The sequence below is a fragment of the Enterobacter sp. ECC-219 genome, from assembly GCF_043966805.1.
Lineage (GTDB): Bacteria > Pseudomonadota > Gammaproteobacteria > Enterobacterales > Enterobacteriaceae > Enterobacter > Enterobacter cloacae_N.
In genome coordinates this window covers 282,590-743,962 of the sequence record NZ_CP143680.1, presented here as the reverse complement: position 1 = coordinate 743,962, position 461,373 = coordinate 282,590, and the positions used below count along the sequence as shown (strand labels likewise).

Annotated in this window: 375 protein-coding genes, 9 tRNA genes, 9 rRNA genes, 5 pseudogenes, 1 riboswitch and 1 other annotated feature (2 of these 400 only partly in view); of the genes and pseudogenes, 201 read left to right on the top strand and 197 right to left on the bottom strand. The window is 56.3% G+C overall.

All coding sequences use genetic code 11. The features are described 5' to 3' along the window. Positions 1 to 667, bottom strand: the 5' portion of a protein-coding gene (locus V1603_RS03425) for an SDR family NAD(P)-dependent oxidoreductase (protein WP_048960252.1). Its footprint begins 131 nt before the window's first position; 667 of the gene's 798 nt are visible here — the first part of the coding sequence; it begins with the start codon at positions 665 to 667; its stop codon lies beyond the left edge, outside the window. Positions 668 to 712: 45 nt separating this feature from the next. Beyond that, positions 713 to 1,723, bottom strand: coding sequence for an aldo/keto reductase (locus V1603_RS03420; protein WP_063155219.1), 1,011 nt, complete (start codon positions 1,721 to 1,723; stop codon positions 713 to 715). A gap of 130 nt (positions 1,724 to 1,853) precedes the next feature. Between V1603_RS03420 and V1603_RS03415 the strand changes: the two genes are divergently transcribed. From V1603_RS03415 to V1603_RS03405, 3 genes are all read left to right on the top strand, one after another. Next, the gene (locus V1603_RS03415; RefSeq protein ID WP_044597397.1) at positions 1,854 to 2,750 is read left to right on the top strand and encodes a LysR substrate-binding domain-containing protein; all 897 of its coding nucleotides are present in this window, start codon (positions 1,854 to 1,856) and stop codon (positions 2,748 to 2,750) included. Further along, positions 2,743 to 3,831 (top strand): AAA family ATPase, encoded by a 1,089-nt coding sequence (locus tag V1603_RS03410; protein WP_395313496.1) that lies wholly within the window; start codon positions 2,743 to 2,745, stop codon positions 3,829 to 3,831. The genes V1603_RS03415 and V1603_RS03410 overlap by 8 nt, the downstream gene beginning before the upstream one ends. 102 nt (positions 3,832 to 3,933) lie before the next feature. Further along, the gene (locus V1603_RS03405; RefSeq protein ID WP_116342930.1) at positions 3,934 to 4,665 is read left to right on the top strand and encodes a carbonic anhydrase; all 732 of its coding nucleotides are present in this window, start codon (positions 3,934 to 3,936) and stop codon (positions 4,663 to 4,665) included. 63 nt (positions 4,666 to 4,728) lie between these two features. On the opposite strand, the gene V1603_RS03400 is transcribed toward V1603_RS03405, so the two are convergent. The 23 genes and pseudogenes from V1603_RS03400 to V1603_RS03290 all read right to left on the bottom strand — a co-directional run bounded on the left by V1603_RS03400 (position 4,729) and on the right by V1603_RS03290 (position 47,407). Beyond that, positions 4,729 to 5,151 (bottom strand): nuclear transport factor 2 family protein, encoded by a 423-nt coding sequence (locus tag V1603_RS03400; RefSeq protein ID WP_116342928.1) that lies wholly within the window; start codon positions 5,149 to 5,151, stop codon positions 4,729 to 4,731. Between the two features lie 29 nt (positions 5,152 to 5,180). Continuing rightward, the gene (locus V1603_RS03395; protein ID WP_233003478.1) at positions 5,181 to 6,158 is read right to left on the bottom strand and encodes a YncE family protein; all 978 of its coding nucleotides are present in this window, start codon (positions 6,156 to 6,158) and stop codon (positions 5,181 to 5,183) included. A gap of 157 nt (positions 6,159 to 6,315) precedes the next feature. Then, positions 6,316 to 7,068 carry an anti-sigma factor gene (locus V1603_RS03390; RefSeq protein WP_116342924.1) on the bottom strand — a complete coding sequence of 251 codons (753 nt, stop codon included), beginning with the start codon at positions 7,066 to 7,068 and terminating at the stop codon, positions 6,316 to 6,318. Continuing rightward, complete coding sequence (locus tag V1603_RS03385; RefSeq protein ID WP_116342922.1) at positions 7,065 to 7,583, bottom strand: sigma-70 family RNA polymerase sigma factor; 519 nt, start codon at positions 7,581 to 7,583, stop codon at positions 7,065 to 7,067. The genes V1603_RS03390 and V1603_RS03385 overlap by 4 nt, the downstream gene beginning before the upstream one ends. 237 nt (positions 7,584 to 7,820) lie before the next feature. Further along, complete coding sequence (locus tag V1603_RS03380) at positions 7,821 to 8,375, bottom strand: hypothetical protein (RefSeq protein WP_116342920.1); 555 nt, start codon at positions 8,373 to 8,375, stop codon at positions 7,821 to 7,823. Beyond that, positions 8,362 to 9,132 (bottom strand): annotated as a pseudogene (locus tag V1603_RS03375) (DUF6862 domain-containing protein); the annotation flags it as partial. The gene V1603_RS03380 and the pseudogene V1603_RS03375, both read right to left, overlap by 14 nt. A gap of 51 nt (positions 9,133 to 9,183) precedes the next feature. Next, positions 9,184 to 12,432 (bottom strand): annotated as a pseudogene (locus tag V1603_RS03370) (hemagglutinin repeat-containing protein); the annotation flags it as partial. Between the two features lie 2,778 nt (positions 12,433 to 15,210). After that, a pseudogene (locus tag V1603_RS03365) lies at positions 15,211 to 23,745 on the bottom strand (filamentous hemagglutinin N-terminal domain-containing protein); the annotation flags it as partial. A gap of 722 nt (positions 23,746 to 24,467) precedes the next feature. After that, positions 24,468 to 24,740 (bottom strand): colicin immunity domain-containing protein, encoded by a 273-nt coding sequence (locus V1603_RS03360; RefSeq protein ID WP_116342915.1) that lies wholly within the window; start codon positions 24,738 to 24,740, stop codon positions 24,468 to 24,470. Next, a complete protein-coding gene (locus tag V1603_RS03355; protein WP_395313495.1) occupies positions 24,737 to 25,528 on the bottom strand; it encodes a colicin D domain-containing protein in 792 nt (263 codons plus the stop codon). The genes V1603_RS03360 and V1603_RS03355 overlap by 4 nt, the downstream gene beginning before the upstream one ends. A 233-nt stretch (positions 25,529 to 25,761) precedes the next feature. Next, on the bottom strand, positions 25,762 to 26,040 hold the full coding sequence (locus tag V1603_RS03350; RefSeq protein ID WP_395313494.1) for a hypothetical protein: 279 nt from the start codon (positions 26,038 to 26,040) through the stop codon (positions 25,762 to 25,764). 491 nt (positions 26,041 to 26,531) lie between these two features. After that, positions 26,532 to 26,849, bottom strand: a complete 318-nt coding sequence (locus V1603_RS03345; protein WP_395313493.1) for a hypothetical protein — start codon at positions 26,847 to 26,849, stop codon at positions 26,532 to 26,534. Between the two features lie 56 nt (positions 26,850 to 26,905). After that, positions 26,906 to 27,160: a hypothetical protein gene (locus V1603_RS03340; protein ID WP_395313492.1), complete on the bottom strand. Its 255-nt coding sequence runs from the start codon at positions 27,158 to 27,160 to the stop codon at positions 26,906 to 26,908. Further along, positions 27,157 to 28,317: pseudogene (locus tag V1603_RS03335) on the bottom strand (VENN motif pre-toxin domain-containing protein); the annotation flags it as partial. The pseudogene V1603_RS03335 and the gene V1603_RS03340, both read right to left, overlap by 4 nt. Before the next feature lie 634 nt (positions 28,318 to 28,951). Next, positions 28,952 to 29,323 carry a DUF6911 family protein gene (locus tag V1603_RS03330; RefSeq protein ID WP_395313491.1) on the bottom strand — a complete coding sequence of 124 codons (372 nt, stop codon included), beginning with the start codon at positions 29,321 to 29,323 and terminating at the stop codon, positions 28,952 to 28,954. Positions 29,324 to 29,336: 13 nt separating this feature from the next. Continuing rightward, positions 29,337 to 33,311, bottom strand: coding sequence for a hemagglutinin repeat-containing protein (locus V1603_RS03325; RefSeq protein WP_395313966.1), 3,975 nt, complete (start codon positions 33,309 to 33,311; stop codon positions 29,337 to 29,339). 3,804 nt (positions 33,312 to 37,115) lie between these two features. After that, positions 37,116 to 41,630, bottom strand: a pseudogene (locus tag V1603_RS03320) (filamentous hemagglutinin N-terminal domain-containing protein); the annotation flags it as partial. Between the two features lie 95 nt (positions 41,631 to 41,725). After that, positions 41,726 to 43,366 (bottom strand): ShlB/FhaC/HecB family hemolysin secretion/activation protein, encoded by a 1,641-nt coding sequence (locus V1603_RS03315; protein ID WP_395313490.1) that lies wholly within the window; start codon positions 43,364 to 43,366, stop codon positions 41,726 to 41,728. Between the two features lie 237 nt (positions 43,367 to 43,603). Next, positions 43,604 to 44,557, bottom strand: coding sequence for a GlxA family transcriptional regulator (locus V1603_RS03310; RefSeq protein WP_395313489.1), 954 nt, complete (start codon positions 44,555 to 44,557; stop codon positions 43,604 to 43,606). Between the two features lie 26 nt (positions 44,558 to 44,583). Beyond that, positions 44,584 to 45,363 (bottom strand): MBL fold metallo-hydrolase, encoded by a 780-nt coding sequence (locus V1603_RS03305; protein ID WP_395313488.1) that lies wholly within the window; start codon positions 45,361 to 45,363, stop codon positions 44,584 to 44,586. A 122-nt stretch (positions 45,364 to 45,485) separates the two neighbouring features. Then, positions 45,486 to 46,286 (bottom strand): lipoprotein NlpA, encoded by an 801-nt coding sequence (gene nlpA / locus V1603_RS03300; protein ID WP_028014989.1) that lies wholly within the window; start codon positions 46,284 to 46,286, stop codon positions 45,486 to 45,488. Between the two features lie 305 nt (positions 46,287 to 46,591). Next, positions 46,592 to 46,858: an antitoxin gene (locus V1603_RS03295; protein ID WP_080329791.1), complete on the bottom strand. Its 267-nt coding sequence runs from the start codon at positions 46,856 to 46,858 to the stop codon at positions 46,592 to 46,594. 129 nt (positions 46,859 to 46,987) lie between these two features. Further along, positions 46,988 to 47,407, bottom strand: a complete 420-nt coding sequence (locus tag V1603_RS03290) for a GNAT family N-acetyltransferase (protein WP_320720584.1) — start codon at positions 47,405 to 47,407, stop codon at positions 46,988 to 46,990. A 139-nt stretch (positions 47,408 to 47,546) separates the two neighbouring features. Here V1603_RS03290 and V1603_RS03285 point away from each other — a divergent pair, with 139 nt between their 5' ends. After that, a complete protein-coding gene (locus V1603_RS03285) occupies positions 47,547 to 47,843 on the top strand; it encodes a YicS family protein (protein WP_116342900.1) in 297 nt (98 codons plus the stop codon). A gap of 45 nt (positions 47,844 to 47,888) precedes the next feature. Here V1603_RS03285 and V1603_RS03280 read toward each other — a convergent pair whose 3' ends face one another. Then, entirely contained in the window at positions 47,889 to 48,839 is a 951-nt protein-coding gene (locus V1603_RS03280) for a LacI family DNA-binding transcriptional regulator (RefSeq protein ID WP_061096675.1), read from the bottom strand. Positions 48,840 to 49,132: 293 nt separating this feature from the next. Here V1603_RS03280 and V1603_RS03275 point away from each other — a divergent pair, with 293 nt between their 5' ends. From V1603_RS03275 to V1603_RS03250, 6 genes are all read left to right on the top strand, one after another. Next, positions 49,133 to 49,447 (top strand): PTS sugar transporter subunit IIB, encoded by a 315-nt coding sequence (locus V1603_RS03275; RefSeq protein WP_116342898.1) that lies wholly within the window; start codon positions 49,133 to 49,135, stop codon positions 49,445 to 49,447. Between the two features lie 11 nt (positions 49,448 to 49,458). Beyond that, the gene (locus V1603_RS03270; RefSeq protein ID WP_116342896.1) at positions 49,459 to 50,784 is read left to right on the top strand and encodes a PTS sugar transporter subunit IIC; all 1,326 of its coding nucleotides are present in this window, start codon (positions 49,459 to 49,461) and stop codon (positions 50,782 to 50,784) included. A gap of 17 nt (positions 50,785 to 50,801) precedes the next feature. After that, positions 50,802 to 52,178 carry a glycoside hydrolase family 1 protein gene (locus V1603_RS03265; RefSeq protein WP_192984162.1) on the top strand — a complete coding sequence of 459 codons (1,377 nt, stop codon included), beginning with the start codon at positions 50,802 to 50,804 and terminating at the stop codon, positions 52,176 to 52,178. Positions 52,179 to 52,183: 5 nt separating this feature from the next. Then, a complete protein-coding gene (locus tag V1603_RS03260; protein WP_192845932.1) occupies positions 52,184 to 52,486 on the top strand; it encodes a PTS lactose/cellobiose transporter subunit IIA in 303 nt (100 codons plus the stop codon). Positions 52,487 to 52,622: 136 nt separating this feature from the next. Continuing rightward, a complete protein-coding gene (locus V1603_RS03255) occupies positions 52,623 to 54,002 on the top strand; it encodes a carbohydrate porin (protein ID WP_395313487.1) in 1,380 nt (459 codons plus the stop codon). Positions 54,003 to 54,580: 578 nt separating this feature from the next. Next, positions 54,581 to 55,486 carry an EamA family transporter gene (locus V1603_RS03250; protein ID WP_395313486.1) on the top strand — a complete coding sequence of 302 codons (906 nt, stop codon included), beginning with the start codon at positions 54,581 to 54,583 and terminating at the stop codon, positions 55,484 to 55,486. A 49-nt stretch (positions 55,487 to 55,535) separates the two neighbouring features. Here V1603_RS03250 and nepI read toward each other — a convergent pair whose 3' ends face one another. The 3 genes from nepI to V1603_RS03235 form a co-directional block, all read right to left on the bottom strand. After that, positions 55,536 to 56,726 (bottom strand): purine ribonucleoside efflux pump NepI, encoded by a 1,191-nt coding sequence (gene nepI, locus V1603_RS03245; RefSeq protein WP_192984167.1) that lies wholly within the window; start codon positions 56,724 to 56,726, stop codon positions 55,536 to 55,538. Positions 56,727 to 56,791: 65 nt separating this feature from the next. Continuing rightward, positions 56,792 to 57,319, bottom strand: a complete 528-nt coding sequence (locus V1603_RS03240) for an SRPBCC domain-containing protein (RefSeq protein ID WP_116343624.1) — start codon at positions 57,317 to 57,319, stop codon at positions 56,792 to 56,794. A 98-nt stretch (positions 57,320 to 57,417) separates the two neighbouring features. Next, entirely contained in the window at positions 57,418 to 57,870 is a 453-nt protein-coding gene (locus tag V1603_RS03235) for a DUF1198 domain-containing protein (RefSeq protein ID WP_008500140.1), read from the bottom strand. A 99-nt stretch (positions 57,871 to 57,969) separates the two neighbouring features. Here V1603_RS03235 and V1603_RS03230 point away from each other — a divergent pair, with 99 nt between their 5' ends. Then, entirely contained in the window at positions 57,970 to 58,872 is a 903-nt protein-coding gene (locus V1603_RS03230; RefSeq protein WP_395313485.1) for a LysR family transcriptional regulator, read from the top strand. Here the strand turns inward: V1603_RS03230 and V1603_RS03225 are convergent. The 8 genes from V1603_RS03225 to ivbL form a co-directional block, all read right to left on the bottom strand. Continuing rightward, on the bottom strand, positions 58,860 to 59,864 hold the full coding sequence (locus tag V1603_RS03225; protein WP_395313484.1) for an alpha/beta fold hydrolase: 1,005 nt from the start codon (positions 59,862 to 59,864) through the stop codon (positions 58,860 to 58,862). The genes V1603_RS03230 and V1603_RS03225 overlap by 13 nt on opposite strands. A 148-nt stretch (positions 59,865 to 60,012) precedes the next feature. Then, entirely contained in the window at positions 60,013 to 61,410 is a 1,398-nt protein-coding gene (gene uhpT, locus V1603_RS03220) for a hexose-6-phosphate:phosphate antiporter (RefSeq protein ID WP_395313483.1), read from the bottom strand. Positions 61,411 to 61,542: 132 nt separating this feature from the next. Further along, positions 61,543 to 62,862: an MFS transporter gene (locus V1603_RS03215; RefSeq protein ID WP_116343628.1), complete on the bottom strand. Its 1,320-nt coding sequence runs from the start codon at positions 62,860 to 62,862 to the stop codon at positions 61,543 to 61,545. Next, positions 62,855 to 64,360 (bottom strand): signal transduction histidine-protein kinase/phosphatase UhpB, encoded by a 1,506-nt coding sequence (uhpB, locus tag V1603_RS03210; RefSeq protein WP_163329986.1) that lies wholly within the window; start codon positions 64,358 to 64,360, stop codon positions 62,855 to 62,857. Before uhpB ends, V1603_RS03215 begins: the two co-directional genes overlap by 8 nt. Next, the gene (gene uhpA / locus V1603_RS03205) at positions 64,357 to 64,950 is read right to left on the bottom strand and encodes a transcriptional regulator UhpA (protein WP_116343630.1); all 594 of its coding nucleotides are present in this window, start codon (positions 64,948 to 64,950) and stop codon (positions 64,357 to 64,359) included. Before uhpA ends, uhpB begins: the two co-directional genes overlap by 4 nt. Positions 64,951 to 65,032: 82 nt before the next feature. Further along, the gene (gene ilvN / locus V1603_RS03200; RefSeq protein WP_010426528.1) at positions 65,033 to 65,320 is read right to left on the bottom strand and encodes an acetolactate synthase small subunit; all 288 of its coding nucleotides are present in this window, start codon (positions 65,318 to 65,320) and stop codon (positions 65,033 to 65,035) included. A 3-nt stretch (positions 65,321 to 65,323) separates the two neighbouring features. Then, entirely contained in the window at positions 65,324 to 67,012 is a 1,689-nt protein-coding gene (ilvB, locus tag V1603_RS03195; RefSeq protein WP_166709600.1) for an acetolactate synthase large subunit, read from the bottom strand. 106 nt (positions 67,013 to 67,118) lie between these two features. Next, positions 67,119 to 67,217: an ilvB operon leader peptide IvbL gene (gene ivbL / locus V1603_RS03190; protein ID WP_057979964.1), complete on the bottom strand. Its 99-nt coding sequence runs from the start codon at positions 67,215 to 67,217 to the stop codon at positions 67,119 to 67,121. 522 nt (positions 67,218 to 67,739) lie between these two features. Between ivbL and tisB the strand changes: the two genes are divergently transcribed. From tisB to emrD, 4 genes are all read left to right on the top strand, one after another. Then, positions 67,740 to 67,829, top strand: a complete 90-nt coding sequence (tisB, locus tag V1603_RS03185; protein WP_008500146.1) for a type I toxin-antitoxin system toxin TisB — start codon at positions 67,740 to 67,742, stop codon at positions 67,827 to 67,829. A gap of 64 nt (positions 67,830 to 67,893) precedes the next feature. Further along, the gene (locus tag V1603_RS03180) at positions 67,894 to 68,340 is read left to right on the top strand and encodes a GNAT family N-acetyltransferase (RefSeq protein WP_061096693.1); all 447 of its coding nucleotides are present in this window, start codon (positions 67,894 to 67,896) and stop codon (positions 68,338 to 68,340) included. A gap of 62 nt (positions 68,341 to 68,402) precedes the next feature. After that, positions 68,403 to 69,236, top strand: a complete 834-nt coding sequence (locus V1603_RS03175; RefSeq protein ID WP_166709596.1) for an EamA family transporter — start codon at positions 68,403 to 68,405, stop codon at positions 69,234 to 69,236. A gap of 175 nt (positions 69,237 to 69,411) precedes the next feature. Further along, the gene (gene emrD / locus V1603_RS03170) at positions 69,412 to 70,596 is read left to right on the top strand and encodes a multidrug efflux MFS transporter EmrD (RefSeq protein WP_116343636.1); all 1,185 of its coding nucleotides are present in this window, start codon (positions 69,412 to 69,414) and stop codon (positions 70,594 to 70,596) included. Here the strand turns inward: emrD and V1603_RS03165 are convergent. Further along, positions 70,499 to 71,587: a glycoside hydrolase family 5 protein gene (locus tag V1603_RS03165; RefSeq protein ID WP_395313482.1), complete on the bottom strand. Its 1,089-nt coding sequence runs from the start codon at positions 71,585 to 71,587 to the stop codon at positions 70,499 to 70,501. The two genes, emrD and V1603_RS03165, sit on opposite strands and share 98 nt — an antisense overlap. 95 nt (positions 71,588 to 71,682) lie before the next feature. Between V1603_RS03165 and dsdA the strand changes: the two genes are divergently transcribed. Next, complete coding sequence (dsdA, locus tag V1603_RS03160) at positions 71,683 to 72,969, top strand: D-serine ammonia-lyase (protein ID WP_395313481.1); 1,287 nt, start codon at positions 71,683 to 71,685, stop codon at positions 72,967 to 72,969. A 17-nt stretch (positions 72,970 to 72,986) separates the two neighbouring features. Here dsdA and V1603_RS03155 read toward each other — a convergent pair whose 3' ends face one another. From V1603_RS03155 to V1603_RS03140, 4 genes are all read right to left on the bottom strand, one after another. Continuing rightward, entirely contained in the window at positions 72,987 to 73,334 is a 348-nt protein-coding gene (locus V1603_RS03155; RefSeq protein WP_395313480.1) for a DUF202 domain-containing protein, read from the bottom strand. Next, on the bottom strand, positions 73,324 to 73,671 hold the full coding sequence (locus V1603_RS03150; protein ID WP_116343640.1) for a YidH family protein: 348 nt from the start codon (positions 73,669 to 73,671) through the stop codon (positions 73,324 to 73,326). The genes V1603_RS03155 and V1603_RS03150 overlap by 11 nt, the downstream gene beginning before the upstream one ends. Positions 73,672 to 73,763: 92 nt before the next feature. Further along, on the bottom strand, positions 73,764 to 75,086 hold the full coding sequence (locus V1603_RS03145) for a 6-phospho-alpha-glucosidase (RefSeq protein ID WP_116343641.1): 1,323 nt from the start codon (positions 75,084 to 75,086) through the stop codon (positions 73,764 to 73,766). Next, positions 75,083 to 76,705 (bottom strand): alpha-glucoside-specific PTS transporter subunit IIBC, encoded by a 1,623-nt coding sequence (locus V1603_RS03140; RefSeq protein ID WP_395313479.1) that lies wholly within the window; start codon positions 76,703 to 76,705, stop codon positions 75,083 to 75,085. The genes V1603_RS03145 and V1603_RS03140 overlap by 4 nt, the downstream gene beginning before the upstream one ends. 221 nt (positions 76,706 to 76,926) lie before the next feature. Here V1603_RS03140 and V1603_RS03135 point away from each other — a divergent pair, with 221 nt between their 5' ends. After that, positions 76,927 to 77,673 carry a GntR family transcriptional regulator gene (locus tag V1603_RS03135; protein WP_024907387.1) on the top strand — a complete coding sequence of 249 codons (747 nt, stop codon included), beginning with the start codon at positions 76,927 to 76,929 and terminating at the stop codon, positions 77,671 to 77,673. Here V1603_RS03135 and V1603_RS03130 read toward each other — a convergent pair. The 3 genes from V1603_RS03130 to ibpA all read right to left on the bottom strand — a co-directional run bounded on the left by V1603_RS03130 (position 77,641) and on the right by ibpA (position 80,443). Next, positions 77,641 to 79,302 (bottom strand): putative transporter, encoded by a 1,662-nt coding sequence (locus V1603_RS03130; protein ID WP_395313478.1) that lies wholly within the window; start codon positions 79,300 to 79,302, stop codon positions 77,641 to 77,643. The two genes, V1603_RS03135 and V1603_RS03130, sit on opposite strands and share 33 nt — an antisense overlap. Positions 79,303 to 79,467: 165 nt before the next feature. Next, entirely contained in the window at positions 79,468 to 79,896 is a 429-nt protein-coding gene (gene ibpB / locus V1603_RS03125) for a small heat shock chaperone IbpB (protein ID WP_166709591.1), read from the bottom strand. Between the two features lie 136 nt (positions 79,897 to 80,032). Then, positions 80,033 to 80,443 carry a small heat shock chaperone IbpA gene (gene ibpA, locus V1603_RS03120; protein WP_116343680.1) on the bottom strand — a complete coding sequence of 137 codons (411 nt, stop codon included), beginning with the start codon at positions 80,441 to 80,443 and terminating at the stop codon, positions 80,033 to 80,035. Continuing rightward, positions 80,437 to 80,508 (bottom strand) — a sequence feature (ROSE (Repression Of Heat Shock gene Expression) occurs in the 5'-region of heat shock genes and acts as an RNA thermometer to modulate expression.). Its footprint overlaps the gene before it by 7 nt. Before the next feature lie 250 nt (positions 80,509 to 80,758). On the opposite strand from ibpA, the gene V1603_RS03115 reads away from it, so the two are divergent. Next, positions 80,759 to 81,091 carry a YceK/YidQ family lipoprotein gene (locus V1603_RS03115; RefSeq protein ID WP_116343645.1) on the top strand — a complete coding sequence of 111 codons (333 nt, stop codon included), beginning with the start codon at positions 80,759 to 80,761 and terminating at the stop codon, positions 81,089 to 81,091. Positions 81,092 to 81,093: 2 nt separating this feature from the next. Here the strand turns inward: V1603_RS03115 and V1603_RS03110 are convergent, their stop codons facing one another. From V1603_RS03110 to V1603_RS03075, 8 genes are all read right to left on the bottom strand, one after another. Further along, the gene (locus V1603_RS03110) at positions 81,094 to 82,317 is read right to left on the bottom strand and encodes a DUF3748 domain-containing protein (protein WP_395313477.1); all 1,224 of its coding nucleotides are present in this window, start codon (positions 82,315 to 82,317) and stop codon (positions 81,094 to 81,096) included. Between the two features lie 51 nt (positions 82,318 to 82,368). Beyond that, complete coding sequence (locus V1603_RS03105) at positions 82,369 to 83,706, bottom strand: MFS transporter (protein ID WP_116343647.1); 1,338 nt, start codon at positions 83,704 to 83,706, stop codon at positions 82,369 to 82,371. 180 nt (positions 83,707 to 83,886) lie between these two features. Then, positions 83,887 to 85,035: a galactonate dehydratase gene (gene dgoD, locus V1603_RS03100; RefSeq protein WP_395313476.1), complete on the bottom strand. Its 1,149-nt coding sequence runs from the start codon at positions 85,033 to 85,035 to the stop codon at positions 83,887 to 83,889. Continuing rightward, a complete protein-coding gene (locus V1603_RS03095; RefSeq protein WP_395313475.1) occupies positions 85,032 to 85,649 on the bottom strand; it encodes a 2-dehydro-3-deoxy-6-phosphogalactonate aldolase in 618 nt (205 codons plus the stop codon). Before V1603_RS03095 ends, dgoD begins: the two co-directional genes overlap by 4 nt. Beyond that, entirely contained in the window at positions 85,633 to 86,511 is an 879-nt protein-coding gene (locus tag V1603_RS03090; RefSeq protein WP_395313474.1) for a 2-dehydro-3-deoxygalactonokinase, read from the bottom strand. Before V1603_RS03090 ends, V1603_RS03095 begins: the two co-directional genes overlap by 17 nt. After that, a complete protein-coding gene (gene dgoR / locus V1603_RS03085) occupies positions 86,508 to 87,197 on the bottom strand; it encodes a D-galactonate utilization transcriptional regulator DgoR (RefSeq protein WP_003861109.1) in 690 nt (229 codons plus the stop codon). The genes V1603_RS03090 and dgoR overlap by 4 nt, the downstream gene beginning before the upstream one ends. Positions 87,198 to 87,423: 226 nt before the next feature. Next, positions 87,424 to 88,236 carry a sugar-phosphatase gene (gene yidA, locus V1603_RS03080; RefSeq protein ID WP_116343651.1) on the bottom strand — a complete coding sequence of 271 codons (813 nt, stop codon included), beginning with the start codon at positions 88,234 to 88,236 and terminating at the stop codon, positions 87,424 to 87,426. A 115-nt stretch (positions 88,237 to 88,351) separates the two neighbouring features. Next, positions 88,352 to 89,377 carry an NAD(P)-dependent alcohol dehydrogenase gene (locus tag V1603_RS03075; RefSeq protein ID WP_192984753.1) on the bottom strand — a complete coding sequence of 342 codons (1,026 nt, stop codon included), beginning with the start codon at positions 89,375 to 89,377 and terminating at the stop codon, positions 88,352 to 88,354. Between the two features lie 109 nt (positions 89,378 to 89,486). Here V1603_RS03075 and V1603_RS03070 point away from each other — a divergent pair, with 109 nt between their 5' ends. Beyond that, the gene (locus tag V1603_RS03070; RefSeq protein WP_116343653.1) at positions 89,487 to 90,422 is read left to right on the top strand and encodes a LysR family transcriptional regulator; all 936 of its coding nucleotides are present in this window, start codon (positions 89,487 to 89,489) and stop codon (positions 90,420 to 90,422) included. Positions 90,423 to 90,451: 29 nt separating this feature from the next. Here V1603_RS03070 and gyrB read toward each other — a convergent pair whose 3' ends face one another. From gyrB to dnaA, 4 genes are read right to left on the bottom strand one after another with little or no spacing between them, the layout of a single operon-like run. Next, complete coding sequence (gene gyrB, locus V1603_RS03065) at positions 90,452 to 92,863, bottom strand: DNA topoisomerase (ATP-hydrolyzing) subunit B (RefSeq protein WP_116343654.1); 2,412 nt, start codon at positions 92,861 to 92,863, stop codon at positions 90,452 to 90,454. Between the two features lie 28 nt (positions 92,864 to 92,891). Then, on the bottom strand, positions 92,892 to 93,965 hold the full coding sequence (gene recF, locus V1603_RS03060) for a DNA replication/repair protein RecF (RefSeq protein WP_302219488.1): 1,074 nt from the start codon (positions 93,963 to 93,965) through the stop codon (positions 92,892 to 92,894). Then, the gene (dnaN, locus tag V1603_RS03055) at positions 93,965 to 95,065 is read right to left on the bottom strand and encodes a DNA polymerase III subunit beta (protein WP_008500170.1); all 1,101 of its coding nucleotides are present in this window, start codon (positions 95,063 to 95,065) and stop codon (positions 93,965 to 93,967) included. The genes recF and dnaN overlap by 1 nt, the downstream gene beginning before the upstream one ends. 4 nt (positions 95,066 to 95,069) lie before the next feature. Next, the gene (gene dnaA / locus V1603_RS03050) at positions 95,070 to 96,464 is read right to left on the bottom strand and encodes a chromosomal replication initiator protein DnaA (protein ID WP_032644944.1); all 1,395 of its coding nucleotides are present in this window, start codon (positions 96,462 to 96,464) and stop codon (positions 95,070 to 95,072) included. Positions 96,465 to 97,063: 599 nt separating this feature from the next. Between dnaA and rpmH the strand changes: the two genes are divergently transcribed. The 10 genes from rpmH (at position 97,064) to V1603_RS03000 (ending at position 105,744) form a co-directional block, all read left to right on the top strand. Further along, complete coding sequence (gene rpmH / locus V1603_RS03045) at positions 97,064 to 97,204, top strand: 50S ribosomal protein L34 (RefSeq protein ID WP_000831330.1); 141 nt, start codon at positions 97,064 to 97,066, stop codon at positions 97,202 to 97,204. 16 nt (positions 97,205 to 97,220) lie between these two features. Further along, positions 97,221 to 97,580, top strand: a complete 360-nt coding sequence (gene rnpA, locus V1603_RS03040; protein ID WP_014072458.1) for a ribonuclease P protein component — start codon at positions 97,221 to 97,223, stop codon at positions 97,578 to 97,580. Then, the gene (yidD, locus tag V1603_RS03035; protein WP_116343656.1) at positions 97,544 to 97,801 is read left to right on the top strand and encodes a membrane protein insertion efficiency factor YidD; all 258 of its coding nucleotides are present in this window, start codon (positions 97,544 to 97,546) and stop codon (positions 97,799 to 97,801) included. The genes rnpA and yidD overlap by 37 nt, the downstream gene beginning before the upstream one ends. 2 nt (positions 97,802 to 97,803) lie before the next feature. Next, entirely contained in the window at positions 97,804 to 99,447 is a 1,644-nt protein-coding gene (gene yidC / locus V1603_RS03030) for a membrane protein insertase YidC (RefSeq protein ID WP_163329966.1), read from the top strand. 72 nt (positions 99,448 to 99,519) lie between these two features. Further along, positions 99,520 to 100,884, top strand: coding sequence for a tRNA uridine-5-carboxymethylaminomethyl(34) synthesis GTPase MnmE (gene mnmE, locus V1603_RS03025; protein WP_116343658.1), 1,365 nt, complete (start codon positions 99,520 to 99,522; stop codon positions 100,882 to 100,884). 111 nt (positions 100,885 to 100,995) lie between these two features. Then, positions 100,996 to 102,171, top strand: coding sequence for an MFS transporter (locus V1603_RS03020; protein WP_163329965.1), 1,176 nt, complete (start codon positions 100,996 to 100,998; stop codon positions 102,169 to 102,171). Then, entirely contained in the window at positions 102,140 to 103,111 is a 972-nt protein-coding gene (gene yidZ, locus V1603_RS03015) for an HTH-type transcriptional regulator YidZ (RefSeq protein ID WP_116343660.1), read from the top strand. The genes V1603_RS03020 and yidZ overlap by 32 nt, the downstream gene beginning before the upstream one ends. Positions 103,112 to 103,233: 122 nt before the next feature. After that, a complete protein-coding gene (locus V1603_RS03010) occupies positions 103,234 to 103,980 on the top strand; it encodes a 4'-phosphopantetheinyl transferase superfamily protein (RefSeq protein WP_116343661.1) in 747 nt (248 codons plus the stop codon). A 36-nt stretch (positions 103,981 to 104,016) separates the two neighbouring features. Continuing rightward, complete coding sequence (locus V1603_RS03005; protein ID WP_014833835.1) at positions 104,017 to 104,583, top strand: NADPH-dependent FMN reductase; 567 nt, start codon at positions 104,017 to 104,019, stop codon at positions 104,581 to 104,583. 225 nt (positions 104,584 to 104,808) lie between these two features. Then, on the top strand, positions 104,809 to 105,744 hold the full coding sequence (locus V1603_RS03000; RefSeq protein ID WP_395313161.1) for an IS110 family transposase: 936 nt from the start codon (positions 104,809 to 104,811) through the stop codon (positions 105,742 to 105,744). 101 nt (positions 105,745 to 105,845) lie between these two features. Here the strand turns inward: V1603_RS03000 and adeP are convergent, their stop codons facing one another. Further along, a complete protein-coding gene (gene adeP, locus V1603_RS02995; RefSeq protein ID WP_163330067.1) occupies positions 105,846 to 107,183 on the bottom strand; it encodes an adenine permease AdeP in 1,338 nt (445 codons plus the stop codon). Between the two features lie 165 nt (positions 107,184 to 107,348). On the opposite strand from adeP, the gene yieH reads away from it, so the two are divergent. After that, a complete protein-coding gene (gene yieH / locus V1603_RS02990) occupies positions 107,349 to 108,014 on the top strand; it encodes a 6-phosphogluconate phosphatase (RefSeq protein ID WP_192984757.1) in 666 nt (221 codons plus the stop codon). A gap of 514 nt (positions 108,015 to 108,528) precedes the next feature. Here the strand turns inward: yieH and phoU are convergent. From phoU to asnC, 20 genes are all read right to left on the bottom strand, one after another. Then, on the bottom strand, positions 108,529 to 109,254 hold the full coding sequence (gene phoU / locus V1603_RS02985) for a phosphate signaling complex protein PhoU (protein WP_008500182.1): 726 nt from the start codon (positions 109,252 to 109,254) through the stop codon (positions 108,529 to 108,531). A 26-nt stretch (positions 109,255 to 109,280) separates the two neighbouring features. Further along, positions 109,281 to 110,054, bottom strand: a complete 774-nt coding sequence (gene pstB, locus V1603_RS02980; protein WP_010426574.1) for a phosphate ABC transporter ATP-binding protein PstB — start codon at positions 110,052 to 110,054, stop codon at positions 109,281 to 109,283. A 47-nt stretch (positions 110,055 to 110,101) separates the two neighbouring features. Next, on the bottom strand, positions 110,102 to 110,992 hold the full coding sequence (gene pstA / locus V1603_RS02975) for a phosphate ABC transporter permease PstA (RefSeq protein WP_014881893.1): 891 nt from the start codon (positions 110,990 to 110,992) through the stop codon (positions 110,102 to 110,104). After that, complete coding sequence (gene pstC / locus V1603_RS02970) at positions 110,992 to 111,951, bottom strand: phosphate ABC transporter permease PstC (protein WP_028014924.1); 960 nt, start codon at positions 111,949 to 111,951, stop codon at positions 110,992 to 110,994. Before pstC ends, pstA begins: the two co-directional genes overlap by 1 nt. Before the next feature lie 128 nt (positions 111,952 to 112,079). Further along, complete coding sequence (pstS, locus tag V1603_RS02965; RefSeq protein ID WP_116343664.1) at positions 112,080 to 113,120, bottom strand: phosphate ABC transporter substrate-binding protein PstS; 1,041 nt, start codon at positions 113,118 to 113,120, stop codon at positions 112,080 to 112,082. A 278-nt stretch (positions 113,121 to 113,398) separates the two neighbouring features. Next, a complete protein-coding gene (gene glmS / locus V1603_RS02960; RefSeq protein WP_153657026.1) occupies positions 113,399 to 115,228 on the bottom strand; it encodes a glutamine--fructose-6-phosphate transaminase (isomerizing) in 1,830 nt (609 codons plus the stop codon). Positions 115,229 to 115,470: 242 nt separating this feature from the next. Continuing rightward, positions 115,471 to 116,841: a bifunctional UDP-N-acetylglucosamine diphosphorylase/glucosamine-1-phosphate N-acetyltransferase GlmU gene (gene glmU / locus V1603_RS02955; RefSeq protein WP_395313473.1), complete on the bottom strand. Its 1,371-nt coding sequence runs from the start codon at positions 116,839 to 116,841 to the stop codon at positions 115,471 to 115,473. Positions 116,842 to 116,979: 138 nt separating this feature from the next. Next, positions 116,980 to 117,399 carry a F0F1 ATP synthase subunit epsilon gene (locus V1603_RS02950; protein ID WP_006177560.1) on the bottom strand — a complete coding sequence of 140 codons (420 nt, stop codon included), beginning with the start codon at positions 117,397 to 117,399 and terminating at the stop codon, positions 116,980 to 116,982. Positions 117,400 to 117,419: 20 nt separating this feature from the next. Then, the gene (gene atpD / locus V1603_RS02945) at positions 117,420 to 118,802 is read right to left on the bottom strand and encodes a F0F1 ATP synthase subunit beta (RefSeq protein WP_003862362.1); all 1,383 of its coding nucleotides are present in this window, start codon (positions 118,800 to 118,802) and stop codon (positions 117,420 to 117,422) included. Positions 118,803 to 118,833: 31 nt separating this feature from the next. After that, the gene (gene atpG, locus V1603_RS02940) at positions 118,834 to 119,697 is read right to left on the bottom strand and encodes a F0F1 ATP synthase subunit gamma (protein WP_003862364.1); all 864 of its coding nucleotides are present in this window, start codon (positions 119,695 to 119,697) and stop codon (positions 118,834 to 118,836) included. A gap of 51 nt (positions 119,698 to 119,748) precedes the next feature. After that, a complete protein-coding gene (gene atpA / locus V1603_RS02935) occupies positions 119,749 to 121,290 on the bottom strand; it encodes a F0F1 ATP synthase subunit alpha (RefSeq protein WP_006808751.1) in 1,542 nt (513 codons plus the stop codon). 12 nt (positions 121,291 to 121,302) lie between these two features. Further along, on the bottom strand, positions 121,303 to 121,836 hold the full coding sequence (gene atpH, locus V1603_RS02930; RefSeq protein WP_003862369.1) for a F0F1 ATP synthase subunit delta: 534 nt from the start codon (positions 121,834 to 121,836) through the stop codon (positions 121,303 to 121,305). A 14-nt stretch (positions 121,837 to 121,850) separates the two neighbouring features. Next, positions 121,851 to 122,321 carry a F0F1 ATP synthase subunit B gene (gene atpF / locus V1603_RS02925; RefSeq protein ID WP_003862370.1) on the bottom strand — a complete coding sequence of 157 codons (471 nt, stop codon included), beginning with the start codon at positions 122,319 to 122,321 and terminating at the stop codon, positions 121,851 to 121,853. Between the two features lie 48 nt (positions 122,322 to 122,369). Further along, positions 122,370 to 122,609, bottom strand: a complete 240-nt coding sequence (gene atpE, locus V1603_RS02920; RefSeq protein ID WP_000429386.1) for a F0F1 ATP synthase subunit C — start codon at positions 122,607 to 122,609, stop codon at positions 122,370 to 122,372. A gap of 49 nt (positions 122,610 to 122,658) precedes the next feature. Then, positions 122,659 to 123,474, bottom strand: a complete 816-nt coding sequence (gene atpB / locus V1603_RS02915; protein WP_014881883.1) for a F0F1 ATP synthase subunit A — start codon at positions 123,472 to 123,474, stop codon at positions 122,659 to 122,661. 8 nt (positions 123,475 to 123,482) lie between these two features. Further along, on the bottom strand, positions 123,483 to 123,863 hold the full coding sequence (atpI, locus tag V1603_RS02910; RefSeq protein WP_008500194.1) for a F0F1 ATP synthase subunit I: 381 nt from the start codon (positions 123,861 to 123,863) through the stop codon (positions 123,483 to 123,485). A 616-nt stretch (positions 123,864 to 124,479) separates the two neighbouring features. Next, positions 124,480 to 125,103: a 16S rRNA (guanine(527)-N(7))-methyltransferase RsmG gene (rsmG, locus tag V1603_RS02905; RefSeq protein ID WP_395313965.1), complete on the bottom strand. Its 624-nt coding sequence runs from the start codon at positions 125,101 to 125,103 to the stop codon at positions 124,480 to 124,482. Positions 125,104 to 125,210: 107 nt separating this feature from the next. Further along, positions 125,211 to 127,100 carry a tRNA uridine-5-carboxymethylaminomethyl(34) synthesis enzyme MnmG gene (gene mnmG, locus V1603_RS02900; protein WP_032644275.1) on the bottom strand — a complete coding sequence of 630 codons (1,890 nt, stop codon included), beginning with the start codon at positions 127,098 to 127,100 and terminating at the stop codon, positions 125,211 to 125,213. 374 nt (positions 127,101 to 127,474) lie between these two features. Further along, positions 127,475 to 127,924: an FMN-binding protein MioC gene (mioC, locus tag V1603_RS02895; RefSeq protein WP_116343668.1), complete on the bottom strand. Its 450-nt coding sequence runs from the start codon at positions 127,922 to 127,924 to the stop codon at positions 127,475 to 127,477. A 90-nt stretch (positions 127,925 to 128,014) separates the two neighbouring features. Next, positions 128,015 to 128,473 carry a transcriptional regulator AsnC gene (gene asnC, locus V1603_RS02890; RefSeq protein ID WP_008500198.1) on the bottom strand — a complete coding sequence of 153 codons (459 nt, stop codon included), beginning with the start codon at positions 128,471 to 128,473 and terminating at the stop codon, positions 128,015 to 128,017. A 151-nt stretch (positions 128,474 to 128,624) separates the two neighbouring features. Here asnC and asnA point away from each other — a divergent pair, with 151 nt between their 5' ends. Then, complete coding sequence (gene asnA / locus V1603_RS02885) at positions 128,625 to 129,617, top strand: aspartate--ammonia ligase (protein WP_116343669.1); 993 nt, start codon at positions 128,625 to 128,627, stop codon at positions 129,615 to 129,617. On the opposite strand, the gene viaA is transcribed toward asnA, so the two are convergent. Both viaA and ravA read right to left on the bottom strand, forming a co-directional pair. Beyond that, positions 129,618 to 131,069 carry an ATPase RavA stimulator ViaA gene (gene viaA, locus V1603_RS02880; protein ID WP_116343670.1) on the bottom strand — a complete coding sequence of 484 codons (1,452 nt, stop codon included), beginning with the start codon at positions 131,067 to 131,069 and terminating at the stop codon, positions 129,618 to 129,620. Next, positions 131,063 to 132,559, bottom strand: coding sequence for an ATPase RavA (gene ravA, locus V1603_RS02875; RefSeq protein ID WP_233003446.1), 1,497 nt, complete (start codon positions 132,557 to 132,559; stop codon positions 131,063 to 131,065). The genes viaA and ravA overlap by 7 nt, the downstream gene beginning before the upstream one ends. Before the next feature lie 221 nt (positions 132,560 to 132,780). On the opposite strand from ravA, the gene kup reads away from it, so the two are divergent. The 7 genes from kup to rbsR all read left to right on the top strand — a co-directional run bounded on the left by kup (position 132,781) and on the right by rbsR (position 140,785). Next, positions 132,781 to 134,649 carry a low affinity potassium transporter Kup gene (gene kup, locus V1603_RS02870; protein WP_116343672.1) on the top strand — a complete coding sequence of 623 codons (1,869 nt, stop codon included), beginning with the start codon at positions 132,781 to 132,783 and terminating at the stop codon, positions 134,647 to 134,649. Positions 134,650 to 134,930: 281 nt separating this feature from the next. Further along, complete coding sequence (gene rbsD, locus V1603_RS02865) at positions 134,931 to 135,350, top strand: D-ribose pyranase (protein WP_116343673.1); 420 nt, start codon at positions 134,931 to 134,933, stop codon at positions 135,348 to 135,350. A gap of 7 nt (positions 135,351 to 135,357) precedes the next feature. Then, entirely contained in the window at positions 135,358 to 136,863 is a 1,506-nt protein-coding gene (rbsA, locus tag V1603_RS02860; protein ID WP_166712751.1) for a ribose ABC transporter ATP-binding protein RbsA, read from the top strand. Between the two features lie 4 nt (positions 136,864 to 136,867). After that, complete coding sequence (rbsC, locus tag V1603_RS02855; RefSeq protein WP_047360514.1) at positions 136,868 to 137,833, top strand: ribose ABC transporter permease; 966 nt, start codon at positions 136,868 to 136,870, stop codon at positions 137,831 to 137,833. Positions 137,834 to 137,860: 27 nt separating this feature from the next. Then, positions 137,861 to 138,751, top strand: a complete 891-nt coding sequence (gene rbsB, locus V1603_RS02850; RefSeq protein WP_013099394.1) for a ribose ABC transporter substrate-binding protein RbsB — start codon at positions 137,861 to 137,863, stop codon at positions 138,749 to 138,751. Positions 138,752 to 138,859: 108 nt separating this feature from the next. After that, entirely contained in the window at positions 138,860 to 139,789 is a 930-nt protein-coding gene (gene rbsK / locus V1603_RS02845) for a ribokinase (RefSeq protein ID WP_395313964.1), read from the top strand. A 3-nt stretch (positions 139,790 to 139,792) separates the two neighbouring features. Further along, entirely contained in the window at positions 139,793 to 140,785 is a 993-nt protein-coding gene (rbsR, locus tag V1603_RS02840) for a ribose operon transcriptional repressor RbsR (RefSeq protein WP_116343675.1), read from the top strand. Here rbsR and mdtD read toward each other — a convergent pair. Both mdtD and V1603_RS02830 read right to left on the bottom strand, forming a co-directional pair. Beyond that, positions 140,751 to 142,184 carry a multidrug transporter subunit MdtD gene (mdtD, locus tag V1603_RS02835; RefSeq protein WP_116343676.1) on the bottom strand — a complete coding sequence of 478 codons (1,434 nt, stop codon included), beginning with the start codon at positions 142,182 to 142,184 and terminating at the stop codon, positions 140,751 to 140,753. The genes rbsR and mdtD overlap by 35 nt on opposite strands. Continuing rightward, positions 142,181 to 142,888 (bottom strand): FadR/GntR family transcriptional regulator, encoded by a 708-nt coding sequence (locus V1603_RS02830; RefSeq protein WP_116343677.1) that lies wholly within the window; start codon positions 142,886 to 142,888, stop codon positions 142,181 to 142,183. The genes mdtD and V1603_RS02830 overlap by 4 nt, the downstream gene beginning before the upstream one ends. A 452-nt stretch (positions 142,889 to 143,340) precedes the next feature. Here V1603_RS02830 and V1603_RS02825 point away from each other — a divergent pair. The 4 genes from V1603_RS02825 to rrf (V1603_RS02810) all read left to right on the top strand — a co-directional run bounded on the left by V1603_RS02825 (position 143,341) and on the right by rrf (V1603_RS02810) (position 148,318). Beyond that, positions 143,341 to 144,880 (top strand): 16S ribosomal RNA (locus V1603_RS02825). An 85-nt stretch (positions 144,881 to 144,965) separates the two neighbouring features. Further along, a tRNA-Glu gene (locus V1603_RS02820) sits at positions 144,966 to 145,041 on the top strand. A gap of 182 nt (positions 145,042 to 145,223) precedes the next feature. After that, positions 145,224 to 148,128, top strand: a 23S ribosomal RNA gene (locus tag V1603_RS02815). Between the two features lie 74 nt (positions 148,129 to 148,202). Further along, positions 148,203 to 148,318: ribosomal RNA gene (gene rrf, locus V1603_RS02810) — 5S ribosomal RNA — on the top strand. Together the 16S, 23S and 5S rRNA genes with 1 tRNA gene alongside form the textbook arrangement of a ribosomal RNA operon. A 98-nt stretch (positions 148,319 to 148,416) precedes the next feature. On the opposite strand, the gene mobB is transcribed toward rrf (V1603_RS02810), so the two are convergent. Then, positions 148,417 to 148,920 carry a molybdopterin-guanine dinucleotide biosynthesis protein MobB gene (mobB, locus tag V1603_RS02805; RefSeq protein ID WP_395313472.1) on the bottom strand — a complete coding sequence of 168 codons (504 nt, stop codon included), beginning with the start codon at positions 148,918 to 148,920 and terminating at the stop codon, positions 148,417 to 148,419. Next, the gene (gene mobA / locus V1603_RS02800) at positions 148,917 to 149,501 is read right to left on the bottom strand and encodes a molybdenum cofactor guanylyltransferase MobA (protein ID WP_395313471.1); all 585 of its coding nucleotides are present in this window, start codon (positions 149,499 to 149,501) and stop codon (positions 148,917 to 148,919) included. The genes mobB and mobA overlap by 4 nt, the downstream gene beginning before the upstream one ends. A gap of 68 nt (positions 149,502 to 149,569) precedes the next feature. Between mobA and V1603_RS02795 the strand changes: the two genes are divergently transcribed. The 3 genes from V1603_RS02795 (at position 149,570) to dsbA (ending at position 151,552) form a co-directional block, all read left to right on the top strand. Beyond that, complete coding sequence (locus tag V1603_RS02795; RefSeq protein WP_008501866.1) at positions 149,570 to 149,839, top strand: YihD family protein; 270 nt, start codon at positions 149,570 to 149,572, stop codon at positions 149,837 to 149,839. A 75-nt stretch (positions 149,840 to 149,914) separates the two neighbouring features. After that, positions 149,915 to 150,901: a serine/threonine protein kinase gene (locus V1603_RS02790; protein WP_233003669.1), complete on the top strand. Its 987-nt coding sequence runs from the start codon at positions 149,915 to 149,917 to the stop codon at positions 150,899 to 150,901. A 27-nt stretch (positions 150,902 to 150,928) separates the two neighbouring features. Continuing rightward, positions 150,929 to 151,552 (top strand): thiol:disulfide interchange protein DsbA, encoded by a 624-nt coding sequence (gene dsbA / locus V1603_RS02785; RefSeq protein ID WP_028014899.1) that lies wholly within the window; start codon positions 150,929 to 150,931, stop codon positions 151,550 to 151,552. 23 nt (positions 151,553 to 151,575) lie between these two features. On the opposite strand, the gene V1603_RS02780 is transcribed toward dsbA, so the two are convergent. Beyond that, positions 151,576 to 152,484 (bottom strand): acyltransferase, encoded by a 909-nt coding sequence (locus tag V1603_RS02780; RefSeq protein ID WP_116343781.1) that lies wholly within the window; start codon positions 152,482 to 152,484, stop codon positions 151,576 to 151,578. Positions 152,485 to 152,924: 440 nt separating this feature from the next. Between V1603_RS02780 and polA the strand changes: the two genes are divergently transcribed. Next, positions 152,925 to 155,717 carry a DNA polymerase I gene (gene polA / locus V1603_RS02775; RefSeq protein ID WP_395313470.1) on the top strand — a complete coding sequence of 931 codons (2,793 nt, stop codon included), beginning with the start codon at positions 152,925 to 152,927 and terminating at the stop codon, positions 155,715 to 155,717. 313 nt (positions 155,718 to 156,030) lie between these two features. On the opposite strand, the gene yihA is transcribed toward polA, so the two are convergent. Continuing rightward, positions 156,031 to 156,660: a ribosome biogenesis GTP-binding protein YihA/YsxC gene (yihA, locus tag V1603_RS02770; RefSeq protein WP_116343734.1), complete on the bottom strand. Its 630-nt coding sequence runs from the start codon at positions 156,658 to 156,660 to the stop codon at positions 156,031 to 156,033. Between the two features lie 577 nt (positions 156,661 to 157,237). Here yihA and yihI point away from each other — a divergent pair. After that, positions 157,238 to 157,753, top strand: a complete 516-nt coding sequence (gene yihI / locus V1603_RS02765) for a Der GTPase-activating protein YihI (protein ID WP_116343735.1) — start codon at positions 157,238 to 157,240, stop codon at positions 157,751 to 157,753. 188 nt (positions 157,754 to 157,941) lie between these two features. Further along, positions 157,942 to 159,315 carry an oxygen-independent coproporphyrinogen III oxidase gene (gene hemN, locus V1603_RS02760; RefSeq protein ID WP_116343737.1) on the top strand — a complete coding sequence of 458 codons (1,374 nt, stop codon included), beginning with the start codon at positions 157,942 to 157,944 and terminating at the stop codon, positions 159,313 to 159,315. A 67-nt stretch (positions 159,316 to 159,382) separates the two neighbouring features. Here the strand turns inward: hemN and V1603_RS02755 are convergent, their stop codons facing one another. The 4 genes from V1603_RS02755 to glnA all read right to left on the bottom strand — a co-directional run bounded on the left by V1603_RS02755 (position 159,383) and on the right by glnA (position 163,656). Beyond that, positions 159,383 to 159,493, bottom strand: coding sequence for a YshB family small membrane protein (locus V1603_RS02755; RefSeq protein ID WP_023331639.1), 111 nt, complete (start codon positions 159,491 to 159,493; stop codon positions 159,383 to 159,385). Between the two features lie 110 nt (positions 159,494 to 159,603). After that, entirely contained in the window at positions 159,604 to 161,016 is a 1,413-nt protein-coding gene (glnG, locus tag V1603_RS02750) for a nitrogen regulation protein NR(I) (protein WP_028014893.1), read from the bottom strand. Positions 161,017 to 161,027: 11 nt separating this feature from the next. Next, positions 161,028 to 162,077, bottom strand: coding sequence for a nitrogen regulation protein NR(II) (glnL, locus tag V1603_RS02745; protein WP_116343739.1), 1,050 nt, complete (start codon positions 162,075 to 162,077; stop codon positions 161,028 to 161,030). A 169-nt stretch (positions 162,078 to 162,246) separates the two neighbouring features. Further along, positions 162,247 to 163,656 (bottom strand): glutamate--ammonia ligase, encoded by a 1,410-nt coding sequence (glnA, locus tag V1603_RS02740; RefSeq protein WP_008501856.1) that lies wholly within the window; start codon positions 163,654 to 163,656, stop codon positions 162,247 to 162,249. Between the two features lie 378 nt (positions 163,657 to 164,034). Here glnA and typA point away from each other — a divergent pair, with 378 nt between their 5' ends. Continuing rightward, on the top strand, positions 164,035 to 165,858 hold the full coding sequence (typA, locus tag V1603_RS02735; RefSeq protein WP_028014891.1) for a ribosome-dependent GTPase TypA: 1,824 nt from the start codon (positions 164,035 to 164,037) through the stop codon (positions 165,856 to 165,858). Positions 165,859 to 165,912: 54 nt separating this feature from the next. Here typA and V1603_RS02730 read toward each other — a convergent pair whose 3' ends face one another. Together V1603_RS02730 and V1603_RS02725 are read right to left on the bottom strand one after the other, a co-directional pair. Next, positions 165,913 to 168,843, bottom strand: a complete 2,931-nt coding sequence (locus V1603_RS02730) for an autotransporter outer membrane beta-barrel domain-containing protein (protein WP_320721005.1) — start codon at positions 168,841 to 168,843, stop codon at positions 165,913 to 165,915. Positions 168,844 to 168,914: 71 nt separating this feature from the next. After that, the gene (locus tag V1603_RS02725) at positions 168,915 to 169,532 is read right to left on the bottom strand and encodes a helix-turn-helix transcriptional regulator (RefSeq protein WP_163330998.1); all 618 of its coding nucleotides are present in this window, start codon (positions 169,530 to 169,532) and stop codon (positions 168,915 to 168,917) included. Positions 169,533 to 170,079: 547 nt separating this feature from the next. Between V1603_RS02725 and V1603_RS02720 the strand changes: the two genes are divergently transcribed. The 6 genes from V1603_RS02720 (at position 170,080) to fabY (ending at position 174,273) form a co-directional block, all read left to right on the top strand. Next, positions 170,080 to 170,823, top strand: a complete 744-nt coding sequence (locus tag V1603_RS02720; protein ID WP_116343742.1) for a winged helix-turn-helix domain-containing protein — start codon at positions 170,080 to 170,082, stop codon at positions 170,821 to 170,823. Next, positions 170,820 to 171,290, top strand: a complete 471-nt coding sequence (locus V1603_RS02715) for a hypothetical protein (RefSeq protein WP_395313469.1) — start codon at positions 170,820 to 170,822, stop codon at positions 171,288 to 171,290. The genes V1603_RS02720 and V1603_RS02715 overlap by 4 nt, the downstream gene beginning before the upstream one ends. A gap of 88 nt (positions 171,291 to 171,378) precedes the next feature. Further along, positions 171,379 to 171,978: a glucose-1-phosphatase gene (gene yihX / locus V1603_RS02710; protein WP_116343744.1), complete on the top strand. Its 600-nt coding sequence runs from the start codon at positions 171,379 to 171,381 to the stop codon at positions 171,976 to 171,978. After that, a complete protein-coding gene (locus V1603_RS02705) occupies positions 171,972 to 172,853 on the top strand; it encodes a virulence factor BrkB family protein (protein WP_045260235.1) in 882 nt (293 codons plus the stop codon). Before yihX ends, V1603_RS02705 begins: the two co-directional genes overlap by 7 nt. Beyond that, the gene (gene dtd, locus V1603_RS02700) at positions 172,850 to 173,287 is read left to right on the top strand and encodes a D-aminoacyl-tRNA deacylase (protein ID WP_008501836.1); all 438 of its coding nucleotides are present in this window, start codon (positions 172,850 to 172,852) and stop codon (positions 173,285 to 173,287) included. Before V1603_RS02705 ends, dtd begins: the two co-directional genes overlap by 4 nt. 44 nt (positions 173,288 to 173,331) lie before the next feature. Then, complete coding sequence (gene fabY, locus V1603_RS02695) at positions 173,332 to 174,273, top strand: fatty acid biosynthesis protein FabY (RefSeq protein ID WP_162875000.1); 942 nt, start codon at positions 173,332 to 173,334, stop codon at positions 174,271 to 174,273. Positions 174,274 to 174,281: 8 nt separating this feature from the next. Here fabY and V1603_RS02690 read toward each other — a convergent pair whose 3' ends face one another. From V1603_RS02690 to fdnG, 5 genes are all read right to left on the bottom strand, one after another. Continuing rightward, positions 174,282 to 175,202, bottom strand: coding sequence for an alpha/beta hydrolase (locus V1603_RS02690; protein WP_395313468.1), 921 nt, complete (start codon positions 175,200 to 175,202; stop codon positions 174,282 to 174,284). A 315-nt stretch (positions 175,203 to 175,517) separates the two neighbouring features. Beyond that, positions 175,518 to 176,447, bottom strand: a complete 930-nt coding sequence (fdhE, locus tag V1603_RS02685; protein WP_116343748.1) for a formate dehydrogenase accessory protein FdhE — start codon at positions 176,445 to 176,447, stop codon at positions 175,518 to 175,520. Further along, positions 176,444 to 177,079, bottom strand: a complete 636-nt coding sequence (gene fdoI, locus V1603_RS02680) for a formate dehydrogenase cytochrome b556 subunit (RefSeq protein ID WP_008501832.1) — start codon at positions 177,077 to 177,079, stop codon at positions 176,444 to 176,446. Before fdoI ends, fdhE begins: the two co-directional genes overlap by 4 nt. Then, entirely contained in the window at positions 177,076 to 177,978 is a 903-nt protein-coding gene (gene fdxH / locus V1603_RS02675; RefSeq protein WP_003861960.1) for a formate dehydrogenase subunit beta, read from the bottom strand. The genes fdoI and fdxH overlap by 4 nt, the downstream gene beginning before the upstream one ends. Before the next feature lie 12 nt (positions 177,979 to 177,990). After that, positions 177,991 to 181,041, bottom strand: coding sequence for a formate dehydrogenase-N subunit alpha (gene fdnG / locus V1603_RS02670; RefSeq protein WP_395313467.1), 3,051 nt, complete (start codon positions 181,039 to 181,041; stop codon positions 177,991 to 177,993). Between the two features lie 371 nt (positions 181,042 to 181,412). On the opposite strand from fdnG, the gene fdhD reads away from it, so the two are divergent. Further along, positions 181,413 to 182,249, top strand: a complete 837-nt coding sequence (gene fdhD / locus V1603_RS02665) for a formate dehydrogenase accessory sulfurtransferase FdhD (protein ID WP_395313466.1) — start codon at positions 181,413 to 181,415, stop codon at positions 182,247 to 182,249. Positions 182,250 to 182,363: 114 nt separating this feature from the next. Continuing rightward, entirely contained in the window at positions 182,364 to 182,576 is a 213-nt protein-coding gene (locus V1603_RS02660; RefSeq protein ID WP_023309747.1) for a DUF1471 domain-containing protein, read from the top strand. A 39-nt stretch (positions 182,577 to 182,615) separates the two neighbouring features. Here the strand turns inward: V1603_RS02660 and V1603_RS02655 are convergent, their stop codons facing one another. Together V1603_RS02655 and V1603_RS02650 are read right to left on the bottom strand one after the other, a co-directional pair. After that, complete coding sequence (locus V1603_RS02655; RefSeq protein WP_116343751.1) at positions 182,616 to 182,939, bottom strand: AzlD domain-containing protein; 324 nt, start codon at positions 182,937 to 182,939, stop codon at positions 182,616 to 182,618. Continuing rightward, complete coding sequence (locus V1603_RS02650; RefSeq protein ID WP_395313465.1) at positions 182,939 to 183,598, bottom strand: AzlC family ABC transporter permease; 660 nt, start codon at positions 183,596 to 183,598, stop codon at positions 182,939 to 182,941. Before V1603_RS02650 ends, V1603_RS02655 begins: the two co-directional genes overlap by 1 nt. Positions 183,599 to 183,701: 103 nt before the next feature. On the opposite strand from V1603_RS02650, the gene V1603_RS02645 reads away from it, so the two are divergent. From V1603_RS02645 to V1603_RS02630, 4 genes are all read left to right on the top strand, one after another. Further along, positions 183,702 to 184,250, top strand: a complete 549-nt coding sequence (locus V1603_RS02645) for a helix-turn-helix domain-containing protein (RefSeq protein WP_116343753.1) — start codon at positions 183,702 to 183,704, stop codon at positions 184,248 to 184,250. Between the two features lie 17 nt (positions 184,251 to 184,267). Further along, positions 184,268 to 185,263: a LacI family DNA-binding transcriptional regulator gene (locus V1603_RS02640; RefSeq protein WP_233003664.1), complete on the top strand. Its 996-nt coding sequence runs from the start codon at positions 184,268 to 184,270 to the stop codon at positions 185,261 to 185,263. Positions 185,264 to 185,367: 104 nt separating this feature from the next. Further along, entirely contained in the window at positions 185,368 to 187,491 is a 2,124-nt protein-coding gene (locus V1603_RS02635; protein WP_395313464.1) for an alpha-galactosidase, read from the top strand. A gap of 44 nt (positions 187,492 to 187,535) precedes the next feature. Continuing rightward, positions 187,536 to 188,813, top strand: coding sequence for an MFS transporter (locus tag V1603_RS02630; RefSeq protein WP_395313463.1), 1,278 nt, complete (start codon positions 187,536 to 187,538; stop codon positions 188,811 to 188,813). Here V1603_RS02630 and rhaM read toward each other — a convergent pair. From rhaM to rhaB, 5 genes are all read right to left on the bottom strand, one after another. Next, positions 188,801 to 189,115 (bottom strand): L-rhamnose mutarotase, encoded by a 315-nt coding sequence (gene rhaM, locus V1603_RS02625; protein ID WP_163331004.1) that lies wholly within the window; start codon positions 189,113 to 189,115, stop codon positions 188,801 to 188,803. The genes V1603_RS02630 and rhaM overlap by 13 nt on opposite strands. Continuing rightward, on the bottom strand, positions 189,112 to 190,260 hold the full coding sequence (gene fucO / locus V1603_RS02620; protein ID WP_116343758.1) for a lactaldehyde reductase: 1,149 nt from the start codon (positions 190,258 to 190,260) through the stop codon (positions 189,112 to 189,114). The genes rhaM and fucO overlap by 4 nt, the downstream gene beginning before the upstream one ends. Positions 190,261 to 190,306: 46 nt before the next feature. Further along, complete coding sequence (gene rhaD, locus V1603_RS02615) at positions 190,307 to 191,137, bottom strand: rhamnulose-1-phosphate aldolase (RefSeq protein ID WP_163331005.1); 831 nt, start codon at positions 191,135 to 191,137, stop codon at positions 190,307 to 190,309. 120 nt (positions 191,138 to 191,257) lie between these two features. Beyond that, positions 191,258 to 192,517 carry an L-rhamnose isomerase gene (rhaA, locus tag V1603_RS02610; RefSeq protein ID WP_395313462.1) on the bottom strand — a complete coding sequence of 420 codons (1,260 nt, stop codon included), beginning with the start codon at positions 192,515 to 192,517 and terminating at the stop codon, positions 191,258 to 191,260. After that, entirely contained in the window at positions 192,514 to 193,983 is a 1,470-nt protein-coding gene (rhaB, locus tag V1603_RS02605; RefSeq protein WP_395313461.1) for a rhamnulokinase, read from the bottom strand. Before rhaB ends, rhaA begins: the two co-directional genes overlap by 4 nt. 301 nt (positions 193,984 to 194,284) lie before the next feature. Between rhaB and rhaS the strand changes: the two genes are divergently transcribed. Together rhaS and rhaR are read left to right on the top strand one after the other, a co-directional pair. Further along, positions 194,285 to 195,121, top strand: a complete 837-nt coding sequence (gene rhaS, locus V1603_RS02600) for an HTH-type transcriptional activator RhaS (RefSeq protein ID WP_116343762.1) — start codon at positions 194,285 to 194,287, stop codon at positions 195,119 to 195,121. A gap of 73 nt (positions 195,122 to 195,194) precedes the next feature. Continuing rightward, positions 195,195 to 196,043, top strand: a complete 849-nt coding sequence (gene rhaR / locus V1603_RS02595) for an HTH-type transcriptional activator RhaR (RefSeq protein WP_395313460.1) — start codon at positions 195,195 to 195,197, stop codon at positions 196,041 to 196,043. Here the strand turns inward: rhaR and rhaT are convergent, their stop codons facing one another. Beyond that, positions 196,044 to 197,078, bottom strand: coding sequence for an L-rhamnose/proton symporter RhaT (gene rhaT / locus V1603_RS02590; protein WP_395313459.1), 1,035 nt, complete (start codon positions 197,076 to 197,078; stop codon positions 196,044 to 196,046). Between the two features lie 287 nt (positions 197,079 to 197,365). On the opposite strand from rhaT, the gene sodA reads away from it, so the two are divergent. Both sodA and yiiM read left to right on the top strand, forming a co-directional pair. Then, the gene (gene sodA / locus V1603_RS02585; protein ID WP_003861999.1) at positions 197,366 to 197,986 is read left to right on the top strand and encodes a superoxide dismutase [Mn]; all 621 of its coding nucleotides are present in this window, start codon (positions 197,366 to 197,368) and stop codon (positions 197,984 to 197,986) included. A gap of 71 nt (positions 197,987 to 198,057) precedes the next feature. After that, positions 198,058 to 198,732 carry a 6-hydroxyaminopurine reductase gene (gene yiiM / locus V1603_RS02580; protein WP_395313458.1) on the top strand — a complete coding sequence of 225 codons (675 nt, stop codon included), beginning with the start codon at positions 198,058 to 198,060 and terminating at the stop codon, positions 198,730 to 198,732. 36 nt (positions 198,733 to 198,768) lie between these two features. Here yiiM and cpxA read toward each other — a convergent pair whose 3' ends face one another. Continuing rightward, positions 198,769 to 200,142: an envelope stress sensor histidine kinase CpxA gene (gene cpxA / locus V1603_RS02575; protein ID WP_015569937.1), complete on the bottom strand. Its 1,374-nt coding sequence runs from the start codon at positions 200,140 to 200,142 to the stop codon at positions 198,769 to 198,771. Continuing rightward, on the bottom strand, positions 200,139 to 200,837 hold the full coding sequence (cpxR, locus tag V1603_RS02570; protein ID WP_006179159.1) for an envelope stress response regulator transcription factor CpxR: 699 nt from the start codon (positions 200,835 to 200,837) through the stop codon (positions 200,139 to 200,141). Before cpxR ends, cpxA begins: the two co-directional genes overlap by 4 nt. Before the next feature lie 150 nt (positions 200,838 to 200,987). Between cpxR and cpxP the strand changes: the two genes are divergently transcribed. The 6 genes from cpxP to V1603_RS02540 all read left to right on the top strand — a co-directional run bounded on the left by cpxP (position 200,988) and on the right by V1603_RS02540 (position 207,028). Beyond that, positions 200,988 to 201,491: a cell-envelope stress modulator CpxP gene (gene cpxP, locus V1603_RS02565; protein ID WP_061096505.1), complete on the top strand. Its 504-nt coding sequence runs from the start codon at positions 200,988 to 200,990 to the stop codon at positions 201,489 to 201,491. Between the two features lie 153 nt (positions 201,492 to 201,644). Further along, entirely contained in the window at positions 201,645 to 202,538 is an 894-nt protein-coding gene (fieF, locus tag V1603_RS02560; protein WP_028014853.1) for a CDF family cation-efflux transporter FieF, read from the top strand. A gap of 174 nt (positions 202,539 to 202,712) precedes the next feature. Then, positions 202,713 to 203,675, top strand: a complete 963-nt coding sequence (gene pfkA / locus V1603_RS02555; protein WP_028014852.1) for a 6-phosphofructokinase — start codon at positions 202,713 to 202,715, stop codon at positions 203,673 to 203,675. Between the two features lie 134 nt (positions 203,676 to 203,809). Next, positions 203,810 to 204,799, top strand: a complete 990-nt coding sequence (locus tag V1603_RS02550) for a sulfate ABC transporter substrate-binding protein (protein ID WP_116343768.1) — start codon at positions 203,810 to 203,812, stop codon at positions 204,797 to 204,799. A 107-nt stretch (positions 204,800 to 204,906) separates the two neighbouring features. After that, positions 204,907 to 205,650, top strand: coding sequence for a CDP-diacylglycerol diphosphatase (locus tag V1603_RS02545; RefSeq protein WP_395313457.1), 744 nt, complete (start codon positions 204,907 to 204,909; stop codon positions 205,648 to 205,650). A gap of 73 nt (positions 205,651 to 205,723) precedes the next feature. Then, positions 205,724 to 207,028: an SLC13 family permease gene (locus V1603_RS02540; RefSeq protein WP_166712626.1), complete on the top strand. Its 1,305-nt coding sequence runs from the start codon at positions 205,724 to 205,726 to the stop codon at positions 207,026 to 207,028. A gap of 98 nt (positions 207,029 to 207,126) precedes the next feature. Here V1603_RS02540 and tpiA read toward each other — a convergent pair whose 3' ends face one another. Together tpiA and V1603_RS02530 are read right to left on the bottom strand one after the other, a co-directional pair. Then, positions 207,127 to 207,894 (bottom strand): triose-phosphate isomerase, encoded by a 768-nt coding sequence (gene tpiA / locus V1603_RS02535; protein ID WP_006808674.1) that lies wholly within the window; start codon positions 207,892 to 207,894, stop codon positions 207,127 to 207,129. Positions 207,895 to 208,005: 111 nt separating this feature from the next. Further along, positions 208,006 to 208,602 (bottom strand): DUF1454 family protein, encoded by a 597-nt coding sequence (locus V1603_RS02530; protein ID WP_116343772.1) that lies wholly within the window; start codon positions 208,600 to 208,602, stop codon positions 208,006 to 208,008. A 112-nt stretch (positions 208,603 to 208,714) separates the two neighbouring features. Between V1603_RS02530 and V1603_RS02525 the strand changes: the two genes are divergently transcribed. After that, positions 208,715 to 209,134, top strand: coding sequence for a DUF805 domain-containing protein (locus tag V1603_RS02525; protein WP_028014847.1), 420 nt, complete (start codon positions 208,715 to 208,717; stop codon positions 209,132 to 209,134). On the opposite strand, the gene fpr is transcribed toward V1603_RS02525, so the two are convergent. From fpr to V1603_RS02505, 4 genes are all read right to left on the bottom strand, one after another. Further along, positions 209,135 to 209,881, bottom strand: coding sequence for a ferredoxin--NADP(+) reductase (gene fpr / locus V1603_RS02520; RefSeq protein ID WP_395313456.1), 747 nt, complete (start codon positions 209,879 to 209,881; stop codon positions 209,135 to 209,137). Positions 209,882 to 209,977: 96 nt separating this feature from the next. Continuing rightward, complete coding sequence (gene glpX, locus V1603_RS02515) at positions 209,978 to 210,988, bottom strand: class II fructose-bisphosphatase (RefSeq protein WP_320720973.1); 1,011 nt, start codon at positions 210,986 to 210,988, stop codon at positions 209,978 to 209,980. A gap of 142 nt (positions 210,989 to 211,130) precedes the next feature. After that, complete coding sequence (gene glpK / locus V1603_RS02510) at positions 211,131 to 212,639, bottom strand: glycerol kinase GlpK (protein ID WP_062936027.1); 1,509 nt, start codon at positions 212,637 to 212,639, stop codon at positions 211,131 to 211,133. A gap of 21 nt (positions 212,640 to 212,660) precedes the next feature. After that, on the bottom strand, positions 212,661 to 213,506 hold the full coding sequence (locus V1603_RS02505; RefSeq protein WP_013099317.1) for an MIP/aquaporin family protein: 846 nt from the start codon (positions 213,504 to 213,506) through the stop codon (positions 212,661 to 212,663). Between the two features lie 398 nt (positions 213,507 to 213,904). On the opposite strand from V1603_RS02505, the gene zapB reads away from it, so the two are divergent. Next, positions 213,905 to 214,144 (top strand): septal ring assembly protein ZapB, encoded by a 240-nt coding sequence (gene zapB / locus V1603_RS02500; RefSeq protein ID WP_010436935.1) that lies wholly within the window; start codon positions 213,905 to 213,907, stop codon positions 214,142 to 214,144. 81 nt (positions 214,145 to 214,225) lie between these two features. On the opposite strand, the gene rraA is transcribed toward zapB, so the two are convergent. The 7 genes from rraA to priA form a co-directional block, all read right to left on the bottom strand. Further along, a complete protein-coding gene (gene rraA, locus V1603_RS02495; protein ID WP_014885702.1) occupies positions 214,226 to 214,711 on the bottom strand; it encodes a ribonuclease E activity regulator RraA in 486 nt (161 codons plus the stop codon). Positions 214,712 to 214,803: 92 nt separating this feature from the next. Beyond that, complete coding sequence (gene menA, locus V1603_RS02490) at positions 214,804 to 215,730, bottom strand: 1,4-dihydroxy-2-naphthoate polyprenyltransferase (protein WP_162875001.1); 927 nt, start codon at positions 215,728 to 215,730, stop codon at positions 214,804 to 214,806. A gap of 62 nt (positions 215,731 to 215,792) precedes the next feature. Beyond that, on the bottom strand, positions 215,793 to 217,127 hold the full coding sequence (gene hslU / locus V1603_RS02485) for an HslU--HslV peptidase ATPase subunit (protein ID WP_116343777.1): 1,335 nt from the start codon (positions 217,125 to 217,127) through the stop codon (positions 215,793 to 215,795). A 9-nt stretch (positions 217,128 to 217,136) separates the two neighbouring features. After that, on the bottom strand, positions 217,137 to 217,667 hold the full coding sequence (hslV, locus tag V1603_RS02480; RefSeq protein WP_008501802.1) for an ATP-dependent protease subunit HslV: 531 nt from the start codon (positions 217,665 to 217,667) through the stop codon (positions 217,137 to 217,139). A 94-nt stretch (positions 217,668 to 217,761) separates the two neighbouring features. Further along, positions 217,762 to 218,751 carry a cell division protein FtsN gene (gene ftsN / locus V1603_RS02475; protein ID WP_166712624.1) on the bottom strand — a complete coding sequence of 330 codons (990 nt, stop codon included), beginning with the start codon at positions 218,749 to 218,751 and terminating at the stop codon, positions 217,762 to 217,764. A 93-nt stretch (positions 218,752 to 218,844) separates the two neighbouring features. Beyond that, a complete protein-coding gene (cytR, locus tag V1603_RS02470; RefSeq protein WP_080330329.1) occupies positions 218,845 to 219,870 on the bottom strand; it encodes a DNA-binding transcriptional regulator CytR in 1,026 nt (341 codons plus the stop codon). Between the two features lie 119 nt (positions 219,871 to 219,989). Further along, positions 219,990 to 222,185, bottom strand: coding sequence for a primosomal protein N' (priA, locus tag V1603_RS02465; protein WP_192984575.1), 2,196 nt, complete (start codon positions 222,183 to 222,185; stop codon positions 219,990 to 219,992). Between the two features lie 200 nt (positions 222,186 to 222,385). Between priA and rpmE the strand changes: the two genes are divergently transcribed. Continuing rightward, positions 222,386 to 222,598 (top strand): 50S ribosomal protein L31, encoded by a 213-nt coding sequence (gene rpmE, locus V1603_RS02460; RefSeq protein WP_003862040.1) that lies wholly within the window; start codon positions 222,386 to 222,388, stop codon positions 222,596 to 222,598. A 48-nt stretch (positions 222,599 to 222,646) separates the two neighbouring features. Here rpmE and metJ read toward each other — a convergent pair whose 3' ends face one another. After that, positions 222,647 to 222,964 (bottom strand): met regulon transcriptional regulator MetJ, encoded by a 318-nt coding sequence (gene metJ / locus V1603_RS02455; RefSeq protein ID WP_003862042.1) that lies wholly within the window; start codon positions 222,962 to 222,964, stop codon positions 222,647 to 222,649. A 275-nt stretch (positions 222,965 to 223,239) separates the two neighbouring features. On the opposite strand from metJ, the gene metB reads away from it, so the two are divergent. From metB to katG, 4 genes are all read left to right on the top strand, one after another. Then, positions 223,240 to 224,400 carry a cystathionine gamma-synthase gene (gene metB, locus V1603_RS02450; protein ID WP_045909121.1) on the top strand — a complete coding sequence of 387 codons (1,161 nt, stop codon included), beginning with the start codon at positions 223,240 to 223,242 and terminating at the stop codon, positions 224,398 to 224,400. Between the two features lie 2 nt (positions 224,401 to 224,402). Continuing rightward, positions 224,403 to 226,835, top strand: coding sequence for a bifunctional aspartate kinase/homoserine dehydrogenase II (locus V1603_RS02445; RefSeq protein WP_116343780.1), 2,433 nt, complete (start codon positions 224,403 to 224,405; stop codon positions 226,833 to 226,835). A 214-nt stretch (positions 226,836 to 227,049) separates the two neighbouring features. Continuing rightward, entirely contained in the window at positions 227,050 to 227,937 is an 888-nt protein-coding gene (metF, locus tag V1603_RS02440) for a methylenetetrahydrofolate reductase (RefSeq protein WP_008501796.1), read from the top strand. Between the two features lie 147 nt (positions 227,938 to 228,084). Then, entirely contained in the window at positions 228,085 to 230,265 is a 2,181-nt protein-coding gene (gene katG, locus V1603_RS02435) for a catalase/peroxidase HPI (RefSeq protein ID WP_395313455.1), read from the top strand. Positions 230,266 to 230,344: 79 nt separating this feature from the next. Here the strand turns inward: katG and V1603_RS02430 are convergent, their stop codons facing one another. The 3 genes from V1603_RS02430 to ptsP are packed head-to-tail and all read right to left on the bottom strand — an operon-like array spanning position 230,345 to position 234,639. Further along, positions 230,345 to 231,448, bottom strand: coding sequence for a glycerol dehydrogenase (locus V1603_RS02430; protein ID WP_166712621.1), 1,104 nt, complete (start codon positions 231,446 to 231,448; stop codon positions 230,345 to 230,347). A 12-nt stretch (positions 231,449 to 231,460) separates the two neighbouring features. Continuing rightward, complete coding sequence (gene fsa / locus V1603_RS02425; protein WP_395313454.1) at positions 231,461 to 232,123, bottom strand: fructose-6-phosphate aldolase; 663 nt, start codon at positions 232,121 to 232,123, stop codon at positions 231,461 to 231,463. A 14-nt stretch (positions 232,124 to 232,137) separates the two neighbouring features. Further along, the gene (gene ptsP / locus V1603_RS02420; protein WP_395313453.1) at positions 232,138 to 234,639 is read right to left on the bottom strand and encodes a phosphoenolpyruvate--protein phosphotransferase; all 2,502 of its coding nucleotides are present in this window, start codon (positions 234,637 to 234,639) and stop codon (positions 232,138 to 232,140) included. 302 nt (positions 234,640 to 234,941) lie between these two features. Between ptsP and V1603_RS02415 the strand changes: the two genes are divergently transcribed. Genes V1603_RS02415 through V1603_RS02395 form a run of 5 tightly spaced genes read left to right on the top strand, consistent with a single transcriptional unit; the run spans position 234,942 to position 239,903 of the window. Then, the gene (locus tag V1603_RS02415; RefSeq protein ID WP_166712618.1) at positions 234,942 to 236,021 is read left to right on the top strand and encodes a PTS fructose transporter subunit EIIC; all 1,080 of its coding nucleotides are present in this window, start codon (positions 234,942 to 234,944) and stop codon (positions 236,019 to 236,021) included. A 14-nt stretch (positions 236,022 to 236,035) separates the two neighbouring features. Next, positions 236,036 to 236,356: a PTS fructose-like transporter subunit IIB gene (locus V1603_RS02410; protein ID WP_116344053.1), complete on the top strand. Its 321-nt coding sequence runs from the start codon at positions 236,036 to 236,038 to the stop codon at positions 236,354 to 236,356. Between the two features lie 52 nt (positions 236,357 to 236,408). Then, positions 236,409 to 238,703 carry a formate C-acetyltransferase gene (locus V1603_RS02405; RefSeq protein WP_395313452.1) on the top strand — a complete coding sequence of 765 codons (2,295 nt, stop codon included), beginning with the start codon at positions 236,409 to 236,411 and terminating at the stop codon, positions 238,701 to 238,703. Next, positions 238,669 to 239,544: a [formate-C-acetyltransferase]-activating enzyme gene (locus V1603_RS02400; RefSeq protein WP_116344055.1), complete on the top strand. Its 876-nt coding sequence runs from the start codon at positions 238,669 to 238,671 to the stop codon at positions 239,542 to 239,544. The genes V1603_RS02405 and V1603_RS02400 overlap by 35 nt, the downstream gene beginning before the upstream one ends. A 2-nt stretch (positions 239,545 to 239,546) precedes the next feature. After that, positions 239,547 to 239,903 (top strand): PTS fructose-like transporter subunit IIB, encoded by a 357-nt coding sequence (locus V1603_RS02395; protein WP_116344056.1) that lies wholly within the window; start codon positions 239,547 to 239,549, stop codon positions 239,901 to 239,903. On the opposite strand, the gene V1603_RS02390 is transcribed toward V1603_RS02395, so the two are convergent. The 3 genes from V1603_RS02390 to argE all read right to left on the bottom strand — a co-directional run bounded on the left by V1603_RS02390 (position 239,890) and on the right by argE (position 244,906). Then, positions 239,890 to 240,738: an AraC family transcriptional regulator gene (locus V1603_RS02390; protein WP_116344057.1), complete on the bottom strand. Its 849-nt coding sequence runs from the start codon at positions 240,736 to 240,738 to the stop codon at positions 239,890 to 239,892. The genes V1603_RS02395 and V1603_RS02390 overlap by 14 nt on opposite strands. A gap of 93 nt (positions 240,739 to 240,831) precedes the next feature. After that, positions 240,832 to 243,483 (bottom strand): phosphoenolpyruvate carboxylase, encoded by a 2,652-nt coding sequence (gene ppc, locus V1603_RS02385; protein ID WP_395313451.1) that lies wholly within the window; start codon positions 243,481 to 243,483, stop codon positions 240,832 to 240,834. Positions 243,484 to 243,754: 271 nt separating this feature from the next. Then, positions 243,755 to 244,906: an acetylornithine deacetylase gene (argE, locus tag V1603_RS02380; protein WP_116344059.1), complete on the bottom strand. Its 1,152-nt coding sequence runs from the start codon at positions 244,904 to 244,906 to the stop codon at positions 243,755 to 243,757. Positions 244,907 to 244,994: 88 nt separating this feature from the next. Here argE and argC point away from each other — a divergent pair, with 88 nt between their 5' ends. From argC to oxyR, 4 genes are all read left to right on the top strand, one after another. Next, a complete protein-coding gene (gene argC, locus V1603_RS02375; RefSeq protein ID WP_395313450.1) occupies positions 244,995 to 245,999 on the top strand; it encodes an N-acetyl-gamma-glutamyl-phosphate reductase in 1,005 nt (334 codons plus the stop codon). Positions 246,000 to 246,005: 6 nt separating this feature from the next. After that, positions 246,006 to 246,782, top strand: a complete 777-nt coding sequence (gene argB, locus V1603_RS02370; RefSeq protein WP_090420882.1) for an acetylglutamate kinase — start codon at positions 246,006 to 246,008, stop codon at positions 246,780 to 246,782. Positions 246,783 to 246,859: 77 nt separating this feature from the next. Beyond that, complete coding sequence (gene argH, locus V1603_RS02365) at positions 246,860 to 248,233, top strand: argininosuccinate lyase (RefSeq protein ID WP_116344060.1); 1,374 nt, start codon at positions 246,860 to 246,862, stop codon at positions 248,231 to 248,233. A 325-nt stretch (positions 248,234 to 248,558) separates the two neighbouring features. Beyond that, positions 248,559 to 249,476: a DNA-binding transcriptional regulator OxyR gene (gene oxyR / locus V1603_RS02360; RefSeq protein WP_023309664.1), complete on the top strand. Its 918-nt coding sequence runs from the start codon at positions 248,559 to 248,561 to the stop codon at positions 249,474 to 249,476. Here oxyR and sthA read toward each other — a convergent pair. Then, complete coding sequence (sthA, locus tag V1603_RS02355) at positions 249,459 to 250,859, bottom strand: Si-specific NAD(P)(+) transhydrogenase (RefSeq protein ID WP_008501785.1); 1,401 nt, start codon at positions 250,857 to 250,859, stop codon at positions 249,459 to 249,461. The genes oxyR and sthA overlap by 18 nt on opposite strands. A 196-nt stretch (positions 250,860 to 251,055) precedes the next feature. On the opposite strand from sthA, the gene fabR reads away from it, so the two are divergent. Together fabR and V1603_RS02345 are read left to right on the top strand one after the other, a co-directional pair. Continuing rightward, entirely contained in the window at positions 251,056 to 251,694 is a 639-nt protein-coding gene (gene fabR, locus V1603_RS02350) for an HTH-type transcriptional repressor FabR (protein WP_008501784.1), read from the top strand. A 9-nt stretch (positions 251,695 to 251,703) separates the two neighbouring features. Beyond that, positions 251,704 to 252,063, top strand: coding sequence for a YijD family membrane protein (locus V1603_RS02345; RefSeq protein ID WP_008501783.1), 360 nt, complete (start codon positions 251,704 to 251,706; stop codon positions 252,061 to 252,063). A gap of 90 nt (positions 252,064 to 252,153) precedes the next feature. Here the strand turns inward: V1603_RS02345 and trmA are convergent, their stop codons facing one another. Then, on the bottom strand, positions 252,154 to 253,254 hold the full coding sequence (trmA, locus tag V1603_RS02340) for a tRNA (uridine(54)-C5)-methyltransferase TrmA (protein WP_395313449.1): 1,101 nt from the start codon (positions 253,252 to 253,254) through the stop codon (positions 252,154 to 252,156). Positions 253,255 to 253,358: 104 nt separating this feature from the next. Continuing rightward, a riboswitch (cobalamin riboswitch) is annotated at positions 253,359 to 253,535 on the top strand. Positions 253,536 to 253,600: 65 nt separating this feature from the next. Between trmA and btuB the strand changes: the two genes are divergently transcribed. The 9 genes from btuB (at position 253,601) to V1603_RS02295 (ending at position 262,026) form a co-directional block, all read left to right on the top strand. Next, positions 253,601 to 255,448: a TonB-dependent vitamin B12 receptor BtuB gene (gene btuB / locus V1603_RS02335; protein ID WP_166712614.1), complete on the top strand. Its 1,848-nt coding sequence runs from the start codon at positions 253,601 to 253,603 to the stop codon at positions 255,446 to 255,448. Continuing rightward, entirely contained in the window at positions 255,393 to 256,244 is an 852-nt protein-coding gene (gene murI / locus V1603_RS02330; protein WP_116344063.1) for a glutamate racemase, read from the top strand. The genes btuB and murI overlap by 56 nt, the downstream gene beginning before the upstream one ends. Positions 256,245 to 256,627: 383 nt before the next feature. Further along, positions 256,628 to 258,167 (top strand): 16S ribosomal RNA (locus V1603_RS02325). A 69-nt stretch (positions 258,168 to 258,236) separates the two neighbouring features. Further along, positions 258,237 to 258,313: transfer RNA gene (locus V1603_RS02320), tRNA-Ile, on the top strand. Between the two features lie 108 nt (positions 258,314 to 258,421). Beyond that, positions 258,422 to 258,497 (top strand) — tRNA-Ala (locus V1603_RS02315). A 171-nt stretch (positions 258,498 to 258,668) separates the two neighbouring features. Continuing rightward, positions 258,669 to 261,573, top strand: a 23S ribosomal RNA gene (locus tag V1603_RS02310). Between the two features lie 74 nt (positions 261,574 to 261,647). Continuing rightward, positions 261,648 to 261,763: ribosomal RNA gene (gene rrf / locus V1603_RS02305) — 5S ribosomal RNA — on the top strand. 56 nt (positions 261,764 to 261,819) lie between these two features. Continuing rightward, a tRNA-Asp gene (locus V1603_RS02300) sits at positions 261,820 to 261,896 on the top strand. A 54-nt stretch (positions 261,897 to 261,950) separates the two neighbouring features. Further along, positions 261,951 to 262,026: transfer RNA gene (locus V1603_RS02295), tRNA-Trp, on the top strand. A gap of 99 nt (positions 262,027 to 262,125) precedes the next feature. Here the strand turns inward: V1603_RS02295 and hdfR are convergent. Continuing rightward, positions 262,126 to 262,947: an HTH-type transcriptional regulator HdfR gene (gene hdfR / locus V1603_RS02290; RefSeq protein ID WP_116343682.1), complete on the bottom strand. Its 822-nt coding sequence runs from the start codon at positions 262,945 to 262,947 to the stop codon at positions 262,126 to 262,128. Between the two features lie 118 nt (positions 262,948 to 263,065). Here hdfR and V1603_RS02285 point away from each other — a divergent pair, with 118 nt between their 5' ends. After that, positions 263,066 to 263,404: a DUF413 domain-containing protein gene (locus tag V1603_RS02285; RefSeq protein WP_008501577.1), complete on the top strand. Its 339-nt coding sequence runs from the start codon at positions 263,066 to 263,068 to the stop codon at positions 263,402 to 263,404. 24 nt (positions 263,405 to 263,428) lie between these two features. Here the strand turns inward: V1603_RS02285 and V1603_RS02280 are convergent, their stop codons facing one another. Next, the gene (locus V1603_RS02280; protein ID WP_395313448.1) at positions 263,429 to 264,949 is read right to left on the bottom strand and encodes a YifB family Mg chelatase-like AAA ATPase; all 1,521 of its coding nucleotides are present in this window, start codon (positions 264,947 to 264,949) and stop codon (positions 263,429 to 263,431) included. Positions 264,950 to 265,290: 341 nt separating this feature from the next. Between V1603_RS02280 and ilvL the strand changes: the two genes are divergently transcribed. From ilvL to ilvA, 7 genes are all read left to right on the top strand, one after another. Continuing rightward, positions 265,291 to 265,389 (top strand): ilv operon leader peptide, encoded by a 99-nt coding sequence (gene ilvL, locus V1603_RS02275; RefSeq protein WP_001311244.1) that lies wholly within the window; start codon positions 265,291 to 265,293, stop codon positions 265,387 to 265,389. 86 nt (positions 265,390 to 265,475) lie between these two features. Beyond that, on the top strand, positions 265,476 to 265,526 hold the full coding sequence (gene ilvX, locus V1603_RS02270) for a peptide IlvX (protein ID WP_192985207.1): 51 nt from the start codon (positions 265,476 to 265,478) through the stop codon (positions 265,524 to 265,526). 2 nt (positions 265,527 to 265,528) lie between these two features. Further along, positions 265,529 to 267,175 (top strand): acetolactate synthase 2 catalytic subunit, encoded by a 1,647-nt coding sequence (ilvG, locus tag V1603_RS02265; RefSeq protein WP_116343684.1) that lies wholly within the window; start codon positions 265,529 to 265,531, stop codon positions 267,173 to 267,175. Beyond that, a complete protein-coding gene (gene ilvM, locus V1603_RS02260; RefSeq protein WP_003860184.1) occupies positions 267,172 to 267,435 on the top strand; it encodes an acetolactate synthase 2 small subunit in 264 nt (87 codons plus the stop codon). Before ilvG ends, ilvM begins: the two co-directional genes overlap by 4 nt. An 18-nt stretch (positions 267,436 to 267,453) precedes the next feature. Then, positions 267,454 to 268,383 (top strand): branched-chain-amino-acid transaminase, encoded by a 930-nt coding sequence (gene ilvE / locus V1603_RS02255; RefSeq protein WP_003860182.1) that lies wholly within the window; start codon positions 267,454 to 267,456, stop codon positions 268,381 to 268,383. A gap of 60 nt (positions 268,384 to 268,443) precedes the next feature. After that, positions 268,444 to 270,294 carry a dihydroxy-acid dehydratase gene (gene ilvD / locus V1603_RS02250; RefSeq protein WP_163330950.1) on the top strand — a complete coding sequence of 617 codons (1,851 nt, stop codon included), beginning with the start codon at positions 268,444 to 268,446 and terminating at the stop codon, positions 270,292 to 270,294. A 2-nt stretch (positions 270,295 to 270,296) separates the two neighbouring features. Continuing rightward, positions 270,297 to 271,841, top strand: a complete 1,545-nt coding sequence (ilvA, locus tag V1603_RS02245; protein ID WP_395313963.1) for a threonine ammonia-lyase, biosynthetic — start codon at positions 270,297 to 270,299, stop codon at positions 271,839 to 271,841. On the opposite strand, the gene ilvY is transcribed toward ilvA, so the two are convergent. Further along, a complete protein-coding gene (ilvY, locus tag V1603_RS02240) occupies positions 271,838 to 272,728 on the bottom strand; it encodes an HTH-type transcriptional activator IlvY (RefSeq protein WP_116343686.1) in 891 nt (296 codons plus the stop codon). The two genes, ilvA and ilvY, sit on opposite strands and share 4 nt — an antisense overlap. 152 nt (positions 272,729 to 272,880) lie before the next feature. Here ilvY and ilvC point away from each other — a divergent pair, with 152 nt between their 5' ends. Next, positions 272,881 to 274,356 (top strand): ketol-acid reductoisomerase, encoded by a 1,476-nt coding sequence (ilvC, locus tag V1603_RS02235; RefSeq protein ID WP_045261004.1) that lies wholly within the window; start codon positions 272,881 to 272,883, stop codon positions 274,354 to 274,356. Positions 274,357 to 274,449: 93 nt separating this feature from the next. Here ilvC and ppiC read toward each other — a convergent pair whose 3' ends face one another. Next, entirely contained in the window at positions 274,450 to 274,731 is a 282-nt protein-coding gene (gene ppiC, locus V1603_RS02230; protein ID WP_004886861.1) for a peptidylprolyl isomerase PpiC, read from the bottom strand. An 85-nt stretch (positions 274,732 to 274,816) separates the two neighbouring features. Between ppiC and rep the strand changes: the two genes are divergently transcribed. After that, the gene (rep, locus tag V1603_RS02225; RefSeq protein WP_116343687.1) at positions 274,817 to 276,841 is read left to right on the top strand and encodes a DNA helicase Rep; all 2,025 of its coding nucleotides are present in this window, start codon (positions 274,817 to 274,819) and stop codon (positions 276,839 to 276,841) included. 47 nt (positions 276,842 to 276,888) lie between these two features. On the opposite strand, the gene gppA is transcribed toward rep, so the two are convergent. After that, complete coding sequence (gppA, locus tag V1603_RS02220; RefSeq protein WP_116343688.1) at positions 276,889 to 278,373, bottom strand: guanosine-5'-triphosphate,3'-diphosphate diphosphatase; 1,485 nt, start codon at positions 278,371 to 278,373, stop codon at positions 276,889 to 276,891. A 6-nt stretch (positions 278,374 to 278,379) separates the two neighbouring features. After that, positions 278,380 to 279,648, bottom strand: a complete 1,269-nt coding sequence (gene rhlB / locus V1603_RS02215; protein WP_021242834.1) for an ATP-dependent RNA helicase RhlB — start codon at positions 279,646 to 279,648, stop codon at positions 278,380 to 278,382. 144 nt (positions 279,649 to 279,792) lie between these two features. On the opposite strand from rhlB, the gene trxA reads away from it, so the two are divergent. From trxA to V1603_RS02130, 17 genes are all read left to right on the top strand, one after another. Next, complete coding sequence (gene trxA / locus V1603_RS02210) at positions 279,793 to 280,122, top strand: thioredoxin TrxA (RefSeq protein ID WP_006179218.1); 330 nt, start codon at positions 279,793 to 279,795, stop codon at positions 280,120 to 280,122. A gap of 344 nt (positions 280,123 to 280,466) precedes the next feature. Then, the gene (rho, locus tag V1603_RS02205; protein WP_008501566.1) at positions 280,467 to 281,726 is read left to right on the top strand and encodes a transcription termination factor Rho; all 1,260 of its coding nucleotides are present in this window, start codon (positions 280,467 to 280,469) and stop codon (positions 281,724 to 281,726) included. Positions 281,727 to 281,967: 241 nt separating this feature from the next. Next, complete coding sequence (gene wecA, locus V1603_RS02200) at positions 281,968 to 283,071, top strand: UDP-N-acetylglucosamine--undecaprenyl-phosphate N-acetylglucosaminephosphotransferase (RefSeq protein ID WP_080330358.1); 1,104 nt, start codon at positions 281,968 to 281,970, stop codon at positions 283,069 to 283,071. A 13-nt stretch (positions 283,072 to 283,084) separates the two neighbouring features. Further along, entirely contained in the window at positions 283,085 to 284,131 is a 1,047-nt protein-coding gene (wzzE, locus tag V1603_RS02195) for an ECA polysaccharide chain length modulation protein (RefSeq protein ID WP_116343689.1), read from the top strand. Between the two features lie 56 nt (positions 284,132 to 284,187). After that, positions 284,188 to 285,318, top strand: a complete 1,131-nt coding sequence (gene wecB / locus V1603_RS02190) for a non-hydrolyzing UDP-N-acetylglucosamine 2-epimerase (protein ID WP_163330946.1) — start codon at positions 284,188 to 284,190, stop codon at positions 285,316 to 285,318. After that, entirely contained in the window at positions 285,315 to 286,577 is a 1,263-nt protein-coding gene (gene wecC / locus V1603_RS02185) for a UDP-N-acetyl-D-mannosamine dehydrogenase (RefSeq protein WP_395313447.1), read from the top strand. The genes wecB and wecC overlap by 4 nt, the downstream gene beginning before the upstream one ends. Next, positions 286,574 to 287,251, top strand: a complete 678-nt coding sequence (rffC, locus tag V1603_RS02180) for a dTDP-4-amino-4,6-dideoxy-D-galactose acyltransferase (RefSeq protein WP_395313446.1) — start codon at positions 286,574 to 286,576, stop codon at positions 287,249 to 287,251. The genes wecC and rffC overlap by 4 nt, the downstream gene beginning before the upstream one ends. Positions 287,252 to 287,255: 4 nt before the next feature. Beyond that, complete coding sequence (gene rffA, locus V1603_RS02175; RefSeq protein ID WP_395313445.1) at positions 287,256 to 288,386, top strand: dTDP-4-amino-4,6-dideoxygalactose transaminase; 1,131 nt, start codon at positions 287,256 to 287,258, stop codon at positions 288,384 to 288,386. Position 288,387: 1 nt separating this feature from the next. After that, entirely contained in the window at positions 288,388 to 289,638 is a 1,251-nt protein-coding gene (gene wzxE / locus V1603_RS02170; RefSeq protein ID WP_163330943.1) for a lipid III flippase WzxE, read from the top strand. Beyond that, entirely contained in the window at positions 289,635 to 290,714 is a 1,080-nt protein-coding gene (locus V1603_RS02165; protein ID WP_166712608.1) for a TDP-N-acetylfucosamine:lipid II N-acetylfucosaminyltransferase, read from the top strand. The genes wzxE and V1603_RS02165 overlap by 4 nt, the downstream gene beginning before the upstream one ends. Further along, a complete protein-coding gene (gene wzyE, locus V1603_RS02160; protein ID WP_116343696.1) occupies positions 290,711 to 292,063 on the top strand; it encodes an ECA oligosaccharide polymerase in 1,353 nt (450 codons plus the stop codon). The genes V1603_RS02165 and wzyE overlap by 4 nt, the downstream gene beginning before the upstream one ends. 12 nt (positions 292,064 to 292,075) lie before the next feature. Then, positions 292,076 to 292,816: a lipopolysaccharide N-acetylmannosaminouronosyltransferase gene (wecG, locus tag V1603_RS02155; RefSeq protein WP_116343697.1), complete on the top strand. Its 741-nt coding sequence runs from the start codon at positions 292,076 to 292,078 to the stop codon at positions 292,814 to 292,816. 197 nt (positions 292,817 to 293,013) lie between these two features. Beyond that, positions 293,014 to 294,399, top strand: coding sequence for an amino acid permease (locus V1603_RS02150; RefSeq protein ID WP_163330942.1), 1,386 nt, complete (start codon positions 293,014 to 293,016; stop codon positions 294,397 to 294,399). A gap of 102 nt (positions 294,400 to 294,501) precedes the next feature. Beyond that, a tRNA-Arg gene (locus tag V1603_RS02145) sits at positions 294,502 to 294,578 on the top strand. 68 nt (positions 294,579 to 294,646) lie between these two features. Further along, positions 294,647 to 294,722: transfer RNA gene (locus tag V1603_RS02140), tRNA-His, on the top strand. A 21-nt stretch (positions 294,723 to 294,743) separates the two neighbouring features. Further along, positions 294,744 to 294,829 (top strand) — tRNA-Leu (locus tag V1603_RS02135). Positions 294,830 to 294,874: 45 nt separating this feature from the next. Continuing rightward, positions 294,875 to 294,951: transfer RNA gene (locus tag V1603_RS02130), tRNA-Pro, on the top strand. 506 nt (positions 294,952 to 295,457) lie between these two features. Here the strand turns inward: V1603_RS02130 and V1603_RS02125 are convergent. The 5 genes from V1603_RS02125 to hemC all read right to left on the bottom strand — a co-directional run bounded on the left by V1603_RS02125 (position 295,458) and on the right by hemC (position 300,921). Next, a complete protein-coding gene (locus tag V1603_RS02125; RefSeq protein ID WP_116343699.1) occupies positions 295,458 to 296,669 on the bottom strand; it encodes an MFS transporter in 1,212 nt (403 codons plus the stop codon). A gap of 169 nt (positions 296,670 to 296,838) precedes the next feature. Then, positions 296,839 to 298,038: a protoheme IX biogenesis protein HemY gene (gene hemY / locus V1603_RS02120; protein ID WP_116343728.1), complete on the bottom strand. Its 1,200-nt coding sequence runs from the start codon at positions 298,036 to 298,038 to the stop codon at positions 296,839 to 296,841. 2 nt (positions 298,039 to 298,040) lie between these two features. Beyond that, positions 298,041 to 299,222: a uroporphyrinogen-III C-methyltransferase gene (hemX, locus tag V1603_RS02115; protein ID WP_192985007.1), complete on the bottom strand. Its 1,182-nt coding sequence runs from the start codon at positions 299,220 to 299,222 to the stop codon at positions 298,041 to 298,043. 20 nt (positions 299,223 to 299,242) lie between these two features. Further along, positions 299,243 to 299,983, bottom strand: coding sequence for a uroporphyrinogen-III synthase (gene hemD, locus V1603_RS02110; RefSeq protein ID WP_163330939.1), 741 nt, complete (start codon positions 299,981 to 299,983; stop codon positions 299,243 to 299,245). Beyond that, a complete protein-coding gene (gene hemC, locus V1603_RS02105) occupies positions 299,980 to 300,921 on the bottom strand; it encodes a hydroxymethylbilane synthase (protein WP_162874998.1) in 942 nt (313 codons plus the stop codon). The genes hemD and hemC overlap by 4 nt, the downstream gene beginning before the upstream one ends. A 350-nt stretch (positions 300,922 to 301,271) precedes the next feature. Here hemC and cyaA point away from each other — a divergent pair, with 350 nt between their 5' ends. After that, the gene (cyaA, locus tag V1603_RS02100; protein ID WP_116343703.1) at positions 301,272 to 303,815 is read left to right on the top strand and encodes a class I adenylate cyclase; all 2,544 of its coding nucleotides are present in this window, start codon (positions 301,272 to 301,274) and stop codon (positions 303,813 to 303,815) included. A gap of 43 nt (positions 303,816 to 303,858) precedes the next feature. Here cyaA and cyaY read toward each other — a convergent pair whose 3' ends face one another. Then, a complete protein-coding gene (cyaY, locus tag V1603_RS02095; protein WP_003860816.1) occupies positions 303,859 to 304,179 on the bottom strand; it encodes an iron donor protein CyaY in 321 nt (106 codons plus the stop codon). Between the two features lie 135 nt (positions 304,180 to 304,314). On the opposite strand from cyaY, the gene V1603_RS02090 reads away from it, so the two are divergent. The 8 genes from V1603_RS02090 (at position 304,315) to corA (ending at position 311,246) form a co-directional block, all read left to right on the top strand. Then, entirely contained in the window at positions 304,315 to 304,518 is a 204-nt protein-coding gene (locus V1603_RS02090) for a lipoprotein (protein ID WP_041911830.1), read from the top strand. 35 nt (positions 304,519 to 304,553) lie between these two features. Next, positions 304,554 to 305,378 carry a diaminopimelate epimerase gene (gene dapF / locus V1603_RS02085; RefSeq protein ID WP_061096761.1) on the top strand — a complete coding sequence of 275 codons (825 nt, stop codon included), beginning with the start codon at positions 304,554 to 304,556 and terminating at the stop codon, positions 305,376 to 305,378. Then, positions 305,375 to 306,082, top strand: coding sequence for a DUF484 domain-containing protein (locus tag V1603_RS02080; RefSeq protein ID WP_395313444.1), 708 nt, complete (start codon positions 305,375 to 305,377; stop codon positions 306,080 to 306,082). The genes dapF and V1603_RS02080 overlap by 4 nt, the downstream gene beginning before the upstream one ends. Continuing rightward, the gene (gene xerC, locus V1603_RS02075; RefSeq protein ID WP_233003673.1) at positions 306,079 to 306,981 is read left to right on the top strand and encodes a tyrosine recombinase XerC; all 903 of its coding nucleotides are present in this window, start codon (positions 306,079 to 306,081) and stop codon (positions 306,979 to 306,981) included. Before V1603_RS02080 ends, xerC begins: the two co-directional genes overlap by 4 nt. Continuing rightward, positions 306,981 to 307,697: a 5-amino-6-(5-phospho-D-ribitylamino)uracil phosphatase YigB gene (gene yigB, locus V1603_RS02070; protein WP_163330937.1), complete on the top strand. Its 717-nt coding sequence runs from the start codon at positions 306,981 to 306,983 to the stop codon at positions 307,695 to 307,697. The genes xerC and yigB overlap by 1 nt, the downstream gene beginning before the upstream one ends. Positions 307,698 to 307,776: 79 nt before the next feature. Continuing rightward, a complete protein-coding gene (gene uvrD, locus V1603_RS02065; RefSeq protein ID WP_045631335.1) occupies positions 307,777 to 309,939 on the top strand; it encodes a DNA helicase II in 2,163 nt (720 codons plus the stop codon). A gap of 149 nt (positions 309,940 to 310,088) precedes the next feature. Further along, the gene (gene ysgD / locus V1603_RS02060) at positions 310,089 to 310,145 is read left to right on the top strand and encodes a YsgD/CorL family protein (RefSeq protein ID WP_212743980.1); all 57 of its coding nucleotides are present in this window, start codon (positions 310,089 to 310,091) and stop codon (positions 310,143 to 310,145) included. Between the two features lie 150 nt (positions 310,146 to 310,295). Beyond that, positions 310,296 to 311,246 carry a magnesium/cobalt transporter CorA gene (gene corA / locus V1603_RS02055; protein ID WP_008501540.1) on the top strand — a complete coding sequence of 317 codons (951 nt, stop codon included), beginning with the start codon at positions 310,296 to 310,298 and terminating at the stop codon, positions 311,244 to 311,246. Between the two features lie 76 nt (positions 311,247 to 311,322). Here corA and rarD read toward each other — a convergent pair whose 3' ends face one another. Both rarD and yigI read right to left on the bottom strand, forming a co-directional pair. Further along, entirely contained in the window at positions 311,323 to 312,219 is an 897-nt protein-coding gene (gene rarD / locus V1603_RS02050) for an EamA family transporter RarD (RefSeq protein WP_116343708.1), read from the bottom strand. Positions 312,220 to 312,270: 51 nt separating this feature from the next. Beyond that, positions 312,271 to 312,738 (bottom strand): acyl-CoA thioesterase YigI, encoded by a 468-nt coding sequence (gene yigI / locus V1603_RS02045; RefSeq protein WP_028014789.1) that lies wholly within the window; start codon positions 312,736 to 312,738, stop codon positions 312,271 to 312,273. 162 nt (positions 312,739 to 312,900) lie between these two features. Here yigI and pldA point away from each other — a divergent pair, with 162 nt between their 5' ends. The 3 genes from pldA (at position 312,901) to rhtC (ending at position 316,372) form a co-directional block, all read left to right on the top strand. After that, on the top strand, positions 312,901 to 313,770 hold the full coding sequence (pldA, locus tag V1603_RS02040) for a phospholipase A (RefSeq protein WP_395313443.1): 870 nt from the start codon (positions 312,901 to 312,903) through the stop codon (positions 313,768 to 313,770). A 90-nt stretch (positions 313,771 to 313,860) separates the two neighbouring features. Continuing rightward, positions 313,861 to 315,690 (top strand): ATP-dependent DNA helicase RecQ, encoded by a 1,830-nt coding sequence (gene recQ, locus V1603_RS02035; protein ID WP_047653585.1) that lies wholly within the window; start codon positions 313,861 to 313,863, stop codon positions 315,688 to 315,690. Between the two features lie 61 nt (positions 315,691 to 315,751). Further along, a complete protein-coding gene (rhtC, locus tag V1603_RS02030) occupies positions 315,752 to 316,372 on the top strand; it encodes a threonine export protein RhtC (protein ID WP_116343709.1) in 621 nt (206 codons plus the stop codon). Here rhtC and rhtB read toward each other — a convergent pair. Then, positions 316,369 to 316,989 carry a homoserine/homoserine lactone efflux protein gene (gene rhtB, locus V1603_RS02025; protein ID WP_008501533.1) on the bottom strand — a complete coding sequence of 207 codons (621 nt, stop codon included), beginning with the start codon at positions 316,987 to 316,989 and terminating at the stop codon, positions 316,369 to 316,371. The genes rhtC and rhtB overlap by 4 nt on opposite strands. A gap of 111 nt (positions 316,990 to 317,100) precedes the next feature. Here rhtB and pldB point away from each other — a divergent pair, with 111 nt between their 5' ends. From pldB to V1603_RS02010, 3 genes are all read left to right on the top strand, one after another. Continuing rightward, on the top strand, positions 317,101 to 318,093 hold the full coding sequence (gene pldB, locus V1603_RS02020) for a lysophospholipase L2 (RefSeq protein WP_116343710.1): 993 nt from the start codon (positions 317,101 to 317,103) through the stop codon (positions 318,091 to 318,093). A gap of 31 nt (positions 318,094 to 318,124) precedes the next feature. Continuing rightward, positions 318,125 to 318,925 carry a sugar/pyridoxal phosphate phosphatase YigL gene (gene yigL / locus V1603_RS02015; protein WP_045336944.1) on the top strand — a complete coding sequence of 267 codons (801 nt, stop codon included), beginning with the start codon at positions 318,125 to 318,127 and terminating at the stop codon, positions 318,923 to 318,925. Positions 318,926 to 319,007: 82 nt separating this feature from the next. Next, on the top strand, positions 319,008 to 319,907 hold the full coding sequence (locus V1603_RS02010) for a carboxylate/amino acid/amine transporter (protein ID WP_163330935.1): 900 nt from the start codon (positions 319,008 to 319,010) through the stop codon (positions 319,905 to 319,907). Here V1603_RS02010 and metR read toward each other — a convergent pair. Continuing rightward, positions 319,795 to 320,748 (bottom strand): HTH-type transcriptional regulator MetR, encoded by a 954-nt coding sequence (gene metR, locus V1603_RS02005; RefSeq protein WP_116343712.1) that lies wholly within the window; start codon positions 320,746 to 320,748, stop codon positions 319,795 to 319,797. The genes V1603_RS02010 and metR overlap by 113 nt on opposite strands. 115 nt (positions 320,749 to 320,863) lie before the next feature. Here metR and metE point away from each other — a divergent pair, with 115 nt between their 5' ends. Continuing rightward, on the top strand, positions 320,864 to 323,125 hold the full coding sequence (gene metE, locus V1603_RS02000) for a 5-methyltetrahydropteroyltriglutamate--homocysteine S-methyltransferase (RefSeq protein WP_395313442.1): 2,262 nt from the start codon (positions 320,864 to 320,866) through the stop codon (positions 323,123 to 323,125). Positions 323,126 to 323,173: 48 nt separating this feature from the next. On the opposite strand, the gene V1603_RS01995 is transcribed toward metE, so the two are convergent. Beyond that, entirely contained in the window at positions 323,174 to 323,980 is an 807-nt protein-coding gene (locus V1603_RS01995) for a dienelactone hydrolase family protein (protein ID WP_395313441.1), read from the bottom strand. A gap of 255 nt (positions 323,981 to 324,235) precedes the next feature. Between V1603_RS01995 and udp the strand changes: the two genes are divergently transcribed. The 9 genes from udp to tatD all read left to right on the top strand — a co-directional run bounded on the left by udp (position 324,236) and on the right by tatD (position 332,146). Continuing rightward, positions 324,236 to 324,997: a uridine phosphorylase gene (gene udp, locus V1603_RS01990; RefSeq protein ID WP_003860792.1), complete on the top strand. Its 762-nt coding sequence runs from the start codon at positions 324,236 to 324,238 to the stop codon at positions 324,995 to 324,997. A gap of 139 nt (positions 324,998 to 325,136) precedes the next feature. Continuing rightward, on the top strand, positions 325,137 to 326,594 hold the full coding sequence (gene rmuC / locus V1603_RS01985) for a DNA recombination protein RmuC (RefSeq protein ID WP_395313440.1): 1,458 nt from the start codon (positions 325,137 to 325,139) through the stop codon (positions 326,592 to 326,594). 66 nt (positions 326,595 to 326,660) lie between these two features. Next, entirely contained in the window at positions 326,661 to 327,416 is a 756-nt protein-coding gene (gene ubiE / locus V1603_RS01980; protein WP_028014779.1) for a bifunctional demethylmenaquinone methyltransferase/2-methoxy-6-polyprenyl-1,4-benzoquinol methylase UbiE, read from the top strand. Between the two features lie 13 nt (positions 327,417 to 327,429). After that, entirely contained in the window at positions 327,430 to 328,035 is a 606-nt protein-coding gene (gene ubiJ, locus V1603_RS01975) for a ubiquinone biosynthesis protein UbiJ (protein ID WP_192984995.1), read from the top strand. Continuing rightward, a complete protein-coding gene (ubiB, locus tag V1603_RS01970) occupies positions 328,032 to 329,672 on the top strand; it encodes a ubiquinone biosynthesis regulatory protein kinase UbiB (protein WP_080330389.1) in 1,641 nt (546 codons plus the stop codon). Before ubiJ ends, ubiB begins: the two co-directional genes overlap by 4 nt. 76 nt (positions 329,673 to 329,748) lie before the next feature. Then, positions 329,749 to 330,003, top strand: a complete 255-nt coding sequence (gene tatA / locus V1603_RS01965) for a Sec-independent protein translocase subunit TatA (RefSeq protein WP_013099238.1) — start codon at positions 329,749 to 329,751, stop codon at positions 330,001 to 330,003. Positions 330,004 to 330,006: 3 nt separating this feature from the next. Then, a complete protein-coding gene (tatB, locus tag V1603_RS01960) occupies positions 330,007 to 330,549 on the top strand; it encodes a Sec-independent protein translocase protein TatB (RefSeq protein WP_116343716.1) in 543 nt (180 codons plus the stop codon). A 2-nt stretch (positions 330,550 to 330,551) separates the two neighbouring features. After that, the gene (gene tatC, locus V1603_RS01955; protein ID WP_116343717.1) at positions 330,552 to 331,322 is read left to right on the top strand and encodes a Sec-independent protein translocase subunit TatC; all 771 of its coding nucleotides are present in this window, start codon (positions 330,552 to 330,554) and stop codon (positions 331,320 to 331,322) included. A gap of 41 nt (positions 331,323 to 331,363) precedes the next feature. Continuing rightward, entirely contained in the window at positions 331,364 to 332,146 is a 783-nt protein-coding gene (tatD, locus tag V1603_RS01950) for a 3'-5' ssDNA/RNA exonuclease TatD (protein ID WP_395313439.1), read from the top strand. On the opposite strand, the gene rfaH is transcribed toward tatD, so the two are convergent. Then, positions 332,143 to 332,634, bottom strand: a complete 492-nt coding sequence (gene rfaH, locus V1603_RS01945; RefSeq protein ID WP_020882871.1) for a transcription/translation regulatory transformer protein RfaH — start codon at positions 332,632 to 332,634, stop codon at positions 332,143 to 332,145. The two genes, tatD and rfaH, sit on opposite strands and share 4 nt — an antisense overlap. Before the next feature lie 170 nt (positions 332,635 to 332,804). Here rfaH and ubiD point away from each other — a divergent pair, with 170 nt between their 5' ends. Further along, complete coding sequence (ubiD, locus tag V1603_RS01940) at positions 332,805 to 334,298, top strand: 4-hydroxy-3-polyprenylbenzoate decarboxylase (RefSeq protein WP_162874999.1); 1,494 nt, start codon at positions 332,805 to 332,807, stop codon at positions 334,296 to 334,298. Positions 334,299 to 334,340: 42 nt separating this feature from the next. Then, positions 334,341 to 335,042: an NAD(P)H-flavin reductase gene (gene fre, locus V1603_RS01935; RefSeq protein WP_116343720.1), complete on the top strand. Its 702-nt coding sequence runs from the start codon at positions 334,341 to 334,343 to the stop codon at positions 335,040 to 335,042. Positions 335,043 to 335,167: 125 nt separating this feature from the next. On the opposite strand, the gene fadA is transcribed toward fre, so the two are convergent. Continuing rightward, positions 335,168 to 336,331 carry an acetyl-CoA C-acyltransferase FadA gene (gene fadA, locus V1603_RS01930; RefSeq protein ID WP_333022545.1) on the bottom strand — a complete coding sequence of 388 codons (1,164 nt, stop codon included), beginning with the start codon at positions 336,329 to 336,331 and terminating at the stop codon, positions 335,168 to 335,170. Between the two features lie 9 nt (positions 336,332 to 336,340). Continuing rightward, a complete protein-coding gene (fadB, locus tag V1603_RS01925) occupies positions 336,341 to 338,530 on the bottom strand; it encodes a fatty acid oxidation complex subunit alpha FadB (protein WP_395313438.1) in 2,190 nt (729 codons plus the stop codon). A gap of 190 nt (positions 338,531 to 338,720) precedes the next feature. On the opposite strand from fadB, the gene pepQ reads away from it, so the two are divergent. The 9 genes from pepQ to birA all read left to right on the top strand — a co-directional run bounded on the left by pepQ (position 338,721) and on the right by birA (position 350,006). Then, positions 338,721 to 340,052: a Xaa-Pro dipeptidase gene (gene pepQ / locus V1603_RS01920; protein WP_116343724.1), complete on the top strand. Its 1,332-nt coding sequence runs from the start codon at positions 338,721 to 338,723 to the stop codon at positions 340,050 to 340,052. Further along, entirely contained in the window at positions 340,052 to 340,666 is a 615-nt protein-coding gene (locus V1603_RS01915; RefSeq protein ID WP_063155602.1) for an IMPACT family protein, read from the top strand. The genes pepQ and V1603_RS01915 overlap by 1 nt, the downstream gene beginning before the upstream one ends. A 41-nt stretch (positions 340,667 to 340,707) precedes the next feature. Further along, entirely contained in the window at positions 340,708 to 342,159 is a 1,452-nt protein-coding gene (gene trkH / locus V1603_RS01910; RefSeq protein ID WP_116343725.1) for a Trk system potassium transporter TrkH, read from the top strand. Between the two features lie 10 nt (positions 342,160 to 342,169). Then, a complete protein-coding gene (hemG, locus tag V1603_RS01905; RefSeq protein ID WP_192984991.1) occupies positions 342,170 to 342,715 on the top strand; it encodes a menaquinone-dependent protoporphyrinogen IX dehydrogenase in 546 nt (181 codons plus the stop codon). A 352-nt stretch (positions 342,716 to 343,067) separates the two neighbouring features. Continuing rightward, positions 343,068 to 344,607 (top strand): 16S ribosomal RNA (locus tag V1603_RS01900). A gap of 198 nt (positions 344,608 to 344,805) precedes the next feature. Continuing rightward, a 23S ribosomal RNA gene (locus tag V1603_RS01895) occupies positions 344,806 to 347,710 on the top strand. A 68-nt stretch (positions 347,711 to 347,778) separates the two neighbouring features. Further along, positions 347,779 to 347,894: ribosomal RNA gene (gene rrf / locus V1603_RS01890) — 5S ribosomal RNA — on the top strand. Between the two features lie 124 nt (positions 347,895 to 348,018). Further along, positions 348,019 to 349,047 (top strand): UDP-N-acetylmuramate dehydrogenase, encoded by a 1,029-nt coding sequence (gene murB, locus V1603_RS01885; protein WP_395313437.1) that lies wholly within the window; start codon positions 348,019 to 348,021, stop codon positions 349,045 to 349,047. Continuing rightward, on the top strand, positions 349,044 to 350,006 hold the full coding sequence (birA, locus tag V1603_RS01880) for a bifunctional biotin--[acetyl-CoA-carboxylase] ligase/biotin operon repressor BirA (RefSeq protein WP_116342876.1): 963 nt from the start codon (positions 349,044 to 349,046) through the stop codon (positions 350,004 to 350,006). The genes murB and birA overlap by 4 nt, the downstream gene beginning before the upstream one ends. 157 nt (positions 350,007 to 350,163) lie before the next feature. Here birA and bcsG read toward each other — a convergent pair whose 3' ends face one another. Genes bcsG through bcsE form a run of 3 tightly spaced genes read right to left on the bottom strand, consistent with a single transcriptional unit; the run spans position 350,164 to position 353,589 of the window. Continuing rightward, positions 350,164 to 351,843 carry a cellulose biosynthesis protein BcsG gene (bcsG, locus tag V1603_RS01875; RefSeq protein ID WP_163331109.1) on the bottom strand — a complete coding sequence of 560 codons (1,680 nt, stop codon included), beginning with the start codon at positions 351,841 to 351,843 and terminating at the stop codon, positions 350,164 to 350,166. Further along, complete coding sequence (gene bcsF / locus V1603_RS01870; protein ID WP_014885605.1) at positions 351,836 to 352,030, bottom strand: cellulose biosynthesis protein BcsF; 195 nt, start codon at positions 352,028 to 352,030, stop codon at positions 351,836 to 351,838. Before bcsF ends, bcsG begins: the two co-directional genes overlap by 8 nt. Further along, positions 352,027 to 353,589, bottom strand: coding sequence for a cellulose biosynthesis c-di-GMP-binding protein BcsE (bcsE, locus tag V1603_RS01865; protein ID WP_116342872.1), 1,563 nt, complete (start codon positions 353,587 to 353,589; stop codon positions 352,027 to 352,029). Before bcsE ends, bcsF begins: the two co-directional genes overlap by 4 nt. Positions 353,590 to 353,763: 174 nt before the next feature. On the opposite strand from bcsE, the gene bcsR reads away from it, so the two are divergent. The 9 genes from bcsR (at position 353,764) to V1603_RS01820 (ending at position 369,628) form a co-directional block, all read left to right on the top strand. After that, a complete protein-coding gene (gene bcsR / locus V1603_RS01860; RefSeq protein WP_116342870.1) occupies positions 353,764 to 353,952 on the top strand; it encodes a cellulose biosynthesis protein BcsR in 189 nt (62 codons plus the stop codon). Positions 353,953 to 353,963: 11 nt separating this feature from the next. Next, complete coding sequence (gene bcsQ / locus V1603_RS01855) at positions 353,964 to 354,716, top strand: cellulose biosynthesis protein BcsQ (RefSeq protein WP_028014760.1); 753 nt, start codon at positions 353,964 to 353,966, stop codon at positions 354,714 to 354,716. Beyond that, a complete protein-coding gene (gene bcsA, locus V1603_RS01850; protein ID WP_395313436.1) occupies positions 354,713 to 357,328 on the top strand; it encodes a UDP-forming cellulose synthase catalytic subunit in 2,616 nt (871 codons plus the stop codon). Before bcsQ ends, bcsA begins: the two co-directional genes overlap by 4 nt. Positions 357,329 to 357,338: 10 nt before the next feature. Beyond that, on the top strand, positions 357,339 to 359,759 hold the full coding sequence (bcsB, locus tag V1603_RS01845) for a cellulose biosynthesis cyclic di-GMP-binding regulatory protein BcsB (protein WP_395313435.1): 2,421 nt from the start codon (positions 357,339 to 357,341) through the stop codon (positions 359,757 to 359,759). Positions 359,760 to 359,765: 6 nt separating this feature from the next. Further along, positions 359,766 to 360,872, top strand: coding sequence for a cellulose synthase complex periplasmic endoglucanase BcsZ (bcsZ, locus tag V1603_RS01840; protein WP_163331111.1), 1,107 nt, complete (start codon positions 359,766 to 359,768; stop codon positions 360,870 to 360,872). Further along, positions 360,854 to 364,336 (top strand): cellulose synthase complex outer membrane protein BcsC, encoded by a 3,483-nt coding sequence (gene bcsC, locus V1603_RS01835; protein WP_395313434.1) that lies wholly within the window; start codon positions 360,854 to 360,856, stop codon positions 364,334 to 364,336. Before bcsZ ends, bcsC begins: the two co-directional genes overlap by 19 nt. Positions 364,337 to 364,455: 119 nt before the next feature. Continuing rightward, positions 364,456 to 366,462 carry a biofilm formation regulator HmsP gene (gene hmsP / locus V1603_RS01830; protein WP_192983802.1) on the top strand — a complete coding sequence of 669 codons (2,007 nt, stop codon included), beginning with the start codon at positions 364,456 to 364,458 and terminating at the stop codon, positions 366,460 to 366,462. A 159-nt stretch (positions 366,463 to 366,621) separates the two neighbouring features. Continuing rightward, positions 366,622 to 367,908 (top strand): dicarboxylate/amino acid:cation symporter, encoded by a 1,287-nt coding sequence (locus V1603_RS01825; protein ID WP_028014754.1) that lies wholly within the window; start codon positions 366,622 to 366,624, stop codon positions 367,906 to 367,908. Positions 367,909 to 368,134: 226 nt separating this feature from the next. Then, on the top strand, positions 368,135 to 369,628 hold the full coding sequence (locus V1603_RS01820; protein ID WP_116342858.1) for a pitrilysin family protein: 1,494 nt from the start codon (positions 368,135 to 368,137) through the stop codon (positions 369,626 to 369,628). A 63-nt stretch (positions 369,629 to 369,691) separates the two neighbouring features. Here the strand turns inward: V1603_RS01820 and V1603_RS01815 are convergent, their stop codons facing one another. Then, positions 369,692 to 370,621, bottom strand: coding sequence for a sugar kinase (locus tag V1603_RS01815; RefSeq protein WP_116342856.1), 930 nt, complete (start codon positions 370,619 to 370,621; stop codon positions 369,692 to 369,694). A 229-nt stretch (positions 370,622 to 370,850) separates the two neighbouring features. Here V1603_RS01815 and pdeH point away from each other — a divergent pair, with 229 nt between their 5' ends. Together pdeH and V1603_RS01805 are read left to right on the top strand one after the other, a co-directional pair. Further along, the gene (gene pdeH / locus V1603_RS01810; RefSeq protein WP_166712593.1) at positions 370,851 to 371,624 is read left to right on the top strand and encodes a cyclic-guanylate-specific phosphodiesterase; all 774 of its coding nucleotides are present in this window, start codon (positions 370,851 to 370,853) and stop codon (positions 371,622 to 371,624) included. 65 nt (positions 371,625 to 371,689) lie between these two features. Further along, complete coding sequence (locus V1603_RS01805; protein ID WP_192983793.1) at positions 371,690 to 373,732, top strand: AsmA family protein; 2,043 nt, start codon at positions 371,690 to 371,692, stop codon at positions 373,730 to 373,732. Between the two features lie 60 nt (positions 373,733 to 373,792). Here V1603_RS01805 and V1603_RS01800 read toward each other — a convergent pair whose 3' ends face one another. The 3 genes from V1603_RS01800 to V1603_RS01790 all read right to left on the bottom strand — a co-directional run bounded on the left by V1603_RS01800 (position 373,793) and on the right by V1603_RS01790 (position 377,352). Beyond that, positions 373,793 to 375,115, bottom strand: a complete 1,323-nt coding sequence (locus V1603_RS01800; protein WP_395313433.1) for an MFS transporter — start codon at positions 375,113 to 375,115, stop codon at positions 373,793 to 373,795. Positions 375,116 to 375,375: 260 nt separating this feature from the next. After that, complete coding sequence (yhjD, locus tag V1603_RS01795; RefSeq protein WP_395313432.1) at positions 375,376 to 376,401, bottom strand: inner membrane protein YhjD; 1,026 nt, start codon at positions 376,399 to 376,401, stop codon at positions 375,376 to 375,378. Between the two features lie 51 nt (positions 376,402 to 376,452). Further along, on the bottom strand, positions 376,453 to 377,352 hold the full coding sequence (locus tag V1603_RS01790; RefSeq protein ID WP_151413439.1) for a LysR family transcriptional regulator: 900 nt from the start codon (positions 377,350 to 377,352) through the stop codon (positions 376,453 to 376,455). Positions 377,353 to 377,471: 119 nt separating this feature from the next. Here V1603_RS01790 and V1603_RS01785 point away from each other — a divergent pair, with 119 nt between their 5' ends. Together V1603_RS01785 and V1603_RS01780 are read left to right on the top strand one after the other, a co-directional pair. Further along, positions 377,472 to 378,230 carry an SDR family NAD(P)-dependent oxidoreductase gene (locus V1603_RS01785; RefSeq protein WP_166712748.1) on the top strand — a complete coding sequence of 253 codons (759 nt, stop codon included), beginning with the start codon at positions 377,472 to 377,474 and terminating at the stop codon, positions 378,228 to 378,230. Positions 378,231 to 378,403: 173 nt separating this feature from the next. After that, positions 378,404 to 379,006 carry a response regulator transcription factor gene (locus V1603_RS01780; RefSeq protein WP_163331100.1) on the top strand — a complete coding sequence of 201 codons (603 nt, stop codon included), beginning with the start codon at positions 378,404 to 378,406 and terminating at the stop codon, positions 379,004 to 379,006. Here V1603_RS01780 and V1603_RS01775 read toward each other — a convergent pair. Together V1603_RS01775 and V1603_RS01770 are read right to left on the bottom strand one after the other, a co-directional pair. Then, positions 378,985 to 379,323, bottom strand: a complete 339-nt coding sequence (locus V1603_RS01775) for a glycoside hydrolase family protein (RefSeq protein WP_395313431.1) — start codon at positions 379,321 to 379,323, stop codon at positions 378,985 to 378,987. The two genes, V1603_RS01780 and V1603_RS01775, sit on opposite strands and share 22 nt — an antisense overlap. Positions 379,324 to 379,394: 71 nt before the next feature. Next, positions 379,395 to 379,934 carry a GNAT family N-acetyltransferase gene (locus tag V1603_RS01770; protein WP_163331098.1) on the bottom strand — a complete coding sequence of 180 codons (540 nt, stop codon included), beginning with the start codon at positions 379,932 to 379,934 and terminating at the stop codon, positions 379,395 to 379,397. A 147-nt stretch (positions 379,935 to 380,081) separates the two neighbouring features. Between V1603_RS01770 and V1603_RS01765 the strand changes: the two genes are divergently transcribed. Then, complete coding sequence (locus tag V1603_RS01765) at positions 380,082 to 381,671, top strand: STY4199 family HEPN domain-containing protein (protein ID WP_395313430.1); 1,590 nt, start codon at positions 380,082 to 380,084, stop codon at positions 381,669 to 381,671. A gap of 59 nt (positions 381,672 to 381,730) precedes the next feature. On the opposite strand, the gene V1603_RS01760 is transcribed toward V1603_RS01765, so the two are convergent. Together V1603_RS01760 and V1603_RS01755 are read right to left on the bottom strand one after the other, a co-directional pair. Then, positions 381,731 to 383,380 carry an alpha,alpha-trehalase gene (locus V1603_RS01760; protein ID WP_116342834.1) on the bottom strand — a complete coding sequence of 550 codons (1,650 nt, stop codon included), beginning with the start codon at positions 383,378 to 383,380 and terminating at the stop codon, positions 381,731 to 381,733. Positions 383,381 to 383,565: 185 nt separating this feature from the next. After that, the gene (locus V1603_RS01755) at positions 383,566 to 384,189 is read right to left on the bottom strand and encodes a response regulator transcription factor (protein ID WP_192983783.1); all 624 of its coding nucleotides are present in this window, start codon (positions 384,187 to 384,189) and stop codon (positions 383,566 to 383,568) included. Between the two features lie 276 nt (positions 384,190 to 384,465). On the opposite strand from V1603_RS01755, the gene V1603_RS01750 reads away from it, so the two are divergent. From V1603_RS01750 to V1603_RS01720, 7 genes are all read left to right on the top strand, one after another. Further along, complete coding sequence (locus V1603_RS01750) at positions 384,466 to 389,373, top strand: Ig-like domain-containing protein (protein ID WP_395313429.1); 4,908 nt, start codon at positions 384,466 to 384,468, stop codon at positions 389,371 to 389,373. 86 nt (positions 389,374 to 389,459) lie between these two features. Continuing rightward, a complete protein-coding gene (locus tag V1603_RS01745; protein ID WP_395313428.1) occupies positions 389,460 to 394,847 on the top strand; it encodes an Ig-like domain-containing protein in 5,388 nt (1,795 codons plus the stop codon). Between the two features lie 44 nt (positions 394,848 to 394,891). After that, positions 394,892 to 395,797, top strand: a complete 906-nt coding sequence (locus V1603_RS01740; protein ID WP_395313427.1) for an OmpA family protein — start codon at positions 394,892 to 394,894, stop codon at positions 395,795 to 395,797. Positions 395,798 to 396,012: 215 nt separating this feature from the next. Next, positions 396,013 to 398,271 (top strand): type I secretion system permease/ATPase, encoded by a 2,259-nt coding sequence (locus V1603_RS01735; RefSeq protein WP_395313426.1) that lies wholly within the window; start codon positions 396,013 to 396,015, stop codon positions 398,269 to 398,271. Beyond that, the gene (locus V1603_RS01730) at positions 398,268 to 399,503 is read left to right on the top strand and encodes an HlyD family type I secretion periplasmic adaptor subunit (RefSeq protein WP_395313425.1); all 1,236 of its coding nucleotides are present in this window, start codon (positions 398,268 to 398,270) and stop codon (positions 399,501 to 399,503) included. The genes V1603_RS01735 and V1603_RS01730 overlap by 4 nt, the downstream gene beginning before the upstream one ends. 1 nt (position 399,504) lies before the next feature. Further along, positions 399,505 to 400,965 carry a TolC family protein gene (locus V1603_RS01725; RefSeq protein ID WP_233003174.1) on the top strand — a complete coding sequence of 487 codons (1,461 nt, stop codon included), beginning with the start codon at positions 399,505 to 399,507 and terminating at the stop codon, positions 400,963 to 400,965. A 50-nt stretch (positions 400,966 to 401,015) separates the two neighbouring features. Continuing rightward, positions 401,016 to 401,702: a response regulator transcription factor gene (locus V1603_RS01720; RefSeq protein WP_116342818.1), complete on the top strand. Its 687-nt coding sequence runs from the start codon at positions 401,016 to 401,018 to the stop codon at positions 401,700 to 401,702. A gap of 82 nt (positions 401,703 to 401,784) precedes the next feature. On the opposite strand, the gene V1603_RS01715 is transcribed toward V1603_RS01720, so the two are convergent. Continuing rightward, the gene (locus V1603_RS01715) at positions 401,785 to 404,631 is read right to left on the bottom strand and encodes a transporter substrate-binding domain-containing protein (RefSeq protein WP_395313424.1); all 2,847 of its coding nucleotides are present in this window, start codon (positions 404,629 to 404,631) and stop codon (positions 401,785 to 401,787) included. Positions 404,632 to 405,082: 451 nt separating this feature from the next. On the opposite strand from V1603_RS01715, the gene V1603_RS01710 reads away from it, so the two are divergent. After that, complete coding sequence (locus tag V1603_RS01710; RefSeq protein WP_395313423.1) at positions 405,083 to 406,309, top strand: tetratricopeptide repeat protein; 1,227 nt, start codon at positions 405,083 to 405,085, stop codon at positions 406,307 to 406,309. Here V1603_RS01710 and V1603_RS01705 read toward each other — a convergent pair. Beyond that, complete coding sequence (locus V1603_RS01705; RefSeq protein WP_395313422.1) at positions 406,300 to 406,674, bottom strand: Biofilm associated protein A; 375 nt, start codon at positions 406,672 to 406,674, stop codon at positions 406,300 to 406,302. The two genes, V1603_RS01710 and V1603_RS01705, sit on opposite strands and share 10 nt — an antisense overlap. A 246-nt stretch (positions 406,675 to 406,920) precedes the next feature. On the opposite strand from V1603_RS01705, the gene V1603_RS01700 reads away from it, so the two are divergent. Continuing rightward, a complete protein-coding gene (locus tag V1603_RS01700) occupies positions 406,921 to 410,478 on the top strand; it encodes a response regulator (RefSeq protein WP_395313421.1) in 3,558 nt (1,185 codons plus the stop codon). After that, positions 410,475 to 411,257, top strand: a complete 783-nt coding sequence (locus V1603_RS01695) for an aminoglycoside adenylyltransferase family protein (RefSeq protein WP_395313420.1) — start codon at positions 410,475 to 410,477, stop codon at positions 411,255 to 411,257. Before V1603_RS01700 ends, V1603_RS01695 begins: the two co-directional genes overlap by 4 nt. Before the next feature lie 21 nt (positions 411,258 to 411,278). Here the strand turns inward: V1603_RS01695 and gorA are convergent, their stop codons facing one another. Together gorA and V1603_RS01685 are read right to left on the bottom strand one after the other, a co-directional pair. Further along, positions 411,279 to 412,631: a glutathione-disulfide reductase gene (gorA, locus tag V1603_RS01690; RefSeq protein WP_116342808.1), complete on the bottom strand. Its 1,353-nt coding sequence runs from the start codon at positions 412,629 to 412,631 to the stop codon at positions 411,279 to 411,281. 71 nt (positions 412,632 to 412,702) lie between these two features. Continuing rightward, positions 412,703 to 413,545 (bottom strand): 23S rRNA (adenine(2030)-N(6))-methyltransferase RlmJ, encoded by an 843-nt coding sequence (locus V1603_RS01685; RefSeq protein WP_109846188.1) that lies wholly within the window; start codon positions 413,543 to 413,545, stop codon positions 412,703 to 412,705. Between the two features lie 177 nt (positions 413,546 to 413,722). On the opposite strand from V1603_RS01685, the gene prlC reads away from it, so the two are divergent. Then, positions 413,723 to 415,765, top strand: a complete 2,043-nt coding sequence (gene prlC / locus V1603_RS01680; protein WP_163330615.1) for an oligopeptidase A — start codon at positions 413,723 to 413,725, stop codon at positions 415,763 to 415,765. Between the two features lie 7 nt (positions 415,766 to 415,772). Then, positions 415,773 to 416,537: a 16S rRNA (guanine(1516)-N(2))-methyltransferase RsmJ gene (gene rsmJ, locus V1603_RS01675; protein WP_233003180.1), complete on the top strand. Its 765-nt coding sequence runs from the start codon at positions 415,773 to 415,775 to the stop codon at positions 416,535 to 416,537. Between the two features lie 68 nt (positions 416,538 to 416,605). Here the strand turns inward: rsmJ and uspA are convergent, their stop codons facing one another. Continuing rightward, the gene (gene uspA, locus V1603_RS01670; RefSeq protein ID WP_003861223.1) at positions 416,606 to 417,043 is read right to left on the bottom strand and encodes a universal stress protein UspA; all 438 of its coding nucleotides are present in this window, start codon (positions 417,041 to 417,043) and stop codon (positions 416,606 to 416,608) included. A 283-nt stretch (positions 417,044 to 417,326) separates the two neighbouring features. On the opposite strand from uspA, the gene uspB reads away from it, so the two are divergent. Further along, the gene (uspB, locus tag V1603_RS01665) at positions 417,327 to 417,662 is read left to right on the top strand and encodes a universal stress protein UspB (RefSeq protein ID WP_003861224.1); all 336 of its coding nucleotides are present in this window, start codon (positions 417,327 to 417,329) and stop codon (positions 417,660 to 417,662) included. Between the two features lie 54 nt (positions 417,663 to 417,716). On the opposite strand, the gene pitA is transcribed toward uspB, so the two are convergent. Continuing rightward, entirely contained in the window at positions 417,717 to 419,216 is a 1,500-nt protein-coding gene (pitA, locus tag V1603_RS01660) for an inorganic phosphate transporter PitA (RefSeq protein ID WP_116342802.1), read from the bottom strand. A 228-nt stretch (positions 419,217 to 419,444) separates the two neighbouring features. Between pitA and V1603_RS01655 the strand changes: the two genes are divergently transcribed. Then, positions 419,445 to 420,641: an NAD(P)/FAD-dependent oxidoreductase gene (locus V1603_RS01655; protein ID WP_163330616.1), complete on the top strand. Its 1,197-nt coding sequence runs from the start codon at positions 419,445 to 419,447 to the stop codon at positions 420,639 to 420,641. A 54-nt stretch (positions 420,642 to 420,695) separates the two neighbouring features. Here V1603_RS01655 and V1603_RS01650 read toward each other — a convergent pair whose 3' ends face one another. The 5 genes from V1603_RS01650 to V1603_RS01630 form a co-directional block, all read right to left on the bottom strand. After that, a complete protein-coding gene (locus tag V1603_RS01650) occupies positions 420,696 to 422,516 on the bottom strand; it encodes an integrin alpha (protein ID WP_395313419.1) in 1,821 nt (606 codons plus the stop codon). Between the two features lie 107 nt (positions 422,517 to 422,623). Next, complete coding sequence (locus V1603_RS01645; RefSeq protein ID WP_395313418.1) at positions 422,624 to 423,658, bottom strand: fimbrial protein; 1,035 nt, start codon at positions 423,656 to 423,658, stop codon at positions 422,624 to 422,626. Next, positions 423,658 to 426,174, bottom strand: a complete 2,517-nt coding sequence (locus V1603_RS01640) for a fimbria/pilus outer membrane usher protein (protein ID WP_395313417.1) — start codon at positions 426,172 to 426,174, stop codon at positions 423,658 to 423,660. Before V1603_RS01640 ends, V1603_RS01645 begins: the two co-directional genes overlap by 1 nt. Before the next feature lie 36 nt (positions 426,175 to 426,210). Continuing rightward, positions 426,211 to 426,894 carry a molecular chaperone gene (locus V1603_RS01635; RefSeq protein ID WP_395313416.1) on the bottom strand — a complete coding sequence of 228 codons (684 nt, stop codon included), beginning with the start codon at positions 426,892 to 426,894 and terminating at the stop codon, positions 426,211 to 426,213. Positions 426,895 to 426,949: 55 nt separating this feature from the next. Beyond that, positions 426,950 to 427,507: a fimbrial protein gene (locus tag V1603_RS01630; protein WP_163330620.1), complete on the bottom strand. Its 558-nt coding sequence runs from the start codon at positions 427,505 to 427,507 to the stop codon at positions 426,950 to 426,952. 635 nt (positions 427,508 to 428,142) lie between these two features. Here V1603_RS01630 and V1603_RS01625 point away from each other — a divergent pair. Continuing rightward, positions 428,143 to 429,168 (top strand): TerC/Alx family metal homeostasis membrane protein, encoded by a 1,026-nt coding sequence (locus V1603_RS01625; protein WP_166712566.1) that lies wholly within the window; start codon positions 428,143 to 428,145, stop codon positions 429,166 to 429,168. 60 nt (positions 429,169 to 429,228) lie between these two features. Here V1603_RS01625 and V1603_RS01620 read toward each other — a convergent pair whose 3' ends face one another. Then, complete coding sequence (locus tag V1603_RS01620; protein WP_116342789.1) at positions 429,229 to 429,891, bottom strand: HAD family hydrolase; 663 nt, start codon at positions 429,889 to 429,891, stop codon at positions 429,229 to 429,231. Between the two features lie 240 nt (positions 429,892 to 430,131). On the opposite strand from V1603_RS01620, the gene V1603_RS01615 reads away from it, so the two are divergent. Beyond that, positions 430,132 to 430,659 carry an NlpC/P60 family protein gene (locus V1603_RS01615; protein WP_116342787.1) on the top strand — a complete coding sequence of 176 codons (528 nt, stop codon included), beginning with the start codon at positions 430,132 to 430,134 and terminating at the stop codon, positions 430,657 to 430,659. A gap of 5 nt (positions 430,660 to 430,664) precedes the next feature. Here the strand turns inward: V1603_RS01615 and V1603_RS01610 are convergent, their stop codons facing one another. Continuing rightward, the gene (locus V1603_RS01610; RefSeq protein ID WP_163330665.1) at positions 430,665 to 431,459 is read right to left on the bottom strand and encodes an SDR family NAD(P)-dependent oxidoreductase; all 795 of its coding nucleotides are present in this window, start codon (positions 431,457 to 431,459) and stop codon (positions 430,665 to 430,667) included. A gap of 32 nt (positions 431,460 to 431,491) precedes the next feature. Continuing rightward, complete coding sequence (locus V1603_RS01605; RefSeq protein WP_302220517.1) at positions 431,492 to 432,373, bottom strand: LysR family transcriptional regulator; 882 nt, start codon at positions 432,371 to 432,373, stop codon at positions 431,492 to 431,494. Between the two features lie 99 nt (positions 432,374 to 432,472). Between V1603_RS01605 and V1603_RS01600 the strand changes: the two genes are divergently transcribed. From V1603_RS01600 to arnF, 8 genes are all read left to right on the top strand, one after another. Then, a complete protein-coding gene (locus tag V1603_RS01600; RefSeq protein ID WP_061096823.1) occupies positions 432,473 to 432,979 on the top strand; it encodes a phenolic acid decarboxylase in 507 nt (168 codons plus the stop codon). A gap of 323 nt (positions 432,980 to 433,302) precedes the next feature. Continuing rightward, positions 433,303 to 434,442, top strand: coding sequence for a UDP-4-amino-4-deoxy-L-arabinose aminotransferase (gene arnB, locus V1603_RS01595; RefSeq protein ID WP_395313962.1), 1,140 nt, complete (start codon positions 433,303 to 433,305; stop codon positions 434,440 to 434,442). A gap of 1 nt (position 434,443) precedes the next feature. After that, complete coding sequence (arnC, locus tag V1603_RS01590; protein ID WP_116342777.1) at positions 434,444 to 435,427, top strand: undecaprenyl-phosphate 4-deoxy-4-formamido-L-arabinose transferase; 984 nt, start codon at positions 434,444 to 434,446, stop codon at positions 435,425 to 435,427. After that, positions 435,424 to 437,406, top strand: a complete 1,983-nt coding sequence (gene arnA / locus V1603_RS01585) for a bifunctional UDP-4-amino-4-deoxy-L-arabinose formyltransferase/UDP-glucuronic acid oxidase ArnA (protein WP_192983761.1) — start codon at positions 435,424 to 435,426, stop codon at positions 437,404 to 437,406. The genes arnC and arnA overlap by 4 nt, the downstream gene beginning before the upstream one ends. Beyond that, positions 437,403 to 438,305, top strand: coding sequence for a 4-deoxy-4-formamido-L-arabinose-phosphoundecaprenol deformylase (gene arnD / locus V1603_RS01580; RefSeq protein ID WP_116342773.1), 903 nt, complete (start codon positions 437,403 to 437,405; stop codon positions 438,303 to 438,305). Before arnA ends, arnD begins: the two co-directional genes overlap by 4 nt. Beyond that, the gene (gene arnT, locus V1603_RS01575; RefSeq protein ID WP_116342771.1) at positions 438,302 to 439,957 is read left to right on the top strand and encodes a lipid IV(A) 4-amino-4-deoxy-L-arabinosyltransferase; all 1,656 of its coding nucleotides are present in this window, start codon (positions 438,302 to 438,304) and stop codon (positions 439,955 to 439,957) included. Before arnD ends, arnT begins: the two co-directional genes overlap by 4 nt. Further along, positions 439,957 to 440,292 (top strand): 4-amino-4-deoxy-L-arabinose-phosphoundecaprenol flippase subunit ArnE, encoded by a 336-nt coding sequence (gene arnE / locus V1603_RS01570; RefSeq protein ID WP_116342769.1) that lies wholly within the window; start codon positions 439,957 to 439,959, stop codon positions 440,290 to 440,292. The genes arnT and arnE overlap by 1 nt, the downstream gene beginning before the upstream one ends. Next, entirely contained in the window at positions 440,289 to 440,669 is a 381-nt protein-coding gene (gene arnF / locus V1603_RS01565) for a 4-amino-4-deoxy-L-arabinose-phosphoundecaprenol flippase subunit ArnF (RefSeq protein ID WP_116342767.1), read from the top strand. The genes arnE and arnF overlap by 4 nt, the downstream gene beginning before the upstream one ends. Here arnF and acpT read toward each other — a convergent pair. The 20 genes from acpT to V1603_RS01465 form a co-directional block, all read right to left on the bottom strand. Beyond that, positions 440,626 to 441,234 carry a 4'-phosphopantetheinyl transferase AcpT gene (gene acpT / locus V1603_RS01560; protein WP_116342765.1) on the bottom strand — a complete coding sequence of 203 codons (609 nt, stop codon included), beginning with the start codon at positions 441,232 to 441,234 and terminating at the stop codon, positions 440,626 to 440,628. The two genes, arnF and acpT, sit on opposite strands and share 44 nt — an antisense overlap. Before the next feature lie 2 nt (positions 441,235 to 441,236). Continuing rightward, on the bottom strand, positions 441,237 to 442,466 hold the full coding sequence (locus tag V1603_RS01555) for a beta-ketoacyl-ACP synthase (protein WP_116342763.1): 1,230 nt from the start codon (positions 442,464 to 442,466) through the stop codon (positions 441,237 to 441,239). After that, positions 442,463 to 443,194 (bottom strand): 3-ketoacyl-ACP reductase FabG2, encoded by a 732-nt coding sequence (locus tag V1603_RS01550; RefSeq protein ID WP_395313415.1) that lies wholly within the window; start codon positions 443,192 to 443,194, stop codon positions 442,463 to 442,465. Before V1603_RS01550 ends, V1603_RS01555 begins: the two co-directional genes overlap by 4 nt. Then, complete coding sequence (locus V1603_RS01545) at positions 443,191 to 443,664, bottom strand: 3-hydroxy-fatty acyl-ACP dehydratase (protein ID WP_233003189.1); 474 nt, start codon at positions 443,662 to 443,664, stop codon at positions 443,191 to 443,193. Before V1603_RS01545 ends, V1603_RS01550 begins: the two co-directional genes overlap by 4 nt. Further along, positions 443,661 to 444,830 carry a beta-ketoacyl-[acyl-carrier-protein] synthase family protein gene (locus tag V1603_RS01540; protein WP_166712548.1) on the bottom strand — a complete coding sequence of 390 codons (1,170 nt, stop codon included), beginning with the start codon at positions 444,828 to 444,830 and terminating at the stop codon, positions 443,661 to 443,663. The genes V1603_RS01545 and V1603_RS01540 overlap by 4 nt, the downstream gene beginning before the upstream one ends. A 1-nt stretch (position 444,831) precedes the next feature. Beyond that, positions 444,832 to 445,410: a DUF3261 domain-containing protein gene (locus V1603_RS01535; protein WP_116342755.1), complete on the bottom strand. Its 579-nt coding sequence runs from the start codon at positions 445,408 to 445,410 to the stop codon at positions 444,832 to 444,834. Continuing rightward, positions 445,407 to 447,731 carry an MMPL family transporter gene (locus V1603_RS01530; protein WP_395313414.1) on the bottom strand — a complete coding sequence of 775 codons (2,325 nt, stop codon included), beginning with the start codon at positions 447,729 to 447,731 and terminating at the stop codon, positions 445,407 to 445,409. The genes V1603_RS01535 and V1603_RS01530 overlap by 4 nt, the downstream gene beginning before the upstream one ends. Further along, on the bottom strand, positions 447,700 to 448,305 hold the full coding sequence (locus tag V1603_RS01525) for an outer membrane lipoprotein carrier protein LolA (protein ID WP_395313413.1): 606 nt from the start codon (positions 448,303 to 448,305) through the stop codon (positions 447,700 to 447,702). The genes V1603_RS01530 and V1603_RS01525 overlap by 32 nt, the downstream gene beginning before the upstream one ends. Then, positions 448,302 to 448,724 carry a thioesterase family protein gene (locus V1603_RS01520; protein WP_061096838.1) on the bottom strand — a complete coding sequence of 141 codons (423 nt, stop codon included), beginning with the start codon at positions 448,722 to 448,724 and terminating at the stop codon, positions 448,302 to 448,304. The genes V1603_RS01525 and V1603_RS01520 overlap by 4 nt, the downstream gene beginning before the upstream one ends. A gap of 3 nt (positions 448,725 to 448,727) precedes the next feature. After that, positions 448,728 to 450,419, bottom strand: coding sequence for a glycosyltransferase (locus V1603_RS01515; protein WP_395313412.1), 1,692 nt, complete (start codon positions 450,417 to 450,419; stop codon positions 448,728 to 448,730). Further along, entirely contained in the window at positions 450,410 to 450,763 is a 354-nt protein-coding gene (locus tag V1603_RS01510) for a hydroxymyristoyl-ACP dehydratase (protein ID WP_116342747.1), read from the bottom strand. Before V1603_RS01510 ends, V1603_RS01515 begins: the two co-directional genes overlap by 10 nt. Beyond that, positions 450,750 to 452,111: an AMP-dependent synthetase gene (locus V1603_RS01505; protein ID WP_395313411.1), complete on the bottom strand. Its 1,362-nt coding sequence runs from the start codon at positions 452,109 to 452,111 to the stop codon at positions 450,750 to 450,752. Before V1603_RS01505 ends, V1603_RS01510 begins: the two co-directional genes overlap by 14 nt. Then, a complete protein-coding gene (locus V1603_RS01500) occupies positions 452,104 to 452,691 on the bottom strand; it encodes a hypothetical protein (RefSeq protein WP_395313410.1) in 588 nt (195 codons plus the stop codon). The genes V1603_RS01505 and V1603_RS01500 overlap by 8 nt, the downstream gene beginning before the upstream one ends. A 6-nt stretch (positions 452,692 to 452,697) precedes the next feature. After that, positions 452,698 to 452,949, bottom strand: coding sequence for an acyl carrier protein (locus V1603_RS01495; protein ID WP_116342741.1), 252 nt, complete (start codon positions 452,947 to 452,949; stop codon positions 452,698 to 452,700). Between the two features lie 10 nt (positions 452,950 to 452,959). After that, the gene (locus tag V1603_RS01490) at positions 452,960 to 453,217 is read right to left on the bottom strand and encodes a phosphopantetheine-binding protein (protein WP_028014701.1); all 258 of its coding nucleotides are present in this window, start codon (positions 453,215 to 453,217) and stop codon (positions 452,960 to 452,962) included. After that, complete coding sequence (locus V1603_RS01485; protein WP_395313409.1) at positions 453,198 to 454,013, bottom strand: lysophospholipid acyltransferase family protein; 816 nt, start codon at positions 454,011 to 454,013, stop codon at positions 453,198 to 453,200. The genes V1603_RS01490 and V1603_RS01485 overlap by 20 nt, the downstream gene beginning before the upstream one ends. After that, complete coding sequence (locus V1603_RS01480; protein WP_116342739.1) at positions 454,010 to 454,732, bottom strand: beta-ketoacyl synthase chain length factor; 723 nt, start codon at positions 454,730 to 454,732, stop codon at positions 454,010 to 454,012. The genes V1603_RS01485 and V1603_RS01480 overlap by 4 nt, the downstream gene beginning before the upstream one ends. A gap of 65 nt (positions 454,733 to 454,797) precedes the next feature. Further along, entirely contained in the window at positions 454,798 to 455,862 is a 1,065-nt protein-coding gene (locus V1603_RS01475) for a class I SAM-dependent methyltransferase (protein WP_395313408.1), read from the bottom strand. A 68-nt stretch (positions 455,863 to 455,930) separates the two neighbouring features. Next, positions 455,931 to 456,320: a hypothetical protein gene (locus V1603_RS01470; RefSeq protein ID WP_061096845.1), complete on the bottom strand. Its 390-nt coding sequence runs from the start codon at positions 456,318 to 456,320 to the stop codon at positions 455,931 to 455,933. A 313-nt stretch (positions 456,321 to 456,633) separates the two neighbouring features. Continuing rightward, positions 456,634 to 457,683, bottom strand: coding sequence for an AI-2E family transporter (locus tag V1603_RS01465; RefSeq protein ID WP_041911893.1), 1,050 nt, complete (start codon positions 457,681 to 457,683; stop codon positions 456,634 to 456,636). Between the two features lie 145 nt (positions 457,684 to 457,828). On the opposite strand from V1603_RS01465, the gene V1603_RS01460 reads away from it, so the two are divergent. Continuing rightward, positions 457,829 to 459,046 (top strand): MFS transporter, encoded by a 1,218-nt coding sequence (locus V1603_RS01460; protein WP_395313407.1) that lies wholly within the window; start codon positions 457,829 to 457,831, stop codon positions 459,044 to 459,046. A gap of 4 nt (positions 459,047 to 459,050) precedes the next feature. On the opposite strand, the gene V1603_RS01455 is transcribed toward V1603_RS01460, so the two are convergent. Together V1603_RS01455 and V1603_RS01450 are read right to left on the bottom strand one after the other, a co-directional pair. Then, a complete protein-coding gene (locus V1603_RS01455; protein WP_008503073.1) occupies positions 459,051 to 459,608 on the bottom strand; it encodes a DcrB family lipoprotein in 558 nt (185 codons plus the stop codon). A gap of 72 nt (positions 459,609 to 459,680) precedes the next feature. Beyond that, on the bottom strand, positions 459,681 to 460,346 hold the full coding sequence (locus V1603_RS01450; RefSeq protein ID WP_047345723.1) for a 7-cyano-7-deazaguanine/7-aminomethyl-7-deazaguanine transporter: 666 nt from the start codon (positions 460,344 to 460,346) through the stop codon (positions 459,681 to 459,683). A gap of 167 nt (positions 460,347 to 460,513) precedes the next feature. Between V1603_RS01450 and tusA the strand changes: the two genes are divergently transcribed. Beyond that, positions 460,514 to 460,756: a sulfurtransferase TusA gene (gene tusA / locus V1603_RS01445; protein ID WP_008503071.1), complete on the top strand. Its 243-nt coding sequence runs from the start codon at positions 460,514 to 460,516 to the stop codon at positions 460,754 to 460,756. A gap of 64 nt (positions 460,757 to 460,820) precedes the next feature. Here tusA and yhgN read toward each other — a convergent pair whose 3' ends face one another. Continuing rightward, a protein-coding gene (gene yhgN / locus V1603_RS01440) for an NAAT family transporter YhgN (RefSeq protein WP_003861574.1) crosses the window boundary here: on the bottom strand, positions 460,821 to 461,373 show its 3' portion. It continues 41 nt past the right edge of the window; 553 of the gene's 594 nt are visible here — the last part of the coding sequence; the start codon falls outside the window, past its right edge; its stop codon occupies positions 460,821 to 460,823.

Below are 461,373 nucleotides of genomic sequence, written 5' to 3'. Positions count from 1 at the left end.
TCGAGCTGGGGCGCGCGCTGCGGACAAACTCATCGGCCTGTTCACGTGCGTTACGGCCTGATTTTTCGGCAGCCTCGGCCAGCATCGTTTTCAGGCCATCAGTAAATGTCGGACCGGGCAGAATCGCATTCACGGTGACGCCTGTGCCCGCCAGCCGTTTTGCCAGTCCATGCGAAACCGCCAGGTTAGCGGCTTTGGTGACGCCGTAGTTGATCATGTCACCGGGAATGGCCACGCCAGATTCGGACGACACGAAAATAATGCGTCCCCATCCTTGCTCTGCCATGGCTGTCGCATAGTGCCGCGCCAGGCGGACGCCGGACAGCACGTTGACGTTGTAGAAATGCATCCACTCGTCGTCTGGCACGGTGAAGAAGTCTTTGTCGTTAAATATGCCAAGGTTATTCACCAGCACATCGGCGACAGGCACGGCGGCGATCAGTGCGGCAACACCCTGTTCGGTGCTAAGGTCAGCCACCACACCACGCAGCAGCGCGGCTGGATTTTTTGCTTTAATGCTGGCAATCGCTGTGGCCACGCTGGTTTCCTGACGGCCAACCACCACGACGGTGGCTCCCGCTTGTGCCAGCCCGTCGGCAATGCCGAGCCCGATGCCGGACGTAGAGCCGCTCACCACCGCAATTTTGTCGGTAAGATCCAGTTTCATCATATTTCTCATGTAAGTATTGGGGGCCTGACGACCCCGCGGTGATTAACGAACGGGCAGCGGTGCATTCTCAGCAACCAGATCCTGACGGCGCATCTCTTCCCAGAATGCCGCTGGAATGGTGGCTTTTAGCGCAGCCAAATCCTCAGCCATACGGCCAGGGCGGCTGGAGCCAGGGATCACGGCGGCGACGGCCGGATTCGCCAGCGCAAACTGCAGTGCCGCAGCTTTTACATCCACGTTGAACTGCGCGGCAACAGCCTGAATACGTGCCACCTGCTCATGAATAGCCGGAGAGGCTTTTTGATATTCGAAGTGCTCCCCTCCGGCCAGCACGCCTGAGCTGTAGGGACCGCCGATCACGATATCGACGTTGTGCTCCAGCGCCTCTGGCATCAGACGCTGTAAGGCGCGTTTATGGTCGAGCAGAGAGTAACGGCCCGCCAGAAGGAAGGCATCGGGCTTAGGCTCATCCAGCGCCAGCGTCAGCTCGCACGGCTCGACTCGGTTTACGCCCAGACCCCATGCTTTAATGACGCCCTCTTCCCGCAGGCGAGTCAGGGCACGGAACGCACCGGTACGCGCCACATTGAACTGTTCCAGCCAGCTGTCACCGTAGAAATCCTGCGCTGGATCGTGGATCCAGACGATATCCAGACGGTCAGTTTTCAGTCGTTTCAGGCTATCCTCAATAGAGCGCAGCGTGGCATCAGCGGAGTAATCATTGAGAATTTTGTTTTTCAGACCGTGTTCAAACAGACCGCCTTTCTCACCAAAATCACGGGTCGCGGGATCTTCCATCTCGTCGAGCATGATGCGGCCTACTTTGGTGCTCAGCACATACTCGTCGCGAGGATACTGAGACAGCGCTTCACCCATGCGCAGTTCGGAAAGGCCAGAGCCATAAAGCGGTGCGGTGTCGAAGTAACGCACGCCCAGTTTCCAGGCGTCGTGTACGGTGGCCAATGCTTCATCCTCAGGAATGTTGCGGAACATGTTGCCCAGCGGTGCGCCGCCCAGGCCGATGTTTGCAGGTAACAGATTTTTGATACTCATAAGATGTCCTCAGTTTTTGGGTTCAGGTCGGGCGATTTCGCTGTCGCCCTGTGACGCTGATCACAATACCTTGCGAGGTTATGACTTGATAGGACATAATTCGTCTAACTTGAGTCCTTTGAGGTCTGATATGATTGATTTACGACAGCTGAAATATTTCGTGGTGGTGGCAGAAGAGGAGCACGTTGGCCGTGCCGCCGAGCGTTTGCATATCTCTCAGTCTCCGCTGAGCCGCCAGATTGCCCAGCTTGAAGAACGCCTCGGTTTGATGCTTTTTGAACGCAACCAGCAGCGCATACGTTTAACCGCCGACGGGCAAACTTTCCTCGCTGAGACCCGCTCCCTGCTGACCCACGCGAACCGTCTGGAGTCCCTCGGAAAGCGCTTAGGCCGCGGTGAGGATGGGGGGTTGTGTATCGGCTATATTGAAAACGCGATGCACTCCGGTGTGCTCTCTACCGCCTTACGCACACTGCGCCAGTCCCGCCCGGACGTTCATATAGCCCTTTACAGCCAACCACCCGCCACGCAGATCGAAGGGTTGCGTCAGCGCAGCCTCGACTTTTCACTGGTCGACACGCCACCTGCGGAAAGCGAGCAAGACCTGGAATATATTCAGGTGCTGGATGACAAAATGCTGCTGGCATTGCCGCAACATCACCCTCTGGCTCAGGAAGAAGTCCTTTTGCCCGCGCAACTGGCGGATCAGGAGTGGATTGCCGTCATTCACAACGATGATGCTCACTCCCGCGACGAATTTGTTGCCGCCTGCGTGAAGGCTGGATTTAACCCGACCATTCGTCTGGAGGCGGGTGAACCGCTAACGGCACTGGGGCTTGTGGCCGCCGGGCTTGGACTGGCGCTCATCCAGCACAGCCTGCGTCATAACGCACCGGAAGGGGTGATACTGCGCGAACTAACGTGGATGCCTTACTCAACTCAACTGTGGGCGGCGTGGCATAAGGCCAACCAGCGTCCACTGGTCACGCATTTCAGGGAAATTTTGCGTGGGAACAAAAATGATTAACACCCTGCACATACAAAACTACCGCTCCATCCGCGAGATGTCGCTGGAGCTGGAGCAGCTAAACATCGTCTTCGGGCCGAACGGCACAGGAAAATCCAATATTTACAAGGCGATACACCTGATGCACAGCGCCGCGCAAGGGCAGTTTTCCCAGGCGCTGGCGAACGAGGGCGGCATTCTGAAGGTGTTCTGGGCAGGCAAAACCCGCAGCGACCAGCTGCGGCGGATGAATCTGGCGGTAGAAACTGAGACCTACGAATACGAGCTGCAGGTCGGGTTTGTGGAGAAGCTGCCGTATCCCTCACAGTTCCAGCTCGACCCGGTGATCAAGGAAGAATCTCTCTGGCTGAGCGGCCAGCACCGACGCCCCTCGTCCCAGCTGATGAAGCGCAGGAATCAGGCCGTGTTTCTGAACAACGTGCATCATGAAAAAGTGACCCACAGCGGCACGCTGTACGAGAACGAATCGGTATTCGGGCAGCTCGGCGAACCGCACCTTTACCCGGAAGTGTCGCAGATGCGCGAGTCCCTGCGTAACTGGCGCTTTTATCATGAGTTTTCTGTATCAATCGGCTCGGCGATGCGCGCCCCGCAGGTCGGCTTTCGCTCGCCGGTGCTGGCCAGCGACGGCGCCAACCTGGCGGCGGCGTTTCAGACCATTGTGGAGATTGGCGACGAGCTGCTGCTGATGCGCATCCTCGACCAGGCCTTCCCCGGCTGCGTGTTTTACAGCGACAACACCGGCGGACGTTTTCGCATGATGATGCAGCGCGAAGGGCTGAGCAGGCCGCTGGAACCCGCGGAGTTCTCCGACGGCACCCTGCGCTTTTTATGCCTGGCGGTGGCGCTGCTCAGCCCGCGTCCACCAGCATTTATCGCGTTGAACGAACCGGAAAACAGCCTGCACCCACAGATGCTGCCCGCGCTGGCGAGCTTAATCGCCGAGGCCAGCCGCTACTCGCAGATTTGGCTCACCAGCCACTCGCCGGAGCTGGCGACGTTGATTGAGAAGCAGAGATCGTTTTCGCTGTATCAGCTGTCGATGGTTGAGGGGGAGACGAGGGTGGAGAGGCTGGGGTAACGTCTTTCATTTTCCACTTTAAAACACGTTTCAGGACGGGTCTTGTAGGACTTAATACGATGTCATCTCTATCTTTATCCGCTTTAACTATAGAGACACATCATGAAACGAGTCCTTACTGCATCCCTGTTCGTTTTGTCTGTTTCCGCCTTCGCGGAATCGCCCCCGCACTGGGCGTATGAAGGAAAAGGTGGACCGGACAACTGGGGAGAACTCAGTGATACATTTTCCACCTGCAAGACCGGGAAATACCAATCCCCTATCGATATCCGCCATCCCTTTGATGCCACACTGCCGCCGCTGATTCTGGATTTTCATACCGCAGCAGAAAAGCTTGTCAACAACGGTCACACTCTTCAGGTCACTGCTGGAGATGAAGATGAATTCCGTCTGGATGACACCACGTTTATCTTGCGCCAGTATCATTTCCATACCCCGAGCGAGAACCGGATTAACGGTAAATCCTTCCCGCTTGAGGCGCACTTTGTCCATGCCAGCGAAGACGGCGACATCGCGGTGCTTGCCGTTATGTTCGAGGTTGGCCCTGAAAACACCGCTCTGTCCCCGCTGCTGGCGCGTCTTCCGAAAGAGAAGAACCACGAAGTCTCGATTGATAAACGCTTCGACCTCCGCCCGCTGTTTCCGGCCGATCTCCACTATTATCGCTTCAGCGGCTCACTGACGACCCCACCCTGTACTGAAGGGTTGCGCTGGCTGGTGATGAAAAATACGGTAAACCTATCTGAAAAACAGCTGGAAACATTTAAGCAAGCACTTGAGCACAGCAATAACCGCCCACTCCAGCCGCTAAATGGACGGGTTATTGTTCAGTAACTCGCTGTGATGCATAAAAAAATCCCGCCGAACTGGCGGGATATAACTGGGGTCAGCCGTTTTTTAACCTTTTGCAGGATCAATCTGCCACGTTTCATTGATGATTTTGCCTTCGCGGTAGGTCAGGACATAAAAGACATTGATTGTCGTTTTCCCGGCAAACTGAACACGTGCGGTGACCGTACTCCCTTTCGGGTTTGTGACCTCATTCAGATTATCGACTTTGTGGCTCAGTTTTCCCTGGGCCGTGATGAATTTGCTCCATACTCCGCCAATCGCGTCAGATGAGGTATAAATGCCGTCCAGCGGCCCTCCTATCCAATCCAGACGCGCGTCTTGCGCGTACTGTTGCTTGAGATCTGCGGTTTTCCCGTCGGCGATAGCGTTAAAATGCGCCAGCGCGTCATCCTTTACGGCAGCAACGCTTTGCCCAGAAACCAGAGCCAGCAGTGCAGCAAGTAAAACGTTGTGTGTTGTTTTTTTCATGTCATTCTCTTTGCGTAAGTTTCAGGTCTTCAGCGTTTGATCGTGGACACAATACGTTGCGTTTCACGATCAATTCTGGAGATGCTCAAATCTTTGTTCAGTACCCAGGCATATCGGTTATCTGCGGTAAAGACGATGGCCTGTCGCGGTTCGTTAAAGCCCTTCACGGTGGCGATCGCTTTGCGTGTCTGCACGTCGATAATAGAGACGCTGTTATCACCCAGGTTGCCGCTGTAAACGAATTTACCGTCTGGCGACAGCGCCGCACCATACGGTTGCTTCCCGACAGGAATGGTGTCAGTCACCTTTTGCGCGGTGGTGTCGACGACCGAAATGGTGTCATTCCCACTATTGGCGGCAAACAGCGTTTTCCCGTCTGCGGTCACGGAAATGGCGCGGATCTTATTAAACCCGCCAATTTCACCGATGATTTTGTTGGTGGCGGTATCTACGAGGGTGATTTTGTCGCTAACGAAGTTGGTAACATACAGCACCCGGCCATCCGGGCTGAGTCGCACACCCTGTCGGGGTTGCGAAAACCCGGTGATCACGGCATTCGCAATTTTCGTCTCAGTATTCATACTGATGACTGCGTTGCTGGCCTGATTATTGATATAGAGCGTCTTGCCATCTTTGCTTAACACCGTGCCAAACGCGCCAGGGCCTGCGGCATAGTATTCACGCGTTTCGAAGGTCGAAGCATCCACGCGCTCGATAAGGCCCAGACTGCTATCCGAGACATAGAAACTCTTACCGTCCGGTGCAAATACGATATTTCGCGGAGTGTTGAAGTGCTTCAGCACCGCGCTGACGGTACCGGTCGTCAAGTCGTAAACAATGACTTCAGGTTGTCCGCTGCGTGCAACAACGGCCTGTTTTTCATTCGGGCTCACTGCCAGCGTATTGTTCTGGATTTCGCCATCAAAATTTTGTTTGACCGCTTTTGTCAGCGGCGTCGTGCTTGCGGAAACCGGGAAGGCAGTACCTGCAAGCAATAAAGACGCCATGAAAAAACCGTGAGTGGCTAGCGTTGCTTTTCTCATCTCTCAATCCTTATTCATCCAGGTCTGCATCATGCAGACCTGTGTAAGAGATGCTTCAGCGCGCCGTTTATTCCCGACTGTTGCAAAAAAACTATTTTTTCCGCAACGGACAATGACGTCGTCAGATCCGTTTGCTCAGCTCGCGGGAAATGGCCGGATTATTGACCATGCCAGCCGGGCCGACGACGGCGTAGTTCAACCCCTGCGAGGAACCATAAAGGGCAACCAGACCTTCTGCGCTGCGCTGCCCGGTAGAAAGCAGCGGCTGGCGAGGGTCCGGTGGACGAATATAAAAGCTAAGGGTATGCCCGGCATGATCCCGATAGAGCACCATCGCGGCGGCCCCCTGTTCCGTAGCAAACAGGCGACCGCTCACCGGCGTGAAGCCAGCCTGACGCAGATCCGGCATTTGTGCGCTCGTACCAACATGCTGGGTGAGCCACGCTGTCAGCGCTTTCGGTCCATCCGGAGTAAAATCGGCGGTCATGCTCTTCTCTATGACCATCAGCTTGTAGGCGCTGAGCGCATCACCCATCGGCGCGCTGGCGGGGCTTTGCCAGCTGTGAGCCTGCCAGCCCCCCAGCAAACCCAGCGCAATACACAAAACAAAAGAGGCGGCCAGCCGCATACGGCTGTGGGTTCGACGCACCTGTCGGGCGCGTATCGCGGCAGGATCCAGCGTGGTAGTTACGTCGGGCAGAGGCAGCCCTGCCAGCGTGGCACGCAGGCGTTGTGCATCCTCCCGCCAGCCCTGAACCTGACGGGCAATGTGCGGGTGCTGCGCCAGGTAACGTTCAATGACAACGCGTTCGCTCGCATCCAACTGGTCGTCGACGTACGCATGCAAATCGTGCTCGTTAGGCGGTATTTTCATTTCATCAGTCTCAATATCGGCTGTGGGACGTCACCCTCACCCAGACGGTGTAGTGCCTGGCGGGCCCGGGACAATCGGGACATCACGGTGCCGATGGGAATATCCATCACATGGGCAACGTCCTGATAACTCAGTCCTTCAATGGCAATGAGTATCAACAAACTCCGTTGTTCTTCCGTCAAACGACCAAAGGCTTCCAGCATACTTTGCGTTGCAATCTCTTGCTCTGCTGACGGCCAGGCAGGATTGTCATCGCTTTTCATTCTGCTGAGCAATCCCCAGTAGCGCTTTGTGCGGCGTTTCTCGATCAGGAACTCGCGATAAAGAATGGTGAATAACCAGCTTTTTAACGAGGCATCGGGGCGTCGTGTTGTCCATTTATCCAGGGCACGCTCAAGCGTTGTCTGAACCAGATCGTCGGCTACATGGACATCCCGAATCAGCCAGAGGGCGAAACGGCGCAGTCCGGGGATCAGCTCTCGCAGCTGGTTATTTTCAGCGTCATTAGGTGGCATAAGGTCTGCACTCGTCGTGGGCTCGTTATCATTCGCAATAAGATGCCGCTTGTAGGATTTTATTCCATCACGGCAGAATTATTTTTAAGCGAAGGGGGGCGGTGCCAACCTGGTGGCCGCGTTTCAGATTAACATCGAGATTGGCGACGAGCGGCTGCTGCTGCGTATTCGCGACCAGATCTCCCCCGGCGCAAGCATGCCATCAATCCCGGAATAGTAGAGTTTGGAATTGTTTATCTACAGGTCATCTTCTGAGACAACGTCTATCGCTCCACAGGCTTTAAATAACTTTTTCAATGCTCCGGCCATAAACATTGAGTCCAAAGTCGTTACTTCTATTAAAAAGTGGGTATTATTTAAGGGCATATCGAAAATAATAGTATCCCACCAAAACCATTCACGCTCATTTGGCTCCATCCATGATAACCATGACGATAACGTCCACTGTTCATCATGAGAAGCTTCAGTTAGTTTCTCTTCGTATGTCAGGGCTTCCCAGTCTTTTGTTTGTTTTTCCCTTTCGACTTCCGATAACTCAGGCAAGAAACAATGAGTAAATTGAAGTGGAAGTATATTTAACCATCTATCAAGAGACGGCCAATTTTGTGTCGAATAATTATTTATAATAGTCATAACATCTTTCGCAAGTGTCAAAACTAAATAAGCATCATTACACGACACAACGAACCTGGCGATTCCGACTCCAGATGCCTTACTCATCGCCTGGGGAGGGGTTGTTAACCTCTCCCTTTCTAAAACAATTTGCCGTAATACTTCGTCATTTACTTGCATCTTTTCCCGTCCCCTGAATGATCTTATCTTGCAATTCTTTCAGCTTTTCAGGTCTTATCCCATACTGATCTTTAGCTTTTGTTGGATCAGCAATCACAGGCTTTCCTTTGTTCTCTGGCAATCTGGCGACACTCTCTTTGACAGCCGTTCTTCTCAAATCATCCAAAACAGAGTTGGGTACTTCAAATGTTTTGATCGTTGCATCGTCCATATTTTGGATGCTGCGTTTTTCAAAAAACGCTATAGCTCTGGCTTTATCGCCAAAATTTAAATATAAGGTTGTACTGCCAGTGATAGTAACTTGTCCATTATCTCCAATCAAAAGGCGAGTGTTTGGTGTCCCTTCAACGCGATAAACAGTTACCGTACTCGGGCCTCTCATCCCATAAAGAGACCCAGCAACAGCCGCAGTACTGTGCACGGCCGTCATTCCATCATAAAGTATCGCGGCGGTTTCCGGACTGACGCCCCAGTTTTTGCCTATTAACTCAACACTGGCGTCACGCTGTGCCTTAGCATCAGCGGTGGCGTACTGCCACTGCTGCCCGGCAATTTTCTCGGCACCGTCTTTATACACACTGCCCATTGTGCCGACATACTGACCATCCATCTGCTCATCATAGCTCTGACCCATTACAGCCAGCTCCTGCCTCATCCCCTGACATGCTGATGACGACAGTCCCTGGCAGGCTTTATCCAGCGCTACATCGAATGCTTTATCCTTCGCATTAAGATCAGCAATCAGCTTTTCAGCTTTCGCTTTTTCTGTTGCGTCCTTGATATACGGCAATGACCACTTCGCGTCCTGGCGTTTTTTCTCATCCTGTGCACTGAGCGAGTTATTCTCAACTGTCGTCTTGCCCGCTTGCGCCGACGCTACCGCATTCGCGCTGCTGTCTCCGACGAGTCCGCCAGCCAGGCCAGAAGCCAGTGTCGCTAGCGCAGATACCGTCTGTTTCTCTTCCTCGCTCAGTTCGCTGACTTTTTTACCAAAGCCATCAACCGCAATCTTACCGGCCAGCTCGCCCACCGCCGCACCGGCTGCGGCGGAAGCAGCATCTCTGCCGGAAGCCGCTGCAAGCGCGGCGTTGACGACAGCATGGGCCAGCACACGTCCTTTAAGATCCGTCTCGGGTATGGCATTAGCGATGGCATTGGCGATATACGGCGCGGCACCGCCGCCAATCGCAGCTTTTATGTCTCCTCCTGCAAGCGCCTGAACGGCTGCCGTTGCTGCCGTGATGGCGCGCTGGGTGCTCTGCCCCGTTCCCATGCCAGACTTGTTGAACGCTTCGTTATAGAAGGTCTGGTACATCTGATCATGAATTGCCTGATCGGTAACCTCTTTACCGTCTTTTTTCAGCTGGCTGATGGCGGCGTTACGCTCATCGCCGCCAGCGGTTTTCATCTTCTCGTTGGCCGCTTCCGTGGCCGCAATCTTGCCGTTGGTGTGCGCAATATCCGCAACCTGATTGCCGATCTCGCCAATCATCTGTGCGGTTTGCAGTCGTTTTTGCTCTTTCTCTTTGTTAAAGATCGGGTCGATACTGCCGTTGGCATGGTCAGTGTCACGGCTGAGCGTGCTGACATCCTGCTTCTGATTAGCCTGGTCGCGAACGATGATAGCGCCGTCGGCCACCGCTGACTGCGTGGTCCCTTCCGCATTGCCGCTGCTCCCCATCCCTGCCAGCAGGGTGTTGGCCATATTGCCAACCAGATTACCTGCAACCCCGACGCCGGTACTGAAGCCCACGCCCTGATGCTCAACCTTATACTCCGCTTTATTGTTGATGTCCGCGAAGCCTAGCGTCGCCGTCTCCAGGCGGTTTTTGTCTGCGTCAGCACGGCTGGCAATCACCGCACCGTCCAGCTGCGTATGGTTGCCGACGTTAATATCAAAGCCGCCTTTGCCTGCAAAGATCCCGGTCTGCTCCTGCACCGAGTCATAATTACTCTTCATCTTATCGCGGCTGATGCTAAAGCTACCGCTACCGCCGCCCGCACCCCAGGTGTAGCTTGCGCCAGCATTCATGCTCTGCTGTTTGCTGTTGTATTTGTCGCTATCCTTCAGGCTGCTGAGGGTCAGGTCGCGCCCGACATCCGCCGTGATTTTATCGCCATTGACCTGTGCGCCTTTCAGCACCGTGTCGCGGCCGCTCGTGAGGCTGACAGTCTGCCCGGCATCCAGCGTCGTTTCGTTCCAGGAGGTTCCATTACCTTTTTCTTTACCTTTTGCAGCGTTTACGCTGGCAGAGAGGGTGATACCCGCACCTTTCGGACCGGCGGTGATACCGATGCCGACCGAGCCACCTTTGCTGGAGTTGCTGCCCGTCAGCTTGTTGGTATCGGCTGCGCCCGCCAGGCTGATATCCTGGGCTGCATTAAGCGTCAGATCTTTGCCCGCCTTCAGTTGGCTGCCCGCCACGGTAATATCACCGCTGTTGGCTGCATGTCCCTGACCTGTCGCCGTGATGGCGAGGTTATTACCAGCATTCAGCGTGCTGCCGGTGGTCTTATCCTGCTCCGAATGTGAAGTGGATTTAGAAGATTGCCCGCCAATCGAGGCCATCACACCGAACGCACCATTCCTGGTGGGGTCGCTGCCGTGGGTTACTTCTGCGAGACGGTTGGCCTGCACGGCCTGGGCACCCGAAAGCGCAGCTTTGGTCGCCTGTAACGCTGCGAGACGACCATCGCTCTGCTCTTTTACCGCCATTGCCGTGCTGGCGGCAGCGTTCACTGCGTCACCCACGGCGCCGGAGAGGGCAATCGTCAGGCCGCTGCTTTTCTGCTTGAAGGTTTGATCGCTGGTAAGCCTGTCATGACCCGGTTCGATCGCCACGCTGTCACCGGTGAGCGCCATGTCCTTGCCCGCCACCAGGTCCGCACCGCCGACATGAAGCTGATTACCGGCAGCGATATCCACGCTTCCCCCTGTCGAACCCACCGTACTGAAGCTCTGGCTCTGGGTGGTGCCCTTCTCACGGAGATCCTGGGTACTTTTGCTGCTGCCGATGGTGAAGCCAATCCCGCCTGAGCCCATCAGGCCGGATTTTTTCTCTTCCTTAAAGCGCCAGGAGGTGTCGGTGTTAGTGGCTGCAACGATATCAACGTTGTTGCCCGCCTTAAGCTGCACGTCGCCATCGCCCGCCACGGCGGAGCCTGACACCCGCAGGTTATTGCCCGCCACCACCTGCACGTTATCGCCGCTCAGCAATGAGCCGGATTCACGCGTCGCGCTGTTCTCCTCGATGGTGTGGGTGGTTTTCTTGCTCAGGAAACCTTTCTTAGTTTTGGTCTGCTCTTTGTAGTGGTAATCGCTGTCGGTAGCGGTGGCGAGATTTATGTCCCGCCCTGCGCCCACGCCAATATCCCCGTGTGCTGTGACCTGCGCCGCCTGGGTATTAACATCACGGTTCGCAATGATTGTGGTGCTGCTGCCGCTGGCGATCTCCGTTCCCTGCTGGCGCACGGACTGGTTGATCTCGACCTTTTTCTTCGCGCTGTATTTGTCGCTGGTTGTGGTCTCTGCCGCCAGCAGATCGATATCCCGTCCGGCCTGCAGCCCCACGCGATCCTGTGCGGCAAGCGCCGCGGCGTTACTGCGCAGATCGCGGCCTGCGGCCAGCGTCAGATCGTCGCCAGCGCTAATGACCGTACGCGTATTATCCGTCTTCAGGGAATCCGTTTTCGCGGTCTGGCTGTGGCGGCTATTCTGCGCCACATCTAGCACCAGATCGTTACCCGCCCAAAGCGCAGCGCTGCCTCCGGCCGTCAGATTGCTGCCCGTAACGTTCAGATCGTGACCTGCCTGCAGGCCAAGGTTGCCTCCGCTGGTGACCGTACTGCCCTGGTTGGTGACGGTCTCATTGAGATTGCGGCCATAACGGTCGCGCGTCACCAGTTGATTCCCTGTAACAGAGATATCATCCAGCGCTTTTAGCAACATATCGCCGCCAGCACTGAGGTTAGCGCCAGTATTGATGATATCTTTCCCGGCGCTCAGGGTCAGGCTGTCCGTCGCTTTGATAGAAGCAAGTGCGCCCAGGTCGGTTTGCGTCAGCGAGACGGCCTGGCTGTTCCAGCCGTTCGTGGTACCCGAGATATTCCATTGGTTGGTCAGCGTCTGGTTAACAATACTGCCCCCCACGCTCTCAAGGCTAACCGTCTGCCCGCTGATGGTGGACCCCACGTTATTGATATTGCCCAGGGCGCTAAGCTGCAGGCTTCCGCTGGAACCGATCAGGCCACCATTGATGTTGTTGATTGTGCTCTGGCTGCTGGCTGCCAGCAGGCTTTTACCCTGCAGCGTACTGCCGTCATTCGTGATGCTGCCAGCATTAAGGATCACCTGGTTCCCGGCGATAATGCTCCCTTTGTTAAACGCCACGTCCTTCGCCGACAGGTACAGCCTTGGCACGAGGACATTTTGTCCCTCAATCACCGTGTTTTCCCACCACAGGATACTGGAATCCAGCGAGGCAACCTGCTCTTCCGACAGGCTGACGCCGAGCTGTAACCCCAGCTTGTCACGGGCCTGAGCGGCGCGATCGATCAGATACTGCATCTGCTCAAGGTCGGAGCCCACGCCGTTAACGTAGCGGCTACCGGTCTCGTTCAGGATCTGATTGCTGACGTAGCGGGTGTCGAAGGCCGCATCGCCCAGGAAACGGTAATCATATTCCGGACGCAGATTCAGACGCGCCAGGAAATAATCCGAACCCAGGAACTGCGTGGTATCGGTATAGGTTGTACGGGTTTCCTGCGGCGCCGAAGGCGGCGTTGTCCCGGCCAGCTTGTACAAATCATTAAACAGGCTGCTATCCAGTTGCCCTAAACCCGCCAGTTTCGGGTTGGTAACAATGAGATACGGGCTTTTCGGATCGCGGTTTGCCACAAAATAGCCGTTATTGTTGGCCGGTAGCGGATAGTCGCTCAGCTTAATCGGCGAACCATTGCTGGTCAGCGCTGGGGCAACCGACGAGATATCGGTAAGCGAAACAGGACGGTAGTTATAACCCGGTGGCGGAGGCGTTTTCCCGCCGCTGGAAAGCGAAATGATCTGAGCCGTTACCGCAGCGATTTCACCGATCTTATCGCGCAAAGCCAGCGCGGACGTTCCGCTTGTCCCCGACTGCTGCTGACCCGCCAGCGATACGGCATCGCTGGCAATAGTCGAATGCTTGCCACCCGTGCTGCCGGGAACCACCAGGGCTGCACCGGTCCCGCTCAAATCAACCGGCGTACCGTTCGCACCGTTCTGGGAGGTTAAGCCTGCAGCCTGCAGGTGAACGTCAGCCAGCTTGCCGCCAGCCTGGCCAAAATCGCCGATGCTCTGGGGACGGTTATCAATCGATGCCAGACCGTTATTACCGGCATTGCGGCTGGTGAGCGCTTCCGCATTGCCTATGCCACTCCCACCGCCGGGCAGGTTAATGGTCGCCTGCGGTGCGGCAACGCTTTGGCTGCTTGCCGCGCCGAGCCCGGTGGCCTTAGCGCCAGACGCAACGGTCGGACCGCCAGACAGGTTCAGCCCGGGGGCACTGAGGCCAGGCTTATAGCCCGGGGCGTTCGCCGTGGTGGAGGTATTGCTGATATTGTTGCTGAAGCTGGCGACTACCGCGCCGCCAGCCTGGATAACGGCGCGATAAACGTCTCCGCTGGCCCCTTCAGTGGTCACACTGTCAAGAACATAGCTAATCGACTTCGATACCAGCTTGTCATAGCTTCGCGTGGTCTCATCAGGTCTGCGGGCATATTTATCGCCTACCCCATAGCGATAAACGTTATAAACCGTCGACGTGCCGTTTAGCCATGACTGGTTATTTAAGGTACTTCCTGAAAGCTGAATATTTCTGTTCGCCAGAATCGACGACGCCATATTTTCAACGTTATCAGACCGGGCGATGATGTCTCGGCCGGACGCAATGCGGGACTGCTGCCCCTTCGCGCTCACGGAAACCGAAACGGTTTTAACGGCAACTTTTTGAACATCCGCGTCTTCATAAGGCGCATAGTTGCCAAGCATTTCGCTCCAGTCGTCACCGTGGCCGTGATAACGCTGTCCTTCCGTCACATAAATACCGTATTTACCGGTACCGGAAGAGGAAATCCAGTCCACAGGAATATCCGCCGTTCCACCCTTAACCCAGGACGGTGCGATATTCGTTTCGCTCTGGACTGCATTGAGCCCATCCCGCTCGTTTACTAAATGCCCGGTCAGGATTGAAATGTCGCCACGCTGGGTTTCAATACTGCCTGAAGTATTCACGACCTCCGCGCTAGCGTTACCTGCGCTGTCGCGCTGCATCCACAGGCTGTTGCCGGCCAGAATATCGCCGCGCGCGTTACGGATACTGTTCGCCAGCAGGCTCATATTATTGCCCGCGTACAGCAGAGCGCTATTCAGCAGCGTGCTTCCGGCGCTGGCGATCAAATCACCTGCAGTTCCGACAAACCCTGCGTTATTAATACCATTCAGGCTGCTCAGGCGCAGCGTACCGCCCGCTTCGACGCTGCCTGTACCATTCAGGTTTAGCTGCCCTGCGCTAAGCTGGCTTTCGCCATAGCCCGCCCGCAGCTGGCCGTTATTATTCAGCGTACCCGCAGCGGAAAGCTGTATCCCCTTGCCCTGCATCAGGCCATTGGTCGTGATATCGCCCTGGCTGGTGACGGACAGCGTATTCCCCGCAGCCAGCGTAGTCAGCTGATTATAAGAAGCCTTACTCGCGAGGGAGAGGTCCCCCAGCGCCACAACCTGCCCCTGAAGGCCGGTATTAGTGGCGTTAATCGCCAGGTTACCCTGGCTAAGCATCCGGGCAGTAGCAGCGTTATTGACCTGCGAGGCGGCAATCCCCAGATTCTGGGTGGCGTATACCGTACCGTTATTATCGAGCTGGCCCGGATTAACCGTCAGGTTCGCGCCCTGCAGCATGCCGTTGTTTACAATATAATTACCACCGAGCGTTCCCTGCTGCTGTGCCAGCACCGTACCGCTGTTGTTCAGCGAACCGGCGTTGAGCCACAGCGCAAAGCCCTGCACCCAGCCGCTGTTGGTCAGCCCCGGCGTATTCAGCGTTAGCGTTGCACCACTGAGTAACTGCCCCTGATTACTGCCGCGATCGCGCAGGTCAAGCTGTGTATTACCGTTCCCCTGTAGCGTACCGTCATTATTCAGCGTCTGTGCGCCCAGCTGGAAAGTGCCCTGGCTCAGCATCACGGCATTGCGTCCGTTATCGACGTTACCGCGCAGCGTGGCGTTGAGCGCGGTATTCGCCTCCATGCGGCCCTGGTTATTAAGGCTACCGGCATTCAGCGTCAGGGTGCTCCCCTGGATATGACCGAGGTTGGTCAGGATATTGGCGCCCATGCTGAGCAGGCCGTTGCTTAACAGCTTCGCACCCGCCTGCTGGTCAAGATCGCCGCTGAGCGTGACGCCAAGGCCATCGGCACCGCTGATGCTGCCGCTGTTACTGAGCGAACCGCCCGACAGCGACATCTTCTTCGCCAGCATTTGCCCCTGGTTCTTCAGCGTTGGCGCCCCGAGCGTGGCCGTCCCGTTCGCCACCATTGAGCCCGTATTGACCATGGAGGAGGTCAGCGCGAGATCCATATTTCCCGCGCTTTGCAGCGTGCCGTTGTTCTGTAACTGCCGGGCGTTAACCTTAAGGTACTGCGACTGCCACAGACCATCATTCGTGATGCTCTGCCCACCCGCCAGCAGCGTTCCCTGCGTTTTCATTGATGCACCGGCCCGGTTGGTCAGCCCCTGAAGAGGTTTAAGCGTCAGGGCGTTCAGACCAATCACGGAACCGGCGTTATCGACCGTACCACTATTTACCGTCAGGGTACTGCCCTGAAGGCTGCCCCCGTTTGACAGGCTACCGCCGTCCACTATCAGGTCACCGTCAACCAGCAGAGAGCCCTGGTTATTCAGCGCCCCCGCAGCGACGCGCGTACTCCCCTGGCCAAGCAGGCGACCCGTGTTGGTCAACTGGTTATCAACCTGAGCGGTCAGTCCGTCGGTACCGAGCGCGCTGCCGCTGTTGTTCCAGCCACTCGCGTTCACGCCCAGCCGTTGCCCCTGCATTATCCCGGCATTCACAAGCTGACCTGCCTTAAACGTCAGCTGTCCGCCGGTAAGCAGTTTACCGCCCGTCAGGTTGTTCAGCGTCGGGCCGGTAATCGACAGCCCGCCGTCGCCCTGAAGCACGCCGCGGTTATTCAGGATATTGACCGCCAGCGTGACATTACTCGCCGCCAGCTGACCTGCGTTATCCAGCCTTGCGGCCGTCAGGTTCAGCCCCTGCTGAGCGAGCAGCCGTCCACTTTGTTGGTTCGTCAGCTGGTTGCCGATATTCAGGCCCAGATCGCGCGCCTGCACGATGCCCTGGTTGTCGAGATTATCGAGATTAAGCGTGAGTCCCTGCTGCGAAAGCAGCAGCCCCTGGTTGGTCAGCTGCGGCAGGGAAAGCGTCAACGCCCCGCCGGTGATAATTTGCCCGCCGGTCTTATTGTTAAGTACCAGAGTTGATGGCGTCAGGGAGTTCAGCGCCAGCGCGCTGTTGCCCTGCAGCAAGCCGACGTTGGTCAGCAGATTGGTGATGATATTCACCGAATCTCCCGCTAACGTGCCCTGGTTGTTAAGGCTGGCGGCGCTCAGGGTCAGATCTTTTTGTGCCACCAGGCGTGCATTGCCGCGGTTCACGACGTCGCCGGTGAAGCTTAGCCCCACGCGGCTCCCTTGTAACGTTCCCTGGTTATCCAGGGTGGCTCCGGAAAGGACCAGCGCCTCTTTTACTGACATCAGTCCCAGGTTGACCATCTGCGGGATAGAGAGATTCAGCGAGCTGCCGCTAACAATTTGCCCGTTCGTCAGATTGTTGAGCCGCGGCGTGTGCAGCGCCAGCGCGCTGTCTCCCTGCAGGATGCCGTTGTTGTCGATCTGACCGCTGGTAAGCTCGACACTCATTGCGGCAAGCACACCGTTATTCGTCAGGCTGGCGCTCTGGCTGCTAAGTTGACGGGTCGCCAGCAGCTTGCCCCCGCTCTGGTTATTCAGCTGTTGCGCGACGTTAAGATTTAACGCTCCGGCAGACAATGTGCCCAGGTTGTCAAAGCTGCCGGTCGTCAGCGTCATATCCTGAATCGCCTGAACGAGCCCGCCGTTGGTAAACTGCGGCAGATCGAGATTAAGCGAGCCGCCGGACAGAATTTGTCCACCGGTAAGGTTATCCAGGGCCCGGGTATCGAACGTCAACGCAGCGCTACCCTGCAATAAACCGCTGTTGCTGATGCTGTCCGATTGCAGGTTAAGCGTACCCGCCGCCAACTGCCCGCGGTTATCTACAGCGCCTGCGCGAATATCAAACCCGGCCTCGCTGAGTAACGTTCCGCTGTTTGTCAGCGTGCTGCTGACGTTCAGGCTCGCGCCTTGCTGGCCAAGCAGCGTCCCCTCGTTATTCCAGCTTCCGGCCTTAACGTTCAGCGTCCTGCCCTGTAGCGTGCCGGCGTTATCGCCCTTATCCCCGGCAATCGTCAAATCGCCGCCGCTTAACAGCTGTCCGCCGATCAGGTTGTTAATCACTTTGGCAGCAGGCGTCTGCGCGGCGTCAACACTTCTCAGGCCCGAGGTCTGTGCCGCTTGACCCTGGATCGCCAGCCCACTGTTACCCTGCACCAGGCCGCTATTGTTCAGGATCCCGAGAGCCAGGCGCGCATTATCTGCCGCCAGCGTGCCGCTGTTGGTTAACGTATTGCCGTCAAAAGCCAGCGCCTGGGTGGCAAGCACTTTGCCCGTGTCCCGGTTGGTCAGCGCGTTTTTTACCGCGAGGGCCAGCGTGTCGGCCTGAATCACACCGCTGTTAGTCAGCATTGCGCTCGTGAGATTTAGCGCCTGTTTGGCCAGAAGCGTACCAACGTTGCTGAACGCGTCTGCAACGAGATTCAAAGCACCATTGCTTTGCAGCGTCCCGGTATTGTTCAGCTCTCCGGTGCTCACGCTAACCGTATTTGCTGCCAGAATACCGCTATTATCGAGCTGACTGGCGTCAAGCTGCAGCTTGCCCTGGCTCAGCATTTGCCCGCTGATGGTCGCGGTATTACTCACATTCAGCGTCAGATCGCCTTTACCTGTCAGCGAACCCGCATTAGTGAAATCCACGCCGTGCAGGAGAGCGTTCTGCCCCTGCATCAGGCCATTATTGTTCAGCTGCTGGCCGGTGATGTCGAGCAGCCCACCGCTTAATATCTTGCCTGCTTGATCGTTATCGAGGCCGGTAACGGCAAGTTTGAGACCAATATCCCCCTGCAGCAGGCCGCTATTTTGCCCGCGCCCGGACGTAATAATGACGTTGTTGCCGATAAGCTGCCCGTCGTTACGCCAGCTTCCGGCGTTAAGCGTCAGCAGATCGTCTGCAAACAGATGCCCCTCAGGCTGGTTGTTTACCTGACCGGACAAATTCAGCTGCACATTCAGTGCTTCCAGACCACCGCGGTTATCAAGAGAAGTCCCGTCCAGGCGCAGGTTTTTCCCCGTCGACATCAGCCCGTCATTGATCAGCGCAGGTACCGTCAGCGCAATATCATCGCCTGCTACCAGCGAACCGCTCTTTTGATTGGACAATGAGGCGGCGGAGAAGCTGAGCTTGCCGTCGGCCTGAATTAATCCGCTGTTATTTGCCTGCCCCACTGCGCTGTCGATGTTAACGGTTGCAGCAGCAATTACCCCGGTATTAGAAAGCGCCCCGCTTTTCAGGCTGAGGGAATTCTGGCTGATAAGGCGCCCGTCGTTGTTGAAGGCCCCGGCGAACAGAATATTCAGCGCCTCGCGGCCCAGCATTTGTCCGCGGTTAACGCCGCCAGACTGTCCACCCGCGAGCGTCAGGCTTTTCCCCTGCACCCGGCCAGCGTTATCCAGACGGTCAACATTAAGTCCCACATCACCATCGCTCAGCAATTGGCCGCTGGCGATGTTGTTCAACTGGCTGCTCTGCAGGCCGAGGGACTGGTTTCCCTGAATCAGCCCGCTATTTGTTAAGCTGCTAACCGCAAGACGCGCGTTACTGCTGATAAGCTTCCCGGCGTTATCACCGCTGGCGGCGTCAATCGAGAGGGTATCGTCTGCCAGCAGTACGCCACTGGTCTGGTTATTCAGCGTCTGTACCGACGTTAACGCCAGATTGCCCGCTTCAATATTGCCGCCATTCGTTAGCGTCAGCGCGTCGATAGCCAGCCCCTGGCTGACCGAAATCAGTCCGGCGTTGACCAGCTGATCAACATGTAAACTGCCCCCGCTGCCGCTCATTTCTGCGCCAGCAGTATTATTCAATTCCCCGGCGGTGAGCGACAGGCCGTTGACAGCAAGCACCTGGCCGCTGTTATCCAGCCTCCCCACACTGACCTGAACCGTATCCCCCTGCAGGCGACCGGCGTTTTTTCCCAGCACGGAATTCAGGGTAAGCGCGCCGCCGCTCAGGAGTTGACCTCCTGAAAGGTTATCCAGCGTAAGGCTGCTGACCGAAAGCCCCTGGTTTCCCTGCAGTAATCCCGCATTTGACAGAGTATCGGCGATCAAAGTGCCTGAGCGACTAATCAGCTGCCCCTGGTTGGTGAACACAGGCGTCGACAGATGAAGCGTATCATCTGCCAGCAGTACACCTTTCGCCTGGTTATTCAGCTGCTGGCGCAGCGTCAGCTGTAAATCCTTTGCCTCGATGTTCCCGGCGTTGTCCAGCGTCGCGGCCTCGATAGCCAGCCCCTGGGTGACCGAAATCAAACCGGCGTTAACCAGGTCGGGAATGGCAAGCCTGAGCCCGCTGCCGCTGATAATGCTGCCCTGCTTCAGGTTATGGAGTGAGGAGGCGGTAAAACCAAACAGCTGGTCACCCTGTAGCAAACCGTTATTGTTCATCTGCCGGGTGTTGATGTTCAGCTCGGGCGCCGCGATCTGCCCCTGGTTATCCAGCTGCTCGCTCGTAAGGCCCAGTTTGCCTTTGCTGAGCAAATTACCGCTATTGGTGAGGCTTTCGGTTCCGCTCAGGCTAAGCGCAGATAATCCCAGCATCTGGCCACTGTTATCCGCCTTTCTGGTATTCAGACCAATAGTCTCGCCCTGCACCTTACCGGCGTTGCTGAACCTTTGGGACTCATTGAACGTCAGCGTACCGCCGCTGACGACTTCACCTTCGGAGGCATTGTTAAACTGCTCACCGTCAGCGACAAGTACCGCGCTCCCCTGCAGCAAACCCTTATTGACGAGCGTCTTCGCGTTCAGCGTCGCGCTTTCCGACATCAGACGTCCGTCGTTACTGAGCAGCGGCGTCGCGAGCTTCAGGCTGCGCTGGGCGAGTAGGATCCCCTCAGCCAGGTTATTCAGCTTTTCGCGCAGCGTCAGCTGCAGATCCTGAGCTTCAATCCGCCCGTTGTTATCCAGCGTTAACGCATCAATGGCAGCGCCTTGCTGAGCGAAGATCGCGCCAGCATTAACCAGCTGCTGTACGGTAACGGCCAGGCCGCTGCCTGCCTGAAGAGTGCCGGAAATCCGGTTAGCCAGCGCGCCAGCGTTAAGATCCAGCGCCCCGCCGCTTTGCAACCAGCCGTCGTTATTCAGGCTGTTGCCGCTAATGCGCAGAGTGCCTGCCGTGACGCCGCCGAAATTAGCAAACTGCCCGGCGTCCACGCGGCCAGTCTGCTGGCTGACAAGCCGCCCGTCGGCGAGGTTAGTAAACGTATCGCGGACATTGACCGACAGATCGTCCAGCCCCGAAGCCTGACCCCCGTTGCTCCACTCCCCGGCATCAATCGTCAGCGTTTTGCCCTGAACGCTGCCCGCGTTATCAAACGCCGGGGTGGTCAGCGCCAGCGACGCTTCCGCCAGCATTACGCCGCCTTGCTGATTACTTAATTTCTGACCCGCTTTCAGCGCCATCGACTGGGCTTCATGATTGCCGCTGTTCGTCAGCATCAGGCTTTCAATGGTGAGCCCCTGCTTCACCGAAATCAGCCCGGCATTTACCAGCTGTGGGATGTTCAGCGTCAGCCCGCTGCCGCTGATGATTTTCCCGCCGCTCTGGTTAGCCAGCCTTTCGGAAGCGAGCCGCAACGTTTGCCCGCCCTGCAGCAGGCCGCTATTGTCGAGGGTATTCGCGCTCAGGTTCAGAGCGGATGAGGCCACTCTTCCGGCGTTATTGAACACCGGAGCGGTCAGGTCGAGAGTATTTTCTGCGAGCACGCTGCCGGAGGCCGTGTTGGTAAAGGCGTTATTTAGCGTCAGCGCCAGCGTGCTGGCAGCCAACTGACCGTCGTTGGTGAAGATATTTCCCGTCAGCGTGAGTCCGTTGCGGGCCGTCATTTTGCCGCTGGCGTGGTTATCGGTATGCCCGTTAATGGCAAGCGTTAAGGCATCGCTATCAAGAGAGCCACCGTTGGTCAACTGGCTGGCATTAATCTGCAGCGCTTTCTGCGCCAGCAGCGCCCCTCCGGCCTGCTGAACAATGGTTTCGGCGCTCAACGCCATGGCATTATCCGCCTGCAGGGTGCCGCTGGTGTCAATCTGGTTAGCCTGCAGAGAAACGTTGCTGCCGCGGCTCGTACCGCGATGCGTTAAGCTGCCGGTAGCGAGCGTCAGGTTGCCTTTTGCAGCCTGGACACCGTCCAGCCCGGCGGCGTTATGCGCCTGCAACAGCATATCGCCCTGCGACTGAAGCTGCCCGCTCGCCAGCGTCGTGATCCGGTCGCCGCTGAAGGACAGGCCGCCCTGGGCCAGAACCTCCCCGGCGATCTGCGCATCACCCGCATTGAGCTGCAGGCTGCCCCCGCTGGTCAGCGTGCTCCCCTGAACAGCGCTGAATTGACGGCTGGTGAGCGCAAGATTCTGTTTCCCACTGACCAGCCCGTTGTTTATGACGCTGTCGGACTGCAGTCCGAGCCTGCCAGTGGATAACAATTGCCCGTTTTGCCCGATATTCAGCGCGCCGGTACCGCTAACGCTCAGATCGCTATCGCTGCTGAGCATGCCGTCAATCCAGGCATCCCCCGTTGAAATCACCAGCACACCACCGGTCAGCAGCTGACCAGTGTGGTTCAACGTGCCCAGATCAAGCCGGGTATTTTTCTGCGCCTGTACCGCACCGCTATTGGTAAAACCTCCCGCCTTCACGTTTAGATCGCCGTTCGCGGTCATTTTTCCGCTGTTAGCGAGCTGGCCTGCGGAAAGAGAGATACCGCTGCCTGCCACCATCTTACCCGCATGGTCTGCAGCACCGGCGACGTTAGCCTGAATTGCGCCAGCCGCATTAACCTCACTCGTGGTATCTGCGGTAAGCGAACCAGAGCTCAGGTTAATGTCTTTACCCGCCGTTAACGTACCGTTAGCGACGCTCAGCTTTCCATTCCCGGCAAGCGTAATATCCCCGTCGCTAACCAGTTTGCCGTTCGTTACCGCCACGTCTGAACGGCTGTTGATCTGCATCGTTCCCGTACTTTTATGTTCGCCGCTGAGGACAACGCTATCCGCCTTCGCCGTCAGGCTACCGCTTGCAAGGCTGTTATTCACCATCAGCTTACCGTTGGTATCCAGCGTAATATCGCCCTGTCGAGCGTTAAGTTCCCCGAGGTTAACCCCGACGCCTTTTTCACTGGAAACAAGATGGATACGGTTGGCGTACATCCCGCCGAGCGCGCCAGTGTCCACAGAAACCTGAGGAGCCACACCTTCCCCTACGACAGGCGTGACGCTGCCGTCGGTGGCAACCCGGTTGGCGCCCACGGTCACAGTGAGATCTTTCGCGTGAATCGCGGCGTTCACTTCCGTTGCGCGCGCAATAATCGACAGCGCGTCGCTCCTGCTGGCGTCCAGCCCCTGGCCTTCAACCGTGATGGCCCCTTTCGTCACGTCCAGCGCCAGCAGGTTACCATTAGCGTCAAACTGCGGTTTACCTGTGGTCAGCGTGGCATTGGGGGTGTTGATAAACCCGCATCCGTTACAGGTGATACCGTACGGGTTAGCCACCATGACGTTTGCCGCCTTGCCGGCGACTTCCGTATAGCCCTGCAATTGCGAGCGGCTGGCTCCCGTGACTTCGTTGATGATGCCTTTCGCTTCCCGCCCGGCCTGCAGGTTGGGGTTGTTCTGGATAAGCCCGCCCAGCTGGGTCTGGGTTAAACGGTCCGTGCCGTTATTGAGGATAAGTCCCTCTTTGCCGACGTTGTAATCCTGGAACTGGTTATGAGAGATCCCTGCCTGATTTGGCGTGGCGATGTTGATGACCGGCACTCCGTTCCCCGCCTGGTCCATCCGGGTACCTGGCGTCACCGGGTTGATGGATGCAGCAACTGCGGGAAAGACTGGCTGCCCTGCCACAAGAAACATGACCAGATAACTAATCAGACGCTTCGCTAATCCAACGGGATGCTTATCCATGCCTTTACCTTAAATCATCAACCCAATACGGTAATAAATGTCGAGGTGCTCAGGTGCCAAATCGCCCGGATAATAAAGCCGAGCGCCCTGCCCGATATTAAGCAGGCGGCGAATATCACGTGTAGTCAGGAGAAAAAGATGCGGTATTGCCGAGGGAGCAATACAATAACGAACAACGAAAGACAGCCGGGCTGTAATTACGCATAAGCAGAGATAATATTTTTAGTTTTCTTCAGTATGCCACCCCCACCATGAATAGGAATAGTCCCAAAGGGATCACTACCATAATTGGTAGTGATATTTAGGTTAGGGGTAAAAAATAATTAAAAATATGTGATATCGATGAGCATCAGCGCTGGAACTGGCATTATTCAGCTCGTCTTACTTCGCTATTTAAATAGAGATGGGGGGGGTGTCTGCTCTAATTTTTGATATGCATCGTTATCATCGCCCAGAACACCCGCGAGCTGTACGGCTGCGCCGAAGGGCTGAACGTCGCTTACGTCAACCGGTAGAAGATGAAGCTGTGGCTGGAAGGGTTTCCGGGGGCGCTGAATGACATCGGCGATCTGCCGGTGTACAAGCGCGGGAACGGGCATTTTGGGTAAGGCTGACGGCTGGCAGAACGATCCCGGCGTAAGAGTCGGGATCGTTCTGGCTGAGACTATTAATTATTTAGCTAAATAAGCGCACATAAGTTTATTGACTTCATCTCGTAATTTATTTTCATCAAACTCATATTGTTCACGATCATCATCCGGGTTATACATATCAACTGCACAAAATGTACTCGATAATAGTTCGCTTAATTTGTCTTCATCCTTTCCAAGGAGGGAATTATCTCGTTCCTGTCTCCATTTGGATATATAATTATCGGCAAATTCATCCGCTGTTATTTCTTTTACAAGAAAACTATCAATGTAATTTTTAAGATAAAGACTCATCTTAACACCCCGTTGCTCATGAAGTTTTCATATTGTTTTGTGTTTGGATCAAGCTTCCATCCGCTCACATAATTTCCTGATTTATCTACTACTACAACATTATTCGTCTTAGGATTAAAAAATACTTTTGATTCAGGAACTAATAAATAAGTTCCATGTTCATATGTTACTTTGTTATCCAGATGAGATTTTATAGCAGTTTGATATTCTGCAATAGTATCGCCATTTTTCTTAGTTGTTGTTACACCAAAATCTGCAGCATGTTTAAATTTCTTATCCAACTGCTTTGCACTAAAAGCGATACTTTCAGATATAATTCCACTACTTGCATTAGGTATTTTCTTGCCTGGCAGAAGTACCGATGCAGCCAGCGCTCCAAACCTTTCCGCTGCAAGTTGATTCCCCTCCCAGGCTTGAGTTGCCATCTCACCAATAGCTGACCATGTTTCAGATTTCATCAGGTTTTTTATGGTATTTGCAACACCCTGATGCTTACCTTCCAGGTCGCTAAGAGCTTTATCGCAGTAACTGTCACCTATCGCACAGGCTGTCAGAGCCATTGCGCCATCAGCAGCATAATCTGCAGAACCTATTGCAATATCTCCGGTATCAGCAAGGGCGTTGATGACGGCATTGGTCGTTGCAGATAATGGGCCTTCACCTACCTTGTCTCTAACCTGTGCTTTCCACCACTCAGCGCTCTCTTTAACTGACTTCCGGCCTTCATCCCCGGCCAGCGAGTTATTCTCAACCTCCACCTTCGCCGTTTCCGACGCCATCGCCGCCATGGAGACACTGCCATCCGTCACCGCAGCGCCCGCCAGTAATCCCGCCGCTGCGCTGTCCTTCGTCCAGAAGGCACTCCCCGGACCGTATTCGGTATTCTGATATCCGGGCTGCGTCTTCAGGAATGCCCACTGAAACAGATGCCAGCGTAATCACGATTTGCTACTGGTCTTCAGCCTTGATTCGCACATTGGATGAGCCTGACGCTACACTTTAACAAACTCGAGGAGATATATTATTTTTCATTTAGTTTTATACACCTAAAAAACATTGACACTTTGTCCTCATCACACGTAAATCCCTCTTGTGGCTTATCATGAGGCGTACCCTTTGTTGACCAATAGCGAAGATTCGGTATGTTGTCTTCAATTGATTGACGTAATTCAGGAGTCAATCTTCCAGACATCTCAATTACCTGATTCATCTTTGACCATCCAGTAGACACGTTCTCAACGTGATGCCCAACTGATAAAGCCAGCGCTACGGCATGTTCGATGTAAGGGGGCATAATCATTCTTAATGCTCCAGATCTATCTTATCGATCAATTGTAAATTATCTCGGTAATCCTTGATAAAATATTGCGTTGCTCCTCCCGGGCCAAGTAATGGGTTTTCTTTCACAATACCTGATGAAATTGTAATATCATTGAGTACCTCATAAACCCCCATTTGCGGCCGATATCCGAATTCAGGATGCGGTGATACCTGCAGGCTCTGGAATATACTTGTTCGACTGTAATTTCCGTTTATGAGTGTATCCAATGAAGTGTAGTAAGACTATTGCCCAGGTAACTATTTAAACCTTTAATATGATTTTCTGCATTATTCACTTTTATCATAGGCCCTGATACAACAACAGATGTCTGTCTATTTGTAGACGTAGCACCTTGTGCTGAGCCCAATAACTTATCCATTATCATGCTGTTATTACTGGTACTATTCACTATACCTGCTTAATATAATATACGAACCATATCTTGAGAACGCTAAACATTATGGATTTTTTTAACACTTCCATCCCTTTAGCATTCTTTGGATCTTTTGCAAATTCTTTTGGCTGCTAATTTTTGCATCCTTTAAAGAGTTATATTCTGTTTGCATTAATTTTGCTTCGCTGGTTGGAACTCCATTGTATATTATCTCAGCAGCTTTTTGAGGCGTCATTTGCTCATTTGAGAGAACAACATCTAACGGAACCCCGAAAAAGTCCCCCCATGCAGAAAGTAAGCCTATAACAGGATTTTGTCCTTCCGGCGTCTGTTCTTGGGCATTTTTCACTAAGGCCGCCGTAATTTCATCAGAAGAAGCTCCAGCCTGAATCATTGACCCTCACGGCAATCCTTGAGAGTTGATAACATCCGCAATAAAGACAGAGATTACTAAAATCCTTTTACTTTAAATAAACGGAACAAGACTATACCGATACCTAACACTCCTCCGCCGACAGAACCAATTTTAATACTACGTAAAATCTCATACAAAGGTAACTGAAATTTACCATCTGACAACCACACTAAAAATGAAAATATGAATTTCATTGCAAAAGATGCAATAGCAAACCCAATAATGCTGAATAAAAAAATACACGTAGATATAACAATGTGACCAATTAAGACTCTTGATGAATATTTCATTTCTTCTGATCCTCTAGTAAACCAAGTCCTTTCTCCGTCACTTTGCCACCAATTTCTGAACCAATAGAACCGCCAACGTCACCGGCAGAGCTAGGAATATTACTTGGTTTTAACTCTTCTCGAATAATACTATTTCGGTTTACTTCTGTATATTTTATCCATGTTGGATCATATTTGGGATCCCATCCATCTGTGACCCATTTACCGACAGCATTTGTGACCTTGCCTGTAGACAAAGAAATCCCTGAACCAACGACATAACCAAACCCAGCACCAATACCATTTGTAATTGCGCCAGAAACAGGATTGTCACCATTTATCCAGTTTGCAGTCGCTCCACCTGCAGCATTCCAGCCAACAGATGACCAGAATCCGCTTCCCATCGTAATAACATTAGTCCAGCCAGCAACCACGGCATTTGTCGGATCAATGGTACCATCTGCCAGATAACTGATCCCCGCATTCGCACTAGCGCCGAGTCCCCACATGGCCTGAGCGCAACCAGGCAGCAAAGCAACAGTACCTGTCGCTAATGCCCCGGCATAAGCTTTATTAACTGCTTCGCCTCGCTTACAGGCTTCACCGGAAGGATTATCGGCACAAGACAGCACATCGGCACCATGTGCCTGCGCAGCTTTAACCTGATCGATTTCAGTTCCGAGCAGATTATTCTCAGCACTAATCTTCCCTGCACTGGCTCCAGCCGCCGCACCAGCCGTATTCCCCCCGGCAATCCCGCCAGCCATGCCCGCTGAAACAGACGCCAGCGTACTCACGGTTTGCTTCTGGTCTTCCGTCAGCTTCGACGGGTCTGTGTCCGGATAGAGTTGTCTGGCAATCGCTGTCGCAACCAGTTCGCCGGATGCCGCCCCTGCTGCGCCCGCTGCGGCACTGTTGCCCTGAAGCGCTGCGGTTACGCCGCCGAGGATGGCATGGGCAATCGCTTTTGCCGCCGTGTTGTCATCAATGCCTGCATGATGGCCGATGATGTTCGCCAGCTCCGGCGCTGATGCCCCCGCCAGCGCACCCGCAATATTGCCGCCCGCCAGTCCCTGCAGCGCTGCTGTGGCCGCCTGGATGCCGCGCTGCATATTGCTGCCCGTACCATACTTTTCCTGCGTCTCTTTGTATTCCGGTGTATCACGCAGTTTCGCAAGTTTCACACGAGTATCAATGCCATCTGTAGCAGGCTTTGTTGGCTGGCCATTTTTTTAACCGATATCCAGAAGCCATTTTCTAATCCAGGAAAAGAGTCGATCCTGGCGGCACCACTCTGATATATGAGCTTCCTTGACTGCTTGGGTCAGTATTTGATGGATAGTAAATTGTACTTCCAGGTGTTCTACCAAGCTTACTAACTCAACTCAGCGTGATAACAGATCCCTGAGCAGGGTTTGTAAAAGTCTGTAGTTTTTGGGGGTACTTTAACAATTGAAGCTTTCAACATTCCATTCCCTTGAATGTCACCATCAGCATCCACAACTCCCGGTTTCAGCCAGCCCGGACGGAGAGCTATATACAGGAAGTTTTTGTCCTTATCTCCCAACGCATTATTCTCGACAATAACTCGCTCCGATGCACTTATTGAGAATGAAAGTCTTTTTCCTTTTTTTAAGTCAGATGGTTACAGACCATGTTGCTTAAACATTTTGACCCTGCCAACTTTTTATCCCGACGCGCTTTCTTGGTCCGGAGACGCTACCGCCCAGCCGTGACACAAGGTCTATCGCGGCACCATCATATAAGCAAACTTCAGCATCAATTAGGATGCTGAAATCTTGGATTTATATTTCAACTAAGAAGTTCCTTTGATACGTTGCCAGTATCAAAAAACTCTTTTAAGATCTTTACAATAAATTCAGAGTCTTTTGTAAGCTGAGACTCTGGCCAGTAATCTCCAAGAATCACTATTCCTGTATCAGGTTTAGATGAATCCCAGTACGTTCTTACTTGGTATTCATCCTCAACAATTTCACCTAATGTTATCAAATAATAACCATTCTCCGTTCTAATCTGAAGCATTTCAGCGCTATCATCGCTACTATTCAGTATATCAAGAGTAAGGGTTCCTTTTTTTCCCTGAATTTGTGCAAACTGATTTAATACCATATCCAAATTTTGGATCTGTTTATTGCCACCAATTTCGTCCAGTGTCCAACTCATTTTAAAATTCATTTTAATCCCTAACCTTGAGAGATTTCATGCCAGGCTGCCAGAAGAGGACTGATCCTGTAGCCTCTTCATAAATTGTTAAAGATTTTAGCCCCGCTTTATCAGCCATAGCTGCTATATCACCGCGGCAATAACCACATACAGGCTCTTTAGATACACTCATTGTCATCTCACGCCCTTGAGACATCCCTTTTTCAAAAGCTTGCTGTATAACACCTACTTCTGCATGAGCTGTAGCCATATTGCCGTTAGGAAGAGGCTTGTTTTGCTTATCTATTTTAGCCTGGATTCGTCCATCAATGAGTGTTGGCTTATTCACATCTGCTAAGTTAGAAGGTCTTGCCCCCTGATTAGTATCAGTGAACTTAGCTCCATCAACATTACCTTTTGCCACGACCTTAAGACTAGCATCAACGATTTTACTTAATTGTTTTGCTGCAGCATAACCCAAAATTGGTGTTACTGAAGTCGCAATGATCTCCAGACCCTGCTTCGTTTCGGTGTAGCTTTCTGCGGTCTGACGATCAACCCCTTTGGTGACCATGAAATAGTTAATCATGGCATCTTTCACCTGCTGCTGATTCTGTGCATCAACACTAGTGATATCAAGGAGATTGACTATCTGCCCATACGCATCAGAGTACTGTTGGCTATATTTCGAGTTATACGGGCCATCTTCATACCCCTCTTTTGTCGCAATGACTTTTAGTCTTGCACCTGCACACGCTGAGCTACCCGCATTACCATTTCCGCAGGCATCAATAACGTCTTTATCACTGGTAATGTCTTTCTCGCGCAGAGCGTCATATTTCTGTTTCGCTAACTCACGCTCTTTTGGGTCTTTGCTGTTCTGGAGAGTCTGTTTCGCCAGCTCAAGCTCTGTCTTTTCAGACACGCTAAGATAGTTATTCTCCACAGTATTCTTCCCTGCACTGGCTCCAGCCGCCGCACCAGCCGTATTTCCCCCGGCAATCCCGCCAGCTATGCCCGCTGAAACAGACGCCAGCGTACTCACGGTTTGCTTCTGGTCTTCCGTCAGCTTCGACGGATCTGTGTCCGGATAGAGCTGTCTGGCAATCGCTGTCGCAACCAGTTCGCCGGATGCCGCCCCTGCTGCGCCCGCTGCGGCACTGTTGCCCTGAAGCGCTGCGGTTACGCCGCCGAGGATGGCATGGGCAATCGCTTTTGCCGCCGTGTTGTCATCAATGCCTGCATGATGGCCGATGATGTTCGCCAGCTCCGGCGCTGATGCCCCCGCCAGCGCACCCGCAATATTGCCGCCCGCCAGTCCCTGCAGCGCTGCTGTGGCCGCCTGGATGCCGCGCTGCATATTGCTGCCCGTACCATACTTTTCCTGCGTCTCTTTGTATTCCGGTGTATCACGCAGTTTCGCAAGATAGTTCTGGCGCTGTTCCTCTGTCGCATTTGCGGGGAGAGTCTCGCCGGATGCTTTCTGTGCCGCCTTAAGCGCGTTCAACTCACCTTGCGTTTTGGCAATATCCGCCACCTGACTGCCAATATCGCTGATCATCCCAACTGCGTTCAGACGGTTCTGCTCTTTCTCCTTGTCGAAGATCGGGCTGATGCTGTCGTTAGCATGTTCGGTATCGCGGCTCAGATCGGCCACGTCCTGCTTCTGGTTTGCCTTGTCGCGGATGGTGAGGGAGCCCTCCGCCACAGCGGCCTGCGTGGTGCCCTCCTTATGGCCTTTATTACCCGCAGCGGAGATCATGCCGCCCGGCAGGTTGCCCTGAAATTTATCCCCGAAGCTGCCGCCGCCGCTCAGGCTGATACCGGAGTGCGAGGTTTTAAAGTCCGCCTCGTTGTGGATATCGCTGAAGCCCAGCGTCCCGGTGTCGAGGCTGTTTTTATCCGGCGTGGCGGTAGAGGCGATAACCGCGCCATCAAGCTGGGTGTGATGCCCGACGGTGATGTCGAAGCCGCCGTCCCCGGCATACAGCCCGGTCTGTTCGGCCACCGAATCAAAGCGGCTCTTCATCTTGTCCTGGCTGGCGTTGATATAGCCTGAACCGGACATGGTGCCGAAGGTGAAGCTGCCCCCCGCCGCAACGCTGGTCTGCTTGCTGTCGTAGTCGCTGTTGTCCTGCTGGCTGCGCATCAGCAGATCGTGACCAACATCTGCCACGATTTTATCGCCGTTAACCTGGGCCCCGTTGAGCACGGTGTCGTGCCCGCTTTTAAGGGTGACGGTTTTGCCGCTGTCGATGGTGGTTTCGGTCCAGTCGGTACCGTTGCCTTTATCCTTGCCGTGCGCGGCGTTGACGTTGGCAAACACGCTGATACCCGCGCCGCTACCTCCGGCACCGATGCTCACGCCGATACCGCCACCGCTGCTGCTGTTCTTGCCGCTGGTTTTTTGGGTGTTCGCCGCGCCGGACAGCAGAATGTCGTTCTGTGCATCCAACGTGGTGGCGCCCCCGGCTTTCAGCTGGCTGCCCGCAATCACGATGTCACCGCTGTTCACGCCGTTGTTTTTGCCGTTCGCGGTGATGGTGAGATTATTGCCTGCGTTCAGCGTGCTGCCTGCCACCGCATCACTCTCAGCATGCTGCTGTGATTTCGACTTCTGGGTCGTCAGCGAGAGGCTCACCCCCATTGCGTTCGGGTCGCCGGTGGTTGCCGCCATATCCGCTGCCTGCCCGGCCTGCACGCCGGACAGCACCGTTTTGGTGGCCTGAAGGGCTTTCAGACGGCCGTCACTCTGCTCTTTGGTCTCCTGCGCCGCGCTCACGGCATTGTTAATAGCGCTGCCGACGGTGCCGGAGAGCGCCACGGTAAGCCCGCTTTTCTTCTGCTCGAAGGTCTCATCCCGGGTGCGCTTGTCATGCCCCGGCTCAATGATGACGCTGTCGCCGCTGAGGCTTAAATCCTTCCCGGCGATAAGATCCGCGCCGCCGACATGGGCCTGGTTTCCGGCAGAAATCGTAACGTTACCGCCCGTCGAGCCCACCGTACTGAAGCTCTGGCTCTGGGTGGTGCCCTTCTCACGAAGATCGTGCGTGCTTTTGCTGCTGCCGATGGTGAAGCCAATCCCGCCGGAGCCCATCAGGCCGGATTTTTTCTCTTCCTTAAAGCGCCAGGAGGTGTCGGTGTTGGTTGCTGCAACGATATCAACGTTGTTGCCCGCCTTAAGCTGCACGTCGCCATCGCCCGCCACGGCGGAGCCTGACACCCGCAGGTTATTGCCCGCCACCACCTGCACGTTATCGCCGCTCAGCAATGAGCCGGATTCACGCGTCGCGCTGTTCTCCTCGATGGTGTGGGTGGTTTTCTTGCTCAGGAAACCTTTCTTAGTTTTGGTCTCCTCTTTGTAGTGATAATCGCTTTCAGTTGCGGTATCGAGGCTGACGTCGCGGCCTGCCGCCACGCCAATATCGCCCTTCGCCGTCACCTGCGCGGCTTCGGTGGTGACATCGCGTCCGGCGAGGATCTGGGTATTCGCCCCGCTGGCGATCTCGGTTCCCTGCTGGCGCACGGACTCGTTAATAACGGTTTTCTTGCCTGACCTGTAGCTGTCGCCCTGCGTGGTCTCTTCCGCAGCCAGATTCACGTCGCGACCCGCCTGCAGCCCGACATTTTTCTCCGCCGCCAGCGCGGCGGCCTGAGCGTTGATATCCTGCCCGGCCTTCAGCACCAGGTTATCGCCTGCGGAAATCGTGGTACGGTCGATCCCGGTGCTGTGGGATTCGCTTTTCCCTTTCTGGCTGCTTTCGCTGGTCTGTGCCGCGTTCAGGTTGAGATCGTTGCCCGCGCTCAGCCCCGCGCTGCCGCCCGCCTTCAGGTCGCTGGCGGTCACGTCAAGGTCGTGCCCGGCATTCACCAGCAGGTTGCCGCCCGCGGTGACGTTGCTGCCCTGATACGTGACGGACGAGCGGCTGGTTTTCTCCCGGCTGGAGCTGTATGCGTCGTTGATCTGATTCGCGTTGACGGCAATATCGCCCCACGCGTTCAGCAGCATGTCGCCGCCGGAGGCCAGGTTCGCCCCGGTCACGGTGATGTTTTTCCCCGCCTCAAGCGACAGGCCATCCTGTGCGGTAATGGACGCCGTGTTGCCCAGAAGCGTGTCTTTCAGGCTGATGTTGCTGTATTTCCCTTTGGCATTGATATCAATCTGCTCAACCTGGGTCAGGTTGTTGATGCTGCCGTCCAGGCTCTCCAGCGCGACCGTTTTACCGCTGATGGTGGAGCTGATGTTATTGATGTCGCCGATGGCGCTCAGGTTCAGGTCGCCGCCCGCTTTCATCAGGCCGCTGTTGAGGTTGCTGATGCTGTTCTGGCTGTCGAGCGTCAGGCTGTTATTCGCCAGCAGCGAGCTGCCGCTGTTGGTGATGCTGCCGCCCTTCAGGGTGACGTTGTTGCCTGCGATCACGCTGCCGTTATTGACGGTGACGTCCTTCGGCGACAGGTAAAGTTTCGGCACCATCACCGTTTCACCGTTGACGGTGGCTTTCTCCCACCACAGAAGGCTGTGGTCGAGCGCGGCAATCTGATCCGCAGTCAGCGAGACGCCAAACTGCAGGCCCAGAGACTGCTGCGCCGCCGCGGCGTTGTCCATCAGATAGCGCATTTGATCCAGATCGGAGCCGATGCCGTTCAGGTAGCGGTTGCCGGTCTGGTTGAGCACCACGTTGGAGACATAGCGGGTATCGAACGCTGCATCGCCGAGGAAGCGATAGTCGTAATCCGGGTTCAGGTTGAGGCGACCCAGCATATAAGACGAGCCGAGGAACTGCTTCTCGTCGGTAAACGCCAGCCGCGTCTCCTGCGGCGCCGTGGACGACGGCTTGACCCCTAGCATCGCGTTCAGGTCGGCAAACAGGGCGGGATCGAGCTGTCCGAGGCCGTTCAGTTTCGGGTTAATGTTGATCAGGTACGGGCTTTTCGGATTGTCGTTGAAGACAAAATAGCCGTTGTTGCCCGACGGCAGCGGGTAGGCGCTGGTATCGACGCGCTGGCCCTGATAATGCCCGACGGCACCGCCCTGAGCGGTTCGGAGATCGGCGGTGGTGGCCCCGGCGTTAGCCAGGGCGCCCAGCTGGCCGAGATTGGCGTTGCCTTTCTGCGTGGTGGCAATGTTACTGAGAGACGTGCCGGACGCACCGCCATTTTCCAGCGCCCCGCCGCCGTTAAGCTGCTGCAGCGCCCCCTGGAGCTGATCGTTCCACTGCGGCGAGTTTACCGCCACGGTACCGGTATTGCTCAGCCCCTGTTTTTGCACCCCGCTGCCGATGGTCTGGTTGCTGAGGGTGTTCAGGGACGGCGCGGAGATAACGTTGCTGACGCCGCCCGCGTTAGCGGTGGTACTGGTGTTGCTGATGTTGCTGGTGAAGTTTGCTGTGACGTTGCCGCCCGCCTGGATGACGGCGCGATACGTACTACTTTCACCAGTATATTCCGTTTTTTGTTCGCCTAGTTTATAGGGTACCCAGCTACGATATTTTCGCTGGTCATCATCCCACCAGTACCATTTACCCTCACCGTATGACGACAACGGTGTCCATTTAGGGTCAGCACAATCTGAGAAAAACCACTCGCAATGATACTCTGCCTGCACGTAGGTAATACGTCGACCGGCTTCGGCTGAGAAATTGTTTAATGTCCCACCAGAAAGGGAGATATTACGCCCCGCCAGAATATTACTCGCGCGGTTATCCAGGGTTCCGGCATTAACAGTGATATCACGTCCAGCGGTGATACGAGCCGCACCTCCTGTAGCTGAAGCCTCTACGACTGACTCGCTGAGGATAAACTGCCTGATATCTTCTCCGAGAAGACGATATACAATCCCACGTGTACACTGCCCGCTGTTATTGCCCCCACCTGCCCGACATTCTTCATATTCATCAAACACCACGTTAGTGCCGTTGTGCTTCCACTCTTCCAGACTGATTTCAATATCGGGTTTCTGCTTACCGTAATAGGAACCATGCAAATAAGGTGACTGCTTCGGAATGGCATCCGGATATTGCTGCTCACGCTGATTAACGACCAGCCCCTCTGCTTCATTGCGCAGATATGCTGTTTTGATCGTAATATCACCACCCTGCGTCTCAATATTCCCCGACGTATTCACCACCTGGCTATTGGCATTCCCCGCCGCATCCCGCTGCATCCAAAGGTTGTTCCCCGCCATGATGTCGCCGCGCTGGTTGGTGATGCTGTCGGCAAACAGCGCCAGATTATTGGCCGCATACAGCAGCGCGGTGTTGACGATGGAGCCCGGCGCGATGAGGGTCAGCGAGCCGCGCGTGCCGGTGAAGCCGTCGACGGTAATATTGCTCCGGCTGGCCACGGTGATATCGCCCCCGCCCTGCACCGAGCCCGCGGCGTTCAGTGCCACATTGCTGCCGGAGAGCGTACTGGCACCGCCGCCGGTGGTGATTTGTCCGTTGTTGCTGAGCTGCCCGCCCGCGCTGAGGTTAACCGCCTGCCCCTGCAGCACGCTGCGGTTATCGATGTCGCCGCCGCTGCTGATGGTCAGGGTTCGGCCTGCCGCCACGGCGGTCCGGCTGGTAAACGCGTTCGTCAGCTGCAGCGTTAAATCGCCCAGGGAAACCAGCTGGCCGGTGAGGTCCAGCCCCCGGCTCTGCAGCCACAGGTTGCCGCCGCTCAGCAGCTTGCCGCCCGCGCTCTGGGTCACCTGGTCGGCATTAATATTCAGCTGCGCGTTGCCGAGCAGCGTGCCGCTGTTGTTCAGATGGCCGTAGTTAACCGTCAGCTGTCCCGCCTGGGTGGTGCCCTGGCTGGCAAGCGTGGTGCCGGTCAGGGTGGCCCGGTCGGCCACCCACGTGCCGCCGTTAGTGGCGTTCGCCGCATTGAGGATCAGGTCAGTGGCCTGCAGCCAGCCGGTGCCGGTGAACTGCGGCGTGCCGAGCGTCAGGCGCGCGCCGGAAAGCAGCCTGCCGTCATTACGCGCCTGCGAGGAGGCGGTCACGCGCGTCTCGCCGCCGCCCTGGATCAGGCCGTAGTTAAACAACGCGGGTGTGGTCAGCGTCAGGCCATCGCGGCTGACGATTTCGCCCCCGCCGTTGTTGGTCAGCGTGCCGCTGAGGGCCAGCGTCGCGCCGTTATCGCCCTGCAAACGTCCGCCGTTGGTGAGCGCCCCGGTGGTGATGCCGAGCGTGCTCCCCTGAATCTTCCCGTCACTGGTGACACTGGCCGCCGTGACGTTCAGCGCCCCGCCGGAGAGCAGGGTGCCGGATGACTGCTGGCTCACCGCGCCGGTCTGGCTGAGGGTCAGGCCGTTCACGCCGCTGATGGCGCCGCTGTTGCTGAGCGTGCCACTTTTCAGCGTCAGGTTTTTCGCCGCCCATTGCCCCTGGTTCGCCAGCGTGGCAGCCTGCAGCGTCGCGCTGCCCAGCGCGGTAATCTTGCTGCCTGCGGCGCCAGTGAGCGTGTCGGCCAGCGTCATCTGCAGCGCGTCTGCGCTCTGCACCGCGCCGCTGTTGGTGAGCGACTGGGCGTTGAGCAGGATATTTTGTGCCTGCCAGCTTCCGGCGTTGGTCACCGCGCCGGACGTCATCGTCAGGGTGCCCTGAGTAAGCAGCTTGCCGCCTGCGCCGTTAATGAGTTCCTGCTGCGGCGCGGCCATCGCCATGCGCGCCATCAGCCGCTGCTGCCCCTGCAGGGTCAGGCTCTGCAGGCCGGTTAAGGTGCCCTGGTTGTTGATGCTGCTCTGACTCAGCGTGAGGCTTTTCCCCTGCACGGTGCCGCTGTTTTTGAGCGTGCTGCCGCCGAGCGTCACATCCCCTTCGCTGAGAAGCTGCCCGCGGTTATCCAGCGTCCTGGCGGTGATGTCCGCTCCGCCCTGGCTCATCAGCGAGCCGGTTGAGGTCAGCGTGCCGCCTGCATTTGCCGTCAGCGTTCCCTGGCTGAGCAGTGACCCGCCGTGCGACCAGTCGGTGGCGCGGACGTCTGCGCCGTTCCCCTGCAGCGTGCCCTGGGTGGTCAACTGGCCGGCATCCAGCGTCAGCATGCCGCCGGAAAGCGTGCGCGAATTCGTGCTCGTGGTCAGCGTGGTGCCGATGAGCGCCAGGCCGTTCGTTCCCTGCATCAGCCCGCCGTTGTTGAGATCGCGAGCGTTGAGGGACAGCGTGCCGCCCATGATGCGCCCCGGGTTCGCCAGGGTGTCCGCGGTGAAGGTGGTTGCGCCGCCGCTCTGCAGCAGCCCGGTATTTGTTAACGCCCCGCTGAGCGTGCCGCTGAGTCCCGTCAGCCCGTTCACCGTGCCGCTGTTGGTTAGGATGCTGCCCGTCATGCCCAGCGTCGCGCCCTGCAGCGTACCGGCGTTCGTCAGCTGTCCGCCCTTCAGCGTGAAGCCGCCGCCGGAGAGCCATTTGCCGTTCAGCTCGTTGATAAAGCGATCGGCGGTGGCGTTAACGGCGTTGCTGCCCTGCATAAGGCCGCTGTTGCGCAGTTCCGCTGCGCCTGCGGTCAGCGTTTTGCCCGCCACCGTGCCGCTGCTGGTCAGCGTCGTCGCGTTAAGGATGGCATTTTCAGTGGCAACGAGGTTCCCCGTATTTGTCAGGGTGTTGCTCAGGCCAAGATCCAGACTCTGCGCCTGAATATCGCCCTGGTTCGTCAGGTCACTTCCCCGGAGGGTGAACCCGCCATCCACCAGCAGCAGACCGGCGTTATCAAGCGTGTCGAGGTGTAAATCCAGGTTGCTGCCGCTCACCAGCTGTCCGGTATTCCTGTTATTCAGCGCGCGGGTGGTCAGCGCCAGCGCGTCGTTACCCTGCAGAATGCCGGTGTTGGTCAGCTGCGCGGCCTTCACCGTCAGCGCTTTCCCGGCCAGCTGGCCGTCGTTAAACAGCTGCGCCGCCGTCAGCGTAAACAGGTTCTGGCTGAGCAGAGCCCCTTTGTTGTCCAGCCTGCCAGTGGCGGAAAGCGTCAGGGCGTCCAGCGCCTGAACGCTGCCCTGGTTGCTCAGGCTCTCTGCGCCAAGCGTCGCGCTGCGACCTTGCAGGCTGCCCGCGTTGCTGAGGTTTTTTCCGCTCAGGGTCAGGGTCTCGCCGCCCGTCACCTGCCCCTGGGTCTGGTTCGCGAAAGTATCGCCGGACCAAGCCAGCGTGCTGCTGCCCTGAAGCAGGCCGCTGTTCTGCAGATCGCTGCGCAGGGTAAGCACTTTCGCCAGCAGCTGGCCCCGGTTATCGGTGCTGCCGGCCTGCACGTCCAGCGCCTGCTGGCTGAGAACCTTGCCACTGTTGGTCAGCGCGCCGGTCACCTCCGCCGTCACGCCCGCTTCCCCCAGCGCGTTACCGGTGTTGATCCACTCGCCGGTGGCCAGGTTTAGCGTTTTGCCCTGCAAAAGCCCGGCGTTGTTTAAGGTGGTGTGGTGCAGTTCGAGCGCGCCACCGGAGAGCAGCATGCCCGACTGTTGATTGCTGAGTTGCGCCCCCGTCGCCGTCAGGGAATGAGTGCCCTGCAACGTGCCGCCGTTAGTGACTGCCGCGCTGTTGAACTGTGCGTCGGTACCTGCCATCAGCCCGCCGTTCGTCAGGCTGGCGGCAGTCAGGGTCAGGCCGTCCCGGGCAATCACCCGCCCGTCGGCATCGTTGCTGGCCTGACGGGTCAGGTTCAGCAGCAGCGCGGTGGCGCTGAGCTCGCCGCTGTTAGCAAGCGTGTCGCCGTTGAGCGTCAGCGTTCCGCTGCTGCGCAGCGCGCCACGGTTACTGATGTCTGCCACGCCGAGCGTCAGGGTATCTTCCCCCTGAACGGTGCCCTGGTTTTGCAGGCTGTTCGCCGTCACGTGCAGGTCGCTGGCCGCAATATTGCCCGTGTTAACCAGCGTGGTGCCGTTCAGCGTGATCCGCTCGTCCGCCAGCAGGCGTCCGCTGTTGCTCAGGTTGAGATATTCGCTGCTCAGACTGAGGCCGTTGATTTCACCCTGGTTTGTCAGCGTGTCGCCTTTGACGCGCAGCGTGCCGTCGGTGGTGATAAGACCGCTGTTAGCCAGCACCGGGATGTTCAGCGTTAAATCCTGCGCGCTGTAGACCGATCCCCCGGTCAGGTTCGCGAGCGCTCCGGTCTTCAGATTGAGCTGGGTGGTTCCCTGCAGCAGCCCGCCGTTCTCTACCGACGCACCGTCCAGCGACAGGGTATCGGCCACCAGCGAACCGCGGGTGGTGATGCGGTCGCCTGCCGTCAGGGTCATGCGGTCCGCTTTTGCGACGCCGGACTGGAAGATGTTCTCTCCGCTGAGGCCGATCGTACCGGAGGTAAGTTCCCCGCTGCTGGTCAGGTCGTTGGTCGCGTTAAAATTCAGGGTGTTACCGGTGGATTTCCCGGCATGCGCCAGCATGCCTGCGGTCGCCAACAGCGCTCCTTTTGCCGCCTGGGTGCCGTTCAGCGTCGCATTCTGCGCCTGAAGGGTAAGCGCCTGCCCGCTTTGCAGGCGGGCATCCCGATCGGTGCTCAGATCGCCGGTGGAAACGGTTAATGCCCCCGCCGCGTCCGTCTGCCCGTTCAGGCTGGCGCTGCGGGTCGCGGTAAGCTGGACGTTGCCCTGACTGGTGGTACGGGATGCCTGACCGCTGGTCAGGGTATCGGCCTGCGCCGTCAGCGCCGTCGCGCCGGACAGGGTGCCATTCTGTTCAAGGGTGCCTGCGGTCACGTTCATCGCGCCGTCAGCCAGCAGGCTGCCGCCGTTACGCAGGGTTTGCTGCGCCATGACGTTCGCATCCCCTTTCGCGCTCAGCGTGCCCTGCTGCTCCAGATTATCAGCATTTAACGTCAGTTTTCCGACGCTCTGGAGGGTGCCATTATTGATGATCGTCTGCCCCTTAAGGGTGACGTCGTTACCCTGCGCCGTACCGCCGTTCGTCAGGTCTCCGGCGTTCACATCCAGATGGCCTTTCGCCGCCAGCAGGCCGCCGTTTGACACCCTGTCGCCGGAGAGCGCAGCGTCGCGCCCCGCATTCGCCTGACCCTGGTTACTGACGGTGCTGCCCGTCAGGCGGATATCGCCCGAGGCGTCGGCCCGGCTCTGGCCGTCCAGCACCAGCTGTCCGCCGCTCAGCGCAAGGTTCTCCCCTGCCGAGATCGCACTGCCCGTGGCTGACAGCGTGCCGCCGCTGGTCAGCGTGGTGCGGGTATCGCTGCCGACGCGGGTACTGGTCAGCGCGATATCCTTTCCGGCCGCCACGCTGAGCGCGCCTTTACTGGTGATGCTGCCGGCGCGCTGCGTCAGGCTGCCGTCGGTAGACAGCATGGTGTCGGTCTGGCCTGTCAGCGTCGCATCCGAAAGTGCAATCCCCTGCCTGCCCACGACCGCCAGCGCGCCCGCGCTGTTCGTCCCGCCGCCCGTCATCTGCACTTTTCCCTCACTGGAAAGGCGCATATCGCCGCTGCTGGCGAGCGTGCTGTTATTGAGTTCCACATCCTGCGAGCTGGTCACGTTCAGCGCGCCACCGGCCTGATGGCTGCCGTTGAGGGTCACCCCCGCGCCGCTGGCGGCGATCGATCCGCTGGCAAGGCTGTTCGAGACCGTCAGTTTGCCGCCCGCATCAAGCTGAATATCCCCCTGGCGCGCGGTGAGATTGCCGAGGTTCACCCCCACGCCCGCCTCGCTGGAGACCAGGCGGATACGGTTGGCATACATCCCGCCGAGCGCGCCGGTATCCACAGCCACGATGGGTGCGGCCCCCTCACCGGCAATCGGCTTAACGCTTCCATCTGCGCCAACGCGGTTCGCCCCCGCCGTCACCTTCAGGTCGTTCGCGTGAATCGCGGCGTTCACTTCCGTTGCGCGCGCAATAATCGACAGCGCGTCGCTCCTGCTGGCGTCCAGCCCCTGGCCTTCAACCGTGATGGCCCCTTTCGTTACGTCCAGCGCCAGCAGGTTACCATTAGCGTCAAACTGCGGTTTACCTGTGGTCAGCGTGGCATTGGGGGTGTTGATAAACCCGCATCCGTTACAGGTGATACCGTACGGGTTAGCCACCATGACGTTTGCCGCCTTGCCGGCGACTTCCGTATAGCCCTGCAATTGCGAGCGGCTGGCTCCCGTGACTTCGTTGATGATGCCTTTCGCTTCCCGCCCGGCCTGCAGGTTGGGGTTGTTCTGGATAAGCCCGCCCAGCTGGGTCTGGGTTAAACGGTCCGTGCCGTTATTGAGGATAAGTCCCTCTTTGCCGACGTTGTAATCCTGGAACTGGTTATGCGAAATACCCGCCCCGTTCGGCGTGGCGATATTGATGACCGGAACCCCGTTCCCCGCCTGGTCCACCGTGGTCTGCCCGGTCGGCGTGAGCGCCGCCGCGACGGCGGGTGCCATCGGCTGCCAGACCATCAGGCCGCAGACAATCCAGCTGATCAGACGCTGCGAGAAGCGAACGGGAGGGTGACGGGTATCCATAGTCGTAGAGTCTCTTAAAGCATAAAGGCAATGCGCCAGTTAACGCTCACATGATCCGGGCCGAGCCAGTCGGGATAGTGCAGCGGCGTGCCGACTGAAACCTGGCTGCTGTACCAGCGCCCAGCGCTGCTCAGCCCCACAGAGGCACCCCATAACGTGCCGGAGGCAAAGCGGTCCTGACTGTCTTTTTCCAGCCAGCCGCCGTCAACGGCGACCGTGGCGCTCACCGCGCCAATCACCGGGAGGGTGAAGAGGGAATATCCCAGCTCGTTACGCCAGTAGCCGCCGTTATCCCCGGACAGATACTGCTCTTTAAAACCGCGCACGGAGCTTTCGCCGCCGAGCGTCAGACGCTCGGAGCCGTACAGCCGGTCAGGCGACCACTGGCCGTAGGCGCTGGTCAGCCACCAGGCGTTACGGGCTATCGGACGCTGGAAGCTGGCGTTCAGGCTCCATTTGCGGAATTCAGCCCGCGGCATATCGCCGGATTTATCTTCGTCGGTTTCGGCATTGAACCACGGCATGCCGTGGCTCCAGGTCGGGTTGAAGGTCGCGACGCCGCCCAGCATTTTTTGCGTGTGGGTAACCCCCAGGATCAGGCTGGAGAGATTGCGCGTGCTGCTCTGAAGCGGCGCGTCGTTGAGCCAGTTGCGGCTTGAACGCTGAACCACGCCTGCCGCGATGCCGGTTTTCACATCCCCGTTGCGGAAAACCACCCACGACGCGTTGAGGCGGTGGGTTTTGGTATCGCCCGTAGAGAGCCAGTTGAACCCCTGGTTATTGATGGTGGTTCGGTAGTTGCTCCAGGCATAGCTGTAGTCCAGCAGGCCGTAGCCAAACGGCACGCTGACGCCCGCCTGGAAATTCTGCGCATCGTACGCGCTGGCAAAATCACTGCTGCGCCCGCCGCTGACAAACCATTTATCCGCCAGCCCCAGCATATTATTGGCGGTGAGCACGCCATTAAGTTGCTCTTCACCGGTGCTCTTCTGCCCGCTATTATCCAGGCTTACCGATGCACTTAACGGAAATTCCGGTTTTGCCGTGAGATTAACAATCGAATATCCTTGCTGGGTTCCCGGAAGAATTTCTATCTGAACCGGCTCGGCGCGCAAACGGTTTATTTGCTCCATGCCCTGTTCGATGTCGCGTAAATTAAGGATGCGTCCCACCCGTCCCGGAAACGCCATTTTCAGCATCCGCGGCGTTTCACCTTCCAGGCGAATCGCTTCCAGCCGGCCTTCCAGCACGACAATATTCAGCTGGCCCCCGGAGAGATCCTGCTCGGTAAGAAAGGCGCGGCTGGTGATATATCCCCGGCTGATATACCAGTCAGAAATATGGGCCAGAAGCTCCGTTATTTTCGCCATATCCAGACACTGTCCTTGCCACGGCGCAACAAGGTTATGCTGGTTTTTGGGAGAGATTAAGGTCGCGCCGGAAAGCGTAATGCTGTTAATGGTGAAACAGGGCCCGGAGCCTGTGACAGGCCCTGGTCTGGCAGGTTCGGGGAGGGGAATACTCCGCTCCAGCTCGTCACGCTGCTGCTGGTTTTGAAGTAAAAGCTGCTGCTGTTGCTGTTGGATAGCATCGCGATCCGCTGGAGACAGCGGTGCAGCGTTAGCGCTCGCTGAAAATAGCGCAGCCAGGAACATAGCAATAGCATAATTTCTAAATGAAATTATTTTATTTTTTATTTTAGACGTGTTCATCCATGCCACAAAATTAAGACGCAATTATAATTTGTACAATATAAGAGCATTCTTAAGGCGAGTATATCTAATTTAAGTTATGGCATCTTAAAAAAGATTATTTTAGAAGCGTAAGAAGTCACTTAACAAAAAAAAAGAAATGTTTAACTAACCCTTAAATCTTAAGTTAGCTGCAATGCATTAAATATGCAGACGGAATGTTTTCCGCCACTCAGCAGGGCTCACCCCAAAGCGCGCCTTAAACTGCTGCCGCCAGGTGACGGCGGAATTAAATCCCACCAGCTCCGCCACGCTCTCAACGGGCATATTTCCGGCTTCAAGCAAAATCTGGCTGCGCCGCAGGCGTTCGGCGGTAAGCCAGTCGGCGACGCTCATGCCCGTGGCTTTAATAAAATGGCGGGTCAGCGTGCGGCGGCTCATCGAAACCACCTCCGCCAGCGAGTCCAGGCTATGCGGTTCGGTAATGTGCTGCTGCAGATAGTCGATCAAGCAGTTAATACGTGCGTCACGGGTATCTTTCGGTACCGGCTGGGCGATGAACTGCGCCTGCCCGCCCTCGCGGTGCGGCGGTACAATCATCCGGCGGGCAATCTGGTTGGCGACCACGCTGCCAAAGCGCTGGCGAATAATATACAGGCAGCAGTCCAGCGCGGCTGCGGTACCGGCAGAGGTGATGATATTGCCGTCATCCACGTAGAGGGCATTGATATCCAGCTCGACGTTCGGGAAGAGCGACTGGAACTGACGTTCAAATTCCCAGTGGGTGGCGGCCCGTTTACCGTCGAGGATCCCCGCCCAGGCCAGCACAAAAGACCCCAGACATAGCCCGACGATTTCTGCGCCGCGATCTCTCGCCTGTACCAGGCTGTCTAGCAGCGTCTGAGGCGGACGCTCAAGGACGTGCTGCCAGTAGGGAACGACAACAATATCGGCCTGCCCGATGGCGATGTAATCCTGCGTGGCATTGAGGGCGAACCCGTCTTTTGATGTAAGAAACCCCGGCGTTTCGGCACAGATCGTCACATTAAAGCGCTTTTCGCCGGAGACCGAATCGCCAAACAGAATACAGGGAACGGAGTAGTGGAACGGGCTGAACCCGTCTACCGCGACAATCGCGACGTTGATTAGCGACATCTGTCTCTCCTTTCCCGTTAACGCACTCAGAATATAACGGTTTCGCCATCCTGGGGAATGCTCACCGCATCGCTCACCTGGTTGGCTTCAACGTACTCACGCAGCGCGCTGCGGGTCAACAGGCAGTGGTTAATCGCCTCCATATGGCTCGCCACAATGTTGGCCTGCGGCAGCAGGAAATGAACGTTGAGCACATCTTCCTGCCCCATAATAATGGGCCCAAAGCCGATGACGTGGGCATAGCCGGCGTTCAGTACCACTACATCCGGCTGGTGCTTTTGCAGATCGGCCGCCACCTCACCACGCCAGATGGTATCCCCGGCAAGATAGAGCGTCTTCTCCTCGGGATGACGCAGCACCACGCCACAGGCCTCGCCCAGCCGCTCCGCCAGCTCCGGTACGGCGTAAGCGCGGTCGGTACCGTGCTGGCCGCCGTGGGTTTTCGTAATCTGAATATCGCCAAAGGTGGTCGCGTCGGTCATGACCGTCAGGTTGCTAAACCCCTGGCTGCGCAGCAGCGCGGCGTCACGATCGTTTTGCACGTAGATCGGTTTATCTTTGGCGATCAGCTCTGCTGCGGCGCGATCCCAGTGATCATCATGTGTATGAGTGACGATCACCGCGTCGACGTCCAGCAGCGTGTTGACGTCAACGGGGAGTTCGACCGTCGGGTTACGGATATCGGCATGCGCCGTGCCGGGAAAGCCCGGATAAGCGCCCTTCGGGGCCAGCATCGGGTCGATTAAAAGACGTTTTCCGGCGTAGGTAATCAGCTGGGTGGCGTTGCGAATGTGGGTAATGTTCATGGGCTATCCTCCGGTTGGTGTGATAAGGAGGATAGCCAGCCGTCGCCGGTAACGCTGTGGGTTAAAGGGCGATTACCGATGGAATCGGGCCAATTTAATCACCGCGTTTTCTGCCGGTTCCTTTACCAGCCCGGCACCGCCCCGCCGTTAAAGATCGTCTCCGCCGCTTTCGCCACTTCCGGTGACTGATAGGACTGGATAAACGCCTTCACGTTCTCCGCGTCTTTGTTGTCTTCGCGCGTCACCACGATATTCACGTACGGCGAGTTTTTATCTTCAATAAAGACGCTGTCATGCACCGGCGACAGCCCGGTTTGCTGAATATAGGTGGTGCTGATGATGGCGACATCCACTTTCGGATCGTCCAGCACGCGCGGCAACTGTGCCCCTTCCAGCTCCATAATTTTCAGCTGTTTAGGGTTGGCGGTAATATCCAGCGCCGTCGGCAGCAGCCCGGTGTCCGGCTTCAGGGTGATGAGCTTCTCTTTTTGCAGCAGCAGCAGCGCGCGGCCAAGGTTGGTCGGATCGTTTGGAATGGCGATAGTCGCCCCGTCCTTCAGGTCAGACACGGATTTGATTTTACGGGAATAGCCGGCCATCGGGAAAACGAAGGTGTTCGCCACGGCCACCAGCTTGTAGCCATGCGCCTTGTTATCTTCTGCAAGGAACGGGCGGTGCTGAAAGACGTTGGCATCCAGCTCTCCCTGATTTGTGGCATCGTTAGGCAACAGCGAGCCGCTGAACCCTACCAGCTCCACGTCTAGGCCATATTTCTCTTTCGCCACCTTTTTGGCGACTTCCGCCACGTCCTGTTCCGCGCCGTTGATGACGCCCACTTTAATGTGTTTGGCATCGCTGCCACTTTGATCGCACCCTGCCAACAGCAGGCCAGCGAGTACCAGTGCACCTAATCGACGTTTCACGAGACAGTTCCTTTTGCTGAATGGTGTAGTGACTATATCGACAACGAGGCGGTGAAATAAAAAACGAAAAAGAATCAATAAGAAGGATAAGTTATATGCGAGTATCGCCGGGTGGCGCTGCGCTTACCCGGCATCAGGGATCACGACGTTGTCGTCCAGTCCTCGACGGCAAGCTCCTGCACCATTCTGAATGCACGATCGTTTGTCACAATCGTTGTCCCCCGGAGTCAGGCATGTCATTCTGCTTACAACCTCCGGGTGTCGTTTAAACAAGTGGCTCACGATATTCGTATCCAGCATATGCCTCATGAACAGGCTCCATCCAGAGGGTCTCTTGTCGTAACACTCTGATTGCGCTCCTCTTTGCTCAGAAACGAATCCGGTACGTCTGTAACTGCCAGCAGGCGGAAAAAATTATCCCAACTCTTTGTCTGAACAGGTTTTGCCGCCAAAACGACATTCCCCTCCTCATCCCGCCGGATGTAGACGCTCTCCGTATCAAACGCGAATTCAGCAGGCAGCATCACCGCCTGATTCCGCCCCTTTTTGAAGAGTTTTGCTGTCCGTTCCATTGACATCTCCATGCTTTATTTAACCAGGCCAAAGCATGCGCCAGGGCCTGAAAAGAAGACAAGCAGCACGCTTCAAATTAGGAAAGCGACTCGCAATAAATAGCAGAATCCATAATCACCGCAGCGGACTTAAAGCGCTTTCGCCAGATAATGTCGCTGCATGCCCGGATAAGGATAATCCTGCAAAGACATCTGCAACTGGTACCCCTGTTTTTCATAAAACGGGCGCGCCTGGAAGCTGACGGTATCCACCAGCGCGTGCTTGCAGCCTTTGCGTCTGGCTTCCTCTTCTGCCGTTCTGATGAGCTGGCTGCCCACGCCGGTACCTCGCACGGTGTCGCTCACCCAGAGATAGTCGATATTAAGCCAGTCGCCTTTACGCACGCCGATTAACCCGCCCAGCATTGCGCCATTATCGTCACGCACGTAAACCCCAACGTCGCCGCTAAAATTTGTCAGATCGAGAAACTGCCCGTTAAAAGCCCTCAGACCCGTCAGTAACTCCTCTTTCTCCTGCGTCGTGACATTATCAGTAATGCTCAGGTGCATATTTTTCTCCTTATTTTTTCTGCCGTTTCACTATCGCATACCCACACTCTGGAGAAAATTCATACTTTCGACTGGCGTCGCGACACTAAATGTAACGATATATTTCATGGGAAGCCTGTGACTTCTCAAGGGGGTTTTGATGAAAGCTGCACACCTGGTCTGCCTGCTGGTTTGTCTGCTCTTCGCCGCGTTTGTCCATGCTCAGGAAAAAGACGATCCGGCAAAGGATGCACAAATAAAACAGCAGGTTCTGAAAGATGTGAAGAAAGCCTGTACGCCGCAGAAAAAGCAGAGCGATAAGGCCTGGCAGGGAATGATTTTGTCTTCAGAGGCCAACCAGCTGCTGATCAAAAATGCCGTTACCGCCGTGAAGCGCGACAACCTTGACGCCTACTGGGATGCAGTAAGTCAGGTGGATTGCATGGAGGATTATTGAGTTCTCGCCGGGTGGCGCTGCGCTTACCCGGCCTGGAAAACGTTTTTAACGCTTCCGCACGTCCGGAATGATGAGATCCCCGCGCAGAACATAGGACCCGAGCATCTGCGTTTTCTCCGTCAGCCAGCTCACGATGCGTGCCGCCATCGCGTCCATGGAATATTCAATGGCCGGGATCACCGGAATACCCGGCAGGTGCAGCGATCCGGCAAGACTGAAGACCATGATGTCTTCCGGCACCGATTTATTAAACGCCTGCAGCTGCGGGATCACCCGCTGAGCTTCCTGCTCGTCCGCTACCAGCAGCGCGTTGAAATTCAGGGTGCTGGCGTTGTTAAGCAGCTCCTGCAGCGCAACGGACGAGGAGGTCGCGTCCATAAAGACGAGGTTGCGATTAAAGGGCAGGAAATTTTTCTCCAGCGCGTGCTTGTAGCCAAGCAGCACCTGGTCGGCAAACCCGCTGCCGTGGGGGTGGATCAGGGCAATCTGGCGTCGCCCCTGGCTGGTGAGGTAGTTACAGGCGGTTTCGGCGGCAAAAGCGTGGTCGAACTGGATGCTGTTGGAATTATCAGCCTCCATGCAGTCCACCAGGATGACGTTTTCCATATCCACGTCCAGCGGGAAACGGGCACCAATCACCAGGATGTCGTCACACAGGCCGCAGGAGAGTTCTTCGAGAGCGTTCATCACTTCCGCTTTGCTATGCGCGAAGCGCAGCAGCAGGTGTTTTTGATGCTGGCTGAGCTGTTTTTCCAGCGCGTACAGATACCCGGTGGTCTGGTTAATGTTTTCCTGCGCGCAGATCACCCCAATGCAGCCCGTCGACTGGCTCAGCAGCGACTGGGCAATCACGTTGGGACGATAGTTCAGCTCATCCACCGCCTTCAGCACGGCCTGACGGCTGGCTTCCTTAACGCCACGTGACCCACTCAACACTCGCGATACCGTGGCTTTAGACACCCCGGCCAGACGTGATACATCATTGATTGTCGACATCTCTTTCCCCTGGCAGGCTAACCTCGCGCCTGCAAATTCCATCACCGCTACGGCTCACATTATAGCCAGAACGGAGTATATCCGTTTCCGTTTTTCATGGAAACCGAATTTCCGTTTCCACTCAAAATGACGCAAATACAGCCAAATTATGTGACCCACATCCGGTTAATTAGCCTCATAAGTAAGGGATCTTGATGATTGTCACACTTCTGTCTTTTATAAATGGAAACCGGTTTCCGTATCATGTCCAATCACTCTCGCAATAACTTTTTACATTTAGAGGATGGTTGTCGATGTTCAAGATTATGCTGTGCTGCTCTGCCGGGATGTCCACCAGCCTGTTGGTCAGCAAAATGGTCGATGTCGCGAAAGAACGTGGTGTTCCGGTAAAGATTGATGCGTACGGTGTTTCCGAATTTGATACGCAGTTTCCGCAATATCAGGTGGTACTTCTCGGACCGCAAGTGAAATACATGTTACAGACACTCTCAGACAAGGCGGCTACGAAAGGCATTCCGGTGCAGCCCATCGACATGATGGACTACGGCATGCAGCGTGGCGATAAAGTACTGGACTATGCTCTGTCGCTCATCAAAGCGGCACACTAAAAGGTGTTCACATGAGTTCGTTATATCAATCCATGGTCGCGGTGATTGAGCAGTCAATTACCCCGCTGGCCGCGAAGCTGGGTCAGCAAAAGTATGTGATTGCCATCCGCGACGGCTTTACCGCCGCGCTGCCGTTTATGATCATCGGCTCGTTTATGCTGGTGTTCATCTTCCCGCCGTTCTCGGCGGATACCACCAATAGCTTCGCCCGCGGCTGGCTGGATTTCTCCCAGACCTACCGCGAACAGCTGATGCTGCCGTTTAACCTCAGCATGGGCGTGATGACCTTCTTCATCTCGGTGGGGATTGGGGCGAGCCTGGGGCGTCAGTTTAACCTCGACCCGGTGATGTCCGGCCTGCTGGCCTTTATGGCCTTCCTGCTGGTCGCCGCGCCGTATGCCGACGGCAAAATCTCGACCCAGTATCTCTCCGGCCAGGGCATCTTCACCGCGCTTATCACCGCAATCTACTCCACCCGCGTCTATGCGTGGCTGAAGCAGAACAACGTGACCATCCGCCTGCCGAAGGAAGTGCCAACCGGCGTGGCGCGCTCGTTCGAAATCCTCATCCCGGTGATGGTGGTGATTGGTACCCTGCACCCGCTGAACCTGTTCATAGAAGCGCAGACCGGAATGATTATCCCGCAGGCGATTATGCACCTGCTGGAACCGCTGGTGTCCGCGTCTGACTCCCTGCCCGCGATTCTGCTCTCCGTGCTGCTGTGCCAGATCTTCTGGTTTGCCGGTATCCACGGCTCGCTGATCGTCACCGGCATCATGAACCCGTTCTGGATGGCAAACCTCTCCGCAAACCAGGCGGCACTGGCCGCTGGCGCAGCGCTGCCGCACGTTTACCTGCAGGGCTTCTGGGATCACTACCTGCTGATTGGCGGCGTAGGCTCCACGCTGCCGCTGGCGTTCCTGCTGCTGCGCAGCCGCGCCACGCATTTGCGCACCATCGGCAAAATGGGCATTGTGCCGAGCTTCTTTAACATCAATGAGCCGATTCTGTTCGGCGCGCCGATCATCATGAACCCGATGCTGTTTATCCCGTTCGTGTTTGTTCCGCTGGTCAACGCCTGCCTGGCGTACGGCGCAACCAAACTCGGCTGGCTGGCACAGGTTGTGTCGTTGACCCCGTGGACCACCCCCGCGCCGATTGGTGCCTCGTGGGCGGCAAACTGGGCGCTCAGTCCGGTGATCATGTGCCTGGTCTGTATGGTGATGTCCGCGCTGATGTACCTGCCGTTCCTGCGCGCCTATGAGCGTACGCTGATGAAAAACGAAGAGCAGAAAGCCCAGGCAACCGTCGGTACCGCTGAAGCCGCAAGTAATTAAGTCAAAGAGGAAAGGACATGAAATACGCATTTCCCGATAACTTCTGGTGGGGCAGCGCAAGCTCCGCTCTCCAGACCGAAGGGGCAAGAGAGGGAGAAACCACGTGGGATTACTGGTTTGCCCGCGAGCCAAACCGTTTTCACAACGGCGTGGGGCCGCAGCAGACCTCCACGTTTTATCAGCACTGGAAAACGGACATTCAGCTGTTAAAGCAGCTGAACCACAACAGCTTTCGCACCTCGATTAGCTGGGCGCGCCTGATCCCCGACGGTATCGGTGAAGTGAATCCGGAAGCGGTCGATTTTTACAATCAGGTCATTGATGAGCTGAATGAACAGGGCATCACGCCGTTTATGACCCTGTTCCATTTCGACATGCCGATGGCGATGCAGGAGATTGGCGGCTGGGAAAACCGCGACGTGGTGGAGGCTTACGCCCGCTATGCGCAGATCTGCTTCGAGCTGTTCGGCGATCGCGTGTTGCACTGGTTTACCTTCAACGAGCCGATTGTCCCGGTGGAAGGCGGTTATCTGTACGACTTCCACTACCCGAACGTGGTGGATTTTCGCCGGGCAGCCACCGTGGCGTATCACACCGTGCTGGCCCATGCGAAGGCGGTTCAGGCCTACCGCGCCGGGCATTACGCCGGGGAAATTGGCATCGTGCTGAACCTGACGCCGTCCTATCCGCGCTCGCAGAACCCGGCGGACGTGAAGGCGGCGCACATCGCGGACCTGATGTTTAACCGCAGCTTCCTCGACCCGGTGCTGCGCGGCGAATACCCGGCGGACCTGGTGGCGCTGCTGAAGGCTTACGATCAGCTGCCTGCCTGCAGGCCGGAAGACAGCGCTCTGATTGCGGAAGGGAAAATCGACCTGCTCGGCGTGAACTACTATCAGCCGCGTCGCGTAAAGTGTCGCGACAGCGCGGTGAACCCGCAGGCGCCGTTTATGCCGGAGTGGTTCTTTGATAGCTACGAGATGCCGGGCCGCAAGATGAACCCGTACCGCGGCTGGGAAATCTATGAGCCGGGTATTTACGATATTCTGGTTAACCTGCGCGACAATTACGGCAACCCTCGCTGCTTTATTTCTGAAAACGGCATGGGCGTCGAAAATGAGCAGCGCTTTATTGAAAACGGCCAGATTAACGATCGGTACCGCATTGAGTTTATTTCCGAGCATTTAGCGTGGCTGCATAAAGGGATTAGCGAAGGGTGCAATTGTCTTGGCTACCATATGTGGACGTTTATTGATAACTGGTCGTGGTGCAATGCCTATAAAAATCGCTACGGATTTATCCAGCTCGATTTAGAGACGCAGCAGCGCACCATTAAGAAAAGCGGAGAGTGGTTTGCCGCCACCGCCTTAAATAATAGTTTTGAAAAAGAGTAATAATGATGATCGCACTAGAAGAAGCCGTAATGGAAATTATCGTCAATGCCGGACAGTCACGCAGTCTGTGCTTTGAAGCGCTGCACGCGGCGCGTCAGGGCAACTTTGACGAGGCCAAAAGCCTGCTGCGCGAAGCCGACGGCTACTCGCGCCAGGCGCACAAGATGCAGACCAAACTGATCGAGCAGGATGCAGGCGAAGGCCGCCAGCCGATGACGTTAATCATGGTGCACGCGCAGGATCATTTAATGAATTCTTTATTAGCGCGTGAACTGTCCGAAGAAATTATTCATTTATATCAGAGATAGTCTATGGCGAAATAATTAATGTAATACCTCTGTACCCTAAATAGAGATCCACTTGTTCTGATGATAGCGACATACTCTGTCAGATCGGAGCGGGATGGTTATTGTCTGAATAAAATTAAACTATATTGAGATAACCATGAATACGATTAAAAAACTTCCATTAACCATGGCGGTTATCGCCGCGCTTTGCCCAATTTCCGTGCTCGCACAAGAATTTACCCAGGAGCAAATCGACGCCATTGTGGCGAAAGCGGTGGATAAAGCCCTGGCGGAGCGTCAGGCCAAAATGGATGCGGCGGTCGCGAAAAAAGCGGACATCGTGACCGAGCCGCAAAGCACGGCGCAATCCCCGGATATGGCGATCCCGTTCGGCGTGAAATTTACCGGCTACGCCCGCTACGGCGCGCACTTCCAGGCCGCCGATCAGAAATACGTGGCGGTGGATGGCTCCTACAACGGCGCGTCAGCGATTGGTCGTCTGGGCAACGAAGGTAACGGCGGGGAATTCCAGCTCTCCAAGGCCTTCAAGGGTGACAACGGCGCCATCTGGGACATCAACGTGATGATCGACCACTGGGGCGACGAAGTTAACCTGAAAAAAGCCTACGCGGGGGTGACCAACATTATGGCCTCCAATCCGAACGCCTATTTCTGGGCCGGTCGTGACTTCCACCAGCGTCCGCAGCAGGGCATCAACGACTACTTCTGGATGAACCACGACGGCCAGGGCGCCGGGGTGAAGAACTTCGACATCGGCGGCGTGCAGTTTGACGTGGCCGCCGTGGCGGCGGTGGAATCCTGTAGCCCGGAAGTGATGGAAGATGAAGCCAACCCGTCGCGCATCACCTGTACCGGCGGTTCCGGGACGGGCGATAAAGGCAACTACGCCGCAACCTCGAAAATCCACGGCATGAAGCTCGGTCCGATCGACATGGAGCTGTACGCCAACTACGGCTTTGACTCCAAAGCGGTGGAGAGCGACGAGCGTCTGAACGCCTGGCAGGGCGGCGTGGTGCTGAGCCACACTAACGACAGCGGCGTGAACAAGGTGATTGCCCGCTACTCCGATAACGCGGACAACAGCGTGTTCAACAAAACCGAGGATCTGACCACGGTCTACGCCAGCTTCGAAGGGCTGTACAAATTCACCCAGGCGACGCAGGTGGAATACATCCTCGCCTTCCACGACTACGACAACAGCCGCGATAAGACCGACAACCGCAAGAACTACAACGCCATCGTGCGCCCGATGCACTGGTGGAACGACGTTCACTCCACCTGGCTGGAAGCGGGCTGGCAGCACGTTGACTACGACAACGGCGGCGACAACAAGGGCTGGAAGCTGACCCTGTCGCAGAACATGTCTATCGCCATGGGGCCGGAGTTCCGCCCGATGCTGCGCTTCTACGTGACCGGCGGCAAAGTGGACAACGAACGCACCGCGCGCGTGAACAATACCAAAGACGAAACGCTCGACGACTTCAACGTCGGCGCGATGTGGGAGGCGTGGTTCTAAGGTAAAAGCAAAACGGCAACGCAACGTTGCCGTTTTTAGTGTTTGCTCCCTCTCCCCGTGGGCTGAGGGATCCCCACAAAATAATGTTTGCATGGACGACCCCCTCTCCCTTGAGGGAGAGGGCTGGGGTGAGGGGGAACATACGGCTCTGGTGGTCATTTCGTTCACTTTATGTTCCTTGCTACTCTGTGATTTCTGTACCGGTGAACGTGCCAGGGCGGCTCAATCGCCACCGCCCTGGCGACCCGGGCTCCCGGCGGTAAATCGCCGCTTCGCGGTGCCCTCAGCTTATTCCTTCAGGCTATCGGGTCGGGCATGAGCCTGCATCCCTGCAGGCCACGCCCTCTCGGCGCATCCCTGCGCCTCGCCCCGGCCTTACGGAAACGCTTCGGCGATTTACAGCCGGACCAGGGCATCGCTGAAAGCTTTAACTCGTTCTGAAACAACATTATTGCTTCTGCTTAAAAATTACTGGGGATTCCTCAGCCCTGTGGGAGAGGGCCGGGGTGAGGACATCAGGCCGCACACAACCATGCTATGCTGTTGACCGAATTAACGACAACATAACAGGGGAGAACATGGGTTCCACACGCAAAGGGATGCTGAACGTCCTGATTGCCGCCGTTTTATGGGGCAGCTCAGGAGTTTGCGCGCAGTACATCATGGAGAAAAGCCACATTTCTTCGCCTTACCTGACCATGGTTCGCCTGCTGTTTACCGGCGTGATCCTCCTGACGCTCTCCTTCGTTCACGGCGACAAGATTTTCTCGGTCATCAAAAACCGCAAGGACGCCCTCAGCCTGCTGTTTTTCTCGCTGGTCGGCGCGCTCACCGTGCAGCTCACTTTCCTGCTGACGATTGAAAAATCCAACGCGGCGACCGCTACCGTGCTGCAGTTTCTGTCACCGACCATCATTGTGGCGTGGTTCGCCCTGGCGCGGAAAAAGCGTCCCGGCGTATTTGTCCTGTCAGCGATTTTTACGTCGTTGATCGGCACTTTCCTGCTGGTGACCCACGGCGACCCGACCTCGCTCTCCATCTCCCCTGCCGCGCTGTTCTTCGGTATCGCCTCGGCGTTTGCCGCCGCGTTTTATACGACCTATCCGTCGACGCTGATCGCCCGCTACGGCACGCTGCCGATTGTCGGCTGGAGCATGCTGATTGCCGGATTGATGCTGACGCCGTTCTACGCCGGGCGCGGCACCACTTTCGTGATTGACGGCGGCCTGCTGCTGGCGTTTTTCTATCTGGTGGTGATTGGCACGGCGCTGACGTTCAGCCTGTACCTGAAAGGCGCGCAGATGATTGGCGGACCGAAGGCGAGCATTCTGAGCTGCGCCGAGCCGCTGAGCAGCGCGCTGCTGTCGGTGATTTTGCTGGGCGTGGCATTCACCCTGCCGGACTGGCTGGGGACGCTGCTGATTGTGTCGTCGGTGGTGCTGATTTCGATGGATTCGCGAAGACGGGTTCAGACATCGGCGTAGCCTGATGCCCTCACCCCGGCCCTCTCCCACCGGGAGAGGGAGAAAAGCACTACTTCGCCTTAACCTTCCCCGCCACCAGCAGCGCCGTCAGCAGCATCAGCGTACCGGAAATCACCAGCGGTGACGTCAGCCCCAGATGGTCAAGCGCCACGCCGCCAATGGCCGCGCCGCAGGTGTTCGCCAGCTGGATTACCGCCACCTGAATCGACCCGGCTTTTTCCGCCTGATCGGCCAGAGAGCGGGTGATCCACGTCGACCAGCCCACCGGCACCAGCGCAAAGGCAAAGCCCCAGATAATCGCGATGGCAGACGCCACCCACTTATCGCTGCCCCACAGCACCAGCACCGTGGCGCTCGCCGCCAGCACCAGCGGCGCGCCCGCCAGCGCCACCTTCAGGGAGCGTTTCAGGAACTGCGACGACAGCGAGGTGCCGACAAAGCTGGCGATACCGAAGCTCAGCAGCACCAGCGTCAGGCCGTCAACGTCAAAACCCGCCATGGTCATGTACACCGGGCGGATATAGGTGAAGAAGGCAAACTGCCCGGCAAAGGCCATGAAGATAGCGGTCATCCCCGCCAGCACGCCAGGGCGCTTGAGCAGCGCGAACATGTTCTGCTTATGGTGCGCTGCTTCGCCCGGCAGCGACGGCAGCGCTTTCCACACCCAAATGATACAGAGCAGGCCCATTACTGCCGCGGCGTTAAAGACGTTACGCCAGCCGATAATCCCACCGAGGAAGCTGCCCAGCGGCGCGGCAATAACCAGCGCGATGGAGACCGCACCGAAGATAACGGAAAGCGCTTTTGGCACCGTGCGCGCGGGCACCAGGCGCATAGTCAGCGAGGCCGACATCGCCCAGAAGCCGCCGAGCCCCAGCCCCAGGCAGGCGCGACCGAGCAACAGCAGGGTGAAGCTTTCCGCGAAGGAGACCAGCAGGCAGGAGAGCGTCAGCAGCACGCTGAACAGAATGACCACTTTACGGCGGTCGATGGTGCCAATCACCTGGGTGATAAACAGGCTGGCGAACATCGCCACGAAGGCGGTGACGGTAACGGACTGCCCCGCCACGCCTTCGGAAATGCCCAGATCCTGCGCCATCGGCGTCAGCAGGCTTACCGGCAGAAACTCAACGGTAATCAGGCAGGCGACGCAGAACGCCACGGAGAAAACCGCCGACCAGTTGGGCCGAGAAACCTCGTTGGTCTGCGGTCTGGTCGTGGGCTGGATATGTTCTGTCATGGCGTCACCTGAAGATAAAAACGTGCGGAAAAGTCGCGCAGTTTATCATCAAAAGTGTGACGAATTTAACGATTTGACAACTTTTCTTGCATCGCCGCATTCGCCAGCCCGACGATCCACTCCTGATGCCCGTTAATCATCGGATTCGGCACGGCGCGAGCAAGTTCCTGCGCTGGTGCGCCTTTCTGCGATTCCTGAGTCAGAATGCGCACTCGGTTTCCGGGCAGGTCTTCAAACAGCCAGGCGTGGATCACATCCAGACGAGAATTTGCATCCCCTTCCACCCAGCCGTGCCACGCGATACGCGCGGCTTCACCGTCCACAGGTGGAACATACTCCGTTACCTGCGCCTCAACCGGAAAGCCAAAGGTGGTAAAGCGAAAGCGAGCGTTAGCACTCAACGCCGGGCCGCTGCCGTCATGGAAACGGATATCCTCGGCGTTGCTGTAATAAGACGGCCACAGGGTGGTGTCGTTGAGCTGAGCCCAGATCTCTTTCGCGCTCAGCCCGGCGACGATGATTTCGTTAGATGCAAAGTTATCGGTAGTGCCTGGCAGGTAGTCGTTCGGCCAGATAATGGCGGATTGTTTCATGGTTCACCTCATCGTTTTAGTGGATGAGGTGATGGTGCACCCGTGAGTGGTATAAATCTAATGACGATGCTTTATACTCTTCATCACGGTTCGTGATATCAGTGCAGGTAAAACACGCCCTCTTCCGGCAGGAAGAGCTGGTTATAACGCAGTTGAAAGGCGTTAAGCTCCTGCGGGTCAGGTTCCATCTCGCGCATAAAGCCGAGGGCGAGACGGATTTGTGCATCGGTAATCGGCGCGGCCAGGCGAGCTTTACGCAGCAGGCGGTGCCAGGTATGCAGGTTCTCTTCGCTACCGTCGACAATGCAGACCTGCCAGATAAGCAGCACCTGCGCGGCGTTTTGCAGATGCGCCTCGTCCGGGCGCTCAAGGTAGCGGATAAACTCATTGCCCGGCGTTTTACCGAACTGATCGATCATCGACTCAACAGGCATTGGGGTAATGCCCAGACGCTCGCTTAAACGTTTGATGGCGCGGCGGGAATCTGAGGTCAGGACGCGAAATCCCACCACAAAGACCACGGCAAGCGTTGCCAGCATTATCCAGACCATGTGTTCTCCTTTGACTAGCCGCTCATCATAGCGGGAAACGCAGCGCGTCGACAGCGGGCGGCACCAGAATAGTGTACGGAAAAGAGGTGGAAAAACGTCATGAAAGCGGATCTTCGCACGCTGGATCTTAACCTGCTGAAAACGCTCGACGCCCTGCTGGATGAACGCAGTGTCACCCGCGCGGCGGCGCGTCTTGCCCTGACCCAGCCCGCCGTAAGCGGCATGCTCAACCGCCTGCGGGATTACTTCAACGATCCGCTCTTCATCCGCGCCCCGCATGGGATGGTGCCAACTACACGCGCTGAAGCGTTAGCCGCTCCGGTGAAGCGTATACTTGCTGATATCGACGTGCTGTTACAGCCCGTGGCTTTTGACCCGATCACCGCAACGCTCACCTTCACCCTCGCCGCGACCGACTACGCCCTGCGCGCGGTGGTCGTACCCTTTATCGCCGCCCTTAAAGTGCAGGCGCCGGGCATTCGTGTGCGCGTGGTGCCCGTGGAATCTGGTCGCCTGGTCAGCCAGCTTGAACAGGGCAGCGTTGACGTGGCGCTGATCACCCCACATACCACGCCCGATGAGCTTCACAGCCGGGCGCTTTATGATGAACGGTACGTTTGCATGATGCGCGCCGACCATCCGGATGCGGGAAAGACTATGGCGTTAGACCGATTCTGCACTCTGGAGCATGTGCTGGTCTCTTACGAAGGCGACGGTTTTCGTGGCGTTACCGATGGTGCGCTGGAGAAAATTGGCCGCATGCGGCACGTGGGGCTTTCAGTGAGCAACTTTTTGGTCCTGCCGGACGTGCTGGCTCTCAGCGAAATGATTGCCGTCGTGCCGTCACGCATAGCGGAAAACCAGACGGGGATGTTCGTGTGCGAAACGCCAGTGGCCGTACCCGGCTTTACCAAAAGTATGGCCTGGCACGGCAGAACGCACCGCAATCCCGCGCAGGCGTGGCTGCGCGGGCTGTTGCTGGAAACCAGTCAGCGAGCCTGAAGTTCCTTCAGCAGCGCCTCGTGGAAGCGTGCGGGGTCCTGCATCTGCGGCGCGTGGCCCATGTCGTTAAATTCCACCAGCGTCGCGTGCGGAATGCGCTTCGCCGTCTCTATCCCCAGCACCGCATAGTTGCCAAGCGTCTTGCGGATTTCCGGTGGGGCGAGATCTTTCCCGATGGCAGTGTTGTCCTTCGTGCCGATCATCAATAATACCGGCATCTTCAGGTCGCTAAATTCGTAGATAACCGGCTGGGTGTAGATCATGTCGTAAAGCAGCGCCGAGTTCCAGGCCACGCGCGTTTTGCCCGGCCCGTTGTTCAGCCCGGCAAGCATGGTTACCCAACGCTCGTATTCCGGCTTCCACTCCCCGGCGTAATAGGTGTTTTTCTCATACTGGCGAATGCCGTCGGCGCTGACCTTCAGCTCGCGCTGATACCACTGGTCGACCGTAATATGCGGCACGCCGCGTGCTTTCCAGTCTTCCAGGCCTATCGGATTGACCATCACCAGCTGCTCCACCTGCTGCGGCCACATCAGCGCGTAGCGGGTCGCCAGCATGCCGCCGGTCGAGTGGCCGATAACCGTCACGCGATCGACGCCGAGCGATTTGAGCAAGGCGTGGGTGTTATCCGCCAGCTGCTGGAAGGTGTACTGATACCGCTCCGGCTTGGTGGATTTACAGAAGCCGATCTGGTCGGGAGCAACCACCCGATACCCGCTGGCTGAAAGCGCGCGGATCGTGCCGTCCCAGGTACCGGCGCAGAAGTTTTTTCCGTGCATCAGCACCACGGTGCGGCCGTTAGGGTTTTCCGGCTTAACGTCCAGGTAGGCCATTTCCAGAGGCTGGTTTTGCGAGGTAAAGGCAAAGTGTTTTACCGGCCAGCCATAGTCAAAACCTTCCAGTTTCTCGCCGTAGGTAGGGTTATCCGCGGCCATCGCGGGGGACGCCAGCGCCATCAGCAGCGCCAGGCAGGACAATCGTCGGGTCAACATGCAGGTTCTCCGTTCTAAGGCTGCACGAATGGCGGCAGCAAAAACACTGTAGAGCATGGAGAGGAGCGGGTGTGTAAAGCGGGGTAAAGGTAGAGCCTGTAAATAAAAAAGCCCGGCGGTCAGCCGGGCAAAGAAGTTACCTGCACACTCAGGCCGCTTTCAATTTCTGCTTCTGCGCACGATTCTCACGGCGAATTTTACGTTCTTCCAGCACCGCTACCATCGCCATCAGGACGATACAGCCGATCGCTGCGGCATCCAGCGCCGCGAAGGTACCCGCCCAGCCGGTCAGGCCGAAAATCGGCGTGCCGTCGGCGATCATCCCCAGACCCAGCTTGGCGAAGCTGTCGCCGATAAGATAAGCGAAGGTGCCTTTAATTCCATCGGCGGCGCCGATCGCTTTTTTCGGCACGAAGCCAACTGCCGCCACGCCGATCAGCAGCTGCGGGCCAAACACCAGGAAACCGAGCGCGAACAGGGACGCCAGGTAAACGTACTGGTTGCTGGCGTGCTGGTAGACGCCGAGGGTAGCGATAATCAGCGCCAGCGCGATGCAGGCCACCAGCGCGCGACGGCCGTTGGCGAGGTCGGAGAGCCAGCCCCACAGCAGCGTGCCGACCAGCGCGCCCACTTCAAACAGGGTGAAGCCCTGAATCGCCACTTCTTTAGAAAGCTTCAGCTCCTGGAAGGCATACACCGTCGACCACTGGTCAATACCGATACGCACCACGTAGAGGAAAATGTTTGAGAAGCACAGCAGCCAGATCACTTTGTTTTTCAGCACGTACTCAACAAAAATCTGCCATTTGGACATCTCGTTTTCTTCGGTCTCTTTGTCCTCTTCGCTGATCTCCTCGCCGAACAGCTCTTCGGCTTTGCCGAGGCCGTAGGATTCCGGGGAGTCGCTGCCGAAGCGCAGGCCGATAAAGCCGACAATCAGGGCGATAATCGACGGGAAGATAAACATGCCGATCACGTGGCCGTCGAACAGGTAGTTCGCGCCAAACAGCGCCACGCCTGCCGCACCCGCCCCGCCGAGGTTGTGGGAGATGTTCCACATGCCGAGGTAGGAACCACGCTTGCGGCGCGGGGTCCATTTGGTGATGGTGGAGTAGCTGCACGACCCGCCGGTACTCTGGAAGAAACCGCTCAGGGCGTAGAAGGCGATCATCAGGAACAGGCTGACGGAGCCCGCGCCCATGCTGGCGCTGAAGCCGAGCATACAGATGGCGGAGAGGATCAGCATAAACGGCAGGAATTGCTTGGTGTTTTTGCCGTCCGCGTAGTAGGACACAACGGTTTTCCCCACGCCGTAGGTGATGGAAAAGCCCAGGCCAATCATCCCCAGCTGCGTCATGCTCAGCCCGTAGGTTGAGATCATGTCGTTCTGCGCGATGTTAAAGTTTTTGCGGATCAGGTACATGGTCAGGTAGCCGATGAAGACCACCAGATAGGACTGCATGAACGGTTTGAACCACATCTTGCGCCGCACGTCGAGCGGCAGATCCAGGGTCGGCTTGCGCACCTGATTTAAGAAGGCCAGCATGGTTGGTTTACTCCTGAGCTGATTTTTGCAGCATTGTAAAAATCAGCCGGGAGAGATGCCTGAGACAGCGTCCAGGTAAAACCGGGAAAATTTCCTAGTTTTGCGCCACTCGGGGCGAAAAGGTGAAGCGCATCACATCACACTGGCTTCGCGCGGAGCCTGCGCGTGCAGGAAAGGCAACAGCAGCAGGGCGGAAATCCCCGCCGCGATGGCGATCACCGCGAAGAACCCACTCCAGTGCCAGACGTCGATCACCCGCGCCAGCGGCCAGCCGGAGAGCGATGCGCCCAGGTAGGCAAACAGCCCGACAAAGCCCGTTGCCGCGCCTGCCGCCTCTTTGTGGGAACACTCCGCCGCCGCCATGCCGATCAGCATCTGCGGGCCAAACACGAAGAAGCCGATGGTAAAGAAGCACGCCGCCTGCATCACGTAGCTGGCGAACGGCATCAGCCACAGCGAGCCGACGGAGAGCAAAATCCCGGCGGCGAAAATCAGGTTCATCGGACCACGGTTGCCGTTGAACAGCTTGTCCGAGCCCCAGCCCGCCACCAGCGCGCCGATAAACCCGCCCAGCTCGAACATCGTCACCGCGGAGTTGGCGGTCACCAGGTCCACGCCGAGCGTCTCGGACATGTACAGATTGCCCCAGTCGTTGATGGCCGCGCGCACCACGTAGACCAGTACGTAGCAGAGCGACAGCAGCCAGATGTACGGGTTTTTCAGCACGTATCGGGTAAGGATCTCCCTGCGGGTCAGCCCCGCGCCCTCCTGCTGCTGGGCGATCTCCATCTCGTCGTGCCGCCAGTCGCCCACCGGCGGAAGGCCGACGGTTTGCGGCCTGTCGCGCAGGCGCCAGCAGAGGAACAGCCCGGCGACAATCGCCAGGCCACCGGCAATCATCATCCCCGCGCGCCAGCCGTAGTGCAGCGCCGCGGCACCCACCACCATCGGGATCAGCGCCCCGCCGACGTTATGCGCGGTGTTCCAGATTGCCCACCAGCCGCCGCGCTCGTTGCGCGAGTACCAGGCGGTAAGCAGGCGGGCACAGACCGGCGCGCCCCAGCCCTGGAAAAAGGCGTTCAGCGCCCACAGCAGGGCGAAGGCCCACAGCGAGGTGGAGAAGCCGAACAGGATGTTCACCACGCCGGTGGCGATCAGCCCAACGCCCATAAAGTAGCGCGCGTTGGAGCGATCGCTGACGATGCCCGAGAAGAACTTCGACAGGCCGTAGGTGATGTAAAACAGCGTCGCCAGCAGGCCGATATCGGTGCGCGTCATCACGCCGCTGGCGAGGATTTCCGGCGCGGCGGCGTTGAAGCTTTTGCGGGTGAAGTAGAACAGCGCGTAGCCGAGCCAGATGGTAATCAGGATATGGCGACGCCAGTAGCGGTAGCGGGCGTCGATTTCCGCTTTGTTGATTAATGGGGCTGCGCTGGCTGGGGTTTTAAACATGAGACGTCCTTAACGGCAAACTGACGCTGACGCGCGTCCCGTGGGTGCAGGAGAGGGTCAGCGTGCCGCCCAGCGCCTTCACGCGCTCGCGCATGCCCGCCAGGCCAAAGCCCTGCTGGCCGGAGCCCGGCGGCAGGCCGCAGCCGTCGTCTTCAATCACCAGCATCAGGCGCTCGTCCTGCTGCCAGCCCTGGATGGTGACCGCGCTGGCGCTGGCGTGCTTGACAATGTTGTTCAGCCCCTCCTGACAGACGCGGAACAGCGTCACGCGCTGGCCTTCGCTGAGCGAAGATTCGTTAATGCGCCAGTCGAGATGGCTGACAATACCGCGGCTTTCCAGCTCCATCTCGCGCATCAGGGAACGTACCGCCTGCTCAAGCGTAAGGTCGTCAAGCTGGCGCGGGCGCAGCCGTCCTAACAGGCGACGAACGGAATCATAGACGCCCAGCGAAAGCTGTTCGATATGCGCCCCGCCCTGCTTCACGCCCGCGTTTTCGGCCGCCAGGCGCTGAACAATGCCCGCCTGCGTGCGGATGGCGGTGATAGTCTGGCCGATATCGTCGTGCAGCTCGCGGGCCACCTCCTGCCGCACGCTCTCTTCCGTCTCCAGCAGACGCTCCGCCAGACGGCGGTTGCGCGCCAGCTCGGTTTGCAGGGACTGGTTCAGCTCGCGCAGGCGCTGAATGCCCGCCCCGAGCAGCAGCCCGGTCAGGCTCTGGGCCAGCAGGGAAAGCAGTAAATCTACGGGATGATCGTGCCAGGTCTGGCTGGCAATCAGCGCGATGGCGTTCATCAGCGTGGCGATCAGCGCCCCCTGCCAGCCGTAGTGCCAGGCCAGGGCGATAATCGGCAGCGCCAGACAAAATGGCGTGAAGCGTGAAAGCTCGGCGGGCAGGCCAAGCTGGAGCCACAGGCTCACCACAAACAGCAGCAGATACCAGATAAGGTGCCGGGCGCGCCAGTTCACCGGTTGAGAAACCAGCGCCGGGCCGAGCGGCTGCCAGACGGTGCTGGTGAGGTAGTGCCAAATAACGAGACAGGTTGGTGCCAGCGTCAGGCCGCCGGTGAGGGTCAGCAGCAGGGCGTTGAGCATCTCCTTCTCGCCAATCCACGGCAGGGATTGTAGCAACGCGGCGGCAATCAGCGCCGCCCCCTGCCGCAGCAGCGTGCGCCAGTCGCGCTGGTGGCGGTAGCGGGAAATGAGCGCGACCGGGAGAAGCGTGAGCACGCTTCCGGTCATCAATAAGGGCAGGTGCGCGAGGGCAACTTCCTGCGCCAGCCAGACCAGCATCAGCCACTCTGCGCCCAGCAAAACCGGCCAGTAGCCGCGCGGGCACTGGAGCATTAGCCCCAGACGCAGGCCGAAGGGAAACAGCAGCACCGCCAGCTCGGGGCGCTCGACAAGATGCAGGCTGATGCTCCACAGGCAGAACCAAGCGGCGGAGAAGATAAAAAAGCTGGCGACGACGGCGATCAGCCGTGAAAAAGCGGAACTCATTGCCAGCTGTCGAACATGCGGCGCGCCAGCTCGACGTCGTTGCTGACGTTGAGTTTTTCCATCAGGTTGGCGCGATGGACGTGCACGGTTTTTGGCGACAGATCCAGCTCGGCGGCAATCTCTTTCACCGACATGCCCTGCGCGAGCTTCTCCGCCACCTGACGTTCGCGTCTGGTGAGCGGATCCTGCCTTCCGGCCGCCAGCTTGACGGCGATATCCGGCGTTAAATAGCAGCCGCCGGTGGAGACGGTGCGCACCGCGGCAATAAGCTCGTCCGGGCTACAGCGTTTAGAGAGGAAGCCCCGCGCGCCCGCGTTGAGCGCCTGCTCGACCAGCGCCGGGCTGTCGTGAACCGAGAGCATGATCGTCGCCATTCCTTTCGGCAGCTGGCTTAACAGCTCCAGCCCGGAGAGATCCGGCATCGAGATGTCGCAGATACAGACCTGCACCCCGCGCCCCGGCAGGCCCGCCAGCGCCTCGCGACCAGAGCCAAACTCGGCTACGACCTGAAAATCTGGTTCGAGGTTCAGAAGCTGGGCAAAGCCGGAGCGAACGATAAGGTGATCGTCGATGAGAGCGATGGTGGTCATGTGTGTTCCTGCGGTCTGAAAAAGCCGGATGGCGCTGCGCTTATCCGGCCTACAAGAGCGAAAGACGCTTACCTTAAGCGATTTACTCGAAAAACACCGCAATTTTGTTAAACATGGTGGGATCGGACTGGTTGCGCGCCACTTTGGTGACATCTTCCAGCTTGTCGATCTGCGCCATCATCTGCTCCAGACGCTGATCGTCGTTGACCAGTAGCCAGATGCGGCTGTGCTCGCTGCCCTGAATCGGCAGACAGAGAATGCCTTCCACGTTAAACGCCCGACGGGCAAAGAGCCCGCAGACGTGGGTCATGACGCCAGGGTGGTTGCGGACGGTGAGTTCCAGAATGACGTTATCATGTTGTTTCTGCATGGCTTATTCTCCCACCATCTCAGTATTTGCCGCACCCGGCGGCACCATCGGATACACTTTTTGTTCAGGGTCGATACGCACGTGGATCAGCGCCGGGCCGGGGCGAGAAATCATCGCCTGCAGCGCCGCGTGTGCGTCTTCTTCCGCGTTCAGATCGCAGGTGTGCAGGCCAAAACCGGCGGCAATCTGCATAAAGTTAATCATCCCCGGATAGGTCGCCGCAAACACCCCCTGCTTGTAGAACAGACTCTGCTGCTGGTGCACTAGGCCCAGCGCCTCGTTGTTCATCAGGATAATTTTCACGTCTAACTGGTTTTCGGCCGCAGTCGCCATTTCCTGAATGTTCATCATCAGGCTGCCGTCGCCGGAGAAGCAGATGACCTTGCGGTCCGGATTCGCCAGCGCCGCACCCACGGCGGCGGGCAGGCCAAAGCCCATAGTGCCCAGGCCGCCGGATGTCAGCCACTGACGCGGACGGTTCAGCGGATACGCCTGGGCGGTCCACATCTGATGCTGGCCGACGTCGGTGGTGATAATCGCGCTGTCGTCCACGCAGGCGGCCACGGCGTTGATCAGCCCGTAGTGGCTCAGCGGGTCGCCTTCGGTTGGGATGGCGCCCGGGAACTCGCGCTGCAGATCCGCCACAAGCTGACGCCAGTCGGCGCGTTCGGCTGCATCGGTTTGCGGGATCAGCTGCGCCAGCACTTCGGCCACGTCGCCCTGAATCGCCACGTGCGGCTGCTTGATTTTACCCAGCTCGGCGCGGTCGATATCCACGTGAATGATTTTCGCGTTCGGGCAGAACTGCTCGGTTTTTCCAATCGCCCGGTCATCAAAACGTGCGCCCATAACAATCAGCAAATCAGCCTCTTGCAGGATGTAGTTGGTGCTGCGCGCGCCGTGCATGCCCAGCATGCCTAATGACAATGGATGTGCTTTAGGCAGCATGCCCAGCGCCATCAGGGTCATGGTGGTCGGCAGGTTGGCTTTTTCCGCAAACTGGCGGATTTCATCCGCGGCGTTAATCGCTCCGCCGCCCAGATAGAGCACCGGGCGTTTGGCGGCGTTAATCATGGCGGCGGCATCGCGCACGCTCTCAGCGCTGAATTCCGGCGCGGCCGCGCGCTCGCCCGGCTCCGGCAGCACGTCGATCTCGATCTCTGCGGTCTGGACATCCTTAGGAATGTCTATCCACACCGGGCCCGGGCGGCCTGACTGCGCAATGCGGAACGCATCGCTGATAACCTGAGGAAGCTCGGTGATATCGCGAACTAAATAGTTATGTTTGGTGATGGGGATAGAGATGCCGTAGGTGTCCACTTCCTGGAACGCATCGGTGCCGATCATGGAGGACGGTACCTGCCCGGTAATGCAGATCAGCGGAATGGAGTCGAGACGTGCGTCGGCGATGGCGGTGACCAGGTTGGTTGCGCCCGGGCCGCTGCAGGCCATACAGACCGCCGGTTTGCCCTGCGTACGCGCCATGCCCTGAGCGATAAAGCCTGCCCCCTGTTCGTGGCGCGCCAGCACGTGGCGGATCTGCGTGCTTTGGCTTAACGCATCGTACAGCGGCAGCACCGTGCCGCCAGGGATGCCCGCAACCGTGGTGATGCCCTGCCGTTCCAGCAGATGAACGATCAGCTGCGCGCCGGTAAAACGCGTCTTGGTGGATGTTGTGCCCGAACTTGCCATGCTCCAGTCCTTTTCTTCTGAGCCAGCCTTCCGGGGAGGGTCCTAAACGAAAAACCCCGCCCGGTTTGCGCCGGCGGGGTTTTGGATTCGTGTGTTGATCCAGTCCCTACGGCGCATTGCCGACGACCACCACCACACGCACGACGACCACTGCGGCTGGTTGCGCAGTTTTTAGTAGGGTCGAAGTGAAGATGGATGAAGTCATTGGGGACCTGTGTTTGGAATCATTGATGGAATTTATACAAACACAGGTTTTAGGGCGTGACAATGGAAATATTTTCATCTGCGCAAAAATGCGTCAGGGATCACGTTTCGTTTGTTGGGTGATGAAAACAAAAAACCCCGCCTAAGCGAGGTTTTTATCAGGGTTTTGCGGTTGGTTGCCGCAGAACACACTGTGTTACGTCAACGCAAAAAGTATACGCGATCGAAGACGAACGCGCAATTCCGGCACGGATTTTGACGTTTTTGAGTATGGATCACCTTCCTGATTTTGTCCAAAAAATACTGTTCATACATACAGTATTTATCTATACTGAGAGTGTTCGCAGTGAGCGAGGGGGCCGCAGTTCTACCGGCGCAACGAAGTCCTGGCTGAAACGGGTGGTGCCGTCAGTGCCTTAACCCCCTGAAGTGAGCACACTGTGTTACGTCAATCCAGGTGCTGGCAACAGGCGGCGGAAAGGTACGCCAGCATCGTGCTCCTTTTAACCAAAAGGAGACGCGTATGAGCGTAGTGGATATGGTGATACTTATCCTCAAACTCATTGTTGCAGTACTGCAACTGCTTGATGCTGTCCTGAAATTCGTTCGGTAATTCAGGTTCAAGTCGCACCTGAGAGGGGCGGGCAACCGCCCCTCTTTAATAACGAGGGAATGCTATGTCGCGTCTGTTAATTGAGCCTGTCACGCCCGATGAGCCGGGGTATATCGCCCTGAAGGCTGAAAGTATCGCATTGAATTTCAACATGCTGCGCAGGCTGGAAGAGAACTGGCTGCGGGGTGAGAACCGCTTTAACGCGCCGGGTGAAAAGCTGCTGGGCGCGTTTCTCAACGGCAGGCTGGTGGGCGTGTGTGGCCTCAACCGCGATCCGTTCAGCCAGCAGCCGCGTGCCGGGCGCATTCGCCATCTCTACGTCAGCGAGAAGTGCCGCGGGCTGGGCATTGGCAAACAGCTTTTAACCGTGGTGATGGCCGATGCCAGCATCTGGTTTGATTTCCTGAATACCCACGCGCCGGACAGCGCGTACGGATTTTACAATCGAGCCGGTTTTACGCTGGTCTCGGACGAACCGCGGGTGACGCATCGCCTTTTTTGTGCAGTGTAACCGGCTGGCGGCATCAGGATGTGAATGTTACAGTTGAGTGACAACTCACCACCCGATACGCCATGACCATCACCGTTTTCTGCATTTTGCTTTTCGCCGCACTGCTGCATGCCAGCTGGAACGCCATCGTTAAAGCCGGAACGGACAAGCTCTACTCTGCGATCGGCGTTAGCGGCTCAGCCGCGATTATTGCCCTGATTTTATTGCCCTTCTCAACACAGCCATCTGCAGAGAGCTGGCCGTTTTTGATCGTCTCCTGCGCCTTACAGGTGGTCTACACCGTGCTGGTAGCGAAGACCTATCAGGTCTCTGACATGAGCCAGACTTACCCGCTGATGCGCGGCACCGCCCCGCTGCTGGTGGCGCTGATTAGCGTGCTGGTGCTCGGCGATCGTCTCTCCTGGCTTGCCTGGTCCGGCATTGGCGTAATCTGCCTGTCGATTCTGGCGATGGCGATGAATGGCCGCATGCAGTCACGCAGGGGGATCTGGCTGGCGCTGCTGAACGCCTGTTTTATCGCCGGGTATACGCTGGTGGACGGCACCGGCGTGCGGCTGTCGGATACCGCGCTGGGCTACACGCTCTGGACCTTCTTTATGAACGGCTTCTGCATGCTCGGCTGGGCGATGGTGGCACGTCGGCGCGAGGCGTCCGGCTACCTGCGCCTGCACTGGAAAAAGGGGTTGCTCGGCGGCGTTGGCACTATGGGCTCTTACGGTCTGGCCCTCTGGGCAATGACGCAGGCACCGCTGGCGGTGGTCGCGGCGCTGCGTGAAACCTCCGTTCTTTTCGGGGCGCTGATCGCGTTTGTCCTTTTAAAAGAGAAGGTTGCGGGCCTGCGCATCGCGGCGGCGCTGGGCATTGCAGCCGGAGCCATTCTGCTGCGCCTGGCGTAAATTACTGGCAACATTAGTTGCCGTTCTTGTTTACAAATCCTGCCTTTACCGGTTTTTTGATTCACCACGACAATGCTTAAATTGTCATCTTACTGTGGTAGATTCCTCGCGCATTTATGGGAATGCGTAGTCACTTATTCTTCATTTTCCTCTTTTGGCAAAAGTATTCAGCGACATGAAAAAGCAACGGAACGTTAACTTATTGTTGATGCTGGTGTTACTGGTGGCCGTCGGTCAGATGGCGCAAACGATCTACATTCCGGCGATCGCCGACATGGCAAAGGAACTGAACGTCCGCGAGGGTGCGGTGCAGAGCGTGATGGCAGCGTACCTGCTGACCTATGGCGTTTCACAGCTCTTCTACGGCCCGCTCTCCGACCGCGTCGGGCGTCGTCCGGTGATCCTGGTAGGCATGAGCATTTTCATGGTGGCGACGGTGATTGCCATTACCACGCACAGCCTGACCGTGCTGATTGCCGCCAGCGCCCTGCAGGGCGTTGGGACGGGTGTCGGCGGGGTGATGGCGCGAACCTTACCGCGCGATATGTATCAGGGCACCCAGCTCCGCCACGCCAACAGCCTGTTAAATATGGGCATTCTGGTCAGCCCGCTGCTGGCCCCGCTGATTGGCGGCCTGCTGGACACGATGTGGTCCTGGCGCGCCTGCTACGCCTTCCTGCTGGTACTGTGCATCATTGTCACCTTCAGCATGGCGCGCTGGATGCCGGAAACCCGCCCAAAAGACGCGCCGCGCACCAGGCTTATCGCCAGCTACAAAACGCTGTTCGGCAACGGTGCGTTTACCTGCTACCTGCTGATGCTGATCGGCGGCCTGGCGGGCATTGCGGTGTTTGAAGCCTGCTCCGGCGTGCTGCTGGGTGCGGGTCTTGGCCTGAGCAGCATGGTGGTGAGCATTCTGTTTATTCTGCCGATCCCGGCGGCGTTCTTCGGCGCGTGGTTTGCCGGGCGTCAGAACAAGCGCTTCTCCACCCTGATGTGGCAGGCCGTAATTAGCTGTCTGCTGGCGGGTCTGATGATGTGGATCCCAGGGCTGTTTGGCGTGATGACGGTCTGGACGCTGCTGATTCCGGCAGCGCTGTTCTTCTTCGGCGCGGGAATGCTGTTCCCGCTCGCCACCAGCGGCGCGATGGAGCCGTTCCCGTTCCTCGCAGGCACGGCAGGCGCGCTGGTGGGCGGTTTGCAGAACATCGGTTCCGGCGCGCTGGCCTGGCTCTCCGCCATGATGCCGCAGACCGGGCAGGCTAGTTTGGGCCTGCTGATGACGCTGATGGGGCTGCTGATTTTACTGTGCTGGCTGCCGCTGGCGTCGCGTGTTCCGCATCACGAGCAGCCGGTTTAACCGCATGATGGCCCGGCTTCTCGCCGGGCTTTTCACAGACGGGCGCAATCATCGCCTGCAATAACGGCTCTGGTGCTGGCCGCCAGGCTCCCTCTTCCCCGTCGTAAAACTGGAAATCCGCGTTAAGCGCATACGGGATTTTCGCCTTTTGCAGCTCGCAGGCCATAAAAGTGGCGAAGGCCATTTGCGAGGCGGTGGGCGTAAGACGGCTTGACTCCCCCACGCCCCAGCCTCCGACCCAGCTGACGTGCCCGGTTTTTTGCTGCCAGCGCAGCGCGGTGCTGATGCGGTTACGGATAGCCGCCTTCTCCGCCGCCGTGCCGGACGTCCACGGGTATTTACCGCTATTTTTCAGCGGCCCCCACGGGAAAATATGCCATTCCGCCAGCAGGTAGTTTTGACTGTGCGCAGGCAGCTTCAGGCCGGATAAATCTTCCGGCGCGGCACGCAGGCGCGGCGCAATGAAAATCATGCGCTGCGGGTCTATGTCGTGGATCGCTTTAATGGTTTTTTCATACACGCGGTTTAGCGACGCGAGGTTGTGGTTAAGCTTGTCGGCTGGCTCATAAATGAGATCAAAACCCAGCAGCGGGTAGCTCTGACCGAAATAGTGCGCCACGGCAATCCACCAGTTGATCGTCTCTTTCTCGTTATCGGCTTTGGGGTCGTTTTTATATTCATCAGCCTGATAAGCGATAATCGGGATCACGCCATACTGCTCGCAGGCTTCCACCAGCTTGCGCAGGTGGATCAGCCGCGCTTCCGTCGGCTCATCGGCGACGCGAATGCGCACGTGGGTAATGCCTTTTGCACGAAAATCCCGTACCACCAGCGGGTCGAATTCGCGTATGCCGCGCTCGGTGCGCGCCCAGTCCACATCCATCCCGACGCCCAGCTGCTGCGCATAACGGGCAGCCGTCAGCGGCGGCTCGGCGGCAATGGCCCAGCCGGAAGAGATCAGTAACGCGGTAGCAATAAGAGGCTTTAGCACGGTTTACCCTGGATAAATCGAAAGCATTACCTGTATTTAGCACGCTTTTTCACATTTGGTGTAGAGTCAGAACGAACTAATTGTTGAGAAAAATTATGAACGCAACGGCCATCAATACACTCATCGCACAGTTTCCTCTGGTTGAGGATCTGATTCCCCTGAAAGAAACCACCTGGCTTAACCCGCGCACCACGACGCTTGCGGAAGGATTGCCGTACGTCGGGCTGACCAAAGCCGACGTGGACGACGCCCACGCGCGCCTGAAACGCTTCGCGCCGTATCTGGCGAAAGCCTTCCCGGAAACGGCGGCAACGGGCGGGATTATCGAGTCCGAGCTGGTTGCTATTCCGGCAATGAAAAAACGGCTGGAGAAAGAATCTGGCAAGGCCATTCCCGGCACGCTGCTGCTGAAAAAAGATAGCCACCTGCCGATTTCCGGCTCGATTAAAGCGCGCGGCGGCATCTATGAAGTGCTGGCCCACGCGGAGAAGCTGGCGCTGGAAGCCGGGTTGCTGACCATCGAAGACGATTACAGCATTCTGCTGGAGCCGCGCTTTAAGGCCTTTTTCAGCCAGTACAGCATTGCGGTGGGCTCAACCGGCAACCTGGGGTTGTCTATCGGCATAATGAGCGCACGCATCGGCTTTAAAGTGACGGTACATATGTCTGCCGACGCCCGCGAGTGGAAAAAAGCCAAACTGCGCAGTCACGGCGTCATCGTCGTGGAATATGAGCAGGATTACGGCGTGGCGGTAGAGCAAGGACGAAAAGCGGCGGAAAGCGATCCGAACTGCTTCTTCATTGACGATGAAAACTCCCGCACCTTATTCCTGGGCTACGCCGTTGCAGGCGAGCGCCTGAAGGCGCAGTTTGCCGAACAGGGCCGCGTGGTGGATGCGGATCACCCGCTGTACGTCTACCTGCCGTGCGGCGTCGGCGGCGGCCCCGGTGGGGTGGCGTTTGGCCTGAAGCTGGCCTTTGGCGATAACGTCCACTGCTTCTTCGCAGAGCCAACGCACTCCCCGTGCATGCTGCTGGGCGTTTACACCGGTCTGCACGATGAAATCGCGGTGCAGGATCTGGGCATTGATAACGTGACGGCGGCGGACGGTCTGGCGGTTGGGCGCGCGTCCGGCTTCGTCGGCCGCGCGATGGAGCGACTGCTCGACGGGTTTTATACGCTTTCCGATCGGAGCATGTACGACATGCTCGGCTGGCTGACGCAGGAGGAAGGGATCCGTCTGGAACCGTCGGCGCTGGCGGGGATGGCCGGACCGGTGCGCGTTCATTCGGATGCCAGCGTTACCCACCTGGTGTGGGCAACCGGCGGCGGCATGGTGCCGGAAGACGAGATGGCGAAGTATCTGGCTAAAGGGAAGTAATTAAGCCGCCACCCGGCTTACAGGCTCAAAATTTGCTGAATATGGGTTACCGCAAACAGCAGCGACAGCGAGAGAACAGCGAGTGCGATCAGGAACTTATCCCGCACCGCTTTCGGCTGTACAAAATCGTTCTGCGCCACGTCCATCAGGTTACGGCTGCGGGTATAGCGCCATAAAATGATGGTCACCAGCGCCAGCACAATAATGGAAATCCAGAATGGCACCCCTGTACGGTGCCAGTTGTGCTTAATCGCCAGGGCAATTAGCGCGCCATACCCCAGCAGCGTGCGCAGCCAGGCGAGTGACGTCCGCTCCGGCTGCAGGCCGGGGTCCGCTTCGCGCCGAGCTTTGCGGCTATCCGGCATAGAACACCAGCACCATTACCACGCCCGCCACCGTCAGCAGAATCACGCTGATGATGAGTAACCCGCGCGTATAGGGCAGATCCTGCTTCAGACGCATCGCCTTCTCATTGCGAAGCCAGCGCAGGTAACCGTAAATCGCCAGCACGCCCGCGAACAGGCACAGCAGCAGCGCCAGCACTTCACGAATCAAGGGCGTGGCAAAATCGGGTGCGAGCTGGTCAAGGCCGACACCTGCGGCCAGAAAGCCCAGTGCGGTGCGGATCCACGCTAAAAAAGTGCGTTCATTAGCCAGAGAGAAGCGGTAGTCCGGCGCTTCGCCGAGGCGGGAAATTTTCATGGAGGTTCCTTGTCGTGCTACAGGCAGGCTTCAGCATAGCGTAAATCGACAAGGACAAGGAGACCGGCATCGGGCGATGCCGGTCAGGACGATTAATGCAGCTCTGGCCAGTACTCTTTGTTGGCCTCAATAAGGTCATCCAGAATCGCTTTCGCGACGGAGGCGCTCGGCACGGTTTTCGACAGGGTAATGGCCTGCCAGAGCTTCTGGTACGAGCGCTGCTCCCAGGCATCCACCACCAGTTTTTCCACCGCCACCTGCTGGCTCATCAACCCTTTCTGGAAGTGTGGAATATCGCCCACCGTGAGCGGCTCCGGCCCGTTATGACCCACCAGGCACGGGATCTCCACCATCGCATCGGCATCAAAGTTATGGATGGCCCCGTTGTTTGGCACAATCAGCAGCATCCGCTCCTGGGTGTTAAAAGCAATCGCCGTCGCCAGATCGACGATGTACGACGCATGTTCGTCGATTTCCAGCTCACCTGCGGAGGATTTGCCCGCTTCAATAATCGCCCGGCAGGAACTGAACACGTGCTTCTCACGGTGGTCCATGACCTCATTGGCGCGGGTGCGTTCCGGGTTGGAATGCGCAACCACGTAGTCCGGGAACAGGTAATACTTCAGGTAGGTGTTCGGCATGGTGTCCGGATCCAGCGCCTGCACGTCTTTGGCTTTGGCGAAAGTATCGTTCCAGCTCGCTTCGGTATGTGCATCTTCGGAAGGCGGAACATAGCCGTTTTTCGCCACGTATTCGCGCAGTTTTGGCATCAGATCGTTGCCGTTCAGATCCTCAATCGACGTCCACCAGCCGAAGTGGTTCAGGCCGTAGTAGCGCACGCGCATCTCTTTGCGGTCCTTCAGGCCGACAATCTGCGCCATGCGCCCTTCAATGCCGATCGGCATATCGCAGATGTTGAGAATTTTGGCGTTCGGGCGCAGGCGGCGCGTGGCTTCCGCGACAATCGCCGCCGGGTTAGAATAGTTCAGCATCCATGCGTTCGGGGAGTACTGCTCCATATAATCCACCAGCTCCAGCACGCCGCCGATGGAGCGCATGCCGTAAGAGATACCGCCCGGTCCGCAGGTTTCCTGACCCAGCACGCCGTGGCGCAGCGGAATTTTTTCATCTTTTTCGCGCATCGGGTATTTGCCCACGCGGATGTGCGCCATCACGAAATCCACATCGGTAAACGCCGCTTTAGGATCGGTGGTGTAACTGAACTCAATCTCCGGGGCCTGCTCCCTGAGGATGATTTTGCACGCTTCGGCGATGGTCTCCTGACGTGCGCCGTCGTTGTCATAGAACTTCAACGCGCGCAGCGGGAAGCGGTCACGGTTGGCTAACAGCATCAGGACGATACCAGGCGTAAAGGTGCTGCCGCCGCCTGCAATGACAACTGAGAATTTTTTCATGATATAGCCTCTGTCAGGGTGGTTTGTTCATTCGTTAAAGGAGTTTTCATTAGCGATTCCAGCTGGTCGCGCACCTGAGGAACGTGCAGGCCGACAATCACCTGAATGCCGTTGCCGCGTCGCACCACGCCGTGGGCGCCGAGGGCTTTGAAGACGTCATCGCTTTGGGTTTTCGCCATATCCACCAGCGCGATACGCAGGCGGGTGGCACAGTTATTGATGCTTTCGATGTTGGCCGCGCCGCCCAGCGCCTGCAGGAATCCGGCGGCCTGCCCGACCTGCTGGCTGGCCGCCGCCGGGGCGGTGGTTTGCCCGCGCGCCGCCTTATAGTCGGCCTTGCTGTAGAGCTTGATTTCGCTCTCTTCCCGGCCAGGCGTTTTCAGGTTCAGACGTTCGATCAGCGTTTTGAAGACCACGAAGTAGATGCCGGTGAAGCAGACGCCAATGCCGATCTGGGTGAAGACCGTCGTGGCGTGGTTATGGAACATCGGGATCCAGTTTTGCGGCAGGAACTGATCCAGCAGGCCGCCGCCCATGTTCCCTACCACGCCAAAGGCGTACATCACCGTTGCCATAGTCGCCGCCAGCACCGCATGGACGGCAAACAGCAGCGGCGAGATAAACAGGAAGGTGAACTCAAGCGGTTCGGTAATGCCCACCAGCACGGCGGTGAGTGTGGCAGGAACCAGCAGGCCCGCCACCTTGACGCGGTTTTCCGGCGATGCGGTGTACCAGATAGCAAATGCAATCCCGACCGAGCCAAACACTTTTGAGTTGCCGTGCAGCGCGAATCCGCCTTCCGGGAAGAGGGTTTTCAGCGGCAGGGTGCTCTGGCTGAACTCCTGCAGGTGCTGCGCCCAGTAGACCTGAATCCCGCCCTCCACCGCCGCCGGGCCGAAGATGAACGGACCGTAGACGAAGTGGTGCAATCCGGTTGGGATCAGAATGCGTTCCAGGAAGGTATACACCCATACGCCCAGCGCGCCGGCAGAGCGCAGAAACGCCTGCAGGGACTCGATGCCCATCTGCACTTTCGGCCAGCCCAGCAGCGTCAGCCAGGCGCAGGGGATCATGACGAAGAACGCGAGGATAACGACAAACGAGCTGCCCTGGAAAATCCCCAGAAACACCGGCAGCGGCTTGTCGAAGTAGCGGTTGTGGATGGCGGTGACAATGCCTGAAATCACAATGGCCCCGATGATGCTGGTATCGAGCGTTTTAATCCCGGCAATCATCGCCAGCCCGCTACCCGCCGTCGGTTCGGCGGAGAAGTCGACGCCGAAAAAGTGGCCCCAGGTCATCCCCATCGCGTTAATAAAGTAGTTCCAAGTCAGGAAGCTAATCAGCACCGCCAGACAGGCGCGGCCCTGCGCCTGCTTCGCCAGGCCAATCGGCAGGCCGACGGCAAAAATCAGCGGCATATTGCGAAACACCGCCCAGCCACCCTCTTCAATGATGTGAACAATCTGCGCGAAAAGATGATCGGGAGAGGTTAAGGCTTCGCCGACAAACAGCGGGTTGCGAAGCATGATGGCGATTCCCACCACGATCCCGGCGAACGGAAACAGCAATACCGGGGTAAACATGGCACCGCCAAAACGTTGTATTTGACTGAGCATTTTTAAATCCTCATGAAACAACCTGTAGGGGTAGAGGCCTTTATGGTTTTTTGCTGGCCTGAGGTGAGCATAAGAACTTACTGATGCGTGAACATGGCGTGCCGCTGCGATTCGTGATCGCATTCATGGTTTTATTTTGACCAATCAGGTCTACTTTTTGCGGTAAATATGGACATGTCGGGACACAATCCACGCCCTGATAAGGGCAGAGAGGTCTGGTGGTGATCTACAAATCTATTGCCGACAGGTTGCGGCTGCGGCTGAACTCGTCGGACTACAATATCGGCAGCCCGCTGCCCGGAGAAAAAGCGCTGGCGCAGGAGTTCGGCGTGGCGCGAATGACCATTCGAAAAGCGTTAGACCTGCTTGTGAGCTGGGGGCTGGTTGAGCGGCGGCACGGCAGCGGAACGTTTGTCTCACGCAAAGACGTACATCACGAAACCACCAACCTGACCGGGCTGGTGGAGGTGCTGCGTCAGCAGGGAAAAGAGGTGCAGAGCAAGGTGCTGCAGTTCGAAGTGATGCCCGCCCCGCCCGCCATCGCCAGCCAGCTTCGGATTCAGGTGGATGAGCGGATCTACTTCTCCCGGCGGGTACGCTACGTGGACGGGAAGCCGCTGATGCTGGAGGACAGCTTTATGCCGGTGAAGCTGTTCCGCAACCTGTCGCTGGCGCATCTTGAGGGGTCTAAGTTCGATTACATCGAGAAGGAGTGCGGGATCACCATCAGCGGCAACTACGAAAGCCTGACGCCGGTGCTGGCAGATAAAACGCTGGCCGGTTATATGAACCTGCCGGAACAGACGCCGCTGCTGCGCATTACCTCTCTTTCCTACAGCGACAGCGGCGAGTTCCTCAATTATTCCGTGATGTTCCGAAATACCAGCGATTACCAGGTGGACTACCATCTGCGGCGCATCCACCCGGACGATCTGCTAGCCCATCCCCCAGAACAGCACCGCCAGTAGCTGCGGGGTGATGATGCGCAGAAACATCACCAGCGGGTAGACGGTGGCATAGGAGAGCGCGGCCGCGCCGCTGGTGGCGTGCAGGTTGTTGGCAAAGGCCAGCGCGGGCGGATCGGTCATGGAGCCTGCCAGCATGCCGCACAGGGTCAGATAGTTCATTTTGGCGAACATCCGCGCCAGGATTGCCACCGTCAGCAGCGGAATCGCCGTGATGAAGATGCCGTAGCCGACCCAGCTCATCCCTTCGCCCTTGACCAGGGTATCGACAAAATCCCCTCCGGATTTTAGCCCGACCACCGCCAGGAACAGCACGATACCCAGCTCGCGCAGCGCCAGGTTGGCGCTCGGCGGCATAAACCAGTAGAGCTTCCCGATACAGCCGATACGCCCGAGGATCAGCGCCATAATCAGCGGCCCGCCCGCCAGGCCCAGCTTGAGCGCCACCGGGAAGCCCGGCACATACACAGGAATAGAACCGAGCAGCACGCCGAGCCCGATACCGATAAACACCGGCAGCATCTGCACCTGCTGCAGTTTCTGCTGGGCGTTACCCACCATATCCGCCACGGCGTCGATGGACGACGGGCGCCCGACCAGGTTGAGGATATCACCGAACTGCAGGCTGGCCTCCGGGCTGGCGACCAGTTCGACACCTGCACGGTTAAGTCGAGAGATCACCACGTCATAGCGCTCTTTTACCTGCAGATCGCGAATTTTTTTGCCCAGAACGTGCTCGTTAGTCACCACTACGCGCTCCACGCGCATATCGGTACCGCGGGTTGAGAGCGAGGTATCCACTTCCTGACCAATCACCAGCCGCGCGTTATTTAAATCCCCCGGCTGGCCGACCAGGTGCAGCAGATCGCCTTGCTGAATGACGGTGCCAGGCGCAGGCACCATCAGCATATCGTCACGCTTAAGGCGGGAGCAGATGATATTGGCACTGTTCAGGATCGGTACGTCCTGAATCGCCATATTGTTCAGATTGGGGTTATCGACGCGAATGTTGATGGTTTTGATCGGCATATGGCCGTTGGTAAGCGTGGTTTCGTGATCTTTTGCCTCTGTTTCGACGTTAATGCGAAACAGGACGCGTACCAGCCACATGGAAAGCAGAATGCCGCAAATACCAAACGGATAGGCCATGGCGTAGCTCATCCCCATTTGGTCGACAATGCCGGACTCAATGCCCAAATCGCGCAGGATTTGCTGCCCGGCACCGAGCGCCGGCGTGTTGGTGACCGCCCCGGAGAAAATGCCCAGCACCACGGGCAGCGGGATAGCAAAGATTTTGTGCAGGATCGCGGTGACCAGCCCACCCATTACCACAATGCCGAGGGCAAACAGGTTTAGCCGTAGCCCGGAGACGCGCAGGGAAGCGAAAAAGCCCGGCCCTACCTGAATCCCGATGGTGTAGACGAAGAGGATCAGGCCGAACTCCTGAGTAAAGTGGAGCATTTCGGCGCTGAGAACCAGCCCGAGCTTGTCGGCGAAGTGTCCGACAAAAATGCCGCCAAACAGCACCCCGCCTATCCCAAACCCGACGCCGCGAATTTTGATATTCCCTATCCACAGGCCAACAACAGCGACCAGGGCCAACACGCTTACGGTTAACGCGATATCACTCATGATCCACTTCCTTGGCATAACCTTAGTTATGCTAAGGATTCTCTCAGAGCCGGGGGCGGTTGTATGGGCGATGGCGCACAAAAAAGCCCTGCCGGGGCAGGGCTTTATCTTTTCACCCTCTCCCTGTGGGAGAGGGCCGAGGTGAGGGCATCAGCCCGCACACTATTAGCTATTCAACGCCGGGCGCTCGCTAATGGCGATACGCTGCGGCGCGATGGCCTCCGGTACGTTACGGATCAGGTCGATATTCAACAGCCCGTTAGTAAACGTCGCACCGGACACTTCCATATGGTCTGCCAGGGTAAAGCTCAGGCTAAACGGCTGATTAACCAGCCCCTGATGCAGCCACCGGGTCTCAGCCTCTTGTTTTTCCGGCGACCCCTTCACGGTCAGGCGAGTGCCTTCAAGCTGGATGTCCAGATCGTCCTGGCGGAAACCGGCCAGCGCAAGGGTAATGCGATAGTGGTTATCGTCGCTTTTTTCGATGTTGTACGGCGGAAACGTCTGTTGCTCGGTGGTGCTTTGCAGGGCGTTAGCCAGCTTGTCAAAACCAATCCACTGACGCAGCAGGGGGGATAAATCATAGTTACGCATACTAAATCTCCTTCTGAGAAGCGAGTTCGGCACAGTTTAATTTTGTGCGCAGTTGTTCCTGCAAATCCTGATGGATTCGCATATGCTCCCGTTACGGCAAGCAAGTCCGGGTGGGCCGCTCACGCGACCCGCGTAATTAGTTAATTTCGATACGGCGCGGTTTTTTCTCTTCCGGAATCACACGTTCCAGTTCGATAAACAGCAGGCCGTTGACCAGGTTCGCGCCTTTAACGTGAATGTTCTCGGCTAACTGGAACTTGCGTTCAAAGTTGCGCTCGGCGATGCCCTGATAAAGGTAGGTACGTTCTTTCTGCTCGGCCGTATGGGAACCTTTCACCACCAGCAGGTTGTCCTGCGCGGTGATCTCCAGTTCGTGTTCTGCAAAACCGGCGACGGCAATGGCGATGCGATAGTGGTTTTCGTCAACCAGCTCAACATTGTATGGAGGGTAGCCGTTGCTCTGGCTTTGGTTATTTTCTAAATGGTTAAACAGGCGATCAAAACCAATTGCAGAACGGTATAGCGGAGAAAGATCGAAGTTACGCATAAATAAAACTCCTGAAATCAGCGAGAAATTGTAGCCTTCCACCATGGACAGGCCTTTGCGCCCCCGAACACCCATCAGGCGTGCTCGTTATCGGGCCACATTCTTAAAATGGGTCTGGAATCGGGCTTTTCAAGCGTATTGTTGTGAGATTTTTTTGCACTTTGCTGGTTGTCGCATAGACTCTGGGACAACAGCACAAAGGGTTAAATTGCGATGGCTGCCACAGTGCGGGGTTATCGGGCTATTCATTTCGGATAAGGCTCGCTATAACCCTGAGTTGCAGGTCTATGCAGTGCCATTAACGATGACTGAGTGATGATGAAAAATGTTCTGATAAAGCTGACGGCGTTCAGCGGGGTAGTTTTGCTTTGCGGGTGTTCGAGCGTGATGTCTCACACCGGCGGTAAAGAAGGAACATATCCGGGGACGCGCGCCAGCGCGGCGATGATCTCCGATGACGATACCAACTGGGGCACCAAATCCCTGGTTATCCTGGATATGCCTTTCACGGCAGTCGCCGATACGCTGCTGCTGCCGTGGGACATGTTCCGCACGGACAATTCCGTGCGCTCACGCGTTGAGAAAAGCGAGCAGGAAAATCTGGCGACCAATTCCGTCATCCCGCCCGCTGCAATGCCCCCGCGCTAGTCCTAAGCGGTTTCCGTTAGCCACAGCTGGCGGAAACCGCCCGTCTCTTCCATCCATGCAATAAAGCGCCCGTCAGGGGAAAACACGACGGCATCAGCAGACGGCGGGTTGCCGTGATCGGACGTCAAAAACGTTACCTCTCCGCTCTGCGCGTCGCAGCAGGCGATCCGGTTTTCAAGCACAAATCCCAGCATGTTCCCGGAAGGGTGCCAGTTAAACGCAGACTGAATCCCGCTCTCCGTATGGGTTAACTGGCGCGGCTCGCCGCCCTCAGGAGAGATCAGCCACAGCTGCACAATGCCGTTATCATCCCGCATCAGAAACGCGATCTGCGTCCCCTGCGGATTACTGCGAACCCAGTGACGCGGCACGTTCACCAGGCCTGGATACGCCCTCTTATGCGTAAAGGTCAAACGACGCTGCATCACCCCGGCAGGCGGCGCTGGCAGGGTGTCTGGCGTTCCCTGCAGCGGCGCATCGCCCGCTTGTTTCCAGCCCTGCTCGTCTTCTGGCAGGTTAACAATAAACAGTTCAGGCACTTTTTCGCCCTGCGCGGACAGGGTATCGCCGATAAACGCCAGACTGTTGTTGCCCACCCAGCCCTCTTCATAGGCGCGATTGATTTCATCGCTGCCCGGCTGCGGGTCGGGCGTCGTGCGGCTGACCAGCACGCTCCAGAACGTGCCAGAATATTCACGCGGATGGTTCCCCTGCGGGTTCACCGGGCCGAAAGGCGCCGCCACGCCGACATTGCGTAAATCGAGCTTTGGATCGCGCTCATGTAAAACATGGTCGTTATAGGTGAAGCTGACGAACTGCCCGTTCGGGCTGAAGACGTGCACGTGGCTGCCGCCGCGCAGCGCGCCTGCGGTGTAAGGGGCAGTGATATCCAGCGCGTCCAGATTGCTGACCTGACCGTTATGCGCGATCACCCCCTGACGATGATGAAAATCGTAGCGCCAGCCTGCATCCGGATTTTTCGGGCCGTGGATAAAGACGTATTTATCCTCTGCCGGATGAACGGTCACCACGCCAACATGCGCGCCGTCAGTGGCGCGATAGACCACCTCCACCTCACCCGTAGCGACATTGACCCGCTCAATGGTTTCGCCGGTGAAGGACGCGCCTGACGGACGTACGTCGTAGACCAGCCACCGGCTGTCCGGCGTCCAGGTATTGATGTTGGTGAGCTGGTGGTTGCGGGAGGCGAAGGTGATTTGTTTCATGAGGATACCCTGATGCACGGTGAGTGCATCAGGGTAAAACATCCGCAGGGATTAGCCTACTCGTTTCACATCGCCCACCAGCAGGATGTAGGAGAGAGCCCCGATCAGCGCTACGGCAGAGATGTAGACCAGCGCCGGACCGAAGCCGTAGTCCTGCGCCAGGTAGCCGATGACCAGCGGTACGGTGATCCCGCCCAGTCCGCCGACAAAGTTGAACACGCCGCCGGTCAGGCCAATCAGCCGCATCGGCGCAAGGGACGACACCAGCGACCAGGTGATAGAGGCGAAACCGTTACCAAAGAACGCCACCGCCATCAGGGCCATAATCCACACTGGATCGTTGGTGTAGTTGGCACCCATGATGCAGGTTGAGATCAGCAAGCCGCAGATAATCGGCGTTTTACGCGCCACGCCCAGCGAGTACCCTTTTTTCACCAGCTTATCGGCCAGCCAGCCGGAGAGCAGCACGCCGAAAAATGCGGCGAGGAACGGCACGGTGGTCATAAAGCCCGCCTTCAGCGCCGCGATCCCCTTTTCCTGGGTCAGGTAGTTCGGGAACCAGGTGAGGAAGAACCACAGCGTAGAAGTAACCGCGAACTGGCCCAGATAAACGCCAACCAGCTTACGGTGGAAGACCAGCTTCCAGTCCGCTTTGGTCAGCGGCTGGCGCGCCTCTTTTTTCACCGGCGCATCACCATCCACCAGACCGCCACCGTCGCGGATGTAATCCAGCTCGGCCCTGGTGATACTTTTGGTCAGACGCGGCGGCTGGTAGACCTTGAACCAGATAAGCGACCAGATAATGCCAATCCCGCCGGTGACGATGAACACCCAGTGCCAACTCAGCAGCTCCTGGATCCAGATCAGCAGCGGCGTCAGGAACGCCAGACCGACAAACTGCCCGGAAGTGTAAAAACCAACGGCGGACGCACGCTCGTGTTCCGGGAACCAGCTGGTCACCATACGGTTGTTGGTCGGAAACGCGGGCGCTTCGAAAACCCCGGTGATGGCACGCAGGCCAATCAGCGACATCAGCCCGGTGGCGAAGCCCTGGAACAGGGTCGCCACGGACCAGCCTAATATGGCGATAAAGTAGGTCAGACGTGAACCCACGCGGTCAAGAAACCAGCCGCCGGGGATCTGGCATAAGGTATACAGCCAGGCAAACGCCGAGAAGACGTAGCCCATTTCCGCTTTGGTGATGCCAAACTCTTCCTGAATATGGGCCGATGCCACGGCAAGGTTGGCGCGGTCGACATAGCAAATGACCACGGTAATAAAGATCATAATCAGCGTCAGGTAGCGGCGACGCCCGGTTTTTGTAGCGGTAACTGGAATATCCATCGCAATCTGTCTCCAGATTTTGGGCATAGCGAAGCCGCTCACCATGCCCTGTAATTTACAGAGGGTGTATTTGGTTTTTTTAATTAAAAACGTAAACAGAATGCGCTAAATAATTCGTGCTGGGGGAAGGCGGCAAGTTTTCGCATCCCCGGGAGCATACAAAAGTATGTGACCGGGGTAAGAAAATGCAGCCAACGCATCACCAGCACGAAGTATGACGCGCATTTACCATTCGGCTACGCTGCCGTCCTCATGACGCCACAGCGGGTTTCGCCAGTCCGGCGCATTCTTACTCAGCTCAATGACTTTAGCTTCGTCAATTTCCACGCCAAGGCCCGGCTTCGTAAGCGGTTTAAAGAAACCGCCTTCCATGCAGAAGTCTTCTTTATTTTTCACAAAATCGAGCAGTTCCGCGCCCTTGTTATAGTGAATCCCCATGCTCTGTTCCTGGAACACCGCATTGCGGGAGACGAAGTCGACGTGCAGGCAGGCCGCCAGCGCGATTGGGCCGAGCGGGCAGTGCGGTGCCAGCGCCACGTCGTAAGCTTCTGCCATCCCGGCAATTTTGTAGCATTCGGTGATGCCGCCCGCATGAGAGAGATCAGGCTGCAGGATCGCAATCCCGCCCGCTTCAAGCACGCGTTTAAACTCGAAGCGCGAGAACATACGTTCACCCGCCGCGATAGGAATGTGGGTCTGTTCAGCCAGCTTCGGATAGTACTCCGCCTGCTCGGCCAGCACCGGCTCTTCGATAAACAGCGGGCGATACGGCTCCAGCTCTTTAATCAGCACTTTGGCCATCGGCGCGCTGACGCGGCCGTGGAAATCCAGGCCAAACTCAATCTCGTTGCCGAAGGCTTCACGAATTTGCGCCACGGTATTGACCGCCCGGTCTACCGCACGCGAATTGTCGATAACGCCCATCTCTTCGCAGCCGTTGAGCTTGAAGGTGTCAAAGCCGATGTTGCGCAGCTGCATGATGCCGTCGATCACCTCCGCCGGACGGTCGCCACCAACCCAGCTGTAGGCTTTGATTTTGTCGCGCACCAGGCCGCCCATAAGCTGCCAGACCGGCGCGTTAAGCACTTTACCTTTGATATCCCACAGCGCCTGGTCGATACCGGCGATGGCGCTCATCAGGATCGGACCACCGCGGTAGAAGCCCGCACGGTACATCACCTGCCACAGGTCGTTAATGCGCGCCGGGTCCTGACCAATCAGGTATTCGCCCAGCTCGTGTACTGCCGCTTCAACGGTGCGCGCGCGCCCTTCAATCACCGGTTCGCCCCAGCCTACAACCCCTTCATCGGTTTCGATTTTCAGGAACATCCAGCGCGGGGGTAAACGGTACGTGGTGAGTTTGGTTATTTTCATTTCACTGCCTCTCGATACGCTTTCACAAATGCTGCCGCCTGCTGTGCGGTACGTTCCACGGACTGTCCGGCACGATAAAGATCGCTGCCCAGCCCTGCGCCCACACAGCCAGCGCTCATCCACTGGCCCAGGTTTTCTGGCGTTACGCCGCCCACGGCAAAGACCGGCACGCTGGCGGGCAATACCGCTTTCAACGCCTTGATGTAGTCCGGTCCAAAAGCCGATGACGGGAAAATTTTGAGCGACTGCGCGCCCGCATCAAGGGCAGTAAAGGCTTCTGTGGCGGTGGCGCAGCCCGGGCAGACTGTCATGCCGTAACCCACCGCGCGGCGGATCACCTCAGGCTGAATATTGGGTGTGACGATAAGCCTACAGCCCATCTTTGCCAGCCGATCGACCTGCTCAGGCTGTAACACGGTACCTGCGCCAATCAGCGCCTTATCGCCGAAGGCCTCCACCACGGCCGGAATGCTTTTTTCCCACTCGGGCGAGTTGAGCGGGATTTCTACCGCGTCGAACCCGGCGTCGATAACCGCGCCGACGTGGTCTAACGCCTCATCGGGCGTGATGCCGCGCAAAATCGCGATAAGGGGAAGATCAGTTTGCCACTGCATGAGCGATGCTCCTTATTCCTGCCTGAAATGCCGTGTCGCCGGATACCGTCGAAACATCACGCCCAACGGCGCGAAATGCCTGTTCGTAGCGCGACGTTAGCGATGCGCCTGCGACAATCGTAATGGTCTGCTCGTGCGCGATGAACTCACGCATGCTGGCGACCTCTGCGCCAATCAGCAGGCCGGAGAGAAACTCGCTGACCTGCTCGCGCGGGAGAAGTCCCAGCACGTGCGAGGCGCGAACCTCAAAAAGCTGCGGCAAAACGTCAGGGGAGGCGATCACACGTTCAAGCCCGGCGGCAAACGCCTCTGACGAGGATTCCTGCTCAGGTAAACCGGCCCCGACCAGCGAATGGTTGAGCAGCAAATGGTGCAGCTCGCCGGTCATTACGGTGCGAAAATCGTGGATTTGCTCAGTGTCAGCCTGGACCCACTTACAGTGCGTGCCGGGCATGACGTAGACAGAAGAAGGAGAGAGAGCGCGCGCGCCAAGCAGTTGCGTCTCTTCGCCGCGCATCACGTTGCGGTTATCGTCGCGAGAGACGCACAAACCGGGAATAATCCAGATATTGTCGCCAACGGACGTTAACTGCTCGCCAATAGCGGAAAAATGGGCGGGAACCGGCAGATAAGGTGCAATTTTCCAGCCTACGTTACTGCCGACCATACCCGCCATGACCACCGGCGTGGCGCTGTCGCGCCAGTTTTGTGTGACCTCTGCTAACACCGCCTCGGGGGATTTACCGTTCAGGCGCGTCACGCCTGCTTCTGATTGCCTGCTCTCCAGGCACTGCTCGCCCTGGTATAGCCAGGCGCGCAGATTGGTCGATCCCCAGTCAATTGCGATGTAGCGAGATGTCATGTGATTTCCTTCAGCCTTCGTGTCGAGCTGGCAATCATGGTAAGCGCCGCCTGCTCTGCCGCATCGCCGTCCTGATGCCGTATCGCATCGAACAGCGCTTTATGTTCCTGGAGCGTTTTTGGCATGTTGGCCTCATCACCCATCCAGGTACGTTCAAATACCGCTCGCTGTAGCGAGCTGATCGCCACGCTAAGCTGCTGTAATACCGGGTTATGCACCGACTGTAGCACCGCTTCGTGATAGCGAATGTCCGCCTCGTTGAACGCCTCCCGGTTCTGGTTATTGGCGATCATGTCGTTTAAAGCCGATTCAATCTGGGCCAAATCACCGGAGGTCGCGCGTTCCGCCGCCCAGCGCGCAATTGCCGGCTCCACCAGGTTTCGAACTTCACTCATCGCGCCGATAAGCCGCGGATCGTAGTCGTTTTCCAGCACCCACTGCAGCACGTCGGTATCGAGGTAGTTCCACTGGTTGCGCGGGGCAACAAACGCGCCACGATAGCGCTTCATTTCAATCAGCCGCTTCGCCATCAGCGAGCGGAACACTTCCCGGATGATGTTGCGCGAGGTTTCAAACTCCTCGCACAGTTCAGCCTCTGCGGGGAGCGGCGAACCGGGAACGTATTTACCTCCCACAATCTGGGTGCCCAGCGTGATAACGATGCGATCGGTTTTATTAAGAGTCATGGAGAGTCCTTGTGCTCTGTATGTCCATCACTACTTTACCGCGACCGCTGAATTTCACCTCACTTTTGCAGTACAAACGTGAGATAGTTCGTCTTTGCTGTGGTGACAATGTAGTACAATCAATTAATGTTGTACTACAATCAAGATCACAAAAAGAACAATTAGATAAGTTCAGCGCAAAAAAAAGCCCCGGTTGATAACCGAGGCTGATGATTGAAAATAAGCGTTACTGCAGCACAAACTTCTCGATCGCGTAGGCAACGCCGTCTTCCAGGTTGGATTTGGTGACGAAATTAGCCACTTCTTTCACCGACGGAATGGCGTTATCCATCGCCACGCCCACACCCGCGAATTCAATCATCGCGATGTCGTTCTCCTGGTCGCCCAGCGCCATGATCTCTTCCGGCTTGATACCCAGCGCATCGGCAAGCGATTTCACGCCGGTGCCTTTATTGACGCGTTTATCGAGGATTTCGAGGAAGTACGGCGCACTTTTCAGCACGGTGTACTTCTCTTTTACCTCCGCCGGAATGCGCGCGATGGCTTTATCCAGAATTTCAGGCTCGTCGATCATCATTACTTTCAAGAACTGGGTCGCCGGGTCCATCTTCTCTGCTTCGCAGAACACGAGCGGAATGGTCGCAACGTAGGATTCATGTACCGTGTAGTAGCTGATATCGCGGTTAGCGGTATAAAGCGTATTGCGATCGAGCGCGTGGAAGTGGGACCCCACTTCGCGGGACAGTTTTTCCAGGAACAGGTAGTCATCGTAGCTCAGCGCGGTTTGCGCCACGGTACTGCCATCTGCGGCTTTCTGCACCAGCGCGCCGTTATAAGTGATGCAGTAATCACCCGGCTGATTCATGTGCAGCTCTTTCAGGTAGCTGTGTACGCCCGCATACGGACGGCCCGTGGTCAGAACCACATTCACGCCCTTCGCGCGGGCGGCGGCGATCGCGTTTTTAACGGCTGGAGAGATGGTGTGGTCTGGCAGCAGCAGCGTGCCGTCCATGTCGATTGCAATAAGTTTGATAGCCATGAGTTCCCCGGGATAAATGAGTGCTGCCTCATGCTAACGCGATTAAGCACACAAAAATAGAGCTACATTGCGCAACAGAAACACCCCTTTTACGCTTATGCCGGGGAACGACGACTTACTCGCGGGTGAGAACGATTTTACCGAATGCGCCGCGATCCAGATGTTCAAGGGCCTGTTCAAGCTCGTTAAAACGGTAGCGATGCTCAATCACCGGCTTCAGTCCCGTGACGTCAACAGCGCGGACAAAATCTTCCAGCGCCCGACGGTGCCCCACGCCAATCCCCTGAATGACGGGGGATTTCAGCAGCAGCTCGCCAGCAGGCAGCGAAATGTCAGTTCCGGCCAGCACGCCAATGACGGAGATACGCCCGTGAACGGCAACGGCGCGCAGGGAATGCTTCAGGTTCTCCCCACCTACGGTTTCGATAATATGGTCGATGCCGCGATCCTGAGTCAGCGCCAATGCCTCTTCAGCCCAGTCACTTTTCAGGCGGTTGACGCCCTGTCTGGCGCCCAGTTTTTTGGCGAGCGCCAGCTTTTCATCGCTCCCGGACGTGACAATGACCTCTGCGCCGTGCGCTTTTGCAATTTGCAGGGCGAAAATCGCCACACCGCCCGTCCCCTGTACCAGTACCGATTGCCCGGCGCGGAGCTGACCCCGCTCCACCAGTGCGAACCAGGCGGTAAGCCCTGCGCAGGGTAACGTGCTGGCCTCTGCGTCATCCAGGGTTTCCGGGGAAGCCACCAGCGCGTTTTCATTTACAATCACATACTCGGCCAGCATTCCCTGGAAATAGCCGCCGGACGTTTTGTAGGGCAAGTTGCGCGCGTCTGCCTGCGGCTTGCCGTCGATCCACTCCGGGAAGAAGGTTGAAATGACGCGAGCGCCAGGTTTGAAACGCGTAACGCCTTCACCCACGCTGTCCACCACGCCCGCCATGTCAGACGCCGGGGTGAACGGGAAGGAAAGCGGGATCGGCATCGTGCCTTCAATGACCATTTTATCGCGGTAGTTGAGCGCAACGGCATTTACCCGCACGCGCACTTCACCCGGGCCTGGCTGGGGAACCGGTTCATGAACGAGTTTAAGATTCTCGCGCCCGAGGGCGTTCATTGACCAGCGCTGCATTGTTTCTGTCATTTTTTTCTCCTGCCATCAGATAAGCTTCAGTAATGACAGTCTACCGTTGACTCATATTCTCCAGTGGCGATAAGTTTTCCCTTTATTGACGCCAGAATAGAGACAATCTATGTCCGATACGCTGAAGGATATTCCTGTTTTTGTGGCCGCCGTTGAGGCGGGTAGTTTTGCGCAGGCCGCCATTCGTCTGCATTTGTCACGCTCGGCGGTAGGAAAAAGCATCGCTCGCCTCGAACAGCGGTTGGGAGTTCGTCTTTTTCACCGCACCACCCGCAGCCAGAGGCTGACCGATAACGGCGCCCTTTTTTATGAACGCTGCCTGCGCGCGCTGGAGGAAATCCGTGGCGCGGAATCGCTACTTGAAACAGGGAAACAGCAGGTCAGTGGCCGCCTGCGCGTTGCCATGCCGGTACTGTTTGGCCGTCAGTGCGTCGCCCCGCTGCTGATCGCGCTGGCGCAGGAACACCCCGGGCTTGAACTGGAAATGTCATTCAGCGACCGCGTGGTGGATCTGGTCGAGGAAGGGTTTGATATGGCGGTACGTAACGGCACGCTGCAGGACAGCAGCGTTCTGGTGGCCAGAAAGCTTGGAGAACACCGCATGGTGCTGTGCGCCGCGCCGGATTACCTGCAGAAGAAAGGCCAGCCACAACGCGTTGATGATTTACCCCAGCATACTGCCATTAACTATCTGCGCGCGGGCAGAGTGTTGCCCTGGCAGTTGATGGATGACGAAGGAACGTCTCGCACCTTTACTCCCCGTTCGTCGCTAAACATGGATGATTTGCAGGCTATTTGCGACGCTGCGCTGGCCGGGCACGGCATTGCCTGGTTGCCCTGCTGGATGGTCATCAAAGAAATTCATCAGGGAAAACTCGTCCCGCTCCTGAAGCAGGCGCCGGATGTTCACTTCAACGTTCATGCCGTCTGGCAGCTGACACCTCATCTGCCGCTGAGGGTTAGAATTGCTGTAGACACGCTGGCGAGCCGTTTACCGGCTGTGATGTCGCTGGACCTTCCTGCGCCCATAAAAAAGCCGCGCTGAAGCGCGGCTTTTATCGCAGTGTAACGGCATTAGATATCGATATTCGCCGCTTTCAGCGCGTTCTCTTCGATGAAGGCACGACGCGGTTCAACCGCGTCACCCATCAGAGTGGTGAACAGCTGGTCCGCAGCAATCGCGTCTTTCACGGTGACGCGCAGCATGCGACGGCTTTCCGGATCCATGGTGGTTTCCCACAGCTGATCCGGGTTCATTTCGCCCAGACCTTTATAACGCTGGATAGACAGACCGCGACGGGACTCTTTCACCAGCCATTCCAGCGCCTGCTCGAAGCTGGCTACCGGCTGACGACGCTCGCCACGTTCGATGAACGCATCGTCTTCGATCAGGCCGCGCAGCTTCTCGCCGAGGGTGCAGATACGACGGTATTCCGGACCGGTCACAAATTCGTGCTCCAGCGGATAATCGGTGTCGACGCCGTGGGTACGGACGCGAACGATAGGCTCAAACTGCTGCGCCGCATTCTGCTGAACGTCGAACTTCCACTGGCTGCCGTGCTGTTCTTTCTCGTTCAGCTCGCTCACCAGAGCGTTCACCCAGCGCGTCACGGTCTGCTCGTTGCTCAGATCGGCTTCGGTCAGGGTTGGCTGATAGACCAGCTCCTTCAGCAGGGCTTTTGGATAACGGCGCTCCATACGGCCAATCATTTTCTGCGTGGCGTTGAACTCGGAGACCAGACGCTCCAGCGGCTCGCCTGCCAGTGCCGGAGCGCTGGAGTTCGCGTGCAGGGTTGCACCGTCAAGGGCGATCGCGATTTGGTACTGATCCATCGCGTCGTCATCTTTGATGTACTGTTCCTGCTTGCCTTTCTTCACCTTGTACAGAGGCGGCTGTGCAATGTAGACGTGGCCACGCTCAACGATTTCAGGCATCTGACGATAGAAGAAGGTCAACAGCAGCGTACGGATGTGCGAGCCGTCGACGTCCGCATCGGTCATGATGATGATGCTGTGATAGCGCAGCTTGTCCGGGTTGTACTCATCGCGGCCAATGCCGCAGCCCAGCGCGGTGATGAGCGTCGCCACTTCCTGGGAAGAGAGCATCTTGTCGAAGCGCGCTTTCTCAACGTTGAGGATTTTACCCTTCAGCGGCAGAATTGCCTGGTTTTTACGGTTACGGCCCTGCTTCGCAGAACCGCCCGCGGAGTCCCCTTCCACAAGGTACAGTTCGGACAGCGCCGGGTCGCGTTCCTGACAGTCAGCCAGCTTGCCCGGCAGGCCCGCTAAGTCCAGCGCGCCTTTACGACGGGTCATCTCACGGGCTTTACGCGCCGCTTCACGGGCACGCGCCGCATCGATAATTTTGCCCACAACGATTTTTGCGTCGTTCGGGTTTTCCAGCAGGTACTCGCTCAGCAGTTCGTTCATCTGCTGCTCAACCGCTGATTTCACCTCGGAAGAGACCAGCTTGTCTTTGGTCTGTGAGGAGAACTTCGGATCCGGCACCTTAACGGAAACAACGGCAATCAGGCCTTCACGGGCGTCGTCACCGGTGGCGCTGACTTTAGCTTTTTTGCTGTAGCCTTCTTTGTCCATGTAGGCGTTCAGGGTACGGGTCATCGCCGCGCGGAAGCCCGCAAGGTGAGTACCGCCGTCGCGCTGTGGAATGTTGTTGGTGAAGCAGTAGATGTTTTCCTGGAAACCATCGTTCCACTGCAGCGCCACTTCCACGCCGATACCGTCTTTTTCGGTGGAGAAGTAGAAGATATTCGGGTGAATTGGCGTTTTGTTCTTGTTCAGATACTCAACGAACGCCTTGATACCGCCTTCGTAGTGGAAGTGGTCTTCTTTGTTGTCACGCTTGTCGCGCAGGCGAATCGATACGCCGGAGTTCAGGAACGACAGTTCACGCAGGCGTTTCGCCAGGATGTCGTACTCGAATTCGGTGACGTTAGTGAAGGTTTCGAGGCTCGGCCAGAAACGCACCATGGTACCGGTTTTGTCGGTATCGCCGGTAACGGCCAGCGGGGCTTCAGGCACGCCGTGCTGGTAAATCTGACGGTGAATTTTGCCTTCGCGCTGGATGACCAGCTCCAGCTTCTGCGACAGGGCGTTAACTACGGAAACGCCTACACCGTGCAGGCCGCCGGAAACTTTATAGGAGTTATCGTCGAACTTACCGCCTGCGTGCAGAACGGTCATGATCACTTCCGCAGCGGATACGCCCTCTTCCGGGTGAATACCGGTTGGGATGCCACGGCCATCATCGGTGACGGAGACGGAGTTGTCCGCATGGATGGTGACCACGATGTCTTTACAGTGACCCGCGAGCGCTTCGTCGATAGCGTTATCTACCACCTCGAATACCATGTGGTGCAGACCGGTGCCGTCATCCGTGTCGCCGATATACATACCCGGGCGCTTACGCACCGCATCCAGCCCTTTCAGGACTTTGATACTGGAGGAGTCATAAGAATTCGACATCAACGTTTCTCGCTCATTTCAACTTGGGTTAATCCGTTATTTTACCCTTTTCCACGGTAAACATCTTCGAATTTTCGTCCGACATGTCCATAACGTGTTCAGCGCTTATGGCGCTGACGAAAACCTGCGACTGCGTGGCTTTTAAGCGGCTGGCAAGCAGCCCGCGCCGCGCGTCGTCAAGTTCCGAGGCAAAATCATCTATCAGGTACAGGCAGCGCCGCCCGCTCTCGCGGGTGAGGAACTCCCCCTGCGCCAGGCGCAGCGCACACATCAGGAGCTTGAGCTGCCCGCGCGACAGCGTATCTTCCACCGGCGCACCGTCAGCACGAATGCGAAAATCCGCCTTGTGCGGGCCGTGCGCGGTGTAGGTCAACATGCGGTCGCGCTCAAAGCTTCTCTCTAACACCTCGGCATAATCCGTCTCTTTCTCCCAGCCGCGCTGGAAGGAGAAGGTGAGAGAGAACTCGGGTAAAAACTGTTTGCAGGTGTCGGCCATGTCTTCGGCGATACCCGCGCTGTATTCGGCACGCCAGTTGCTGATTTGTTCCGCGAGAGGGATTAACTCCATGTCCCACGGACGCAGCTGGGCGTAACGGGTAACCTGGCGCAACGCGGCGTTACGCTGCTTGAGCAGACGCTTCAGGTTGCTCCAGGCGTTAAAGAAACCGGCTTCGTTGTGAAAGCATCCCCAGTCGAGGAACGCTCTTCTGTATTTGGGGCCGCCGTTGAGTAAAGTAAACCCCTCCGGCGTAATCAGCTGCATCGGCATCAGCAGCGCCAGCTCCGCCACTTTATGGCCGTCGGTGCCGTCGATGCGCACCTTGCTGTCGCCCTGCTTGTCTTTGGTCAGGCCGATGGAGGTTTCCCGCTCTGCGCCCTGCAAACGTCCGTGCAGAACAAAGGATTCCTGCTCGTGGCGAATGACGCGACCAATCTGCAAACTGCGAAACGCCCGACCGTGGCCGAGCGTATAGATGGCTTCCAGCACGCTGGTTTTGCCGCTGCCGTTCGCGCCAACCAGGAAGTTAAAGCCGGGGGATAAAGCGAGATCCGCGCTTTCGATATTGCGAAAGTCACGGATCAACAGACGGGTGAGCGACATTACAGTCTCATTGGCATGACAACATAAGCAGCCGACTGTGATGCGGCATCTTCAATCTGTACGCTCGAAACGGAGTCGGTCAGCAGGATGCGCACGTTCTCGCATTTCAGTGCATTGAGCACATCCAGCACGTAGCTGACGTTAAAGCCGATTTCCATCTCAGCCCCGGCGTAGGTGACGTCCAGAATCTCTTCTGCCTCTTCCTGCTCCGGGTTGTTAGCGGTGATTTTGATCTGGTTTTCACTCACGTAAAGGCGCACGCCGCGGAATTTCTCGTTAGAGAGGATAGCGGCACGGGCAAACGCCTGCTTGAGGCTATCGCAGCCCGCTTCCAGCGTTTTGTCCGGGTTCTTCGGCAACACGCGGCGATAATCCGGGAAACGGCCGTCAACCAGCTTCGATGTGAAGACAAAATCACCCACGTGCGCGCGGATGTTATTGCTGCCGATCTGCACGCGCAGCGGCGTGTCGCCACCGTCGAGCATACGCATCAGCTCAATCACCCCTTTACGCGGCACGATCACCGAATGGTTTGGCAGTGAGTCGCCAATCGGCATAGAACAGACCGCCAGACGGTGGCCGTCGGTCGCCACGGTACGCAGCTCTTCACCTTCGGTTTCGAACAGCATGCCGTTTAAGTAGTAACGAACGTCCTGATGCGCCATGGAGAACTGCGTGGCTTCAATCAGACGCTTCATCGTCGCCTGCGGCAGGGTGAATTCCACTTCACTCTGCCAGTCGTCCAGGTTCGGGAAGTCTGCAGCTGGCAGCGTGGAGAGCGAGAAACGGCTGCGGCCAGAGCGCACAAGCATGCGGTCGCCCTCCAGCTGCACGGCGATTTCAGCACCTTCCGGCAGCCCGCGGCAGATATCAAAGAATTTACGTGCCGGAACCGTGGTCGCGCCCGCGTCGTGCGGCTGCGTCAGCGTAACGCGCGCGATCATTTCCATTTCCAGATCTGTACCGGTCAGCGACAGCGTACCGTCCGCGACCTGAAGCAGCAGGTTTCCGAGAATAGGCAGCGTTGGGCGGCCGCCTAATGGGCCACTCACCTGTTGCAGCGGTTTTAATAAATGTTCACGTTCAACGGTAAATTTCATAGCGTCACGATGATAATGTTCTGATTAGATTGGAAAAATCTTCTTTTATGTCGTGGCTTTCTTCGCGTAACTGCTCAATCTTGCGACAAGCGTGCAGCACGGTCGTATGGTCACGGCCACCAAACGCATCGCCGATTTCCGGCAGACTGTGGTTGGTTAACTCCTTTGCCAGCGCCATCGCCATCTGACGCGGACGCGCCACCGAGCGGGAACGACGTTTAGACAGTAAATCTGCCACTTTGATCTTGTAGTACTCGGCCACCGTCTTTTGAATATTGTCGATAGTGACCAGTTTTTCCTGCAATGCCAGCAAATCACGCAGCGCTTCACGCACAAAATCGATGGTGATCGCACGACCGGTAAAGTTGGCATTGGCGATAACGCGGTTCAGCGCTCCTTCCAGCTCACGCACGTTGGAGCGCAGACGCTTGGCAATGAAGAACGCCACTTCACCCGGCAGGCGAATATCGTTCTCATCGGCTTTCTTCATCAGGATCGCAACGCGGGTTTCCAGCTCCGGTGGCTCGATCGCCACGGTCAGGCCCCAGCCGAAGCGGGATTTCAGACGATCTTCAACGCCGTTGATCTCTTTTGGATAACGATCCGAGGTCAAAATGATCTGCTGATTACCTTCCAGCAGGGCATTGAAGGTGTGGAAAAATTCTTCCTGCGATCGTTCTTTATTGGCAAAGAACTGGATGTCATCGATCAGCAGCGCGTCAACGGAACGGTAGTAGCGTTTAAACTCTTCGATCGCATTGTTTTGCAGGGCTTTTACCATGTCCTGAACGAAGCGCTCGGAGTGCATATACACCACTTTCGCGTTAGGCTTGCGCGCCATAATGCCGTTACCTACCGCATGCAGCAGGTGGGTTTTACCGAGACCCGTGCCGCCATAGAGGAACAGCGGGTTGTAGGCACCGCCGGGGTTATCCGCAACCTGACGGGCCGCCGCGCGCGCCAGCTGGTTCGACTTACCTTCAACGAAGTTATCGAACGTGTGTTTCACGTTAACGTTAGAGCGGTAGGTTGGCTCTGCGGGGGCAGGGACGTTATCCCAGCCCTGACGAGCGGGTGCGACGCGAGGTGCCGGAGCCGGAACAGCCTGAGCAGGCGCGGCTACATTTACGGTTTCACGAACGGTTTGGGTGACCGGCTTTGTGCCCACTTCAAAACGCAGCTGTGGGACATCTGACCCGCAGAAATCGTTCAGCAGACCATTGATGTTATTAAGGTATTTGTCCCTTACCCAATCGAGCACAAAACGGTTTGGCGCATACAAAGCCAGCGTGTTATCGCTCAGCTCCGCCTGCAACGGGCGGATCCACATACTGAATTCTGTGGCTGGTAACTCATCCTGCAATCGGGCAAGACACTGCTGCCAAAGCGAAAGTGACACGGCGGACTCCACTCGAACAATAAAAGAAAACTATTGAATATTCATGATTGTTGGCGCACATCGACATGACCCTGTGTAAAGGGGGACGTGCGAATTGCTATCTGCAATTTATCCTGACCAGGATCCTGGGATCCCGATCGGGACCGCGGATCATAGCGTAAACTGAGCCAGAGATCTTCTGTTTCTCACAGATTCTTCCCGATTTATCCACAGGAAGATCCGAAACCGGGTAAGTGTAAACGATCCTGGCGCGAGTGCCCCGCGATTTAGCCCGCATATTGGAAAATTTAATGAGCAACGACAATTTATTGCTTAAATGATCTAACGAAGATCCGGGACGATCCTTGCGCTTTGTTGGCGAGGCCGTATAATCCTCGACCCGGCGCGTGATGCTCATCTTCCTGCGTCGTCCGTTGCTCATTTTCCACGCGAAATCGTGCGGAAATACGCGGGAAATAAGGAAAGAGAATTGACTCCGGAGTGTACAATTATTACAATCCGGCCTCTTTAATCACCCACGGCTTCGGCGTCCGTCATTCGAAACTCGGTCGGGCATCCGCAAAAGTCATGAATTTTTTCAAGTTTAGGTAGAAATCGCCATGAAACGCACTTTTCAACCGTCTGTACTGAAGCGCAACCGTTCTCACGGCTTCCGTGCTCGTATGGCTACTAAAAATGGTCGTCAGGTTCTGGCACGTCGTCGTGCTAAAGGCCGCGCTCGTCTGACCGTTTCCAAGTAATAAAGCTAACCCCTGAGTGGTTAAGCTAGCATTTCCCAGGGAGTTACGTTTGTTAACTCCCACTCATTTCACTTTCGTCTTCCAGCAGCCACAACGGGCTGGCACGCCGCAAATCACCATCCTCGGCCGCCAAAATTCGCTGGGGCATCCCCGCATCGGTCTCACAGTCGCTAAGAAAAACGTTAAGCGTGCGCATGAACGCAACCGGATTAAACGTCTGACGCGTGAAAGCTTCCGTTTACGTCAGCACGAACTGCCTTCTATGGATTTCGTGGTGGTGGCTAAAAAGGGGGTTGCCGACCTCGATAACCGTGCTCTCTCGGAAGCGTTGGAAAAATTATGGCGCCGCCACTGTCGCCTGGCTCACGGGTCCTGATAGCCCTCATTCGGGTCTATCAACGCCTGATTAGTCCGCTACTCGGGCCGCACTGCCGTTTCACACCAACATGCTCAAGCTATGGAATTGAGGCATTGCGCAGGTTTGGAGTGTTAAAAGGCAGTTGGTTGACGGTGAAACGCGTATTAAAATGCCACCCTTTACACCCCGGTGGAGACGACCCCGTCCCCCCAGGACCTTTTGATACCAGAGAACACTAACGATGGATTCGCAACGCAATCTTCTTATCATCGCTTTGTTGTTCGTGTCTTTCATGATCTGGCAGGCATGGGAGCAGGATAAAAATCCTCAACCCCAGCAGCAGACCACGCAGACTACGACCACCGCAGCGGGTAGCGCCGCCGACCAGGGCGTACCGGCCAGTGGCCAGGGGAAACAGATTACGGTTAAGACCGATGTGCTTGAGCTGACTATCAACACCCGTGGTGGTGATGTTGAGCAGGCGCTGCTGTTGACCTACCCGAAAGAGCTGAAGTCTAACGAACCGTTCCAGTTACTGGAAACCACACCGGAGTTCCTGTATCAGGCGCAGAGCGGCCTGACCGGTCGTGATGGCCCGGATAACCCGGCTAACGGCGCGCGTCCACTGTATAACGTCGACAACGACACCTTTGTGCTGGCTGACGGCCAGAACGAACTCGTTATCCCGATGACCTACACCGACGCGGCAGGCAACACCTTCACCAAAACCTTCACCCTGAAACGCGGTGAGTATGCGGTGAACGTGGGCTACAGCGTACAAAACACCGGTGCGAAACCGCTGGAACTGTCTACCTTCGGTCAGCTGAAGCAGTCCATCAATCTGCCGTCTCACCGTGACACCGGAAGCAGCAACTTTGCGCTGCATACCTTCCGTGGCGCGGCGTACTCCACGCCTGACGCGAAGTACGAGAAATACAAATTCGACACCATTGCCGATAACGAAAACCTGAACGTCAGCTCCAAAGGTGGTTGGGTAGCAATGCTGCAACAGTATTTCGCAACGGCATGGATCCCAAATAACGACGGTACCAATAACTTCTACACCGCGAACCTGGGCAACGGTATTGCAGCCATCGGCTATAAATCACAGCCGGTTCTGGTTCAGCCGGGTCAAACCGGTAAGCTGGCAAGCACCCTGTGGGTTGGCCCGGAAATCCAGGACAAAATGGCAGCCGTCGCGCCGCACCTGGATCTGACCGTGGATTACGGCTGGTTGTGGTTCATCTCTCAGCCGCTGTTTAAGCTGCTGAAGTTCATCCACAGCTTCCTGGGTAACTGGGGCTTCTCCATCATCGTTATCACCTTCATCGTTCGTGGCATCATGTACCCGCTGACCAAAGCGCAGTACACCTCCATGGCGAAGATGCGCATGCTGCAGCCGAAGATTCAGGCGATGCGTGAGCGTCTGGGCGATGACAAACAGCGTCAGAGCCAGGAAATGATGGCCCTGTATAAAGCAGAGAAAGTGAACCCGTTGGGTGGTTGCTTCCCGCTGCTGATTCAGATGCCAATCTTCCTTGCGCTGTACTACATGCTGATGGGTTCCGTTGAGCTGCGCCACGCGCCGTTCGCCCTGTGGATCCATGACCTGTCCGCACAGGACCCGTACTACATCCTGCCGATCCTGATGGGCGTGACGATGTTCTTCATCCAGAAGATGTCGCCGACCACCGTGACCGACCCGATGCAGCAGAAGATCATGACCTTTATGCCGGTCATCTTCACCGTGTTCTTCCTGTGGTTCCCGTCAGGTCTGGTGCTGTACTATATCGTCAGCAACCTGGTGACCATCATCCAGCAGCAGCTGATTTACCGTGGTCTGGAAAAACGTGGCCTGCATAGCCGCGAAAAGAAAAAGTCCTGATTCGGTAAGTTAACGCTAAAATAAGGGCGGTCGATTGACCGCCTTTTTTATTTGTATTGAACGAGACCAACCATGAGCCATAACGACACTATCGTCGCCCAGGCAACCCCACCGGGACGCGGTGGTGTAGGCATTCTGCGTATCTCCGGCCTGAAGGCGCGCGAGGTGGCCGAAGCGGTGCTGGGTAAACTGCCAAAGCCGCGCTACGCTGATTACCTGCCGTTTAAAGATGCCGACGGCACGCCGCTGGACCAGGGCATTGCGCTGTGGTTCCCCGGCCCGAACTCCTTCACCGGCGAAGACGTGCTGGAGCTGCAGGGCCACGGTGGCCCGGTTATCCTCGACCTGCTGTTAAAACGTATTCTGACCCTTCCAGGCCTGCGCATTGCGAAGCCGGGCGAGTTCTCCGAACGTGCTTTCCTCAACGACAAGCTCGACCTGGCGCAAGCAGAAGCGATTGCAGACCTGATCGACGCCAGTTCGGAACAGGCGGCACGCTCCGCGCTTAACTCGCTGCAGGGGGCATTCTCCGCACGCGTAAATCATCTTGTGGAAGCACTTACTCACCTCAGGATCTACGTGGAGGCGGCTATCGATTTCCCGGACGAGGAAATCGACTTCCTCTCTGACGGTAAAATCGAAGCCCAGCTCAACCAGGTGATGAACGATCTCGACGCCGTGCGTGCCGAAGCGCGCCAGGGCAGCCTGCTGCGTGAAGGGATGAAGGTGGTCATTGCTGGTCGCCCTAACGCCGGGAAATCGAGCCTGTTGAACGCCCTGGCGGGCCGTGAAGCGGCGATCGTGACCGACATTGCCGGCACCACCCGCGACGTGCTGCGCGAGCATATCCACATCGACGGGATGCCGCTGCATATCATTGATACCGCGGGTCTGCGCGATGCCAGCGATGAAGTGGAACGCATCGGTATCGAACGCGCCTGGCAGGAGATCGAGCAGGCCGACCGCGTACTGTTTATGGTCGACGGCACCACGACCGACGCCGTTGACCCGGCGGAGATCTGGCCGGACTTTATCGCCCGTCTGCCAGCCAAACTGCCGATCACCGTGGTGCGTAACAAAGCAGATGTTACCGGCGAAACGCTGGGTATCAGCGATGTGAATGGTCACTCACTGATTCGCCTGTCGGCGCGTACGGGTGAAGGCGTGGACGACCTGCGCAACCATCTCAAGCAGAGCATGGGCTTTGATACCAGCATGGAAGGCGGCTTCCTGGCGCGTCGTCGTCACCTGCAGGCGCTGGAAGAGGCGGCGAACCACCTTGTTCAGGGGAAAGCGCAGCTGATCGGCGCGTGGGCGGGCGAGCTGCTGGCGGAAGAGCTGCGTCTGGCGCAGCAGAATCTGAGCGAGATCACCGGGGAGTTTACGTCGGACGATCTGCTGGGAAGGATCTTCTCGAGCTTCTGTATTGGTAAATAGTTCCCGCTAATCAATGGTGATTTCCTCTCAGGAAATCACCATTGTCCAAATGGCAACTCGCCTAATCCCTTTTCACCTCCTATCCTGCATGCCTGCATCTATGGGGGGTTTATGGCGCGTTTTCTGTTTTGTAGTTTCGCATTAGTTCTTCTTTATCCGTCCGGCATTGATATGTATCTGGTGGGATTACCGCACATCGCACGCGATCTGGGCGCCAGCGAAGCGCAGCTGCACATCGCGTTTTCGGCCTACCTCGCGGGGATGGCGTCATCGATGGTCTTTGCCGGGAAAATTGCGGATAAGGCAGGCCGTCAGCCCGTCGCGATTACCGGTGCCATCATCTTTGCCCTGGCCTCTCTTCTCTGCTCACAGGCGCAGAACAGCACCGTGTTCCTGGCAGGACGGTTCATCCAGGGCATTGGTGCCGGTGGCTGCTACGTGGTGGCGTTTGCGATTTTGCGCGACACCTTAAGCGCCCAGCGCCGCGCTAAAGTGCTTTCGATGCTGAACGGCATTACCTGCATCATCCCGGTGCTGGCTCCGGTCGTGGGCTATCTGATCATGCTGAAATTCCCGTGGCAGAGCCTGTTCTGGACCATGGCGGCCATGGGCACGCTGGTGTTTATCCTGTCGATCGCCGTGCTGAAAGAGACCCACCCGGGCTCGCAGAATTCCAGCCATACCGCAACCATTCATCCGGCAGAGAAGCTTCTCAACCGCTTTTTCCTCAGCCGTCTGGCTGTGACGACCTTAAGCGTGGCGGTGATCCTGACGTATGTAAACGTTTCCCCGGTGTTGCTGATGGAGACCATGGGTTTCGATCGCGGGGAGTATTCAACGGTGATGGCATTAACCGCGATGGTTAGTATGGCCGTTTCGTTTTCGACGCCGTTTGCGCTAAATGTTTTCAGCCAACGTACATTGATGCTGACCTCACAGGTTTTATTCCTCGCCGCAGGCGCGATCCTGGCGACCACCAGCTCACATGCGGTGATGCTGGTGGGCATTACCCTCATCTGTGCCGGGTTCTCGGTTGGCTTTGGCGTGGCGATGAGTCAGGCGCTCGGCCCGTTCTCGCTGCGGGCAGGCGTGGCAAGCTCGGTGCTGGGGATCGCACAGGTCTGCGGCTCGTCTCTGTGGATATGGCTGGCGGCAGTCATCGGACTTAACGCGCTCAATATGCTGATCGGGATTCTGATTGCCTGTAGCATGGTCTGCATCACCTTACTTATGGTCATCCGGCCCGCGGCACACTATGAAGAAGCCCATCAGCAGTCTCGATCTTAACCTGTTGCTTTGCCTGCAGCTTTTGCTGCAGGAGCGCAGCGTCACCAAAGCTGCGAAGCGGATGAACGTGACGCCGTCGGCGGTGAGCAAATCGCTGGCCAAGCTGCGCGACTGGTTTGACGACCCGCTGTTTGTCAAAACGCCGTTAGGGCTGCTGCCCACCCCGCTGACGGTCAGCCTGGAGCAGGATCTGGCCGACTGGATGCAAATCGGCAACCAGATCCTCGACAAATTCCACCATGATTCGCCAGGCGGGCTAACGTTCGTGCTGGCCGCCGAAACGCCGCTGATGCTCATCCGCTTTAACACCCTGCTGGAGCAGGTCAATCAGCGTTATCCGCAGGCGACGGTGAAGGTGCGTCACTGGGATTACGACTCACTGGACGCCATTACGCGCGGGGAAGTGGACGTTGGCTTCACCGGTCGTGAAACGCACCCGCGCTCGCGTGAACTGCTGAAGCTGATGCCGTGGTTTATCGACTACGAAATCCTGTTTAGCGACCGCCCTTGCGTCTATTTACGCGAGGACCATCCCGCTCTGCAGGAGGAGTGGAATCTGGAGACCTTCCTGCGCTATCCCCATATCAGTATCTTCTGGGAACGGAGCGACACCTGGGCGCTGGATGAGGTGCTAAAAGAGATGGGGCGGGAGAGAAACATTGCCATGTGTTTGCCGGGCTTTGAGCAGTCGATGTTTATGGCGGCACAGCCCGGCCATAACTATATCGCCACGGCTCCCCACTACTGTCGACACTACAATGAACTCCACCAGCGGAAGCTGATCGCGCTTCCTATTCCCATTGACGAAGCGCAGGCTGAAAAGCTGACCGTTCCCTTCACGCTAATCTGGCATAAACGGAACAGCCATAATCCGAAAATTCTCTGGCTGCGGGAGACCATCAAGGCGTTGTACGGTGGCAGCGATCCAATTTTTGCCTAAGAAAATGTAAAGTTCGGCCCTCAGGCTTCTTTTACTCCTATTTACTGATTAAAACAGGAGTCAAGTTAAGCGATAATCATGTAACCGTTTAACCGATTACGACCATTATCAAGGAGCGAAAAATGGCAACGCACTTTGCAAGAGGGATACTTACAGAAGGACGTCTCGTATCGGCAAGACTCTCTTCAGCCTGTCACAGTGAGGCACTCAAACTCCCCGAACACCGCAGGACGCGCTTTTTAGCCTCCAGAGCGCTTCTCGCAGAACTGCTGTTTATGCTGTACGGCACCAGCGAACTGCCCGAGATCGTCACGCAACCAGAAGGCCGACCGGTCTTTGCCGACCCGGAACTCCCCCGTTTTTCTATTGCCTATACGGGGAATATCATTGGCGTGGCGCTGACCACCGAAGGCGATTGCGGTCTGGATATGGAACTTCAGCGTGCGACGCGGGGCTTCCACGGCGCAAGCCCGCACGATGACTACCCGCTTTCCAGCAATGAAAAGCTGTGGGTACGCAACCAGAACGATCCTGTTGAAGCCCGAGCCCAGCTCATCACCCTGCGCCAGAGCATTCGCAAGCTCTGCGGATGCGCTTCAGACGACGCCAGCCTGTTGCAATTGTTGCCGGGCTCCGGACGCCTGCGTGCCGCTAAAGCCACGCTTGTAGAGGCGCTCAGCGATGCAGAAGATGTGTTGATATGGTCTGTTGCAGTCAGCCCTGCCATCGAACGGCTAAAGATTTGGGAATTTGACAGCAAAGAGGGATGGAGTAGCCTTCCGGATGTGCCCGAGCGCGCCAACGAGCCCGCCGCACGCCTGATGCGTTTAACCAGTTTACCGGCAGAAAAAGCATTTACCCATAGCTGATCCAATCAGGGTCATCATGATGAAACAGGAGTAATCATGTCTGATACGTTGAAAGTAGTTACGTTACTGGGAAGCCTGCGCAAAGGTTCATTTAACGGAATGGTTGCCCGCACGCTGCCGCAGCTGGCCCCGGCAGGTATGGAAATTAGCGCCCTGCCATCTATTGGCGATATCCCGCTTTATGATGCAGATGTCCAGCAGGAAGAAGGGTTCCCGCAGAGCGTTGAGGCACTGGCAGAGCAAATTCGCCAGGCCGACGGCGTGGTCATTGTCACGCCGGAGTATAACTACTCGGTTCCGGGTGGCCTGAAGAACGCCATCGACTGGCTGTCTCGTTTACCGGAGCAGCCGCTGTCCGGCAAACCGGTGCTGATCCAGACCAGCTCAATGGGCGCGATTGGCGGCGCGCGCTGCCAGTACCATCTGCGCCAGATCCTGGTGTTCCTCGATGCGATGGTGATGAACAAACCGGAATTTATGGGCGGTGTGATTCAGAACAAGGTCGACCCGCAAACGGGTGAAGTGGTGGATCAGAGCACGCGTGACCATCTCTCTGGCCAGCTAACGGCGTTTGGGGATTATATTAAGCGGGTGAAGGCGTAAGATCACTGCGGCCTGATGCCCTTGTATGTTTAAAGTCACTTCAGTTACCCGTCTACAGACGGGTAAACTGTCACTGAGTTTCACCTGATGCCACAGCCCGTTAGCCCTCTGGGTTTTCAAGCCCGCGGGTGAGCTCATGGCGTGGCATCAGTTTTCCTGTTAACCCGAACAGCTGCCCGGGCGGCCTGTGCCAGCCCGTATATTACAAGGCCGGGAGACATGAACATGACTGAACATACCACCGTCGGCATCGATATTGCCAAAGACACTTTTGACGTCTTCATCAGTCCTGACGGACTGTTTCTCCATCTGGAGAACACCCCACACGGGCACCAGCAACTCCTCGATGCACTCGCATCCCGCACCGTTGTTCGCATCGTGATGGAGGCCACCGGCCGTTACCATAACCTTCTGGCTGCCACGCTTGAGCTTGCCGGCCTTCCCGTCGCCGTGGTGAACCCCGCTCAGGTCAGACATTTCGCCCGGGCGCTGGGAACACTCTTCAAGACCGACCCGAATGATGCCCGTATTATCTGCGAGTTTGGTCGCAGGATGACGCCGGATGTACGCCCCGCACCAGACGAGCAGACGCAGCGTCTGGCCATGATGGTATCCCGTCGTCGTCAGCTGGTGGACAACAGAACCATGGAGCAGAACCGCTACGGCTCCTGCACCGACGAACTCATCCGGACGGGTATCAAACGGCATATCGACTGGCTGAACGCGGAGATAAAGGACACGGATGACGACATAGACCGGCAGATAAAAGTGATGCCGCTATGGCAGGAGAAGGTAAAGCTTCTGGAGGAAGTGAAAGGTATCGGGCGGACAACACTGGCGGTTCTGCTGTCGATGCTGCCTGAGCTGGGGCAGCTTAGCAGACGTAAAATCAGTGCCCTGGTCGGGGTGTGTCCGTATGCGCATGACAGCGGAAAAATGAAAGGAAAACGCTGTATCTGGGGAGGACGGAGTGCAGTGCGGGCAGCGTTGTATATGGCTGCGATGTCAGCGGTGCGTTATAACCCGACCATACAGGCGTTTTTTGAGAGACTGAGAGGAAAGGGAAAAGCGTTTAAAGTGGCGATGACGGCCTGCGTCAGGAAGCTGGTGACAATCCTGAATGCAATGGTGCGGGACAATAAAAAATGGGTGGCAGCTTAGCCGTCAGCCGTTGACTTTAAACACAGCTGCTCACCCTGGCCCTCTCCCACGGGGAGAGGGAACAAACACTAAAGCCCTTTTCGAAGAAAAGGGCTTGCTGTTTATTTGGCGTCGATAAACACAATCTTCAGCACAAACAGCAGCGCCACGACAATCACGCATGGGCTGAGGTCGCGGAAGCGGCCGGTACCGATCTTCATTACGCAGTAAGAGATAAAGCCCAGCGCGATACCTTCGGTGATAGAGAAGCTGAACGGCATCATCACGGCGGTAATAAAGGCCGGCACCGCTTCGGTTAAATCTTCCCACTTCACGCGCGCCAGGCTCGACGTCATCAGCACACCCACGTAAATCAGCGCGCCGGCTGCCGCATACGGTGGAACCATACCCGCCAGCGGAGAGAGGAAAATCACCAGCAGGAACAGGATACCTACCACCACCGCCGTCAGGCCGGTACGGCCGCCCACGGAGACGCCGGAAGAGGATTCAATGTAAGCGGTAACAGACGAGGTGCCAATGAAAGAACCCGCCACGGAAGAGATACTATCCACATACAGCGCCTGCTTCATGCGCGGGAATTTGCCTTTCTCGTCCGCCAGACCCGCTTTATCGGTCACGCCAATCAGCGTACCGGAGGAGTCAAACAGGTTGACCAGCATGAAGGAGAAGATCACGCCCGCCAGGCCCAGGTTCAGGGAGCCCGCCAGGTCAACATGGCCAATCACGGTAGAGACGCTCGGTGGCGCAGAGACGATGCCGTTATAGTGAACGTCACCCAGCATCCAGCCCAGCAGGGTGGTCACCACGATGGACACCAGCACCGCCGCATGAATGTTGCGGGAGGCCAGGATCGCGATGATAAAGAAGCCCAGCACGCCCAGCAGCACGTTATGAGAGGTCAGATTGCCGATGCTCACCAGCGTTTCAGGGTTCGCCACGATCACACCGGCGTTTTTCAGCCCCATCATGCCGATGAACAGACCGATACCGCTGGTGATCCCCACGCGCAGGCTCACAGGAATGTTCGCAATCATCCAGTAACGCACGCGGAAAATGGTCAGCAGCAGCAGGCCAATAGCGCCCCAGAAGATGGCACCCATGCCAACCTGCCACGGCAGACCCATCGCCTGAACTACCACGAACGCGAAGAACGCATTCAGGCCCATTGCCGGTGCCAGCGCAACCGGCAGGTTAGCGAACACGCCCATCAGGATGCTGCCAAGCGCCGCAATCAGACAGGTGGTTACAAAGACGGCGCTGGTGTCCATGCCAGCGACGCCCAAAATTTGCGGGTTCACAAAAACGATATAGACCATCGTCAGGAAGGTGGTGAAACCGGCGATCACTTCGGTGCGTGCCGTTGTGCCGTGCTCGCGCAGTTTAAACACGCGCTCAAGCAGACCCTGACCAGATGTCTGGGTAGTGTGTTGTTGACTCATCATCAATTTCCGAACAAGGAGGGAAAATTCGTCGCTATCCTATACCAAAATGCGACAATAGTGGCGGTTACGTGATACTTTTTTCATTGATTTTGCTTATACGGCAACGATTGCGTCCCGGCGAACTGCCGTACGAAAACGTTAAACTTGTTAAAAGGGAAAGGCATGTCCGGAATTGAAGCGGTATTTTTCGACTGCGACGGTACGCTGGTCGACAGTGAGGTCATTTGTTCCCGCGCGTACGTCACCATGTTCCAGGAATTTGGCATTACGCTGGAACTCGAAGAGGTGTTCAAACGCTTTAAGGGCGTAAAGCTCTATGAGATTATCGACATCATTAACAAAGAACACGGTGTCAGTCTGGCAAAAGCGGATCTGGAACCGGTGTACCGCGCCGAGGTCGCACGCCTGTTCGATTCTGAGCTGGAGGTCATTGCCGGTGCAAACGCGCTGCTGGATGCAATGACGGTGCCGATCTGTGTGGTCTCCAACGGCCCGGTCAGCAAAATGCAGCACTCGCTCGGCAAGCTTGAGATGCTGCACCATTTCCCGGAAAAACTGTTCAGCGGCTACGATATCCAGCGCTGGAAGCCAGATCCGGCGCTGATGTTCCATGCGGCAAACGCGATGAACGTCAACGTGAAGAACTGCATTCTGGTGGATGACTCGTCTGCGGGCGCGCAGTCGGGGATTGATGCGGGGATGGAGGTGTTTTACTTCTGTGCCGATCCGCACAACAGGCCGATCGATCATCCAAAAGTAACGACCTTTACCGATCTGGCGCAGTTGCCAGCGTTGTGGAAGGCGCGCGGATGGGATATTACTCGCTGAGTTTTCCCCTCACCCCAGGGGCTGAGGAATCCCCAGTAATTTATAAGCAGAAGCAGTAACTTTGTTTCAGAACGAGTTAAGGCTTTCAGCGATGCCCTGGTCCGGCTGTAAATCGCCGAAGCGTTTCCGTAAGGCCGGGGCGAGGCGCACGGATGCGCCGAGAGGGCGTGGCCTGCAGGGATGCAGGCTCATGCCCGACCCGATAGCCTGAAGGAATAAGCTGAGGGCACCGCGAAGCGGCGATTTACCGCCGGGAGCCCGGGTCGCCAGGGCGGTGGCGATTGAGCCGCCCTGGCACGTTCACAGGTATTGTCGTTACAAAGTAGCAAGGAACATAAAGTGAACGGAATGACCACCAGAGCCGTATGTTCCCCCTCACCCCAGCCCTCTCCCTCAAGGGAGAGGGGGTCGTCCGTGCTGGCATTATTTTGTGGGGAACCCTCAGCCTCAGGGGAGAGGGAGAAAACCGAATGGTCCCCTCTCCCTGTGGGAGAGGGTTAGGGTGAGGGTAAAATCACTCTTTCGGATCTTTACCCGCCAGCAGCTTGTCCAGCTCGTCGCCGCCCACGTGGCGGAAGTCCTGACCTTTCACGAAGTAGAAAATGTATTCGCAAATGTTCTGGCAGCGGTCGCCGATACGCTCGATAGAGCGCGCGCAGAACAGGGCAGTTAGCACGCTTGGGATCGTACGTGAATCTTCCATCATGTAGGTCATCAGCTGACGGACGATGCCCTCATACTCCTGGTCGACCTTTTTGTCTTCACGGTAGATACGAACTGCTTCGTCCAGATCCATGCGCGCGAATGCATCCAGCACGTCGTGCAGCATCTGCACGGTGTGACGACCGAGCGATTCCAGACTCACCAGCAGCGGCTGGTGCTGCTGAGAGAACTTCTCCAGCGCGGTGCGGCAGATTTTATCCGCCACATCACCAATACGCTCCAGCTCGGCGATGGTTTTGATGATCGCCATCACCAGACGCAGGTCGCTCGCCGTCGGCTGACGTTTCGCGATAATGCGCACGCAGGCCTCGTCGATGGCAACTTCCATCATGTTGACGTTTTTGTCGCCTTCAATGACGCGCTTCGCCAGCTCGCTATCCTGGTTGTGCATCGCCGTAATCGCATCAGAAAGCTGCTGCTCGACCATGCCACCCATGGTCATTACCTGCGTGCGGATGCTTTCCAGCTCTGCGTTGAACTGGCCGGAAATGTGTTTATTAAGATTGAGGTTGTCCATGGTTTCTCCACATGCACTAAGGCAAATCAACCGTAGCGGCCAGTAATATAATCTTCGGTTTGTTTCTTCGCGGGCCGGGTGAACAGCGCATCCGTATCGCTGAACTCAATCAGCTCGCCCAGGTACATAAACGCCGTGTGATCGGAACAACGTGCAGCCTGCTGCATGTTATGGGTCACGATAACCACGGTGTAATCCTGCTTCAGCTCGGTGATCAGCTCTTCAATACGACCGGTTGAGATCGGGTCCAGCGCCGAGCACGGCTCATCCAGCAGCAATACTTCCGGACGAATGGCGATACCACGCGCAATACACAGACGCTGCTGCTGACCACCGGAGAGAGAGTACCCGCTCTGGTGCAACTTATCTTTGGTTTCGTTCCATAATGCGGCCTTGGTCAATGCCCACTGCACGCGCTCGTCCATATCGGCACGGGAGAGCTTCTCAAACAGGCGAACGCCAAACGCGATGTTGTCATAGATGGACATCGGGAACGGCGTTGGTTTCTGGAACACCATCCCCACTTTGGCGCGCAGCAGGGCGATATCCTGGGCCTGGGTCAGAATGTTTTCGCCATCCAGGATAATTTCACCTTCAGCGCGCTGCTCCGGATAGAGCGAATACATTTTGTTAAAGGTACGCAGCAGCGTGGATTTACCGCAGCCGGACGGACCGATGAATGCCGTGACCTGGTTCTTCGCAATATCCAGGTTGATATTCTTCAGGGCATGGAATTTGCCGTAGTAGAAGTTCAAATCACGAACCTGAATCTTACCCGGGGCAGTATCAACCATACTCATTGACTCATTTCCTCATTCGGCGCCGCGATCTGCCGCGCCGTAAAAAATTAACCGTGTTTCTTCTTCGCGAAAATGACGCGCGCCAGAATGTTCAGCAACAGTACGCAAAGGGTGATGATCAGCACCCCGGCCCAGGCCAGCTGCTGCCATTCCGCGAATGGACTCATCGCAAATTTAAAGATCGTCACCGGCAGGTTGGCGATCGGCTGCATCATGTCCGTACTCCAGAACTGGTTGGAGAGGGCAGTAAACAGCAGCGGTGCCGTTTCACCGGCGATACGGGCGATAGCCAGCAGAATACCTGTCATGATCCCGGAGACCGACGCTTTCAGCGTAATCGCAGAAATCATTTTCCATTTCGGCGTACCCAGCGCGTAAGCCGCTTCACGCAGGCTGTCCGGCACCAGTTTCAGCATGTTTTCGGTGGTACGAATGACGATAGGCACCTGCAGCAGCGCCAGCGCAATCACGCCCGCCCAGCCGGAGAAGTGTTCCATTTGCGCAACCACGATGGTGTAAACAAACAGGCCCACGACAATCGACGGAGCGGAAAGCAGGATGTCGTTAATGAAGCGAATCACCTCTGCCAGCCAGGATTTACGCCCGTACTCCGCCAGATAGATACCGGCCATAATGCCCAGCGGCGTACCGAAGACCGTCGCCCACAGGATCAGCAGGCCACTGCCCGCCAGGGCGTTTGCCAGACCACCACCCGCCGTATTTGGCGGCGGCGTCATCTCGGTGAACAGCGCCAGAGACATGCCATCAATACCACGGGTGATGGTGGACATCAGGATCCAGATCAGCCAGAACAGGCCGAATGCCATCGTTGCCATGGAGAGCGTCAGCGCAATGCGGTTTTTGAAACGACGCTTCGCCTGCATTTTGCGGCGGGATTCCGCAAGCTGAGCGGTGCTTTGCATTTCGAGAGTTGCCATCAGCGTGCCCCCTCATTTTTCGCGAGACGCAGGATCATCAGCTTGGAAATCGCCAGAACAATGAAGGTGATAACGAACAGAATCAGGCCCAGTTCCATCAGCGCTGCGACGTGCAGCCCGGATTCCGCTTCGGCAAACTCGTTCGCCAGCGCGGAAGTAATGCTGTTACCCGGCATATAGAGTGAGGCGCTGTCGAGCTGGTAGGTGTTACCGATGATAAAGGTGACTGCCATGGTTTCACCCAGCGCGCGACCTAAGCCCAGCATCACGCCACCGATCACCCCATTTTTGGTGAACGGAAGGACAATGCGCCAGATAACTTCCCAGGTGGTACAGCCGATGCCGTAGGCCGACTCTTTCATCATCACCGGGGTTTGTTCGAAAACATCGCGCATCACCGCCGCAATGTACGGAATAATCATAATGGCGAGGATCACCCCTGCCGCCAGAATACCGATACCGAATGCCGGGCCAGAGAACAGGGCTCCCACAAACGGAACGGCTGAGAGAACATTACCCACCGGTTCCTGGAAGTACGTGGCAAACAGCGGCGCAAAGATAAACAGACCCCACATGCCGTATACGATACTTGGGATGGCCGCCAGCAGTTCAATGGCAATACCCAGCGGGCGACGCAGCCAGCCCGGCGCCAGTTCCGTCAGGAACAGCGCAATACCGAAGCTTACCGGAACCGCAATCAGCAGGGCGATGAACGAGGTCACCAGCGTACCGTAAATCGGCACCAGCGCACCGTAGATGTCGTTCGGCGCGTCCCACTCTTTGGTCCACAGGAAGGAGAAACCGAATTTCTGAATGCTCGGCCAGGAGGAGAAAATCAGAGACACGATAATGCCGCCCAGCAGCAATAGCACAATCAGCGCAGCCAGTTTGACCAGCGCGCCGAAAATCATGTCACCTTTTTTACCCGGAGGGTTAAATGCAGGCTTGGTTGCAGCCATAAATTACTCTTCTTTATGAAACGTCTTACGAATATGCCCGGTGGCGCTGGCGCTTACCGGGCCTACAGGATGAACCGTAGGGCGGGTAAGCGTGAGCGCCACCCGCCATCTTCGTCAAAAATATCCTGTTAGTACAGCGCTTTACCGCTGCTGTCTTTCACGTTGGTTTTCCATGCAGCACGGACCTGCTCAACCACGCTGTCCGGCAGGCTGGCGTAATCCAGATCGTTAGCCTGCTTGCCGCCGTTTTTGTATGCCCAGTCGAAGAACTTCAGCACCTCAGCACCCTGCTCAGGTTTCTTCTGCTCTTTGTGAACCAGGATGAAGGTCGTGGAGGTGATTGGCCACGCGCCTTCGCCTTTCTGGTTAGTCAGATCCTGCGCAAAGGATTTGCTCCAGTCAGCGCCTTTCGCGGCGTTAGCGAAGTTCTCTTCGGTCGGGCTTACCGGTTTGCCGTCAGCAGAAACCAGTTTGGTGTAAGCCAGGTTGTTCTGCTTAGCGTAGGCGTACTCTACGTAGCCGATAGAGCCAGGCAGACGCTGTACGAACGCGGCGATACCGTCGTTACCTTTTCCGCCCAGACCGGTTGGCCAGTTAACGGTAGAGCCGGAACCGACTTTAGATTTCCACTCTTCGTTCACTTTCGCCAGGTAGCTTGTGAAGACGAAAGAGGTACCGGAACCATCCGCGCGGCGAACCACGGCGATATTCTGCGAAGGCAGCTTAACGCCGGGGTTCAGTTTAGTGATGGCTTCATCATCCCATTTTTTGATTTTGCCCAGGTAGATGTCGCCCAGGGTTTTGCCGTCCAGCACCAGCTCGCCTGATTTCAGGCCAGGGATGTTAACAGCCAGCACAACACCGCCGATCACGGTTGGGAACTGGAACAGGCCTTCCTGATTCAGTTTCTCGTCAGACAGCGGAGCGTCTGATGCGCCGAAATCAACGGTATTCGCGGTAATTTGTTTTACGCCACCGGAGGAGCCGATACCCTGATAGTTAACCTTATTACCGGTTTCCTTCTGGTAGGTATCCGCCCATTTGGCATACACCGGCGCAGGGAAGGTTGCACCAGCGCCAGTCAGGCTTGCCGCTGCAAAAGCAGAGAAAGCGCTCAGAGATAAGGTCGCGGCGACAACAGTTGCGACAGTGGTACGCATAACTTTCATAATGTCTCCTGCAAGGATTTCGTAAATCATTGTTTAAGTGGCTACGATGAGCAAAATAGGACAAACAGGTGACAGATAAATGTACGAATTATGACAGTTTTATGACAATGGAGATTTCACTTAAAGAAAAAGAAAACTATATATATTTATCAATAAGTTAACTTAGAACATGACGGCAGGGTTTCAGTAATATTTTCTTTATGTGACACTGAAAAAATAGCTGAAAATGACAGATTGTCATTAAAAAAGGCTCCACCTGATAGTGGAGCCTGGAAGGATTATTCTACGGTAACGGATTTCGCCAGGTTACGCGGCTGGTCAACGTCGGTGCCTTTGATCAGCGCCACGTGATAGGCCAGCAGCTGCAGCGGAACGGTGTAGAAGATCGGTGCAATCACCTCTTCCACGTGCGGCATCTCAATGATGTGCATGTTGTCGTTGCTGACAAAACCGGCATCTTTGTCGGCGAAGACGTACAGAACGCCGCCGCGGGCGCGAACTTCTTCGATGTTAGACTTCAGTTTTTCCAGCAGTTCGTTGTTCGGTGCCACAACGATGACCGGCATATCCGCGTCAATCAGCGCCAGCGGGCCGTGTTTCAGCTCGCCTGCCGCGTAGGCTTCTGCGTGGATGTAGGAGATCTCTTTCAGCTTCAGCGCGCCTTCCAGCGCAATTGGATACTGATCGCCACGCCCCAGGAACAGAGCGTGATGTTTGTCAGAGAAATCTTCCGCCAGCGCTTCAATGCGTTTGTCCTGAGACAGCATCTGCTCAATACGGCTCGGCAGCGCCTGCAGGCCGTGAACAATGTCATGCTCAACGGAAGCATCTTCGCCTTTCAGACGCGCCAGCTTCGCCACCAGCATCAGCAGAACGGTCAGCTGAGTGGTAAACGCTTTGGTGGAAGCTACGCCGATTTCGGTGCCCGCTTTCGTCATCAGCGCCAGATCGGATTCACGCACCAGGGATGAGCCTGGGACGTTACAGATGGCCAGCGAGCCCAGGTAACCCAGTTCTTTAGACAGACGCAGCGCCGCCAGCGTATCCGCCGTTTCGCCGGACTGAGAAAGTGTGATCATCAGGCTGTTGCGACGCACCGCAGACTTGCGATAGCGGAACTCAGACGCGATTTCCACGTCGCACGGCACGCCCGCCAGGGATTCAAACCAGTAGCGAGAGACCATACCGGAGTTGTAGGAGGTGCCGCAGGCCACGATCTGAATATGCTCGACCTTGCCGAGCAGTTCGTTCGCGTTTGCCCCCAGCTCGCTCAGATCAACTTCACCGTGGCTGATGCGCCCGGTCAGGGTGTTTTTGATGGCGTTTGGCTGCTCGTAGATCTCTTTCTGCATGTAGTGACGGTAAGCGCCTTTGTCGCCCGCGTCGTACTGCAGATTCGATTCGATCTCCTGACGCTTCACCTGCTCGCCTTTGGTGTCGAAGACGGTCACGCTGCGGCGAGTCACTTCCGCAATATCCCCCTCTTCCAGGAAGATAAAGCGACGGGTGACCGGCAGGAGTGCCAGCTGATCGGAGGCGATAAAGTTTTCACCCATGCCCAGACCGATAACCATCGGGCTACCGGAACGCGCTGCCAGCAGCGTGGATGGATCGCGTGAGTCCATGATCACCGTACCGTACGCACCGCGCAGCTGAGGGATAGCGCGCAGCACCGCATCACGCAGCGTACCGCCCTGTGCCAGCTCCCAGTGCACCAGGTGAGCAATCACTTCGGTGTCAGTTTCAGAGACGAAGGTATAGCCGCGCGCTTTCAGTTCTTCGCGCAGCGGTTCGTGGTTTTCGATAATGCCGTTGTGCACCACCACAATGTGTTCAGACACATGCGGGTGCGCGTTACCTTCAGACGGTTCGCCGTGCGTCGCCCAACGGGTGTGCGCGATACCGGTACCACCGTGCAGCGGATGTTCTTCCGCGGCCTGAGCCAGCATCTGCACTTTACCGAGGCGACGCAGGCGGGTCATGTGCCCTTCTGCATCCACGACAGCCAGACCGGCAGAGTCGTAACCACGGTATTCCAGACGACGTAAACCTTCGAGAAGGATTTCAGCAATATCACGCTGCGCAACTGCGCCAACAATTCCACACATATTTTAGATTCCGAATTTAGGCATGATGCCTGCGTTGTCGCTGACCTGTATTTGCCCTTTCCGGGCGCCCCGAGCCTTGTAGAGAGTGGGGTTATTTTTATGGGTACTGCCTGTGGGGGGAGGATTATGTTATCCCCTCACCCCGACCCTCTCCCCAAAGGGGCGAGGGAGAAAAACACCGCACCGTTCAATTCCCCTCTCCCCTATGGGGAGAGGGTCAGGGTGAGGGGTGTATATTGTTGTTACTTCTTCTTCACCGGGCGTTTCCAGCCCTGCTTGTGTACCTGCGGCACACGGCTTAATACCAGCTCGTTATCGGCGATATCGCGCGTAACGGTTGTTCCGGCGGCAATCGTTACCCCGTTACCCACGGTAACCGGTGCCACCAGCTGTGTATCGGAACCGACAAACACATCATCACCGATGATGGTTTTAAACTTATTGGCACCGTCATAGTTACAGGTAATGGTCCCTGCACCAATGTTCACGTTGTCGCCAATCTCCGCGTCGCCCAGATAGGTCAAATGACCGGCTTTCGAGCCTTTACCCAGACGCGCTTTTTTCATTTCCACGAAGTTGCCCACGTGCGCGCCTTCCAGCAGCTCAGCACCCGGGCGCAGACGCGCAAACGGGCCGATGGTACAGGCGGCATCCAGACGGGCATCTTCCACCACGCTGTACGGGCTGATTTCGCAGTCGTCACCGATGACGCTGTTTTTAATCACACAGCCGGCGCCAATTTTGACGCGGTTACCCAGCGTAACGTTGCCTTCAAGGATAACGTTAGTATCGATCTCAACGTCGCGCCCGTGAGACACGGTGCCGCGCAGATCGAAACGCGCCGGATCGCGCAGCATCACGCCCGCCAGCAGCAGTTTTTCGGCCTGTTCTGACTGATACACGCGCTCCAGGCGGGAAAGCTGAAGACGGTTATTCACCCCTTCGGTTTCGCTAATACGCGCCGGATGAACCGCCGCAATCTCACGTCCTTCCTGGTACGCCATCGCAATGATGTCGGTGATGTAGTACTCACCCTGCGCGTTGTTGTTGTTGAGCTGCGATAGCCAGCGCTTCATGTCCGCGCCATTGGCAATCAGGATACCGGTGTTAATTTCCGGGATCTGGCGCTGTTCTTCGCTGGCATCTTTGTGTTCAACGATGCCGGTAACCTTGCCATTTTCACGGGTGATGCGGCCATAGCCGCTCGGGTCGTCCAGTACGACGGTGAGAAGGCCGATACCGCCCTGAGGTTTAGCTTCACGCAGGCGGGTCAGAGTTTCAACGGAGATCAGCGGGACGTCGCCGTACAGCATCAGGATATCTTCGTCATCGGCAAAGAATGGAGCCGCCTGCTGCATCGCATGGCCTGTACCCAACTGTTCGGCCTGAAGCACCCAGTTGAGCTTGTCGTCACACAGCGTCTTTTTCAGCAAATCGCCACCGTGGCCATAGACCAGGTTTACCTGACGAGCGCCCAATTCATTTGCTGCATCAATAACATGCTGCACCATTGGCTTTCCTGCCAGCGTGTGAAGCACTTTAGGCAGATCGGAATACATGCGGGTACCTTTGCCAGCGGCAAGGATCACTACGCTCATCGCACTGTTTGACATACGCATCCTGACGGTAGTTTGAGTGAGAAGTAAAAACGTTTGATGCCTAAAATTCTACATCTTTTTCATCATGAATTAAGGATGAAAAAAAAAGCCAGCCTGGTATCCAGACTGGCTTTTGTGCTTTTCAAGCCGGTGTTACATCGCTTTTTTGGTCAACTCGATAACGCGCAGTTTCGCGATCGCTTTGGCCAGCTCCGCAGACGCCTGAGCGTAATCCACGTCACCATGAGAGCTGCTAATGTGCTCTTCAGCCTTACGCTTCGATTCCAGGGCTCGCGCTTCGTCGAGATCCTGGCCACGAATAGCGGTATCGGCCAGAACGGTCACACTGCCAGGCTGCACTTCAAGAATGCCGCCGGACAGATAGATAAACTCTTCGTGACCGAACTGTTTAACGATGCGGATCATACCAGGCTTAATGGCGGTGAGCAGCGGTGCGTGACCCGGGAAAATACCCAGTTCACCTTCACTACCCGTTACCTGGATTTTCTCGACCAGACCAGAGAACATTTGTTGCTCTGCGCTGACGACGTCCAGGTGGTAAGTCATTGCCATATCACCCTCCGATTAAGGCGTTAAAGTTTTTTGGCTTTTTCCACGGCTTCTTCGATGGAACCAACCATGTAGAACGCCTGCTCTGGCAGGTGATCGTATTCGCCTTCCATGATGCCTTTAAAGCCACGGATGGTGTCTTTCAGGGAAACGTATTTACCCGGAGAACCGGTGAATACTTCCGCAACGAAGAACGGCTGGGACAGGAAGCGCTGGATCTTACGCGCACGTGCTACCACCAGTTTGTCTTCTTCAGACAGTTCATCCATACCCAGGATGGCGATGATGTCTTTCAGTTCCTGGTAACGCTGCAGCAGGGACTGTACGCCACGCGCGGTGTCGTAGTGTTCCTGACCAACAACCAGTGGATCCAGCTGACGACTGGTGGAGTCCAGCGGGTCAACGGCCGGGTAGATACCCAGAGACGCGATCTGACGGCTCAGTACCACGGTTGCGTCTAAGTGCGCAAAGGTGGTTGCTGGAGATGGGTCAGTCAAGTCATCCGCAGGTACGTATACCGCCTGAACGGAGGTGATAGAACCGGTTTTGGTAGAGGTGATACGTTCCTGAAGAACACCCATCTCTTCCGCCAGGGTCGGCTGGTAGCCTACCGCTGAAGGCATACGACCCAGCAGTGCAGATACTTCCGTACCGGCCAGGGTGTAACGATAGATGTTATCAACGAACAGCAGAACGTCACGGCCTTCGTCACGGAATTTCTCAGCCATCGTCAGGCCAGTCAGCGCAACGCGCAGACGGTTTCCTGGTGGCTCGTTCATCTGGCCGTAAACCAGGGATACTTTGTCCAGAACGTTGGAGTCGGTCATTTCGTGGTAGAAGTCGTTACCCTCACGAGTACGTTCACCTACACCCGCAAACACGGAGTAACCGGAGTGCTCGATCGCGATGTTACGGATCAGCTCCATCATGTTTACGGTTTTACCTACACCCGCACCACCGAACAGACCAACTTTACCGCCCTTCGCAAACGGACACATCAGGTCGATAACTTTGATACCGGTTTCCAGCAGTTCCTGAGAGCTGGACAGCTCTTCGTAGGAAGGTGCCGCGCGGTGGATAGCCCAACGCTCTTCTTCACCGATGTCGCCCTTCATGTCGATTGGCTGACCCAATACGTTCATGATACGACCCAGTGTTGCTTTACCTACCGGGACTTCGATCGGATGCTCAAGGTCTTTAACTTCCAGACCACGACGCAGACCGTCGGAAGAACCCATCGCGATGGTACGCACGATACCGCCGCCGAGCTGCTGCTGAACTTCCAGCACCAGGCTCTCGTTACCATTCTGTACCTCAAGCGCGTCGTACACGCGTGGTACGGCGTCCTGAGGGAACTCGACGTCCACCACGGCGCCGATTACCTGGACAATCTTTCCAGTAGCCATCTTGAATCCTCTACGTAATTCGTAAACCTGGTTAAACCGCGGCGGCCCCCGAGACGATCTCGGTGAGTTCCTGAGTAATGCTGGCCTGACGAGCTTTGTTGTAAACCAACTGCAGCTCTTTAATCAGGCTGCCGCCATTATCGGTCGCGGCTTTCATCGCCACCATTCGTGCGGCCTGCTCGCTGGCCAGGTTTTCTACAACGCCCTGATAAACCTGAGATTCAACGTAACGACGCAGCAGGGTATCCAGCAGCGGTTTCGGATCGGGTTCATACAGGTAATCCCAGGCTTTCTGCTTCAGCTCGTCATCTTCTGATGCCGGTAACGGCAGCATCTGAGTGAGCGTTGGAACCTGAGACATGGTGTTAATGAATTTGTTGCTGACAACGTACAGTCTGTCCAGGCGGCCTTCATCGTAGGCCTGCAACATCACTTTAACCGGGCCGATCAGTTCAGACAGGGACGGGTTATCACCCATACCGGTCACCTGAGCGACAATGTTGCCACCAACGGAGTTAAAGAAAGAGACGCCTTTAGAGCCAATCAGTGCCAGATCGCACTGAACGCCTTTATCAGACCAGCCTTTCATATCCGCCAGCAGTTTTTTGAACAGGTTAATGTTCAAGCCGCCACACAGACCACGGTCAGTCGACACCACCAGGTAGCCCACGCGCTTAACGTCGCGTTCTTCCAGGTAAGGGTGCTTATATTCCAGATTACCGTTTGCAAGGTGACCAATCACTTTGCGCATGGTCTCTGCATAAGGACGGCTGGCCGCCATGCGATCCTGCGATTTACGCATTTTGGAAGCGGCGACCATCTCCATCGCTTTAGTGATCTTTTGCGTGTTCTGGACGCTTGCGATCTTACTACGTATCTCTTTTGCGCCGGCCATGAGCTTCTCCTCAATGCCAGGCGGCTTGCCCTGAGACAAGCCGCCGGACGATTACCAGGATTGGGTTGCTTTGAAGGAATCGAGGATAGCTTTCAGCTTGCCTTCGATTTCGTCGTTATAGCCACCGGTCTGGTTGATCTCTTGCATCAGCGGAGCGTGATCACGGTCGACGTAAGCCAGCAGAGCGGCTTCGAAGCTACCGATTTTCGCCAGTTCCACATCTTCGAGGTAACCGCGTTCAGCCGCGAACAGTACCAGGCCCTGCTGAGCAACAGACATTGGAGCGTACTGTTTCTGCTTCAGCAGTTCGGTCACTTTCTGACCGTGGCTCAGCTGTTTACGGGTTGCTTCGTCCAGATCGGATGCGAACTGAGAGAACGCAGCCAGTTCACGATACTGTGCCAGCGCGGTACGGATACCACCGGACAGTTTCTTGATGATCTTGGTCTGAGCAGCACCACCCACACGGGATACGGAGATACCCGGGTTAACCGCCGGACGAATACCGGAGTTAAACAGGTTGGTTTCCAGGAAGATCTGACCATCGGTAATGGAGATTACGTTGGTCGGAACGAACGCAGAAACGTCACCCGCCTGGGTTTCAATGATCGGCAGCGCGGTCAGAGAACCTGTTTTACCCTTCACTTCACCTTTGGTGAAGTTCTCGACGTATTCCGCGTTAACGCGGGAAGCACGCTCCAGCAGACGAGAGTGGAGGTAGAATACGTCGCCCGGGAATGCTTCACGTCCTGGTGGACGACGGAGCAGCAGGGAAACCTGACGATAAGCAACAGCCTGTTTAGACAGGTCATCGTATACGATCAGCGCATCTTCACCGCGGTCACGGAAGTATTCGCCCATTGCACAACCGGCGTATGGAGCCAGGTATTGCAGTGCAGCAGATTCAGAAGCGGTAGCCACAACAACGATGGTGTTAGACAGCGCGCCGTGCTCTTCCAGTTTACGAACCACGTTAGAAATGGTGGACGCTTTCTGGCCGATAGCCACGTACACACATTTGATGCCGGAGTCACGCTGGTTGATGATGGCGTCGATTGCCATCGCGGTTTTACCGGTCTGACGGTCACCGATGATCAGTTCACGCTGACCACGACCGATTGGGATCATGGCGTCAACGGACTTATAACCAGTCTGCACTGGCTGATCAACGGACTGACGGTCGATAACGCCCGGTGCGATAACTTCGATTGGGGAGAAGCCATCGTGCTCAACCGGACCTTTACCGTCGATTGGCGCACCCAGGGTGTTAACAACGCGACCCAGCAGGCCACGGCCAACCGGCACTTCCAGAATACGGCCAGTACACTTAACCTTCATGCCTTCGGCGAGGTCAGCGTATGGACCCATCACAACTGCACCTACGGAGTCGCGCTCCAGGTTCAGTGCGATAGCGTAACGGTTACCCGGCAGGGAAATCATCTCACCCTGCATACAATCGGCCAGGCCGTGGATGCGGATAACACCGTCACTTACAGAAACAATAGTACCTTCGTTGTGAGCTTCACTCACAACACTGAACTGAGCAATGCGCTGCTTGATCAGTTCGCTGATTTCGGTGGAATTCAGTTGCATGCTCCAGTCCCCTTAAGACTGCAAGACGTCTGCAAGGCGCTCAAGACGGCCGCGTACGCTGCCATCAATGACCATATCACCCGAGCGGATGATTACGCCTGCCATTACAGACTTATCGATTTTGCAATTCAGCTTAACTTTGCGTGACAGACGTTTTTCCATCGCGGCGGTAATTTTCGCAAGCTGTTCGTCACTCAGTTCAGTCGCGGAAGTCACTTCGACTTCTGCAGTAGCTTCACTAAGGGCACGTAAGTGCTCAAACTGCTCGAGAACATCCGGGAGCACACGGAGACGACCATTTTCTGCCATCACCTTAATCAGGTTCTGGCCGTTGGCATCCAGTTGCTCTCCGCACACGGCGATAAACGACGCGGCGAGGGTTTCAGGTGCTAACGCACCGGAAAGCAACTCGGCCATTTGTTCGTTTTTCGTCACCTCAGCGGCAAACGCCAGCATATTCTGCCAGCGATCGACATTTTGGTGTTCGACAGCAAAGTCAAAAGCTGCTTTGGCGTAGGGGCGAGCTACCGTAACAAATTCAGACATCAGCCCCTCCCTCCTTACAGTTCAGCGACAAGTTTGTCCACGATGTCGCTGTTAGCAGCTTCATCCACGGAACGTTCGATGATCTTCTCGGCGCCAGCAACAGCCAGAATCGCAACCTGCTTACGCAGTTCTTCACGAGCACGTTTACGCTCAGCTTCAATTTCAGCCTGAGCCTGTGTCACGATCTTAGTACGTTCCTGTTCTGCTTCAGCTTTGGCTTCGTCCAGGATCTGAGAACGGCGTTTGTTAGCCTGTTCAATGATTACCTGAGCTTCAGCTTTCGCTTTTTTCAGCTGGTCTGTCGCGTTGGCCTGTGCAAGGTCCAAATCTTTCTTAGCGCGTTCTGCGGAAGCCAGACCGTCAGCAATTTCTTTCTGACGTTTTTCGATGGCAGCCATTAAAGGCGGCCATACATACTTCATGCAGAACCAGACAAAGAGAATAAACGCGATGGCCTGGCCGAGGATTGTTGCGTTCATGTTCACAGCACAATACCTCTTAAATTTCTGTGGCTTGGGGTTTTAAAACAACTACTACGCGACAGCAAACATCACGTACAGACCCAGACCTACAGCGATCATTGGGATTGCATCCACCAGACCCATAACGATAAAGAACTGAGTACGCAGCAGAGGAATCAGATCAGGTTGACGCGCTGCGCCTTCCAGGAATTTACCTCCGAGGATGCCGATACCGATCGCAGCACCGATAGCCGCCAGACCCATCATCACAGCGGCAGCCATGTACAGCAGATCCATATTCAGGTTTTCCATGACAGTCTCCAGTTTGTTTCAATTAAAACGTAGTAGTGTTGGTAAAAAATCAGTGCTCTTCAGACGCCATCGACAGATAGACGATCGTCAGAACCATGAAGATAAAGGCTTGCAGCGTAATGATCAGGATGTGGAAAATGGCCCACGGCACATTAAGAATCCACTGTGACCACCACGGCAGAAGACCCGCGATCAGAATGAAAATCAGCTCACCCGCATACATGTTGCCGAACAGTCGCAGACCCAGTGAAACAGGTTTGGACAGCAGGCTAACGCCTTCCAGGATCAGGTTGACCGGAATAAACGCCCAGTGGTTGAACGGCTGCAAGGTAAGCTCTTTCACAAAGCCGCTTACGCCTTTCATTTTGATGCTGTAGAAAAGAATCAGGATAAACACGCCCAGCGCCATCGACAGGGTGATGTTCACGTCCGCGGACGGTACCACACGCAGCGCAGGCAGGCCGAAGATGTGCTCGCCGATGAACGGCAGCAGGTCAATTGGCAGCAGGTCCATCAGGTTCATCAGGAAGACCCAAACGAACACGGTCAGGGCCAGCGGAGCAATCAGCTTGCTCTTACCATGGTACATATCTTTCACGCTGCCATGGACGAAGCCGATGATCATCTCAACGAACGTCTGGAATTTCCCTGGAACACCGCTGGTCGCTTTTTTAGCAACGCTGCGGAACATGGCCAGGAACAGAAGACCCAAAACCACCGAGAAGAACATGGAGTCGATGTTGATCGTCCAGAAGGTGGCCGGGGGGTTATGTGGATCCACCAGCGAGAATGTACGCAGGTCCAGCTGAAGGTTATTCAGATGGTGACCTATGTAATCCTGCGGCGTCATATTTTCTGAAGCCATGATGCCTTTTACCCTTTGTTATTGATTACAGCTGGAGCCAGAACTTGTACCACCAGCACCAAAACCCACGTTGCTATCAGCGGCATGAATACCACTTTCAAAACCGCCAGCGCCATCACCAGTAGAGCAAAGGTCAGCAACACCTTACACACTTCGCCGAGGGCGAAGGACCAGGCCACGCGGCCTTTGGCGGGTGTATGCGCCTGATGACGCCAGGCAAAAATCATAAACAACACGTTTGGCAGCACGACCGCCAAACCCCCGCACACGGCGGAGATGCCCCAGAAGGGGTCTTTGAGGCTAAACAGCAGTCCACTTGCTATCACAGCCAGAAACTGAATGAACAGAAGCTTACGAGCAACGTTTCTACTCAAGAGCGACACAGACATCACGTTTTTACTCCTGCTCCCTTCGAGGTATGCCGCGTGTCGTATAAAACGTCCTTTAAGGCTCAGAGTCAAGCATCAAAAAGCGGACAAATTATACGGTGCGTACCCGTGATTTCAAACATTAAGTAGCGAAAAGGTGAATAAATGTTTAAATATTTTTCCCCACCGCTATTTTTTAACTTTCGTAGAAAGCATCGACCTTCGAGCAAAACTGCAAACAGCGCGAAAACGTTGACTACAAAGCGTGCACGAGATCACAAAACACACATTTGCGATAAGGTTGTATTTATCAAAGCCGTAATTCGCCCAGAATTATCTTTCTGAAATTAAAGATAAAATATCGCAACTATTTTCAAAACAGCCCCGTACACAATATAAACCTTTTATTGACATTCTTAATAAATATTTAACATTGCGTTCTGGTTACAGTCTTCCACTTTTAGCAGGCTGATATTTTCATAGTTGACTATCTTCACGATGAATAATCAGCGCGAGGTTAACTGCAAGAAAACCCATAGTGAAAAAGTGGTTAAATGCTCTCTGATAAATCCCGGGTAGTTGTGCTGTTTTTTAACATGCTCAGAACAGCACAAATTCCACATTTTTTATTAATTTTTTAAAAATTGTTTGGCTTAATTATCACCAGATGACGTTCACCATCGAGCTGAGGAACGTTTAATTTCTCGATGGTTTCAACGCTAAAACCGTCCGGAAGCTGTTCAATTTCATCACCGGGCAGCTGTCCTTTAAGCGCATAAAAACGGCCATCGATTGCCGGCAGATGCTTACACCAGCTCACCATGTCATTGAGCGAAGCAAATGCGCGGCTGATAACGCCGTCAAACGGTGGCTCCGCCGGGAACTCCTCTACCCTGCTCTGTACGGGCGTGATGTTATCCAGCTTAAGTTCATGCTGGACCTGACGTAAAAAGCGCACGCGCTTGCCCAGGCTGTCCAGCAGCGTGAAATGGCTCTCAGGTCGGACAATCGACAGCGGAACGCCCGGTAAACCAGGCCCCGTCCCCACGTCGATAAAACGCTCACCTTTCAGATACGGCGCGACCACGATGCTGTCGAGAATATGGCGTACCAGCATCTCGTTGGGGTCGCGAACAGACGTCAGGTTGTACGCTTTATTCCATTTGTTCAGCATATCGACATACGCCACCAGCTGGTTTTTCTGGTGATCGGTGAGCGAAATACCTGCCTGATCCAGCAGACGAGAGAGTTTATTGAGCACGGTGAATACCTGTTTAGAAACAATTTGCCCGGTGGCGCTAACGCTTACCGGGCCTACGAACGATGTTGGGCGGGTAAGCAAAGCGCCACCCGCCAAAACGACTGCAATTATGCGCTGCGGCGCAACATACCCTGCTTTTTCAGCCACACCAGCAGAATCGAAATCGCGGCAGGCGTGACGCCGGAGATCCGTGAAGCCTGGCCAATAGACACCGGTTTGTGATCGTTCAGCTTAGCGATCACTTCGTTGGACAGGCCTGTCACCTGACGGTAGTCCAGCATTTCCGGAAGCAGCGTGTTTTCGTTGCGCTGCTGTTTTTCGATCTCATCCTGCTGACGCGCGATGTAACCTTCGTACTTCACCTGTATTTCGACCTGTTCAGCGGCTTCCGCGTCTTCAAGACCCGGGGCGAACGCGGTAAGTTTCACCAGATTCTCATAGGTCACTTCCGGACGACGCAGCAGATCTTCGCCGCTGGCTTCCCGCGAGAGTGGCGCAGTTAAGTGAGCGTTCACTTCGGCAGCAGTTTCCGCCTGCGGATTTACCCACGTGGTTTTCAGGCGCTGGCGTTCCTGTTCAATACGCTCCAGCTTCTCGTTGAAGCGCGCCCAGCGTTCGTCATCCACCAGACCCAGCTCGCGGCCCATCTCGGTCAGACGCAGGTCGGCGTTGTCCTCGCGCAGCATCAGACGATATTCCGCGCGAGAGGTAAACATACGGTACGGTTCTTTGGTGCCCAGGGTGCACAGATCGTCAACCAGCACGCCCAGATAGGCCTGAGAACGCGCCGGCGCCCATCCCTCTTTCTCGGCAGAGAAGCGAGCGGCATTCAGACCGGCCAGCAAACCCTGCGCTGCGGCTTCTTCGTAGCCGGTGGTGCCGTTAATCTGGCCCGCGAAGAACAGACCGTGGATGAATTTGCTCTCCAGCGTCGGCTTCAGGTCACGCGGGTCGAAGAAATCGTACTCAATAGCGTAGCCAGGGCGAACGATTTTCGCATTCTCCATCCCCTGCATTGAGCGAACAATCTGCATCTGCACGTCGAACGGCAGGCTGGTGGAGATGCCGTTCGGGTAAATTTCGTTTGAGGTCAGCCCTTCCGGCTCCAGGAAGATCTGGTGCTGGTTACGATCGGCAAAGCGCATCACTTTGTCTTCGATCGACGGGCAGTAGCGTGGGCCTATCCCTTCGATCACGCCAGCGTACATGGGGCTGCGATCGAGGTTATTGCGGATCACGTCGTGGGTTTTCTCGTTGGTATGCGTGATGTAGCACGGTACCTGCTGCGGATGCTGCGCCGCGTTGCCCATGAACGAGAAGACCGGCATAGGGTTATCACCGTGCTGTTGCGCCAGCACGCTGAAATCAATGGTCCGCGCATCAATACGCGGCGGCGTACCGGTTTTCAGGCGGCTAACGCGCAGCGGCAGCTCACGCAGACGACGAGACAGTGGAATAGACGGCGGATCGCCGGCACGGCCACCGCTGTAGTTATCCAGACCGATATGAATTTTGCCGTCCAGGAATGTCCCGACTGTCAGCACTACGGCTTTAGCACGGAACTTGAGGCCCATCTGGGTCACGGCGCCCACAACGCGATCGTTTTCAACGATAAGATCTTCTACCGCCTGCTGGAAGATCATCAGGTTCGGCTGGTTCTCCAGTGCGGTGCGTACGGCCTGACGGTAAAGCACGCGGTCTGCCTGTGCACGGGTGGCACGAACAGCGGGGCCTTTACTTGCGTTTAGTATCCTAAACTGGATGCCAGCCCGATCGATCGCTTTCGCCATCAGGCCGCCAAGTGCATCCACTTCTTTTACCAGGTGTCCTTTCCCAATGCCGCCAATCGCCGGATTACAGGACATCTGTCCCAGCGTGTCGATATTGTGTGTCAAAAGCAGGGTCTGCTGACCCATACGCGCTGCGGCCATTGCGGCCTCAGTGCCTGCGTGACCCCCGCCAATGATGATGACGTCAAAAGGATCCTGATAAAACATGGTGGTCTGCCTCGCGTAAAGCGGTATGAAAATGGATTGAAGCCCGGGCCGTGGATTCTACTCAACTTTAGTCTTTCGAGAAAGCATTGGGATCCTGGGCTATTAAAAAGAAGATCTTTTTATTTAGAGATCTGTTCTATTGTGATCTCTTATTAGGATCGCGGACCCATGTGGATAAGTCCGATCCCGCAAATAAGATCATGCAGTTAGGAAGGATCGTTTGCTGTGAATGATCGGTGATCCTGGACCGTATAAGCTGGGATCAGATCGCGAGTTTATACACAGGCTAAAAACTAAGCCACGGTTGTTATTTGGATAACTACGGGTTAATACGAGCTTTTAACCAGAGTTATCCACATCTGTTCGCGCGATCTTTAATCGTTTTTGAGTAAATTTTTCCATTCCGCGAGCCAGATCTCGGCCGGATCCTCCGGAATGTCATGATCGAGGATGTTGATCTTGAGCGTTTCACCCAGCTGTTTTGCCCCACAAGAGGTAACAGCGGCTTCGACTTTCTCTATTGCCCCGCAGAAGGTGTCATATTCACGACTGCCGATCCCCACCGCGCCAAAACGGACGTTTGACAGGTCGGGCTGCTGTTCAAGCAGTTCGTCATATAAAGGTTGCAGGTTATCCGGCAGATCGCCCGCGCCGTGCGTGGAGGTGATCAGCAGCCAGACCCCGTCATTCGGGAGATCTTCAAGCAGCGGCCCATGCAGGGTTTCCGTGGAAAAGCCCGCATCTTCCAGCTTCTCAGCCAGGTGTTCCGCTACATATTCCGCACCGCCAAGGGTGCTGCCGCTGATAAGGGTAATGTCCGCCATTGATCGCTCGCTCAGATAAAGAGGGGATCATTGTACGCTGTGAACGAGCTGGGATCTACCTGTGGAAAATGTGGGAATGAATTTGCCCGATCACGGGCGGATGGTACGCATGATCGGGTTTTGCAGGGAGATCAGTGTCTCGGTGGACTGAATTTCATCGATTGTTTGGATCTTGTTGATAAGTACCTGCTGGAGAGCATCGATGGATCGGCACATCACCTTTATAAAGATGCTGTAGTGCCCGGTGGTGTAGTACGCCTCGGTGACTTCATCGAGCGCGTTAAGCTTCGCCAGCGCGGAGGGGTAGTCTTTTGCGCTTTTAAGAATAATGCCGATGAAGCAGCAGACGTCGTAACCCAGCTGCTTCGGGCTGACGTCAATGCGCGCGCCGGTAATGATCCCTGCCTGCTTCATTTTCTCTACGCGAACGTGAATGGTTCCCGGGCTGACGCCAAACTGTTTTGCCAGTTCGGCGTAGGCTGTACGGGCATTGGCCATTAAGGCCTCCAGAATGCCGCGGTCCAGATTGTCGATCTGATAATTTTCCATAGCTTTTTCTTATGAAGATTAATGAATACCTCTATTCTAGCGTCTTATTTTAACGAATCAAAAGTGAAGGTGGCTTTTTGTTGGTGAGTTATTGAATTAAGTGCCGGTTCTGTTGCTTAATCATTACCAACAGGACGCAGGAGTATAAATAATGAAAACCGCTTACATCGCAAAACAACGCCAGATCAGTTTCGTAAAATCCCATTTTTCCCGCCAGCTGGAAGAGAAGCTTGGTCTTATTGAAGTTCAGGCGCCAATTCTGAGCCGCGTGGGTGACGGGACGCAGGATAACTTGTCTGGATGCGAAAAAGCGGTACAGGTGAAAGTGAAAACATTGCCTGACGCACAGTTCGAAGTGGTTCATTCACTGGCGAAGTGGAAGCGTCAAACCCTGGGACAACACGACTTCAGCGCGGGCGAAGGGCTTTACACGCACATGAAAGCTCTTCGCCCCGATGAAGACCGTCTCTCCCCGATTCACTCTGTCTACGTTGACCAGTGGGACTGGGAGCGCGTAATGGGAGATGGTGAACGCCACGTCGGCACGCTGAAATCGACCGTTGAGGCGATCTACGCCGGGATCAAAGCGACCGAAGCGGCCGTGAGCAAAGAGTTTGGTCTGGCACCGTTCCTGCCGGAAACGATCCACTTTGTCCACAGCCAGGAACTGCTGAGCCGTTTTCCGGATCTGGATGCCAAAGGCCGCGAGCGGGCGATCGCCAAAGAGCTGGGCGCGGTATTTCTGATTGGCATCGGCGGTAAACTGTCTGATGGCAAGCGTCACGACGTTCGTGCGCCGGATTATGATGACTGGAGCACCGTGGCCGAAAGCGAATATGCCGGTCTGAACGGCGATATTCTGGTCTGGAACCCGGTTCTGGAAGATGCGTTTGAGCTCTCTTCTATGGGGATCCGCGTGGATGCTGACGCGCTGAAGCGCCAGCTGGCGGTGACCGGTGATGAAGATCGTCTTAAACTCGAGTGGCACCAGGCGCTGCTGCGCGGCGAAATGCCTCAGACGATTGGCGGCGGTATCGGCCAGTCCCGTCTGACCATGCTGCTGCTGCAGCTGTCCCATATCGGTCAGGTGCAGTGTGGAGTCTGGCCGCAGCAGGTTCGTGAAAGCGTCGGTTCTCTTCTTTAATTAACGTCGCCAGCGTCTGAGCAGGCGGCTCCGCAACCCGGTATCAAAGCGCCAGATATGATCGAAGATGCGCATGATGCCGGGCTTTCCATGGGCGGACATCGCAACCGCATGAAAACGGTGCTGATGCACCCGCTGCAGCTCCTTCACTTTATTTACCACATCATCCGGCAGCCGCTGGGCAATAAAATCTGAAATCACTACTGCGTCAGCGTCGTACCAGTCGCCGCCCTGCATACGCTCCACAATGCTTCGAAAACAGCTGGCCAGATCGGTGCCGCCGCGAAAACGCTGGCTTAAAAAGCGGATGGCCTGCTCGATGCCCTGCTGGTTCGTCAGCTCATAGCCCACGACTTCGCTGGAGAAGAGCATGATAAAGCAGCGACGGCGATCGGCGAGCGCCACGCGCATCAGCGCCAGACAGAACGCCTTCGCACACTGCTCGTTAAAACCGCCCATTGAGCCGGACGTATCCACGCAAACAATAAACGGCCCGCGCGGCTGTTCATCAAAATCCTGATGAACGACAGGGCGCTGGCTTAGCTTCTCGCGCCAGGCTTCGCCGTGCAGTCGATAGGTGAGAAGCTGTTTTTCCACCAGCCGACGGTAAAACTCATACTCCAGTTCGGTCATTCCCAGCGTGCTTAGCTCCGTGGGCAGCAGGCGCAGGATGTCGTCGCTTTGCTGAAGTCCGTCGACCTGTTCCGGCACGGTGGCCGGTTCGCGTACCAGGGTGCGGAAGGTTTCCATTGGGGCATCCTTCTTTGGGACAGACTTTGCCTCCCTGGACCGACCCAACTGTTCCGCGAGTTTCATCAGCTCCGGCTGCTGGGTTAAAAAGTCGCCGTACTTCACGATCAGCTGATAATCCCCGCGCCGCAGCTGTCCGGCGCTCATATCCCAGAGGCGACCGGCGGCGTTTTCATTTTCTACCAGCACCTCTTCGAGCTGACCGCTCAGGGTCATACGTTCCTGGACTTCACTGAGCAGCTGCTCGCGCTCTTCATCCAGCAGCTGTTGGTTCAGCGAGGTGGCCTGGACGACCAGGCTCAGGCGCCAGCGCTGTAAAAATAGCGTGTGCAGCGCCGGAGTAATGGTGGCGTTTTCCGTGACCAGCGTTCTGGCCTGGCTGGCAAACGGAGAGTGGACTTTATCGAGCAGCGCCAGGGTTTGCGGGATCTGGACGATAAACTGCGGCGTCGATAGCCGCTGGCACTGCTGATAGGCTGCGACTTCCTCCGTCAGTTCTGGCGGGACTTCCGTCTCCTTAAACCGCTGACGCAGGTTATCGCGCCAGCGCGGGAGATCGTCCGTCATTGCTTTTTTGAGCTTCGGGAATTTTTCAAAAAACGCCGCCAGCTGTGGGGACGCCAGAAGTGTTATCACCACCTCCTCAATTAACCCTTCCTCGCTGACCGCCAGCATGACGTTGAGCGTGTCCAGCGTTAGCATTGCCGTGCCTGTTTGATCTGCGCGCTGACGTCCTGCAGGCTGGCTTCAATGCGGCCTAACCAGTCGCTATGAATAAAGAGGCATTTTTGCTGCTCGCTGAAGCGGGTGTGCTGCTGGTGCCATTCGGTATCCAGCGCTTCCAGCTGCTGTTTGATCTCTTCCGGCACGCTGTCAGAGGCGGTGCCGGGAAGCGCAAGACGCGATCCCTGAAGGCTCACGTCGCGGATCACCAGGTGCTGACTGCTGTCCACTTCCATACTCAGTGGCTGCGCGAAACCGATGCCGTTGAGCTTACCGCGGATCTCTCCGCCCTTATCCAGCCACTGCGCCAGCGGCTCGCGCTCAATCGTAATGTGCACCACCTGCATATCATGCAGCTTGAGCGGCTGCTGGAGCAGCAATGTCAGCGTCGTGCCGGTCAGATCGGCGGGTAGCTCGTAATGCGGTTTGCGGGCGAACATGCCCCCCAGGCGATTCACTTTAAGCGCGGTTTTATCGCTTTGCTGCTGTTGGAGCTGTAAGCGCCGTTGGGCAATCGCCCCCAGTTGGTTGAGCATCGCCTGCTGCCCCCAGGCGTGTCCGGTCATCAAAACGTCCAGCTGCTGCTGCATCAGGTTCATGCCTTCTGCGTCGTGCCAGAGGCAGTCTTTTAGCAGGATCAGATCGATAGGGGCGACCGCGTCGCGACCGCTGAACAGCGCGCTGGCCTGGAGGAGACGGATCGCTTTTTTCCAGCGACGGTCAGAGACATACGGGGCGGAAGGCAGTAAATCAAGCTGCTGGCGCAGCATGAAGATCAGCTCAAAAACGGCATCGGGCAGTTTTATTTTGCCGATCTCTTCCTGCCACTGATGGTACTCCTCGTCCGTCACCTGCAGTGACGCAGCCACCGGGTTTTCGTTCTCATCCTGCTGGCTCACCAGCATGGAGCGGAAGTTTGATTTATCCTGTACTTTATCCAGCCACAGGCGGATCAGCATACGGTCATACAGCGCTTCCAGGCTGCTGTCTGCTTCGGGCAGTTCGTTTGACGCGGCCACCAGCAGGCGCATGGGGATTTTCTCTTCACTGGCCCCGTTGCGGAAACGACGTTCGTTAATTGCCGTCAGCAGGGTGTTCAGAATGGCCGGGCCGGCTTTCCAGATCTCATCGAGAAAGACGATTTCCGCTTCCGGAAGATAGCCCGCCGTCAGACGCTCATAGCGCCCCTCGTCCTTCAGTGCCTGAATAGAAAGCGGGCCGAAAACTTCTTCGGGGGTGGAGAAGCGCGTCATCAAATATTCAAATGCACGGGCGTTCTGAAAAGCGAACTTCAGGCGGCGTGCAATCAAACTTTTAGCAATGCCCGGCGGACCCAGCAGAAACACGCTTTCACCGCTCAGCGCCGCCAGCAGGCAAAGGCGAATGGCGTGGCTACGCTCGTAAAGGCCTTTCTCCAGCGCGCTGCTGAGGCGGGAAATTCTTTCTGCTAATAAATGTGAGTGAGCCATAATAGTTTTGCATCCTTTCGCCGTTGTGGCGGCCAATTGAAGCGAGTATAGACGTTTCAGTCAGGGCTGGTAATAGGCTGAAGTGCGGCGCAATTTTCTTTGCGCTACATTAATGCGGTTGCATTTAGGGGTACGATTTTGCAATGAATCGTGCATACTGTGCGCTTTTTGTGGACCAAGGGACAGGAACACATTTGTTATTTAAACGAAAAGACTAGTCTATGAGCACTGATAATAAGCAATCATTACCCGCAATTACGCTTGCGGCGATCGGGGTTGTCTACGGTGATATCGGCACCAGCCCGCTTTATACGCTTCGTGAATGTTTGTCCGGCCAGTTTGGCTTTGGTGTTGAGCGCGATGCCGTGTTTGGCTTCCTGTCCCTCATCTTCTGGCTGCTGATCCTGGTCGTTTCCGTTAAATATCTCTCCTTCGTTATGCGTGCAGATAACGCGGGCGAAGGCGGGATCCTGACCCTGATGTCTCTTGCCGGTCGCAATACCTCGGCCAGAATGACGTCCGTGCTGGTGATTATCGGCCTGATTGGCGGTAGCTTCTTCTATGGGGAAGTGGTGATAACACCGGCTATCTCAGTGCTCTCGGCGATAGAGGGGCTGGAAATTATCGCGCCACAGCTCGATTCATGGGTGGTTCCGCTGGCCATAATTGTCCTGACGCTGCTGTTCATGATCCAGAAACACGGTACCGGGCTGGTGGGCAAACTGTTTGCGCCGATTATGCTGGCCTGGTTCGTGATCCTGGCGGCGCTCGGCTTACGCAGCATTATCGCGAATCCGGACGTGCTGCATGCGCTAAACCCTTACTGGGCGGTGCATTTCTTCCTGGAATACAAAGTGGTTTCCTTCGTGGCGCTGGGGGCGGTCGTGCTCTCCATCACCGGTGTGGAAGCGCTGTATGCTGACATGGGGCACTTCGGAAAACTGCCGATCCGCGTGGCATGGTTTATTGTGGTGCTCCCTTCGCTGGTGCTGAACTACTTCGGTCAGGGCGCGCTGCTGCTTAAGAACCCGGAAGCGATTAAGAACCCGTTCTTCCTGCTGGCGCCTGACTGGGCGCTGGTGCCGATGCTCATTCTGGCCACGCTGGCGACCGTTATTGCCTCTCAGGCGGTGATTTCCGGGGTGTTCTCTTTGACCCGTCAGGCCGTTCGTCTGGGCTATCTCTCGCCAATGCGCATCATCCATACTTCAGAAATGGAGTCGGGCCAGATCTACATCCCGTTCGTTAACTGGCTGCTCTATTTTGCTGTTGTGATTGTGATTGTCAGCTTCGAGCACTCCAGTAACCTGGCCGCGGCCTACGGTATTGCGGTCACAGGTACTATGGTGCTGACGTCGCTTCTCTCCACCACGGTGGCGTACCGAAACTGGCACTGGAATAAATTCCTCGTGGCGATGATTCTGGTGGGCTTCCTGTGCATCGACGTGCCGCTGTTCTCTGCCAACCTCGACAAGATTGTCTCCGGCGGCTGGCTGCCGCTGACGCTGGGCCTGGTGATGTTCATTGTCATGACCACGTGGAAGAGCGAGCGCTTCCGTCTGCTGCGCCGCATGCACGAGCACGGCAATTCTCTTGAGGCGATGATCGCATCGCTGGAGAAATCACCGCCGGTTCGCGTGCCGGGCACCGCGGTTTATATGTCTCGTGCCCTGAATGTAATCCCGTTCGCGCTAATGCATAACCTCAAGCACAACAAGGTTCTGCACGAGCGCGTGATCCTGCTGACGCTACGTACAGAAGATGCGCCGTACGTTCACAACGTGCGTCGCGTTCAGATTGAGCAGCTGTCCCCGACCTTCTGGCGCGTGGTGGCAAGCTACGGCTGGCGCGAAACGCCTAACGTGGAAGAGGTGTTCCACCGCTGCGGTCTGGAAGGGTTGAGCTGCCGGATGATGGAGACGTCGTTCTTTATGTCGCACGAGTCGCTGATCATCGGCAAGCGCCCGTGGTATCTGCGCCTGCGCGGCAAGCTGTACCTGATCCTGCAGCGTAACGCCCTGCGCGCGCCTGACCAGTTTGAGATCCCGCCTAACCGCGTGATTGAGCTGGGAACGCAGGTCGAGATTTAAGTCTTTGTGCGGCCTGATGCCCTCAGCCCGACCTTCTCCCACAGGGCTGAGGGATCCCCACAAAATAATGTTTGCATGGACGACCCCCTCTCCCTTGAGGGAGAGGGGGCAAACATAAAAAACGGTAACCCTGGGGTTACCGTTTTGCATTTACCTCCACTACATTTCACTTAGCGAAACGTTTCGACGTTGATCACAATTCCGTTACGTCATGGTGGTTTTCTGAACACTCTTGCGTCTACACTCTTTTTAGCGAAACGTTTCGCTAGTGGAGCAAGAAAATGAAGAAAGGCACGGTTCTCAACTCAGAAATCTCATCGGTTATTTCCCGTCTTGGGCATACCGATACGCTGGTGGTTTGCGACGCAGGCTTACCGGTTCCGCGCAGCACAACCCGTATTGATATGGCGTTAACGCAGGGTGTTCCCTCGTTTATGCAGGTACTGGAAGTCGTGACGACGGAGATGCAGGTTGAGGCGGTCATTCTCGCGGCGGAAATCAAACAACATAATCCGCAACTCCACGAAACGTTGCTCAGCCACATTGAGCAACTGCAACAACACCAGGGAAACACCATAGAAATTCGTTACACAACGCACGAGCAGTTCAAACAACAAACCGCAGACAGTCAGGCGGTGATTCGCAGCGGGGAGTGTTCCCCGTATGCGAATATTATTCTCTGTGCTGGCGTTACCTTCTGAGGCCATCATGGAAGCATTACTGCAACTTAAAGGGATCGATAAGTCGTTCCCGGGCGTAAAAGCCCTCTCCGGCGCGGCGCTGAACGTCTACCCCGGGCGCGTGATGGCGCTGGTGGGGGAAAACGGCGCCGGCAAATCCACCATGATGAAAGTGCTGACCGGGATCTACCAGCGCGATGCCGGTTCGTTGCTATGGCTGGGCAAAGAGACCATCTTTAACGGCCCGAAATCTTCACAGGAAGCGGGCATCGGCATTATTCACCAGGAGCTGAACCTAATCCCGCAGCTCACTATTGCAGAGAATATCTTCCTCGGCCGCGAGTTTGTGAACAGGTTCGGCAAAATCGACTGGAAAACCATGTACGCCGAAGCGGATAAACTCCTGGCGAAGCTGAACCTGCGCTTTAAAAGCGACCGCCTGGTGGGCGATCTCTCCATCGGCGATCAGCAGATGGTGGAAATCGCGAAGGTGCTGAGCTTTGAGTCGAAGGTCATCATTATGGACGAACCGACCGACGCCCTGACCGATACCGAAACCGAATCTCTCTTCCGCGTTATCCGCGAGCTGAAAACGCAGGGGCGCGGGATTGTCTATATTTCTCACCGCATGAAAGAGATCTTCGAAATCTGCGATGACGTCACTGTCTTCCGCGACGGGCAGTTTATTGCCGAGCGCGAAGTGGCCACACTGACCGAAGATACGCTCATCGAAATGATGGTGGGACGTAAGCTCGAAGATCAGTATCCGCATCTGGATAAAGCGCCGGGTGAGATCCGCCTGAAGGTGGACAACCTCTGCGGTCCGGGCGTGAACGACGTGACCTTTACCCTTCGACAGGGCGAGATCCTGGGCGTGGCGGGCCTGATGGGAGCAGGACGTACCGAGCTGATGAAAGTGTTGTACGGCGCACTGCCGCGCACCAGCGGTTATGTCACCCTCGACGGTCATGAAGTGGTGACCCGCTCGCCGCAGGACGGCCTGGCGAACGGCATCGTCTATATATCCGAAGACCGTAAGCGCGACGGCTTAGTGCTGGGTATGTCGGTAAAAGAGAACATGTCGCTTACCGCGCTGCGCTATTTCAGCCATAGCGGTGGGAGCCTGAAGCATAAAGACGAGCAGCAGGCGGTCAGCGATTTTATCCGTCTCTTCAACGTCAAAACCCCGTCGATGGAGCAGGCGATTGGCCTGTTGTCCGGCGGGAATCAGCAGAAAGTGGCTATTGCCCGCGGGCTGATGACGCGCCCGAAAGTATTGATCCTCGACGAGCCAACCCGCGGCGTGGACGTGGGCGCGAAGAAAGAGATCTATCAGCTGATTAACCAGTTTAAGGCCGACGGTCTGAGCATCATTCTGGTCTCTTCCGAGATGCCAGAGGTATTAGGCATGAGCGATCGCATTATCGTCATGCATGAAGGGCATCTCGGCGGTGAATTCACTCGCGAGCAGGCCACCCAGGAAGTTCTGATGGCTGCCGCTGTGGGCAAGCTTAATCGCGTGAATCAGGAGTAAGAAGATGACTACCCAGGCTGTTTCTGGTCGCCGCTATTTCACAAAGGCATGGCTGATGGAACAAAAATCGCTGATTGCCCTGTTGGTGCTGATCGCGATTGTGTCGACCATGAGCCCGAATTTCTTCACCGTGAATAACCTGTTCAACATTCTGCAGCAGACGTCGGTGAACGCTATTATGGCGGTCGGCATGACGCTGGTGATTTTGACCTCGGGTATCGATCTGTCCGTCGGTTCCCTGCTGGCGCTCACCGGTGCGATCGCCGCTTCGATTGTTGGTATTGAAGTTAACGCGCTGGTGGCTGTTGCTGCGGCCCTGGCAGCTGGCGCGGCGATAGGCGCTGTAACCGGCGTGATTGTGGCAAAGGGCCGCGTTCAGGCGTTTATCGCTACGCTGGTGATGATGCTGCTGCTGCGCGGTGTAACCATGGTTTACACCAACGGTAGCCCGGTCAATACCGGCTTTACCGATAACGCGGATCTGTTTGGCTGGTTCGGTATTGGCCGCCCGCTGGGCATTCCAACGCCGGTCTGGATCATGGCTATCGTCTTCCTGGCGGCGTGGTACATGCTGCATCACACCCGTCTGGGCCGTTATATCTATGCGCTGGGTGGTAACGAAGCGGCAACGCGCCTGTCCGGTATCAGCGTTAATAAAGTCAAAATTATCGTTTACTCCCTGTGTGGCCTGCTGGCCTCCCTGGCGGGCATCATCGAAGTGGCGCGCCTCTCCTCCGCGCAGCCGACGGCGGGTACGGGTTATGAGCTGGACGCCATTGCAGCAGTGGTTTTGGGCGGTACGAGTCTTGCGGGCGGTAAAGGTCGCATTGTTGGGACATTGATCGGCGCACTGATTCTTGGTTTCCTGAATAATGGTTTGAATTTGTTAGGTGTTTCCTCCTATTACCAGATGATCGTTAAGGCAGTGGTGATTTTGCTGGCGGTACTGGTAGACAACAAAAAACAGTAACTGACGACACTACAGGACATCTTAGATATGAACATGAAAAAACTGGCTACCCTGGTTTCCGCTGTCGCGCTGAGCGCAACCGTAAGTGCTAACGCCATGGCTAAAGACACCATCGCGCTGGTTATCTCCACGCTGAACAACCCGTTCTTCGTCTCCCTGAAGGACGGCGCGCAGAAAGAAGCGGACAAGCTGGGCTACAACCTGGTGGTGCTGGATTCTCAGAACAACCCGGCGAAAGAGCTGGCTAACGTTCAGGACTTAACCGTTCGTGGTACCAAAATTCTGCTGATCAACCCAACCGATTCTGACGCCGTAGGTAACGCCGTGAAGATGGCAAACCAGGCAAAAATCCCGGTCATTACCCTGGACCGTCAGGCGACGAAAGGCGACGTGGTCAGCCACATTGCTTCTGATAACGTGCTGGGCGGTAAAATCGCCGGTGACTACATTGCGAAGAAAGCCGGTGAAGGCGCGAAAGTTATCGAACTGCAGGGCATTGCCGGTACGTCCGCTGCCCGCGAGCGTGGTGAAGGCTTCCAGCAGGCTGTAGCAGCACATAAATTCAACGTGCTGGCTAGCCAGCCGGCAGACTTCGACCGTACTAAAGGTCTGAACGTCATGCAGAACCTGCTGACTGCGCATCCTGATGTGCAGGCAGTGTTCGCCCAGAACGACGAAATGGCGCTGGGCGCGCTGCGTGCCCTGCAGACTGCAGGTAAATCTGATGTGATGGTTGTCGGATTTGACGGCACGCCGGATGGTGAAAAAGCAGTAAATGATGGCAAACTGGCTGCGACCATCGCTCAGCTGCCTGAGCAGATTGGCGCCACTGGCGTGCAAACTGCCGATAAAGTGCTGAAGGGCGAAAAAGTTCAGGCCAAATATCCGGTTGACCTGAAGCTGGTCATTAAGCAGTAAAAGGCGATTCAGGCAGTCGCTGGCTGCCTGAGGGACACCAAATAAAAGAAAAGTGTGGCATACGCCACCGGGTAACACCGGTGGCGCTCTCAGATGGACAGCTCAACCATGAAAACCGCAGGCAACCTCGTCGTCCTTGGCAGTATCAATGCCGATCACATTCTCAACCTTGAAACCTTCCCCACGCCGGGCGAAACCGTCACGGGTAACCAGTACCAGGTGGCCTTTGGTGGTAAAGGCGCAAACCAGGCCGTCGCCGCCGGACGAAGTGGGGCGAATATCGCATTTATCGCCTGTACGGGGGATGACGACACCGGTGAGCGCGTACGCAAACAGCTGGCGAGCGACAACATTGATATTGCGCCAGTGAGCGTAGTCGAAGGGGAATCTACCGGCGTGGCGCTGATTTTCGTCAATGCGGAAGGTGAGAATGTCATCGGTATTCATGCGGGGGCTAATGCTGCGTTAACGACAGAACGCGTTGAAGCGCAACGCGGAATCATCGCTGGAGCGGAAGCCCTGCTGATGCAGCTGGAATCACCGGTTGAAAGCGTGCTGGCTGCGGCGAAAATTGCGCATGAAAATCATACCACTGTCGTACTTAACCCGGCCCCAGCCCGTGTATTATCAGACGAGCTGCTGGCGCTGGTGGACATCATTACGCCGAACGAAACCGAAGCCGAAAAGCTGACGGGCATTCGCGTTGAAAATGACGACGATGCCGCGCGTGCGGCGAAAGTGCTGCATGCAAAAGGCATCGGGACCGTTATCATTACTCTTGGCAGCCGTGGGGTGTGGGCAAGCGTAAACGGCGAAGGGCGTCGCGTGCCGGGCTTTAAGGTCAAAGCCATTGATACTATCGCCGCAGGAGACACCTTTAACGGTGCGCTGGTGACGGCGCTGCTGGAAGGAAACGTAATGGATGATGCCATCCGCTTTGCGCATGCCGCCGCCGCGATTGCGGTGACGCGCAAAGGCGCACAGCCTTCCGTTCCGTGGCGCAAAGAGATCGATGAATTCTTAAGTCAGCAGGGGTAACGTTTGGCTACGATGAAAGATGTCGCCCGCATGGCGGGCGTTTCTACTTCGACTGTCTCTCACGTTATTAATAACGACCGCTTCGTCAGCGAGGCGATTCGTGAGAAAGTCGAAGCCGCAGTAAAAGATCTCAACTATGCGCCGTCGGCGCTGGCGCGCAGTCTGAAGCTTAACCAGACACGCACCATCGGTATGCTGATCACCGCCAGTACCAACCCTTTTTATTCTGAACTTGTTCGTGGCGTAGAACGCAGCTGCTTTGAGCGTGGCTACAGCCTGGTGCTGTGCAATACCGAAGGCGACGAGCAGCGCATGAACCGCAACCTGGAAACGCTGATGCAAAAACGCGTCGACGGGCTGCTGCTGCTCTGTACCGAAACGCATCAACCCTCGAAAGAGATCATCCAGCGCTATCCCTCTATTCCCACGGTGATGATGGACTGGGCCCCCTTCGACGGTACCAGCGATTTGATTCAGGATAACTCCCTGCTGGGCGGCGATATGGCGACTCAGCATCTGATCGATAAAGGTCATACTCGCATTGCTTGCATTACCGGCCCGCTGGATAAAACCCCGGCGCGCCTGCGTCTGGAAGGGTATCTCTCTGCAATGGAGAGAGCTGGGCTTGCCATTCCTGATGGCTACCGAATCACCGGTGATTTTGAATTTAACGGCGGTTTCGAGGCTATGCAGAAGCTGCTGGCGCAGGATCCTCGCCCGCAGGCGGTGTTTATCGGTAACGATGCAATGGCGTTTGGTGCCTATCAGGCGCTGTATCAGGCGGGACTGCGCGTGCCGGACGATATGGCGATAGTGGGCTACGATGATATCGAACTGGCGCGCTACATGACGCCGCCGCTGACCACCATTCATCAGCCTAAAGATGAACTGGGTGAGCTGGCCATTGATGTGTTGATTCACCGAATGGCGCAGCCCACGCTGCAGCAGCAACGTCTGCAGCTTACTCCTGTTCTGATGGAACGGGGTTCGGTTTAGCCTTTGCTTTGTGTCGCTCTTTGATCAGGTTGCGGCCGTCTTTCGGTTTTAACAGCATAAAGACCAGCGCCGACACCACCGTCAGCACGCCCATGGTGATAAAGGTATAGTGGAACTGCTCAACGGTATTGGTACCGTCAAACCCTTCGTAGAACCGCAGTACCGCCGCACTCACGGCTACCCCGAGGCTGATCGACAGCTGTTGGGTCACCGCCAGTACGCTGTTGCCGCTGCTGGCGTTCTCGTCGGTCAGGTCCGCAAGGGTAATGGTATTCATCGATGTGAACTGCGTTGACATCGCCATCCCCAGCACAAACAGCGGCAGGATCAGCATCCAGACCGGTAACGCGGCGGATTGTAGCGAGAATTGCGCAATCATCAGACCGATAAAGACCGTCACGCCAACCAGCGTCTTACGATAGCCAAACCAGCGCAGTACCTGAGTGACCGTCGATTTCGCCAGAATGGAACCCATTGCCGTGGGTGCCATCATGCAGCCGGCAATCAGCGCCGGGTAGCCGAAACCTACCTGCAGCATCAATGGCATCAGGAACGGTACGCAGCCCGTGCCCAGACGTGAGGCAATATTGCCCGCGATCCCGACGGAAAAGGTTCGGGTATTAAAGAGAGATAAAGAGATAAGCGGTGTCGGATGACGACGCGCATGACGTATATAAAGAAGGAATAGCAGAATACCGCTGAGGATGACGGCGAGTGCCAGCCACGTTTCAACGATCTTCTCGCCAATGAGCTCCATCCCACTGGAGAACAGCACCAGGCTCAGGCCAAACAGGAAAAAGCCGCCCATATCGAAGCTGCGCCTTGGCGTGGTGAAGTTCGGCATATATTTGCGGGCATAGATCAGCCCTGCCACGCCAATCGGAATATTAATCAGGAAAATCCAGTGCCAGCTTGCCCAGGTAACCAGTACCCCGCCGAGAACCGGGCCTAGTATTGGGCCGACCAGCCCCGGCATGGTGACGAAGTTGAGTACGGGAAGCAGTTCGCTGCGTGGATAGGCACGCAGCAAGGCAAGGCGCGCCACCGGCATCATCATCGCGCCGCCAATTCCCTGCAGCACGCGGAAGATAACCAGCTCCGTTAAGGATGTTGAAAGCGCGCAGGCCAGCGAACCGAGCGTAAATAGCGTTACGGCCAGCATGAAAACTCTGCGGGTGCCGAAGCGATCGGCCAGCCAGCCGCTAACCGGGATCAACATCGCAACCGTCAGGGTATAGCTGATGATGGCGGACTGCATTGCCAGTGGGGAGCGGTTAAGGCTTTGCGCGATAGCGGGAAGCGCCGTATTGAGGATGGTGGCATCCAGTGCCTGCATAAAGAACGCCATGGCTGCAATCCACGGCAATCCGGCCATGCTGCGTGCTTTTTTCTCTGTCATTTATTTACCTGCTGGTGGGTTGGCGCGGTCAGCAATGCCTGGCATGCAGTCAGGGCTCGCTGCCCGTCGCTCTCCTGAATGGCATCCACTATCGCCTGATGCAAATCCAGCTTTACCACTTCGTCTTGTGTAATAGAGGTAAAGTAGGTGTGGTACACCGAATGGAATAACGAGGCAAAGGAGGTCAGGAACGGATTGGCGCTCATCATATAGATGTGTTCATGCCAGGCCATATCGACCTCAACCCAGCGTTCCCGGTTGAAGTGTTTTTTCAGGAACACCATCTCTTCCATCAGTGCGTTAAGCTGCGCTTTCTGCTCTGCCGTTCCGAGCGAGGCGGCAAGCAGACATGCCTGGGGTTCCAGACTGCTGCGCATCACCAGAAAGTGATCGACAACCTGATTAAAGTTATCTTCAGTCATCCACCAGGAGAGCAGCTCCTGATCGAGAAAATTCCAGTTACTCTGTGGCATCACGCGCGTGCCAATACGAGGGCGTGGAAGCACCATGCCTTTTGCCGTCAGCGTTTTCACCGCTTCGCGAACGGCAGTACGGCTCACCCCGAACTGCTCACCCAGCTCCATTTCACCCGGCAAGATGCTGCCCGGGGCATATTTACCCGCTAAAATCCGCTGCGCCAGCTTTTCTGCCAGCACATAGGACAGATTTTTTTGGGCGGCCAGCTGTTGTGCGCTTAATGGCATCGCTTTTATTCCTTAATGTTTCATGCTGATAATTATGCCACCTCGAATGTGATTGTGGTTGCAGATACATCAAATAGAACAATTTGTAGCTTGATTTCACCGCTATTGGTGAAAAAAAACGCGGACAGAAACTTTTTTTAAGTTTCCTCTTGTCACTTAAGAATAACTCCCTATAATGCGCCTCCACTGACACGGAACAACGGCACACACGCCGCCGGGTCAGCAGAGAAAAGCAAAACAAACGCTTGACTCTGAAGCGGGAAAGCGTAATATGCACACCCCGCGCCGCAGCGAAAACGAAGCGGCACTGCTCTTTAACAATTTATCAGACAATCTGTGTGGGCACTCAAAGTGACATGGATTCTTAATGTCTTCGGACAATAAATGAATGCCAAGTCTCTGAGTGAACATACGTAATTCATTACGAAGTTTAATTCACGAGCATCAAACTTAAATTGAAGAGTTTGATCATGGCTCAGATTGAACGCTGGCGGCAGGCCTAACACATGCAAGTCGAACGGTAGCACAGAGAGCTTGCTCTCGGGTGACGAGTGGCGGACGGGTGAGTAATGTCTGGGAAACTGCCTGATGGAGGGGGATAACTACTGGAAACGGTAGCTAATACCGCATAACGTCGCAAGACCAAAGAGGGGGACCTTCGGGCCTCTTGCCATCAGATGTGCCCAGATGGGATTAGCTAGTAGGTGGGGTAACGGCTCACCTAGGCGACGATCCCTAGCTGGTCTGAGAGGATGACCAGCCACACTGGAACTGAGACACGGTCCAGACTCCTACGGGAGGCAGCAGTGGGGAATATTGCACAATGGGCGCAAGCCTGATGCAGCCATGCCGCGTGTATGAAGAAGGCCTTCGGGTTGTAAAGTACTTTCAGCGGGGAGGAAGGCGATAAGGTTAATAACCTTGTCGATTGACGTTACCCGCAGAAGAAGCACCGGCTAACTCCGTGCCAGCAGCCGCGGTAATACGGAGGGTGCAAGCGTTAATCGGAATTACTGGGCGTAAAGCGCACGCAGGCGGTCTGTCAAGTCGGATGTGAAATCCCCGGGCTCAACCTGGGAACTGCATTCGAAACTGGCAGGCTAGAGTCTTGTAGAGGGGGGTAGAATTCCAGGTGTAGCGGTGAAATGCGTAGAGATCTGGAGGAATACCGGTGGCGAAGGCGGCCCCCTGGACAAAGACTGACGCTCAGGTGCGAAAGCGTGGGGAGCAAACAGGATTAGATACCCTGGTAGTCCACGCCGTAAACGATGTCGACTTGGAGGTTGTGCCCTTGAGGCGTGGCTTCCGGAGCTAACGCGTTAAGTCGACCGCCTGGGGAGTACGGCCGCAAGGTTAAAACTCAAATGAATTGACGGGGGCCCGCACAAGCGGTGGAGCATGTGGTTTAATTCGATGCAACGCGAAGAACCTTACCTACTCTTGACATCCAGAGAACTTTCCAGAGATGGATTGGTGCCTTCGGGAACTCTGAGACAGGTGCTGCATGGCTGTCGTCAGCTCGTGTTGTGAAATGTTGGGTTAAGTCCCGCAACGAGCGCAACCCTTATCCTTTGTTGCCAGCGGTCCGGCCGGGAACTCAAAGGAGACTGCCAGTGATAAACTGGAGGAAGGTGGGGATGACGTCAAGTCATCATGGCCCTTACGAGTAGGGCTACACACGTGCTACAATGGCGCATACAAAGAGAAGCGACCTCGCGAGAGCAAGCGGACCTCATAAAGTGCGTCGTAGTCCGGATTGGAGTCTGCAACTCGACTCCATGAAGTCGGAATCGCTAGTAATCGTGGATCAGAATGCCACGGTGAATACGTTCCCGGGCCTTGTACACACCGCCCGTCACACCATGGGAGTGGGTTGCAAAAGAAGTAGGTAGCTTAACCTTCGGGAGGGCGCTTACCACTTTGTGATTCATGACTGGGGTGAAGTCGTAACAAGGTAACCGTAGGGGAACCTGCGGTTGGATCACCTCCTTACCTTAAAGAACCTGCCTTTGCAGTGCTCACACAGATTGTCTGATGAAAAGTAAGCAGCAAGGCGTCTTGCGATTGAGACTTCAGTGTCCCCTTCGTCTAGAGGCCCAGGACACCGCCCTTTCACGGCGGTAACAGGGGTTCGAATCCCCTAGGGGACGCCACTTGCTGGTGCGTGAGTGAAAGTCACCTGCCGTCATATCTCAAAACTGACTTACGAGTCATGTTTGAGATATTTGCTCTTTAAAAATCTGGATCAAGCTGAAAATTGAAACGACACACAGTTAATGTGTGTTCGAGTCTCTCAAATTTTCGCAATCAGAAGTGAAACATCTTCGGGTTGTGAGGTTAAGCGACTAAGCGTACACGGTGGATGCCCTGGCAGTCAGAGGCGATGAAGGACGTGCTAATCTGCGAAAAGCGCCGGCGAGGTGATATGAACCTTTGACCCGGCGATGTCCGAATGGGGAAACCCAGTGCAATTCGTTGCACTATCGTTAACTGAATACATAGGTTAACGAGGCGAACCGGGGGAACTGAAACATCTAAGTACCCCGAGGAAAAGAAATCAACCGAGATTCCCCCAGTAGCGGCGAGCGAACGGGGAGCAGCCCGGAGTCTGAATCAGCTTGTGTGTTAGTGGAAGCGTCTGGAAAGTCGCACGGTACAGGGTGACAGTCCCGTACACGAAAATGCACAGGCTGTGAACTCGAAGAGTAGGGCGGGACACGTGGTATCCTGTCTGAATATGGGGGGACCATCCTCCAAGGCTAAATACTCCTGACTGACCGATAGTGAACCAGTACCGTGAGGGAAAGGCGAAAAGAACCCCGGCGAGGGGAGTGAAAAAGAACCTGAAACCGTGTACGTACAAGCAGTGGGAGCACCTTCGTGGTGTGACTGCGTACCTTTTGTATAATGGGTCAGCGACTTATATTCTGTAGCAAGGTTAACCGTATAGGGGAGCCGAAGGGAAACCGAGTCTTAACTGGGCGTTAAGTTGCAGGGTATAGACCCGAAACCCGGTGATCTAGCCATGGGCAGGTTGAAGGTTGGGTAACACTAACTGGAGGACCGAACCGACTAATGTTGAAAAATTAGCGGATGACCTGTGGCTGGGGGTGAAAGGCCAATCAAACCGGGAGATAGCTGGTTCTCCCCGAAAGCTATTTAGGTAGCGCCTCGTGAACTCATCTTCGGGGGTAGAGCACTGTTTCGGCTAGGGGGCCATCCCGGCTTACCAACCCGATGCAAACTACGAATACCGAAGAATGTTATCACGGGAGACACACGGCGGGTGCTAACGTCCGTCGTGAAGAGGGAAACAACCCAGACCGCCAGCTAAGGTCCCAAAGTCATGGTTAAGTGGGAAACGATGTGGGAAGGCACAGACAGCCAGGATGTTGGCTTAGAAGCAGCCATCATTTAAAGAAAGCGTAATAGCTCACTGGTCGAGTCGGCCTGCGCGGAAGATGTAACGGGGCTAAACCATGCACCGAAGCTGCGGCAGCGACGCTTATGCGTTGTTGGGTAGGGGAGCGTTCTGTAAGCCGTTGAAGGTGGCCTGTGAGGGCTGCTGGAGGTATCAGAAGTGCGAATGCTGACATAAGTAACGATAAAGCGGGTGAAAAGCCCGCTCGCCGGAAGACCAAGGGTTCCTGTCCAACGTTAATCGGGGCAGGGTGAGTCGACCCCTAAGGCGAGGCCGAAAGGCGTAGTCGATGGGAAACAGGTTAATATTCCTGTACTTGGTGTTACTGCGAAGGGGGGACGGAGAAGGCTATGTCAGCCGGGCGACGGTTGTCCCGGTTTAAGCGTGTAGGTGTGTGTTCCAGGCAAATCCGGTTCACTTTAACACTGAGGCGTGATGACGAGGCACTACGGTGCTGAAGTGATAAATGCCCTGCTTCCAGGAAAAGCCTCTAAGCATCAGGTAACACGAAATCGTACCCCAAACCGACACAGGTGGTCAGGTAGAGAATACCAAGGCGCTTGAGAGAACTCGGGTGAAGGAACTAGGCAAAATGGTGCCGTAACTTCGGGAGAAGGCACGCTGATATGTAGGTGAAGCCCCTGCGGGCGGAGCTGAAATCAGTCGAAGATACCAGCTGGCTGCAACTGTTTATTAAAAACACAGCACTGTGCAAACACGAAAGTGGACGTATACGGTGTGACGCCTGCCCGGTGCCGGAAGGTTAATTGATGGGGTTAGCGGCAACGCGAAGCTCTTGATCGAAGCCCCGGTAAACGGCGGCCGTAACTATAACGGTCCTAAGGTAGCGAAATTCCTTGTCGGGTAAGTTCCGACCTGCACGAATGGCGTAATGATGGCCAGGCTGTCTCCACCCGAGACTCAGTGAAATTGAACTCGCTGTGAAGATGCAGTGTACCCGCGGCAAGACGGAAAGACCCCGTGAACCTTTACTATAGCTTGACACTGAACACTGGTCCTTGATGTGTAGGATAGGTGGGAGGCTTTGAAGCGTGGACGCCAGTCTGCGTGGAGCCGTCCTTGAAATACCACCCTTTAATGGCTGGTGTTCTAACGTGGACCCGTAATCCGGGTTGCGGACAGTGTCTGGTGGGTAGTTTGACTGGGGCGGTCTCCTCCCAAAGAGTAACGGAGGAGCACGAAGGTTAGCTAATCCTGGTCGGACATCAGGAGGTTAGTGCAATGGCATAAGCTAGCTTGACTGCGAGAGTGACGGCTCGAGCAGGTGCGAAAGCAGGTCATAGTGATCCGGTGGTTCTGAATGGAAGGGCCATCGCTCAACGGATAAAAGGTACTCCGGGGATAACAGGCTGATACCGCCCAAGAGTTCATATCGACGGCGGTGTTTGGCACCTCGATGTCGGCTCATCACATCCTGGGGCTGAAGTAGGTCCCAAGGGTATGGCTGTTCGCCATTTAAAGTGGTACGCGAGCTGGGTTTAGAACGTCGTGAGACAGTTCGGTCCCTATCTGCCGTGGGCGCTGGAGAATTGAGGGGGGCTGCTCCTAGTACGAGAGGACCGGAGTGGACGCATCACTGGTGTTCGGGTTGTCATGCCAATGGCACTGCCCGGTAGCTAAATGCGGAAGAGATAAGTGCTGAAAGCATCTAAGCACGAAACTTGCCCCGAGATGAGTTCTCCCTGACTCCTTGAGAGTCCTGAAGGAACGTTGAAGACGACGACGTTGATAGGTCGGGTGTGTAAGCGCAGCGATGCGTTGAGCTAACCGATACTAATGAACCGTGAGGCTTAACCTTACAACGCCGAAGGTGTTTTGGCGGAAGAGACAGAACAATCAATATTCAGCCTGATACAGATTAAACAGAATTTGCCTGGCGGCTTTAGCGCGGTGGTCCCACCTGACCCCATGCCGAACTCAGAAGTGAAACGCCGTAGCGCCGATGGTAGTGTGGGGTCTCCCCATGTGAGAGTAGGGAACTGCCAGGCATCAATTAAGTGAAGAGGCCATCCGCAAGGATGGCCTTTTTGCGTTTTTGAACTACAACAAACGTAGGCCGGGTAAGGCGAAGCCTCCACCCGGCAAGTCAGACCGCACTCCACTTCACAACAAACTCTGCAATCCCATCCACATCATTCAAATTCAGTAACGGAACTTCAAGCGGCAATACAACATCACTGGCCACCGCAATCACATGCTCATCCAGCGTTAACTCGCTGAAATCATGCCCGGCATCGCTTCTGAACAGCAGGATCTTAGGTACGGCCTCATGCTTAAATCCCTCAACCAGCACCAGATCCAGGGTGGAATGATCCATCCGGCTGACCAGATACGCAAGATCCAGCGGTGCCTCATCCGGCGTTTCTGTCATCAACGCCCAGCGCTGGTTGCTTGCCACCATCGTTTGCACCGCACCCGCTTTACGCAGTTCATAGCTATCTTTGCCCGGCTTATCGACATCCATATTATGGTGCGTGTGTTTAATCAAGCCTGGACGGATGCCGCGGGCGCACAGCGCGGGTATCAGTTTTTTCAGCAGCGTAGTTTTTCCCGTACCGCTCCAGGCGGAGATTGCTAAAACAGGTGTCATCTCTTCTCCTGCATGGCCTGTAAATCTTCTGTCGTGTTCACATTCACGAAGGATGTTTTCATGTCGCTAAAATCAACAGCATGTCCGCCAACCTTGCGCATAAACACCATAACTCTTCGTTCACCGGCAGCCAGATAGCCGCTCACGTCCGGAATCAACGATCTGTTAACGAGCGCGATAGTTGGATGGTCGCGCTCGCCGTCATGCACCCAGACCACGGGCGATTCACCTCGCTGTTGCACCATTCGCTCTACCAGGCAAGCGGGTATAAATGGCGTATCACACGAACAAAAGAGAAACCACTCGCCCTGCGACTGCTGCATCACCGAAAGCATGCCGGCCAGCGGTCCCGGATAATCTGCGAGATTATCCTGATAAACGGGAAACCCGCTACGTTGGTAAATATCAATGTGGCGATTAGCGCTGAGCGCCATGGCCGATACCTGATTGACAAGCGTATCAGCGACGTGCTGCCATAAGGGCTTGCCATTCAGGCGCTGTAACCCCTTATCTTCTCCGCCCATTCGCGTCGCTCTGCCACCGGCCAGAACGACACCGATGATTTTCTGGCTCTCATTCACTAATATCGCCTCTTTTATTGTGGGATTGACCCTGCTAACGTGTCACTCTAAATGAAAGGAGCACCACCATGAAATGTAAACGTCTGAATGAAGTCATTGAACTCCTCCAGCCAGCCTGGCAAAAAGAGCCAGAGCTGAATCTGATGCAATTCTTACAAAAACTGGCGAAAGAGTCAGGTTTTGACGGCGATCTGGCAGACCTTTCTGACGACATCCTGATCTACCACCTCAAAATGCGCGACTCGGCCAAAGATGCTGTTATTCCTGGTATTCAGAAGGATTATGAGGAAGATTTTAAAACTGCGCTGCTGCGCGCCCGAGGCGTAATTAAAGAGTAAAAGCTTGTAAGCGGAGCCACCGAAATCGCCACAAGATGATATCCTGAATCATTCGTATAATTTCCGGATGATCGGATGAACGACCAGGCTTTTACTTTCCAGACACTACACCCGGATACCATTATGGATGCCCTGTTTGAACAGGGTATTCGTGTGGATTCAGGGCTAACCCCGTTAAATAGCTACGAAAACCGCGTCTATCAATTTCAGGACGAGGATCGTCAGCGCTTCGTCGTAAAGTTCTATCGCCCTGAACGTTGGTCTGCACAGCAAATTCAGGAAGAGCACCAGTTTGCTCACGATCTGCTGGGTGATGACGTCCCTGTTGCCGCGCCGATAAAGTTCAATAACCAAACGCTGCACACGCATGAAGGGTTTTACTACGCCGTATTCCCCAGTCTGGGTGGCCGCCAGTTTGAAGCGGATAGTATCGATCAGATGGAGTGGGTTGCTCGCTATCTGGGACGCATTCATCAGACGGGACGTAAAACAGCGTTCACTGCCCGACCAACGCTCGGGATTCAGGAATATCTCACCGAACCACGTCAGGTATTTGAAACGTCTGCGCTGATCCCCACTGCGCTAAAGGATAATTTCCTCAACGCCACCGATAAGCTTATTGCTGCGGTGAAAGCCTGCTGGCGTGATGATATTTCCGTTCTGCGCCTGCATGGCGATTGTCACGCCGGAAATATCCTCTGGCGCGATGGCCCGCTGTTTGTCGATCTCGACGATGCGCGCATGGGACCAGCGGTTCAGGATCTGTGGATGCTGCTCAATGGCGACAAAGCCGAGCAGCGCATGCAGCTTGAAACGATTATTGAAGCCTATGAAGAATTTAGCCCGTTTAATTCAGACGAAATTGCCCTGATTGAGCCTTTACGTTCTATGCGTTTTGTTTATTATCTCGCATGGTTAATCAGGCGTTGGGACGATCCCGCATTTCCCCGTAATTTCCCGTGGCTTACCGGAGAAGATTACTGGCGCAGCCAGATATCTACATTCACTCAGCAGGTTAAGGTTCTTCAGGAACCCCCTCTGCAATTAACGCCGATGTATTAATTGGACACACCCAGGAGAGAGTTAATCATGAAAAAAATTTGGCTGGCGCTGGCAGGTATGATTCTGGCATTTAGCGCTTCTGCTGCGCAGTTTACCGACGGTAAACAGTTCATCACGCTGGAAAAGCCGGTTGCTGGCGAGCCACAGGTTCTGGAATTCTTCTCGTTCTACTGCCCGCACTGTTATCAATTCGAAGAGGTGCTGCATGTTTCTGACAACGTGAAGAAAAAGCTGCCGGAAGGCACCAAAATGACCAAGTACCACGTTGAGTTCCTGGGCCCGTTGGGTAAAGACCTGACTCAGGCGTGGGCGGTTGCGATGGCGCTGGGTGTGGAAGATAAAATCACTGCTCCAATGTTCGAAGCCGTACAGAAAACTCAGACCGTTCAGACCACTGCGGATATCCGTAAAGTGTTCGTTGATGCCGGCGTGAAAGGTGAAGAGTACGACGCCGCGTGGAACAGCTTTGTGGTGAAATCTCTGGTGGCTCAGCAGGAAAAAGCGGCCGCGGACCTGCAGCTTCAGGGCGTTCCGGCGATGTTTGTTAACGGCAAATATCAGCTGAACATGCAGGGCATGGACACCAGCAGCATGGATATCTTTGTACAGCAGTATGCCGATACCGTGAAATACCTGGTTGAGAAGAAGTAATTTCGTTGATATGAAAACGCCGGTCACTGACCGGCGTTTTTGTATGAGGATTTAATGCTGTCTATCTGTTGGTCTTTCTCTTTCCAGAGCGTATTAAGCCACTGCTGGAAACCACGTTTGAAATTCTTATCGTTAACGTAGTCACCGTGCAGCTCGACATCGATCGGTACTAAATTCACCCGAACAACAATGCGCGTCAGCTTGCCGCTGAGCATATCGAAGAACGGCGTCCTGTCATTTTCCGGATAGCAGAGCGTAACGTTCAGAAGTTTATCGAACTGTGCACCCAGCACGTTAAGTGCCATCGCAATACCCGCCGCCTTTGGCGGGAGCAAATGCCGATAAGGAGAGCGACTTTGTTGACGCTTCTCTTCCGTAAACCGGGAGCCTTCAACAAAGTTCACGATGGTTGTTGGATGCGCGCGAAACTTTTCACAGGAACGGCGCGTGGTCTCCACATCCTTACCGCGACGCTCCGGATGACGAATCAAATAGCTGCGCGAATAGCGTTTCATAAACGGCATATCGAGGGCCCAGCAGGCCAGCCCGATAAAAGGCACCCAGGCGAGCTGCTGCTTCAGGAAGTATTTGTTCATCGGGATATGTTTGCGGAAAAGCACGCATAACACCACGATGTCTGCCCAGCTGTGGTGATTGCAAATCAGCAGGTACCAGTTCTTTTTGTTCAGGCTCTCCAGCCCTTCGATATCCCACTTCAGATGCGGGTTCAGGCACAGCAGGATCGCCAGTCCTTCACACCAGCAATACATCATGAAATTACAAAACGCAGAGACGGATCGCCACACCGCAGGCACAGGCAGCAGCAGTTTAACGATCCCGGCGATAATGATCGGCACAGAACAGGCAATCGTCACCAGAATAGTTAAAATGATGCTTAGCGGTAATGTTATTGCAGCGAGCAATTTCGACATGATGAGCTTTTTCAGGTGGTTAGCTGTAATGAAGCGGCCGATAATTCGGCGCTGGGCGCTGATTTTATCAGAAAAATGACAAAATAATGGCGCTTTCATGTCTTCAATTGACGGCTTTTCCCCTGACGCAGAAGATTTCTCTAATACTGTGCGCTATTCAGGACTTATATCCACATAGACTAAATTGTCATCATCAGGCTATTATCATAGAGTGTTAGTGTTTAACAAATTGATATGTAATGATTTATTCTCAGCGAATACCTGCATTTAGCACTTGTTTTTCATTTGAAGTGAAAATATTCACAAACTTATCCACAGTTTGAGTTTTGCGAGCGATCCTCACGATCGCAAAATCTTTTCCTGTATCGAACCTGAATAACTGATGTTTTCATCCTTCTGTGGCATCCTTTACGCATAAATTGATTAAAGGCACGGACATTATGGTTCAGATCCCAGAAAACCCACTTATTCTCGTCGACGGCTCTTCTTACCTGTATCGGGCGTACCATGCGTTTCCTCCTCTGACCAATAGCGCAGGGGAACCTACCGGCGCAATGTACGGCGTGCTGAACATGCTGCGCAGCCTGATCCTTCAGTATCAGCCCACCCATGCGGCTGTCGTTTTTGATGCGAAAGGTAAAACCTTCCGCGATGAGCTGTTTGAGCATTACAAATCCCATCGTCCGCCAATGCCTGACGATCTGTGTGCTCAGATTGAGCCGCTGCACGCCATGGTGAAAGCAATGGGCCTGCCGCTGCTGGCCGTCTCTGGCGTGGAAGCCGACGACGTCATCGGTACGCTGGCGCGTGAAGCGGAAAAAATGGGCCGTCCGGTACTGATCAGCACCGGCGATAAAGATATGGCCCAGCTGGTGACGCCAGGTATCACCCTGATAAACACCATGACCAACACCATTCTGGGGCCGGAAGAAGTGGTCACTAAGTATGGCGTGCCGCCAGAGCTCATTATCGACTTCCTCGCGTTGATGGGTGACTCCTCGGATAACATCCCTGGCGTCCCCGGCGTCGGTGAAAAAACCGCGCAGGCGCTGCTCCAGGGGCTGGGTGGTCTGGACACGCTCTACGCGGAATCAGACAAAATCGCCAGCCTTTCCTTCCGTGGCGCAAAAACCATGGCCGGGAAGCTGGAAGAGAACAAAGAGGTGGCTTATCTCTCCTATAAGCTGGCAACGATTAAAACCGATGTGGAACTGGAGCTGGGCTGTGAGCAGCTGGAAGTGCAACAGCCTTCCGCTGACGACCTGCTGAGCCTGTTTAAGAAATACGAATTCAAGCGCTGGACCACTGACGTGGAAGCCGGTAAATGGCTGCAGGCAAAAGGGGCCAAACCAGCTGCGAAGCCGAAGGAGACGATTGTCGTTGATGCCGAAGAGCAGGCGGAAGAAGAAGCCGCAGCGCTCTCCTTCGACAACTACGAAACCGTTCTGGAAGAGTCACAGCTGATCGCCTGGATCGAGAAACTGAAAAAAGCGCCGGTCTTTGCCTTTGACACCGAAACTGACAGCCTCGACAACATCTCAGCCAATATGGTGGGATTGTCCTTCGCGACAGAGCCGGGTATTGCCGCCTACGTTCCTGTGGCGCACGACTACCTGGATGCGCCGGAGCAGATCTCCCGCGAGCGCGTGCTTGAGCTGCTGAAGCCGATTCTGGAAGATGAAAAGGCGCTCAAGGTCGGGCAAAACCTCAAGTACGACCGCGGTATTCTGCAGAACTATGGCATTGAGCTGCGCGGGATTGCCTTCGACACTATGCTCGAATCTTACATTCTGGACAGCGTCGCGGGTCGTCATGATATGGATTCCTTATCTGACCGCTGGCTCAAGCACAAAACCATCACTTTTGAAGAGATTGCCGGTAAAGGGAAAAATCAGCTCACATTTAACCAGATCGCTCTTGAAGAAGCAGGGCGCTACGCGGCGGAAGACGCCGACGTCACGCTGCAGCTGCACCTGAAGATGTGGCCAAAACTGCAGAAGCATGAAGGTCCTCTGAACGTGTTCCAGCATATCGAGATGCCGCTGGTGCCCGTGCTGTCACGGATTGAACGTAACGGCGTGAAAATCGACCCAACGGTGCTGCATAACCACTCCGGGGAGCTGGCGCAGCGTCTGACCGAGCTTGAGCAGAAAGCGCACGATCTTGCAGGCGAGCCGTTTAACCTTTCTTCACCGAAGCAGCTGCAAACCATCCTGTTTGAAAAGCAGGGCATCAAGCCGCTGAAGAAAACCCCTGGCGGCGCACCGTCAACCTCAGAAGAGGTGCTGGAAGAGCTGGCGCTGGACTACCCGCTGCCAAAAGTGATTCTGGAGTACCGCGGTCTCGCGAAGCTTAAGTCTACCTACACGGACAAACTTCCGCTGATGATCAACCCGAAAACGGGTCGCGTGCACACGTCGTATCATCAGGCTGTCGCGGCCACGGGACGCCTCTCTTCAACCGATCCTAACCTGCAGAACATCCCGGTGCGTAATGAAGAAGGGCGCCGCATTCGTCAGGCTTTCATCGCCCCGGAGGATTACCTGATTGTCTCGGCTGACTACTCGCAAATCGAACTGCGCATTATGGCGCACCTGTCCCGTGACAAAGGTCTGCTGACGGCATTTGCGGAAGGGAAAGACATCCACCGTGCGACCGCGGCGGAGGTCTTTGGTTTACCGCTGGAGAGCGTGACAAACGAACAGCGCCGCAGTGCAAAAGCGATCAACTTCGGTTTGATCTACGGCATGAGCGCGTTTGGCCTTTCTCGCCAGCTCAACATTCCGCGTAAAGAGTCGCAGAAGTATATGGATCTCTACTTCGAACGCTACCCGGGCGTGCTGGAATATATGGAACGTACCCGCGCGCAGGCGAAAGAGAAAGGTTACGTTGAAACCCTGGATGGCCGTCGTCTCTATCTCCCGGACATCAAATCCAGCAACGCGGCCCGCCGCGCTGGCGCAGAACGTGCGGCGATCAACGCCCCGATGCAGGGAACCGCAGCGGACATCATCAAGCGCGCCATGATTGCCGTGGATGCCTGGCTGGAGAAAGAGAAGCCGCGCGTGAAAATGATCATGCAGGTACACGATGAACTGGTGTTTGAAGTGCACAAAGACGATCTCGATACTGTGTCGAAAAAGATCCACGAACTCATGGAAAGCAGCATGACGCTAGACGTGCCGTTGCTGGTGGAAGTGGGAAGTGGTGAAAACTGGGATCAGGCTCACTAAAGGTTCAATGAATAACGCGCTTTTTATGTAAGTTAGCAACATAACAAAGCGCGTTTTGTGACGATCATTAGAATTCCCTATGTAAAGAATGAAAAAAAACTACAAAAAGTGCTTTTTCTACAGCAAAAAAAGGGGTAGAGTTATCGACGTAGGGTACAGAGGTAAGATGTTCTATCTTTCAGACCTTTTACTTCACGTAATCGGATTTGGCTGAATATTTTAGCCGCCCCAGTCAGTAATGACTGGGGCGTTTTTTATTGCGGCAAAGAAAAGTTCCGTCAAAAAAAAAGCGCGGACATTGCCGCGCTCGGTTTTACTCTGCTTCCGCTTCTGTTGCGGGTTCCAGCTCGTTAAACCAGCTATCGAGCTTCTGACGCAGTTTGTCAACGCCCTGTTTTTTCAGCGAAGAGAAGGGCTCTACCTGTACATCGCCATTAAAGGCCAGTACCGCTTCGCGAACCATATTCACCTGCGCTTTACGCGCGCCGCTTGCCAGCTTGTCGGCTTTCGTCAGAAGCACCAGCACGGCAATATCGCTTGCTACGGCCCAGTCGATCATCTGCTGATCGAGATCTTTTAGCGGATGGCGAATGTCCATCAGCACCACCAGACCTTTCAGGCACATGCGTTTTTCCAGGTATTCGCCCAGCGCACGCTGCCATTTGATCTTCATCTCTTCTGGCACCTGCGCATAACCGTATCCCGGCAAGTCGACCAGGCGTTTGCCTTCAGCGACTTCAAAAAGGTTAATCAGCTGGGTACGGCCAGGTGTTTTTGAGGTACGCGCCAGGTTCTTCTGATTGGTCAGCGTATTCAGGGCGCTGGACTTCCCCGCATTTGAGCGGCCAGCAAATGCCACTTCAATACCGGTATCAGAAGGCAGGTGGCGAATATCGGGCGCACTGGTGACAAAATGCGTCTGTTGGTAATTCCAGGTAGTCACGTGGTCGTCTCCAAAAATCGTAATCTGGGGGGATTATACCCGAATGCGGGCAAAAGGCTTTTCTCATTGCACGGCGCCTGCAGGCGAAAGCCCGAAGCGTTGTGAGAGATCGGCTAATGTTGCTATGGGAGATTTCAGAGAATTCGCAGGTGCCAAAAAAGTCAAACTGTTTTAAATCATAAGCTTATTTCCGGGTAATTGTCTGAAAATCTCTTTTTGTACCGTTTCGTTGCTTGTCAGTTTAAGCGAACAAGGTAAAGTATGCGTCAGGGCGAGGAAGCCAACAGGAATTTGACTTAAGGATTAGGGTCAGGAGCGCCAGGAGGCGAAGACGCAGGACAGTCAGGACGACCAGCGCCTGGAGGCGTTTTAACAGGAAATGGAACCATACACGGACGGTATCAGCCAAAGGATAAACAGGGTGTGTTGTTGGTAAACATGGAATGTCTGACCCGCTAAGGGTTGTGAGTCAGGAAAAAAGGCGACAGATTGCTCTGTCGCCTTTTTTCTTTGCTTGCTTTCTGCTAGATTTCGCCGCAATTCTATACTGAAGAAAACGACTTAAAGATAAAACATCATGAAAAAACCAACCTCCGCTGCGGGTGCTAAACGCCCTGCAAAAGCACGCCGCAAAACGCGCGAAGAACTGAACCAGGAAGCGCGCGATCGCAAACGCGATAAGAAACATCGTGGCCATGCTGCGGGTAGCCGTGCAAACGGCGGTGGTGCAGCGGGCGCTTCTGCAAAAAGCAAACAGCAGAAAGATCCTCGTATCGGCAGTAAAACTCCCATTCCGCTGGGCGTGACAGACACCCCGGTCACTAAGCAGCACAAACCAAAGAGCGAGAAACCTATGCTTTCACCGCAGGCTGAGCTGGATATGCTGGAGAACGATGAGCGCCTGGACGCGCTGCTGGAACGTCTTGAAGAGGGTGAAACCCTGACCGCAGAAGAGCAGTCATGGGTGGATGCTAAACTGGACCGCATTGATGAGCTGATGCAGAAACTCGGTCTGTCTTACGATGACGAAGACGACGAAGAAGAAGACGAAAAGCAGGAAGATATGATGCGTCTTCTGAAAGGTGGAAACTAACATTTGCACCCGGCAGGCACGATAGTCCTGCTTATAACCCTTCCGGTTATATGTTATCTGGTGTGGTTATTCGTTAAACTACGGCGGTTGTCGCGGCGACAGAAGTGGCTGCGCACCCGAATGATGGCCCGCGATGGGGCCAGAACGGGCCGCCGTATACGAACGCGACACCAACGGAAGGAGTGAGCATGTCAGCACCAACTATCGACTGGGATTTGGCCCTAATCCAGAAGTATAACTATTCCGGGCCGCGTTACACGTCATACCCCACCGCGCTGGAGTTCTCCGATGCCTTCGGCGAGGCGGATTTTCAGCAGGCCGTCGCGCGCTATCCTGAGCGCCCGCTGTCGCTCTACGTCCATATTCCGTTCTGCCATAAGCTCTGCTACTTCTGCGGCTGCAATAAAATCGTGACCCGTCAGCAGCATAAGGCCGACCAATACCTGGATGCGCTCGAACAGGAAATTGTGCACCGCGCGCCGCTTTTTGCTGGCCGTCACGTCAGCCAGCTTCACTGGGGCGGCGGCACGCCAACCTATCTGAATAAGGCGCAAATAAGCCGTCTGATGACGCTGCTGCGCGGAAATTTCAATTTTAACGACGACGCCGAAATCTCGATCGAAGTCGATCCGCGTGAAATTGAGCTGAATGTCCTGGATCATTTACGCGCGGAAGGCTTCAACCGGCTGAGCATGGGCGTGCAGGATTTCAATAAAGAGGTCCAGCGTCTGGTGAACCGCGAGCAGGACGAAGAGTTTATCTTCGCCTTACTCAACCACGCACGTGACATCGGCTTTACCTCGACCAACATCGACCTCATTTACGGCCTGCCAAAGCAGACGCCGGAGAGCTTCGCCTTTACGCTGAAGCGCGTGGCTGAACTCAGCCCGGACCGCCTCAGCGTCTTTAACTACGCGCACCTGCCGACGCTATTCGCCGCTCAGCGCAAAATCAAAGATGCGGATCTGCCTTCTGCCCAGCAGAAGCTGGATATCCTGCAGGAAACCATCACATCGCTGACCGAGAGCGGCTATCAGTTTATCGGCATGGATCACTTTGCCCGTCCGGACGACGAGCTGGCCATTGCCCAGCGCGAAGGGGTACTGCACCGCAACTTCCAGGGTTACACCACTCAGGGCGATACCGATCTGCTTGGCATGGGCGTCTCTGCCATCAGCATGATTGGTGACTGCTACGCGCAGAACCAGAAAGAGCTGAAGCTCTACTACCAGCAGGTAGATGAAACCGGCAACGCGCTGTGGCGCGGCATCGCGCTGACCCGTGACGACTGCATTCGTCGTGATGTGATTAAAGCGCTTATCTGCAACTTCCGTCTCGACTTTAGCGACGTGGAGGCACAGTGGGATCTGAAATTCAGCGATTATTTTGCACAAGACCTGGAGCTTCTTGCGCCGCTGGCGAAAGACGGGCTGGTGGATGTGTCGGAGAGTTCAATTGAGGTCACGCCGAAAGGGCGTCTGTTGATCCGTAACATCTGTATGTGCTTTGACGCGTATCTGCGCCAGAAAGCGCGACTGCAGCAGTTCTCGCGGGTGATTTAAATCGCAAAAGCACGAAACGTAGGCCGGGTAAGGCGAAGCCGCCACCCGGCTTTTACGTTCAACCCCGCTAGCTAAACAGCCCAACCAGCGCCGCACACAGCACCGCCGCAACGGCGGTTTGTGGCGTGTGGCTTTCAACTGCTCCGCTAGAGAGCATATTGACTAATGTTTCCAGCATGATCTCCACCCTCGATTTCCGGGCACGATCATACAAAACTCATCGGAACAGTAAAGCGCAAAATAACGGCAATTTGCGCTCAATTAATAACCTTTACACTTCGGGGAATCTTACTCCATTCCCAGCTCTTTAAGCTTGCGCGTCAGGGTATTACGTCCCCATCCCAGCAGGCGAGCGGCTTCCTGCTTATGGCCCTGCGTATGACGAAGCGCGGTGGTCAACAGCGTACGCTCCATCTCGGGCTGAGCCTCAGACAGCAGGTTTTGATGACCGGAACGCAGCGCGCGGTCGGCCCACTGCGCCAGCAGCGTCGCCCAGCTGTCCGGCAGCGCGTGTCCGGTACTGCTTTCTGGCGCGGTGGCCTCAAACAGCTCGGCCGGTAAATCCTGAATCAGCACTTCCTGTCCGGCGGCCATCACGGTTAACCAGCGGCAGGTGTTTTCCAGCTGACGGACGTTGCCCGGCCACGCCAGACGGGTGAGGGCGGCATCGGTTTCCGGGTGCAGCTGCTTGGCTTCCACGCCCAGCTCGCGGGCGGCAACCTGCAGGAAATGACGCGCCAGGCGGGGAATATCTTCCCGACGCTCGCGCAGCGGCGGCAGATGAACGCGGATGACGTTCAGGCGATGGAATAAATCCTCACGGAATTTCCCCTCCTGCACGCGCAGCTCCAGGTTCTGGTGCGTCGCGGCAATAATGCGCACGTCCACCTTCACCGGCGCATAGCCGCCCACGCGGTAAAACTGCCCGTCGGCCAGTACGCGCAGCAGGCGGGTCTGAACGTCCAGCGGCATATCGCCGATCTCGTCCAGGAAAAGCGTGCCGCCGTCAGCCTGCTCAAAGCGCCCCTGGCGAATGGTATTTGCGCCGGTAAATGCCCCCTTTTCATGGCCGAACAGCTCGGATTCAATCAAATCCTTCGGGATCGCCGCCATATTCAGGGCGATGAACGGCGCTTTTGCCCGTGGGCTATGGCGATGCAAGGCATGCGCCACCAGCTCTTTACCGGTTCCCGATTCACCGTTAATCAATACGCTGATGGACGAGCGGGACAGACGGCCAATAATGCGAAATACATCCTGCATCGCCGGCGCTTCGCCGATGATGTCCGTCGTTGGCCCAAAATCGGGCGCGTGGCGGGGCTGTTGCTGCTCCTGGTAGTGGCTAATCGCACGCTCAACCAGCGCCACCGCTTCGTCGATATCAAACGGTTTGGGCAGGTAATCAAACGCCCCTTGCTGATAGGCGCTCACCGCGGCATCCAGATCGGAGTGCGCGGTCATTATGATGACCGGAAGCATCGGGTGGCGTTGTTTGATCTGCTTTAACAGCGCCAGCCCGTCCATGCCCGGCATACGGATATCCGAAAGCAGAACATCTGGCGTTTTGGTGGTGAGTGCGTCGAGCACTTCGCTGCCGCTCTCAAACGTCGTGCAGCTTAATCCTGCCCCTGTGAGCGCGCGTTCAAGCACCCAACGGATGGAGCTATCGTCATCGACTACCCAGACTATCCCTCGTTGCATAAACGTCACCTTTATTTTTTAATCGGCAGGAAAACCGAAAACTCGGTATGTCCCGGCCAACTGGTAAATTCAATTTTTCCGGAGTGCTGATCGATCAAGCTGCGGGCGATAGATAAGCCCAGACCCGTACCGCCTTCGCGCCCGCTTACCATCGGGTAGAACAGGGTGTCCTGCAGATGCGCAGGAATACCGGGACCGTTATCCTCAACGTCGATACGGGCCGCCAGACGATAGCGCACGCCGTGCAGCGTGAGCTGGAAGGCGGTGCGGGTGCGTAAAATAATCTCGCCGCCTTCCGGCCCCAGCGCCTGCAGGGCATTGCGCACAATATTCAGCAGTACCTGCTCAATCTGATCGGGGTCATGCGCCAGTTCCGGCAGGCTGGGGTCGTAATCACGCACCAGCGTGACGTTCTCCGGCAGCTCCATGGAGACAAGCTTCACCACCCGTTCAGCCACTTTATGAATGCTTTCTGAAACGTGCATGCCGGGCTGCTGCGGCCCAAGAAGGCGATCAACCAGGTTACGCAGGCGGTCCGCCTGCTCAATGATGACGTTGGTGTACTCCGCCAGCGCGGGGTCGGGCAGCGCTTTGGTCAGAAGCTGTGCCGCGCCGCGTAACCCACCCAGCGGATTTTTGATTTCATGCGCCAGACCTCGCACCAGGTCACGGGCGGCAATTTGCTGCGCATGCTGCAGCTGTTCCTGGCTCAGGCGACGCTGGTTATCCATCGGCGCCATTTCGAGCAGGATCATTCCCTCGGGAAGTCGTTGCGCGGTAAGCGACAGAATGTGCGAGCGCCCGTCGATCACCAGCGTCACTTCGTTATCGGTAAACCCCTGGCCGGCCTGCAAGCTTTCCTGCATCAGGCCAATATTCAGCGAAAAATAGCTCAACAACTCAGGAAGCGGGGTGCCAAACAGTTTGCGTGAACTCTGGGCGAGCAGCTGTTGCGCCGCCGGGTTGGCGTAATGGACGGCCAGCTCGTCGTCGACCAGCAATATACTGTTAATTAAAGAATTGAGGATCTGCCCAGCATCGGGCAGCGTGCCAGTTGCCATTCAGCAGTCTCCTGGAGTAGTTGCACTATTTTAGTGCAGTATAGCGGTTTCGGCGTAAAAAGCGCGTGAGATCAGGTTGTTGGTGGAGAAAAAAGCCCATCCGGAGATGGGCTAAAAGTTTCCACGGCAACTACCCCCGGCGCTTTTCACGCCGGGTAAAACAACTAAATTAAACGCTGTAGTACAGTTCGAACTCAACCGGATGCGGAGTCATACGCACGCGGTCGTTCTCTTCAGTACGCAGAGCGATGTAAGCATCGATAGCGTCGTCAGTGAATACGCCACCTGCGGTCAGGAACTCGCGGTCTGCGTCCAGCGCCTGCAGGGCTTCTTCCAGAGAACCCGCAACCTGTGGGATCTCTTTCGCTTCTTCTGGCGGCAGGTCGTACAGGTTTTTGTCCATCGCTTCGCCCGGGTGGATCTTGTTCTTGATACCGTCCAGACCGGCCATCAGCAGTGCTGCGAAGCACAGGTATGGGTTAGCCGCTGGGTCCGGGAAGCGCACTTCGATACGACGCGCTTTCGGAGAAGCTACCACCGGGATACGGATAGAAGCAGAACGGTTACGCGCAGAGTAGGCCAGCATCACTGGTGCTTCGTACCCCGGTACCAGTCGCTTGTAGGAGTTGGTGGTTGGGTTCGCCAGGGCGTTGATCGCTTTAGCGTGTTTGATAACACCACCGATGTAATACAGCGCCTGCTCGGACAGACCGGCGTATTTGTCGCCAGAGAACAGGTTGGTACCGTTCTTGGACAGAGACATGTGGCAGTGCATACCGGAACCGTTGTCGCCAAACATTGGTTTTGGCATGAAGGTCGCGGTTTTACCGAAACGGTGCGCAACGTTGTGCACAACGTATTTGTAGATCTGAATTTCGTCCGCTTTTTTGGTCATGGTGTTGAAGCGGGTTGCCACTTCGTTCTGACCAGCAGTCGCCACTTCGTGGTGGTGCGCTTCAACAACCAGGCCCATCTCTTCCATCACCAGACACATGGTGGAACGGATGTCCTGTGCAGAGTCGACCGGAGGAACCGGGAAGTAACCGCCTTTCACACCAGGACGGTGACCTTTGTTACCACCTTCGTATTTGGTGGAAGAGTTCCATGCACCTTCGATGTCGTCGATAGCCACGTGGGAACCGGAAATAGAGGCACCGAAGCGGATGTCGTCGAACAGGAAGAACTCTGGCTCTGGCCCGAACAGAACGGTGTCCGCGATGCCGGTAGAACGCAGGTATTCTTCAGCGCGTTTAGCGATAGAACGTGGGTCGCGGTCGTAGCCCTGCAGCGTGCCTGGCTCGAGGATGTCGCAGCGGATGATCAGGGTTGGTTCTTCGAAGAACGGATCAATGACCGCAGTGGTTGCGTCTGGCATCAGAACCATGTCGGATTCGTTAATGCCTTTCCAGCCACCAATGGAGGAGCCGTCAAACATTTTGCCTTCTTCAAAGAATTCGGCGTTCACCTGATGAGCAGGGATTGTGACGTGCTGTTCTTTACCTTTGGTATCGGTGAAGCGCAGATCAACAAACTTCACTTCATGTTCGTTCAGCATCGTCAAAACGTGTTCAGCGGACATACTTAACTCTCCAGATTGGTCATTGTCGTCGTGGTAACGAGGTCTTCAATTTCTGTTTGTACTGGCTGTTGCCATGTATTTTTTATAAAGCGAAATCTGTGCCAACTTTTAAAACACCCCAAAAAGGCGTTATCATGCGCACCATAGTGCAAAAGGGCTGCACCATGATGGATTTGTTGCACCAGTATAGTGCTTCATTGTGAACGTTGAGCACCATATTGGTGCAATTTACGTTAAAGTGCCCTTTTACCGCTCCGTGAAAGCGATCACAAAGCATCTCTGCAATACTTGTTTGCGGGGGATGTTTGTGATCCTGTTTTGTAGTGCGATTAATCCGTGTACAATAACGCGCTATTTCTAAATGCCTGAGGCAAAGTTGTGATCGAAAATTTGCGTAACATCGCCATCATCGCGCACGTTGACCATGGTAAAACTACCCTGGTTGATAAGCTGCTGCAGCAATCCGGTACGTTTGATGCACGTGCCGAAACCCAAGAACGCGTGATGGACTCCAACGATTTGGAGAAAGAGCGTGGGATTACTATCCTCGCGAAAAACACCGCGATTAAATGGAATGACTACCGTATCAACATCGTTGATACCCCAGGGCACGCCGACTTCGGTGGTGAAGTTGAACGTGTAATGTCCATGGTAGACTCCGTTCTGCTGGTCGTTGACGCAATGGATGGCCCAATGCCACAGACGCGCTTCGTGACCAAAAAAGCTTTTGCCCATGGTCTGAAGCCAATCGTTGTTATCAACAAAGTTGACCGCCCTGGCGCGCGTCCTGACTGGGTTGTTGACCAGGTATTCGACCTGTTCGTTAACCTCGACGCGACCGACGAGCAGCTGGACTTCCCTATCGTTTACGCTTCTGCGCTGAACGGTATCGCTGGTCTGGACCACGAAGACATGGCTGAAGACATGACCCCGCTGTATCAGGCGATTGTTGACCGTGTCCCTGCGCCGAACGTTGACCTGGAAGGCACCCTGCAGATGCAGATCTCCCAGCTCGACTACAACAACTACGTTGGCGTTATCGGCATTGGCCGTATCAAGCGCGGTAAAGTGAAGCCTAACCAGCAGGTCACGATCATCGATAGCGAAGGCAAAACCCGTAACGGTAAAGTCGGTAAAGTACTGACTCACCTGGGTCTTGAGCGTATCGAGAGCGACATCGCTGAAGCGGGCGACATCATCGCGATCACCGGTCTGGGTGAACTGAACATCTCCGACACCATCTGCGATCCGCAGAACGTCGAAGCGCTGCCAGCCCTGTCCGTTGATGAACCAACCGTTTCTATGTTCTTCAACGTCAACACCTCTCCGTTCTGTGGCAAAGAAGGTAAGTTCGTTACCTCTCGTCAGATCCTTGACCGCCTGAACAAAGAGCTGGTGCACAACGTTGCGCTGCGCGTTGAAGAAACCGAAGACGCTGATGCATTCCGCGTTTCTGGTCGTGGTGAGCTGCACCTGTCTGTTCTGATCGAAAACATGCGTCGTGAAGGTTTCGAGATGGCGGTTTCCCGTCCGAAAGTTATCTTCCGCGAAATCGACGGCCGTAAACAAGAGCCGTTCGAAAACGTCACGCTGGACGTTGAAGAGCAGCATCAGGGTTCTGTGATGCAGGCGCTGGGCGAGCGTAAAGGCGACCTGAAAAACATGAATCCAGATGGCAAAGGCCGCGTACGTCTCGACTACGTGATCCCAAGCCGCGGCCTGATCGGCTTCCGTTCTGAGTTCATGACCATGACCTCCGGTACCGGCCTGCTGTACTCCACCTTCAGCCACTATGACGACGTTCGTCCGGGCGAAGTGGGCCAGCGTAACAACGGCGTGCTGATCTCCAACGGTCAGGGTAAAGCGGTTGCGTTTGCGCTGTTCGGCCTGCAGGATCGCGGTAAGCTGTTCCTGGGTCACGGTGCTGAAGTTTACGAAGGCCAGATCATCGGTATTCACAGTCGTTCTAACGACCTGACCGTAAACTGCCTGACCGGTAAGAAACTGACCAACATGCGTGCGTCCGGTACTGACGAAGCAACGGTTCTGGTTCCACCGATCAAGATGACGCTGGAGCAGGCTCTGGAGTTCATCGATGATGACGAACTGGTAGAAGTGACGCCACAGTCAATTCGTATCCGTAAACGTCACCTGACCGAGAACGATCGTAAACGTGCTATGCGCGGTGCGAAAGAAGACTAATACGGTCAATCCGTAGTAAAAAAAGCCGCTGATCCCTCAGCGGCTTTTTTGTTGTTACTTGAAGCTGTATTTCACCCCAAGCATCCCCTGCGTATCGCTGTAGCCTTTGTCGCCAATCTGCTGAGCCACATTGCCCCAGACGCTAAGCTGCGGCGTAATCTGCCCCTCTACGCCTGTCTTTAACTCACCAATATTGCGTGCACCGCGCATCTCATTGCTAACGTCATCCATGCGAATGCGCGTGGTCTGGGTATTGTGGATCCAGTTCGCCTCGATAAACGGCTGGAAGGTGCGTGATTTACCGTCATCCATCGCGTTATGTCCGCTGATGTAGGCCTTCACGCCAAGACGTGTCATCAGGTTCCCCTGAGTTTCGTCTTTCACCCGCGTACCGTTACGTTCGCGATGGTCGTCAGCCTGCACGTCCATCCAAACGGCCTGCGCCTTCGGCTGGATCCAGTAGCTGTTGCGGCCGCTTTCACCCACCTTAACGCTGTAGCCTGCTTCGACAGAGGCGGTCACACCGCTGGAGCGATAATTCTCAGTGGCCTGATCCTGCCCCATGACCTTATTGTCAAACCAGTTATACAGCACCCAGCTGTCAACGTAGGTGCCGCTTTTATCGGCTTCGTTTGCGTACCAGGTACCGTACAAACCTACGCTATAGCCATTTACTTCGCCGCGTGAGTGGTATCCGGTCAGGCTGGAAGCGCTCCGGCTCTGGCTGTTGCCGTAGCCCGCCATCAGGCCAAGATGCCACCGATCCAGGCCGTCGCTGCTCCACTGAGCGATATCACCACCCAGCTGCAGCACATAGCGGTTGGCCGTTGTTTTTAGCTGGCCGCTGCCGTCTTTGAAGCGCGTATGTCCGCCGACGTTACGCATCCACAGGCTCGTCACTTTTTGCTCGCCGGTGAGCATGTCGGTGTACTGCGTTTCACCCAGGCGATCGTGCAGGCGGGTCATAAACAGCGTATTTGCCGCATAGCTGTTCGCCTGATAGCTGCCGAATTCCGGGCGATACTGATGCTCGCTTTTCGGCGGCGCGGCAGGTGGTACCGGTTCTTGCGGCGGAATCACCGGGTCGACGGGTGGATCGACAGGGTCGACTGGTGGGTCTACGGGGTCGACAGGTGGATCCACCGGGTCAACAGGCGGGTCGACGGGGTCTACCGGTGGGTCTACCGGGTCAACAGGGGGATCTACCGGGTCGACCGGTGGGTCAACGGGTTCAACCAGGCTGGTCAGAAACCAGTTCTTACCTTTCTGCACAACGTTATAGTCATAACCCCCCGCTACGATACGGCTGGCCTTCTCAAACGTCCCCGCTGAGTTGCCGCCAACGCTGACAATTTCAATCCCTTCAACGGTTTGTGCGCCAGCACCGCCAATATTGTTCACGTCAACCGCGGTATGACCGGACGTATTTCCTTCAACAATCAGCTTGTCGGTTTCAGAGGTATCATCAGACAGCACGGTATTGAAAACCAGCTTGCCGCCGTTGCCGATGTAATCCTCATTGATGGTCAGGGTTTGCCAGGCCGTGTCTTCATCGTGCTGGAAATTTATCGTGCCGCCCGCATTCAGCGTCAGGCTGGTCACCGTGGAGCTGTCACGCATATTCCACACGGCGTCATTCATCGTAAGCGCGATAGTCCCGGTGCCGGCGGCGTTGCTCTCTATATAAGACGCTCCGTTCCACAGCGAGCTGTTCTCCATTGTCAGCGTAATGGTACTGTTTTGTGCCGGAAGGGTGCTGTTGGCCGCCACGCCACCTGCGGCAAGGATATCGCCGTTAAGGATGAATTTTCCGCCTGCGGAGGCATCAATAATTCCGCCATTGCTGGCGTTCAGAGCATAGCTACCGTTGTCGCGCTGGCCTGCGGTGGTAATGGTTGCCCCGCCGTCGAGCGTTATCACGCCGCGTGACCAGGCATACATCCCGTGCGGCGCCTGGGCGGAGCTGCTGGTTTTCTCGCTGCTATTTACCGCAACAGTGACGTTATCTCCCACATTCACCGCTGCTGTGTAAGCGTAGATGCCATGCGCGCTGGCACCGTTGGTGGTGATGGTTGCGCCTTCATCAAGGGTGATGGTTGACGAGCCGGTAGAGTACACGCCGGAGGCACTGGCCGCGTCGGTGGTAATGTTCGCGCTTTTTCCGAGCTCAATTTTTGACGCCGAGCCCGCATACAGGCCGTAGGCCGATGCGCCGTACGTTTCGAGAATGGCTTCATTGCCCAGACGGACGTACGATCCGCTCTGATTGGTTCGGATGCCCTCGGCATAGGTACCACGCGTGACTATATGCGCACGATCGCCGACGATAACGTTATTTTTTGCCTTAGAAGCGTCATTCAAGGCATAGGCGCTAATGCCGCGACCGGTACTGCCAGTGGTTTCGATATAAAGATCGTCACCCACATAAATATTGGCGGAGCCGAGAGAGCCCTGACTGAAGGAACTGTACCCTGCATTAATGCCATCGCCGCTTTGGCCATTCACGTAAATGTGGGTGCGGTCGCCGGTAATGATAAACACCGGGTTATTCGGCGTGTTCATACCATGGGTACGAATACCGTCGACATCTTTACCGTTATTGGCGGCCACTTTTGACTGGGTACGAATAGTCAGGTCGTCACCAAATATCACCCCCGGGCTGCCGGACGTGGAGTTCTGAATAACGGTCACGGAGTGCTCGAAGGCTTCCGCTCCCGGCCCGTCAAGGGTGATCCCATCTCCGTAGATGGGAATATTGCCTGGGCTGTACTGGTAGACATAGTTAGGATCGCTGGTATTTTTGCTAAAGTTTGCGTTTGCCGTTGCAGGAATCAGCGCCTGTATTTCTGCAGGCAAATCCGTTACCGCTCCGGAGGCAGGTAAATTAGCAAAATCAATAACTGCTGCATTTGCGGTAAATAGCGCTGACGATAGCGCCAGCGAAATCGCAACGGCGACAGGTGAATGTTTCATTATATATGGCATAACTGCCCCCTTTCTTTCAGGCGTAGAACATCCTCCACACCATTAAATGTGGGTATGTTAAGGAGATGAAATTACAAAACAGAAACGAGTATTTTATGAATGCTGGTACCTAACTTCCTCTCTAATCGTATTTTATGAACATAAATTTTTTTCACATCAATGCTGTCTTTTTTTATTATCTCCTGGAGGCACACTCCTGACATAAATCTGTTAAGCAAAGTGAATTCAACAGTATTCAGGGTGTTTCCTCGTCTACTGTTCACACGTCTGCCGGAAAAGAGGTGGTTAATTTTTTCCTGTAATACAGCGTCATTGTCATCTGAATAAATAATTCCCTTTATTTCATCATGATGAGCGAATAAGTAATTAGCCAATGCCTCCAGCTTGCGGTCCGAGATAAGAACGATGTGCATGTTAGTTATCGCCAGATGCTCAATCCATTGCGGATCGGCAAGTACGCGCAGGTTGTACATCGAAAAATCTACAAAAATAAACCCACGTAATAAGTGATTCTTGTTTCCCCGCAATATTTTATTTGCTACCGCAAGTTGCAAGAAATGATTACCAATCGGCCAAACTGCAAACGAAGCGTTACCACAGTATTGTGAGCGCACTGCGTTATCCGGGAATAACTGACAGGACAGTTCACAGCTTATGCAGCGGACAACCTTTTGCGACGACGTTATCATCCAGCCCACTCCTGTCTTATTTTCATTGTCAATATTTCACTGCCTTTCAAATGTGTCAATCTTGAAACATATCCAGGGATCCTGACGTGTTTATAAAAAATAGCGGCAGTTAAAATAAATTCCTGGCGGTATCTATTTTGTCAGGCTGTAGCCATAACGGCATAACATCAGTAGCCAGACATAATCCAGGAATATTCATCAATCCTTTAAGATTATTCGGCAAAAAAAAGCCTGGAAGAAGATTCAGGGAATAGCACTAATAGCTAAAGATTCTTCTCCTCGATCTGCCTGGACGTCAGTCTCTTCTCAATGTGGAACTCAATATAATTATTCGGCCTGGCGAAGTGTAATGAAATCTCATTATGTGGGTTTAGCTGAGACTCACCTAAGAAAACATCAATGTAACTGTTTGAAAAATAATAGTTTGATTTTAATCTTAGGTATGGTGTTCTCGCACCCTAATCATCGTGACCTATACTGTTGTTAAATATTCGTAAGTATTTAGGGTGTTTAGGATTAAATATTGTTATTGCTGAGGAAAGTAAAATTGTATCTCATTAACAAACTGGTCGAGTATGATCCGGAAAACAAAACCCTGGCGAATCCCATATCCGGGCGCACGATACAATTGCAGCTTCCTGCTAATCTCTGTTTTCTTTATCTCGTTACCCATCCCGGAGAAATTATTTCGCAAAATCAGTTAATGGTGGTGGGATGGGGGGAGCGTAATGACGTTACTACCCCAAATACCTTTTATCAGGCCATTTTGACTTTGCGCAATGCGCTGGCTGAGGTGGGGTTACCGCGTGATACCGTTAAAACGATTTCGCGTCGTGGGCTGATGCTTTCCAAAACAACCCACGTTGAGGTATTTACCCCAACCACTGAGGCGGTGATAGTCAATAAAGACGAGGAAACAGTCGCTGACACCGTGATACAGAGACCGGTTTGGTTGATCATTACCACCACTGTGCTTTTACTGATCGTACTTATCAACGGAGTGGTGTTATATAAACACCGCCTGACGATGCCGTTCAGTAATTATATTCCGCTCTCAACGGGCAGCAAGGTCGGCCCCTGCCAGCCCTTTTATGCACCTAATGAACCTATGCAGGACCATTACCTGCGCTTGTTAAAGAATTATCCTGCCCTGTGTGCCGAGAACCGGTACGTTTTTCTCATCGGCTATAGTAAAACGGAGCGAATCGCGGCATTTGTCTGTAATAACGATGCGCGACATGACGCGACGGCGTTATGTACCACGCATTATTTTTGGGCGCATGAGCAATGAAGATACTCGGGAATCGTATTATTTTGCTGGGGGCGTTTCTGGGGGCTGCTATTACCAGCGGCTGGTTAGCGTATTCGCATTTTTCAAGTAAGCCGATACGCTGTACAGGTGATGTAGAGTGGACGATCGGCAAAAACCGGTTTGTAGGTACCGTTTCCTGGCGAATGCAGCATAGGGAAGGAACTGCTGTCATTAACGGTAAATTGTTTGGTCACGCGGTTTCTGAAGTTAACCGTACCATCTATTTCCACTACAGCTATCATCAGAATTCGCGTGTATTAAATAACGATCGTATTGTTAAAACCTTTGCTGATAGGGCGGATGAGACCGATATCAATGCAACCCTGCCGGGCTTTTATCGCACGCCAGGAAGAGATCTGAGCCTGATGATTGATGAGTATCGCGGAGCCTGGCTTTTTGCCGCGTCAAACGTCCCTTCGCTGTACTGTCGTAAAAACGCGCCGTAAAAATCGATCGCACACCTTAGACGGCACGCATAGTCAAATCTCGTGATTCCCGCTACAGTTACTTCTCCACGGCGAGCAGGAGATAAACATGCTTTATATCTTTGACTTAGGAAACGTAATCGTCGATATCGATTTTAACCGGGTGCTGGGTGCCTGGAGCGACTTTAGCCGTGTTCCGCTGGCGACGTTAAAGCAGAATTTTGCGATGGGTGAGACTTTCCATCAGCATGAGCGCGGCGAGATCGGCGATGAAGCGTTTGCTGAACGCTTCTGCCAGGAGATGGGGCTTTCGTTAAGCTATGAACAGTTTTCCCATGGCTGGCAGGCGGTATTTGTCGCCATCCGGCCTGAGGTGATCGACATTATGCACAAACTGCGCGAGCAGGGGCATCGGGTGGTGGTGTTGTCGAACACCAACCGCCTGCACACCACCTTCTGGCCGGAGGAATACCCCGAGGTTAAGGCGGCGGCAGATAAAATCTATCTTTCGCAAGAGATGGGTATGCGTAAGCCTGAAGCGCGAATTTATCAGGCTGTTCTGCAGGCAGAAGGATTCACCGCGGCCGATGCGGTCTTTTTCGACGACAACGCCGATAATATAGAGGGAGCTAACCAGTTGGGTATCACGTCAATTCTGGTGACCGGAAAAGAGACGATACCGAACTATTTTGCGAAGCAGTTATGCTAAAAACCGTTCATCAAAAAGCCACGCATCATACTCGCCCACTGAGGGCCTGGCTGAAGCTGCTCTGGCACCGTATTGATGAGGACAACATGACCACGCTGGCGGGTAACCTCGCCTACGTGTCGTTGCTCTCGTTAGTGCCGCTGGTGGCGGTTATCTTTGCGCTCTTTTCCGCCTTCCCGATGTTTGCGGACGTCAGCCTGCAGCTTCGCCATTTCGTCTTCGCGAACTTCATCCCGGCCACCGGGGATGTTATCCAGAACTACATCGAGCAGTTTGTTGCCAACTCCAGCAAGATGACGGCGGTGGGGGCGTGCGGCCTTATCGTTACCGCGCTGCTGCTGATGTACTCCATCGACAGCGCGCTTAACACCATCTGGCGAAGCAAAAAAATCCGTCCTAAGGTCTATTCCTTTGCCGTTTACTGGATGATCTTAACGCTGGGGCCATTGCTGGCCGGGGCGAGTCTGGCAATCAGCTCATATCTTCTCTCCTTGCGCTGGGCGAGTGATTTAAACAGCGTAATTGATAATGTGCTGCGTATTTTTCCGCTGATCCTGTCATGGCTCTCGTTCTGGCTGCTCTATAGCGTTGTACCGACCACGCGCGTGCCTAACCGAGATGCGGTAGTTGGGGCGCTGGTGGCGGCAGTGCTTTTTGAACTGGGTAAAAAAGGGTTTGCCCTTTACATCACCATGTTCCCCTCTTATCAGCTGATTTACGGCGTGCTGGCGGTGATCCCCATTTTGTTTGTCTGGGTTTACTGGACCTGGTGTATCGTCTTGCTTGGCGCCGAAATAACTGTCACTCTCGGCGTATACCGCGAACTTAAAAAAGCAGCAGAAGCTGAAAAACAATTAGAAGCAGACCAACCATGATTGCATTGATACAGCGCGTAACCCGTGCCAGCGTCACCGTGGAGGGAGAGGTGACGGGTGAAATTGGCCCAGGACTTTTGGTGTTGTTAGGTGTCGAAAAGGATGATGACGAACAAAAAGCTAACCGCTTATGCGAGCGCGTGCTGGGCTACCGCATATTCAGCGATGCGGAAGGCAAGATGAACCTGAACGTCCAGCAGGCGGGCGGGAGCGTGCTGGTGGTTTCCCAGTTTACGCTGGCAGCGGATACCGAGCGCGGCATGCGCCCGAGTTTCTCTAAAGGCGCCGCGCCGGATCGTGCAGAAGCACTTTACGAGTACTTTGTTGAGCGTTGTCGCCAACAGGAAATGAATACGCAAACCGGACGATTCGCTGCAGATATGCAGGTCTCGCTGGTGAACGATGGCCCCGTCACATTCTGGCTCCAGGTATGAGCCAACTAGCGGCGTGGCCGCGGGTAACAAGAGAGAGTACAGCTATGTATCACCTTCGAGTACCGCAAACGGAAGAAGAGTTAGACGCGTATTACCAGTTCCGCTGGGAAATGCTGCGCAAGCCACTGCATCAGCCAAAAGGCTCTGAACGCGATGCCTGGGACGCGATGGCCCACCATCAGATGGTGATGGACGAAGAGGGCAACCTTGTTGCCGTCGGGCGTTTGTATATCAACGCCGATAACGAAGCCTCTATTCGCTTTATGGCGGTTCATCCCTCCGTGCAGGACAAAGGTCTGGGGACGTTAATGGCGATGACCCTGGAGTCCGTCGCCCGTCAGGAAGGCGTTAAGCGCGTCACCTGTAGCGCCCGCGAAGATGCTGTAGAGTTCTTTGCCAAACTTGGTTTTGTTAACCAGGGTGAAATTACCGCTCCGCAAACCACGCCGATTCGTCACTTTTTGATGATCAAACCCATCGCCACGCTGGACGACATTCTCCATCGCGCGGACTGGTGCGGGCAGCTGCAGCAGGCCTGGTATGAACACATCCCTCTGAGTGAAAAAATGGGCGTGCGCATCCAGCAGTACACCGGGCAAAAATTCATTACCACCATGCCGGAAACCGGCAATCAGAACCCTCACCACACCCTGTTTGCCGGCAGTCTGTTTTCCCTGGCGACGCTCACCGGTTGGGGGCTGATCTGGCTAATGCTGCGCGAGCGGCATCTCGGCGGCACCATTATTCTGGCTGATGCCCACATTCGCTATAGCGCACCGATAAGCGGCAAGCCGAGCGCGGTGGCGGACCTTGGCGCGCTGGGTGGTGATCTTGACCGTCTGGCGCGTGGCCGAAAAGCACGCGTGCAGATGCAGGTTGAGCTGTTCGGCGATGAAACGCCGGGCGCGGTGTTTGAAGGCACCTATATCGTTCTCCCTGCGAAGCCGTACGGTGCGTATGAAGAGGGTGGGAACGAGGAGGAGTGATCTCCTGTTCACGCTCCCCGGGCATGCTGAATCCGCCCGGCGATATCCCTCATAACGTCTCGCGCAGACTGGCTAATGCCGCCAAGCTGAAAGAAGCCATGGATGACCCCCAGCCATCGCTGAGCGGTACACGCCACCCCTTGCTCCGTGAGGCGTTGAAACAGCGCCTCCCCCTCATCGCATAACGGATCGTACTCAGCGGTAACGATATGGACAGCTGGCAGGCCGCTGAAGTCTTCCCGCCACAGCGGGCTAACCTCAGGATGCTTACGGTCGGTTCCAGCCAGATATATTTCATAGCCGCTCAGCAGGGTATCGCGAGTGATCACGTAATCCATGCCGTTGAGGGTATAGCTTTCAAAACTGGCCGTGGCGTCGAGCATGGGGTAGATAAGAATAAGCTGTACAGGCTGCCACAGCCCTTTAGCCTTAAGCCGCAGCGCCGTCACCAGCGCAAGATGTCCTCCTGCGCTGTCTCCACAGAGGGTCAGCCGGTTCTTATCTACGCCTAATTCGTCTGCATACTGCCAGACCAGATTCGCACCTCTTTCCGCATCGTCATGTGCGGCGGGGAAGGTATGCTCCGGCGCCAGCCTGTACTGAATTGCAATTACCCGACAATTGCCGTAGCAGGCTAACTGGCGGAGCTGGTTATCATGGGTATCAAAGCCGCCACTGATAAAGCATCCACCGTGATAGTAGATGGCAGCAGGCAATATTTCAGGCGCATTAAGAGGTGAAAATACCCGAATGGTAAGACCTTCAAGAACAAGCGTTTCAACCTGAACGCGCGTTTCGGTCTCCCCGGCAAGCCCCGTACTGGCAATATAGCCTGCTCGTCGCACCTCAATGCTCTGGCGACGCGACGAGGGCCGACCTGCAGCGATAAATCCCTGAACCAGCTGTGCAATACCCTGTTCCAGTGCCATAAGAATTCCCTTTAACTGTATGGATATACAGTTTTATAACCTGGTTTGATTCAAAAGAAAATAAGAAAATTGTCGAGGATAAAAATCTGGAAAGAGGCTCGCAAAGGCGAGAGCTTTTTTATTATCTGCCTTCGTCACAGACATAAAGTGCGGATGTTGCCTGAGATTTGTCGTGGAAGCGATGCTAAAGCGATAACGCGTCTTTAGACGGATCCAGGACTACGGGCTGAAGAGCATCTGGCATATAAGATGGCTGGTATTGCTGTCGAGTTGTAGGCCGGGCAAGCGCGCGCCGCCCGGCACTGTCACAGGAGATTACTCCCCTTCACCCGGGAACAGGAACGGGTTAATCGAGCTGCGGGCAAAGCCCTCCTGCTCCATTTTCGCGTCCAGAATCAGCGAGGCGAGATCGTCGGCCACCGCTTCGACTTTCGGGTCTTTTTCCTGATACAGAATCTTCAGGTAGGTCCCGCAGTCGCCGCAGCTTTCCGCTTTCACCGCCGCTTCTTCATTTTCCAGCGACCAGTAGTTCAGGTCGCGGGTCTGCTCGCAGTTGCTGCACTTGATGCGCACCACGTGCCACTCGGTTTCACACAGGTTGCAGTGCAGGTAGCGCAGCCCCTGAGTGGTGCCGATTTGCACCATGCTTGATACCGGCATGGAGCCGCAGACCGGGCAGAACTGGCGCGCCTCGCCGTATTCGGCGCGGGCTTTGCCCGGGATCAGGCTCGCCATTTGCGCCCAGTAGAGCGACAGCGCAGCCCAGATAAACGGTGCTTTATCGCTGCTGACCAGCGAGAAGTCGGAGGCAAACAGCGCGCTCGCCATCTCTTCCAGCTCCAGGTCAGAGGCTTTTTCCAGATTCTCAATGACCGCCAGCGCCGTGCCGCTCATCTCCGGCTTCAGCTCGGCAATCAGCGAATGCAGCAGTTTATGCCAGTGCTTGTCGCGTGGCAGGACGTGAATGTCCAGCGGCGGCTTGCCCTGCGCGTTGGCTTCTTTGATGCGCGCGGTCAGATCCATTTGCAGCGGGTGGTCGTATAGCACCACTTCCTGCGCGTGGGCGACCAGCGCGGCAAAACGCAGAAAATCGCCCAGCGGGTTGTTCTCTGCCAGCTCGCGCAGACGCTCTGCGCGGCGGTTGTAGAGGTTCTTGAGTCTGGGGAATAACAACGGCGGAATATACTCCGCCGTGCGTTTCTCGCTCGACCCCAGCTCATCTTGCGGGATTATGCGAATACTCATTCAGATGACTTTTCCTGTTTCTGGCGGACCTCTCGGTACCAGCGCGGGTGATGTTTCTTCGCCCACGTGCTGGTTACCCATCCTTCCACCATCGCGGTAATGGTGCCTTTCACCCAGAGGGCGGCGTAAATATGCACCATGATAACCACAATTAACGCCACTGCGGCAAATGAATGCAGCATCAGCGCGAATCGGATCACCGGGATTGAGAAAGCAGGCGCAAAGTACGGACGCCAGATGATCACGCCGCTCACCAGCAACAGGACCAGGAAGATAATCGCCGCCCAGAATACGCATTTCTGGCCGAAGTTATAACGCCCGGTATCACCTACTTCCTCGTTGACGACGATCTTACGAATATTCTTCGCCCAAAAGATATCATCCCGATTGATTAGGTTATGGTGCCAGTAGCGGAAAAACATGATGATAAACGACGCGAACATGATGACGCCCACAAACGGGTGCAGAATACGCGCCAGCTGTGGTGTCCCCATGATCTGCATCAGCCAGTTGAAGGACGGGAAGAAGAACCCCAGCCCGCTTATCGCCGCCAGCATGAAGCAGAAGGCGGTGACCCAGTGGTTGATGCGTTCCGGTGCGGTGTAGCGCACGATGGTGTCACGTTTTCTCATTTGCGCACCTCGTCTTTCTCTTCATGCAGGTTGTCGTCTTCCTCTTCCGCGCGGTTCGGACCAACGCCGACGTAGTGGAAGATGCTCGCTGCGAAGGTGGCAGCAAAACCGACCGCTGCCAGCGGTTTCCAGATGCCTTTCCAGAACTTCACGGTGGCGCTGATTTCCGGGTTCTCCGGCAGGCCATGATACAGGTTCGGCTTGTCGGCGTGGTGCAGCACGTACATGACGTGCGTACCGCCAACCCCGGCCGGATCGTACAGGCCCGCGTTATCGTAACCACGTGTTTTCAGCTCGCCCACGCGCTCTGCCGCCAGCGTTTTCATATCCTCTTTGGAGCCAAAGTGGATAGCGCCGGTTGGGCAGGTCTTCACGCATGCAGGCTCCTGGCCCACGTTAACGCGATCAACGCACAGCGTGCATTTATAGACGCGGTTGTCTTCCGGGTTCATGCGCGGCACGTCGAACGGACAGCCGGCGATGCAGTAGCCGCAGCCGATGCACTGCTCGGACTGGAAGTCGACGATGCCGTTGGCATACTGAATGATAGCCCCTTCTGACGGACATGCCTTCAGGCAGCCCGGATCCGCACAGTGCATACAGCCGTCTTTGCGGATAAGCCATTCCAGCTTGTCGTTCTGCTCCACTTCCGAGAAACGCATCACCGTCCAGGACTTGGCGGTCAGGTCTGCCGGGTTGTCGTACACCCCGACGTTGTGACCCACTTCGTCACGGATGTCGTTCCACTCTGAACAGGCCACCTGACAGGCTTTACAGCCGATACAGGTGGTCACGTCGATAAGCTTCGCCACTTCCTGCTGGTGGTCCCGCGCCTGAGGCGCGGGCGTGAAACCGTTAGTCGCGGAACGACGGATAATGTCTTGAGATTGATAAGCCATAAGTCGTCTCCGTTACACCTTTTCCACGTTCACGAGGAAGGCCTTAAACTCCGGCGTCTGCGTGTTCGCATCGCCGACAAACGGCGTCAGGGTGTTCGCAATGAACCCTTTCTTCGCCACGCCCTCATAGCCCCAGTGAATTGGGATGCCGATGGTATCCACCTGCTGACCGTGAACGTTCAGCGTGCGAATACGCTTGGTCACCACCGCCTTGGCTTTGATATAGCCGCGGTTAGAGGAGACCTTCACGGTATCGCCATGGGCGATGCCGAGCTTGTTCGCCAGCTTCTCGCCGATCTCCACAAACTGTTCCGGCTGCGCGATGGCGTTGAGCAGCGCGTGCTTGGTCCAGTAGTGGAAGTGCTCGGTCAGACGGTAGGTAGTGCCCACGTACGGGAACTTGTCCTTTTTACCCAGCGCTTCAAAATCGCTCTTGAAGATACGGGCTGCCGGGTTAGAAACCACGTTCGGGTGCAGCGGGTTGGTGCCCAGCGGCGTCTCAAACGGCTCGTAGTGTTCCGGGAACGGACCTTCCGCCATCTTATCGATAGCAAACAGGCGTCCCATCCCTTCAGGCTGCATGATAAACGGCCCAACGTCACTGCCCGGTGCGGCAGTGCTGTAGTCCGGAATATCCACGCCGCCCCATTTCGCGCCGTCCCACTTCAGAAGCTGACGCTTCGGATCCCACGGGTTGCCCTGCGGGTCAGCGGATGCGCGGTTATAGAGGATACGGCGGTTGAGCGGCCACGCCCATGCCCAGCCTAGCGTATTGCCGAGGCCCGACGGGTCGGCGTTATCGCGGTTGGCCATCTGGTTGCCCTTCGGCGTCCAGCTACCGGCGAAGATCCAGCAGCCGCTTGACGTGGTGCCGTCATCGCGCAGGTGCGCGAAGGTGCTGAGCTGATCGCCTTTCTTCGCCAGCACGGTACCGGTGGCCGGGTCGATAACGTCCGCCAGCGCCTTACCGTTGCTCTCCATCGCCACTTCTTCCGGCGCAGGGTTTTCCGGCGTCGAGTAGTTCCAGGTCATGTTGAGCACTGGTTCCGGGGTCGCGCCGCCTTCTTCCGCATACATCTTACGCAGGCGTAAGAAGATACCGGCCAGGATCTCGCCGTCGTTCATGGCGATGCCCGGGGCGTCCGCGCCTTTCCAGTGCCACTGCAGCCAGCGGCCTGAGTTGACGATAGAACCGTTCTCTTCCGCGAAGCAGGTCGATGGCAGACGGAACACTTCAGTCTGAATCTTCGACGGATCGACGTCGTTCGATTCACCGTGGTTCTGCCAGAAGGTTGAGGTCTCGGTATTGAGCGGGTCAATCGTTACCAGGAACTTCAGCTTCGACAGAGACTCAACAACCTTGTTCTTGTTCGGGAACGAGGCAACCGGGTTAAAGCCCTGGCACAGATAGCCGTTCACTTTGCCCTGGTGCATCATCTCGAAATACTGCAGAACGTCGTAGCCTTTGTCCCACTTCGGCAGCCAGTCAAAGCCCCAGCTGTTTTCCGCCGTCGCTTTGTCGCCGAAGAAGGCTTTCATCATCGAGACGAAGAACTTCGGATAGTTGCCCCAGTAGTTCACCTGGCCTTCGAGCAGCGGTTTTGGCGTGCTGGCCGTCAGGTAGGTCTGCAGGTCGGTCTGTTTCTCGCTTGGCAGGTTCATGTAACCCGGCAGGCTTTGAGACAGCAGGCCGAGGTCGGTCAGACCCTGAATGTTGGAGTGGCCGCGCAGGGCGTTCACGCCGCCGCCTGCCATCCCCATGTTGCCGAGCAGCAACTGCACCATCGCCATGGTACGGATGTTCTGCGCGCCGATGGAGTGCTGCGTCCAGCCGAGTGCATACAGGAACGACGCGGTTTTGTCCTTCGCGCTGGTTTCGGCGATCAGTTCACACACCTTCAGGAAGTCCGCCTTCGGCGTACCGCAGATGTTTTCAACAACTTCCGGCGTATAGCGGGAAACGTGCTCTTTCAGCAGGTTCCACACGCAGCGCGGGTGTTGCAGGGTGGTGTCGCGCTTCGCAAAGCCTTTCTCATCCAGCTCGTAGTTCCAGCTGGTTTTGTCGTATTTGCGTTTTTCGGCGTCGTAACCGCTGAACAGGCCATCTTCGAAGTGGTAATCCTCACGCACGATCAGGCTGGCGTTGGTATAGGCTTCGGTGTATTCGCGGTTATATTTTTCGTTGGTCATCAGGTACAGCAATACGCCTGACAGGAAAGTGATGTCAGTACCTGAACGAATAGGGGTGTAGAAATCCGCCACTGACGCAGTACGCGTAAAGCGGGGATCGATCACAATCAGTTTCGCACCGTTGTGGATTTTGGCTTCCATCGCCCAGCGGAACCCGACAGGGTGCGCTTCAGCGGCGTTACCGCCCATCACCACAATGAGGTTGGCGTTCTTGATGTCGACCCAGTGGTTGGTCATCGCACCGCGACCAAATGTTGGAGCAAGACTTGCTACCGTTGGTCCGTGTCAGACACGCGCCTGGTTGTCGACCGCGAGCATACCGAGTGCGCGCGTAAATTTCTGGGTTAAATAACCGGTTTCGTTACTGGAGGCAGAAGCACACAGCATCCCGGTGGAGAGCCAGCGGTTAACCGTGACGCCGTCGGCGTTCTTCTCAATAAAGTTGGCATCGCGGTCTTCTTTGATATGTTTTGCGATGCGGTCGAACGCCTCTTCCCAGCTGATTTGCTGCCATTTGTCGGAACCAGGCGCGCGGTATTCCGGGAATTTCAGGCGGCTTTCGGAGTGGATAAAGTCCACCAGACCGGCCCCTTTCGGGCACAATGCGCCGCGGTTGACCGGATGATCCGGGTCGCCTTCGATATGGAAAATAGACGCTTTGGCGTTTTTAGCACCGTCGCCGAGGCTATACATCAACAGCCCACAGCCGACGGAGCAGTACGTACAGGTGTTACGGGTTTCGCGGGTGCGCAGCAGTTTGTACTGCCGCGTTTCCGCCAGCGCTACGCCAGGCGCAAAGCCCAGTGCCGCTGCCGTGGTGCCTGCCATACCGCCAGCGCAGATCTTAAAGAACTGCCTTCTGCTGACCTGCATGGGTCACTCCTTGTTCGACATTGCTTATATATGTAGTTTTAACTTCGCGGTTGAGAATTGACCGCAAAGGAGAAAAATTTGCGTTAATCCCTCATTTCTCCGAGGGATATCATCAGAATACCACAATGTCGGTATACCTGTTCTAACGGCGTTAATACAAAGTGAACGTATTATCACTGTGTTGATTATAAAGTGTGATACTGATCACACTACAAGCTCTGCATGTTAAAGGGGTGTAGCAGGGGCCGGGTTGCACCCCTTCTTAATGAGTAGGAGAATGAGTGCCGAAAAGTTGATCCATACTATGCGTAAGGCCTGTGGTTTATGCTGCAATAGCAGGCTTACTTCCGTGGTTGTTCAGGAATACCGCTGTGTCTAAACAAAACCGTGCTACCCGTTCATCGCCATTGCCTGCGGGCATTGTGGAACTGTCGGTACGCAGACCGCCCCACATTACCCATGCCACACCGGATTTTCTGGCAGAAGAAGTGCCCGTTGCCCTCGTTTACAACGGTATTTCGCATGTGGTGATGATGGCTTCACCGAAAGATCTCGAACTGTTCGCCATCGGTTTTTCCCTCTCGGAAGGCATCATTGCGCACCCGCAGGAGATCTACGGCATGGACGTGGTGCAGGCCTGCAACGGTCTTGAAGTGCAAATCGAACTTTCCAGCCGCCGCTTTATGGGGCTGAAAGAGCGCCGCCGCGCGCTGGCAGGGCGCACCGGCTGCGGCGTGTGTGGCGTTGAGCAGCTCAATGATATTGGCAAGCCCGTTGTGCCACTGCCGTTTACCCAGACCTTTAATCTGGCGCATCTCGACCGTGCGCTTGAGCACCTCAACGATGTACAGCCCATCGGCCAGCTGAGCGGCTGTACGCACGCGGCGGCGTGGGTGCTGCCGTCGGGGGATATTGCCGGAGGGCATGAAGACGTGGGTCGACACGTCGCGCTGGACAAACTATTAGGCCGTCGTGCGCGGGAAAGCGATGTCTGGCAGCAGGGGGCCGCGCTCGTATCCAGCCGCGCCAGCTATGAGATGGTGCAGAAGTCCGCCATGTGCGGCGTGGAGATCCTGTTTGCGGTGTCGGCGGCAACCACGCTGGCGGTGGATGTCGCGGAGCGCTGCAACCTTACGCTGGTGGGCTTCTGCAAGCCGGGAAGGGCGACGATTTATACCCATCCGCAGCGGTTAATGGTTGATCAATAATTTTGAATGATAATAGCAAATCCTTCCGCTTTTAGTTGTTCATGATGAGGTCTAGTATTTATCTCATCAAGGCACGGTGCCTTACCAAAACAACTTAATGAAAGGGTTTATATTATGAAAAGCATCAAAACTTTTGTCGCTGTAATCGCTCTGGCTACTTCTTTCGGTTCTTTCGCTGCACAGACCGTGACCGCAACCGCGTCAACCATTGATGGCGCAGAAGCGAAAATCGCGGCTCAGGCTCAGGAAGCCGGCGCGTCATCCTACAAAATTACCCAGGCGTTCTCAGGTAACCGCGTGCATATGACCGCTGAACTGACTAAATAAGCTGTCACACCGTCGAAAGAGCGCCCCCGGGGCGCTTTTTTAGTTTATGCCCGCCACGCGCAGCAGCGCGGTTACCACTGCCGCCGCTACGATCACCACAATTAACGGCATTTTGCGCCAGGCGAGAAACACCGCAAACGCCACGCCCAGCACGCGCGCCATCCCGGCGAAATGTTCTCCTTCGTAAAACGTGGTCGCCAGCGCGACGGAAAACAGCAATACCGTTGCCGCGTCCGAAAGCAGCGCCTGAGACCGTTCAGAGAGCGCCAGCCGGTTGCCCAGCTTTGCCCCGCCAAGCCGCATTAAATACGTGCCCGCAGACAAAATGGCGATGCCAAGAATAAAAAACGTCATGTTTCCCATTATTTTTTCCTCGCAGCGAGACCGAGTAACGAGAGCAGAACCGGTAAGCCCACCGGGGCAAACGGTACGGCAGCCAGTGATAATGCGGCACCGCTGCAGGCGCGGATCAGCGTGGTACGGTTTTTAAACGCGGGTACCACTAACGCCAGTAAAATCGCCGGAAATACTGCATCCAGCCCGATGGTTTCCGGGGCCGGCAGCAGTTTGCCGACCATGGCACCCAGCAGGGCGCCCACCGGCCAGATAATCGCCACGCCTAAGCCGCATAGCCAGTAGGCTGCCTTACGCTGCTCGGGCGTTTTTTGCGACAGGCCAAAAACCACGCTTTCATCGTTCATGATGTGACAGCCGAGATAGCTCAAACCCCGTTTACCCACCAGTTCACGCACCGTCACGCCAAACGGCACGTGGCGCGCGTTAACCAGCAAACCGGCGGCCGCTGCCGCCAGCGGATTGCCGCCGCTTGCCACAATGCCGATAAACATAAACTCCGATGCACCCGCCAGCACGGTGAGGGAGAGGACAAACGGCACCCAGAGCGGGAAACCGTAGGCCATCGCCAGCGAGCCGTAGGACATCCCAACGACCCCAACCGCGAGGCAAACCAGGATGATTGCTTTTATCGTGTCGCCTTTCAGGCAAGAGAGAGAATTCTTCATACCATTTTAGCCATATCGAACGTATTTCCATTATAATGAACGCATCAAAACCGTTTTACAAGACGAACGATTCGTTCGTTATAGATAAGCAGAGGCCGTTTTTATGACGCAGCCAATCAGCGTGATTGCCAAAAGCCTGGTGCGAGAACGCCTGCGAACCGGGCTTTCGCTGGCGGAAATTGCCCGCCGTGCCGGGATCGCTAAATCCACGCTTTCCCAGCTGGAATCCGGCAACGGTAACCCGAGCCTGGAAACGCTGTGGTCACTGTGCGTGGCGCTGGATATTCCTTTTGCCCGCTTGCTGGAGCCGCAGCAGCCGACCACGCAGGTGATCCGCCGTGGTGAAGGCACGAAAGTGGTGGCCGGGCAGGCAAATTATGAAGCCATTTTGCTCGCCGCATGTCCACCTGGCGCGCGTCGGGATGTCTATCTTCTGATGACCCAGCCGGGTGCCGATCGTATTTCTCAGCCGCACCCTCCTGGCTCAGTAGAGCATATTATTGTGATGCAGGGGCGGGCCCTGGTCGGCCTGATCGACGCGGCGGAAGAACTCGCCGCCGGGGATTACATTTGTTACCCCGCTGACCAGCCGCATATCTTTAAGGCGCTGGAGCCGGATACGCACGCGCTGCTGGTGGCGGAACAGAACTAACAGAGATACGGAAACTCATGTCGCTTAAAGCCATTGCCAAAGAACTGGGGCTGTCTGTCACCACCGTCAGCCGCGCCCTCAACGGATATGACGACGTCTCCGCCGAGACGCGCGCCCGCGTGGAAGCGGAGGCCCAGCGCCGTGGCTACCGGCCCAATACCTTCGCCCGCCGCCTGAAGATGGGCAAAATTGACGCCGTCGGGCTGGTGTTTCCGGTTCATCCCGTTCCGCTCAATAACAGCGTATTTATGGACATGGTCGGCGAAATTAGCCACGAACTGGCGCGACATGAGATCGACCTATTGCTCATCGCCGACGACGATCTGGCGGATAAGCACAGCTACATGCGCATGGTACAAAGCCGCCGCGTCGACGCGCTGATCGTGGCGCATACGCTGGATCACGATCCGCGTCTTGAGCAGCTGCAGGCCGCCGGTTTTCCTTTCCTGGCGCTTGGGCGCAGCCACCTCCCGCAGCCGTACGCGTGGTTTGATTTTGACAATCACGCCGGTACGTACAGGGCCACCCGCTGGCTGATCGAAAAAGGACATCAGCGTATTGCCTTGCTGGGGGAGAGTAATAATCAGGCGTTCATTACCCAACGCCGTCAGGGCTATCTGGACGCACTGCGTGAGGCCGGGCTTTCCAGCGAGTGGCTGCGCGCCATGCCCCCGTCGCGCCGCGTCGGGTATGCCACCACAAAAGAGCTTCTCGCCCTGCCGCAGCCGCCCACGGCCATCATCACCGACTGCAACACTCACGGCGACGGCGCGGCGATGGCGCTGGCGCAGCTGGGGCGTTTATCCGGCGACAACGCCGTCTCGCTGGTGGTCTATGACGGCCTGCCTCAGGATAGCATCGTCGATATCGACGTGGCGGCGGTGATCCAGTCCACCCGCCAGGGCGTCGGCAAACAGATAGCCGATATGGTGCGTCAGCTGATTAACGGCGGCGATATCGAGCAGCTTCAGGTGCTCTGGCAGCCGGAATTCTCCCAGGGCCAGACGGCCTAAACCGCGCGAAATTCCAAACCCGATCACAGATCCGAAACGTTTTGGTTTGTATCCGAAACGTTTCGGATCAACACTCAAGACATCCCGATGACAGGAGATGTCTTATGCAAGATGCCATATTTCGACTTGAAAGCAGCACGGTAGACGTGGTGATAAAAACGCGCCCGTTTGCCGAAATTCTTTACTGGGGGCCACACCTTCACCACTTTTCACCGCAGGATGCTGCGACGCTCGTACGCCCCGTTGCCAACGGCAGGCTGGACGTGGACTCCCCGGTTACGCTGATGGCCGAGCTGGGGCACGGTCTGTTTGGCTCACCCGGCATTGAGGGGCACCGGCAGGGGCTGGACGGTTCCCCGGTATTCAGCACCACCGACGTACAGCAGCAGGCGCAAACCCTGACGGTAACGGCGGAAGATGAACATGCGGGCCTGCGCCTGACCAGCGAACTGGCGCTGGATGCCAGCGGCGTGCTGGTAGTGCGCCACGGCTTAACCAACCTGAAATCGCAGGCGTGGCAGGTGGAGCGCTTCGCCGTTACGCTACCGGTGGCCGAGCGCGCCCGGGAGGTGATGGCCTTCCACGGACGCTGGATCAGAGAATTTCAGCCGCACCGCGTAAAGCTCGATCACGACAGCTTTGTGATTGAAAACCGCCGGGGTAAAACCTCCCACGAACACTTCCCGGCGCTGATTGCCGGTACGCCGTCGTTCAGCGAAATGCAGGGTGACGTCTGGGGCGCGCATCTGGGCTGGAGCGGCAACCACCGCCTGCGCGCGGAAGCGAAAACCGACGGTCGCCGCTATCTGCAGGCCGAAGCGCTCTACCTGCCGGGTGAAATGGCGATTGATGAAGGCGAAACGCTCTGGACGCCGCGCCTGTATGCCAGCTACTCCCCGCGTGGCCTGAACGGTATGAGCCAGCAGTTCCACCGCTACCTGCGTGACAACATTATCCGCTTCCCGGAAAACAAACCGCGCCCGGTGCATCTCAATACCTGGGAGGGGATCTACTTCAACCACGACCCGGACTACATCATGCGCATGGCGGACGAGGCCGCCGCGCTGGGCGTGGAGCGCTTTATCATCGATGACGGCTGGTTCAAGGGCCGCAACGACGACCACGCGGCGCTGGGTGACTGGTATCTGGACGAGAAGAAATACCCGAACGGCCTGACGCCGGTGATCGACCACGTCAAACGGCTCGGCATGGAGTTTGGCATCTGGGTTGAGCCGGAGATGATCAACCCGGATTCCGATCTGTACCGCGCGCACCCTGACTGGGTACTGGCGCTGCCGGGCTATCCCCAGGTGACCGGACGACACCAGCTGGTGCTCAATCTCAACATCCCGGAGGCCTTTGATTACCTGGTGGAACGCATGAGCTGGCTGCTGGGCGAACATGCGGTCGACTACGTTAAGTGGGACATGAACCGCGAGCTGGTGCAGCCGGGTCACAGTGGCAAAGCTGCAGCCGATGCCCAGACCCGCCAGTTTTACCGCCTGCTGGACGTACTGGGCGAGCGCTTCCCGCACATCGAGTTTGAATCCTGCTCCTCCGGCGGCGGGCGTATTGATTACGAGGTGCTGACCCGCTGCCACCGTTTCTGGGCGTCTGATAACAACGACGCGCTGGAGCGCAACACCATCCAGCGCGGCATGAGCTACTTCTTTCCGCCGGAAGTGATGGGCGCGCATATCGGTCATCATAAATGCCACGCCACCTTTCGCCAGCACAGCATCGCTTTCCGCGGGCTGACGGCGCTGTTTGGCCATATGGGACTGGAACTGGATCCGCTCACCGTGGACGCGCAGGAGCGCGAAGGCTATCGCCATTACGCCGCACTACACAAGCAGTGGCGAGAGGTGATCCATCATGGTACCCAGTGGCGCATCGATATGCCGGACGCCACCACGCTGGCGCAGGGTATAGTGAGCGAAGACAAGACCCAAGGGCTGTTTATGGTTAGCCAGCTGGCGATGCCGGATTACACCCTGATGATGCCGCTGCGCATGCCGGGGCTGGACGCCCGAGCCCGGTACCGCATCACGCTGCTCGATCATCCGAATATTCAGATTACAGGTGAGGGTGGGCACACCATGCGCAGGCTGCCGGCGTGGATGGCCGCGCCGCAAACGGTGAACGGTGAATGGCTGATGCAGGCGGGCATTACGCTGCCGATTCTGGATCCGGAAACCGCCATTCTGATTGGTGTGGAACGCGTGTAAGGGTGACGGGCCGGGCAGCCGGCCCTCCGTTGAGGATAAAAATAATGAACGCAACAACCTGTACCCACAAAGGCAACCCTAACTTCTGGATCTTCGGGCTGTTCTTCTTTCTCTACTTCTTCATCATGGCCACCTGCTTTCCGTTCCTGCCGATTTGGCTGTCGGACATCATCGGCCTGAACAAAACCCATACCGGGATTGTTTTCTCCTGTATCTCGCTGTCCGCCATCGCTTTCCAGCCGGTGCTGGGGGTGATTTCAGACAAGCTGGGGCTGAAAAAACACCTGCTGTGGATCATCGCGGTGCTGCTGTTTCTGTTCGCACCGTTCTTCCTGTACGTCTTCGCGCCGCTGCTGAAAGCCAATATCTGGCTGGGCGCGTTGAGCGGCGGGCTGTATATCGGCTTTGTTTTCTCGGCAGGATCGGGGGCGATTGAGGCCTACATCGAACGCGTGAGCCGCAACAGCTTCTTTGAATACGGCAAGGCGCGCATGTTTGGCTGTCTCGGCTGGGGGCTGTGCGCCTCAACGGGCGGCATCCTGTTCGGCATTGACCCGTCGTACGTCTTCTGGATGGGATCGGCGGCGGCGCTGCTGCTGATGCTGCTGCTGGTGGTCGCGAAGCCAAAGCCCAACCAGACGGCGCAGGTGATGAATGCGCTGGGCGCCAACCAGCCGCAGATCACCGCCAGAACCGTCTTTAACCTGTTCCGCCAGCGCAGAATGTGGATGTTCATTCTGTACGTGATCGGCGTGGCCTGTGTGTATGACGTCTTCGACCAGCAGTTTGCCACCTTCTTCAAAACCTTCTTCGCCACGCCGCAGGAGGGGACCCGCGCCTTTGGTTTTGCTACCACTGCCGGAGAAATCTGTAACGCTATCATCATGTTCTGCTCGCCGTGGATCATTAACCGCATCGGCGCGAAAAATACGCTGCTGATCGCCGGGGTGATTATGGCGACGCGCATTATCGGCTCGTCGTTCGCCACCACCGCCGTGGAGGTGATTGCCCTGAAGATGCTGCACGCGCTGGAGGTGCCGTTCCTGCTGGTGGGCGCGTTCAAGTACATCACCGGGGTGTTTGATACTCGCCTGTCGGCCACTATCTACCTGATTGGCTTCCAGTTTGCCAAACAGTCGGCGGCAATTTTCCTCTCCGCCTTTGCCGGGAATATGTATGACCGGATCGGCTTCCAGGAGACGTATCTGATGCTGGGCTGCTTCGTGCTGGCGATCACGGTGGTGTCGGCGTTTACGCTGAGCAGCAGGCAGGAGATTGCCGCCGCCGCGGGGGCAGCAGTATTAACACATCAGTCCAGGTAAAAGACCTCTTTAAGCTCCGCACTCACCGGGCTGTTGTCCGGGTTCGACGGCATTACATCATGCATGTGTTTCCACCAGCGCTGGCAGACGTCGGTATTCGCGACCGCGTTCCAGCGCTCCTCTGATTCAATCTCTACGGTGGCAAACAGAAGGCTACGTTCTCTGTCGAGATAAATGGCATAGTGGTGCGCGCCGTGGTCTTTCAGTGCCGCTTCCAGCTCGGGCCAGATGGGGTTGTGGCGACGCGCGTACTCCTCGTGCGCGTCCGGGTTTACCTGCATGACAAAGGCTTTACGGATCATAATGCCTCCAGATATAGCTCGCGAACCTCGTCGCGGCTGGCGGTGCGCGGGTTGCATGGCGCGCACGGGTCGGCGAGGGCTTTATCCAGCCAGCCTTCGATATCGGCTTCTGTGACGCCAAGCTGGCTGAAGCCGGACGGAATACCGACGCGGGCGCTCAGGTCGCGAATCGCCTGAATCGCTGACAGGCTGGCCGCTTCGTCGCTCATGCCGCGCGTGTCGACGCCCATCGCCTGCGCCACGCGAGCAAACCGTGCCACGGCGTTCGGGCGATTAAAGCTTTCGACGATCGGCAGCAGGATGGCGTTGCACACGCCGTGCGGCAGATTGTGCGTCGCGCCCGGCTGGTGCGCCAGGGCATGCACGAGGCCGAGACCAGCGCTGTTAAACGCCATGCCCGCCAGATACTGACCAAACGCCATCTGCTCGCGCGCGTCCAGGTTATGACCGTCGTCGACCGCTCTGGGCAGCCAGAGGCTTATCAGGCGAATCGCTTCCAGCGCGTTGGCATCGGTTAGCGGGTGCGCGCCAACGGACACATAGGCTTCAATGGCGTGCGTTAACGCATCCATCCCCGTTGCGGCGGTGACGGATGCAGGAATATCCAGCATGACGCTGGCATCATCCACGGCGATATCCGGGATGATGTTCGGGTCGATGATCACTTCTTTCACCTGACGTGCGGAGTCAATAATCACCGCGTTGCTGGTCATCTCCGCCGCCGTGCCTGCGGTGGTGTTGATCGCCACCAGCGGCACGCCCGGGTTTTTCACCTTGCCGACGCCGGAATAATCGGTGGACGGACCGGGGTTGGCGGTGAGGATTTTAATGGCCTTGGCGGTATCAATTGGGCTGCCGCCGCCAAAGGCGATGAGATAATCACACGCGGCTTCCCGGTAGGCCGCGAATCCCTTCTGTACCAGCGCCTCCGTTGGGTTGGGGAAGACCGCGTCAAATAGCTGATATGACATCTGGTGCGCATCCAGCGCGGTAAACAGACTGTCCAGCAGACCCAGCTTCACCAGCTGGCCATCGGTGACAATCAGCGCTTTGCCCCACTCTTTGTTCGCCATCAGCTTGACCATGTCGCCAATAGCGCCCGCACCGTGCAGGCTGATTTTTGGAAGTGCCAACATAAAGCTCATGATAATTCTCCTTAACTATCGCCTGTACCGTCCGGCCAGCGAGGGTTTATGCGTATATTTCCAGCGCTGACCGTAGCGGGGTCACGCCGAAGCGCTTGCCTAGCGCAATAAGCTCTTCGCGGGTAATGGTTTGCTTCATACCGCCCATGGAATAAACCTTCACCAGCACTTCCGCTGATTTCTCGGCGGTGTCGATCAGACCGAAGGTTTCATCCAGCGTTGGACCGCTGCCAAAGACACCGTGGAACGGCCACAGCACCAGCGAATGTTTTTGCATATCTCTGGCGGTCGCCTGGCCGATCTCGTCGGTACCCGGCACCATCCACGGCAGAATGCCGACCCCGTCCGGGAAGACCACCAGACACTCGGTACTGCCTTCCCATAGCTTGCGGGTGATGAAATCAGCGCTGTTTTCCAGCACGTAGGTCAGGGCAATCAGGTTGGTGGCGTGGCAGTGCATGATCACGCGGTCTTTGCCGTTAGTCGCCTTGATGCGCTCGCAGTGGGAGAGGAAGTGCGCCGGCAGTTCGGAGGTGGGCACCGCCTCGTCGGTCAGGCCCCACAGAATGTGGTAGCCCGCGCCGTCGCTGTCCACTTTCACCACGCCGAGGTTGGCCTGCGGGTCAAGCTGAACGTTGCGGAAGAACTTGCCGGAGCCGGTGACGATAAACGGTGTATTCGCGAGCAGCGGCATCGGCTGACTCAGTGCAATATAGCGTGGTTTTTGATGGAAATCGGCCGCGAACGGTTCGATATCCGCGTCGTCCAGGCGCAGCGTCAGGTTGCCACCGTTGCGCTCGTCCCAGCCCTTCAGCCAGGCGTCGGAGGTGGCTTTGATCATGCCCTGGACGAACCAGGAGTGGGTGATAGTCTGCATAGTCTTTATTTTCCAGTTATCGCGGTGAGAGTTTCCCTCACCCTAACCCTCTCCCGAAAGGGGCGAGGGGATGGTTTGCTCCCTCTCCCCTTTGGGGAGAGGGCAGGGATGAGGGGCCAGCTACCCGCGCTGACTCAACACGTCTTTCTCATACGCCCGCACGTTTTCCAGCCACTGGCTGCCTGCCGGCACATCGTTACGCTGGCAGTACATCTCCCAAACGGCCTGCCACGGCAGGGATTTTTGCTCTTCCAGCAGTGCCAGGCGCGCGGTGTAGTCGCCGTTTGCTTCCAGCTGTTTCAGCGCCGCGGTTGGCTCCAGCAGCGCGCGCAAAAGGGCTTTTTTCATATTCCGGGTGCCGATCACCCATGCCGCGATGCGGTTGATGGAGGCGTCAAAGAAGTCGAGGCCGATGTGCACGCGGTCGAAGAGGTCATGACGGATGATTTCGCTGGCAATCGCCTGGGTTTCGTCATCCAGCAGCACCACGTGGTCGCTGTCCCAGCGCACCGGACGGCTGACGTGCAGCAGCAGGCGCGGCACGAAGAGCATGGCGGCGGAGATTTTGTCGGAGATCACCTCGGTCGGGTGGAAGTGACCGGCATCCAGGCACAGCGCGGTCTGGCGGCTGGTGGCGTAACCCATGTAGAACTCATTCGAGCCGACGGTATAGCTCTCCGCGCCAATGCCGAACAGCTTGCTCTCCACCGCATCGATGTGGTGTGCTGGATCCAGTTTTTCGCTGATGGCCTCATCCAGCGCGGCCAGCAGACGCTGACGCGGGGCCAGGCGGTCGACGGTGATGTCTTTCATGCCGTCCGGGATCCAGATGTTCATCACTGACGGCGTGCCAAGCTGTTCACCAAAATAAGCCGAGACGCGGCGGCTGGCCTTCACGTGGTCGATCCAGAACTGACGGATTTCATCGTTGGCATGGGAGAGGGTAAAACCGTCCGCACTCAGCGGGTGCGAGAAGCAGGAGGGGTTGAAGTCCAGGCCCAGCCTGTTGGCTTTTGCCCATTCCACCCAGTTTTTAAAGTGTTCCGGTTTAATCGCGTTACGCGCCACCGGTTTGTCGGACTCCAGATAGATCGCGTGCAGGTTCAGGCGTTTTGGCCCCGGGATCAGGCTCAGTGCCAGCTCCAGGTCTGCACGCAGTTCGGTGGCGTTGCGCGCTTTACCCGGGTAGTTACCCGTCGCCTGAATGCCACCCGTCAGGGAACCTCCCGGGTTCTCGAAGCCAGCGACGTCATCGCCCTGCCAGCAGTGCATGGAGACAGGCAGACGGTCGAGCTGGTGCAGCGCTGCTTCGACATCCACGCCAACGGCGGCGAAACGCTGTTTAGCCAGATCCCAGGCTTGTTCAAGTTGAGTGGTCATGCGCAAAGCTCCTTAGTCAGTCGTTTTTGCTGAAACTGCGCCCGGTAGCGGGCAATTTCATGGCAGGGATTAGGGATGAAAGTAGTCAGGCGGATATTCGCGGTGACCACCGAACGGAATTCATCGACGTCTGAAAGTTCGTCCAGAGCCATCAGCTGAATACCGATGTTGCCGAGCGTCGAGGCCTCCACCGGACCCGCCACCACGGTGATGCCGCAGGCATCGGCGCAGAGCTGGTTCAGCAACTGGTTCTGGCAGCCGCCGCCCACGATATGCAACTGGCTGAACGGTTTGCCGCGCAGGCTCGCCAGCTCGTTCAGAACATCCGCGTAGAGCAGGGCGAGGCTGTCAAAAATACAGCGCGCCAGCTCGGCAGGACGGGAAGGGACCGGTTGTCCGGCCTCGAAACAGGCGGCCTGGATTTCGGCGCTCATATGCACCGGGTTAATAAAGCGGTCGTCATTCGGGTTGATCAGGAACGTACAGGCCTGCAGCTTTTCGGTTTCGGCGATAAGCGCCGGCAGGTCGAAAATATGCTGTTCTTTCAGCATTCGCTGGAGCAGCCAGAGTCCCATGATGTTCTTCAGCACGCGGTAGCGCCCTTCGGCACCGCCTTCATTAGTGATGTTCGCCGTCATCGCGGCGTCGCTGGTGTACGGCGTTTTGCTCTCAAAGCCCATCAGCGACCAGGTGCCGGAAGAGAGGTAGGCCGCGTCTTTGCTGGCCAGCGGGGATGCAATCACCGCGCTGGCGGTATCGTGACTGGCGACGGCGACAACAGGGATGGCGTTCCCCTGCGGGCAGAGCCACTGCCCGATCGCATTACCCGGATGGGTCGGCGTGCCGAACCAGGAAGGTGAGGCCCCCGTCCAGGCCAGCAGGTGTTCATCCCAGCTATCGGTGTTGATGTTGACCAGCTGCGTGGTGGTGGCGTTGGTGTATTCCCAGTTCATGTTGCCGGTCAGCCGGTAGCTTAAGTAGTCCGGGACGAGCAGTGCATGCGCCACCTTTTTGACCAGCTCCGGCTGCTGCTCAACCAGCGCGCGCAGCTGATAGAGCGTGTTAAACGGCAGAAACTGAATGCCGCTGCGGCCATAGATGTTGTGTTTGCCAAGCTGGGCTATGGCCTGTGCCATCAGCCCGTCGGTGCGGCTGTCTCGATACGAGACGGGCAGGCCGATGCGTTCGCCGTGGCTGTCGAGCAGAACGTAGTCCACGCCCCAGGTATCAATGCCGATGCTGTCGATGCGTATGCCATCATTGCAGACGTTGTTCAGCCCGGTGCGGATCTCCGCTTCCAGGGCATCAATATCCCAGGTATCAAAACCGTCCTGTTTTTGCAGGCAGTTGGCGAAACGGTGCATTTCGCGAAGCGTGAGTGTGCGCTTGCCGCAGTCCCAGGTGGCGAGCATTACGCGGCCGCTGGATGCGCCTAAATCGACAGCTACACAATGGCGAAAAGTCATGGTCAGGTCCCTTCTTAAGTCATTGGTGCTGAGTGTAAAAAAGGGAAGAAAAGGCCACCTTCTCGTCACTGACAGCACGAATCTCGCGCTGGCAAGGAAGCAAAGATGAACGTGAGGGAGTTCACAATTTCCAGTGAGGGCGGGGTTTTAGGGCAATGTGACGTTGACCGCATTTCCCGATTTTTCCGTCTGTTTCTTGAAAAACGGACAGTCTTTGCGACGTTTGCTGTCAAAAATTTAAGGTGAGTGTGGAAGGCCTTAATTACTATTTTGAGAACTTTTCTCATTGGTGGGGGCCGCTATGACCGTACTGCACAGCGTCGATTTTTTCCCGTCGGGAACATCTCCGATCGCGATCGAGCCACGGCTCCCGCAGGCCGCGTTTCCTGAACATCATCATGATTTTCATGAAATTGTGATTGTCGAGCATGGGACAGGCATTCATGTCTTCAACGGCCAGCCATACACCATCAGCGGCGGTATGGTGTGCTTCGTGCGCGATCGCGACAGGCATTTGTATGAACATACCGACAATCTGTGTCTGACCAACGTGCTCTATCGTTCGCCGGACGCGTTCCAGTTTCTGTCGGGATTGAACAAGCTACTGCCCCAGGAGCAGGATGGACACTACCCGTCTCACTGGCGGGTGAATCAGTCCACGTTGCAGCAGGTGCGCCAGCTGGTGAATCAAATGGAGCAGAGCGAGGACGGGCAGGAGACCCATGCCATTGCCACCCGCGAGCTGCTGTTTATGCAGCTGCTGGTGCTGTTGCGTCGCAGCAGCCTGGTGGAAGGGCTGGCAAATAACGACGCGCGGCTGAACCAACTGATGGCCTGGCTGGAGGACCATTTCGCCGAGGACGTGTGCTGGGAAACGCTGGCGGATGATTTTTCGCTGTCGTTGCGTACGCTCCATCGTCAGCTCAAGCAGCACACCGGGCTCACGCCGCAGCGCTACCTCAACCGCCTGCGCCTGATTAAAGCGCGTCACCTTTTACGTCACACCGACGAAAGCGTCACGGATATCGCGTATCGCTGCGGTTTCGGCGACAGTAATCACTTTTCGACCCTTTTTCGTCGCGAGTTTAGCTGGTCGCCGCGCGATATCCGTCAGGGGAAGGATGCTTCAATCCAGTAACGCGAAGGCAATCACCGTTTTATTGCCGCAAAATGGCTAATAATGTCCGGTTATTCACCGTAGAGGTTGTGGTGTGGCCGCTCAGTTAATTCTTCGCAAAGATGATTTTTTTGCCTCCGCGAGTCAGGCCGTCGCGGTGGCCGACCGCTACCCGCAAAATGTCTTTGCCGAGCATATCCACGAGTTTTGCGAGCTGGTGCTCGTTTGGCGCGGCAACGGCTTACACATCCTCAACGACCGGCCCTACCGCATCACGCGTGGCGATCTGTTTTACATCCGCGGCGAAGACAAACACGCTTACGCCTCGGTTAACGATCTGGTTTTGCAGAACGTTATCTACTGCCCGGACAGGCTCAAACTGAATGTCGACTGGGCGGCTCATATCCCCGGTTTTCTCAATGCCAGAGGCGAACCCCACTGGCGCTTAAGCAGCAACGGCATGGCTCAGGTGCGCCAGACGATCTCCCAGCTGGAGCAGGAGAGCCAAAAGCACGATTCGGTGGCAAACCCGATGGCGGAGCTGCTTTTCGCCCAGTTGGTCATGACCCTTAAACGCCATCGTTATGCCACCGACAACCCCTCCGCGACCGCCCAGGAAGCGCTGCTGGACAAGCTGATCGCCCGGCTTGCGGGTAGCCTGAACAAAAGTTTCATGCTGGAAAAGTTCTGCGAGCAGGAGCAGTGCAGCGAGCGCGCACTGCGCCAGCAGTTCCGCACCCAGACGGGGATGACGGTGAACCACTACCTGCGCCAGCTGCGCATCTGCCACGCCCAGTATTTGTTGCAGCATACGGAGTTGATGGTCAGTGAAGTGGCGATGCGCTGCGGATTTGAGGACAGTAATTACTTTTCGGTGGTGTTTAATCGCGAGGTGGGGATGACGCCGGTTCAGTGGCGTCATCGTAGTCGAAAGGCAGCGTAATCAGTTCGCCATGCCGAGGCCGACAATGTTAGCGGCAATGATGATCACCACGCAGCCCAGGCTCAGAACGCCCACCGGACGACGCCCGGCGTTATTCCACTCCTTCAGCACCAGCCCAACCAGCCCGCCGCACAGCACGTAGAAGCTCATGTGCAGCATCCAGCTTATGTAGTCGTACTGCGGCGGAATGCTGGCGTGACCCCAGGCGTAGAAAAAGAACTGCAGATACCACATGATGCCGCCCAGCATCGAAAGCAGCACGTTGGTGATAATTAAGGATTTTGCCAGCAAGAAATCTGCTTTTACCGACAGATCCTTCACTTTTGCCAGACGAATGAAGCAGAAGCCGAGGTTTACCAGCGCGCCGCCGCCCATGATGACCACGTAGCTTGGCAGCGCCACGTACAGCGGGTCGACGCCCAGCGCGGCGGCCGCTTCGTGCATGGGTTTTGCGGCGTTCATGGCGAACGACATGCCCGCCGAGAAGATGCCGCACATCACTGCCAGCAGCAGCCCTTTCTTCAGGTTAAAGTCTTCGGCTTTGATGCCCATCTTGCGCTCTTTCAGCTGACCCGCTCGGGTGACGATACCCACGCCGATTACCGCGACAAGCACGCCCAGCAGCGTCATCTGCCCGCCTTTGGTGTTGATCAACACGTCGACATTACCGTTAAGAATGGGCGTCATCAGCGTGCCGACGATCAGCGTAATGCCAATCGCGATGCCGATACCCATCGACATCCCGAGGTAGCGCATGGTCAGTCCGTAGTTAATGTTGCCGATGCCCCACATCGCGCCGAAAAGAAACACCGGCAGCAGGGTGGAAGCACTGAAGGAGGTGAAGTAGCCCCAGAAATCCGGGAGCAGCATGGCGCTAATGGTCCATGGCAAAATCAGCCAGGACACGGTACCGCCAACCGACCACATGGTTTCCCACGACCACCCTTTCACCTTTTTGAACGGGGCATAGAAACAGGCTGCACTGGCTGCGCCTATCAAATGCCAGAAGATACCCATCGTAATCGCATGATTCATTTTACGTCCTCATCGTTTTTATAGCCGGTGGCCTCCCCCCGACTTGATGAGTGTAAAAATTAGGCGGTTCAGGAACCTTCAGAAGGTTGCCGCACTTTGGTTTTGGATGGCAATCAGCGCGTTAACCTGGTGAGCAGACTCACAATTTTGCGTTTAGGCAAAACCTGAATAACCTTATAAAAACTACGGCATTGATAATCATTTTCAATATCATTTAATTAACTATAATGAACCAACTGCTTACGCGGCATTAACAGCTGTGCCGCCCGACAATAATGGAGAGGATTATGAGTTATACACTGCCATCCCTGCCGTATGCCTACGACGCACTGGAACCGCATTTCGACAAGCAGACGATGGAAATCCATCACACTAAACACCACCAGACCTATGTGAACAACGCGAACGCCGCGCTGGAAAGCCTGCCAGAGTTCGCTAACCTGCCTGTTGAAGAGCTGATTACCAAACTGGACCAGCTGCCAGCAGACAAGAAAACCGTGCTGCGTAACAACGCTGGCGGTCACGCTAACCACAGCCTGTTCTGGAAAGGCCTGAAAACCGGCACCACCCTGCAGGGCGACCTGAAAGCGGCTATCGAGCGCGACTTCGGTTCCGTTGACAACTTCAAAGCGGAATTCGAAAAAGCCGCTGCGACCCGTTTCGGCTCTGGCTGGGCGTGGCTGGTTCTGAAAGGCGACAAGCTGGCGGTAGTGTCTACTGCTAACCAGGACTCCCCGCTGATGGGTGAAGCGATCTCTGGCGCATCCGGCTTCCCAATCCTGGGTCTGGACGTATGGGAACACGCTTACTACCTGAAGTTCCAGAACCGTCGCCCTGACTACATCAAAGCGTTCTGGGATGTGGTGAACTGGGACGAAGCAGCAGCGCGTTTCGCCGCTAAAAAATAAGGTTGCATTGACGCCTGTGAGAAGCGAGTCTTATGACTCGCTTTTTTTGTATCTGCGTAATGGAGGCAGCAATGCATTACCCGGTGAACGTGTTTACAGGCAAGGTCAGGGAGTACGACGGCAGCCGCCCGAGCGCCATCGCCAAAGTGCAGGTCGACGGTGAACTGACGTTAACCGATCTCGGGCTGGCGGGTGACGAGCAGGCCGAAAAGAAAATCCACGGCGGGCCCGAGCGCGCGCTGTGCCACTATCCGCGCGAGCACTATCAGCACTGGAAAACCGAGTTCCCCGAGCAGGCGGACCTCTTCGTTGCGCCCGCGTTTGGCGAAAATCTCTCGACCGAAGGGCTGACGGAGAAGAACGTCTTTATCGGCGATATCTACCGCTGGGGTGATGCCCTGATTCAGGTGACGCAGCCACGCTCGCCTTGCTTCAAGCTCAACTACCATTTCGGGATTCAGGATATGTCGGCCCAGCTGCAAAAAGCGGGTAAAACCGGCTGGCTGTACCGCGTGGTGCTGGCTGGGCAGGTTTCAGCGGACGCGCCGCTTGAGCTGGCGTCGCGCCTGAGCGATGTGTCTGTTTATGACGCCTGCGCCATTGCCTGGCATATGCCGTTTGACGACGAGCAGTATCACCGCCTGCTGTCGGCAGCGGGGTTATCGACCAGCTGGACCAGAACGATGCAGAAGCGGCGCTTAAGCGGCAAGATCGAGGATAATTCGCGGAGATTGTGGGGAAAGTAGGCCGGGTAAGGCGAAGCCGCCACCCGGCACTAACAGCTACGAACGCTTATACAACGGTAGCCACAGCGTTAACCGTAGTCCACCCAGCGGGCTGTCGTCGGCTTTCACCCAGCCACGGTGCTGCTGCATGGCGGTTTCAACAATCGCCAGACCCAGCCCCGTGCCGCCAGACTCGCGGTCACGCGCTTCGTCGGTGCGGTAGAACGGACGGAAAATCTGCTCGCGATCTTCCGGGCTGACGCCAGGGCCATCGTCATCGACAATGACGGTAATCCCGTCTTTATCCACCGAAAACGCCACTTCAATCTTCGTATGCGAGTAGCGCAGGGCGTTACGCACGATATTCTCCAGCGCGCTTTCCAGCGTATTGGGGTTACCGTACAGCGGCCACGGGCCCGGCGGGAAGTTGACGGTGAACGATTTACCCATCTGTTCAGCTTCGAACGCCGCGTTGTCCAGCACCTCATGCCACAGGTGATTGGCTTTCACCGTTTCGCTCACCAGCGCGTTTTTCTGCTGGTTGCGCGACATCACCAGCAGATCGTTGATCATGCTGTCCAGACGATGGGCTTCCGTCTCAATACGCTCCAGCTCTTTGCTTTCCCCGCTGCGGCGGCGCAGCAGCGCGGTGCCCAGCTGCAAGCGCGTAAGCGGGGTGCGCAGCTCGTGCGAGATATCCGACAGCAGCCGCTGCTGGGCGGTCATCATGCGATCCAGCGCGCTCACCATCTGGTTGAAACTGGTTCCTGCGGCCAGGAACTCCTGCGGCCCGGATTCCAGCTCAGGATGCTGCCGCAGGTTACCCTGCGCCACTTCATCGGCGGCGTTTTTCAGCTTACGCGCCGGTTTTGCCAGGCTCCACGCCAGCCATAGCAGCAGCGGGGAACTGACCAGCATCGTGACAATCAGCAGCAGAAGCGGACGGTCAAACAGCAGGTTGATGAAGTCGGACTGGGAACTGCTCGCGGGACGAATCAGATAGAGCTGGTAGTTGTCTTCCCCATCCCGTACCGAGAAAGGACCGACCATCTCTACCCGACCATATTTCTTCTTCTGTGGGTGATCGGCGTTATCCGCCTGGCCAATAAAGTTGCGGATGATCTGCATTTCATTGCGATCGGCTCCAATCACGCGGCCTTCGCTGGTGACCAGCAAAAGACGTTGTCCGGGAGGCGCCCACTTATCGATAGCGCGAAAAAGCCTGCGCCACCACATCAAATCGTTCGGCGGATCGTTTGCCAGCTCCGCTTCCACGTGCTGTTCGATCATCACGCCCTGACGTTGCTCGCTGTCGAGAAGCTCCGTCATCTGGCGTGAGTCGAGTTTTGGCAACATCAAAACGAGCATTAAAACCAGTGCCAGCGTCAGCCAGAAGATGGCGAAGATGCGGGCGGTTAAGCTGCCTATCATGAAGCGGAAACCATCAGATAACCGCGACCACGCAGGGTTTTAAACCATGGGTGACCGTCTTTACGCTCCGGCAGCTTGCGGCGCAGGTTAGAGATGTGCATGTCGATGGCGCGGTCAAACGGGGTAAGGCGTTTGCCCAGCACTTCCTGACTTAAATGTTCACGCGATACCACCTGGCCGAGATGCTGTGCCAGCAGATACAGCAGGGTGAACTCGGTGCCGGTCAGCTCCAGCGTCTGGCCGTCGAAGCTCGCTTCCTGGCGGCCCGGGTTTAGGCTCAGGGAGTCCACTTCCAGCGTTGGCGAGCTGTTGTCGGTATTTTGCTGCTGCTCGCTCCAGTGGGAACGGCGCAGGATAGCGCGAATACGGGCCACCAGTTCACGGTCGTTGAACGGCTTCGGTAAATAGTCATCCGCACCCAGCTCAAGGCCGAGAACGCGGTCAAGTTCGCTGCCGCGCGCGGTCAGCATGATAACGGGCGTCTGGTGTGTCTGGCGAAGCTCTTTCAGCGTATCAATACCGTTTTTCTTCGGCATCATTACGTCGAGCAAAAGTAGATCGATGCTGTCGTCAAGGAGACTCAGCGCCTGCTCGCCATCATGGGCAACCAGGACGTTGAAACCTTCCATGTCGAGCAACTCCTTTAAAAGGGATGTGAGCTCTCGGTCATCATCAACTAACAGGATTTTATTCATTGTTTAAATACCTCCGAGGCAGAAATTACGACATCAAGGCTATCTAATCCATGACTTTACGTTGTTTTACACCCCCTGACGCATGTTTGCAGCCTGAATCGTAGACTGTCTCTCGTTGAATCGCGACACGAAAGATTTTGGGAGCAAGTGATGCGCAAAGTTACCGCTGCCGTCATGGCCTCAACGCTAGCGTTCAGTGCGTTTAGCCAGGCTGCTGTAGCTATCATCGGCGATAACGGTTCCTCGCAAGAGGGCGCAACGCACAGCAGCCAAAGCCATATGTTTGACGGCATAAGTTTAACCGAACATCAGCGTCAACAGATGCGAGATCTGATGCAGAGGGCACGACACGATCAGCCCCCTGTTAATGTTAGCGAAATGGAGACAATGCATCGCCTTGTCACCGCAGAAAATTTTGACGAAAGCGCTGTCCGCGCTCAGGCCGAAAAAATGGCTCAGGAACAGGTTGCCCGCCAGGTAGAGATGGCGAAGGTCCGCAACCAGATGTTCCACCTGCTAACGCCCGAGCAGCAAGCGGTTTTGAATACCAAACATCAGCAGCGAATGGACCAGCTGCGTGAGGTTGCACGGATGCAGCGAAGCTCAGAAACAACGTTTTTCAGTAGCAATAGCAGTACCCGTAGTAACCAGTAAACCCTGTTTTCCTTGCCATAGACACCATCCCTGTCTTCCCCCACATGATGTGGGGGTTTTTTTTGCCCCGCATTCTGATTTGTTAACCGTTTATTCATCCTTTGCCTCCCCATGCTTCCGTTATACTAGCGGCATGACATGACAGGAGCGTTTATGAATCAATCCTATGGAAGGCTGGTAAGCCGGGCCGCCATTGCGGCCACCGTCATGGCCTCTGGCCTGCTGCTGATTAAAATCTTTGCCTGGTGGTACACCGGCTCGGTCAGTATTCTTGCGGCGCTGGTGGATTCACTGGTGGATATTGCTGCCTCGCTGACCAACCTGCTGGTGGTTCGATACTCGCTGCAGCCGGCGGATGAAGAGCACACGTTTGGACACGGCAAAGCCGAGTCGCTGGCCGCGCTGGCGCAAAGTATGTTCATTTCTGGCTCGGCACTGTTCCTGTTTTTGACCGGTATTCAACATCTGGTTTCGCCTTCACCGATGAATAATCCCGGTGTCGGCGTGGTCGTCACGGTAATTGCACTTATAAGCACACTTGTTCTGGTAACGTTCCAGCGCTGGGTCGTTCGCAAAACGCAAAGTCAGGCTGTACGGGCGGATATGCTTCATTATCAATCTGATGTTATGATGAATGGGGCTATTCTTATTGCGCTCGGTCTGGCCTGGTATGGCTGGCATCGGGCCGATGCGTTGTTTGCGTTAGGGATTGGTATCTATATTTTATATAGCGCCCTGCGGATGGGGTATGACGCGGTGCAATCACTGCTCGATCGCGCTCTTCCGGACTCGGAACGTAATGAAATTTTTTCCATCGTGACCTCCTGGCCCGGCGTCAGCGGTGCACACGATCTTCGAACGCGGCAGTCAGGGCCGACCCGCTTTATTCAGATTCATATTGAAATGGAAGACAACCTGCCGCTGGTTCAGGCTCACGTGATTGCTGAACAGGTCGAGCAGGCGATTTTGCAGCGTTTTCCTGGTTCAGACGTCATCATTCACCAGGATCCCTGCTCGGTTGTACCCGGACATGTTGGGCTTTCGTAATTCGTTGTAAAAAAGTGAGCCAGGCCAGCATTTTGTGTATAAATTACCGCCATTTGGTCTGACCTGAATCAATTCAGCCAGAAGGGATTGATATACTATTTGCAGTATTCGTTGGTCGATAAGTTTCTTCCGGCAACAGATTTCAATTTTGCATTCCTAAGTTCAGAGGTAGTCATGATTAAGAAAATCGGTGTGTTGACAAGCGGCGGTGATGCGCCGGGCATGAACGCGGCAATTCGTGGGGTTGTCCGTGCAGCGCTGACGGAAGGTCTGGAAGTTTTTGGTATCTATGATGGTTACCTGGGTCTGTATGAAGACCGTATGGTTCAGCTCGACCGCTACAGCGTGTCTGACATGATCAACCGTGGCGGTACCTTCCTTGGGTCTGCGCGCTTCCCGGAATTCCGTGACGAACACATCCGTGAAGTGGCTATCGAGAACATGAAAAAGCGTGGCCTGGACGCGCTGGTGGTCATCGGCGGTGACGGCTCGTACATGGGTGCAAAACGTCTGACCGAAATGGGCTTCCCGTGCATCGGCCTGCCGGGCACCATCGACAACGACATCAAAGGCACTGACTACACCATCGGTTACTTCACCGCGCTGGGCACCGTTGTGGAAGCCATTGACCGTCTGCGTGACACCTCCTCTTCTCACCAGCGTATCTCTATCGTTGAAGTGATGGGCCGTTACTGCGGCGACCTGACCCTGGCGGCGGCTATCGCCGGTGGCTGTGAGTTCGTCGTGGTTCCTGAAGTGGAGTTCAGCCGCGAAGATCTGGTCGCTGAAATCAAAGCGGGCATCGCGAAGGGTAAGAAACACGCGATTGTGGCTATCACCGAGCACATCTGTGACGTTGACGAGCTGGCGAAGTACATCGAAACCGAAACCAAACGCGAAACCCGCGCAACTGTTCTGGGTCACATCCAGCGCGGCGGTTCCCCAGGCCCGTACGACCGTATCCTGGCATCCCGTATGGGTGCGTACGCTATCGAGCTGCTGCTGCAGGGCCACGGCGGCCGCTGCGTCGGTATTCAGAACGAACAGCTGGTTCACCATGACATCATCGACGCGATTGAAAACATGAAGCGTCCGTTCAAAGGTGACTGGCTGGACTGCGCCAAAAAACTGTACTGATCCTTCAAGCCCTCTTCTTTCAGAAGAGGGCTTTTATTCCTCTTCGTTATAGCCAATCTTTTTTTATTCTTTAATCCTCGATTCGCTTTCTGGCACGCTGCATTCATCAAAACACTACACAAGAGAGCTGGGCGATGAATAAATGGGGCGTGGGTTTAACGTTATTGCTGGCATCGACCAGCGTTCTGGCAAAGGACATCCAGTTACTGAACGTGTCGTATGACCCGACGCGTGAGCTGTACGATCAATACAACAAAGCATTTGCGGCGCACTACAAACAGGAAACCGGCGATAACGTGGTAATTCGTCAGTCTCACGGTGGCTCCGGTAAGCAGGCGACGTCTGTGATTAACGGTATTGAAGCCGACGTGGTGACCCTGGCGCTGGCCTATGATGTCGACGCTATCGCCGAGCGTGGTCGTATCGACAAAAACTGGATCAAACGTTTGCCGGATAACTCCGCGCCATATACCTCGACCATCGTCTTCCTGGTGCGTAAAGGAAACCCGAAGCAGATTAAGGACTGGAACGACCTGATCAAACCGGGCGTTTCTGTGATTACCCCGAACCCGAAAAGCTCCGGCGGTGCACGCTGGAACTACCTCGCGGCCTGGGGCTACGCGCTGCACCACAACAACGGTGACCAGGCTAAAGCGCAGGAATTCGTCAAATCCCTGTACAAAAACGTCGAAGTGCTGGACTCCGGCGCACGCGGTGCCACTAACACCTTCGTCGAACGCGGCATTGGCGACGTGCTGATTGCGTGGGAAAACGAAGCCCTGCTGGCGACCCACGAGCTGGGTAAAGACAAGTTTGAGATCGTGACCCCGAGCGAATCCATCCTCGCTGAGCCGACCGTTTCCGTGGTCGATAAGGTCGTTGATAAGAAAGGCACCAAAGCGGTGGCGGAAGCCTACCTGAAGTATCTTTACTCGCCGGAAGGCCAGGAAATCGCGGCGAAGAACTTCTATCGTCCACGCGATGCGGCTGTCGCGAAGAAATACGATAGCGAATTCCCGAAACTGAAGCTCTTCACCATTGATGATGTGTTCGGCGGCTGGACGAAAGCGCAGAAAGAGCATTTCTCTAATGGCGGCACCTTCGACCAGATTAGCCAGCGCTAAACCACAACAAACGACACGGCGACCCGGTGTGAGAAATCCACCGGGTTTTTTATTTGGTCATCATTTTGCGTTACTCTTTTGCCTCTATTGAAAACAGGGAACGCGTTGTGAAAAAAATTATCTTACTGATCCTGATTGTCATCGCCCTTGCCGCAGGCGGCGTGTACTGGATAAAAGCGGGTAATCCGAATGCGTTGCGCCATATCGTTCTCGACCAGTGCCTGCCTAATCAACTGCAACACCGTAACCCGGCGCCCTGCGCGCAGGTAAAGCCTGACGCGGGCTATGTGGTATTTAAAGACCGCAACGGGCCGCTGCAGTATCTGCTGATGCCAACGTACCGCATCAATGGTACCGAAAGCCCGCTCCTGACCGAGCCTCACACGCCGAACTTCTTCTGGCTGGCGTGGCAGTCGCGCAGCTTTATGACCATGACGCGTGGCTCCGAGGTGCCGGACAGCGCCATTTCGCTGACGATTAACTCTCCGACAGGCCGTACGCAGAACCATTTTCATATCCATATCTCCTGCCTGCGCCCGGACGTGCGCGAGAAGCTTAACGCGGCGCAGGGAGAAATCAGCACCCAGTGGCTACCGTTCCCGGGCGGGCTGGAAGGGCATGAGTATCTTGCTCGCCGGGTGACGGAGAATGAACTGGTCCAGCGCAGCCCGTTTATGATGCTGGCGGAAGAGTTGCCGGAAGCGCGCGACCATATGGGGCGTTTCGCGCTGGCAATGGCACAGCAGTCGGATGGATCTTTTATTCTGCTGGCTACGGAACGTAACCTGCTCACGCTCAACCGCGCCTCGGCAGAGGAATTGCAGGATCATCAATGCGCTATCCTGAAGTAACCCCACCATAAATCGCGTTTACTCGGGCTGCCTGTCACCGTAGACTTGCTGAAAAAATCTACAGGAGACAGGTATGTCGCTCTGGTTAACGCATCCTCTGCTGCTGCCCTCGCTGATCGTCGGCGTCACCATCGTGCTGTGGGCGACGTCGCTATTGCCGGAATTTATCACCGCGCTGCTGTTCTTTACGGCGGCGATGGCCGCCAGAATCGCCCCGCCGGAAGCGATCTTCGGCGGTTTTGCCTCGTCGGCTTTTTGGCTGGTATTCAGCGGGTTTGTACTGGGCGTGGCGATCCGTAAAACCGGGCTGGCGGACAGGGCCGCCCGGGCGCTGTCGGCAAAGCTCACTGACTCCTGGGTGCTGATGGTGGCGAGCGTGGTATTGCTCAGCTACGCGCTGGCGTTTGTGATGCCGTCAAACATGGGGCGTATTGCGCTGCTGATGCCCATTGTCGCGGCGATGGCGAAACGCGCCGGTATCGCCGACGGCTCCCGCGCCTGGTTTGGTCTGGCGCTGGCCGTCGGGTTCGGCACCTTCCAGCTTTCGGCAACTATCCTGCCTGCAAACGTCCCTAACCTGGTGATGAGCGGTGCCGCGGAAGGCTCGTACGGCATTCACCTGAACTATGTTCCGTATCTACTGCTGCATACGCCGGTGCTGGGTATTCTCAAAGGCCTGATTCTGATTGGCCTCATCTGCTGGCTGTTCCCCGGCAGCCCAAAACCCCCGAAGGATCTGGCGCTGTCTGAACCCATGGGGCGGGACGAAAAGCGTCTCGCCTGGCTGCTGGCGCTGGTGCTGGGAATGTGGGTCACGGAGAGCTGGCACGGCGTAGGGCCCGCGTGGACGGGGCTGGCGGCGTCGATCATCGTCATGCTGCCGCGCGTTGGCTTTATCACCGGGGAGGAGTTTTCTGCGGGCGTGAACATGCGTACCTGCATTTACGTCGCGGGTATTCTTGGGCTGGCGATCGTCGTGACGCAAACCGGTATCGGAACGGCCGTGGGCGAAGCGCTGCTGCGCATTATGCCGCTGGATGCGGACAAACCGTTTACCAGCTTCCTGGCGCTGACCGGTATTACCACAGCGCTCAACTTCATCATGACTGCTAACGGCGTTCCGGCGTTGTACACCACCCTGGCTCAGAGCTTCTCGGACGCGACCGGTTTCCCGCTGCTGTCGGTGATCATGATTCAGGTGCTGGGCTATTCCACGCCGCTGCTGCCGTATCAGGCGTCGCCGATTGTGGTGGCGATGGGGCTCGGGAAGGTGCCTGCAAGGGCGGGGATGGTGCTTTGTCTGGCGCTGGCTATCGCAACGTATCTGGTGCTGCTGCCGCTGGATTATCTGTGGTATAGCGTGTTAGGTAAAGTGTAGTTCGGTGCGAGGGGTTTCCCCTCACCCCAACCCTCTCCCAAAGGAGAGGGAGGAGAAGAGCGGTGGGTAAGCGCAAGCGCCACCCGCCACAAAGGCCATTACGCCTGTTTAGCCGCTTCTGCCGCTTTAACGATCACCGCGAAAGCGTCAGCTTTCAGGGATGCACCGCCAACCAGCGCGCCATCGATGTCTGGCTGGGTGAACAGCTCAGCAGCGTTGGAGGCGTTTACGGAGCCGCCGTACTGGATGATCACTTGCTCAGCGACTTTCGCGTCGGCTTTAGCAATGTGGTCACGAATGAATTTGTGCACCGCCTGAGCCTGCGCAGGGGTTGCAGATTTGCCGGTACCGATCGCCCAGACTGGCTCGTAAGCGATAACCGCGCCTTCGAAAGCTGCCGCGCCCTGAGTTTTCAGCACGGCGTCGATCTGACGCGCGCACACTTCTTCGGTTTTGCCCGCTTCGTTTTCCGCTTCGGTTTCACCGATGCACAGAACTGGGATCAGACCCTGCTCTTTCAGCACGGCGAATTTCTTCGCGATGAACTCGTCAGATTCTTTGTGGTAAGTGCGACGCTCGGAGTGGCCGATGATGATGTATTTCGCGCCGATATCTTTCAGCATTTCAGCGGAAGTTTCACCGGTGAACGCGCCAGACAGGTTAACGTCAACGTTCTGCGCGCCCAGCACGATGTGGCTGCCGTCAGCGGCACGTTTAGCCAGATCCAGGTACATATCCGGCGGAGCGATAGCAACCGCGCAGCCGGTCACGCCAGCCAGCTCTTTACGCAGGTTCGCAACCAGTTCGTTTACCATGTGGCGGCTGCCGTTCAGTTTCCAGTTACCCATCACTAAAGGATGTCGCATTTCAATTCTCCACGCTAAATAAGCGAATTAAGGAATATGGCCGCCCTCTCGGGCAGCATGGTCTGTGAATCAGTATAGAGATTTTCCCTCGAAAGGCTTTGCTTTTTGTCATTAATTCGCCCCGCCAAGGGTGTCAGATAGCGCCAGCTTAATCGGTTCAACGGCGAAGGTCAGTCCTTTTTCGCCGTTATCTGCCACCACATAGCGGATCGCGCCTTCGGTTGTGGCGTAGTACCGCTTGTTTTTACCGGCGGCCAGCAGTTTTTGCAGCTTTTGCTGGCTTTGCTTTTTCGTCAGCGCAGGCGTAAACGCCTGCAGTACCGCGCTCATGTAATCAAGCGCCTTCGATTTAGCGGTTTTCTGCTCTGGCCCCTGAATCGGCAGCCAGGTGATTTGCATGCTTTTGATTTTTAACGTACCGCGCTCCAGCGCCGTGGAAGCATACAAATTCTCGTTAATCTTGCTCGCGGCACGGGTCAGGGTTGGGGTATCGCGGGAGCTATCAATGGCGCGAAATTCATCCAGCGGCAGCGCTGGGTTGGCCTGATTGAAGGCTTCGCGAAACTGGCTGATGGATTGATCGAAAGACGGCGCGCCTGCCAGCAAATACGGCGCAGTGGTGGGGGCCGCGGTGTCGGCGGCGTGCAGCGGAAAACCCGCGCTGAGCATCGCTAAACACAGGAAAAGAGAATGTGCCGAATTTTTCATCAACATTGCACCTGGCCGTAAGTGCTCATGATTAAAACGATATCTGGTCGGCTTGTCAAAAGGTCACAACTCCAGGGTAAAATGCGGGCTAAACGATAATAAGGAACCTTACATGACCATACAGCAGTGGCTGTTTTCATTCAAAGGGCGTATTGGACGCCGTGATTTCTGGGTCTGGATGGTGACGTGGGTTGTCGCCATGCTGCTTCTGTTTTTCGTCGCTTACAACGCCTGGCTGAGCACGCAAACGGCGGCATTTGCGCTGGTCTGCCTGCTATGGCCAACGGCGGCCGTCGTGGTGAAACGCCTGCACGATCGCGGCCGCTCCGGCGCATGGGCGTTTCTGATTATTCTGGCGTGGATGCTGGTGGCAGGAAACTGGGCGATGCTCCCATCCATCCTTCCGTGGGTCGTGGGCAGACTGCTGCCGTCGGTCATCTTCGTGATGATGATTGTCGATCTGGGCGCGTTTATCGGCACCCAGAGCGAAAACAAATACGGTAAAGACACCGTCGAGGTGAAATACCGCTGATCACCAGTAGTGTTCAGCGGTCATATGGCCCGGTCGGCGGCGAAGATGTTTCGTCATCTGCCGGGTATCCTTCAGAAGTTGCTGCGTGTCCCGCACCATCTGCGGGTTACCGCACAGCATGACGTGGCTGGTTTCGGCCGTCATTGGTAAACCCACTGCGTCTTCCAGGGCTCCACTCTCGATTAGCGCCGGCACGCGACCGGTAAGCGTTCCTGCTACGGTTTCACGGCTGACCACAGTCTGAATCTTTAACTTCCCACCGTACTGCTGTTCCAGCGCCTGCATTTGCGGCAGATAGCTCAGGTCTGCAGCGTAGCGCGCAGCGTGCACCAGCACGATGTTTTTGAAGCGCTCCAGATCTTTGCCGTATTGCAGAATGGAAAGATAGGGACCGATAGCCGTGCCGGTTGCCAGCATCCAGAGCGTGTCACAGTCAGGGATCTCTTCGAGCACAAAGAAACCCGCCGCTTCGCTCACGATTTGCACATCGTCGCCGGGCTTAAGGGCGGCGAGGCGGGGGCTGAGCTTGCCGTCCGGAACGGTGACCAGATAGAACTCGAGATCCGGGTTATCCGGCGCGTTAACGTAAGAGTAGGCGCGCTGCACGCGCTCGCCTTCGACATCCAGCCCCAGCTTCGCAAATTGCCCGGCCTTAAACGGGTGAACGGGAGCATGCAGGGTGAGACTAAATAGCGCATCGGTCCAGAATTCTATCTTTGTGACTTTACCTGTTATCCAGTCCGCCATGATCTTCTCCTGTGCTGTTTCTCTGTTCTATCTTCCGTACTTGTGGGAAACATTTCCAGCCCCTTCGGGCCGGAAAGCTCTATCGATCAAACGGTTTCACAGAATGTGCGTCTGCACGTCCGGGTCTTTGCGGTCGAGATAGTGAATAGACTGAATGCGTCGGATGGTGCGTGATTTACCGCGGATCAGCAGCGTTTCAGTGGTCGCCATGTTGCCCTTGCGGGTAATGCCGTCCAGCAGGTCGCCTTTGGTGATGCCGGTTGCGGAGAAGACCACGTTATCGCTGCGGGCCATGTCGTTCAGCGCCAGCACTTTATTGGCTTCGATGCCCATCGCTGCGCAGCGCGCAAGCTCGTTCTCACCGATACGACGGTTCTCGTCGCTGTCGCCTTTCACCTCATGACGCGGCAGCAGGCGCGCCTGCATATCGCCGTCCAGCGCGCGGATCACCGCTGCAGAGACCACGCCTTCCGGCGCGCCGCCGATGCCATAAAGCACGTCGACTTCGCTGTCCGGCATGCAGGTCAGGATCGAGGCGGCAACGTCACCGTCAGGAATGGCAAACACGCGCACGCCGAGTGCTTGCAGATAAGAGATGGTGGCGTCGTGACGCGGTTTCGCCAGAATTGTGACGGTGAGTTCGTTGAGCGGTTTACCCAGCGCCGCTGCGATATTGCGCAGGTTAGCATCCAGCGGCAGGCTAAGGTCGATTGCGCCTTTCGCGCCAGGACCGACAATCAGCTTTTCCATGTACATATCCGGCGCGTTGAGGAAGCAGCCTTTATCGCCCACGGCGAGCACAGCGAGCGCATTGGCCTGACCCATCGCCGTCATGCGGGTGCCTTCGATCGGGTCAACCGCGATATCCACCGCATCTCCTTTGCCGGTACCGACTTTTTCACCGATGTAGAGCATTGGCGCTTCGTCGATCTCGCCTTCGCCGATCACGATGGTGCCGTCGATGTTGACCTGGTTAAGCACAATGCGCATGGCGTGGACGGCTGCGCCGTCTGCGGTATTTTTATCGCCACGGCCAAGCCATTTATAGCCTGCAAGGGCGGCCGCTTCGGTGACGCGGGAAAACTCGATAGCAAGTTCACGTTTCATGAGGGACTCGTACAATCAAAAGGAATTGCACGAAGTTTATCACAGAGTGAGGAGGGGGGAGGGACCGGTGCGGCCTGAGCCCCTCACCCTAACCCTCTCCCCTTTGGGGAGAGGGCCGGGGTGAGGGGGGGTTAAGTTTGTCTTACTCTTCGTGCTCTTCCCACGCCAGGGCGCGTTTCACCGCTTTCTTCCAGCCGCTGTAGCGGAAGTTACGCTCGGTGGTTTCGATGCCAGGGCGGAATTCGCGCTCGATGACCGCTTTCTCTTGCAGCTCGTCCAGGTTCTGCCAGAAGCCTACCGCCAGACCGGCAAGGTACGCCGCGCCCAGCGCCGTTACTTCACGCACTTCAGGGCGCTCAACGCGGGTGCCCAGAATGTCGGACTGGAACTGCATCAGGAAGTTATTCGCGACCGCACCACCGTCCACGCGCAGGGCGTGCAGACGAATGCCAGAGTCTGCCTGCATCGCTTCCAGCACGTCGCGCGTCTGGTAAGCGATGGATTCCAGGGTGGCACGGATGATGTGGTTAGAGTTCACACCACGCGTCAGGCCGAAAATTGCGCCGCGGGCATACGGGTCCCAGTACGGTGCGCCCAGACCGGTGAACGCTGGTACCACGTACACGCCGTTGGTGTCTTTCACTTTGGTCGCGAAGTACTCGGAGTCAAATGCGTCGCTGATCAGCTTCATCTCGTCGCGCAGCCACTGAATGGATGCGCCCGCCATAAACACCGCACCTTCCAGGGCATAGTTCACTTCGCCGCGCGGGCCGCAGGCAATGGTGGTCAGCAGACCGTTTTCTGATTTCACCGCTTTTTCGCCGGTGTTCATCAGCATAAAGCAGCCGGTGCCGTAGGTGTTCTTCGCCATCCCTTCCTTGACGCACAGCTGGCCGAACAGTGCCGCCTGCTGGTCACCGGCGATCCCGGCGATAGGAATACGGGTGCCGCCTTTACCGCCGATATTGGTCTGGCCGTACACTTCAGACGACTTACGCACTTCAGGCAGCATCGCGCGCGGGATGTCCAGCGCGTCCAGCATCTTGTCATCCCACTCCAGGGTGTTGATGTTGAACAGCATGGTACGCGAGGCGTTGGTGTAGTCGGTGACGTGGACGCGTCCCTGGGTCATCTTCCAGATAAGCCAGGTATCGACGGTCCCGAACAGCAGCTCGCCGCGTTTTGCACGCTCGCGTGAACCTTCCACGTGATCGAGGATCCACTTCACTTTGGTACCGGAGAAATACGGGTCAACCACCAGACCGGTGGCGCTGCGCACGTACTCTTCCATCCCGTCGCGCTTCAGCTGTTCGCAGATCTCTGAAGTACGGCGGCACTGCCAGACGATGGCGTTGTAAATAGGCTTACCGGTTTCGCGTTCCCAGACCACGGTGGTTTCACGCTGGTTGGTAATGCCGATAGCGGCAATCTCGTCGGAACTGATATCGGCTTTCGCCAGCACTTCCACCAGCGTGGAGCTTTGTGATGCCCAGATCTCCATCGGGTCGTGCTCTACCCAGCCTGGACGAGGATAAATTTGCTCAAATTCACGTTGAGACACGCTGACAATGTTCGCGTCATGATCCATTACGACAGCGCGGGAGCTGGTAGTGCCCTGGTCGAGCGCAACGATATATTTTTTTTCGGTCATGGTATGTGTCCCGTAGTCAGATTACAGCGAAGCTTTTTGTTGTGCGGTAGAAGTCGTTTCCTTCTCCTCGTCCACACAGGTGTCGCACGGTAAATGGCGACCAATTAATTTGCGGTAGCTAAATGCGCCCAGCGCAGCCCCAACAACCGGCGCAAACAGCGGCACCAGGAAGTAAGGGATATCTTTACCACCCGTGAATGCCACGTCACCCCAGCCTGCGATAAAGGCGAACGCTTTTGGTCCGATATCACGCGCCGGATTCATCGCGAAGCCGGTCAGCGGGCCCATGGATGCGCCAATCACCGCAATCAGAAGACCAATCAGCAGGGGTGCCAGCGGGCCGCGCGGAATGCCGTTTCCATCGTCGGTCAGCGCCAGGATAACGCCCATCAGAATAGCGGTAATCACCATTTCAACTGCGAACGCCTGCACAAAATTGATGTGCGGGTTAGGGTAGGTTGAGAAGATGCCTGCCAGATCCAGACTTTCGACGCTGCCGCGTACCATATGATGCGTCTGTTCGAAGTCGATGAAAAGATTGTAATAAAGCCCGTAAACTAACGCCGCTGCGCAAAACGCGCCGGCAAATTGAGAAATAATGAAAGGAACAACTTTGCGTCCGTCGAAGCACGCGAACAGCCACAGTGCGATAGTCACCGCCGGGTTAAGATGTGCACCAGAAACCCCTGCAGTCAGGTAGATGGCCATCGCCACGCCCAGACCCCAGATGATACTGATTTCCCACTGACCAAAACTGGCACCCGCCACTTTCAGTGCAGCGACACAGCCCACTCCGAAGAATATCAACAACCCGGTACCAAGGAACTCGGCAATGCACTGGCCTTTTAAGGTTGATGTCTGACTCATAATCGGAATCCTGAAGAAATTGATGTTTATTGTTAGCGTGGTCGCCCGTGACAGCCACGATGCCCTGTAGACATAGTGTTAATTTATCGTTAACGAGCAAAAACGAGAAATATCGAAATTAAAATGTGTGGTCTGCGTCAATAAAATGAGCGTTTTCGCGCCATAAAGCGCGTTTTTGCATCAGTCGCGCACGGTGGGCTGAATCATTTCTTTAACGAATGGGTTAACAACTTAGAGGTATATGCCGCGAACGCACCAGGACGAGGCCGAAAAGTGTTGCAAACCGCGATCTGCGTGGCATGCCGCTGGACAGGGGCGACTGCGCTCCATACAATCGGAACATATGATGTGCGCGTTTACGTTAAAGCGTCGCCTTGCAATTCAGGAGAGGTAGGATCATGTCTTTAGAAGTGTTTGAGAAACTGGAATCGAAAGTACAGCAGGCGATTGACACCATCACGCTGCTGCAGATGGAAATTGAAGAGCTGAAAGAGAAGAACAACAGCCTGGCGCAGGAAGTTCAGAACGCTCAGCACGGCCGTGAAGAACTGGAGCGCGAAAACAACCAGCTGCGCGAACAGCAGAACGGCTGGCAGGATCGCCTGCAGGCGCTGCTGGGACGTATGGAAGAAGTTTAATTCCCATTGGGATGAACTGAACAGGCCGGGTAAGGCGACGCCGCCACCCGGCTTTTTTTATGGTTCACGCTGACTCTTTTATTACTCAATATCCAGCGGATCTTCGGAAAGGATAATGCCGGTATTATCGGCGTAGAGATGGTCCCCGGAGAAGAAGGTCACGCCGCCAAAGTTAACGCGAACGTCGCTTTCGCCGATGCCGTCACCCGCAGCGCCTACCGGAATGGCCGCGATGGCCTGAATTCCGATATCCAGGTCTTCGAGATCGTCCACCTGACGCACGGAGCCGTACACCACGATGCCTTCCCACTCGTTCTGGACGGCAATTCCGGCCAGTTCGGCATCAATCAGTGCGCGACGCACGGATCCGCCGCCGTCGACCACCAGAACGCGACCACGGCCGTTCTGTTCGAGCAGATCGTACAGCAACCCGTTGTCCTCGAAACATTTCACCGTGACGATTTGACCGCCAAACGACGACCGCCCACCAAAGTTGGAGAACAGCGGTTCAACGACGTTGACATCTTCCTGGTAGATGTCACAAAGCTCGGAGGTATCGTATTTCATAGGTTTAACGCTCAGTTGCTGCGAATGTGTTCAGTATATCGTGCGAAATGCGTTGTTGGCAAAATCATCAATTGTTAATTGATATTTGTCAGCTAACGGAGCGTCTGGCTTAACACAATCCCAATGACGAACAACAGGTTAGTCAGCAGCGCGCCTTTTACCGTACGTTCCAGCATCGGCGGCATAGCGGACGGGCTGAGTTCACGCATCACAAAGCGGGCCTGCTTAACCAGCAGCGGCGCGGCAAGCACAAACAGCCAGCCCCACAGACTGTGCAGGGAAATCAGGTTAAACAGCGCCAGGCAAACCAAAGCGCCGATGAGCAGGCAGGCATGATAGCGGCGCGCATTCACCGGCCCCAGACGCACCGCCAGTGTGTTCTTGCCGTTCTCACGGTCGCTGTCGATATCGCGCAGGTTATTGATGTTCAGCACTGCCGTCGCCAGCAGGCCGCAGGCGGTCGCGGGAAGGAACAGAGCAGGGATCACCGTATGCGCCTGTAAGTACCAGCTCCCCATCACGCTCAACCAGCCGAAGAACACCAGCACGGAGATATCCCCGAGGCCAATATAGCCGTAAGGGCGCGTGCCGACGGTGTAGGTGATGGCCGCGATAATGGCGAGCAGACCCAGCACCAGGAAGCCAATGAAATCGCTGGTGGTTTTCGAGGCGACCGTCACCAGTGCCAGGCCGGATAGGCAAATCAGTACCACGGTGATAATCAGCGCGCGCTTCATCTGTGCCTGGGTAATGACCCCTTTCTGCATCCCGCGCAGCGGCCCGATACGGTCCGGCTTATCACTGCCCTTCACCGCATCACCATAGTCGTTAGCGAGGTTGGAGAGAATTTGCAGCAGGCCGGCGGTAATCAATGCCAGCGCGGCGACCAGCGGATCAAAATAACCTTGCCACCAGGCAAGCGCCGTACCGACGATAATCGCGGCAAAGGCCAGAGGAAGCGTTTTAGGGCGCAGGCTTTCGAGCCACGCCTGAGTACGGCTGATATCAGTCATAGTAATTTAGCCAATAAAAATGGGGGCCTTAGCCCCCATTAACAGTGATGAGAATGCAGTAACCGCGATTATAGGATAAAACGGCTCAGATCTTCATCTGCCACTAACGCATCCAGATGTTTGCTCACATATTCTGCGTCAATGGTAATGGTTTGACCGTTGAGGTCGCTCGCATCATACGAGATATCTTCCACCAGGCGTTCCAGCACGGTGTGCAGACGACGCGCACCGATGTTCTCGGTGGTTTCGTTGACCTGCCATGCGGCCTGGGCGATACGCTTGATACCGTCCTCGGTGAACTCAAGGTTCACGCCTTCCGTCGCCATCAGCGCTTTGTACTGTACGGTAGCAGAGGCGTTTGGCTCGGTCAGGATGCGCTCGAAATCTTCAGTGGTCAGCGCCTGCAGCTCAACGCGGATAGGCAGACGACCCTGCAGTTCCGGGATTAGATCCGACGGGCTGGCCACCTGGAACGCACCGGAAGCAATAAACAGGATGTGGTCCGTTTTCACCATGCCGTGCTTGGTGGAGACGGTGCAGCCTTCAACCAGCGGCAGCAGGTCGCGCTGTACGCCTTCGCGGGACACATCCGGGCCGGAACTGTTGCCGCCGCGCTTACAAATTTTGTCGATTTCGTCGATGAACACGATGCCGTGCTGCTCAACCGCGTCGATAGCGTCCTGCTTCAGCTCTTCCGGGTTCACCAGCTTCGCCGCTTCTTCTTCAATCAGCAGCTTCATCGCGTCTTTGATTTTCAGCTTACGCGCTTTCTGCTTCTGGCCGCCCAGGTTCTGGAACATGGACTGCAGCTGGCTGGTCATCTCTTCCATGCCCGGAGGCGCCATGATTTCCACGCCCATCGGCGCGGCCGCGAGATCGATCTCAATCTCTTTGTCGTCCAGCTGGCCTTCACGCAGTTTTTTGCGGAACGCCTGACGCGCGGCTGAAGGCTCAGACTGCTGTTCAGCCTGGCCCCAATTGTTTTTCGCCGGTGGGATCAGCACGTCGAGAATGCGCTCTTCGGCCATCTCTTCCGCGCGATAGCGGTTTTTTTCAATCGCCTGGACGCGCACCATTTTGATCGCCGAGTCGGTCAGATCGCGGATGATGGAGTCCACTTCTTTACCCACATAGCCCACTTCGGTGAACTTGGTGGCTTCAACTTTGATGAACGGCGCGTTCGCCAGCTTCGCCAGACGACGGGCGATTTCGGTTTTCCCGACGCCGGTCGGGCCGATCATCAGAATGTTTTTCGGCGTGACTTCGTGACGCAGCTCTTCATCAAGCTGCATACGACGCCAGCGGTTACGCAGCGCGATGGCCACGGAGCGCTTGGCGTTATCCTGGCCGATAATGTGTTTGTTCAGTTCGCTGACAATTTCGCGTGGGGTCATTTCAGACATGGGAGATCCTTACGCTTTGGAGGTCAATTCTTCGATGGTGTGGTTGTGGTTGGTATAGATGCAGATATCACCTGCAATATCCAACGCCTTCACCGCGATATCACGCGCGTTCATGTCGGTATTTTCCAACAGCGCGCGGGCTGCAGCCTGGGCATAAGGGCCGCCAGAGCCGATGGCAATCAGGTCGTTTTCCGGCTGAATCACGTCACCGTTACCGGTAATGATAAGCGAAGCGGTTTCATCCGCGACCGCCAGCAGCGCTTCGAGCTTGCGCAGCATACGGTCGGTACGCCAGTCTTTCGCCAGCTCAACGGCGGCTTTCACCAGATGACCCTGGTGCATTTCCAGTTTGCGTTCAAACAGTTCAAACAGCGTGAAGGCATCCGCCGTGCCGCCTGCAAAACCGGCGATCACTTTGTCGTTGTAGAGACGACGCACTTTCTTCACGTTGCCTTTCATGACGGTATTACCCAGCGTGGCCTGGCCATCACCGGCGATTACCACATGGCCGTTACGGCGTACACTTACTATTGTTGTCACGAGCAGACCCCCTGGTTACAAATTCGGGAAACAGAAGCCCTGAGCCTGTGCTCAGGGCTGAATTAAATGATAGATGGGGGAGATTTTGGGGGTTTCAACCCCCGGAGGCGAGTCGAATGCAGTTTGTATGACCGGCCACTTTCAGGCGCGAAATGGTGCCATCGGCATTTTCTTTGCCTTTGACCGGGCCAATCACCACGCGATTCCAGCCGTTGTTGGTGGTAATGCGTGAATCAAATCCTTCAAACGCCAGCTGAGCACGCACCGTTTCTGCCTGCTCGGCGCCTTTAAACGAACCGCACTGCACCATCCAGCGGCGCTCGTCTTTTTTCTCTGCCGTCTGCTTCGGCGATTCGGTCTCTTTGGTCACCGGCGCGGCCTGCTGCGTTTTCGGCTGCTGCGCGGTGGTATGCGCTGGCGTCTGGAGCAGATCCTGATACGGCTGAGCCGCTTGTTTTTGCGGCTGCGTTTTTGGCTGTTGAACAGGCTGAGACTGCACCGTACGCGTCTGCTGCTGCGGTTGCTGGTAAGGCTGCGCTTTCGGCTGCTGCACCGGCTGGGTTTGCGTCCACTGCTGCTGCTGTTGCTGCTGTTGAATTTGTGCCTGGCGCTGACGCTGCAGCTGCAGCGTTTGCTGACGCTGTGCTGGCGTCTGTTCATTCCACGGCACTTCGTTCAACTGCGTTGGTTGCTGGCGCATATCGGCCTGCATTTGTGCCAGCAGCTGGCGCTGCTCGTCCGTCAGCTGGTCGGCATTTTTCACTTCGCCACCGGCTGAAGGCTCGGTAGGCGCACGCACGCCAGGCTGACGGCTTTCCAGCTCTTTAATATAGCGCCAGCGCTCTTCAGGTTTCGGCGGCAGACCATTTCCCGCCACTTTGTTGCCCTGAAGCGCCTCGGACTCTTCTTTTTTATGGTGCGTAATGAAGTACAGGCCGCCAATAAAAGCCACCAGTACCGCCGCAGCAATAGCGACCATTGCTGGCGAGACCGCAGGCAGATTACGCTGCTTGCTTTTTGAACTACTCTTTTTGCGTCGCGAAGGTGCCGGCTGGCCGCGACGTACATAATCTCGTTGTGCCACTATCGTTTCGCTGTATTTATTCGTTCGTCAGCCCGCCATGTTACTTAAGCGGCGGGGCTTTGACCAGATAAGGGTGTCCGAAAGGCGTTTACTTTAAGTCAATGCCTGGGTAGAGCCGCGAACAATCAGCTCGCAGTCCAGTAACCGTGAGCCGCTGCTAACTGTTTGACCCTGCAGCTGATCCAGCAGAAGCAGCATCGCTTCACGGCCAATCTGATAGCGCGGTTGTGACACGGTGGAGAGCGGCGGATCGCAAAACTCTGAAAGCGAAATGTTATCGAAACCGATAATCGACAGATCTTTCGGCACGCGTAAGCCACGGCGTTTGGCGTGGGACAGCGCCCCCAGCGCCATCACGTCGCTGTGGCAGAACACCGCTGTTGGCGGTTCTGGCAGCGCCAGCAGTTTCTCCAGCGCCTGTCCGCCCGCTTCGAAAGTAAAATCACCGCGCGCAATGTAGTGCGGATCGACAATCGCACCGGTACGGCGCAGTGCCTGAACATAGCCCTGCAGGCGATAGTGGCAGAGCGGCATCTCTTCCGGCCCGGCAATGCAGCCAATCCGCTTATGCCCCAGTTCCTGAAGATAGTTCACCGCGTTGAACGCGGCCGTCAGGTTATCGATATGAACCGTCGGCAGCTCCAGCTCGGGGGCAAACTCGTTGGCCATCACCATCGGGGGTAAATTGCGCTGTTCTTCGATGCTGGCATCAAACGGCAGGCGTGAGCCAAGCAGCAGCATGCCGTCAATCTGCTTGGTAATAATGAGGTCGATAAAGGTTTTTTCCTGCTGGTTCTGATGGGCGCAGTCGCCAATCAGCACCAGATAGCCCTGCTCCGCAGCCGTCACTTCGATGCCGCGAATGATCTCGCTAAAGAAGGGATCGCAGATGTCCGGCACTATCACCAGGATGGTCCGCGATTCATTGCGCTTGACGTTCCGCCCCATGGCCTGAGGGAAGTAACCCACTTCCAGCGCCGCCTGTTCAACCTTGTTACGGGTCGCCTGGGAGACTTTATCCGGGTTCATTAATGCGCGGGACACGGTTGCCGTTGAGACTTGTGCTTTCTCGGCAACGTCTTTCATGGTCGCCGTGGCAACCTCTTTCCTGGACTTCAACGTCTTCTCCTCGCCTGAACACCGAACTGCGGACACCACCATTTTTACAGATAGTTAATGGAATCGGTTACAGAATTTTCATAAAAAGTGTGAGGCGCGTTAAATTTTTCGATCCGTCTTCAGCCTTCGATGGGATCGACGTCCAGTACCCACTTCACTTTTCGCGCTTCCGGCAGGGTGTTGATGAGCGCCAGCGTGCCGCTGACGATGTGCTGCAGGCGAATACGCGAGGGGTGCTGGAGTAAAATTTGCCAGCGAAAACGTCCGCCGCGCTTCGGCGCCAGCGCCGGCACCGGGCCCAGGATCCACAGCTGGTTATCCACCAGCGGGCTGGCCTGCAGGAGATTCCTCAGCTGTTGCAGGAAAAGCGGGGCCTGCTGGTTGTTATGATCTTCCGCGCGGATGATGACGTGGCTGGTCCACGGCGGCAGCTGCATGGTCTGGCGCTCGGCCAGCGCCTGCTCGGCGAAGGCGTCATAGCCTTTATGCAGCAGGGTTTGCAGCAGCGGGTGCTCAGGGTGGTGCGTTTGTAGTACCACCTCGCCCTGCTTGCCAGCACGTCCCGCACGCCCTGCCACCTGGGTATAAAGCTGGGCGAAGCGCTCGGCGGAGCGGAAATCGGCCGAGAACAGCGCGCCGTCCACGTCCAGCAGGGCGACCAGCGTCACGTCCGGGAAGTGGTGCCCTTTGGCCAGCATCTGAGTACCAATCAGGATGCGCGCGCCGCCGCGATGCACTTCTGCCAGCTGCTGTTCCAGCGCTCCTTTGCGGCTGGTGGTGTCCCGGTCGATTCGGGAAATAGGCACGTCCGGGAAGAAGGGGCCAAGCGCCTGTTCAAGTTGTTCCGTGCCCAGACCGACCGGCACGATATGCGTTGATCCGCACGACGGGCACTGGCGCGGCACCGGGCGCTGGCTGTCGCAGTGGTGGCAGCGCAGGTGACGCTGGGCCTGATGGAAGGTGTAGTAGTGGTCACAGCGCGGGCATTCTGCAATCCAGCCGCAGTCGTGGCACAGCAGGGCGGGGGCGAATCCGCGACGGTTCAGGAACAGGATCACCTGGTTCCCCGCCTGCAAATGCTGGCGCATGCGGGAAATCAATGCGGGCGCTAACCCTGCCTGCACCTGCTGGCCTTTGAGATCCAGCACGTGCTGAATGGCCGGACGGGCGTTCCCCGCGCGACGCGTCAGGCGCAGCATGTGATATTTACGCTGGCGCACGTTGTGCAGCGTTTCGAGCGCCGGCGTGGCGGAGCCGAGAATAATGGGAATTTGCTCGCTGTGCGCGCGGTAGACCGCCAGATCGCGGGCATGGTAGCGCCAGCCTTCCTGCTGTTTATAGGAGCTGTCGTGCTCTTCATCGATCACGATAACGCCAAGGTTTTTAAACGGCGTAAACAGCGACGAGCGGGTGCCGATCACTATCGCCGCTTCGCCGTTTTTCGCTTTCAGCCAGGCGCTAAGGCGCTCGCTGTCGTTAAGCCCCGAGTGCAGCACCTCAACCGGCGCGTTAAAGCGCTCGCGGAATCGGGCGATTGTCTGCGGCGTCAGGCCGATTTCCGGCACCATCACCAGCGCCTGTTTACCCTGCGCGAGCACGTTTTCCAGTACGCTCAGGTAGACTTCCGTTTTGCCGGAGCCCGTCACGCCCGCCAGCAGCCAGGCGGAAAAATGGTCCGAGGCGCTGTGAATGGCGCCTACCGCGGTGGCCTGCTCGGTATTCAGACGCAGGCGATCGCCTGAGACGGAGAAGCCGTCGCGCCAGTCGTGAAGGGCAGGCGCTTCGCTGGCCAGCTCGCTCAGCCCTTTCTTTCTTAATGCCTGTAGCGCGGTTTCGCTGACCTCAAGCTCGTTAACCTGATGCCGCCAGATTTTCCCCTGACGCAGCGCCGCTAGCGCCTGCTGCTGTTTCTGCGAGCGCTTGAGGCTGTTAATGTCCACGGCCTGCCCCTGTTCGGTGGCAAACCAGTACCACATCGGGGCGTGGCTGGCACTCTTGCCCTGGCGCAGCAGAATAGGCAGGGCGTGGAAGAGGACGTCGCCAATCGGATGGTGATAATAATCCGCCGCCCACAGCAGCAGTCGCCAGGTGCTGGTGGAGAAAACCGGCTCGAGGTCCAGCACCTCAACGACCGACTTCAGTTCATTGAGGGGCAATTCGCTTTTATCGCTGACGGAGACGACGATCCCCACGCGCTGCTGTTTGCCAAACGGCACGGTCACGCGACAGCCCGCTTTGGCGCTCATGCTGTCGGGCAGCAGGTAGTCAAAGGTGCGGGGAAGCGGAACGGGCAGGGCAACGTGAGCGACGGGCATCGAATCTTCCTGACTTGAAAAGTGGCGCGTTAGTATACACATTAGTAAAAGCGGCGTGCGGATCAGTTTGCATACGTTGGTTAAATTCTGTATGATTCGCCGCCTTTGGTGTACTTTACGCCAAAGAACTTACATTCAACATCGCGTGGTGTCTGGCGTTAGGGCTGGAAGAGCGACGCGGCCTTAACTGAGGTTCTCCCATGAAAAAAGATATTCACCCGAAATACGAAATGATTACTGCAAACTGCTCTTGCGGTAACTCTATCCAGATCCGCTCTACCGTGGGTCACGATCTGAACTTGGACGTGTGCGGCAAATGCCACCCGTTCTACACTGGTAAGCAGCGTGATGTTGCAACCGGTGGCCGTGTTGACCGCTTCAACAAGCGTTTCAGCATCCCGGGCGCTAAATAAGTTTCCCGAAAAAAAGGCACCGCAAGGTGCCTTTTTTGTATCCGTTTCTCAGTATTCCCACGTCTCCGGGTCAATACCCAGTTCACGCATGATCACCTTCGCCTCTTCCGGGATTTCGTCGCTACGCTCTTTGCGCAGATCGTCATCGTTCGGCAACGGTTGGCCGGTAAACGCATGCAGGAACGCTTCGCACAGCAGTTCGCTGTTGGTCGCGTGGCGCAGGTTATTCACCTGACGACGCGTACGTTCATCGGTGAGGATCTTCAACACCTTCAGAGGAATGGAAACCGTAATTTTCTTTACTTGCTCACTCTTCTTACCGTGCTCAGCGTATGGGCTGATATATTCGCCGCTCCATTCAGCCATGAGATACCTTTAATCCTCTCAGTCATTAATCTAAAGGTGCAAACCGGTCACTGCCCGTTTTGAACCGTAATCTTGCGTAGTTTACCGTAGAGACGATACCGTGGCACGGATATTGCCGCTGCAGCGTGCACTAAAGCATATAATTTTAACGGCTATTTGCGCATTGCTCAATCTATACGCAAAGAAGTTTAGATGTCCAGATGTATTGACGTCCATACTTTCAATGTTTACTCTGGTGCCTGACTTTTCACCTCATTCGCCAGGAAGCCCTCACCATGACGCGTAAACAGGCCACTATCGCAGTGCGTAGCGGATTAAATGATGACGAGCAGTACGGCTGCGTTGTCCCGCCCATTCATCTTTCCAGTACCTACAATTTCACCGGATTTAATGAACCCCGCGCGCATGACTATTCGCGTCGTGGCAATCCTACGCGTGATGTGACCCAGCGTGCGCTGGCCGAGCTGGAAGGGGGCGCAGGGGCAGTATTAACCAATACCGGGATGTCCGCCATTCACCTGGTGACGACAGTTTTCCTGAAACCGGGCGATCTGCTGGTTGCGCCGCACGACTGCTACGGCGGGAGCTATCGCCTGTTTGATAGCCTGGCAAAGCGCGGCTGCTACCGCGTGCTGTTTGTCGATCAAAACGACGAGCAGGCGCTGAAACAGGCGCTGGCAGAGAAACCAAAGCTGGTTCTGGTGGAAAGTCCAAGCAACCCATTGTTGCGCGTTGTCGACATTGCGAAAATTTGTCAGCTCGCAAGGGATGCGGGAGCGATAAGTGTAGTGGATAATACCTTCCTCAGTCCGGCGCTTCAGAACCCGTTAGCACTGGGTGCGGATCTTGTATTGCATTCATGTACTAAATATCTGAACGGCCATTCTGACGTGGTGGCGGGCGTGGTGATTGCCAAAGATCCCGACGTTGTCACGGAACTGGCATGGTGGGCCAATAACATTGGCGTCACCGCGGGCGCGTTCGACAGCTACCTGCTGTTGCGCGGCATCCGCACGCTGTCGCCGCGCATGGACGTGGCGCAGCGTAATGCCCAGGCGATTGTCGATTTCCTGAAAACCCAGCCGCTGGTGAAGAAGCTTTATCACCCGTCGCTGCCGGAAAACCAGGGACACGAGATTGCCGCGCGCCAGCAAAAGGGATTTGGCGCGATGTTAAGTTTTGAACTGGACGGTGACGAGCAAACGCTGCGTCGCTTCCTGAGCGGGCTGTCATTGTTTACGCTGGCGGAATCCTTAGGTGGGGTTGAAAGCTTGATCTCCCACGCCGCGACCATGACGCACGCAGGTATGGCACCCGAAGCACGTGCCGCCGCCGGGATTTCCGAGACGCTGCTGCGTATCTCAACCGGCATTGAAGATTCTGAAGATTTAATTGCCGATCTGGAAAATGGCTTCCGGATCGCAGCCAAGGGGTAATCATGAGTGTGATAGCGCAGGCAGGGGCGAAGGGTCGTCAGCTGCACAAGTTTGGTGGTAGTAGTCTTGCTGATGTGAAATGTTACCTGCGCGTCGCAGGGATCATGACCGAATATTCACAGCCGGGTGACATGATGGTTGTCTCAGCGGCGGGCAGCACCACCAACCAGTTGATTAGCTGGCTGAAACTGAGCCAGACCGATCGCCTTTCTGCGCATCAGGTGCAACAGTCCTTACGTCGTTACCAGAGCGAGCTGATTGCCGGCCTGCTGCCTGCGGACGTGGCGGACGGGCTGATCAGCGCTTTCACGCATGACCTTGAGCGTCTGGCAGCCCTGCTGGACAGCGGGATTACCGACGCGGTGTATGCCGAAGTGGTGGGCCACGGTGAAGTGTGGTCCGCGCGTCTGATGGCCGCCGTGCTGCAACATCTGGGCGTGGAAGCGGCCTGGCTCGACGCGCGTGATTTCCTGCGCGCGGAACGCGCCGCGCAGCCGCAGGTGGATGAAGGGTTGTCCTACCCGCTGCTACAGCAGCTGCTGGTGCAGCATCCGGGCAAACGTATTGTCGTCACCGGCTTTATCAGCCGCAGCAATGCTGGCGAAACCGTGCTGCTGGGCCGTAACGGCTCGGACTACTCGGCAACGCAGATTGGTGCCCTGGCGGGCGTGTCCCGCGTCACCATCTGGAGCGACGTGGCCGGTGTTTACAGCGCGGACCCGCGTAAGGTGAAAGATGCCTGTCTGCTGCCGCTGCTGCGTCTCGACGAAGCCAGCGAGCTGGCACGGCTGGCTGCGCCGGTACTGCACGCGCGCACGCTGCAGCCGGTTTCCGGCAGCGATATCGACCTGCAGCTGCGCTGTAGCTATACGCCGGACCAGGGTTCCACGCGCATTGAGCGCGTGCTGGCGTCCGGCACGGGCGCGCGTATTGTCACCAGCCACGACGACATCTGCCTGATTGAGTTCCAGGTCCCTGCCGGTCAGGATTTCAAACTGGCACATAAAGATATCGACACGATCCTGAAACGCGCCCAGGTGCGTCCGCTGGCCGTTGGCGTTCACAATGACCGTCAGCTGCTGCAGTTCTGCTATACCGCCGAAGTGGCGGACAGCGCGCTGAAAATTCTGGATGAAGCGGGCCTGCCGGGCGAGCTTCGCCTGCGTCAGGGGTTGGCGCTGGTGGCGATGGTGGGCGCGGGCGTCACCCGTAACCCGCTGCACTGCCACCGCTTCTGGCAGCAGCTGAAAGGCCAGCCGGTGGAGTTCACCTGGCAGTCGGAAGAGGGCATCAGCCTGGTCGCGGTCCTGCGGAAAGGGCCAACCGAGAGCCTGATTCAGGGCCTGCACACCTCCCTGTTCCGCGCGGAAAAACGCATTGGGCTGGTACTGTTTGGGAAAGGCAACATCGGCTCCCGCTGGCTGGAGCTGTTTGCCCGCGAGCAGGTTACGCTCTCGGCGCGTACCGGATTCGAATTTATTCTTGCGGGCGTGGTGGACAGCCGCCGCAGCCTGCTGAACTACGAAGGGCTGGACGCCAGCCGCGCGCTTGCCTTCTTTAACGATGAAGCCGTAGAGCAGGATGAAGAAGCGCTGTTCCTGTGGATGCGCGCGCACCCTTATGACGATCTGGTGGTGCTGGACGTTACCGCCAGCGAACAGCTTGCCGATCAGTATCTGGATTTCGCCAGCCACGGTTTCCACGTCATCAGCGCCAACAAGCTGGCGGGGGCAAGCAGCACCGATAAATACCGCCAGATCCACGACGCGTTCGAAAAAACGGGCCGCCACTGGCTCTATAACGCCACTGTTGGCGCGGGCCTGCCGGTTAACCACACCGTGCGCGACCTGATTGAAAGCGGCGACAGCATTCTGGCGCTGAGCGGGATCTTCTCCGGCACGCTCTCCTGGCTATTCCTGCAGTTTGACGGCACTGTACCATTCACCGACCTGGTGGATCAGGCCTGGCAGCAGGGCTTAACCGAGCCCGATCCGCGCGTTGATCTCTCCGGTAAAGACGTGATGCGCAAGCTGGTGATCCTGGCGCGCGAAGCCGGTTATGACATCGAGCCGGATTCTGTACGCGTCGAGTCGCTGGTCCCTGCGGGCTGCGAGGAAGGGTCCGTTGACCATTTCTTCGAGAACGGTGACGAGCTGAATGACCAGATGGTGCAGCGTCTGGAAGCGGCAAACGAGATGGGGCTGGTGTTGCGCTACGTGGCGCGTTTCGAGGCGAACGGTAAGGCGCGCGTGGGTGTCGAAGCGGTGCGTCCTGACCATCCGCTGGCGGCGCTGCTGCCGTGCGATAACGTCTTCGCCATTGAAAGCCGCTGGTACCGTGATAACCCGCTGGTGATCCGCGGTCCGGGCGCGGGGCGCGATGTCACCGCCGGGGCGATCCAGTCCGACATTAACCGTCTGGCTAAGCTGCTGTAACCCCTCACCCTAACCCTCTCCCCAAAGGGGAGAGGGGACTGCTTTTCCCCCTCATCATGAGTTTCTCTCATCTTCCCTGAGCAAACCTCACCGTTATTGTTGATTATTTATGTTGACGTCCCTCCGCTTTTCCGTCATTTTTACATCTGGACGTCTAAACGTATAGAAGTTCACGACACAACAGACAACGACACGCGAAAGATAGAGGTAAGGTATGAGCTTTTTTCACGCCAACCAGCGGGAAGCACTGAATCAGAGCCTGGCCGAAGTAAACGGCCAGATTAACGTCTCTTTTGAATTTTTCCCGCCGCGCACCAGTGAAATGGAGCAAACCCTGTGGAGCTCTATCGATCGCCTGAGCAGCCTGAAGCCAAAGTTTGTCTCCGTGACATACGGTGCGAATTCCGGCGAGCGTGACCGTACGCACAGCATAATTAAAGGCATTAAGGACAGAACCGGTCTGGAAGCGGCACCGCACCTGACCTGTATCGACGCCACTCGCGATGAACTGCGCGCCATTGCCCAGGACTACTGGAACAACGGTATTCGCCATATCGTTGCCCTGCGCGGCGATCTCCCTCCCGGCAGCGGCAAGCCAGAGATGTATGCGGCCGACCTGGTCGGGCTGCTGAAAGAGGTGGCCGACTTCGATATCTCCGTGGCCGCCTACCCTGAAGTTCATCCGGAAGCGAAAAGCGCCCAGGCGGATCTGCTTAACCTGAAGCGTAAGGTGGAGGCCGGTGCCAACCGCGCCATCACCCAGTTCTTCTTTGACGTGGAAAGCTATCTGCGCTTCCGCGACCGCTGCGTCTCGGCTGGTATCGACGTCGAAATCATTCCTGGCATTTTGCCGGTCTCGAACTTCAAACAGGCGAAGAAATTCGCCGATATGACCAACGTGCGCATTCCGCTGTGGATGTCCAAAATGTACGAAGGGCTGGACGATGACCCGGAAACCCGCAAGCTGGTGGGGGCCAACATCGCGATGGACATGGTGAAGATTTTAAGTCGCGAAGGGGTGAAAGATTTCCACTTCTACACGCTGAACCGTGCGGAGATGAGCTACGCCATTTGTCACACACTCGGCGTTCGTCCGGCGTAATCAGCAAAAAGCCCTCATAAAATCGAGGGCTTTTTAGTCAGGTAGAAAGTTAAAAGGTATTAACTATCGAATCTGTGGATTAATTCAACTATATCTTATTGCTAGTGGTGTATATCGTAACGGTAACACTGTAAAGGGAGCATAGCGATGAGCACGTCAGACGAGACCAATAACGCGGCATCCGCCGGCAAATGTCCGTTCCATCAGGGCGGCGTCGATCACAGCGCGGGCGCAGGTACCGGCAGTAAAGAGTGGTGGCCTAAACAACTCCGCATCGATCTTCTAAATCAACATTCCAACCGTTCTAACCCTCTGGGTGAAGACTTCGACTACCGCAAAGAATTCAGCAAGCTCGACTATTCCGCCCTCAAGGGCGATCTCAAAGCCCTGTTAACCGACTCTCAACCCTGGTGGCCTGCCGACTGGGGCAGCTATGCTGGCCTGTTTATTCGCATGGCCTGGCACGGTGCCGGTACCTATCGCTCCGTTGACGGACGCGGCGGTGCCGGACGCGGTCAGCAGCGCTTTGCGCCACTGAACTCCTGGCCTGATAACGTCAGCCTGGATAAAGCGCGCCGCCTGCTGTGGCCAATCAAGCAAAAATACGGACAAAAAATCTCCTGGGCCGACCTGTTTATCCTCGCGGGTAACGTGGCGCTGGAGAACTCCGGCTTCCGCACCTTTGGTTTTGGCGCCGGTCGTGAAGACGTCTGGGAACCGGATCTGGACGTGAACTGGGGCGATGAAAAAGCCTGGCTGACCCACCGTGACCCGGAAGCGCTGGCGAAGCGTCCTCTGGGTGCCACTGAAATGGGCCTGATTTACGTGAACCCGGAAGGGCCAAACGCCAGCGGTGAACCGCTGTCGGCGGCTGCGGCAATTCGCGCAACCTTCGGCAACATGGGGATGAACGACGAAGAGACCGTCGCGCTGATTGCAGGCGGCCATACGCTCGGTAAAACCCACGGCGCGGGTGAAGCTACGCACGTTGGTACCGATCCGGAAGCCTCGCCGATTGAAGCGCAGGGCTTAGGCTGGGCAAGCACGCACGGCACCGGTATTGGCGCTGATGCTATCACCTCCGGGCTGGAAGTCATCTGGTCACAAACTCCGACCCAGTGGAGCAACTACTTCTTCGAGAACCTGTTCAAATACGAATGGGTGCAGACCCGTAGCCCGGCAGGCGCGATTCAGTTTGAAGCCGTGGATGCGCCTGAGATCATGCCAGACCCGTTCGATCCGTCGAAAAAACGTAAGCCTACCATGCTGGTCACCGACCTGACGCTGCGCTTCGACCCGGAATTCGAGAAAATTTCCCATCGCTTCCTGAACGATCCGCAGGCCTTTAACGAAGCCTTCGCGCGTGCGTGGTTCAAACTGACCCACCGCGATATGGGGCCAAAAGCACGGTACATCGGTCCGGAAGTGCCGAAAGAAGATCTGATTTGGCAGGATCCGCTGCCGCAGGCGGTGTTCAATCCGTCGAAAGAGGACATTGAAAGCCTGAAGGCGGAAATCGCGGCCTCCGGCCTCTCCGTGAGCGAACTGGTTTCCGTTGCCTGGGCGTCTGCATCGACCTTCCGCGGCGGCGACAAGCGCGGCGGTGCCAACGGCGCGCGTCTGGCGCTGGCTCCTCAGCGCGACTGGGATGTGAACGCCGCGGCGGTTCGCGCGTTGCCGGCTCTGGAAGCTATCCAGCGCACCACCAATAAAGCCTCGCTGGCCGATATTATCGTGCTGGCGGGCGTCGTGGGCGTTGAGCAGGCGGCGAAAGCGGCGGGCGTTTATGTCAACGTACCGTTCACCCCGGGTCGCGTGGATGCCCGTCAGGACCAGACGGATATCGAGATGTTCAACCTGCTCGAGCCGGTTGCCGACGGCTTCCGCAACTACCGTGCGCAGGTGGATGTGTCCACGACGGAGTCACTGCTGATTGATAAGGCCCAGCAGCTGACCCTGACCGCGCCTGAACTGACGGTGCTGATCGGCGGCCTGCGCGTGCTGGGTACAAACTTCGATGGCAGCAAGAATGGCGTATTCACCAACCGCGAAGGCGTGCTGAGCAACGATTTCTTCGTGAACCTGCTGGACATGAACACTCAGTGGAAGGCGACCGACGAATCCAGTGAACTGTTTGCCGGAAGCGATCGCGCCAGCGGTGAAGTGAAATATACCGCGACCCGCGCCGACCTGGTCTTTGGCTCGAACGCTGTCCTGCGCGCGCTGGCAGAGGTTTACGCCAGCAGCGATGCGCACGAGAAGTTCGTCCGTGACTTCGTTGCCGCTTGGGCGAAGGTGATGGATTTGGATCGTTTTGATCTGCGGTAAATAAATATCCCCGCCACGGCGGGGATATTTTTGCCAATAATACAGGCCGGGTAAGGCGCAGCCGCCGCCCGGCTTTTTATTACTCCCACTCCCGCAGGAACCGCTGTCCATACTGGTCAGCCACCAGCAGCGCCGCGTAAACCTGATCCGGGGTCACGCCGCCCGGCATGTTGTGAATGGTCTCCCCTTCGGCACAGGACGCTTCCGCGATCAGACGCATTTTGGCCGGAATATCCTCTTTGATATTCAGCTGTGCCAGCGTGATCGGCAACCCCACGCTGTGGCAAAGCGCGGCGACGGTCTCTATTTCTTCAACCGGGGCGTTCTCCAGCACCAGCTGCGTCAGCGTGCCAAACGCCACTTTTTCACCGTGATAGAAGTGATGCGCATCCGGCACTGCCGTCATGCCGTTGTGAATGGCGTGTGCCGCCGCCAGACCGCCGCTTTCAAAGCCCACGCCGCTGAGATAGGTGTTGGCTTCGATAATGCGTTCCAGCGCTGGCGTTACCACGTGCTGTTCCGCTGCCAGCATTGCCTTCTCACCCTCTTCAACCAGCGTGTTGTAGCACAGCTCGGCCAGCGCTAACGCCGCCTGGGTGCACTTGCCGCCCGCCATGGTGGTTGCGCCGCTGCGCGAGCAGGCGCGTGCTTCAAACCAGGTCGCGAGCGCATCGCCTATCCCGGCGGCCAGCAGGCGCGCAGGCGCACCCGCCACCACTTTGGTGTCGACAATGACCATATTCGGGTTGTGCGGCAACATCAGGTAGCGATCGAACTCGCCGCTGTCGGTGTAAATGACGGAAAGGGCGCTGCACGGCGCATCGGTAGAGGCAATGGTCGGCGCAATGGCCACCGGCACGTCCATGAAATGCGCCAGCGCTTTGGCGGTATCCAGCGTTTTACCGCCGCCGATGCCCAACACCGCGAGACAGTCGGCACTGTCTGCCAGCTTTTTCAGGCGATCGATTTCATTTTGCGAACATTCGCCGCCAAACGGCGCGATTTCAGCGTGCAGTTCGGCTTTTTTGAAACTCTGACGCAGGGTCTCTTCAGCAAAACCCAGCACAAATTTATCTCCGACCACCAGCCAGCGATTGGCCAGGGGTTTCAGATAGTCACCGAGGCGAGTAAGCACGTCAGCGCCCTGAATATATTTCCCCGGCGATTGAATAATACGGTCCATAACGTTTCTCCCTTAGAGGTTGAGGTTACCAAACGCGTTTTTCCAGTCCTGCTCGAACTTCTCTATGGCTGACTCTACCGCCGGGGTGCCGAGCATTTGTTGCGCTACGTCTAAGGGAAGCGTGATTGCCTCGCACCCGGCAAGCAGGCAGTCCAGCGCCTGACGCGGCGTTTTAAAGCTGGCAGCCAGCACCCTGCTTTCCGGCGCGTGCATTTCCATCAAGGATTGCAGCTCCTGGACCATGCGAATACCGTCGCCGCCCTGTGCGTCGACGCGGTTCACATATGGCGCGACATACTTCGCGCCTGCCAGCGCGGCCAGCAAACCCTGTGCGGCGCTATAAACGGCAGTGCCCAGCGTGGTAATGCCCTCTTTTTGCAGCGCCTTAATCGCGGTAAGGCCCTCAGCCGTGACCGGAATTTTCACCACGATGTCCGGGATGGCGTTACTCAGGCGTTTGGCCTCTGCCACCATGTCTTCGGCGTCGCGGCTCATGGTTTGAGCAAACAGCGTGCCTTCCGGTCCAATGGCTTTTTGCAGACGCGGCAGCACGTCCCAGATGGATTCGCAGCTGGTGGCAATGATGCTCGGATTTGTGGTGACGCCCGCTATGGGAAAAATGCGCGCCAGGCGTTCTACTTCCGCCACGTTGGCGGTATCCAGGTACAGTTCCATTACTCTTCCTCGTTTCAGAGTTCTAATTCGTGTTGTAGCAGGGAGGCGATAGCCTCTTCTGAGCTGGCGTTGACCAGCGCGCTGCGGAAATCGTCATGCATGATGCGGCGGGCCAGGCGGGAGAAAATACGCATATGCTGATCGCCCGCGGCGTGTTTGTTCAGCGTCAGCATGATGATGAATTGTGCTTCTTCATCTCCCCACATGACGGGGGATTTCAGGCGTGCAACGCTGATGGTGGATTGCTCAATATGCTCCGATTTGCTGTGTGGAATGGCGAAACCAAAACCCAGCCCGGTGGAGAAGACCGCCTCGCGTGCCCACAGATCGGCTTCCAGCTTGCGCGGATAGCGGCAACGCCCGGCGAGCAGCAAGTTATCGGTCATCCCTTTCATGACCTCTTCTTTGCTATTCCAGTCGTTATCCAGAGAGATGCAGCGTGGCGTCACCAGCGGCGTATCCTGCTGATTCATGCGGAACTGGGCGAGCAGATGCTCCACTTCGAGCGATGTACGACACGCCATAGCCTGGTTCAGTAGCTGGCGACAGGCGCGGCTATCAAGCTGGGCCAGGCGCGCTTTGGTAGCGGGAATGGCAGGTGAGCCCATGCTGAGCTCGTCCAGACCAAGACCTACCAGTAGCGGCAGCACTGACCCTTTCGCGCCCAGTTCACCGCAGAGGCCAATCCATTTCCCCTGGCGATGCACTGCCTGCACCGCGTAATCCAGCGCGCGCAGGAAGGCCGGATTCAGGCTGTTGTAGTGGCGCGTGACTTTGGCGTTGTCGCGGTCGACGGCCAGCAGATACTGCGTCAGGTCATTGCTGCCAATACTAAAGAAATCAATTTCTTCGCAGCACTGATCGATGATGAACATCACCGAAGGCACTTCCAGCATAATGCCGAACGGGATTTTCTCATCAAACGGAATATGTTCATTGCGAAGCTGTTGTTTCGCATCGGCAAGTTTCTCTTTGACCCACAGGATCTCTTCCATCGAGGAGATCATCGGGATCATGATCTTCAGATTGCCGTGAGCAGAGGCGCGCAGGATCGCCCGAAGCTGGGTGGTGAAAAGGGTTGCATACTCTTCATATATGCGCACGGCGCGGTAACCGAGGAACGGATTGTTCTCTGCCGGAATATTCAGATACTCCACCGGCTTATCACCGCCAATATCCATGGTGCGTACAATAATGCTCCGCCCGTTTGCGATCTCCAGCGCCTGACAGAAGATGTTGTATAGCTCGTTTTCGCCTGGCGCGCTGGTGCGATCCATATAAAGCATTTCAGTGCGGAACAGGCCCACGCCCTCGGCGCCGTTGCCAAATGCCCCCTGGGCTTCCACCGCGTGGGCGATGTTCGCGGCAATCTCTATGCGCAGACCGTCGGCCGTTCTGGCTTCACGATCGAGCCAGATGCGCTGCTGCTCGCGTATCGTCTGTTGTACCCGCGCTTCTTGTTGGTAGTAGCGCGTCACCGCATCGCTGGCATTGACTACGACCGCACCGGCATTGCCATCCACAAAGACAGACTGATTGCGCCATTGCAGCAGGCTTTCACCGTCGACGCCCACCAGCGTCGGGATATTAAAGGAGCGCGCGAGGATCACGGTGTGCGAGGTGGTTCCGCCGCTTTTTAACAGCAACCCTTTGAGCATGGTTTTATCCAGTTCCAGGAACTGGCCGGGAGTGAGGTCGTCAGCAAGGCAGACGGTCGGTTGCGTCAGCTGCCCCGGAGACGGGAAACAAGCTTCACCGTAGATATGCTGTAAAAGCTGATAGCAGACGTCGCGCACGTCCAGCACGCGTTCCTGCAAATATGCGCTGCTGGAACGAGAGAACGTCTCGCAGAAATGGTTGGCCGTGGCGATGATGGCCTGGGCGCAGCTTAAGCCCCGGTTGACCCCTGACAGGAGATGCTGGCGCAGCGAGGTATCTGTAGCCAGCGAGCGGTGGGCTTCAAGAATGGCGCTGGCGGTGCTGTCGCCTTCCAGCGCGTGCAGCTCAATGTGTTTGACCAGCAGCGTCAGACCGGTATCCAGCGCCGATTGCTCAGCTTCCACGTTTTGTGCTTCGGGTAAATCGGTCAGGGCGTTGAGATCCAGCGATGTCAGTACCGTCAGGATGCCCTGCCCACTGCCGCTGCATACCGGAGTGGCGCGAAAAAGCGTCGGGTTCAGGCGTGTCAGTGATTCTGGTAAGGGCTCCAGTTCCGTGCTGATAACTCCTTCAAGCGGTGCGTCACAGTGCGGGAACTCCTCTCTCAGCCACTGCTCCAGCCGCTGATGGGCATGTTGCTCATCTTCACCGCAGATTGCCAGACGGCAGGGATCGCCTGCCAGCGTATCGGTACCAATCAATGCCAGCGCGCTTTTGGCATCGCCTTTACGGTCCGTACGCAGGTTATGCCACTCGATTTGCGAGACAAACGTATTGCACAGCGTTTCCACATGACTTGCCGGACGCGCGTGAACACCGTTGGGCAATTCACAGGTAAATTCCACTACCAGAGCCATACACACTCCTGAAACCAATCGTCAATGATGCGAAAGAGCATACGAGCGTGAGGATGAGGCACGCCATGTGACAAAACTGCCAAAAGCTGGACAAATGTAATGTGACGCTAAAAATGAGATTTCACTCACAGGTTCTGACGTTTTGCGTAATGCATCGCCGGTGTGAAATGTCGAGGCGGATCGCATTTTTATTTCGATATTACAAAAATCCAGTAAATGGCCTTTTTGTCTCCTGTCCGCCGTCTTTCTGATTGCCTATTGTTTGCCACAACATCTTTATGGTTTTAGGCCTGGAGCGACATATGAAAGCGTTGGTGCACATTCTCAAGAACACGCGGCAGCATCTGATGACTGGGGTGTCGCATATGATCCCGTTCGTGGTCTCGGGCGGCATTCTGCTGGCGGTTTCAGTAATGCTATACGGCAAGGGCGCGGTACCGGATGCCGCAACCGATCCCAATCTGAAAAAGCTCTTTGATATTGGTGTGGCGGGTTTAACGCTGATGGTGCCCTTCCTGGCCGCTTACATTGGCTACTCGATTGCAGAACGCGCCGCGCTGGCTCCCTGTGCCATTGCCGCCTGGGTGGGCAACAGCTTTGGCGCGGGGTTCTTCGGCGCGATTATCGCCGGGATTTTCGGTGGAATTATCGTCTGGTACCTGAAAAAACTGCCGGTCCCGAAGGTGCTGCGTTCCGTCATGCCTATCTTCATCATCCCGATTATCGGCACCTTTATTACCGCGGGCATCATGATGTGGGGTCTTGGCGAGCCTGTAGGCGCGCTGACCACCAGCCTCACTCAGTGGCTGCAAGGCATGCAGCAGGGCAGCATCGTGGTACTTGCCATCATTCTCGGCCTTATGCTGGCGTTCGATATGGGCGGCCCGGTTAACAAAGTGGCGTATGCCTTCATGCTGATTTGCGTTGCGCAGGGCGTCTATACCGTCGTTGCGATTGCCGCCGCGGCTATTTGCATACCGCCGCTGGGGTTAGGCCTGGCAACGTTAGTCGGCCGCAAGAATTTTTCCGATGAAGAACGTGAAGCGGGGAAAGCGGCGCTGGTGATGGGCTGTGTTGGCGTCACCGAAGGGGCAATTCCGTTTGCCGCTGCTGACCCTCTGCGCGTGATTCCTTCAATCATGCTGGGTTCCGCGTGTGGTGCGGTCACGGCTGCCGTGATGGGCGCGCAATGCTATGCCGGTTGGGGTGGGTTGATTGTGCTTCCCGTGGTGGACGGCAAGCTCGGCTATATCGCGGCAGTTGCTGTGGGCGCAGTGGTAACGGCAATCAGCGTCAACGTGCTGAAGCGTATTGCCCGTAAGAATACAAAACAGGTCGAGGAAAAAGAGGATGACCTGGATCTGGATTTCGAAATTAACTGAGTGAGGAAGAGAACATGGCCCGAATTATCGCAGTAACAGCATGTCCGTCTGGCGTTGCCCATACCTATATGGCTGCTGAAGCGCTGGAAAGCGCCGCAAAAGCGAAAGGCTGGGAAGTGAAAGTAGAAACACAGGGATCGATCGGTCTTGAGAATGAGCTGACGGCAGAAGACGTTGCCGCCGCGGATGTGGTGATCCTGACCAAGGATATTGGCATTAAATTCGAAGAGCGTTTTGCCGGAAAAACCACCGTACGCGTCAATATCAGCGACGCGGTAAAACGTGCCGACGCCATCATGAACAAAATTGATGCCCACCTGGCACAAACCGCCTGATGCTCTCCCGCCCTTCGGGGCGGGCTCGTTTTACCGTTACAGGAGTTCCCTCATGACGAATCGTACCCAGCGTTTGAAAGACGCTCTTTTTGCCAGCCCGCGTGAAATCTCGCTTGAGCGTGCTTTGCTCTATACCGCCAGCCACCAGCAGACGGAAGGTGAGCCGGTGATTATCCGGCGCGCGAAAGCGACGGCGTACATACTCGACCATGTAAAAATCGCGATTCGTGATGAGGAGCTGATTGCCGGGAACCGCACCGTTAAACCGCGTGCAGGCATTATGTCTCCGGAGATGGATCCGTACTGGCTGCTTAAGGAGCTGGATCAGTTTGCCACACGTCCGCAGGACCGCTTTGAAATCAGCGATGAGGATAAGCAGACCTACCGTGACGTGCTGTACCCCTACTGGGAAAACCGGTCAATGAAGGATTTCATCAACAGCCAGATGACAGATGAGGTGAAAACCGCGGTAGGGACGCAGATTTTCAGCATCAACCAGACGGATAAAGGGCAGGGGCATATCATTATTGATTATCCACGCCTGCTTAATAACGGCCTGGGTGTGCTGGTGGAAGAACTGCGTGAACACTGCGCCCGCGACCCCCATAATACCTTCTATGCAGCGGCACTGATCCTGCTTGAGGCTTCCCAGCGCCATATTTTGCGCTACGCGGCGCTGGCTGAAGAACTGGCCCGGGTCAGCGATGTGCCGCGCCGAGAGGAACTGCTGACAATTGCCGACATCTCGCGGCACAACGCACAGCAGAAGCCACAGACGTTCTGGCAGGCGTGTCAGCTTTTCTGGTACATGAACATCATTTTGCAGTACGAATCCAACGCCAGTTCGCTCTCTATCGGGCGCTTTGACCAGTATATGCTGCCGTTTTATCAGGCCTCGCTCTCACAAGGCGATGAGCCCGCGTTCCTGAAAGAGATTCTTGAGTCGCTGTGGGTGAAGTGCAATGACGTCGTGCTTTTACGCTCGACCAGCAGCGCCCGCTATTTCGCCGGGTTCCCGACCGGGTATACCGCACTGTTAGGCGGCCTGACGGAAAGCGGCCGTAGTGCGGTAAACGTGCTCTCCTTCCTGTGCCTGGATGCCTACCAAAGCGTTCAGCTTCCTCAGCCGAACCTCGGCGTGCGGGTGAATGAACTTATCGACCGGCCTTTCCTGCTTAAAACCGCAGAGACCATTCGGCTGGGCACCGGCATTCCGCAGATTTTTAACGATGAAGTGGTGGTGCCTGCCTTCCTCAATCGCGGCGTGTCGCTGGAGGACGCGCGCGACTACGCTGTCGTCGGCTGTGTTGAGCTGTCGATTCCGGGTAAAACCTACGGTCTGCACGATATTGCGATGTTTAACCTGCTGAAGGTGATGGAAATCGCGATGCACGAGAATGAAGGCAACGCAGGGTTGAGTTATGAAGGGTTGCTGGAGAATATTCGCGCCAAAATTAATCACTACATTGCGCTGATGGTTGAGGGGAGCAATATCTGCGATATCGGCCATCGTGATTGGGCTCCGGTGCCGTTGCTCTCTTCTTTTATCAGCGATTGCCTGGCATCTGGGAAAGACATTACCGACGGCGGGGCGCGCTATAACTTCTCTGGTGTACAGGGGATCGGAATAGCCAACCTGAGCGATTCACTGCACGCCCTGAAAGGGCTGGTCTTTGAACAGCAACGCTTAAGTTTTGATGAGCTCTTAGCCGTGTTAAAAGCGAACTTTGCCACCCCGGAGGGCGAAAAAGTGCGAGCAAGGCTGATCAATCGCTTCGAAAAATACGGCAATGATATCGATGATGTCGACAACATCAGCGCTGAACTGCTGCGCCACTACTGCAAAGAGGTCGAAAAATACCGTAACCCGCGCGGCGGGCAATTTACGCCGGGGTCTTATACCGTATCGGCACACGTGCCGTTGGGGGCGGTTGTGGGGGCAACACCGGATGGACGCTTTGCCGGTGAGCAACTGGCGGACGGCGGGCTTTCACCGATGCTTGGGCAAGATATGCAGGGCCCAACCGCGGTACTCAAATCGGTGAGTAAGCTGGATAACTATCTGTTATCTAACGGTACGCTATTAAACGTTAAATTCACACCGGCGACGCTGGAAGGCGACACAGGGCTGCAAAAGTTGGCAGATTTCCTGCGTGCGTTCACGCAGCTTAAGTTGCAACACATCCAGTTCAACGTGGTGAACGCGGAAACCCTGCGTGAAGCGCAGCGGCGTCCACAGGATTTTGCTGGGCTGGTGGTGCGCGTTGCCGGATACAGCGCCTTCTTTGTTGAGCTGTCGAAGGAGATCCAGAATGACATTATCCGCCGCACCGCGCATCAGCTGTGACGTCGTTGAAACACGCGCCGACGTGGCGCGTATTTTCAATATTCAGCGCTATTCGTTAAACGACGGGGCGGGTATTCGCACGGTGGTCTTTTTTAAAGGCTGCCCTCACCGCTGCCCGTGGTGTGCCAACCCGGAGTCGATCTCCCCAAAAATTGAGACGGTTCGCCGGGAGAGTAAATGTTTGCGCTGCACGCCCTGCCTGCGTGATGCGGACGAATGTCCTTCCGGTGCGTTTGAGCGCATCGGACGCGACGTGACGCTGGACGAGCTTGAACGCGAGGTGATGAAAGACGATGTTTTCTTCCGCTCTTCGGGTGGCGGAGTGACGCTGTCGGGCGGGGAAGTATTGATGCAGGCACCTTTTGCGACGCAGCTGCTTGCGCGTTTGCGCCGTTACGGTATACGCACCGCCATTGAGACGGCGGGAGATGCGCCCCTGTCACGATTGCTACCGCTGACACGACAGTGCGATGAAGTACTGTTTGACCTGAAGATTATGGATCCAGAGCAGGCGCGTTCGGTGACGGCGGTGAATCTGCCAAGAGTACTGGATAACATTAAGCAACTGGTGGCGGAAGGCATAAACGTCATCCCCCGCGTACCGCTTATTCCTGGCTATACGCTGACGGAAACCAACATGGCGCGCGTGCTGGCATTTTTGCTGCCTACAGGGATACGTCAGCTGCATTTATTACCGTTTCACGCGTATGGCGAACCAAAATACCGCCTGCTTGGGCAACAATGGGTGATGCGGGAGGTGATACCTCCGACAACTGACGAAGTTGCAGTCTTTCGCCGTATGGCGGAACGTAAAGGGTTTCATGTCACCGTGGGAGGTTGAAAATGACAGTAACGGCAGTGCGTCATCTGGTGGCGGTAACCGCATGCGTGAGCGGCGTGGCGCATACTTACATGGCCGCAGAACGGCTGGAGCGGATTTGCCAGCAGGAGAAATGGTCAGCCCGCATTGAGACTCAGGGGGCGTTAGGCATTGAAAGTGAATTGACGGAGGACGATATCCGGCGCGCTGATGTCGTATTGCTTATTACGGATATTGAGCTGGCGGGCAGCGAGCGATTTGAATCCTGCCGCTATGTGAAGTGCGGGATTAATGCTTTCCTGCGCGATCCGCACAAGGTCATGGCTGCAGTACGTAAAATGGTATCCGCGCCGCAGCATACTCAGGTCATTCTGGACTGACCGCTTTCCCTGTCAGCTGGCTGTGATACTGGCGACGGTACTCTGACGGCGAACGTTCCGTATTTTTACGGAATAAGCGGCAGAAGTAATTACTGTCGACAAACCCGCAGGCATGCGCCACCTCCTTCACCTTTAAATCATACCCTTTCAGCAACTGACGCGCGTGCTCCAGCCGGGTGTGAGTCAGGTATTCATTAAAACCTACCGCGCCTGTTTTCTGGAAAAGATGCGATAAATAGTTCGGAGAGATATAAAACGCCTGGGCGACGGATTCCCGGGTTAGCGGGGTCGCATAATGTTCATCAATATAAACGCGAATGGCTTCAAACAGAGCCTGGCTACGTGAGGCGGTCTGGATCTGACTACCCAGCAAATCGACGCAATGGCTAAGTAGGCTGGCGATGATCAGGCGTGCGGTTTGCTGCTCGTGCGGCTGCATCTGCATTTCATGAAGCGTCTGTAGCAGGAAGGAGCCAATGCGGGGGCCACGGCGAGCAACGTGCTGCTTTGCCAGGTTACGCACTTCAACACCATCCCAGTGCAAAAGGCTAAACCCAAGCTGCTGTTTGCCAAACAGGATGCTCAACGTCGTCGCGGGTGTTTGCCATTGTGGATCGTTCCAGCCGCCAGCCGGGACGTATAAAACATCACCCTGCTGTAAAACGGAAGCTGCCTGGTCTTTCACCGAACCGTCGAGCACGATTTCCAGACGTGGGAAATCAACTTTTAAGGCAAGGTCGGGTGCGGAGATGGCTGGGTTTGCAAAATGCACCTGACGCAGCGTCGTTGTGCCGTTGATCAGGTCAGTCAGGATGTGGGTAATGTCGTGGTGCATGGTGGATACCAGGGTATTGCCGGGTGACGCTAACGCTTACCCGGCCTACTTAACGTAGGCCCGTGCAAGCGCAGCGCCGCCGGGCATAAAGCATTAGCCGGTGTTACGCATACCTGCCGCAACGCCTGCAATCGTCACCATCAACGCCTGTTCGACGCGCGGATCCGGCTCTTTACCTTCTTCTTCCGCCAGACGCGAACGGTGCAGCAGCTCTGCCTGCAGAACGTTCAGCGGGTCGGTGTAGATGTTACGCAGCTGAATAGACTCGGCAATCCACGGCAGGTCCGCCATCAGATGCGAGTCGTTGGCGATATCCAGCACCACTTTGATGTCGCCTTCCAGCAGCTCGCGCAGCTCTTTACCCAGCGCCCACAGTTCCGGTTTCACCAGACGCTGGTCGTAGTATTCCGCCAGCCACAGGTCCGCTTTCGAGAAGACCATCTCCAGCATGCCCAGACGGGTAGAGAAGAACGGCCAGTCGCGGCACATGGTTTCCAGTTCGTTCTGTTTGCCGTCTTCCACCACTTTTTGCAGCGCGGCACCGGCACCCAGCCAGGCGGGCAGCATCAGGCGGTTCTGCGTCCAGGCGAAGATCCATGGAATGGCGCGCAGAGATTCGACGCCGCCGGTCGGGCGACGCTTCGCAGGACGCGAGCCCAGCGGCAGTTTACCCAGCTCCTGCTCAGGCGTGGCCGATCGGAAGTAAGGGACGAAATCTTTGTTTTCACGCACGTAGCCGCGGTACAGATCGCAGGAGATGTCAGACAGCTCGTCCATGATATGACACCAGGACGCTTTTGGCTCCGGCGGCGGCAGCAGGTTGGCTTCCAGGATCGCGCTGGTGTAGAGCGACAGGCTGCTGATGGTCACTTCCGGCAGGCCGTACTTGAAGCGGATCATCTCGCCCTGCTCGGTGACGCGCAGGCCGCCTTTCAGGCTTCCCGGCGGCTGTGACAGCAGCGCTGCGTGAGCAGGCGCGCCGCCGCGGCCAATGGAGCCGCCGCGTCCATGGAACAAGGTCAGCTCAATACCGGCTTTCTCGCAGGTTTTGATCAGCGCGTCCTGCGCCTGATACTGCGCCCAGGATGCCGCCATCACGCCCGCATCTTTTGCGGAGTCGGAATAGCCAATCATCACCATCTGCTTGCCCTGAATAAAGCCGCGGTACCAGTCGATATTCAGCAACTGAGTCATGACGTCGTTGGCGTTATTCAGGTCGTCGAGGGTCTCAAACAGTGGGGCGACCGGCAGGGCGTAGTCGATACCCGCTTCTTTCAGCAGAAGGTGTACGCCCAGCACGTCGGACGGGGTCTTCGCCATGGAGATCACGTAGGCGGCCACCGATCCTTTCGGTGCATCAACGATCGCTTTGCAGGTGTTGAGCACTTCGCGGGTTTCGTTGCTTGGCTCCCAGTTGCGCGGCAGCAGGGGGCGCTTGGAGTTCAGCTCGCGGATCAGGAAGGCCTGTTTGTCGGCTTCGGACCAGCTTTCATAGTCGCCGATACCGAGATAGCGGGTCAGCTCGCCCAGGGCTTCGGTATGGCGGGTACTTTCCTGACGCACGTCGATACGCACCAGCGGCACGCCGAAACACTTCACGCGGCGCAGGGTGTCGAGCAGTTCGCCGTTGGCGATGATGCCCATACCGCAGGCCTGCAGCGATTTATAACAGGCGTAGAGCGGCTCCCAGAGCTGCTCGTTCTGGCTCAGCAGGCCTTCCGGCTTCGGCAGGCGCTGGCCTTTAAGGCGCGCTTCCAGCCAGGCTTGGGTGGCCATCAGCTGCCCACGCAGTTTTTTCATCAGGAAACGGTACGGCTCGCTGGCACCCTCTTCCCCGGCCAGCGCGCGCAGTTCCGGCGTTGCTTCCACCATCGACAGCTCGGAGATCAGCACCTGAATGTCTTTCAGGAACAGGTCGGTCGCTTTCCAGCGGCTCAGCAGCAGGACGTGACGGGTGATTTCCGCGGTCACGTTCGGGTTACCGTCGCGGTCGCCGCCCATCCAGGAGGTGAAGCGCACCGGAACAAAGTCGACCGGCAGGCGGTAGCCAAGGTTTGCTTCCAGCTGTTCGTTCAGCTCGCGCAGGTAGTTAGGCACCCCTTCCCACAGACTGTTCTCTACCACCGCAAAGCCCCATTTGGCTTCGTCGACCGGGCTTGGGCGATGCTTACGAATTTCATCGGTGTGCCAGGACTGAGCAATCAGCTGGCGCAGACGTCGCATCAGCTGGTTGCGTTCGTAGTCGGCAATGTCTTTGTTATCCAACTGCTTGAGGCAGTTGTTCACCTCCACCATCTTGTGGATCAGTGTACGACGGGTAATTTCGGTTGGGTGTGCGGTCAGGACCAGCTCCAGCGAAAGGGACTCCACCGCTTTTTTGATGGTGGCTTCGTTAAGGTCTGGCTGGTCTTTCAGTTTACGAAGGGTGCGGGCAATGACTTCCGGGTTGCTGGCCGCTTCGCCGTTTGGCGAAATGCTGTGGTATTGCTCAGCGGTGTTGGCCAGGTTCAGGAACTGGCTGAATGCGCGTGCAACGGGCAGCAGCTCATCGTTAGAGAGGTTCTGCAAGGTGGTGAGCAGCTCCTGACGACTGGCCTCGTTACCGGCACGGGAAGATTTAGATAGCTTGCGGATGGTTTCAACGCGGTCGAGGATGTTCTCCCCCAACGCATCTTTGATGGTATCTCCAAGCACTTTGCCGAGCATACTGACATTACTACGCAACGCGGAATATTGTTCGTTCATAAAAACCCAGTCACCCCATCATTTTTGTTTATGCCCAGGCGAAAATCTTCTGGACATTATTTTGTCATCTCCCTTTATAAAGCCACGTAAAACCCCCGTCGTCAATTGCTGCGAAAACGGTTCAGCAAACGAATAAATGCGGGCAATTTACGAAATTTAATTCGCATTGCGTCAGATAAGAGATGCTTATGGAAATGTGACAGAGATCATGCGATTTGTTGCCCTCACCCTAACCCTCTCCCAAAGGGAGAGGGGACTCTTCGGTGCGGTTTTAATGCCAGCAGAAGTGATGCACAACCTGGGTAATCAGTTCGCGGGTCGGCTTGATGAAGCGAGTTTCCAGATATTCATCCGGCTGGTGGGCCTGGTTAATGGAGCCAGGGCCAAGGACCAGCGTCGGGCACAGCGTCTGAATAAACGGCGCTTCGGTGCAGTAGTTCACCACGTCGGTTTTCTCACCGAGCAGCTTTTCCACGACTTCAACAAGCTGATGGTCCGGCGGGCATTCGTAACCCGGGATCGGCGGATGCAGTTCGGAGACCGTCAGACGGCCAGGCCAGCGCTCGCTTACCGGAGCCAGCGCTTCGTTCAGCAGGCCGTCGAGATCGCTCAGGGTCATTCCCGGCAGCGGGCGGATGTCCATATGCAGTTCGCAGCAGGCGCAGATACGGTTCGAGGCATCGCCGCCGTGCAGGCTGCCCAGGTTCAGGGTCGGGTACGGCACGGTGAACGCCTCGTAGTGATAACGTTCTTTCAGATCGTCGCGCAGGGTCATGATGCGGCCGATGGCATCATGCATCAGCTCAATGGCGTTCACGCCGCGCGCCGGATCGCTGGAGTGGCCGGACTGGCCCAGCACGCGCACGGCGGTAGAAATATGACCTTTGTGCGCGCGGATAGGCTGCAGAGAGGTTGGCTCGCCGATGATCGCGCAATCCGGGCGAATCGACGTGTTTTCAGAGAAGTAGCGCGCGCCCGCCATGCTGGTTTCTTCATCGGCGGTCGCCAGAATGTAGAGCGGTTTTTTCAGCTTCGTCACGTCTACGTCACGCAGCGCGTCGAGGATAAAGGCGAAGAAGCCTTTCATGTCGGCGGTGCCCAGACCGTAGAGCTTGTTGTCGTGCTCGGTCAGGGTAAACGGGTCGCGCGTCCAGCGGCCATCGTCAAACGGTACGGTGTCGGTATGACCGGCCAGCAGCAGGCCGCCCGCACCGTTTCCGGTGCTGGCGAGCAGGTTAAATTTGTGGCGTGTTCCGGGGACGGGCTGAACCTCAACGTTAAACCCAAGATCGCTAAACCAACCCGCCAGCAGATTGATTAAAGACTCATTGCTCTGATCCAGCGCTTCTTCCGTTGCGCTGATGGACGGAGTGGCAATCAGGGCGCGGTAGATCTCGATAAATGGCGGTAAGTTCATTTTCATTGTTGACACACCTTAGGTCGTGATAGTATCAATATTCATGCAATAAATGTGAATAAAAATACATTAACGTTGAGCATAAAGGAACCCGATGTTGAATACGCTGATTGTAGGCGCTAGCGGTTATGCGGGCGCAGAGCTTGTAAGCTACGTGAATCGCCATCCACATATGACCATAACCGCTTTGACCGTGTCAGCGCAAAGCAATGATGCAGGAAAGTTAATTTCCGATTTGCATCCGTGGCTTAAGGGCATTGTCGATCTGCCTTTGCAGCCCATGTCTGACATCAGCGAGTTTACCGACGGCGTTGACGTGGTCTTTTTAGCCACAGCGCACGAGGTCAGTCACGACCTGGCACCGCAGTTTCTGGCTGCCGGCTGCGTGGTGTTCGACCTCTCCGGCGCGTTCCGCGTTAACGACGGCGCGTTCTATGAAAAATATTACGGTTTCACCCACCAGCATCCGGATCTGCTTGAAAAAGCGGTGTACGGCCTGGCGGAGTGGAGCGCAGACAAGCTAAAGGAAGCGGACCTGATTGCCGTGCCGGGCTGCTATCCGACGGCGGCTCAGCTTTCCCTGAAGCCGCTGATCGACGCGGGTCTGCTGGATCTGAGCCAGTGGCCGGTGATCAACGCCACCAGCGGCGTGAGCGGAGCAGGTCGCAAGGCCGCTATCTCAAACAGCTTCTGCGAAGTGAGCCTTCAGCCGTATGGCGTGTTTAATCACCGTCATCACCCTGAAATCACGACGCATCTGGGCGCCGAGGTGATTTTCACCCCGCACCTGGGCAGCTTCCCGCGCGGGATCCTCGAAACTATCACCTGCCGCCTGAAGCCTGGCGTGACCAAAGAGCAGGTGAACAAGGCCTTCACCCAGGCGTATGCGGATAAACCGCTGGTGCGACTTTACGACAAAGGCGTTCCGGCGCTGAAAAACGTGGTTGGTCTGCCGTTCTGCGACATCGGCTTTGCTGTGCAGGGCGAGCATCTCATCGTTGTCGCCGCAGAAGATAACTTACTCAAAGGCGCTGCCGCACAGGCAATGCAGTGTGCAAATATTCGTTTCGGCTTCCCTGAAACGCAGGCTCTTATTTAAGGTGTGATGATGAACCCATTAATTATCAAACTCGGTGGTGTACTGCTGGACAGCGAAGAAGCGCTGGAGCGTCTGTTTACCGCGCTGGTGAACTATCGCGAATCCCACCAGCGTCCGCTGGTGATCGTGCACGGCGGCGGCTGCGTGGTGGATGAGCTGATGAAAGGTCTCAACCTGCCGGTGAAAAAGAAGAACGGCCTGCGCGTGACGCCTGCTGACCAGATCGACATCATTACCGGCGCGCTGGCGGGTACGGCGAACAAAACGCTGCTGGCGTGGGCGAAGAAACACCACATCGCGTCCGTGGGCCTCTATCTGGGCGATGGCGACAGCGTAAAAGTGACCCAGCTCGACGAAGAGCTCGGCCACGTTGGACTGGCGCAGCCAGGTTCGCCTAAGCTGATTAACACGCTGCTGGAAGGAGGGTTCCTGCCGGTGGTGAGCTCTATCGGCGTGACCGAAGAGGGCGAGCTGATGAACGTTAACGCGGACCAGGCGGCAACCGCGCTGGCGGCAACGCTGGGCGCGGACCTGATCCTGCTCTCCGACGTGAGCGGCATTCTGGACGGTAAAGGCCAGCGCATTGCGGAAATGACGGCTGAGAAAGCCGAGCAGCTGATTGCTCAGGGCATTATTACCGACGGCATGATCGTCAAAGTGAACGCCGCGCTGGATGCCGCACGTACGCTGGGCCGCCCGGTGGATATCGCCTCCTGGCGTCACGCGGAGCAGCTCCCGGCACTGTTTAACGGCACGCCGATTGGCACGCGTATTTTAGCGTAATCGATTTAATGTTTTGTAGGCCCGGTAAGCACAGCGCCACCGGGCAATGAAATTCAAAGATATTAAGGAAGCATGTTATGGCACTTTGGGGTGGGCGTTTTACACAGGCAGCGGATCAGCGGTTCAAACAGTTCAACGACTCTTTGCGCTTCGACTACCGCCTGGCCGAACAGGATATCGTCGGCTCTGTGGCCTGGTCCAAAGCGCTGGTGACCGTTGGCGTGCTGACCGCAGACGAGCAGCAGCAGCTGGAAGAGGCGCTGAACAACCTGCTGGAAGAGGTGCGTCTGGATCCGCAGCAAATCCTGCAGAGCGATGCCGAAGATATTCACAGCTGGGTGGAAGGCAAGCTGATCGACAAAGTTGGCCAGTTGGGTAAAAAGCTGCACACCGGCCGCAGCCGTAACGACCAGGTCGCGACCGATCTGAAGCTGTGGTGTAAAGAGACCGTTGGCGAACTGCTGGCGGCCAACCGTCAGCTGCAGAGCGCGCTGGTGGAAACCGCGCAGAACAACCAGGACGCGGTGATGCCGGGTTATACTCACCTGCAGCGCGCGCAGCCGGTGACTTTTGCGCACTGGTGTCTGGCCTACGTTGAGATGCTGGCGCGTGACGAAAGCCGTCTGCAGGATACCCTTAAGCGTCTGGACGTCAGCCCGCTGGGCAGCGGCGCGCTGGCCGGTACGGCGTATGAAATCGACCGTGAGCAGCTGGCAGGCTGGCTGGGCTTTGCCTCCGCCACCCGTAACAGCCTGGATAGCGTCTCCGACCGCGACCACGTGCTGGAGCTGCTCTCCAATGCGTCTATCGGAATGGTGCACCTGTCGCGCTTTGCCGAGGATCTGATCTTCTTTAACTCTGGCGAAGCGGGTTTCGTTGAACTGTCCGACCGCGTGACCTCAGGCTCATCCCTGATGCCGCAGAAGAAAAACCCGGACGCGCTGGAGCTGATCCGCGGCAAGTGTGGCCGCGTGCAGGGTGCGCTGACCGGCATGATGATGACCCTGAAAGGGCTGCCACTGGCGTACAACAAAGACATGCAGGAAGACAAAGAAGGGCTGTTCGACGCGCTCGACACCTGGCTGGACTGTCTGCATATGGGCGCGCTGGTGCTGGACGGCATTCAGGTGAAACGTCCGCGCTGCCAGGATGCGGCGCAGCAGGGCTATGCCAATTCTACCGAGCTGGCGGACTACCTTGTCGCGAAAGGCGTACCGTTCCGTGAAGCGCACCATATTGTAGGTGAAGCGGTAGTGGAAGCCATTCGTCAGGGTAAACCGCTGGAAGATCTGGCGCTGGCCGATCTGCAGAAGTTCAGCGCGGTTATCGGGGATGATGTGTATCCGATTCTGGCGCTGCAGTCTTGCCTGGATAAGCGTGCTGCAAAAGGCGGCGTGTCGCCGAAGCAGGTGGAGCAGGCGATTGCGGATGCGAAAAACCGGTTGGTTTGAACCGTGCGGGCTGGTGCCCTCACCCCGGCCCTCTCCCACAGGGAGAGGGAGCAAACACTAAAAATGGCAACTTCGGTTGCCATTTTGCTTTTACCTCGGGCTTTTTTACGCAAAAAAAAGCGGACCACGGGGTCCGCAAAAGTTCACGTTGGCTTTAGTTGTTCGAGTTTTGAGAGAAACTCGATGACGGTGCGGGGACGTCAAGGGTCAAACACGGGCCGCCTCGTCTATGTGGTGTATTATTCAACAGAATGCTTGATAGGGATAATCGTTCATTGCTATGCTATCTATCGCCATGAACTATCGTGGCGACGGAGGATGAATAATGAATATTCGTGATCTTGAATACCTGGTAGCGTTAGCCGAGCATCGTCACTTTCGCCGCGCGGCAGATTCCTGCCACGTCAGCCAGCCGACGCTGAGCGGCCAGATCCGCAAGCTGGAAGACGAGCTGGGCGTGATGCTGCTGGAGCGCACCAGCCGTAAGGTGCTGTTCACCCAGGCCGGTCTGCTGCTGGTGGATCAGGCGCGCACCGTGCTGCGCGAGGTCAAAGTGCTAAAGGAAATGGCAAGCCAGCAGGGGGAGGCGATGTCCGGCCCGCTGCATATTGGCCTGATCCCAACCGTTGGCCCGTACCTGTTGCCGCACATCATTCCGATGCTGCACCAGACGTTCCCGAAACTCGAAATGTACCTGCATGAAGCGCAAACCCATCAGCTGCTGGCGCAGCTGGACAGCGGCAAGCTCGACTGCGCCATTCTGGCGCTGGTAAAAGAGAGTGAAGCCTTTATCGAAGTGCCGCTGTTCGATGAGCCGATGATGCTGGCGATCTATGAAGATCACCCGTGGGCGAACCGCGATCGCGTTCCGATGGCCGATCTGGCCGGGGAAAAGCTGCTGATGCTGGAAGACGGCCACTGCCTGCGCGATCAGGCGATGGGCTTCTGCTTCGAAGCGGGTGCCGATGAAGATACCCATTTCCGCGCAACCAGCCTGGAAACGCTGCGTAATATGGTGGCGGCGGGAAGCGGTATTACGCTGCTGCCTGCGCTGGCCGTGCCGCGCGAGCGTAAACGTGATGGCGTGGTCTATCTGCCGTGCATTAAGCCGGAGCCGCGTCGCACTATCGGCCTGGTGTATCGTCCGGGTTCACCGCTGCGCAGCCGCTATGAGCAGCTGGCAGAGGCCATCCGTGGTTCGATGGATGGCCATTTCGACAGCGCGTTAAAACAGGCGGTTTAAGCCGTTCAGCGCGGCTACCCGGTAGGCTTCCGCCATGGTCGGGTAGTTAAAGGTGGTGTTAACGAAGTATTCGATGGTGTTACCACCGCCTTTCTGCTCCATTATCGCCTGGCCGATATGAATGATTTCCGCCGCGCGTTCACCAAAGCAGTGAATACCGAGGATCTCTTTCGTCTCGCGGTGGAACAGGATCTTCAGCGTTCCCACGCTCATCCCCACGATTTGCGCCCGCGCCAGATGTTTAAACTGCGCACGACCCACTTCGTAAGGCACCTTCATTGACGTCAGCTGCTGCTCGGTTTTCCCCACGGAACTGATTTCCGGGATGGTGTAGATACCCGTCGGGATATCTTCAATCAGGTGCGCCGTTGCTTCACCCTTCACCAGCGCCTGAGCGGCAATGCGGCCCTGATCGTAAGCGGCAGATGCCAGGCTCGGGTAGCCGATCACGTCGCCGACCGCGTAAACGTGCGGCAACGCGGTCTGGTACATGCTGTTGACCTTGAGCTGGCCGCGGCTGTCGGTCTCAAGCCCGATATTTTCCAGCTGCAGTGAATCGGTGTTGCCGGTACGACCGTTGGCGTACAGCAGGCAGTCTGCTTTCAGCTTTTTACCGGACTTCAGGTGCATGATCACACCGTCATCGCAGCCTTCGATCTTCTCGTACTCTTCGTTGTGGCGAATCACCACGCCGCTGTTCCAGAAGTGGTAGGAGAGGGAGTCCGACATCTCTTGATCGAGGAACGCCAGCAGGCGATCCCGGGTGTTGATCAGGTCTACTTTGACATCCATTCCGCGGAAGATCGACGCATATTCGCAGCCGATAACCCCTGCGCCATAGATAATGACGTGGCGGGGTTCATGGTGCAGGCTCAGAATCGAGTCGCTGTCGTAGACGCGCGGGTGCGAGAAGTCGACGTCGGCCGGATGGTAAGGGCGTGAACCACAGGCGATAACAAATTTTTCAGCGGTGATTGTCTCAACCGATCCGTCGTGGCATTCGAGTGCCAGGGTATGTTCATCCACAAAATGCGCGTTGCCCTGCAAAATCTCACAGTGGTTACGCTCATAAAAGCCCTGACGCATGCGCGTCTGCTGGTTAATGACGGTATCCGCGTGATTCAGGATGTCGGCAAAGGAGGAACGAAGAAGTCGGGAGTGGTCGCTGTAAAGAGGGTTCTGGTTAAATTCGATGATGCGGCTAACGGCGTGGCGGAGGGCTTTCGAAGGGATGGTGCCCCAGTGGGTGCAACCGCCGCCGACATTATGGTAGCGCTCAATGACCGCTACTCTGGCTCCCTGTTTCACCAGACCCATAGCAGCACCTTCGCCGCCGGGGCCGGAACCAATAACTATTGCGTCGTAATCGTAGGAATGTGGCATGGTAAGGCTTACCTGTTCTTATACATAAAAGCAACAGAATCATAACATCATTACCAGGGTAACCCAATTATCGTTGTGCTTTTTTCCGGCAGTGGAGCACAAACCGCACGTAAACAATCATTCACAAAGCTGGGCAAACAGATTAATTTTATTCTCTGGTATAGTGCCATCAGGCCTTTGGAAGGATTCAACTATTGTGATGGGCGTAAGAGCACAACAAAAAGAGAAAACCCGGCGTTCGCTGGTGGAAGCCGCATTCAGTCAACTGAGTGCTGAGCGGAGTTTTGCCAGTTTGAGCCTGCGCGAAGTCGCACGCGAGGCCGGGATTGCGCCAACGTCCTTCTATCGTCACTTTCGTGACGTGGATGAACTGGGCCTGACCATGGTCGACGAGAGCGGCCTGATGCTGCGCCAACTGATGCGCCAGGCGCGTCAGCGTATCGCCAAAGGGGGCAGCGTGATCCGCACCTCCGTGTCGACCTTTATGGAATTTATCGGCAATAACCCCAACGCGTTTCGTCTGCTTCTGCGCGAACGTTCGGGCACATCGGCTGCGTTTCGTGCCGCCGTCGCGCGGGAAATTCAGCACTTCATCGCGGAACTTGCCGACTATCTTGAACTCGAAAACCATATGCCGCGTGCGTTTACCGAAGCACAGGCCGAAGCGATGGTGACGATTGTATTCAGCGCGGGTGCCGAAGCGCTGGATGTCAGCATTGAACAACGCAAGCAGCTCGAAGAGCGACTGGTACTGCAGCTCAGGATGATCTCCAAAGGCGCGTATTACTGGTATCGCCGTGAACAAGAGAAACTGGCACATCAAACCGAAGAGTGAAGGTGAGTAATGAAACAGTCAGGTCAGGATAAAGGGACGCTGTTGCTGGCATTGATCGCTGGCTTATCCATTAATGGCACGTTTGCCGCTATTTTTAGCTCAATCGTTCCATTTTCGATTTTCCCGCTTATTGCGCTGGTGCTGACGGTCTACTGCCTGCATCAACGTTACCTGAACCGCACCATGCCGGTGGGGTTACCGGGGCTGGCCGCCGCCTGCTTTATTCTGGGCGTATTGCTGTATAGCACCGTGGTTCGCGCGGAGTATCCGGATATCGGCTCTAACTTCTTCCCTGCGGTACTGTCTGTGGCGCTGGTGTTCTGGATTGGCTCACGCATGCGTAGCCGTAAGAGCCAGTTGCCGGAGTAAAGGGTTTTGTCATTGTAGGCCGGATATGCGAAGCGCCATCCGGCTTTTTTGGCAGGTGGCGCTTCACTTACCTACCCTACAAGGCCCACATTAATTTGCCGTCAGCAGTACGCCGCACTCCATATGGTGCGTATACGGGAACTGATCGAACAGCGCCAGACGTTCAACCTTGTGCGTCTGGCTTAATGTTTCCAGGTTCTTGCACAGCGTCTCCGGGTTGCAGGAGATGTACAGAATGCGCGGGTACGCCTGCACCATCTTCTCTGTTTCGCTGTCCAGGCCGCTGCGTGGAGGGTCGACAAAAATCGTCTCACACTGGTAGCTCTTGAGATCGATCCCTTCCAGGCGGTTAAACGCCCGCACACCGTTCATGGCCTGCGTGAACTCTTCTGCGGCCATACGAATGATTTGCACGTTGTCGATATGGTTGGCGGCAATGTTGTACTGCGCGGCGGCCACCGACGGTTTGGCGATTTCGGTTGCCAGAACGCGATCGAAGTTACGCGCCAGCGCCAGCGAGAAGTTGCCGTTACCGCAGTACAGCTCAAGCAGGTCACCCTTAGACCCTTCCGTCGCCTTCAGCGCCCACTCCAGCATTTGCACGTTCATCGCCGCGTTCGGCTGGGTGAAGCTGTTCTCCACCTGACGGTAAATCATCTCTTTACCCGCCACCGGCAGGCGTTCGTCGACGTAATCCTGATCCAGCATGATTTTGGTTTTGGTCGCGCGGCCAATCAGGTGCACGTTGATGTTCTGCGCGCGCAGCGCATCGCGCAGGGCTTCGGCCTGCTCGCGCCATTCGTCGGTCAGCGCTTTGTGGTACAGCAGAGAGACAATCGCCTGATTGCTTTGCGTGGTCAGATAGTCAATCTGGAACAGCTTGTGGCGCAGCACCGGATTGTTGCGCACGCCTTCAATTATCAGCGTCATCAGCTGGTTGATGAGCTCGCTCGCTGCCGGGAAGCTGTCCACGCGAATGCGGGATTTGGTCTGCTGATCGAAAATGATGTGATACAGGTCGTCGCCGTCGTGCCAGATGCGGAACTCGGCGCGCATGCGGTAGTGGCTGACAGGGGAGCGGAACACCTCGGGAACGGGCGCGTTGAAAGGCGTCATCATACTTTGCAGGCGGACAACTTTCTCTGCAAGCTGCGCGTCGTACTGTTCTGTCGGGAGGTGTTCGGGGGTCATGATGCGTCCTGAATGATAAAGAATTACGCGGGGATTGTAGGGATTGTGCAGTGGATGTCCAGATTTAATGGCCAATAGCTATCTGGACATCTATACGTGTCTAATTGTAGCATTCTGTTTCCGGTCTCCTGAGAGTGAAAAGGGAATCCAGTGAAAATCTGGAGCTGACGCGCAGCGGTAAAGACTGGCGGGATGAGAGCTGTAGACACTGTGAAAATGGGAAGTCTTCATCCGTATAACGCCACCCAGCCCGAAGACCTGCCGGGATCACGTCGCATTTGGTTTCATCATCGCGTGCTATAGATGAGGCCTGCGGCATCCTTCTTATATTGTGGATGCTTTAACAATGATTAAAAAAGTATCGCTGTTGACGGCGCTGTCCGTCACGGCATTTTCGGGCTGGGCGCAGGATAGCGCTGACTCGTTGGTGGTGACGGCAAATCGTTTTGAACAACCTGAAAAAACTATTCTGGCAGCAACCTCGGTGGTGACGCGTGCCGATATTGACCGCTGGCAGTCAACCTCGGTGCTGGACGTTATGCGTCGCCTGCCAGGCGTGGATACGGCGCAAAATGGCGGGATGGGGCAACTCTCTTCTCTCTTTATTCGTGGCACAAACTCCAGCCACGTGCTGATTCTCGTTGACGGGGTCCGCCTTAACCAGGCGGGCGTCACGGGGTCGTCCGATCTCAGCCAGTTCCCAATCTCCCTGGTGCAGCGTATCGAATATGTTCGTGGACCGCGTTCGGCGGTGTACGGTTCTGACGCAATTGGCGGTGTAGTCAACATTATTACCACCCGCGCGAAGGATGGTACGACGCTGAATGCCGGCGTAGGCTCGCACGGCTATCAGAATTATGGCGGCAGTACCCAGCAAACGCTGGGCGACAGCACGCGCGTCACGCTTGCGGGTGATTACACTTATACCAAAGGTTTTGATGTGGTTGCGGACGGCAACAATGGCGGCCTTGCCCAGACCGATCGCGATGGCTTTATGAATAAAACGCTCTACGGCGCACTGGATCACGCATTCTCAGACCAGTGGAGCGGATTTGTTCGCGGCTTTGGCTACAGCAACCGTACGGCCTACGACGGTTACTACAGTTCATTTACCCCTGACGTACTGGTCGATACCCGCCAGCTCTATAGCCAGACCTGGGACGCAGGATTACGCTTCAACGGTGACATCTTCCATTCACAGCTGCTCACCAGCTATAGCCATAGCAAGGACTATAACTACGATCCAAATTTGGGCCGTTACGATTCAACGGCCACACTGGATGAAATCAAACAGTACAACGTTCAGTGGCTCAACTCCGTTGATGTGGGCCACGGGAACATTGGCGCGGGCGTTGACTGGCAGAAGCAGAGCACCGAGCCGGGTACAAACTACGTTACCAACGGCTACGACCTGCGTAATACCGGCGTCTACCTGACCGGACTGCAGCAGCTGGGTGATTTCACCCTGGAAGGGGCGGTTCGCAGCGATGACAACTCGCAGTTTGGTCGCCACGGCACCTGGCAAAGCAGTGCAGCGTGGGAGTTCGTGGACGGTTACCGCTTCATTGCTTCTTATGGCACGGCCTATAAAGCACCGAATCTGGGGCAACTCTATGGCTTCTATGGCAATGACCATCTTGATCCAGAAGAGAGCAAGCAGTGGGAAGGGGCGTTTGAAGGCCTGACGGCAGGCGTGAGCTGGCGCGTGTCCGGCTATCGTAATGACGTTGAAAATCTCATCGACTTCAATAATAACCTTCAGCAATATTACAACGTCGGCAAAGCACGCATTAAGGGTGTGGAGGCGACAGCTTCATTTGATACGGGTCCGTTGACGCATACCGTTGGCTACGACTATGTGGATGCCCGCAACGCAGCCACCAACGAACTTCTAGACCGTCGTGCTAAGCAGCAGGTGAAATATCAGCTCGATACGCAGATCTATGATTTCGACTGGAGCCTGACGTATCACTATCTCGGCACGCGTTACGACACTGATTTTGGTTCGTATCCGTCAGAGAAAGTTAAAATGGGCGGTGTGAGCCTTTGGGATGTCGCAGTTTCATATCCTGTCACCTCACATCTCACAGTTCGTGGTAAAATAGCCAACCTGTTCGATAAAGATTACGAGACAGTTTATGGCTACCAAACTGCAGGACGGGAATACACCTTGTCTGGCAGCTACACCTTCTAATCCGCGTCCCACCGTGCTGGTGTTTGATTCCGGCGTCGGTGGGCTTTCGGTCTATGATGAGATTCGGCATCTCCTGCCGGATCTCCATTACATCTACGCCTTCGATAACGTCGCTTTCCCGTATGGGGAAAAGAGTGAAGACTTTATCGTTGAGCGTGTGGTTGAAATCGTCACCGCGGTACAAAAGCGCTATCCCCTTTCGCTGGCGGTCATTGCCTGTAATACGGCGAGCACCGTTTCTCTTCCCGCCCTTCGTGAGAAATTCCAGTTCCCGGTTGTGGGCGTTGTTCCTGCCATAAAGCCTGCCGCGCGCCTCACGGCTAACGGCATCGTAGGGTTACTGGCCACGCGTGGCACGGTGAAGCGTCCTTATACCCGCGAGCTGATCGACCGTTTTGCTAACGAATGCCAGATTGCAATGCTTGGCTCCGCAGAGCTGGTGGAGATGGCGGAAGCGAAACTGCACGGCGAGACGGTATCGCTTGAAGAGCTGCGTCGTATTCTTCGTCCGTGGCTGCGTATGCCCGAACCACCGGATACGGTTGTGCTGGGCTGCACCCACTTTCCGCTATTGCAGGAAGAGCTATTAGAAGTGCTTCCGGAGGGAACGCGCCTGGTGGATTCCGGTGCGGCAATCGCCCGTCGTACGGCCTGGCTGCTGGAGCATGAAGCGCCGGATGCGAAATCTACCGATGCGAATATCGCGTTTTGCATGGCCATTACGAAAGAGACTGAGCAACTTTTACCCGTTTTACGCCGTTATGGCTTTGAAACGCTCGAAAAACTGGCGCTGTAGCACGGTTTTGAGCAAAAAAGAGACGGTTGAAAGTTTTTTTTAAAAGAGGGGTTGTCAACGTCTGAGAACTCCCTATAATGCGCCTCCACTGACACGGAACAACGGCTTGCAAGCCGCCGGGTTAGCGGGGTTCAGAGATGAACGCCAACAGAGAAAAGTGAAAATAATCGCTTGACTCTGAATGAGGAAAACGTAATATACGGGACCTCGCAACGGTGAGCTGAAAGCCGCGTTGCAACTGCTCTTTAACAATTTATCAGACAATCTGTGTGGGCACTCAAAGTGACATGGATTCTTAATGTCGCAAGACGAAAAATGAATACCAAGTCTCTGAGTGAACATGCGTAATTCATTACGAAGTTTAATTCACGAGCATCAAACTTAAATTGAAGAGTTTGATCATGGCTCAGATTGAACGCTGGCGGCAGGCCTAACACATGCAAGTCGAACGGTAGCACAGAGAGCTTGCTCTCGGGTGACGAGTGGCGGACGGGTGAGTAATGTCTGGGAAACTGCCTGATGGAGGGGGATAACTACTGGAAACGGTAGCTAATACCGCATAACGTCGCAAGACCAAAGAGGGGGACCTTCGGGCCTCTTGCCATCAGATGTGCCCAGATGGGATTAGCTAGTAGGTGGGGTAACGGCTCACCTAGGCGACGATCCCTAGCTGGTCTGAGAGGATGACCAGCCACACTGGAACTGAGACACGGTCCAGACTCCTACGGGAGGCAGCAGTGGGGAATATTGCACAATGGGCGCAAGCCTGATGCAGCCATGCCGCGTGTATGAAGAAGGCCTTCGGGTTGTAAAGTACTTTCAGCGGGGAGGAAGGCGATAAGGTTAATAACCTTGTCGATTGACGTTACCCGCAGAAGAAGCACCGGCTAACTCCGTGCCAGCAGCCGCGGTAATACGGAGGGTGCAAGCGTTAATCGGAATTACTGGGCGTAAAGCGCACGCAGGCGGTCTGTCAAGTCGGATGTGAAATCCCCGGGCTCAACCTGGGAACTGCATTCGAAACTGGCAGGCTAGAGTCTTGTAGAGGGGGGTAGAATTCCAGGTGTAGCGGTGAAATGCGTAGAGATCTGGAGGAATACCGGTGGCGAAGGCGGCCCCCTGGACAAAGACTGACGCTCAGGTGCGAAAGCGTGGGGAGCAAACAGGATTAGATACCCTGGTAGTCCACGCCGTAAACGATGTCGACTTGGAGGTTGTGCCCTTGAGGCGTGGCTTCCGGAGCTAACGCGTTAAGTCGACCGCCTGGGGAGTACGGCCGCAAGGTTAAAACTCAAATGAATTGACGGGGGCCCGCACAAGCGGTGGAGCATGTGGTTTAATTCGATGCAACGCGAAGAACCTTACCTACTCTTGACATCCAGAGAACTTTCCAGAGATGGATTGGTGCCTTCGGGAACTCTGAGACAGGTGCTGCATGGCTGTCGTCAGCTCGTGTTGTGAAATGTTGGGTTAAGTCCCGCAACGAGCGCAACCCTTATCCTTTGTTGCCAGCGGTCCGGCCGGGAACTCAAAGGAGACTGCCAGTGATAAACTGGAGGAAGGTGGGGATGACGTCAAGTCATCATGGCCCTTACGAGTAGGGCTACACACGTGCTACAATGGCGCATACAAAGAGAAGCGACCTCGCGAGAGCAAGCGGACCTCATAAAGTGCGTCGTAGTCCGGATTGGAGTCTGCAACTCGACTCCATGAAGTCGGAATCGCTAGTAATCGTGGATCAGAATGCCACGGTGAATACGTTCCCGGGCCTTGTACACACCGCCCGTCACACCATGGGAGTGGGTTGCAAAAGAAGTAGGTAGCTTAACCTTCGGGAGGGCGCTTACCACTTTGTGATTCATGACTGGGGTGAAGTCGTAACAAGGTAACCGTAGGGGAACCTGCGGTTGGATCACCTCCTTACCTTAAAGAACCTGCCTTTGCAGTGCTCACACAGATTGTCTGATGAAAAACAGCAGTAAAAATCTCTGCAGGCTTGTAGCTCAGGTGGTTAGAGCGCACCCCTGATAAGGGTGAGGTCGGTGGTTCAAGTCCACTCAGGCCTACCAAATTTTCCCTGATACTGCGTTGCGGCAACGCTCACATACTGATGTATGCTTCGCGTTTCCACGCCTTGTCTCAGGAAAAATTACCGGTACAGAGGTTTGTAATACGATGGGGCTATAGCTCAGCTGGGAGAGCGCCTGCTTTGCACGCAGGAGGTCTGCGGTTCGATCCCGCATAGCTCCACCATCTTTTACTGCGAACACAAGAAAACTTCAGAGTGAACCTGAAAAGGTGCACTGCGAAGTTTTGCTCTTTAAAAATCTGGATCAAGCTGAAAATTGAAACGACACACATGTTATGTGTGTTCGAGTCTCTCAAATTTTCGCAATCATGAAGTGAAACATCTTCGGGTTGTGAGGTTAAGCGACTAAGCGTACACGGTGGATGCCCTGGCAGTCAGAGGCGATGAAGGACGTGCTAATCTGCGAAAAGCGCCGGCGAGGTGATATGAACCTTTGACCCGGCGATGTCCGAATGGGGAAACCCAGTGCAATTCGTTGCACTATCGTTAGCTGAATACATAGGTTAACGAGGCGAACCGGGGGAACTGAAACATCTAAGTACCCCGAGGAAAAGAAATCAACCGAGATTCCCCCAGTAGCGGCGAGCGAACGGGGAGCAGCCCGGAGTCTGAATCAGCTTGTGTGTTAGTGGAACGGTCTGGAAAGTCCGACGGTACAGGGTGACAGTCCCGTACACGAAAATGCACAGGTTGTGAACTCGAAGAGTAGGGCGGGACACGTGGTATCCTGTCTGAATATGGGGGGACCATCCTCCAAGGCTAAATACTCCTGACTGACCGATAGTGAACCAGTACCGTGAGGGAAAGGCGAAAAGAACCCCGGCGAGGGGAGTGAAAAAGAACCTGAAACCGTGTACGTACAAGCAGTGGGAGCACCTTCGTGGTGTGACTGCGTACCTTTTGTATAATGGGTCAGCGACTTATATTCTGTAGCAAGGTTAACCGTATAGGGGAGCCGAAGGGAAACCGAGTCTTAACTGGGCGTTAAGTTGCAGGGTATAGACCCGAAACCCGGTGATCTAGCCATGGGCAGGTTGAAGGTTGGGTAACACTAACTGGAGGACCGAACCGACTAATGTTGAAAAATTAGCGGATGACCTGTGGCTGGGGGTGAAAGGCCAATCAAACCGGGAGATAGCTGGTTCTCCCCGAAAGCTATTTAGGTAGCGCCTCGTGAACTCATCTTCGGGGGTAGAGCACTGTTTCGGCTAGGGGGCCATCCCGGCTTACCAACCCGATGCAAACTACGAATACCGAAGAATGTTATCACGGGAGACACACGGCGGGTGCTAACGTCCGTCGTGAAGAGGGAAACAACCCAGACCGCCAGCTAAGGTCCCAAAGTCATGGTTAAGTGGGAAACGATGTGGGAAGGCACAGACAGCCAGGATGTTGGCTTAGAAGCAGCCATCATTTAAAGAAAGCGTAATAGCTCACTGGTCGAGTCGGCCTGCGCGGAAGATGTAACGGGGCTAAACCATGCACCGAAGCTGCGGCAGCGACGCTTATGCGTTGTTGGGTAGGGGAGCGTTCTGTAAGCCGTTGAAGGTGGCCTGTGAGGGCTGCTGGAGGTATCAGAAGTGCGAATGCTGACATAAGTAACGATAAAGCGGGTGAAAAGCCCGCTCGCCGGAAGACCAAGGGTTCCTGTCCAACGTTAATCGGGGCAGGGTGAGTCGACCCCTAAGGCGAGGCCGAAAGGCGTAGTCGATGGGAAACAGGTTAATATTCCTGTACTTGGTGTTACTGCGAAGGGGGGACGGAGAAGGCTATGTCAGCCGGGCGACGGTTGTCCCGGTTTAAGCGTGTAGGTGTGTGTTCCAGGCAAATCCGGTTCACTTTAACACTGAGGCGTGATGACGAGGCACTACGGTGCTGAAGTGATAAATGCCCTGCTTCCAGGAAAAGCCTCTAAGCATCAGGTAACACGAAATCGTACCCCAAACCGACACAGGTGGTCAGGTAGAGAATACCAAGGCGCTTGAGAGAACTCGGGTGAAGGAACTAGGCAAAATGGTGCCGTAACTTCGGGAGAAGGCACGCTGATATGTAGGTGAAGCCCCTGCGGGCGGAGCTGAAATCAGTCGAAGATACCAGCTGGCTGCAACTGTTTATTAAAAACACAGCACTGTGCAAACACGAAAGTGGACGTATACGGTGTGACGCCTGCCCGGTGCCGGAAGGTTAATTGATGGGGTTAGCGGCAACGCGAAGCTCTTGATCGAAGCCCCGGTAAACGGCGGCCGTAACTATAACGGTCCTAAGGTAGCGAAATTCCTTGTCGGGTAAGTTCCGACCTGCACGAATGGCGTAATGATGGCCAGGCTGTCTCCACCCGAGACTCAGTGAAATTGAACTCGCTGTGAAGATGCAGTGTACCCGCGGCAAGACGGAAAGACCCCGTGAACCTTTACTATAGCTTGACACTGAACACTGGTCCTTGATGTGTAGGATAGGTGGGAGGCTTTGAAGCGTGGACGCCAGTCTGCGTGGAGCCGTCCTTGAAATACCACCCTTTAATGGCTGGTGTTCTAACGTGGACCCGTAATCCGGGTTGCGGACAGTGTCTGGTGGGTAGTTTGACTGGGGCGGTCTCCTCCCAAAGAGTAACGGAGGAGCACGAAGGTTAGCTAATCCTGGTCGGACATCAGGAGGTTAGTGCAATGGCATAAGCTAGCTTGACTGCGAGAGTGACGGCTCGAGCAGGTGCGAAAGCAGGTCATAGTGATCCGGTGGTTCTGAATGGAAGGGCCATCGCTCAACGGATAAAAGGTACTCCGGGGATAACAGGCTGATACCGCCCAAGAGTTCATATCGACGGCGGTGTTTGGCACCTCGATGTCGGCTCATCACATCCTGGGGCTGAAGTAGGTCCCAAGGGTATGGCTGTTCGCCATTTAAAGTGGTACGCGAGCTGGGTTTAGAACGTCGTGAGACAGTTCGGTCCCTATCTGCCGTGGGCGCTGGAGAATTGAGGGGGGCTGCTCCTAGTACGAGAGGACCGGAGTGGACGCATCACTGGTGTTCGGGTTGTCATGCCAATGGCACTGCCCGGTAGCTAAATGCGGAAGAGATAAGTGCTGAAAGCATCTAAGCACGAAACTTGCCCCGAGATGAGTTCTCCCTGACTCCTTGAGAGTCCTGAAGGAACGTTGAAGACGACGACGTTGATAGGTCGGGTGTGTAAGCGCAGCGATGCGTTGAGCTAACCGATACTAATGAACCGTGAGGCTTAACCTTACAACGCCGAAGGTGTTTTGGCGGAAGAGACAGAACAATCAATATTCAGCCTGATACAGATTAAACAGAATTTGCCTGGCGGCTTTAGCGCGGTGGTCCCACCTGACCCCATGCCGAACTCAGAAGTGAAACGCCGTAGCGCCGATGGTAGTGTGGGGTCTCCCCATGTGAGAGTAGGGAACTGCCAGGCATCAAATTTAGTAGTAAGCCGGTGCATTAATCCGGTGGTTACAAGCAGTCTTCGGTGGAGCGGTAGTTCAGTCGGTTAGAATACCTGCCTGTCACGCAGGGGGTCGCGGGTTCGAGTCCCGTCCGTTCCGCCACTTATTAAGACATTAAGCCTGCCAGTGATGGCAGGCTTAATGGCAGAAAACTTTAGGGGCGTAGCTCAGTTGGTAGAGCACCGGTCTCCAAAACCGGGTGTCGCGAGTTCGAGTCTCTCCGCCCCTGCCATATAGAATCCTTTGCTTCGGCAAAGGATTTTTTTTTGCCTGAAAATCGGGAAAATTTCCGCATTCTAAAATGCAGCCAGCATCTCTGCTGGCCTCAGCATTAATCCATTACATTGATTTTTAATAGATCTTTTATCTGCGATTGCTTATCACTGTTTTGTAGCCAAATTGCATATAGTGGTCGCGAAAGGGTGGTGGAATCCACCACGGTATGCAGTCCAGGCCTGGTGTCTGCCCAACGAACGGGTAACCAGGTGCAACCCTTCAACAGGGGAAGTTGCTGACAGGCAATCTCGGCAGAACTGGTTGTTAGCTGTGGAACATCATCTGGAGCAATCAATCCCGTCTCATGCTGCTGAAAATCTGGCCCCCATTCCAGGCGTAAATAGGTCAGGTCTGCTTTCATCATCGAAGGCTCAGAGGCATAAAGCGCCAGACCAAACTGCCCCACAATCTGGCTGCTAAATTCGTCCATCTTGGGGGCTTCAGTTGTGATCAGAAGATCAAGCTGGCGCTCATGAAGTTGCTTAACCAGCGACTGACGTTGCGCAATTCGGGCTTCAAATTGCAAATGGCCATGGGAGTGATATAGCCGGGTAAGCCACTGACTGAGCATACATTCCCACAGAGACGCGCTGGCCCCTATTGAGAATTCATTGTGCCTCGACGTATGGGCAACCTCTTTGCGTGCTGCCTGCCATGTGTTCATCAGCGTTTCGGCATACGGGAGCAGTTTCTCACCGGCGGGCGTTAAACGGATGTTGTTGCGGTGACGGGTAAAAAGATTCACACCCAGTTGATTTTCCAGCTGTCGAATACGAAAACTGACTGCTGACTGCGTCAGGTAAAGGGCTTCAGCTGCTCGCCCGAAGTGGCGCGTTCTGCTCACTTCAAGGAAAGTTTTTAGCAATTCCGTATCCACATCTTTCTCCGCAAAATAATTTGTCGTTATGATTTAAATGTTTTGTTTTACACTCTGTCAAGCGTAACTAATACTCCGCGCCATAAATAGCTCGGCCAAAGAATTAGGAGCGTGTAGGATGGCGGAAAGCTTTACGACGACTAATCGTTTTTTCGACAATAAACATTATCCGCGCGGGTTCTCTCGTCACGGCGATTTCACCATCAAAGAGGCGCAGCTGCTTGAGCGTCATGGTTATGCCTTTAACGAGCTGGATCTGGGTAAACGTGAGCCTGCAACCGAAGATGAAAAGCAGTTTGTCTCGGTGTGCCGTGGTGAGCGTGAGCCGCAGTCTGAAGCAGAACGTGTATGGATCAAGTACATGGCTCGCATTAAGCGTCCAAAACGTTTCCATACGCTGTCTGGCGGTAAACCGCAGATGGAAGGTGCAGAAGACTACACCGAGTCTGACGATTAAGAAAAAGGGGCTACGGCCCCTTTTTTATGCCAGTAACTTTTGCAGATGCAAAAGCAAACGATCGATCGCCCGATAGCTCAACGCTTCCTGCAAATGTTTCCTCTCAATGTCAGTACAGCCCTCCACGTCAGCAATGGTTCTGGCTACTTTTAACAAGCGCTGCCACGCACGTATGGAAAGCCCAAAGCGCGTCAGCGTCTCTTCCAGCCATCCCGCATCTTCAGCGTTAAGAGAACAAAACTGTCGAATCCCGGCATTATCCAGCCGTGCATTCAGTCTGTTTTGTCGAGCGTACTGCCGTGTCTGCGCCGCGATAACCCGCTCGCGTACAGTCGCTGAGCTTTCACCCTGTGTACGCGTCTGCCTTAGCAGGCCCGGCGGCGGAAGGGGGATTTCCAGTGATAAATCGAAACGATCGAGGAACGGGCCGGAAAGCTTTCCCAGATAGCGCAGCGTTTGCTCTGGCGTACAGCGGTTATGGTTGCCCTGGTAGTGACCCGTCGGGCTGGGATTCATCGCTGCGACAAGCTGAAACTGGGCGGGATAGCTTATTTTGGCTCGCGTGCGTGAGATATGTATCTCACCGGATTCAATGGGCTCCCTCAGTGCATCCAGCACGCGCCGCTCAAATTCAGGCAGCTCATCGAGGAACAGAATGCCATTGTGTGCCAGTGAGATCTCACCCGGCCCCGGAATAGACCCACCGCCGACCATTGCCGTCAGCGAAGCGCTATGATGCGGGGAACGAAAAGGACGGCGGCGCCACTGTTTATGCAACGACGTTGAACTGATAAGGCTATAGATGGCAGCGCTTTCCAGCGCTTCATGGTTATTAAGCGGCGGGAGCAACCCGCTCAGCCTGCTTGCCAGCATGGTTTTGCCCGTACCCGGCGGGCCAATCAGCAGAAGATTGTGACCACCCGCTGCCGTAATCTCCAGCGCCCGTTTCCCTTGCTCTTGTCCCATGATCTCGCTGAGGTCTTCTGGCGCATCCGCTATAGCCTCGTCACACTCTTCCGGCTCGGACAGTTCGTGCCGGCCCTCCAGCCAGGCGCACACTTCCTGGAGATGCCCTGCGATGAGGCATCCCTTTTCTGCAATAAGACTCACTTCTGATGCGTTTTCATTGGCCACAACGATTTGCCGCCCTGCACGTATTGCTTCCAGCGCTCCCGATATCGCACCGGGAACGCCTCTCAATGCGCCTGTGAGCGCGAGTTCACCCACGAACTCGTACGAGCCTAGCCTGGTCGTATTAAGTTGCTCAGAAGCCGCGAGAAGCGCAATTGCGATAGGTAAATCATATCGCCCACCCTCTTTAGGCAGGTCAGCGGGGGCAAGGTTGATGGTGATCTTCTTTGCGGGGAAGGTATAACCGCTGTTTATTATTGCACTACGAACGCGGTCCCTGGCCTCTTTGACCGTGGTTTCAGGTAACCCAACAAGCGTGAGTCCGGGGAGGCCATTACTCAAATGAACCTCTACGGAAATAAGCGGAGCCTTCACCCCGAGAGCCGCTCGCGTATAAACAACTGACAGTGACATTTGTACTACCTCCTGGTGTGACTGTGCCATTGCCCGTTTTCTCTGTTTAGCGTCTTTTGGCGTATTTACGCTGCCTGTTCAGAGATTTTGGTAGCACAGTGAAACCATTGCATAACTGTGGAAGCACTCTCGCAGAGTATAAAAAGCCCCGTTTTGACGTTAAGAACGGCAGGAAAAAAATGAAAAATATTCATCCCCAAATTTCCTTATATAAAACAATAGCTTCATGGGAAATGATTCGCTGGCTAACCAAGTCCGTCATAAATAAATCTTGTGTTTAATTTAAAAACTGTGATAACTCTTTAGGTATTCCTTCGAACAAGATGCAAAAAGAACTGAAAATGACAGCCCTTCTACGAGTGATTAGCCTGGTCGTGATTAGCGTGGTGGTGATTATTATCCCACCGTGCGGGGCTGCACTTGGACGAGGAAAGGCTTAGAAATCAAGCCTTAACGAACTAAGACCCCCGCACCGAAAGGTCCGGGGGTTTTTTTATGACTAAAAAACTTAAACGAGGAGCAGAGAATGAACACTAGCATAAAATTCTGTTTCTCCAGATTTATGACGGGGAACTAACTATGAATGGGGCACAATGGGTAGTACATGCGTTGCGCGCGCAGGGAGTCGAGACAGTATTCGGTTATCCGGGTGGCGCAATTATGCCGATTTACGATGCACTGTATGACGGCGGCGTGGAACACCTCTTGTGCCGACACGAGCAGGGCGCAGCGATGGCAGCCATTGGCTATGCCCGTGCGACAGGTAAAACAGGCGTGTGCATGGCGACCTCAGGTCCGGGTGCAACGAACCTGATCACCGGCCTGGCTGACGCGCTGCTCGATTCCGTCCCCGTCGTGGCAATTACCGGTCAGGTAGCCTCTCCGTTCATTGGTACCGATGCCTTTCAGGAAGTGGACGTCCTCGGCTTATCGCTGGCCTGCACCAAGCACAGCTTCCTCGTTCAATCTCTCGAAGAGCTGCCTCGCGTGATGGCCGAAGCGTTCGAGGTTGCCAGTTCTGGCCGTCCTGGCCCGGTTCTGGTGGATATCCCGAAAGATATTCAGGTTGCACTCGGCGATCTGGAGCCGCACTTCTCTACCGTTGAAAGCAACGAAGCATTCCCGCATGCAGACGTTGAAGAGGCGCGTCAGATGATGGCGCAGGCGAAACAGCCGATGCTCTATGTCGGCGGTGGTGTAGGCATGGCGCAGGCCGTTCCTGCCCTGCGCGAATTTATCGCGGTGACGCAGATGCCCGCTACCTGCACGCTGAAAGGTCTGGGCGCAGTCGACGCGGACTACCCGTACTACCTCGGCATGCTGGGAATGCATGGCACCAAGGCGGCAAACCTGGCGGTGCAGGAGTGCGATCTGCTCATTGCCGTGGGGGCTCGTTTCGACGACCGCGTCACCGGCAAGCTCAATACCTTCGCACCGAATGCCAAAGTTATTCATATGGATATCGACCCGGCGGAGATGAACAAGCTGCGTCAGGCGCATATCGCGCTGCAGGGCGATCTCAACGCGCTGTTACCGGCACTGCAGCAGCCGCTGGATATCAATGCATGGCGTCAGCACACCGCAGACATGCGCGCCGAGCACGCCTGGCGTTACGACCATCCCGGCGAGGCCATCTACGCGCCGCTGCTGTTGAAGCAACTCTCCGACCGTAAGCCGGCAGACAGCGTGGTGACAACGGATGTGGGACAGCATCAGATGTGGTCCGCACAGCACATGACCTACACCCGCCCGGAAAACTTCATCACCTCCAGCGGCTTAGGCACCATGGGGTTTGGCCTGCCGGCAGCCGTAGGCGCACAGGTAGCCCGCCCGAACGATACCGTTATCTGTATCTCCGGTGACGGCTCCTTCATGATGAACGTTCAGGAGTTGGGCACCGTGAAGCGCAAGCAGTTACCGCTGAAGATCGTCTTGCTCGATAACCAGCGTTTAGGGATGGTTCGCCAGTGGCAACAGCTGTTTTTCCAGGAGCGTTACAGCGAAACAACCCTGACCGATAACCCCGATTTCCTCACTCTGGCCAGCGCCTTCGGCATTCCTGGCCAGCACATCACCCGTAAAGACCAGGTTGAAGCGGCACTCGACACCATGCTTTCAAGCGAAGGGCCATACCTGCTTCATGTCTCAATCGACGAGCTTGAGAACGTCTGGCCGTTGGTACCGCCCGGTGCCAGTAACTCACAAATGCTGGAGAAATTATCATGATGCAACATCAGGTCGCCGTGCAGGCTCGCTTCAACCCGGAAACCTTAGAACGCGTTTTGCGCGTGGTCCGTCATCGTGGTTTTCAGATTTGCTCTATGAATATGGAAACGGCCACAGACGCCCAGAACATCAGTATCGAATTAACCGTTGCCAGCCCGCGGCCGGTCGACTTACTGTTTAGTCAGTTATCAAAGCTGGTAGACGTTGCCCATGTTGCCATCTGCCAGAGCACAACCACATCACAACAAATCCGCGCTTGAGCGTGACAGGACGAAAAAATGACGACAAAAAAAGCTGATTACATTTGGTTCAACGGTGAGATGGTTCGCTGGGAGGACGCGAAGGTCCACGTGATGTCCCACGCGCTGCACTACGGTACCTCCGTGTTTGAAGGCATCCGCTGCTACGATTCTCACAAAGGGCCAGTGGTGTTCCGCCATCGCGAACACATGCAGCGTCTGCATGACTCAGCCAAAATTTATCGTTTCCCGGTCTCTCAAAGCGTTGATGAGCTGATGGAAGCCTGCCGCGAAGTGATTCGCCAGAACAAACTGACCAGCGCCTATATTCGTCCGCTGGTCTTCGTGGGTGACGTCGGCATGGGCGTGAACCCGCCGGCCGGTTACAACACCGATGTGATCATTGCCGCGTTCCCGTGGGGCGCCTACCTGGGCGCAGAAGCACTGGATCAGGGGATCGACGCAATGGTTTCTTCCTGGAACCGCGTGGCGCCAAACACCATCCCGACCGCCGCTAAAGCGGGCGGTAACTACCTCTCCTCACTGCTGGTCGGCAGCGAAGCGCGCCGCCACGGCTATCAGGAAGGCATCGCCCTCGACGTAAACGGCTACATCTCTGAAGGTGCGGGCGAAAACCTGTTTGAAGTGAAAGACGGCATCCTCTTCACGCCGCCGTTCACCTCGTCCGCGCTGCCGGGCATCACCCGTGACGCCATCATCAAGCTGGCGAAAGATCTGGGTATTGAAGTTCGCGAGCAGGTGCTGTCCCGCGAATCCCTGTATCTGGCCGATGAAGTGTTCATGTCCGGTACGGCAGCTGAAATCACGCCGGTGCGCAGTGTAGACGGTATCCAGGTGGGCGAAGGCCGCTGTGGCCCGGTCACCAAGCGCATTCAGCAAGCGTTCTTTGGCCTCTTCACCGGCGAAACAGAAGATAAATACGGCTGGTTAGATCAGGTTAATCACTAAGCATAAATTTGGGACGGCACGCACCGTCCCATTAAATAGTCAGACGGGAGTCAATAAAGCATGCCTAAGTATCGTTCAGCCACCACCACCCACGGCCGTAATATGGCGGGAGCCCGCGCGCTGTGGCGCGCCACCGGAATGACCGACGCCGATTTCGGCAAGCCGATTATCGCCGTGGTGAACTCCTTCACCCAGTTCGTACCGGGCCACGTGCACCTGCGCGATCTCGGCAAACTGGTTGCCGAGCAAATCGAAGCCTCAGGCGGCGTGGCGAAAGAGTTCAACACCATTGCGGTGGATGACGGTATCGCGATGGGGCACGGGGGCATGCTCTATTCACTGCCGTCGCGCGAGCTGATCGCCGACTCGGTTGAGTACATGGTTAACGCCCACTGCGCCGATGCGATGGTCTGCATCTCCAACTGCGACAAAATCACCCCGGGGATGCTGATGGCCTCCCTGCGCCTGAACATTCCGGTAATTTTCGTCTCCGGCGGCCCGATGGAAGCGGGGAAAACCAAGCTCTCCGACAAAATCATCAAGCTCGACCTGGTCGATGCGATGATCCAGGGCGCGGACCCGAAAGTCTCTGACGAGCAGAGTGACCAGGTAGAACGCTCCGCGTGTCCGACCTGCGGCTCCTGTTCCGGGATGTTCACGGCGAACTCTATGAACTGCCTGACCGAAGCGCTGGGTCTTTCTCAGCCGGGTAACGGCTCGCTGCTGGCGACCCACGCCGACCGTAAGCAGCTGTTTCTCAATGCCGGTAAGCGCATCGTTGAGCTGACCAAACGCTACTACGAGCAGGACGACGCCAGCGCGCTGCCGCGCAGCATCGCCAGCAAAGCCGCGTTCGAGAACGCCATGACGCTGGATATCGCGATGGGTGGCTCTACCAACACCGTTCTGCACCTGCTGGCCGCCGCGCAGGAAGCCGAAATCGACTTCACCATGAGCGACATCGACAAGCTGTCCCGTAAAGTGCCGCAGCTGTGTAAGGTCGCGCCGAGTACCCAGAAGTACCACATGGAAGACGTGCACCGTGCCGGTGGCGTCATCGGTATCCTCGGCGAGCTGGATCGCGCCGGGCTGCTGAACCGTGAAGTGAAAAACGTGCTCGGCCTGACGCTGCCGGAGTCGCTGGACCAGTACGACGTGATGCTGACCAAAGACGACGCGGTGAAAAAGATGTTCCGCGCTGGCCCTGCCGGTATTCGCACCACGCAGGCGTTCTCGCAGGATTGCCGTTGGGATACCCTGGACGATGACCGTGCCGAAGGCTGCATCCGCTCGCTGGAGCATGCCTACAGCAAAGACGGCGGTCTGGCCGTGCTGTACGGTAACTTTGCGGAAAACGGCTGCATCGTGAAAACCGCGGGCGTGGACGACAGCATCCTGAAATTCACCGGTCCGGCGAAAGTGTACGAAAGCCAGGATGAAGCGGTAGACGCCATCCTCGGCGGCAAAGTGGTGGAAGGCGACGTGGTTGTCATTCGCTACGAAGGGCCGAAAGGCGGTCCGGGCATGCAGGAGATGCTCTACCCAACCACCTTCCTGAAATCTATGGGACTTGGTAAGGCCTGCGCGCTGATCACCGACGGACGTTTCTCCGGCGGCACCTCCGGCCTCTCTATCGGCCACGTTTCCCCGGAAGCGGCAAGCGGCGGCAACATCGCCATCATCGAAGACGGCGACCTGATCGAAATCGACATTCCGAATCGCGGCATTCAGCTCAAGCTGAGCGACCAGGAGATTGCGGCCCGCCGTGAAGCGCAGGAAGCCCGCGGCGACAAAGCCTGGACGCCAAAAGATCGCCAGCGTGAAGTCTCCTTCGCCCTGCGCGCTTACGCGAGCCTTGCCACCAGTGCGGATAAAGGCGCGGTGCGCGATAAATCTAAACTTGGGGGCTAATGATGGCCGAGTCTCAACCCTTATCCGCCGCCCCCGAGGGGGCGGAATACCTGAGAGCGGTGCTACGCGCGCCGGTCTATGAAGCCGTGCAGGTCACGCCCCTGCAGAAAATGGAAAAACTCTCTTCGCGCCTCGACAACGTTATCCTGGTCAAGCGCGAAGACCGTCAGCCGGTGCATAGCTTCAAGCTGCGCGGCGCCTACGCGATGATGGCCGGGCTGACCGACGAGCAGAAAGCGCGCGGCGTGATTACCGCCTCGGCGGGCAACCACGCGCAGGGTGTAGCTTTCTCTTCGGCCCGTTTAGGTCTGAAAGCGCTGATCGTGATGCCGGTCGCTACCGCAGACATCAAAGTCGACGCGGTCCGCGGTTTCGGCGGGGAAGTACTGCTCCACGGTGCCAATTTTGACGAAGCGAAAGCCAAAGCGATCGAGCTGGCGCAGCAGCAGGGTTTTACCTGGGTGCCGCCGTTCGACCACCCGATGGTGATTGCCGGGCAGGGCACGCTGGCGCTTGAACTGCTGCAGCAGGATGCGCATCTCGACCGCGTCTTCGTCCCGGTGGGCGGCGGTGGGCTGGCGGCGGGCGTGGCGGTGCTGATCAAACAGCTGATGCCGCAGATCAAAGTCATCGCCGTTGAAGCGGAAGACTCTGCCTGCCTGAAGGCGGCGCTGGATGCCGGCCATCCGGTCGACCTGCCGCGCGTCGGGCTGTTTGCCGAGGGCGTGGCGGTGAAGCGCATTGGCGACGAAACCTTCCGCCTGTGCCAGGAATATCTCGATGATATCGTCACGGTAGACAGCGACGCGATCTGCGCGGCGATGAAGGATCTGTTCGAGGACGTGCGTGCTGTGGCGGAACCGTCCGGCGCGCTGGCGCTGGCGGGGATGAAAAAATACGTCGCGCAGCACAACATTCGCGGCGAGCGGCTGGCGCACGTGCTGTCTGGTGCGAACGTGAACTTCCACGGCCTGCGCTACGTTTCCGAGCGCTGCGAGCTGGGGGAACAGCGGGAAGCGCTGCTGGCGGTGACGATTCCGGAAGAGAAGGGCAGTTTCCTCAAGTTCTGCCAGCTGCTGGGCGGTCGTTCGGTCACGGAGTTCAACTACCGCTTTGCCGATGCCAAAGACGCCTGCATTTTTGTCGGCGTGCGTCTGAGCCGTGGCGTGGAGGAGCGCAAAGAGATCCTTAGCCTGCTGCATAACGGCGGCTACAGCGTGGTCGATCTTTCTGACGACGAGATGGCGAAGCTGCACGTGCGCTACATGGTCGGCGGGCGTCCATCGAAGCCTCTCCAGGAACGCCTGTTCAGCTTCGAATTCCCGGAATCGCCGGGTGCGCTGCTCAAGTTCCTGCACACGCTGGGCACGCACTGGAACATCTCTCTGTTCCACTACCGCAGCCACGGCACCGACTACGGCCGCGTGCTGGCGGCGTTCGAACTGGGCGAGCACGAGCCGGATTTCGAAACGCGCCTGAACGAGCTGGGCTATGAGTGCCACGACGAAACCCATAACCCGGCGTTCAGGTTCTTTCTGGCGGGCTAGTGGTTCGGCAATATCTTCCAGAACGCATCAATAAGCGGCTCATGCAGCCGCTTTTTTTGTGCGCACACGCCAAGCTCGAACGGTGTTTTCTCATCGCTGCGTTCCAGAATCATCACGCGATTGCGCACCGGTTCCGGGCTGTTTTCCAGCACCACTTCCGGCAGCAGCGCTACGCCGCAGCCGAGCGCCACCATTGACACCATCGCCTCATGACCGCTGACGGTAGCGTATATCGACGGATTGCTGATTTTCTGACGGCGGAACCACAGCTCGATGCGGCGACGCACCGGCCCTTGATCGGCCATGATAAACGGCACCGTGGACCAGTCCGGTTTTTCCACTGAGACCTGGTTACGTACCGGGCAGGGCAGCGCCGGGGCAATCAGTACCACCGCCAGGTTCTCCAGCATCGAGAACGCCACTGCCCCCGGCAGGGTTTCGGGTTTCCCGGCGATGGCGAGATCCGCTTCGCCCGTCACCACTTTTTCCATGGCGTCGGCGGCGTCGCCGGTGGTGAGCTTAATCTCAACCGACGGATGGGCTGCGCGGAAGCGGTCGAGAATGGGTGGCAGATGGCTATAGGCGGCGGTCACGGAGCAGAAAATATGCAGTTCGCCGGAGAGCGATGGCCCCTGCTGATCGATGGCGTGCCGCAGCTGCTGGTACTGCAACAGCGTCTGCTGGGCAAAAATGCGCAGCTCTTCTCCCGCTTCCGTGAGGGTGACAGTACGGTTATCGCGTACGAACAGCGGCTGGCCGAGGTCTTCCTCAAGGCGTTGGATCTGGCGCGAAAGCGTGGAGGGGCTGACGTGCATCGCCCGGGCGCTGCGGCCAAAATGGCGGCTTTCCGCCAGGTGCAGGAACATTTTTAGATCGCGTAAATCCACCGATTCCACTCCCTCTTTTTACATTGCAAAAATTGCAATATGACGTTGTGAATATATCAATTTCCGCAATAAATTTCCTGTTGTAATGTGGGTACATTCTCGCTGAAACGCGAACCGAACAATAAGACACACAACATCACGAGGTATCACCCATGGCTAACTACTTTAATACACTGAACTTGCGCCAGCAGCTGGCGCAGCTGGGCAAATGCCGCTTCATGGCGCGTGACGAATTTGCCGATGGCGCGAGCTACCTTCAGGGTAAAAAAGTGGTCATCGTCGGTTGTGGTGCACAGGGCCTGAACCAGGGCCTGAATATGCGTGACTCCGGTCTGGATATCTCCTACGCCCTGCGTAAAGAAGCGATTGCCGAGAAGCGCGCTTCATGGCGTAAAGCGACCGAAAACGGCTTCAAAGTGGGTACCTACGAAGAGCTGATCCCGCAGGCGGATCTGGTTGTTAACCTGACGCCAGACAAGCAGCACTCAGACGTAGTGCGCTCCGTACAGCCGCTGATGAAAGACGGCGCCGCGCTGGGCTACTCCCACGGCTTCAACATCGTTGAAGTGGGCGAGCAGATCCGTAAAGACATCACCGTAGTGATGGTGGCGCCGAAGTGCCCGGGTACGGAAGTACGCGAAGAGTACAAGCGTGGCTTCGGCGTACCGACGCTTATCGCGGTTCACCCTGAAAACGATCCGAAAGGCGAAGGCATGGCGATTGCCAAAGCGTGGGCTGCAGCGACCGGCGGCCACCGTGCGGGCGTTCTGGAATCCTCCTTCGTTGCCGAAGTGAAATCTGACCTGATGGGCGAGCAGACCATTCTGTGCGGCATGCTGCAGGCCGGTTCTCTGCTCTGCTTCGACAAGCTGGTGGAAGAAGGTACCGACCCGGCCTATGCGGAAAAACTGATTCAGTTCGGCTGGGAAACTATCACCGAAGCGCTGAAGCAGGGCGGGATTACGCTGATGATGGACCGCCTGTCCAACCCGGCCAAACTGCGCGCGTTTGCACTCTCTGAGCAGCTGAAAACCATCATGGCGCCGCTGTTCCAGAAACACATGGATGACATCATCTCCGGCGAGTTCTCTTCCGGCATGATGGCGGACTGGGCGAACGACGACAAGAAACTGCTGACCTGGCGTGAAGAGACCGGTAAAACCGCGTTCGAAACCGCGCCGCAGTATGAAGGTAAAATCGGCGAGCAGGAGTACTTCGATAAAGGCGTACTGATGATCGCGATGGTGAAAGCAGGCGTTGAGCTGGCGTTCGAAACCATGGTGGATTCTGGCATCATCGAAGAGTCTGCGTACTATGAATCTCTGCACGAGCTGCCGCTGATTGCGAACACCATCGCCCGTAAGCGTCTGTACGAAATGAACGTGGTTATCTCTGATACCGCAGAATACGGTAACTACCTGTTCTCTTACGCCTGCGTACCGCTGCTGAAAGAGTTCATGACCACCCTGCAGACGGGTGATCTGGGCAAAGCGATTGCGGAAGGTGCGGTAGACAACGCGCAGCTGCGTGACGTAAACGAAGCCATTCGCAGCCACCAGATCGAGAAAGTGGGCCACAAACTGCGTGGCTACATGACCGATATGAAACGTATCGCGGTAGCAGGTTAACACCAGGTGCGGGCTGATGCCCTCACCCCGACCCTCTCCCACGGGGAGAGGGTGCAAACATTAAAGGCCTTATCTAAGAGAAGGCCTTGCTGTTTATTTCCGATACAGCACTTTAATGATGTGATAACCGAACTGGGTATGCAGCGGACCGGTTGGCTCCAGCACCGGACAGGAGAAAACCACTTTATCGAACGCCGGAACCATCTGACCCTGACGGAATTCACCTAAATCGCCGCCACGCTTGCCTGACGGACAAATAGAGTGCTTCTTCGCCAGCTTGCCGAAGTCGGCACCGTTTTTAATCTGCTCCAGAAGATCCAGAGCCAGTTTCTCTTCTTTAACAAGGATATGCAGTGCTGCTGCTGTTTTTGCCATGATCGTGCCTTGAGTGGTATGGATTAGGCTCGCTATACTACCACGCTGTTATTCTCCCCTCCTGACTTTCATTGAGCGATCATTTATGCGTTTAAACCCCGGACAACAACAAGCCGTCGAATTTGTCACCGGACCGTGTCTGGTACTGGCGGGCGCAGGATCCGGTAAAACGCGCGTCATCACCAACAAGATTGCGCACCTGATCCGCGGCTGCGGCTACCAGGCGCGCCACATTGCGGCGGTCACCTTTACCAATAAAGCGGCGCGCGAGATGAAAGAGCGCGTCGGCCAGACGCTGGGGCGCAAAGAGGCGCGCGGGCTAATGATCTCCACCTTCCACACGCTGGGGCTGGATATCATCAAACGCGAGTATGCGGCGCTGGGAATGAAGTCTAATTTCTCGCTTTTTGACGATACCGACCAGGTGGCGTTGCTTAAAGAGCTTACTGAGGGGCTGATCGAAGATGATAAGGTGCTGTTGCAGCAGCTGATCTCGACGATCTCGAACTGGAAAAACGATCTGATGACCCCGGCCCAGGCCGCGGCGATCGCTAAAGGCGAACGGGATCGGATCTTCGCTCACTGCTACGGTCTGTACGATGCGCATATGAAAGCGTGCAACGTGCTGGACTTTGATGACCTTATCCTGCTGCCCACGCTGCTGCTGCAGCGCAATGAAGAAGTGCGCGAGCGCTGGCAGAATAAAATCCGCTACCTGCTGGTGGATGAATATCAGGACACCAACACCAGCCAGTACGAGCTGGTGAAGCTGCTGGTGGGGCAGCGCGCGCGTTTCACCGTGGTAGGCGATGATGACCAGTCAATTTACTCCTGGCGAGGCGCGCGCCCACAAAACCTGGTGCTGTTGAGCAAAGATTTCCCCGCCCTGCAGGTGATTAAGCTGGAGCAGAACTACCGCTCCTCCGGGCGTATCCTGAAGGCAGCAAACATCCTGATTGCCAATAACCCGCACGTTTTTGAGAAGCGTCTCTTCTCCGAACTGGGCTACGGCACGGAGCTGAAAGTGCTCAGCGCCAACAATGAGGATCATGAAGCGGAGCGCGTGACGGGCGAACTCATCGCTCACCACTTCGTCAATAAAACCGAATATAAAGATTACGCTATCCTTTATCGCGGCAATCACCAGTCGCGCGTCTTTGAAAAGATGCTGATGCAGAACCGCATTCCGTACAAGATCTCGGGCGGCACCTCGTTCTTCTCGCGTCCAGAGATCAAAGATCTGCTGGCCTATCTGCGCGTGCTCACTAATCCGGATGATGACAGCGCGTTTTTGCGCATCGTGAATACACCGAAGCGAGAGATTGGACCGGCAACGCTGCAAAAGCTCGGCGAGTGGGCGATGACCCGCAATAAAAGCCTGTTTACCGCCAGCTTTGATATGGGCCTGAGCCAGACGCTGACGGGGCGCGGGTATGATAATTTAACCCGCTTCACTCACTGGCTTGGCGAAGTACAGCGGCTGGCAGAGCGCGAGCCTGTGGCAGCCGTACGCGATCTGATCCACGGCATCGACTATGAATCCTGGCTGTACGAAACCTCCGCCAGCCCGAAAGCCGCTGAGATGCGGATGAAAAACGTTAACCAGCTTTTCAGCTGGATGACCGAAATGCTGGAGGGCTCTGAAATTGACGAGCCGATGACACTGACGCAGGTGGTCACTCGCTTTACCCTGCGCGATATGATGGAGCGCGGCGAGAGCGAAGAAGAGGCCGATCAGGTTCAGCTTATGACGCTACATGCGTCAAAAGGGCTTGAGTTCCCGTATGTGTATCTGGTCGGCATGGAAGAGGGACTGTTGCCGCACCAGAGCAGCATTGATGAAGATAACGTCGACGAGGAGCGCCGCCTGGCCTACGTGGGGATCACCCGTGCGCAAAAGGAGCTGACGTTCACGCTTTGTAAAGAGCGCCGCCAGTACGGTGAACTCGTCCGCCCGGAACCGAGCCGTTTCCTGCTGGAATTGCCGCAAGATGACCTGATCTGGGAACAGGAGCGCAAGGTGATTACCGCAGAAGAGCGGATGCACAAGGGGCAGGCTAACGTGGCAAACATCCGCGCCATGCTGGCAAAAGCCAAAGAGAAAGGATAATACAAGGCCGGGTAAGGCGAAGCCACCACCCGGCAATGTTCAGCGTATTACTTCACCTCGAGTACCCAGTGCACATAGCTCTGCCACTGGCACTCCTGCTCGATCATCTCTGCCCCAAGCGGGTGATTATCAATCCAGTTTTCTGGCAGCGTCAGCGTCAGCTTTTCATCATCGGCTAGCAGATTAATGGCAGGCAGCAAATCATCGCGGCGGCGGCTGGCAAACAGGATCGCCAGACGCAGCAGGCGGCACAGATGCTCGGCCACGCGCGGCGGTACGGCGTTTTGCTGATGCAAAGAGGAGAGGTCTACGGCATTGGTTTGGTTTAGCAGCAGCGTTGCCAGCAGCTTTTTCTGTGCAGGCGTGTAGCCCGGCAAATCCAGGTTGCGCACCAGATACGCTGCGTGAGCAGGTGCCTGCTTAAAATCAATGCTTAGCCCCACCTCGTGCAGCGCACAGGCGCTCAGCAATAAATCGCGGCTCAGATGATCAAGATCCCAGGCGTTAGCGACCTGGTCGGCAAAGCGTGATGCCAGTTGCGATACGCGGCCTGCCTGATCGATATCAACCAGAAAACGGCGCTGCACGTTGCGCAGAGTACGGTTGCGGATGTCCTGATCCACCGACAGATGCAGCATCCCGTAGACCAGACCTTCGCGCAGCGCGCCTCCGGCCAGGGTCATACACTGGATATTCAGTTCGGTGAATATGGCAATCAGAATGGCCAACCCGCTCGGGAAAACCAGGGCACGTTCCAGCGTCAGGCCTTCAATTTCCAGCTCTTCCAGGCGTCCGCACTGAATGGCACGCTGTTTAAGCTGCTGAAGTTTGGCAAGCGTAATTCGCTCGTCCATTCCCTGCGCCATCATGATTTCCTGCAGGGCCTGCACGGTACCTGAGGCACCCACGCAGACTTTCCAGCCGTGATAGCGCAGTTCGTCCATCACCGGGCGTAACACTTCGCGCGCGGCGTTTTCTGCCTCGTCGAAATTCTCTTTCCCCAGGTTCCGATCGGTAAAGTAGCGCTCAAGCCAGGTCACGCAGCCCATCGACAGGCTGAACAGTGACGTGGCCTGCGCGCCGGTGCCGGTGACCAGCTCGGTACTGGCACCGCCGATATCCACCACCAGGCGGCGATCGTCACCCCCGGTGGTGTGGGCAACGCCCTGGTAGATCAGGCGTGCTTCTTCTTCGCCGCTGATAACCTGAACCGGACACCCCAGAATTTCCTGCGCTTTGGCAATAAAATCTACGGCGTTAACCGCCAGTCGGAGCGTCGCTGTGGCGACGACGGTGATTTGGGCATGCGGGATATCCTGCAAACGCTCAGCAAAGAGGCGCAGACACTGCCAGCCACGTTCCATGGCTTCAGGGGAGAGGTGATTATCGCTGCTCAGGCCCGCCGCGAGGCGGACCTTGCGCTTAATGCGCGTCAGCGTTTGTATGCTTCCCGCCACCTCACGCACAACCAGCATATGAAAACTATTCGAACCGAGATCAATTGCCGCATAGAGCGAGGTGGAGCTGAGCATATTTTCTTAACCTGAACGACGACGATTACGCGGTGCGCCGCCTGAACGACGCGGACCATTGCCGGAGCGCGGGCGGGTAAGACGCTTAGGCGGCGGCAGTTCGCTTAACAGCGCTTCCGGATTGTATTTGCTCTGCGGGATAGAGTGACCGATGTAGGTCTCAATGGCTGGAAGATTCAGCGCATACTCTTCACACGCAAGGCTAATCGAGTGACCGCTTGCGCCCGCACGACCGGTACGACCGATACGGTGTACGTAGTCTTCGCAGTCGTCTGGCAGATCGTAGTTAAAGACGTGCGTCACGGCCGGAATGTGTAAACCACGTGCCGCCACGTCGGTTGCAACCAGAATATCGAGATCGCCACGGGTGAACTCTTCCAGAATACGCAGGCGTTTTTTCTGCGCCACGTCGCCGGTCAACAGGCCAACACGATGACCATCGGCAGCCAGATGGCCCCAGATGTCTTCACAGCGGTGTTTAGTGTTCGCGAAGATAATGGCGCGATCGGGCCACTCTTCTTCAATCAGCGTTTGCAGCAGACGCATTTTCTCTTCATTGGAAGGATAGAAGAGCTCTTCTTTAATGCGGTGACCCGTTTTCTGCTCAGGTTCCACTTCCACATATTCCGCATTGTTCATCTGCTCGAACGCCAGCTCGCGAACGCGGTAGGAGAGGGTTGCAGAGAACAGCATGTTCAGGCGCTGGTTGGCCGGCGGCATACGGCGGAACAGCCAGCGGATGTCTTTAATGAAGCCCAGATCGTACATACGGTCAGCTTCATCGAGCACCACAACCTGGATTGCGCCGAGGTTAATGTGATTCTGTTTGGCGTAGTCGATAAGACGGCCGGTGGTACCGATCAGGATATCCACGCCGCTTTCCAGCACTTTCAGCTGCTTATCGTAGCCGTCGCCGCCATAGGCCAGGCCAAGCTTCAGGCCGGTGGCCTGCGCCAGAGGCTCAGCGTCTGCATGGATCTGTACCGCCAGTTCTCGCGTCGGGGCCATAATTAGCGCGCGCGGCTGGTTAACTTTGCGGTCTGCAATCGCTGGGTGAGAAAGTAAATAATGGAACGTTGACGTTAAGAACGCCATCGTTTTGCCGGTACCGGTTTGCGCCTGCCCTGCAACATCGCGACCGGCCAGCGTCAGCGGCAGGGCGAGAGCCTGAATGGGCGTGCAGTTATGAAACCCTTTATTTTCAAGGGCTTCAATCACCTTCGGGTGCAGGGCGAAGTCGGAAAACTTCTGTTCTGTTAAATGTGTTTTGCTCATAGTGTGGTAGAATATCAGCTTACTATTGCTTTACGAAAGCGTATCCGGTGAAATAAAGTCAACCTTTAGTTGGTTAATGCGACATCAACACGTCGTTGGTGGAGACAAAACCAACGTACCAGGCTTATTCCTGTGGAGTTATATATGAGCGATAAAATTATTCACCTGACTGACGACAGTTTTGACACGGACGTACTTAAGGCTGACGGGCTGATCCTCGTCGATTTCTGGGCTGAATGGTGTGGTCCTTGCAAAATGATCGCCCCGATTCTGGATGAGATCGCTGACGAATATCAGGGCAAACTGACGGTTGCCAAGCTGAACATCGACCAGAACCCGGGTACCGCACCAAAATACGGTATCCGTGGCATCCCGACCCTTCTGCTGTTCAAAAACGGCGAAGTGGCGGCGACCAAAGTGGGCGCGCTGTCCAAAGGTCAGCTGAAAGAGTTCCTGGACGCTAACCTGGCGTAAGGTTTCTCCGCTGTGCGTCCAGAGCCCCCGCCTAAATGATGTGGAACTCTGGACGCCCGGCTGAAGTCGTGCTAAGTTAGCTATGACTTCGTTTTAAACATATCTGTTGTTTGAATCTTGTTTTACCCGATACTTCCCGTTGTTGACATGAACAATGCGTGAAGTGGCTAAATTCCGGGCTTGTCACTCAATCCGTCTTGTCGTTTCAGTTCTGCGTTCTTTCCCTGTGACCAGACAGCGAACAGACATGAGGTGATGGCCGCTAAACAGGCATGGATGACCCTGCCATACCATTCACAACATTAAGTTCGAGAATCACCCCGAGTTTAAGAACCCACACCATTATGAATCTTACCGAATTAAAGAATACGCCGGTTTCTGAGCTGATCACTCTCGGCGAAAATATGGGGCTGGAAAACCAGGCTCGTATGCGCAAGCAGGACATCATTTTCGCCATCCTGAAGCAGCACGCTAAGAGTGGCGAAGATATCTTTGGCGACGGTGTGCTGGAGATATTGCAAGACGGATTTGGTTTCCTCCGCTCTGCAGACAGCTCCTACCTCGCCGGCCCTGATGACATCTACGTATCCCCCAGCCAAATCCGCCGTTTCAACCTCCGCACTGGTGACACCATTTCAGGTAAGATTCGTCCTCCTAAAGAGGGTGAACGCTACTTTGCGCTGTTGAAAGTCAATGAAGTTAACTTCGATAAGCCGGAAAACTCGCGTAATAAGATCCTCTTTGAGAACTTAACGCCGCTGCACGCGAACTCTCGCCTGCGCATGGAGCGTGGTAACGGTTCTACCGAAGACTTAACCGCGCGTGTTCTGGATTTGGCATCGCCAATCGGTCGTGGCCAGCGTGGTCTGATTGTGGCGCCGCCGAAAGCGGGTAAAACCATGCTGCTGCAGAACATCGCGCAGAGCATCGCCTATAACCACCCAGACTGCGTGCTGATGGTGCTACTGATTGACGAACGTCCGGAAGAAGTAACCGAGATGCAGCGTCTGGTTAAAGGTGAAGTGGTTGCTTCTACCTTCGACGAGCCAGCATCTCGCCACGTTCAGGTTGCGGAAATGGTTATCGAGAAGGCTAAACGCCTGGTTGAGCACAAGAAAGACGTGATCATCCTGCTCGACTCTATCACCCGTCTGGCGCGCGCTTACAACACCGTGGTGCCAGCTTCCGGTAAAGTGCTGACCGGTGGTGTGGATGCTAACGCCCTGCATCGTCCGAAGCGCTTCTTCGGTGCCGCACGTAACGTGGAAGAGGGCGGCAGCCTGACCATCATCGCAACGGCGCTGATCGATACCGGTTCTAAAATGGACGAAGTGATTTACGAAGAATTTAAAGGTACAGGTAACATGGAACTGCACCTTTCTCGTAAGATCGCTGAAAAACGCGTCTTCCCGGCTATCGACTACAACCGTTCCGGTACCCGTAAAGAAGAGCTGCTCACCACGCAGGAAGAGCTGCAGAAAATGTGGATCCTGCGCAAAATCATCCATCCAATGGGTGAAATTGACGCGATGGAGTTCCTCATTAACAAACTGGCGATGACCAAAACCAACGACGACTTCTTCGACATGATGAAGCGCTCGTAACGCAAATAAAGCCAGCGAACGCCACGTTTTTACGTGGCGTTTTTCTTTTATGGACTATACGCTAGTACCACCTACTCCCAATTTTGACCGGTCAGTGCGACAATAAGATAATTCGCACAGTAAAAACATTAATAGCTTGAATAATAAACAAATGGAATTGTAAGAGGTTTGCTTTATAACTTCAGGCTCGGCGCCTTGATGGTTATACTTCCTTGACTAACATTTGTTGAGAACACCCATTGTGAACCTACTTGATACGTTTACTGAACTAACCAGTATTTTCTTATTTACCACCTGCTTTTTGTTTCTGGCACGTAAGGTGGCGAAATATCTGGGCTTAGTGGATAAACCCAACTTCCGTAAACGTCATCAAGGCATGATCCCTCTGGTCGGTGGTATCTCTGTTTTTGCAGGGATCTGCTTCACTTTTGCTATTGCAGATTACTATATTCCGCATGCCAGGTTGTATCTCTCTTGCGCAGCAGTTCTTGTCGTGATCGGTGCTCTTGACGATAGATACGACATTAGCGTCAAAATACGCGCTTTCGTTCAGGCAGCTGTCGCTATTGCAATGATGGTATTCGCTAAGTTGCACTTGAGTAGCCTGGGCTATATTTTTGGCTCCTGGGAGATGGAACTCGGCCCGTTCGGCTATTTCCTGACACTTTTTGCCGTGTGGGTGGCGATTAACGCGTTCAACATGGTTGACGGTATTGATGGTTTGCTTGGAGGCCTCTCCTGCGTCTCATTTGCCGCAATTGGTTTCATTTTATGGTTCGATGGGCAATATAGCCTTGCTATGTGGTGTTTCGCCATGATTGCAGCAATCCTGCCATATATCCTGTTAAATCTCGGCGCATTGGGCCGACGCTATAAAGTCTTCATGGGGGATGCGGGTAGCACGCTTATCGGCTTTACTATCATTTGGATTTTGCTGGAAACTACTCAGGGCGATGTACATCCCATCAGTCCGGTAACAGCCTTATGGATTATCGCCATCCCGTTAATGGATATGGTTGCGATTATGTATCGCCGACTGCGTAAAGGGATGAGCCCATTCTCTGCTGACCGTCAGCACATTCATCATCTGATCATGCGAGCCGGATTCACTTCCCGGCAGGCATTTGTGCTTATTACGCTGGCGGCTGCTATTCTAGCGGGGATTGGCGTGACGGCGGAATATACGCATTTTGTGCCTGAGTGGGCCATGTTGGTATTGTTCTTGCTAGCATTTTCTCTCTACGGCTACTGCATTAAGCGCGCATGGAAGGTGGCGCGTTTCATTAAACGTATTAAGCGCAGGATGCGACGTAACAGTGGCAAAAACACAACATTAACTAAGTAAAACCGGGACTATGATGACTCAACCGTTGGCGGGAGCGAAATCAGTGGTAACTGAGAATGAACTGGATATTCGGGGTTTGTTTCGCGTGTTATGGGCAGGCAAACTTTGGATTGCGGGAATCGCGCTGGGGTTCGCACTGTTGGCGCTGGCCTACACGTTCTTTGCGAAACAGGAGTGGAGCGCCACGGCAATCACGGACAGACCAACGGTTAACATGCTCGGGGGGTACTATTCCCAGCAGCAATTCCTGCGAAACCTGGATATTAAAGCCAGTCTTGCCACCCCGGACCAGGCCTCCGTTATGGATGAGGCCTACAAAGAGTTTGTGATGCAACTGGCGTCATGGGATACGCGCCGCGATTTCTGGTCCCAGACGGATTACTACAAGCAGCGTCGGGTTGATAACACTAAAGCCGATGCCGCGCTGCTGGACGATCTGATTAATAATATTCAGTTTATGCCCGGCGACGCGCTGCGTAACGTCAACGACAGCGTTAAGCTGATTGCCGAAACCGCGCCGGACGCCAACAATCTGTTGCGCCAGTACGTCGCGTTTGCCAGCCAGCGTGCCGCAAGCCATCTCAATGAAGAGCTCAAAGGTGCCTGGGCAGCCCGTACTATCCAGATGAAGGCACAGGTCAAACGTCAGGAAGAGGTGGCAAACGCTATTTTTGCGCGCCGCGTCCATAATATTCAGCAGGCGCTGAAAATTGCGGAACAGCACAACATTTCCCGCACTGAGACGGATGTTCCGGCTGATGAATTACCTGATTCTGAAATGTTCCTTCTTGGTCGCCCAATGCTGCAGGCGCGTCTGGAAAATCTGCAGGCCGTTGGGCCTGATTTTGACCTCGACTACGATCAAAATCGCGCGATGCTTAATACGCTTAATGTCGGCCCCTCCCTGGATCCGCGTTTTCAGACCTATCGTTATTTGAGAACGCCTGAAGAACCTGTAAAACGCGACAGTCCGCGTCGTGCATTCCTGATGATCATGTGGGGGATTGTGGGCGCACTCGTTGGGGCTGGCGTGGCGTTAACGCGTCGTCGTACAAACTAAGAACGCCGTTTACGATGAAGGCTATGGCCTTCATCGTCTAATCGAAGAGAATCGATGTGAAAGTACTTACTGTATTTGGCACCAGGCCGGAGGCCATTAAGATGGCGCCTCTGGTTCATGCGCTGGCCAGCGATCCTGATATTGAAGCGAAGGTCTGCGTCACGGCTCAGCACCGTGAGATGCTCGATCAGGTCCTAACCCTCTTTTCCATCGTCCCGGATTACGACCTCAATATTATGAAGCCGGGACAGGGATTGACGGAAATAACCTGTCGCATACTGCAGGATCTCAAGCCTATCCTGGAGTCGTTCAAGCCCGACGTCGTGCTGGTGCACGGCGATACCACGACGACGATGGCAACAAGCCTGGCCGCGTTTTACCAGCGTATTCCCGTCGGTCATGTTGAAGCGGGCCTGCGCACCGGCAATCTTTATTCTCCGTGGCCGGAAGAGGCCAACCGTACGCTTACCGGGCATCTGGCGATGTACCACTTTGCGCCAACCGAGAACTCTCGGCAGAACCTGCTGCGTGAAAATGTCGCCGATAACAACATTTTTGTGACCGGCAATACGGTCATTGATGCGTTGATTTGGGTACGCGATCGCGTACTGGCAAACGGCGAGCTGCAGAAAGAGCTCGCTGCCCGCTATCCGTTCCTGAATAACGGCAAAAAAACCATTCTGGTCACTGGCCACCGTCGCGAAAGCTTTGGACGGGGTTTTGAGCAAATCTGTCACGCGCTGGCTGAAATCGCCGCGCAGAACGACGATGTGCAAATTGTCTATCCGGTTCACCTTAACCCTAACGTCAGCGAGCCGGTCAACCGCATCCTGGGCCACGTCGAAAACGTCCTGCTGATTGAACCGCAGGACTACATGCCGTTTGTCTGGCTGATGAACCACGCCTGGCTGATCCTCACCGATTCGGGTGGGATTCAGGAAGAAGCGCCCTCTCTTGGCAAGCCGGTACTGGTGATGCGTGAAACCACTGAACGTCCGGAAGCGGTTAAAGCCGGGACGGTGCGTCTGGTCGGCACCAACGCACAGCTCATCGTCGAAGAGGTCACTCGCCTTCTGCACGACGATGAAGCGTATCAGGCGATGAGCCGGGCCCACAATCCGTATGGAGACGGGCAGGCTTGTGGCCGTATTTTGCATGCACTTAAACACAATCGGGTATCGCTATGAGTTTTACTACCATCTCTGTCATTGGCCTTGGCTATATTGGCCTGCCCACGGCGGCGGCATTCGCCTCCCGTCAAAAACAGGTTGTCGGTGTGGATATCAACGCACGGGCGGTAGAAACCATTAATCGTGGCGAAATTCATATTGTAGAGCCCGATCTTGACCGAGTCGTGAAAGAGGCGGTTGATGGCGGCTTCCTGCGCGCCAGCACGACGCCAGTGGAAGCGGATGCCTACCTGATTGCCGTTCCAACGCCCTTTAAAGGCGACCACGAGCCCGATATGGTCTATGTCGAGGCGGCGGCAAAATCCATTGCCCCCGTGCTGAAGAAAGGCGCGCTGGTGATTCTGGAGTCAACCTCTCCGGTGGGGGCCACCGAGCAGATGGCACAGTGGCTTGCAGAAGCGCGTCCTGATTTACGCTTCCCGCAACAGGCTGGCGAGCAGGCGGATATCAACATCGCCTACTGCCCGGAGCGCGTGCTGCCGGGGCAGGTGATGGTCGAACTGATTAAAAACGACCGCGTCATTGGCGGCATGACGCCGGTCTGTTCTGAACGCGCCAGCGCGCTGTACAAGATTTTCCTGGAAGGCGAATGCGTAGTGACCAACTCCCGCACAGCCGAGATGTGCAAGCTGACTGAAAACAGCTTCCGTGACGTTAACATCGCCTTTGCTAACGAACTGTCGCTTATTTGCGCCGATCAGGGGATTAACGTTTGGGAGTTAATCCGCCTGGCGAATCGCCATCCGCGCGTCAACATTCTCCAGCCTGGCCCGGGGGTGGGCGGCCACTGTATCGCCGTCGACCCGTGGTTTATCGTGGCGCAGAACCCGGCGCAGGCGCGTCTGATTCGCACCGCGCGAGAAGTGAACGACAGCAAACCTCACTGGGTGCTCAACCAGGTTAAAGCGACGGTAGCGGATTGTCTGGCAGAGAGCGGCAAGCGCGCCAGCGAGCTGAAAATTGCCTGCTTTGGTCTGGCATTTAAACCCAACATTGACGATCTGCGCGAAAGCCCGGCGATGGAAATTGCTGAGATGATTGCCGAATGGCATAAGGGCGAAACGCTGGTGGTTGAGCCGAATATTCATGAACTGCCGGCAAAACTTGCGGGTCATTGCACGCTGACGGCGCTCGATGACGCGCTGGCGACGGCGGACGTGCTGGTGCTGCTGGTGGATCATAAAGAGTTTAAAGCGACGTCCGGTGATGCCGTACGTCAGCAGTATGTGGTTGATACGAAAGGCGTCTGGCGTTGAGTGAACTTCACGGCGTGCTTGAATCCCTTGAGTGGGAAAGCACATTTTTTGCCCGCCCCTCGGCGATAGTCCGCTGGCGCGAGAATGCGCCCGCCCTGCAGGAAGCGGACCTCAGCGCCTGGCAGCGCGTGCAGGCTAAAATCCCGGCGGACCGTACCGACCTGCTTGACGCGCTCCAGCAGCGTGGTTTTCAGCTGGTTGAGGGTGAGGTAGACCTTTCCATTGCCCTTACCCGGCACGATGTGTCCGGCGCGGAAATTGCAACGGAACAGGACATTCCTGTGCTGCGCCAGATGGCGGCTCAGGCGTTTGCGCAGAGCCGCTTTCGCACGCCCTGGTATGCCCCTGACGATAGCGGACGTTTCTATGCCCAGTGGATAGAGAATGCGGTCAAAGGCACCTTTGACCACGTCTGCCTGGTTTTCCGTACAGCGAACGGTCAGATTCAGGGATTTGTCTCGCTGCGCAAGCTCAACGCGCGTGAGGCGCGTATTGGCTTATTAGCCGGGCGCGGCATGGGTGAGAAACTCATGCAGGCGGCGCTGCACTGGGCGCAGCAGCAGCAGGTTGAGACGCTGCGGGTGGCGACCCAGGTGGGCAACACCGCCGCGCTTAAACGTTATATTGCGAGTGGTGCCAACATCGACGCCACCGCCTACTGGTTATACAGGTGACAAGATGATTCCATTTAACGCACCACCCGTCGTGGGAACCGAACTCGACTATATGCAGTCTGCCATGGGCAGCGGCAAACTCTGCGGTGACGGCGGTTTTACCCGTCGCTGTCAGCAGTGGATGGAGCAGCGTTTTCGCAGCGCTAAGGTGCTGCTGACCCCGTCCTGCACGGCATCGCTGGAAATGGCGGCCCTGTTGCTGGATATCCAGCCCGGTGATGAAGTGATCATGCCGAGCTATACCTTCGTCTCCACGGCAAACGCCTTTGTCCTGCGCGGGGCGAAAATTGTCTTTGTGGATATCCGCCCGGACACCATGAACATTGATGAGACGCTGATTGAAGCGGCGATCACCGATAAAACGCGCGTGATTGTGCCGGTTCACTACGCGGGCGTGGCCTGTGAAATGGACACCATCATGGCGATCGCCAAAAAGCACAACCTGTTTGTGGTTGAAGATGCCGCGCAGGGCGTGATGTCCACCTACAAGGGGCGCGCGCTGGGCACGATCGGCCACATTGGCTGCTTCAGCTTCCACGAAACGAAAAACTACACCGCTGGCGGTGAGGGCGGTGCGACGCTGATTAACGATCGTGCCCTGGTTGAGCGTGCGGAAGTGATCCGCGAAAAAGGCACCAACCGCAGTCAGTTCTTCCGCGGTCAGGTTGATAAGTACACCTGGCGCGATATCGGCTCCAGCTATCTTATGGCGGATCTGCAGGCGGCATACCTGTGGGCGCAGCTGGAAGCGGCTGAGCGGATTAATCTCCAGCGCCTGTCCCTGTGGCAAACCTATTACGACGCGCTGGAGCCTCTGGCCAAAGCCGGGCGTATTGAGTTGCCAACCATTCCGGCCGATTGCGTCCATAATGCCCACATGTTTTACATCAAGCTGCGCGATAACGACGATCGCAGCCAGCTCATCGCCTGGCTGAAAGAGGCCGAAATTATGGCGGTGTTCCACTATATCCCGCTGCACTCCAGCCCGGCCGGAGAAGCATTTGGCACGTTTGCGGGTGAAGATCGTTACACTACGAAAGAAAGTGAGCGTTTGCTTCGCTTGCCGCTGTTCTACAACCTCGCACCAGTTAACCAGCGTACGGTGATCAATACCCTTCTGAGCTATTTCAGCTGATATGTCTCTGGCAAAAGCATCGGTGTGGACCGCCGCGTCCACGCTTGTAAAAATTGGTGCCGGACTGCTGGTCGTAAAGCTGCTGGCCGTCTCATTTGGGCCCTCTGGTGTGGGGCTGGCGGGCAACTTCCGCCAGCTTGTCACCGTCCTTGGTGTGCTGGCCGGTGCCGGAATCTTCAACGGCGTGACCAAATACGTTGCTCAATATCATGATGATGCGGCCCAGCTTCGCAGGGTAGTGGGCACCGCGTCGGCGATGGTGACGGGCTTTTCGACCCTGCTGGCGATTGTGTTTCTGCTGGCGGCGGCGCCCATCAGCCAGGGATTGTTCGGGCACACCCATTACCAGGGGCTGGTGCGTCTGGTTGCGCTGGTCCAGATGGGCATTGCCTGGGCTAACCTGCTGCTGGCGCTGATGAAAGGTTTTCGCGATGCTGCCGGGAACGCGCTTGCCTTAATCCTGGGCAGCGTCATCGGCGTGATTGCCTATTACTTCTGCTATCGCCTGGGCGGCTATGAAGGCGCACTGCTGGGACTTGCGCTGGTCCCGGCGCTGGTTGTTGTGCCTGCGGCATTTATGCTAATGCGTCGGGGCGTTATCCCTCTGAGTTACCTGAAACCACAATGGGACAAGGTGCTTGTCAGCCAGCTGGGTAAGTTTACCCTGATGGCGCTCATTACTTCCGTCACGCTGCCAGTGGCATACGTGATGATGCGAAACCTGCTGGCGGCGCATTACAGCTGGGATGAGGTGGGGATCTGGCAAGGGGTAAGCAGTATTTCCGACGCTTACCTCCAGTTTATAACGGCTTCCTTTAGCGTTTATTTGCTGCCAACCTTATCGCGCCTGACGTCCCGGCAGGAGATTACCCGCGAAATTTCCCGCTCCTTGCGTTTCGTATTACCCGCTGTGGCGGCGGCCAGTTTGACCGTCTGGCTATTGCGCGATGTTGCCATCTGGCTGCTTTTCTCCGCAAAGTTTACCGCCATGCGCGATCTCTTTGCCTGGCAACTGGTGGGCGATGTGCTGAAAGTGGGGGCTTACGTTTTCGGCTATCTGGTGATTGCGAAAGCTTCGCTGCGGCTGTATATCCTGGCGGAGATTAGCCAGTTTGCGCTACTGACAGCATTTTCACACTGGTTGATACCCGCGCACGGTGCGCTGGGGGCGGCTCAGGCCTATATGGCAACCTATATCGTTTATTTCGCTGCCTGCTGCGGCGTATTTTTATTGTGGCGTAAACGCGCATGACTGCACTGATTCATATCCTGGGATCGGATATCCCACACCATAACCAGACCGTTTTGCGGTTCTTTAACGACGAGCTGGCATCAGGAAATCCTGATGCGCGCGAGTTTATGGTTGCAGGTCAGGATAATGGCCTGAGCGCGGCGTTTCCGGCGCTGACTATCGCCTTCTGGCCGGATAAAGCTTCCCTGGCGAAGGCGGTTATTGCCAAAGCCAAAGCGGATCGTGAGCAACGTTTCTTTTTCCACGGGCAGTTCAATACCGGCCTGTGGCTGGCTCTGCTCAGCGGGGGAATTAAACCCTCCCAGTGCAGCTGGCATATCTGGGGAGCTGATCTCTACGAAGTTTCCCGCGGCTGGAAGTTCCGTCTTTTCTATCCCCTGCGTCGCATGGCGCAGGGAAGGGTGGGCCGCGTTTTTGCCACCCGCGGCGATCTGAATTATTTTGCGAAGCTGCACCCGAACGTGCGCGGCGAGCTACTCTATTTCCCAACCCGTATGGACCCGGCGCTGAACACCATGGCGAATGACGCGGTTCGCGAAGGCAAGCTGACGATCCTGGTGGGGAATTCCGGCGACCGCAGTAACGAACATGTGGCCGCGCTACGGGCGGTATACCAGCAGTTTGGTGACACGGTGAACGTGGTGGTGCCGATGGGTTATCCGGTCAACAACGAAGCCTACATTGATGAGGTTCGCCAGCAGGGGCTTGCGTTATTCAGCGAAGGAAATCTGCACATTCTCAGCGAAAAGCTGGAGTTTGATGACTATCTTGCGCTGCTGCGAAAATGCGATCTGGGCTATTTCATCTTTGCCCGCCAGCAGGGTATTGGTACGCTGTGCCTGCTGATTCAGGCGGGTGTACCGTGCGTGCTCAACCGCGACAACCCGTTCTGGCAGGACATGGCCGAGCAGCATATTCCGGTGCTGTTCACCTCAGACATGCTGAATGTCGAAGTGGTGCGTGAAGCACAGCGCCAGCTCACGCTGGTGGATAAAAATAGCATCGACTTTTTCAGCCCGAATTACCTCACGCCGTGGCACCGCGCGCTGCGTATCGCTTCAGGAGACAACGCATGAGTCAGTTGCAATTCAGCGGCTTACTGGTTGTCTGGCTTCTGAGCACCCTGTTTATCGCCACGCTCACCTGGTTTGAGTTCCGCCGCGTGCGCTTCAACTTTAACGTGTTCTTCTCGTTGCTGTTTCTGCTGACATTCTTTTTCGGCTTCCCGCTGACCAGCATTCTGGTCTTCCGTTTTGACGTGAGCGTCGCGCCGCCGGAGATTCTCCTCCAGGCCCTGCTGGCGGCGACCTGCTTCTATGCGGTTTACTACGTCACCTATAAAACGCGTCTGCGGCCAGCGCAGGCCGCCGCCCCGCGTCGAGCGCTCTTTACCATGAACCGGGTGGAGACCCATCTGACGTGGGTGATGCTCATGACCATCGCCCTGGTCAGCGTTGGCATCTTCTTCATGCATAACGGCTTCCTGCTGTTTAAGCTCCACTCCTACAGCCAGATTTTTTCGGCCGAAGTCTCAGGCGTGGCGCTTAAGCGATTCTTCTATTTCTTCATCCCGGCGATGCTGGTGATCTTCTTCCTGCGCCAGGACAGCAAAGCGTGGCTGTTCTTCCTGGTCAGTACCGTTGCGTTCGGTATCCTGACCTACATGATTGTGGGCGGTACGCGCGCCAACATTATCATCGCTTTCGCTATCTTCCTGTTTATCGGCATTATCCGCGGCTGGATCTCGCTGTGGATGCTGGTTGCGGCAGGCGTGTTTGGCATTGTGGGGATGTTCTGGCTGGCGCTGAAGCGCTACGGGATGAACGTGGCGGGCGATGAGGCGTTTTACACGTTCCTCTACCTGACGCGCGACACCTTCTCGCCGTGGGAAAATCTGGCATTGCTGCTGCAAAACTACGACAAGATTGATTTCCAGGGGCTGGCGCCGATTGTTCGCGACTTCTACGTCTTTATCCCGAGCTGGCTGTGGCCGGACCGCCCTGGTGTGGTGCTCAACACCGCGAACTATTTTACCTGGGAAGTGCTCAACAACCATTCGGGCCTGGCGATCTCGCCAACGTTGATTGGTTCCCTGGTGGTGATGGGAGGAGGCTGGTTTATCCTGCCGGGCGCGTTTGTCGTAGGGCTGATTATCAAGTGGTTCGACTGGCTCTACGTGCGTGGTAACGAAGAGACCAACCGCTACAAGGCGGCTATTTTGCACAGTTTTTGCTTTGGTGCCATTTTCAATATGATCGTTCTGGCGCGCGAGGGTCTGGACTCGTTCGTTTCACGCGTGGTGTTCTTCATGGTCGTTTTTGGCATCTGCCTGTTACTGGCCAAACTGTTGTACTGGCTGTTCGACAGCGCAGGGCTTGTGCACAAGCGCGAGCAACAGGGCAACACAACGCTGTCGCAAGTCTGAGTAGGGAAAGTAATGACTGATAAAACTTCTGCACCGCGCTATGCGCTTCGTGGCCTGCAGCTTATTGGCTGGCGCGACATGCAGCACGCGCTGGACTTTCTGTTCGCCGACGGGCAGATGAAATCCGGTACGCTGGTTGCTATCAACGCGGAAAAGATGCTGGCGGTGGAAGATAACGCCGAGGTGAAAAGCCTGATTGAAGCGGCTGAATTTAAATACGCGGACGGTATCAGCGTGGTCCGCTCTATCCGTAAAAAGTATCCTGACGCTAATGTTTCCCGCGTGGCGGGTGCCGACCTCTGGGAGCAGCTTATGGCCCGCGCAGGCGCGGAAGGTACGCCAGTCTTCCTGATTGGCGGTAAGCCTGAAGTGCTGGCCGAGACCGAAGAGAAACTGCGTCGTCAATGGAATGTGAATATCGTCGGCAGCCAGAATGGTTACTTCAAGCCTGAAGACCAGCAGGCTTTGTTTGCCCGCGTGCGCGACAGCGGGGCAAAAATCGTCACCGTGGCGATGGGATCCCCGCGCCAGGAGATCCTGATGCGCGACTGCCGTCTGGTCTGTCCGGATGCCCTCTATATGGGCGTCGGCGGCACCTACGACGTCTTCACCGGCCATGTTAAGCGTGCGCCAAAGGTCTGGCAAAATCTGGGGCTGGAGTGGCTTTACCGCCTGCTATCGCAACCGACGCGCATTAAACGACAGATTCGTCTGCTTCGCTACCTCGCCTGGCACTATACCGGGAAAATGTAATCAGAATGCAGCGCGATATGCTATTCGCGCTGCAACTCGCCTGCAAAACTGCTGATATTTTGTGCAATGCATTCATTTTTTTAATGCATCGTTTGCCATTTGGCCGATTTTAAGAAACCATTCGCACCGTATTTTAGTACCCCTAAAAAACAATAACCGGTATTAAGCCGGGAAACAGCAAACACAATCGAGGATCTATGGCAGAGAAACAACCGGAGCTACAGCGTGGGCTGGAAGCTCGTCACATCGAACTGATAGCGCTGGGCGGCACTATCGGCGTTGGCCTGTTTATGGGCTCCGCAAGCACCCTAAAATGGGCAGGCCCTTCCGTATTACTGGCGTATATCATCGCCGGGCTGTTTGTTTTCTTCATCATGCGCTCAATGGGTGAAATGCTCTTTCTGGAGCCGGTGACCGGTTCCTTCGCCGTTTACGCACACCGGTATATGAGCCCGTTCTTTGGTTACCTGACGGCCTGGTCATACTGGTTTATGTGGATGGCGGTGGGCATCTCCGAAATCACCGCGATAGGGGTTTACGTCCAGTTCTGGTTCCCGGACATGGCCCAGTGGATACCGGCTCTCATTGCCGTGGGGCTGGTGGCCCTGGCAAACCTTGCAGCCGTGCGCCTTTACGGTGAAATCGAGTTCTGGTTTGCGATGATCAAAGTGACCACCATCATCGTGATGATTGTGATTGGTTTGGGCGTGATTTTTTATGGCTTTGGCAACGGCGGACACGCCATCGGCTTTGGCAACCTGACTGAACACGGCGGCTTCTTCGCCGGCGGCTGGAAGGGCTTCCTGACGGCGCTGTGTATCGTTGTGGCCTCGTACCAGGGCGTGGAGCTGATCGGGATTACCGCCGGTGAAGCGAAAAACCCGCAGGTCACGCTGCGTAGTGCGGTGGGCAAAGTGCTGTGGCGTATCCTGATTTTCTACGTGGGTGCGATCTTCGTCATCGTCACCATCTTCCCGTGGAACGAAATTGGGACGACGGGGAGTCCGTTCGTATTAACCTTTGCGAAGATCGGAATTACAGCAGCAGCGGGTATCATCAACTTTGTGGTTCTGACTGCAGCGCTGTCAGGCTGTAACAGCGGGATGTACAGCTGTGGCCGTATGCTCTACGCGCTCTCGAAAAATAACCAGCTGCCTGCGACAATGAGTAAAGTCTCACGTGCTGGCGTGCCGGTAGCGGGCGTAGCGGTCTCCATTGTCATCCTGCTGATTGGTTCCTGCCTGAATTACATCATTCCTAATCCACAGCGCGTGTTTGTTTACGTCTACAGCGCCAGCGTGTTGCCGGGCATGGTGCCGTGGTTTGTTATCCTCATCAGCCAACTGCGTTTCCGCCATGCGCATAAAAAAGCGATCGCCAGCCATCCGTTTCGCTCGATTCTGTTCCCGTATGCGAACTATTTGACGATGGCGTTCCTGATTTGCGTATTAATTGGAATGTACTTTAATGAAGATACCCGCATGTCGCTGTTTGTCGGGCTGATCTTCCTGGCGGCAGTGACGGCCGCGTATAAGCTTTTTGGCCTGGGTCGCCGTGCCACAACGCAGAAAGTGGAGGAATAAGCGGCAAAATGTGCAAACCATAACCAAACGCGCATTTTTTTCAAAAAAGCACTAGACAGCGGGGGCGGAGGTACGTAATATCCAGCCCCGCAACGGCGCTAAGCGCCCGTAGCTCAGCTGGATAGAGCGCTGCCCTCCGGAGGCAGAGGTCTCAGGTTCGAATCCTGTCGGGCGCGCCATTTTAGTTCCCGGCGCTAGAGCTGCGGTGGTCTGAGAAGTAGTCAGTACCGCGTGAAAGAATACAGTGGTGGCTATAGCTCAGTTGGTAGAGCCCTGGATTGTGATTCCAGTTGTCGTGGGTTCGAATCCCATTAGCCACCCCATTATTGAAAGAGTTGTGAATTGCGAAGGTGGCGGAATTGGTAGACGCGCTAGCTTCAGGTGTTAGTGTCCTTAGGATGTGGGGGTTCGAGTCCCCCCCCTCGCACCACGACTTTTTAATAAATTGAACTAAAAATTCAAAAAAGCAGTACATCGGCGAGTAGCGCAGCTTGGTAGCGCAACTGGTTTGGGACCAGTGGGTCGGAGGTTCGAATCCTCTCTCGCCGACCAATTTTGAACCCCGCTTCGGCGGGGTTTTTTGTTTTCTGCAACTTTTCTCCCCTGTAGTTATCCCCCGACAGCGCTCTGTATCACTGTCGCGATTCAGCGACATACAACAAATTGAAATTACAGGAAATAATTATTTAAGGAATTTGCTGTCTCTTCCTGGCGACATATTTATGCTTTTGCCGATACGTTGTGAAGCGTCAGATGCCGCTGAACAGCATAATTTCCTTTTATCTTAAAATGTTGCGCCATGTAAAACTTCTGCGTGTAAATCTGGCACGTTACGTGCAATAATATACGCGTAGATGCTCATTCCATCTCTTATGTTCGCCTTAGTGCCTCATAAACTCAGGAATGACGCAGAGCCATTTACGGTGCTTATCGTCCACTGACAGATGTCGCTTCGGCCTCATCAGACACCATGGACATAACGTTGAGTGAAGCACCAAATATGTTGTCTTACAGACCTGTTTTAACGCCTGCTTTTATAGCAGGCGTTTTTTTATGTCTTATTCCCGATAAAAGCGCATGATGAGGGCAACCATCAGCAGAGCCGCTGACGAAACCATATAAAGCGCCTGTACTGAGCCAAACTCTGATGCCACTATCGCTGCTACTCCGGTAAAAAGAGAGGCACTGAGCGTTTGCCAGCGCCAGGCTTTACCGCTGGCTATAGCGGTTTGCGCGGCCTGAAAATTACTGAGTACGCCAAACGTACCCGCCGCAAAAAGCACGTTTGAGGCCAGATGCGCGACAAAGATCATCCCCAGCGCATACCCTATCCAGCCGGCCATAAACGGCAGCATTCCATAAGCGGCCAGAAAGATGCCGAGGCAAAGCAACAGTCGCGGCGTATGAGCCGCAAAACGCGCCAGGCTGTCTCTTTGCAGCAGCAGAGGGCCGCAAAGCTGCCCCATACTCCTCGCGAAAAGCAAAGGCAGAGCAAGGCCCGCCGCGTCCTGAGGACGGAGCTGCTGGGCCAGCGCCGGAAGAAGCGCCATCGCAGGTGACCCGACGGCGGCCAGCGCCGGCAAAATGAGCAAGCTGCGTTTCTGCCGAACGGTCAATGTCTGCCAGCGCAATGTCGCTGAAGCCCCCTTTTCCACATGGCCGGTGCGTGACGCCGAAGTAAACAGGCCTCCCGCCAGCCATAGCATGACCAGCGACCCGAGAAAGCTGATGGCATCAATGGCCAGCAAGGCGAGCACGGGTATCTTCTGAAAAAGCACCACGCCCAGCCCGGTACCTAATAACACCTGAGACGCAAAAATCACATTTTCCAGGCAGGTGGCGGCAGGCAGTTCCGTTTCGCTGAGTCCGCGCTTAAAGAGTAAAGTCAGGGCGGGCCAGCTCATCCCGCTGAGCAGCGCTTCGGTGGATTGCACGGCGAGTAACGCGGCAACGCTATGATAACCCACGCCAAGCAGGGGAAAGAGCAGGGCAAGTAAGCCCAGTCCTTCGGTCAATATCAGCAGGGATATCGGAGAAAAGCGCGAGCACAGCCTTTCGCCGAGCATGCTGCCGATAAACCCCGGCACCGTGGCGAACAGAAAAGCGAGGGTCAGCAGCGCTGGCGGGGCCGACCACGCTAACAGCAGACCGAAGACGACGACCTGGGTTAACCCATTTCCCAGAGAAGAGAAGATAAAAGCACAGGCAAGCAGGCGCAGCCAGCGATGGCAGCGCAGCGCTTCAATAAGCGCGTATAAAAGCGAGTTCATGACGCTTTCCTTTCAGAAACGATTTAGTCCATGCGCAGATCGCGCATGTGCGAAAAAAGGTTAATGAAAAGATATCGTTACATTGGCGGGTTCGTTTGCGGCTGTCGGTGTAAAGAATGTAGCAGGAGAACAGTGATAAAAAAAGGAGGCCGTCTGGCCTCCTGATGAATTACTGCTGCGTTCCGTTATTTTGCAGCGTCAATAACAGCCCATCACGCCGCATGGCGGCTGCCTCTTCTGGCTTATGCTGTTTGTCGAGCGTATCGGCAAGCCACGCGTAGTCAAACGCGTCCGGACGCTGTTTCAGCGCTGCACGGAAGGCCAGGCTCGCCTCCTGCCATTCCCCGTGCTTCATCAGCGACTGGCCCAGCGTACTCCACAGCAGCGGACGGTCACCGACGGTTTTGATCTGCTGGCGCAGCACTTTCTCGACCTGCTCAGGGTTATTGGTTTTCAGGCGCGGGATCACCATGACCAGACGATCGTCGTACTGGCGCTTCAGGCCGTCGAGGAGGATCTCCTGCGCGGTGTCATGATCGTCACACTCAATAAGATGTTCCGCCATAGCCACCTGCAGAGGAACCTGCTGGCGCGTTTTCCGGCTCTGATTTTTCCACCAGGTTTTCAGACCGTCGCTGCCCAGGTCGGCGCGCGCCTGATCCATCAGGCCAATCCATGCGAGACGCTGAAGCTCATCACGATGTTCATCATCACCCACCTCGGCCTTCGCCATCGACGGAATGATGTCCAGCAGCGAGCCCCACGCGCCGGTACGAATATAGGCCTGCTCCGCAAGGCGCAGGACTTCCGGATGACGTGGTGCGATTTCCAGCAGACGGTCAATGCCGTGGCGCGCCGCGTGGTTCTCATTGCGCGCGAGCTGCAGGCGGACGCGGGTAATTTCCACTGGGATCGGGTCGCCAGACGCCAGTTCAGACGCGCGTTCCAGATGCTGGTTAGCGCGGGCTTCATCACCGCGCTGCTGGGCCGCTTCGGCTGCCAGAAGATAGTTCACCACTGGCTGTTCTGCGTGATCGGCGTTTTTCGACATCAGCTTTTCAACCTGCTGATAATCGCCTTCGGCCAGCTTCAGCAGCGCCTGTTCCGTTTGCTTACGGGCGCGGCGGCGCTTACGGCCTACGAACCAGCCGCGGGTATGGGCACCGGTACGGAAAATACGGCGCAGGATCCATTCAACGGCAAGCAGTACCACGACGCCGAGGATCAGAACGATCGCCAGACCCGTTACGCTGGTTTCAATGTTGTAGTTATCGGTCTGGATCAGGACGTATCCCTGATGACCCGCAAGCATCGGCCCCAGGACGATCCCGGCGATCAGCAGGATGAAGAGTAAAAGGACTTTTAGCATCATTACTCTCCCTGTGGCGCGCTTTCAGGCGCTGGCGCTGTGCCGGTCTGCTCGGCCGGAACGCCCGGCTGCGCCAGCAGGTTACGCACGCGCGTCTGCATCAGCTTCTCCAGAATCGGCTGGCTGGCCAGCTTATCCGGTACGTTCATGGTGATGTTCTGCTGGCTCAGCTTGTCGATATCTTCGAGGAAGGCGGTGGTCGTCGCATCATCGGTGTTGTAGTAGGCGCGCACCCACGTTGAGACGTTATCCAGCGCCTGTTTGTAGGTCTCTTCCTGATGGCGCGGCACGGCCTGCGCCGCGACCAGCAGGCGGGAACGGATATTTTCGCGCAGATAGATATCCTGATTCGGCGCCAGGAGCGGTACGGCGGTTTCGTCGCGGCGACGGATGGTAATGAAGCTGTCCATAAAGTTCTGCCAGCTTTTCTGCAGGTTTATGCGCCATTCGCTCAGGGAGCTGGAAAGTTCGGTACCGTCGGAATCCATCGGGGAGTCGTCGTCGTTATTATCCGCCAGCTGCAGGTTATCAATTTGATTCGAAAGCTGGTTCACCTTGAGGATAATGCCGTCGTAATCCACCTGCGAAACGGCGGAGAGGCTGGCGATATCTTCGGTGATCGCGCGACGAGCTGCGATGAGGCTCGGATCGTTCATGTCTGCCAGGCTCGCATCGGCGCTTTTCAGCAGCGCGGCGGCGGTGGTCACGTCCTGATCGCTCCACAGCTTACGCCCGGCGAGTTTTACGAGGAAATCGGCCTGCGAGAGCAGCCATGTTTTGGCATCGGTGCCGGAAATCGTGGCGACTTTCTGCTGTACTTCACCCAGCTGTTTGGTCAGCTCTTCCTGTTTACTGTTTGCCTCGGCTAGCGCGGCGGCCTGCTGCTTAATCACCGCTTCCAGCTCGGTTTTCTGCGTTTCCTGCGCTTTTTGCAGGGAGGTAAGCTGATTCACCAGCGTATCGCTGGTGGCCGTCTGGTTAGCACTCTGTTGCTTCACCAGACCATACAGGCCAACGCCGGCTGCCAGCGCAATGGCGATGGCAATCGCGCTCAAAGCGAGGCTGGTTTTATTGCTGCCGTTTTTCTTCTCAGCGGTTTTCTCAGTCGTCTCTGGCTGTGGCGTTATGTCCACAGTCTCCCTGGTCTCTTCAACCACGGCGGAGGATTTTTCGTGTTCCGTCATTATGGCTTCCCATTTGAGAGTTATTGTAATGCGCGCAGCAGCGCATCGTTGTCGGCGTTATCAGCGATCCGAATATCCTGCCAGCCCAGTTCCCGGGCGAGGTTCGCCAGACGCTCACTGACGACCAGAAGCCGACAGCGGAGTAACCAGTTTTCGCGATACCAAAGCGGTATCAGCGACCAAAGCTGTTGTAACATTTCACCGCTGGTGACCACCAGCGTATTAATTCCGCGCGCGTGCCAGCGCATGGCCTCTTCCGCGCCGTCGTAGTGTTTCCCACAGCGCTGGTAGCACTCAACAAACGTGACGTCAGCCCCGCGTTCACGCAGCGTTTCGCCCAGCAGTTCGCGGCCTCCGTTGCCGCGCAAAATAAGCGCGCGCTTTCCGGCAATAGTTTGTAATTCAGGTAATTGTAGCAAGACTTCGCTGATTTCCCGATCTAGCGGATAACGAACATCCGCGCCGCTTACGGTATGAAGCGCCAGTGCCGTTGTGCGGCCAATCGCGAAATAGCGCGGAGCGACAGGCCAGGCCAGGCCCTGCTGTTGCAGCTGCGCGTGGGCAAATTCCACGGCATGCTGCGATAGCGCAAACAGCAGGTCGCCTTCCTGCAGGGTATTCATCTGGTCGGCGAGCGCAGAGAGCTCCCGACCGGGGGAGAATTCAATCAGCGGAAAACTCCAGGCCACCTGCCCCAGTGCGCGCAGACGGCTCACTAACTGCTCTCCTGCGGGAGAAGGGCGGGTGACAAGAATACTCATGCAGGGGGTTCTCCGTTATAGACCTCGGCCAGAATTTCACGCGCGCCGTTATTCAGCAGCTCTTCCGCCAGCGACACGCCAAGCTGCTCGGCATCCTGCGGCTTGCCGCGACGTTCGCCGCGCACCATCTGTGAACCATCCGGGGCGCCGACCAGCGCACGCAGCCACAGTTCACCATCGGTTAATTCAGCATAGCTGCCAATCGGCACCTGACACCCTCCTTCGAGGCGGGTATTCATCGCCCGCTCGGCTTTTACGCGGGTAGCGGTTTCGTCATGGTTCAGCGGGGCGAGCAGCTCGCGGGTGCGCGCATCGTCCAGACGGCACTCGATGCCGACGGCACCCTGACCCACGGCCGGCAGCGACAGCTCTGGCGGCAACGCCACGCGAATGCGTGACTCCAGCCCCAGACGCTTCAGGCCGGCAACGGCGAGAATAATGGCATCGTAATCGCCGTTATCCAGCTTGCCCAGACGCGTGCCAACGTTGCCGCGCAGCGAGCGGATGATAAGGTCAGGACGACGCTCCGCCAGCTGACACTGACGGCGTAAACTGGACGTGCCAACCACGCTACCCGCAGGCAGCGCGTCGAGCGAGTCATAGTGGTTAGAGACAAACGCGTCACGCGGGTCTTCGCGCTCGCAGATGGTCACCAGCCCCAGCCCTTCCGGGAACTCGACGGGCACGTCCTTCATCGAATGTACGGCGATATCGGCGCGGTTCTCAAGCAATGCCAGTTCCAGCTCTTTGACAAACAGGCCCTTGCCGCCCACTTTCGCCAGTGGCGTATCCAGGATCACGTCACCGCGCGTGACCATCGGCACCAGCTCGACGCGCAATCCACTGTGGCAGGCTTCAAGGCGCTGCTTAACATAATGTGCCTGCCAGAGCGCGAGAGGGCTTTGGCGTGTGGCAATTCTCAAAACATTGTCTAACATGCTTGTTACCGTCATTATCAATCGCTAACCATCCTAACATTGTTGACTCTGGGATGGCAGTTTTACGGTTGATGAAGCGCGAGAGGGACAAGGCGGCGTATTCGTCAGCCATAGCCGTATTCAGGAATTTACACGTACAGAACGGTGCTACACTTGTATGTAGCGCATCTTTCTTTACGGTCAACCGGCAAGGTGTTAAATTGATCACGTTTTAGACCATTTTTTCGTCGGTACCACCATAATCACAAGGGCGAAAAAAGGGTAACGGTTATCTTTTTGAAATACTGCGGGCTCGCTGTTGTTCGTGTTTTGAATAGCTTACGACACCCGGAAACATCAGGCGATACGTCTTGTACCTCTATATTGAGACTCTGAAACAGAGACTGGATGCCATAAATCAACTGCGTGTGGATCGCGCGCTTGCTGCCATGGGCCCTGCTTTCCAGCAGGTATACAGTCTGCTGCCGACATTATTGCACTATCACCATCCGCTGATGCCTGGCTACCTTGATGGTAACGTTCCCCAGGGCATTTGCCTCTTCACGCCTGATGAAACCCAACAGCATTATCTGAACGAGCTGGAACTTTACCGCGGCATGCCGCCTCAGGTTTCTCCGAAAGGTGAACTGCCTATCACCGGCGTTTACTCGATGGGGAGTACCTCATCGGTAGGGCAGAGCTGTTCTTCGGACCTGGATATCTGGGTCTGCCATCAATCCTGGCTCGATAACGAAGAGCGCCAGCTGCTGCAGCGTAAATGCAGCCTGCTGGAGAGCTGGGCAGCCTCGCTCGGTGTGGAAGTGAGCTTCTTCCTGATTGATGAAAACCGTTTCCGCCATAACGAAAGCGGCAGTCTGGGTGGTGAAGACTGCGGCTCGACTCAGCACATCTTGTTGCTGGATGAATTTTACCGTACTGCCGTTCGCCTCGCCGGAAAGCGTATTCTGTGGAATATGGTCCCGTGCGAAGAAGAAGAGCATTACGATGACTACGTCATGTCGCTCTATGCGCAGGGCGTACTGACGCCAAACGAATGGCTGGACCTGGGCGGCCTCAGTTCTCTGTCCGCCGAAGAGTACTTTGGCGCAAGCCTCTGGCAGCTCTACAAAAGTATCGATTCACCGTATAAAGCGGTGCTGAAAACGCTGCTGCTCGAAGCCTACTCGTGGGAATACCCTACGCCGCGCCTGCTGGCGAAAGATATCAAGCAGCGCCTGCACGACGGGGAGATTGTTTCCTACGGGCTCGATGCCTACTGCATGATGCTGGAGCGCGTTACCGAATACCTGAAAGCCATTGATGATTCCACGCGTCTTGACCTGGTGCGTCGATGTTTCTATCTCAAAGTCTGTGAAAAGCTGAGCCGCGAGCGCGCCTGCGTGGGCTGGCGTCGTGAAGTGGTCAGTCAGTTAGTGAAAGAGTGGGGATGGGACGAAGCGCGTCTGTCCATGCTCGATAACCGCGCCAACTGGAAGATCGATCAGGTGCGTGAAGCGCACAATGAACTGCTCGACGCAATGATGCAGAGCTACCGTAACCTGATTCGCTTTGCGCGCCGCAACAACCTCAGCGTGTCCGCCAGCCCGCAGGATATCGGGGTGTTAACCCGTAAGCTGTACGCCGCGTTTGAAGCGCTCCCGGGCAAAGTGACCCTGGTTAACCCGCAGATTTCGCCTGACCTGTCTGAACCAAACCTGACCTTTATTTACGTGCCGCCGGGTCGCGCAAACCGCACCGGGTGGTATCTGTACAACCGTGCGCCAAGCATGGATTCGATTATCAGCCATCAGCCGCTGGAGTATAACCGCTACCTGAACAAGCTGGTGGCGTGGGCCTGGTTTAACGGCCTGCTGACCTCGCGCACGCGCCTGTTTATCAAGGGCAACGAGGTGGTCGATTTAGCCAAGCTGCAGGAGATGGTGGCGGATGTCTCGCACCACTTCCCGCTGCGTCTGCCTGCGCCAACGCCAAAAGCGCTCTACAGCCCGTGTGAGATCCGCCATCTGGCGATCATCGTCAACCTGGAATACGACCCGACGGCGGCCTTCCGCAATCAGGTGGTTCATTTTGACTTCCGCAAGCTGGACGTGTTCAGCTTTGGCGAGCAGCAAAACTGCCTGGTGGGCAGCGTAGACCTGCTGTACCGCAACTCGTGGAACGAAGTGCGTACCCTGCACTTTAACGGCGAGCAGGCGATGATCGAAGCGCTGAAAACCATTCTCGGCAAGATGCACCAGGACGCCGCGCCGCCGGACAGCGTCGAAGTGTTCTGCTACAGCCAGCACCTGCGTGGTTTAATTCGTACCCGCGTGCAGCAGCTGGTTTCTGAATGTATCGAGCTACGTCTCTCCAGCACCCGTCAGGAAACCGGGCGCTTTAAAGCGCTGCGCGTCTCCGGGCAGACCTGGGGCTTGTTCTTCGAGCGTCTGAACGTGTCGGTACAGAAGCTGGAAAACGCCATTGAGTTCTACGGCGCGATTTCACACAACAAGCTGCATGGCCTCTCAGTTCAGGTGGAAACCAACCACGTCAAGCTGCCGCAGGTGGTGGACGGCTTTGCCAGTGAAGGGATTATTCAGTTCTTCTTTGAAGAGTCTGGCGACGATGCCGGGTTCAACATCTACATTCTGGATGAGACCAACCGCGCCGAGGTTTATCACCACTGTGAAGGCAGCAAAGAGGAGCTGGTGCGCGACGTCAGCCGCTTCTACTCTTCCTCACATGACCGCTTTACCTACGGTTCCAGCTTTATCAACTTCAACCTGCCGCAGTTCTACCAGATTGTGAACGTGGATGGGCGAGCGCAGGTGATCCCGTTCCGTACGCAGGCGATTACCCCAGCAGTACCCGCTAATCAGGATACCGCACCGCTGTTGCAGCAATATTTCTCCTGAGGCTTTTCGCCCGGTGGCGGCTACGCCTTACCGGGCAACAAAACTACCTGAAACTTACATCCTCACCCGCCTGCGCGGTCGCCGCCTGTTCAAGAAGATCCCAGAACGTTTCGCCGCTGCGGTCGCAAACCCACTCGTCACCCTTCAGATCAAAGTGATAGCCGCCCTGTTTGGCCGCCAGCCACACCTGGTGAAGTGGTTCCTGGCGGTTAATAATAATTTTGCTGCCGTTTTCGAAGCTCAGGGTCAGAATGCCGCCGTTGATTTCACAATCGATATCGCTGTCGCCGTCCCAGTCGTCGATACGTTCTTCGATGGTCATCCACAGGGTGTCGGCAAGGCGATGGAATTCACTGTCGTTCATGGTTTTGTTCCTGTTTTTCGTGATGGCGGCAGTATAACGCTAAATAATTCCCGTTGCAGGAAAGCGGCAAACTCTTGCTTTTGTGTCTTCTCCTGCGATGATAGAAACAGATTTGAACTTACGGGCAACTTTATAATGAAAAACGCTTTCCGAACGCTTGCCGTTCTCATCACGCTGTTTAGCCTGACCGGCTGCGGACTGAAGGGACCACTCTACTTCCCACCTGCGGATAAAACCGCGCCGCCGCCGACAAAACCTGTTAACAGCGGCATCGAGTCTTCCACGCCAAAGACTAACGATCGTGGCGACAACGGTGGCCCAACTCAGGTTAACCTCTGACGACAACGTTCTGTACCCGCGCAATGGAGCAAATGATGCAGTTCTCTAAAATGCATGGCCTTGGCAACGATTTTATGGTCGTCGACGCGGTAACGCAGAATGTGTTTTTCTCCCCGGAGCTGATCCGTCGACTGGCGGATCGGCACGTGGGCGTGGGGTTCGATCAGCTGCTGGTGGTTGAGCCGCCCTACGATCCCGACCTCGATTTCCACTACCGTATTTTTAACGCGGACGGTAGCGAGGTTAACCAGTGCGGCAACGGCGCGCGCTGTTTTGCCCGCTTTGTCCGCCTGAAAGGGCTGACCAACAAGCGCGATATTCGGGTCAGCACCGCCAACGGCCGCATGGTGCTCAGCGTCACTGACGACGAACTGGTGCGCGTGAATATGGGCGAGCCTAATTTCGAGCCTTCCGCCGTGCCGTTTCGCGCAAACAAAGCGGAAAAGACCTATATTATGCGTGCGGCCGAGCAGACAGTATTGTGCGGCGTCGTTTCGATGGGTAACCCGCACTGCGTGATTCAGGTGGATGACGTGGAAACTGCGGCGGTCGAAACGCTCGGTCCGGTGCTGGAAAGCCACGAGCGGTTCCCGGAGCGCGCGAACATCGGCTTTATGCAGGTGGTGAAGCGTGAGCACATCCGCCTGCGGGTGTACGAGCGCGGCGCGGGCGAGACTCAGGCCTGCGGAAGCGGTGCCTGTGCGGCCGTCGCCGTCGGGATCTCTCAGGGGTTACTGGCAGAAGAGGTTCGCGTGGAATTACCGGGCGGTCGGCTTGATATCGCCTGGAAAGGACCGGGTCATCCACTGTATATGACGGGCCCGGCGACACATGTTTATGACGGGTTTATCCATCTATGAAACAACCAGGGGAAGAACTGCAGGAAACAGTGACGGAACTGGACGACAGCGCTGTTGTTGATTATCTGCTGAACAATCCTGAGTTTTTTATTCGCAATGCGCGCGTCGTCGAACAGATGCGCGTGCCGCATCCGGTTCGCGGGACCGTGTCGCTGGTCGAATGGCACATGGCGCGCTCGCGCAACCACATCAATCAGCTTGAAGAGAACATGACGCTGCTGATGGAGCAGGCCAGCACCAACGAAAGCCTGTTCTATCGTCTGCTGCATCTTCAGGCGCGTCTGGCGTCGGCGCACAGCCTTGACGAGTTCCTCAGCCGCTTCCACCGCTGGGCCCGGGAGTTGGGGTTGGCAGGCGCAACGATTCGTCTGTTCCCTGACCGCTGGCGCATTGGCGCACCGTCGGGATTCACCCATCTGGCTCTGAGCCGTCAGGCGTTTGAGCCGCTGCGCATTCAGCGCCTGGGCCATGAGCACCACTATCTGGGGCCGCTTAACGGGCCAGAGCTGTTGGTGATGTTACCGGAAGCCAAAGCGATTGGCTCGGTGGCAATGTCGCTGATGGGGCGCGATGGTGACCTGGGGGTAATATTATTTACCAGCCGCGACGCGCACCACTACGAGCAGGGGCAAGCCACGCACCTGCTGCAGGAGATCGCCCTGATGCTGCCCGAGCTGCTGGAGCGCTGGATTGAACGCGTATGACGGACGGACTGCTCGCCACTGACGTCTCGCGCTTTCTGCGCTATCTGGGCGTTGAGCGTCAGCTCAGCCCTGTCACGCTGCTCAACTATCAGCGTCAGCTTGATGCCATCATGCAGATTGCCGACGAAATCGGCCTGAAAAGCTGGCAACAATGTGATGCTGCCACGGTACGCGGGTTCGTCGTGCGTAGCCGAAAAAAAAATCTCAGTCCGGCAAGCCTGGCGCTCCGGCTCTCCGCGCTGCGCAGTTTCTTCGACTGGCTGGTCAGCCAGGGCGGCCTGAAAGCCAACCCGGCGAAAGGGATCGCCACGCCGAAAGCTCCGCGCCATCTGCCGAAAAATATCGACGTCGACGACGTAAACCGCCTGCTGGATATCGATCTTAACGATCCGCTCGCCGTGCGCGACCGCGCGATGCTGGAGGTGATGTACGGCGCAGGCCTGCGTCTGTCTGAACTGGTGAACCTCGACTTAAAGCATCTCGATCTCGACACCGGCGAAGTGTGGGTGATGGGCAAGGGCAGCAAAGAGCGCCGCCTGCCGATTGGCCGCAATGCGGTCTCCTGGATTGAGCACTGGCTGGATCTACGCGGCCTGTTTGGCGCGGAAGAAAATGCGCTGTTTTTATCGAAGCTCGGCAAGCGGATCTCGGCGCGTAACGTGCAGAAGCGCTTTGCGGAGTGGGGCATTAAGCAGGGGCTGAACAGCCACGTTCACCCGCACAAGCTACGCCACTCCTTTGCGACACACATGCTGGAATCGAGCGGCGATCTGCGCGGCGTGCAGGAACTGCTTGGCCACGCGAATCTCTCGACCACTCAAATCTACACCCACTTAGACTTCCAACACCTTGCCTCGGTGTATGACGCGGCGCATCCACGCGCCAAACGGGGGAAATAATGCGTTTTTACCGCCCACTCGGACAGATCTCAGCCCTGACATTTGATCTTGATGACACCCTTTATGACAACCGCGAGGTGATCCTGCGTACCGAGCAGGAGTCGCTGGCGTTTGTACAGAACTACCACCCCGCGCTGAAAGCGATGCAGAACAAGGATTTCCAGAGGCTGCGCCAGTCCCTGCGGGAGACCGAACCGGACATTTACCATGATGTGACCGAATGGCGTCGCCGTGCGGTTGAGCAGGCGATGCTCAACGCTGGCCTGAGCGCGCAGGATGCGGCCATCGGTGCTGAAGCGGCAATGGAAAACTTCGCCAAATGGCGCAGCCGTATCGACGTGCCGCAGGAGACCCACGACACGCTGGCGACGCTTGCCGAAAAGTGGCCGCTGGTGGCCATTACCAACGGTAATGCCCAGCCGGAGTTGTTTGGCCTCAGCGATTACTTTGAGTTCGTGCTGCGCGCGGGTCCGCACGGGCGCGCGAAGCCGTTCAGTGACATGTACCATCTGGCGGCAGATAAACTTAACCTGCCGCTGGGTGAGATCCTGCACGTGGGGGATGACCTGACCACGGACGTGGCCGGCGCCATCCGCTGCGGGATGCAGGCCTGCTGGATCAGGCCAGAAAATGCGGAGCTGATGACCGCAACCGACAGCCGTCTTCTGCCGCACGTGGAAATTTCGCGGTTGGCATCCCTCACGACGCTGATATAATCATCAATTGTTCTGTATAAATTAACAGGGTTTTGGCGAATGGAAACAGTTGCCTGCCCGACATGACGTGACGGTGCCAATGGACGTTTCTTACCTGCTCGACAGCCTTAATGACAAACAGCGTGACGCGGTTGCCGCCTCGCGCACCAACCTGCTGGTTCTGGCTGGGGCAGGCAGTGGTAAGACGCGCGTGCTGGTTCACCGCATCGCCTGGCTGCAGAGCGTGGAGAACTGCTCGCCGTACTCCATCATGGCGGTCACGTTTACCAACAAGGCGGCGGCGGAGATGCGCCACCGCATCGCCCAACTGATGGGCACCAGCCAGGGCGGCATGTGGGTTGGTACCTTCCACGGCCTGGCGCACCGCCTGCTGCGCGCGCACCATATGGACGCCAATCTGCCGCAGGATTTCCAGATCCTCGACAGCGAAGATCAGCTCCGTCTGCTGAAGCGCCTGATCAAGGCGATGAATCTCGACGAGAAGCAGTGGCCGCCGCGTCAGGCGATGTGGTACATCAACGGCCAGAAGGACGAGGGGCTGCGCCCGCACCACATTCAGAGCTTCGGCAACCCGGTCGAGCAGACCTGGCAGAACGTCTACAAGGCATACCAGGAAGCGTGCGATCGCGCCGGCCTGGTGGATTTCGCCGAGCTGCTGCTGCGCGCCCACGAGCTGTGGCTCAACAAGCCGCACATCCTGCAGCACTACCGCGAACGCTTCACCAATATCCTGGTGGACGAATTCCAGGATACCAACAACATCCAGTACGCGTGGATCCGCCTGCTGGCGGGGGATACCGGCAAGGTGATGATCGTGGGCGATGACGACCAGTCGATCTACGGCTGGCGCGGGGCGCAGGTGGAGAACATCCAGCGCTTCCTCAACGATTTCCCCGGCGCGGAAACCATTCGTCTGGAGCAGAACTACCGCTCAACCAGCAACATCCTGAGCGCGGCCAACGCCCTGATTGAGAACAATAACGGGCGTCTGGGGAAAAAGCTGTGGACCGACGGCGTCGACGGCGAACCGATTTCGATTTACTGCGCCTTCAACGAGCTCGACGAAGCCCGCTTCGTGGTGAACCGCATCAAAACCTGGCAGGACAACGGCGGCGCGCTGGAGCAGTGCGCTATTCTCTACCGCAGCAACGCCCAGTCGCGCGTGCTGGAAGAGGCGCTGCTGCAGGTGAGCATGCCTTACCGCATTTACGGCGGCATGCGCTTCTTCGAGCGTCAGGAAATCAAAGATGCGCTCTCATACCTGCGCCTGATCGCTAACCGCAACGACGACGCGGCGTTTGAGCGCGTCGTCAATACGCCGACGCGCGGCATTGGCGACCGTACGCTGGACGTAGTGCGTCAGGCCTCGCGCGATCGCCAGCTGACGCTGTGGCAGGCGTGCCGCGAGCTGCTCCAGGAAAAAGCTCTCGCCGGACGTGCCGCCAGCGCATTGCAGCGCTTCCTGGAATTAATTGATGCTCTGGCGCAGGAAACCGCCGACATGCCGCTGCACGTGCAGACCGACCGGGTGATTAAAGACTCCGGCCTGCGCACCATGTACGAGCAGGAAAAAGGCGAGAAGGGCCAGACCCGTATTGAGAACTTAGAGGAACTGGTCACGGCAACGCGCCAGTTCAGCTATAACGAAGAAGACGAAGATCTGATGCCGCTGCAGGCGTTCCTCTCCCACGCCGCGCTGGAGGCGGGCGAAGGGCAGGCGGACACCTGGCAGGATGCGGTTCAGCTGATGACCCTGCACTCCGCCAAAGGCCTGGAGTTCCCGCAGGTGTTCATCGTCGGGATGGAGGAAGGAATGTTCCCGAGCCAGATGTCGCTGGATGAAGGCGGGCGTCTGGAAGAGGAACGTCGACTGGCCTACGTGGGCGTGACGCGTGCGATGCAAAAGCTAACGCTAACCTACGCGGAAACCCGCCGCCTGTACGGTAAAGAGGTCTATCACCGTCCGTCGCGCTTTATCGGCGAACTGCCGGAGGAGTGCGTGGAGGAGGTGCGTCTGCGCGCCAGCATCAGCCGCCCGGTTAGCCATCCGCGCATGGGGTCGCCGATCTCTGAAACCGACACCGGTTATAAGCTTGGCCAGCGCGTGCGCCATTCGAAGTTTGGCGAAGGCACCATTGTGAATCTGGAAGGCAGCGGCGAGCACAGCCGCCTGCAGGTCGCGTTCCAGGGACAGGGGATTAAATGGCTGGTGGCGGCCTATGCGAAGCTGGAAACAGTCTAACATTCAGAAAAATATCATTATTTTGTAATAATCTGCTAGCCTTATACGTTGAAGGTCAATTAATGCCCTTCAGCGTTCCGTTGCGTGTTGACGCCACAGTTATAGCTGGCGTAACATGCGCGCACGATTACGCTAAGAGGACATTCGCCTTGGACACACCCAGTAGATACTGGCTCAATTCCCTGTCATCCAGGAACAACTCCTAAGGCTATCTCCTCTTGCTGATGGCCTTAGTGGTTGTCAGCGACTGCATTATTCCCGTCGCGCTGAGTCAGGCTGTTTAATGGTCTGAAACCCAATTTGTTTCTGTGTGCCCACCGAACTGTCCGATATTTTTTGCATTGGGAGTCCCGGTCATGTTGAGCGCATTTCAACTCGAAAATAACCGACTGACTCGGCTTGAAGCCGAAGAGTCACAGCCCCTCATTGATGCCGTATGGGTGGATCTGGTCGAGCCGGACGACGATGAGCGCCTTCGCGTACAATCTGAGCTGGGGCAAAGCCTGGCAACCCGCCCGGAACTGGAAGACATCGAAGCCTCCGCGCGTTTCTTTGAAGATGAAGACGGCCTGCACATTCACTCCTTCTTCTTCTTTGAAGATGCAGAAGACCACGCGGGTAACTCCACCGTGGCGTTTACCATTCGCGACGGTCGTCTGTTCACTCTGCGCGAGCGTGAGCTGCCGGCATTTCGTCTCTACCGCATGCGCGCCCGCAGCCAGGCGATGGTGGACGGTAACGCTTACGAGCTGCTGCTCGATCTGTTCGAGACCAAAATTGAACAGCTGGCGGACGAAATTGAAAACATCTACAGCGATCTGGAAAAGCTGAGCCGCGTGATCATGGAAGGCCATCAGGGCGATGAGTACGATGAAGCGTTGTCAACGCTGGCAGAGCTGGAGGATATCGGCTGGAAGGTGCGTTTGTGTCTGATGGATACCCAGCGCGCGCTGAACTTCCTGGTGCGCAAGGCGCGTCTGCCGGGCGGTCAGCTGGAGCAGGCGCGTGAGATCCTGCGCGATATCGAATCCCTGCTGCCGCACAACGAATCCCTGTTCCAGAAGGTGAACTTCCTGATGCAGGCGGCGATGGGCTTTATCAACATCGAGCAGAACCGCATCATTAAGATCTTCTCGGTGGTGTCCGTGGTGTTCCTGCCGCCGACGCTGGTGGCGTCCAGCTATGGGATGAACTTTGAGTTTATGCCTGAGCTGAAGTGGAGCTTTGGCTACCCGGGGGCGATTATCTTCATGATCCTCGCCGGGCTGGCGCCGTATCTCTACTTTAAGCGTCGTAACTGGCTGTAAAATCTGGCGGGTGGCGCTGCGCTTACCCGCCCTACGATCGAATTCCCTCTCCCTGTGGGAGAGGGTGAGGGCAACATCACAGCCCTTTGCGCGCCCTGCGCTGGGTATAAATCGCATCCGCGACAAAAATCGCCAGAGCCACCCAGATAAAGGCGAACGTCACCATCTTATCCGCACCCGGCACTTCGCCGTAAAACACCACCGCCAGCAGGAACATCAGCGTCGGGCCAATGTACTGGAAGAAGCCCAGCGTGGAGAGACGCAAGCGCGTCGCCGCACCGGTAAAGCACAGCAGCGGAATGGTGGTCACCACACCCGCCGCCATCAGCATCAGGTTCAGCGACCACGTGTTGCTGCCCATATGGCTGGTGGGGCTGTCGGCGATACCGAAGAGATAAATCGCCGCCACCGGCAGTAGCCACAGGGTTTCAAACAGCATCCCGGTTTGGGCTTCCACCGCAATCTTCTTACGCACCAGGCCGTAGAAGGCAAAGCTGAACGCCAGACCGAGGGCGATAACTGGCAGCGAGCCAAACGTCCAGAGCTGCACCAGCACGCCGCAGAAGGCCAGAATCACCGCCACCCACTGCATCCGGCGGAAGCGCTCACCGAGGAAAATCATCCCCAGCACGATGTTCACCAGCGGGTTAATAAAATAACCGAGGCTTGCTTCAAGCATGTGGTGGTTATTCACCGCCCAGATAAACAGCAGCCAGTTTCCGCCAATCAGCACCGCAGAGAGCGCCAGCAGGAGGACCTTTTTCGGGGTTTTGAGCAGCGTTTTAACACCGGACCACTGACGGCTGATGCTCATCAGCGCGATCATAAAGAAGAACGACCAGATGACGCGATGAGTGAGGATCTCATCGGCCGGTACATAGGCGATAAATTTGAAGTACGCCGGGGCGATACCCCAAATAAAATAAGCGGCAAGGGCGAGTAAAACGCCCTGCCGCGTCTGTTTAGCATCCATCGGGAAAATCCGTTACAAAAAAGTGAATCAATTTTACCCGATTTTGCCGCCTCAACCCACCATATAAGTAGCGGTTGCGCTGGCGATATACACCTGTTCTTCGTTGTGTAATTCAACACGCGCCACGGCAACTTTATTCCCCGCGCGCAGCAGGCTGCTGGTGCAGGTGAAGCGATTTCCGCGGCCCGGGCGAAGATAGTCGACGCGCAGATCGATAGTGCCCATGCGCGCCAGACGCTGGCGGAGTTCGTCTTCATTGATGGTGTCATGACGGGTCAGCGTACTGCCCACGCAGACCAGGCCTGCCGCCACGTCCAGCGCGGAAGCAATCACCCCGCCGTGCAAAATACTTTGCGCCCAGTTACCCACCATCATCGGCTGATTGTTGAAGCTCAACTGGGCAAACTCTTTCTCGTAACGCTCCAGCTCCAGTCCCAGCGCACGGTTAAACGGCATATGGTAAACAAAAATCTCGCCCACGAGTTTTAACACTTCTTCGGCGGTAAGCATGGCTGACATGAGGCATCACATCCTTATTGTTAATGAAATGTTGATTTTATGCCTCAGCAATAAGGAATTCCACTTTCAGAAACGAGGATGCAGCAGTTATCGCAGAAGTCTGTAGAATGTTCGCCTCATAACTATTCAGGTAATTTTACTCTTTGCAGGAGAACACCACCGATGCGGACGTATCTGGCCTGGTTACTGGCGGCGGTTGCGCTGCCCCTCACAGCATATGCGCAGGAAGCGACGATCAAAGAAGTCCATGATAAGCCTGCCGTTAAGGGCAGCATTATCGCCAATATGCTTCAGGAGCATGACAACCCGTTCACGCTCTACCCGTATGACACGAACTACGTGATTTATACCCAGACCAGCGATCTCAACAAAGAGGCAATAAGCTCTTATAACTGGTCTGATAATGCGCGTAAAGATGAGGTGAAGTTCCAGCTCAGCCTCGCGTTCCCGTTCTGGCGCGGTATTCTGGGGCCGAACTCGGTGCTCGGTGCCTCTTACACGCAGAAATCCTGGTGGCAGCTCTCTAACAGCGGCGAATCTTCACCGTTCCGTGAAACCAACTATGAGCCGCAGCTCTTCCTCGGCTTCGCAACGGATTATGAATTTGCTGGCTGGACGCTGCGTGACGTTGAGGTCGGTTTTAATCACGACTCTAACGGCCGGTCTGACCCTACTTCACGCAGCTGGAACCGTGCCTATACGCGCCTGATGGCGCAGAACGGCAACTGGATGATGGAAGTGAAGCCGTGGTACGTGGTCGGCAGCACGGATGATAACCCGGACATTACCAAATATATGGGCTACTACCAGCTCAAAGTCGGCTACCAGCTAGGCGAAGCCGTGCTGAGCGCGAAAGGCCAGTACAACTGGAACACCGGCTACGGCGGTGCTGAAGTGGGCTTAAGCTATCCGGTGACGAAGCACGTGCGTCTCTATACCCAGGTGTATAGCGGCTATGGCGAGTCGCTGATCGACTACAACTTTAACCAGACTCGCGTTGGCGTAGGCGTAATGCTGAACGATATTCTCTAGGCTGCTCGAATGTTTTTGCGTTAAACGTTGAAGTTTCTCTCTCAGGCGCTGAAAATAGCGCCTGTTTTATTTTTCGCAAATGGGGTTAACGTGGCGCAGGCGGAAGTATTGAATCAGGAGTCGCTGGCTAAACAGGTTTTGCATGAAACCTTTGGCTACCAGCAGTTCCGCCCCGGCCAGGAAACCATCATTGAAACCGTGCTGGAAGGCCGGGACTGTCTGGTAGTAATGCCGACTGGCGGCGGTAAATCTCTCTGCTATCAGGTGCCCGCGCTGGTGCTGAACGGCCTGACGGTCGTGGTATCGCCTCTCATTTCCCTGATGAAAGACCAGGTGGACCAGCTGCTCGCCAACGGCGTGGCGGCGGCCTGTCTGAACTCGACGCAAACCCGCGAGCAGCAGCAAGAGGTCATGGCCGGGTGCCGCACCGGGCAGATTCGCCTGCTGTATATCGCGCCAGAGCGCCTGATGCTGGATAACTTCCTCGATCACCTGGCGCACTGGAACCCGGTCCTGCTGGCGGTCGATGAAGCGCACTGTATCTCCCAGTGGGGACACGATTTCCGCCCGGAATACGCCGCTCTCGGCCAGCTACGTCAGCGCTTCCCCGAGCTGCCGTTTATGGCGCTTACCGCCACGGCAGATGACACCACGCGTCTGGATATCGTTCGCCTGCTGGGGCTGAACGACCCGTATATTCAAGTCAGCAGCTTCGACCGCCCCAACATCCGCTATATGCTGATGGAAAAGTTCAAGCCGCTGGATCAGCTCCTGCGCTACGTGCAGGAGCAGCGCGGCAAGTCCGGCATCATCTACTGCAACAGCCGTGCTAAGGTGGAAGACACCGCCGCGCGTCTGCAAAACCGCGGCTTTAGCGCCGCTGCTTACCATGCCGGGTTAGAGAACCACATCCGCGCCGACGTGCAGGAGAAATTCCAGCGCGATGACCTGCAAATCGTCGTCGCGACGGTGGCGTTTGGGATGGGCATCAACAAGCCGAACGTGCGCTTTGTGGTGCACTTCGACATCCCCCGCAATATCGAATCCTACTATCAGGAAACCGGCCGCGCCGGGCGTGACGGTCTGCCGGCGGAAGCGATGCTGTTTTACGATCCGGCCGATATGGCGTGGCTGCGCCGCTGTCTGGAAGAGAAGCCACAGGGCCAGCTTCAGGATATCGAGCGCCACAAGCTCAACGCGATGGGGGCCTTCGCTGAAGCGCAAACCTGCCGCCGTCTGGTGCTGCTCAACTACTTTGGTGAAGGGCGACAGGAGCCGTGCGGCAACTGCGATATCTGTCTCGATCCGCCGAAGCAGTACGATGGCCTGATGGACGCGCGCAAAGCGCTCTCGACCATTTACCGCGTGAATCAACGCTTCGGGATGGGCTACGTGGTAGAAGTGCTGCGCGGTGCCAATAACCAGCGTATCCGCGACATGGGCCACGACAAGCTGCCGGTTTACGGCATCGGTAAAGACCAGAGCCACGAGCACTGGGTCAGCATTATTCGTCAGCTGATCCACCTCGGCTTTGCCACACAGAACATTGCCCAGCACTCCGCCCTGCAGCTGACCGAAGCGGCGCGTCCGGTACTGCGCGGTGATGTTGAACTCAAGCTCGCCGTGCCGCGCGTGGTCGCCCTCAAGCCTCGCGTGATGCAGAAATCCTATGGCGGCAACTACGACCGCAAGCTGTTCGCCAAACTGCGCAAGCTGCGTAAGGCCATTGCTGATGAAGAGAACATTCCGCCGTACGTGGTGTTCAACGACGCGACGCTGATCGAGATGGCCGAGCAGATGCCGCTTAGCGCCAGCGAAATGCTCAGCGTCAACGGCGTCGGCACGCGCAAGCTGGAGCGCTTTGGTAAAGAGTTTATGGCGCTCATCCGTTCCCACGTTGATGGTGATGATGAGGAGTAGTCAGCCGGGCGAAAAAGTGCCAGGATGATGACTCACTAAATTATTTCCCCGCGAGCTAATTATGTTAATGCTATTTCTCACCGTGGCGTTAGTGCACATCGTTGCGCTGATGAGCCCCGGCCCTGACTTTTTCTTCGTGTCGCAAACGGCCGTCAGCCGCTCCCGCAAAGAAGCGATGATGGGCGTGCTCGGTATCACCATGGGCGTTATGGTCTGGGCGGCGGTCGCGCTGCTCGGTCTGAACCTGATCCTGGCGAAGATGGCCTGGCTGCATAACATCATTATGGTTGGCGGCGGGCTGTATCTGTGCTGGATGGGCTACCAGATGCTGCGCGGGGCGCTGAAGAAAGAAGAGCAAAAACCGCAAGAACCAAAAGTAGAGCTGGCGACGGGCGGACGCAGCTTTGTAAAAGGGCTACTGACCAACCTGGCGAACCCGAAAGCGATTATCTATTTCGGCTCCGTGTTCTCGTTGTTTGTCGGCGATAGCGTTGGCGCGGGCGCACGCTGGGGCATCTTCCTGCTGATCGTCGTTGAAACCTTTGCCTGGTTTACCATTGTGGCCAGCCTGTTCGCCTTACCGGCGATGCGCCGCGGCTACCAGCGTATCGCGAAGTGGATCGACGGCTTCGCCGGCGCGCTGTTCGCCGGCTTCGGCATTCATCTCATCATTTCTCGCTAAGCATGACGCGCTGACGCGAGCAGCGCGCCAACCAGCATAAACAGCGAGCCAAAAACTTTATTCAGGGCCTTCATCTGCTTAGGCCCTTTAATCCACGCCGCAATTCGCTGCGCCAGCGTCGCGTAACCAATCATCACGATGATATCGACAATAATCGTGGTCGCACCCAGCACCACGTACTGCATCACCTGGGGCTGATGCGGCACGATAAACTGCGGAAACAGGGCGGCGAGGAAAACGATGCTCTTCGGGTTGGTCAGGTTGACGAACACCGCGCGCTTAAACAGATGGCCGCGGTTTTGCGTCTGAGCGAGCGTATTCAGGTTGATGGAGCCTGCCGCGCGCCACTGTTGGATACCGAGCCAAATCAGATACGCCGCCCCGGCCCATTTCAGCACTTCAAAGGCCAGCACGGAGCGGGAGAACAGGGTCCCCAGACCAATCCCGACCAGCACAATATGAATGCCCAGCCCGGTCTGCAAACCGGCAATCGACGCCGCCGCACCGCGATAGCCGTGGTTGATGGAGGTGGTCATGGTGTTAATGGCGCCAGAGCCGGGTGAAAGGCTGAGGATTATGGATGTCAGCAGATAGGCGAACCACCACTCGAAGGTCATTTGAAACTCCCGAACCGTCTATTTTTATGCCACAATACGCTATTGTTGAGTCATTTTGTGACCAGTGACGAAAAAAAACGATATTCCCTGGATTACGTGAGTGGAAACCCAATGTTTCAGCAGAAAAAGGACTGGGAAACACGAGAAAACGCATTTGCTGCTTTCTCAATGGGGCCGCTGACCGATTTCTGGCGGCAGCGCGAGGAAGACGAGTTTACCGGCGTCGGGGGTATCCCGGTGCGCTTCGTTCGTTTCCGCAATGAAAAAAATGACCGGGTGATCGTGGTCTGCCCTGGGCGTATCGAAAGCTACGTTAAATATGCCGAACTGGCCTACGATCTGGTCCATATGGGTTTTGATGTGCTGATCATCGACCACCGTGGGCAGGGGCTGTCCGGGCGTATGCTGCCCGACACGCACCGTGGGCACGTGGATCGCTTCAGCGATTACGTCGACGATTTTGCCGCATTCTGGCAGCAGGAATTGCAGCCCGGCCCCTGGCGCAAGCGGTATATCCTTGCGCACTCCATGGGCGGTGCCATTTCGACGCTGTTTTTGCAGCGGTATGAGCACCAGTGCGACGCCATTGCGCTTACCGCGCCGATGTACGGTATCGTTATTCGCTTCCCCGACTGGATGGTGCGCCATCTACTCGACTGGGCTGAGGGCCATCAGCGCATTCGTGAAGGCTATGCCATCGGAACCGGACGCTGGCGCGCATTGCCGTTCGCCATCAACGTCTTGACCCACAGTCGGCAGCGCTATCGCCGCAACCTGCGCTTTTATGCCGATGAACCGCGCTTGCGCGTCGGCGGCCCGACCTGGCACTGGGTGCGGGAGGGTATTCTGGCTGGTGAGCAGGTGCTGGCGGGCGTAGGCGATGATGACACGCCGACGCTTCTGATTCAGGCGGAAGAAGAGCGTGTGGTGGATAACCGCATGCATGACCGCTATTGTGAACTGCGCGCTGCGGCGGGGCACCCCTGCGAAGGGGGTAAACCGCTGGTCATCAACGGCGCGTTCCATGAGATCCTTTTTGAAAAGGACGCTATGCGCTCAGTCGCGCTTAACGCCATTGTTGAATTTTTCAACAGGCATAATTGATTATTGTTTTCCACCAGAGGTTGAAATCCCTATGTACCAGGTTGTTGCATCTGATTTAGATGGCACACTGCTTTCCCCCGACCACACCCTGTCGCCTTACGCGAAAGAGACCTTAAAGCTTCTGACCGCCCGTGGCGTGAACTTTGTGTTTGCCACCGGCCGCCACCACGTGGACGTGGGGCAGATCCGCGATAACCTTGAGATCAAGTCGTACATGATCACCTCCAACGGTGCGCGCGTGCATGATACCGACGGCAACCTGATCTTTACGCACAACCTGGATCGCGATATTGCCGCCGATCTGTTCGGCGTGGTGCATAACAACCCGGCTATCGTCACTAACGTTTACCGCGACGACGAATGGTTCATGAATCGCCACCGCCCGGATGAAATGCGTTTCTTCAGGGAAGCGGTATTCAACTACTCCCTTTATGAGCCGGGTTTGCTGGATCCAGAGGGGATCAGCAAGGTGTTCTTCACCTGCGACAGCCACGAAGAGCTGCTGCCGCTGGAACAGGCGATCAACGCCCGCTGGGGCGATCGTGTCAACGTGAGCTTCTCCACCGTGACCTGTCTGGAAGTAATGGCCGGGGGCGTCTCTAAAGGCCACGCGCTCGAAGCCGTCGCGAAACGACTGGGCTTTGAGCTGAAGGACTGTATCGCCTTCGGCGACGGCATGAACGACGCCGAGATGCTTTCGATGGCAGGCAAGGGCTGCATTATGGAAAACGCACACCAGCGTCTGAAAGATTTGCACCCGGAGCTGGAAGTGATCGGCACCAACGCAGACAACGCGGTACCGAAGTATCTGCGCAAGCTGTTCCTTGAATAATCTTCATTCGGTTGTTTATTGCTCAGTTGTCAACTAAAGAGTTCGCTACAATGCCTCTCCTTCTTTCTGAGAGACAAGCATTGTGGCGCTACTCATTATCACCACTATCCTGTGGGCCTTCTCCTTTAGCCTGATTGGCGAATACCTTGCCGGTTCGGTCGACAGCTACTTCTCGGTGCTGATGCGCGTGGGGCTGGCGGCGCTGGTGTTCCTGCCATTCCTGCGCACGCGCGGGCAATCGCTGAAAACCATTCTGCTCTACATGCTGGTGGGCGCGATGCAGCTCGGCATCATGTATCTGTTTAGCTTCCGGGCTTACGTCTACTTGTCCGTCTCTGAATTCCTGCTCTTTACCGTGCTGACGCCGCTCTATATCACGCTGATTTACGACCTGCTCAGCAGACGCCGTCTGCGCTGGGGATACCTGCTGAGCGCCGCGCTGGCGGTGGTCGGGGCGGCGATAATTCGCTATGACAAAGTAAGCGATCACTTCTGGACCGGGCTGATGTTCGTCCAGCTCGCCAATATCAGCTTTGCTATCGGCATGGTAGGCTACAAACGCCTGATGGAAACCCGCCCTATGCCGCAGCACAACGCGTTTGCGTGGTTCTATATGGGTGCGGCGATTGTCGCAGTGGCGGCGTGGTTTCTGCTCGGTAACCCGCAAAAGCTGCCGACCACCACCGTGCAGTGGAGCGTTCTGGTCTGGCTGGGCGTGGTGGCGTCAGGGTTGGGGTACTTCATGTGGAACTACGGCGCTACGCAGGTCGACGCCGGGACGCTGGGGATCATGAACAACGTGCATGTGCCAGCGGGGCTGCTGGTGAACCTCGCCATCTGGCAGGAACAGCCGCACTGGCCGAGCTTCCTTATTGGGGGAGCGGTGATCCTGGCTTCGCTGTGGGTCCATCGCCGCTGGGTCGCTCCGCGCTCCGCACAAACGGAAGGTGGTCGCACGCGTGGTTCCGCGCTGAGCGAATAAACGCTTCCGTAACGGGCTGACGCTGCTCTCCGTCGCGCACGGCGGCGTACAGCCGGCTCCACAGTCCTTCTCCCAGGGTTTTGGTGACCACCAGACCCTGGCGTTCAAAACTTTCCACCACCCAGTGCGGCAGCGCCGCAATCCCCATGCTGGCCGCCACCATCTGAATCAACAGCAGGGTGTTATCCACGCTTTTCAGCTGCGGGCTAATGCCTGCTGGCTGCAGGAAGTGGCGCCAGATATCCAGACGACTGCGCTGGACCGGATAAATTAGCAGCGTTTCCGTCGCCAGGTCTTCCGGCGTGATGCGCGTTTTGGCCGCCAGCGGATGGTCCGGCGCCAGTACCAGGCGCACTTCATAATCGAACATCGGTGAATAATGCAGGCCGCTGCGCGGCAGGATGTCGGACGTCATCACCAGATCCAGTTCGCCCTGCTGGAGCGAAGGCTGCGGGTCGAACGTCACGCCGGATTTAAAGTCCATCTCCACCTGCGGCCACTTCTGGCGAAAGTTTTCAAGCGCGGGGGTCAGCCACTGAATACAGCTGTGGCACTCAATGGCGATGCGCAGTTTGGTCTGCTGCGGCTCGTTACACGCCTGCAGCGCACTGGCGATCTGCGGCAGCACCTGATTCGCCAGCTGAAGAAGAATTTCACCCTGCGGCGTAAAGCGCAGGGGCTGGCTCTTACGCACAAAAAGACGAAATCCGAGGCGTTGTTCCAGATCGCTGAACTGGTGAGAAAGGGCGGACTGGGTCTGGTGCAGCGTGGCCGCAGCCGCCGCGAGCGAACCGCAGTTCCGCAACGCTTGTAGCGTTTTCAGGTGTTTAATCTCGATCATGAAAGTCCTTCACTCCGCCATGAACATTTTGCGCTTGAGGAATATACAGTACCTGCCAATTATAGAAGTGTAAACATCTGGACGTCTAAATAACGAATTTCACAAGGGGCACACCATGACAATCCGCAATCACACTCTCGGTTTCCCTCGCGTTGGCCTGCGTCGCGAGCTGAAAAAAGCGCAAGAAAGCTACTGGGCGGGCAACGCCTCCCGTGAAGAACTACTGGCGGTGGGGCGGGAGCTGCGCGCCCGCCACTGGGATCAGCAAAAACAGGCGGGCATTGACCTGCTGCCGGTGGGCGACTTCGCCTGGTACGACCATGTTCTGACGACCAGCCTGCTGCTTGGCAACGTACCGGCTCGTCATCAGAACAAAGATGGATCGGTGGATATTGATACCCTGTTTCGCATCGGCCGTGGCCGCGCACCAACGGGTGAGCCAGCGGCAGCGGCGGAAATGACCAAGTGGTTTAATACCAACTATCACTATATGGTGCCGGAGTTCGTCAAAGGCCAGCAGTTTAAGCTGACCTGGACGCAGCTTCTGGAGGAGGTGGATGAAGCGCTGGCGCTGGGACACCAGGTGAAGCCCGTATTGCTGGGGCCGGTAACCTACCTGTGGCTGGGTAAAGTGAAGGGCGAGCAGTTTGACCGCCTCAGCCTGCTGAACGATATTCTTCCGGTCTATAAGCAGGTGCTGATTGAGCTGGGCAAGCGCGGTATCCAGTGGGTGCAAATCGACGAGCCTGCGCTGGTGCTGGAGCTTCCCCAAGTTTGGCTCGATGCCTTCAAACCGGCGTATGACGTGCTCGCCGGACAGGTAAAACTCCTGCTCACCACCTATTTCGAAGGCGTGACGCCGAACCTGAAGACCATTACCGCGCTGCCGGTTCAGGGCCTTCACGTTGACCTGGTTCACGGTAAGGACGATGTGGTGGAACTGCACAAGCGCCTGCCCGCAGACTGGCTGCTCTCCGCCGGTCTGGTCAACGGCCGTAACGTCTGGCGCGCCGATCTGACCGAAAAATACGCACAGATTAAAGACATCGTCGGCAAACGTGAGCTGTGGGTTGCATCCTCTTGCTCGCTGCTGCACAGCCCAATCGATCTCAGCGTGGAGACCCGCCTCGACCCTGAAGTGAAAAGCTGGTTTGCCTTCGCCCTGCAAAAATGCGAAGAGCTAACACTGCTGCGCGACGCGCTGAACAGCGGCGACACGGCGGCGATCACCGACTGGAGCGCTCCGATCCAGGCGCGTCGTCACTCGTCCCGCGTGCACAACCCGGCGGTGGAAAAACGTCTGGCGGCCATCACCGCCCAGGATAGCCAGCGCCAGAGCCCGTATGAGGTACGTGCCGAAGCCCAGCGCGCCCGCTTCAATCTTCCTGCGTGGCCGACCACGACGATCGGCTCCTTCCCACAGACTACGGAGATCCGCGGCCTGCGTCTGGACTTCAAAAAGGGCAATCTGGATGCGAACCACTACCACACCGGCATCGCGGAACACATCAAGCAGGCGATTATTGAGCAGGAGCGCCTGGGGCTGGACGTGCTGGTGCACGGCGAAGCCGAGCGTAACGATATGGTGGAATACTTCGGTGAACACCTGGACGGCTTCGTCTTTACCCAAAACGGCTGGGTGCAGAGCTACGGCTCCCGCTGCGTGAAGCCGCCGGTGGTCATCGGTGACGTCAGCCGTCCGGAACCGATCACGGTTGAGTGGGCGAAGTACGCGCAGTCCCTGACCGACAAGCCGGTGAAAGGCATGCTCACCGGCCCGGTTACCATTCTCTGCTGGTCGTTCCCGCGTGAAGACGTGACCCGTGAAACCATTGCCAAACAGATTGCGCTGGCGCTGCGTGATGAAGTGGCGGATCTGGAAGCGGCGGGGATTGGCATCATCCAGATTGACGAACCGGCGCTGCGCGAGGGTTTACCGCTGCGCCGCAGCGACTGGGATGCTTACCTGCAGTGGGGCGTGGAAGCGTTCCGCATCAACGCTGCGGTGGCTAAGGACGACACCCAGATCCACACCCACATGTGTTACTGCGAATTTAACGACATCATGGATTCGATTGCCGCGCTGGACGCTGACGTGATCACCATCGAGACCTCGCGTTCAGACATGGAGCTGCTGGAGTCGTTTGAAGAGTTCGACTATCCGAATGAAATCGGGCCGGGCGTGTACGACATTCATTCTCCGAACGTCCCGAGCGTGGAGTGGATTGAAGCCCTGCTGAAAAAAGCGGCCCAGCGCATCCCTGCAGAGCGCCTGTGGGTGAACCCGGACTGCGGACTGAAAACTCGCGGCTGGCCAGAGACGCGCGCGGCGCTCGCCAACATGGTGAAGGCGGCGCAGAATTTGCGTCAGGCGTAGGTGCTGGATTGCCCGGTAAGGCGTAGCCGCCACCGGGCTTTTTTGTTATTACGCCTTCTTACCGCCGTACTGGCTAAACCACGCCAGCATCCGCTGCCAGCCATCTTTAGCCGATTCAGCGTGATAGCTCGGACGATAATCCGCGTTAAACGCATGCCCGGCATCCGGATACACCACGATCTCCGCCTTCGCATTGGCCGCACGGAGCGCATGGCGCATGGTCTCTACCGAATCCAGCGAAATACCGGTGTCCTGTCCACCGTAAAGCCCTAACACGGGGGCATTTAACTCGGTGGCGATATCCACGGGATGTTTCGGTGAATTCAGCGTTTTTTCACCCACCAGTTTGCCGTACCAGGCGACAGCGGCTTTGAGCTGCGGGTTATGCGCGGCATACAGCCAGCTAATGCGTCCGCCCCAGCAGAAACCGGTGACCAGCAGACGATGCGGATCGCCGCCGTTGCGCGCCCCCCAGCTGGCGACGTGATCGAGATCGGCCAGCACCTGCGCGTCCGGGACTTTGCTGACCAGGTTGCTGAGCAATGTTGGAATATCGCTGTAGTCGTTCGGATCGCCCTGACGGAAGTAGAGCTCTGGCGCAACGGCCAGATACCCTTCCAGCGCCAGCCGGCGGCAGAGGTCGCGAATGTGTTCGTGAACACCAAATATCTCCTGAATCACAATCACGATGGGCAGCGGGCCGTCTGCCGATTTTGGCCGTGCGTGATAAGCAGGCATATTCTCCCCCTGCGAGGGAATGGAGGTCTCACCCGCGGTAATTGCCGCTTCTGGCGTCGACACGATGGTTGAAGCATGTGGGGCCGCAGCAGGTGCAAAACCGGTTTTTTCAGTCATGGCATTCTCCGTACCAATGAGTTAGCGCAAAGGTAAATATAGACACCAGGTTAACAACTCACAGTGCCTTAAACGGTCTATCTTTTGTGCAGCACCTGGCGATATAACTTGTTAATGTGATGCAAATCACTTTTTTATGGAAATTCAATGTAATCATTTTCATTCATGGTGAGGTGCGTCACGAAAATATGCTTACTGCTTCTGTAAAGTACCGTTTTACTTCTTCTGACTAACCGACCCACAGAGGAGTCACCTATGTCTAAGTCTGATGTTTTTCATCTCGGCCTCACTAAAAACGATTTACAAGGGGCTACGCTCGCTATCGTCCCTGGCGATCCGGAGCGTGTGGAAAAGATCGCCGCGCTGATGGATAAGCCGGTCAAACTGGCTGCCCATCGTGAATTCACCACCTGGCGCGCAGAGCTGGATGGCAAAGCGGTGATTGTGTGCTCTACCGGTATCGGTGGCCCGTCTACCTCGATTGCGGTTGAAGAGCTGGCGCAACTGGGCATTCGTACTTTCCTGCGTATCGGTACCACCGGCGCTATTCAGCCGCACATCAACGTCGGCGACGTGCTGGTGACGACCGCGTCCGTGCGTCTGGACGGCGCAAGCCTGCACTTTGCGCCGATGGAATTCCCGGCAGTGGCTGATTTCGAGTGCACCACCGCGCTGGTTGAAGCGGCGAAATCCGTGGGCGCAACCACTCACGTGGGTGTAACCGCCTCTTCCGATACCTTCTACCCGGGCCAGGAGCGTTACGACACCTTCTCTGGCCGCGTTGTAAGCCGCTTCAAAGGCTCAATGGAAGAGTGGCAGTCTATGGGCGTGATGAACTACGAAATGGAATCCGCAACGCTGCTGACCATGTGCGCAAGCCAGGGTCTGCGTGCCGGTATGGTGGCGGGCGTTATCGTCAACCGTACCCAGCAGGAGATCCCGAACGCCGAAACCATGAAGCAGACCGAAAGTCATGCGGTGAAAATCGTGGTTGAAGCGGCTCGCCGCCTGATCTAGTTCTCCTCTCTGAGATAAAAGGCCGACGAGTTCGGCCTTTATTTTTTGCGTAGCGCCTCGCAGGAAAACCCTTTCAAACTGGACGTTTATACAGCACAATCTTATTTTGTGCGGGTAATACGTTGATGCAGGGGGCATTGTGGATATCTCAATCCTGATTTATGCGGTGATTGCGCTGGCGGGCGTAGGGATAGGCTGGCTGATTTCCAGTTACCAGCATGCGCAGCAGAAAGCCGAGCAGTTGGCTGAGCGGGAAGAGATCGTCGCCGAGCTTAGCGCGGCAAAACAACAGGTTGCGCTGAGCGACCACTGGCGCGACGAGTGCGAGCTGCTCAATAACGAACTGCGTAACCTGCGTGATATCAACACCTCGCTGGAGGCCGATCTTCGCGAAGTGACTACCCGCCTTGAGTCCACTCAGTTGCACGCCGAAGACAAAATCCGCCAGATGATCAACAGTGAGCAGCGCCTCAGCGAGCAGTTTGAGAACCTCGCTAACCGCATTTTCGAGCACAGCAACCGCCGCGTTGACGAACAGAATCGCCAGAGCCTGAACAGCCTCCTGACGCCGCTGCGCGAACAGCTGGACGGCTTTCGCCGTCAGGTGCAGGACAGCTTTGGTCAGGAAGCCCGCGAGCGCCACACGCTGGCCCATGAGATTCGCAATCTTCAGCAGCTGAATGCGCAGATGGCACAGGAGGCGGTCAACCTGACGCGGGCGCTGAAAGGCGATAACAAAACTCAGGGTAACTGGGGGGAAGTGGTACTTACCCGCGTGCTGGAAGCCTCCGGCCTGCGGGAAGGATATGAATACGAAACGCAGGTAAGTATCGAAAACGACGCCCGCTCGCGCATGCAGCCGGATGTGATTGTGCGGCTGCCACAGGGCAAAGATGTGGTCATTGACGCCAAAATGACGCTGGTGGCTTATGAGCGTTACTTCAATGCCGAAGATGACTACACACGCGAATCGGCGCTGCAGGAGCACATTGCTTCCGTGCGTAACCATATTCGCCTGCTGGGCAGAAAGGATTATCAGCAGCTGTCGGGGCTGCGCTCGCTGGACTACGTGCTGATGTTTATCCCGGTCGAACCCGCGTTTTTGCTGGCGCTCGACAGACAGCCTGAGCTTATCACCGAAGCGCTGAAAAATAACATTATGCTGGTCAGCCCCACCACGCTGTTAGTGGCCTTGCGGACCATTGCCAACCTGTGGCGCTATGAGCATCAGAGCCGCAATGCCCAGCAGATTGCCGATCGCGCCAGCAAGCTGTACGACAAAATGCGTCTGTTCGTGGACGATATGTCTTCCGTCGGACAAAGCCTGGACCGTGCGCAGGATAACTACCGCCAGGCGATGAAAAAGCTCTCCTCGGGGCGTGGCAACCTGCTTGCGCAGGCTGAAGCATTCCGCAGCCTGGGGGTGGAGGTTAAACGCGAGATTAATCCGGAATTGGTCGAACAGGCGACAGCGCAGGACGAAGAGTTCCGTCTGCGTGAGGGCAGGGATGAACAAAATACCCTCAACCAGGACAACGATTTAGCGGCGGGTTTATCGCCAGATGAACAGCCGGCGCGTTTCTTTCGCGGTGGTTGAATCGTAGGGCAATTGCGCCCAATCTGTTACACTTCACGAACATTTGACTGATTAGCAGGCTCTGAGATGGTTGACGATTCACAAGACACGACGCACTTTGGCTTTCAGACTGTAGCCAAAGCGCAGAAAGCTGACATGGTGGCCCACGTATTTCATTCCGTGGCGGCGAAGTACGATGTGATGAATGACTTGATGTCGTTCGGCATTCATCGCTTGTGGAAGCGCTTCACCATTGACTGCAGCGGTGTGCGTCGTGGACAAACGGTTCTCGATCTGGCTGGCGGTACGGGCGATCTGACGGCGAAATTCTCCCGTCTGGTGGGCGAAACCGGTCGCGTTGTACTGGCTGATATTAATGACTCCATGCTTAAAATGGGACGCGAAAAGCTGCGTAACATCGGCGTGGTGGGTAACGTGGAGTACGTGCAGGCCAACGCCGAAGCGCTGCCGTTCCCGGACAATACCTTTGACTGCATCACTATTTCCTTCGGTCTGCGTAACGTCACCGATAAAGAAAAAGCGCTGCGCTCCATGTACCGCGTGCTGAAGCCGGGTGGACGCCTGCTGGTGCTCGAGTTCTCTAAACCGATTATCGACCCGCTGAGCAAAGCCTACGACGCCTATTCCTTCCACGTGCTGCCGCGTATTGGCGAGCTGGTGGCAAACGACGCGGAAAGCTATCGCTATCTGGCGGAATCAATTCGCATGCACCCGGATCAGGACACCTTAAAAGCCATGATGCAGGATGCGGAATTTGAGAACGTTGAATACTTCAACATGACGGCGGGTGTCGTCGCGCTGCATCGCGGTTACAAATTCTGAGTGGAGGTGTCCCGTGCCCTTTAAACCCTTAGTCACCGCAGGCATCGAGAATGTGCTGAATGCCTTCCTGTATCGCGCTCCGGCGCTGAAAGCCGCACGTCAGCGGCTAAACGGGAAGGTACTGCGCATTGTATTAAAAGAGTTCTCGACGCCGCTCGTGCTGGTCTTCAGCGAACGCCAGCTTGACGTTCTGGGTGAGTGGGAAGGCGAGGCTGATTGCTCGGTCATTACCCATATGAGCGTGCTGCCAAAGTTGCGCGATCGCCAGCAATTAACGGCGCTTATCCGCAGCGGTGAGCTGGAAGTAGAAGGTGACATCCAGGTCGTGCAGAACTTTGTTGCGCTCAGCGATCTGGCTGAATTCGACCCGGCAGAGCTGCTGGCGCCTTTTATTGGCGACATCGCCGCTGAAGGGATCGGGAAAGTTATTCATGGCGGCACGGCGTTCCTGCGCAAAAATCTGCAACGTCAACAGCGCTATGCCGCGGAAGTACTGACGGAAGAGTGGCGCATGGCCCCTGGACCGCTGGAAGTGGCGTGGTTTGCGGAAGAGACTGCTGCTGTTGAACGCGCGGTTGATGCGTTAACCAAACGGCTGGAAAAACTGGAGGGCAAATGACGCCTGGTGAAATTCGGCGCCTCTATTTTATCATCCACACCTTTTTGAGTTACGGGCTCGACGAGCTTATCCCCAAAATGCGTATCACGCTGCCGCTCAGAATCTGGCGGCGGACGCTGTTCTGGATGCCAAATCGCCATAAAGGTCAGCCGCTGGGTGAACGCCTGCGTCTGGCGCTGCAGGAGCTCGGCCCGGTATGGATTAAGTTCGGGCAGATGCTCTCAACCCGCCGCGATCTCTTCCCGCCGCACATTGCCGATGAACTGGCGATGCTTCAGGACCGTGTCGCCCCGTTTGATGGGGTGAGAGCGAAGAAACAGATCGAAGAGGCGATGGGAAATCTTCCCGTTGAAGCCTGGTTTGACGATTTCGAAATAGAACCGCTGGCGTCGGCTTCTATCGCTCAGGTGCACACTGCGCGTCTGAAAGAGAACGGTAAAGAGGTGGTGATCAAGGTGATCCGCCCGGATATCCTGCCGATCATCAAAGCCGACATGAAGCTGATTTATCGTCTGGCGCGTTGGGTACCGCGTTTGTTACCTGATGGTCGCCGACTGCGCCCGATGGAAGTGGTGCGGGAGTATGAAAAAACGCTGATTGATGAGCTTAATCTGCTGCGCGAATCGGCAAACGCTATTCAGCTGCGTCGGAACTTTGAAAACAGCCCGATGCTCTATGTGCCTGAAGTCTATTCCGACTACTGCAGCCAGAACATGATGGTCATGGAGCGCATCTACGGTATTCCGGTTTCGGACGTGGTGGCCCTGGAGAAGCAGGGAACGAACATGAAGCTGCTGGCCGAACGTGGCGTTCAGGTCTTCTTTACCCAGGTCTTCCGCGACAGCTTTTTCCACGCGGACATGCACCCGGGTAATATCTTCGTGAGCTACGAGCATCCTGAGGATCCGAAGTACATCGGTATCGACTGTGGGATTGTGGGCTCGCTTAACAAAGAAGATAAACGTTATCTGGCTGAAAACTTCATCGCGTTCTTCAACCGCGACTACCGAAAAGTGGCTGAGCTGCACGTTGATTCCGGCTGGGTTCCGCCGGACACCAACGTCGAAGAGTTCGAGTTTGCGATCCGGACCGTTTGCGAACCAATCTTTGAAAAACCGCTGGCAGAAATCTCCTTTGGCCACGTATTGTTAAACCTGTTCAATACGGCTCGCCGCTTTAATATGGAAGTTCAGCCGCAGTTAGTTTTACTTCAGAAAACATTACTTTACGTTGAAGGTGTAGGTCGACAACTCTATCCTCAGTTAGACTTGTGGAAGACGGCTAAACCTTTCCTGGAATCCTGGATTAAGGATCAGGTTGGCCTTCCGGCGCTGGTTCGGTCTCTTAAAGAGAAAGGCCCGTTCTGGATAGAAAAAATGCCTGAAATTCCTGAGCTGGTTTACGACAGTTTGCGTCAGAGCAAGAATCTTCAGCACAGCATGGATAAAATCGCCCGCGAGCTTCAGTCCAGCCGTGTGCGCCAGGGACAGTCACGCTATCTTTTTGGGATTGGCGCAACGCTGCTGCTGAGCGGTACGCTGCTGCTGATCAACCGTCCTGACTGGCAGATGATGCCCGCCTGGTTGATGGCTGGCGGGGTTGTTGTCTGGCTTGCAGGATGGAGAAAAACGCGCTGAGTTTGCGTCGCCATCGACGGGTCGCATACGTATAATGCGATCTGACCAATTAATCATCTATCCCTGAGGAATATGTATGGGTGGTATCAGTATCTGGCAATTAGTCATTATTGCCGTCATCGTCGTGCTGCTGTTTGGCACCAAAAAGCTCGGTTCTATTGGTTCCGATCTGGGCGCGTCTATCAAAGGCTTCAAGAAAGCGATGAGCGATGATGAGAGCAAGCAGGATAAAACCAGCCAGGACGCTGACTTTACTGCTAAATCCATCTCCGACAAGCAAGAAGATGCCAAAAAGGAAGACGCTAAACGCCACGATAAAGAGCAGGTGTAAGTCGTGTTCGACATTGGTTTTAGTGAGCTGCTGCTGGTCTTTGTGATTGGTCTGATCGTGCTGGGACCGCAGCGTCTGCCGGTTGCGGTAAAAACCGTCGTGGGCTGGGTTCGTGCGCTAAGATCGCTGGCCTCGACCGTGCAGAATGAGCTGGCGCAGGAACTTAAGCTGCAGGAGTTTCAGGAAAGCCTGAAAAAGGTCGAGAAGGCGAGCATGGATAACCTGACGCCTGAACTGAAAGCCTCAATGGATGAACTGCGCGAAGCGGCGGAATCCATGAAGCGCTCTTACAGCGTTAACGATCCTGAAAAAGCGAGCGATGAAGCGAACACTATTCATAACCCGGTGGTGAAGGACAGCGAAGCGCAGCGTGAGGGCGTGACGCCAGCGAGTGCGGAGCACCAGGCCGCAGCGCCTGAGCAAACGCCGCAGGAAACTGAACTGAAAAAACAGGCACAGCCGGAAGAGCCGATGGTAAAAACGGCTGAAGCTAAACCCGCCGCGCCCGTTTCCGAATCATCCCCCTCGTCGAGTGATAAAGCGTAACCATGGCAGTAGATGATACTCAACCGCTTATTACGCACCTTATTGAGCTGCGTAAGCGCCTGTTAAACTGCATTATTGCGGTATTCCTCATATTCCTTTGCCTGGTCTATTTCGCCAACGATATCTATCAGGTGGTCTCTGCGCCGCTGATCAAGCAGATGCCGCTGGGGGCAACGATGATTGCAACAGACGTTGCTTCTCCGTTCTTTACCCCGATTAAGCTGACCTTCTGGGTTTCATTGATTGCCTCTGCTCCGGTCATCCTTTATCAGGTATGGGCGTTTGTTGCGCCGGCACTGTATAAGCACGAACGCAAGCTGGTCATCCCGCTACTGGTATCCAGTTCGCTGCTGTTCTATATCGGCATGGCGTTTGCCTACTTCGTTGTCTTCCCGCTGGCCTTCGGCTTCCTGACGCACACCGCGCCGGAAGGTGTCCAGGTGTCGACGGATATCGCCAGCTACCTCAGCTTTGTGATGGCGCTGTTTATGGCGTTCGGCGTGGCATTTGAAGTGCCGGTGGCCATTGTGCTGCTTTGTTGGGTTGGGGTAACCACCCCTGATGACCTGCGTAAGAAGCGTCCGTATATCCTGGTGGGCGCCTTCGTAGTCGGCATGCTGCTGACGCCGCCGGACGTCTTCTCGCAAACGCTGCTGGCAATACCGATGTACTGCTTGTTTGAGGTTGGCGTCTTCTTCTCGCGTTTTTACGTGGGTAAAGGACGCCGGTCGGACGATGAAGACGACGCGTCCGAAAAGACCACTGAAGAGTAAAACCAGCCGCCCGTCAGGGCGGTTGTTCTATGGGGATTCGCATGTTTGATATCGGACTCAACCTGACCAGTTCGCAGTTTGCGAAAGATCGTGACGAGGTGGTTGCACGGGCTTTTGACGCCGGCGTCAAAGGACTCCTGCTGACCGGGACCAACCTGCATGAGAGTGAGCAGGCGCAGCGGCTGGCGCAACGTTATCAACGCTGCTGGTCAACCGCAGGCGTTCACCCTCATGACAGCAGCCAGTGGACTGAGGAGGGCGCAGAAACACTGCGCGCGCTGGCGAAAACAGCAGAGGTGGTGGCTATTGGCGAGTGCGGGCTCGATTTCAACCGCAACTTCTCGACGCCTGACGAACAGGAAAAGGCATTCACTGCCCAGCTTGCGCTGGCTGCAGAGCTTGAGATGCCCGTCTTTATGCACTGTCGCGATGCGCATGATCGTTTTCTCGCACTGCTCGACCCGTGGCTGGATAAACTGCCGGGCGCAGTGCTGCACTGCTTCACCGGTTCACGGCAGGAAGCGCTGGATTGCCTGAAGCGAGGGCTTTATCTGGGCATTACCGGTTGGGTTTGCGATGAGCGTCGCGGGCTTGAGCTTCGCGAGCTGCTGCCGGCGATCCCGGCAGAACGCTTGCTTCTTGAAACCGATGCGCCATATCTGCTGCCGCGAGATATGAAGCCCAAACCGGCATCGCGGCGAAATGAGCCCGCCTGGCTGGGGCACATTGTTGAGCGCGTAGCGCACTGGCGCGGAGAGGATCCGCACTGGCTTTCCGCGCAGACGGATGACAACGTGCGTCGCCTGTTCGGGATAAACGTTTAGACTTTGCGGAAGTCGGTGTTTTTCACGCTCTGCAGCACCTGCTTGTTCAGCAGATTGAGCAACAGCATTGAGCGTGCTTCACCGTCCGGCTCGGCGAAAATCGCCTGCAGGCCTTCGAATGCGCCTTCCGTAATGACGACGCTATCGCCCGCGTAAGGGGTTTCCGGATCGGTGATCCCTTCAGGCTGTTGATAAACAGACAGCTGATGAATGACGGTCGACGGAACCGTGGCCGGGTGGGCACCAAAACGAACGAAGTGGCTGACGCCGCGCGTTGCGCTGATGGTGGTGGTGTGGATCACCTCAGGGTCGAACTCCACGAACAGATAGTTCGGGAATAGAGGCTCACTGACGGTTGTGCGCTTCCCGCGCTGCATTTTTTCAAGCGTGATCACGGGTGTCAGACAATTTACTGACTGACGTTCAAGATGTTCCTGCGCGCGCTGAAGTTGCCCGCGTTTGCAATACAGTAAATACCAGGCCTGCATAATCACTCTTTCCCTTAGTTCGGGGCGCAAGCATATCAAAACCCTGGAGGGATCGCTAAGTTGATTATAATGGGGGAAATTCGAACACAACGGATAAGTTCACGCGAATTTAACAAAATTACAGCATCGAGAAGGCTTACGCCGTATAATGAAGCGCTTACAGAGAGGCCATGACTAACTGCATGAAATACCACGATCTCCGCGACTTCCTGACGCTGCTGGAACAGCAGGGTGAATTGAAACGCATTACGCTTCCTGTTGATCCTTATCTGGAAATGACAGAAATTGCTGACCGGACTCTGCGTGCCGGTGGCCCCGCATTACTGTTTGAAAATCCCAAAGGTTACTCCATGCCGGTGCTGTGCAACCTGTTCGGCACTCCGCGTCGTGTCGCCCTGGGGATGGGGCAGGAAGACGTTACCGCGCTGCGTGAAGTGGGTAAACTGCTGGCATTTCTGAAAGAGCCAGAGCCGCCGAAAGGCTTCCGCGATCTGTTCGACAAGCTGCCGCAGTTTAAGCAGGTGCTGAACATGCCCACCAAACGACTGCGCGGCGCGCCGTGCCAGCAGAAAGTGCTGGAAGGTGAGGCGGTGGATCTCACCAAAATTCCGATTATGCAGTGCTGGCCTGAAGATGCTGCGCCGCTGATTACCTGGGGCCTCACCGTGACGCGCGGGCCGCATAAAGAGCGGCAAAACCTCGGTATTTATCGCCAGCAGCTGATTGGCAAAAATAAGCTCATCATGCGCTGGCTGTCGCATCGCGGCGGCGCGCTGGATTTCCAGGAGTGGTGTGCTGCGCATCCGGGTGAACGTTTCCCGGTGTCTGTCGCCTTAGGCGCCGATCCGGCCACCATTCTGGGGGCGGTCACGCCCGTCCCGGATACGCTCTCTGAATATGCCTTTGCCGGCCTGCTGCGCGGGACCAAAACCGAGGTCGTGAAGTGTATCTCTAACGATCTCGAAGTACCGGCCAGTGCAGAAATTGTGCTGGAAGGTTACATTGAGCAGGGTGAAATGGCGCCAGAAGGCCCTTACGGCGACCATACCGGCTATTACAACGAAGTGGATAACTTCCCGGTGTTTACCGTCACGCACATTACCCAGCGTGAAGATGCGATTTATCACTCCACCTATACTGGCCGTCCACCGGATGAACCGGCGGTGCTGGGCGTGGCGCTGAACGAAGTATTTGTGCCGATCCTGCAAAAGCAGTTCCCGGAAATCGTTGATTTTTATCTGCCGCCTGAAGGATGCTCGTATCGCATGGCGGTGGTCACGATGAAGAAACAGTACCCAGGTCATGCTAAACGCGTGATGATGGGCGTATGGTCTTTCCTGCGCCAGTTTATGTATACCAAATTTGTTATTGTCTGCGATGATGACGTTAACGCCCGCGACTGGAATGACGTCATCTGGGCAATCACCACGCGAATGGATCCTGCGCGTGATACGGTGTTAGTCGAAAACACGCCGATAGATTATCTGGATTTTGCCTCGCCGGTTTCCGGTCTTGGCTCAAAGATGGGACTGGATGCCACAAATAAATGGCCTGGCGAAACCGACCGTGAATGGGGTCGCCCGATCAAAAAAGATCCTGCCGTGACCGCGCGAATTGACGCGATCTGGGACGAACTGGCCATAATGAATAACGGTAAACCCTGAGCTGACCGTTAAGCCCTATAGACTTCCCGACAGAGAGAGCGAATGACAACCTTAAGCTGTAAAGTGACGTCGGTAGATGCTATTACCGACACCGTATATCGCGTCCGCCTGGTTCCTGAAGCGGCATTCTCATTCCGTGCTGGCCAGTACCTGATGGTCGTGATGGATGAGCGTGATAAGCGTCCTTTCTCTATGGCCTCTACGCCAGCAGAGCAGGAATTTATTGAGCTGCATATTGGTGCGTCTGAGCTTAACCTGTACGCGATGGCCGTGATGGACCGCATCCTGAAAGAGCGTGAGATTGTGGTCGATATTCCTCACGGCGAGGCATGGTTACGTGATGACGAAGACCGTCCACTGATCCTGATCGCTGGTGGTACAGGCTTCTCATATGTGCGCTCTATTCTGTTGACCGCACTGGCGCGTAACCCGGAACGTGATATCACCATCTACTGGGGCGGCCGCGAAGAGAAGCACCTGTATGACCTGTCTGAACTGGAAGCGCTGAGCATCAACCATCCAAATCTACGCATCGAGCCAGTGGTCGAGCAGCCTGAAGAGGGCTGGCGTGGACGTAGTGGAACGGTGCTGACGGCGGTACTGCAGGATCACGGTACGCTGGCGGGACATGATATCTACATTGCAGGCCGTTTCGAGATGGCGAAAATTGCCCGCGATCTGTTCTGTAACGAACGTGACGCGCGTGAAGACCGTCTGTTCGGTGATGCGTTTGCGTTTATCTAAATAAAAAACCCGCCCCTGACAGGCGGGAAGAACGGCAACTAAACTGTCTCTCTTCGCCAATGACGCCATAACTGCGTTGGCTGCGCTCGTTCTGACGCCATTGGCTTTGAGATACTTTTCCTGATTTACACTCTTTCAAACACCGTCGCGATACCCTGACCCAAACCAATACACATCGTTGCCAGACCAAACTGGGCATCTTTGCGTTCCATCAGGTTGATAAGCGTGGTGCTGATACGCGCCCCGGAGCAGCCCAGCGGGTGACCGAGAGCGATCGCGCCACCGTTGAGGTTGATCTTCTCGTCGATCTGCTCCATCAGCCCCAGATCTTTAATGCACGGCAGGATCTGCGCGGCGAACGCTTCGTTCATCTCGAACAGATCGATATCGCTGGCGGTTAACCCCGCTTTTTTCAGCGCCAGCTTCGAGGCCGGAACCGGTCCGTAACCCATGATGGAAGGATCGCAGCCCACCACCGCCATCGAACGTACCCGAGCACGAGGGGTTAAGCCCAGCTCGCGGGCGCGACTTTCGCCCATTACCAGCATCGCGGCGGCGCCGTCGGACAGCGCTGACGAAGTACCCGCCGTTACCGTACCGGTGACCGGATCAAACGCAGGGCGCAGCGTGGAAAGCGCTTCTACGGTGGTTTCCGGGCGGATGACTTCGTCGTAGCTGAACTGCTTCAGTACGCCGTCCGCGTCGTGGCCGCCGGTCGGGATGATCTCATTTTTAAAGGCGCCGGACTGCGTCGCCGCCCATGCGCGAGCGTGAGAGCGCGCGGCAAAGGCATCCTGCATTTCACGGCTGATGCCGTGCAGACGAGAGAGCATCTCGGCGGTCAAACCCATCATCCCCGCGGCTTTCGCCACGTTACGGCTCATGCCTGGGTGGAAATCGACTCCATGGCTCATCGGTACGTGACCCATGTGCTCAACGCCGCCGACCAGGCAGGCCTGGGCATCACCGGTCATGATCATGCGCGCCGCGTCGTGCAGCGCCTGCATGGACGAACCGCACAGACGGTTGACGGTGACCGCCGGAACAGAGTGTGGGATCTCCGCCAGCAGCGACGCGTTACGGGCGATGTTGAAACCTTGCTCCAGGGTCTGCTGTACGCAGCCCCAGTAGATATCATCCAGCGCTGCCGGGTCCAGTGCCGGGTTACGCGCCAGCAGGCTACGCATCAGGTGCGCGGAGAGGTCTTCCGCACGCACGTTACGGAACGCGCCGCCTTTTGAACGGCCCATCGGGGTGCGAATCGCATCAACAATGACAACCTTTTCCATTGTGACTCCTTAAGCCGTTTTCAGCTCGCCAACCGGACGGGCTGGCTCAACTGCTGGATAGTAGGGTTCGTTATGGCGCGCTTTGTTACGCAGCCCTTCCGGCACCTCATAAAGCGGGCCGAGGTGCTGGTACTGCTGGGCCATATCGAGATAGCGGGCGCTGCCGAGCGTGTCCAGCCAGCGGAACGCGCCGCCGTGGAACGGAGGGAAGCCGAGGCCGTATACCAGCGCCATGTCGGCTTCTGCCGGGCTGGCGATAATGCCTTCTTCAAGGCAACGCACCACTTCGTTGATCATTGGAATCATCATCCGGGCGATGATCTCATCGTCCGTGAAGTCGCGCTTCGGCTGGCTAACGTCGGCCAGCAGGCCATCGACCACGGCATCTTCTTCTTTCTTCGGTTTACCTTTGCTGTCTTCTTTATAGCGCCAGAAGCCCAGGCCGTTTTTCTGGCCGAAGCGGTTGGCGTCGAACAGCGCGTCAATGGCGTCGCGATAATCTTTCTGCATGCGCTGCGGGAAGCCTGCCGCCATCACCGCCTGGGCGTGGTGGGCGGTATCAATGCCCACCACGTCCAGCAGATATGCCGGGCCCATTGGCCAGCCGAACTGTTTTTCCATTATTTTGTCGATTTTGCGGAAGTCCGCGCCGTCGCGCAGCAATTGGCTAAAACCGGCGAAGTACGGGAACAGCACGCGGTTAACAAAGAAGCCCGGGCAGTCGTTAACGACGATCGGTGTTTTACCCATCTTGCTTGCCCACGCCACCACTTTAGCAATGGTTTCGTCAGAGGTTTTTTCCCCACGGATCACTTCGACCAGCGGCATACGGTGTACCGGGTTGAAGAAGTGCATCCCGCAGAAGTTTTCCGGACGCTTCAGCACGCTCGCCAGCTCGCTGATTGGAATGGTGGAGGTGTTAGAGGCCAGTACGGTCTCAGGACGGACCTTGTCTTCCGTTTCCGCCAGCACCGCTTTTTTGACTTTCGGGTTCTCGACGACGGCTTCGACCACCACGTCGACACGGTCGAAACCGCTGTATTCCAGTACAGGCTGAATGGTGGAGATCACGCCTGCAAGCTTCAGCCCGTCAATTTTTCCGCGTTCCAGCTGCTTATTCAGCAGCTTGGCCGCTTCGGTCATGCCCAGCGTCAGAGATTTCTCGTTGATGTCTTTCATCACTACCGGTACGCCTTTCCAGGCCGACTGGTAAGCGATGCCGCCGCCCATAATACCGGCGCCGAGCACTGCCGCATGTTTTGGCGTCTCAACGTTTTTGGTCAGCTGTTTAGCTTTGCCCTTCACGAACTGATCGTTGAGGAAGATGCCAACCAGCGCGCGGGCTTCATTGGTGTGCGCCAGCGGAACAAAGCTTTGATTTTCGAGCTTCAGGGCTTCATCGCGGCCAAATCGGGCAGCCGCTTCAATGGTTTTCACCGCCGTAATTGGCGCCGGGTAGTGTTTACCCGCCGTCTGCATCACCATGCCTTTGGCCATGGTGAAGCTCATGGTGGCTTCAATCTTGCTGAGCTTTAACGGCTCCAGCTTCGGCTGACGCTTGGCCTTCCAGTCGAGATCGCCGTTAATCGCCTGACGCAGTATGGCAAGTGCGCCTTCAACCAGCTTCTCTGGCTTCACGACGCCGTCGACCAGGCCGATTTTCTGCGCCTGTTCCGCGCCTACGTCTTTACCAGCGGCAATGATTTCCAGGGCGCTGTCTGCACCCAGCATGCGCGGCATGCGCACGGATCCGCCAAAGCCCGGCATAATGCCCAGCTTGGTTTCCGGCAGGCCGATGCGCAGGTCCGGCGTCGCCAGACGGTAGTCGGTCGCCAGCACGCACTCGCACCCGCCGCCCAGCGCGTAGCCGTTCACGGCAGAGATCGTTGGAACAGGCAGATCTTCGAGGCGATTAAAGACGCTGTTGGCAAAGTGTAGCCACTGGCTCAGCTGTTCTTCCGGAACCTGGAACAGCGAAAGGAATTCGGTGATATCGGCACCGACAATAAAGGCCGCTTTGTTAGAGCGCAGCAGCAGCCCTTTTAATTCAGATTGCTTTTCAAGCACTTCCAGCGCCTGGCCAAGACTGGCCACCGTCGCGGTATCAAGCTTATTCACTGAGCCGGGGGCATCGAACACCAGTTCGGCAATGCCGTCTTCCAGCCAGTTGAGGTACAGGGTGTCGCCTTTGTAAAGCATGTCAGTCTCCTGAATCCAGCAAGTGGATCTGGTCATACCAGATGAGACGGAGTGTGGAATTTATGTTAATAAAATGCAAATTACTCATTAAGAAAATGCTGCATTGATCACGGTCGGTGGAAATCACGCAGCCGGAGTGAGGTGTGCTAAGATGCGATGACTTGAGGTCAAAAAAACGAAAGGAAGAATGATGGACTCACTGGCTTCGCTTTATAAAAATCATATCGTTACCCTACAGGAACGTACCCGCGATGTACTGGCCCGCTTCAAGCTGGATGCCCTGCTGATCCACTCCGGCGAGCTGATGAATACTTTTCTTGATGATCACGCCTACCCGTTTAAGGTCAACCCGCAGTTTAAAGCCTGGGTGCCGGTGACTCAGGTTCCAAATTGCTGGCTGCTGGTGGATGGCGTGAACAAGCCGAAACTGTGGTTCTACCTGCCGGTCGATTACTGGCACAACGTTGAACCATTGCCGACCTCTTTCTGGACGGAAGAAATTGAGGTTATTGCTCTGCCGAAAGCGGACGGTATTGGCAGCCAGCTGCCAGCGGCGCGCGGCAACATCGGCTACATCGGCCCCGTACCTGAACGTGCGCTCGGTCTGGATATTCCGGCAGATAAACTCAACCCGAAAGGCGTGCTGGATTACCTTCATTACTATCGCGCGTATAAGACCGACTACGAACTTTACTGCATGCGTGAAGCGCAAAAAACGGCGGTGAATGGCCACCGTGCCGCGCACGAGGCGTTCCAGTCAGGCATGAGCGAGTTCGACATTAACCAGGCCTACCTGACCGCAACCGGTCACCGCGACACCGACGTGCCGTACAGCAACATCGTCGCGCTGAACGAGCATGCGTCTGTTCTCCACTACACCAAACTGGATCACCAGGTTCCGTCTGAGATGCGCAGCTTCCTGCTGGATGCAGGCGCAGAGTACAACGGCTATGCGGCCGACCTGACCCGTACCTGGGCGGCGAATGCGGACACCGATTTCGCGCAGCTGATTAAAGACGTGAATGATGAGCAGCTGGCGCTGATTGGCACCATGAAAGCCGGTACCAGCTACGTGGATTACCACATCCAGTTCCATCAGCGCATCGCCAAACTGCTGCGTAAGCATCAGATTGTGAAAGACATGAGCGAAGAGGCGATGGTCGAGAACGATCTGACCGGGCCATTTATGCCGCACGGTATCGGCCACCCGCTGGGCCTGCAGGTTCACGACGTTGCGGGCTTTATGCAGGATGATACCGGCACGCACCTGGCGGCACCGTCTAAATATCCTTACCTGCGCTGCACCCGTATTCTTGAGCCGCGTATGGTACTGACGATTGAACCAGGGATCTACTTTATCGAATCCCTGCTGGCGCCGTGGCGTGAAGGTCAGTTCAGCAAACACTTCAACTGGGAAAAAATCGACGCGCTGAAGCCGTTTGGCGGCATTCGTATCGAAGATAACGTGGTGGTTCACGAAAACGGTATCGAGAATATGACGCGAGACCTGAAGCTGGCCTGATGGAAAGCTGGCTGATACCGGCTGAACCGGTCACCTTTGTCGAGGAAATCAAGAAAAGCCGCTTTATTACGCTGCTGGCGCATACCGATGGCGTAGAGGCGGCAAAGGCGTTTGTCGAGTCCGTCCGGGCCGAGCATCCCGACGCACGTCACCACTGCGTGGCGTGGGTGGCAGGGCCGCCTGATGATTCACAACAACTGGGGTTTTCCGACGATGGTGAACCGGCGGGCACGGCCGGTAAACCCATGCTTTCACAGCTGATGGGCAGCGGCGTGGGTGAAATTACCGCCGTGGTGGTGCGCTACTACGGCGGCATTCTGTTAGGTACGGGCGGGCTGGTTAAAGCGTATGGTGGCGGAGTTCAGCAGGCACTGAATATCCTGACGACCATCCGCAAAACGCCGCTCACCGAATATACTTTGTTGTGCGATTACGCTCAGCTATCGGGCATTGAAACGCTGCTCAAACAATTTAACGGCGTGATTGCGCACAGTGATTACCAGGCAATGGTGCAATTACGCGTGGCGCTTCCTCAGGCGGAACTGGCTGCTTTTTCAGCAAAACTGGCTGATTTCAGTCGCGGTTCGTTGCAATTGCTGCCGATTGAAGAATAATCCCCACCTCACTTTTTTGAATACCAAAGGAAACGGCAGAGATGCATTTTCGTGCCATAACCCGAATCGTTGGACTGCTGGTCATACTCTTTTCGGGGACGATGATTCTCCCTGGACTGGTGGCGCTTATCTACCGGGACGGCGCGGGGCGGGCATTTACCCAGACCTTCTTTGTCGCGCTGGCGATCGGCTCGCTGCTGTGGTGGCCGAACCGTCGTCAGAAAGGTGAACTGAAATCTCGCGAAGGATTTCTGATTGTGGTCCTGTTCTGGACGGTGCTGGGAAGTGTCGGTTCGCTGCCCTTTATCTTCTCTGAACAGCCTAATCTCAGCATCACGGACGCCTTTTTTGAATCCTTCTCCGGATTAACGACCACCGGGGCGACGACGCTGGTGGGGCTGGATTCGTTACCGCACGCTATTCTCTTTTATCGCCAGATGCTGCAGTGGTTCGGGGGGATGGGGATCATCGTCCTGGCGGTGGCTATTCTCCCGATTCTGGGCGTCGGGGGGATGCAGCTGTACAGGGCTGAAATGCCGGGACCGCTGAAAGACAACAAGATGCGCCCGCGTATTGCCGAGACGGCGAAAACCCTGTGGCTGATTTATGTTCTGTTGACGGTAGCCTGCGCGCTGGCGCTCTGGTTTGCCGGGATGCCTGCTTTCGATGCTATCGGACACAGCTTTGCGACAATTGCTATCGGCGGGTTCTCCACCCACGACGCCAGCGTGGGCTACTTCGACAGTCCAACGATAAACACCATCATTGCCATTTTCCTGCTTATCTCCGGTTGTAACTACGGTCTGCACTTCTCGTTACTCAGCGGGCGTAGCCTGAAGGTGTACTCGCGCGATCCTGAGTTCCGCATGTTCATTGGCGTCCAGCTTACACTGGTCGTCATCTGCACCCTGGTGCTGTGGTTCCATGATGTTTACAACTCTGCGCTAACCACGCTTAATCAGGCGTTCTTCCAGGTGGTGTCGATGGCGACGACCGCTGGGTTTACTACGGACAGCATCGCGCGCTGGCCGCTGTTCCTGCCGGTACTGCTGCTGTGCTCTGCCTTTATCGGCGGCTGCGCCGGATCGACGGGCGGTGGCCTGAAGGTGATTCGTATTCTGCTGCTGTTCAAGCAGGGGAACCGTGAACTGAAGCGTCTGGTTCACCCGAATGCGGTCTACAGCATCAAGCTGGGTAACCGCGCGCTGCCGGAACGTATCCTCGAGGCGGTGTGGGGGTTCTTCTCGGCGTATGCGCTGGTCTTTATCGTCAGCATGCTGGCGATCATCGCGACGGGGGTGGATGATTTTTCCGCCTTTGCGTCCGTCGTCGCAACATTGAACAACCTCGGGCCTGGCCTGGGGGTTGTGGCGGATAACTTTGCCAGTATGAACCCGGTCGCGAAATGGATCCTCATTGCCAATATGCTGTTTGGTCGTCTTGAGGTCTTTACCCTGCTGGTGCTGTTCACCCCAACATTCTGGCGCGAATAAGGAGCCGTTGATGAAAACACTGATTCTTTTCTCTACGCGAGACGGGCAAACGCGTGAGATTGCCGCGTATCTGGCGTCGGAATTAAAAGAGCTGGGCATTTACTCGGATGTGGTGAACCTGAATCGCGCGGAGCAGATTGCCTGGCAGGAGTACGATCGCGTGGTGATTGGCGCCTCCATTCGTTACGGGCATTTCCATCCGGCGCTGGATCGCTTCGTGAAAAAGCACACGGCGGTACTCAACAAATTGCCGGGCGCGTTTTACTCGGTCAATCTGGTTGCCCGTAAAGCCGAGAAGCGTACGCCGCAGACCAACAGCTACACGCGCAAGTTTTTGCTCAGCTCGCCGTGGCAGCCAGACCTGTGTGCCGTTTTTGCCGGCGCGCTGCGCTACCCTCGCTACCGCTGGTATGACCGCTTTATGATCCGCCTGATTATGAAGATGACCGGGGGCGAAACCGATACGCGTAAAGAAGTGGTTTATACCGACTGGTCTCAGGTGGCCGGTTTTGCACGGGAAATTGCGCATTTAGCGGGCGATTCGCGACTTAAATAAGCGTTAAGTTTGAAAAGTGAGCGAACGAAAAGTTTTTTGTATTTTGTGCTTGTCACTTAAGAATAACTCCCTATAATGCGCCTCCACTGACACGGAACAACGGCACACACGCCGCCAGGTCAGCAGAGAAAAGCAAAACAAACGCTTGACTCTGAAGCGGGAAAGCGTAATATGCACACCCCGCGCCGCAGCGAAAACGAAGCGGCACTGCTCTTTAACAATTTATCAGACAATCTGTGTGGGCACTCAAAGTGACATGGATTCTTAACGTCGCAAGGCGAAAAATGAATACCAAGTCTCTGAGTGAACATACGTAATTCATTACGAAGTTTAATTCACGAGCATCAAACTTAAATTGAAGAGTTTGATCATGGCTCAGATTGAACGCTGGCGGCAGGCCTAACACATGCAAGTCGAACGGTAGCACAGAGAGCTTGCTCTCGGGTGACGAGTGGCGGACGGGTGAGTAATGTCTGGGAAACTGCCTGATGGAGGGGGATAACTACTGGAAACGGTAGCTAATACCGCATAACGTCGCAAGACCAAAGAGGGGGACCTTCGGGCCTCTTGCCATCAGATGTGCCCAGATGGGATTAGCTAGTAGGTGGGGTAACGGCTCACCTAGGCGACGATCCCTAGCTGGTCTGAGAGGATGACCAGCCACACTGGAACTGAGACACGGTCCAGACTCCTACGGGAGGCAGCAGTGGGGAATATTGCACAATGGGCGCAAGCCTGATGCAGCCATGCCGCGTGTATGAAGAAGGCCTTCGGGTTGTAAAGTACTTTCAGCGGGGAGGAAGGCGATAAGGTTAATAACCTTGTCGATTGACGTTACCCGCAGAAGAAGCACCGGCTAACTCCGTGCCAGCAGCCGCGGTAATACGGAGGGTGCAAGCGTTAATCGGAATTACTGGGCGTAAAGCGCACGCAGGCGGTCTGTCAAGTCGGATGTGAAATCCCCGGGCTCAACCTGGGAACTGCATTCGAAACTGGCAGGCTAGAGTCTTGTAGAGGGGGGTAGAATTCCAGGTGTAGCGGTGAAATGCGTAGAGATCTGGAGGAATACCGGTGGCGAAGGCGGCCCCCTGGACAAAGACTGACGCTCAGGTGCGAAAGCGTGGGGAGCAAACAGGATTAGATACCCTGGTAGTCCACGCCGTAAACGATGTCGACTTGGAGGTTGTGCCCTTGAGGCGTGGCTTCCGGAGCTAACGCGTTAAGTCGACCGCCTGGGGAGTACGGCCGCAAGGTTAAAACTCAAATGAATTGACGGGGGCCCGCACAAGCGGTGGAGCATGTGGTTTAATTCGATGCAACGCGAAGAACCTTACCTACTCTTGACATCCAGAGAACTTTCCAGAGATGGATTGGTGCCTTCGGGAACTCTGAGACAGGTGCTGCATGGCTGTCGTCAGCTCGTGTTGTGAAATGTTGGGTTAAGTCCCGCAACGAGCGCAACCCTTATCCTTTGTTGCCAGCGGTCCGGCCGGGAACTCAAAGGAGACTGCCAGTGATAAACTGGAGGAAGGTGGGGATGACGTCAAGTCATCATGGCCCTTACGAGTAGGGCTACACACGTGCTACAATGGCGCATACAAAGAGAAGCGACCTCGCGAGAGCAAGCGGACCTCATAAAGTGCGTCGTAGTCCGGATTGGAGTCTGCAACTCGACTCCATGAAGTCGGAATCGCTAGTAATCGTGGATCAGAATGCCACGGTGAATACGTTCCCGGGCCTTGTACACACCGCCCGTCACACCATGGGAGTGGGTTGCAAAAGAAGTAGGTAGCTTAACCTTCGGGAGGGCGCTTACCACTTTGTGATTCATGACTGGGGTGAAGTCGTAACAAGGTAACCGTAGGGGAACCTGCGGTTGGATCACCTCCTTACCTTAAAGAACCTGCCTTTGCAGTGCTCACACAGATTGTCTGATGAATGATGAACTTCTGAATGTACTTTTGAGTGCATTAAGAAGTTTTGCTCTTTAAAAATCTGGATCAAGCTGAAAATTGAAACGACACACATGTTATGTGTGTTCGAGTCTCTCAAATTTTCGCAATCAGAAGTGAAACATCTTCGGGTTGTGAGGTTAAGCGACTAAGCGTACACGGTGGATGCCCTGGCAGTCAGAGGCGATGAAGGACGTGCTAATCTGCGAAAAGCGCCGGCGAGGTGATATGAACCTTTGACCCGGCGATGTCCGAATGGGGAAACCCAGTGCAATTCGTTGCACTATCGTTAACTGAATACATAGGTTAACGAGGCGAACCGGGGGAACTGAAACATCTAAGTACCCCGAGGAAAAGAAATCAACCGAGATTCCCCCAGTAGCGGCGAGCGAACGGGGAGCAGCCCGGAGTCTGAATCAGCTTGTGTGTTAGTGGAAGCGTCTGGAAAGTCGCACGGTACAGGGTGACAGTCCCGTACACGAAAATGCACAGGCTGTGAACTCGAAGAGTAGGGCGGGACACGTGGTATCCTGTCTGAATATGGGGGGACCATCCTCCAAGGCTAAATACTCCTGACTGACCGATAGTGAACCAGTACCGTGAGGGAAAGGCGAAAAGAACCCCGGCGAGGGGAGTGAAAAAGAACCTGAAACCGTGTACGTACAAGCAGTGGGAGCACCTTCGTGGTGTGACTGCGTACCTTTTGTATAATGGGTCAGCGACTTATATTCTGTAGCAAGGTTAACCGTATAGGGGAGCCGAAGGGAAACCGAGTCTTAACTGGGCGTTAAGTTGCAGGGTATAGACCCGAAACCCGGTGATCTAGCCATGGGCAGGTTGAAGGTTGGGTAACACTAACTGGAGGACCGAACCGACTAATGTTGAAAAATTAGCGGATGACCTGTGGCTGGGGGTGAAAGGCCAATCAAACCGGGAGATAGCTGGTTCTCCCCGAAAGCTATTTAGGTAGCGCCTCGTGAACTCATCTTCGGGGGTAGAGCACTGTTTCGGCTAGGGGGCCATCCCGGCTTACCAACCCGATGCAAACTACGAATACCGAAGAATGTTATCACGGGAGACACACGGCGGGTGCTAACGTCCGTCGTGAAGAGGGAAACAACCCAGACCGCCAGCTAAGGTCCCAAAGTCATGGTTAAGTGGGAAACGATGTGGGAAGGCACAGACAGCCAGGATGTTGGCTTAGAAGCAGCCATCATTTAAAGAAAGCGTAATAGCTCACTGGTCGAGTCGGCCTGCGCGGAAGATGTAACGGGGCTAAACCATGCACCGAAGCTGCGGCAGCGACGCTTATGCGTTGTTGGGTAGGGGAGCGTTCTGTAAGCCGTTGAAGGTGGCCTGTGAGGGCTGCTGGAGGTATCAGAAGTGCGAATGCTGACATAAGTAACGATAAAGCGGGTGAAAAGCCCGCTCGCCGGAAGACCAAGGGTTCCTGTCCAACGTTAATCGGGGCAGGGTGAGTCGACCCCTAAGGCGAGGCCGAAAGGCGTAGTCGATGGGAAACAGGTTAATATTCCTGTACTTGGTGTTACTGCGAAGGGGGGACGGAGAAGGCTATGTCAGCCGGGCGACGGTTGTCCCGGTTTAAGCGTGTAGGTGTGTGTTCCAGGCAAATCCGGTTCACTTTAACACTGAGGCGTGATGACGAGGCACTACGGTGCTGAAGTGATAAATGCCCTGCTTCCAGGAAAAGCCTCTAAGCATCAGGTAACACGAAATCGTACCCCAAACCGACACAGGTGGTCAGGTAGAGAATACCAAGGCGCTTGAGAGAACTCGGGTGAAGGAACTAGGCAAAATGGTGCCGTAACTTCGGGAGAAGGCACGCTGATATGTAGGTGAAGCCCCTGCGGGCGGAGCTGAAATCAGTCGAAGATACCAGCTGGCTGCAACTGTTTATTAAAAACACAGCACTGTGCAAACACGAAAGTGGACGTATACGGTGTGACGCCTGCCCGGTGCCGGAAGGTTAATTGATGGGGTTAGCGGCAACGCGAAGCTCTTGATCGAAGCCCCGGTAAACGGCGGCCGTAACTATAACGGTCCTAAGGTAGCGAAATTCCTTGTCGGGTAAGTTCCGACCTGCACGAATGGCGTAATGATGGCCAGGCTGTCTCCACCCGAGACTCAGTGAAATTGAACTCGCTGTGAAGATGCAGTGTACCCGCGGCAAGACGGAAAGACCCCGTGAACCTTTACTATAGCTTGACACTGAACACTGGTCCTTGATGTGTAGGATAGGTGGGAGGCTTTGAAGCGTGGACGCCAGTCTGCGTGGAGCCGTCCTTGAAATACCACCCTTTAATGGCTGGTGTTCTAACGTGGACCCGTAATCCGGGTTGCGGACAGTGTCTGGTGGGTAGTTTGACTGGGGCGGTCTCCTCCCAAAGAGTAACGGAGGAGCACGAAGGTTAGCTAATCCTGGTCGGACATCAGGAGGTTAGTGCAATGGCATAAGCTAGCTTGACTGCGAGAGTGACGGCTCGAGCAGGTGCGAAAGCAGGTCATAGTGATCCGGTGGTTCTGAATGGAAGGGCCATCGCTCAACGGATAAAAGGTACTCCGGGGATAACAGGCTGATACCGCCCAAGAGTTCATATCGACGGCGGTGTTTGGCACCTCGATGTCGGCTCATCACATCCTGGGGCTGAAGTAGGTCCCAAGGGTATGGCTGTTCGCCATTTAAAGTGGTACGCGAGCTGGGTTTAGAACGTCGTGAGACAGTTCGGTCCCTATCTGCCGTGGGCGCTGGAGAATTGAGGGGGGCTGCTCCTAGTACGAGAGGACCGGAGTGGACGCATCACTGGTGTTCGGGTTGTCATGCCAATGGCACTGCCCGGTAGCTAAATGCGGAAGAGATAAGTGCTGAAAGCATCTAAGCACGAAACTTGCCCCGAGATGAGTTCTCCCTGACTCCTTGAGAGTCCTGAAGGAACGTTGAAGACGACGACGTTGATAGGTCGGGTGTGTAAGCGCAGCGATGCGTTGAGCTAACCGATACTAATGAACCGTGAGGCTTAACCTTACAACGCCGAAGGTGTTTTGGCGGAAGAGACAGAAGATTTTCAGCCTGATACAGATTAACAGAATTTGCCTGGCGGCTTTAGCGCGGTGGTCCCACCTGACCCCATGCCGAACTCAGAAGTGAAACGCCGTAGCGCCGATGGTAGTGTGGGGTCTCCCCATGTGAGAGTAGGGAACTGCCAGGCATCAATTAAGTAAAAAGGCCATCCGCAAGGATGGCCTTTTTGCGTTTCTGCGCTGCACAAACTAATCCCCCAACGCTCTGCTTATACGGTAAACTACCTGCGTTTTTGCATCAGGATAGCGTCTATGAACCACTCCCTTAAGCCCTGGAATACCTTTGGCATTCAACGTAATGCTAATCAAATTGTACGTGCCGATACAGCACAGCAGTTGCTGGATGCATGGCAAAGCGCAACAGAAAATAACGAACCCGTACTGATTCTGGGCGAAGGAAGCAATGTCCTGTTTCTCGACGATTTCGCGGGCACGGTAATTGTTAACCGCATCATGGGTATTGGTGTGGAAGAGCGCACTGATAGCTGGCATCTGCACGTGGGTGCCGGAGAAAACTGGCATCACCTGGTGCAATTTACCCTCGAAAAAGGGATGCCGGGTCTGGAAAACCTGGCGCTTATACCAGGCTGTGCCGGATCGTCACCCATTCAAAACATCGGCGCCTACGGCATCGAACTGAAACATGTCTGTGAGTATGTCGACTGCATCGAACTGGCGACCGGAACGGCTAAGCGCTTAACGGCAGAGCAGTGCCGTTTCGGCTACCGTGACAGTATCTTCAAGCATGAATATCAGGATCGCTACGTGATTATCGCCGTGGGCCTGTGCCTGTCGAAAAACTGGCAGCCCGTACTCACCTACGGTGATTTAACGCGGCTCGATCCGGCTACCGTCACCCCCCACGACGTATTTGACTCGGTTTGCCATATGCGGATGACTAAACTTCCCGATCCGAAAGTAAACGGAAATGCTGGAAGCTTCTTCAAAAACCCGGTTATCAGCAGCGAAAATGCAAAAGCCTTCCTTGAAGGATGGCCCACTGCGCCACATTATCCTCAGACCGATGGCAGCGTGAAGCTGGCTGCAGGCTGGCTGATCGATCAATGCCAGTTAAAAGGCGCTTCAGTAGGTGGCGCTGCCGTTCACCAGCAGCAGGCTCTGGTACTGATTAATCAATGCGATGCGACCAGCGATGATGTTGTGCAGCTGGCTCATTATGTTCGTCAGCGTGTGGGCGAAAAGTTTAACGTCTGGCTGGAGCCAGAAGTCCGCTTCATTGGTCGCACAGGTGAAGTGAATGCCGTGGAGACCATTGCGTGAAGGACAATACCATTCCGTTAACCCTGATTAGCATCCTTGCAGACGGGGAGTTCCACTCTGGCGAGCAACTGGGCGAGCAGCTTGGCATGAGCCGTGCCGGCATTAACAAGCATATTCAGACCCTCCGCGACTGGGGTGTTGATGTGTTCACGGTACCCGGAAAAGGCTACAGCCTGCCGGAGCCAATTCAATTGCTGAATGAAGACGTCATCCGCAGCCAGCTTGGACACGGCAATGTTGCGGTGCTGCCGGTGATTGATTCGACGAACCAGTACCTTATGGATCGGCTGAGCGAACTCTCATCCGGCGATGCCTGTGTTGCCGAGTATCAGCAGGCCGGTCGTGGCCGTCGCGGTCGCAAATGGTTCTCGCCATTTGGCGCTAATCTCTATCTGTCCATGTACTGGCGTCTGGAGCAGGGGCCTGCCGCAGCCATTGGCCTGAGTCTGGTCATTGGTATTGTCATGGCGGAAGTACTGCACGATCTGGGTGCCGATCGGGTCCGTGTTAAATGGCCAAACGATCTGTACCTCAACGATCGTAAACTTGCCGGGATCCTGGTCGAACTGACGGGCAAGACCGGTGATGCGGCGCAAATTGTCATTGGTGCGGGCCTCAATATGGTGATGCGTACTGTCCAGAATGACGTGGTGAATCAGGCCTGGACCAACCTCCAGGAGGCGGGGATCGTCATCGATCGTAACACCCTTGCCGTGCGCATGATTAAAGAGCTACGTAGCTCACTCACGCTTTTTGAACAGGAAGGTCTGGCACCGTTCCTGTCTCGTTGGGAAAAGCTGGATAACTTTATTAACCGCCCGGTGAAACTGCTGATTGGTGATAAAGAAATCTATGGGGTTTCCCGCGGTATTGACGCACAGGGCGCGCTGCTTCTGGAGCAGGATGGCGCGATCAAGCCCTGGGTGGGTGGTGAAATTTCCCTGCGAAGCGCCGAATAATCGGATGGAGTTAACGATGGGACAGTCTTCCGGAGAGCCCAAAATCACCTCTAAAGACGACGACTGTTCGGCAAGCCTGAAAAAGCTGGCGCAATAATAGCGCTCTGACTATCCCCTCTCCCCTGTGGGGAGAGGGTTAGGGTGAGGGGTAAATCAGTTACTGCGGATACGGTACCCAATCCCCGCCGTTCAGACGAACGTACGGCTTGTTCTGATACTGAATCACCACCGCGTTGGCATTCTCGGAGACTTCTGCCGTTTGCGGCAGGTTACTGGTGAGCTGATCCCAGTTCACGCTATCTTCCACAAACAGCTTACCGTCAACGGCGCGGGCCACCAGTTCTGAGATCGCCAGATAGCTGGTTGGCTGAGCGATCTCAATCGGTGCACCCTGGTGCGGTGCCTTCATGCCAAAGAATTTAATGCCTGCTGGCACGTTGGTGATGGACGGGCTTGGGATATCACGGAGACCTGACACCTGCATTCTGTCGCCCTTCAGCGCGCCACCGTGCTCAGGTACCACTACCACCATTACTTTACGGCCGGATTTTTCCAGCTCCGTGAAGAACGCGTCCAGCTCGTCAAAAAATTTCTGCGCACGCACTTTATAATCCGCCGTTTTGCTCACGCCCGGGAAGTGGTTACCGTCATGAAGCGGCAGGGTGTTATAGAACGTCGCACTGCGCGGATTACTGTCCTTTTCGATGGTTTGCAGCCAGCGCTGCAGCACGGCGGTATCGTCATAAACCGGCGAACCGTCGAAGCCCAGCAGCGTAACGGGAAGACCGGTTTGATCCATCAGCGGCGCCTGCATGCCACCCTGTTCACGCACCTCTTTCAGGAAGTTACCGAACTGGCCGTTATGCCCCAGCATCAGGTGCTGCGTAAAGCCCAGCTTCGCGAGGTTATCGAACAGATAACACTGGTTACCGGCGGGTTGATAGAGGTTTTTATGCGAAGTCTGACCGCAGCTTGCGCGCAGCAGGCGTATAGCCGCCGGGCCGCTGTACGAGGTGGCAGAGTTAAAATCTTTAAACTGGATGTCAAAGTGTGACCACAGCGGGTGAGACATCAAACCGGCGGCATCCACATCGGCCCAGGAGAGGGAACAGATGTTAATCACCAGCAGCTCAAATGGCTGAGCATCTGCCGGCAGCGCGTCGGGGAATTTCGTCTGTCGCTTGTCTTCTGCGGTATAGAAGCTGGAAAGCCACGCATTGAGATTGGTGGAGGTTGGCGGTGCGGTCTGCGTTGGAATATCGCCCACCACCGGCGTATCGCCTGCCGTTGTAACGGTAGCCGCTGCGCTTCCTCCCGTCGTGGTCACCGTTGTCGTCGGCTGGCCGGCAGGCCACAGGGAAAAGCTTGGCCCCGCCAGCGTCAGCACGTTAAGCCAGATCATAATGGCGACGACAAACACCGTGACGCGGATCCACTGAGACAGGAACAGCCAGGCAACCAGCAGGACAAAGACGGCGCCAATCATCTGCCAGTTAATGAAACGTTCAACCAGGTCAAGCATATAGTCTGCACTGAATCCCGCGACCTGCGATCCCTGGCTCATTATGCTTTCCGGTCCGGGAAGCCAGGTATCGTGCCAGAACAGCGCAAAGCCGACGGGGATGGCAACCCAGTGACGTAAACGATGCAGCCTGATGTTCGGCAGAGGCATCAGCAGGAAGGCCATAAACACCAGGTTAAGCAGGGGATGGAAATTCAGATAGCCTGCCCACAGCAGACCAAACTTCACCAGAAAGTAGAAGTTCCAGCCGGAAAGGCCGCGCCAGTATTGCCAGAGCGGCGAGGGTGACGAAGCGGTATAGGTAGAATTAGTCATGTTTACGGTCTGCCTTGACGTGTGATGCCCGTGTCAGTGTTCCGGCTGGTTTTACATAGCGAGGTTTTATAAACATCACTCTGGCCGTATCACGGATACGGCGTATGGAATGGCGCGCATAGTAGCCAAGCGGGAAAAAGATCAGCGCACAGAATACGACCAGTTGAATGATATCGCTGATATTCATGATGGTGCGTTCTCCCCATTCTCAGTTAATAAGCGAAGGGGTTCCGGAACCCGACGCCAGACATGTCCGTCATGTCTGGCATTAAGGATCGGTTTTACATCGCTGGTGATTGCGAGCGGTTTAACCCATTGTTCAGGCTGAAGTGCGCGCATCTGCACCAGCTCCGCGCTAATAGCATTATCTTCGAACCAAATCATACGGTTCGAGAAGATGTCCCCGGTAGGCAGGGGGAAGATGTGGTTAAGCGCGGTATCAAGATCGTTTACCCGGCAAAAAGACAGAAACAGCACCAGGCGATTATCGCCAATGGTCATAATGTCCCCTGTACGGTTCGGGCGGCATAAGGTGAGCGCCTGCTCAACGCGAATACCCGGTACCGGGCGCAGGGCAACCATGACCCCTTTACCGTCCGCGGGGAGTAACGTGTTGCTCATCATGTTGCCGACGGCATCGCAGAACGTATCCCATTTCTGGTAGCCGCGCAGCTTCATCGGCTGGGTCATGGAGAGCAGCGTGGAGATGTCTTCCGGTACATGGCGGCTGAACTGCTGGCCCTGAACGCTTTCAATGAGCGTCAGGCAGCGTGACAGTGGTGCATTCCATGGAATAACCATATTTGCCCCACAGCCCAGAAGCAGACGCTCATCAGTTGCGCGCAGGCTGGTATTATTTTCGCGCACCACAATTTTTAACGCGCTGCCGCGCTGGCGGCGCAGGGTGTGAATTTGTCTCGCCAGCGTCTCAATCTGGTTATTCTGCATCAACGAGAAAATAAGGGTGGCTGCCTGGGTGGTACGGGCTTCATGAAAAAGCGCTTCGTTAGACTCAAACAGCGACCAGTTTTCCGAAAGCGCGGGCGCACCTTCTAAAACTGCAATATGGCTCAGGATGCGTTTTTCGTCACTGCGCGGCTGCACCACGGTTTCTTCCTGCTGTGCCAGGTGCCATTTCCCCTCAACAGGTTTAAGGGTCAGCTGTTGCCTGGCGCTCACGCCCTTTTCATTGCACCAGAAGGCAATATCGTAGAGATAGCTTCCTGCCTGGTCACGAAGACTTGCCAGTCCGAACAGGGAGCGATATTCACCCATTAAAAGTGAGAATAGCTTGTCATTATTACTGCCGGGGTTGACGACCAATAGCGTGCAATTTTGAAATTTTGCCCATTTATTGATTTTTTCCAGCCACGACAGCAGTTTTTCGGCAGGAATATTTTGCAGTGTGTTGTTTGCGCATTTAAGAATCACTAAATAGTGATCCGGATCAATAGAGCACTGAACGTCGCGGGGCAAAAAGTATAGACTATCCGCTTCCGCTGACATGGAAAATAAACGTACTTTTTGAGGTCCGCAGTCACTTTCCAGCGTGATAATTTTCTTCGGCTCTTCGCCCATGCTAATGACGGCCACGCGGGAATCCTTACCCTGAGCGGCAATTGTCTGGTTTACCAGGCTGATAGCATCTTCATTACGATCCGTATTAATCCACCAGACTCCACCGACTGGCATGTGGCTCAATTCGTCCCATAATGACTGGATGCCAATAGAAAATATGGAGTCCACGATGTCCCTCTTTTCGTCTAATTTGTCTGTATCTCAGTTTACTAGCGAAAGCGTAGAAATAAACCTAACATTGAAATTAAAGAACATCAGATTTAGCATGTAAATGAAATTTGTCAGGGCAGGACGCCCTGCAACTTCCGAGCGTGCGATTTTCCTCAAAGGGATGGAATAAGAATGGATAATAACGAACCTGGAACCCCAGTCGATTCGACTCTGGGTTACACATTCCAAAACGATTTTCTGGCGCTGGCGCAGGCCTTTTCTCTACCTGAAATAGATTATACCGATATTTCCCAGCGGGAACAGTTGGCCGCGGCTATTAAACGCTGGCCGTTATTAGCTGAATTCGCCCATCAACAATAAGGGAGCCATTGATGGCCATACTCGGATTACAGGGTGTCCGTGGCGGTGTGGGTACCACATCTGTTACCGCGGCGCTGGCGTGGTCATTACAGCTTTTAGGTGAATCGGTGCTGGTGATTGACGCCTGCGCCGATAATTTGCTGCGTATGTCGTTCAACGTCGACTTTACTCGCGAAGAGGGCTGGGCCCGCGCGCTGCTTGATGACAAAGACTGGCGGGATGCGGGTCTGCGCTATACCTCCCAGCTTGATTTGCTGCCTTTTGGCCAACTGACCACCACGGAACGCGAGAATGAGGCCGCCTATCAGCGTCTGTTTTCGCAGTTCACGCTTGCGCTGCAGAGTCTGAAAGAAAAGGGGCACTACCAGTGGATCCTGCTGGATCTGCCGCACGGCGCCGGGACGCTGACCCGACAGCTCATCGCCCAGTGCGACCATGTACTTTCCGTGGTGAACGTGGATGCGAACTGCCATATTCGCCTGCATCAGCAGGGTCTGCCTCAAAACGCGCATCTTCTGATTAACGATTTACGTATCGGTAGCCAAATTCAGGACGATCTCTATCAGGTGTGGCTGCAAAGCCAGCGCCGCCTGCTGCCCATTGTGATTCATCGCGATGAGGGGATGGCGGAATGCCTCGCCTCCAAGCAGCCGCTCGGCGAATACCGCAGCGACTCGCTGGCAGCAGAAGAGATCCTGACGCTGGCTAACTGGTGTCTGCTGAACTTCGCCAGCAAGGCGGAGCCGGCAGGGAGTTCGGTATGAGTCGACTCGCCAGCTGGCTTCTTATCCCACCGGTCAGTTCGCGTTTGAGCGACCATTACCGGCACTTTCGCCGGCATGGTGCCCCGGCATTCAGCGCCGCGCTCGGCTGTTTCTGGCTGATTCTGGCCTGGACGTTCATTCCACTCGAACACCCGCGCTGGCAGCGCATGCGTGCACGCCACGGCGAATTATATCCACACATTAACCCCGACCGGCCACGGCCTTTGGATCCGGCGCGCTATCTTATTCAGGCCATCTGGCTGGCGGTCACGTCATCCCGTGCGGAGAAAATAACGCCGCACTGGCGCAGCTATTCCCGCGTACAGCAGTTACGTGAACGCTATCACCAGTGGCTGGATAAACTGCCCAATAGCGTCAGCGATAAGACCAGCCATCTGGATAACCATAAAGAGCTCGGGCACCTCCATCCGGGCTTGCGGCGTTTTATCCTTGGCGTGATTGTCGTGTTCTCGCTCATTCTGGCGCTGGTCTGTATCACGCAACCCTTCAATCCCCTGGCGCAGTTCACCTTCCTGATCCTGTTGTGGGGCGTGGCGTTGCTGGTTCGCCGTATTCCGGGCCGCTTCTCGGCGCTGATGCTGATTGTGCTGTCGCTGACGGTTTCCTGCCGCTACATCTGGTGGCGTTACACCTCAACGCTGAACTGGGACGATCCGGTCAGCCTGGTGTGCGGTCTGGTGCTGCTGTTTGCTGAGACCTATGCCTGGATTGTGCTGGTTCTGGGCTATTTCCAGGTGATCTGGCCGCTCAACCGCCAGCCGGTTCCGCTGCCAAAGGACACCACGCAGTGGCCGACTGTCGATCTCTTCGTTCCGACCTACAACGAAGATCTGAGCGTGGTGAAAAACACCATCTATGCCGCGCTGGGCATCGACTGGCCGAAAGATAAGCTCAAAGTCTGGATCCTGGATGACGGCAATCGTCCGGCGTACCGCCAGTTTGCAGAAGAGGTCGGCGTCGAGTATATCGCCCGTCCGACTCACGAGCATGCGAAGGCCGGTAATATCAACAACGCCCTGAAGTATGCCACCGGGGAGTTCGTCTCGATCTTTGACTGCGACCACGTGCCGACGCGCTCGTTCCTGCAGATGACCATGGGCTGGTTCCTGAAAGAGAAAGAGCTGGCGATGATGCAGACGCCGCACCATTTCTTCTCACCGGACCCGTTTGAACGTAACCTTGGCCGCTTCCGCAAAACCCCGAACGAAGGCACGCTGTTCTATGGGCTGGTGCAGGACGGGAACGACATGTGGGATGCCACCTTCTTCTGCGGCTCCTGCGCGGTTATCCGCCGTAAGCCGCTGGATGAAATTGGCGGTATTGCCGTTGAGACGGTGACCGAAGATGCGCACACCTCTCTGCGCCTGCACCGTCGGGGCTATACCTCTGCCTATATGCGTATCCCTCAGGCCGCCGGTCTGGCGACGGAATCACTCTCGGCGCACATTGGCCAGCGTATTCGCTGGGCGCGCGGCATGGTGCAGATTTTCCGTCTCGATAACCCTCTGATAGGGAAAGGCCTCAAGCTGGCGCAGCGTCTTTGCTACGTCAACGCTATGTTCCACTTCTTGTCCGGCATCCCGCGGCTTATCTTCCTGACCGCGCCGCTGGCGTTCCTGCTCCTTCACGCCTATATCATCTACGCCCCCGCGTTGATGATTGCGCTGTTCGTTCTGCCGCACATGATCCACGCGAGCCTGACGAACTCGAAGATCCAGGGCAAATACCGCCACTCCTTCTGGAGTGAAATCTACGAAACGGTGCTGGCGTGGTACATCGCGCCGCCGACGATGGTCGCGCTGATTAACCCGCATAAAGGTAAATTCAACGTCACCGCAAAGGGCGGTCTGGTGGAAGAGGAGTACGTCGACTGGGTGATCTCCCGCCCGTACATCTTCCTCGTGCTGCTGAATATTGTTGGCGTTATCGCCGGCATCTGGCGCTACTTCTACGGCCCGGAAAACGAAATCCTGACCGTGTTTGTGAGTATGGCCTGGGTGTTCTACAACCTGATAATCCTCGGCGGCGCGGTGGCGGTGTCGGTTGAGAGTAAACAGGTTCGTCGCGCGCATCGCGTTGAAATCTGCATGCCTGCGGCGATTGCCCGTGAAGATGGCCACCTCTTCTCCTGTACGGTGCACGATTTCTCTGACGGTGGTCTGGGGATCAAAATCAACGGCCAGGCGAAAGTGCTGGAAGGGCAGAAGGTTAACCTGCTGCTCAAGCGCGGCCAGCAGGAGTATGTCTTCCCGACGCAGGTGGTGCGTGTGGCAGGCAGTGAGGTCGGTCTGCAACTGATGCCGTTGACCAAAAAGCAACACATTGATTTTGTGCAGTGTACGTTTGCCCGTGCGGATACATGGGCTCTCTGGCAGGACAGCTTCCCGGAAGATAAACCTCTGGAAAGCCTGCTGGATATTCTGAAGCTGGGGTTCCGTGGCTATCGTCACCTTGCAGAATTTGCCCCGTCGTCGGTGAAATTAATTTTCCGGTCACTTACTTCGCTGGTTTCCTGGGTCGTGTCGTTTGTTCCTCGTCGTCCTGAGCGGGATGAGGCGAAGCAGGCGGACCCGGTTATGGCTCAACAATGATGATAACGCGATGAAAACAAAACTTTCCTGGTTATGTGCAGTGGCAATGGGAGTGAGTGCACTCCCCGCAACAATGGCTAACGCAGCACCTGGTAACGCAGCGGCTACGCCTGCGCCGACGGTACCTGTCGTCGCGCAGGCAACCGATCCGGTTATCACGGCGGCACCCGGTCAAACAGAAAACATCATTCCGAACCAGCCAACGGAGGGGAACACCCTCCCGGCCGAGAACCCGGTCATCGGGCAGGTGATGCCGGGCGTGCGGGGGGCTAACGCGCCCGTTGTCGCGGAGAACACGCCGTCGCGGGACGTGAAGCTGACCTTCGCGCAAATCGCGCCGCCGCCGGGCAGCATGGTGCTGCGCGGCGTCAATCCTAACGGCAGCATTGAATTTGGTATGCGCAGCGATGAGGTTGTTTCGAATGCGGTACTGAACCTTGAATATACGCCGTCGCCATCCCTGCTGCCGACGCAGTCTCAGCTGAAGGTCTACCTCAATGATGAGCTGATGGACGTTCTGCCGGTGACCAAAGAGCAGCTGGGTAAGAAAACCCAGGCGCAGGTACCGATTAACCCGCTGTTCATCACCGACTTTAACCGTATCCGTCTGGAGTTTGTTGGTCACTACCGCGATGTCTGCGAAAACCCCGCCAGCAACACGCTGTGGCTGGACGTCGGGCGCAACTCCTCGCTGCAGATGACCTACCAGCCGCTGGCGCTGAAAAACGATCTTTCGGCATTCCCGGTTCCGTTCTTCGATCCGCGTGATAACCGTCCGCTCACGCTGCCGATGGTGTTTGCGTCATCCCCTGACGTGACCGAGCAGCTGGCGGCGACCATTGTGGCCTCCTGGTTTGGCTCCCGCTCTGGCTGGCGCGGTCAGAACTTCCCGGTGATGTATGACAAAATGCCGGACAGAAACGCGATTGTCTTTGCAACTAACGCCAAGCGTCCGGCCTTCCTGCGCGACCACCCGGAAGTCAAAGCGCCAACTATTGAGATGGTAAGCCACCCGGATAACCCGTACGTGAAGCTGCTGGTGGTCTTTGGTCGTGACGATAAAGATCTGGTTCAGGCGGCAAAAGCAATTGCCCAGGGCAACGTCCTGTTCCGCGGCAACAGCGTGGTGGTGGACGAGGTTAAGCCGCTGCTGGCACGTAAACCTTATGACGCGCCAAACTGGGTGCGTACCGATCGTGCCGTGACGTTTGGTGAACTGAAAACCTATGAAGAGCAGCTGCAGGCGTCCGGGCTGGAACCATCGTCGATTAACCTGTCACTGAACCTGCCGCCGGATCTGTACCTGCTGCGCACCAACGGCATTGATATCAATCTCAACTATCGCTATACCGCGCCGGCGACGAAAGACAGCTCGCGCATGGATATCAGCCTGAACAACCAGTTCCTGCAATCGTTCAGCCTGCAAAGCACCCAGGACACTAACCGGCTGATGCTCCGCCTGCCGGTGCTGCAGGGGCTGCTGGACGGCAAAACGGACGTCTCTATTCCGGCACTGAAGCTTGGCGCGATTAACCAGCTGCGTTTTGATTTCCAGTACATGAACCCGATGCCTGGCGGTTCGGTGGAGAACTGCATCACCTTCCAGCCGGTACAGAACCACGTCGTGATCGGCGATGAGTCGACCATCGACTTCTCGAAGTACTACCATTTCCTGGCGATGCCGGATCTGCGTGCCTTTGCTAACGCGGGCTTCCCGTTCAGCCGCATGGCCGATCTCTCTGAATCCATTGTGGTGATGCCAAAAGCGCCAAACGAAGGTCAGGTGACGACCCTGCTCGACACCATGGCGACCGTAGGCGCGCAAACTGGATTACCGGCAATTAACGTCACGTTGACGGATGATGGCAGCCAAATCCAGAACAAAGATGCGGATATTATGGTGATCGGCACCATCCCGGATAAGCTGAAGGATGAAAAACGTATCGATCTGCTGGTAAAAGCCACCGAGTCCTGGGTTAACACGCCGCTGCGTCAGACCGAGTTCCCGAGCATTATGCCGGATGTGAACGATCGCAAGGCCAGCGCACAGACGGCCGTAACCTCTCAGGGAGCGATGGCTGCAGTGATGGGCTTCCAGTCCCCTTACAACGATCAGCGTAGCGTAATAGCCCTGCTGGCGGACAGCCCCCGTGGCTATGAGCTGCTGAATACCGCGATGAACGACAGCGGTAAACGTGCCGCGATGTTTGGCTCGGTGTCGGTGATCCGCGAGTCCGGCGTCAACAGCCTGCGCGTGGGTGATGTGTACTACGTCGGCCATCTGCCGTGGTTCGAACGCCTGTGGTATGCGCTGTCTAACCATCCGGTTCTGCTCGCCATCCTGGCTGCGGTCAGCGTGGTATTGCTGGCATGGGTGCTGTGGCGTCTGCTGCGTATCATCAGCCGTCGTCGCCTTAACCCCGATGAGTAAGACGTGATGAAAGCCATTCGCTGGTGTGTAGTTGTAGCGTTGATGCTGGCGGCGCTCCCGCTTCGCGCCGCCTGTACCTGGCCTGCCTGGGAGCAGTTTAAAAAGGATTACATCAGCGAGGGCGGGCGCGTCATTGATCCCAGTGACACGCGCAAAATTACGACGTCGGAAGGGCAAAGCTATGCGTTGTTCTTTGCCCTTGCCGCTAACGATCGCAACGCGTTTGACCTGCTGCTGACCTGGACGCGCGATAACCTTGCCAGCGGCAATCTCAACGATCGTCTGCCCGCCTGGCTCTGGGGGCAGAAAGACAAAGAAAACTGGGGGGTGATTGATACTAATTCCGCCTCAGATGCCGATGTCTGGATTGCCTGGTCGCTGCTCGAAGCGGGCCGGTTATGGAAACACCCGGACTATACCCAAACGGGCAAGGCGCTGCTAAAACGCATTGCCAGCGAGGAAGTGGTGAAAGTGCCGGGGCTCGGCTCAATGCTGCTTCCCGGTAAAGTCGGCTTTGCCGATGAAAACGCCTGGCGCTTTAACCCCAGCTACCTTCCTCCACAGCTAGCGAGCTATTTCACCCGCTACGGAGCCCCGTGGACCACGCTGCGTGAAACCAATCTGCGGCTACTGCTGGAAAGCGCGCCGAAGGGGTTCTCGCCGGACTGGGTGCAGTATCAGAAAAACAGAGGCTGGCAGTTACAGCAGGATAAGACGCTGGTGGGGGGCTATGACGCCATACGTGTCTATCTTTGGGTGGGCATGATGAGCGATAAAGATCCTCAAAAAGCCCGGCTGCTGACCCGCTTCCAGCCGATGGCGGCAACGACAATCAAACAGGGCGTGCCGCCGGAGAAAGTGGATGTGGCGACGGGGAAACGCACCGGCAATGGCCCGGTCGGGTTCTCTGCCGCCATGCTGCCGTTTTTACAACAGCGCGATGCCCAGGCGGTTCAGCGCCAGCGCGTGGCAGACCATTTTCCCGATAAAAATGCCTACTACAGCTATGTATTGACTCTCTTTGGTCAGGGATGGGATCAGCATCGTTTTCGCTTCACCGCTAAGGGTGAATTAATACCGGATTGGGGCCAGGAATGCGCAAGTTCACAGTAAATCTACTCACTCTATCGCTTGGGCTGGCACTGATGCCGCTGGCGCAGGCCGTCAACTCTCCGCAGCAGAAACAGCTGCTGGAGCAGGTTCGGCTGGGCGAATCGACCCATCGTGAGGATTTGGTTCGTCAGTCACTCTACCGTCTTGAGCTGATCGATCCGAACAACCCTGACGTCATTGCCGCCCGCTTTCGCTACCTGCTGCGCCAGGGCGATAACGCCGGAGCGCAAAAAGAGCTGGATCGCCTGAAAGGGATCGCCCCGGGCTCCAGCGCCTACCAGTCCTCACGCAACACGATGCTGCTTTCCACGCCGGATGGCCGCCAGCAGCTTCAGCAGGCGCGCTTACTCGCCACAACAGGGCACACGCAGGAGGCGATAGCCGCCTATGACAAGCTCTTTGACGGCAACCCGCCGGGCGGCGACGTGGCGACGGAATACTGGAATGTGGTGGCGAAAGATCCTGCCCGTCGCGCTTCGGCCATTAACCAACTAAAAAAAAATAACAGCAGCAGCCCCGGTAATACGCAGCTGCAGACGACGCTGGCTCAGCTTCTGTTCCAGAGCGGACGCCGTGATGAAGGCTTTGCGGTGCTGCAGGAGATGGCTAAATCTACCGGCGGTCGCAGTCAGGCGTCTGACATGTGGTATGAGCAGATTAAAGACCAGCCCGCCAGCAGCGCCAGCGTTACCGCGCTGCAAAAATACCTGACCGTATTCAGCGACGGCGATAGCGTCGCGGCGGCGCGCGCCCAGCTTGAGGCGCAGCAAAAACAGCTCGCAGACCCGGCGTTCCGCGCGAAAGCGGAAGGGCTGGCGGCGGTGGATGCCGGGCAGGGGAGTAAGGCGGTGGCGGAGCTGCAAAAAGCCGTTAGCGCCAACCATGCCGACAGTGAAGCGGTGGGCGCCCTTGGACAAGCCTATTCCCAGAAAGGCGACCGCGCCCGCGCGGTGGCACAGTTTGAAAAGGCGATTGCCCTCGATCCTCAGAGCGATAACCGCGGTAAATGGGACAGTTTACTGAAGGTTAACCGCTACTGGCTGCTGATCCAGCAGGGGGATGCGGCGCTGAAGGCGAATAACCCGGCGCAGGCGGAACGATACTTTCAGCAGGCGCGTAACATCGACAATACCGACAGCTACGCGGTGCTGGGGCTGGGAGATGCCGCCGCGGCGCGTAAAGATAACGACACGGCAGAGCGTTATTACCGCCAGGCACTGCGTATGGACAGCGGCAACAGCAATGCGGTTCGCGGGCTTGCCAATATTTACCGCGCACAGTCCCCGGAGAAAGCCTCGCAGTTTATCCAGTCGCTCTCTGCCAGCCAACGCCGGAGCATTGATGATATTGAGCGTAGCCTGACTAACGAGCAGCTGTCTGCCCAGGCAGAACAGCTGGAAAGTCAGGGGAAATACGCTCAGGCGGCAGAAATCCAGCGTCGTCGTCTGGCGCTCTCGCCCGGTGACGTCTGGATAACGTATCGTCTCTCGCGCGATCTCTACAGCGCGGGTCAGCGCAGCCAGGCGGATACCCTGATGCGCCAGCTTGCCCGCCAAAAACCGTCTGATCCGGATCAGATCTATGCCAACGGGCTCTATCTTTCCGGAAACGACCAGGACCGGGCCGCGCTGGCGCATCTGGATACCCTGCCGCGCAGCCAGTGGAACGGCAATATTCAGGAACTTGCCGACCGCCTGCAAAGCAACCAGGTGCTGGAAACCGCTAACCGTCTGCGCGACAGCGGCAAAGAGCAGGAGGCGGAAAACCTTCTGCGCCAGCAGCCGACCTCCACCCGCATCGACCTGACGCTGGCGGACTGGGCGCAGCAGCGTGGCGATCTGGCGTCGGCGAAAACCACCTACAACGCCGTCCTGCAGCGTGAGCCGCAGAATGAGGACGCGATCCTCGGTTTGACCGAGATTTACAGCGCGGAAGGTAACAAAGATGCCGCCCGTGCCGAGCTCGCGAAACTGCCCGCCGGGCAAAATGACCAGCCACTCTCGCTCAATATGCAGCGCCGGATCGCGATGGCGCAGGCGGGCCTGGGCGATTCCGCTGCCGCAGAACAGACCTTCAGCAAAATCATTCCACAGGCAAAATCGCAGCCCGCCTCCATGGAAAGCGCGCTGGTGCTGCGTGATGCAGCCCGCTTCCAGACGCAAAACGGCCAGCCGCAACAGGCGCTGGAGACGTATAAAGATGCGATGGTGTCGTCCGGCATCACCACGACGCGTCCGGTGGACAACGACAGTTTCACTCGTCTGACGCGTAACGATGAAAAAGATGACTGGCTGAAGCGCGGCGTGCGCAGTGACGCTGGTGATTTGTACCGTCAGCAGGATGTTAACGTCACGCTCCAGCACGACTACTGGGGCTCCAGCGGCACGGGCGGCTATTCCGACCTGAAAGCGCATACCACCATGCTCCAGGTGGACGCACCGCTCTCTGACGGGCGCATGTTCTTCAGAAGCGATCTGGTCAACATGGATGCCGGTACTTTTGATAACAATAACGGGACTTACGATCCTAAATGGGGGACCTGCTACGACACGCCGTGTAGCGGCAACACCAGCCAGAGCGACAGCGGCGCCAGCGTCGCCGTCGGCTGGCAGAATAAAACCTGGGCGATGGATATTGGCACCACGCCAATGGGCTTTGACGTCGTCGACGTGGTGGGCGGCATCAGCTACAGCAGTGATTTAGGTCCCATCGGCTATACCGTCAACGCCCATCGTCGGCCTATCTCCAGTTCGCTGCTGGCCTTCGCCGGGCAAAAAGATACCAATACCGGCACCACCTGGGGCGGCGTACGCGCAACCGGCGGTGGCGTGAGCATCAGCTATGACAAAGGTGAGGCGAACGGCATCTGGTCCAGCCTGAACGCGGAAACGCTGACGGGTAAAAATGTGGAAGATAACTGGCGCGTCCGCTGGATGACGGGTTACTACTACAAGCTCATCAATAAAAACAACGAGCGCCTGACGGTCGGCGTGTCCAATATGCTCTGGCACTACGACAAAGATCTGAGCGGCTATTCCCTCGGTCAGGGCGGCTACTACAGCCCGCAGGAGTATGTCTCCTTCGCGCTGCCTGTAACCTGGCGTAAGCGCACGGAAAACTGGTCCTGGGAGCTGGGAGGCTCGGTGTCCTGGTCCCACTCCAAAACCAAAGACGAGCTGCGCTACCCGATCCAGAGCCTGATCCCGACCGATGAGCCAGGCCGCTATACTGACCGGGGCGCGATGGAAACCGGCAGCAGCTCCTCCGGGACGGGTTATACCGCGCGGGCGATTATCGAACGCCGGGTCACGTCCAACTGGTTTGTGGGCATGGGCGTGGATATTCAGGAAGCGAAAGACTATACCCCAAGCCATGCGCTGATTTATGTGCGTTACTCTGCAGCAGGCTGGCAGGGTGATATGGACTTACCGCCGCAGCCGCTTATTCCTTACGCAGACTGGTAATCGGATTTTCCTTAATCCATTTGTAAGTCTCTCTTAATAGCGCGGCAATCGGGTATACTCAGGCGCGCCAGGTTTACACCCTGGCGCGCCCTGCGCTTCGAGTTTTGTGGAGAGTCATTTTGCGTGTCAGCCGTTCCTTAACGATCAAACAGATGGCGATGGTCTCTGCCGTCACTATGCTGTTTGTACTGCTCTTCTGCGTAATTTTGCTGTTTCATTCCGTACAGCAGAATCGCTATAACACGGCTTCGCAGTTAGAAAGTATCGCCCGCTCGGTGCGCGGCCCGCTCTCCGCCTCGATCCTGAAAGGGGATATTCCCGAAGCGGAAACCATCTTAAAACGCATTCAGCCTGCCGGCGTCGTTAGCCGCGCCGATGTCGTCTTGCCCAACCAGTTCCAGGCGCTGCGGATGAGCTTTATCCCGGAGCGTCCCGTCCCGATGATGGTGATGCGCCTGTTTGAGCTGCCGGTACAAATTTCTCTGCCTGTCTATTCGCTTGAGCGCCCTGCCAATCCGCAGCCGCTGGCCTACCTGGTTCTGCAGGCGGACTCGTACCGGATGTATAAATTCGTCATGAGCTGGGTGGTTACGTTAGTGACCACTTGCTTACTTATGACCCTTATCCTCAGCGTGGCGCTGACCTGGTGCATTAACCGGCTGATTGTTCACCCGCTGCGCCGTATCGCCCGAGAGCTGAATTCGCTTGCGCCGCAGGATCAGCTGGGGCACCAGCTTGAGCTGCCGCGCCTGCATCATGACGATGAGATCGGGATGCTGGTGCGCAGCTACAACCTCAACCAGCAGCGCATCCAGCGTCAGCAGGATGAGTTAAACAACAGCGCTACGCGCTTCCCGGTGTCGGAGCTTCCCAACAAAGCGTTTCTGATGGCGATGCTGGAGCAGACCGTTGCGCGGCAGCAAACCACGGCGCTGATGGTGATCGCCTGTGAAACCCTGCAGGATACGGCCGGCGTGCTAAAGGAGAGCCAGCGTGAAATGCTCTTGCTGACGCTGGTGGAAAAGGTGAAATCCGTCCTTGCCCCGCGCATGGTGCTGACCCAGGTCAGCGGTTACGACCTGGTGGTGATTGCCAACGGCGTGAAAGAGCCGTGGCACGCCATTACATTAGGTCAGCAAGTACTCACTGTCATAAATGAGCGGCTGCCCGTTCAGGGTATCCAGCTTCGTCCGAGCGCCAGCATCGGTATCGCCATGTACTACGGTGATTTAACGGCGGAGCAGCTGTACCGCCGCGCGTTCTCGGCGGCGTTTACCGCCCGGCGTAAAGGGAAAAATCAGATCCAGTTCTTCGACCCGGAGCAGATGGAAAAAGCGCAGCAGCGCCTGACGGAAGAGAGCGACATCCTGACCGCGCTTGATAACCGTCAGTTTGCCCTCTGGCTGCAGCCGCAGGTGAATTTACAGACGGGTGAAGTGAAAAGTGCCGAGGCGCTGCTCCGCGTGCAGCAGCCGGATGGCTCATGGGAGCTGCCGGAAGGGCTGATTGAGCGCATCGAATCCTGTGGTCTGATGGTCACCGTTGGCTATTGGGTGCTGGAGGAGTCCTGCCGCCAGCTTGCCGCCTGGCAGGAGCGCGGCGTTACGCTGCCGCTGTCGGTCAATCTGTCAGCGCTGCAGCTTATGCATCCGACGATGGTCTCCGAGATGCTGGAGCTGATCCATCGTTACCGGATCAAGCCCGATACGCTGACGCTGGAAGTGACGGAGAGCCGACGCATTGACGATCCTAACGACGCGGTTGCCATTCTGAAGCCGCTGCGCAATGCCGGCATTCGCATCGCGCTGGACGATTTTGGTATGGGATACGCCGGACTGCGTCAGCTTCAGCACATGAAAACCCTGCCGGTGGACGTGCTCAAAATCGATAAATCGTTTGTCGACGGGCTGCCGGAGGACAGCAGCATGGTGCAGGCCATCGTGCAGATGGCGCGCAGTCTCAACCTGCATCTTATTGCCGAGGGGATTGAAACCGAAGCGCAACGCGCCTGGCTTGCAGAGGCGGGCGTCGAGAGCGGCCAGGGCTACCTTTTTGCCCCCGCGGTGCCGCCGGATGTCTTCGAACAGCGATACCTTTCCGGCGCTGACCATAACGCAAAAGTGTAATTTTGTTGCTGGCTTGTGCGAGCCAGTTCAAAGTTCTTAACATTTGTGTTTCAAATTTGAACTGAGTTTATTTCTGTCCTGTTATACGGGTGTTATTTTAGAGCCGCAGGTTAACCATAACCTTACAAAGCCTGTGGTTTTTCTTCCCAAGGACACCCTATGAAAACCTCACTCTTCAAAAGTCTTTATTTCCAGGTCCTGACAGCCATCGCCATCGGTATTCTGCTGGGGCACTATTACCCTGAACTGGGCGCGCAAATGAAACCGCTTGGCGACGCGTTCGTAAAGCTCATTAAAATGGTCATCGCCCCGGTGATCTTCTGTACGGTGGTAACGGGCATCGCTGGCATGGAAAGCATGAAGGCGGTTGGCCGTACCGGTGCAGTGGCGCTTCTCTATTTTGAAGTGGTCAGTACCCTTGCGCTGATTATTGGTCTGGTCATCGTCAACGTGGTGCAGCCTGGTGCGGGTATGAACGTTGATCCCTCTACGCTGGATGCCAAAGCCGTCGCGGTCTATGCCGAACAGGCGAAGGATCAGGGCGTGGTGGCCTTCCTGCTGGACGTTATCCCCGGCAGCGTCATCGGCGCCTTCGCCAGCGGAAACATTCTGCAGGTGCTGCTGTTTGCCGTGATGTTTGGCTTCGCCCTGCACCGTCTGGGCAGCAAAGGCCAGCTTATCTTCAACGTGATTGAAAGCTTCTCGCAGGTCATCTTTGGCATTATCAATATGATCATGCGCCTGGCGCCGATTGGTGCCTTCGGTGCGATGGCCTTCACCATCGGCAAGTATGGCGTCGGCACGCTGGTGCAGCTGGGTCAGCTGATTATCTGCTTCTACATCACCTGTATTCTTTTCGTGGTGGTGGTGCTGGGCTCCATCGCTCGTGCGACTGGTTTCAGCATTTTCAAATTCATTCGCTACATCCGCGAAGAGCTGCTGATTGTTCTGGGAACCTCCTCTTCAGAATCGGCGCTGCCGCGTATGCTCGATAAGATGGAAAAGCTCGGGTGCCGTAAATCGGTGGTCGGCCTGGTGATCCCGACGGGGTACTCCTTCAACCTTGACGGTACCTCGATATACCTGACGATGGCGGCCGTGTTTATCGCCCAGGCGACCAACAGCCATATGGATATTTTCCATCAGATTACCCTGCTGGTAGTGCTCCTGCTGTCGTCTAAAGGGGCTGCGGGCGTTACGGGTAGTGGCTTTATCGTGCTGGCGGCCACCATTTCCGCGGTGGGGCATCTGCCGGTGGCGGGTCTGGCGCTGATTCTTGGTATTGACCGCTTTATGTCTGAGGCGCGTGCCCTTACCAACCTGGTGGGTAACGGCGTGGCAACGGTGGTGGTCGCGAAATGGGTGAAAGAGCTGGATCACAAGAAGCTTAACGACACGCTGAATAATCGCGCGTCAGATAGCAAAAATCCTGGTTTAACCTCCTAATCTTGTCACAATTGCCCGCATTCCCTTGTCGGGATGCGGGCTCCTGCGCATAATAACTGTTCATACCTGTCATAATTCGACAAGATTTTTTTTGGGTATATTTCACTTCGGACCGTGACGTTTTGCCGAACGCGCGGTCTAATCGACGTGTTTTCATCGTCATCTTTTAGAGTGCAGCGCGTCGCGAGACACTCTTTTTAACCAGGAATGTTGATCAGGGGTTCACATGCAGGGCACAAAAATTCGACTCTTAACCGGCGGTTTGCTGATGATGGCAGCAGCCAGTTATGTGCAGGCAGATGCGCTCCAGCCAGACCCGGCCTGGCAACAAGGCACGTTAGCGAACGGTTTTCAGTGGCAGGTGTTATCCACCCCGCAGCGGCCCAGCGATCGTATTGAAATCCGTCTGTCCGTTAATACCGGCTCCCTTACGGAAAGCACTCAGCAAACCGGTTTTAGCCATTTTATTCCCCGTCTGGCGCTCACGCAGAGCGGCAGCCTGCAAGCGGTTCAGGTGCGTTCGCTGTGGCAACAGGCCATCGATCCGAAACGCCCCCTTCCTCCGGCCGTGGTCTCCTATGACTACACTATGTTTAACCTGAGCCTGCCAAATAACCGTAACGACCTGCTTAAAGAAGCCCTTACGTATCTCTCTGATGCCTCTGGCAACCTGGCGATTACGCCGGACACCGTGAACTATGCGTTGAGCAACGGCGACATGGTGGCGACCTGGCCTGCGGATACCAAAGAGGGCTGGTGGCGCTACCGTCTGAAAGGCTCAACGCTGCTGGGGCACGACCCGGCGGAGCCGCTGAAGCAGCCGGTGGACGTCGAGCAGGTGAAATCGTTCTACCAGAAATGGTACACCCCGGACGCGATGACGCTGATCGTCGTCGGTAATGTGGATAGCCGCGCGGTGGTTGAGCAGATCAACAAAGCGTTTGGCGATCTGAAGGGCAAACGCGAAACGCCAGCCCCTGTCCCGACGCTCTCTCCGCTGCGCGCCGAGCCTGTCAGCATTATGACGGACACCGTGCGTCAGGACCGACTCTCCGTGATGTGGGACAACGCCTGGCAACCTATTCGCGAGTCCGCGGCGCTGCTGCGCTACTGGCGTGCCGATCTGGCGCGTGAAGCGCTGTTCTGGCACGTTCAGCAGACGCTGAGCAAAAACAACGTGAAGAACATTGGCCTTGGCTTTGACTGCCGCGTGCTGTTCCAGCGTGCGCAATGTGCCATTAACGTTGAATCGCCGGGCGATAAGCTGAATGCCAATCTCGGTGTGGTGGCGAAAGAGCTGGCAAAAGTGCGTAAAGAGGGGCTCTCTGAAGAGGAGTTCAATGCGCTGGTTGCCCAGAAAAAACTGGAACTGCAGAAGCTATTTGCCACCTACGCTCGCGCCGATACTGATATTCTGATCAGCCAGCGTATTCGCTCCCTGCAGAACCAGGTTGTCGACATTGCGCCTGAGCAGTACCAGAAGCTTCGTCAGGACTTCCTGAACGGTCTGACCGTGAATATGTTGAATCAGGATTTACGTCAGCAGCTGTCGCAGGATATGGCGTTGATCCTTCTGCAGCCGAAAGGCGAGCCGGAATATGACATGAAGGAACTTCAGAAGACCTGGGATTCCATTATGGCTACCGCGCCGCAGCCGGCGCAGGCTGCCACGGCTGACGATCTCCACCAGGACGCGACGGATATTCCGCAGGGGCAGTAATGCCTGAACATTCCCTCTCCCTGTGGGAGAGGGTTAGGGTGAGGACATCAGCCCGCACCTTACTTAAACAGGCATCGCCTCGCGCGGAATAATCGCCCCGCGATACTGAATCACGGTGCTGGCCGTCAGGTGCCCACGCTGTGCCGCCGCTTCCGGCGTTCCCCCCGTCAGGCGTACCGCCAGGTAACCCGCGCTGAAGGAATCCCCCGCTGCGGTGGTATCAATCACTTTCTCTTTGGGCAGCTTCACCGCAGGGACCTCAACCACCGTTTCACCCGCAATCGCGACCAGGCACGACTCCGCACCACGCTTAATCACCACTTCGCTCACGCCTGCTGCGTGCGTACGGGCAATCACGTCATCGACCGGCTTCTCACCCCACAGGGCGTCTTCATCGTCGAGCGTCAGGAAGGCGATGTCCGTGCACTGAAGCATCTGCTGATAAACCTGCTGCGTCTCTTCGCGGCTGGCCCACAGGCGCGGGCGGTAGTTGTTATCGAAAATCACCTTCCCGCCGTTGGCGCGGCATTCGCGCAGCAGCGAGAGAAGCTTTTCGCGGCTGGCCGGGCTTAAAATCGCCAGGCTGATCCCACTCAGATAGAGATAGTCAAACGTCGCCAGCTCTTCGCAGATGGCTGCGGCAGCATCGCTCTCCAGCCAGAATTTGGCCGCGGCTTCGTTACGCCAGTAATAAAACGTGCGTTCGCCGGTGCTGTCGGTTTCGATGTAATACAGCCCAGGCAGGCGGTTTTCCATACGCTGGATCAGCGACGTTTCAACATGTTCACTCTGCCAGGCTTCCAGCATCTGCTGGCTGAAGCTGTCCGTACCAAGAGCGGTGACGTAGTTCACGGCGAGTGCTTCAGGCGCAACCTGACGGGCAATGTAAACGGACGTGTTTAACGTATCGCCACCAAATCCGCGGCTGACTTCCGCGCCTTTTTGGGACAGCTCAATCATACATTCGCCAATCACGGCAATTTTTTTGGACATAGTCATGAACCTGAACAGAAGAATTTTCAGCAGTGTGCGCTGAGTGAATTAGATGGTCAACTATATTAAAACGACGTTCCATTATTTTATTTGAGCCAGCGCGTGTTCCGGCAAATTTCTGTCATCTTAATTTCATTTTCACGGTGAATTGAACATAAAGTTCTCAATTATCGCGCCGATAACCCAGTGACGAGTCCAGAAAGGCCATCCCAACAACAGGACATCTGAAATGAAGTCAGAGCAGGTTATCCAGCGGCTGAGCACTACGCCTGAGGCAAGTATTGAGAACTTGCAGGAGCATCGCTACTGGCTGCAATGCGAGCGTGCGTACACGTATCAGCCGATCTACCGAACGGACGGTCGACTGATGGCAATTGAAGTTTTGACCGTCGTCACGCACCCGTCAAACCCTTCCCAGCGTATCGCGCCGGATCGCTATTTTGCCGAAGTTGCCGTTCGCCAGCGTCTGGACGTGCTGGAAGAGCAGCTCCGTATGCTGGCGACAAAACAGGCCTTTTTCGAGCAGCATACTATCCTCGCCTCGGTTAACGTGGACGGCCCGACCCTGCTGGCGCTGCGTCAGAACGCGAAACTGCAGGAGCTGATCGCCACTCTGCCGTGGCTGCGCTTTGAGCTGGTGGAGCATGTTCGCCTGCCGCAGGATTCCTCTTTTGCGTCGATGTGTGAATTTGGTCCGCTGTGGCTGGATGACTTTGGCACCGGTATGGCGAACTTCTCGGCCCTCAGCGAAGTTCGCTATGATTACATCAAGGTGGCCCGCGATCTGTTCATCATGCTGCGCCAGACCCCGGAAGGACGGAATCTGTTTACGCTGTTATTGCAGCTGATGAATCGCTATTGCCAGGGCGTGATCGTTGAAGGCGTGGAAACGCTGGAAGAGTGGCGTGACGTGCAAAACTCTCCCGCAGCGGCGGCGCAAGGCTATTTCCTCTCTCGCCCCGTGCCGATGGATCTCCTCGAAAGCGTCAGAACGACCCTCTGATAACCCCGCTTCCCTTTGTCTGGACTATAGTTTTACAGGACAGGTCATCAGGAAAGGGGATAACAATGACAAAAACAACCAGGGTCATTTCCTGGACTACAGGGATTTTCTTGTTGTTGATCGCAATCGTCGTCGTCATTATCGCGACGTTTGACTGGAACCGCCTTAAGCCGACCATCAACCAGAAAGTCTCCGCTGAGCTGAACCGTCCCTTCGCCATCCGAGGCGATCTGGGTGTGGTATGGGAGCGTCAGAAAGAGGAGACCGGCTGGCGAAGCTGGATCCCCTGGCCCCACGTCCACGCCGACGACATTATTCTCGGCAACCCGCCGGATATCCCCGAAGTAACCATGATCCATCTGCCGCGCGTGGAGGCCACGCTGGCACCGTTAGCGCTGCTGACCAAAACCGTCTATCTGCCGTGGATCAAGCTCCAGCAGCCCGATGCGCGCCTGATCCGCCTCTCTGAAAAAAACAATAACTGGACGTTTAACCTTGCCAGCGACGGTGAAAAGGATCCAAATGCTCAACCCTCATCATGGTCATTCCGTCTCGACAATATTCTTTTTGATCGCGGGCGGATCGCCATCGACGATAAGGTCAGCAAGGCGGACGTGGAGATCCTGGTCGATCCGCTGGGCAAACCGCTGCCATTTAGCGAAGTCACGGGCAACAAAGCGAAAGACGATAGCACCAAAGCGGGTGACTATGTCTTCGGCCTAACTGCAAAAGGGCGCTACAACGGCCAGCCGCTGACCGGGCAAGGGAAAATCGGCGGCATGCTGGCGCTCAGGAGCGAAGGCACGCCGTTCCCGGTGCAGGCGGATTTCCGCTCGGGGAACACGCGCGTGGCGTTCGTGGGCACGGTTAACGACCCGATGAACATGGGGGGCGTCGACCTCCAGCTCAAGTTTGCCGGTGACTCGCTGGGTGAATTGTATGAACTGACCGGCGTACTGCTGCCGGATACCCCGCCGTTCGAAACGGACGGGCATCTGGTTGCCAAAATCGACACCGAAAAATCGTCCGTTTTTGACTACCGGGATTTCAACGGCCGCATCGGCGACAGCGATATCCACGGCACGCTGACCTACACCACCGGAAAACCACGGCCGAAACTGGAAGGGGATGTCGAATCTCGCCAGCTTCGTCTGGCCGATCTTGGCCCGCTGATTGGCGTGGATTCCGGAAAAGGCACCAAATCAAAAGAGGTCAAAAAGGACGTTCAGCCTGCGGGTAAAGTGTTGCCTTACGATCGCTTTGAAACCGACAAATGGGACGTGATGGATGCGGATGTGCGCTTCAAAGGGCGTAAAATTGAGCATGGCAGCACGCTGCCGCTGAGCGATCTGTCGACGCATATCATCCTGAAAAATGCCGATCTGCGCCTGCAGCCGCTGAAGTTTGGCATGGCGGGCGGGACGATTTCCTCCAACATTCACCTGGAAGGCGATAAGAAGCCGATGCAGGGACGTGCGGAGATCCAGGCGCGTCGATTGAAGCTGAAAGAGCTGATGCCGAACGTGGAGCTGATGCAGAAAACCCTCGGTGAAATGAACGGCGATGCGGACATTCGCGGGGTGGGGAATTCCGTGGCGGCGCTGCTGGGCAGCGGCAACGGTAACCTGAAACTGCTGATGAACGACGGGCTGGTCAGCCGCAACCTGATGGAGATCCTGGGGCTAAACGTCGGTAACTTTATCATCGGGCAAATCTTTGGCGATGATGAGGTGCGGGTGAACTGCGCAGCGGCGAATGTGGATCTGGTTAACGGCGTGGCGCGTCCGCAGATTTTTGCCTTCGACACGGAAAACGCGGTGATTAACGTGACCGGTACTGCCAGCATGGCCTCGGAGCAGCTGGATTTGACCATTGACCCGGAAAGTAAGGGGATTCGTATTATTACCCTGCGCTCGCCGCTTTACGTGCGCGGGACCTTTAAAAATCCGCAGGCGGGCGTCAAGCCCGGACCGCTGATTGCGCGTGGCGCGGTGGCCGCAGCCCTCGCGACGCTGGTCACCCCGGCCGCCGCGCTGCTGGCGTTGATCTCGCCGTCAGAAGGCGAAGCGAATCAGTGCCGGACGATTTTGTCGCAGATGAAGAAGTAGCTCCCTTTCTCCCTCTCCCTGTGGGAGAGGGTCGGGGTGAGGGCATCAGGCCGCAATAAATTACAGCGCCTGATGCTTAGTCTCGTGCATCAGCAGCAGGGCAATCAGCGTCAGCGCCGCCATGGCCGCCAGATACACCCCCACGTAGAACAGACCATAATTTGCCTGCAGCCAGGTGGCGATATACGGCGCCACGGACGCGCCCAGAATGGAGGAGACGTTATAGGAGAACGACGCGCCGGTATAACGCACTTCCGTCGGGAACAGCTCCGGCAGCAGCGCGCCCATCGGGCCGAAGGTCAGTCCCATCAGGCTCAGGCCAATCAGCAGGTACGCCATCACCAGCGCCGGGTTACCTGAACTCAACAGCGGCGGGAAGACGAACAGAGCAAACAGAATGATCAGCGTGGTGATCGTAATCATACTCGCACGACGGCCGAATTTATCCGCCAGCAGGCCGGCAATCGGTACCATCACGCCAAACCCAATCACCGCCATCATCAGCATCCACAGCACTTCGTTACGCGGCAGGCCCAGCCCTACCGGCGCGGCGGCGGTGCTGTAGGTCATGGAGTACACCGTCATGATGTAGAACAGCGTGTAGGTCGCCAGCATGATAAACGTGCCAAGCACGGTTACGCGGAGGTGTTTGGTCAGCAGGGTGCCCAGCGGCACTTTTACCTGTTTTTTCGCCGCAGCCACTTTCGCAAACACCGGCGTCTCATGCAGGGAAACGCGGACGTACAGGCCAATCAGCACCAGTACCGCCGAGAAGACAAACGGAATACGCCAGCCCCAGCTCATGAACTGTTCGTCCGTCAGCAGCCAGGAGAGCAGCAGGAAGGTCCCGTTGGCAAAGAAGAAGCCAATCGGCGCGCCAAGCTGCGGGAATGAACCGTACAGCGCGCGTTTACGCGGCGGGGCGTTCTCGGTCGCCAGCAGCGCCGCGCCACCCCATTCACCACCCAGCCCCAGACCCTGACCAAAACGCGCCAGCGCCAACAGAACCGGCGCCAGAATGCCGATGGTTTCGTAGGTCGGCAGCAGGCCAATCGCCACGGTGGAGATCCCCATCGTCAGCAGCGAGGCCACCAGGGTGACCTTACGACCAATGCGGTCGCCAAAATGTCCAAACAGCGCAGAGCCAATCGGACGCGCCACAAACGCGATAGCAAAGGTCGCCAGAGACTGTAGCGTTGCCGCCGTCGGGTCTCCCTGCGGGAAGAAAATATGCGGGAAAACGATGACCGCCGCGGTGGCGTAAATGTAAAAGTCGAAGAACTCAATGGCAGTGCCAATTAGCGAGGCGACGACAACTTTATTGCGCGAGTTTACCGGGACGTGTTCCGTACCAGAGTCGAGTGTTGTGGCTGTTGATTGCATAATATTTTCTTATTTTTGTCGAACGAAAGGCCATATTACGCACAGCAAAAGCGACATTTCAATCTGTAACAAAGCCGCGTTCTGGTGAAAAAAGCAACAAAAAGCGGATAATTTTCAGGCCAGCCAAAATTCTTCCATGAAATGCTTCACAGTTTTTAAATATTGGTGGATAAAACTGGTTTTCGGTTAAATAAAAGTTACGGACTGGATTTATATGCTGAAATGATGAGTCGGGCTGAAATATCAGCCCGAGAGCGGAGTTAGCGGTGTGTTTTTCCTGGCATTCGCGTGTCGCCTTTGTACTCGGCGGTGGCAATCCACGCCGCGCAGAACAGGGTCAGGCGGGCGAAGAAGTAGAAGAAGGCCATCAGTCCGAGCACCGAGCCAAACGCCGCGCCGGAGGGGGATTTCACCAGCGACGGCAGGGTGTAGGTCATCACGATCTTAATCACCTCAAAGCCGATTGCCGCAATCAACGTACCCCGGAGCAGCGCCTTCTTGCGCGGACGATGGCGAGGCAAGCGCCAGAAAATCCAGAAGAACAGCAGGTAGTTGGCGAAGATAGAAATCGCCAGCCCGATGCCGCGCCAGGCGGGCTTCAGCCATTCGATGTAATCAAGATAGAGCGCAGAAATAATCATCTGCTGCGCTGAACCGGCAACAGAGGTGATCGAGAGCGTTACGACCAGCGCAATAAGCAGGCCTATCAGCGAAACAAAGTCGCGGAAATACTTAATCCAAATTTTCTCCTGATCCTGAGGCGTGCGCTCCCACACGTCGCGCGACTGGGCGCGAATGGCCTCGCGGAGGTTGCCCATCCAGTTAACGCCGGAATATAGGGCGATCAGCAAACCGACGATGCCGACAGTAGTACGCTGCTGAACGGCGGTATTGATGGTGCTTTTCAGCGTGGTGGCAAGGGTCGGGTCACTGACGTTATTCAGGATCTTGTTGAAGATATCCTGCAGCAGCGTCGGGTGCGACGCGAGCACAAAGCCTGCCGCTGCAAACGACACCATCAGGATGGGGATCATCGACAGGAACGAAAAATAGGTGATCGCGGCACCGAACTGGTTCCCCATGCGGTCATTAAAGCGTTCGGCCGCACGTATCAGATGCGCAACCATGGGAAACTGCTGAATTCTCTCCGCCAGGCTGGTGACGGTGCCCAGCGCCTTGCTGGCGGTACCGGGGGCTTTAGCCTCTTCTGGCTCGGTTTCCATCTTCTTGATGGGTTCATAATCTAAATGTTGGGTGGGTCGTTGCGGGTTATTTTCCGGCGTCACGCGTCTTTTCCTTTTTCGTTTGGCTGGATGTTACTGAATTATAGCTTGCGACTAATCCACGTAAGCTTTTGTGAGTTCGGTCAGCCACTCCATAAACAGATGAACCCGGCGAGAGAGGTTGCGCCGGTGGGGGTAAATCAGGGAGACAGGCATCGGTTCCGCGCGATACTGCGGGAGGATCTCAATCAGTTTCTTCGCGCGCAGCAGGTCGCGTACCCCAACGCGCGGGGCCTGAATGATCCCCAGCCCGGCAAGGCAGGCGGCCTGGTAAGTTTCCGTGCTGTTTACGGTTAGCACCCCGCCTGTTTTTATCCACTGCGTCGTGCTGCCGTTATAAAATTCAAAGCCCTGAGGGCGACTTCCCAGCATCGCGGCGTAATGAATCACGGCGTGCGAGCCTAAATCGTCCAGCGTGTCGGGGTAGCCAAAACGCGCCAGATAATCCGGGCTGGCACAGTTGATCACCGACAGCTTGCCCAGCGGACGGGCAATCAGCCCTGAGTCCTTCAGGGAACCCACGCGGACGACGCAATCAAACCCTTCGCGGATCACATCCACCAGGCGATCACTGCTGCTGAGCTCCAGTTCGATACCCGGATACTGCTGTAAAAAAGCAGGCAGTTTGGGGATGACGACATTTCGAGCAACACCGACGGGCATATCCACGCGGAGCCTTCCGCTGATGCTGGAGGGATCGTGCTGAAACATACCGTCGAGTTCATCCAGGTTCGCCAGCAGATCTTTTGCCCGTTCGTAATAGACCATGCCGTCCTGCGTCAGGCTGACGCGGCGCGTGGTGCGGTGCAGTAGCTGGGTGCCAAGCCGGTTTTCCAGAGCCTGGATTTGCCGGGAAACGCTGCCTTTCGGAAGCGTTAATGTCTCTGCCGCGCGGGAAAAACTTTCCAGTTCCGCGACGCGAACAAACAGCTGCATTGCGTGAATTTTATCCATAGATGAAGCTCATTGTTGTTTGTATTGAAACAGTGAAGCGTTATTTCCCATCTTTATTGATCTTCTATCACCTAATAAGCTCTTTCTCAATCTCCATAACAGCCAAAACGAGGTTTATGATGACTGAACGTATCGCATTAGTGACGGGTGGTAGCCGTGGATTGGGTAAAAACGCTGCGTTAAAGCTGGCGGCAGACGGCACGGGAATTATCCTGACCTACAATCGTAGCCAGCAGGAAGCGCTGGACGTGGTGCGCGAAATTCAGGGAAAAGGCGTCAAGGCGGCGGCATTACAGCTCAACGTCGGTGATATTGCCAGTTTCGAAAATTTTGCTCACCAGCTTCAGGAGATCCTGAGCAGCGTCTGGCAGCGTGAAACCTTTGATTATTTATTGAACAACGCCGGGACGGGTTTATACGCACCCTACACCGACACGACGGAAGCCCAGTTTGATGAAGCGCTGAACATTCACTTCAAAGGGCCTTTCTTCCTGACGCAACGCCTGCTGCCCCTGCTTAACGACGGGGGGCGGATCCTCAACGTCTCCAGCGGACTGGCCCGCTTTACCCAGCCAGGTTCAGGAACCTACGCGGCCATGAAAGGGGCGATGGAAGTGCTCACCCGCTATCAGGCGAAGGAGCTTGGGGCGCGCGGAATCTCCGTCAATATTATCGCGCCAGGCGCGATCGAAACCGACTTTGGCGAGGGACGCGTGCGCGACAACGCGCAGCTTAACCAGATGCTGGCGTCACAGACGGCGCTGGGGCGGGTGGGGCTGCCGGACGATATCGGCGATGCCATTGCGGCCCTGCTCAGCGACAGGCTGGGCTGGATGAATGCGCAACGTATTGAAGTTTCAGGCGGTATGTTCCTGTGATGTCTGATGTTAAGGGGAGGGAACCCCTTAAGGAAATCCTTAATATGGATGTGTCAAAATACGGGTAAATATAAAAACCACTGGCGGATTTGTAACCTCTGCATTCATTGAGTTTTTTCTTAAATTGCGCCTCTGTAGAATCCCCCTTCGCTATTCTCAGAGGGAGAAATACGATGCGAGTAATCATGTTTGACAGGCAGTCGATATTTATTCATGGAGCGATACACGGTTTGCGGAAATTAATTCCTGAAATAAATATAACGGGGACTTGTCAGGCAGACGATTTATGGGCGCAAATATCCGCGTCACCGTCTGCTATCGTCATGATTGACGGCAATTTAATTCAGGATGAGGAGAGTTCTTTCCTGGACGAAATCATGCATCGCTTCCCTTCGGTACGGGTGATGATGGTTCTGGCAAAAAAAGAGACCAGATGGGTTGAGCAACTCATGCAGCGAAACGTGATGGCTATTATCCCCCGTAACGCCAACCCTGAGCGGTTTGCCGCCGTGCTGGATTCTGTGTCGAGAGGGATGGTCTGCTTTCCCGGCGAGTGGGTCAGCCAGCAATCGTCAGCGCAGGCGTTACTCTCGTTGAGCGAGCGTCAGCGAGAGGTTCTGAAGCTGCTGGCGGCGGGTGAATCAAACAAAGAGATTGGCCGCAATCTCAACATCAGTGCGGCCACGGTAAAAGCACATCTGGAAGCGCTTTTTCGCCGGCTGGAGGTGAAGAACCGAACCCAGGCCGCCATGTACTATACCCGGGCGACGGCCTGAAGCACCGCTTTCGGGAGCGCGGACGCCGCGCCGAAACTCAATATCATCAGTACTACAGCGTCATGCTGCTGCTGGGTTAATGGCCCAACCCCCTTTTCCTGCAGCAGCGTCTCAACCCGCTGAATATCTTCGTGGAGTAAATATTCAGCCTGAAGAGGTGTAATAAGGCCGCAAAAATGTTCCCCTTCGCGGATCGCATGTCCGTAGCCGATAACCCATAAACCCTTTTCATCACGATATTTCTCCAGTGAAAGCCCCTGATGTTTCTTTATTAACTCAATGGCGGCAGAAGAAATATTCAGCGCATGACCTTTCATATTCGTTTCCTCTTAATGGCGATACTGTAGAGGAATCGAGGCAGGAGAAATATCCGCCAAATGGCTGTTGTTCAGGAATTTTTGTTCAGGTATTCCTGCCGCAATAACCCAAATAACCAGTCATTTTGCCAGCGACCGGAAAGGTAATAGCTCTCGCGTAGCTCGCCTTCCAGCCGGAAGCGGGCTTTTTCCAGCAGGCGCCTGGAGGCGACATTTCCTGCAGTGACGGTGGCGGTGAGCCGACGTATACCGCCCTGATGAAAAGCGTAATCGCAAAGCGCCTGCAGGGATTCGAAGCCGTAACCTTTTCCCTGTGCCTCGGGGGCAAAAAGAAAGCCCACTTCGGCGCAATCCTCCTCCCGATGAATATACCCGGTAAGACCCAGCGGGGCCTGTGAGAGGGCGTCACGAACGACGAGGCACAGCCAGTGCGCGCTCCCCGGCGTCCAGGGCGTCAGGCGCGAATCAAACGCCTCGCGGATCGCCGCGACGGGGCGGTCCTCCGCCACAAAGCGCATGACGTCGGGATGCTGCTGCAGCGCCAGGAAAAAGGGCCAGTCTTGTTCCTGCACGGGGGTGCAGGTCAGGCGCGAGGTCATTAAAACTGGCATTGAGATTCTCCTGAAGCTTTTTAAATGATTTTAGGGTTGTCACTTTATTTCAACAGAAAGTCAGGTATGGTTAAGCGCGTATAAATAAAAAGAAAAACGGCCGTTAGTGCCCATTCCGGATGTCTTCGTTGTCGCTTAAGGAAAACAATGACTCTCAGCACATCACATCATATCCGCGAGCAGTTTGAACACTGTCTGGCGGTCATTCGCCAGGCGTCGGTGGAAATCTTGCTTCTTCTGAATGTACATGTTTCTGAGGGAAAAGATCCACGCTGGTTTCTGGAACAGCTGGACAGTGCGCGTTTAGGCCTCGGAGGATGGGCTGCGGTTGCGAAGAAGCTCAACCTGAATGATGCCGAGATGTCGGAATTTACGCTGCAGCTGCGCCTGCTGCAGCAGCGCGTCCCGCAGTATGAAAGCGGGCAGGATGTCAGCGAAAACCAGCTTATTGCGGCGATGCGGTTTGTGACTACGCTGGAACATCTTCGTCTGCAGCAGCCGCTTCTGACCTACAGCACCGAGCTGGTGCCGGGTAGCGAGCTTCAGCAGCAGCAGGCGCACAAGCAGGTACGCGCAATTGAGTTAATGATTAAAGGCCTCATTCAGCAGGCCTGGCCCGATCAGGTGCGGCTCAATAATCATCTTAAAACCCTATTTAACGCTGACCGCGTACGACGCTGGCTGAAGCATGGCGAAATCAACGATGTCCTGAGCGGCATGATGTTCAGCGAACTGGCGCAGATGCTGGTGGATAAAAAAGAGTTCAGCCGCTACTACGCCTCGCTGTTTAACGACCCGTCCATGCTGACGCTCCTGGTAGAGCCGCGCAAAACGCTGCAAACATTTCTCGACGACATCCGGCAAATCCGCAACAACATCACGGTGCAGAAAACGTTAAGTTCGGCGCAAATTCAGCTGCTGAATAACTACTACATGCAGATCTCCCGGCCGGTTCAACGCGCGTTTGAAGAGGGAAGAACGCGCGTCAACCCGGCTGGATTCATGGCGGTGGATGCCAGCGAGCTGCACGCTTTCTGGGAAAAGGCGCAAAAAATGGATCGGGTCACCGGTGGGGATCTGTTTGAAGTTCGCGACACGATTGAAAAACCGACCCAGCGCGCGCCGCGCACGCCCGAACAGCGTGAGCAGCTTATCTCCGGTGCGTTATGGGGGGCGGTTGGCGTGATGGTGATTGCCATCGTGGTAGGCGGCTTCTGGCTGGTGACCAGCGGCAAACCGCAGCCTGCGGCGGAAAGTACGGCGCAAGCGGCTCCGCCGCAGGAGATGCGTGAAACCCCATCCTCGCGCGAGACGCTGACGCGCATGGGGGTGACCTGGGACGACAATAATTTCCGTTCGGCGATTAACCGCAACGATACCCGCGTGGCGTTGCTCTTCTTACAGGGTGGGATGGACTGGAAGCTGTCATGGACCGAAGAGGCGATGTCGGCCGGCTATGACGACGTTCTGGAGCTTATGCTGCGCTACCGGCAGAACATGGCGGAAGAGAAGCCGTGTCGTCGTTTCATCAATACGCTCAGCCACGCCATGTCGAACGGCGAGTCTCTGACCTCAATACGTAAAGAGTATTTGAAAGCGTTCTGCACCGTGCCGGCCGTGGTGAAGCGCCAGAAGCACGATCTTGAAATGGCAACGCGACGTGCGCAGTCACAGCCGGATGCCACCACAAAAAAATGGCAGTCCATTCAGACTGCCATTTATGAGGTGATTCGCTGATTTATTCTCCCTCTCCCTGTGGGAGAGGGCCGGGGTTAGGGCACCAGACCGCACCCCACTTAAGGCTCCCCATACAACCCAATCAACCGCCGCACCACGCCGTTCGTCCAGCCGAAGCCGTCCTGCAGCGGATACTCCCCGCCGCCCCCTTCGCGCGGCGTACTGCTGGCGATGTGGTACTTCTCAATCAGCTTGTGGTGCGTCTTGTAGAAGTGGTTCACCGTATGCAGCCAGCTCCAGGCGATTTCATCCCCCAACGAGTCGTTGCCGTACTGCTTGAACCCCTGAATCGCCATCCACTGCAGCGGCGCCCAGCCGTTGGGTTTATCCCACTGCTCGCCGGTTTCGTATTCGGTTGCCAGAATCCCGCCCGGTGTCAGCAGGCGCGCTTTTACCGCATCAGACAGGCGCTCGGCCTGCTCATGGGTGGCCATGCCCACGTACAGCGGCACAATGCTCGCCGCGGAGAACAGCGCCATCACTTCGCGGCGCCAGTCGTAGTCGCGGTAGCAGCCGTTCTCTTCATCCCACAGGTAGCGGTTCACCGCCGCGCGGCGATCGCTGGCCTTCTGGCGGAACAGCTCGGCGGTCTCTTTATCCCCTTTCGACGCCGAAATATTGGCGATCGCGCTCTCCAGCTTGAACAGGAAGGCGTTCAAGTCAATCGGGATAAACTGCGTCGTGCGGATGCTGGCTAATCGGCCCGGCTCGCGCAGCCAGCGAGAGGAATAATCCCAGCCGGAGGCCGCACCGGCGCGCAGATCGCGATACACCTCATTCGGCGGACGACCCGAGTGGCGGGCCGTTTCCACGTCCTCAATCCACGATTCGTCGCGTGGGGTATCACGGTCGTCCCAGTAGCGGTTCAGCAATGAACCGTCCGGCATGCGTACCGCGCTGCGGTAGGCCTGATTAAGCAGCAGCGACTCCGCGCCGTCCATCCAGAAGGCGTGCTCCATTTTAAGGTGCTCAAGGTAGCGTTTCGCGCCGCGCACGCCGTCCTCTTCAAACAGCTCCACCATCAGGGCAAAGACCGGCGGCTGGGAGCGGCTGAGGTAGTAGGTGCGGTTACCGTTCGGAATATGGCCGTAGCGTTCGATCAGCCACGCGAAATTATCCGCCATGCATTTGAGCAGATCGTTACGGCCGCTCTCCGCCAGCCCCAGCATGGAGAAGTATGAATCCCAGTAGTAGGTCTCGCTGAACCGCCCGCCGGGGACGATATAGGCCTGCGGCAGCGCCAGCAGGGAGGACCAGGGAATGTGATCCTGCGGTTCGCGCGTCAGGACGGGCCACAGGCTATCAATGTGCTCTTTCAGCGACAGGCCAGGGTCGGAGACATATTCCGTGCTGTAGGTTTCCGGCAGCCAGAAGTGGTTCTCCACGAACTGGCGCAGGTCAAAATCCCGGTGGCGTCTGACCTTGCGGTAGCGGATCAGGATATCCAGCGGATCCATCTTCGGCGCGCAGTCCGGGAAGGTTTTGCTGTCCGCAAACAGCCGCGTCGACTGTACGTGTTCGAACAGTTCAAGATAGCGGTCTGCGGGCGTCAACGCATCGGAGGCGGGTAGCCCCTCGATCATTTCGGGTTCCGGCTCCGCCTCAATCATCTCATCCAGTTTCAACTCGCAGGGATCGGTCTCGTAGCGCAGCTCTTCTGCAATCTCGAATTCGATGTTCTCGGTAGCCTGTAGTTTCTGGTTGAACATGGTGATAAGGACCTCCGGTTGTGTGTTCTAAAGACAGGTTTTTCCGGGCGTCTTATAAGCGTAGACATTCGCTTCGGTAGATGTGGAGGGATATGTGCGGTAGATCACTCTTTTCGGAGCATTCGTTTTGCAACGATTTATGTCATCAAGCCCGAACAAACCGTCATCCGGGCATCTTCCGGTGCTCAGTACAGATAATTCCGTTTTGCCAGATCGACCAGGTCCGCCAGACGAGTAATGTTAAATTTTGCCATGATACGCTGCTTATACGCGCTCACCTTTTTATTATTCATGTCCAGCATCGAGGCAATAATCTGGTTGCTATAGCCGGCAGAAATGTAGCGCAAAATACAAATATCAATATGGGACAAAGATAATAATAACGAGGCATCCCGCGGATATCTGGCATGATGATGCCAAAGCTCAGAACCGTAGCAATACTGGCCGGAGAGTACGTTATTGATGGTAGTGATTATTTTATCTAACGAGCTATTTTTATTGATGTAACCGGCCGCGCCAGCTCGCCTGCTGAGCTGGATGTGAAAATCGCTGAAAGACGAGGACAAGATGAGAATCCGAATATCCGGGTACGTTTTTCTTATTTTCGCCAGGTAAGAAAATACCTCAGCGCTTTGTTGCAGATGTTCCATGATAATCAGGTCCGCGCTTAACGCAGGTAATGCGCTGTGCAATTCCTCGATTGTAGGAAATTGTGCCACAACCTCATAATCTTGTTCTGTTAATAAGCCCTTGATACCTGCACGCAGCAGTGGGCTGGAATCCATGAGAATGACTTTTCTACCTGACATTCCTGTCTGTCCTGAGTGGGTAACAAAAACATTATTTTCTCTCCGTCTCTAAAAAAGTGAACCAAGACTTGTCTTTATCTTTGCCATTATTTTCTTCACGCCATCTCTACCGAACCTTTCCCTTAAATGACTTATAAGACCGGTTTGCGACAGGTCTTATTAAGCCAACACTTGCCAGCCGGGAAGATAGCGCCAGCCAGGGAATGTATCCCGTATGGAAGTGCGTCTGGCGCGTTGCGCGGACACAGATCGATTATTTACACGAGAATTTAAAAAATGACTCTCAAGCCAGTAAATATTGCAGTCGTAGATAAAGATACGATTGTCAAAGCTGACGTTCTGCGCAGTGAAAAGGTTGGCAGTGCTGTCAAAATTAAGGCCATCCCGAATGCAAAATATATTCTTGCTGAAGGGGAAAATGGTGTCGCGCCAGAAAACATTACGCTGAAACGCGTAGGCAAAGACCTGTTCGTCATGCTGGAAGGCACTGATGAGGATCAGCCACAGCTGATCATTGAAGACTATTTCGATAACCCAGGTGAGCTGGTCGGTAAAGGCGAAGACGGTCAATGGCATGAGTACATCGCCACCGATGGCGACGACGACCACAAAGCCGCGTTCCTGCTGGACGGTGAATCTTCCGCCCAGGCGCTGGGTGCGGGCGCGATTGCAGGTCTCGATGGTCTGGCCGTTGCGGGCACCGCATTTTCTCCTGCTCTGCTGGCGCTGGGTGCGTTAGCCGGGATTGGTGCGCTGGTAGGCCTGGGCGCCATTATTCGTCATAACCGTGACGATGGCGGTGACAAAAAAGGCACCGTTGCACCTGTTGCTACCCCTGAACTGACCGACGTGCACGACGATTACGGCACCAAAACCGGCTCGATCCCGCAAAACGGCGTGACTGATGACGCCACGCCAACATTTAGCGGTACAGGCAAAGCGGGCGATATTGTTGAGTTCTGGGAAAACAACGTCAAGCTCGGCGAAACCCGTGTCGGCGCTGACGGCACCTGGACCTGGACGCCGGAAACCCCGCTGGCGCACGGCGACCACAGCATTGTGCTGATCGGTAAAGACCCGGATGGCCGCACCAGCGCGCCGAGCGACTCTTTTGATTTCACCGTCGATCTGGAAGCCCCTGTTAAGCCGATTATTGGCGAAGTGGAAGACGATGTTGGCGCGAAAACAGGCCCAATCCAAAACGGCGATGCGACTGATGATAAACAGCCGGTCTTCCGCGGTGAAGGTGCCACGCCTGGCGATACCGTGCGCCTGATCGTTGACGACGAAGTGGTCGGCACGGCGATCGTCGGTGAAGACGGTAAATGGGAAGTGACGCCGGAAAACCCTCTGCCGGAAGGCAGCCATACCGGTAAGGTGATCATCACCGATCCGGCCGGGAACGACAGCGAACCGTCTGATGACTTTAAATTTATCGTTACGCCAGAAAAACCGGTCATCGGCGAAGTAGAAGATGACGCGGGTACCGTTGTGGGGCCAATCCAGAACGGCGGTGCAACTGACGACACGCAGCCGACGTTCCGCGGTGAAAACGGCGCGCCTGGCGATACCGTCAGACTGATCGTGGACGATGAACTGGTGGGAACGGCGATCGTCGGTGACGACGGCAAGTGGGCAGTGATCCCTGAGAAACCGTTGCCGGAAGGCAGCCACACCGGGAAAGTGGTGATTACCGATCCAGAAGGCAACGCCAGCGAACCGTCTGATGATTTCGAATTTATCGTTGATCTGCAAGGTCCTGACAAGCCGGTCATTGGTGACGTTGAAGACGACCAGGGACCGTCCGTAGGGCCAATTCATGATGGTGACACCACTGACGATACCCAGCCGGTGTTCAGTGGCGACAAGGGTACGCCTGGCGACACCGTGCGTCTGATTATTGACGACGAAGTTGTGGGTACCGCAATTGTTGGTGATGACGGCAAGTGGGAAGTAACTCCGGAGAAACCGCTGCCGGAAGGGAATCATGAAGCTGTCGTCGTCATCGTTGATCCGGTCGGTAACGCCAGCGATCCGTCCGATCCGATCGGCTTCATCGTAGACATCACGCCGCCGTTAAAACCGACGATTGATAGCGTGTTTGATGATGCTGGCCTGAAAACAGGCAACCTGACCAACGGCGAGGTCACCGATGACAGCACCCCGGCCTTTACCGGTACCGCTGAGAAAAATAGCCTGGTGCACATCATTGTTAACGGTAAGGAAGTGGATTCCGTTACCGCTGATCCGACAGGTAAATGGACCTGGACGCCGTCTCCGGCGCTGACGAACGGCCACTACGATGTGAAAGTGGTTGCCGAAGACAAAGCGGGTCTGCGTTCCGAACCATCCGATGCGTTCTCGTTTGAGCTGGTAGCAGGCGGCATTCCTCCGGCACCGGCAATCACGGACGTAATCGATGATGTTGATGCCCATGTTGGCACCGTACAGCAGGGTGGCATCACGAATGATGACAAACCGACCATCACCGGTACGGGTCAGGACGGGACGACCATTTACCTGTATGACGGCACTAACCCGACGCCAATCGGTAGCGCTGTGGTTACGGGTGGCACCTGGACCATTGATTTCGACACTGCACTTTCGCAGGGTGAGCACCGCTTCCGCGCGGTGGCGGAAAATGCCGTGGGCAACCGCAGCCCGGAAACCGGCGAGTGGATGATTATTGTGGACTCCGTTAAACCGCTGGCACCTACGGACATTGAACTGTGGGACGACTTCGGCACGCCGGGAATTATTGCGGATAACGGTACCACCGACGATAACACCCCAACCTACCGTGGTAAGGGTGACGCGAACGGTACCGCGATCATCGATCTGGGTAATGGCACCACCGTGCGCGTGCCGGTAGATGGCAGCGGTAACTGGAGCTACACCCCGGCACCGGCCCTGGCGGATGGTGACTACACCTGGAAAGTCTCGATTGAAGACAAAGCGGGTAACGTTGGACCAGAGTCTGCGCCGATCCACTTCACCGTGGACACCAGCCACAACGGTGTGTCTATCAGCCACGTGGAAGACGATGAAGGCGAACTGAAGAGCAATCTGGCCAGCGGCAGCCATACCGATGACACGACACCAACCGTTGTGGGCCGCGCGACGCCTGGTGCCGAAGTGAAAGTGTATCTGGACGGCAACTTTGTCGACACCGTGATCGCTGACCCGGCGACCGGTGCGTGGAAATACACCTTCAACCCGGCGCTGACCACTGACAAGACGTACCAGATCACCGCCAGTGAAAATACCGGCACCGGTGATAGTGCGCAGACGGCGCCGTTTGAACTGACGCTGGATACCCGCGTACCGGTTGGCTCATTCGATAGCGTATCGGATGACGTCGGTCTGGTGCAGGACGACCTGGCGAACCCGGCAGTGACCGATGACACCACGCCAACTCTGCACGGGACCGGCGTCGCGGGTGATGTCGTGTTTATTTATGACGGTGACACGCTGATCGACTCCGTGACCGTAGGCCCGGGCAACACCTGGAACTTTACACTGCCTGCACAGAACAACGGCACGGAACTGGCCCTGAAGACGGTGTTCCAGAGTCCGACCGGCGTGAGAAGCGCCCCGTCCGCGGAGTGGAAAATCACCATTGATACCGACGCGCCGACAAGCAGCGCGGTGGTGGATGCGATGACCCAGGACTCCGGTGTCAGCGGCAGCGACTTCATCACTAACAGTGGTAAAGCCGGTAGCCTGGTCAGCGGTCATCTCTCAGCTCCGCTGGAAGCAGGCGGGAAAGTACTGGTCTCCACTGACGGCGGGAACACCTGGCTTGAAGCGATGGTCGACGGCGACAAATGGGCGTTTGTTGACGGGCAGGGACACAGCGCGAACTGGACTGTCCTGACGCGTGTGGTCGATATCGCCGGGAACTACACCGAATCCTCGCAGAAAGTGGTGCTGGATCAGGTGGCACCTGATGCACCGACCGACGTGGTGCGCAGCGGTAATGACGTGACGGTAACGCTGCCAGGCAGCGGGATTGTTGAGGGTGACACCGTGCTGGTGAAAAGCGGCGACGTTACCGTCACCCATACGCTAACGGCTGCCGACATTGCTAACGGTAACGTGACCCTGACCATGCCTGCGGGCGGTTACACCGATATTCCGGTGGGCGCGGCGATTGTTGACGCGGCGGGTAACAGCTCCAGCTACCGCACCAGCGCGTTCACCAGTACCAACAGCTTCGAAGACGACACGGAGTTCGCGGACATTAATGCGGGCGCATGGGTGCACGGGATGCGTTTCTCCCACACACCAGATACCGGCACGGCGGATTATGAGTTCGACAAACAGGTCATTGGCACGGGCAGCACCAACAGCCTGTATCTGTACAGCACGTCCACAGATACCGGAATGGCAGCCAGCATGTTTGTTGACTTCCAGTATGGCGCCAAAACGATTGATTTCGTTTTCAACCCACGCTTTGCCGGCCCCTCGACGGTGGTGACGTTCTACGACGTCAACGGCAATGAGATTGGTTCGCAGCCGGTGAGCGCTTTCCTCCCTAACCGTAACGTCCCGGTGTCGTTTACCAGCCCGGATGATACGCCGATTTACCGGATGGAGATCCATCACGAGGAACTGGCGACCAGCTCCGGGTTTGGTTTCAGCATCGATAACCTGGTGGTGAGCGGAACGGCGAAAACCGTCACCCCGGGTGAATTCCTGGCGGATAACCAGGGCGATATCTGGTACGGGGACGCAGCGGACAACCTGTATCAGGTTGCGGACGTGGCCAGCCTGACCGGTGCGGTGATTCAGGGTGGAGAAGGCACCGACACGCTGAAGCTGCTGGGGGCGGATCAGCACCTCGACCTGAGCGCGCTGACACACACCATTCAGTCAGTGGAGGTGTTCGACATTACGGGAACAGGCAACAACACCCTGACGCTGAGTGCGGGGGATGTGCTGGAAAACGCCACGCAGAACCTGTTCCACGACAACGACTTCAACCAAATGATGGTGAAGGGCGACGCGGGGGACACGGTGAATCTGAGCGACCTGCTGCCGAACGGTATGGACCCGGGTAACTGGACCGATGGCGGGACGGTGAATGTTGGGGGAGTGGAGTATCAGTCTTATCAGATGGATAGCCTGAATACCGAGATCCTCGTTCAGATGGGAGTCACGGTCACGCTACAGAACCATTAATTGATGCCAGGAAAGTGAGGCTCCTGCACCGGAGCCTCCAGAACGTTTTAGACCAGAACATAAACAGAATTCATTTGGAAAATTGTATGAAAAAGACCATTACTACGAACAACAATACCGAAAATATCGCTGCAATGGCGACCTTACCACCGCTGCCGAGTGACGTTTTACTGTGGAACGACTACCAGTTCCCGCGTGAAATTCACAACGGCGATCCGAGCGAAGATAACACCCCAACCTTTAGCGGTAAGGGTGAGGCGGGCATGACGGCAGTGATCGACCTCGGTGGCGGTCAGAGCGTTCGCGTACCGGTCAGTTCAGAAGGTATCTGGAGCTGGACCCCTGCGCCTGCGCTGGCTGACGGGTCTTATACCTGGTCAGTCGCTCTGGAAGACAATCAGGGCAACCGCGGTCCGTCTACCCCGCCAATCAGCTTCACCATCGATACGGTAGGTAATGCGGTCTCCATCAGCCACGCTGAAGATAACACCGGTACGCTGACCAACCCGCTGGCAAGCGGCAGCAGCACGGATGATGTTAACCCGGTTATCGTGGGGACGGCGACGCCGGGTTCTCTGGTAACGCTGTATGTGGACGGTAACCCGGTTGGTTCAATGACGGCCGATCCGACAACCGGCGAGTGGGCGATTGAGATCAACCCGGCGCTGGAATCGGGTAAAACCTACGAAATCACCGCGGGCGAGTATAGCGGCCCAGGCGAAATCCCTGCGCCGACGCGTCCGTTCCTGTTGACGGTAGATACCGTTGTGCCGACCGGCACCTTCGATCGTATTGAAGACAACGAAGGCCGTTATAAGGGTGATGTGGCCAACCCGGGCGTGACCGATGACACCACCCCAACCCTGCACGGTACCGGCCGTCCGGGGGATATCGTGTTCGTGCGCAACGGCAGCGACATCATTGATTCAGTCACTGTTCGCCCTGACGGCAGCTGGGAATACACCCTGCCTGAGCAGACGAACGGCACTGCGCTGGACGTCAGCGTGGTCTTCCGTGGCCCGACCGGTGTGGAAAGCGCACCGACCGCACCGTGGAAGCTGGTGATTGATACTGAAGCACCAAACAAACCGATTATTGGCGACGTCGAGGACGACCAGGGTCCGGATGTCGGCCCTATTCACAACGGTGACACCACGGATGACACGCAGCCGGTATTCAGCGGCGAAGGCGCCGTGCCTGGCGATACCATTGAACTGATTGTTGATGACGAAGTCGTGGGGACCGCGATTGTCGGTGACGACGGTAAATGGGAAGTGACCCCGGAGAAACCGCTGCCGGAAGGCGAACATGAAGCGGTAGTCGTGATCACCGATCCTGCGGGCAACGCCAGCGAGCCGTCCGATCCGATCGACTTTATCGTCGACACGCAGCCGCCGGCAAAACCGACGATCGATACCGTTTATGATGACGCAGGTCAGCATACTGGCAATATCGCTAACGGTGGTATTACGGACGACAGCACCCCGGACTTTACCGGTACGGCCGAGAAGGGCAGCCTGGTGTTTATCATTGTGAACGGGAAAACCGTTGACTCTGTGACCGCTGACGCCTCAACCGGGATCTGGACCTGGACGCCAGCACTGGGCATGGCCAACGGCCATTACGATGTCACCGTTGTGGCGCAGGACAAAGCGGGGCTGCGTTCCGAGCCGTCTGACGCGTTCTCGTTTGACCTGCTGGCGGGCGGTATTCCGACGGCTCCGGCCATTACTGACGTGATCGACGACGTTGACGCGCACGTGGGTACGGTACAAAACGGCGGCATCACGAACGACGCACGCCCGACCATTACCGGTACCGCACAGGATGGCACCACGGTCTATCTGTACGATGGCACTAACCCGGATCCGATCGGCAGTGCCGTGGTAACGGGTGGCCGCTGGACCATTGACTTTGATTCTGATCTGCCGCAGGGCGAGCACCGCTTCCGTGCCGTGGCCGAAGACAGAACCGGTAACCGCGGTCCGGAAACCGGCGAGTGGGTGATTATTGTCGATTCCGTTGATCCGCTGGTACCTACGGACATTGAGCTGTGGGACGACTTCGGCACGCCGGGTCTCATCGCCAATGACGGCACCACCGATGACAACACCCCAACCTACCGTGGTAAGGGTGAGGCGAACGGTACCGCGATTATCGATCTGGGTAACGGTACTACCGTGCGCGTACCGGTAGACGAGAAAGGTAACTGGAGCTACACCCCGGCACCAGCGCTGGCGGATGGCGACTATACCTGGAAAGTCTCTATCGAAGACAAAGCAGGTAACGTGGGTCCGGCTTCTGACCCTATCCACTTTATCGTGGATACCAGCCGTAACGGTGTTTCCATCAGCCACGTTGTGGACGATCAGGGTGACATCACCGGCAATCTGGGTAGCGGTAGCCACACTGACGACGCGACCCCAACAGTGGTAGGCCGTGCGACGGCGGGTGCCCTGGTGAAAGTGTACGTTGATGGCAAATACATCGACAGCGTACGCGCTGACGCCGTAACCGGTGCATGGCAGTACACCATCAGCCCGGCGCTGACAGCGGATGCAACCTATAAGATCACCGCCAGCGAAGACGCAGGCGCAGGCGAGAGTGCGCAAACCGCACCGTTCGAACTGACGCTGGATACGCGTGTGCCGACAGGTTCTCTGGATCGCGTCGCGGATGACGTGGGTCTGGTTCAGGGCGATCTGGCGAACCCGGCCGTGACCGATGACACCACCCCAACCCTGTACGGTAAAGGTGTGGCAGGTGATGTGGTGTTTATCTACGACGGTACCCGACTGCTTGACTCCGTCACCGTAGGGCCAGCAAATACCTGGAACTACACGCTGCCACAGCAGAACAACGGCACTGAGCTGTCTCTGACGGCGGTATTCCAGAGCCCGACCGGCGTGAAGAGCGCACCAACGGCTGCGTGGAGCCTGACCATTGATACCGAAGCGCCAAACGCGCCGGTTATTACCGGCTCCTGGGATGATGTCCAGGGCGGTGTATATAACGGTCTGGTGGGTAATGGCGGTGTGACCAACGACAGAACGCTGGATTTACGCGGCACGGCGGAAGCAAATAGTGTTGTTTACATTGTGATCGATAACTATGGCACTGTTGCGGGTTCCGTGACGGCGGATGCGAAAGGTAACTGGGCATTCCCTGTCACGACTAACTACAACCAGCAGTACGACTTCCATGCGTACTCTGTCGATCCGGCGGGCAACCGTTCAGTGGACTCTGCGAAGTTCTCGATTACAGTTGATACGGTCAATAACGCACCTGTCATTACCGGCTCCTGGGATGACGTTCAGGGCGGTGTGTATAACGGTCTGGTGGGTAACGGTGGCGTAACCAACGACAGAACGCTGGATTTACGCGGCACGGCGGAAGCGGGCAGCGTGGTGTATATCATCAACCCGGCAAACGGTGGGGTGCATGGTTCAACCACGGCGGGTGCGAATGGACAATGGTCTTTCCCGCTGACCACCAACTATAACCAGACGTATAACTTCCAGGCTTACTCTGTTGATAAAGCCGGGAACCGTTCGGAGAACTCCACCAACTTCGCGATTACCGTGGATACCGTGGTGGCCGCACCGAACGTAACGGTTATCTCTGATAACGTGACCGGCGGTAAAGTCGGTAACCTGGTTGACGGAGATCGTACTAACGATAACCGTCCGACCATTACCGGTAATGGTGCCGAAGCGGGTGCGAAGATTGAGATCGTGCTGGCGCTGGGTAACCAGGGATGGACGAGCGGTACAAACCTCGTCTACACCACCACGGCCAAAGCCGATGGTACCTGGAGCCTTGAAATTCCGAAGGCATTGCAGGATGGCACCTGGTACTTCCGTGCTAATCAGACTGACCTGGCGGGCAACAAGAGCGCTCTGGGGAACCAGCACTATGTTGTTGTCGATACCGTGGCTGCCGCGCCGAACGTAACGGTTATTACTGATAACGTGGCGGGCGGTAAAGTCGGTAACCTGGTTGACGGAGATCGTACTAACGACAACCGTCCGACCATCACCGGTAACGGTGCGGAAGCGGGCGCGAAGATCGAAATCGTGCTGGCGCTGGGTAGTCAGGGGTGGACGAGCGGTACAAACCTCGTTTACACCACCACCGCCAAAGCGGACGGTACCTGGAGCCTGGAAATTCCGAAGGCATTGCAGGATGGAACCTGGTATTTCCGTGCTAATCAGACTGACCTGGCGGGCAACAAGAGTGCTCTGGGTAACCAGCACTATGTAGTGGTTGATACGGTTAACGCAGCACCGACCATTACCAGCGTGATGGATAACGTCGGGAATGAAACCGGCAATGTTGCCAACCTGGGTAAAACGGATGACAGCACGCCAACGTTGAACGGTACGGCGGAGGCAGGCAGTACGGTCTATATCGCCGTGAATGGTGGCACCTACTCGACCACCGCCTCGGCGACGGGTAGCTGGAGCTTTACACCGTCTGCACTGCCGCTGGGTAACCATACCTTTAGCGTCTTCTCGATTGATCAGGCGGGTAACAGGAGTGCGGGTGTTTCCCGTAGCCTGACGGTAATCTCACCGAAAACAAGTGGCTTTGAGGACTTTAATGCGCTGACCCCACAGAGCTATGGGAAGGGGCTGGTTACACTGGCGAGTGGTCTGAAATTTACGTTAAGCGATAACTATTATCCGGGTTACGGTGGTTCAATTTATCAGTGGGGTGTAGGGAATAGCCGTAAACTGGCACTGACCGGCGATATCACCATGCATTTTGATGGTGTGAATGCGGTAAGCATGAAGCTTTCCGGTGCAAACGACTCAATTCAATCGAGTGTCGTGAAATCCACCTTCATTGTCTACGATACTGCAGGCAAGGTGATTTCATCCGGGTATCTGCCTTCTGGGGAAGCGACCTTCTCCGCCACTGCACCAGCGGGACGCGAGATTGGCAATATTGTCTTCCATATGGGGCGTGGGGCCAGCAGTGGTCTGTCGGGCGGTGGTAATACCATCAACACCGATCAGTACATGATTGATGATGTTCGCTGGACGGTTAACACCACCCGCACTGCCTCCAGAAGCATGATGATGAGCACGGAAGAGCAGCATGACGACAACACCCATGCCGTCAGCACGCTGAACGGTCATGAGATCAATCTGGATAACCTCCAGCACAAGACCATTGATCTGACCAACAGCAAGCAGGACAAGCTGAATATCAGTCTGAACGACGTGCTGACTCACGCTGAGAAAGATCTGTTTATCGCCGATGGCAATAAACAGATGATGGTTCAGGGTAACAAAGGTGATGTTGTGAACCTGAGCGATCTGCTGCCAGACAACAGCGATCCGGGTAACTGGACCAATGCAGGCAACGTTAAAGTTTCCGGCGTGGAATATCAGGTTTACCAGGTGGAAAACCTTGATGTTGAACTGCTGGTGCAGAACGGCGTCACCGTCAACGTGAATAATCACTAACTAAAACTTTTCCAGGCCCCCGGGAGGGGGCCTGTGGAGGATTTATGACTTTTTTCAAGACCTCTTTATTCGCGGCGCTGTTTACTACCACCGCATTTGTTATCCACCCGGCGCTGGCGGCGGAGAATTTTGGTAAGACCTATCAGCCTGTCGCTCCCGTCGGCCAGACGCAGACGCAGGTGGTTTACTACCGTGATGCCAGCAACACCGCAGGTGGCGCGGCGCATATTTATGTCGATAACGAATTCCACGACGCACTGCTGCCGGGCGGCTATACCGTTTTCTGTCTGGCGCCGGGCAAGCATAATCTGGGCGCGTACCAGAATGATGCGCCGCAGTATCGCGGCAAAGAGCAGGGCTACAACGTCGAGATGAGCGGCGGCCAGACCTATTTCGTGCGCGTCAGCTCAACCATGAATGCGGTGCCGGAAGCCCGTACGCGCGTGCAGGCGGAAAAGGATCTCGCTGGTCTGCGTGAGCAGACGCACGTGCTGTCCCGTGCCTCAAGCGTAGAGGCCTGTAAGAACCTTGCGCCACAGTACAAAGATTACACCCTCTCGGGCGATGTGATGTTCCGCTTTAGTAAGGGAAATGAGAAGGGCGTTTCCGCTCAGGGTCGCCAGGCAGTAAAAGATCTGGTGGCGACGATCAAACGTGAAAACGTTGAACTGAAGCAGATTCAGGTTATCGGCCACACGGACGCCATCGGCAGCGATCGTAGCAACTATGCGCTTGGCCTGAAGCGCGCGCAGACTGTCCGCACCATGCTGGCTGAAAACGGTCTTCCGGCACGCCTGATGACGGCGACCAGCGTGGGCAGCAATGAGCCTGTAGTCAATGACTGTGACGCCTCCAGCAAGAGCGCGTTGGTCTCCTGTCTGGCGCCTAACCGCCGTGTTGTGGTACGCGTAAGCGGCGATCAGAACGTGACTGCTCCTGCGCAGAAATAATCGCTAAACCCTGCCTTCCCGTAACGGGAGGGCACCCTCTTTTCCCCCTGTTTCCTCTCTAAAACCTGTTTCGTGACAAAAAATAACCAGTTCCATTGAGACAGGTCTCATTAAGGCAAGACCATTCCGCGTGACAGAATATTCCTAATTCATCTCAAAAAGTCTTTTTATCTTTTTGATTTTACTGTCTTTTAACAACCAGGAACACGCGAATTATGGAATCCTCAATGGCCAATCCCCAGGAGGAACAGCTGCACACTATCGCCCGTGATACCCGACTCAATGACGACACTCTGCTCAGAAGCATTGCCTGGCTGTCCGATCATTATGGTCTGGGTAAGAGCGACGATGTCTTGCTGGCTGGTCTGCCTGTTGAACAAACTCTCACACCCTCTTTAGCGCTTGATGCGCTTAAAAATGCCGGTATCACCGGGGGGCTCATCAAGCGTAATAGTGCGGAACTGCCCGAGCAGGTTTTCCCCATGATTCTGCTGCGCAAAGGTGCGGGCGGCATGGTGCTGCTTGCGCGCGAGCGTCGTAAAAATGCCGACGATAAATGGGATCTGTTCTACTCCCTGATCATGCCGGAAGTGGGCGACGAGCCGGTTGAGCTGAACCATGAGGCGCTCAGCGAGCTGTATGTCGGTTATGCCATTGCGGCGAAACCAACTGCGCGCATTGACAGCCGGGTCAGCGATATCGCGCCGCCGCAACCAAAAGGTCACTGGCTGTTCAGTACCCTGTGGCGCTATCGCAGCTACTACCGCAGCGCGGCGCTGGCGTCGGTGCTGGTCAACGTGCTCGCGCTGGCAACGGTATTCTTCACCATGAACGTGTATGACCGCGTTATCCCTAACCAGGCCTTTACGACGCTCTGGTCGCTGGCGGCTGGCGTACTGGTGGCGATGGTCTTTGAGGCCATTACCCGTACCGTGCGGGCGCATCTGCTCGACACCGCCGGCAAGAAAGCGGATTTGATTGTCGGCAGCGTTCTGTTCCGTCAGTCGCTGGCGGTCAAAATGGAGCATAAACCGGCCTCCTCCGGCTCGTTTGCCAACCAGCTGCGCGAGTTTGAATCCGTGCGTGACTTCGTCTCATCAGCCACCCTGGCGGCCATTGCCGACTTACCTTTTGTGCTGCTGTTTATCGGCATTATTTTTGCCATCGGCGGTACGCTGGCCTTTATTCCCATGCTGATGTTGCCGATGATCCTGATCGTCAGCCTGCTTATCCAGTGGCCGCTGGCGAAGGTAATGAAAGCCAGCCTGCAGGAAGCCTCGTTAAAGCAGGGCGTACTGATTGAATCCATTGAAGGCATGGAAACCCTGAAATCGGTCGGCGGTGAATCCTGGATGCAGAGCCGCTGGCAGAAATTCAGCGCTATGCAATCTTCCAGCGCGGCGGCGTCAAAACATTATTCGACGCTGGCGATGAACTCGGTGAGTTTCCTGCAGCAGCTGCAGACGGTGATGCTGATCGTCACCGGTGTATACCTGATCGATGCCGGTAACCTGACCCAGGGTGCGCTGATCGGTACCGTGATGCTGGCGGGTCGCGTGACCGCGCCATTAAGCCAGGTGATTGGTTTAGCCGTGCGTTATCAGCAAGCGAAAGCCGCGCTGGGCTCGCTGAACAGACTGATGGAACACCCGACCGATCGCAGCAGCGACATTGATTACATCAAACAGCCTGAGCTGAATGGCGATATTGAGCTGAAAGGCGTGACCTTCTCCTACCCGGCACCGCCGATGCAGCCGAACCCGGAGATCCTCAAAGGGGTCAACCTGACGATCAAACCGGGCGAGCGCGTGGCGATTGTCGGCAAAATTGGCAGCGGTAAATCGACCCTGCTGCGCATCATCGCTCGCCTTTACACCCCGGTGAAAGGGCAGCTCTTCAGCAGCGGTCTGGATGTGAACCAGATTGAGCCCTCCGACTGGCGTAATAATGTGGGCTTTGTCGGCCAGGAAGCGCGCCTCTTTTACGGCACCCTGCGTGAAAACATTATGATTGGCCGTCAGAACGCCTCCTCTGATGAATTCCTGCACGTGCTGCGTCTGACGGGGCTGGATCAGATTGCGGCGCGTCACCCGCGCGGTATCCACATGCCTGTTGGCGAGCAGGGCAACAGTTTGTCCGGCGGCCAGCGTCAGCTGGTATCACTGGCGCGTACGCTGCTGGCGAAACCGAATCTCTTGCTGCTGGATGAACCGACCAGCGCGATGGATTCCCAGACGGAAGCCCTTTTCTTACAACACCTGAAAGTCGCGACCGCCGGACACACGCTGGTGGTGGTTACCCATCGCCCGTCGCTTCTGGCGCTGGTCGATCGCATGGTCATTATTGATGACGGCAAAATTGTGGCCGATGGTCCTAAACAGCAGGTGCTGGCCGCTCTTAACGGCGCACCCGCAAACGACAGTACCCCTGCAAAAGCCGCTACAGGAAAACAGCCCGTGGAGGCCAGCGCATGAAATTCTTAAAACGTAACAACAGCAAGGCATTATCCGCGCGTGATGCCGCCTGGATGAGCGATATCCAGGAAGCGCTATTCTCCCAGACCACGCCAAAGTCGCGCCTGGTGCTATGGCTGATTCTGGCGGTGTTCGTCGGGTTTTTAACCTGGGCGCATTTCGCCAAAGTGGAAGAGATCACCAAAGGTGACGCGAAAATCGTCTCGAAAAGCCGCGAGCAAATTATCCAGAGCCTGGAGGGCGGCATTCTCGAAGAGCTGAACGTCCGTGAGGGCGACATTGTTGAGCCGGGGCAGGTACTGCTGAAAATAGACCCGACCCGCGCCCAGTCCAGCTATCAGGAGACGCTGCGTAAAGTGGTGGCGCTGGAAGCGACCGTTAACCGCCTGCGTGCAGAGGCCTACGGCCTGCCGCTGACGTTTAGCGACCGGGTGAAAGAGTACCCTTCCGAAGTGGACCTGGAAACCCGCGCCTACAACAGCCGCAAACAGGCGCTGGAAGAAGGGGTGGCCTCGCTCGAGAAAAGCTACCGCCTGGCGCAAAACGAAATTGCCATGTCCGAGCCGCTGGCCGCGCGCGGCCTGCTCTCAGAAGTGGAGCTGCTGCGTATGCGTCGTCAGGCGAATGACCTGCAATCGCAAATTGTCGAGCGTCGTAACCGCTATCAGGCGGATGCCAACGCCGAGCTGATTCGCCAGGAGCTGGATCTGGTGCAGGCCGAAGAGAGCCTGACAGGACGTGCCGACGTGGTGAGCCGGACAACCATCTCCGCGCTGGTAAAAGGCACCGTGAAAAACGTGCGTGTCACCACCATCGGCGGCGTTATCCAGCCCGGTGAACACATTATGGAAATCGTGCCGCTGGAAGACCAGCTGCTGGTTGAAGGGAAAATCAAACCGTCTGACGTCGCCTTCCTGCATGCCGGATTACCGGCAATGGTGAAAATCACCGCATACGATTTCGGCATCTACGGTGGCCTGAAAGGGCACGTGTCTCTGGTCAGCCCGGATACGCTGAAGGATGACGCCAAAGCCGCCGCTGGCCGCCCTGACGACACCTATTACCGGGTGATGGTATTAACTGACAGCAGCACGCTGAATGCGGGCGGTAAATCTCTGCCTATCATTCCCGGCATGATTGCCACGGTTGAAATCCGCACCGGTGAAAAAACCATTCTCGATTACCTGTTGAAACCTATCTTCAAAGCGAAGGAAGCGTTCCGCGAGCGTTAATATGAAAAGTAACTCTATTTTTATGCAGCGCCGCCTGGCGGCGCTGTTAACGGCCGCGGCTTGCCTGGCATCGGCTAAAAGTGCAGCAAATAGTGACGGCTTATTAGCCTTTGCGCCTGTAGACCCTGCGGTAAAATCTCGCATGGTGATGGCCTCGACACCGCCCGCACCCGCTGCGCCGTTAGTGGAGCAGGCGCCGGTGACACATGCGGCCGCCGCGCCGAAACGTGATAATACGGCCCGCACGCCCAGCGAAAGGGAAATTCGCGCCCTGTTTAATGATGCGGTGAATACCGCGCTCAGTATCAGCCCCGAAGTGCGTGGCGCGAATTATAATACTGAAGCGGCAGAAGCGAATGTTGACGAAGCGAAAGGTCAGCGCTGGCCGCAGATTGATGTCGGCACCCGTTCCAAAAGTTATCAGTTTGGTGGTGGTGAGCGTCGCTACAGCGACAGCCGACCGGCGGTCACCGTGAATATGGCGACCACACTGCTCGATTTTGGCCGCACCAGTAACACCATCAAAAGCCGTGAAGCCCTGCATGACGCGGCGAAAAATAACGTCGATGCCCAGGCGGAAGATATCGCCTGGCAGGTCAGCAGCGCGCTCATCGAACTGAGCAAGCAGCGCCAGATCATCAGCCTGAGCCAAAAGTATGTGGCCCGCATGAATGAGCTGGTCAGCATGCTGGACGGGATCGTGAAGGTCGATCAGGGGCGCCGCAGCGAGCTGACGCAGGCTCGGGGGCGCTTGCTTCAGGCGCAATCATCTCTGGACACGGCGGTTTCGCGGGCTCGTGATATTGAAATCACTCTTAACCGTCTGCTGGGGGACAAAAAAGTGCCTCTGCCCGCAGCGACCGCCTGGAACCTTAAGCCGGGAGAGTTGACGACACAACTGTCGGCCATCGACAGCCATCCGACAATTCGGCAAGCTAAGGCGGAAACCGCGTCGGCGCTGGCGGATGCGGATGTCGCGCGCTCGGCCTCTTACCCGACGGTAACCTGGAACGTGGGCAAAAGCACCGGGCGTGACGAACTGGGGCGTGAACAGTCCTGGGAGACGGGTGTGAACGTGAGCTGGCCGATTTTCCGCGGCGGTTCTCAGCGAGCCGCTGCACTCTCTGCCGCGCGTCGTGCGGACGCCAGCAGAGAAACCATAGAAAAACAGTTACGCGATTTGGATAACCGCGTGCGCGCGGCGGATCAGGACGCCCGCAGCATGCTGGAACGCGCTGAGTTGTACCATGACTTAGCCTTTGAATCCGATCGCATTCGCCATGATTTCTTCGATCAATGGTACCACCTTGGCAGACGAACCCTGCTGGATGTGCTGAGTGCAGAAAGTGATTATTACGGTAACCAGGTTGCAGAAGCCACCAACCGCTTTGACGCTTACGCTGCTATTTTTCGTAGTTATGCCAGTGCGGGAACATTATTGCAGTGGCTGAGAAAGCAGTAATCAGCCATTTTTATAATGACCCACACAGCAGGCACAGAAAGAGAGTGCAGATGAATCAGTATTCAGGAAAGAAAATTTATATCGCCTTACTCGACGATCATCCGATTGTCCGCAAAGGGCTGGAAATTATTTTCAGCCAGGAGCCGGATTTCGAACTGAAGGGCAGCTTTGCCAGCCGCATTGATCTGATTAACTTTTTACGTACCAACCGGATTGATGTGCTTATCCTCGACTATTTGCTCGGGGATGAAGACATTGACGGATTGCCGATGATTAAGCAGTTAATGAGCAATTTTCCCTGGCTGAAAATTTTGATCTCATCGACGCTGGAAAATACCGCCATTGTTCGTATGGCGCTGAAGGCAGGCGTGCGCGGGCATATCGGCAAAAGCCGTGACGCCTCGGAAGTGGTGGATGCCGTGCGCCGCGTGGCGGCTGGGCATATCTGCCTTTCCGAAAGCATGGAGAAGGAGTTTTATCTTATCTCCGAGCCATCTGCATCCGGTGACGCTGAAGATGAACAGCATGTAATTGACGGCATTGGCCGTCTGGACCAGCTTTCTGCCCGGGAACTGGAGGTGTTACGCCTTTTCCTTTCCGGTATGTCGGTGCTGCAAATTTCTGAGAAGTTCAGCCGGAGCCGCAAAACGGTTAGCGGCCAGAAGAAATCCGCAATGAAAAAGCTGGGCGTGAAGACCGACCCTGAGCTGTTCCTCTGGCACGACCAACTGCTGTGAGTGTTGTCCGGCGGCGCTACGCTTGCACGGGCCTACAATAAATCGTTCAATTAATTGATATTATTGTCGATTGTAGGCCGGGTCAGCGCAGCGCCACCCGGCAAGAAGTACTGTTACGCAGCGCCGTCGCCAGATCGCTAATAGAGCACGGCTTAAACAGACAATCGTTCATTCCCGCTTGCAAACACCGTTCCTTAATCTCATGCATCGCATTGGCGGTAAAACCAATAATCCATGCCGGTGTCCGGCCCTGCTCACGCTCAGCGTTACGCATCATGCCCGTTAGCTGATAACCGTTGATGCCCGGCATATTGCAGTCGGTGATAACCACATCAAAGGCAGTATCGGCCCAGATTTTGAGGGCCTCATCGCCACCGGAAGCCAGATGCGCGTGCTGCCCCAGCCAGGCCAGCTGTTTGGCCAACAGGATGCGGTTTGCGGGATTGTCATCCACCACCAGCACGTTAAGCGCCGGTAACTTTTCATCTTCCGCATCAGGCTGGGCAGGCGGCGTAACGGCACGGGTAACTTTAGGCAGGGAGAAGGTCGCCCTGACGGTGGTACCGACATGCTTTTCGCTGGCCAGCGTGAGCGTGCCATTCATGCTTTCACAGATGGTTCGGCTGATATATAACCCAAGGCCGGTGCCCGCCCGACGATTGTCCGCCTGGCTGAATGGCTTAAAGAGTGCGGCCTGCTGGCTGGCATCAATACCGATTCCGCTGTCCTGCACCTCAATAACAAACTGGATGTTATCGGTGCCGGGCTCCTCACGCTGCGATAAGGTCAGCGTCACGCTGCCGCGGTCGGTAAACTTGATGGCGTTGCTGAGCAGGTTGGAGAGCACCTGCTTAATACGCAGCGGGTCGGCATAGACCTCATACAGCGCCTCTGTCGGGAAAACCTTATTCAACTGGATATTTTTTTCTATCGCCACGCCCTGGAACACCCGCATCATGTTGTCGATGAGTTTGCCGAACTGCACGGGTTCCGGGTTGAAATCGAGATGCCCTCCCTCGATACGGGAGATATCCAGGATATCGCCAATCAACCCCACCAGACCCTCTGCCGAGTCGTAGGCGACTTCCAGCGCCTGAAGATCGTGCTCGCCCTTGCGCCCTTTTTTCAGAACGATGTCCAGCATGCCGATAATGGCGTTCATCGGGGTGCGGATCTCATGGCTCATGGTTGACAGGAACACCGATTTTGCCCGGTTAGAGTCTTCGGCGCGATCTTTCGCCTCGCTCAGTTCCGCCAGCAGCGATTCACGTTCGGTGAGCATCTCGCGCAGCTGGGTGAGCTGCTCGTTCAGTTGCCTGCGCAGCGCCGCTTTGCGCACAATCTGCCGACGTAAATAGAGCGCCCATCCCAGCGCTAACAGCACCAGAACGGCGCTGAAGACACCCGTGGCAATCAGCACTTCGCGATAGCGATACCAGAAGCTGTCGACCACCACCAGCTCGTTGGGTCGCCAGCGGTTCGCCAGGTTTTCCATCTCAATGGGTGAGATACTCAGCAGGACTTTATCCAGAATGCTCTGCAGTTCCGGGCTTGCCAGGCCAACGCCAAAGGAGATCCAGGCGGGGGAGTCGCCAACAATCGAAACCACCTTCAGCTTGTCCTGAAAATTGGTGTAGATCTGGTAATCCGTCATCACCAGAATACCTATTGCCGCGTCGGCATCGCCGTTGGTGATGCTGGCGAGCAGCTGCGATTCATTGCCCACGTGAACTATTTTGATCTCCGGGTAACGTTCGCGCACCAGCTGCTCCACGCCGATGTTTTTCACCAGCGCCAGGCGTTTGCCGCGCAGGTCGGCCAGCGTGTTAATGTCGTTACGTGAGGATGATGTGGCAAGAGCAAACGCGCTGCGTAAGTAGGGCCGCGTGAAGAGGACCTGACCCTTGCGCGCCTCGCTCGGCGTCACTGACGCGAGCATGTCAGCCTGCCCGTGGTTGACCTGGGCTATCAAATCATCGGTGGTATTGCCGGTCTCAAAGCTAAAGCGCAAGCCGGTGCGCAATGACACCACGGAGAAGAGATCCGCCACTACCCCGCGCAGCATCCCCTTGTTATCGATAAAGGAGACCGGGGCGGCATTATCCTGGCTGTAGATGAGCACGTTCACCACCGGATGCCGGGCGATCCACGCTTTCTCCTGGTCGGTAAAGACCAGCGACTTGGTTCCCTGTGCAATATCGACCCGATCGGGCTGCCAGCGGCGATAGAGATCCAGCTTTTCCTCTTCGGGTACCGCGCGGATGGTCGCGTTAATCAACTGGTTAAGCAGCGGGTTATTCTGGCTCAGGGCGAACCCCACTTCACGGTTGGGCAGCCGCGAGATGCGATCGATATGAATATTGTTTAAATAGTTTCGGCTCAGCGAATAGCTGTTACCGAGATAGGCGCGTGAATGCCCAAACGCCACGGCGCTCAGCGCTTCCTGATAGCTGTCAAACAGGCGAAAGCGCGCGTTGGGATAGGCCGCTTTCACCTGTGCCAGAGGCAGGTAGTCCCGGACCATCGCGACGTCGGTGTTAGCAAGATCGTCCGCGAGAGGCTGGGTATCCCGGTCGTTCGCCCCCAGCACCGGTTTATCGCTGGCATAGGGCGTTGAGAAGACAAATGCGTCGTTGGCGTCAAAGGCGGAGACAGAGGGGATAAGATCGATATCACCGCGCGCCAGCGCCTGCCACAGCTCTTCCTGCGAGTCGTACATTTTAACCTGCACCGGCAGATTAAGCTGCCAGGACACCAGGCCGAGATAGTCGGCGCTCAGCCCCTCATATTCATGGCGTATGTTGCGCATGCCGAAAGGAGGCACGTCATAACGTGTGATACCCACCGTCAAGTTTTGCATATGCTTTAGCAGCGTTGCCTGCTCGTCAGTGAGCGGCAAGCGACTCATGCCCTCAATGGGGGTGCGCATCAGAATCTTATATTCTTCGCTGTGTGCCGGAGGCATCACGAATAAAAATAAAACCAGAAGCAAAAAACGACGAAGGTAGTGACGCATAACTTTTTATAACGCTCCTGAGCATAAGATACTGAAAATGATATTCTGATTAAACGTTAAAAGCATTGTTATAAGACAAGGCTTGGTTATTATTCTGGCGATTGTGAATAACGAAAAGCACAATGTCTGGTCAGGAACGTTATTATTTCTACGCTATCCTCTCAATACTAATATAAGCGTGCATTTTCGCCTGCTTTTTGCTGCTTAAATCCTGCGCCATCATTGACTGCCGGGAACATCAAGACGGGTCTTGTCGCTTACTTTACAGACGAATGGGAAAATCATACGCACGATTATTTGATTTTGAGCCTGGACAATGCGTCGATCCCTTCAACCTCATTCATCTGCTGCAAAACAAGAAGCAATGCGTCAGACATTTGCTGCCCTGGCGGAGCAGTACCGTCATGCAATGGCCGTGACGGATTATGCGACGGCCTCTCGCTGCTGCGAAAAAGCGCTGGCCGTTCTGCCGCATAATATGTCGGTACAGAGCGATTACGCCCTTAGCCTGATGCGTGAGGGAAAACATGACAAGGCGTACAAAGTCTACCGCAAGATTTATCAGTCGCCCCGTCGTCATGAAGCGTCAGAAACCTGGCTCGATGGCCTGGCGGAACTGTGCGGCCATATGGGCAAAACGGATGAAATGCGCGCGTATGGTCTGGAGTCGTTGACCCTCTCTGACCAGCGTTTTCGTCAGGGAACCGCCTGGCCGCTGCCCCAGACACCACCGCCACCTTTTCAGGCGGATTGCCCGGAAAAAAACATTATCGCGTTCAGTCTGTATGGCGATCTGCCGCGCTACTGCGAAACCTTAATTAAAAACATTGAGGCCGCCGCAGAGCTGTTTCCCGGCTGGCGCTGTCGCGTGTATCTGGATGACTCCGTGCCCCAGCACGTCTGGCAGCGGCTGGCGCAGGCGGGTGCCGCGCTGGTGGATATGAGCCAGGAAAAGCGCATCTATCCCACGCTGTGGCGTTTTCTGGTGATGGATGACCCGCAGGTCGAGCGTTTTTTAGTGCGTGACGCTGACTCTCTGCTCTCTGAACGGGAACAGGTTTGCGTGGAAGACTGGCTGCGCTCGCCGTTTTATTTCCACCATATGCGCGACTATTTCACCCATACCGAACTGTTGCTGGCAGGGATGTGGGGCGGCTGTGGCGGCGCTATCCCAGACGTGGAAGGAATGATGCGTCAGTTTGTGGCGAGCTACCGGGGGAGCGCCCGTTTCACCGACCAGTATTTCCTCAAAGTGGCGATCTGGCCTACGGTCCGGCAGAGCATTTTGAATCATGATGAGATCTTCGCCTTTCACCATGCTCAACCGTGGCCTGCACATCCGCCTGTTCGCTGGCAGACTGAGCACTTCCACGTGGGCAGCAACGCCGGGTTTACCGTGCTGGCGGGGCCGAGCGAGAAAGCCAGCGGTGAAAAGCAGGCTGTCGTATTACGGATTGAGGGGGGGAGCTATCGCTATACGGCGGTGGTGCGTGATGGGCAGTGGCGATTGCCTATCCCATTCTTCCTCGCTGACGGTTTTCGCGAGGGCGAGGTGCAGGTTGAGGTTATTACGCAACCTGATTACGTCTGAGGCGCAACGTCTAGTCCTGTCTGGACCAGTAGCTCCGTCTCAATACCCGAATGGTGATAAACCTCATATTGCACGCCATTCACGGTAACGGAGCCTCTGGCTTTCATCCATTCTCCTGGCTCTGATTCTGCAGGAAGCAGATCGGACAGATTGACCCGCTGCCCGGGAGGGCCTTTTATCAGTAGCTGCTGATTAACGTCGTCGATAAAAAGACGCTCTTCCCCCTGAATGAAAATATCGCCGAGCGCGATTTCGACCAGTGCAGGAAATTGATCGTCAGTCGCCATCTCTTTATGGGCATCGGCAATGTTTTCGCCGTGGGCAGTTAACGTGTTATTCATTTTTTGTGGAACCTGTTTACGCATAGCAAATCTGCTGCGTTTTTACCTTCCAGCAGGGGAGGGGACAATAAGTCCGGTCTTATAAAAATCCGCTGACGATAGTTTTTAAAAACAAGACCGACCTTAATCCCGACTTGCCCACCTATTGCTAAAATTCCTGCAAATTATGGCGGTTATCCAGACAATGCAGAACGAAGCGCGGTTGCTAAAATTAACGCTGTGCCAGCCTGCTGATTTCCAGCCCTCACTTTTCAGGGAACGACTCCAACGATGCGTTTTATCACCGCCCGGTTAATTAGCCTTTTTATGCTGCTTTGCAGTATCGGGCAGATTCAGGCCCAGGAACTGACCCTGCAACGCCGCGTGCAGGTCAATGCGCCGCATGTCCAGTTTAGTGGTGACGTGCAGCAATGGCTGAAACACAATCAGACGCTTCACGTGGGCGTCTGGGGGCCGCCGCATCCTCCTCTCAGCGAAGGCATGGGGCACGGACTTTTCAGCGGGATTGCGGCCGATTATCTAGCGCTGCTGGAAGATAGCCTGAAGGTCAATGTCAAACTCCACTATTACAACCAGAGTCGTGATGCTTTCCAGGCGCTGCGTCGCCATGAAATTCAGATGGTGGCGATGTGGAACCCGGAGCTGTGGCCAAACGCCGAACTGGTGACCACGCCGCCATGGCTGCTGGATAAGTCGGTCTTAATGACCACTCGCGAGCGAGCCGATGACGCGCCTGAAGAGAGCCCAAAGACATTAGGTTTGATGACTGATACCAACGCCAGCCCGGCGCTGCGTCGCCACTATCCCGGCAGTACGCTCCGTTTCCAGTCCTGGTATCCTTCAGCAGTCAGCGCGCTGGCGTTTAAGCAGATAGATGCCCTGTGGATTAACCGGGCCAGTGCGGAGTACCTTACCCAGTATCATCAGGCTCAGGGGATACGCTGGCGCTACAGCCCGGCGCTGCCCAATCTGAACATGAGTTTTGGTGTAGATCGCCAGCTGCCGCAACTGGTGGAAGCCATCGACGCGGTCTTCAAACATATCCCCTTAGCCAGCCGTTTGCGTATTACCACCAGTTGGGGGCTTAACCGGAGCTTCGTCATTACCGCCAATCCGCTGGCGCTGGATCGGGAGGAGGAGAACTGGCTGCGTGAGCATAGCCAGATCCAGGTGATTCTGGATAGTCGCCAGCGCCCGCTCTCGTTTCTGGAGGATGGCACGCCAGCGGGTCTGGTGGTTGATCTGCTCAACCAATTTAGCGAGCAGTATGATATTCACTTCACGATATTGACCGCCGGTAGCGACGACGAACTCAACGCGTTAAAGCAGAATAACCCGGATGCGCTGGTGCTCAGGCAGTTGGCTGACGTGTCGCAAAAAACGTCCGCGGCCATGGCGATGACCTCGCCGTTGCTCACCACGCCGGCCGTGGTGGTGATGGATCAGACGATCAAACGACCGGACGATTTTGCCCAGCTGAAGGGTGAAAAGCTGGCGATTATGGCCGACGATCCGCTGCGCCCCTGGCTGGAAACCTGGTATCCTACAATCAAACTGGTGTCGTTGACCCACATGGACGACGCGCTGGCGCGGTTGAAAAAAGGCGAAGTGCGCGGTGTGATCGCGCCGCAGTTTATCGCCAACTACCTGGTGACGCGCCATCATCCCACCCGTTTTCATCTGGCCGTCACGGTGCCTGTCCCCCTCATCGATGTCGTCATTGCCGCGCAAACCGAGACCAGCCAGCCAGTTAATATTCTCAATAAAGCGCTGGCAGATATGCAGCCACAGGCACTGATGCAGCTGGCGGGTGACTGGCGACAAGCGGCCATCGACAATAGCGAAACCTGGGCGCAAAGTTCATTACTCAATTCTCTGGTCTGGGGCGTGCTGCTTCTGCTGGTGGTGACAGGGTGTTGGTTATGGATACAGTATCTGCGCGCCGCGCTGCGCCGTGGCAATGTCTTGCAGCGCCAGCTTACCGAACAGTTACGTTTTACCCAGGCGCTGATCGACGCCTCGCCCGTGGCGCTCTACGTTCGCGATCGTAACGGCCATCTGCTGCGCTACAACCAGGCCTGGGCAGATACCATCGGCCAGCCGGGCGATGCCTTCCAGGGGCAGCCAGTAACCGCGATCGACATGGTAGAACCGGCGGTGCTGGCGAACCTGGAGGCAAAATACCAGCAGGCGTTACAGGATGGGCAACCGCAGAACTGGGCTGACAGTTTTACGATAAACAACCAGACGCGCTACCTGCAGGGCTGGGTTGTGCCGTGGCACGACAGTCAGGGTGAAATTGGTGGTCTGATTGGCGGCTGGCTGGATGTCACTGAAAAAGAGCTGCTGATTGCTCAGCTCTCTGAGACCAAAAGTAATCTGGAGCAGGCAATAGGCAGCAAAAACGCCTTTATGCAGAGCATGGGGCATGAAGTGCGCACCCCACTCAGCGTCATCACCGGCCTGCTGGAGATGGAGCTTCAGGCGCTGGATGCGCGGCATGAGCATAATGAAAACCTGAATCTGATTTGGGAATCCTCCCTCAACCTGCTTTCGCTGATCGGCGACATGTTTGACGTCTTCCGTGCAGATAACCCGCAGCTGAACGGAACGATGCGCAGCACGCATCTGCCCCAGTTAATCCACAGTACCGTGGCGCTTTACCGGCAGCAGGCTGAAGCGAAAGGGATTACCCTGAACGTGCTGATCGAGCTCTCTGTCGAGCGTTTTACCACCGATCCGCTGCTGATTATTCGCATCCTCTCCAGCCTGCTGCGTAACGCCATCAAGCATTCGAATGGTCAGGATATTGACGTTGAAGTGTATGAGGGCAGCAAAGAGCCGAATGCCACGACGATCCCGCTGGTCATCGAAGTGTGCGATCGGGGCGAGGGCATTGACGAGCACCTGATTGAGGACATTGCCAGACGAGCGCACCACGTGACGCTGAAATCAGAGTGGACCGACACCGGGTTCAGTTTACCGGCCTGCCTGTATATGGCCCATGCCGCCGGTGCGGAGGTACGTATCGACAGTGAGCCGCATGAGGGCTGCGTGGTGAGCCTTCACTTCAACGCGGTGCCTGCCGCCAGCAAAGTGTTAACCCCTCCGCCTGTCGAACATATGCGCAGCCTGCATATTCTTGGGGTCGACGACTATCCGCCAGCACGCCGTGCGCTGCGGCAGCGGCTGGAGTCCTGGGGGCACCGGGTTTCGCTGGCGACACAGGGGGCGGAGGCGCTGTCGATGTGGCAGCAAAATCCTGGCCGCTACGATGTGATTATTACCGACTGCACGATGCCGGAGATGGACGGCTATGAGCTGGCGCAGCAGATCCGTCATACCGAACAGCTTTATGGTCATCCGCCTGTCCCGATATTCGGCCTGACGGCGATGAGCGGCGCAGAAACGGCAGCGCGCTGTATCGATGCTGGTATGAATGAATATCTGGAGAAACCGCTGACGGCGGAAAAACTCCAGACGCTGCTGGATCGTTATTTTGCCGGCAGCAGCGTGAAGCCTGCCCTGGAGAGCGATGCCACGCGGGCGCTGCAGGCCGAAATGGTGGAGGTGAACAGACAGGATGCCAGCCAGTTGACGCAGTGGCTCGCACAGAAAAATCGCGATAAGGTTGGCCGTATGGCGCACCGTATCAATGGTGGCGCAAGGATGATGAGCATGACATCTTTGCAGCAAGCCTGTGAACAGCTGGAAACGGCCTGTAACGACGATCGACCCTGGCAAGAGATTGACCTTCTGGTCAACCGCGTGCTGGAAGAGATAACCCGGTTTAATCAGCAGCTATCGTCAGACGAAGAGGTAGGATGAACGAGCCCCCCTGCGCACAAAAACAGCTACAGAGCGCCTGCGCGCTCATCGAAAGCGTTCTCGGAAGCGAGCTGATGGCAATTCACTTATACGGTTCGGCGATGGACGGCGGCCTGAAGCCGCTGAGCGATATCGACCTGCTGGTCACAGTACGTTCGCCGCTGCGGGATGAACAACGCCATACCTTGATGCAGAAGCTGCTGGCGATTTCGGCCTGGCCCGGCACGTCGGAGATTTACCGGGCGCTGGAAGTAACGGTCGTAGTCTGGTCGCAGATTGTGCCATGGCACTTTCCGCCCGTGCGGGAACTGCAGTTTGGAGAATGGCTACGGGATGATATTACAAACGGGAAATACGAACCGGCGCAGCCCGACCCCGATCTGGCGATTTTACTGACCAAAGCGCGTCAGAACAGTCTCCCTCTGCGGGGAAAAGCGGCCTGTGAGTTGTTCGAGGCTGTGCCAGAAAACGATCTGCTGGAGACCTTTCGTCAGACTCTGGCGCTTTGGAGCAGGGCTGACGATCTTAAGGGTGATGAAAGACACATCCTCCTGACGCTGGCGCGTATCGGGTATAGCGTTGAGACGGGTAAGATCGCGGCTAAAGACGAGGCCGCTGCCTGGCTGCGGCCGCAATTGCCCGAAGCTCATGCGAAACTGCTGGAGGAGGCGCGTGCAGAGTATCTCGGGGTGGTCACCGTGGACTGGGCAGAAAAAATGCCGCAGGTTGCGGCATTTGTCCGTGATGTCAAAAAAGCGATACAGGAAAAAATGGCGTAGTGCCATCCTGTAACGCTCTGGTTAGCGCATCGTCACAAACTCTTCCGCCGCCGTCGGGTGGATCGCCACGGTATTGTCGAAGTCTTTTTTGGTTGCGCCCATCTTCAGCGCCACCGCAAAGCCCTGCAGGATCTCGTCCATGCCGAAACCGATGCCGTGGATGCCGACAATCTTCTCTTCCGGGCCCACGCAGACCAGCTTCATGCGGCACGGCTGGCGGTGGGAGGTAACCGCGGTATACATCGCGGTGAACGCCGATTTATACACTTTCACCTGGTCGTCGCCATACTGCTCGCGCGCCTGAGGCTCGGTTAAGCCGACGGTGCCGATTGGCGGGTGGCTGAAGACCACGGTCGGGATATTGCTGTAGTCCAGATGCTCGTCCGGCTTGTTGTTAAACAGGCGCTCGGAGAGACGACGGCCCGCCGCAACAGCTACCGGCGTCAGCTCAACGGCACCGGTGTTATCGCCGACCGCGTAAATGCCCGGCACGCTGGTATTCTGGAACTTATCGACGACGATGTAGCCTTTATCGTTGGTTTTCACGCCCGTTACAGCCAGGTTGAAGCTGTCGTTCGCCGGTTCACGACCGATCGCCCAGATCAGGCAATCAACGGTCTGGCTGCGGCCATCTTCCAGCTCAAGCGTCAGGCTGCCGTCCGCGTTTTTCACCACCGCTTTTGGCACGGCATTAGTGTGCAGGGTCGGGCCTTCGGTGTTCATCACTTCGACCAGGGTATCGACAATCAGCGGGTCAAAGCTGCGCAGCGGCGCGTGCTTACGCACGAACAGGTGCGCTTCTGCGCCCAGGCCGTTAATCACGCCGGCCAGTTCCACCGCGATGTACCCCGCGCCAACAACGGCAACGCGTTTTGGCAGGGCAGGCAGCTCGAAGAAACCGTCGGAGTCGATGCCGTATTCAGCGCCCGGAATATTCGGGTGGCTCGGACGGCCGCCGGTGGCGATCAGGATATGATCGGCGGTGATCGTCTCGCCGTTCACTTCGATCGTTTTCGCGTCAACAAAGCGGGCGAAACCGTGGATCACGTCGACGTTATTCTTGCCCAGCACGTTGTCGTATGAGGTGTGAATACGGTCGATGTAGGCGGTACGGCTGGCGATCAGCTTGTCCCAGTCGAAGTGGTTGATGGTGGTGTCAAAGCCGTAGTCCGGGCCGTACATATGGATAGCTTCACGGATTTGCGCCGCGTGCCACATCACTTTCTTCGGTACACAACCCACGTTCACGCAGGTGCCGCCCAGCGCTTTGGCTTCAATCAGCGCACACTTCTGGCCGTACATGGCCGCGCGGTTGATGGAGGCGATGCCGCCGCTGCCGCCGCCGATTGCGATGTAGTCATAATGCTTAGTCATAGCTTTTGTCCTTAATCGTGAATTGCCGCGATTGTATACCTGAAATCAATAGTTTCCACCGATGGCTGCGATTACTCCGGCACGATCCAGCTGACGGTGGCGTGGCCTGTACCCGCTGGCACCAGCGTTTTGTGCAGCCACGGCAGCACGTTGTTCATCTGCGCTTCGAGCTTCCACGGCGGGTTGATCACAATCATCCCGGAGGCGGTCATGCCGCGCTGATCGCTGTCCGGGCGTACCGCCAGCTCAATCTGCAGGATTTTGCGGATGCCGGTCGCCTCCAGATCTTTGATCATGCGTTTGATCTGCGCGCGCAGCACTACCGGGTACCACAGGGCGTAGGTTCCGGTGGCGAAGCGTTTGTAACCTTCGTGGATGCCGGTCACCACCGCCTGATAGTCGGTTTTGATTTCGTACGGCGGGTCTATCAGCACCAGGCCGCGACGGGAAACCGGCGGTAGCCTGGCTTTCAGCTGCTGGTAGCCGTCGGATTTTTCCACGCGGGCGCGGCTGTCTTTCTGGAATTCAGAACGCAGCAGCGGGAAGTCGCTCGGATGCAGCTCGGTCAGCTGGAGGCTGTCCTGCTCGCGCAGCAGCTGGCGGGCAATCAGCGGCGAGCCCGGGTAGTAGCGAAGCTGGCCGTTGCGGTTGAAGTGATTGACCACGCCGATGTACGGCTCCAGCTCGGCAGGCAGATCGTCCTGCTGCCAGATGCGGGCAATCCCTTCCAGATATTCGCCGGTACGCTCAGCATGTTCGCCGCTCAGCTGGTAACGGCCCGCGCCCGCGTGGGTGTCCAGATAGAGAAACGGCTTCTCTTTCTCTTTGAGCGATTCAATGATCAGGCTCTGAACGGTGTGTTTAAGGACGTCGGCGTGGTTGCCTGCGTGGAAGCTGTGGCGATAACTGAGCATGGGTATTGATATTCCGCTGAATTGACGATTTGCCACAGTTTACAGCAGAACGGCACAGATTACCCGTAGGCCCGGTAAGCGCGGCTATTGAAATCCTCTACACTTAACCCCATTACTGAACAATATGCACAGCGCCGGATGCGCGCTTCATTCACCTATTTCAACAGGACAGCGTTTATGACCAATCCATTACTGACGCCTTTTTCGTTGCCGCCGTTTTCTAAAATCCTCCCTGAGCATGTTGTTCCAGCCGTTACCCGGTCGCTGGAAAACTGCCGTGCGGCGGTAGAAAGCGTGGTTGCGCAGGGCGGGCCGTACACCTGGGAAAATCTGTGTCAGCCGCTGGCCGAAGTGGACGACGTGCTGGGGCGCATCTTCTCCCCGGTGAGCCACCTGAACTCGGTTAAAAACAGCCCGGAACTGCGCGAAGCTTACGAACAAACTCTGCCGCTGCTCTCTGAGTACAGCACCTGGGTTGGTCAGCACGAAGGGCTGTACAAAGCCTACCGTGACCTGCGCGACGGCGACCACTATGCTGAACTGAACACGGCGCAGAAAAAATCCGTCGATAACGCCCTGCGTGATTTTGAGCTGTCCGGTATCGGTCTGCCAAAAGAGAAGCAGGTTCGCTACGGTGAAATCGCCGCGCGCCTGTCCGAGCTGGGCAACCAGTACAGCAACAACGTCCTCGACGCCACCATGGGCTGGACAAAGCTGATTACCGATGAATCCGAACTGGCCGGTATGCCGGAAAGCGCGCTGGCGGCGGCAAAAGCCCAGGCCGAAGCGAAAGAGCAGGAAGGTTTCCTGTTAACGCTGGATATCCCAAGCTATCTGCCGGTGATGACCTACTGCGACAACCAGACCCTGCGCGAAGAGATGTATCGCGCGTACAGCACTCGCGCCTCCGATCAGGGGCCGAATGCCGGTAAGTGGGACAACAGCCCGGTGATGGCGGAGATCCTCGCCCTGCGCCACGAGCTGGCCCAGCTGCTCGGCTTCGACAGCTACGCCGATAAATCCCTCGCCACCAAAATGGCGGAGAACCCGCAGCAGGTACTCGACTTCCTGACCGATCTGGCGAAACGCGCCCGTCCTCAGGGCGAGAAAGAGCTGGCCCAGCTGCGCGCCTTCGCGAAAGCGGAGTTCGGCGTGGACGAGCTGCAGCCGTGGGATATTGCCTACTACAGCGAAAAACAGAAGCAGCACCTCTACAGCATCAGCGACGAGCAGCTGCGCCCGTACTTCCCGGAAAACAAAGCCGTTAACGGCCTGTTCGAAGTGGTGAAACGCATCTATGGCATCACCGCCAAAGAGCGTACCGATATCGACGTCTGGCACCCGGACGTGCGCTTCTTCGAACTGTATGACGAGAAAAACGAGCTGCGCGGCAGCTTCTACCTTGACCTCTACGCGCGTGAGAACAAGCGCGGCGGGGCGTGGATGGACGACTGCGTGGGCCAGATGCGTAAAGCCGACGGCTCCCTGCAGAAGCCGGTCGCCTACCTGACCTGTAACTTCAACCGCCCGGTGAGCGGCAAGCCTGCGCTGTTCACGCACGACGAAGTGATAACCCTGTTCCACGAGTTCGGTCACGGCCTGCACCATATGCTGACCCGCATCGAAACCGCAGGCGTTGCCGGCATCAGCGGCGTGCCGTGGGATGCGGTCGAGCTGCCAAGCCAGTTTATGGAAAACTGGTGCTGGGAGCCGGACGCGCTGGCGTTTATCTCCGGTCACTATGAAACCGGCGAACCGCTGCCGAAAGCGCTGCTGGATAAAATGCTGGCGGCGAAAAACTACCAGGCGGCAATGTTCATCCTGCGCCAGCTGGAGTTCGGCCTGTTCGACTTCCGCCTGCACGCGGAGTTTAGCCCGGAGCAGGGCGCGAAAATCCTTGAAACCCTTGCCGAGATTAAAAAGCAGGTTGCCGTTATTCCAGGGCCAACCTGGGGCCGCTTCCCGCACGCGTTCAGCCACATCTTCGCGGGCGGCTACGCGGCGGGCTACTACAGCTACCTGTGGGCCGACGTGCTGGCGGCGGATGCCTTCTCTCGCTTCGAAGAAGAGGGGATCTTCAACCGCGAAACCGGGCAGTCGTTCCTCGACAACATCCTGACCCGTGGCGGGTCTGAAGAGCCAATGGTGCTGTTCAAACGCTTCCGCGGCCGCGAGCCGCAGCTGGATGCGATGCTTGAACATTACGGGATCAAAGGCTGATTGTTACGTGAAGATCTGCTTAGTTGATGAAACGGGCGCCGGAGACGGCGCCTTATGCGTTCTGGCGGCCCGCTGGGGGCTGGAGCACGACGAAGAGAACCTGATGGCGCTGGTGATGACGACAGCGCATCTCGAATTACGTAAGCGCGACGAACCGAAGCTCGGCGGGATTTTTGTCGACTTCGTTGGCGGGGCGATGGCGCACCGGCGCAAGTTCGGCGGCGGTCGCGGCGAAGCGGTGGCGAAAGCGGTCGGCATTAAAGGAAGCTATCTCCCGGACGTGGTGGACGCCACGGCGGGGCTGGGGCGCGATGCGTTTGTGCTGGCGTCGGTGGGCTGTCATGTGCGCATGCTGGAGCGCAATCCGGTGGTGGCCGCGCTGCTCGACGACGGGCTAGCGCGAGGCTACGCAGACCCGGAAATCGGCCCGTGGCTGCAGGAGCGCTTGCAGCTTATCCACGCTTCAAGCCTGACGGCGCTGACCGATATCACCCCGCGCCCGCAGGTGGTCTATCTCGACCCGATGTTCCCGCATAAGCAGAAAAGCGCGCTGGTGAAGAAAGAGATGCGGGTGTTTCAGTCGCTGGTGGGGCCGGATTTAGACGCAGATGGCCTGCTGGAGCCGGCTCGTCAGCTCGCGACGAAGCGGGTGGTGGTGAAGCGTCCGGACTACGCGCCGCCGCTGGCGGACGTTGCCACGACCAACGCGGTGACCACTAAAGGACACCGGTTTGATATTTATATCCCCTCACCCCAACCCCTCTCCCCATAGGGGCGAGGGGCTCGATCGTTCCCTCTCCCCTATGGGGAGAGGGCTAGGGTGAGGGGAATCTAATGCACTTACTCGTCTTCTTCGTCACGCAGTGGAACAATCAGCATATCCACGTGAACGGTGTTAATCAGCTGGCGCGCGGAAGACATCAGCTTGCTCCAGAAGTCCTGATGGTGTCCGCATACCACCAGATCCATATCGTATTTCTTAATCGCATCAACCAGTACCTGGCCCAGGTCGCCGCTGCCGCTCAGGGTTTCGGTGATCGGATAGCCCGCGTTGGTGGACAGTTCGCTCAGAGCATGGTGAGTCTCTTCGGAGATGCGTTTCTGCATATCGCCGAGATTTACGTCGATCAGACCGGTGTAGAGGTCGGAGTAATTCACATCAACGTGAATCAGGGAGACTTTCGCGTTGTAGGGACGTGCCATGGATACTGCTTTATCAACCAGCACTTTGCTCTCCGGAGAGAGGTCTACCGCGATGAGAATGTGTTTGTAAGCCATAGTGTTACTCCTTCCTTAAGTTATCGATGACTAAATGAGAATGCCGTCGTCTGATACTTTCATTACGGCCCAGTTAAACATATTTTTCAAGCTTTGGTGTTGATAACGATTAACCTTGTGGCAAAAAAATTAACGGATCTCCTACACTATTTAATGAGCCGTTCGGATATTAAAACGCGAACCGGATCGACTTTTGGTCATTCTTTCACTGAACTGTCTGTCAGGGCATTGGGGTGCGGTAGCTCAGGAGCCTTGCTTCGTGGGCGGACGCCGGGGAGGATGTATGATTAGCACCGTCGCATTGTTTTGGGCGTTATGCGTAGTTTGCATAGTGAATATGGCGCGCTACTTCTCATCGTTACGTGCGCTGTTAGTGGTACTTCGTGGTTGCGATCCGTTGCTGTATCAGTATGTGGACGGTGGAGGGTTCTTCACCTCGCATGGACAGCCCAGCAAGCAGATGCGTCTGGTGGGGTATATCTACTACCAGCGCTACCGCGATCATCACGATGAAGAGTTTATCCGTCGCTGCGAGCGTCTGCGTCGTCAGTTCATTTTGACCAGCGCCCTGTGCGGGCTGGTCGTGGTCAGTATGATTGCATTGATGATTTGGCACTGAGCATAAAAAAAGCGGGCCAGTTTCCTGACCCGCTTTTTTGTCGCCTTCAACCGATTAAATCAGCTTCAGCGAAATCCAGTACAGACCGCCAGACAGCAGGATGGACGCCGGAAGGGTGAACACCCAGGCCATCAGAATGTTGGTCACGGTTTTGCGCTGCAGACCGCCACCGTCAACAATCATGGTACCTGCCACGGACGAGGAGAGTACGTGGGTGGTGGATACCGGCATACCGGTATAGCTCGCCAGACCGATAGATACCGCCGCCGTCATCTGCGCGGACATACCCTGCGCATAGGTCATGCCTTTCTTACCGATCTTCTCGCCGATGGTGGTCGCAACACGACGCCAGCCAATCATTGTACCAATACCCAGTGCCAGTGCGACGGCCATGATGATCCAGATAGGCGCGTACTCGATGGTGTTGAGCATGTCGCTTTTCAGTTTCTTCAGCAGACGTTTGTCGTCAGCATTCACCTCTGGCAGCTTCGCGACTTTATCGGTCACGTCAGAGATGCAGAGCATGATACGACGCAGCTGACCACGCTGTTCAACGGCCAGTTTGTCGTAGCTTTCGATATTACCCAGCATGCCCTTGGCGCGTTCCAGCGCGTTAATCGCGTTAGCCGGATGGCAGTGGAATTCGCCCGGTGCCGTCGTCGCACCTGATTCCGGGGAAGGGATCAGCTGATCAACGCCGGTCGCTTTTTTCAGCAGCTCAGGGTGCTGCTGGAAATAGGTCTCAACGTTGTTGACCGCATCACGGGTACGGGTGATTTCATAACCAGAAGCGTTCATGTTCACCACGAAGCCCGCCGGTGCGACGCCGATCAGAACCAGCATCACCAGACCAATGCCTTTCTGCCCGTCGTTCGCGCCATGAGAGAAGGCCACGCCGATAGCGGAAATGATCAGGGCGATACGCGTCCAGAACGGCGGCTTTTTCTTGCCGTCTTTCTTCTCACGCTCAGCTGGCGTCAGGTGGATACGCGCGCGTTTCTTCGTGTTGCTCCAGTAGCGACGCAGGATGAAAATCAATCCACCCGCAACCACCAGGCCCACGATAGGGGAGATGATCAGAGAGCCGAAAATACCCAGTACTTTAGGCAGGTTCAGTGCATCAACAACCGATGTCCCGGTCATCAGGGCGTTGGTTAACCCGATACCGATAATCGCGCCGATGAGGGTGTGAGAGCTGGATGCAGGCAGGCCGAAATACCAGGTACCGAGGTTCCAGATAATGGCAGCAAGCAGCATTGAGAACACCATGGCAAGGCCATGACCGGAACTCACGTTAAGCAGCAGATCCGTTGGCAGCATATGCACGATGGCATACGCAACGCTCAGTCCGCCCAGGAGGACACCAAAAAAGTTAAATACCGCCGCCATAACGACCGCAAGCTGCGATCGCATTGCGCGAGTGTAGATAACCGTTGCTACTGCGTTTGCAGTGTCGTGGAAGCCGTTGATCGCTTCGTAAAACAGTACAAAAACCAGAGCAAGCAATAGTAAAAGCCCGGTATGTAAATCCAGGCCGGCAAACAAATGTAGCATAGGACGTTACGCCATTTTGAGGACATGAACGCGGCGCATTATCCAGGACAAATGCGCAACGGGCAAAGTGAAATATAGACTTTTTTTGACATACCACCTGATTTGAGAAAAGTGCCTGAAAGGATAATCGTTAAATTTCAATGGAATGGCTTTGTAATATCTTTTTACGCTGGTGTGACCACAGAGGAAACTTTACAATCCGCGGCAGTTAACGAAGAGGGTTTTGACGTGGAAAGGTTTGATGCCGTGGTAATTGGCGCCGGTGCGGCGGGTATGTTTTGTGCGGCGATGGCCGGACAGGCGGGTCGTCGCGTACTGTTGCTGGACAACGGGAAAAAGCCAGGCCGCAAAATCCTGATGTCGGGCGGCGGGCGCTGCAACTTCACCAATCTTTATGTCGAACCCGCGGCCTATTTGAGCCAGAACCGTCATTTTTGTAAATCTGCGCTGGCGCGATATACCCAGTGGGACTTTATCGACCTGGTGGGTAAGCACGGCATCGCGTGGCATGAAAAGACCCTGGGGCAGCTGTTCTGCGACGACTCCGCGCAGCAGATTGTCGATATGCTGGTGGCCGAGTGCGAGAAGGGCGGCGTGGTGATGCGCCTGCGCACGGAAGTGCTGGAGGTGGCTCGCGACGAGCAGGGCTACACGCTGCAGCTGAACGGTGAAACCGTCAGCGCCGATAATCTGGTGATCGCCAGCGGCGGCCTCTCGATGCCGGGTCTGGGCGCGTCACCGTTCGGCTATAAAATCGCCGAACAGTTTGGCCTGAAGGTTCTGCCAACCCGCGCCGGGCTGGTGCCGTTCACGCTGCATAAGCCGCTGCTGGAGCAGCTTCAGACGCTTTCCGGCGTCTCTGTTCCTTCAGTCATTACTGCCGAAGACGGGACGGTATTCCGCGAAAACCTGCTCTTTACCCACCGCGGTCTCTCCGGCCCGGCGGTACTGCAAATCTCCAGCTACTGGCAGCCGGGGGAATTCGTCACGGTTAACCTGCTCCCGGACTGCGATCTCGGCGCGTTCCTTAACGAGCAGCGTACCGCTCACCCGAATCAGAGCCTGAAAAACACCCTGGCAATGCAGCTGCCAAAACGTCTGGTGGAATGTTTGCAGGTGCTGGGGCAGATCCCGGACGTGTCGCTCAAGCAGCTTAACAGCCGCGAGCAGGAAGCGTTGGTGGATACGCTAACGAACTGGCGCGTTCAGCCAAACGGCACCGAGGGGTATCGCACGGCGGAAGTGACGCTGGGCGGCGTTGACACGAATGAGCTTTCTTCACGCACGATGGAGGCGCGTAACGTACCGGGGCTCTACTTTATCGGCGAAGTGATGGACGTTACCGGCTGGCTCGGCGGATATAATTTCCAGTGGGCGTGGTCGAGCGCCTGGGCGTGCGCGCAGGCGCTGCAAAACGCGCAATAAATTGCCGGGGAGTCTCCTCCCCGGCAGTGTTGCTCCATTCAGATGATGTAAGAATTAATCCGGGATGATGTAATCCGCAATGCGGAAGGTGACTTTACCCGTCCAGCTGTTATCACGGTAAGAACCAATGGCGAGACTGTCCTGAGTGAAGCCATTGAAGTTCCCGGCCGCAATGGAGGCACCGAATTTTTCATACTGATTTTTACCCCAGTAGACTTTCGCAACACCTTCACTCACCAGCGTATTAATATCGATCATGCCTTCATCATCAGCGTAATCATCCAGGCTTTTACCGCCGTTGATCACATACACGGCGCCGACCTGAGTGCCGCTGGAGTTCAGCGCATTCGGATCGCCAATCACCAGATCCTTCTTACCGTCACCGTTCAAGTCCACATTACCGAGAATGCTGTTCCCGAACCCTGCCAGCTTGCTGCCAGGCCTGTCGGCGTAGATAGCATAGCCATCTCGTACGCTAAATTTTTTGTTGTAGTTCAGCCGGGTGTGCGCCGCATCAAGGAACAGGGATGATGGCAGCTTACTGCCGTCGGTCTTACCTTTGATAATCCAGACCAGCCCGGAACGTTTTTTATCGATACCCATGTCGGCAGGGGCGCTAATCGCAAAAGCGTTATAATGTGTACTCAGGAAGTTACCTAACGGCGTAATGGTGCCGTTATTGGGCTTATCCTGCGTATAGGCGCTATGATCGTTACTCCCTTCACCTCCGCCGGACTGACCGCCAAGGAAAGCTGCCCCCATACCGTGAATGCGGGTTGCCTGCGTCGCGTTTAACGAGGCAATGTCGAGATTCCCCTGGTTGAAGCTGCTGCCGTAGACAAGATAAGCCGTACCGCGCCCATCAGTGCCGCTGTTTTCGGATTTACGGCCTTCATTGACGGATTCCGGGTCGACGATCAGATAATCACTGAAGCCGTCGCCGTTAATATCCCCGACATCGCTGATCTGCTGTCCAAGGTTGTAGTTAAGCGGTTTCTCCGGACCGTTGGTGGCGGTCATCTGCGGACGAATATAGGCGCCGGTTGCGGCAGGGATCTCCCAGTCGCCCAGGTTGTTGCGCTTAATATCGATATTCTGCCACTGGTCGCCTGGCTTTTGGGCGCCGTAGATAATGACCGCGCCGCCGCGTCCGCCAGTGCCTTCGATATCGCCGATAGCGAGATCGACCATCTTGTTAGCCACTGCAGAATTTTTATATTTAATTGGGCCTACCGCGGCGCCAAACCAGCCGCCGGTATTCGCATTGCCTGAAGAATTCACCGTACGGATGCGAATACCCAGGCGAGCGTCGCCGTTGTCGACATCATTGAGGTCTATCTGATTAGAGAGCCGCGCGCCTGTACGGTGATGCGGTCCGCCCCAGATAATATAGACCTGATCATGCCAGTGGGAGGCGATAACTAAATCGTCATATCCATCACCGTTAATATCACCAATTTTGCGTACCGCAACGCCCATCCATTTTGTCGTCACTGAGCCGGGCTTATTCGCTTTATTGCTGTGGAAGATTTTAAGCGCGTTTTGCGGATCGAATTCACCTACGTTGTTCACTTCCTGCATGGTTTTACCGCCGGAAGTTCCGAAAATAATGTAGGCGATCCCTTTCGCGCCATCCCCCCAGGGGGCCGTAATGATAATATCTTCACCCGCGATATGTGTGCCGTTGTCCTTATCGGAAAATTTACCGATAGTGGTCATTGTCATACCGAAATAGTCTTTACTCTTTTCACCCTTGATGGCGAAAGGCGCTGAGTAGGGCTCAATATCGCTGGCGATGGCCTGAGATGCCGTGAAGCCTGTACCTAATAAGGCCGTAATGCAAAATGCTATGCGCGTTTTACTTTTTAGTTTCATGCTATATATCCTTATACAAATCCATTTTTCATACCCGGCAACTCATTTGTATAGCGCTATGTGTTGCCGGGAAATAAGAGGTTTCTACGCGGTATTAAGTTTTTTCTTTATTTAAACTCGAGATCCAGCGTGGATGTGGCTTCAAATTTTCCCGGTTGTGGAGACTTTTCTCCTTGTTGGACAGGTGTTGCTATAATAGTGACATTCCCCTCCTGCGTTGGTACGGCCGAACTGCTGCCATCAATTTTATTACCGTTGTGTTCAAGTTTTATCCCTAAATCGTTGCGATCCCCTCCTTCTTTATCACGGGTTCTGATAAAACCAGCGTCATTAAAATCGGAGGTGCGAAATTTAATCTTCGCCTTGCTGACATCCGCTTCGTCATCACAGGTAACCTCGAGCGGAATGCTTTTTTGCTTACTGTTGGCTTCAGGCGTAAATTCATTTGCTGGAATATCACCAAACGGGATGTTAATGGGTTCTCCATCATTAATTGTGCAGTTTGGCGGGATAGTAATATTCATTTCTAAGTTGATTTTGGCAAATGGTTTAGTAAGATCGAAATCACCTGTTTTTTTTCGGGCATAAATTGTCAGTATATCTTGTTTAGGATATACATGATGGCCTGTGATCTTCTTGGTTAACTGCACTGAGAGCGTGCCCCTAGAGCCAGTTTTAAACGGAAAATCGGGCCTTTGATCATCGCAGTCGAGGTTCATTGAGTTTTGGTTATCCACTCCAGAGAGGTTTTGCAAATCAACTATGACTTCTTTTTTTGTAGTGCTACCACCAATATCTACCCTGAAGCCGATATTGATACCTTTCTCTTCATCAAATGGATAATAAATAAAATCACCATTACGTTTACCACTTCCCGCTTTCAGCACGTTACTGGTAAATCTAAAGAAAACACTTTCGTTATCGCTAGAATTTATACAGAAGCATGTGCCCGCAAAATGTTGCTCATTATCCCAAACTTCCTGAATAGTCCCTGGTATCTGATCGGCAGTGAGATTTTTTTTAATCGGAAAATCGATTGCTCCGCCAATTGGCCAGCAACTGCCCGGAATAGCAGCAAAAGCAGGCGATCCCATCAATCCGCCTGCAGCCAGGCACACGAGTAACACTAATTTTTTCATCATCAATTCCTTAAATCATTAACGGGTTTTTTGCAGATCTGTGTTAACTGTACAATTCCGCTAATCGTGGGTTCCTGGCCAGAAAGCTGATAGTTAACCTGGCAACGCTGATTGGGTTTCTTGCCCCAGCTCACGTCTAACGTTCCTTTTTCCGCCATCCCTGTGAGGAATACGCTGCCTTCATCACCCACAATGCTGCTGGTGGTGTTTTGAGAAACAACGGCGCCGAACGGAACGGGTTTACCCTGCGCATCTTTCAGCGTCATCATCAGGCGTTTACCCACAGCGGTGGTAAAACGTGCCCGAACGATGGCTCCCCGGGTGGGAACGACTTTATGGCTGTTACTTTCCAGCTCAACATCATCTGGCAGCGTGTCGGGTCTCAGCTGGATTGTACTCTCCTGATAAGGTGTCAGGTACGGCACCACGGCATATCCCCGGGAGTCGGTACGCACGCCAGCGTGGTTACGGACGCTGACACCCGCTGCATCCGGCGCTTCAACCAGAGCGACCGTTTCACCCAGCGACTGCGCCAGCGTGACGCCATGCGGGTGAACCAGCACGCCGCCTCGCAGGTTATAATTCAGCCGCTGCGCGTCCCGGCTATAGCCATACCCGGCGCCAACCTGCGCATAGCGTCCGCTATAGCTAAGCGATGCATCGCTGCTGTTTGCCTGGCTGCCTGGATTGATGTTCTGCTGTACGCTCCAGTTCAGGTTATTGTCCTCAAGGGCGCTGCCGCTCAGGGAAACGCTGTGGCCAGGCGAGCGGTTATCTGCTGCGGAAAATGAGTAACCGGCACGTGCAGAGCGGAGCCATTTGTCCAGAGGAACGCTCACGCTCAGGCTGAACAGATTGTCCTGGTTATAGCGACGCTGGTTATCCTCTTTTGTTACGTTCAGATAGTGGCTGTAGTTCAGGCTATAGCTGATACCGTTCCAGCTATTGCCATAGCCCAGCGAGGCAGAGGTCGTGCGTTTTTTGCTGGTGTGGTAATCCTCGCTGACCAGCATGGAGGAGAGGTAGCCGAGGTTGTCTCCCAGATTTTGGTTCAGCGTCAGTTCTGTACGGCTGCGACGTCGCTCCGGGATGGAGTGCTGCGAGTGGTAGCTGCTCAGCGTTTCACCCAGCGTGTAGTAATCGGACGTTGAGTAGCGATAGCCCGCAATCGCAACGTTAGTGCCGGTAGAGAGCAGGTTTTTGTTATAGCGAAGGCGTAGCGACTGCCCCCGGTTTTTCTCTGCATGCTTCGTGGTTGCCCAGGCCTGGGTAATATCAAATGACAGTGCGCCAAAATCACCCATGTTTTTTCCCATGCCAAAGAGCAGGGACTGGTATTGACTGGCGGCCTGCATGCCACCGTATATCGAGGTTTCCCATGGAAGACCGTAAATCAGGCTCCCTTGCGAAAACGGCGCATTCTCAGCATCGCTGCTGCTGGAACGATAGGTGCCGCTAATGACTTCATATTTATATTGTCCTTCCCGCTGCATTACCGCTAACGACGCGTAGGGGACTAAAGAGACTTGCTCGCTGCCATCCGCCTCTTTCACAACCACTTTCAGCTCGCCGCTGCTGCCGAGGTAAAGATCGTTGATGACAAATTCGCCGGGCGGGACATAGCTTTGATAAATGCTGTAGCCATTCTGATAAATGGTGATCTGGGCATTAGTACGGGCGATACCGCGGATTACGGGGGCATAGCCCCGCATGCTTCCCGGAAGCATCTGTTCGTCGGAGTAGAGCTGCACGCCGCGAAATGGGGTGCTGTCGAAGACGTCAGAGGTTGAACTATTATCCCCGACAATCAGCTGGCTATTCAGGGCGCTGATATCGCGCTGTAAATAGGTATAGACCGATTCCCAGCGACCGGCTTGCCCCTGGCTATTGCTCCAGGTCGAAAAATTGCGTAAACGCCATGGGCCAACGTTCAGACCCGGACGCAGGCTAAGGTACTGGCTATCGGTTCCCGTCCCGTTATTCGAGGTCCAGCTGGCGCCGCTGTAGTTGTAGCTGAGCGTCAGGCCCGGAATTCCCTGCTCCCGACGCGCGGGATCGATGTAGCCGTGAGCCTGGCTGTCCAGGGCCGCCTGGGGAATGCTAAGTCTTAACGCCTGCTCGCTGAAGTCAAACTCGCTGCTCGCGTGCGGGATTGCCGCCAGTTTTGCGCAGCCCTGAGTATCATCCTGCAGCAGCGGGAAGGCAGCCGTTTTTACGCCAAACGACTGAAGCGTCTCCCTGCTAAGGCACGGAGCGAGAATATTTTTATGCTGCGCGTTCTCTTCGAGTCGAAACGTAATATCGCGCGTGTCGATCATTTTATTGTTAAGAAAGAGGTCAACGCGATAAACGCCGGGTGTCTGGCTATCTTTATTCTCAAAGAGAGAAAGGTCGACAGCGGTGCGCGGCGCGCCGCCTGTTTCCAGAAAGGCCGGGTCGAAATATTCACTGGCGTATAGTGCGCTGGGTAATATCCAGGCAAAGCAAAGCGCTGGACGAATGCCCCAAAATATAGTCATGAAAAATACCCCTGCGAGGTTATTGTTTTAAAATTGTTATTCTATTTTTTGTGTGATTAACTGGCTATTGCCGCCATAATCATTGATATATTTCCATTGTACGGTTGCGTTGTTTTTTAGTTGCGCGTTATTTACAGTAATTTTTTTACTGCTTTTAGGTGCCAGCATATCAATCTCTGACCATTTTTTGTTATTGATCTTCACCTCCGCAAATGAAATGTAATAAGACGAGTTATTGCGTACGATGAGTTCATTATTTTTAACAGACCACTGGACATTCTTGCCAATGTCCCTCGTTTCATCTGCTAAATTCGCCGGGCGATAAAATAATTTGACTCGGGTATTTACCGCTATCTGGAGTTTGTTGACATCCTCTCTTGAAGAGGACGGGATCGATTTTACGTTGAGCCAGAAAAGCGACTCACGATCCTGCGGCAACGCGGCGCCGTTATAGATAATACGTAGTGCGTTGGCTTTACCTCCATCAAGACGAAATAGCGGTGGCGTTACAATAAACGGGGCTTTGGTACCCTGTGTATCATTGCCTTGTACCCAGCTTTGTACCAGGAAAGGACTGGCAGTATTGTTTCTGACATTAATATTGCTCTCTTTCTTGTCGGCATTATATACCACTCGCGTATTCGATAAGGTCACACTGGCGTGTGACAAACAAGAGCCCAGGAGCAAGGCCAGCAGCGTCAGGTAGCGTTTCCTTAACATAAAACATCCTTGCGTTCCGGGCTATTATTCATAGCCCGGAACTGAGTTGAGTAATTTATTTATAGATAATGGTGTAATCCGCAACCGCATCTGCTTTACCGGCGGTCACAGTATCAATGGTGGATTTATAACGGGCTGAATACAGCAGGGTGGCTGTCCCTGTGGTGCCATCACCGGTAATAGGAACAAACTTATTTGGGTTTTCACCCAGTCTCATAGGTGTTCCATCTTCATTCAGGAATTCAATACCCAAACCCGTTGCGGCGTCGGCACCGGTTTTAAGCGCGAGCAGATTGTTATCATTAGAATCATAAGCACCGCCAAATCGTGCTCCGGCTTCTTTAAGAACGGCGGTATCGCAGTTGGACAGATCTATCTGGATGCGGTGAATACCCGCAACGTCACCTTTTTCTTTAAACGCCGAAGACGAGATGGTACCCATTTGAATCGTTGGGTTACCTCCCTGACCATTAATATCGACATCACAGGTGCTCGCGGTAATGGTGCCCGTGAAGTTGATTTGTCCTGCACCCTTACCAGGATCTGCCGCATGGCTGGAAGGACTGGCAGCGGCAGCCAATAATAATCCCATGGCAATGACGGATTTATTCATCTTTAAACTATTCCTTAGTGTGTAAATGTTAGAACATTATTATTTCAGGTTTGTAACTCAACAGAGTTGCTGTGTCCGCGAAACGCGGATATTCCGTTAATGCGAAAAGTTAACGTGGGTATTCAGCATTGCTTACCAGTACGTATGAACAATTTCCATCGCCAGAAGTCTGAATATATTTCGTAATCAGGTTAACAAGAGATTAAAAAAAATAAAGTGATAACGCTGTGATTTGTCTTTTGTCTCTTTAAAATCAATTAGTTATGATTTTCTCATCAGGGTTTTATCAGCATTTTTTTGTGAGAATTTTACGGCTTATCTACTACTCGCAGAATATAGTGTTCTGCTCTGACAATAAAATCCTCAGAATAATGAAAGAATAATCTACGAAAGAATAATTTGCCTTTCTGAAAAGGACGCATATGAGGGGCCGTCGTAATGCAGGACAGGATGACATCGCGCTATGCGTTTTTTTACTGCTTCTCTCTCTGGCGATTTTAACATCACATTTACATTGCCGGGCCGGTGCGAAGAAGTGTTATTATTATTCTCTTGCCCGGTGATACGGGCGTTTTCTTCTTTTTGTTGCAAACGTTATCTCTGCCAGCGTGCAGATGAATGTTAAGGATAGATTCATGGCTTCTGCTCATCTCGGTTTCCCGACTGAAACCGTTGTTGTCTTTGTGGTGATGGCCGTTGGGGCGATGTTTATCGACCTCTTCATGCACCGTCACGATAAACCTGTTTCGCTCAAAAGTGCGGCAATGTGGTCCGTTTTCTGGTTCTCGATGGCGATGGCCTTCGCCGGGTTTCTGTATATCCACCACGGCGCCGAGATGGCGAGCCTGTTCCTCACCGGTTACGCACTGGAAGAGGTGCTGTCCATCGATAACCTGTTCGTGATGATGGCGATCTTCGCCTGGTTTGGCGTGCCGGATAAGTACCGTCACCGCGTGCTCTACTGGGGCGTACTGGGGGCGATAGTCTTCCGCGGTATTTTCGTGGCGATCGGCACCAGCCTGCTGAGCCTGGGGCCGTACGTGGAGGTCATTTTCGCGCTGGTCGTCGGCTGGACGGCGGTGATGATGCTCAAACGCAATGAAGAAAGTGATGAAGTGGAGGATTACTCCGGGCATCTCGCTTATCGCCTGGTGAAACGCTTTTACCCGGTCTGGCCAAAAATCAGCAGCCACGCCTTTATTCTGACCCAGAAAGAGGTAGATGCGGAGCTTGAGAAGCCGGAAAACCAGGACGTGACGGTAGGTCGCGTGAAGAAGGCGAAACGCTATGCGACGCCGTTGCTGCTTTGCGTGGCGGTAGTGGAACTCTCTGACGTGATGTTCGCGTTTGACTCCGTGCCGGCCATTATTGCCGTGAGCCGCGAGCCGCTGATTATCTACAGCGCCATGATGTTCGCCATTCTCGGCCTGCGTACGCTCTACTTTGTTCTGGAAGCGCTCAAGCAGTATCTGGTGCACCTTGAGAAAGCGGTGGTGCTGCTGCTGTTCTTCGTGGCGTTCAAGCTGGGGTTAAATGCCACCGACCACTTCTGGCACCACGGTTACAGCATTGGCGCGACGGCCAGCCTGTTTGTGGTGTTAGGCGTGCTGGCGCTGGGGATTATTACGAGCGTGATGTTCCCGGGGAAACGTGAGGCCTGATGCACCGCTTTTCTCCCTCTCCCTGTGGGAGAGGGCTGGGGTGAGGGCACCAGACCGCACCTAACCCTTAATCGGCGAATTCCGGCGCTTGCGCGGATGGTGGAAGTGCCGCCAGTGCGGATCCTGCGCCGCCGCCAGCAGCTCGTGGTCGCCGCGGGTGTCTCCCCAGGCGCGCAGATGATAGGCGTTCAGATCGCCGTACACTTTTTCCAGCCTTGCCACCTTCTGGGCGCAACGGCAGTTATTTCCCGTGATGCGCCCCGTCAGCTTGCCGTCCTTCACTTCCAGCTGCGTACCAATTAGCTTGATGCCAAGCTTGTCCGCCCACGGCTGGAGCACCAGTGCCGGGGACGCGGAACAGATAGTCACTTCCGCCCCTGAATTCACCTCAGCCGCCACAGCCAGAACCCCTTCGGGGCGCATCAGCTTGTTCCAGTATTTTTCGCAAAAGGCTTCCGCCTGCTGGCGTAGCCAGCGTTCGTCCACGCCCGTCAGGAACGTTTTGATCAGCACTTCCTTCAGCTCATCGCGCGTCAGCTTGCGGCGCACGCAGTGGAGCGTGGGCAGCGCCATGCGCACCAGGCGACCCGCAAAGTAGCGTTTCCCAAAGGCAAAACGCAGGAAAGGGATAAAGCTGTCGTGGTGCGTGAGCGTCCCATCGAAGTCAAAGACAGAGAGCACGCTGGATTTCGCCACCGTCTCGTCGGCAATCATATTGGTCATAAATACGTCTTAGCTGAAATACACATTCTGTCGATCAGTTTACCTGCTTTACCTGAACAGTCCTTACATCACCACCCTTTTTTTTCTCAATCTTGCGATCTGAAAGTGAGTCCAATTTTGGCCTCAATAATGATTGGTGAAAAAATGAGCTGTCTATATTATCGCCACATCGAAAGATATTTAGGGGGAACGTTGGCCCCCACAGGTAAGGAAAAATTCACTCTTAGCTCCTGTTCAGATATGACATTCAGATCGCTTATTTCAATCCTCACGTTAAGTTTTGCTTCGTTTTCCGCACTGAGTTTTCAGCTGCCCACCTCCATGATCTCGGTGAAGAGTGGCTTTGCGGAATCGCCGGTGAAGTCGGCCCTGCTTCACCAGGAGACGGGCCCACTCCGCTCCCGGATTCTGGATCAATACCAGAAATGGAAAGGGACCCACTATCAGTGGGGCGGCACCACGCACCGCGGGGTGGATTGCTCCGCGCTCATGCAGCATCTGTTCAGCGATGCGGCGAATCTTCACTTACCGCGCACGACGAGCGAGCAGATCCATCGCGGTGTGCAGGTGGAGCAATACCGTCTGAAGGCGGGAGATTTAGTCTTCTTCCAGACGGGCCCGAACCGCAAGCACGTCGGTGTTTATATTGGTAACAGCCAGTTTATTCATGCCTCCAGCAGCCAGGGCGTAACGGTTTCAACCCTGACTGATGGCTACTGGCAGGATCGTTATATTACTGCCCGTCGTGTCGCGGGCAGCGCGGCCTGACGATATTAAATAATGTCATCAACAACGCCACCGTCGACGCGCAATGCCGCGCCCGAGGTGGCGGAGGCCTGCGTCGAACAGACATAAATCACCATATTCGCCACCTCTTCAACCGTGGCGGCGCGCTGGATAACCGAGCTGGGGCGGTTGGCCATCACAAACTCCTTCGCCAGTTGCTCCAGCGATTTGCCTGTTTTCTCGATCTCATCTTTCATCATTTCAGCGAAACCGTCCGACATCGTCGGGCCCGGCAGCACGCTGTTCACCGTCACGCCGCTTCCCGCCACGAACTTCGCCAGCCCGCGCGCCAGCGAGAGCTGGGCCGTTTTGGTCACCCCGTAGTGGATCATATCTGCCGGGATATTGCAGGCCGACTCGGAGGAGATAAACACCACGCGGCCCCAGCCTTTTTTCACCATGCCCGGCAGCAGGGCGCGGGAGAGGCGTACGCCGGACATCACGTTGGTCTGCCAGTAGCGTTCCCAGGTTTCATCGTCGGTGCCATAGAAATCCTGCGGGCCGTAAATTCCGGCGTTGTTCACCAGAATATCGACGTCGCTCGCGACCTTCAGCAGGGATTCAACCCCTTCCGCGGTGCTGAGATCGGCAATGGCGGCACGCACCTGCACGCCGGGCACAACCTGCTGCAGCTGCTGAATACCCTTGTTCACCGAGTCGGTGCTGCGGCCATTAACGATCACTTCCGCGCCACTTTCCGCCAGGCCTCTGGCAATGGCGAACCCGATCCCGCCGGTTGAGGCGGTGACCAGGGCCACTTTCCCCGCAAAGTCGATTTTCATCATCAGCTCCTTATCGTTTTAACGTTCGGACCTTAAAGCGTAGCAGGTGATGGTGACGGCTCCTGGCTAAAAAGACGCAGCAGCGTCTCGACCTGCTCATCCAGTGGGGCGAGGGTGCGTTTCACGATCAGATGCAGCGGCGTGGCCCGACGAACGCCGTGGCTCAGCGGGAGAATTTTTAGCACGCCTTGCTCCAGCTGGGGCTGAACGCGCTCTTCGGGCAGCCAGCCGTAGCCGACCTGAGAGACGACCGCCTCTATGGCGGCATCAACGGTCGAGAATGTCCACGACTCGCCCGCAGCCCGCGCGGCGTTCTGGCTGTCCGCTATCTGGATAAGCGGCCACGGGCGCAGCATCTCATCATTCAGCGGCGCGTCGAGGCTAAAGAGGGGATGCTGGTGATGCGCGACGGCGACAAAGTCGATATTCATCAGCCATTCGCCGAGCCCGGTAATGTCCTGGCGGCGGGTTAAGACCATCACATCGGCCTCGTTGTTCATGACATCGGTGCGGGTATTTTCAAGCACCTCCGTGAGGCGGACCTGAGTTTGCGGATACTGTTGCTGGAACTGGCGCAGAATGGCGAACAGGCGGCGGCGGGGGAAAATGGAGTCCACCACCAGATCCAACCGCGTGCGCATCCCGTTACGAAGGGTCGCCGCGCGCGTCTCGACGTACGAAAACGCTTTTAGCAGCGGTTTCACCTGGCTGAGAAGCAGTTCTCCGGCCGGGGTTAATACTGCCCGGCGCCCCTCTGGCGCCAGCAGCGCCACGCCCAGCCGCTCCTGCAGCAGCGACAGGTTATAGCTCACCGATGACTGGCTGCGGTGGGTTTCTTCCGCGGCTTTGGCAAAGCTGCCCGCGTCCACCACTTTTTCCAGTAAAGCCCACTGCTCCAGCGTCGTCTTGTGCATAACGTATCTAAATTTTGGATGAATTTGATTAAAACATAGCGTTATTCATTCATTTTTTGAAGGTTTAAGATCGTCTCATCAAAACGAAGGAGACATCTTATGAACACATTCGACAAACACGACTTAAGCGGCTTCGTTGGTAAACATCTGGTATATACCTACGATAACGGCTGGAATTACGAAATTTACATCAAAAATGAAAACACCATCGACTACCGTATTCACAGCGGTCTGGTGGGTAATCGCTGGGTGAAAGATCAGCGGGTGTATATCGTTCGCGTCGGTGAAAGCATCTATAAAATTTCCTGGACCGAGCCAACCGGCACCGACGTCAGCCTGATTGCGAACCTGGGTGACCGACTGTTCCACGGCACCATCTTCTTCCCACGTTGGGTCATGAATAACCCGGAAAAAACCGTCTGCTTCCAGAACGATCATATTCCGCTGATGAACAGCTATCGCGACGCTGGCCCGACCTATCCAACGGAAGTGATTGATGAATTCGCAACAATCACCTTTGTACGCGACTGTGGTGCCAATGATGAAAGCGTGATTGCCTGTGCGGCCAGCGAGTTACCGGAAAACTTTCCCGATAACTTAAAATAAGCGCGACAATTAACTAAAAAGAAAAGTTCCCGGTTATTTCTTCTTTTTAAGAAATAGCCGGGATTTTTTTTGTTTGTTGATGTCTGGTTTAAAATAACATTTTGTAAAAATTGAGTTGGATCACGAAATAAATAATTCATAATTATATAAGTGACTGTTTATAAATGAAATGATGGTGTTTTTGTTACGTCTGGAATACGCATCTTAATTTTTCCCTAAGAAATGAACGATACCTTGATATGAGTTTATGGTTCGTTGAAATAAACGAACAGGCAATTGGTTAATATCAAGCGCGTGCCATTCTTATTGCAAGGAAATTAATGATGAGTGATTTTTTGCCTTTTTCCCGCCCGTCGATGGGTAATGAGGAATTAGCGGCGTTGCAGGAGGTTTTAACCTCCGGCTGGATCACCACCGGGCCTAAAAATCAGGAACTTGAAGCGGCATTTTGTCAGCTGACGGGGAACCAGCACGCGATTGCCGTCTGTTCGGCGACGGCGGGCATGCACGTCACGCTGATGGCGCTGGATATTGGTCCGGGCGATGAGGTCATTACCCCCTCTCAGACCTGGGTCTCCACGCTGAATATGATCGTGTTGCTGGGCGCCACGCCGGTCATGATCGATGTGGACAAAGAGACATTGATGGTCACGCCGGAAGCGGTTGAAGCCGCCATTACCCCGCGTACCAAAGCGATTATTCCGGTGCATTATGCCGGCGCGCCGTGTGATATCGACGCCATTCATGCCGTCGGCGAGCGTCACGGTATTCCGGTGATTGAAGACGCGGCCCATGCCGCCGGAACGTACTACAAGAACCGTCACGTGGGCTGGAAAGGCACGGCGATTTTTTCCTTCCACGCCATCAAAAACATGACCTGTGCGGAAGGCGGTTTAGTCGTCACGGATAATGCCCGGCTGGCACAGCGGATCCGCAGCCTGAAATTCCACGGTCTGGGCGTCGATGCCTATGACCGCCAGACGCACGGCCGTGCGCCGCAGGCGGAAGTGATCGCGCCGGGGTATAAATACAACCTGGCGGATATCAACGCCGCGCTGGCGCTGGTGCAGCTGGGCAAGCTGAAAGAGGCCAATAAACGCCGTGAGGAAATCGCGCAACGCTACCTGCGCGAACTTGCCGATACGCCGTTCCAGCCGCTCACCATTCCGTCATGGCCGCACGTACACGCCTGGCATCTGTTTATTATTCGCGTTGATGAAGCGCGCTGCGGGATCTCACGCGACGGCCTGATGGCGGCGCTGAAGGAGAAAGGCATCGGCACAGGCCTCCACTTCCGAGCGGCGCATACGCAAAAATACTATCGCGAGCGCTTTCCTGATGTATCGCTTCCGAATTCGGAATGGAACAGCGCGCGTATTTGTTCTCTCCCTCTTTTCCCGGACATGACTCATGACGACACAACCCGCGTCATTACCGCGCTCCATCAGCTTGCAGGAAATTGATATGTTCAGCGCACCGCCTGTACAAAAAGTTTCGGTGGTCATCCCTGTTTATAACGAGCAGGAGAGCCTGCCCGAGCTGATCCGCCGCACCACGGCCGCCTGCGACACGCTGGGCAAAGCCTATGAAATTCTGCTGGTGGATGACGGCAGCAGTGATGATTCCGCGCTGATGCTGACCGAAGCCGCCCAGGCCGAAGGCAGCCATATTGTTGCCGTGCTGCTCAACCGTAACTACGGCCAGCACTCCGCCATTATGGCCGGGTTCAGCCACGTGACGGGCGATCTGATCATCACTCTGGATGCGGATCTGCAAAACCCGCCGGAGGAGATCCCGCGTCTGGTGGCGAAAGCTGATGAAGGCTATGACGTGGTTGGCACGGTGCGTCAGAACCGTCAGGACAGCCTTTTCCGTAAGCTGGCCTCGCGAACCATCAACCGTCTTATTCAGCGCACCACCGGTAAAGCGATGGGCGATTACGGCTGCATGCTGCGCGCCTACCGCCGCCATATTGTCGACGCCATGCTTCACTGCCATGAGCGCAGCACCTTTATTCCGATCCTCGCCAACACCTTTGCCCGCAAGGCAACGGAAATTCCGGTCCTGCACGCTGAGCGCGAGCACGGGGAATCGAAGTACAGCTTTATGCGTCTCATCAACCTGATGTACGACCTCGTCACCTGCCTGACCACCACGCCGCTGCGCCTGCTGAGCGTGTTCGGCAGCATCATCGCCCTGGCCGGGTTTACGCTGTCCGTCCTGCTGGTGGTGCTGCGCCTGGTCTTTGGCCCGCAGTGGGCGGCGGAAGGGGTCTTCATGCTCTTTGCCGTGCTGTTTATGTTCATCGGCGCCCAGTTCGTCGGAATGGGCCTGCTCGGTGAATACATTGGCCGTATCTACAACGATGTTCGCGCACGTCCGCGCTACTTTATTCAACGTGTTGTCCGTCAGGAACACAAAGCATCTCAAGAGGAAACCCACCCATGAAAGCCGTTGTATTTGCCTATCACGATATGGGGTGCGCGGGCACGCTGGCCCTGCTGGAAGCGGGCTATGACATTGCTGCAATCTTTACCCATCCGGACGCGGCGGGAGAGAACCACTTCTTCGGCTCCGTGGCGCGTATCGCCGCCGAGCGTGGTATTCCGGTTTATGCCCCGGACGACGTCAACCACCCGCTGTGGGTGGATCGCATCCGCGCGCTCGCCCCGGATGTCATCTTCTCGTTCTACTATCGCAACCTGATCTGCGACGAGATCTTAGGTTTAGCCGCCAAAGGGGCCTTTAACCTTCACGGCTCTCTGCTGCCCGCCTACCGTGGCCGCGCGCCGCTGAACTGGGTGCTGGTCAACGGTGAAACCGAAACCGGCGTGACGCTGCACCGCATGGTGCACCGCGCGGATGCCGGGGCCATCGTCGCCCAGCAGCGCGTGGCAATCGACGCGGATGAAACGGCGCTTGAGCTGCATCAGAAACTCTGCACCGCGGCGCAAAGCCTGCTGCGTGACGCGCTGCCAGCCATCCTCAACGGCACCTTCAGCGAGACCGGGCAGGACGAAAGCAAGGCCAGCTGCTTTGGCCGCCGCACGCCGGAAGATGGTCGCCTGGACTGGAACAAACCCGCCCGCCAGCTGCATAACCTGGTGCGCGCCGTGACCGACCCGTGGCCGGGCGCGTACAGCTTTGCGGGCGTAAGCAAATTTATCGTCTGGAAATCCCGCGTACGTGACGACATCCCGGCGGCTAAACCGGGCACCGTCGTCTCCGTCTCTCCGCTGGTGGTGAGCTGCGGCGAGCAGGCGCTGGAGATCGTCACCGGTCAGACCGACAACGGCCTGTACGTTCAGGGCACGCAGCTGGCGCAGTCTCTGGGGCTGGTGGCCGGGGCGCTGATCACCAGCGCGCCGGTGGTTGCCATCAAGCGCCGCACCCGCGTGCTGATCCTCGGCGTGAACGGGTTCATCGGTAACCACCTGACCGAACGTCTGCTCAGGGATGATAACTACGAGATTTACGGTCTGGATATAGGCTCTGACGCCATCAGCCGTTTCCTCAACAACCCCCGCTTCCACTTCGTTGAAGGGGATATCAGCATCCACTCCGAGTGGATCGAATACCACATTAAAAAATGCGACGTGGTGCTGCCGCTGGTCGCCATTGCCACGCCAATCGAGTACACCCGTAACCCGCTGCGCGTGTTCGAGCTGGACTTCGAGGAGAACCTGAAGATCATCCGCGACTGCGTGAAATACGACAAGCGCATCATCTTCCCGTCCACCTCTGAAGTGTACGGCATGTGTACCGACAAAAACTTCGATGAAGACACTTCCAGCCTCGTGGTGGGGCCGATCAACAAACAGCGCTGGATCTACTCTGTCTCCAAACAGCTGCTTGACCGCGTGATTTGGGCCTACGGCGAGAAAGAGGGCCTGCGCTTTACCTTGTTCCGTCCGTTCAACTGGATGGGGCCGCGTCTGGATAACCTGAACGCGGCGCGTATCGGCAGCTCCCGCGCGATCACCCAGCTGATCCTGAACCTGGTGGAAGGCTCGCCTATCAAGCTGATTGAAGGGGGGAGCCAGAAACGCTGCTTTACGGATATCAGCGACGGTATCGAAGCCCTGTTCCGCATCATCGAAAACAAAGATAACCGCTGCAACGGTGAGATCATCAACATCGGTAACCCTGAAAACGAGGCGAGCATTCGCGAGCTGGCAGAGATGCTGCTGGCCAGCTTTGAGCGCCACCCGCTGCGCGATCGCTTCCCGCCGTTTGCCGGTTTCCGCGAAGTGGAAAGCAGCAGCTACTATGGTAAGGGCTACCAGGACGTCGAGCACCGTAAACCAAGCATCCGCAACGCGAAGCGCTGCCTGAACTGGACGCCGACGGTGAAGATGGAGCAGACCATTGATGAGACGCTCGACTTCTTCCTGCGCACCGTGGAGCTGTCGGAACAGGCCTCATGAAAAAAGTCGGTTTACGCATTGATGTCGACACCTTCAGGGGAACGCGTGACGGCGTGCCCGGACTGCTGGAACTGCTGAGCAGGCACGGTGTGCGTGCCAGCATTTTCTTCAGCGTGGGGCCTGACAACATGGGACGCCACTTATGGCGTCTGGTTAAACCGGCATTTCTGTTCAAAATGCTGCGCTCGCGCGCGGCATCCCTCTACGGCTGGGATATTTTGCTGGCCGGCACCGCCTGGCCCGGCAGACGCATCGGCGCGGGTAATGAAGCGGTGATTCGCGAGGCGGCGCAGCATCATGAAATTGGCCTGCATGCCTGGGATCACCATGCCTGGCAGGCCTGGGCAGGCGTCTGGGATATCTCACGCCTGTCCCGTGAGGTCGAACGTGGAATGCTGGAGCTTGAGGCCATCATTGGTCAGCCCGTACGCTGCTCCGCCGTGGCGGGATGGCGTGCCGACCAGCGGGTGGTCAAAGCCAAAGAGCATTTCGCGTTTCGCTACAACAGCGACTGCCGCGGAACCGGGCCATTTTTGCCGCTGTTAGGCGAAAATCGCTACGGTACCGTGCAAATTCCGGTCACGCTTCCTACGTGGGATGAGGTGGTGGGGCGCGAGGTGAAAGCGGAAGAATTTAATCGCTATATACTGGACCGCATCCATCGAGACGCCGGTACGCCGGTGTATACCATCCATGCCGAAGTGGAAGGGATTGCGTATCAGCATGATTTCGATGCGCTGCTGACGATGGCCGCTCAGGAGGGCATCGAATTCTGCCCGTTGAGCGAGCTGCTGCCGGACGACCTCAGCACCCTGCCCGTGGGCAAAGTGGTCCGTAGTGAACTGGCTGGCCGGGAAGGCTGGCTTGGCTATCAACAAATCGTGAGTCCGGTCCCATGAAAACAGCCCGTTATGGCGTAGCGCTTCTCGCACTGTTTATCGTTTACTACCTCATTCCGGTCGATATCCGTCTGCTGTGGCAGCCCGATGAAACGCGCTATGCGGAAATCAGCCGCGAAATGCTGGCATCGGGTGACTGGGTTGTCCCGCATTTTCTGGGGCTGCGTTACTTTGAAAAGCCGATTGCCGGCTACTGGATCAACAGTATCGGGCAATGGCTGTTCGGGCACACGAACTTTGCCGTACGCGCCGGGTCGATCTTCTCCACGGGGCTCGCGGCGCTGCTGGTTATCTGGATGGCATGGCGGCTCTGGCGGGATAAGCGGACAGCCATATTCTCCGGCCTTATCTTCCTGACCCTGTTTCTGGTGTACGGCATCGGCACGTATGCGGTTCTGGATCCTATTATCACCCTGTGGCTGGTGGCGGCGATGTGCAGCTTCTGGCTGGCGTCGCAGGCTCAAACCGTGGCCGGAAAAGCGGGTGGCTATGTGCTACTTGGGCTGGCCTGCGGAATGGGGGTGATGACCAAAGGCTTCCTGGCACTGGCCGTTCCGGTGATTGGCGTGCTTCCGTGGGTCATCGCCCGGAAGCGCTGGAAAGAGGTGCTGATTTTTGGCTGGCTCGCGATCCTCAGCTGCGTGCTGATTGTTCTGCCGTGGGCGCTGGCCATTGCGCACCGTGAGCCTGATTTCTGGCGTTACTTCTTCTGGGTTGAGCATATTCAGCGTTTTGCCCAGAGCGACGCACAGCATAAAGCCCCGTTCTGGTACTACGTGCCATTCCTGATCGCCGGCAGCCTGCCGTGGCTGGCGCTGCTGCCCGGCGCGCTGCGTCTCGGCTGGAATGACAGACAAAACGCGGGCGGAGGGTTCTATCTGCTGGGTTGGGTGGTGATGCCGCTGCTGTTCTTCAGCATCGCCAAAGGCAAGCTGCCAACCTATATCCTGCCCTGTTTCGCTCCGCTGGCTATCCTGATGGCGCGCTATGCCTGCCTCGCGGCGGAAAAAGGCGCCAGAGCGTTACGCATTAACGGCGGCATTAACCTGGCGTTTGGCGTCATCGGCGTGGTGGCAGCGCTGGTGGTTTCGCCGTGGGGACTGGCTAAGCATCCGGTCTGGACGTCGGTTGAACTGTATAAAGTCTTCTGTGCGGTGGTAGCGTTCCTCATCTGGGCCGCGGTAGGCTGGTTTACGTTCCGGCAGAGCCAGCAGCGCTGGTGGCTGGCGGCGCTGTGTCCAGCAGGCCTGGCGCTGCTGATTGGTTTTGCCATTCCTAACCTGGTGGTGGACTCCAAACAGCCCCAGTCGCTGGTCGATACCGTGCGGGAGCCGCTGCAGGAAAGCCGATTCGTGCTGGCCAATAACGTGGGCGTGGCCGCGGGCCTGGCGTGGGAGCTGAAACGCAATGACATCACGCTCTTTGGTCAGAGCGGCGAGCTGCGCTACGGGCTGGATTATCCCGATGTGAAAGACCGTTTTGTCAGTGAGGACGACTTCGCGCAGTGGCTGGCAACGCATCGTCAGCAGGGGCGCGTGTCGCTGGTGATGCTGCTCTCAAAGCGTGACGATCTTTCACAGGCGAATTTACCGCAGCCGGACAATCTCTATATCCAGGGGCGTCTGGCCCTGCTGGAGTATCTGCCGAAGTGATGACCTGGACCTGGCTCGTACTGGCAAGCCTGCTCAGCTGCGCGGGGCAGCTGTGCCAGAAACAGGCCACCCGTCCGGCGAAGGCCGGGCGGCGTGGCGCGCACATCGCGCTGTGGCTTGGCCTGGCAATGCTGGCGCTGGGCGGCGGTATGCTGGTCTGGCTGGTGGTGCTGCAGCGTCTGCCCGTCGGCGTCGCTTATCCGATGCTGAGCCTCAATTTTGTCTGGGTAACGCTGGCGGCGAAGGTCTTCTGGCGTGAGCACGTTGCTGTGCATCACTGGCTGGGAGTCGGGTTCATCATCATTGGGATTATCGTGCTGGGAGGAAGCCTGTGAAAGGCGCGTTCTGGGCGTTATGCAGCGTGCTGTTAGTCAGCGCCGCGCAGCTGTTGCTGCGCGATGCCATGCAGGCTCTGCCACCAGTCAGCGATCTTCTGACGTTTATCTCTGCGCTGTGGCACGTCTCGCCCGGCACGGGCGCGCTGCTGCTGGGATTGACGGGATACGTGGCCTCCATGGGCTGCTGGTATCTGGCGCTGCATCGCATGGCGCTCAGCAAAGCCTATGCCTTGCTGAGCCTCAGCTATATCCTGGTATGGGGCGCGGCGATCCTGCTGCCCGGCTGGGGAGAAGGCTTCTCCTGGCGCGGGCTGGCGGGCGTCGGGTTTATTATGCTGGGTGTACTGGTGATTTTCCTGCCCCGACGTGAATAATCGACTCGGTGGTCAGGGTGTAAGGGGTTGCAGTACAGACGGCAAGGCTCAGAGAACCGAGCTGTAGCTGGCTGACCGCGTGCGACCGGGCCGTGCTGTCGATGCTGACAATCTGCCAGGCGCTGCCGCCACGCTGTTTCACAATCGCTTCTTTTCGCGTCCAGATACGCCAGAAAGCGGAAAGCCGTTCCTCAGGCGCTTCACGCTCCAGCTCGTCATGCTCTGTCAGGCTGAAAACGGCGTTGGCCAGCGCCTGCCAGTTCTTGCGGGGGCGAATCACTTCGATATCGCAGCCCACTTCACCTTCATCGCTCATCAGTAAGGCGATATCGTCACCGCTATGGCTCAGGTTGAACCACAGCGGATTCCCCTTCTCAAAGGCCGGTTTCCCCTGCTCGCCGTAAATGATGTCGGGGAGCGGGTGAGGGGATAATGTTCTGGCGAGCAGCGTCCGGCCTGCCAGCCAGGAGGCATGTCGTGCACCCTGAGGTGCCCTGTCTGCGAGCGTTGACGCCAGCGGGTCCGCGCAAAGGGTGGAAATTTTTCCCAGTACAAACCGGTACATAGTTACGCCCAGCGTTTAATAATAATCGAGGTATTGATGCCGCCAAACGCGAAGTTATTGCTCTGCAGATACTCGCAGTCAATCTGACGGGCTTCTCCCATAATATAATCTAAAGCCCCGCATTGCTCATCCGGCTGCGTTAAATTGAGCGTCGGGGCAAACCAGCCTTCGCGCATCATCTGCAGGCTCATCCATGCTTCCAGCGCGCCGCAGGCCCCCAGCGTGTGGCCTAAATAGCTCTTCAGCGAGGAAACCGGCACGCTGTCACCATAGATGGCGGCAGTAGCCTGGCTTTCGGCGATATCGCCGCGGTCGGTGGCGGTACCGTGCGCGGAGATATACCCCATATCCCGGGCGCTTAATCCCGCCATCGCCAGCGACTGCTCCATGCAAATCTGCATGGTGTCGCGCTGCGGCTGGGTGATATGGGCCGCGTCACAGTTAGTGGCAAAGCCTACAATTTCGCCGTAGATCGTGGCCCCACGCGCTCTGGCGTGCTCCAGCTCTTCGAGTATCAGGGTACCCGCACCTTCCCCAATCACCAGACCATCGCGCTGCGTATCAAACGGCGACGGGGTGGTTTTGGGTTCGTCGTTGCGCTGGCTGGTGGCAAACAGCGTGTCAAACACCGCCGCTTCTGACGGACAAAGCTCTTCCGCGCCCCCCGCGACCATAACGGTCTGATACCCGTGGCGAATCGCCTCCCAGGCGTAGCCTATCGCCTGGCTGCCGGAGGTACAGGCGCTCGACGTCGGGATGACGCGGCCGCGTAATCCAAAGAACAGGCCGGTATTCACCGCGGTGGTGTGCGGCATCATCTGGACATAGGTTGTCCCGGTGATGTTATTGGTGTGCTTTTCGGTGAGCATGGTCGCGAATTCGCTGACCGGGCCGGTGCTGCCTGTCGAAGAGCCGTAGGCGATACCGGTTTGCCCGTTGGTGAGCACCGCTTCGCCAATCAGCCCCGCCTGCTCCAGCGCCAGCTCGGTGGCGCGGGTCGACATCAGCGACACCCGGCCCATGGCGCGGATACGCTTGCGGGTATAGTGTTCCGGCAGCGCGAAATCGTCGATCGGCGCGCCCAGCAGGGTATGCAGGCCTTCGTACACCTGCCATTCCGGCATTTTACGCACGGCGTTTTCATACGCCAGCAGCCGGCTGGAAACAGATTGCCAGCTCTCGCCAAAGGCGGTCACGCCGCCCATGCCCGTAATCACCACGCGACGCGTCATAGCATTCCTCCGTTAATGGAAATGACCTGTCGGGTGACGTAGCCCGCAATATCCGACATCAGATAGCTGGCCAGCCCGGCGACCTCCTCAGCCTGGCCCATACGTTTCATTGGGATGATGGACATCGCTTCCTTCAGCGCAGCCTCCTCCATCTCAATCATGCCGGTATCAATCAGCCCCGGGGCAATGCAGTTCACGGTGATTTTGCGTTTTGCCAGCTCGATCGCCAGCGCTTTGGTGGCGCCGATAATGCCCGCTTTTGCCGCACTGTAGTTCACCTGCCCGCGGTTGCCCATCACGCCGGACACGGACGATAAGGTGATAATGCGCCCCCCTTTACGGGTGCCGATCATCGGCATAATGCAGGGGTGAATGACGTTATAAAAGCTGTCGAGATTGGTGTGGATCACGCTGTCCCAGTCGTCTTCACTCAGTGCCGGAAAGGCACCGTCGCGGGCGATTCCGGCATTGCTGACCACGCCATACCATGCGCCATAAGCTTCAATTTCCTGCTCCAGCACCTCGCGGCACTGTTCGCGGTTGCCCACGTCAAACGAGAGTAAACGACCGCTGCCGCCCGCCTGCGTAATGGCGTCCAGCGTCTCCTGCGCGCCTGCGGCATCACGGTGGTAATGCACGCCGACGGTGAACCCGTCAGCGGCAAGCTGGCAGGCGATGGCGCGACCAATGCCTTTGCTGGCCCCTGTGACCAGAACGGAACGACTCATGCGTGGGATCCCTGATTAAAAAGCGATGTTAATTCTTCTGCACTCGGCTGGAAGGTGTTGACCCGGCCCGTGGCCAGCGTCTCTTCATCTGCGGAAATCGTACATTCAAAACTGCCGAAGCGTTCGTCCTGCATCAGCAGCTTAACGGTAATGTCCAGCGTTAAGCCTTTGGCGAAACGCCCACTGGTGCAGACCAGCTCGCGCGCGCCGAGCACCATGCCCAGCGCGATATGCTCTTGCCCCTGCTGCTGACGATGCCAGCCTGACCAGACGCCAACGGTCTGCGCCATCAATTCGAGCGCGTACCAGCCCGGCAGGTCGCCATCGGCATTGAGAAACGGCGCCAGCACACTTTGCCTGTCAACCGCGACGCGGCAGACCGCTGTGTCGTCAGTGACATTCTCAACGGACCCCAGCAGCATCATGGGCGCCTCGTGCGGCAAATAGGCTTCGGGTGATAGATAGCTCATGACGCTCTCCCCAGCAGAATGCTGGCGTTGTTGCCGCCAAACGCGAACGAGTTAGACAAAATCACCGGCTTTTTCAGGGCGGCGCGCTGGTGCAGCAGGCCGCACGGCGCGAGCGTGTCGTCCGGGGCATAGCGGGAAAAATCCTGCGGCGGCAAGGGCAGATCGCGCGTCAGAATCAGCCAGCTCAGTGCCGCTTCGGTGATACCGGCAGCGCCCAGCGTGTGGCCGGTCAGGTGTTTGGTTGAGCTGCACGGCACGCTCTCCCCGAAGAGATCGTGTACCACCTGCGATTCAATCTGATCGTTGAGCGGCGTGGCCGTGCCGTGCAGGTTGATATAGCCGATGTCGCCCGGCTGCATGCCCGCTTCGTTGAGCGCCTGAGTGATAGCCCTTATCGCCCCTTCGCCCTGAGGATGCGGGGCGGAAATATGGTACGCATCGCTGGATTCGCCGGTCCCGAGCAGCGCCACGTCCGCAGGTTCCCGGCTCAATACCATCAGCGCCGCTGCTTCACCGATGGTGATCCCCCGGCGGTCGCGCCCAAACGGCTCGCAGAGCGTAGGGGAGAAGGATTCAAGGCTGTTAAAACCGTTGACGGGCATCCGGCTCAGGGTATCGGCCCCGCCGACAATGGCGATGTCCACCAGCCCGGCTTCAATCAGGCGTTTGCCGCCAATCATCGCCCGCGCGCTGGAGGAGCAGGCGGTGGAGATCGTATAGGCCGGGCCTTCAAGCTGCAGCCAGTTGGCAAGGAAGCGGGACGGATCGCCCAGCTCCTGCTGCGGGTACTGCCATCGCGTGCTGGTCTCGCCGTCGGTCATGCGCCTAACGTGCTCATCGCCTTCATCCAGCCCGGAAGTGCTGGTTCCCAGCACAACGGCCACGCGGTCGCGACCGACGCGGGCGATGGCCTCGTCAACGGTTGACTGAATCTGCGCCAGTGCGGCCAGCAGCAGCTGGTTATTGCGGGTGCGGTGTGCACAGAAGCTGTCCGGGATGGGCGGCAGCTCGCCTTCCACGGCGCCCAGTACCGCTTCGGGGGCTCCCTGCAACCAGCCGGCCCGGGCGTGCATACCCGGCGCCACGCCTGCCGTCAGGTTCGCGGCAATCTCGTCAGGCGAGTTGCCCAGCGCGTTGACCATGCCAACAGCGGATATATAGATCATCTCAGTCACCCAGATATTGAATGGTGATGTGGTATTTGAATACGTGTTGCTCGATGCTGATCGGCTCGCGCTTGCCTTTGCGCTGGAGGTAGACAATCTCCGTCACCAGCTTGCCGCTGGCGTTACGCAGCTCGCGCCGATCGCCATTGTCCGTCAGCGTCCAGCCCTTCGGCAACTGCGGCTGCCAGGCGCTAATCGGCCAGTGGCTGAGCATCACGTCGGCCAGCACCTGGCTGGCTGGCGGCAGCTGCGGCACGACGATGGACTGCTCGGTATGAATACCGTTCTCATCGTACGTTGCCAGGAACAGACGGATCCCAACGGAAGAGAGCCCGGCCAGCGTGACCTTATGCGCATCCGCGTTGAGCATCACCAGCAGGGACTGCGTTTGTCCGTTAAAGCTGCCGGTCAGCAGCTGCTGGGAGCTTACCGCCGGGCTGATGCCGGGCGGCGGGAGCGTAACTTTGGTGCCCGGCTGGAGCCAGGCCTGAGGCCGGGTCTCTTTAGTATCGGTCGAATGGCTACAGCCTGCCAGCAGCAGCGCCGCAGCCAGCGCAACGGCGCGATAAACAGCGTTCATTTACGTTTTCTCTCTTTCTTATCCGGCATTGCCAGCGGAGCCAGCAGGAAGGCGGTGAAAATCCCGCTCACCAGCACAATACCAAAGCTGCTGATGGCCTGGGTGGTGCTGAAGACGAGCATGCCCAGCGTCAGCAAGGTGGTCATCATCGCCAGGGTAATCGCCAGCATCGAGGTCAGCGGCGTACCGCGCGGGTTGCTGAAAAATAGCGTGTAGTTAATGCCAATGCCGAGCACCAGTACCAGCGCCAGCAGTGAAAACAGATTTAACGGGTGGCCCGTTGCGGCCAGGACCGCCAGACCGCAGCTCAGCGACAGCGCGGACGGCACCAGGCTTATCAGCCCCTTACGCCAGCCGAGGCGCAGCATCGCCCCGCAGGCAATCACCGCCAGCGCTGCAAACAGTAGCCCCGTCAGCAGCGTGCGGTAGAGGGCAAAGAGGCTGTCAAAGCTGGCTTTGCGGTCCACCCAGACGACGCCGTCATGGCGCGCGGCCAGCTCACCGAGCGCCGCGCTGTTTTTCGCGCCGTCCACCGGCACCAGCACGCCGCTTTCCCCGCCGGGCAGGGTCAGCCAGAGCAGTCGCCAGCCTTCGCTGGCCGGGCTGTTAAGCCACGCGTCCACGCTGACCGGCATGGCGTCCAGATTCGGGGATACGGCGTTGAGCCCGGCGCTTTTCAACACGTTCGTTACTGCCGGGGCAGCGTCGCGCAGCAGCGTAAGATCGCTTTTCTGGCGGGCCAGCGAGTTCAGCGGCAGGGTACGCCAGCGGGTGAGATCGCCCGCTTTTTGCGCCTCGGCCAGCGCCGGGGTGAAGGCTTCCAGCCGCTCCAGCGTTTGCTGGGGCGAAGCGCCGTGCACCACAAACCATTTCTGATCGACGCTTTGGCCGGTCAGGGCGGTAATGGCTTTCTCTTGCGCCAGAATATCTTTTGGCAGCGCCTGCAGCTGGGCGATATCGTCGTCCACCTTCAGGGTGCTCATCCCCGCGGCGGAGACCAGCGCCAGCGCGACGGGCAGGCCAACGGACAGTTTTTTACTGCGTCGCCAGGCGGCCAGCCAGTGCAGCATCAGGACCATAAAGGGAACCGGGCGCACCGGCAGACCCCGGCACAGCCACGGATGCCAGAAAATCACCGTCAGGCAGGAGGCGCTCAGCCCCACGGCGGCGAACACCGCCATCTGGCGGATCCCGGGGAAGGGGGCCAGCATCATAATCAGGTAGGCGGCGACGGTCGTCAGCAGCGCCAGCAGCAGCGCATTGCGTACCTTGGCCAGGCTCTGCCAGGGGGAAAGCTCCGCGCCGTGGACCATCCGTTCGGTCAGGTAGTAGAGCGTGTAGTCTGCGGAAATACCGATGATGCTCATGCTCATCACCAGCGTCATCAGGTGCAGTTCGCCAAAGAGCAGCAGTGTCACCGCCGTGCCCGCCAGCGCGCCGATGGCAATGGAGAGCACGCTCAGCAGCAGCGGGCGCAGAGAGCGGAACACCGCGACGATAAGCAGGAACACCCCAAGCAGGGTGGCGATACCCAGCGTCGAGACGTCGCGTTTGGCCTGCTGGCTGGCGTAATCGCTGTAGAACACGGTTCCGCGGGAAAGCAGTTGGGCCTGCGGGTAACTCGCTTTCAGCGTCTGTTGCAGCGCGTTAAGCGTCGTCACGAGCCGGTGGGTCTGCTGCATATCAAATGACGAGCCTGCCAGCTCGCCGTGCAGCAGGTACCAGTAGTTTCCTGCCTCATCTTGCGTGACCAGCCAGCCGTCCATCAGCCGCAGCTTCTGGCCGTTTTGCGCCAGGGCGAGCTGCGAGCCGCGCATCAGCATCAGCGGATCGTTTTGCAGCTCTTTGCCGCTGACGCCGGAAAAGGCCGAGTAGAGCTGGGATAAAATCCACTGCGCCTGCGCGTCTCCGCCGTTTTGCAGACGGGCACGGGTGGCGGGATCGATCAGGCCGTTGCGGTGCTGCCAGAAGAACTCTCCCCAGGCTTTCTGCCCGGCGGCGTCCATCGGGCCTTTGACCTCGCTGAGCGAGTGACTGTTTTGCAGCAGCGTCAGCCACTGCTGCGCCACGCGCGGATCGGGCTCTTTGCCGGGGCTGACCAGCCAGACCAGCTGGCGGTCGAGACGCTGCATAAACCCGTCGTTGAGCGCCGGCGGGATCGCCCCCAGCGTCTGCTTCGGCAGCATGGCCAGCACGCTGCTGTTCAGACGCGCGCCGGGCAGCAGTGACAGCAGCACGCCCAGCAGGATCAGGCATGCTGCGGCCCACAGAAGCGCCGGGCGCAGGGATTTACGGTGCGGCAAAGCGTTGGCGTTCGTCATCGGTCAGGCTGGCGGGCGTCAGTTGGTGGTTTGAAAGAGCGATATCGGTACGGTCGCCCTGCTTGTCGTTCAGGCGAATCGTCTCCAGATAGGTCGCGCCGCCCAGATCGAGGGAGGCAAAAATCTTGTCCAGCGGCGTCGTTTTTGGCGTAAGTACCAACGACCAGCGGCCCGCTCCCAGGTCTTTAAAATCGATGCGGAAGTTCTCTTCCAGCACCTTGCGGTCGGCCTGGAACAGGGCCCGCAGCAGGTGGTTGAACTGGAACATCTGCGGATTATTGTCGGCAGTGATAGTCTGCGGCGGCTGGCCGTTGATCGCCTGAATCATCCGCTTGTCGTCCAGCAGGAGCGTCATCGGAAACGGCGCTTTTTGATCCCACAGCAGGCCACTGTCGCGGGCGATCAGCATCTCGCCCTGCGAGCGCAGCGGCTGCGGCATATCTTTTATCGTGCGAATCTGTTCGAAGTGCGCGCGCACCACGGGCTGCTCGGTAAACCGCCGCTGCAGTTCATCCAGCGTCACGGCACTGACCAGCGGGCTGACGATCAGCGCCAGCAAAGGCAACCATTTCATGGTGTTACTCCCATTCGTTCAAACAGTATTGCCGGGCTGACAAAGCACATTTCGCGGGTGGCTTCTTCCACCGCCACCTGGATGGTGTACCCGGTGGTGGTGCGCTTGCCGGTCTGCGCATCGAAAATTTGATAGGCAATGCGCAGCCGGTTTTCATACTCTTCAATCTGCGCGCGGACGCGAATACGCTGCTCAAAGGTCACCGCATCGCGGTATTTCACCCGGGTGTCGACGACGGGCCAGACGTAGCCGGAGGCCTTCATCTGGCGATAGCCATAGTCAAACTGATTGAGCAGCGCCTCGCGGGCGATCTCAAAGTAGCGGAAATAGTTACCGTGCCAGACCACGCCCATCATATCGACGTCGTGGAACGGAACGGTGATCTCGACTTCAGTCGTAAAGCGGGGATCGGTCAGCACCCTTTACTCCTTCTCTCTGGACTCTGGCAGATGCCAGAAATCGAAAAAATTAAACCAGTCGAGCGGCGACATCAGGGCGTAATGCTCCAGCCGCTGCGCGTAGCGATCGACGGCATCCTGCAGCGCCTGCTGGCGTTCCCCGCGCGGCAGGATCAGCGGGTCGGCAAACGGTTCGCCGTGCAGGACAAGCTTGCCCTGCTGGCGCAGGGCAAAAATCAGCACCACCGGGCAGCGGAGAATCGAGGCCAGGATAAACGGCCCCTGAGGGAACGGCGCGGGCTGGCCCATAAACCGGCTCCAGATCACGCGCCACTCGCCGCCACGCTGCGGATTCACCGCGATGCGGTCGCCCACAATCGCGACCCATTCTCCGCGCTCAAGCTTCTCTTTGATGGCAATCGCGGTGTCCGGGCCGATGTCGGTGACCGACATTAAATTCACGCCCGCCTGGGGCGCCATTTCGCTCATAATCTGCTTAAAGCGCCGGGCGTTTTCGCTGAAGACCAGGGCATTGATGGTTTTGCTGCCGTCCAGCTGGGCCAGCGCCCGGCAGGCCTCTACGTCGCCAAGATGCGAGGCCAGCAGCAGCTTGCCCTGCGGCGCCGCGATATTAAGCGTTTCGCGCGCGCCGGGGGCAAAGAGCACGTCGCGATTAAACTTCAGCTCGCCGCGCCAGCTGGCAACTTTGTCCAGCATCGCGTTGCCGAAGCGCATGAAATGGAAAAAGCTGTTGAGCCGTGAGGGAACAGGCATGTCCCGCTGCATCAGCACCTGCTTCACGCGTGCAATCCACTGCCGCGAAGCCTGCCGCGCCGGACGCGCGATAAGCCAGTAGACGCCAATCACCGGCCACAGCAGCACTGTAAAGGCCCGCCGCCCCAGCAGCTGCCAGACGCGCAGCATCAGGCGCATGCCCCATAGCCCCTTGACCTCGTCCTGCTGCGCCCAGTGCTGGCCGCGTCGACGGAAGAGCAGGTCGGGAATGCGGGGCAGCATGCCGAAGAACAGCCGGGTATGCATCAGGGAGATCCGCACGTTATCTTTTAACGCGTCGAAGTGGGATAACCCGTCCTGCGGGTAGGTCACACGGGTGGGCAGGAAGACGCTGGAGTTGCCCTGCCAGTAGAGACGGACCATCACTTCGGTGTCAAAGTCCATCCGTTTACCGAGCGTTTCACGCGCGGCCAGCCGCAGCGTGGGCGAGACCGGGTAGACCCGAAAGCCGCACATGCTGTCTTTAAGCTGCAGGGATAAGGTCTCAATCCATACCCAGACGTGGGTGACCCAGCGCCCGTAGAGCCGCGAGCGCGGAATGGAATCATCGTAAATGGGCTGGCCGGAAATCAGCGCATCCGGGTGGCGCTCCGCCAGCGCCAGCAGTTTGGGGATATCTTCAATGGCGTGCTGGCCGTCCGCATCCACCTGCACGGCGTGGGTATAGCCCGCGCGAGCGCACTCCTCCAGCCCCCTGATGACCGCAGCACCTTTCCCGGCGTTTTGCCCCAGACGGATCAGCGTCATCTGCGGCTGCTCCGCCGCCAGGCGTTCGAGCTCCTGACGGGTGATCGCTTCGCTGCCGTCATCCACCACCAGGCACGGCAGGCCGAACGGGGCGAGACGTGACAGCACGCTGGCGATCATGGCACCGTGGTTGTAGCACGGGATCAGCACGCAGGGGCGAAAGATCACTGACATAGACGAATTTTCCCGCTGCTGGCGGTATGGCGCTCCGCCCCGGCGTGACGCTGGTAGCTGAAGGTCAACATCTGACGTTCGGCATGCCACTCAAGCACCAGCGTTACCGTAGTTTCCGGCAGCAGAGGGGCCTGAAACTTCACGTTTTGAATGCTGTGAAAGCGGTAGCCCGGCGCCAGTAACGTCGTGGCGTAGTGCATGACCCAGTCAAGCTGCGCAACGCCGGGCAGCAGCGGCTGTACGGCAAAATGGCCCTGAAACCAGAACAGAGACGCGTCGAGATGCAAAACGATCTCCAGCTTCTCCGGCTGTGCCTGATGGCGCTCAATTTCATGAATTTTCATGAAATAACTCCTCTAACTGCGCATAGACACGCTTGTTCATACTGTTTACCGGCATCTCATCCACAATCCGCCAGTAGCGCGGCACCGCGACCGGTTCAAGCCACGGCAGCAGAGCGCGACGCCAGGCGAACTCCTGCGCTTTTTTATCCTGCAGGTACCAGCGCTGACGAACCGCCTCATCCAGCACCAGCAGGGCGCCGATTCCCTGGCGGCCCCCGCGCGTGACCGGCAGCGCAGCCGCTTCGCAAACGCCGTCGAGCTCCAGCAGGCGGCGTTCTATTTCGTTAAGCGAGATGCGCTTTTCTTCAATTTTGACCACCCGCCCGCGACGACCGGCGATGCTGAACAGCCCCTCGCTGTCGAAGTGGAGGATATCGTCCAGCTGGAGTCCTTCAGCCTCATGGATCAGTGGCGACGTGACGCGACACGCTTCTTCTTCCTGATGGAAGCTGACGCCGGGGAAGGGCAGCCACGGCAGGTTATCTTCCTGGCGATGGCGCCAGGCGAGGATCCCGGTTTCGGTGCTGCCATAAATTTCATCCGGCCAGATGTTAAGCCAGCCAGCGGTGGTGGAGACGTCACGCCAGGGCAGCATTCCGCCCGCGGAAATCAGCATCCTGACGGGCGGCGCGGCCAGCTCGGTATCCAGGCGTTTCAGGAAGGCCGGGCTGCTGATGAACAGGTAATGCCTGTCATGATGAAGGGCGGCCAGCTGCTCTGCGTAATAGAGCATCGCGGCATGCAGCGGCAGGCCCATCGCCATCGGCAATACAATGCGGAATGTCAGACCGTACAGGTGTTGCGGTACGACGGAGGCGACAACGCTACAGCCAGCCAGACGCGCGCCGAAGCGGTCAGCCAGCAGGCGGGCTTCGCGATCCAGGCTGACGATGTGCTTAACCACCCGACGCGGCGTCCCCGTGGAGCCGGAGGTGAAAAGCTCAACAAAGCGGCTTTCGGCAATATCCGGCAGGGGCACCCAGTGGGCGATCGTCTGATGGCGGGAAGCCACCACAATCAGCTTTCCAGGGTAACCGAGGGGCCTGTCGCTCAGAACGCCGCTAAACAGCGACTGCTGCTCTTCAAGCAGCGAAATGCGGCTATGGCCGGGAATGACCGGCGTTTTACCCGCATGCAGCGAGGCCAGCAGCGCAACGATAAACAGGTAGCTGTTTTCAAAGCACAGCGCCCAGCGCTCGCCTTCCTGCTGACGCAGGGTGTCGACCAGCAGGGTCACGTCGTGGCGCAGCTGGCCCAGCGTCCAGGTACGATCGTCAAGCCAGGCGACGGGCGTGTCGTCAGGGCGGGGCGCGTTTAACCACTGGCCCAGCGGAAGGGGGTTAGTCATTGTGCATCTCTTTTTTTATCACCCGTTGACGCACCAGCCACTCTGTCGCCATCAGCGTTCCCATCAGGATGTAAGCCACCATACCGTTCCACAGCGTCCACAGATGCATGTCACCGTGCAGGACGGTAAACAGCGCCATCGCCCCGTTGCCGATGAAAAAACCGCACCAGACGAGGGTCACCTTGTAGGTATAGCGCACACCCTCCGGGGGCAAATTTGGCTCACGCAGGCGCGCCAGCCGTTCGACCAGCGGCATCGCGGTCCAGAGCGAACCCCCGAACACGGCCAGCATCACAAGATTGACGACCACAGGGTAAAACAGCAGCCACTGGTGGGTTTTCAGCAGGTAGCTTGCCGCGCAGAGCGCGATGCCCGCCAGCGCCACGCACTGCACCACATACCGCATCGGGCCGGTGTTCCGCCGCGCCTGTTGCAGCCGCAGCAGCAACAGCAGTGCCATCACGGGCAGCAGCCACGGCAGGCTGTTATGCGTCAGCCCATATCCAATCAGGAAGGGCCACGCCAGCAGCATCAGCCCCGTCAGAAGGGGGATAACCGGCAACGTCCGTCCACCACGCACGGTGTTTTACTCTTCGCGCAGAAGCTGTTCGACGGCGTCTACCACATCCTGAACGGTACGAACCGATTTGAAGGTTTCCGGCTTGATTTTCTTACCGGTTTTCTTCTGCAGATGGACAATCATGTCCACAGCGTCAATGCTGTCCAGCTCCAGGTCTTCGTAAAGACGGGCTTCGGGCGTAATGTCCTGCGGGTCGATTTCAAAGAGTTTGATCAGAAGGCCGCAGACTTCCTGATAAATGGTTTCTTGTTCGGTCATAGTTCACGTCTCAGGCGCGTTGGGCATGGATAAAGGACGCCAGGGTGGCGACGGAAAAGAAGTGCTGGCGCATCTCCTCGCTTTCGGCAGAAAGCACCACGCCATACTGGTTTTTCACCGCCAGACCGAGCTCCAGCGCGTCGATAGAGTCGAGACCCAGCCCATCGCCAAACAGCGCGGCATCGGTATCAATATCCTCTGCGGTAAGCTCGTCCAGATTCAGCGTGGTGATAATGAGATTCTTAATTTCAAGATAAAGCGCTTGCATCATTAATTCCTGACAAAGATTGAAGGCCTGATGTTAATCGATGCTCCAGATGCCGGTTTAACTGCCTTGCCGCCAGCGCCGGTTCTTGTTCATTTGCATCGTAAAATTCGTCGATGTTCACGCGATCGCGCACATCCACGGTAAAGACAGGTTTTGCGGGCGGTACGTCATACCAGCGGCTTTTTTTATCCAGCAGGTGCTCGCTGCAGTGGATCAGCACGATCCGCAGATCGCTGCGGCAGCGCACGGCGATATTTGCCGCGCCGCGCTGGAGGGCGATAGCCTCACCTGGGCGGGTACGCGTGCCTTCCGGGAAGATTAACAGCGTGTCGCCGTGGGCCAGACGCTGCCGGCTGGCAGCGAGCAGAGGCTCGGCTTCGCTGTTAATCAGGTAATCCGCCGCGCGGATAACGCCGCTGACAAAGGGATTGCGCAGTAACGCGCTCTTCACCAGACAGTCGGTTTCGGGCATCACCGACGCCAGAATCACGTAGTCAATTAGCGTTGGGTGGTTAGCCACCACCAGACAGCCCCGATCGCCGCGAAGCGCGTCAAGATTGTGAATGCGATAGTCCAGCACCCCGGTGCCGCGGGCAACGGTTAAGAAGACGCGGAAGCTGGCCGCAATGCTGCGGCGCGCCAGGCTACGGCGTTTGGCGCGATCGCGCTGAACAATCAGCAGCAGGTTGAACCAAATCAGCGACAGCAGCAGGCCGCCCGCGCCAAACAGCACGAAGCAGAATCCGGTCATCGCCAGACGCCATAGCCAGTTGATCCGGGCGGCCAGGCGGTTCATTGGCGCGCCCACTGCCACAGCAGGCGTTCGCCGGGCACCACAAACTGCCGTTCCTCGCGGAGATAGCGTTGCAGGAACATCAGGCTTTGCGGCAGAGTAGGCTCCTCGCCCGTGCTGCCGCTGCGGGTTTCGCACTGCCATTCGCTGCCGGATTCAATCACCAGCGCCAGCGCGTACGGCCAGGTGGGCATCTGCGGCGGCAATGCCGGGTGGTAAAATTCCGGCAGCGTGCCGTCAAAATCCACCAGCAAGACGCGGGAGTAGCCCGCCTGCAGCAGGCTCAGCACTTCACACAGGGCCTGCTGGAAGGTGTCCAGCCCGGCAGAAATGGATGACGAGACAACAGGCTGGCGAGCGGTAATAGTAAGATTGCCCACAGCGGAGTTGTGCACGGACATGGCGAAGTCGGTGGGCGAGACGGCCTGACCGGTTGCCAGCGCATGCAGAATACGGTAATTGCGCTCCAGTTCGCCGTGGCGGCTGGAATAGACGACGGCATCAACGGCGTGGCTTTGCAGCATGGCAAGACCAAGATCCACCGCCAGCTTACTGCCCGAGTTAAGGCGGCGCGCGGTCATCATGGGTAACGCAGTCAGCCGGGGAAGCGGGGCCGTTGGGTCTATAGTCGACTGCAGGCGCGACCACGCCTGCCACTCTGCGGCATCGCTTAGTCCTGGCGCTCTTGCCTGCCAGTCAATAATGTTCAGTGAAAATTTCATCTACGCGCGTCCGCGGAATACCGTATTCAAAGGGCAGGCTGGGCCACCCGGGCAGCCAGGCTGCGCTATTGTTCACGTTTGGTGCATATTAACAGGGTATGACCTACCCCAAGGTTATCCAGCCGCTGTTCAATGCAGAAGCCCGCCCTCTCCAGGTAGTGATAAAACTTCTCTACGCTGTAAAAACGGCTATTACCATTCGCCATACAGGTGAAATAGAGCGAGGTGGCATTCAGGCTGAAAGCCGCCGCTTCATATTTCTGGGCATCCCAGAAAAGCTCCATGATGCACAACCGTGCGCCTGGCTTCATGACCTGTGCGACGCGCGTCAGCATGGCGACAATCTGATCCGGAGAGAAACAGTCCAGAAACTGGCTCATCCACCAGACGTCGGCATCTCCCGGCAATGCCGTCGGACTAAGCATATCGACAGCATGGAATCCAATACGATGAGAAAAACCTGCTTTTTCGATGTTTTCCTGCGCCAGCGCTATCTGCTGCGGGAGATCGAGGATCGTCACGGCAACATTATCGTCATAGCGGCAGCAGCGTAACGACCATTTACCCGTATTTCCGCCCACATCGTACAATTTTGTCGGCGAGCTTGCGAATATATATGGCAACGCGGCGTCAAAAGCGGCGTCAGAATAGTAGTGATCGAAGGCGAACCAGCTCTCTTTTGCCCGGGAAGGAAGCTGGGATAAGGCCGGATAGATGGTTGGCCAGTCGCCAAACACGGATAATCCGGCCGGTTTTTCTTCCTGCAGGGCGTCGGCCAGGTGAAATAACCCCTGGTAACAGACGTCCTGCGTGAAATCCATATTAACGCGGGTCATGGGATCGTGGAGTAAGAAATGGCCCACTTTCGCCAGGAAATAACGACTTTCTTTCCAGGTAATTATCCGCCCGCTTAATCCCATGTCTAACAATACGCTGACGGCATAGTTGCTCAGGGTACTGTTTTCGGTTATTTCTTCGAGGCTCGCCCCCTTATTACCCTGTTTATCGAGCCAGGCGAGGACACCCGAGTTACGCAGACAAAGCGCGGTCTGAAATAACATCGGAGCAAAAGCGATGCGTTGCGCTTCGGTAATGGCATCCAGGGCGCTGAGCGTGTCCTTTTCGTACATTGTTGCGTAACCTTTCAGGGCAAGAAATGAGGTTATCGGGCCATGTCCGGCCCGACTTTAGAAAAATATTACAGCGCGGCACCCGCAGAGAGATTCAGCTGAATATCGTGGTCGAGGTTGTTCACCCAGCGGTTATAATTTTTGTGAATTTTACCGTCTGCCGCTTTCAGGTTCAGGCTACTTTCGTAATTAATTGAATAGCTTGTCGCAGAGTAGGGAATACGTACCTGGACCGAGTGATCGCGTGCCTGCAGACGCCCCTTAATAACGCCCGGGCCCGCTTCCGTCATGATCCAGTCACGCTTCTGGCCTGCTTTCAAAATTGCCGTTTTCACCTGATCGGCAGTATGACCTGCGCTCACGACAGAGTGAACCTGAGCGATTGGGGCGGTACGCGCACAGCCAGCCAGAGCGCCAACGAATACTGCAGCAGCGCACCATTTAACGATCTTTTTCATCAACAACTCCATATCAATAATAACAATTAAAGGTAGTGTTTTTTACAAATAAGCATCACCAGACCTACGGATTAAGTCAGGTGTCTTTTTTAATCAATATTAATGTTTGCATTAGGTTGACGCTAAGGCAGGGTATAATATCACGCAAAATAATTAATCATTCCGTTTTTTTTAATTTGCGTTAAAGCGAAATGTGGATGAGGTGAATAAAAACGGGAGCATATGCCTTAACGCAAATAAAAATACCGCGACGGTGAGCGTCGCGGTAATTAAGGCGTTCTATTGACGGTCTAAGCCTGATGACATAGACAAGTTATCCCGGTAACCGGCTTTTTGGCCGCCCTGGCCCCAGCAGGATCGCTAGCTTGCTGCCCCCTTTGGTGGTTTCCATCCAGATTTTACATACGCTGGTCAGCGGGACCGACAGCAGCATGCCGACCGGGCCCAGCAGCCATCCCCAAATCAGCAACGATAAAAACACCACCAGCGTCGACATGCCCAGCCGGTGCCCCATCATGCGTGGTTCAAGAATGTTGCCCAGCACCATATGCACGACGAGGAAGAGCGCCCCGACCAGCATGCATTCGTAGAAACCGTTAAACAGAAACGCCTGGATCATCGGCGGCACGGCGGAAAGCACCGCGCCAATATTCGGCACGTAGTTCAACAGAAACGCCAGCACCCCCCACATCAGCGCGAACTGTACGTCCATCAGCATCAGCCCCAGCCAGACGATAATGCCGGTCCAGACGCTGAGCAGCGTTTTCAGCGCCAGATATTTGGAGACGCCCTTTAAGGCGCGGTGTAGGCCGGCAATGTGTATTTGCGGGTTATTTAAAGCAAAGCGCAGCTTATAGGGGACGTGGCGGACTTCGAACAGCATGAACACTACCGTCATGACCAGCAGCAGTATGCTGGCCATCGCGCCGGAAAGACCGGTCATCAGCGTGGTGGCGTAGGTCATGACCTTCTCGGAATCCATCCTGCGCAGCATCCGTTCAGGTGAGATATGCAGGTTAAGAAAGGGCATCATCTCCTGCAGCGCGACGATTTTACGCGTCAGCTCTTTATTGTACTGCGGCAACATGGTGGAGAACTCGCTCAGCGAGGCCGCCAGTACCCCGAAGAGCGCCGTCAGGCCAATCAGCATCACGATAACCACGATGGTGATGGCCACCGGACGGCTCACGCCCCGGCGTAAAAACCAGGTCACCAGCGGATTCAGAACAATGGCAAAAAACAGGGCCAGCAGGAGCTGGACGATAATGTCAGCGGCAGCATGAATGCCCGCAAGAATAACCACCAGACAGGCGAGTTTTAATAAGATGTGGAGTCCTGCTTTATCGGGCTGGGGAGCTAACATGCGCGTTCCTTAAGATGATGACCCGATAAGTGTAGTGCCTGGGGGCCGCTTCGTCTGGCGCCGATAATCTGAAAGTCGGGGCTGATTTTCTTATTGCGCCGTGGTAATAGTGAAACACTGTTGCAAAAAATTCAGGTAAACCCCCATGCCCGAAGCTGCCGCCGAACCGGCGCTGAGCGGATTGCGCCTCAATCTGCGTATCGTTTCCGTCGTTATTTTCAACTTTGCCAGTTACCTGACGATCGGCCTGCCGCTGGCGGTTCTGCCGGGCTATGTCCATGACGTGATGGGTTTTAGCGCGTTCTGGGCGGGGCTGGTCATCAGCCTGCAGTATTTCGCCACGCTCCTGAGCCGCCCGCACGCCGGGCGCTACGCCGACCTGTTTGGTCCTAAAAGCATCGTGGTGGTGGGATTGTGCGGCTGTTTCCTGAGCGGCCTGAGCTATCTGCTGGCTGCTGCTGCCGGCGCCTGGCCGCTGGTTAGCCTGGCACTGCTTTGCCTGGGCCGCGTCATACTCGGCATTGGGCAAAGCCTGGCGGGAACCGGCTCGACGCTGTGGGGCGTTGGGGTTGTAGGTGCGCCGCACATTGGCCGGGTGATCTCCTGGAACGGGATTGTCACCTACGGCGCGATGGCGCTCGGCGCGCCGCTTGGCGTGGCCTGTTATGCCTTTGGCGGGCTGTATGGACTGTCGCTCACCATTATGGCGGTCGCGCTTGTGGCGATACTGTTTGCGCTGCCGCGCCCGAAAGTGAGGGCCAGCAAGGGCAAGCCGCTGCCGTTTCGGGCCGTGCTGGGGCGCGTCTGGCCGTACGGTATGGCGCTGGCCCTGGCGACCACCGGCTTCGGCGTAATTGCAACCTTCATTACCCTCTTTTACGACGCCAAAGGCTGGGAGGGCGCGGCCTTTGCGTTAACCCTCTTTAGCGGTGCGTTTGTTGGCGCACGCCTGCTTTTCCCGAACACTATCAACCGCCTGGGCGGACTGAACGTGGCGATGATCTGTTTTGCGGTTGAAATTGTCGGGCTGCTGTTAACCGGCATCGCCAGCGCGCCCTGGATGGCGAAAATTGGCGTCTTCCTTGCGGGGGCGGGTTTTTCACTGGTCTTCCCGGCGCTGGGGGTGGTGGCGGTGAAAGCGGTGCCGCAGCAGAACCAGGGGGCGGCTCTGGCGACCTATACGGTGTTTATGGATATGTCGTTGGGCATTACCGGGCCGCTGGCAGGGCTGGTAATGGCCTGGGCGGGGGTACCGGTGATCTACATTGCCGCGGCAGGTCTGGTGATTCTTGCCTTACTGCTGACGTGGCGGCTAAAAAAATGGCCCCCGGTGCAGGCACCGGAGGCCACGTCATCGTCGTGAAAGGTTATTGGATCACGATGGTGTTAATGATGTTTTCAGCGGCCGTCTGCGCTTTCTGCTGGTCTTCCGCTGGCAGAGTGATCTGCAGGGTCAGCAGTTTGTTATCCACCTTACCCAGCACCACAGAAGAGTAAGCGGTCTGGCCTTTTGCGGAGATGATGCTGTCCAGCTGTTGCAGCTTGTGGCCTTTCAGCTCAATGGATTTATTGGTCACCACCTGCAGCTGCGGATCGCGGCCGCGCTGCTGGTCTTCCAGACGTTTGGACAGGACGGCCAGATCTTCGCTGGTGTCGTCGCCCACAATCACAATGACCGCTTTCTGACCGGTTGCGTCGGAGTATACGTGCATGTTATTTGCCTGGGTGCCCAGCTTGCCGCTCTGGTCAGTCATATCGGCTGGCAGAGAGAAACTGAGTTTGCCATCCATCAGATTCACCGGCTGACCGGTCGCGTTGCTCTCTGCGGATGCGCCCTGAGCAGGCGTTTTCGTGTCGCTGTTATCACAGGCTGCAAGACCCACAACCAGCAGGCCAATCCCGACATATTTAACCAGATTGCGCATTGACTTCTTCCTTTCGATAAACGGCCATAGCGGCTCATTCGTCCATCTTATCACAACTGATAAAGCGAACCCTTAACCAGCCTGCAATGCCGTGATTTCAGATTTATCTGCCAGCCTTTTCAGCAGCATATTCAGCAGCACGCCGTACATCGGCAGGAAGAACACAATGCTGATGAGCACCTTGAAGCAGTAGTCCACCAGCGCGATTTCCATCCAGTGTTCGGCCATGAACGCATCCGGGCTGCGCCAGAAGGCGATGAAGAAGAAGGCCAGCGTATCGCTCACGTTACCGAACAGCGTGGAGGCGGTGGGTGCCATCCACCAACGGTGATTCTGACGCAGGCGGTTAAACACGTGCACGTCGAGGATTTGCCCCAGCGCGTAGGCCATAAAGCTTGCGGCAGCGATACGGGCAACAAACAGGTTGAAGTGGGTTAACGCCTCAAAGCCCTGCCAGCTTCCCATATAAAACAGGGATGACACCACGTATGAAATGAACAGCGCCGGAAGCATGACCGCAAAAATAATGCGGCGCGCCAGCGGTGCGCCAAAGATACGCACGGTTAGATCGGTGGCGAGGAAAATAAACGGAAAACTGAACGCGCCCCAGGTGGTATGAAAACCAAAAATGGAGATCGGGAGCTGCACCAGATAGTTGCTGGAGGTGATCACCAGCAGGTGAAAAAGCGAAAGCCAGAACAACGCTTTTACGCGCTGTGATTCAGAGAACTGCGTCATATTGTGACCTTTTTATACGTTGGGGTGAGGGAACCCAATAAAAACCGCAGCATGATACTGCTTTGGCTGGACATTGCAATGGTTAGTTTTTGCGCAATCGTTAACCTGGTTTGCATTGCCCGCGCCGGGGCGTAAACTACAGCCGTTTTTACCTGACCGAGAAGATCATGACTGACCTGTTTTCCAGCCCAGACCACACCCTTGATGCCCAGGGCCTTCGCTGCCCGGAGCCGGTAATGATGGTACGCAAAACCGTGCGCAACATGCAGACGGGTGAAACGCTGCTGATTATTGCCGACGACCCGGCCACCACGCGCGATATTCCCGGCTTTTGTACCTTTATGGAGCATGAGCTGGTGGCACAGCAGACCGAGGCGCTGCCGTACCGGTATTTAATTCGTAAGGGGTAGGTGGGCTGTCCTCTGCGGCCTGATGCCCTCACCCCGGCCCTCTCCCACGGGGAGAGGGAGAAAGTCATCCTTTCATCCACGCCCTGATTCCGTCCAGGAACATCTGCGTCGCCATCATTACCAGAATCAGCCCCATCAGACGCTCCAGCGCGTTCACCCCTTTCTCACCCAGCAGGCGCAGGAACAGGGACGACTGCAGCAGGATAATAAACGTCCCGCCCCAGGCGATCAGCAGGGCAATCACCAGATGGCTCATCTGGTTCGGATACTGGTGCGACAGCAGCATCAGCGTCGCCAGAATCGTCGGCCCGGCGACGAGGGGAATTGCCAGCGGCACAATAAACGGCTCTTCACCCGCGGGCAGGCCGCTGCTGCTGCCTTCCGCGCTCGGGAAAATCATCTTAATGGCGATCAGGAACAGAATAATCCCGCCGGAAATCGAAACGGTTTCGGCACGCAGGTTCAGGAAGGCGAGAATTTTTTCACCAGCAAACAGGAAGATAAACATCACCAGCAGGGCAATAAGCAGCTCGCGGATCATGATCGCCCGGCGACGCTTTGGCTCGGTGTGCTTCAGCACCGACATGAAGATTGGCAGGTTGCCCAGTGGATCCATT

Coding starts and splice junctions, on each gene's coding strand:
- V1603_RS01695 (WP_395313420.1), top strand. CDS start 410,475: ATGAACGAGCCCCCCTGCGCACAAAAACAGCTACAGAGCGCCTGCGCG.
- V1603_RS03255 (WP_395313487.1), top strand. CDS start 52,623: ATGAATACGATTAAAAAACTTCCATTAACCATGGCGGTTATCGCCGCG.
- V1603_RS02650 (WP_395313465.1), bottom strand. CDS start 183,598: ATGAAGAATTCTCTCTCTTGCCTGAAAGGCGACACGATAAAAGCAATC.
- yihI (WP_116343735.1), top strand. CDS start 157,238: ATGAAAAAACCAACCTCCGCTGCGGGTGCTAAACGCCCTGCAAAAGCA.
- uvrD (WP_045631335.1), top strand. CDS start 307,777: ATGGACGTTTCTTACCTGCTCGACAGCCTTAATGACAAACAGCGTGAC.
- V1603_RS01640 (WP_395313417.1), bottom strand. CDS start 426,174: ATGACTATATTTTGGGGCATTCGTCCAGCGCTTTGCTTTGCCTGGATA.
- rbsK (WP_395313964.1), top strand. CDS start 138,860: ATGAAAACCGCAGGCAACCTCGTCGTCCTTGGCAGTATCAATGCCGAT.
- argH (WP_116344060.1), top strand. CDS start 246,860: ATGGCACTTTGGGGTGGGCGTTTTACACAGGCAGCGGATCAGCGGTTC.
- dgoR (WP_003861109.1), bottom strand. CDS start 87,197: ATGACTCTTAATAAAACCGATCGCATCGTTATCACGCTGGGCACCCAG.
- yihX (WP_116343744.1), top strand. CDS start 171,379: ATGCTTTATATCTTTGACTTAGGAAACGTAATCGTCGATATCGATTTT.
- mobB (WP_395313472.1), bottom strand. CDS start 148,920: ATGACACCTGTTTTAGCAATCTCCGCCTGGAGCGGTACGGGAAAAACT.
- V1603_RS03150 (WP_116343640.1), bottom strand. CDS start 73,671: ATGAAAATTTCCCGCCTCGGCGAAGCGCCGGACTACCGCTTCTCTCTG.
- V1603_RS01730 (WP_395313425.1), top strand. CDS start 398,268: ATGAAATTCTTAAAACGTAACAACAGCAAGGCATTATCCGCGCGTGAT.
- V1603_RS01755 (WP_192983783.1), bottom strand. CDS start 384,189: ATGTCAGGTAGAAAAGTCATTCTCATGGATTCCAGCCCACTGCTGCGT.
- V1603_RS03295 (WP_080329791.1), bottom strand. CDS start 46,858: ATGGAACGGACAGCAAAACTCTTCAAAAAGGGGCGGAATCAGGCGGTG.
- V1603_RS01545 (WP_233003189.1), bottom strand. CDS start 443,664: ATGAGCTATCTATCACCCGAAGCCTATTTGCCGCACGAGGCGCCCATG.
- hemD (WP_163330939.1), bottom strand. CDS start 299,983: ATGAGTATTCTTGTCACCCGCCCTTCTCCCGCAGGAGAGCAGTTAGTG.
- emrD (WP_116343636.1), top strand. CDS start 69,412: ATGAAAAAGCAACGGAACGTTAACTTATTGTTGATGCTGGTGTTACTG.
- V1603_RS03005 (WP_014833835.1), top strand. CDS start 104,017: ATGTCTGATACGTTGAAAGTAGTTACGTTACTGGGAAGCCTGCGCAAA.
- V1603_RS02430 (WP_166712621.1), bottom strand. CDS start 231,448: ATGGACCGTATTATTCAATCGCCGGGGAAATATATTCAGGGCGCTGAC.
- V1603_RS03000 (WP_395313161.1), top strand. CDS start 104,809: ATGACTGAACATACCACCGTCGGCATCGATATTGCCAAAGACACTTTT.
- yidZ (WP_116343660.1), top strand. CDS start 102,140: ATGAAGAAGCCCATCAGCAGTCTCGATCTTAACCTGTTGCTTTGCCTG.
- V1603_RS03390 (WP_116342924.1), bottom strand. CDS start 7,068: ATGAAAATACCGCCTAACGAGCACGATTTGCATGCGTACGTCGACGAC.
- pstC (WP_028014924.1), bottom strand. CDS start 111,951: ATGGCTGCAACCAAGCCTGCATTTAACCCTCCGGGTAAAAAAGGTGAC.
- arnT (WP_116342771.1), top strand. CDS start 438,302: ATGAAAACAGCCCGTTATGGCGTAGCGCTTCTCGCACTGTTTATCGTT.
- V1603_RS02550 (WP_116343768.1), top strand. CDS start 203,810: ATGAATAAATGGGGCGTGGGTTTAACGTTATTGCTGGCATCGACCAGC.
- V1603_RS01805 (WP_192983793.1), top strand. CDS start 371,690: ATGACAAAAACAACCAGGGTCATTTCCTGGACTACAGGGATTTTCTTG.
- V1603_RS02635 (WP_395313464.1), top strand. CDS start 185,368: ATGCAAGATGCCATATTTCGACTTGAAAGCAGCACGGTAGACGTGGTG.
- V1603_RS02640 (WP_233003664.1), top strand. CDS start 184,268: ATGTCGCTTAAAGCCATTGCCAAAGAACTGGGGCTGTCTGTCACCACC.
- ilvB (WP_166709600.1), bottom strand. CDS start 67,012: ATGGCAAGTTCGGGCACAACATCCACCAAGACGCGTTTTACCGGCGCG.
- ppiC (WP_004886861.1), bottom strand. CDS start 274,731: ATGGCAAAAACAGCAGCAGCACTGCATATCCTTGTTAAAGAAGAGAAA.
- viaA (WP_116343670.1), bottom strand. CDS start 131,069: ATGCTAACGCTGGACACGCTCAACGTCATGCTGGCGGTCAGCGAGGAA.
- mnmG (WP_032644275.1), bottom strand. CDS start 127,100: ATGTTTTATCAGGATCCTTTTGACGTCATCATCATTGGCGGGGGTCAC.
- V1603_RS03225 (WP_395313484.1), bottom strand. CDS start 59,864: ATGTTGACCCGACGATTGTCCTGCCTGGCGCTGCTGATGGCGCTGGCG.
- glmS (WP_153657026.1), bottom strand. CDS start 115,228: ATGTGTGGAATTGTTGGCGCAGTTGCGCAGCGTGATATTGCTGAAATC.
- dsdA (WP_395313481.1), top strand. CDS start 71,683: ATGAACGCAACGGCCATCAATACACTCATCGCACAGTTTCCTCTGGTT.
- V1603_RS01620 (WP_116342789.1), bottom strand. CDS start 429,891: ATGACCAATATGATTGCCGACGAGACGGTGGCGAAATCCAGCGTGCTC.
- dtd (WP_008501836.1), top strand. CDS start 172,850: ATGATTGCATTGATACAGCGCGTAACCCGTGCCAGCGTCACCGTGGAG.
- pstS (WP_116343664.1), bottom strand. CDS start 113,120: ATGAAAGTTATGCGTACCACTGTCGCAACTGTTGTCGCCGCGACCTTA.
- ilvL (WP_001311244.1), top strand. CDS start 265,291: ATGACAGCCCTTCTACGAGTGATTAGCCTGGTCGTGATTAGCGTGGTG.
- rhaS (WP_116343762.1), top strand. CDS start 194,285: ATGACCGTACTGCACAGCGTCGATTTTTTCCCGTCGGGAACATCTCCG.
- V1603_RS02630 (WP_395313463.1), top strand. CDS start 187,536: ATGAACGCAACAACCTGTACCCACAAAGGCAACCCTAACTTCTGGATC.
- rhaD (WP_163331005.1), bottom strand. CDS start 191,137: ATGCAGACTATCACCCACTCCTGGTTCGTCCAGGGCATGATCAAAGCC.
- V1603_RS02715 (WP_395313469.1), top strand. CDS start 170,820: ATGAAGATACTCGGGAATCGTATTATTTTGCTGGGGGCGTTTCTGGGG.
- tatC (WP_116343717.1), top strand. CDS start 330,552: ATGGCAGTAGATGATACTCAACCGCTTATTACGCACCTTATTGAGCTG.
- sodA (WP_003861999.1), top strand. CDS start 197,366: ATGAGTTATACACTGCCATCCCTGCCGTATGCCTACGACGCACTGGAA.
- V1603_RS01765 (WP_395313430.1), top strand. CDS start 380,082: ATGACTCTCAGCACATCACATCATATCCGCGAGCAGTTTGAACACTGT.
- pldA (WP_395313443.1), top strand. CDS start 312,901: ATGCGGACGTATCTGGCCTGGTTACTGGCGGCGGTTGCGCTGCCCCTC.
- V1603_RS01505 (WP_395313411.1), bottom strand. CDS start 452,111: ATGACTAACCCCCTTCCGCTGGGCCAGTGGTTAAACGCGCCCCGCCCT.
- dnaN (WP_008500170.1), bottom strand. CDS start 95,065: ATGAAATTTACCGTTGAACGTGAACATTTATTAAAACCGCTGCAACAG.
- rhaA (WP_395313462.1), bottom strand. CDS start 192,517: ATGACCACTCAACTTGAACAAGCCTGGGATCTGGCTAAACAGCGTTTC.
- yigB (WP_163330937.1), top strand. CDS start 306,981: ATGCGTTTTTACCGCCCACTCGGACAGATCTCAGCCCTGACATTTGAT.
- uspB (WP_003861224.1), top strand. CDS start 417,327: ATGATTAGCACCGTCGCATTGTTTTGGGCGTTATGCGTAGTTTGCATA.
- fsa (WP_395313454.1), bottom strand. CDS start 232,123: ATGGAACTGTACCTGGATACCGCCAACGTGGCGGAAGTAGAACGCCTG.
- bcsC (WP_395313434.1), top strand. CDS start 360,854: ATGCGCAAGTTCACAGTAAATCTACTCACTCTATCGCTTGGGCTGGCA.
- V1603_RS02505 (WP_013099317.1), bottom strand. CDS start 213,506: ATGAGTCAGACATCAACCTTAAAAGGCCAGTGCATTGCCGAGTTCCTT.
- V1603_RS03140 (WP_395313479.1), bottom strand. CDS start 76,705: ATGCTCAGTCAAATACAACGTTTTGGCGGTGCCATGTTTACCCCGGTA.
- tusA (WP_008503071.1), top strand. CDS start 460,514: ATGACTGACCTGTTTTCCAGCCCAGACCACACCCTTGATGCCCAGGGC.
- fdhE (WP_116343748.1), bottom strand. CDS start 176,447: ATGAGTATTCGCATAATCCCGCAAGATGAGCTGGGGTCGAGCGAGAAA.
- hemX (WP_192985007.1), bottom strand. CDS start 299,222: ATGACGGAACACGAAAAATCCTCCGCCGTGGTTGAAGAGACCAGGGAG.
- V1603_RS03285 (WP_116342900.1), top strand. CDS start 47,547: ATGAAAGCTGCACACCTGGTCTGCCTGCTGGTTTGTCTGCTCTTCGCC.
- metB (WP_045909121.1), top strand. CDS start 223,240: ATGACGCGTAAACAGGCCACTATCGCAGTGCGTAGCGGATTAAATGAT.
- atpE (WP_000429386.1), bottom strand. CDS start 122,609: ATGGAAAACCTGAATATGGATCTGCTGTACATGGCTGCCGCTGTGATG.
- V1603_RS01465 (WP_041911893.1), bottom strand. CDS start 457,683: ATGTTAGCTCCCCAGCCCGATAAAGCAGGACTCCACATCTTATTAAAA.
- V1603_RS03350 (WP_395313494.1), bottom strand. CDS start 26,040: ATGATTATGCCCCCTTACATCGAACATGCCGTAGCGCTGGCTTTATCA.
- V1603_RS01740 (WP_395313427.1), top strand. CDS start 394,892: ATGACTTTTTTCAAGACCTCTTTATTCGCGGCGCTGTTTACTACCACC.
- metF (WP_008501796.1), top strand. CDS start 227,050: ATGAGCTTTTTTCACGCCAACCAGCGGGAAGCACTGAATCAGAGCCTG.
- V1603_RS03095 (WP_395313475.1), bottom strand. CDS start 85,649: ATGCAGTGGCAAACTGATCTTCCCCTTATCGCGATTTTGCGCGGCATC.
- ubiE (WP_028014779.1), top strand. CDS start 326,661: ATGGTTGACGATTCACAAGACACGACGCACTTTGGCTTTCAGACTGTA.
- V1603_RS03275 (WP_116342898.1), top strand. CDS start 49,133: ATGTTCAAGATTATGCTGTGCTGCTCTGCCGGGATGTCCACCAGCCTG.
- V1603_RS03325 (WP_395313966.1), bottom strand. CDS start 33,311: ATGCTGCTGAACGCGTGGGGCGATATTGCCGTCAACGCGAATCAGATC.
- V1603_RS03395 (WP_233003478.1), bottom strand. CDS start 6,158: ATGGCGTCTTTATTGCTTGCAGGTACTGCCTTCCCGGTTTCCGCAAGC.
- V1603_RS03280 (WP_061096675.1), bottom strand. CDS start 48,839: ATGTCGACAATCAATGATGTATCACGTCTGGCCGGGGTGTCTAAAGCC.
- V1603_RS02705 (WP_045260235.1), top strand. CDS start 171,972: ATGCTAAAAACCGTTCATCAAAAAGCCACGCATCATACTCGCCCACTG.
- glmU (WP_395313473.1), bottom strand. CDS start 116,841: ATGTCAAACAGTGCGATGAGCGTAGTGATCCTTGCCGCTGGCAAAGGT.
- V1603_RS01485 (WP_395313409.1), bottom strand. CDS start 454,013: ATGAACCGCCTGGCCGCCCGGATCAACTGGCTATGGCGTCTGGCGATG.
- rfaH (WP_020882871.1), bottom strand. CDS start 332,634: ATGCAGGCCTGGTATTTACTGTATTGCAAACGCGGGCAACTTCAGCGC.
- V1603_RS01645 (WP_395313418.1), bottom strand. CDS start 423,658: ATGATGAAAAAATTAGTGTTACTCGTGTGCCTGGCTGCAGGCGGATTG.
- V1603_RS01450 (WP_047345723.1), bottom strand. CDS start 460,346: ATGACGCAGTTCTCTGAATCACAGCGCGTAAAAGCGTTGTTCTGGCTT.
- hemY (WP_116343728.1), bottom strand. CDS start 298,038: ATGCTAAAAGTCCTTTTACTCTTCATCCTGCTGATCGCCGGGATCGTC.
- cpxR (WP_006179159.1), bottom strand. CDS start 200,837: ATGAATAAAATCCTGTTAGTTGATGATGACCGAGAGCTCACATCCCTT.
- arnD (WP_116342773.1), top strand. CDS start 437,403: ATGAAAAAAGTCGGTTTACGCATTGATGTCGACACCTTCAGGGGAACG.
- btuB (WP_166712614.1), top strand. CDS start 253,601: ATGATTAAAAAAGTATCGCTGTTGACGGCGCTGTCCGTCACGGCATTT.
- V1603_RS01760 (WP_116342834.1), bottom strand. CDS start 383,380: ATGTTCAACCAGAAACTACAGGCTACCGAGAACATCGAATTCGAGATT.
- fabY (WP_162875000.1), top strand. CDS start 173,332: ATGTATCACCTTCGAGTACCGCAAACGGAAGAAGAGTTAGACGCGTAT.
- V1603_RS02725 (WP_163330998.1), bottom strand. CDS start 169,532: ATGATAACGTCGTCGCAAAAGGTTGTCCGCTGCATAAGCTGTGAACTG.
- V1603_RS03310 (WP_395313489.1), bottom strand. CDS start 44,557: ATGTCGCTAATCAACGTCGCGATTGTCGCGGTAGACGGGTTCAGCCCG.
- V1603_RS03355 (WP_395313495.1), bottom strand. CDS start 25,528: ATGGCGGCGATGGCGTCGGAAACGGCGAAGGTGGAGGTTGAGAATAAC.
- V1603_RS03070 (WP_116343653.1), top strand. CDS start 89,487: ATGTCCGATACGCTGAAGGATATTCCTGTTTTTGTGGCCGCCGTTGAG.
- atpA (WP_006808751.1), bottom strand. CDS start 121,290: ATGCAACTGAATTCCACCGAAATCAGCGAACTGATCAAGCAGCGCATT.
- V1603_RS03380 (WP_116342920.1), bottom strand. CDS start 8,375: ATGCAAGTAAATGACGAAGTATTACGGCAAATTGTTTTAGAAAGGGAG.
- atpD (WP_003862362.1), bottom strand. CDS start 118,802: ATGGCTACTGGAAAGATTGTCCAGGTAATCGGCGCCGTGGTGGACGTC.
- V1603_RS02530 (WP_116343772.1), bottom strand. CDS start 208,602: ATGAAAAATTCGGCACATTCTCTTTTCCTGTGTTTAGCGATGCTCAGC.
- V1603_RS02405 (WP_395313452.1), top strand. CDS start 236,409: ATGACGAATCGTACCCAGCGTTTGAAAGACGCTCTTTTTGCCAGCCCG.
- trkH (WP_116343725.1), top strand. CDS start 340,708: ATGCATTTTCGTGCCATAACCCGAATCGTTGGACTGCTGGTCATACTC.
- argC (WP_395313450.1), top strand. CDS start 244,995: ATGTTGAATACGCTGATTGTAGGCGCTAGCGGTTATGCGGGCGCAGAG.
- V1603_RS01615 (WP_116342787.1), top strand. CDS start 430,132: ATGACATTCAGATCGCTTATTTCAATCCTCACGTTAAGTTTTGCTTCG.
- V1603_RS01775 (WP_395313431.1), bottom strand. CDS start 379,323: ATGAAAGGTCATGCGCTGAATATTTCTTCTGCCGCCATTGAGTTAATA.
- V1603_RS01625 (WP_166712566.1), top strand. CDS start 428,143: ATGGCTTCTGCTCATCTCGGTTTCCCGACTGAAACCGTTGTTGTCTTT.
- ilvE (WP_003860182.1), top strand. CDS start 267,454: ATGACGACAAAAAAAGCTGATTACATTTGGTTCAACGGTGAGATGGTT.
- V1603_RS01800 (WP_395313433.1), bottom strand. CDS start 375,115: ATGCAATCAACAGCCACAACACTCGACTCTGGTACGGAACACGTCCCG.
- V1603_RS01475 (WP_395313408.1), bottom strand. CDS start 455,862: ATGTACGAAAAGGACACGCTCAGCGCCCTGGATGCCATTACCGAAGCG.
- V1603_RS02395 (WP_116344056.1), top strand. CDS start 239,547: ATGACAGTAACGGCAGTGCGTCATCTGGTGGCGGTAACCGCATGCGTG.
- asnC (WP_008500198.1), bottom strand. CDS start 128,473: ATGGAAAATTATCAGATCGACAATCTGGACCGCGGCATTCTGGAGGCC.
- mdtD (WP_116343676.1), bottom strand. CDS start 142,184: ATGACAGAGAAAAAAGCACGCAGCATGGCCGGATTGCCGTGGATTGCA.
- V1603_RS01785 (WP_166712748.1), top strand. CDS start 377,472: ATGACTGAACGTATCGCATTAGTGACGGGTGGTAGCCGTGGATTGGGT.
- dapF (WP_061096761.1), top strand. CDS start 304,554: ATGCAGTTCTCTAAAATGCATGGCCTTGGCAACGATTTTATGGTCGTC.
- polA (WP_395313470.1), top strand. CDS start 152,925: ATGGTTCAGATCCCAGAAAACCCACTTATTCTCGTCGACGGCTCTTCT.
- arnA (WP_192983761.1), top strand. CDS start 435,424: ATGAAAGCCGTTGTATTTGCCTATCACGATATGGGGTGCGCGGGCACG.
- dgoD (WP_395313476.1), bottom strand. CDS start 85,035: ATGAAAATAACCAAACTCACCACGTACCGTTTACCCCCGCGCTGGATG.
- V1603_RS01825 (WP_028014754.1), top strand. CDS start 366,622: ATGAAAACCTCACTCTTCAAAAGTCTTTATTTCCAGGTCCTGACAGCC.
- ibpB (WP_166709591.1), bottom strand. CDS start 79,896: ATGCGTAACTATGATTTATCCCCCCTGCTGCGTCAGTGGATTGGTTTT.
- V1603_RS01915 (WP_063155602.1), top strand. CDS start 340,052: ATGGAAAGCTGGCTGATACCGGCTGAACCGGTCACCTTTGTCGAGGAA.
- arnC (WP_116342777.1), top strand. CDS start 434,444: ATGTTCAGCGCACCGCCTGTACAAAAAGTTTCGGTGGTCATCCCTGTT.
- mioC (WP_116343668.1), bottom strand. CDS start 127,924: ATGGCGGACATTACCCTTATCAGCGGCAGCACCCTTGGCGGTGCGGAA.
- uhpA (WP_116343630.1), bottom strand. CDS start 64,950: ATGACCACCATCGCTCTCATCGACGATCACCTTATCGTTCGCTCCGGC.
- V1603_RS03260 (WP_192845932.1), top strand. CDS start 52,184: ATGATCGCACTAGAAGAAGCCGTAATGGAAATTATCGTCAATGCCGGA.
- V1603_RS01460 (WP_395313407.1), top strand. CDS start 457,829: ATGCCCGAAGCTGCCGCCGAACCGGCGCTGAGCGGATTGCGCCTCAAT.
- V1603_RS01555 (WP_116342763.1), bottom strand. CDS start 442,466: ATGACGCGTCGCGTGGTGATTACGGGCATGGGCGGCGTGACCGCCTTT.
- bcsA (WP_395313436.1), top strand. CDS start 354,713: ATGAGTCGACTCGCCAGCTGGCTTCTTATCCCACCGGTCAGTTCGCGT.
- mnmE (WP_116343658.1), top strand. CDS start 99,520: ATGAGCCATAACGACACTATCGTCGCCCAGGCAACCCCACCGGGACGC.
- V1603_RS01725 (WP_233003174.1), top strand. CDS start 399,505: ATGAAAAGTAACTCTATTTTTATGCAGCGCCGCCTGGCGGCGCTGTTA.
- V1603_RS03270 (WP_116342896.1), top strand. CDS start 49,459: ATGAGTTCGTTATATCAATCCATGGTCGCGGTGATTGAGCAGTCAATT.
- V1603_RS02445 (WP_116343780.1), top strand. CDS start 224,403: ATGAGTGTGATAGCGCAGGCAGGGGCGAAGGGTCGTCAGCTGCACAAG.
- V1603_RS01480 (WP_116342739.1), bottom strand. CDS start 454,732: ATGAAATTTTCACTGAACATTATTGACTGGCAGGCAAGAGCGCCAGGA.
- V1603_RS01515 (WP_395313412.1), bottom strand. CDS start 450,419: ATGTCAGTGATCTTTCGCCCCTGCGTGCTGATCCCGTGCTACAACCAC.
- ubiD (WP_162874999.1), top strand. CDS start 332,805: ATGACTAACTGCATGAAATACCACGATCTCCGCGACTTCCTGACGCTG.
- V1603_RS02400 (WP_116344055.1), top strand. CDS start 238,669: ATGACATTATCCGCCGCACCGCGCATCAGCTGTGACGTCGTTGAAACA.
- metE (WP_395313442.1), top strand. CDS start 320,864: ATGACAATCCGCAATCACACTCTCGGTTTCCCTCGCGTTGGCCTGCGT.
- tatA (WP_013099238.1), top strand. CDS start 329,749: ATGGGTGGTATCAGTATCTGGCAATTAGTCATTATTGCCGTCATCGTC.
- atpB (WP_014881883.1), bottom strand. CDS start 123,474: ATGGCTTCAGAAAATATGACGCCGCAGGATTACATAGGTCACCATCTG.
- V1603_RS03240 (WP_116343624.1), bottom strand. CDS start 57,319: ATGAAACAATCCGCCATTATCTGGCCGAACGACTACCTGCCAGGCACT.
- adeP (WP_163330067.1), bottom strand. CDS start 107,183: ATGAGTCAACAACACACTACCCAGACATCTGGTCAGGGTCTGCTTGAG.
- V1603_RS01635 (WP_395313416.1), bottom strand. CDS start 426,894: ATGTTAAGGAAACGCTACCTGACGCTGCTGGCCTTGCTCCTGGGCTCT.
- asnA (WP_116343669.1), top strand. CDS start 128,625: ATGAAAACCGCTTACATCGCAAAACAACGCCAGATCAGTTTCGTAAAA.
- V1603_RS03345 (WP_395313493.1), bottom strand. CDS start 26,849: ATGATTCAGGCTGGAGCTTCTTCTGATGAAATTACGGCGGCCTTAGTG.
- V1603_RS01610 (WP_163330665.1), bottom strand. CDS start 431,459: ATGAAAATCGACTTTGCGGGGAAAGTGGCCCTGGTCACCGCCTCAACC.
- V1603_RS02790 (WP_233003669.1), top strand. CDS start 149,915: ATGAACGACCAGGCTTTTACTTTCCAGACACTACACCCGGATACCATT.
- fadA (WP_333022545.1), bottom strand. CDS start 336,331: ATGGAAAAGGTTGTCATTGTTGATGCGATTCGCACCCCGATGGGCCGT.
- V1603_RS03340 (WP_395313492.1), bottom strand. CDS start 27,160: ATGAAATATTCATCAAGAGTCTTAATTGGTCACATTGTTATATCTACG.
- V1603_RS01470 (WP_061096845.1), bottom strand. CDS start 456,320: ATGAAAAAGATCGTTAAATGGTGCGCTGCTGCAGTATTCGTTGGCGCT.
- V1603_RS03315 (WP_395313490.1), bottom strand. CDS start 43,366: ATGTTCCTGGCTGCGCTATTTTCAGCGAGCGCTAACGCTGCACCGCTG.
- glnG (WP_028014893.1), bottom strand. CDS start 161,016: ATGCAACGAGGGATAGTCTGGGTAGTCGATGACGATAGCTCCATCCGT.
- bcsF (WP_014885605.1), bottom strand. CDS start 352,030: ATGAATATCAGCGATATCATTCAACTGGTCGTATTCTGTGCGCTGATC.
- V1603_RS03235 (WP_008500140.1), bottom strand. CDS start 57,870: ATGGTCTGGATAATGCTGGCAACGCTTGCCGTGGTCTTTGTGGTGGGA.
- argB (WP_090420882.1), top strand. CDS start 246,006: ATGATGAACCCATTAATTATCAAACTCGGTGGTGTACTGCTGGACAGC.
- corA (WP_008501540.1), top strand. CDS start 310,296: ATGTTGAGCGCATTTCAACTCGAAAATAACCGACTGACTCGGCTTGAA.
- V1603_RS02525 (WP_028014847.1), top strand. CDS start 208,715: ATGACCATACAGCAGTGGCTGTTTTCATTCAAAGGGCGTATTGGACGC.
- V1603_RS03110 (WP_395313477.1), bottom strand. CDS start 82,317: ATGAAACAAATCACCTTCGCCTCCCGCAACCACCAGCTCACCAACATC.
- V1603_RS01780 (WP_163331100.1), top strand. CDS start 378,404: ATGCGAGTAATCATGTTTGACAGGCAGTCGATATTTATTCATGGAGCG.
- fadB (WP_395313438.1), bottom strand. CDS start 338,530: ATGCTTTACAAAGGCGACACCCTGTACCTCAACTGGCTGGAAGACGGC.
- V1603_RS01650 (WP_395313419.1), bottom strand. CDS start 422,516: ATGAAACTAAAAAGTAAAACGCGCATAGCATTTTGCATTACGGCCTTA.
- ivbL (WP_057979964.1), bottom strand. CDS start 67,217: ATGACTTCATCCATCTTCACTTCGACCCTACTAAAAACTGCGCAACCA.
- V1603_RS03105 (WP_116343647.1), bottom strand. CDS start 83,706: ATGGTGAGCGGCTTCGCTATGCCCAAAATCTGGAGACAGATTGCGATG.
- rep (WP_116343687.1), top strand. CDS start 274,817: ATGCGTTTAAACCCCGGACAACAACAAGCCGTCGAATTTGTCACCGGA.
- wzxE (WP_163330943.1), top strand. CDS start 288,388: ATGTCTCTGGCAAAAGCATCGGTGTGGACCGCCGCGTCCACGCTTGTA.
- V1603_RS01710 (WP_395313423.1), top strand. CDS start 405,083: ATGCGTCAGACATTTGCTGCCCTGGCGGAGCAGTACCGTCATGCAATG.
- V1603_RS01750 (WP_395313429.1), top strand. CDS start 384,466: ATGACTCTCAAGCCAGTAAATATTGCAGTCGTAGATAAAGATACGATT.
- V1603_RS01705 (WP_395313422.1), bottom strand. CDS start 406,674: ATGCGTAAACAGGTTCCACAAAAAATGAATAACACGTTAACTGCCCAC.
- V1603_RS03305 (WP_395313488.1), bottom strand. CDS start 45,363: ATGAACATTACCCACATTCGCAACGCCACCCAGCTGATTACCTACGCC.
- bcsG (WP_163331109.1), bottom strand. CDS start 351,843: ATGACTAATTCTACCTATACCGCTTCGTCACCCTCGCCGCTCTGGCAA.
- V1603_RS03145 (WP_116343641.1), bottom strand. CDS start 75,086: ATGAAAAAATTCTCAGTTGTCATTGCAGGCGGCGGCAGCACCTTTACG.
- yidA (WP_116343651.1), bottom strand. CDS start 88,236: ATGGCTATCAAACTTATTGCAATCGACATGGACGGCACGCTGCTGCTG.
- kup (WP_116343672.1), top strand. CDS start 132,781: ATGAGCACTGATAATAAGCAATCATTACCCGCAATTACGCTTGCGGCG.
- trxA (WP_006179218.1), top strand. CDS start 279,793: ATGAGCGATAAAATTATTCACCTGACTGACGACAGTTTTGACACGGAC.
- xerC (WP_233003673.1), top strand. CDS start 306,079: ATGACGGACGGACTGCTCGCCACTGACGTCTCGCGCTTTCTGCGCTAT.
- pstA (WP_014881893.1), bottom strand. CDS start 110,992: ATGGCAACTCTCGAAATGCAAAGCACCGCTCAGCTTGCGGAATCCCGC.
- murB (WP_395313437.1), top strand. CDS start 348,019: ATGAACCACTCCCTTAAGCCCTGGAATACCTTTGGCATTCAACGTAAT.
- V1603_RS03010 (WP_116343661.1), top strand. CDS start 103,234: ATGGCAACGCACTTTGCAAGAGGGATACTTACAGAAGGACGTCTCGTA.
- ilvN (WP_010426528.1), bottom strand. CDS start 65,320: ATGCAGAAACAACATGATAACGTCATTCTGGAACTCACCGTCCGCAAC.
- ppc (WP_395313451.1), bottom strand. CDS start 243,483: ATGAACGAACAATATTCCGCGTTGCGTAGTAATGTCAGTATGCTCGGC.
- wecG (WP_116343697.1), top strand. CDS start 292,076: ATGACTGATAAAACTTCTGCACCGCGCTATGCGCTTCGTGGCCTGCAG.
- phoU (WP_008500182.1), bottom strand. CDS start 109,254: ATGGACAACCTCAATCTTAATAAACACATTTCCGGCCAGTTCAACGCA.
- yigL (WP_045336944.1), top strand. CDS start 318,125: ATGTACCAGGTTGTTGCATCTGATTTAGATGGCACACTGCTTTCCCCC.
- V1603_RS02150 (WP_163330942.1), top strand. CDS start 293,014: ATGGCAGAGAAACAACCGGAGCTACAGCGTGGGCTGGAAGCTCGTCAC.
- fre (WP_116343720.1), top strand. CDS start 334,341: ATGACAACCTTAAGCTGTAAAGTGACGTCGGTAGATGCTATTACCGAC.
- V1603_RS03385 (WP_116342922.1), bottom strand. CDS start 7,583: ATGCCACCTAATGACGCTGAAAATAACCAGCTGCGAGAGCTGATCCCC.
- rhaT (WP_395313459.1), bottom strand. CDS start 197,078: ATGAATCATGCGATTACGATGGGTATCTTCTGGCATTTGATAGGCGCA.
- V1603_RS01530 (WP_395313414.1), bottom strand. CDS start 447,731: ATGACGAACGCCAACGCTTTGCCGCACCGTAAATCCCTGCGCCCGGCG.
- V1603_RS01535 (WP_116342755.1), bottom strand. CDS start 445,410: ATGAACGCTGTTTATCGCGCCGTTGCGCTGGCTGCGGCGCTGCTGCTG.
- argE (WP_116344059.1), bottom strand. CDS start 244,906: ATGAAAATGAACTTACCGCCATTTATCGAGATCTACCGCGCCCTGATT.
- rhaB (WP_395313461.1), bottom strand. CDS start 193,983: ATGACTTTTCGCCATTGTGTAGCTGTCGATTTAGGCGCATCCAGCGGC.
- V1603_RS01525 (WP_395313413.1), bottom strand. CDS start 448,305: ATGAAATGGTTGCCTTTGCTGGCGCTGATCGTCAGCCCGCTGGTCAGT.
- wzyE (WP_116343696.1), top strand. CDS start 290,711: ATGAGTCAGTTGCAATTCAGCGGCTTACTGGTTGTCTGGCTTCTGAGC.
- V1603_RS01510 (WP_116342747.1), bottom strand. CDS start 450,763: ATGAAAATTCATGAAATTGAGCGCCATCAGGCACAGCCGGAGAAGCTG.
- V1603_RS03290 (WP_320720584.1), bottom strand. CDS start 47,407: ATGCACCTGAGCATTACTGATAATGTCACGACGCAGGAGAAAGAGGAG.
- rbsB (WP_013099394.1), top strand. CDS start 137,861: ATGAACATGAAAAAACTGGCTACCCTGGTTTCCGCTGTCGCGCTGAGC.
- fdoI (WP_008501832.1), bottom strand. CDS start 177,079: ATGAGAAAACGTGACACCATCGTGCGCTACACCGCACCGGAACGCATC.
- arnE (WP_116342769.1), top strand. CDS start 439,957: ATGACCTGGACCTGGCTCGTACTGGCAAGCCTGCTCAGCTGCGCGGGG.
- nepI (WP_192984167.1), bottom strand. CDS start 56,726: ATGACAGAACATATCCAGCCCACGACCAGACCGCAGACCAACGAGGTT.
- rbsC (WP_047360514.1), top strand. CDS start 136,868: ATGACTACCCAGGCTGTTTCTGGTCGCCGCTATTTCACAAAGGCATGG.
- V1603_RS02410 (WP_116344053.1), top strand. CDS start 236,036: ATGGCCCGAATTATCGCAGTAACAGCATGTCCGTCTGGCGTTGCCCAT.
- wzzE (WP_116343689.1), top strand. CDS start 283,085: ATGACTCAACCGTTGGCGGGAGCGAAATCAGTGGTAACTGAGAATGAA.
- recF (WP_302219488.1), bottom strand. CDS start 93,965: ATGTCGCTCACCCGTCTGTTGATCCGTGACTTTCGCAATATCGAAAGC.
- V1603_RS02690 (WP_395313468.1), bottom strand. CDS start 175,202: ATGGCACTGGAACAGGGTATTGCACAGCTGGTTCAGGGATTTATCGCT.
- tatD (WP_395313439.1), top strand. CDS start 331,364: ATGTTTGATATCGGACTCAACCTGACCAGTTCGCAGTTTGCGAAAGAT.
- katG (WP_395313455.1), top strand. CDS start 228,085: ATGAGCACGTCAGACGAGACCAATAACGCGGCATCCGCCGGCAAATGT.
- V1603_RS01820 (WP_116342858.1), top strand. CDS start 368,135: ATGCAGGGCACAAAAATTCGACTCTTAACCGGCGGTTTGCTGATGATG.
- pepQ (WP_116343724.1), top strand. CDS start 338,721: ATGGACTCACTGGCTTCGCTTTATAAAAATCATATCGTTACCCTACAG.
- zapB (WP_010436935.1), top strand. CDS start 213,905: ATGTCTTTAGAAGTGTTTGAGAAACTGGAATCGAAAGTACAGCAGGCG.
- V1603_RS02830 (WP_116343677.1), bottom strand. CDS start 142,888: ATGCCATTAAGCGCACAACAGCTGGCCGCCCAAAAAAATCTGTCCTAT.
- atpG (WP_003862364.1), bottom strand. CDS start 119,697: ATGGCCGGCGCAAAAGAGATACGTAGTAAGATCGCAAGCGTCCAGAAC.
- ubiB (WP_080330389.1), top strand. CDS start 328,032: ATGACGCCTGGTGAAATTCGGCGCCTCTATTTTATCATCCACACCTTT.
- oxyR (WP_023309664.1), top strand. CDS start 248,559: ATGAATATTCGTGATCTTGAATACCTGGTAGCGTTAGCCGAGCATCGT.
- V1603_RS01700 (WP_395313421.1), top strand. CDS start 406,921: ATGCGTTTTATCACCGCCCGGTTAATTAGCCTTTTTATGCTGCTTTGC.
- glnL (WP_116343739.1), bottom strand. CDS start 162,077: ATGGCAACTGGCACGCTGCCCGATGCTGGGCAGATCCTCAATTCTTTA.
- V1603_RS01540 (WP_166712548.1), bottom strand. CDS start 444,830: ATGATCTATATATCCGCTGTTGGCATGGTCAACGCGCTGGGCAACTCG.
- V1603_RS02540 (WP_166712626.1), top strand. CDS start 205,724: ATGTCGCTCTGGTTAACGCATCCTCTGCTGCTGCCCTCGCTGATCGTC.
- V1603_RS01720 (WP_116342818.1), top strand. CDS start 401,016: ATGAATCAGTATTCAGGAAAGAAAATTTATATCGCCTTACTCGACGAT.
- fucO (WP_116343758.1), bottom strand. CDS start 190,260: ATGAGCTTTATGTTGGCACTTCCAAAAATCAGCCTGCACGGTGCGGGC.
- V1603_RS02280 (WP_395313448.1), bottom strand. CDS start 264,949: ATGTCACTGTCAGTTGTTTATACGCGAGCGGCTCTCGGGGTGAAGGCT.
- V1603_RS03420 (WP_063155219.1), bottom strand. CDS start 1,723: ATGAGTATCAAAAATCTGTTACCTGCAAACATCGGCCTGGGCGGCGCA.
- V1603_RS03400 (WP_116342928.1), bottom strand. CDS start 5,151: ATGAAAAAAACAACACACAACGTTTTACTTGCTGCACTGCTGGCTCTG.
- metR (WP_116343712.1), bottom strand. CDS start 320,748: ATGATCGAGATTAAACACCTGAAAACGCTACAAGCGTTGCGGAACTGC.
- hemN (WP_116343737.1), top strand. CDS start 157,942: ATGTCAGCACCAACTATCGACTGGGATTTGGCCCTAATCCAGAAGTAT.
- cpxA (WP_015569937.1), bottom strand. CDS start 200,142: ATGATAGGCAGCTTAACCGCCCGCATCTTCGCCATCTTCTGGCTGACG.
- V1603_RS03230 (WP_395313485.1), top strand. CDS start 57,970: ATGAAAGCGGATCTTCGCACGCTGGATCTTAACCTGCTGAAAACGCTC.
- V1603_RS01495 (WP_116342741.1), bottom strand. CDS start 452,949: ATGACCGAACAAGAAACCATTTATCAGGAAGTCTGCGGCCTTCTGATC.
- V1603_RS02660 (WP_023309747.1), top strand. CDS start 182,364: ATGAAAAGCATCAAAACTTTTGTCGCTGTAATCGCTCTGGCTACTTCT.
- atpI (WP_008500194.1), bottom strand. CDS start 123,863: ATGTCTGTGTCGCTCTTGAGTAGAAACGTTGCTCGTAAGCTTCTGTTC.
- V1603_RS03020 (WP_163329965.1), top strand. CDS start 100,996: ATGGCGCGTTTTCTGTTTTGTAGTTTCGCATTAGTTCTTCTTTATCCG.
- rhtC (WP_116343709.1), top strand. CDS start 315,752: ATGTTAATGCTATTTCTCACCGTGGCGTTAGTGCACATCGTTGCGCTG.
- bcsZ (WP_163331111.1), top strand. CDS start 359,766: ATGAAAGCCATTCGCTGGTGTGTAGTTGTAGCGTTGATGCTGGCGGCG.
- V1603_RS01490 (WP_028014701.1), bottom strand. CDS start 453,217: ATGCAAGCGCTTTATCTTGAAATTAAGAATCTCATTATCACCACGCTG.
- V1603_RS01605 (WP_302220517.1), bottom strand. CDS start 432,373: ATGCACAAGACGACGCTGGAGCAGTGGGCTTTACTGGAAAAAGTGGTG.
- V1603_RS02415 (WP_166712618.1), top strand. CDS start 234,942: ATGAAAGCGTTGGTGCACATTCTCAAGAACACGCGGCAGCATCTGATG.
- V1603_RS01685 (WP_109846188.1), bottom strand. CDS start 413,545: ATGCTCAGTTATCGCCACAGCTTCCACGCAGGCAACCACGCCGACGTC.
- ptsP (WP_395313453.1), bottom strand. CDS start 234,639: ATGGCTCTGGTAGTGGAATTTACCTGTGAATTGCCCAACGGTGTTCAC.
- yigI (WP_028014789.1), bottom strand. CDS start 312,738: ATGTCAGCCATGCTTACCGCCGAAGAAGTGTTAAAACTCGTGGGCGAG.
- ilvD (WP_163330950.1), top strand. CDS start 268,444: ATGCCTAAGTATCGTTCAGCCACCACCACCCACGGCCGTAATATGGCG.
- V1603_RS01630 (WP_163330620.1), bottom strand. CDS start 427,507: ATGAATAAATCCGTCATTGCCATGGGATTATTATTGGCTGCCGCTGCC.
- V1603_RS01790 (WP_151413439.1), bottom strand. CDS start 377,352: ATGGATAAAATTCACGCAATGCAGCTGTTTGTTCGCGTCGCGGAACTG.
- V1603_RS02755 (WP_023331639.1), bottom strand. CDS start 159,493: ATGCTGGAAACATTAGTCAATATGCTCTCTAGCGGAGCAGTTGAAAGC.
- V1603_RS01600 (WP_061096823.1), top strand. CDS start 432,473: ATGAACACATTCGACAAACACGACTTAAGCGGCTTCGTTGGTAAACAT.
- sthA (WP_008501785.1), bottom strand. CDS start 250,859: ATGCCACATTCCTACGATTACGACGCAATAGTTATTGGTTCCGGCCCC.
- glpX (WP_320720973.1), bottom strand. CDS start 210,988: ATGAAACGTGAACTTGCTATCGAGTTTTCCCGCGTCACCGAAGCGGCC.
- pitA (WP_116342802.1), bottom strand. CDS start 419,216: ATGCTACATTTGTTTGCCGGCCTGGATTTACATACCGGGCTTTTACTA.
- fieF (WP_028014853.1), top strand. CDS start 201,645: ATGAATCAATCCTATGGAAGGCTGGTAAGCCGGGCCGCCATTGCGGCC.
- V1603_RS01770 (WP_163331098.1), bottom strand. CDS start 379,934: ATGCCAGTTTTAATGACCTCGCGCCTGACCTGCACCCCCGTGCAGGAA.
- yidC (WP_163329966.1), top strand. CDS start 97,804: ATGGATTCGCAACGCAATCTTCTTATCATCGCTTTGTTGTTCGTGTCT.
- V1603_RS01455 (WP_008503073.1), bottom strand. CDS start 459,608: ATGCGCAATCTGGTTAAATATGTCGGGATTGGCCTGCTGGTTGTGGGT.
- bcsB (WP_395313435.1), top strand. CDS start 357,339: ATGAAAACAAAACTTTCCTGGTTATGTGCAGTGGCAATGGGAGTGAGT.
- V1603_RS01995 (WP_395313441.1), bottom strand. CDS start 323,980: ATGACTGAAAAAACCGGTTTTGCACCTGCTGCGGCCCCACATGCTTCA.
- V1603_RS02285 (WP_008501577.1), top strand. CDS start 263,066: ATGGCGGAAAGCTTTACGACGACTAATCGTTTTTTCGACAATAAACAT.
- rhlB (WP_021242834.1), bottom strand. CDS start 279,648: ATGAGCAAAACACATTTAACAGAACAGAAGTTTTCCGACTTCGCCCTG.
- yidD (WP_116343656.1), top strand. CDS start 97,544: ATGGCGCCGCCACTGTCGCCTGGCTCACGGGTCCTGATAGCCCTCATT.
- V1603_RS03155 (WP_395313480.1), bottom strand. CDS start 73,334: ATGCCGGATAGCCGCAAAGCTCGGCGCGAAGCGGACCCCGGCCTGCAG.
- V1603_RS02165 (WP_166712608.1), top strand. CDS start 289,635: ATGACTGCACTGATTCATATCCTGGGATCGGATATCCCACACCATAAC.
- glpK (WP_062936027.1), bottom strand. CDS start 212,639: ATGACCGAAAAAAAATATATCGTTGCGCTCGACCAGGGCACTACCAGC.
- ibpA (WP_116343680.1), bottom strand. CDS start 80,443: ATGCGTAACTTCGATCTTTCTCCGCTATACCGTTCTGCAATTGGTTTT.
- wecC (WP_395313447.1), top strand. CDS start 285,315: ATGAGTTTTACTACCATCTCTGTCATTGGCCTTGGCTATATTGGCCTG.
- rbsA (WP_166712751.1), top strand. CDS start 135,358: ATGGAAGCATTACTGCAACTTAAAGGGATCGATAAGTCGTTCCCGGGC.
- murI (WP_116344063.1), top strand. CDS start 255,393: ATGGCTACCAAACTGCAGGACGGGAATACACCTTGTCTGGCAGCTACA.
- metJ (WP_003862042.1), bottom strand. CDS start 222,964: ATGGCTGAATGGAGCGGCGAATATATCAGCCCATACGCTGAGCACGGT.
- pldB (WP_116343710.1), top strand. CDS start 317,101: ATGTTTCAGCAGAAAAAGGACTGGGAAACACGAGAAAACGCATTTGCT.
- ilvC (WP_045261004.1), top strand. CDS start 272,881: ATGGCTAACTACTTTAATACACTGAACTTGCGCCAGCAGCTGGCGCAG.
- hemC (WP_162874998.1), bottom strand. CDS start 300,921: ATGTTAGACAATGTTTTGAGAATTGCCACACGCCAAAGCCCTCTCGCG.
- fpr (WP_395313456.1), bottom strand. CDS start 209,881: ATGGCGGACTGGATAACAGGTAAAGTCACAAAGATAGAATTCTGGACC.
- priA (WP_192984575.1), bottom strand. CDS start 222,185: ATGCCCGTCGCTCACGTTGCCCTGCCCGTTCCGCTTCCCCGCACCTTT.
- V1603_RS01715 (WP_395313424.1), bottom strand. CDS start 404,631: ATGCGCACCCCCATTGAGGGCATGAGTCGCTTGCCGCTCACTGACGAG.
- dsbA (WP_028014899.1), top strand. CDS start 150,929: ATGAAAAAAATTTGGCTGGCGCTGGCAGGTATGATTCTGGCATTTAGC.
- hemG (WP_192984991.1), top strand. CDS start 342,170: ATGAAAACACTGATTCTTTTCTCTACGCGAGACGGGCAAACGCGTGAG.
- V1603_RS03175 (WP_166709596.1), top strand. CDS start 68,403: ATGACCATCACCGTTTTCTGCATTTTGCTTTTCGCCGCACTGCTGCAT.
- V1603_RS02345 (WP_008501783.1), top strand. CDS start 251,704: ATGAAACAGTCAGGTCAGGATAAAGGGACGCTGTTGCTGGCATTGATC.
- V1603_RS02950 (WP_006177560.1), bottom strand. CDS start 117,399: ATGGCAATGACTTACCACCTGGACGTCGTCAGCGCAGAGCAACAAATG.
- rarD (WP_116343708.1), bottom strand. CDS start 312,219: ATGGATGCTAAACAGACGCGGCAGGGCGTTTTACTCGCCCTTGCCGCT.
- pdeH (WP_166712593.1), top strand. CDS start 370,851: ATGAAGTCAGAGCAGGTTATCCAGCGGCTGAGCACTACGCCTGAGGCA.
- V1603_RS02125 (WP_116343699.1), bottom strand. CDS start 296,669: ATGAACTCGCTTTTATACGCGCTTATTGAAGCGCTGCGCTGCCATCGC.
- bcsR (WP_116342870.1), top strand. CDS start 353,764: ATGGATAATAACGAACCTGGAACCCCAGTCGATTCGACTCTGGGTTAC.
- V1603_RS02655 (WP_116343751.1), bottom strand. CDS start 182,939: ATGGGAAACATGACGTTTTTTATTCTTGGCATCGCCATTTTGTCTGCG.
- yieH (WP_192984757.1), top strand. CDS start 107,349: ATGTCCGGAATTGAAGCGGTATTTTTCGACTGCGACGGTACGCTGGTC.
- V1603_RS03215 (WP_116343628.1), bottom strand. CDS start 62,862: ATGTTTAAAACCCCAGCCAGCGCAGCCCCATTAATCAACAAAGCGGAA.
- V1603_RS03405 (WP_116342930.1), top strand. CDS start 3,934: ATGAAACGAGTCCTTACTGCATCCCTGTTCGTTTTGTCTGTTTCCGCC.
- rho (WP_008501566.1), top strand. CDS start 280,467: ATGAATCTTACCGAATTAAAGAATACGCCGGTTTCTGAGCTGATCACT.
- pstB (WP_010426574.1), bottom strand. CDS start 110,054: ATGAGTATGGTTGATACTGCCCCGGGTAAGATTCAGGTTCGTGATTTG.
- V1603_RS03130 (WP_395313478.1), bottom strand. CDS start 79,302: ATGAGTGATATCGCGTTAACCGTAAGCGTGTTGGCCCTGGTCGCTGTT.
- V1603_RS02645 (WP_116343753.1), top strand. CDS start 183,702: ATGACGCAGCCAATCAGCGTGATTGCCAAAAGCCTGGTGCGAGAACGC.
- V1603_RS02730 (WP_320721005.1), bottom strand. CDS start 168,843: ATGCCATATATAATGAAACATTCACCTGTCGCCGTTGCGATTTCGCTG.
- V1603_RS03090 (WP_395313474.1), bottom strand. CDS start 86,511: ATGACATCTCGCTACATCGCAATTGACTGGGGATCGACCAATCTGCGC.
- fdxH (WP_003861960.1), bottom strand. CDS start 177,978: ATGGCTTATCAATCTCAAGACATTATCCGTCGTTCCGCGACTAACGGT.
- glnA (WP_008501856.1), bottom strand. CDS start 163,656: ATGTCCGCTGAACACGTTTTGACGATGCTGAACGAACATGAAGTGAAG.
- V1603_RS02390 (WP_116344057.1), bottom strand. CDS start 240,738: ATGCACCACGACATTACCCACATCCTGACTGACCTGATCAACGGCACA.
- V1603_RS03250 (WP_395313486.1), top strand. CDS start 54,581: ATGGGTTCCACACGCAAAGGGATGCTGAACGTCCTGATTGCCGCCGTT.
- ilvG (WP_116343684.1), top strand. CDS start 265,529: ATGAATGGGGCACAATGGGTAGTACATGCGTTGCGCGCGCAGGGAGTC.
- trmA (WP_395313449.1), bottom strand. CDS start 253,254: ATGACCCCCGAACACCTCCCGACAGAACAGTACGACGCGCAGCTTGCA.
- V1603_RS01550 (WP_395313415.1), bottom strand. CDS start 443,194: ATGAGTCGTTCCGTTCTGGTCACAGGGGCCAGCAAAGGCATTGGTCGC.
- gorA (WP_116342808.1), bottom strand. CDS start 412,631: ATGACTAAGCATTATGACTACATCGCAATCGGCGGCGGCAGCGGCGGC.
- V1603_RS03115 (WP_116343645.1), top strand. CDS start 80,759: ATGATGAAAAATGTTCTGATAAAGCTGACGGCGTTCAGCGGGGTAGTT.
- udp (WP_003860792.1), top strand. CDS start 324,236: ATGTCTAAGTCTGATGTTTTTCATCTCGGCCTCACTAAAAACGATTTA.
- tpiA (WP_006808674.1), bottom strand. CDS start 207,894: ATGCGACATCCTTTAGTGATGGGTAACTGGAAACTGAACGGCAGCCGC.
- V1603_RS01815 (WP_116342856.1), bottom strand. CDS start 370,621: ATGTCCAAAAAAATTGCCGTGATTGGCGAATGTATGATTGAGCTGTCC.
- cyaY (WP_003860816.1), bottom strand. CDS start 304,179: ATGAACGACAGTGAATTCCATCGCCTTGCCGACACCCTGTGGATGACC.
- uspA (WP_003861223.1), bottom strand. CDS start 417,043: ATGGCTTACAAACACATTCTCATCGCGGTAGACCTCTCTCCGGAGAGC.
- ilvM (WP_003860184.1), top strand. CDS start 267,172: ATGATGCAACATCAGGTCGCCGTGCAGGCTCGCTTCAACCCGGAAACC.
- gyrB (WP_116343654.1), bottom strand. CDS start 92,863: ATGTCGAATTCTTATGACTCCTCCAGTATCAAAGTCCTGAAAGGGCTG.
- V1603_RS01735 (WP_395313426.1), top strand. CDS start 396,013: ATGGAATCCTCAATGGCCAATCCCCAGGAGGAACAGCTGCACACTATC.
- V1603_RS03410 (WP_395313496.1), top strand. CDS start 2,743: ATGATTAACACCCTGCACATACAAAACTACCGCTCCATCCGCGAGATG.
- prlC (WP_163330615.1), top strand. CDS start 413,723: ATGACCAATCCATTACTGACGCCTTTTTCGTTGCCGCCGTTTTCTAAA.
- rffA (WP_395313445.1), top strand. CDS start 287,256: ATGATTCCATTTAACGCACCACCCGTCGTGGGAACCGAACTCGACTAT.
- cpxP (WP_061096505.1), top strand. CDS start 200,988: ATGCGCAAAGTTACCGCTGCCGTCATGGCCTCAACGCTAGCGTTCAGT.
- rhtB (WP_008501533.1), bottom strand. CDS start 316,989: ATGACCTTCGAGTGGTGGTTCGCCTATCTGCTGACATCCATAATCCTC.
- V1603_RS03075 (WP_192984753.1), bottom strand. CDS start 89,377: ATGACAGAAACAATGCAGCGCTGGTCAATGAACGCCCTCGGGCGCGAG.
- pfkA (WP_028014852.1), top strand. CDS start 202,713: ATGATTAAGAAAATCGGTGTGTTGACAAGCGGCGGTGATGCGCCGGGC.
- rpmE (WP_003862040.1), top strand. CDS start 222,386: ATGAAAAAAGATATTCACCCGAAATACGAAATGATTACTGCAAACTGC.
- arnB (WP_395313962.1), top strand. CDS start 433,303: ATGAGTGATTTTTTGCCTTTTTCCCGCCCGTCGATGGGTAATGAGGAA.
- yiiM (WP_395313458.1), top strand. CDS start 198,058: ATGCATTACCCGGTGAACGTGTTTACAGGCAAGGTCAGGGAGTACGAC.
- atpH (WP_003862369.1), bottom strand. CDS start 121,836: ATGTCTGAATTTGTTACGGTAGCTCGCCCCTACGCCAAAGCAGCTTTT.
- rpmH (WP_000831330.1), top strand. CDS start 97,064: ATGAAACGCACTTTTCAACCGTCTGTACTGAAGCGCAACCGTTCTCAC.
- V1603_RS03265 (WP_192984162.1), top strand. CDS start 50,802: ATGAAATACGCATTTCCCGATAACTTCTGGTGGGGCAGCGCAAGCTCC.
- rraA (WP_014885702.1), bottom strand. CDS start 214,711: ATGAAATACGATACCTCCGAGCTTTGTGACATCTACCAGGAAGATGTC.
- uhpB (WP_163329986.1), bottom strand. CDS start 64,360: ATGAGTTCCGCTTTTTCACGGCTGATCGCCGTCGTCGCCAGCTTTTTT.
- V1603_RS02780 (WP_116343781.1), bottom strand. CDS start 152,484: ATGTCGAAATTGCTCGCTGCAATAACATTACCGCTAAGCATCATTTTA.
- bcsQ (WP_028014760.1), top strand. CDS start 353,964: ATGGCCATACTCGGATTACAGGGTGTCCGTGGCGGTGTGGGTACCACA.
- V1603_RS02795 (WP_008501866.1), top strand. CDS start 149,570: ATGAAATGTAAACGTCTGAATGAAGTCATTGAACTCCTCCAGCCAGCC.
- hslU (WP_116343777.1), bottom strand. CDS start 217,127: ATGTCTGAAATGACCCCACGCGAAATTGTCAGCGAACTGAACAAACAC.
- V1603_RS02090 (WP_041911830.1), top strand. CDS start 304,315: ATGAAAAACGCTTTCCGAACGCTTGCCGTTCTCATCACGCTGTTTAGC.
- acpT (WP_116342765.1), bottom strand. CDS start 441,234: ATGTACCGGTTTGTACTGGGAAAAATTTCCACCCTTTGCGCGGACCCG.
- ilvA (WP_395313963.1), top strand. CDS start 270,297: ATGGCCGAGTCTCAACCCTTATCCGCCGCCCCCGAGGGGGCGGAATAC.
- rbsD (WP_116343673.1), top strand. CDS start 134,931: ATGAAGAAAGGCACGGTTCTCAACTCAGAAATCTCATCGGTTATTTCC.
- gppA (WP_116343688.1), bottom strand. CDS start 278,373: ATGCTCAGCTCCACCTCGCTCTATGCGGCAATTGATCTCGGTTCGAAT.
- V1603_RS02080 (WP_395313444.1), top strand. CDS start 305,375: ATGAAACAACCAGGGGAAGAACTGCAGGAAACAGTGACGGAACTGGAC.
- V1603_RS03180 (WP_061096693.1), top strand. CDS start 67,894: ATGTCGCGTCTGTTAATTGAGCCTGTCACGCCCGATGAGCCGGGGTAT.
- tisB (WP_008500146.1), top strand. CDS start 67,740: ATGAGCGTAGTGGATATGGTGATACTTATCCTCAAACTCATTGTTGCA.
- V1603_RS03360 (WP_116342915.1), bottom strand. CDS start 24,740: ATGAGTCTTTATCTTAAAAATTACATTGATAGTTTTCTTGTAAAAGAA.
- ravA (WP_233003446.1), bottom strand. CDS start 132,559: ATGGCTCACTCACATTTATTAGCAGAAAGAATTTCCCGCCTCAGCAGC.
- uhpT (WP_395313483.1), bottom strand. CDS start 61,410: ATGCTGGCCTTCTTAAATCAGGTGCGCAAGCCGACCCTGGATCTGCCG.
- V1603_RS03415 (WP_044597397.1), top strand. CDS start 1,854: ATGATTGATTTACGACAGCTGAAATATTTCGTGGTGGTGGCAGAAGAG.
- rhaM (WP_163331004.1), bottom strand. CDS start 189,115: ATGATCCGTAAAGCCTTTGTCATGCAGGTAAACCCGGACGCGCACGAG.
- V1603_RS03330 (WP_395313491.1), bottom strand. CDS start 29,323: ATGAGTTGGACACTGGACGAAATTGGTGGCAATAAACAGATCCAAAAT.
- V1603_RS01745 (WP_395313428.1), top strand. CDS start 389,460: ATGAAAAAGACCATTACTACGAACAACAATACCGAAAATATCGCTGCA.